Here is a 461,373-nt window from a genome sequence, read left to right as displayed (position 1 = left end):
TCGACCGCGTGCTCGTCGGCTACGGCCTTAGGAACTTCCCCGACCTTGACGCCAGCCTGGCGGAGAGCTTCCGCTGCCTGCGTCCGGGAGGCCGGTTGATCTCGCTCGACTTCGGGCACCCGGATTGGGCCGCGCTCCGCCGCGTCTATTTCGGCTACCTGAACGCCTCCACACGCGTGGTCGGGTGGGTGCTCCACCGCGACCCGGAGTCATACGTCTACATTCCGGAGTCTCTGAGGAGGTTCCCGGGTCAACGGGAGATCGTCAGGAGGATGGAAGCCACCGGCTTCGAAGGGTGCGGCTACGAAGACCTGATGATGGGGACGATGTCCGTGAACTACGGAGATCGCCGCTAGCGATTGGGGTTGGTTTCTGCTTTCCACACGGTGAACTGGCGCTGGCCGGCCTCGCTCTCCTCGAGCCGGACCCTCAGCGCGTCGCCATCGGTGAGACGCAGATCGTCCCTCATATCCTGGGGAATGGTGATACGCCCGCCACTGCCTACGTTGATATTTCGGTAGTACATGACGCGGAAGATCGCCATCTAACCTCCCTGTAAAGGGCTGGGATCGGCAAAGCGACGGAGCCCATGATAATGGCGATTCGATCGCTCTCGCGGTAGGCCGGAGTTGGATCGGCGACTCGCAGGGGCGGTGCCGGCGCCGACGGAGCTCACGACGTTGGCGACGGATGGGAGTGGCCGATATGATCGGAGCCGTGAATACACCGGCGATCCGCCTGCAGGGCGTCACGAAGCGTTACGACAAGAAGACCGCGGTCCGCGATCTCGACCTCGAGGTTCCGACGGGCTCGATCTACGGGCTCATCGGACCCAACGGCGCGGGAAAGACCACCACACTCCGCATGATCCTCGACATCATCGGGGCTGACACCGGCTCGGTCGAGATGTTCGGGTCGAGCAACATCGAGGAGATGCGGCCCCGCGTGGGATACCTCCCCGAAGAGCGGGGACTGTACCAGAAGATGACGGCCGTCGACCACCTCGCCTTCTTCGGCCAGCTCAAGGGAATCCGGCGAAAGGAAGCGCTGGCTCGCGCGCGGGCCGGGCTGGAGGCGGTGGGTCTCGGCGATCGGGCGGACGACAAGGTCGAGACGTTCTCCAAGGGGATGGCCCAGAAGACCCAGTTCCTCGCCGTGATCCTGCACGAGCCGGATCTGCTGGTGCTCGACGAGCCGTTCAGCGGCCTCGATCCGCTCAACGTGGAACTGTTCAAGGAGATGATCCTGGAGCGCCGGCGCGCCGGGGCAACGATCCTGCTGTCGACACACCTCATTGAGGACGCGGAGCGGCTGTGCGAGCGCGTCTGCATGATCGCGGGCGCGACCAAGGTCCTGGACGGCCGGCTGCGTGACATCAAGGCGGCCGCGGGGCGTCAGGCTGTCGCGATCTCGTTCGAGGGCAACCCGGAGTTCCTCGGCGCGCCCCACCTCATCGAACGCATCGCTTCGCATGGCCGGTACGTGGAGGTCCGCATGCACGAAGGCGCGGACCCCCAGGAGCTTCTGCGGCTGGCGGTCCGCAGCGGAGCCCTGATCTCCCGCTTCGAGCTGATCGAACCTTCCCTCCGGGAGATCTTCATTGAGAAAGCCACGGAGGCCGGGCTATCGCACCAGGACGAGAGCGAAGGCGACGAGGCAGCGGCATGAACCCGCTCACGCCAAAGGTCGCGGCCGTGGTCCGCCGGGAGTTCATGCTCCGTGTGAAGTCGAAGTGGTTCCTGCTCTCTACGCTGGGCCTTCCCGTGCTGATCCTCGGCCTCATGGTCCTTGCCGGTTTTCTGGTGGTCCGGGGGGCGACGGATGCGGGAGAGACGCGGAGGGTCATCGGGATCGCGGATCCCGCGGACTTCATCGGCGACCTGCTCGTGGAAGAGTTGGTGGCGGACTCGATCGACGCCGTGCGGGCCACCGACATGGAGGGGCTGTCGATCGACGAAGCGAGGGCACGGCTGTTGTCCTCCACGTACGACCTGTTGCTGATGATCCCGCGCGTGGCGGGTACGCGGGCGGCCGTGATGCCGGACTCGGCGTCGGGGGAGAGCGCGGCGGAAGCCGCCGGGCAGGACGCGGAAGATCGGGAGACGACGCTGCTGGCGCGGGACAACGTGCCCTCCGTCGTCGAAAGTTCAATCCGCTCGGCGCTCCAGAGGGCTTCGGTGAGGGCACGTTTGCGGTCGGTGGGCGTGCAGAGCGTCGATCCGGGGGCTCTCCTCCGGCGGATGTCGTTCGACGTCGTGAACGTCACGGAGTCCGGTGAGGCCCGATCCCAGGATCTCTACCGAGGGCTGAGTCTGGGCATCGCGTTCTTCTTCTACTTTGTTCTGCTCATCTACGGACAGATGGTCGTGCGGGCGATCCTCGAGGAGAAGCAGTCCGACATCGTCGAGGTCATGGTCTCCTCGCTGCGCCCGTGGGAGCTGATGCTGGGCAAGATCGTGGGTGTCGGCGCCGTCGGCATCGCTCAAATGGCGGTCTGGAGCTCCGTGTTCGCGATCGGCGCGATCTATGGCCTCACGGCCGGAGCGTCCGCGCTCGCCGAGGCGGGGATCGACATCGCGAACCTCCCGATCCCTTGGGGGACTCTCGCACTCGTGCTCGTATTCCTGGTTCTCGGCTACCTGCTTTATGCGGGGATGTTTGCCGGGGCCGGCGCGACGATCAGCAACGAGCACGACGCGCAGCAGGCAATGCTGCCTGTGATGATGCTCATCATCCTGCCCTTCATGGCGGTCCAGGGGGTGATCCAGAACCCGAACGCCGGATGGGCCGTCGTCGTTTCGATCATCCCGTTCTTCAGTCCGCTGGTGATGACCGCCCGGTTGTTCATTGCGTCGGTGCCGGTCTGGCAGTGGCTCGCAGCGGTGGTCCTTCTGGCCCTGTCCGTGCTCGGGGTGGCGTGGGTCGCCGGACGCATCTATCGCGTGGGAATCCTCATCAAGGGACAGCGCGCCAACCTGCCGCAGGTTGTGCGATGGATACGGCACGGCTAGCAGCCCGTACCCGCAGGGCGCCGGGGCCCGTCTTCGCTCTCATCCTCGGGGTGTGCGCCGGGGCGTGCCGGGCCGACCCGGATGCCATCGTGCTCGGAGCGACCACGTCCACCTATGACTCCGGCCTGCTCGAACACCTGATCTCCCGCTTCAACGACGACCACCCCGGGGTGCGGGTGCGTACCGTGATCGCGGGGAGTGGCGAGGCGCTCGAACTCGGTCGCACCGGCGACGTGGACCTCCTGCTCGTACATGCACCGGACGCCGAAGCGCGCTTCATCGCGGCCGGTCACGCGCCGAGACTGCGCCCCGTCATGTACAACAGCTTCGTGATCGTCGGTCCGCCTGGAGACCCGGCGCGAATCCGGGAGGCCGAGTCCCCCGCGGAGGCCTTCGCGACGATCGCGAGGGATGGGCACCGGTTTGTCTCTCGGGGGGACAGTTCCGGCACGCACTATCGGGAGGTCGCTCTCTGGCGCGAGGCCGGCGTGACGATGCGCGGCGCATGGTACGTCGAGTCCGGACAGGGGCAGGCGACCACCCTCCACGTGGCGAACGAGCGGACTGCGTACGCGCTCACGGACGGTGCCACCCTCACCGTGCTGTCGGACGTGCTGGAACTCGAAGCGCTCGTGGCGGACCACCCCGCGCTGCGCAATGTCTACTCGCTTCTGGAGCCGCGGGCCGCGCTGCGAGCGGGGGTGGCGGCCGTCCTCGCCGACTGGTTTCTATCCGAGACCGGACGCCGTGCGATCGACGAGTTCCGGGTTCGTGGTGGGGACGAACCCCTCTTCATCCCGTGGACTTTCGAGGATGCCGCGCCTCCCGACGGCGCGCCCGCGCTTGAAGGGGACTCCCTTTCCATCGCAGATTCAGGTCGTGGATCCGCTGCTCGAGGCTCTCCGGCTCATCACGTCGGGTGACCTGTACGTCTGGAACGTCATCCTCCGCTCGTTACAGATCAGCGGATCGGCGCTCCTCGTGGCCATGGTCATCGGACTTCCGATCGGGATCGCCGTCGGTCTGGCGCGGTTCCGGCTCCGGCTACCCCTGGTCGCGGTCATCAACGCCGGGCTCGCCTTCCCACCCGTGGTCGTCGGCCTCGCGGTCTTCCTCCTCCTGTCGCGCTCCGGTCCGCTGGGAGACCTTCACCTCCTCTATACCCCCGCCGCGATGATCGGCGCACAGGCGATTATTGCGGGCCCGTACATCGCCGCCGTGAGCCTCGCCGCCGCCGAGGGCATCCCGCCCGACATCGCGCTCCAGGCGCGCGCGCTCGGCGCAAGCCGTTGGCAGGCGATCCTCCTCCAGCTGCGAGAGGTGCGGACTTCGCTGGTGGCGGCGGTCGCTGCGGGGTTCGGAGCCATCATCAGCGAAGTGGGCGCGGTGATGATGGTGGGCGGCAACATCCTCGGTGAGACCCGAGTGATGACGACCGCGATCGTGCTGGAGACGCGCCGCGGCAACTTCGATGTCGCGATCGCGATGGGGATCGTCCTGATGGTCATCGCCCTCTGCGTGAACGCGCTGCTGCTGCTGTTCGGGCGGCGGTCGCTCCGCCGCGGCACGGTAGCGTGAACGCCCGGCCCGCACCGCTTCTCCACGGAACCGGGCTCCGCCGGGTCTACGGTGGGAAGACCGCGGTCGAGGTGGACCGCATCGAGCTCAGGGAGGGGGAACTGCTCGCCGTGTTCGGCCCGAACGGCGCCGGAAAATCGACCTTGCTGCGCGTACTGGCGATGCTGGAAAAGCCCGACGCCGGCCGGGTGGCGTTCCGCGGCGAATCCGGCCGGGCCGGCGAGCGCGCGCTCCGCTCGGCCTCGGCCGTCGTGTTCCAGCGCCCGCACTTCTGGCGTGAATCCGTCGAGTACAACGTGGGGCTGGGGCTCGGGCTGCGCGGCGTGTCCCGCTCCGAATCACGCGCGCGGTCGCGCACGGTCTGCGAACAACTCGGGATCTCGCACCTGCTGGCCGCGCATGTGTCCGAGCTGTCGGGCGGCGAGGCCCAGCGCGTCGCACTCGCCCGGGCGCTGGTGCTCGATCCCGAGATCCTCTTCCTCGACGAACCGACGGCCAACCTCGACACGGATTCCAGGATCGATCTCCGGCAGGACCTTGAACGCGTGGCGCGGGAACGGGCGACGAGCGTCTTTCTCATCACCCACGACCGGAGCGAAGCCTTTCACCTCGCGGATCGGGTGGCCGTGATCAGGGACGGCCGGCTGATTCAGACCGGCACGCCGAAGGACATCTACGAGAACCCCGCCGACGTATACACGGCGCGCGTCACCGGAGCGGAGTTCTCGATCTCGGGCACCGTGACGCAGACTCAGGAGCGGATGGTCACGGTCGACGTGGGGGGAGCTTCGCTCCTGGCGCTCGGGGACGCCGCCACGGGAGAGCTCGTGAAGATTGCCTACCGGCCGGAAGATCTGGTTCTCGGTGCTGCCGACGTCCCTCCGGCCGAGCTGAGTACACGGAACCTGCTCTTCGCGACGGTCACGGAGCGCCGCGACATGGGCGGGTTGGTGAGGCTGCGGATGAACGGTCCCCTGGAACTCGTTGCCCTCGTCACGCTTGACGCGGCCGAGGAACTGGGCGTCGATCCCGGAACCCGGGTGGCGGTGCGGATGAAGGCGACGGCGCTGCACGCGTTCCCGGTCGCCCCGAGCGGATCACCGCGCGCCGACACCGGGAGCAGCTAGCCCGAACCTCCCGCAATCGCGGGCCCCGTCCAGATGACGATGGCCCCGCAGCGTCCGACCGAACCCCCGAATTCCGCAGGCAACTCGCTCGGGCCGCGATAGACCTCGATTCCGGCGACCTCCGAGGGTGTAACGAAGTTGTCGATCGAGTCGGAGAACCCCCCGCCGTCGCGGATCACGCGCACCCCATCCACATAGACGTTCGCGTTCATGCACCCGTACTCGGCACGATTGTTCAGGCTGGGGGCGCCCCGCGTCATACGGATGACGCAGTTGTTGTTACCACTCCCCGTGCACTCGGTCCGCAGCCCCGGGAGCCGTCCAAGATAGTGCGTGACCCTGATCGCGCCCGCATCGTGGATCTCGTCTCGCGTGATGAAGACGCCGGCGCCGGCCGCCTCCCCCAGTTCACGCCGATCGTAGAACCCCTGAAGCTCCAGCCTCTTTTCCCGAACCGCGGTGACAACGAGCGGCGCGAGTTCGATTGGGTCGACGCTCAGCTCGAAGTCCACCTGAACCGTCCGGTCGCTCGGCAGGTTCACGACTTGATCAACCGGCTCGAACGCGAGGTGCTCGACCTGGATGCGATACGCCCCGGGGTCGAGGTCGGTGAACATGTAGCGACCGTTCCCGTCGCTGAGCCGCTGTCGGTTCTCGTCCAGAAGGGTGTCCGCCAGGGTGATGCTCGCCGCTTCGACCGGGCGACCCGAGTTTCGGTCGATGACGCGACCCAGTATGCGGCCGGGGACTCTCAGCAGACTTACCAGGACGCCCTCTTCTACGCCCACCAGGATGTCCCACCCGGCGGGCGGTCCCGGCTCGATACTGAGCAGGACCGGCTCCGTGACGAAGGAGGGGAACCTGGCCCGGACTGTGAGGCCCTTCAGCGGCGGGAGGCCGCAGAGTACGTACACGCCGCCTTCATCCGCTTCCACCGACAGCGTCCGGCGCTGGCCCCCGTCGTCTCGCCAGGCTGCCTGAACCGTGGCTCCGGGGATGACCATGCCCTGGAGCGTATCGCGTACGATCCCCGCCAGACCGGTGAGGGCCGGATCCATCTCGGCGGGGCAGGTCACCAGATCCTGGGCTGCCAGCGAGGCGCCGGCCGGGGACGTCACGATCCCCGTCGCGAGGGCAAGAAACACCGTCCGGACCCGGTTCCGTCCGCCCGCACGCGTGTCACCATATGATCGCATGTCGCGGCCTCCGCTCCCTGCGTCGCATCGCTGCGTCAGCCGAGGGTTCCCGAACATCAAACGTAGCGGATCTTCGCGTCGCGCACACGACGCAGTTGGCCTCGTGCGCGGCGGGGACCGTAGTATTGCGGGGAGGGTCGGAATCCTGTCACTCTGTCCCGGAGTTCATCCGCCGTGGGGGACGTGGAGACCATCATGCGCGACAAGCAGGTGCGCGACGCAGTGGGCGTCGTTTGTCTCCTGTTCGGCCTGTCCGGCTGCCTGAATCTGGGAATCGGATTGGCCCCGACCGTGGGGAACCTGCAGCAGTCCGTGGTCAGCGAGGGAGAGGCTCTCCCCGAGTTCGCGCGCGCCGCCGGGGGAGTCGGCGTCGTCTATGTGTCCGGCCAGATCGTGGGACGGCTGCGGTGTGACTATCTGGTCAGCGATCTGAAGGAGGTCTCCGGAGGGCTGGAGATCTCCGTGACGGTCGTTTCGGGCCGGCAGGGCTGCAACAGCCGGCAACCATCGACCCTGTCCTATCTGGGGAACATCTTCAACCTCGACCCCGGCCCCATGACGGTCGTCGTCAAACACCGCTACCAAGGCGTGACCGGCATTGCCGGCGAACGCTTCAACTCCGTAGTCAACGTCAACTAGCAGGCCGGCACCAGGCGTTTGCCGAACCTTCAGGCGAGGGGCGTGGAGCGGCCGTGCAGTTCGAGGAGATCCGCGTCGCTCATCCCTGCCAGTGCGCGCGTCGCTTCCGCCACGTTGCGGCTCTCGTGCGTCACCCAACGCGGGGTCTCGAAGGGATCCTCCAGACAGACGAAGTAGATACGTGCCGCCGCAGCTGTGTTCGGCTGTCCGCCGGACACGTAGGCCTCCCACTGGATCATCCCGTCGTCGAGAAACGTACGGGACAGCGCCCGCGTCGGATCCGCCGACATGCCGCTCATACCTTCACCGAGCGGGCGAGCAGCTCGCGCAGTCCCGCTTCGTTCATGGCCGCGACCGCCTCCTTCGGCACCTTCGAGATACCCGGCGGCGCCTGGTTGTAGCGCTGGGGCACCGTGACATCGTCCTGGTTGCGGAACATCACGAGCAGCCGAGGCGACTGCTGCGTGGTACCGGAGAAGATGGAGAACTCGGCCTCCCAGGTGGCGCCCGATTCACTCGTGAACCGGGTCCGGGCGCTGTCGGCCGCCCCGTCCAGCCGGAATATCAGTTTCTTCAGCAGCGACATGTTGCGCGTCGGGTTCGTTCGGGTGCGCGTAACGGCGGATTATCGGCGCGGAGACACTAGGCGAGTCGGCGGCGACCCGCCAGCCTGCACACTTCCGATGGGCTGCCGAATCTGCGACCTTGGATCGGACTCCGGCCTGTCCGGTGTTCAAGGGAGTCAAGGAGAAAGCCATGTCCGTTCCCCGTCGCTGGTCACGTACCGCCCCCGGCCCCCGGATCCACCCCGGCGCGGTCGCTCTGCTGCTGGTCGCGATCCTCATGCCGTTCGCGGCCGCCGGCCAGGATCCGGACGTCATCGACGCGTTCTCGCGGCGCATCGCCGCCGACGTCGAGGCGGACGGCGTTGGAGGCATTACCGCCGCCGTGTTCAAGGGAGATCAGGTGTTGTGGGCTCAGGGCTTCGGCTGGGCCGACCCCGAGAACCGGGTCCCGGCCGGCGTGCGGACGATTTACCGCACCGGTTCGATCTCGAAGTCGGTGACGGCGGTCCTGATGGCCGACCTCCTGGAGAACGGCATCGTCGCGCTCGACGACGCCCTGCCGGACCACCTGCCCGAGGCGGCCGGCTTCGGCGATCCGCCCGAGGGCATGGCGCCGGTGACGCTGCGGCAGCTGGCCAGCCACACCGCCGGCCTCATCCGTGAGCCCGAACTGGAGGGCGCGGCGGCAGGGCCGATCGAGGACTGGGGCTACAAGATTCTCGCCTCGATCCCCCATACGCGCTTCTACACGATGCCGGGCACGCGCTACCAGTACTCGAACATCGGGTACGGCGTGCTCGGGTACGCCCTCCAGCGAGCCGCCGGGACGTCGTTCATGGAGCTTGTGGAAGACCGGATCTTCGAACCGCTGGGTATGCGCTCCTCCACCTTCATCGTCGGCCCCGACCTGTGGCGCCGCGTGGCGGTGGGCTTTGCCAACGGGGACGACGGCCCCGTGGACGCCGACTTTCCGGCGCTGGAGCACGCGGGCCGCGGCTACAAGGTCCCGAACGGCGGCGTCTACTCGACGGTGGGGGACCTGGCCACGTTCGGGGCCGCGGTCATGGGCATGACCGAATACCAGCTCCTGGAGCCGAGCACGCGCAAAGAGGTCATGACCGTCCACACCCCTGAAGATCCGGACGACGGATACGGACTCGGATTCTCGGTCCGCTCCGTCGCGCTCGAGGATGGGACGGTGCGTTTCGTCGGCCACGGAGGCTCGGTCGCCGGGTACAACATGTACCTCGTGTTCGAGCCGGAGAGCGGGTATGGCGTGGCGCTTGGACGCAATTACAACAGCGGTGCCACGAATCTGGGGGGGGCCGGCGACGAGCTGCTCCGCGCGCTGCTCGAGGTTGGCCATTGAACCCGGTGACTTGTGCCCGGTACCGTGGGGTCACGCCGCTCCTCGCCGTGCTGGCGCTCCTCCTTCCTCCGGGGGCGCTTGCGGGGCAGGAAGAAGAAGAGCGCGAGCTCCGCATCTGCCGGCAGTTCGGAAACTCCGATCTCGAGGTCGGCATCGAAGGCATCATCCGCGACCAGGACAGCGATACGCCGCTGCCCGGCGCCACCGTCGTGATCCGGTATGAGTCCGAACGCGGGATGGCGACGCCCGACGACGTGCGGGTCGAAGCGGACGCGGAAGGACGTTACCAGGCATGCGGCCTCGTCGCGTTCCGCGAAGCGCGGGTCCGGGCCCTCTATCGCGCCGAGCGCGGGAAAGAGCGCAAGGTCGACCTGGACCGGTCGCAGTTCGTCGATCTCGAGGTCGATCTCGGGAACGCGGCGTTCGTAGTCTTCTCCGTCCTGGCCGCGGAGACCGGCCAACCTGTACAGGGCGCACGGCTTCAGATCTCCCCCCTCCCGATCTCGGGCGTCACGGACTCGCTCGGCCGGGTGACGTTCCGCACCATGCCTCCCGGCACCTACGACCTGCACGTGCAGCACATCGCGTTCTCGCCGCTCGACGACGAGGTCAACATTCTCACGGACCAGAGCGCCGAGTTCCTGGTTCAACTCCAGACGCGGGCGATCGCGATGGCCCCGCTCAAGGTGGAGGTGACCGCCCGCGACGCGTGGCTGGTGACCTCGGGCTTTTATGACCGCCGTGGATCCATCGAGGATGGCTACTTCGCGACCTACCCGGAGATCGACGACTTCACGCACCTCGGGCAGGTCTTCCGGTTCAAGCGGGAACTCTCCATCAAGTTCCGCCGGAGACAACTCATCCTCCTCAACGGAAGGCCGGCGAGTCGTCTCGGGTTCAACGCGCGCAACCTGCGCGAGTTGAAGTTTGACACCGTCAGGGGCATCGAGGCGTACAGGTGCAGCGACGCACCGCCGGAGATCATGAACCAGGTGCCGAACACCATGGCCTTCGGCGACTGCAACCTGATCGCCATCTGGACGCGCTGAAGGTCCGACCCGACCCTTCGACCTGACGATTCGTTGAGCCAGGACACCCACAAGGCAGGGGAAGCTGCGGCCGCGCCCGAAAGCGGGTTGTGGCGGGCTGCGCGCGATGCGGTGTGGGGCACCGAGGAGGACTTCACTTCGGGCAGTCTGAACCGCGGTGTCCTGCTGCTCGCCATCCCGATGGTGCTCGAGATGGCGGGCGAGTCGCTGTTCTTCCTCGTGGACATGGCCGTGGTCAGCCGGCTCGGAGCCGACGCCCTGGCCGCCCTCGCGCTCACCGAAGCGATGCTGGCCGTCATCTACTCCGTCGCCGTGGGGCTCGCGATGTCCACGACGGCGATGGTCGCGCGGCGCACGGGCGAGAAGGACGAGCGGGGCGCGGCGGACGCGGCGGTGCAGGCGATACTGCTCGCGACGGGTATCGCCGCCGTCCTCGGGCTGACCGGCGCGATCCTGGCGCCCACGCTGCTCCGGATCATGGGCGGGTCTCCCGAAGTCGTCGCCGTCGGCACCCCCTTCGCGCGCATCCAGCTGGGCGGCATGGTCGTGATCATCCTCCTGTTCGTGAACAACGCGATCTACCGCGGGGCGGGCGACGCAACGATGGCGATGCGATCGGTGTGGCTGGCGAACGGGATCAATATCGTGCTGGATCCGCTGCTCGTGTTCGGGCTCTGGATCTTCCCGGAGTTCGGGCTGATGGGAGCCGCCATCGCGACGACGACCGGGCGCGGGATCGGAGCCCTCTACCAGCTGCGGCACATGTCGCGCGGCGACCGGATCCGCGTGCGCCGCGAGGACCTCCGCCTCGACCTCCCCGTCATCGGCCGGCTCGCGCGCGTGTCGATCGGCGGCATAGGGCAGATGATGGTGACCCAGGTCAGCTACATCCTCTCGATCCGCTTCCTGTCCGCGTTCGGGACCGTCGCCCTCGCCGGCTACACCATGGCGATCCGCGTCGTCATCTTCGTGATCCTCCCCGCGTGGGGTCTCGCGAACGCCGCCGCCACCCTTGTGGGACAGAACCTGGGCGCCGGGAAGCCGGACCGCGCGGAGCGGTCGGTCTATCTCACCGGCCTCTGGAACATGGGGTTCATGGCGGTGGTGACGGTCGTCTTCGTGGCCTTCGCGTATCCGATCCTCGCACCTTTCGCGCCGGATCCCGAAACACACGAGGTGGGAGCGCGCGCGCTCCGGATCATCAGCTATGGCTACATCTTCTACGCCTGGGGCATGGTCACGATGCAGGCGTTCAACGGAGCCGGGGACACGGCGACGCCCACCTGGATCAACATCGGGGTCTTCTGGTGCTTCCAGCTTCCGCTCGCCGCGTGGCTCGCGTTCAGCGCCGGCTGGGGTGAGACGGGCGTATTCTGGTCGTTCGCGGTCGCCTACTCGCTCTCGGCCGTAGTCGGTCTGTGGCTCTTCCGCCGCGGCCGCTGGAAGAAGAAGATCGTCTAGCCACTGTTCCTATGGGGAGCAACGCCCTCGTGCCGCGGAGCCGATCCGGCGTAGAGTGATCACGACGGCGGCATTCGCGCCCTCCGTCAGCTGGACCTCCCGCACGGGACCGGTGAAGCCCCGGCATTGGGCTCGCACCAGGTAGCGTCCGGGCGGGAGTTCCTCCAGCGAAAACCTTCCGTCCTGGTCCGTCACCGCCCGGAACTCCGTATCGATCAGTGTGACACGTGCCGTCCGGATCGGTTCAGAGGTGCCCTCGGTGATGACAACGCCGCTGATCGCACCGGGGGAGGTCACCGGCACGGTGAGGCTTACATCCGGGCCGGTCGCATCATCGGGTGCCGCAGCATCGAAGACGGTCGGGACGCCCGACTGGGGGCCGTACGTGGCCATGAGTTCTACTTCCGCACCCGATGGCAGATCGCACACCCGATACCTGCCAAGCGAATCCGTCCGCACTTCGACCTGTTGTCGATCGAGGCCGTCGGGGGCCGCGTATGACGCCATCACGTACGCGGCCGGCAGCCGGACATCCGTGATTTCGTCCTCGACGAACCCCTCGAGGACCACTTCACCGAGACGGCCCGCGTGTTCACATAGCTCCACTTCGATCTCCGGTACCTCCGCCAACTGCACAATCCAGTCGGACCAGAGGATGATCGCACCGCAGTACATCGTGGCCGCGTTCCAGGCGAAGAAGGGGAGCTTGCTGTGAGGCGTGTAGAGTTCAGCGGCCCCGAGATCCGAGACCGACAACTCCTCCAGAAGTGTGGGCGGGGGCTCATCCCGGGGCCGGTCCAGGCCCGCCGGGTTTATGGAATAGGGCCTGCTCGTCCCCCACCCGGACGTCGTGCCGATCAGCCTTCGATCGAAATAGACCTGCAAGCTGGGACAACGGCTCAGAGGGGAGCGGAGCTGCAGGCTCGACACGAAGTGATCCAGCGTCGTGTAGCCGGCCGCGTTCGCCTCTATCCAATCCCGCTCGAAATACGTGCCCCAGCCCTCTTCCATACGGTCGTAGAAACCGGTTTCCACCAGGCGCAGGGGTCGTCCTTCGATGTCGACTTCCAGCGGCTCCAGCGGGATCGCCCGCGGCGTCAGCCGTATATCCAGGGACGTCACCCCATCGGCTCCGATCTCCAGCGACGTGGGGAGATCTTCGTAGCCGAGGTGGCGGGCGCCGAGCACATACGGACCGGGCGTGACTCCCTCGAAGGCGAACGTGCCCTCCGGTCCGGTGATCGCTTCGCGCACCGAGCCGGATGGGGCGGCAAGACGAACCGTCGCGCCTTCGACCGGCGCACCCGTGCCACCATCAGTGACGATCCCGGCCACCCGCGCCGCTTCCTGAGCCGCTAGCGCCACCGGGCCAAGGCCCCCGCTCGCTGCAAGAACGAGCGCCGCGGCCCGCAGCGACGCCGGGACCGCCCTGGCTGGCGACCGTCTTGGGTTGCGTGTACGCGTCCTCGGCACCTGACGCAGTCCCCTGTTTGGCGATAACCCTGAAGCGAGGCCCGGGGGGGCAAGAATGGAGTACACCCCGTCAAGAGACGCCCCAAACCCACCCAACGTCACTATCGTCGCGGGAACCCCGGTGACGTCATGAGGAGCCGCGACCGGCCCTCAGCGATCCGTGGTCGAGTCTCCGGCCTCCAGCGCCGCGGCCGGCACGAGTTGCACAACCCGGACGATCGGGAAACCCAGTTCAGCCGTATCCGAGTAGGCCAAGAGGCCGTCCGGGCCGAACGCGTCCGGGATGCGCAGGCCACCCGGCTGGATCGTGCCCAGATAGCGGGCGTCGGGCGTCACGATGTCGATCGGACCATCCTCCGATGGAAGCCCCGACCGCTCCACCCACAGGCGGCCCTCCGCGTCCACGGCAAGCTCGTCGATCGCGGGGATGACGTCGGCGAAGGTCATCTGTTCGATACCCGTTTTTCTCGCCGCGTTGATCTGGTCCCCGAGGTTATCCGGCAAGGAGACGCCGGCCGGGAGGGCTCCCCCGAACGAGAAGCTGACCCGGTTCTGCCCCCCCTCGAGCGCCGCCAGCTGGCGTTCCCGCTCCGCGTCCTGTACCGACTCGGTCACCGCGATCGGCGTTACGGGGCGTTCCAGAACACCTGCCACCACACTACCCTCCCCGATGAGCTTGATCCGGTATCCGGAGGAATCGACGACCGCCAGCCGACCGTCCGACAACGCCACGAAGGAGAGCCCGGGGTCGAAGGCCCTCGTGGGGCTCATACGGAGCGAAATCCCACCTCCCGCGGCCTCCGCCCCGTCTCCGGTGGGCGGTGGCGGCTCCCATGCCGTGTACAGCAACTCTCGGGAACCGTCGGGCCGGTATAGAGCGATCGGACGCCCCGTCTCGTCACCGCTTCCGCCGACCGAGCTCCGGATGGACATGCTCCGCGACGTCCCGGTGACCTGCATCTCGCCGTCCGTGATGATGCTCCCGTCCGGCAGCCACGCGTTTACCCGGGTCGGCGTACCCTGCTCGAGGTCGAACGGCGCCGAGTCCAGGTAGTCCCCCTCCTGGGTGAAGAACTGAATTCCGTTGCGCCCGCGGTCGAACACCGCGAGGCGGCCATCCGCGAGGACGGCCATCGAGCGCGGCTGGACCAGTTCTCCCGGACCCTCGCCCTGGCGGGAGATCGTCCGCAGGTAACGCCCCTCGCGGTCGAACACCACCACGTGCCCGGCCTGTCCGTCGAGCAGAAAGAGATCGCCCGCGGCGCTGAAGACCAGATCCGTGACGGAGCCGATGATTTCCCAGTCCTCGCCATCCAGGGCACCGACCGTCCACAATGACCGGGACTCGGGAGCGATGGTGAAGTCGGGACTGTCCATGCCCCCCGACCCGCCGGCCGGCCGCCCGGAGTCGGCGTCGCCGCAGCCGGTCACAAGGAACGGGGCCAGGATGGGTACCCCGAGAGTCCGTAGCTGACGCGAGATGATCATGGGCGGCCTCCCTTGGGTTGTACCGTCACGTCTACGGAACCGCCCAACCCACGGAGGGTTGCCCGGTATTGCGGGCGCTCGAAGAGATCGTGAGGCCGCTATTCGCCCCGACTCTCCTTACCTTCGCGCGCCACGCCCGCCCTTGGTCCGGATCTCGATGACGCCGTTCTGCGCCCGTTCGCCGTACTTCGAGGCGGCCGCATCGCCCCTGATGATTGTGACGTTCTCGACGTCGAGAGCCCCTATATCCGATAACCTCGCGTCTTCGGACTGGATCACACCGTCGATGACGATGAGTGGATCCATTCCTCCGCCAATGGCCGTCCGCATCAGGTCCGGGTCCCCGTCGTCGTCAACATCCCTGACGACTCCGGTAACGAGAAAATCACTGAGTTCCAGACCCCGGTCGGAGCCGGCGGACGGTACGACCGCGAACGTCATCCACTGCGAGACCCACACGGCGGTGGCCTCGCCGCGATTCTTCGCTGGCTCGAACCGCATGACCTTGACGACCTCCGTAGCGGCGCGATCCAGCGCCTCGTTTCCGCTGGTCGTCTTTATCTCATGCTTTGCAACGACGCCCGACTCATCGACGTAGACCCACAGTTCGACGCGGCCGCCAACACCCGCGGCCTTCAGGTCGGCGGGATAGGCCTCCTGGAGCGCCCGCTGAACCTCGCCTCCGTTCTTGAGCACGGGATTCGTGTCGAAGGGGACGAACGTCGGCCGCTCCGCCTTCGGAGCGCTCGGGGGAGTCGGCGGAACAGCCTGGAACACGATCCACTGCGAGACCCAGACGGCGGTCGGCTGATCGCGGTTCATTGCGGGCCGAAACCGCATCACGTCGACGACCTCCATCGCGGCACGGTCAAGCGCCTCGTTGCCGCTGGTCGTCTTTATGACGCTGTTCCGGACGACGCCCGTCTCGTCAACGTACACCCAGACTTCGACTTTGCCCCCGATCCCCTCGAAGTTGAGGTCGGCGGGATAGGCCTCGAGCAGCGCCCGGTGAACCTCCGGCGCGTTCTTGAGCACCGGGTTGGTGTCGAACGGGATGAACGCCGGACGATCCGACGCCGTGCCGCCCGACGCGGGTGGCGCCAGATCCTCGCGCGAGGTCGCGTCTCGCCACTCGATGGCCTCAGAAGGCAGGTTCAGCGCCGCGGCGGGGGGTTCCGGGGCATCCATCGAGGCCTCCGGCCGGGGGGCGCCCATCACGAGGATGATGGCCAGCGCGGCCACGCCCGACGCGCCGAGGGCACGGGTGAGGCGGAGCCGGGCGAGCGGCTCCGTCATGCGGCGCAATCGCCGCTCCACGGCGGGCTTCCGCTCGGCGAAGGCGGCCGCGGCCAGCAGCGGCGCGGAGACGCGGCGCCCCACAGTGATGAGGGCATCGGCATAGTCCCGCGGCGACTCACCCCGCTCCAGTACGCGGCGGTCGCAGTCGAACTCGATCGCAAGCCGCAGGCGCGACACCTGCCACCACAGGAACAGGTTCCACGGCATCAGCACGAGCGCGGCAATCCCCACCATGAACAACCGATGGTCTCCCGCCCGCTGGTGCTCCCGCTCGTGCAGGAACACGAGCCGCAGCAGCCTGTCCTCGAGGTCCGAAATCCACCTGGGCATCACCACGACGGAGCATCCGACCCCTACGACCGCCGGGCCACGGTTCTCCGACAGCATGACCGGCGACCCCAGGACCCGACCGGACTCCCACGTCCGCATCTCCGACCGCAGGCGTCGGTACGCCCGTGCCAGGTGGAAGCCCATCGCCGCCACCAGGAGGACCCAGCCCCAGCCCAGAAGCGCGCTTATCGCCCCGGCATCGAAACCGGAGCCGGCCTCGGTGCCGGCCACGGTCGTAGCCGCCGCCGGTGCCGCGGCTACGACCGGCTCTCCCAATCCGACGAGAGGCGAGAAAGCCGTGCCTCCGGCTTCCGGAAACAGCCCGGGGGCGAGGAAGGCGACGACCGGCGCTGTCACCGAACCGGCGATCGCCGCGAACCACGCCCAGCGCACCGGCTTGCGGAAGTGGCCCAGAGCCCGCTCCGCCGCGAAGGCGGCCAGTCCCAGAAGTGCCGAGATGAACAGGCAGTACCCGATCCAGGCGGTGACCATATTCCTGCTCCTTCAAGTTGAGGCGTTCGCGCGGCCTACAGACCTATACCACTTCGAACGTGACCCACTGCGAGACCCAGACGGCCGTGACCGCGCCGCGGTTCCTCGCGGGTTCGAAGCGCATGATCTTCACGACTTCCGTAGCGGCGCGATCCAGCGCCTCGTTTCCGCTGGTCGTCTTGATCTGCGGGTTTTGGACGGCGCCCGTCTCGTCGATATGGATCCACAGCTCCACTCTGCCGCCCACGCCCGCATCCTTCAGGTCGGTCGGATAGGCCTCCACGAGCGCCTGCTGAACCTCGCCTCCGTTCTTGAGCACGGGATTCGTGTCGAACGGCACGAACGTTGGCCGGTCCGATTTCGGAGTGCTCTCCGGCGCTCCGGCGGACGCCGTTTCAACCTGGAACGCGATCCACTGCGAGACCCAGACCGCGGTCGGCTGGCCGCGGTTCATCGCCGGCTCGAACCGCATGATCTCGGCGAGGGCCCCGGCGGTTCGGTCGAAGGCCTCGTAGCCGCTCGGCGTCTTGACCTGCGAGTTGCGGACGATGCCCGCCTCGTCGATGTACACCCAGAGTTCCGTCTTGCCGCCAATCCCCTGGGCATTGAGGTCGGCGGGATAGGACGCCCGAAGTGCCAGCTCGATGACGCGCGCGTTCGTGAGCACAGGGTTTGTGTCGAACGGGATGAACGCCGGACGATCCGACGCCGCGCCGCCCGCCGTGGGCGGCGCCAGGTCCTCGACCGAACTCGCCTCCTGCCCGTCGCCGGCTTCCGAGGGCGGGTTCATCGTCGCCTGCGGGCGGGGCGCGCCCATCACGAGGATGATGGCCAAGGCGGCCACGCCCGAGGCGCCGAGAGCGCGGGTGAAGCGAAGCCGGGCCAACGGCGCGGTCATTCGGCGCAACCGCCGCTCCACGGCAGGCTTCCGCTCGGCGAAGGCAGCGGCGGCCAGCAACGGCGCGGAGACGCGGCTCCCCACGGTGATAAGCGCGTCGGCATAGTCGCGCGGCGACTCGCCCCGCTCCAGGACGCGGCGGTCGCAGTCGAACTCGATCGCCAGCCGCAGGCGGGACACCTGCCACCACAGGAAGAGGTTCCACGGCGTCAGCACGAGCGCGCCGATCGCCGCTGCGAAGAGGCGGTGGTCCCCCGCTCGCTGGTGCTCGCGCTCGTGAAGGAACACAAGGCGCAGCAGCCGGTCCTCGAGATTCGAGATCCACTTCGGCATCACAACAACGGAGTGCCCTACCCCCACCACGGCCGGGCCCCGGTCCTCAGACACCAGTACCGGCGATCCCAGCACCTGCCCCGGCTCCCACGTCCGCATCTCCGACCGCAGACGCCGGTACGCTCCCGCCAAGTGGAAGCCCATCGCCGCCACCAGGAGGGCCCAGCCCCAGCCCAGGAGCGCGCTCACGGCCCCGGCATCGAATCCGTGGGCGGCCTCCGACCCCGCCACCGGATCAGCCGGCGCCGCGGCCACGACCGGTTCTCCGAGTCCGCCCAGCGGCGAGAAAACCGTGCTCCCGGCTTCCGGAAACAGCCCGGGGGCGAGGAAGGCGACGACCGGCGCCGCCACCGAACCGGCGATCGCCGCAAGCCACGCCCACCGCACCGGCTTCCCCAAGTGGCCCAAGGCGTGCTCGGCCGCGAGGGCGGCCAGTCCGAGAAGGGCCGAGATCAACAGGCAGTACGCGATCCAGGCGATGAGCATGGTCCTACTCCTTCGAGCTGAGGCGCTCGTCCACGAGGCAGCGCAGGTTCTCGAGGTCCTCCTTCGAGAGCGCGCGATCCGAGACGAGTTGCGTGAGCAGCAGTTCTGGCGAGCCCTGGAACATCTTCTGCACCAGGCGGCGCACGGCGCTCGCGCCGGCGCAATCGCGCTCCACGAGCGGGTGGTAGCGGTAGGCCTTCCCCTCCTGCGTGTGGCCGACGTACCCCTTCTCCTCGAGCGTTCTGAGGATCGTGAGCACGGTCGTGTAGGCCAGATCGTCGCCGAGGCGTTCCTGAACCTCGGCTACGGTGGCGGCCCCCATCTCCCAGAGCACCGCCATGAGGTCGATCTCGCGACTGGTGAACCGGATCTCCATGTGCCTGATCCTTTCCGTCTCCGGAGTTCCAGCGTCGACGGCCCCTCGGGTGCGCGTGACGAACCCACGAACGGCAGCGTGGGCGGGCACCCGGGAGACACCTCCCCGGTAACCCTAGGCGCGGTGGCCCACGCTTGTCAACTAGGTTCGTAGTAGAACGCGCGAGGGGGAACCGTTCGGACATGTTGCGGAGATTGGGGCCGCGGGATCGCCGAAGCGTGGACCCGAGCGGCAGGACCTACATCTGATCTCGGGACCAGTTGTTCGCGAACCTTACGAACCAGGAGGCACCAGCCGACCGCAGAAAGCCGCGCGCCTCAGGCTGATCTCCCGGCCCATTCGGCGCGGAGAAGGCACCGGCCAGAACTCTGAGCTTCTCCGCGCTCAGCCTGTCCACCGCGACGGTTCGATTCGCGGCATCGATCAATTGGTCGATGGCGTCTTCCCGGCGGCCGGGGCCCAGGGCTGCCGCAAGAAACCAGTTGACCAGATATTGGTCGTTGTCCCCCCCACCCTCCGCGCAGCCCTCCAGTCGCTGCAGGCAAGTCTCGATCTCGCGTTGATCCTGATCGGTCAGCGCCAACAGTCCGTTCAGCGCCCACGCCTGCGGACTGAGAAGGTGTGCCCTCCCCTGATCGGGTCGGAGGAGCATTTGTTCCGTATACCCTCGGCAGCGCGCGGCATCTCCCTGGAAGAAAGCGCACAGGGCCTGGTTCAGCAGAGCGTAGACCCGATCTTCGACTGGGCTTTCCAGCGCTTCATCCAGATCGCGACAGCTGCGGAGGCGGACGAGCGCTGCGTCGAAGTCGCCGAGCTCCAGGAGCACTGCGCCGAGGTTGTTCAGGGTCGCGGATTCATGGCGATTCTGATCCGGCGGCTCCGGGAGCTTCTGCATTAGCTCGAGCGCGTCGCGGAGATGCGCACCGCGCATGGCGACCCAGCATTCTGCCGCCTCGACGGTTCTGCTGCCTTCGTAGCCCAGGCGGCCCAGAGCGTGGCGGTTGGTCTCGAGGAGTAGGCGGGCCTCGCTTCGCGTGCTCCGACGGCCGACTTGATTGAAGAGCAGCCGAAACGCGTCACACCAATTGCCGGCATAGGGTGTGTCATCCGCGACGAGTGAACAGAGCGTCCCGCGGATCGCATCGAACGCCGCGTCGCGCGTTCGGCGCGAGCCATTGTCCATCGCCTTGAGAACGGCGAGCTGGATCGTAATCGCACGGTCGAGTGCTTCGTTGGTGGTATGCTCGCGGGACTCGGCCAGACGCTGGCCGTGAATGCTGTGCGTGAACCGATCTCCGGACGCCACGGCCGCTCTCGCAAGTGCGAGGTGGACTCGACTGAGGTCGTTGCCGGTGCCGGCGAGGGCCGCGAGTTGGTGGAGTACGCCGGCGGCCCGGCGGAACCGGCCTCGCTGTAGCTCCGCCTCGGCGAGAAGGAAGCCGGCGCGCAACCGGTCGGAGCCGGCCGCGGCGCGCTCGAACGCCAGCGTCGCCGCCTGACCGGCGACCGGGGACCGGCCTCGGCGGAGAGCTTCGAAGGCTACATCGCACCCCAGGTCGAACACCCGGGAACTACGCCCGGCCGAGGCGAATTCGGAAGCGGCCGCCGCCCTCGCACCGAGGCCTCCCCTTTCCAGGACGCGGGCGGCTTCCAGATGGATTCCGGCCCTCTCCCCCTCCGCCAGGCTCCAGGTGAGCACCTGTCCGGCCAGCGGTCGGGTCAATTCCGCGGCACTGCGAAGCGAGCGAATCCAGCCCTTGGCCCTCAACTCCTCCAAGTCCGCGCGGCTCGAGCATTCGGCCACGATGGACTCGGCGTGAGCGCGCGCCGCAGGCGTGAGTAGCGCCAATGTGGCGGCAAGCTCTCGCTCCCCAGGCGAAAGTGGCTCCAGTTGGAGGTCGACCAGTGAACGAACCTCCGCCGACTGCTCGTAAGCCAGACGCCCACCATCGTTCCCGGCGCTGATTTCCGGGGGGTCGTATGCGACTCGGACCCACGCCTGGGCAATCGCGCGCGCCAGACTCGGGTTACCCCCGGCGAGCCTTGTGCTCGTGGCCGCCTGCCGGGGACTGCAGCCGCGATCGGCTCTGTAGACGAAGGCCGCGCACGTCTCATCGTCGAGTGGGTCGAAGGTAAGCACGACGTCTACCAGCCCGGCAGCCTCGGCCCGTCTGGCCACCGGGGCCTCGGATAGACCGATGACCAGCGCACGCGACAGGTCCGATGTCCGAAGCACGGAGTCCACCTTGAACCAGTCTTCGGTATCCGCCCGGAAAAAGATGAGTCGCAGCTTGCGAGGGTGTCGCTGCAATTCCCGGACCAGGTCCAGGGGCGTCTCTCGGGAATTGGACGGCAGCCATTGTACCAAGCCACCCGCGCTATCTACCACTCGGGCGAAGGCTCGCATGACCACCCTCTTGCCCATACCACGCTCTCCTACGAGCGCCACACGTACGGGAACCGGACCGGTGGCTCGCAGCAGTCCGCTCAACTGGCGAAATTCGGCGTCACGACCGGACAGAGCAGCTTCGGCAGGCTCGCGAACGACGAAACCCGTTGAGCCGTACCTCCCCTCCGCCCACTCGGCCAGTTCCGCCAGCCTCAGCGCGCTGCCGAGCCAACGGGCGTCACCGAGAGCCCGGTAGTGAGCGAGCGCCGAGGCATGGTCGCCCTTCATGCAGAGTCCGCGCATGAGGGCGCAGTGGGCCTCCTCGTCGAACTCGTTCTGCCGGACCAACCGGAGCGCGGCCAGGCACGTCTGGTCCCAGTCGCCCCTCTCCTCCGCCGCGTGCTGGGCGTTCTTGAGAGCCATCGCAACGAGAACGCGACAACGCTCTCGCTCGCTGTCCAGCCACCGGTCGAACTCCTCGGCACCGAGATTGAGCAGTTCGGAAGCGAACTCCCCACGGTAGAGTTCCATTACCGACTCGTGATCTCTGGCCTGGAACGCCCGTTCAAACTCGTCCAGTTCGTAGGAAATCCGGTTGGGTACGAGGCGAACCGTGTTTGTGTCGACCGCGACCAGCGGACCCAGACTGGACCGGATGTCATAGAGTGCCTGGCTGAGCGAATGTCGTGCCTTGCGGTCGTTACGGTCCCATAGCAGGTGAGCAAGCTCCTCCCGCATGTGCACCGTCCGGGCGTGCGCGACCAGGTAGAGCAACAGCCCGGTGTGCTTTCGGGATCGCAGCGGAATCCTGACACCACGTTTGTCCGAGGCCGTGACCTCCCCGAAACAGCGTAGCGTTAGCATGTCTTCCCTCCCCGACCGGATGACCTGGTGCCCGACGGTGGTGGCGGGCAACCATCCTAAAGGACAGGTGTCAACGAGCTATCAACACGTGCTGCGGCAACAGGATAGCAAGGGTTGTCAGAGCTCGTCGGGGGCGTGGAGGGCTTCGAGGATCGCCTCCTCGATCTCGTCGAGGAGGTCCGGCCATTCGAGTCGCTCGGTCTTGGTCACGGTGATGAAGTTCTCCACGATGAGTAGAGCCCGGATGCCGTCGACCTCGAACAGGCGCGCCGCGAGACGATCATCGGCGGCGGATTCGGGATCGAAGTAGCTTCGGCTGCCTTCGCCGGGGACGTCATGCTCGAGGACGAACTTCGCCGCGTGCGGGTTGGGTGTCCCCTCGACCGTGATCTGGATGTCGGATTCTGGCATCGGGTTCCGGCTGGTGTCCGCGGAGGTGATCCGCTTGAGTATCGTCGGCGCGGGCTCACTCGCAAGGGCCGCCGCCGCCGGACACGCCTTGCTTGAACGCGGGCCCCCGGGCACGATGAGTGCGGGGACCCGGCCACCTGGATAGTCGATGATCGCTCGCAGGAAGCCAACATTCGGTGTCGTCCTCCCGGTGGTGGCCGCGGGCGCGTTCGCGAGTCTACCCCCGCTGGCGGCACAATCGGCCCCTCCCGGGCCGCCCGTGGACCGCGTGCTCGCCTTCCCGGCTCCGGTGGGGGAGGAACGGCTGGATGTCGACCGCGGCGCCATGGGCGCCTGGCACCGCATCCGGAAGCTGGCCACCACCGCCAGCCTGCTCCACATCACGGCGCACCCCGACGACGAACATTCCGGTATGCTGACGCTGGCCAGCCGCGGGTGGGGGGCGCGCACCGCCCTCCTCAGCCTCAACCGCGGCGAGGCCGGGGCCAACGCCATCGGCCCGGAACTGTTCGACGCCCTTGGCCTCATCAGAACCCGCGAGTTGGTCCTCGCGGGGCGCTACTACGGCCTCGACGACCTCTACTTCACGACGGCGGTCGACTACGGCTACTCGAAGTCGGTGGGTGAGGCCTTCCGCAGCTGGGACCGCGAGGCCGTTCTCGAGGACATGGTCCGGGTCATCCGCCTCAACCGTCCGCTCGTGGTCGTGAGCCGATTTCACGGTTCGACGCGTGACGGACACGGCCACCACCACGCGGCGGGCCTGCTCACGCCGGAAGCTGTTGCGGCGGCGGCGGATCCGGCCCGCTTTCCGAGTCAGATCACCGAGGAGGGTCTCAGGCCGTGGAGAGTCCTGCGCACCTTCCGGGGAGGCGTGCGCGCGGACGAACCCTTCGACGTGGAAGTGGACGCCACCGGGGCCAGCCCGTGGCTGGGCGACACGTACCAGCGCTGGGCCAGCCGAGGGCTCGGCCTCCAGCGCTCCCAGACCGCCGGCCGCGTGCGCACCGGGGGCGGGCGCACCCGCTACGAGGGCGGAGACACCGGCGCGGCGGGAAGGGGCGGGGCTTCCTTCTTCGCCGATCTGGACACGAGCCTGAGCGGGCTGCACGTGCTCCTGGGAGAAGAGACGGCGCCCCGGACGGACTCGGCGCTCGCCGAGCTACAGGGACTCGTGGAGACGCTCGTGGCCGACTTCGACTTTCGGGCCCCGGAGCGCTCGGTTCCCGGCCTGGTGCGGGGCCTCGCGTTGTTGCGTTCGGCGCTTGGGGCCTCCGCCACCGCGCCCGAAGCCCGCTTTCATCTCTCGCTCAAGGAACGGCAGTTCGAGGGAGCCATTCTGGCAGCGAGAGGCATCGACATCACGGCCGAAGTGCCGGCTGCGGCAGCGACCGCCGTACTGGTCCCGGGACAGGCCACCACCGTTCAGGTATCGGTCGCCGCACCGAGAGCCGAGGACCTGTCGGTGTCCGCAGTTCAGCTCGCGGACCGCGACGGACGGGTGCTGGCCCGGACTTCTGATTTCACACCCGAGAGCGGTCAGGTATCAGCGGCCATGAGCCTGCGCGTGCCCGGGAGCGGCAGGGACGGCGCGACCGCCGCCGCGCGCCGTACTTCGGACGCGAAGGCCTGACCCGTAACCAGTACACGGTCACGGACTCGGCGGACATCCACCTGCCGTGGCGTCGGCCTGCGCTGTCCGCCACCGTCGAATTCTCCGTGGAGGGGCAGCGTGTCGCGCACACCGTCCCCTTGACGGCCCGGGTGCCCCGCCTTCCCTACGGAGCCGTGACGCGGGCTGTCGAGGTCCTGCCCGCATTGTCTGTGTCGTTGGAGCCTCGCGTCCGGATCGTGCCCGGCGACGGCTCGGGAGCCACGGGGACCGTGCGGGTGCGGATCAGTGCGAACTCCGGGCCTCTCGCGGTGGAGACCCGACTCGAGTTGCCGGACGGCTGGACGTCGACACCCGGCACCGTGCGCCACGAGTTCCGCGACGCCGGCGAGACCGTCGAAACATCGTTCGCCGCGACTCCGCCGCCCGGGTGGCGAGGTGAAGCGGAGATCCGGGCCGTGGCCCGCGTGCGGGCCGGCGCAAGCGAAGCGGACTATGGCGTGGGCTACCGGACCATCGAGCACCGTGATCTCCCGCTGGCGCGGCTCTGGGGTCCCGCGCTCACCGTGGTCCGGTCGGTCGCCGTAGATCCCCTGCACGGCGCCCGCATCGGCTACGTCATGGGTGTCGGTGACGAGGTTCCCGCAGCGATCGAGGCCCTGGGAGCCACTGTCGAACTCCTCGACGAAGACGCCCTCGCGAGGCTGGCGCCCGGCCCGGTGGACGGCGACGCGAACGCGGGGTTCGACGCGTTCGACGCGATTGTGGTCGGCACCCGGGCCTACGCCGTGAGGGCCGACCTCGTGGAGCACAACCAGCGTCTCCTGGATTTCGCGCGCCGGGGCGGACACCTGGTCGTGCTCTACCAGACCCAGGAGTATGTGCCGTCCTCCATGGCCCCGTACCCGGCGTCTCTCCCGAGGGGTGCGGAGGAGGTATCGGAGGAGGACGCCCCGGTCCGCCTGCTTCAGCCGGACCACCCCCTGATGACCACACCCAACCGCATCACCGAAGCCGACTTCGAGGGATGGGTCGAGCAGCGCGGCTCCAAGTTCTTCTCCGACTGGGATCCGGCCTATACCCCACTGGTGGAGACGCACGACGAGAACCAGGACCCGCAGGAAGGCGTGTGGCTCACCGCGGCGGCGGGAACCGGACGTTACACGTACCTGGCGCTCGCTCTCCACCGGCAGCTTCCGTACGGCGTCCCCGGCGCGTACCGCATCCTCTCCAACGTTCTGGCACCCCGGAGCGAGAGCCCGCCGGCGCCGGCCCGGGACCCCTGACGGGTGGCGCTGACTCCGCTCGACTGGATCGTCGTCGGCATCTACGGAGCCATCGTCCTCGCGATCGGATTCGGACTCGCGCGGCGCGCCGGGGGCAGCATGGAGGACTACTTCGTCGCCGGCCGTTCCCTCCCCTGGTGGCTGGCCGGGACGTCGATCGCCGCCACCTGGTTCGCGACCGACGCCCCGCTCGCCACCGCGGCGCTCGTGCGGCGGCAGGGTGTGTACGGGAACTGGCTGTGGTGGTACGAGGCGGCAGGGATCCTCATGCTCACCTTCTTCTACGCGCGCCTGTGGCGGCGGGCGGGCGTGCTCACCGACGCCGAGGTGATCGAGATCCGCTACGGGGGCGCCCCGGCGCGGGCCCTGCGCTGCTTCTCGGCGGTGTACCAGGGACTGCTCAAGAACGCGGTCGTCATGGGCTGGGTCATGCTCGCCATGGTGAAGTTCAGCCGCGTGCTCCTGGGCTGGGACCCCGCGGTGACGCTGGCGGTCTGCATCGGACTGGCGCTCGCCTACACCGTTGCTTCGGGACTGTGGGGGGTCGTGGTCACGGACCTGCTGCAGTTCGTGGCCGGCATGCTGGGTGCGACGACCCTGGCCGGGATCGTGCTCACCCGCTTCGGCGGCCCCTCGGCGATGGCGGAGGCCATCCGCGCCGTCCCGGGAGCGCCCCCGGGGGCCCTCGATCTGGTGCCCACCGCCGCCAACGCCTCGTCGCTCGAGATCGTGTCCTTCCTCTGCCTGATCCTGATTCTATGGCTGCGAAGCGGACAGGGAGACGGCTACGTGGCGCAGCGACTCTTCGCGACCCGAGACGAGCGGCAGGCCGTGAAAGCTTCACTCTGGTTCGCCTTCGCGGGAACGGTGCTGCTCACCTGGCCCTGGATCGTGGTGGGACTCGGGTCTCTCCTCGTCTTCCCGCCCGGGGCCATGGACCCGCTGCTGGCCGCCGACCCCGAGCTCGCGTACCCGATGATGATCCGCGAACTCATGCCGGCCGGGCTGAGGGGACTGATGGTCGCCACCTTCCTGGCCGCCTTCATGAGTACGATGGACACGCACCTCTGCTGGGGCGCGTCGTACATGGTCAACGACGTCTACCGGCGCTTTCTGCGGCCGGACCGCTCGGAACGGCACTACGTCGCGGCTTCCCGGATCGCCGTCGTGCTGCTGGCCGCGGTCGCCGCCGCCGTGGCCTGGCAGATGGACTCGATTCAGCGGGGCTGGATCTACATCATCGAACTGACGGCGGGGGTCGCGCTCGTGTGGCTGCTCCGCTGGTACTGGTGGCGCGTGAACGCCTGGGCGGAGATCGCGGCGATGGCCGGGTCGGTGCTCCTGGCCAACGGTCGGGTCCTGCTGGCCGCGATCGAGCCGGTCCTGCCCGCGTCGATGATCCGCGCCGCCGACGGCTTCTACGCGCCGGAAATGGACCTTGTCCGGGGAGTGATCATCCTGGTCGCATGCACCGCGCTGTGGCTGGCCGTCGTACTGGCCACCCGGCCCGAGTCGGACGAAGTGCTCGACGGCTTCTACCGCCGCGTGCACCCGGGCGGCTGGTGGGGCCGGGTGGCCGAGCGCACCGGCGTGACCACGGCTGACCCGCCCGCGAGCCGCATGTGGCCGGGTTTCCTGCTCGGCGCGCTTTTCGTCTACGCGAGCCTCCTCGGCCTTGGGTACGTGCTCACCGGCCGGGCCGCCATGGGCGTGCTCCTCCTCGCAGTGTCGTTCGGCGCGGGGGCGATCACCGTGCGCCTCGCGCACACGAACACCCCTTCGACGCCGGCAGGAGTGTCGCCGTGAGCGGAGGAGTGAGGATCGTCCTCGTCGGGGCGGGTAGCCGCGAGTTCGGCCCCGCGTCGATACGGGACCTGCTCCTGAGCGACGCCCTCTGCGACCGCGGCCTCGACATCGTTCTCGTCGACATCGACCCATCGGAGTTGCCCCGGACCCAGGCATACGCGGAGTCGGTGGCCGTGCGGCTCGGGCGCTCCGTTTCGCTGTCGGCGACCACGGATCTCGCCGAGGCGCTCCCCGGCGCCCACGCCGTGGTCATGGCCATCGAAATCCGCCGCTACTTTTACTGGGCCCAGGACTTCCACGTCCCCCGCACCTTCGGCTCCTCGCAGATCTACGGCGAGAACGGGGGGGCGGGCGGTCTCTTCCACGCACTCCGAAACATGAGTCCCTCGCTGGATGTCGCGCGGGCGATGGAGACGCACTGCCCCGACGCGTGGCTCGTCAACTACACGAACCCGCTCACGAAACTCTGCGAGGCGCAAAGCCGGCTCTCGTCGGCGCGCGTGGTGGGACTCTGCCACGGCGTGTTCCATGGCACCGAGCAGATGGCCCATCTCCTCGAACTCCCGGCGGAGCGGCTCGAAGCCCGGGCCAGCGGGCTCAACCACTTCTCCTGGTTCGAGTCCGTCCGGGACCGGGAGACGGGGGACGACCTCTATCCCGAGCTCGAGAGGCGGGAGCGGAAGGCGCACTGGCTGCACGACTGGGATGAGATCGCGCTGAGCCGGATCCTGTTTCGGGTGTTCGGCCGATACCCAAGTCCCGGGACGAACCACATCGGCGAGTATCTGGGGTGGGCGCAGGAATTCCTGGGCAGCAGCCTCCTCCAGTTCTTCTACGACCCCGTGCAGGGCACGCCGTGGGAAGCGGGGGAGGCGCCGACCTGGATCTACAACCTCGGCGACCACCCCACCGATGTGCCCGCGTTTCCGGACTCGCCGCTGCACCGGGTGAAGCCCGGGAAGGAGGACGAGGCGGGCGACGGGCTGGTCCCTTCCGGCGAACTCGGGATCCCCCTCCTCGAGGGAGTGCTGTGCGGTATCGACACGCGCCTCGCCGCGGTGAACGTACCGAACGCCGGATACGTGCCCGGCCTGCCCGACGGCGCTGTGGTCGAAGTCCCGGCTCGTGCCGACAGCCGGGGTCTCCATCCCGCCACCATGGCACCTCTCCCGGAGGGGATCCTCGGGCTCCTGAGGACACAGACGACGATCAACCGGCTGCTTGTCGACGCGTTCGCCCAGGGTTCGCGCCGGACTCTGCTCCAGGCACTGCTGCTGGACCCCACGACGCACTCATATCGCGCCGCGGTTCAAACGATCAACGAAATGTTCCGGCTGCAGAGCGATGTTCTGCCCGACATGGAGTGGTAGCGCCTGGTGCCGCCGGGGCGAGCGGGTTGTCGGGGTCGGGCCTCCTACCAATTGTAAGCGGTCCACGCGGCGCATTCGGAGACCGGGCAGGCGAGTCGGACGCGGAAGGGCGAATCGTCGGACCGCGGTGCCGGGTGCTGCTCGACGCAGCGCACCATGCGGGTTTGGCACCGGGGGCACTCCGGTTCACCTCCCGGGCCGGCGTGCTTGCGGTCGTGCCGTTCAAGGGTTTCACCCGTCTCGAAGTCGAGGAGGGGTCCCGGGGCCGGGGATGACTGCGGCGGCTCGTTCATGGAAAGGAAGGATATTCTGGATCACCACGGAACGGCCAGTGCGGCCCGCGTTGCCGGCGTTACCGGCGTTACCGGCGTAGCGGGTCTCCCGCTCGACGACCGCATCGATGAACTCAGGCGGCAGTTTCCAATCCTCTCCGGCAAGGCCTACCTGAACTCCAACTCCCTCGGCGCTCTCTCTCTCCGCTCGATCGAGGAACGGCGGCGCTTCGAAGAACTCTGGAACGAAATGGGGGCCGGCGCGTGGTATGAGATCTGGGTCGCCAAGCTCGACGAAGTTCGGGCTTCGTTCGGTCGCACGATCGGAGCCGGCCCGGACACGATCGCGCTGATGTCGAGCGTCTCGGCCGCCGTCGCCGTCATATGGGGGGCCGTGGCGGCAAGTGCCCGGGCCAGCGGACGGAACAGAGTCGTGCTCACCGAACTCGACTTTCCGACCGTGGGCCACCACTTCCTGTCCCAGCGCGTGAACGGTCTCGAGGTCGAGATCGTTTCGAGCCCGGACGGAATCCACGTCCCGCTCGAGGCGATCCGGGATGCCGTCGACGAGCGCACCGCCCTCCTCGCGACCTCCCACGTCTTCTTCACCAGCGGCAACACCCAGGACGCTGCCGAACTCACCCGGATAGCCCACGATGCCGGTTCGTTCATTTTACTGGACGCATACCAATCAAATGGACAAGTGGAGATCGACGTCCCGGCGCTGGGGGTGGACTTCCTGGTGGGCGGGGCGCTCAAGTGGCTCTGCGGCGGACCCGGTATGGCGTACCTCCACGTGAACCCGGACGTCCGTATCGACCCGGTCACGCTCTCATGGTTCGGTGTTGAGAACCAGTTTTTCTTCGACATCCGGGATGCGACGCCCCGCTCCGACGCGCGTCGGTTCGAGCTGGGGACGCCGGCCACGGGTGTCGCCTACACGGCCGCCGGAGGGTTGTCGGTGGTTCTGGACTGCGGCATCGCGGCGATCGAACGTCGCAACCGAAGGTTGGCAGAAGATCTGAGAGACAGAATCTCGGACCTGGGCTACACGCTCCACCAGGCGGCTGATCCCGCCGCCCGGTCTGCCCTCGTCCTCTTCCGGCACCAGGACGCGGCGGCGGCGGTACGCCACCTGGCTGCGCGGGACGTGATCGTCGACCACCGCGGGCCCCTCGTCCGGTTTTCCCCCCATTTCTACAACACGATCGAGGACAACGAGCGCGCCGTGGCGGCGCTGGCCCAGACCTAGAGACTCCGGCGTGCTCGCTTTCGGGACCCTTACGATAAGCGGCAAAGCGAGCTAGTAGAGCAGACGGGCAAAGCGAACGACAAGACAGAGGGAGACGGAAGAATGGAAGATCTCACCACCGCAGTCGAGGTGTTCGTTTCGATCAATCTCATCGCCCTGGGGCTGTCGTACATGCTCCGGCCCGAAGCCTGGAAGGAGCTCCTGTCGCGCATTCAGTCCAGGGGCCCGTCGGGCAGTTTCGGTTTCGCCTTTCTCGCGCTGGGGCTGGGGTCGTTCATCGTGGCCTTCCACAACGTGTGGGGCGGCGTCCCGACGATCGTCACGGTTTATGGCTGGGGGGCTCTCGTGAAGGGTGCGCTCTACCTGCTGTTCCCGGGATTCGGCTTGAAGCGCATTGCGATGGCTCTCGGCATGGGGGCGGGGCTGTGGAGGACCGCGGGCGCGCTCGCAATGGTGCTGGGAATCGTTGTCCTGCGCTACGCCCTCCAAGCCTAGCAACCCACGGAGGACATGGCACCGCTGCCGGGCGGCGCGCTGAGACCGGCCCCTGCCGACGTTCGGGTGGCGGTCGCCGGCGAATTGCTTTCGTCTTTTGTTCGGCTCAGGACAGTAAGAAAGATGGAGTGGCACGGGTGACACAAGTAGCGACAACCGTCTTCGACCGCATTCCGATGGATGGGCCCGAAGTCCGGCGAGCGGTCGTTCGGACGCGCCTTCGCGCCGACGCGGGGGGCCGGGCCGAGATCGCGGAGGCTTCCTCGGTGGCGGCGACTCCGGACGGTTTCGTTGTCGTGGATCGGACGTCGTCGGAGATCATCTTCTTCGATCACGATGGCGACCGGCTCGGGTCCGTGGGCGGGCCCGGGTCGGGACCGGGGGAGTTCTCGAAGGGGGTCTTCCAGGCCGTATGGATCGGCGACCGGCTGTGGGTGCCGGATCTCGTGAACCGGCGGCTCAGCGCGATCGACGTGTCGAGCCGGAAGTGGCTCGACTCCAGTCCGCTGCGTCTGCGCACCGGCCTTCCCTGGTACTGGATGGCCCTGCCCGGGGGAAAGCTGGGAGCGCTGGTTGCAAGCGGCCGCGCCGCGCTGGACGGCAGTCCGTTCGATCTCCGCTATTGGACCGGTCGGGAGCTGCGGACTGCCTTCCCGTTGAGCGAAGGCGCAGGGGAAATGATCCGGGGGCTGGGAAGCTGGGGGGCTGGAGTCTTCGTGCGGGGCGGGACCCGGGATGAGACGTTCGCCATTCTCGACCCCGGGGCAGGCACCGTACGCGTGCACGATCTCGCCGGAACGGTCGTGGAGCGGTACGCATTCGATCCGGACGACTCGATGGCCCTGGCCGGCGCTGACCTGGCGTACCTGACCAGGCTCAGCGCGCGATATCGCAGGACGCAGCGGCAGCAGCGAGAACGCTGGGCGGAGAAGATTCGGCAACGGATCTCCGAGGTGTTCCCGGTTCGCGGGCCGGAGTCCCCGGCCCCAGGACTGGATCCGGGCCCAACGTTCGGCGACCGCTACCCGTTCTTCCTGAACGGAAGCCCCGATCCGGCTACCGGCAGCATCTGGTTTGCACGCCCCATGACCGCCGGTGAGATGAGGGATCTCTCGGACTCTCTCGGATGGGAGGGGGTACGGCAGTCGGCAAAATACTGGGACCGGTACGGGGTCGACGGCGCCTTCCGTGAGCGCCTCGAGTTTCCCCCGGGCGTTGTCGTTACCGAAGTCCGCGATGGCCGCTTCTACGGATACGAAATGGACGAGTCCGGCCTGCAACACGCGATCGTGCTGTCGCCGCCTTGAGGCCCGCTGGAAGTCCTGTGCGCGATCTCTCAAGCGGAGAGTGGCGAAGATCGCGGCGAGCTTCAGGCCAGCGTGGCGGCGGCTGACATCGTGAGGGCCCCGGTGTCGTCCAGCGCCCTCAGACTCACGTCTCGATCCGTCTGCCGACCCTGAAGGGTGATCGGACGGTCGACGAACATCGGGCGGCGCGCCCGGAACGCCAGCGTCCGCAACGACCGTCCGGCGCGGCGGGTCGCAAGATCAGCGAGCAGGAGCGCTGTGAACGGGCCGTGCACCACGAGATCGGGATACAGCTCGACCCCGCGCGCGTAGTCCCGGTCGTAATGAATCCGATGCGCGTTGAAGGTGAGAGCCGAGAACCGGAACAACGTGGCGGCATCGGGCGTCACCGACTCGGACCACTCCATCTCGTCCTCCGGGCCCGCAACCCGCGGCAAGCTCAGCGGCTCCGTGGGCCGCTCGAGGAAGACGAGATCCTGCTCCTCGATGATTTCCCCGCCTTCCCCGGTGATCCGGTGTTCGACCGTGACCAGCACCAGTGGGCCGCTCCGGCCCTCTTTCGGCGTGATCGCCCGGATGGTCGACCGCCGACGAACGAACTCTCCGATCCGGACCGTTCCCTTGAACCGGAGCCGTCCCCCGGCCCACATCCGGCGCGAGAAGGGAAGCGCCGGGAGGAACTCGCCACGCTTCTGGTGGCCGTCCACGTCGAGCCGGCTGCCGGGCGCCAGCTCGCGGCAGTACATCCAGTGGAAGAGCGGTGGCAGCGGGTCGCCTTCGTCGAGCGACCCCGGATCCCGGTCAAGCGTCGCCAGCATCGCGCCGGCGAGCGTCGCCGAGGCCCGATCCGTCACCTCATCGGTGCGCCCCACCCAGGCGGCCCAGTCCTTCATGTCCGCCATGTCCGCTAGAACGACTTCGGGAGACCCAGGACGTGGGTCGCCACATGGGAAAGGATCAGGTTCGTCGAGATCGGCGCGATCTGATACAGCCGCGTCTCGCGAAACTTCCGCTCGATGTCGTACTCGGTGGAAAAGGCGAACCCGCCGTAGGTCTGCATGCACATATCCGCCGCGGCCCACGACGCGTCGGCCGCGAGGTACTTGGACATGTTCGCTTCGGCCCCGCACGGCGCGCCCTCGTCGAACAACGTAGCGGCCCGTTCGACCATGAGGGCGGCGGCCTCCGTCTTCATGTGGGCTTCCGCGATCGGAAACTGGATCCCCTGGTTCTGACCGATCGGGCGCCCGAACACCTCCCGTTCCTTCGCGTATCCCGCGGCGTGTTCCACGAAGAAGCGCGCGTCGCCCACGCACTCGGCCGCGATGAGTACCCGCTCCGCATTCAGGCCATCGAGGATGTAGCGAAACCCCTTCCCCTCCTCACCGATCAGATTCTCGGCCGGCACGCGCAGCCTGTCGAAGAAGACCTCCGTGGTCGAGTGGTTGATCATCGTCTCGATGGGACGGATGGTGATCGCGGCTCCGACCTCATCCCGCAGATCTACCAGGAATACGGACATCCCGGCCGTGGGTTTACCGCTCTCCTCCCGAGGCGTGGTGCGGGCGAGCAGGAGCATGAGATCGGAGTGCTCCGAGCGGGAGATCCATGTCTTCTGGCCGTTGATGACGTACGCGTCGCCATCACGCGTGGCCGTAGTCCGGATCCGCGTCGTGTCCGTGCCGCAGGTGGGTTCGCTCACGCCGAAGGCCTGCAGGCGCAAGTCGCCCGCGGCGATCCGGGGCAGGTAGTGCCGCTTCTGCGCTTCACCTCCGTGCCTGAGGAGCGTGCCCATGATGTACATCTGCGCGTGGCAGGCGGCCCCGTTGCACCCCGCGCGCTGGATCGTCTCGAGGATGACACACGCCGCCTTGAGGTCGAGTCCGGCGCCACCGTATTCCTCCGGAATGAGAGCCGCGAGATACCCCGCGTCGGTCAGAGCCTCGATGAACTCGGTCGGATAGGCCTGTTCGCGATCCCGGTCGCGCCAATACTCGCCGGGGAAGCGCTCGCACAGGCTCCGCACCCCGTCGCGGATCGCCTCATAGCCGTGTTCAGGGTCCGAGAACACGCTCCACCTCTTTTCTCCGTGGTTCCGCGGTTCCAGGCACGCCCGGACGGTACGAGGTGCCCGCCGGGCCGGCGATGGCTCCCGCCGGAATCCGGCAGCATATTGTCAGGAGCCGTGGTATTCGTCTCGTGGCGACCGTACCTGACGGCGGGCTCGGGCGCTTCCACGAACTCTGCGAGGCGGACCCCGACATACGTCTCGTCACGCTCACGACCGAGGAGGAGGGCGTAGCGCTCGCCTGCGGGAGCTGGCTCGGCGGTGAGTTGGCGGTCGTCGCCATGCAGTCGGGTGGGACGGTTCGGCGCGGCAGCTGTCAGGCGGTGCCCAGCACCTCGGAGGGGTCGTAGCCCGCTCCCCGGATTATGCGCTCCACCGCCTCGCCAAGCTTGGAGTCCGGTGTCGATGCGCCCGCGGTAAGACCGATCTCGACTTCGCCCGACGGGAGCCACGCATCCTCCGTCAGAATCTCGTCCCCACCGATCCGCTTGTGCGTGATGCGCCCCCTGACGGTGTCGATGCAGGTCGCATCCTCGACGTGATACGTCTTCGTATGCAGTGAGCAGAGGTGCGCCAGCTGGTTCGTGTTCGACGAGTTGTAGCCGCCGATCACGATCATGAGGTCCGGCGGGACCTCCATCATCTCCTTCACGGCATCCTGCCGTTTCTGGGTGGCCGAGCAGATCGTATCGAAGCTGCGGAACCGGTTGGGCAGCTCCTCCGGACCCCAGCGATCCGACATCGCTTCGCCGAGCTGGGCGGCGATGGACAGCGACTCGGAGGCCAGCATCGTCGTCTGGTTGGCGACGCCGATCCGTCCCAGATCGCGATCCGGATCGAACCCCGGCGACCTGGATGGATCGAACAGCTCCATGAAGTCCTCCCGGTCGCCGTCTCCGCGGATGTAGGAGCACACGACCTGGGCCTGGGCCATGTCCCGCACGATGAGGAACTTCGCCCCGTCGTACTTGTTGACCTGCGAACTGGTGGTGCGCGTCTCCTCGTGCCAGTACTTGCCGTGCACGACGGTCGTGAATCCCTCGCGCGCGTAGCTCTCTACGCGCTTCCACACGTTGAGCACCGAGCCGCACGTCGTGTCGATGAGAATGCAGTTCAGCGCCCGCAGCGTCTCGAAGTCGTGCAGCGTCACGCCGAAGGCCGGAATGATCACCACGTCTTCCGGAGTGACCGAACTGAAATCGAACTCGCCCTCTTCGGTAGGATAGAGGAACTCGATCTCCATCTCTTCGAGACGACGGTTCACATGCGGGTTGTGGATGATCTCCCCGACAAGGAAGATCCGCCGGTCGGGGAATTTCCGGCGGGACTCGTAGGCATAGTCCACGGCGCGGTCCACGCCATAGCAGAAGCCGAAGCTCTTCGCGAGACGCAGGTGGAGCCGGTTCACGCGCAACTCGAAATCGCGCGCGCGTATGAGCGCCACGAGCGCGCTCCCGTACTCGAAATCGAGCACCGGCTGGATCTCTTTCTTGAGCCCCAACCCGCGACGGAAGTAGCGTTCCTCCCCGGGCGCCGCCTTGCGTCCGGCCTGACCCAGCGCCTGTCTTGCCATGGCAGGAAAATGGCACGGCGCCCGCAGTGACGCTACATGCACCGCGGGAGTCTGTCCCGAGCCGGGGGAGCGCCCGGACCCTGCCGCCTTGACGCACGGCGTCCGCATCGGCAGTCCTCTAGGAGTGCGATGCGCCAAATCGGCCGGCGTCGCCAGCTTGTTCGCCGTTCCAGCGGGCCCGAAACCTGCATCTAAGGACGTAACCCTCCCCTTCGGATGGAACGGGGAGGGGGTTCGCGAGTTACACCAGTTCGGCGGAAGCGACGCGCGCCTGACGCGCGAGAGGAATAGAGACCACGCGACTATGAGCGATGAGAACGGACGCAGGGACCAGCCGGATGCGCCGCCTTCCGTGAATGGCGGCGTCGCGCTGGAGGTAAGGGACACGGAGCAGGCGGAGTCCGAGCCGCAGGTCGCTTCGCAGCGTCTGCGGCTGCCGGTCCTGCCGCTCCGGGGCACAGTCGTGTTCCCGGCGGTCGCGGCGCCGATCGCCGCCGGCCGTGACAAGACGATGAAGGCCATAGACCGGGCGATTGCGGGCGACAAGCTGCTCTTCGCCGCCGCGCAACTGGACGCCGAGGTCGAGAAGCCGGACCCGGAACACCTGTACCGCATCGGCACGGTGTGCCGAATTGCCCAGATGCAGAAGGTGCCAGGCGGCATTCAGATGGTCATCCAGGGCGATGTCCGCGCCGCCGCGCTCGAATACACGGAGCGGGACGGGTATCTGGAGGTCGTCGCGCGCCAGATGGACGACATGGATCCGCTCGACCCGGAGGAGCGCGCGTTCGCCGCGCTCTACAAGGAGGTCCATGAGCGCGCCGCCGAGGTCAGCCGTCTGCGCGGCGTACCGAAGGAGATCGTGGACCACCTCCTGGGCGGCGTGACCACGCCCGGCGAACTGGCCGATCTCGTCGCGTTCTACACCGAACTCGAGGTCGAACAGAAGCAGGAGCTTCTCGAGACCCTCTCGGTCGAGGCCCGCCTGAGATCGCTTCTCGTCCACCTGCAGAAGCAGATCGGCCTGCTCGAAGCCCAGGAGGAGATTCGCGAGCAGGTCCAGGAGGAACTGGGGGAGCGGCAGCGCGAGATCTTCCTGCGCGAGCAGATGAAGGCGATCCAGAAGGAACTGGGCGAGGACATCGACTTTCAGGAGACGAAGGATCTCCGCGACCGCATCGAGGCTCTGGAACTGCCGGAAGAGGCACGCCAGGAAGTCAACCGAGAACTCAGACGTCTGGAGCGGATACCGCGCGAATCCGCCGAAGCACAGGTCGTGCGGACCTACCTCGAAATCGTCGCAGACCTTCCGTGGTCCGAGACGACCGAGGAGCAGCTGGACATCGCGCGTGCCGAGGAAGTCCTCGAGCGGGACCATTACGGGCTGCGCGATGTCAAGGAGAGGGTCCTCGATTTTCTCGCGGTGCGGAAGCTTCAGGATGAGGCGAGGTGCCGTGAAGTGTCCGAGCCGGAAGCCGAGAGTGCAGCGGCGCCCGAGGCCACCGACGAGGCGGAGACGGACGCCCCCGCGGACGAACCGGCCGAGAGTGAGCCGGCCGAGAGTGAACCGGACGCGGATGAGGGCGACACGGAGGCCGTGCGCGGACACGAGGACGACCGGGCCGGAGAAACGCTGCTCTTCGTCGGGCCGCCGGGCGTCGGAAAGACGTCGATCGCACGCTCCATCGCCGATGCCATGGGCCGCAAGTACGTCCGCGTGTCGCTGGGCGGGGCGCGCGACGAGGCGGATATCCGGGGACACCGGCGGACCTACGTGGGCGCGATGGCGGGCCGCGTCATAGAGGGGCTCAAGCGTGCGGGGACCAGGAACCCCGTCTTCCTCCTGGACGAGATCGACAAGCTCGGGGTGTCGTTCCAGGGCGACCCGTCGGCGGCCTTGATGGAGGTGCTCGATCCGGCGCAGAACGGCTCGTTCGTGGACCACTACCTCGGCGTGCCGTTCGACCTCTCGGAGGTGTTGTTCATTGCGACGGCGAACGTCTTCCAGCAGATCCCCGGACCGCTGCGCGACCGCATGGAGGCGATCGAATTCCGGGGCTACACCGAAGCCGAGAAGCTGGAGATCGCGAGGCGGTTCCTGCTGCCGCGGCAGAAGCGGCGCAACGGACTGCTGCAGGAGCAACTGGAGGTGGGAGAGGACGCCATCCGGTCGATCATCACCCGCTACACACATGAGGCCGGGGTCCGCAATCTCGAGCGCGAACTCGGCTCGGTCTGCCGGAAGTCCGCTCGCAAGGTCGCGACCGGCGCGGCAGAGGTGGCGGTGGGGGCGGATGACCTGCGCGAGTTGCTGGGTCGCCCCAAGATCCATGCCGCGAAGAAGATGGAGGAGAATACGGTCGGGGTGGCGACCGGCATGTACTACACGCCCGTCGGCGGCGACATCATGCTCGTCGAGACCCGTGTGCTGAAGGGCAAGGAGGGGCTGGTCCTCACGGGGCAGCTGGGCGACGTCATGAAGGAGAGCGCGCAGGCGGCGCTCACGTTCGCGCGCAGTCACGCGAACGGCCTCGAACTGACGGAGGAGCGGCTACGGGATCACGAGATCCACATCCACGTGCCGGCGGGCGCGATCCCCAAGGAGGGGCCGTCCGCGGGGATCGCCATGGCGGTGGCACTCGTCAGCGCGCTGGGCGACCACCCCGTGCGGCACGACGTGGCCATGACGGGCGAGATCACGCTCTCCGGCCGCGTCCTCCCGATCGGAGGGGTCAAGGAGAAGGTGCTCGGCGCCGCGCGCGCCGGCATGAGCGAGATCATCCTTCCGGCGGTCAACGAGGGCGATCTGGACGACCTGCCCGATCAGGTCTGTGACCAACTCGAGTTCCACCCGGTGGAGACGCTCGACGAGGCGCTGGCCGCAGCACTGGTCAATGGATCGCTCGAAGGCGGGGCGCTCGCTTTCTCGGCAGGTGGCCGCGACGCCTCGGGCTGACGGCTGGAGTTCCTCAGAGCGACGGCTGCGGCACTTCCGGCGGGGCGATGTAGCGTAGCACTTCGTCAATCGTGTCCAGCATGATGTGCGGGCGTTCGATGGCCAGTTCCCGCTCCGAGAACGGACCCCACAGCGCGGCCATCGTCGTCACGTCGGCCGCGTGCCCGGCGCGTATGTCCCACACCGAGTCGCCCACGTAGGCCGCGGTCTCCGGCGACGCGTCCAGGCGCTCGAGCGCCAGCCGAATCGGGGCTGGGTCGGGCTTGTGCGGTACGGGCTCATCCGAGGTCACGATCACGTCGAACAGGGCCTCATCGAGCGTGCAGGCCGCCAGGCTCCGGGCCGTTCCGGCGCTCGCCTTGCTGGTCACGACCCCGATTCGAATCCCGTTCGCGCGCAACTCGACGAGTGTCTCGGAGACGCGGGGGAAGGGACGGATGAGGCGCTCGTGTTCCCGGAAGTTGTGCTTCAGATAGGTCTCGACCATGGCCTGCACTTCCTCGGCCGTGTCGACCAGGTACCCGAACTGGGCCCGCAGTGGCTGACCCAGCGTCCGCAGCCACACGTCCTCGGCAGGGGGCTCCTCGAAGTGAGCGTCCATCGTGTGGCGCCACGATGCGAGGATGAGATCCGCCGAGTCGACCAGCGTGCCATCGAGGTCGAAGAGGATCGTATGCAGGGGTCCGTGGTTCGACATGGCAGCGAGGGTGCCCTCCGGCGGGCGTAGCGTCAAGCCCTCGTGACCCCGATTATCGGGCCATGGACGAGACCAGGGAAATTCGGCGGATCGCGATCAACACCGGCGGAGGAGACGCGCCGGGGCTGAATGCGGTCATCCGCGCCATCGTGCTGAGCGCCGTCAACCGCGGCTGGGAGGTCGTGGGGATCGAGCACGGGTATGGCGGACTGTTGCCGGACGACACAGGCGAAGTGATTTCGCTCGGTGGCGACGCCGTGCGCGGTATCACGCACCGGGGGGGGACGATTCTGGGGACGACCAACCGATCCAACCCGTTCGCGTGGCCGGCGCGGTTGCCGGACGGCACGATCGAGGAACGAGACCGATCGGGCGAGATCATCGAGAGCGTGCGCCGGCACGGGATCGACGCGCTGATCGCCATCGGGGGCGACGGTAGCCTTCACATCGCCCTCAAGCTCTTCGAACGGGGGCTTCCCGTGGTCGGCGTCCCGAAGACGATCGACAACGACCTCCACGGGACGAGCCTGACGTTCGGCTTCCTGACGGCCGTTGAGACGGCCACCGATGCGATCGGAAGGCTCCATTCGACGGCGGAGAGCCATCGCCGGGTCATGGTCGTGGAGTTGATGGGACGGCATGCCGGGTGGATCGCGCTCTACAGCGGACTGGCCGGCACGGCTGACGTGATCCTCATCCCGGAGATCCCCTACCGGATCGAGAAAGTCTGCGACAAGATCCGGCAGCGGGACGCCGCGGGACGTGACTTCAGCATCGTCTGCGTCGCCGAGGGCGCCATGCCGGTCGACGGCGCGGCGATGCTCAAGACCGTGCATGGCGGTGCCGGCGATCAGACTCGCCTCGGCGGCCTGGGCGACCTGGTCGCACGGGAGATCTCGAGCCGGACGGGGAAGGAGACGCGGTCGATCGTGCTCGGCCACCTGCAGCGCGGCGGCGCGCCCATCTCCTACGACCGCGTCATGTCGCTGCGCTTCGGCGGCGCCGCGGTGCGCTGCGTGGCCCGCGGCGAGTTCGGGACCATGGTCGGGCTCGACCCGCCCACGGTGAAGGCGATCCCGCTCGCGGAGGCACTCGCCAACCACAAGTCGGTGCCTGTCGACGGTGATATCGTGGCGACCGCGCGGGACCTCGGGGTCAGCTTCGGCGACTGACCCCGGGTCCGGCGGCTGAGGACAGCTTCGGCCGTGACGCTAGCCCGTGGCGGCGGCGTGGCGGGCGGCCACGTCGGCCCAGTCCACCACGTCCCAGAAGGCCGCGAGATAGTCCGGCCGGCGGTTCTGGTAGTTCAGGTAGTACGCGTGCTCCCAGACATCGACGCCGAGAATCGGCGTATCTCCCTGCATGAGCGGACTGTCCTGGTTCGCGGTGGAATACACGCTGAGATCTCTTGCGCCGCCGACTACGAGCCACGCCCAACCGCTGCCGAAGCGGGTGGCTCCCGCCTTCTGGAACGTCGCCTTGAAGTCATCGAAGGAACCGAACGCGCCGTCGACCGCGGCCGCGAGGTCGCCTGACGGACTCCCCCCGCCGCCTGGAGACATCGAAGTCCAGAACATCGAGTGGTTCGCGTGGCCGCCGCCGTGGTTCCGCACCGCGCCACAAATCGACTCGGGCACGTTGTCGATGCCGCGCAGCAGGTTCTCGACCGAAAGGCTCGCAAGCTCGTCGTGACCGTCGAGCGCGGCGTTGAGCATGTTCACATACACCTGGTGGTGCCGGCCGTGGTGGATCTCCATCGTGCGCGCGTCGATCGTCGGTTCGAGCGCGTCATGGGCGTAGGGCAGATCGGGCAATGCGTGCATCCTGCCTCCTCGAATTCAGAGCCCCCGGAGGGGGGATTCGGGACGAATCCCGTGAACTTCACGGGCGAGTCGTCCGGGTTTCCAAACGCTTCGCCAAGGTATGCGCACGGTGGGGATCGTGACCAGCGGTGCGGCCTTCGGGCGCGGGCGGCTTCGCGCCGCGGTGACTTCGCTCGCGGCTGTCTCGTCTTGTTTGTGTCGCACCCGCATGGACCCCGAGGATGGCGAGACGGTCATGACAGCGTTTGGAAGGTCGCGTGAACGAGGAATTCGCGGTCGGTCGGCCGGAGGTCGGGCCGCTGTGGCCGTGAGGTGTCGAGGCTTCGCGGCCGGGCTGCTCGCTCTGCTGGCGGTCGGGTGCGTCGAAGACGGGAGCGTCATCGGCCCGCCGCCGGTCGACGTCCCCTTCGACCCGCAGGCGACAGCCAACTCGATCTTCTCGCTCCGCTTCGCCGCAGACAACGCGATCGTCGCGCAGGTGCGGACGATCGCGGAGGTTCTCGGCCTGTCCGATCCCCCCGCGAACCGGGTCGCGCATTCCCGTGCGCGTGCCACGGACGACCGTCTGAATCTGTTGCGCGTGCTCGAGCCGCGGTCTCTCGAGCGGGCCGTCGCGAACATCGCGGCGGCACGAGCGAGTTCCCGGATTCCGCTGTTCCCGATCAACTATCTGGGCAAGGAGTTCGTCTTCGACCCGAACATCGACGCGTACGTAGAGCATGGAGACAGAGGTCCGGAGAACGGCGTCCGTTTCGAACTCTACGTGGTGGATCTCTCATCGGGACTGCCGGCGCTCCCGCTGCGGCCGTTCGGCTTCGTGGACCTCATGGACGAGAGCGACGCGGTATCCACGCGCCTGCGGGTCCGGGCGTTCGACACGAGCGCCGGGGGCGCCCTGCCCGTCGCCGACTATGTGGTGGACGGGGCCTTCGCCACGGGTGGAAACGGCGTGTCGGTGAGCCTCCTGTCGGAGGGGTTCGTGGAGGACCGGAATGGCCGCTTCGACTTCGAACTGGACGAACTCCTGGAGTCGGACGACGGAGCCCGGATCACGCGGGTGACCTCGGACCACCGCGTGGTTTCGGCGGAGGGCACCGAGGTGCGGCTGCTCGTCGACGGTGACCTTTCCTTCGATGGTTCGCACGCCGACCTCCTCTTCCGCATGGACATCGACGGTTCGGCCGGACTGACGCTCGTGGACCTTGGTGTGCTGAACGGCTCCCAGGACGGAAAGATACGCCACGGCGGGCGAGTGGAAGCCCTGGTCGGAGGTACCGTCAGCACGCCCACGTTCGCCGATGTCGCGGGCCGGGGGTTCACGAATGCCGAACTGGCCGCTCTGGACGAGATCCTGATCGGCATCGACGACGTCCTGGTGTTCGTCGGCGAGGCCTACGTTCCCCTGGCCGACCTGTTCGCCTTCTGACGGTCAGGCCGTGGCGATTTCGTTGAGGGCGCGGCGTACCAGGACGGGGATCATCGCGCGCCGCCACTCAAGGTCGACGGTGATGTTCGCGAGGGGGTGACACTGGCGGAACGCCTGCTCGGCCACGGCCTCGATCACGCTCGAGCCGAGCCGGTTCCCCACGGCGGTCTCCTCGACCTTGCCCACGTGGCGCGGATACGAGCCCATCGCGGAGACGACGAGGCGAAAGTCGGACACGCGGCCGTCGCCGTCGCGGCCGACGCGCACGGCAAGGTTCGCCAGCGGGAAATCGATCGCCTGGCGCGGCCGGAGCTTCTGAAACGCGACCTGCGTCCCCTCGGGCGGCCTGGGGACCCGGATCGCGACGACGAGTTCGCTGCGGCCGGTCGAACGGTTCCAGATCCCGTCCGAGGTGAAGAACTGCCGGATCGGTACGTCGCGCGTCCCGTCCTCCCCCGCGACTTCGAGAATCGCGTCGAGGACGCTGAGCACGGGCGGGGTGTCCGCGGAGTGCGCCGCGACGCAGCGCGTACCGCCCTTCACGACGTGGCAGACGTCTCCATCTTTCTTCAGGCAGTAGCCGAGCGCCTTCCGCCAAAAGCGCGTCTGGTTGTAATACGCGCAGCGGGTGTCGAGGCAGACGTTGCCCCCGATGGTGCCGACGCGCCGTAGCTGGGGACCCGAGACAAGTCGTGCGGCGCGGGCCAGACTCGGGATGGCGGCGAGGACCTCTGGGTGCGCCGCGACCGATGTCAGCGTCTCGGCCGCTCCGATACGAACCTCCGTCGCGGTGGACGTGATCCCCCGCATCTCCCGGACCCGGCTGAGGGCGACGAGGTGGCCCGGCGTGAACAGCCCGTGCTTCATGTTGGGGACCAGATCGGTCCCTCCGGCGATCGGCATCGCGTCGTCCCCATGGATGGAGAGCAACGCCAGCGCCTCGTCGAGCGCGGACGGCATGTGGTATTCGTAGGGATGAAGCCTGAGCATGTCCGATAAACTATCCTGTGAGCCGGATCGCGCCCAAACCGGAGGAGAAGGTTGGATCCTGATTCGTTGAGGGGATTCGCGGGAAAACTCGCCGAGGAGTCGGGCCGCGCCATTGCAGGCATGTTCCGCCATCCCGACCTGATCGTCGAGTCCAAGAGCGACGACTCGGCCGTGACCGTCGCGGACCGCTACGCCGAGACGCTGCTCCGGGACCGGATTCTGGCCCGTTTCCCCGACCACGGAATCATCGGCGAGGAGTTCGGGACACAGGACGAGGACGCCGAGTATGTGTGGGTACTCGATCCCATCGACGGGACGATCTCCTTCGTGGCGGGCGTTCCCTTGTTCGGTACCCTCATCGGACTGTTGCACGAGGGCGAGCCGATTCTCGGGGTTGTTTACCAGCCGATCACAGAGGAACTCATGATCGGGACGGCGTCGGGCACGACCCTCAATGGCGAGCCGGTCCGGGTTCGTGAGGACCGGTCGCTGGCGGAGGCGACCCTGCTCACGACGGATCCCGGCGCGGTCGGAGAGCACAAGGACGCGGCGGCGTTCGAGGCGCTGTGGTCGCGCGTGGCGCTGTATCGGGGCTGGGGTGACTGCTACGGATACCTTATGGTCGCGTCTGGGAGGGCGGACATCATGCTCGACCCGATGATGCATCCGTGGGACATTGCGGCGCTTGTCCCGGTGGTGCGCGGGGCGGGCGGCGTGATCACGACCTGGGAGGGAGATAACCCCATCGGGGGCACCTCGACGGTCGCCGCGCCGCCGAAGCTCCATCGTGAAGTGATGGAGCTTCTGAACGGGACTCGATGACTGGAACACCATGACGGAAACGAAGGGATCCTCGACGTGGCTGGCGGTGCTGGCGCTCGGCCTCGCGGCGTGCGGCGGGCCCGGGTCGATCGTGATCGACAACGCGAACATCCTCGACGGCACGGGGGCCGCGTGGCTGAACGGCCGACTCGTCGTGGTTGACGGCGTGGTGACGTGCCTGGGCGCGGGAGCGGACTGCGCCGGTCCGGCGGGTGTGGACGTGATGGACGCCGATGGCTTCTGGGTGGTGCCCGGGCTGATCGACGTGATGGACGCGGCGGGAGAGCAGAGTGATGAGCAGGCCGCCTACCTGGCCTTCCTGCTCGGGGTCACGACGGCCGCCGTGCCGGAGGTTCCGGCCGCGCCCGATGGTGGGCCGCGACCGCCGACGGGCAGCGAAGATGCGCGCATCCCCGCTCCCCGTCCGGCCATCCCGCCCGACCCAGCGCTCCGGCCCTTCGGCGTCTTCGGCGACGCCATCGCCGCCACCATCCCGATGGCCACGAGCGGGCCGCCCTCGCGCACGCCGCGAGATCTCCGGGTCTTCGCGCGGTCTCGATGGGTTCAGGCCGACCGCGAAGCGTTGCTGGATTCCGCTCGCGCGATGGGCGCCCGGGGCCTCGCGTTCGCACCGCAGTTGCTCGAGCAGGAGCGCTGGGCCGCGCCGTACCGGCTGCCGCACGGGATGAACCGCCTGCTCGAACACCCGATGGTGACGGAGCGGATCCAGGACCGCCTTCTGCCCGGCCGGACGCCCGCGGAGGCGGAGCAACTCGATGCCGCGCTCGACGTGCTGCGGGATTTCGTGCGGGAGTTTCACGCGGCAGGCGGGTCCGTCTCTACAGCCACGGATGGTGCGCTCGCGCCCGGTCTCGCGCTGCACGAAGAGATGGACGCGCTGGTCACGGCCGGGCTGTCGCCGGAGGATGCTCTCTACGCCGCCACACGCGAGGCGGCCCGGACCCTGGGGCTCGAAAGCTCCCGGGGCACGCTGGAGCCGGGCAAGCTGGGGGACTTCCTCATCCTCGAGAGCGATCCGCGCGTCGACATCTCACTCACGCAGACGGTCTCGCGCATCGGAAAGGGGGGCGTGCTGTACGATCCGCCCACGCTGTTCGACGCCCTGCTCGACAACCCGGGGAGCCGCGTGTCGGACAACCCGCTCCGGCTCTTCGTGGGCAGCGGCGTGTTACTGCTGACGCTGCTCCTGTTCTGGCGCGGAGTGCGGCGGCACCGCCGTTCGCTGGGCCCCCGTCTGCTCTGAGGCCTGCCAGAACGGCTTCGTCTCGGCAAACTTCAGCCAGGTCTTCCGCAATCGCGGTTCCGCGGACCGTGCCCACCGGCCGGACCAGTCGCCGACGAGCGATGCTCCTGCTGCGATGTCGGGGTCGTCCCCGGCCACATCCAGCGATATCCACCGCGCGACGGCCGCATCGTTCATGCGGCCCAGATCGTCCTGCAGTTCGGACAGGCAGCGCAGGTAAGCACCCGTCGCCGGATCCGGAAACAGCGTGCGGGAATATTCACACGCATAGCGCAGCTTCTTGAGCGCGATCCGCACCCTGTGGCGCTGCGGTTCCGCGAGCCCGTCGAAGCTCCTCCCCGACTTCATCAGCGCCCGATATCTCCTCGCGAGCATCCGCGTCGCCGTCGCCGTGAGGGGTTCGTCCGCCTGCCTCACGACCAATCCACCGGACTCCGCCACGCACATCAGGTCCAGCAGGAATCGGTTGAACCTCGGATCCGCAATGAGCCGGTGAACATCTTCGTAGGCCGGCCGACGCCGATCTTCGGCACCCTTGCGAAGTCGAAGCAGCGCGAACTCCTCCACGTTCGCGTCGATCACCGGAGGCAGCGTCTCGAGGAGGAACACATCGAAGTCTCGCGCGGGGCCCAATCGCTTGAGCGCACGTCTCCCCTCGACGTTCAGTTCGGCCGCGCGGGACCCCAAGTGGTCCTTGAAGAAGAGGAGGGCCGAGCGCAGCCGCCGCAGCGAGACCCGCAGCTGGTGCACACCCTCCGCATCCGAGGCTTCGACGATGGGGGCGAGATTCCCCATGAGCTGCATTGAGGTGGCGCGCGCCACCTTGGCCAGGGCCCGGTCGACGGTGTCCGAAGCGTCGAGGTATACCTTCGTCCCCCTGACCGCCACCGGCGAGGCGCCCCGCGACAGATCCATGCCACGCTCGGCCTTCGAGCGCGTCCCGATGGACAGACATCTCTCCCCCAGGACGGATCGGACGCCGGACAGCATGTCGGTCACGGGGCCGTTCAACAGCTCGAACTCCAGCTCTTCGACCGGTTCCTGACGGTCGCCCGCCACGATCCGACCGGTATCCAGACACACCTCCACCCAGGCGTCGCCGGTCCTGGTCTCCTTCTTACTGCGTTCGATCTCGGTGAGGAACTTCGGCTCGAGCGCGGCGGGATCACTGATCCCGAGGGCGTCGCGGGGGGCGTGCCGGGGGAGGATGTCCAGGTCCACCGACGGTCCGTCCATCGGGGATGTCCACTCACCGCGTGTGAGGCCGTCGCCGCGATCCTGTTTGAGAGTCAACTCCCGGCTGCCGCTCTCTTCGCGCACTCTCAGCGCAAAGCCGCGGCGGCGGAGATGACCTTCGGGCGTGTCGTAGTAGGTGCTGAGGAGGGTCTGCCGGATCGGGGGGTCGCCGCTCAGGTTCTCGAACGCAGCCGAGAGTTCGCTCGGATCACCGACCAGCTTCAGTTCGACTTCCAGCGCGGCGGCCACGCCGACCCCCTTTCGGCTACGCTACCGGCGCGCATGCCTCCTCGAGCAGTGACGCCACCCGCCCGAGCGCTTCCTCGAGTTCCGCGGCCGGGTTGCCGAAGCCGACGCGCAGGTATTGGTCCATGCCGAAGTGGTCTCCGGGGACGACGAGAACGCTCTTCTCGGCCCGCAGCCGCTCCGCCAGCTCCGTGGAGTTGATGTCGAGGTCGTAGCGAACGTAGCAGATCGCCCCGGCGTCCGGCGCCCGGTACGAGAACATGTCTCCGCGGTCGTCCAGCCAGCCGGTGATCGCGGGGAGGTTGGCCCGGATGATCCCGCGGGTCCTCTCGAGCAGCCGGGGCCGCATCTCGCGGCTCAGCACGCGGCGCGCCATCACATCCGACAGCGTGGCCGGGGTGATTGTGGTGTAGTCCTTGTGGCCCCAGAACTCCTCGTGCCGGTGGGCCGGCGCTACGATCCAGCCGAGCCGCAGCCCCGGCAGTCCGTAGGCCTTCGAGAGGGATTGGGTCACGATCACCCTGTCGTACCGGCCCCAGAAGCTCGGGGTCTCCGGGCCCTCGACTTCCGCTCCGACGTATACCTCATCGGAGAGAATCCATGCCCCGACCGCCTCCGCCGCGGCCACGATCTCGTCCATGGCCGAGGAGGTGAGCACGGCGCCGGTCGGGTTGTTGGGGTTGGTGACGACGACGAGACGCGTCCCCGGCGTGATGGCCTCGGCGGCGCTCCCCGGCTCGGGTTGCCAACCGAGGTCTTCCTCGAGCTTCCACGAGACGACGTTCGCGCCCAGCCCGCGCGCCAGACCCGGCGTCTGGCCGTACGTCGGCTCCAGCGCCACGACCCTGTCACCGGCGGAAAGCAGGCTCCAGAGCACCACGTAGTTCGCCTCGGCCCCGCCCATCGTGGCGAGGATGTTGTCGGGATGCGCCCCCTCATAGAGCGCCACGATCGCGGACTTGAGGGCATCCGAACCGTCGCTCTGGCCGTACTCCAGGCGCACGTCGCCGGGATCCAGGCCGATCAGGTCGAGAAGTTCGGAGAGGGTGGGCGGATGCACGCCGCTCTCGGAGATGTTGTAGTCGACGCGATGCTCGAATGTCGACTGCCACCGCTCCATCGCGAAGGGTGGGACGCGCATGCCTATCTCCTCGGTCGCTTGACCTCGCTCGTCGCGGGCAGGCTTCATCTACTCTTGAACCCACGGCTACGCCACCCTGGCGGAACGAGCCGGCGGCGGTCCAATCGGTGACCACCGCGTCGCGCGGGCATCGGCCTCGGGTTACCATCGCCGCCGCAAGAGCCCCGTTGCTTTCGCCCACTTCCAGCCTGGGAGATGCCTGGATGACGCCGGACGCGTTGGTCGCGCTGCTCGACTATCACTATTGGGCTCGAGATCGTCTGCTCGATGCGGTGGAGCGAATCACGCCGGAGCAGTTCCGTGAGGATCTGGCGAACAGCTTCCCGTCCATCCGCGACACGCTGATCCACCTCGTGTCGGCCGAGTGGGCGTGGTACTCGCGCTGGAATGGTGAGTCGCCAGGGCAGCCGCTGCCCCTTGCGGGTCTGGAGACTGTGGAGGACATCCGCACCCGCTGGATGCAGGAGGAGGGACGAGTGCGGCGGTTCGTGGGTGGACTCGGCCCCGACGGCATCAAGCGGACGTTCCGTTACACGCTGCTCGACGGGTCTCCGGGAAGCTCCGTCTACGGGCAGTCCGTGCAGCACGTGGTAAACCATGCCTCGTACCACAGAGGGCAGGTTGTGACGATGCTGAGGCAGCTCGGTGCGCAGCCTCCCGAGAGTCAGGACCTGGCCGCCTTTTACCGTCGTTGAGGTAACAGTCTGGTCACGACGGTTGCCCGGCTTCGAAATCGGCCTAGGGTTTGGCCCGGACATGGCCGACGCGGGGCACGTGACCGCGACGGCTCACGGGCCGTGGCGGCACCCAATCAGGGGTTGATGCCCTTGTTCGAGACCATCGCTCTCCTTCTGATCCTCGCGCTCGCGACGTTCGACCTGTGGGTCGGGGTGGCGAACGACGCGGTGAACTTCCTGAACTCGGCATTCGGGTCCCGCGTCGCGCGGCGACGCGTCATCATGATCATCTCCACGGTGGGGATCCTGTTCGGGGCCCTCACCTCGAGTGGTCTCATGGAGGTGGCGCGGCGCGGGGTGTTCGACCCCAGCCACTTCGTCGACCCGCAGGGGGCGATTATCCTGACGTCGATCCTCGCGCTCTACCTCGGCGTGATGGCGGCGGATGTCCTTCTCCTCGACCTCTTCAACACCTTCGGGCTGCCCACGAGCACGACGGTATCGATCGTGTCCGAACTGGTGGGCGCCTCGATCGCGGTCGCCCTCTGGACCAACGGCGGAGGCATCGACGGGGCGCTGGAAGTGATCAATAGCGGGCCGGTGCTGGGGATCTATACGGCCATCGTCCTGTCGGTCGTCACCGCGTTTGTGAGCGCGGCCGTGGTGATGTTTGTGGTGCGCGTCCTGTACGGGCACGACCTGAAGTCGAGCTTTCCGCGCTGGGGCTGGCTGTGGACGGGGGTATCGTTCGCTGCGATGACCTACTTCGTGCTGTTCAAGGGACTGCAGGGCGCGGCGATCCTCGACGACGAGACGATTTCGATGCTTCGCGACCGGATCGTCCTGATTCTGGGGAGCGTGTTTGTTGTAGCGGGCGGATTGGCGATGGCGTTCCGGCAGCAACCCTCGAGGGTCATCGGGGCGATCGTGCTCACGGGGACAGGGGCGCTGTCGATCGCGTTCGCCGGCAACGACCTGGTGAACTTCATCGGCCCGTCGGTCGCAGCCTTCCAGGCAGTACTCGTCGAAGGCGTGGATCTCTCCGGCCGGGTCGGAACCCCGCCGTGGGCGCTGCTGCTGGCCGGCGCGGTCATGGTCACAGCGCTCACGAGGTCGCGGAAGGCGCGGCGTGTCACGGACACGGAGATCCGGCTCGCCGCGCAGGGCCACACGAAGCAGCGATTCAGGACGAGCGGGCTGGGCGCCGCGCTCGTCGCTCTGGGTCACGCAGGTCTGGGCGCGGCGCGGCGCCTGACGCCGGGCGGCATCCGGTCGCGGATCGAGGGCCGCACCGCCCCGCCGCCGCTCGATCCCGCGGCCCCTCCCTACGATCTGCTCCGGGCCAGCGTGAACCTGACGGTGGCCGCGCTCCTCATCTCGATCGGGACGGCCAACGGGCTGCCGCTGTCGACGACCTACATCACGTTCATGGCCGCGATGGGCGCCTCGCTGGGCGACCGCACCTGGCGCGCCGCGGATGCGGAACAGCGCGTCACGGGCATCCTGGTAGTGCTGGGAGGCTGGCTCATCACGGGGCTCATCGCGGCCGCGGGGGCGTTCGTGATGGCCTCGCTGATCGTTCTCACCGGCACGGCCGGGCTACCGATCGTCGCCGTCCTCGTCGCGGTCGGCGTGTGGCGCCTCGGGCGCATCCGGCAGCCCGAGCCGGAGCACGGCTGAACCGTCAGCCCGGGTTCAGCCTAGTCGGGCGTCCACCGTCATCTCGTCCTCATCCATCGTGCCCCAAAGGACCATGGCGCCGGCGAACACGATGATCGACGGGTAGAAGAGGACCTGGGACCCGTCGAGCATCCAACCCCACGGATCGAGGATCGACTTCCACACGGCGAGCGCCGTCACGAGCAGGACGACGAACATCACCGGGTAGGTCCGCTTCCTCCACAGCCCGATCACGACCAGCAGGCCGAGGAGTGCCTCCAGCCCGCCCAGCACGTTCTGCACGATCGCCTGGGAGCCGAGTCCGAGGTAGAAGCTCTCGGCCACGCGCTGCCCATGCTCCACGTTGAAGATCTTGTCGAGCCCCCACATCACCAGTAGCCACCCCGTGCTCACTCTCAGCAGCAACAGACCCCAACGTTTCATGTCGGCCTCCGGATTCGGTGTCGCGGGACGCTCCAGACATCCTCAAGTGTGGTCCGCGGCTGCTACACACGTCAATCGTGGCGGGTGTTTTGACGGGGGACACGGACAACTACTCTTCGTAACGAGTTGTCGTCAGTTCGAGTGGGGAGATCGAAACGAATGGACGTCGGTTTACAGGGAATAACACCGGAAGGACGAATCCGCGGGACGCACCGGGCGCGGCTGGCGCTTGCGGGGTTGTTCGCCATGGTCGCGGGACCCTTCCTTCCCATCATGGGGACGGCGCAGATCCCTCGGCAGGGGGTGCTGGATCTCGAGAAGGGTGACATCTCGGTCGCGCTCGATCGCACCGCCTACCTCGCGGGGGAATCGGCGGAACTCGCGGTACGCCTGACGATCGAGGACGGCTGGCACACGAACAGCAACCAGCCGACGTACGACAACCTGATCGCGACCGCGGTCGACATCGAGATGCCGCCGGACTGGGCGGCGGCGGACGCACTCCGATATCCGGTCGGCGAGATGAAGCGGTTCAGCTTCGCGGCCGACGCCATCTCTGTCTACGAAGGCGAGGTCTTCATCCGGGCCTCCCTTCCGACGCCGGCGGGGGCGGCGGCGGGCACCTACCCGATCCGGACGAACGTCACCTACCAGGCGTGTGACGACAAAATGTGTCTCGCCCCGGTCACGACTCCGACGACCGTGGGACTGACGGTGGCCGCCGGTGGCCAGGCGGCGAACCCGGAGTTCTTCGCGGCGGATGTCGGCGCGGCGGCGAGTGGTGCCGGGCAGGCGGCGGGCTCGGGGCGTGGCTTCCTGTGGTTCGTGCTCCTGGGGTTCGTAGGCGGGCTGATCCTGAACGCGATGCCCTGCGTGCTCCCCGTGCTGTCGCTCAAGGTGTTCGGTCTGGTGAAGAGCGCGGAGGGCGGGCGGCGCGCGGTCACGGCGGGCGGGCTCGCCACGGCGGCCGGGATCATCCTCTCCTTCCTGCTCCTGGCAGCGGCGGCGATCGCCGCGCGTTCGGCAGGCGTCGCCGTGGGCTGGGGCATCCAGTTCCAGGAACCGCTCTTCGTCGGGGCGCTCGCCGTGGTGATGCTCCTCTTCACGCTCAACATGTGGGGGCTGTTCGAGATCCCCCTCCCGGCGGCCTTGGCGAAGGTGGGCTCGACCGGACCGTCCGAAGGGCTACCGGGACACCTGGTCACGGGGTTCTTCGCCACGCTGATGGCGACGCCCTGCTCCGCTCCGTTCCTCGGCACCGCGCTCGGCTTTGCGCTCACGCAGGACTCCGGTACGACGGTGGCCATGTTCGGCGCGATCGGGACCGGCATGGCTTCGCCGTACCTGCTGCTCGCGGCTTTCCCCGCTATCGGCCGCGCACTGCCCCGACCGGGCGCGTGGATGGCGACGTTCCGTGTCGTGATGGGCTTCCTGCTCGCGGCGACGCTTGTGTGGCTGCTCTTCGTGCTGTCCGGCCTGGTGCCGGCGCCGCGCGTGGCCTTCTTCGAGGTCGGGCTTCTGGCCGTCGCGCTTGCGGTCTGGCTCGCGAGCCGCAGGGGGAGCGGGCGGCCGTTTCGCCGAGTCGCCGGGCTCGCCGCGGCGGCCCTGGCGGTGCTCGCCGTCGCGACGGTCGCGCAGGGCCGCTCCGAATCGGGGGCATCGACGCTGGGCGTCGCGCCCGAGGACCGGCTGATCGCGTGGCAGCCCTTCGATCGCGACCGGGCCGAGGAACTGTCCGCCGCAGGCACCTATGTGTTCGTCGACGTGACGGCGGACTGGTGCTTCACCTGCAAGGTCAACGAGGCGCTCTTCCTCGAGACCGAGGAGGTGGCCGGAGCGTTCGAGCAGCACGGGGTGGTTGCGATGCGGGCCGACTGGACCCGGCGTGATGAATCGATCGGGCGTTATCTGGCCGACTTCGGCCGCTACGGCATCCCCTTCTACGTGCTGTACCGGCCGGGCGGGGAACCGCACGTCTTCTCGGAGCTGATCTCGAAGTCCGCGATCCTCGACCTGCTCGGGGACTAAGTCCCCCCTTTGGCCTGCTCGGGGCGAAGCGGAGTAACCACAACCTGGTGAGCGTCGAATGCATCCAATCGGCGCAGCAACACTACGTCGCCTCGCGCGTCGAGCAACCTGTCCTCACCATCCATGCTCACCGTGAACAGCAGCCGCTCCCGGTCGATGTCCCACACTCGCCACGTTACGCTATCCTGGCCGGGAAGCCGATAATCTCTCACCCAGAGTCTCGAATCGAAGTCCGTTAGCATCGCATCGATCGGGGGCGCCACTTCGTTTGCCGGCCGGTCCGGCATAAAGGAGAGGAGTCGCTCCTCTACTTCCGACGGCGCGAACGGGAACCCGCCGTCCGACGCGGCTTCCATGAGCCACCCCCTTTGCTGCCGCCGCTGCGACGCCGCGGACTCTCGCCCCATCCGCACTTGGTCTGCGGACAGCCTAACGCCGGCCGGCATCGGAATACCGGCGACCGGCACGCCGCTCCAGTCGAGTACCGAGATGGATCCCCGGTCAGTTTCGGCGACGACGAGACGGTCTGCGGTCGCCGCCTCCAATGTCCGGTGACCAAACAACACGGGACTGTCGTGTCTCGTGTCGGAGTACCGTTCGTTGCCTTGTGTCTCCGCGACCACCCGAAGTCCGCCGTCGGCATTCACCGCCACGTACCGAGCTTGCCGCCAGTATCGACCTTTGGATTTCCGCACGAGCGCGCGTCGCCGTCTCCGTCGCGGAAGACCGTGCTGCCGTCTGGATGACGGGCTACCAGCCCCGGTTGAAGGCTGTTGAGCGGAACATCCGAGTAGCTTTGTGAGTGGCCAAAATCGCCATCGTGGCCAATCGACACGATACGACGCCTGAGGTAGTCCAAAACGGTGACACCCTCCGACGTGCGAACCGCCCGCTCTATGTGGCCGAATTCCTCCGGCCCCCCTCCCTTGCGCCCCACCACTCGATGCTCCCCGGACGCCATGTCGATGATGTAGATCTCGGTGCGGTCCACCACAACGAGACCGCCGTCCGGCGTGAAGAAGCCACCTCTGACGGACAGCAGCCGCTCGGAAAGATCCCTGTGCTCCGACGAATCGAAGACCGGGTCGGTCGAGGGACGACGCGGGGCGCGCTGCCGCGTTGGGGCAGCTGCCACGTCGAGGAGCACGATGTCGTCGCGCTTCCGGAGTTCGCGGAGGAACGGCCCCTTGTGTCCCGCTCCGTAGGTGAGGAGGAAACGGACGCCCTCCCCCCGGTGACGGTCCAGCCCGGCCTCGATGTACGCCCAGTGCGAGGCGTTGATCGCCTCCCAGCCACCGGGGCCCAGTGCCGGGTCGAACAGGCGGGCGTATGTCCGCATGCGGATGTCGTAGGCTTCGTCGTAGGCATCGGTGTGGATCCAGCGCGGGTCGTCCGCCGCGCCCGCGGCCAGCGCCTCGGCTGAAGCCTCCGCGGCCGCCCGGTATTCCGCCCATCCTTCGGCCCGATCCGGGTCCCGCGAGTAGGCGTCGAGATAGGCGGCGCGGAAATCCGACATCGGCTCCGTCCACCCCGCCGTGGGGATGACCTCGAACTCCAGTTCGCGGGAGAGGGGGAAGAGTCCCTCCATGTACTCGGGGAAGCGGCGGACCCGGGGCTCCGCGACCGTCCCGGTGGCTTCGAACTCGGCCCACGCCCGGTCCCAGCGGTTGGGCGGAATCTCCGTCAGCCAGTAGTCCGGATCGATCTCCCGAACCAGGTCTCTCACGACTTCCAGACTGAACATCTCGCTGGTCTCGTGGCCCGAGTGGATCATCCCGAGCACGACGACCTCGTTCAGCGTCGTGTCCGCCTCGGAGGGAGCGGGCGACTCCGGCGCTGCCGCGGCCGGGGCCAGTTCAACCAGCGTACCCGAGATCTCGTTCGCCACGAACACGCGCTCGCCGTCCGGGTGTGCGCGCAGGACGATGGGCTGCTCGCCGACCTCCAGTCGCTGCACGACGGCGCGGGATTCGAGGTCGACGACGGAGACGGTGTTCCCGCCCGCGTTGTTGACCAGCGCATGGCGACCGTCTCCGGGCACCACGACCGAGAACGGCCGGGGGCCGATGCCCTCCGAGACGCGGCCCGTGATCGCGAAGGACGCGGTGTTGATGAAGGCCACTTCGTCGGATCCGCCGCAGGCCACGACGTACGTGACCTGGTCGGGCGTGAGCGCGCCCCCCGGCGGCCCCGGACACGCCTCGACCGTGGCGTCCGTTTCCCGGTTCAGGAGGTCGATGACGGAGACCGAGCCCGCATCAAGGTTGGGCACGAAGGCGTAGGACCCGTCCCACATCACGTCCGCCGGATAGGGGCGATCGCCGGTGGCATGGAACACCCGCGGCACCCCCTCGCGAGTGTCCACCGTCCACAGCCGGTCGGAGAACTCGGTCGTGATCCAGGTCTCTCCGCGCACGGTCCCGGGCGTGAACAGCGACGGACCCGCCCCGACGCCCCACACGGCGCCGGGGACGAGCCGGCCCTCTTCGTCGAGCCGGATGAGCGTCGAATCCCGGAACTGGCTCACGAGCCAGCCGCCCTCGACGCGGACGAGGTCGAGCGGCGTGTCTCCAGCCTCCCAGCGCGCCACCACGGCGGACTCGGAGAGGTCCACGACCGCGATCCGGCCTTCGCCGCTCAGCGCTACCCAGGCGGTGTCCCCATCCGGACTGAACCGGATGCCGTGCGGGGCCGCCCCCACCTCGATCGTGGCGCCGATGCGGTAGGGAGCGTCGGCCCCGCCGGCCTCGCCCGGCGATTCGCTGCAGGCGGCAACCCCCATCGCCAGCGCGGCCATTGCCTGCCCCAGCGCGAGGACCGCGACACGTGAGCCGGTGTTGGCGGTCCGGGGGCGGCGACCGCGCGGGCGGGGCGTCTCCATGCGGCGGGTCAATCCCCGCTCTGCTGGAGATCGGCGGCGACCTCCTCGCTGGCGCGCCAGATGCGGAGCGTGTTCCCGCCCCAGAGCTGCCGGATCTCCTCCTCGGAGTAGCCGCGGCGCACGAGTTCGATCGTGACGTTGAGCGTCTCCGAGGCGTCGCTCCACCCGTCGATTCCGCCGCCCCCGTCGAAGTCAGAGCTGATTCCCACGTAGTCGATGCCGATCAGGTTGACGGCGTGGTCGATATGGTCGACGAAGTCCGCCACGTTCACGGCCGGGTAGCGCGACCGGATTTCGGCCATCCCGTCGCGGAAGGCGACGCGCTGCTCGTCCGCCATCTGCGAGAAGCTCGTGAAGCCGATCGACTCGCGGAGCGCGGTGACTTCCGCCTGCTGCTCCCCGGAAGGCGACTTCACGAACGAACCCAGCGCGACGGCCTGGATCACACCGCCGTTCTCGCGCAGGGCGTAGAGCTGCTCGTCGTCCATGTTGCGGGGATGGGCGTTCACCGCGTGGGCGCCGGAGTGCGACGCAATGACCGGAGTCCGGGAGAGCTGCATGGCCTCCAGGCTGGCGGCCTTCGAGATGTGGGAGACGTCGATCATGATCCCGAGCCGGTTCATCTCGGCGATCACCTCCTCGCCGAAATCGCTGATCCCTCCGTTCTCCTCCGGCGTATCCCCGTACGCGGGGTTGGGTTGCGCCGAATCGGCGATGTCGTTGTTCCCGTTGTGCGCCAGCGTTATGTAGCGGGCGCCGAGTTCGTGGTAGCGCTCGAGCAGCGACAGATCCTTCCCGATCACGTACCCGTTCTCGATCCCGATCGCGGCCACGAGCCGGCCCTCCGCGTGGATCCGCTCCGCGTCGGCGGCGGTGTAGGCGAGCCCGATCTGGTCCGGGTACATCTCGTTCGCCATGCGGTGGATCGCCTCGAACTTCGTGATCGCACCCTGCTTCGCCGCCTCGTAGTTCTCCGGCGTGCGCTCCGTCTGGCCCACGAAGACAATGAAGAACCCGACATCCAGCCCGCCGGCTCGCATCTTCTCGAGGTTCACCTGGCGGTCCGCGTTGAGCGGATCCACCTCGGGGGTGGCGAAGTTGAAGGGGATGTCGTCGTGCGTGTCGATCGTCAGCACGCTCTCGTGGATCTCACGGGCACGCTGCTCCATTTCGGCCTCGTCCATGGAGGCCTCCTCCCCGACCGTCCCCCCGGCATCGTCGGCCGGCCCTCCGCAGCCGACCGCCAGCAACGGGGCGAGGAAAAGGGACAGTGTGGGTAGGAGGGCTTGGTGCGGGCGGGCGGGGTGTCTCATCTTTAGCTCCCTCGTGGGGTCCTGATCGGTCTGGCGCAAGCTCGTCCGCGTCCCGGCGAGACGCAACGAGGGAACGATCCGCGCGACAGCTCCCGAAATGAGGACGGACGAACGTCATGTACGCCTGGAAGGTGCCCGGCTGGCTGCCTCGCGCGGCGCTCGTCGCGCTGGTGGCGCTCGGATGCGGTGACGCCACGGGTCCCGAAGCCCCCGCGGCGGGTGAGATCGTGTTCACCTCGATCCGCGAGAGATACATGCGCATCTGGGTGGCGAACGTCGACGGGACGGCGCAGAGGCCCCTGACGGTGGAGGGAGAGACGAACCTCGAGCCCAGCTGGACGCCGGACGGGTCGGAGATCGTGTTCACGAGCTGGCTCGACGGAAACCCCGACATCTTCCTGATGGACGCGGACGGCTCGAATTGGAGGCCGGTGACCCGGGACACGGCGTACGACCGCAGCGGTCGCGTGTCCCCGGACGGGAAGCGCGTGGTCTTCGTCTCCGAGCGGACGGGGGATCCGGATGTCTGGGTGATCGACGTGGATGGGTCCAATCCGGTCAACCTCACGCGGAGTCCATCGTCCTTCGACGTGGACCCGGACTGGTCCCCCGACGGCACCCGGATCGTCTTCGCCTCGGACCGCGACGGGGGCCGGCGGTTCTCGCTGTGGACGATGGGGGCCGATGGGACGGGGCTCTCGCGGCTCCCCGTCGAGGGCGGGGCGCGTTCGCCCTCCTGGTCGCCGGATGGATCGCGGATCGTGTTCACCTCCTACCGGGATATCGGTGACGCGGAGATCTACGTGATGCGGGCGGACGGGAGCGGCCGGACCAACCTCTCGGGACGCGCCGGCGTGGATGAACTGCCCCGCTGGTCGCCCGACGGCGAGTTCATCCTCTTTTCGACGAAACGGGACGGGAACTCCGAGATCTACGCGATGCGGGCGGACGGATCGGGGCCGGTGAACATCACGCGTTACCCGCGCTGGGATGCCATGGCCGCATGGAGGCCGTAGTGTGCGACACGACACCAGGCCCGGGTTCGGGGCCGCCGTCAACCCTTGCGGGGATCAGCCGAATAATGTGCATGCGTGACGTTGCCACGACTCTCGTCTTCGCCGTCCTCCCCGTGACCGCCGCCGCGTGCGGCGCCGCGGATGCGGAGACCCTGCCGAATCCGTCAACGCAGGAGGCCGCGATGAATGCTCCGGGGTCCATGGCGGGACGATCGACCGCCTACGCTCCGAACGGGATGGTCGCGACGAGCCAGCCCATGGCGTCGAGCGTCGCGCTCGGCGTGCTGCGCGACGGAGGCAACGCCTTCGACGCTGCCACCGCCGCCTCCGCCGTGCTCTCCCTCGTCGAGCCGCACATGACGGGGCTGGGCGGCGACCTGTGGGCGCTCTTCTGGTCGGCCGAGGAGGGTCGGCTGGTCGGGCTGGACGCGACCGGGCGGGCCGGGACGAACATGACGCCGGAACGGATCCGGGCCGACGGGTTCGACCGCGTGCCGGGCTCCGGACCGGGGGCGGTGACCGTACCGGGGGCGATCGCCGGCTGGGGCGCGCTGAACGAGAAGTACGGGAGCCGCCCGCTCGCCGAACTCGTGGCGCCGGCCATCGCGCTGGCCGAGGAGGGCTTCCCCGTCACGCCGATCATCGCGGGCCAATGGCGCGGGCAGTTGAGCAAGCTGCAGGCCGACCCCGGGGCCGCGGCGACCTACCTGATCGACGGTGAGCGGGCGCCCGAAGCGGGAGAATGGTTCCGGAACCCCGACTTTGCGCGTTCCCTGCGCACGATCGCGGCGGAAGGCCCGGCCACGATGTACGGGGGCGAGTTGGGCACGCGCGTGGCCGAGGGACTGGCGGAACTCGGCGGCTATCTGACGCCGGAGGACATGGCCGCGATGGAGGTGCGCTGGGTCGAGCCGCTGTCGATGGACTACAAGGGGTGGACGATCTGGGAACTGCCGCCCGCGGGCCAGGGAGTCGCCGCCCTGCAGATGCTGGGGATGCTCGAGCCGTTCGATCTGGCGGGCATGGGGCACAACTCGCCGGAGTACCTTCACCACCTCATCGAGGCCAAGAAGGTCGCGTTCGCCGACCTGGCCCGGCACGTGGCCGATGCCGACCACATGGAGATCGACCCGCGTGAACTGATCAAGCCCGACTACCTCGCGGCGCGGAGAGCACTCATCAACCCGGCCGTGGCCGCCGAGCGGGTCGAGCCCGGCGAGTTCGCGACGGCTACCGAGACGATCTACCTGTCGGTCGCCGACCGGTACGGCAACATGGTCTCCTTCATCCACTCCATCTACGGCGCGTTCGGCTCGGGCGTCGTCGTGCCGGGGACAGGCTTCGTGCTCCAGAACCGGGGCGCCGGCTTCACGCTCGAGGACGGGCACCCGAATCAGGTCGCGCCGGGCAAGCGGCCCTTCCACACGCTCATCCCGGGGTTCGTGACCCGGGACGGAGAGCCGCTGATGGCGTTCGGAGTCATGGGCGGGTCGATGCAGCCGCAGGGACACACGCAGGTCGTCCTCAACATGGTCGAGTTCGGGATGGACCCGCAGCAGGCGATCGACGCGGCCCGGTTCCGGCACATGGGCGGGCTACGGGTCGCGGTCGAGCAGCTGACGGACGGACTCGAAGCCGGCATGGGTGCGCTCGGGCACGAACTCGTCGACTGGGAGAGCGCGTCGTTCGGTGGCGGTCAGCTCGTCATGAAGCTGGAACGCGGCTGGGCCGGGGCGTCAGACCCCCGCAAGGACGGACTCGCCATCGGCCACTGAGACTACTGCGAACCCTTCGCAGCCCGAAGTGGCGTCACGGCGAGCGGGCTCTCTCTCTCGACATCGAGATCGTAGCTGGTCTGGAGATTGAGCCAGAACCTCGCCGAAGTCCCGAAATAGACCGAGAGCCGCAGCGCCGTATTCGCGGTGATCGCGCGCTTCCCGTGCACGATCTGGTTGATCCGGCCGGGAGCTACGCCGATGTCCGTGGCCAGACGGTACTGGCTGATCTCCAGCGGCTCGAGAAACTCTTCCAGCAGCACCTCGCCGGGATGTACCGGCGCCAGCTTGTTCACGGACATCTCACTCACCCTCAATGGTAGTCGACGATCTCCACGTCGTACGCGTTACCCGAGCGCCAGCGGAAACAGATCCGCCACCGCCGGTTGATACGGATGCTGTACTGATCGCTTCGATCGCCCTTCAATTTCTCCAGGCGATTGCCCGGCGGAACCCGGAGGTCCGCGAGGTCAACGGCCGCATCCAGCATTCTGAGCTTCCTAAGCGCGACTCGCTGCACCTCGGGTCCCAATCTCGGAAAGCGGTGCCGCTGGAAGAGCCGCTGGGCATCACGGTCGTGAAAGCTCTTGATCACCCGGCATAATAACGCGTCGCGTTATTGACGTCCAGCGTCCATACCGGGGCGTGGATCAGCAGTCCCAAGGGCCCATGAGGGGTCGCCCCGCAAGTAGCTCGCGGGCGTAAGCGCTCACGTCGGAGGCCTGGGTCCGATCCAGACCCAAGGCCTCGACCGCAGCTACATCGGTCACGAGACGATTCACTCGATTGGAGAGACGCTTGTCGGCCGTGGCCACTGCCAGGTAGAGAGCCGCCTCTAAGATCCCCATCCGATCCTCAGCGGTCACGGAGGCGGAGATCGTTCGCGCCCCACCGTCCAGGAAACGGCTCGCGGCAGCAAGTACCAAGACCTGCGTGCACTTCGGAAATCTGCGAAAACCTCCACCGGCGCTCTTGATCCCAAGTTCGGTCAAGCCCTTTTCGGTGAACCAGGGAGACGCGGTTTCTCCTATGACCGTGCGAGCCAGTTCCTCGGCCGCCGGAAATGACGGACACCGCATGGTTCATGGCCGCACGGAGCGAGTCGCTCACCTCCGAGACAGGCAGCCGGGCTGCAAGGATAGCCGCGGTTGTTTCCTCGCCAGTGGGCCCCGGACGCGAGGGGATGCCGGAGAGTGCCGCCGCCAACGCGTTCGTCGAGTAAAGGGGCGCCAGCAGATTCTCCAGCGTATGCTTCACACCCTCGAACTCCTGCCGTCCGCGCATGACCACGAACGCCTCCGCCATTGCGGCTCGCAGATCCGCGTCCACCTCGCCCGGTTCGATGGCCGCGATCTGCCGGAGAGCTTCCTCTTGTTCGGGTCGAGCCTCCCCGATCGTAACCGTGCGGATCCTTGCCGCCAGCACCTCCTGCGTCGCCCCCGGCTCCGGAGTCTGCGGCGCGGGCGCGCTGGCACAGGCCCACAAAACTATGGCCAGCGCGAAGACGACCTGTCCGAGCCGGCGCCGTGCGCGAGGGCCGGTGGTTCTCTCCAAGAACTCCATTCCTTCATCCGTCGTCAGCCGCCGGGGAGCTGGCGGCCGGGGGTCCAGGGGGCGCCGGCGGCCTCGAGCGCAGTCTCGGCCCGCATGAAGTCGCCTCCCATGAAGCCCTCGAACTGCGCGAGCCACACGCCGAAGTCCGCCTCGGCAATCTCGAGGTTGCGGCGGTGCGTTGCCGTCGGCGTCTGGCGGGTGCCCCAGTGGCCTCCGATCACGCGTCCCACCCGATTCGAGATCGAGGGCACGGTGGACTCGTTCAGGCGCTGTCGCGCCGGGTCACCCGAGATCCGGATCTGGAACTCCTGCAGCCGCGCGCCGAGCGCGTCGAGATCGCCGAACAGATCCAGAGGGGCGGCGGGCGCCTCGAGTAGCGCGGCCCGCATATGACGGAACCGGCCCCGGGCGCGGCCGAGTTCCTCACCCGCGGACAAGATACGGCGCGACAGCTCCGACGCCTCGTTCTGGAACGCGACGACGGCCCCAAAATCGGTGCCCGGATCGGCCGTAGGCACCGCTCTCACGGCAAAGGTTCGCGCCAATCCGACCTCCCGCGCGCCTTCAGCCGTCACGACGACGAGCTGCGCGGAGTATTCACCGGGGGCGGCGAGCGGCCCCTGTGGCGGCCCGACCCACGGCGGCGTGAAGCCGGGCACCGAGAGGTCGATGGGATCGGGCGCCGGGGTACGCAGGTCCCAGCTCACGCGGTGCAGCCCCTGGCTGGCGGGGCCGGCGACCCAGCGCAGGGTCCGGCCGGAGGCGTCGGCGATCGCGATCAGGGCCCGCGGCCCGCTTTCCGTCGCCTCCGCGTGGAGTACGTCGTAGCCCGGGAATGGGACATCGCCGCCACCTTCGCGCACCTCTCGCTCGGCGTCCCGACGGGCCTCGCCGGCCGTCGTCAGCGTCTCGGGCAGGTAGTATCTCAGCGTCGCCCCGAAGTCCGGGTTCGGCGCCGTGTAGTCGTCCGACCCCAGAGTCGGCTTGCCGCGCGCCTGCATGGGAACCGACGGGATGTACCACCACGCGTCGCGAGCCGGGAACAGCGCTCCGCCGTCCGCAGCGGCCATGGCCGTGTTCATGCCCTCGGCCAGTTCGCGCAGCGGGGTGTAGTCGTCGAGCACGTAGAAGCCGCGCCCGAAGGTCGCGCCGACCACGTCGTTGTCGCGGCGCTGGATTTCGATATCCCGGTGCGGGATGGTGGGACCGGGCAACATGTGCCAGTTCGCGCCGCCGTTCACGCTCGCGTACATCCCGAACTCGGCCCCGAGGAAGAGAAGGTTCGGATTCAGGTGGTCCTGCTCGATCGCCCACAGGGTCGTCCCGGCGGGCAGATCTCCCGCAATCGAGCGCCACGTCCGGCCCCCGTCGTTGCTCTCGAACACGAGCGGCCGAAAGTCGCCCTCCTTGTGGTTGTCCGCCACGGCGAACACGGTCCCTGCGTCGAACTGCGACGCCTCCACGTCGTTGATGAACGCGCGCTCCGGAACGCCGGGAAGCTCCGCGGCCCGCCGCCAGGTGGCACCGGCGTCCTCGGTCACGTGGATGAGTCCGTCGTCGCTCCCGGTGTAGATCACGCCTTCGGCGACGGGGGACTCCGAGATCCCGGTGAGCGTTGCGTACTTCGACATGGCCCCGTTGTCGATGAGGTCGTCGACGCTCCATACGCGGCCCATGAACTCCAGTTCGTAGCGGTTCACGTCCGTCGTCAGATCGCCGCTGATCGCCGTCCACGAGTTGCCCCGGTCGTCGGAGCGCCACACGCGCTGCGAGCCGTGGTAGATGCGGTCGGCGTCGTGCGGGCTGATGAGGACCGGCGCGTCCCAGTTCCAGCGCTCGGGCGGGTCGCCGGGCAAGGGCTGCGCCTGAATGTCGAGCGCCTCTTCGCTCTCCCGGTCGTAGCGGTAGAGGTTCCCCTGCTGCGTCTGCAGGTAGAGGATATCCGGATCCCTCGGGTCGATCTGGACCGCGTACCCGTCCGCCCCCATGGGCGCGTACCAGTCCCGGTTCCGCACGCCCTCGATGTTGGTGGTGCGGGCCGGACCCCACAGGGTGCCGAGATCCTGCGCCCCGCCGAGCACGTTGTAGAACGGCTCCGCGTTGTCGAGCGCCAGCTTGTAGAACTGCGAGATCGGCAGGTTCGGGAAGTGGCGGAACGTCCGGCCGTCATCGAAGCTCTCGTACAGCCCCGCGTCCGTCCCCACGAGCAGGTGCTGCGCGTCCTCCGGGTCGACCCAGAGGGCGTGGTTGTCGCTGTGTTTGTCGCGCGCCGTCTCGAGGTTACCGAAGGTCGCGCCGCCGTCGCGCGTGACCTGGATGAACACGTCCATCTGGTACACGACATCCGCGTCGTGCGGGGAGGCCTCGATCTCCTGGTAGTAGTGGGGACCGGTGCCGCCGGAGATGTAGGAGTTCCGCTTCTCCCAGCTCTCCCCCTTGTCGCGGGACCGGTAGAAGCCGCGCTCATCGTCGTTCGCCTCCATGGTCGCGTACACGACTTCGGGGTTCGCGGGGGTGACGGCGAGCCCGATCTTCCCCACATCGCCCGTCGGGAGTCCCGCCGTGATCCGGCGCCAGCTCTCCCCGCCATCGGTCGACTTGTAGATGCCCGAGTTGGGGCCGCCCGCGAGGTGTCCCCAGATCTTCCGCCGGCGTTCGTAGGACGCGGCGTAGACCATGTCCGGATTGCCGGGGGCGAACTCGATGTCCGTGACGCCGGTGTTCTCGTCGATCTCCAGCACGAGCGTCCACGAGTCGCCTCCGTCTGTCGACCGGTAGACGCCCCTGTCGCCGCCCGGGGCCCAGAGCGACCCCTCGGCCGCCACCAGGATGACATCGCTGTCGCGGGGGTCGACGAGGATCTTTCCGATGTGCTGCGAGTCGCGGAGTCCGACGTTCTCCCATGTCTCGCCGCCGTTGCGGCTGCGGTAGACGCCGTCCCCCCAGCCGACGTGGCGCCCGCTCACGTTCTCCCCCGTCCCCACCCAGATCACGTCCGGGTTGTTGGGATCGATCGCGATGTCGCCGATCGAGTACACGGACTGGTCCTCGAAGATGGGATCCCACGTCACGCCCGCGTTCGTCGTCTTCCACACGCCGCCGGAGCCGACCGCGATGTACCACGTGCTGCTCCGATGCGGGTGCACGGCGATGTCGGCAATTCGGCCGCCCATGACCGCGGGCCCGATTTCCCGCAGGGGGAGGCCGGCGACGACCTCCGCCACCAGCGCCTGATCGACCTCCTGAGCCCGAACTTCCGCCATCACCGCAGGAAGGAGGCCGGGAACTCCCATGAAGACGCCCCAAACGACCAACGACCGTGCGCGCGGCAGGTGCCGCCTCGACGAATCCCTCATTCGATTCTCCTCCTCCGACCTCTCCTGTCCGCCAGGAGCCACCGATAGGCTATCGTTGGCGTCGAGACGTAAACAGCCCCCCGATCCGCATCTCCAAGTGGCTTGTGCCATCGGTCCAGATCTGAGCACCTTCCTCGCTCTTGTAGAGGTCGGAACGAGAGCCGAGAAGTTGCGGGATTCCGAGAGGAAATGGTCCGGGTCCCCGGGTAGACACCAGATCGCCCGCGTGGAGAGTTGTTGGAGGGGAGGAGCCTTGGTGAACAAGCCGTTCGCAGCCGCACTCACTGCCGCGTTGTCCGGGCTTGCATGCTCGGGTTCTGACACCACGGCGCCTCGGTTGACACCACCGCCGCCGCCACCGCCCCCTCCGGTAGCCACGTCAATGACGGTTACCCCGGCGACGTTGAGCTTCGTCGCCCTAGGCGAGACCGCGAGAATAAATGCCACGGTTAGAGATCAGTACGACAACTCCATGGCAACGGCGATCGTTGCGTGGGCGTCAAGCGATGGGGCCGTGGCCACGGTCAGCGAGGGATTGGTAACGGCGGCAGGCGTAGGTACCGCAACGATTACTGGCACCTCCGGAGCAGCGAGCGGCTCGGCCGCCGTGACCGTAAACCAACAAGCAGCTACGCTGACGGTCTCGCCGTTAGATCTCAACTTCGTGGCGCTGGGCGAGACGGCAGCCCTCTCCGCAGCCGTCTTTGATGCCCGCGGCAATGCAATTCCGGACGCCTCGGTAGATTGGCTTTCGAATGCACCGGCCGTGGCGGCGGTTGACGCGTCTGGACAAGTGACAGCCGTCGGGAATGGGAGCGCGACTATCACGGGCTCGTCTGGCGTGGCGAGCGGCGTCAGCTCCGTTACCGTGCGCCAGGAGGCCGCTTCCGTGAGTGTCTCTCCCGAGAGCGTGATTCTTTGGGCTCTGGGAGACACGGTGAAGCTGTCGGCGATGGTTCTGGATGCAGGCGGCAACGCGATTGTCGAGCCGTCTCTCTCGTGGATTTCGAACACTCCAGATGTCGCGTCCGTGGACGCGTCTGGACGAGTGAGAGCTATAGGATTTGGAAGGGCGGTCATCACCGCTCGCGTCGGAGCGGTAAGCGACGCTGCCGCCATCCGAGTGTCGACGTGGCGGGTCTACGAATCTGAGGATCCGTTCACCAACGACACATGGTGGGTCGCAAGCAGCATCCGGGTCGAGGCGCGGCCTCGGATGAACTTCCCGTATGAGGACGTGACCAGCGACATGTATTACCTCTGTGAAGAGGGGGACTCCGATCACGAGTCGACGCTGGCACTTTTCTTCACGTCCGCACCTAACCTGACGAACGACACGCCCCACACAGGTGGATACAGCACTTCCACCAATCGCGTCCGCTGGGGAGCCGAGACCACGAGTGAATCCTTCTCCCAAGAATGGGGCGCCAAGTTCCTTTTCTTCTTCTCGGTAGGGGCCAACTCACGGCGTGCAGCGTCAGGTGTCTCCGAAGTTGCCGTCGAACTGCATTGGTTCGGTTCTGGGCGAACCGTCTTCACGTACCCGTTGGGCGAAGACGCTCGCGATGCGATCAACGCGGCGCGAGGGCTATGCGGGCAGTCCAAGATAGGGGGAGATGCGGGACAGCACTCCTTCTCCGAGTTCGGTATTGGGTTAACTGTAGAAGTCTCGAAACGGCGGGTTAGGAAGTAGTGGACACTTTGCGGCGGCAAGCCCATGAGGGGGGCTCGGCACGCGGTTTTTCGCCGAGTGCGTAGCGGCCAGCGGACCGGCTAGCTGTCGTTGCGTCGGTTCCCGCGCGGGGCGACCGGGAACGCCAGGCCGCAGCCAGCGCCCGGTCGAAGGTCATGAGGTCGTCGGGCTCCCGCCGGATGCAGCAGGCGAGGTGGACGAGATCGCGGGCTTCAAGCCCCGGATGTCTCGTCGCGAGGTTGCGGGCCAGTGTGACGTCCGACTTTTCCACGGCCCAGACCTCGTCGAGGCAGGCTTCCACGAGCGTGAACGCGTCGTCCAAGGCGGAAACCCGTCGGCTCCGGAGGTAGAAATGGAGCAGTTCCTGGAGGACTTCCGCCGACGTGACAAGATGGTCACCCTCACGCAGGGAGTGAGAGATGCGTTCGCGTGCCTCCCGGCGCAGCGGATGCTTCCGACCCACGTGGTGAATGAACACGTTCACGTCAACGAAGATCACATGATCTCCAACCCGGAGATCTTCGATTCCGCGATCATACGCTTCACTTCGGGCCAGTCGGGCTCCGGCTCGTCGGAACGTCGTGCATCGCACTCTGCGTTGAATTCGCGGAGTTCCTCGACGGTGAACAAACGTGGGCGCGCGGCGGCGAGTTTCTCGTCGGCCGCATCCCGTAGCCATTGCCCGAGGGACTTCCCCTCACGCTCCGCCTCGGCCTGGTAGCGGATCTTGGCGCTTTCCTTGACGACGAAGTGAATCCGCGACATGCGTTCCCCACGATGTGCGAGTTGATTGTGCAAGATAGTTGTGCAAGCACAAATTAGTGATGCAGGATGATGATCTCAACCACTGAGAGGCGGTGCCGTGGACGGCGGACGACGGTGGTGCGTCGCCTGCTCGAAGGCGTAGCCGAAGCGCAGGAGCATGGCTTCCGTGAAGGGGCGGCCCAGAAACTCGAGACCCACCGGGAGACCGTCCGCCGTGAACCCGGCCGGGACCGTGAGAGCCGGGAACCCCGTGAGCGGGCTCAGCGAGCGGTTGTCTCCCAGCGCGTAGCGGTCATCCGGGGCCGGGTTCGTCTCGACATCCCCGGCAATCAGGTCCGGTGGGTGGTCGAAGGTCGCGTAGACGAACGCGTCGAGGTCGTGCTCCGCCATCGTCGCGATGACGTCCTGCCGGATCTGCTCGCGCGCCAGCAGGTACTCGAGATAGCCGGGGTCGCGGGTCGTCTTCCCCAGGAGATCACCCATCCCGCGGGCCCGCCACGGGTTCACCCGTCCGGTGAGCAGGATCGAGGCGAGCGTCTGGTAGGGGGCATCGGGAAGTTCGGCCAGATAGGCGTCCGTCGCCTCCTCGGTCTCGTAGGAGTTGAGGCCGAAGACGGCGGCCACGCGCTCGATCCCGGGGATGTCGACGTCCACCACTTCGGCCCCCAGGTCGCTCAGGGCGCCGATCGCCGCCTCGATCCGGGCGCGCACCTGCTGGAACCCCTCCGACGTCGTATCCACTGACCGGTCCATCGGATCTCGGATGACGCCGAGCCGGACCCCGGTCAGACCATCGGCCGCCAGCCCCTCGGTGTACGAGTTCGGCACCTCTCCTACGGAATACGCGGTCACCGGATCGTTGGGGTCGTAGCCGGCGATGGCGTCGAGCAGGAGGGCCGCGTCCATCACCGTGCGGGTCATCGGGCCCATGGTGTCCGTGGTGGGGTTGGCGGGCATCATCCCGAAGCGGCTCACGAGCGGGAGCGTGGGACGGAGACCGACGAGCGAGACCACGGCCGCCGGTCCGCGGATCGAGCCGCCTGTGTCCTCGCCGATGCCGATCATGCCGAGGTTGGCCGCCACGCCGGAGCCGGTGCCGCCGGAGGAACCGCTCGGGTTGCGCCGTGGATCGTAGGCGTTGCGGATGATCCCGAACCCCGAGCCGACGTAGCGCGAGGCGAACTCGCCCATGTTCGTCTTGGCGATGATGAGAGCGCCGGCCTCCTTGATGCGGGTGACGATGGTCGCGTCACGCCCCGACACGTAGCCCGCGAAGAGCACCGACCCGAAGGTCGTGGGCATGTCCCGGGTCTCGACCTGGTCCTTGAGCAGGACGGGGATGCAATGCAGCGGTCCGATGAGGCCGCCGGTCGCGAAGGCGGCGTCGAGGCCCCGGGCCTCCTCGAGCGCCTCCGGGTTGACGATCGCGATCGAGTTCAGTCGCGGCCCCTGTTTATCGTAGGCGTCGATGCGGGCCAGGTAGCTTCGGACGAGGCCCTCGCAGGTGAGGTCACCCGCTTGGAAGGCGGCGTGCACCTCCGCAATGGTTGCCTCTTCGACCGTGAAGGTCTGCGCCCGCAACGGGAGGCGAGCCGCCGTGAACGCCAAGGCGAACAAGAGAGCAAACCTGATTCCAACCGACGTTCGAGCAGACATGGCAGCACCTGTCCTTGGGGGAACTCGAATTGAGCACCCGTTGATAAGGGTACGTAGCCTGAACTTTAGCGAGACGTGATCCGACCGGAAGGCGTACCCCACTTCTTGATCGCCGCACTGTGTGCATGCATATTATGACAGCATACGCAAGCATAATCTGACATCACATGGAGATGGCCGGTGAAGACGTTGACAGTACGAGGCGTGCCATCCGAGTTGGGGCGTGCGCTGAACGAAGAGAAACGGCGGCGGGGGACATCCCTCAACCGGACCGTGCTGGACCTTCTCAAGCAGAGTCTCGGTGTCGGAACTCCTCGATCGAACGGATTGGGACGCTTCGCGGGGGGCTGGACCGACGCGGAATTCCGTGAGTTCGAGGCCGCAACCCGCGACTTCGGGAAGATCGACCCGGAAATGTGGGAGTGAGCCGCTACTGCCTGGACACCTCGGCCTACAGCCGCCTGCGGAGGGGTAGCGCGCGGATCGCGAACATCCTGGACCGGGCCATCTGGGTGGGCGTACCGGCCGTCACGCTGGGGGAACTCCGGTTCGGTTTCCTCGGTGGCGCTCACGGAACGCGCAACGAGACGGAGTTGTCGGACTTCCTCGCAGCGTCACCGGTCGAGGTCGTGCCGATCGACGATGCCGTCGCCCGCTGTTACGCCGAGATTGTGGCCGACCTGAAGCGGGCGGGGACACCGATTCCCACGAACGACGCCTGGATCGCGGCCTGCGCGGCCCACACGGGGTCCACCGTGCTGACGAGCGACGGACACTTCGAGCAGATCGCCAGGATCGGCACCCTGCTCGTGACCTGAGCGGAAGTATGCGAGCCGATCAACTGGCCGCGCTGCCGCAGAAGCGGATCGCGGCGACGGCGAGGATCCGGGCGGTTTCGACGAGATCCTGTGCGCGGATGCTCTCGTCGGGACGGTGCGACCGGCGGACGTCGCCGGGGCCGAAGAGCACCGTGGGCACATGGCCCTGGTTGACGAGAAGCCGCATGTCGGCGCCGTAGCGCATGCCGCCGAGACGTGCCGGCGTGCCGCTGAGCGTCTGCACGGCGCCGGCCAGAGTGCTCACGACGGGGTCGCTCTCGTCCGTGCGGGCGGCGGCGAACTGCGCCCCGACCCATTCGACCGCAGGGGGGTGGTCGAGTAGCCAGGCGTCACCGTCGGCCGCCTCGGCCACGGCGTCCTCCAGCGCCCGGCGGGCCTCGGCGAGGTCCTCCCCGGGCGCGACGCCGAAGCGGCCCTCCACGACGAGACTCTCCGCCACCGTCGAGGGCCAGATGCCCGCCTGCAGCCGTCCCATCGTAAGGGCGTAGGGCAAGGCTTCCGCGCGAAACAGCGGGTCCGCCACGTCATGATTCCGGGCCGCTTCCAGGGCCCGGAGCCGCTGGAAGACGGGGATGAACTTCTCGACCGGGTCCACACCCTCTTCGCGCAGCGCCCCATGGGCGGCGAGCCCCGGGACGGTGAGCCGGAAGCTGAGCGCGCCGGCCTGGGCGGGGGCGATCACGAACTGGGTCGGCTCGACCACGATCGCCCCGTCCCCGGTGTGGCCCCGCTCGATCGTCGCCAGCATGCCCGCCCCGCCGTCCTCCTCGCCGATCACGCTCTGGATCTGGAGCGCCCCGTCCAGTTCCACTCCCGCGTCGCGCAGCGCCCACGCGGCCTCCAGCGCGCTGCACAGACCCCCCTTCATGTCCACGACGCCGCGACCGAACAGGCGCCCGGCATGGCGCGTCAACTCGAACGGCGGGCGGGTCCAGCGTTCGGTTTCTCCCGCGGGGACGACATCGATGTGACCGTTCAGGATGAGCGTGCGGCCCTCACTGCGGCCCTCGGTGTGACCCATGATCCCGACCACGCCGAGCCCTTCATGCCGCTCCACGTCCGCCGTGTAGGCGGGATGACGGCGCAGCCGCTCGAAGTCGATCTCCCACACGTCGGTCTCGAGACCGATGTCCCGCATCTCCATGGCCACCCGCTCCTGGGCCGGAGTCTCGCGGTTCGCGACGCTCTCGATCGCGATCAGGTCGCCGAGAAGCCGGAACAGGCGCTCTGCATCCACCGCCTCGGCGGCCCGCCGTTCTTCGGGCGTCATCGCGTCGCACGTCCTTTCACTTTGGTTGCCCCGGTGGTCTCGGGATGTGCGGAGTATGTCACGAGTCATGCCGTCCCGGCGATCCGGCCGGAGGCGGTCTCGTCCCCGATCTTCCGCAATGGCTACCGTACGGCAATGCCGGCCGCGAGTGGCCAGGCCCTGTCGAGACCATGAGTACGACACAAGGAGCACGACCCATGCGCCTTCGCACATCCCTCGCCATGGCGACGCTGGCCGTGGGACTGCTTGCCCGCGAGCCCGGTCGCCGCGCAGTCCGCGATGCCGGCGGGCGATGCCGGACTCGGCCGCCTCCTGGCGGAGATCGAGCGTCTCGCCCCCAACAGCGGGGGCACGGTGGGCGTGGGCGCCGTCCACGTCGAGACCGGACGCAGCCGTGTGGTTCAACGAGGACGAGCGCTTCCCCATGGCGTCCACCTACAAGGTCCCGATCGCGGTGCAACTCCTGACCCGGGTCGACCGGGGCGAGATCTCGCTGGCAGACATGGTCGAACTCGAGTCGACGGACATTCACCCGGGCAGTGGCACGATCTCGAACCTGTTCGACGACCCCGGCGTGGCGCTCTCTCTCCGGAACCTGCTCGAACTGATGCTCCTCATCTCCGACAACAGCGCGACGGACCTCACGCTGACCGCCGCCGGCGGCCCGGACGCGGTGAACGCGCGCATGAGTGAGCTGAATGTGGAGGGCCTGAGCGTGAACCGTCCGACTTCGGTCCTCATCGGGGACTATTCCGGCGTCGAGACGCCGGCGGACGGGCGGATTTCGATGGCGGAGTTCCGCGACCGCGCGGGCGGGGTCTCGGCCCCGGAGCGGGACGCGGCCCGGGAGGCGTTCTCGACCGACGCGCGGGACACGTCGACGCCCCGCGCCATGGCGCACCTGCTGGCCATGACCTGGGCCGGGAAGGCGCTGGGCTCGAAGAATACGGAGGTCTTCAAGGACGTCATGCTGCGCGTGCAGACCGGCACCGGCCGCATCAAGGGCGTGTTGCCTCCCGGTACGCAAGTCGGCCACAAGACGGGAACGATCGGCGGGACGACGAACGACGTCGGGTACATCTATCTCCCGGACGGGGCCGGGCACGTGATCACGGTCGTGTTCGTGAAGGATTCCGGGCGGCCGGTCCCGGCGCGCGAGGCGATGATCGCCCAGATCTCCCGCGCCATCTACGACTACTTCCTGTTCAACCCGGGGAGCCCGGCAGCTGCATCCGCCCAGCGCGGCAACCCCCGCTACGGCGTGTGGAAGCTGCGCTCCGACGCGCCGTCCCCCTCGCTCAACGTCATGACGTACGAGCCCTGGGGGGACGGCGGGATGAAGATCACCGTCGAGTCCACGAACGCGCGCGGTGGGGAGTCGAAGTGGAATTACGACACGATGTTCGACGGCGCCTTCCGTCCCGTGACCGGCCGGGAGGGCGTCGAGACGGCGGTGGAAGTCGTCGACGAGTTCACGAACCGGATCACGAGCCGGCGGGACGGGCGGGTGACGCAGGTCATCATCAACGTCCTCTCGGAAGACGGTAACCGGATCGACAACGAGTATCGCAGCACCGACGCGGACGGGAACGAACGCGTCTCGCATGCGGTGTACGAGCGCATCGGTGAGGTGGACGGCCGCTGAGCGTAGCGGCCGCCCGTCAGGCGAGGAGGCCAGAAACGAATGTCCAGGGACTACGACGCGATCATCATCGGGGCTGGAGTCATCGGCTGCTGCACCGGGTTCGAGTTGGCCAGGCGCGGATTCAGAACGCTCAACGTCGACAAGCTCCCCGCGGCCGGATACGGCTCGACCTCGAACACCTGCGCCATCATCCGTCTCCACTACTCGACCCCGGACGGCGTGGCCATGGCGCGCGAGTCCTACTTCTATTGGCTCGATTGGGGAAAGTACGTCGGCGTCCCGGACGAGTCCGGGCTGGCGCGCTACGTCAACACCGGCTGTCTCGTCACCAAGACCGAGAAGAACCACTACCTGACCAGGGTGATGGAGAGTCTCGACGAGCTTCACGTCGCCTATGAAGACCTCGACGCGGACGGGATGCGGGCGAAACTCTCCTTCCTCGATACTCGGCAGTTCGGCCCCCCGGTTACGGAGGAAGATCCGGGGTTCGGCCGGCCGACGGGAGATGATGTGGCCGGCGCGCTCTATATCCCGGAGTCCGGCTATATCAACGACCCTCAGTTGTGCTGCCACAACGTGCAAAGGGGCTGCGAGGCCCGGGGCGGCGAGTTTCGCTTCAACACCGAGGTAGCGGGAATCCTGCGGGAGGATCGGAGGGTCGCGGGGGTTCGGCTGAAGGACGGATCCGCGATCCGGGCGCCGGTGGTGGTGAACGTCGGCGGGCCGCACTCTTTCGTCATCAACCGGATGGCGGGCGTCGAGGAGGGGATGAACATCAGGACGCGCGCGCTCAAGCAGGAGGTGTGTCACGTCCCCGCGCCGGAGGGGGTCGACTACAACGTGGTGGGAATGCTGATCTCGGACAGCGACATCGGGTGCTACTCGCGGCCGGAGGTCGGCAACCACATCCTCATCGGCTCCGAAGATCCGCCATGCGACAATCTGGAGTGGGTGGACGATCCCGACGACTATGACAACACGTTCAGTTACCAGTGGAGGACGCAGGTGCTGCGTGAGGCGCAGCGGGTGACGGGACTGCCCGTGCCGGAGGCGCGGCAGGGCCTGGTGGACCTGTATGACGTATCGGACGACTGGATCCCCATCTATGACAAGTCGGACCTGCCCGGCTTCTATATGGCGGTGGGGACGTCGGGGAACCAGTTCAAGAACGCGCCCGTCGCCGGCCAACTCATGGCCGAGCTGATTCAGGAGGTCGAGGACGGACGGGACCACGACGCCGACCCGGTCCGGTTTCATATGAAATATACGAGACGGGACTGTGATCTCGGCTTCTTCAGCCGGCTCCGGACCATGAATCCGGACTCCTCCTACTCGGTCATCGGCTGAGCTGACTTGGGCCTCGCTCCGGGGTTCCTCCGCTACGGTCGACTGTGGGAAGAGAGGCCGCTCCGCCGCGACTATGAGGTCGTGATCATCGGCGGCGGAATCCACGGACTCGCCACCGCCTACTATCTGGCGAAAGAGCATGGCGTCCGCGATATCGCCGTCCTGGAGAGTCAGTACATCGGGTTCGGGGGGTCGGGCCGGAACACGGCCATCGTGCGGGCGAATCAGCGCACGCAGGAGAACGTCCCGCTCAATGACGAGGGCCTGAAGCTGTGGCGGGTCCTTACGGACGAACTCGATTTCAATCTCATGTTCTACAACTGCGGCAATCTCAACCTCGCCCACAGCGAGGCGGCGGTGGCCTCGTTCCGGCTCGCGATCAATACGGCAAACTTCTGCGGGGTCCGCTCGGAGCTGTTCGACCCGCAGCAGTGCAAGGAGCTGATCCCGGCGCTGGACGTGTCCGACCGAGCCGCGCATCCGATCCAGGGGGGGATGTACCACCCGCCGGGCGGGGTGGTGCGGCACGACGCGGTGGTCTGGGGACTCGCTCGCGGCGCCAGCCGGCACGGGGCCGCGATCCACCAGGGGGTCGAGGTCCAAGGGATCGAGGTGCAGGGCGGGCGGGTGACGGGGGTGCGGACGAACGCGGGACGGATCGGGTGCCGGAAGCTGGGGATCATGGCGGGCGGGTACGGGCCGGCGATCGCGGCGATGCTCGACATCGAGCTGCCGGTGAACCCGCTCACGATCCAGGCCATGGTGACCCAGCCGCTCAAGCCGTTCCTGCACCACGTCGTGAGTTCGGGTGCGTATCACGTCTATGCGAGCCAGACATTGAAGGGGGAGATCGTGACGGGCGCGCATATGGACCCGCAGGTCAATTACACGACGGACGTCACGGCGCGCTACTTCAAGCACCAGGCCGAGGCGCTGACCGACCTGATGCCGTGCCTGAAGGGCGTGCGGTTCCTGCGCATCTGGGCGGGGCTCGCCGACATGACGCCGGATATGGCGCCGATCCTCGACGGCAACTTCGCGTACGAGGGGCTCTATCTGGATGTGGGGTGGGGATATTTCGGGTTCAAGTCGGGACCGGTGGCGGGCAAGTACATGGCCGAGTTCATGGCGCGGGAGGAAGCGCCGGAGATTCTGAAGCCGTTCGCCCTCCGGCGTTTCCTCGAGAACCGGTATATGGGTGAGACGGCCACGACGATGAAGTACGGACAGTGGGACTGACGCGGTGGGTCTGACGCGGTGGGTCTGACGTCGTGACGTTCCGGTTGACGTGCCCGGTGTGCGGGAAGCGCGACGTGTACGAGTTCACCTACGGGGGACCGGAGCGGGGTCCGAGGCCGGATCAGGAGAATCTCTCGGCGGAGGCGCATTTCCGCTGGGCGCAGTTCCGCATGAACGATCCGGGACCGCGAGAGGAATGGTGGTACCACGGTGCGGGCTGCGGCGTCTGGTTCTCGACCCGGCGTAACCCGGCCACGAACCGTGAGGAACCGTCGTGAGCCGGCTGGTTGCCTCGTCGACGCAGCGGATCGACCGATCGCGGCCGCTCGGTTTCCGGTGGTGCGGGCGTGCGCTGGAGGGGTTCGAGGGGGACACGGTGGCCTCCGCGCTGTGGGCCGCGGGCGTTCGCACGTTCGGGCGGAGCTTCGAGTATCACCGACCTCGGGGGCTGTACGATCTGGAGGGCGAGGGGTCGAGCCAGCTGGTCTCGATCGACGGTGTGCCGAACCAGTCGGCGGGCACGACCCCGCTCCGCGAGGGCATGTCGGTCGGCGCGCAGAACGTGCGCGGGGATCCCGGGTTCGACGTGTTCGGGTTTCTGGACCGACTGGATCGCTTCATGCCGGCGGGCTTCTACTACCGGCTGTTTCACCGGCCGGCGTGGGCCGCCCGGTTTTTCCAGGAACGGATGCGCGGAATGGCGGGCCTGGGCGTCCTGCGGCTCGACCTGCCGGACGGCGGGGACCGCGGGGAGCGGGCCGAGCGCTACCTGAACGCGGACGTGGTCGTGGTCGGCGGCGGGCCGGCGGGGATGTCCGCGGCGCTCGAGGCGGGGCGTCGCGGCTTGCGGGTATGCCTGTTCGAGCGCCGGCCGCGGCTGGGGGGGCACCTGGACTGGCGCGTGCGGAAGGGGCGCTCGCTTGCCGCGGAGACGGACGCGCTGGGCGAACAGCTTGCGCGCATGGATTCGGTGCGCGTGTTCTCGCACGCTCCGGTTACGGGCATCTGGGGCGAGAATCTCGTCACGGGCTTTCAGCGCGGGGGGGCGGAGGAGGCGGTCTCCGAGCGACACTGGGAGTGCCGGGCGCGGGCGGTGGTGGTTGCGACGGGCTCAATCGAGCGGCCGCTGGTGTTCGAGCACAACGATCGCCCCGGGGTGGTGCAGGTCGATACGGCGATCCGGCTGGCCCGTACGTACGGGGTCAGGCCCGGGAAGGCCGCCGTGTTCAGCGTCGGCGATGACCTCGGGCTGGAGGCCGCGCTCGACCTCGCGGCGCTGGGCGTGGAGGTGCGCGTGGTCGCCGACGCCCGGCGCGAGGGTCACGATGCCGCGCTGGTCGAGGCCCTGGCGGCGGCCGGGATCGACTTCCGGCCGGGCTGGGCTGCGAGCCGAGTTCGGGGAGGACGCCGGGTGGGGGGGGTCGACCTGACCTCTCGGGACGGGGGCGATTCCGGTTGCGATTCGGTGCGGGTCGGGTGCGATCTGCTGGTGGCGAGCGCCGGACGCCAGCCGGACATCGGGGTCCTCTCGTGCGCCGGCGCCCACTTCAGGCACGGCCGGCACACCGGGACCTTCGAACTCGAGCGCCTCCCGCCGGACGTGTTCGCCGCGGGCGGGGTCCTGCGGCTGACTGATCTCGATGCCCTCAAGTGCTCGGGCCGCAACGCGGGGCTGGAGGCGGCCGCGGCCTGCGGCGTGGATGTCGCGGAACCGCTGGCCCGGGCGGGCGCCGCTCTGGCCGACCGGCCTGGGCCCGCCCGGGGTGCCTCCATCGTCCGCGGACCGGCCTCCGGCCCGGGCCGCAAGACGTTCCTCGACTTCGATGAGGACGGCACCTGGAAGAACGCGGCCCAGAGCGCCGCACTCGGGTTCGATGTCCCCGAACTCGCCAAGCGCTACGGCAACTTCGGTCTCGGCCCGGGGCAGTACCGGGTCCCGGGTCAGAACCTCGCCATGGCGATGGCCGAAATCGCGGGGCGGCCCATCGGCGACTTCGCGGCGACTACGGTGCGGCCGCCGGTCATCCCGCCGTCGCTGGCGACGCTCGCCGGGCCGAACCATGACGTCCACAAGCGGACGCCGCTGCACGACGACCTGGCCTCCCGCGGGGCCATCTTCCGCCGGGCCGGGCCGTGGAAACGCGCACGCTACTTCAGTCCGGATCCCAGGTGCCTCGAGGAGATCCGCAACGTTCGAGAGAACGTCCGGCTGCTCGACAGTTCACCACTCGGGAAGTTCAGGCTCTGGGGACCCGACGCCATGCGGGCGCTCCAGCGTGTCTACATCTCCGACATGACCCGGACCCGGTCCGGCCGCTGCACTTATTCGGCGATGTGCAACGACACGGGGAACATCGTTGACGACGGCGTCGTCATACGCACGGGCGAGGACGAGTTCTACGTCACGACGAGTTCCAACCGGGCGGGGGCGACCGTCGAGTGGGTCCGCTTCCACACGCGATACGACGGGTGGGACTACAACCTCGTGAACCTCACGGACACGCTCGCGTCCATCAACCTGGCGGGACCCAACGCGCGGCGGGTGCTCGAGAAGATCACGGGCGCGGATCTGTCGAATGACGCGTTCCCTTATCTGGGCTACCGGCAGATCGAGGTCGGCGACGGCGTGGCGGCCCGCTGCCTGCGGCTCGGGTTCGTGGGCGAACTGTCCTACGAACTGCACGTGGGCGCGAGCTATGCGAAGTACGTGTGGGACCTGCTTTGCGAGGCCGGCGCGGAGTTCGACATCGGGCCGTTCGGGCTGGAAGCGCAGAATTGCCTGCGGGCCGAGAAGGGACACGTGATCATCGGGACCGAGTCCGAGCAGCGCGTGACCCTCCTCGACATCGGCATGGGGTGGCTCTGGGACCGCGAGGATACGGCCTCGCGGAAGGTGGGCGCTCCGGCGCTCCGCGCATGTGAAAACCAGGACGGGAGGCTCAAGCTCGTCGGGCTCCGGATGGACGGGGCCGACGGTCACGGTGGCCAGCGCGCCGGCCACTGTCCCGAGGACGGCACAATCGTGGTGGACGGCGACCGCATCGCCGGGTTCGTGTGCACGACGCGCTTCAGCGAGACGCTGGGCTGGCAGTACGGCCTGGCCCTCGTCGAAGACCGGCTGGCGAAGCGCGGCGGAACGCTCGATCTGTACGAGTCGGAGGGCCGGCGGGCACGGCGATCGACGGCGACCGTGGTGCCGCCGCACTTCTACGATCCGGAGGGCGAACGGCTCCGCGCCGGTGCGGGCGGGGTGGCCGCCGCGTCCGGGCCCGGCGGCCCAACGTCAGCGGCTGCGTCCCCGGCCCGTCGGCGGTCGCCGGTTCGCTTCGACGCCGTGCCCTCACGCGTCGAGCTCCGGGCCGGCTGGGACGTCGTGCTCGACTACGAATCGGACCGCGCGAGCGAGGACGGCGCGGGCCGGGTCCGCTTGATCGACCTCAGCCACCGGGCGCGCTGGGACCTCCAGGGCCGCGACATCCGGACCGTGCGGCCGTTCGGCCTCGACGTACCACCCAACCCGGGGGAGGTCACGGTCGAAGCCGGGATCATGATCAACCGCATGAACCGGACACAGGCCTCGCTGTGGCACGTCGGCCCCGGCGCGACGCCCTCTCCCCCGACAGGGCCGCACTACGCGGACACGACGGACTCCCATTGCTGGCTCGCCATCGTCGGCGACGCAGCGCCCGCCGTGCTGGAGTGCGTCACGGACCTCGACCTGTTCGATCCCGGCCGGAGGCGTCCCTTCCTGACGCAAGGGCCGATCCTGCACGTCCCCTGCCAGATCGTTACGTGGTGCGAGGACGTCGTCCTGATCGCGTTCAGCCGGGGGTACGGGCAGACCTTCGTCGAGGCACTACTCGCGTCCGCCCGCCGCGAGGGTTTGCGTCCGGCCGGTGAGCGGATCCTCACCGATCGGGTTCGCGGACTCGACAGCTGAGACGTTCCCGCGGGAACGTCCAGTGACCTAGCGGACGGCGTGGGCGAGGGCCAGGGCCAAGTCTTCCTTGAGATCCTCGGGATGTTCGAGTCCGACGGACATCCGGAGGAGGTTCTCCGGCGCGCGGGTTGTCGGTCCCTCCACCGAGGCCCGGTGTTCGATCAGGGAGTGCGTCCCGCCGAGGCTCGTGGCCCGGGCGATGACGTTCACGGCGGCCGCCACCGCGAAGGCTTCGTCCCGGCCACCGACGACGTCGAAGGCGAGCATTCCGCCGAAGCCCGACATCTGACGCGCGGCGAGCGCATGTCCGGGGTCGTCTTCCAGGCCCGGATAGTGAACGCGCTCCACACCGGGGTGCGCGTCGAGAAAGCGGGCGAGTTCGAGCGCGTTGTCGCAGTGCATGGCCATCCGCGCCGCGAGCGACTCGAGTCCGCGTCGCGTGAGCCAGGCGTCGAAGGGAGACGGGATCAACCCGCCGTCGCTCTGCATTTTCCGCAGTGCCTCGAGCGTTGCTCCCGGCTCGCGGACGATCACCGCGCCGCCGGTCACGTCGCTGTGGCCGCCGAAGTACTTGGTCGTCGAGTGCATCACGAGGTCTGCACCGAGCTCGAGCGGCCGCTGCAGGAGCGGCGTCGCCCACGTGTTGTCGCAACACGACAGCGCCCCACCCTCCCGCGCGATCCCGGCGAGGCCTTCGACGTCGGAGATCCGGATCAGCGGGTTCGACGGCGTCTCCATCCACACGAGCCGCGTGTTCGGACGCATGGCGGACCGGACCTCGTTCAGGTCGGTCATGTCGACGAAGCTCGCCTCGATCCCGCGCTCCGAGAACTGGTCGCGCAGGAGAACTCCCGTTCCGTAGTAGGCGTCGTCCGCCGCGACGACATGGTCCCCGGGAGAGAGGGAGAAGATGACCGAAAACGTGGCCGCCATGCCGGACGGGAACGCGACCGCCTCCGGCCCGCCCTCGAGCGCCGCCAGCGCAACCTCCAGCGCCCGCCGGTTGGGGTTCCCGGATCGCGAGTAGTCGAACCCTCCCGGGTACGACCCGTCCTCCCCCCGCTCGAACGTGGTCGAGAGCGTGATCGAGGGCGCGATCGCGCGACTCGCCCCCTCCGGCTCCAGCCCCGCCTTCACGGCCACCGTCTCTATTCGCATGCGTGACCTCCTCCGCGGCAAGGCGGGATCCCCCGGGGCGACCCCATTACCGGCGCCGCCGGAGGGAACCGCCGGCGATGACGCCGACCGGGCCAATGAAGAGCGTTGCGATCGGATACCAGGACGGACCGACCGGGTCGCCCGACCGCGTGAGCCCGGCGATGGCCGCCAGACTGAAGAACGTCAGCACCGCTGCCAATACGCCGGCGTGAACCCGGGGAGCACGAGGCGCGACCTTCGCGGTGACGAAACCGGCAAGAGCGGCGAGAGCGAGCCGAGACCCCAGGCTCGCCGCGATGAAGCTGTCCGTGAGGGTGAGACCCGACCCGACGTCCGTGACCGAGATGAGCAGCCGGCCCGCGATGACCGAGCCGAACGTCAGCACCAGGAACCCGAGGATGACGGCCGCGACCCCACGAAGCAGCGAGGCGTCCCCCATCCGGGACCACGTCTCGACGGCCTCGTCGAGGTCGGGACGCGGCGATCCGGCCGGGGTCATCTCGCCCCCGTCATGACGGGAAGGACGACGTGCGAGGCATGCTCTCTTGAGTGATGGATGGTGTTGCGGGCCACTCTCCACTCCGTCTCGTCGTAGTTGTTGCCGCCGGTGTTCAGGTTCCGGTCGAAGCGGGGGAAGTTGGAACTCGAGACCTCGATCCGCACGCGGTGGCCGGGGGCGAACCAATGCGCGACCGAATGAAGGTCGACTCGGAGTGGGTAGATTTCACCCTCCTCCATCATCACGGGTTCCTCGTAGCCGTCGCGATAGCGTGCCCTGGTGATCCCCTCCACGATGTTGATCGCCCGGCCGTCCGGATGGACATCCAGAAGCTTCACGGTGAAGTCGGTGTCCGGGGCATCCGAACTGACATGGAGTCTCGCCTCCAGCGGGCCCGCGACCTCGAGCCCGCCATCTCCGATCGGATCGCCCGTATAAACGAGCACATCCTCGCGCCCTTCGATGTCGGACTGGTCGAACGCTCCCGGCTGGTCGGCGGGGTTCCCTGTGCAGCAGACCGACCCGCCCCGAGAGGGAACGGGATCGCCGGGATCGTAGGCGTACCGGTCCGCGGGTTCCTCTCCGGGCGTGTCCTCGGTTAGGGTCCCGTCGCCGAATCTCGTGTTCGCGCTTCCGCCGCTGTGGAGGTAGAGGCGCGTCGGCTCGGCCCCGGGGGGCGGCCACGTGTCGGCGGAAGCCCACTCGTTCCGGCCCATCACGTAGTAGTGGACCTTCGGAATCCGCGTCACTCCGTTCTCGTCGCCCCGGAGCCAGTAGTCGAACCAGGCGAGGTAGAGCGACCGATACGGAAGCCGGGCGTCGCCGAAGTCGATGTCCCCGACCACGGTGTGTTGGGTGGCCCGCTCGGACATGCAATGGCTGGTGGGCGAGAGGATGACGAACTGGTGCGCGCCGCCCCGCTCGGAGACCGCGTGGTCCTGCATCATCCGCCACTGCTGCAGCGTCTCGTTGGCTCCGAGGTCGTACCATGAGTTCACGTGCAGTGCGGGTGTGTCGAAGCGGTCGTCGTCGCGCAGATAGCCGAGCTGATCCCACCATTCATCGGCAAGCGGGGTACTCAGGATCTCTTCCCAGTCCGTGTCGCGATCGGGGGGACCGTACTTCCGCATGAGATCGATGGTCGGAAGCTCGCGAAGGGCCGCGAACATCTCGACCGCGGGGGACGGCTCACCTCCCGGCAGCTTCCGTCCGTTGCCCCGGAACCAGCCGAAGCTGGCGGAGAGCCCGAAGGCGCCGCCCTCGAAGATTCCGAAGTAACCGTATCGTCCGCCGGCCGAGCCGATCGAACCCCCGGCCGCGAGGGGGATCGCGGCGGCGTGCGCGGGGTGCCGCTGCGTCATGAGTTGTGTCTGGTTCTCGCCCAGATAGGAGCAGCCGAAGGTGCCCACCTTCCCGTTCGACCAGGGCTGCGTCGAAGCCCACTCGACGGCATCGTAGCCGTCCTCTCGGTCCGCTGCGGACAGGAGGTAACGCCCTTCCGACGCATACTTGCCGCGCACGTCCTGGACGACGACGGCATAGCCCTGTCCCGCGAAGAAGCGAGCGGGCTGAATCGCACCGCCCCGGTAGGACGCCTTGTCATAAGGCAGCCGGATCAGAACGACGGGCAGGGCATCGCCGCGATCCGCGGGCTCGACGGGCAGGTAGAGATCGGTCGCCAGGCGCACGCCATCGCGCATCGGGATCATGAGGTCTGTCTCGACCCGGATCTCGAATCTCGCCTCGGGGTCCGCGTACGGATTCTCGTGGTTTGCGGCGAATCGATCGAGAGCGACGGCTCCGGTCGTCACGCCGTCCTCGGCCACCTGTCCGGTGGACGTCCCTGGGTCGGAACAGGCAGCGAGGGCGACCCCGGCGGCGAGAGCCAGCCCGGCCCTCGGCAGCATCGAGGCTGGCGGCGTTCGCGTCCATCGAGATTTGTCCATCGGGTCCTCTCTCCCGAGATTCACGTGCCCTGCCGGTATAGTACCCGGACGTTCCCGCCTCCGCCGAATGAGTGAGTGATGAACCCTGCTGAAACCGACATCGCGAAACTTCAGAAGCTGCAACGGATTCCCGGGGTTGGACCCAGTATCGCGCGCGATCTGGCGGGACTCGGGATCGGCCGCTTGCGGGACCTAGAAGGTCGCGACCCGAACGAACTCTACGCGCGTCTCTGTTCCGGACGCGGACAGCACATCGACCGGTGCGTGCTCTACGTCTTCCGCTGCGCCGTGTACTTCGCCGAGACCGAACGCCCCGAACCCGACTTGTTGAAGTGGTGGAACTGGAAGGACCGCCTCCACGTCAACGAACGCGGCCGTACTCCGGCCTGATCGACGAGCCGGCCATGCCTTCGGACCTCCACGAGCGTATCTGCGATGTCGTCGCGCGCATCCCTTCGGGACGGGTCGCCACCTATGGCCAGATCGCCAAGCTGGCCGGACTCGGGGGGCAGGCGCGCCTGGTGGGCTACGCGCTCTACGCTTCCGACCGGCCCCTACCCTGGCATCGGGTGATCAACGCGCGGGGCGAGGTCAGCCGCCGCGGAGATTCGTACTCGGAGTTGTTCCAGTATCAACTTCTGGCGAGCGAAGGGGTCGAGTTCGACGGACAGGGTCGGATCTCGCTCAGACGCTTTCGGTGGAACGGGGAGGCGCCGCCCGCCGCTGGCGAGTCTTCCTGAGCCCCCGCACCTTGGGTCTCCGTCAACCCCATTCTGTACAGATCCGGAGTAGTCACATGCGTCCCAGTCTTCGCTCGTCGGTATTGGTCGGCGTCCTCGTCGCGAGCCTCTCCGCCGACGTCGCCGACCGACCGCTTTACGCGCAGGACGGCCTCGTCCAAACGGCAGCGGGGAACATCGAAGGCGTGGTCGAGAACGGCATCCGGGTGTTCAGGGGGATTCCGTTCGCGGCTCCGCCGGTGGGCGAGTTGCGCTGGAAGCCGCCCCAGCCGGTCGAACCGTGGGGACGGGCCACACTGCGAGCCAACAGTTTCGGGCCGCGCTGCATGCAGGAGTCCTTCCCCGCGGGATCGGTGTTCCGAGGTCCGCCGGCCCCCACCGCGGAGGATTGCCTCTATCTCAGCGTGTGGACGGGGGCCACCGATGCGGAGGAACGCCGGCCGGTCATGGTCTGGATCCACGGGGGCGCGCTCACCCGGGGGTCGGGTTCCGTGGGTGCGTACGATGGCGGCGCGCTGGCCGCGCTGGGCGCCGTGGTGGTCACGATCAACTACCGCCTCGGGCCGCTCGGCTACCTCGCGCATCCCCTGCTCACGGCGGAGTCGGAACACGGGGCGTCCGGCAACTATGGGGTGCTGGACCAGATCGCGGCGCTCGAGTGGGTGCGCGACAACATCGCCGTGTTCGGCGGAGACCCTGACCGCGTGACGATCTTCGGCGAGTCGGCCGGCTCCTGGAGCGTGAATACGCTCATGGCGACGCCGCTGGCCGCAGGCCTCTTCCACCGCGCGATCGGACAGAGTGGAGGGCGGTTCGGTCCGATGATGCGTCTCTCCGATGCGCCGGAGGAGGGCCGTTCCGCCGAGGAGATCGGCGATGCATTCATCGGTGCGCTGGGCGCTGCGACGCTGGAGGAGATGCGCGCCGCCTCCGCGACCAGCGTGATGGCGGCCCTCGCCACGCCGGCCGGCCGGCTGTTCAGGACCGCGGAGAACGTGGACGGCTGGGTGTTCCCGACCGACGTGACGACGGCATTCTCGGAGGGGCGGCACCACAACGTCCCCGTGCTCATCGGGTTCAACGCGGATGAGATGACGTCGCTGACGGGCCCGAATTCAGTCCCGACGACGCTCGACGCCTGGCGCGAATGGGTCGCCGGACGCGTGGGCGACGATGCGGAGCGCTTCGAGTCCGTCTATCCGGTCGCGGAGGAGGGGGAGCTCCGCGACGCGTACATGCGCAGCCGCGGTGACGCCCTGTTCGGCATCCAGATGCGGACATGGGCGCGCGCATCGGAAGCGGCGGGCGCGGACGCCTACCTCTACTACTTCACGCACGAGCCGCCGGGGCGCGCGCGGGCGTATCTCAAGTCGTATCACGCGGCCGAGATCGTCTACGCGTTCGGCAACGTCGGCCCCGGCGAGCGGGAGGCCGAGGACCGGCGGCTGGCCCGGACGATGTCGTCCTACTGGGTGAACTTCGCCGCGACCGGCGATCCGAACGGCCCCGGACTGCCGCCGTGGCCCGTCTACTCGCGTGGCGACGGGGCCTACATGATCCTGGGGGCGACCGTCGAGTCGGCCAGCAGACTCCGAACAGCCCAGCTCGATTTCTGGGACCGCCGGCTTCGGGCAGGCACCCCGTGACGGGACCGCTCTGCCGCCGCCTCGCCGAGATGCGGGCGGAGAAGGAAGCCGCGCGCCCAGCCGCGGCGACGGCCATCATGAACGCCGGCACCGAGTCGCTCCGGGCCTCCGGCATCCTCGAGCGCGTGCGCCGAGCGGGCGACCGCGCCCCGCTCTTCGCGCGTCCGAGCGTGGCGGGGCCTACGGTGCGCCTCAAGACGCTCCTGAAGCGCGGCCCCGTCGTGCTGAGCTTCTTCCGCGGCCGCTGGTGACCCTACTGCCGCGAGGAGCAGGCTGCTCTTCAATCCGTGCTTCCCGAGATCCGTGCCAAGGGCGCGCGGCTCATCACGCTATCCCCGCAGCTCGCCGAATTCGCCCGCGGCTGGATCGAGGAGGATGGAATCGAGTTCGACGTCCTGCTCGACCTCGGCCTCGGTGTGGCCCGCGACTACGGGCTTACGTTCGCGGTCGAAGGTGAACTGCGGACGCTCTACCTCGACGGACTCGGCATCGACCTCCCCCGCTTCAACGGCGACGAGTCCTGGGAACTCCCGCTCTCCGCCACGTTCGTGGTCGATCGATCGGGCACCATCGTGTACAGCCACGCGGACCCGGACTACACCGTGCGCGCCGAACCGAGCGAGGTCGTCGCCGCAATCCCGCCCCCGCAAACCTAGGCGGAGGGCGTCGGCGTTGACCTCATGGATCCCTGGAGGGAGAGCTGACGCGCCAGAGGCCGCCGCCCTGACCGGGGTGCGGCTGCTGCACGGACTTCGCGGCAGGGTGCGCGACGGGGTCCGGCTCTCCGCGGACGTGTATGTGCCCGCTTCCGGTGGCCCCTTCCCCACCATCGTGACCCGGACGCCGTATGAGAGCGGGCGAGACGCGTTCATCGAGAACGGCATCTGGTGGGCGCAGCGCGGATACGCGTTCGTCGTCCAGGACTGTCGCGGCCGCTTCGAATCCGAGGGCGTCTTCCACGCCTACGTCCCGGAGATCGAGGACGGGCACGACACGCTGGAGTGGGTCGCGGGCCAGGCGTGGTGCGACGGGAAGATCGGGATGTGGGGCCGCAGCTACGGCGGGCTCACGCAGTGGCTCAGCGCCCCTCTCGGCAGTCCCCACCTCACCTGCATGGCCCCACACGTGATCTGCGACGATCACTTCGGAGATTGCCATTACCTCGGCGGCGCCTTTCAGCTCCTGCTCTCGCTCGGTGCCGCCGTGATCTGGGAGACGAACCTGGCGGCGGTGACGGGGCCGCACGCCGCCCATCTGTTTCAGAACGCGAACTTCTGGGCCCACCTGCCGCTCATCGAGATGGACGAGCGCGCGATCGGACGAAAGATCCCGTACTGGCGCGAGTGGCTCGAGCATCCGACTCGAGACGACTACTGGCGGCCACTGAGCGTGACGGATCGCTATCACCAGGTGTCGGCGCCCGTGTTCCAGCAGGGTGGCTGGTACGACGCGTATCCGGGCTCGTGTCTCCGCATCCAGGAGGGAATGGCGAAGGAGGCCGCGACCGCACGGGCGCGTGAACAGAGCCGCAGTCTGATCGGCCCCTGGTCCCACGAGATCCCTGAGAAGACGACGGTCGGAGACGTCGAGTTCGGACCCGACGCGTGGGTCGATGTGCGCGAGGAGGAACGGCGCTGGTTCGACTGGCAGCTTCGCGGCCGGGACGACGGGATCAGCGAGGACCCGCCGGTGCGCTGGTTCACGACAGGCGCGAACCGGTGGTGCAGCGGCGCGGAGTGGCCGCCACCCGACACCGAGACGGTGCGCTGGTATCTGCGCAGCCACGGTCGCGCGAACCGAGACGACGGCGCGCGGCTCGGCCGCGAGCCACCGGCAGACGAGCCGCCGGACCGCTTCGACTATGACCCGCGCGACCCGGCGCCCTCGCTGGGGGGCAACCTCTCCTCGCGCCTGATCACGACCCACGCGGAGACACCGATGCGGGGCGGTCCCGTCGAACAGGCGCCGATCGAGCGCCGGCCCGACGTGCTCGTCTATACGTCGCGGGAGTTGCAGCGCGACCTGGAGGTCACGGGGCCCATTGACCTCGTGCTCTATGCGGAGTCGTCGGCGCGAGATACGGACTTCGTGGCGCGGTTGACGGACGTCGATCGTGCAGGACGGTCCTTCGTCCTCACGGAGGGTATCCTGCGCGCCCGCTATCGCGGCGGGTTGAGCCGGACGGATCTCCTCGAGCCGAACGTGGTGGCCGAGTTCCGGATTCAGCTTTATCCGATGAGCCACGTATTCCGCGCGGCCCATTGCATCAGGCTTCAGATCACCAGCAGCTGCTTCCCCCGCTTCAGCCGCAACCTCAACACAGGCGAGGACGTGGGGACGGGGACCCGCATGCGGACGGCGCGAAACACGGTGCTCCACACCGCGGCGTACCCTTCGCACCTGCGTCTGCGAGTCGCGGCTCGGCCGCGCGACAGGGCGTGAACGCTCTGGACTGGCTGATCGTCCTCGGACTGAACGGGGCGATCATCGTCTACGGTCTTCGCCGTGCGCGCGGTACCTCCACAAGCGGGGAGTGGTTCCTCGGTGCGCGCGCGCTCCCGTGGTGGGCGGTCGGCCTGTCGCTGTTCGCCACGAGCATGGACAACTCGGAGTTCGTCTCCGCCACGGGGACGATCGCGAGCGAGGGCCTGCACTTCCTCTCGGCCCACACCTTCGGCGGCCTGTTCGGTGCGACGCTCGCCACCTTCGTCATCGTCCCGGCGATCTACCGCGCCGGACTGTACACGAACTCGGAATACCTCGAGCATCGGTTCGGGCCGGGGACGCGCGTTCTCGGCGCGTTGATCCAGATCCAGTACCGGACGTCCGTGCTGGGGCTCATGATCTGGTCCGTGTACCTCACCCTCGTCGGCGTCGGCGATCTGAGGCCGGGCCTGGCGTGGGCCTTGATCATCTTGCTCGTGGTCCTGTCCGGCCTCTACACGGCCCTGGGCGGTCTGCGGGCGGTGGTCGCGACCGACGTGCTCCAGAGCGTACTCGTGATCGCCGGCGGCCTCGCGGTGTGCGCGGCGGTCTGGCACGCCGTCGGGGGGTGGGACGTGATGATGGCGGAGTTGGCCGCGCTTGGCACCGCGGCCGAGGGGCTCGCACCGGGTCTCCAGGCGGCCGACCTCGCGCATGTGAGTTCGTTCCGCGGCCGCGACGGCCAGACCTCGCCGTTCGTGATCTTCTTTGCGTGGATCCTGATCTCCGCCGGCTGGTGGACCGCGAGCCATACATCGACCCAGCGGATGATGGGCGCGCGTTCGCTGTGGGACATGAAGATGGCCGGGGTCGTGGGAGCTGGGGTGAGCATCGTCATCTTCGTATTCACGGACATGCTGGGGCTGTTCGGGAGGGCGCGCTTTCCGGACTTCGCACAGCCCGACGCGATGTACCCCCATCTGATTTCCACCTATCTGGGCGTGGGCGCCAAGGGGCTCGTCGTGGCCGGGGTGGTGAGCGCCGCGGTGAGCACGTTCGACTCCATGGGATCGTCAATGTCGGCCGTCTTCACGCGAGACATCTACGCGCGTTTCGTGGTGCGCGACCGCGAGGACGCCCACTACGTGCGGGTGGGGCGCATCGCGACGGTCGCGATCCTGGTGCTCGGATTCGCCTATCTGCCGTTCATCGTGCGTGCGCCGACGATGCTCGCCGCCTTCCGGTCGGTCACGTCGGTCTTCGTCACGCCGCTGCTCTTCGTCTACCTGATCGGCGCCGTGACGCGCGCGAACCGGCGGGTGGGCATGGCCGGCCTCGTCAGCGGCGGGCTGTACGGCGTGATCGGTCTCGTGGACCGCGAAGTGGCGGATGTCTCGTGGCTGCCCGGCTGGCTGACCGGGCAGTGGGAGGCCTTCCTGTGGGCCATCGTCTTCACCGCGGCGGGCTGCGCGTTCGCGGCCCTTCACCCTCGCTGGCGGAAGCTTTCCGCTGCGACGGTGACGGCGGAAGGCGGCGGATGGCTGGCGAAGAGCTCGGAGGAACTAGGCCCGATACGCGCCCACCCCTTCGACGGGCGGGTCCCCCTGCTGGCCAGTCCGGCGCTCTACACAGGAGTCCTTGCGGCGATTTCGGCGTGGCTTGTCTTCGGGCTCTTCTGGTGACACTGGCGCGCGGCCGAATCGGGCCGCAGCCTTGGACGTCGCCGCAGCCGCCGATCACGCCGGGCTGAACACTGGAAGGCACATGAACGACTATTGGCGCCGTAACCTCCGCTATGTGTGGGCGCTCCTCACGATATGGGCCGTGGTGTCGTACGGGGCCGGCATCCTGTTCGCGGACGCGCTGGACGCGGTCCGGATCCCGGGAACCGGCTTCCCGCTCGGGTTCTGGTTCGCGCAGCAAGGGTCCATCTACGTCTTCGTCGTCCTGATCTTCGTCTACGTCTTTCTCATGAACCGGCTCGACCGGGAGTTCGATGTCGATGAGCGTGACGAGGAGGTTGTGACGTGACGGTACTCCAGTGGACGGCGACGCTCGTCGGGTTTTCGTTCACGCTCTACATCGGCATCGCGATCTGGTCGCGGGCCCACACGACGAGCGAGTTCTACGTGGCCGGCAAGGGGGTCCATCCCCTCGCGAACGGGATGGCGACGGCGGCGGACTGGATGTCGGCCGCCTCCTTCATCTCCATGGCCGGGATCATCTCGTTCCTCGGATACGACGGGTCGGTCTACCTCATGGGGTGGACGGGCGGGTATGTGCTTCTGGCGCTGCTCCTCGCGCCCTATCTGAGAAAGTTCGGCGCCTTCACCGTGCCCGATTTCGTGGGCGAACGCTACTACTCCCAGACCGCGCGCGTCGTGGCCGTGATCTGCGCCATCTTCGTTTCCTTCACCTATGTCGCGGGCCAGATGCGGGGCGTCGGGATCGTCTTCAGCCGCTTTCTGGAGATCGACATCTCGCTGGGCGTCGTCATCGGCATGGGCATCGTGTTCTTCTACGCGGTGCTGGGGGGGATGAAGGGGATCACGTACACCCAGGTGGCGCAGTACTGCGTGCTGATCTTTGCGTACACGGTGCCGGCGATCTTCCTGTCGATGCTCATCACGGGCATTCCCATCCCCCAGATCGGGTTCGGGGCGGCGGAGCAGGAGACCGGGACCTACCTGCTGGACCGACTCAACGGTCTGCATCAGGAACTCGGGTTCGCGGCCTACACGGACGGCACGAAATCGACGCTCGATGTGCTCGCGATCACGGCCGCGCTGATGGTCGGAACGGCGGGGCTTCCGCACGTCATCATCCGCTTCTACACGGTGCCGAGGGTGAGGGACGCGAGGATCAGCGTGGGCTGGGCGCTGGTCTTCATCGCGCTCCTCTACACCGCGGCGCCGGCGGTGGCGGTGTTCGCGCGGACGAACCTGCTAAACACGGTGACGGACGAGCCGTATGCGGAGATGCCGGACTGGTTCACGAAGTGGGAGGCGACGGGTCTGATCTCGTACGAGGACCACAACAGCGACGGGCTGATCCAGTACGTGGGGCCGGACGCGGTCGACGCGGCGGGCGCCCCCGTGCAGAACGAACTCACGATCGACCGCGACATCATGGTGCTCGCGAACCCGGAGATCGCGCGACTGCCCAACTGGGTCGTCGGGCTGGTGGCGGCGGGCGGGCTCGCGGCCGCGCTCTCGACCGCGGCCGGGCTCCTGCTCGTACTCTCGACGGCGATCAGCCACGACCTGCTTAAACGCAACTGGCGGCCGGACATCAGCGACAAGGGGGAACTCGTCGCGGCGCGGGTGAGCGCCGGGCTGGCGGTCGTCGTGGCGGGCTATCTGGGCATCAACCCGCCGGGCTTCGTGGCGGAGGTCGTCGCGTTCGCGTTCGGACTCGCCGCGGCTTCGTTCTTCCCGGTCATCATCCTGGGCATCTTCTCGAAACGGCTCAATCGTGAGGGGGCGATCGCGGGCATGGTATCGGGCATCACGCTGACGGCGGCCTACATCGTCTACTTCAAGTTCGTGAATCCGGCCGCGAATGTGGCGGAAAACTGGTGGTTCGGGATCTCCCCCGAGGGCATCGGCTCGCTGGGCATGGCCGTGAACTTCACCGTGGCGAGCATCGTCTCGCGGTTTACGCCGCCGCCGCCCCCGGAGGTGCAGGGGCTGGTCGACCGCATCCGGGTGCCGCGCGGGTCGGGCGAGGCGCACGAGATCAACGCCTGACGGATGGCTGGGCAGTGGGCGTGGCTGCCGAACCGGCACCGGGCGTTCCTTGGGTCCACTATCTCACCGACAAGATCGAGTCGCGGGTCCCGGCTTTCGCCTCGGAACTCGGCCGAACCGTCGCTTGCAGGGACGCAACTTCCTGCCTTGAGAGCCTCGATGCGGCGGTGGACCTTTATGCCGGGCTCCGGGAGGCAGGGCCCGCGGCCGGAAGAGGGCTGAGCGACGTGGAACGGGAGGTGCGCGCGTACCTGGCCGGGCTGCCGGGGCGGTTGGGGATCGAGAGGCCGTAACGGTAGCGTCTTTTCGGGGCCGGAGTCCGCCGACATCTTGCATCCGTTTCGTGTTCGACTCTGTTCCGCGGCTGGACCTCCGGATCCGGCCTTGCACCCGGGAGGCTGCATGGCGACTGCAAGATGGACGACCCGCCGCCACCTGGCGCTTCTGGTCGGCGTCTTCGCGACCGGATGGCTGGGGGCGGGCTGCGGCCCGGGAGGCGAAGCAGGTGGCGCGGACGAGGCGGGGATGGACGACGGGCCCACCGGCGAGGCTGTCCATTTCGAGTTCACCGAGGTCGTGCCGGGCGTCTATCACGCGCGGGGAGCGAGCGACCTCGTCGTGGGCTCGAACGCCGGCGTCGTCGTGAACGAAGCCGACGTGCTGCTCGTCGACTCCCACATCTCCCCCGCGGCGGCGAACGCTCTCATCGAGGATCTGCGCAGCCTCACCGACAGGCCTGTCCGCTATGCCGCGAACACGCACTGGCATTTCGATCACGCCCACGGGAATCAGGTGTATCCGCCCGAGGTCGAGATCATCAGTCACGAGGCGACGCGCGCGGCGATCGCGGAGGGGCGGTCGAATTCCGGCCGGTCCTACGACCTCTTCGTAGGCGGTATCCCCGACCGGATCGAGCAGATGGAGGCCACGCTGGACACGCTGAGCGACGCGGCGGCGCGCGCGGAACTGGAAGCCGCGCTCGAAGCGCAGCGTACCTACTACGCGCAGCTGCAGGAGGTCGTCCCCACAGCCCCCAACACGACGCTCTCGGAGCGGCTCACGCTCTACAGGGGCGGACGCGAGATCCAGTTCCATTTCTTCGGACGCGCGCACACGGAAGGCGACGTCATCGTGTACCTGCCCGACGACGGCGTGATCATCACCGGGGACATGCTCACCGGGGGCCTCCCCTACATGGGCGACGGCTATGTGAACGAGTGGATAGAGACACTCGAACGCGTGAAGGCTCTCGACTTCGACTGGATCATCCCGGGACACGGTGCGCCGTACCAGGACCGGGAGCGGATCGACCACCTGCAGGCGTACCTCCGGGACCTCTGGGACCAGTCCGTGGAACTCCACGGCCAGGGGGTGAGCCCGGAAGACGCGGCGGCGCGCATCGACCTCACGGCGCACGCGGCCAACTTCGGCGGGATCAGCGGCCCCGGCGCGAATCCGGTCGCGGTGCTCCGCATCTTCGAGCTGCTGGACGGAACGGCGAACTGAGACGCAGCGGGAACGACCTAATCAGCCACGACCAGGAACAAGGAGTCACGATGTCCACCGATTCGAACCGGCGCGATTTTCTGAAGATCACGGCCGCCGCGGGCGCCGCCCTCGGGCTCGGGGTCCCGGCCGCCGCGTGCTCGGGCCCCGCGGCCACACCCCAGACCTCGGGCGGCGGGGGGAAGCTGCTCATCCTGGGCGGGACTGGCTTCATCGGCCCTTACCAGGTGAGGTCGGCGCTCGACCAGGGACTCGAGGTGACGATCTTCAACCGCGGCAACCGCCCCGGCATGTTCGAAGGCGTCGAGGAACTCGTCGGGGACCGGAACGGAGACTTCGAGTCGCTGCGGGGTCGGACGTGGGACGTCGTCATCGACAATTCCACCTCCCGCCCCGACTGGGTGACGAGCATCGCGGAGTTCCTGCGTGACTCGGTCGAGTATTTCTACTACGTCTCGTCGCGGTCCGCATACGCGAGCCACTCCACGGTGCCGATGACGTCGGAGGTGCCGTCCTATACCTACGAGACCGCAGGCGTGGACCGCGCCACGGCGGACATCACGCAGCTCCCCTACGGCCTCGCGAAGGCGGAGTCGGAGCGCGAAGTGATGCGGATCTTCCCTGAGCGGTACGGGATCTTCCGTCCGGGCCTCATCATCGGACCCGACGACCCCACCGACCGCTTCACGTACTGGCCCGTCCGGATCCATCGCGGCGGCGAGGTGCTGTCTCCCGGCGACGGGACGGACCCGGTCCAGATCATCGATGTGCGCGATCTGGGCGACTTCATGGCGCTCTCCTCCGACCAGGGGCACACGGGCATCTTCAACCTCGTGGGTCCCGCGACGCCGCGGCCGATGGCGGAACTCCTGTACGGGATCCGCGCCGTCACGACCGCCGAGGCGACGTTCACCTGGGTGCCGCGTGAGTTTCTCGCCGAGCGCGGGGTGCGGCCGTACGCGGAAATGCCGGTGTGGCGGCCCCCAACGCCGGGGTCCGAGGGCTTCGCGCGCTTCGATCTCTCCAATGAAGTGGCCCACGGCCTGACGTTCCGGTCGCTGGCGGACACGACGCAGGCGACGCTGGACTTCCATTTCTCCCGCACGCCCGAGCGCCAAGCGGAGATGCGGCCGGGACTCCCGGCGGACCGGGAGGCGGAGATCCTGCAGGAGTGGCACGCGTCCCAGTGAGGACCGGTCGCCCTTGCTGCCCGGCCTGAACGGGACGACTCTCGTCGGGGCCGCCGTGCGGCGCGGTGCACGAGGTGGCGGCTGAGACCGATGGCAACGGAGGCGATGTGAAGGACCGAAACGGAGAACGCATTCCCGAGGACGGACCCCGGGACGACCTCGAGACGCCCGAGGGTTCGGGCCTCACCCGGCGAGCGTTGATTGCCGGGGCGGCCGCCGCCGCGGGTACGGCGATCACCGCGGGCGCCACACGCGGGCTGGTCGTTCAGGACGCGCCCGATCCGACGAAGGTCCCGGGCGCACGGCCGGTCGTGGTCGGTTCGCGGTCACCGCACGAGACGCCCCGCAAGCTCCTGTCGGGATCGATGGGCGGCTCCTCGCGCACGCCGCTTCAGGACCTGCACGGGATCGTGACGCCGGCGGACCTCCACTTCGAGCGGCACCACCACGGGATCCCGCAGATCGACCCGGCAAGCTATCGCCTCCTGATCCACGGCATGGTCGACCGGCCCACGCTGTTCACGCTCGACGATCTGAAGCGCTTTCCGCAGGTCTCAAAGCTGCTCTTCATCGAGTGCTCGGGGAACGGTGGCGGCGCCTACGCCCCGTCGCCCAATCCAGAGAACACGCCGCAGTCGATCGATGGCCTCCTGAGCACGAGCGAGTGGTCCGGCGTTGCGCTCTCGACGCTGTTCGAGGAGGTGGGAGCGCACGCGGACGCGACCTGGTTCCTCGCGGAGGGCTCCGACGCGGCGGTCATGGGCCGCAGCATCCCGATGGAGAAAGCTTGGGACGATGCCATGATCGCGTACGCCCAGAACGGCGAGGCGATCCGGCCCGAGCAGGGCTACCCCGCGCGGGTGTTCCTGCCCGGGTGGGAGGGGAACGCGAGCGTGAAATGGGTGCGGCGGCTGGAGTTGTCCGACCGGCCCTCCATGTTCCGCGACGAGACCTCGAAATACACCGATCCGCTGCCGGACGGGACGGCGCGGCAGTTCTCGTTCGTGATGGATGCGAAGTCGGTCATCACGTACCCGACCTATCCGCGTCGGCTGTCGGAGCCCGGATTCGTCGAGATCTCCGGCTACGCCTGGACCGGCAGGGGTCTGATCGAGCGGGTGGAAGTGAGCACGGATGGCGGCGACTCGTGGCACGACGCGGTGCTCCAGGAGCCGGTGTTGCCCAAGTGCACCACTCGATTCCGCTACAGCTGGGAGTGGGACGGCGGCCCGGCCCATCTGCTGAGTCGGGCAACCGACGAGACGGGCTACACGCAGCCGGTGCGCCAGCAGGTGCTCGACGCCCGCGGCCCCGGCACGCGCTACCACTCCAATGCGATCCGGGGCTGGCGCGTCGCCCGCGACGGCTCGATCGCCTTCGCGCCGGTATGAGCCGCGCAACGACGGTACGGCGGCTAACGGCGCTGGCGGCCCTGCTCCCGGTTCTTGTGGCCTGCGGCGCGGGCGATGGCGCGGACGGCAACCCAGCCGACGGCCCGACCGTAACGATGGTCCCGGCCACTCCCGGCGAGGGGAGCGCGGGCCGGGCCGGCGCGGCCGAGGCCGTGTACGGCTTCGGCACACCCGCGGCGGAATCGCAGATCGCCGCGTGGGACATCGACATCGGTCCCGATGGGGCGGGCCTGCCGCCTGGACAGGGCACGGTGGAGGAGGGACTCGAAGTCTGGGTGAGGCACCGCTGCATACTCTGCCATGGGCCGACGGGGCGTGAGGGACCGAACGACATCATCGCGGGCCGGATACCTGGAGACGAGTTCCCGTTCGCGAACGACCGGAGCCTGCGCTCCACCGTCGGCAACTACTGGCCTTACGCGACGACGCTATTCGACTACACCCGTCGCGCCATGCCCTTCGACCTGCCGGGAACGATGACCGACGAGGAGGTCTACGCGGTCGTGGGTGCCATGCTCTACTTCAACGACCTGCTGCCGGCCGACGCGGTCGTCGACTCCGCCACGGTCGTCGACACCCACATGCCGGCCCGGAACCGCTTCGTCCCCGACAACCGAACCGGCGGCCCCACCATCCGCTGACTCCCCGGGAAGCCCGAAGCCCATCGCCAGAAGACGTTCCCGCGGGAACGTCCCGGAGACTGGCGAGACTCTAAATCTGAACGAGCTCGATTCGGAGCCGCCGCCCGAGCGCCTCGGCGGCTCCGATCAGCGTGCCAAGCTGTATCCGATCGTTGTTCGGGTCCAGGACCCGCTCCAGCTGACGCAAGATTCCGAAGCAGTGCCGTCACCGTCGCTACAGTTCGGTGGCCAGCTGGGCGCGGTAGTCCTGGAGTTCGGCACGTTCGTCGTCCGGGAGCGTGGGATGTGTGAGGTCGAGGGTGGCAAGTTGGTCGCGCACCAGCCGGGCCACGAGCAACCGCATCCAGGGCTTCGAGTCGGCGGGAATCGCGTACCACGGGGCCCAGGGGCGGGCGGTCGCGTTGATCGCGTCCTCGTATGCGGCCATGTAGTCGTCCCAGTGCTGCCGCTCCTCGATGTCGGCGCGGCTGAACTTCCAGTTCTTGTCGGGGCGATCGATGCGGCGCAGGAAACGGCGGGCCTGCTCCTCCTTCGAGATGTTGAGCCAGAACTTCAGGATCACCGTCCCGTTCCGCGCCAGGTGGGTCTCGTGGTCCCGGATCGACTCGTAGCGTTCCTCGCAACGCTCCATGATCGGCAGACGCCGGGGGAGCTTCTGCCGGTCGAGGAACTCGGGGTGGACCCGTACGATGAGGACTTCCTCGTAGTAGCTGCGGTTGAAGATCCCGATCCGGCCCCGTTCGGGGAGGCGGAGCGTCGTCCGCCATAGGAAATCGTGGTCCACTTCCTCGTTTGAGGGGGCCTCGAAGTTGTAGATCTGGAACCCGGCCGGGTTCACGCCGGTCATGACCGCCCGCAGCGTCGAGTCCTTGCCGGCCGCGTCCATCGCCTGGAACACGAGCAGCATCGCGTAGTGCTTGTGCGCGTAGAGACGCCGCTGCAGCCGCGAGATCTCGCGCACCGTGCGCTTGAGCTCCGCTCTCATTTCGGCTGTCTGCGGCGCATCGGGCGGCGGGGCCGTCACCGCCCGGGAGATGTCGAAGTCCCCGTCGCAGCTGATTCTGAGCGGACTCTCGGGCGGCGAGAAATTGATCATGCGGTCGCGTCCGGGATCAGAACCGCGAGCTTCGCAGCCACGTGTCCGCCCGTACCCAGTGACGGTCGAACTCGCGCCGGGCCTCCTGCGCCTGGGCTGTCTTCTCCTGTGCATCCAGCGCCTGTATGAGGCCGAACCAGGCCCAGCCCTGATTCGGCAGATCGTTCAGCGCATCACGGTACACCTGCTCCGCTTCGGCCACGCGGTCGTTCTCGAGCAGGATCGCACCCAGCGTGTGACGGACCGGCATGTGCCACGCCCGCGGCTCGGAGTAGATGAGCCCGTCCTCCTTCATCACGCCCGTCTCGAGGGCCGCGATCGCCTCGTCCACCTTGCCCTGGGCGTGCAGGATCTCGCCTGCAAGGATCGAACGCGGCAGCGCGACGACGTCGGCGAGCGGGCTGTAGCGGAACGTGGCCCCGGGGTCGGCGTCCGCCAGGACGTCGTCGATCTCCTGGAGGTGGTCGGCCGCGACGTCGATGTGCCCCATCCGGAGGTACGCGAGCCCGCGCGAGAAGCTCCACGCGACAAGCTCCATGGCTTCGTCCGACGTCGGGCCGTCACCGGCGAGGATCTCGCTCCAGCGGCCGAACGCCGCGTAGGTGAGGGGGATGTAGGCGGCCCACGGGCCGCGATGCCGGGCCAGGTCCTTCGAAGCCTGAATCGCCACCGCGCTCTGTCCGTCCATAACCGCTGCGTTGAGCAGCATGTGGAGGTTGTGGGACGGGTACACTCCGGGAGGCCCCCCGTGCTCGGCCTTCTGGTCGGCGTGCCACGCCTGCTGGTTGCCCCGCACCGCGTCGCCCCAGCGGCCGATGTTCATGTAGATGTGGGTCGGCATGTGGTGGATGTGGCTCACCGCGATCTGGCTCCCGAGGTGATCCGAACACTCCTCGGCCAGTCCGGGATTCGGCGACGCCTCCACGAGGTGGATGTAGAGATGGCACGCGCCGGGGTGGCGGATGTTGCGCGCCAGCACGGTCTCGAGGATGGGCAGAATCTTCTGCACGTCGTCCGCATCGAGATCGACGTCGCCGCGACGGGGCCGCAGCAGCAGCCAGGCCTCGCCCTGCAGGGTGAGAACGTCCAGGTCGTCAGGGTACCGCGCCGCGACCTTGTCCATCTCCCGTGCGTAGAGCGTGTCGAGCATCTTGCGGCGGGAGCGCTCGGGGTCGGCCTCGAAGCGCACGGCGAAGGCGTCGATCAGCGCCTGTTCGACCTCGGTCGCGCTCGACTTGTGCTCTTGCGCCTTCTGGATGGCGGCGTGGGCGGACCGCTCGTTGCCGGGAGACATGCCGCCGTTGAGGTACGGCGCGAGCGACCACGCCTCGCCCCAGTAGCAGGCCGCGCACTCCGGGTCCTCCACCTGTGAGGCCCGGAACGACTCCTCGGCGATCGACGTGCCGAAGGCGTACATGAAGAGCAGGCCCTCGTTGAAGTAGGCCTGCGCCTGCTTGGACTCCGTGGCGATCCGGCGCGAGTGAGGGCCCAGGTTTCCGTACAGCGGAGTCGGGTTTCCATTGCCGTTACCCGCCTGGACGGCACCGGTCATCGAAGCGCTCGTAAACTGCGGGGCCTCGCGCTGCCCGCTCGTACACCCGGCCACCAATACGGCCAGGCCCACCATCAACATCCAGCGACATCGCCGCATGACGTCCTCCTTAACTCGTGGGGACCGCCGCACACACCTCCGGTGGGCTGTCGTCCTCGTATTTTCTGAAGTTCTCATGGAACAGACGGGCGAGGTGGCGGGCCTTCTCATCGTACGCCGCACCGTCAGCCCAGGTCGCGCGCGGGCGCAGGATCTCGCGCGGCACGCCCGGCACTTCGGTCACGACGTGGATGCCGAACACCGGGTCCGGCTCGGTCGGCGCGTCACGTAGCGCACCCTCGTGAATCGCATCGACCATGCGGCGCGTGTAGGGCAGATCGATACGGGAACCGACACCGAACGGCCCTCCGCTCCACCCCGTATTCACGAGCCACACCGCCACTCCGTGTTCCCGCATCCGGTCCGCGAGCAACTCGGCGTACTTCGCCGGGTGCCAGACGAGGAACGGTCCACCGAAGCAGGGCGAGAACGTCGCCTCGGGATCGGTGACGCCGACCTCGGTGCCCGCAACCTTGGCGGTGTATCCGCTGATGAAGTGGTACATGGCCTGCTCGGGCGTGAGCCGGCTCACCGGCGGCAGCACCCCGAAGGCGTCCGCGGTGAGGAAGATGACGTCGGTCGGGTGTCCGGCCACGCACGGAACCCTGGCATTCGAGATGAACTCGATCGGATAGCTGCCCCGCGTGTTCTGCGTGATCGACGAGTCCGACCAGTCCACGCTGCCATCGTCCCGCAGCACCACGTTCTCGAGAACAGCCCCGTAGCGGAGTGCCCGGTAGATGTCGGGTTCCTTCTCCTCGGAGAGATCGATCGTCTTCGCGTAGCAGCCGCCCTCGATGTTGAAGATTCCCGAATCGGTCCAACAGTGTTCGTCATCGCCGATGAGCAGGCGGTTCGGATCGGCCGACAGCGTCGTCTTCCCCGTCCCCGACAGACCGAAGAGGAGCGACGAGGCCCCGGTCTCCGGGTCGGCCGTCGCCGAGCAGTGCATCGAGAGCACGCCCCGCTTCGGCATGAGATAGTGCATGACCGTGAAGACGCCTTTCTTCATCTCTCCCGCGTACTCCGTGCCCAGGATGCAGGCCTCGTTGTCGGCGAAGGAGAGGTCGACGCTCGTGGGAGACGTGACGCCGTGTACGGACTGGTCCGCCGCCTCCTGGCCCGCGTTGTAGACGACGAAGTCGGGCTCGCCGAACTCCGCCAGCTCCGCAGGCGTGGGGCGGATCAGCATGTTGTACATGAAGAGGGCGTGATACGGACGGCTGCAGATGATCCGGACGTGAAGCCGGTACTCGGGATCCCAGCCTGCGAAGCCGTCGATCACATAGAGCACGTCCTGCGCGTTCAGGAAAGCCCGCGCGCGTTCCCGGTTCCGCCGGAAGCTCTCGCGCTCGAGGGGGAAGTTGACCGGACCCCACCACACGTCGTTCGCGGTCTCCGGGTCGCGCACGACGTGCTTGTCCCTGGGCGAGCGCCCCGTCTTGGCCCCGGAGAAGGCCACGAGCGCCCCGTTGGCCGCCTTCACGGCACCGGGCTCGCGTCCGCTCAGGGCATCAGCGTAGATCTCATCGACGGAGGGGTTCCGCTTGATGCGGGTGACGGTGATCCCGTGTGCACTCAGGTCCAACGATCTGATTTCTGTTTCTGTAGTCGCCATAACTCACAGCCGCCATATTCAATGGAGGTCGGCTCCCGGCGACGAGCCACGGATACAGGGACGGGCTCCCGCGCCGAACGAAATCGGCGCCGACCGCCCGATTCGTAAGCAATCTGTAAAAATAAGCGTCAAGACTTGAGATGACCACCGAAACCGAGGAAATGCGATGACCGCCCAGACCCGACCCATCTTCCGGGGCCTCGCCCTGGCGCTTTGCGGTATGGCGGCGCTTTATGGGACTTCGCCGCCGCCACTCGTCGCGCAGGAGGCGGACGACCCGCCGTGGCGCTGGTCCGAGGCGCGCGTCAACGAGGCCGTGAACCGGGTACGCGCCGGCCGCGACCTCAACCCGGATTCGTGGCCGGGAGGCAACCGCGTCGCCGTACTGCTCTCCTTTGACGTGGACAACGAGACGGTGTGGCTGAGGAACGGCGACACCAACGTGGGCGGGCTTTCGCAGGGAGAATACGGGTCGCGCGTCGCCCTCGGCCGCGTGGTGGACCTGCTCGACGAGCACGGCATCGCGGCGTCGTTCTTCGGCCCCGCGCTCAGCTTCAGCCTGGCGCCGCATCAGATTCCGCGCATCCAGGCTTCGGGCCGCCACGAGATCGGCATCCACGGCTGGATCCACGAGCGTAACGCCACCCTCCCCCGCGAAGAGGAGGAACGACTCCTGCGCATGGCGGTCGAGCGCATGACGGAACTCGTGGGTGAGCGCCCGGTCGGCTACCGCGCGCCGTCGTGGAACTTCAGCGACGCGACGCTCGACCTGCTGCTCGAGATGGACTTCCTGTACGACTCGTCGCTCATGGCCGACGACCGGCCCTACGAGATCAACGCGAACGGCCAGCCCACCGGCCTCGTCGAACTCCCGGTCGACTGGATTCTGGACGACGCGCCGCTCTTCAACCCTCTGGGCGACCGCTACGCGAGCCCGCGGGAGGTACTGCAGGTCTACAAGGACGAGTTCGACGTCGCGTACGAGGAGGGGACGATGTTCCTCCTCACCATGCACCCGCACTACATCGGGCACCGTTCCCGGATCGTCATCCTGCGCGAGCTGATCGAGCACATGCGCTCGAAGCCGGGCGTGTGGTTCGGGACGCACCGCCAGGCCGCGGAGTGGGTCCGGGCCCAGGCGTCGATGCCGTAGCAGCCCGGGGTCACCGCGGCGTGGGGGTCTCTCCCAGCAGATCCAGGATGAAGGCGTACTCGAACGCCAGTTCCTCGTACTCGCGGTCCCGGCCCGAGCCGCCGCCGTGCCCCGCGTCCATGTGCGTCTTGAGCAGGAGCCGGTTCTCGTCCGTCTTCAGCGCGCGCAGCTTCGCGACCCACTTCGCCGGCTCCCAGTACTGCACCTGCGAGTCGTGGAGTCCCGTCGTGACGAGCATGTTGGGATAGTCCTTCGCCTCCACCTGATCGTAGGGTGAGTAGGAGAGCATGTAGCGGTACGACTCGAGCTCTCCCGGATCGCCCCATTCGTCCCACTCGAACGTCGTCAGCGGAATCGACTCGTCCAGCATCGTGGTCACGACATCCACGAACGGGACGTGGGCGATCACCCCGCGAAACAGTTCCGGCCGCATGTTCACCACGGCCCCCATCAGCAGCCCTCCCGCGCTCCCGCCGCGAGCGAACAGCTTCTCGGGGCTCGTGTAGCCCTCGGCAATCAGGAAATCCGCCACGTCCACATAGTCGGTGAAGGTGTTCTTCTTGTTGAACATCTTCCCATCCTCGTACCAGGCCCGGCCCAGCTCCTGCCCACCCCGGATGTGCGCGATCGCGTAGACGAATCCGCGGTCGATGAGGCTGAGGCGGGTGGACGAGAAGGTGGGCTCCATGCTCGCCCCGTAGGAGCCGTAGGCGTAGAGGAGGAGCGGATTGTCGCCGTCCCTCTCGAGGCCCCGACGATAGACGAGGGAGACCGGTACCTCCACGGCGCCATCGCGGGCGGGGGCGTGGAGCCGCTCCACCACGTAGTCCGCGCGGTCGTAGCCGCCGAGCACCTCGTCCTCCTTGAGCAGCGTGCGCTCGCGGGTGGACATGTCGTAGTCGTAGACGGCGCGCGGCGCGGAGAGCGACGTGTACCCGAAGCGGAGGACGTTCGTGTCCAGTTCGGGGTTGGCCGACAGGTAGGCGAGGTAGGCCGGCTCGTCGAACGCGATCTGGTGCTCGTCCCCGTCCCACGCGCGCACGCGCAGCCGGGTGAGTCCGGCCTCGCGCTCCGAGATCACGAGATGGTTCCGGAACAACTCGAACCCCTGCAGGAACACATCTCTCCGGTGCGGCACGACCATCTCCCACTGGTCCGTGGAGGTCCTGCCGACCGGGGTCCGCATGAGCTTGAAGTTTGCGGCCCCGTCGAGATTCGTCCGAATGTAGAAGTGGTCGCCGAGGTGATCGATCCCGTGCTCGTGGCTCCGGTCGCGAGACAGGAAGAGGGTAAACTCGCCCTCGGGGTCGCGCGCGTCGAGGAAGCGGTGTTCGTCCGCCAGCGTGTGGGAGGAGGAGATGACGAGGTACCGGTTCGACCTGGTCTTGCGGACGCGGCAGCTGAACTCCTCGTCGTCCTCCTGATAGACGAGTACGTCGTCGGCGGGGTCGGTCCCGGCCCGGTGCCGGTAGATCTGGTATGAACGGAGGGTTCCGGGATCGCGCCGCGCGTAGAAGAGCGTCCGGTTGTCTTCGGCCCACACCATGTTACCGGAGGCGTCCTCGATCGTCTCCGGGTAGGTCTCCCCGGTGTCGAGATTCCTGATCCGGATGGTGTAGATCCGGCGTCCCCGCGTGTCCTCGGCCCACGCCATCATGTCGCCGGCGGAGCTGACCTCCGGGAAGGCGGCGAAGTAGTCGTGGCCTTCCGCCAGCGCGTTGACATCGAGGATCACTTCCTCTTCCGCGTCCGGCGACCCGCGCTTCCGCGCATGAATCGAATAGTCGCGCCCCTCTTCGGTACGGGTGTAGTAGAAGTAGTCACCCTCCTTCACCGGCACGGACAGATCCGTCTGCTTGATCCGGCCCTTTATCTCGTCGAACAGCGCCTCGCGCTGACCTTCCGTGTGGGCCATCAGCGCGTCGGTGTAGCCGTTCTCCGCCTCCAGGTACTCTATGACGGCGGGGTCCTCGCGCTGGTTGAGCCAGTAGTAGTTGTCGATGCGAGTGTGCCCATGCGTCTCGAGCTGCTCCGGGATCACGCGCGCGACGGGGGGCGTGACCCCGGCCGGGGCGGCGGCGGGTTCGGACCCGTCCGCCGCGCAGCCGGCGGTTTGGACGCTCACGGCAAGCAGCGCCGCGACGAGGTTCGAACGGGCACGGTACACTGCCTCCAGTCGCGGCATCGCCAACTCCTTCGCTTCATGTGGGTCATGCGGCCTCCGGTCCGAGACCGTCATGCAACTCCTCTCCGGCCGGCCCGCCTTCGCCCGGCCGGTCGATGTTGTCCGGCTTGCCGGTGAGGTAGCTCCTCATGGCGATCTTGTAGTTGCGCTCCCGTCGGCGGGTACGCTCCAGTAGTTCGCAGATCCAGTCGGAGACGGTGAGGTCATCTTCCGCAGCTTTTATTCGCAGCCATCGCTCTATACTATCGGGCAATCTGATGGTGATGTTCTTCACGGTCCACATCCTTCCCGTTATCTATATCGGTATCATATGTCGTGAGACACGGAAACCGCGCCGAAGTTCGCGCGACGAGAGCGTCGGAGGAGGTCTGCGATGTTGAACCGAGGCGGTCGATCGGGGCATGTGGCCAGAAGACGGACGGTGCCGCTGTGGACGCTTGTTCTCGCGCTGGGCGTGGGGTTCGCCTGCTCGCCGGCACCGGTCGTGGAGAGCGGCGCGGAGGCTGTTTATCCGGGCGCGTCGTGGGAGCGGATCGCGGATCCGGCTTCCGCGGGGTACTCGGCCGAGGGGCTGGAGGCGATCCACCCATATGTGGACGGGATCAACACTTCGGCCGTCATGGCCGCGGTCGGAGGGCGCGTGCTGTTCGAGCACGGACCCGTCGACTCGCTCAGCTATCTGGCATCGGTCCGGAAGAGCATCCTCGCCATGCTGTACGGCAACTACGTGGAGGACGGGACGATCGATCTCGAACTAACGCTCGATGATCTCGGGATGGACGATGTGCAGGGGCTCCTCCCGACCGAGAAGCGGGCTCGCGTCCTCGACCTCGTGACCGCCCGTTCCGGCATCTACCATCCGGCGTCGAACGCCGGGGACAACCTCGCGGACGCGCCGCCCCGCGGCTCGCAGGAACCCGGCACCTACTACCTGTACAGCAACTGGGACTTCAACGCGTCCGGGGCCGTCTTCGAGCAGCTCTCGGGCCGCAACATCTACGACGCGCTGGAGACCGACCTCGTGCTGCCGCTCGGGTTCGAGGACTGGGACCGGTCGATTCATCGCAAGTCGGGGGACGCGTCGCGGTCTCGGAACCTCGCGTACCACATGACGCTCTCGACACGGGACATGGCCCGCATCGGCCATCTCATGCTCCGCGGCGGCGTGTGGGAGGACGAGCGGGTGCTGCCTCAGGGCTGGGCCGAACGGATCACGAGCGTGGTCACGCCTTCGGAGGAGATGAACCCGGAGGGGCTGCGCGGGGGTGAGTTCGGCTACGGCTACATGTGGTGGGTGTGGGACGGCCCCGCGGTGCCGGAGGGGTTCGAGGGAGCGTACAGCGGCCGGGGCGCCTACGGGCAGTTCATCACGGTCATCCCGTCACTGGACATGGTGGTCGCGCACAAGACGGTGCCGGACGCCCAGACGCCGTGGGGCGACTACATGGGAATCCTGACGCGCCTCGTCGAGGCCCACTGCGGGGCAGACTGCTGACGACCGTCAGGCATCCCACTCCACCCAGAGGGTGTTCGGCTTCCTGAACTCGTAGCCGCAGGGGGCGCTCGGGCGCTCCGGGTCGAGGCGCAGCCCGGGGCAGTGGGCCCACAGCGTCTCGAGCACGACCCGGGTTTCGAGCCGCGCGAGGGGGGCCCCCAGACAGAAGTGCCGGCCCACGGCGAACGACAGGTGGTCGCCCGCGTTCGGGCGTCTCACGTTGAAGAGGTCCGGGGCCTCGAAGTGCGCCGGATCCCGGTTTGCGGCGCCCAGCATGCAGTGGACCACTTCCCCCTTGGCGATGCGGACGCCCCGGATCTCCGTGTCGCGGGTCGCGTGGCGGGCGGCCGACTGGACCGCGGGTTCCCAGCGCAGCGTCTCCTCGAGCGCCCGATGCAGGGCGTCACGGCTCGAGCGCGTGCCCGAAGGCGTTCGCCGCTCGCTTCCCGGCCCTCCGCACGTCCGGATCGCCCTCGAAGTTGGCCAGCGCCCGGGCGAAGTGTTCGTACCACTCGTTCACGCGACGGGTCTCGGACAGCGGGATCCGCCAGCAGGGGCGGCAGCGAGGCCGTTTCCATTCGGGAAGCGTGGAACGGGGGCAGACACTTCCGCTTGTAGCGGATCTGCGTCGGACCCTCCGTCGTCATCATGTGGGCGCCGAACACGTCGCGGATCGTGGACGGCGCATCCGTCGTGAACAGATCCGGATTCCGGAGAACGGCGAGGATGTCGTCGCGGCGTGTCAGGAACCAGCGTTCGATCTCCGGAACCCAGGTGATGGGCTCGGCTCCCCGGAGTTCCGCCAGGATCGGATAGGGATCGATCGCGAGGTCCGCGAGTCGCACTCGCGCCCCGAGCGGGAACCGACCGATTCGGCTCAAGTCCCCGACCACATCACGATTGCGAAGGCGATGAAGAGCGTGTAGATGCCGCCGACGGCTCCCACGATCCAGCGGCCCCGCCCCCGATATCGGCGGAACAGGAAGACGGAGACCGCCAGCACGAGCACGACCTCGCCGAGCGCCGCATACCCGCCGTAGTGGGCTTGATCCCAGTACGACACGGGGCTGGTGAACTTCCACTCGCTGAAGGGGAAGAAATGCCGATGCGCATCCTCGCGGTGCAGCGGGAGGTCGGCCAGCGCGTGGATGATCATGCTCGCCACGAAGAGACCCGGAGCCGTGAGAGGTCCTCGCGGCGGGGCAACCCCCGATCCCGGCCGTCCGGAGGTCGGGCGCCTGGAGACGAGCACCACGACTCCCAGGGCGAAAACGAGAATCGCGATCGAATGCGGGATGTCGAATACGATCTGCCAGCCGGGATCGAAGTACCGCTCGGTCCAGATCCGGCCCTCGGACACCCCTCGGCCCAGTCTCTCCCAGACATAGAAGACGAGCATCGGGAAGTCCGGGGCGACGGCCCCGAGGACGACCGGCAAGGCGTTGCGCTCGGATCGGCCAAGTACGAGCAGGCTGAGAGCGGCGTGGGCCGGAGTCGTCACCGTGGAGCGGTTCCCGACGCGGCGGCTGCGGTCAGACGCCGGCTCCGCGCTTCAGGCGCTGCAGGTGCTGGCGGCGGAACTTCGCGACCTTCGGCGCCACGACGGCCTGGCAGTAGGGCTGGGTCGGGTTCCGGCGCAGATAGTCGTCGTGATACCGCTCCGCCGGATAGAACGTCTCCAGCGGCGCGATCTCGGTCACGATGGGGTCCGGCCAGATCCCGGCCGCGGTGATCTCGGCGATCTTCCGCTCGGCCGCGACCCGCTGCTGCTCGCTCTCATGGAATATCGCGGAGCGGTACTGGGTTCCGATGTCCCCGCCCTGCCGGTTCAGCGTTGTCGGGTCATGGATCGTGAAGAAGATATCCAGCAGATCGTCGAAGGTGATCGTGTCCGGATCGAAGCTGATCCGGACGACCTCGGCGTGCCCGCTGCGCCCCGTGCAGACCTGCTGGTACGTCGGGTTGTCGCTATGCCCCCCGGCGTACCCGGACTTCACCGTTCCTACACCGTCAAGCAACTGATACACGGCCTCGAGGCACCAGAAGCACCCCCCGGCCAGCGTTGCCGTCTCCGTTCTCTCGTTCATCTATCCTCGTTGTCGGTCGCGGTGGTTCGGGCGCGCTTCTGCTCTTCGACCATCTCGGCGACGTCGGCGAGCAGTTGCTTCGCGTCGTAGACGATGCCGTCCTTGATCGTGTAGAGGATCCCGCCCACCGTGTCGACCTCTCCGGTCTCATCATTCAGGCGCCGCGCCCCGGTGCCGTACAGGACCTTGAGATTCCGGATCGGGTTCTCTTCCACGATCACGAGGTCGGCGAGCAGGCCCGCCCGCACGACGCCGAACTCGATCGGCCGGCCCGTCGGCTTGAACAGCGTCTCGGCGGCGTGCATGGTCGCGGCGCGGATGACCTCCAGGGGGTGAAACCCGGCGTGCTGGAGAAGTTCCATCTCCTGGATCGTCGAGAACCCCATGAGATTGTAGATGTAGCCGGCGTCCGAACTCGCCGTGACGCGGCCGCCCATGTTCTTGTAGTCGTTGAGCAGGTCGTGCCACACCTCGAGGAAATCGCGCCAGGCGACCTCTTCCCACGTCGTCCAGTCGAAGTAGTAGGAGCCGTGGTCCTCCCGGTTCGCCTCGTAGAACTCCCACAGCGTCGGGAGCGTGTAGTTCTCGTGCCACGGCGCGTACATCTGGTCGTCCACGTCCCAACTGGCCTGATATGCGGTCATCGTGGGGTCCAGGGTGACGTCGTACGAGAGGAGTTCCTCCAGAAAGGCGTTCCATTCGGGGCTGCCGCGCTCGTGGATCAGGTTCCACTGCATCGGCACCTGGCCGAAGCGGTGCTGCTCGTCGTTGTAGTTCATCTCCGGGGGCCACGGCTGGACGTCGTGGTCCCTGTACAGCGACTCGAACAGTCCGTAGAAGTGCGTCACGGTACCGAGGCCGATGCGGGCGGCGTCGATCGCGTTCATCTGCGCAACGCCCATCTGGTTCAGGTGCGCCGTACTCCCCAGGCCGAGTTGGGCGGCCTCGTCGAGCAGCGCCTCCATGATCTCGGGCCGGTGCGCCCCGAGCTTGAGCCCGTCGCCGCCCGTCTCCTTCACGTAGCGCACCCAGGCGCGCGCGTTCTCCGGCGTGTCGATCCTGCGATCCCAACCCTCACCACCCGCGCCGGTGAAGGGGTAGGCCCACATGCGAGGGGCCACGGTCTCGTTCGCCGCGCTGCGTGCCTTCTCCTCGATCGTCCAGTCATAGGGACCGAAGCCGACGCCGCGGCCGGTCGTGATCCCGTGCGACATCCAGAGCTTGTACGTGTACTCCGCCTCGGGTGCCTTGGGGACGCCGCCCGTGTGCAGGTGGAGATCCACGAACCCCGGCAGGACGTACATGCCGCTGGCATCGATCTCGTACACCGTCGCGTCGGGGTTCCCCTCGACGGTGAGTCCCGGCCGGCGCTCCTCCGAGATGGGTCGGTGCGGGACGCCGACGCCGACGATATCGACGATGCGGTTGCCTTCGATGACGATATCCATCGGTCCGATGGGGGGCGCGCCGGTGCCGTCGATCACGGTGGCGCCGCGGATGATGAGCCGGTCGTACGGCCCGTTGCCTTCCTCCGGGCCCCGATCCGGCCCTCCGACCATCTGGCCCGCCTGCAGGGCCTCCGCCGCTGTAGACAGGAGAATCAGCGCCGAGAGCGCGGTCAGAGCGCTTCGGATGGCGCGGGCGATCGTCTTCATGTGTCCTCCGCTGATCTTGCTGCGATCGTTCAGGTGCAGTCAGCCGTCGAGATGGTAGAGGCGGCGGTTGTTCTCGTGCAGGATCATGCGCGCGCCCGCCACGGCCTCGTCCCGATTCAGGATCCCCGCGTCAACGTAAATGCCGAGCGCCTGTGCGAGGAACCGTCGTCCCCACTTGGCGGCCAGCCAGTAGAACTCAGGCAGGTGATAGGCGTCGCTCCCGAACAGGATCTTCGAGAAGGGGACCACCTCCATCACCTCGAGGAACATGCGCAGCATGCCGTGGTGGATGAGCGGCGCGGCGAGAGACAGCTCGAAATGGCAGTTTGCGTAGAGGTGGGTGAGCCAGGCGGCGCGGCCGATGAGGGGGTAGCCGGCGTGGATGAGGATGACCTGGGGCATGCGCATGACGTCGTGACGCTCGAAGCGGACCATCTCCTCCATGAGGAAGGGGTCCTGATTGCGCATGATGCCGCGCGGCGCCTCGCCATCCCCGGCGTGGAACTGCATCGGCATGTCGCGCTCCAGGCAGGCCTCGAGCGCCAGTGAGTGGAGATAGCGCAGGGCTTCGCTCTGCAGCTGCCAATACTCATCGCGGTCGACAGTGTCGCCGGCCGGCACCTCCCCGCGGGCGCGCCGTGCGCGGAACTGGTCCCACGAGCGGCGGGCCGGAGCGGGGTCGAACAGCGGCTTGAGCAGCCCGAGCCGCGGCAGCAGGTAGGACTTCATCCCGTAGGAGGGGGCTCCAAGATTGCCGTCTCCATCGAGGCCGGCCTCGATCTCGGCCATCATCCGGGTCTCGATCTCGTCGAGGTCGAGGTCAAGGTCCTCGCTCATGAGCCCGCCCAGGATGGTGTCCACGCGCAGAATGTGGCGGCCGCGCGTGGGTGAGATCGCGGCTTTGAAGCGGGCGACGCCGTCCTGATCCATGCCCTCGCGATAGCCCATGTCCAGCATCGCGTTCTCGATGTTCGCGTCGGCGAACATGGCCCCGAGATAGCTCGCGTAGTCCCGGCCTCGGTCGTTGCGAGCCTCCAGCACGGCCTCGAGGGTCGCGTCGCAATCAAGGAAGGCGGCGAGTTCCTTCACGAGATAGCGGAGAAAGACGGTCTCCCCCGCCTGTTCGATGACGCGGGCCCGGATGGCGGCGATATCGTACTCGGCGTCGAGCTCGCTTCTCGCCGCCGCGTCGGAGGACCGCCAGCGCTGGTAGACGCCGACCGGAAAATAGCGGTCCATGGGGAAGGCGGAGAGAGCCAGCCGTTCCACGAACTCGTCCGGATCCGTCTGGGCGTCGTCGAACGTCAGCGGGTGACAATGGGTGTCGTCGACCGGAATCTCGCGCAACTCATTCAGCAGGGCGCGAGCGGTCGGGTCGAGGCTCTCGCTCCCCGCGCTGACGGTCCCGAATCCGGCGCCCTGCCCGGCGCATGCGCCGAGGAGCGCGCTCCCGCCTCCGACTCCGGCCAAGCTCAGAAACTCCCTGCGATCGGGCACTTGGGACATCTCCTTCCCCGGCCGTCGTTGGGACGACAGCGGCGGCGCGGTGCGGGAACAGGCTCCGGGATACAAGGCCACGTTCGATCCCGGATCGCGACGGCGCAAGGCGAGGCGCGGGACCATCTCCCGAGTGTCAGTCGTCGCAGACCCCTGTGTTCGACCGTTGTCGGTATGGACTGCTGATGCAGGGACACCGAGAGGATTCTGATGGTCTCCGGTCGGCCAAGGCGTTGGAGAAGCGCGAACATTCGAACCGTCAGGACGGCGAGCTTCTGGCTGTTGGTGGGCGTCGCCCCCCTGGCCGGGCAGGGCGTGATTAGCGGCACCGTGACCGACGCCGGGTCGCTGCTTCCGGTGGTTGGGGCGCGAGTGTTCGCCGAGGGCACGTCTGTAGAGACACACACCGGGATCGAGGGCGGATACCGGCTCGAGGGACTTGAGGAGGGGTCGGCCACCGTGTCGGTACGGTTTGCGGGGTATCAGGAACTTTCGCAGTCCGTGTCCGTGATCGCCGCCCGGGTCGTCACCGTGGATTTCAGCCTCGACCAGACCCCGCTTCCGTTCACGGTGGAACGGCTCTCGACGCAGAACCTTCCCGTCTCGGCGACCGATGTCTCCTCGTTGCTCGCCGGCAAGGTGGCGGGCCTGTCGGTGATTTCCGGCAACGGCCAGCCCGGCGAGGCGTCGTCGATTGCGCTGCGCGGGCCGGGATCGATCAATACAGAGGGTCGATCGATGGCACCCCTCGTGGTGATCGATGGCGTAATCCAGTCCGACAACGCCACGCTCGCCGATATCGGGACGCTGGACGTCGACTACGTGGAGATCTTGAAGGGAGCAGCCGCAGCGTCGTTGTACGGATCGCACGGACAGAACGGGGTGATCCTGGTCGCGATGAAGCGCGGGGCGGATCTCCCGCCGAATTCGTCACGACTCACGGTTCGGGGCGAGTACGGCTTTGGCGATCTGGTGGGGGACGTGGGCCTGGTGCGTTCCCATCCGTACCAGATGAACCGCGCCGGGACAAAGTTCATCGACAGTGAGGGCCAGCAGGTAGACTTCCGTGACCTGAACCGTCCCGGCTTCGGTTCCGCTCAGCTAACCAACCAGATAGACCCGGACGAGCCCGCGACGACGGCGACGGCGTTTGCGAACCAGCCGTTTCCGCACCCACTGAACGACCAATTGGCGGCGTTCTTCGACCCCGGCGAGACCCTGGATCTCTACGCAGCCCTGTCGGAGCGAACGGCTTCCTCAAGCTTCCGGATAAGCCTGGACCACTTTCGGGAGAGCGGCATCGTGAGCTGCTCGGAGTGCATCGAGAACCTGGCCGAACTCAATGCGGATCGTGTCTCCCGGCGACTCCCGGCTCTCGAAGTTGGTGTCCCCCACGATGAGGGCTATGAACGCCAGAACGTACGCCTGAATGTCGACAAGCGGTTCGGCGATCTGGACATCGCGGTCAGCGGTTTCTACTCACGTGCGGACCAGGACGACAGGGCGGCGGAGGCGCGCGCGTTCTCACGACTGACTTTCATGTCGCCGGCGGTGGATCTCACCGTGATCGACCCCTGGGACGGCTACCCGGATGCTCGGGCGGACCCGCATGCCATCGAACACAACCCCCTCTATCTCCTCGCCGTGAACGACAGCCGTGACCAGCGGACGCGGACGATGGCGTCGCTTGCCCTCGACTATTCTCCAGCGGGCCTCGACTGGTTGACGCTCGAGGCCGACGCGTCGTTCGACCGCACGGACTTCCGTGATTACACGATCCGACCCTGGAACGAGCGCCCGCCGCCGGCCGGCGCCACACCAGGTCCGTTAAACCACGGCTACCTGCGCGAGTTCAACTTCACCGCCGAGGCCGTCAACGCTTCGGCGGGTGTGGGCACACGCAAGACGTTCATGCGCGGCGACTTGTTGGTCGGCGCGAGCGCTCGCTACCTGCTCGAGGATCAGCGCTACGAGTCGCACGGGGCGTCGGGTTCCCGCTTCTCCGTGCCTGATGTACCCAACTTCGGCGCGATCCTCGGAGAGACCACCGCACACAACGAGCTTCGCAGGATCCGAGGGAAGGGGGTACTCGGCATCGCGGGCGTCGACTATCGGGGCCTCTACATCCTCGACGGCCTGGTCCGGCGCGACGGTTCGTCGCTGTTCGGATCGGACGAGCGGTGGCACACGTACTATCGTGGCTCGATCGCCTGGCGCGTTTCAGAGGAGGGTTTCTGGAGCAGCGACGTAATCGATGAACTCAAGTTGCGTTTCTCACTCGGCACGGCAGGGGGGCGGCCCAATTTCGCTGCCCAATACGAAACATACAACCTCTTTACGGGCTACCGGAACCCGCCCAACTCGCCGCTCAACCTCGGGAACCGATCCCTGCGACCGGAACTTTCTACCGAGCGTGAAGCGGGCCTTGATTTCGTGCTCTTCGGGGGTCTGGGTGTCAACCTGACGTATGCGTGGAGGACAACGGACGGCCAGATCCTCCTTGCCCCGCAACCCGCATTCAAGGGCTTCCGGACCCAGTGGACGAACGCAGGAGAGATCGAAGCCGACTCATACGAGGTATCGCTTCGGTACATGGCCATCGATAACCGGGACATCGGCCTGCAATTCCGCCTGGATTGGGCCCGAACGCAGCATGTGATCTCTCGACTGGACATCCCTGACTTCACTCAGGAGAGGATGTTCCGTGTCTCCGAGGGGCGTCCGCTCGGGGAAGTATGGGGGGACTCGTGGGCGGCGAGTTGTGCCGATCTCGCGCCGATCGGCGTCAGCGGACCCGTTTGTACTTCTGACTTCCGAGTGAACGACGACGGGCTCCTCGTCTGGACGGGGGGCGCCGAGTTCACCGATGGGTTCCGTAACAGGCTGTGGGGTACGTCGGGAGCCGTGGCCACGGACGACGGCGAGGAGGACTATCGCTGGGGCTTCCCCATCAAGGTTCGTGATTATTCGCCGGTGTGTGTTTCCAGGAACCCGACCGACTATTCGGACAAGTGCAACCTGACGGACATCCTGCCGCTGGGGACCACTGCGCCGGACTTCAACGCCTCCTTCGCGGCCAATTTCCGCTACAGGGGACTGAGCGTGTACGGTCTGCTCGACGCCTCCGTCGGTCAATCGATTTACAACCGGACGGCGCAGTGGGCGCTACGAGAGTTGCGTGGTGAGGATGTGGACCAGACCGGCAAGCCGCTGGAATTGAACAAGCCGGTGGGATACGCGTCCGCACTATATTCTGTGGGCCGCACGAACTCATGGTTCGTCGAGGACGGAAGCTGGCTGAAGATCCGCGAACTTTCGCTCGGGTACACGCTTTCCGGGACGGTTGTCGAGCGCCTGCTCGGTGGCGCCGTCGACCGGGTCACCCTCAATCTGATCGGACGCAACCTGTTTACGATCACCGACTACCGTGGCTACGACCCGGAGGTCGGTCGGTCGGCCGGACCACTCCTGGATCCGGGCATCAATCGCGTCGATCGCTTCGGCTATCCGAACTTCCGAACGATTACGTTCGCGGCGGAGTTCGTTTTCTAGTCCCAACCGCCGTCAGTGGCGGACCTCCGTATCCACACCCTCCTCACCCTCGGAGCGGGCGATGATCGCGGCGCCGCACGAGTCGCTGAACACGTTGACGGCCGTGCGGTACATGTCGAGCGGTCGGTCGATCGCGAGCATCGCGCCCACGATCATGATCGCCTCCGGATTGCTTCCGAGGCCGATCGCGTTGAGCACGATGAAGATCACCACGACCCCGGCCGAGGGCACCGCCGCGGCGCCGATCGAGGCGAGGAGCGCGGTCAGAACGACGATCGCCTGCTGGCCGATGCTGAGGTCGATCCCGAGCACCTGCGTGATGAAGAGGGCACCGGCGCACTCGAAGATCGCCGTGCCGTCCATGTTCACCGTGGCCCCCATCGGCAGCACGAACGAGGAGACCTTGTTCGAGACGCCGACCTTCTCCCGCAGCGTCTTGATCGTCACCGGGAGCGTCGCGCCCGACGAACTCGTCGAGAACGCCGTCAGGAGCGGCTCGCGCATGTTCGCGAAGTGGACCAGCGGCTTGATCCGGCCGACCACGAACAGGAGCAGCGGCAGGGTGATGAAGAGATGGATCGTGAGACCCGATCCGATCGTGGCGAAGTACTTCGCAAGCGCGGCAAAGCGATCAAAGCCCGTTTCTCCCACCATGGCGACGATGAGGGCGAAGACCCCGATGGGGAGGAACTTTATGATCCCCGACGTGAGCGCCATCATCGCCTGGAAGAAGGAGTTGAAGATGTCGGTGACGATGGTGCGGGGCTTCTCCGGAAGCGTTGTGATCGCGGCGCCGAAGACGATGCAGAAGAAGATGATCGCCAGCATGTCGCCAGCGCCCGCGGCTTCGATGAAGTTGTTCGGTACGATGTCGAGCAGGAGTTCGGTCGGAGAGTCCGGCGTATTGATCTCGGGTATCTCGCTCTGTGCCGCGGCGCCCATGTCCGCGTTCCGCCCGGGCCGGATGAGGTTCACCATCAGGAGCCCGGTCATGGCGGCCAGGAAGCTGGACACCACGTAGTAAGCCATCGTCTTGCTGAACAGGCGACCGATCGCCTTCCCCCCGCCGACGGACGCCACCCCCGACACGATGGAGGTGAGAACGAGCGGCACGATGATCATGCGGAGCAGCTTCATGAACAGGTCGCCGATCCAGCCGAGCGCTTCGGCTGCCGGCGCCCCGAAGATCGCGCCCGTGGCGGCGCCCAGGCCCATGGCGGCGAGAACTTGCCAGTGAAGTCGCCGGTACCAGGGGAGGGAGGGATCGTATTCCATGGGCGTCTCCGGTGCGGCGCCGTCGCGCGCGGCGCCGTTGATCTGGGGCGGTCAGACCTTCAGGCGGTCCGCTCGCCGGTCGAGTGATCGGTCCATCGGGGGTTGATCGTGGTGTCCCAACGCCGAACGGGCAATGGGGCGGCGGCAGCCCGGCTGCCCTGTGCGGCGCTACGCCTCTTTCTCGGACCCGGCTTGGATGGCTAGTGCCCCGCCCCTACCTTTCGGGCAGAGGCCCAAGGCGTAGCAGCAGCCTTGAATCCTCCGAGACGCTACCCAGCTCAGGAGCGGCGATGCCACGTATCATCCTTGGAGACAACCTGCACGTGCTGTCGGATCTGCCCGACGGCCACGCCGATCTCATCTACATCGACCCGCCGTTCAACACTGGCAAGACCCAGCGCCGCACGCGCATCCAGACCCATCGTGCCGCAAATGGCGATCGGACGGGATTCCAAGGGCGCCGCTACGAAACTACCGTCCTCGGTACGCGGCGCTTCCGCGACCAGTTCGACGACTACATCGGTTTCTTGGAACCTCGGCTCGTCGAAGCTTACCGGATCCTGGCTTCCCACGGATCGCTATACTTTCACGTGGACTACCGAGAGGTACATCATTGTCGACTCTTGCTCGATAGTCTGTTTGGGCCCGAGAACTTCCTGAACGAGATCATATGGGCGTACGACTACGGGGCACGCCCCAAGACCAGATGGCCCGCCAAGCACGACAACATTCTATTCTACGTGAAGGACTTGTCCAACTACATCTTCAACATAGACCAGATCGAGAGAATCCCCTACATGGCGCCCGGCTTGGTCGGACCCGATAAGGCCGCACGTGGGAAGTTGCCGACCGACACCTGGTGGCACACGATCGTCCCTACGAATGGCGCCGAGCGAACGGGCTACCCGACCCAGAAACCGTTGGGGATCCTGCGACGTATTGTCACGGCGTCCTCACGACCCGGCGACATCGTCCTAGATTTCTTTGCGGGGAGTGGGACGACGGGAGCGGCCGCTCATGAGTTGGGACGAGATTTCATCTTGGTGGACAACAACCCCGAAGCCCTAGAAGTGATGGCGAAACGATTCGAGCAAGTGTCCGGGGTGCACTGGGAAGGGTTCGATCCCTCTGGCTTCCAGAACGCTGACGCTCAGCAGCAGCTGTTCGGAGGGGAACGCGACTGATGATCGGTTCGCGGAAAAACACAAGGGACGGAGAGGTCCAGTCACTGATGTCTATCGCTCGTGACCTCGAGAAGGACTATCTAAACCAAGAAGAGGGCGACCCGTGGGCGGGTAGCCCGTTCCAGTGGATCAAGTCACGACCTTCACGGCAGGTGGGGAAGATCGGTGAGCAACTGGTGGCGGAGTGGTGTACAACGAAGGGATTCGACGTAACTGCAAGCGGGGACTCCGAAGCAGATCGGATCATCGTTGGCAAGCGAGTAGAAATCAAGTTTTCTACGCTATGGAAATCTGGGGTTTTTCAAGTTCCAGCAACTGCGTGACCAGAACTATGACTACGCCATTTGTCTTGGCATCTCGCCGTTCGATGCCCAATGCTGGGCTATTTCGAAGACTCTCCTGCACGAACACGTCATCGGAAAAACACCACAGCATGCGAGCTAGTGGAACGGACACCTTTTGGTTGTCCTTCTACCGTGAGGCTCCTCCCAACTGGCTTACCGAATGCGGAGGCCGCCTCGATCAGGTTCACGAGATCATAAAGACTTGGTAGCGAGGGCTGTCGGAGCCTCCCCTTTGGACGCACGCGGATTGGGCTGTTGCCTAGTGGGCTACTCTGCGTCGCGGTGGACGGTGTCGGGTGAGAAAGCGGGGAGGCAGACGGCAACGTATTCGGCCCCCTCTGGACCGGGCGTGCTGTAGCGAACCCATTCACCGGCGGGGGTCACGACCGCCTGCCCCGCCTCGACGTGCATGACGCCGCCCTCGTGCTCGACGCGTAGCGCCCCCCGCAGGACGACGGTGATCTCCTCGAACTCGGGACGCTGACCCGGCTCGACCCAGCCGGACGGCGATACCATCCGCGCCACGCTGACGCCGTCGTGCCCCGACCGGACCCGGCCCGCGTACTCTTCGATCCGCTTGGGTTTGTTCCCGGCCGCCTCGATGACGGCCGGGGCTTCGATCAACGTGGGCACGCGGTCCTACATGCCGGCGTCCGCGAGGGCCCGGACCGCGTCGGCCAGCATGCGGACCTTCGCGGCGTCGCCCGATCCGGCGGCGTCACGGCTCACGGCGTCGGCCAACGAACGGAGCGCGCCACTGCGCGAGGACCCCGTCATCTCCCCGGCTCCGGCCAACTCGTCCCGAATCGAGCCGATTCTCGCGGCGGAGAGCCCGCGGTGCCGCTCCAACTGGTCCAGATAGGCGTGGGCCAGCGCGAACGTCGCGGGCCATTCGAAGATGGGCTGGCCCTGGGAGTTGAGATGCGTGAGCTGGACGGAGTTGGCCGCGTCGATCTCGTTCTGCGTCATCACCTCGCTCGGGGTCAACTCGAAGATGTCGAGGCCGCGCGCGATCTCGGAATTGACGATGACCCCGTTGTACCAGTACACGGACCAGCTGCCGCCCATCTGCATCCGGTCGGGGTTCACGGGACCACGGTCGAAGTAGGCGACCTCGACCGGGTTCGCGGGGTCGGTCCAGTCGATGAGCGAGATCCCGCCCTGATACCACCCCTGAATCATGATGTCGCGGCCGGGGATCGGGATCAGCGACCCGTTGTGGGCCACGCAGTTCTCCTCCGGCGTCTGCGGGGCGGGTATCTTGAAATAGCTTTGGAAGTCCATCTCGGTGCCCTCGATGGTGAAGATCGCGTTGGCGCCCCACTCCATCGGGTCCGTCGCCCGGCACTTCGGCGAGCCTCCACCGCCCCATTCGTCCGTGAACAGGATGGCGCTGCCGTCGTTGTTGAAGGTGGCCGAGTGCCAGTAGGAGAAGTTGGAGTCGGCCACGGCGGCGACCCGTCGCGGGTTCTCGGGATCGCTGATGTCGATGAGCAGGCCGTACCCCCCACACGCCCCGCCGGCGAGGCCGATGGCCGGATAGACGGTGATGTCGTGGCACTGCGTCGGACCGGCGTTCGGATCGATGCCCCCCATCTGCTCGGCGATCATGTTGTTCACGAACTCGTGTAGCGCCGCGGTGTCCTGGGCCATCGGCGGACCTTCTCCGCCGCGCAGAACCACCATGGAATCAAGCATCACGCTGACGAACTGGGGTGGAAGGGCCATCTGCTGGCCCATGACCTCGACGACCATGGCGCCCTGTGCGCGAGCGTCATCCATCTGGGCGCGGTCTTCGGGCGCGGGGCCGTGCTGCGGCGGCGCGACGAGATCTTCGAAAATGCGGGGCGAACTGACCACCGCGGCGCTCGCCGGATCGGCCAGAGGTACCCGAATGACCTCGATGCGGAAGAGCGCTGAATTCGGATCTTCACTCGGCGGGGCACCGGAGCAGCCAGAGAGTTCTTCTGCCGGGCGCACCGGGGCGGAACCCGACACGTAGATGTAGACGTTCTCGTCGTCACCGGGGTGCTCCAGCACCGTATGAGTGTGCGAGCCGCGGCACGTCTGAACGTTGGCGACGTACTCCGGTGCGGTGATGTCGGAGATGTCGAAGATGCGGATCCCGCGCAGCCGGTCGTGACTCACCTCCTCCTGGACTCCCTGCTCACCGCAGTCCAGCCGTCCGCCGAAGCCTTCCCCGGACACGAAGAGCAGGTGCTCGTATACGGAGACGTCGCTCTGGGAGGCCGGACACACGTACGTCACGACAGAGACCGGATTCGCCGGGTCGGAGATGTCCCAGATCTGGATGCCGTCGTAGTTGCCCTGAATCGCGTACGGGCCGGTGAAGGCGAGGTCGGAGTTCGTCTTGCCGACAAACGGCTCCGTCGGCGGCGTGGCCGACACCAGCCTGAGATTCCAGGCCGCTTCACCCGCATCGAAGAGGCCGGGCGCGAGGCCGACTCGCGGATCGGGCGTAGGCGGATTCGCGCGCAGACCGACGAGGATGGGGCTCGGGTCGGCGGGAGCGGCGCCCATGCCGGACTCCGCCGACCGGTAGGCACATGCCGTCAGTCCGCCCACCGCCGCCACGCACGCGACGAATGCCGCGAGGCGCGCGGAGGTTCGGATGCGGTCGGGTACTTTCATCACAGCGCTCATTTCGGATCCTTCGATTTGAGTGAACTTCAGGAATCAGCCGCCCGGCTCCGGCGCGGCGAGCGCCTCGAGCATCAACTCCATGCGGGCGATCTCGGTGGCCTGATCGACGTGGATGTCGGAGGCCAGTTTGAAGACGAAGTCGTCCTGCGCCGCGCCGTCCGTGGCGAACAGGTCGCGCACCATGGTGACGGCGCCCTTGTGGTGCTGGATCATGTATACGAGGAAGAGCCGGTCGAAGTCGGCGCCGCGTGCGGCTTCGAGTTCCGCGAGTTGCTCCGGCGTCAACATTCCGGGCATGAGCATCGGCTCGTCCGGCAACGGGAGGCCGCGGTCGGACAGCCAGCGGCTCATGATGGCGATCTCATCCGTCTGCGCGTTGATGATTCGCGCACACAGCGTCCGGATTGGCGGGCTGGCGTCGTTGGCGGGAGCGAACCCCGCCATGACCAGCGCCTGCGCGTGGTGCGGGATCATGTGGGTCATGAAGCGGATGTCGGCCTCGTTCGCGCCACGGAGGCCGGCCTCGGCCCGCGCCCGGTAGATGTCCTCGAGTTCGGCTACCCGCGCCGCGTCCGGCCGCACGGCTGTGTCGGCTGGGCCGCGGCCCGCGCTGGCGCACGCCTGGACCGCTACGAGCAGTCCGATGAGCAGAATGGACGGGTTCTTCATGCCTGGCCGCGCGGCCTCGTCGGTTCACGGGGGTGTCACGCTTCGGATATGCCAGCGGAGGCATACCGAAGCAGCCGTACGCATGCAATTGTGGATGGTTTCAGGCTGAAGTGCCACGGGGCGCCGAGAACCGGGGGGTGGAACGCTGGCGGCTGGCGACCCTGCTAGTAGCGGTAGAGCCGGACTTCCTCCTCGTCCAGCGCGTCGCTCTGGAGCACGACGAAACGGTCGGCATCGACGGCAAGCACGCTGGCGTCGGCGGGGAGATTCAGCCGTCCCCGCGGTTGTCCGTCGGGTCCGATGACGAGCCAGTCTCTCGTCTCCTCGGCCGGGCGCGTCGCGAGCCCGATCCAGACGAGCTCGTCGGGACCCAGTACCCCGGAGTGGAGGGCCGGGTGCGTCTCCCTGAAGGGGGCGTTCTCGACCATCTGCGCATACCAGTCAGGTGCGTCCGAGCCGCGCAGGGCGAGTCGTGCCGCCCTCGATGTCTCGATCTCGTCCGCCGTGACCGGCCAGCCACCGCCCGAGCCGCGAATGCGACGCGTCAGATCCCCCCCGGCAGTATGGATGGACAACTCGAAGAGGTCCGTATCGCCGAGTATGGCTCGATCCCGGAAGCCGCCAGCGACGATGTCCCGCCCGAACCCCGGCTCTCTGCGGGTCAGGCCTCCGCCGGGGACCTCCCCATAGCTCCATTCCTTCGCGGGGAGCATGGCGAGCGTGTCGGGCTCGGTCCCGGGATCCGCGAACGCGAGCAGCGGCGTGGTATCGCGTTTGGTTCCCTCGGGCATGAAGAATCGCTGCTCGCCCAGGATCGCCAGCATGCTCCCATCGGCGGCTATCGCGAGGGGTCTCAGATCGACGATGGCGCTCTGCGCGGACAGGGGCCACGAGTCGAGGAATTCACCGCTCGCGGAGAACTCGGTGAGGCGCGCCAACCGCGCGTCATAGGCCACAAACCCCTCGGGCGTCCCGATCAGGGTGGTGATGGCGCTGAACTCGCCCGGCCCCTCGCCCTGCCCTCCCACCGTGGTCGCCAGCGAGCCGTCGCCGGAGAAGAGCAGCACCTCGCTCGCGCCCGTATTCGCCAGCGCCACGCCGCCATCGCCGAGGAGGATCGCGTCCCCGACGTAGAACAGTTCGATCCCGCGCTCCTTCGTGGAGAACACCAGGTCCACCGCCAGGCCGGCGACGGAGAGTTCCTCCACGTTGCCGAGAGAGATGTTCATCACGCCCGCCGAGTCGGAGACCAGGACGGCACTCCGGGCCGCATCGTCCGGCCGGTCCGCCGGGGAGCGAGGACCGGTGCACGCGACGACGGCGCACAGGAGTCCGACGGAAAGAATGCCGCGGCAAGCGTTCATCGTGACCGTCCCCGGTTGAGTCCCCTGCGATGGCGACCGGTGTCCGCAGACGGCGGTGCCACCCTATAGAGGCGTGATCCCGGCCGTTGGTTGTCTTCGGCCGTCGCTAGTCGGACCCCGACCGCACCGATACCGGAAGCGACTCGGGGTTATGTTGGAGACGAGCGGTTCTTCGAGATGGCAGGAGGTCACCGGGTTCAGGCTGTGGACTTCGTCCTGAGCAAGATCGCGCTCTCGGTGGGCACCAGGGCGGAGAGCATACAGGCCCCGGTGGCGTACGAGATTCCGAAAGAGGTCGTAACCGAGGCGATTGTCAACGCGGTGGCTCACCGGGACTACACGGACAACAGCAGCGTTCAGGTCATGCTGTTCGCAGACCGGCTGGAGGTCATGAATTCCGGTCGGCTGCAGCCGCCACTCACGGTGGAGAAGCTGCGCGTGGCGCACCCGTCGCTACCCGGCAACCCACTGCTCGCGGAGTCCATGTACCTGCTCCGGTACATCGAGCGAATGGGAACCGGTACCGTGGACATGATCCGGCGCTGCGTAGACGCGGGATTGGCGGAGCCGGAGTTCGACGCCAACGGCGGCTTCGTGACGAGAATCGAGCGGGGCGGGGCAGGACCTGACGGCGCGCCGTTGTCGGGTAGTACCCAAGAAACTACCCAAGAAGACCGAGGCACTACCCAAGAAACCACCCAGGAACGAATACTCGCTCTGCTGCGTGAGGACCCTGGGCTAACTCGCAGGGCCTTGGCGACCCGCATCGGAATCACCGCCGACGGTGTCAAGTACCACCTCGACAAGCTCAGAAATGCCGGTCGCATCCGCCATGTGGGCGCGACCAAGAAGGGACACTGGGAAATCCTGAATGATGGCTAACGGCTTTACCGATAGCGGTAGAACCGGACTTCCTCCTCGTCCAGCGCGTCACGCTGGAGCACAACGAAGCGATCGGCATCGACGGCCAGCTCACTCGCCTCAGCGGGGAGATTCAGCTGTCCCCGCGGTTATCCGTCGGGCGCGATGACGAGCCACCTTCTCGTCTCCTCGCCGGGGCGGGTCGCGAGCCCGATCCAGACCAACTCATCGGGACCCGGCACCGCCGCGTGGAACGCCGGATGCGTCTTCTTAGTAGGGGGCCTCTTCAACGGATCGGACCCACCAGTCCGATGCGTCCGAGGGCACGCGGGCAAGCCGTGCGGCCTTCGATGTCTCGATTTCGTCCGCTGACACCGGCCAGCCGCCGCCCGAGCCCTGGATCCGTCGTGTCAGATGTCCGGAGGCGGTGTAGATTGGGCCGGCCTGGCGGGCGCCCTGAGTGCGCGGCGAAGGGCCGCGCTCCCCCCGACAACGGGCAGCTCGATGCGGGTTTCGTCCAGATCGACGTTCAGGGTCGTGCCGGGGTCGGGGTGAAGGGTGAACGACTTGTCGCTGGAGAAGATCATGAGGCCGATGCGGGCCCCGGCGGGGATGACCTGATCGTCGGGTTGAAGATCGAACTCCAGTTCAACGAAGTCTCCCGGCTCCAGCGGTGTGCCGCTGCGAGGCGAGGCGATCTCCCCGGCGCCCGCGTTGGCCGGGTCGGCCCAACCTCTCGTGATGACGTTGTCGTTGAGATCGTCGCTTTCGGTCCAGGGCAGGGAGACCAGCCATACGGAGAGATTTGCCGTCGGTGCGTCGGTCGATACACGCACGCGGACGGTCGCCACGCCCGAAAGATGCACGTCCTCGCTGAGTTCCGGCGTCGCGTAGAGCAGGCGGTGGTTCGACCATTCGGCCGCGGCGAACTGGTCGCCCGTAAACGAGAAGTTGTCGATGATCGTTCCGCTTCCCGCGGCCGCGCCGCGGCCATCGACCGGACCCTCGAGCGAGAGGGCACCCGTCCACTGCCCGTCGCCTCCCGGATGGAGCGCCACGGACTCGGCTTCGGGGTGAGGATAGCTCGGGTAGGGCGTGGGCTGCTGGGGGTCGTCTCCCTCTCGGACGATCCACGCCCCCGGGTCGTCTTCCACGCCGTTCTCGACTCCGACCACGTAGCGCGTGAACCACCGATTCACGACTTCCAGTGGCGGTGGACCGCCGTGCCCTCCCTGGTGATAGAAGATCTGCAGCGGCACGCCCCGCTCTCGTAGCGCCATCGAGATGCGGTAGCTGTGCTCGGGCATGACGTTCCAGTCGTTGAAGGCATGGCTCATCAGGGTGGCCGCGTGTACGCCGCCGATGTGGTTCAGGTAGTCCCGGCTCGCCCAGAAATCGCTGTAGTCGCCGGTCATGCGGTCCAGGTTCGCCGTCATCTCGTCACGCACGGTGGTCAGGCAGTAGTCGCGCACGTCGGGGAAGCCGCTGAAGATGAAGTCGAACAGCACATCGATGTCCTCGCCCGGATATCCTCCCGGCGACCTCACGAGCCCGTTGGAGCGGTAGTAGTGGTAGTAGGACGTGTTGGGGGCGACCGGAACGATCGCCTCGAGCCCCTCCACGCCGGTGGTCGCGGCGGCCAGAGGGAGCGTGCCGTTGTAGGAGGTTCCCGTCATTCCGACTCCTCCCGTCGCCCAGTCGGCTCGCACCTCTTCGTCCCCGTCCACGCTCGTGAAGCCGCGCGCCCGTCCGTTGAGCCAATCGATCACGGCCTTGGGCGCCAGCGACTCGTTCGCGCCGCCCACCGTCGGACACCCCTGCGACTGGCCCGTCCCCGGGGACTGCGAGTGGACCACGGCGAAACCTCTGGGCACCCAGGTCGCAACATGCGAGTTGGAGATCCTCGGCTGGCTGGGGACGTGGGCAATCGTGGGGGGGAAGGGGTCGCGCGCCCGGGGCTCGCCCCCTACCTCCTGGCGGATATTCCAGAAGTGCCGGAAGTCGACACCGGCGACACCCGAGTAGTAGGGACTGGTCTCGTAGATCACCGGCGCCTTCAGCCCTTCGTCATCGGTCTGTGCCGGGCGCGTGACATCCGCGTGCACCCGGTCGGGCCGGCCGTCGCCGTCGGAGTCGAACTCGGTCTCGACCCACAACTCGTGGCGGATCCAGCTGGACGAATCCGCGAAGGCCGGGACGATCTGCGCCTGCCCGTCCTCGATGACGAGTCCCGTCTGGGCGGTCACCGCCGCAGGAGCGAGGGCAAGTGCGAACGCCGGCACGAGGCACCGTGGTGTGCGGGGGCGAGTCATGCCGCCTCGATGTCGGTTAGGGCAAAGTCCTCGCCCTTGAACAACAGCGGCTCGCCGGCAACACGCGCGAGTCCGTACGCGAAACAATCGCCGAAGTTCAACGCTGCCGGATGACGCCCCTTGCCGAAGCGACGCCAGGCATCACGGGCTGCGGAGGCATGTTCGAGCGAGACGGGAACCAGTTCGATTTCCGCTCGTTCGACGAAGAGGTCCAGTTCCGTATCCGCCGCGCGGGCACGAACTCCGATGACGATTGACGCTTCCAACAGGTTGGCGACCGACAGTCGGCAGCGTGAGGTCTCCGCGATCTTCCTCGCGTAGCGTGGCGCGTCCGCCTCGCGAAAGAGCACGGCGAGAATTGCCGATGTGTCAACAATCATTTGGGCAGTCCGTGCGCATCATAGAGAAAATCGCCGTGTTCGACCGCGGACGGTCCCGGATCCAGCCGCGTCGCGCAGCGTTCTCCGATGGCGAGCAACTCCCGGACCAGCGTATCGGCGTTCCGCCGGCGCTTCTCGGCCCGCAGGCGGTCGCGCAACGCGGCCGTGATCGCGCCCGTCTTGGTTTCGCCGGTCAGCCGGGCCAACTCCGCCGCCAACCGGCACGTTTCCGCGTTCTTGATATTGAGGCTCATCCTTGCACCGCCGAAGGTAGAACTCTGCCAGAGATTCTACCCTGAGGTTAACCGCCGATCAACGGTGCCACCGCACTTATTGGGGGAGATCAGGGTCGTCGGATGGGGCGGCCGGCAAGCTCGCCGGTCACCTCGTCGTCCCGAATCGCGAACCGGCCGTTCACCAGCACGTGTACCACTCCCTCGGAGTACTGGTGCGGGTCGTCGTACGTCGCCCGGTCCGTGAAGCGGTCCAGGTCGATGACGGCAATGTCGGCGATCAACCCCTCCCGGATGTACCCGCGGTCGCCCAGGCGGAGGAAGTCCGCCGCGAGACCCGTCATTCCGCGGATCGCGAAGGGAAGCCCGATCGCTCCGTCCCGGTTGACGAAATCATTGATCTTCTTGGGGAATGTGGCGTAGACCCTCGGGTGGACGATCTCCGCCCCCGGCGTCGGCGTCACGCCGTCCGTGCACGTCATCATCCACGGCATTGTGGCGAGGTAGCGCGTGTTCTCCACGTCGTAGAGATCCCGGTTCATCACCCACGGGTTCGACTCGGACATGATCTCGCGCACCGCCTCGGGGACGGTCAGTCCGCGGTCCTCCGCCACGTCGGCCAGCGTCTTGCCGTTGAATTCGGGCCTCGCGTCGGCGAACACGATCTTCTCGGGGCCGCCGCGGATCTCCAGCATCTCCATTGTCTGCACGTCGAGAACCCGGGCCGTGTCGGGGTTCTGGAATCGGCGCACCATCTGCTCCGGGCCGCCGGCCTGCGCCCAGCGCGGGATCGTGTAGGCGCGCAGGCTCGACATCGTGGACGTGTGGACATGCTGCGCCGCCGCCACCTCGAGGCCTTCCGCCCGCGCCGAGTCGATGATCGCCGCGCCCTCCGCGGCCCGTCCGTAGAGGTGGGCGCCCTGCGCGTTGAAGTGGCTGAAGATGGTCCTGAGTCCGGACTCCGCCCCGATGTGGATCGCCTCCCGGATCGAGTTGTGGTAGCCGACCCCCTGGTAGGAAGCACCGAGATCGCGGTCGTGCGTGTCGTAGACCGGGGAGTGCTCGCCGCCGATCGGGTATTGCGCCGCGGCCCGGCCCAGTTCGATGACTTCGTCGGCCTCCGCGTAGTAGCCGGGCGTGTAGAAGAGCCCCGATGAGAGCCCGAAGGCGCCGTCTTCCATTCCCTTCCGGACCAGCGCCTTCATCTGGTCGAGTTCGTCGGCGGTGGGGGCGCGGTCATCCATCCCCATGACCGCCTCGCGGACGGAGCCGTGGCCGATATAGGAGATGATGTTCTTGCCGACGCCGAGATCCTCCAGCTCGGCGTACAGCGCGGCGAGATCCGTTGTGCTGGCCCCATCGACGCCGATGACGCCGGTCGTGATCCCCTGCGTCAGGAACTCGACCGCCGGTCGACCGTACGCTTCGTTCAGGGTGATGTGGCTGTGCATGTCGATGAAGCCGGGCGTCAGCAGGAGGCCGTCGAGCGCAATCGTGTCGCGCAGTGCGAAGTCCGCGGGCGCGGCGTCGCCAACGAAGGTGATCCGGTCGCCCTCCACCGCCACGTCGGCCGTGAACGACGCTTCTCCGGACCCGTCGATGACCGTCGCCCCGGTGAACAGCACGCTCGTCGCCAGCAACCCCGCCTCCGCTTCGGGAGCATCGCCCGGCCCGCAGGCCAGAGTCACGCCGGCGAGCACGGGACACATCGCGAGGATCCGCCGTCGCAGCGGGCTGGCGGCTGGCGTACTGTCAACGCGTTCGACGTTCATCGCTTCTCCCTTTCGACCTTTCGACCGAGGCTGCCCCATGCCGGCACGTCCACACGGACGGGCGCTGGACGCCCTGCGACCGACGACCCTGGAGACGGGAACGGCCCCCTTCGCCGAGGGATCGTGCACGATCACGATGGGGATGACGCGCGTGCTTTGCACGGCTTCGGTCGAGGAGCGCGTCCCGCCGTGGCGCGAGGGGCGGGGCGGCTGGGTCACGGGAGAGTACGCCATGCTGCCCCGGGCCACGGCCGAGCGCACCCGTCGGGAGCGCCGTGGCGCACGGGGTCGTACTCAGGAGATCCAGCGCCTCATCGGCCGATCTCTGCGGGCGGCCGTCGACCTCGCGGCGCTCGGCGAGCGCACGGTGACCGTGGACTGCGACGTCCTCGTCGCCGACGGCGGTACCCGCACCGCCTCGATCACGGGGGCCTGCGTCGCGCTGGAGATGGCGTTCCAGCGACTGGTATCGGAGGGCGCCCTCGAGGCCAGCCCGCTCCACCAGTGGGTCGCCGCGATCAGCGGCGGCATGGTGGACGGTGAGGCGAGGCTCGACCTGGAGTACGTGGAGGACGCCGCGGCCGACGTCGACTTCAACTTCGTCTACCTCGAGGACGGGCGCTTTGTCGAGGTACAGGGGACGGCGGAGGGCGCGCCCTTCACGCGCCACGAACTTGACGTACTCCTGCACCTGGGCAACACGGGAGCCGATCAACTGGTCCGACTTCAGAAGACGACTCTCGTCGACATCTAGACCCGTAAGCGAACCAGCGCAGGCGATCCCGAGGGCGGCGGAGACCTGCCCCTACTAACCGGCCTCCTCGGTCCTGCAAGGGGGCCGCCCGTTCGATGGTGTGCCTGCTCGAACAGCATAGAGACGGCACTGGTGAACAAACCACCCGGATCCGTCGCGGTGACCTCGACGCGTGCCGTGGAGCCGGATCGACCCTCTCAGGCGAGCGCGTCGGTGTCGGGGTCGTTGAAATAGGTCGAGAGATTTTCGCGAAGCCGGGTCTGCCAGGGGATGATCTTCGGACGGGGACACCGGAGCACCACCGGCCACTCGTTGGGAGGAGCCGTGGCACCCTTGGACCGTGGACCCTTTGGACCGGCATTCGCCGTGGCTCGCCGGTGCCGCCCGTTCATGCGAAACGAGCGAACTTATTGTCCGTCAGAAGGAGACGGTCACGGTCATGGATACCGTCCGTGGCGCGCCCAGCCAGGCTGCGTTCTCGGTGATCGCGGACAGATAGGGGTTGTCGAGTACGTTGTTCGCCACGATCGAGAACTCCGTCGACCGGAACAGATCGCTCAACGCCTCGCCGCTGAAGCTGACGTATGCGTCTACCACCCAGTAGGCGTCGGTGTACCAGTCCGCCGTCAGACTGACGCGGCGCGATGCCGTGTATTTCGCGGACAGCCCGCCACCCAGGGGTCCGGTGCGGTCGAGGGACACGACCCACAGCCGAGGCGGCACGCCCGTAACGTCCGTGCCGGGCACAATGCCTTGGCTGGCGTCAACGAGCGGATCGTCGGTCCCAAGGTACTCCGAGTCGTTGAGCGTGAGAGCGGTGTAGAGCGATGTCCGACCCGGCAACGCCACCGTGGCGGCCAACTCGACGCCTTTTGTCTCGATCCCGCCCGCGTTGAAGTAGGCCCCTCCTCCGGGGATGAGGTAGTTGGGTCCTGCGGGCGTCTGCGGGCCGAGGTAGAAGATCCGGTTGTCAAAATCGATGGAATACAGGGTGGCGCTCAAGGCGAGCCGCTCGCTGGAGTATTGAACTCCGACATCGATGTTCGACGCGGTCTCGGGCTCCAGAAGGTCCAAACTGCGTCCCGGCACCTCGAGCAACGTGCTGCCGATCGCCCTGAAGTTCTCGGCGTAGCCGGCGAACAGGTCGAGGCCCTCGACCGGCGTCTCGTACGTGACGCCGCCCGAGAAGAGCAGCTCCGAATCGGAATCGACACCAAGATCCCGATCGATGCCGAACTGGTCCTCGCGCGACACGGAGACAAGATACTGCTTGACGCCGCCGGCCAATTCGAACGGGCCGAAGTACAGCGTCTCCTCCACGTACCACTTGAAGACATCCTGCGGAAAGTCCCACTCGTACTGGTGCCAGTAGGGCTGCTCGTCCCACTTGAAGTTGAGCGCCGGGTCCAGCATCCGGTGCCAGTCCCGGCCGAGGTCGCGCCGCGAGTCCTCGTACCAGATGCCCGCGCGCAGCGCGCTGCCCCCTCCCCCGCCGAACGGTGCGGACCACTCCCCGTCGATGTTGACACCGAGACGACTCTTCCCGTAGTGGCTGTGGCGGTACGACTGAACCGCGGTTGCCCCCGGGTGGCATGCCGGGTCGACCTCCGGACCGCCCGACCCGTAGTAGTTGAAGATGTAGGACGACGCGCATCCCGGCACCGGTCCAACGGCGACGCCATTGCCGTCCACGAAGCGGATCACCCCGAGCTGGCTGCCGCCGCGCGCCGGCGCGAGGCCCGCCAGCTCCGACTCCGGTCCATCCCCGTCGTCCACCATGTCGACGATGTAAGGGGGCAACCAGTCGCCACGCCCCGAGTTGCGGTGGCGGTATGCGCCCGCGCTCAGGGAGATCAACTCGGTGACGGACCAGTCGGCCTTCACATAGGCGAGCGTGTTCTTGCGCCGGGTCTGCCAGCCGGGCCGGTAGAACTGGTTCAGGTAGGGCACGCCGGGCCAGTGGCCGACCAGCCGGTCCCAGCGCGGGTCGGCCCTGAAGTCGGCCTCGCCGTAGAGCCTTTGGTACACGTCCTCGTGGATGTCGTCGTACGAGAGGTAGCCGGTGAGATCGAGAGGTCCGTGCGAAGACACGATCTTGGCGGCGAGGTGCTCCCGCTCGTTCCTTGCGGAGCCCTCCATCCAGTCGGTCGCCTCCTGCCGGATCGCGGCGACCCAGGCCCGCGTCGTGCCGCCGAACAGCGATCCGGTCTCGACCCGCGCGGCGAACCGCTGGCCCTCGTTCTCGCCGATCGTGACGGAGGCCGTGTGGATACGCTCCGCCGTCGGGTCGGCCGTCAGGAAATTGAACGTGCCGCCCAGCGCCTCGACCGACCGCGAGGCGATGTCGGCGGTCCCCTGCGACACCTCGACGCCGCCGAGGTTCATCGGGTCGACGAACCGGTTGGCCTTCGCACCGCTCCAGTAGTCCGACGTGCCATTGGGGAATCCGTCGATGGTGGTGCCGATCTGCACGTCGTTGATGGTCGACTGGAACCCGCGCATGACGACGTTGCTCGACCAGTCGTCAAAGGCGTACGCGTCCCCCTCCTGCACCGAGACGCCGGGAAGGTTGTCGATCACCGACGTCACGGCGGTGATGTTCGACTGCTGCCTCATCATCGGCTCCGAGACGAAATTGCGCGCGAAGACCGTGGGCTCCTCCGCCACCACGCTGAGCGGATCGAGCCGGAAGGCGAGCTCCAGAACGATCCGGACCGTTTCGACGGCACCCGCGCGGACGGTGACCCGAAGCTCCCGGGGCGCATAGCCGAACAGGGTGGCGGTCACGACGTGGTCTCCGGCCGCCAAACCGGTGAATTCGTAGACGCCTTCGGCATCCGTGACGACCTCCGCGTCCACGCCGGAACCGGCCGCCATCACCCGGACACCGGGCAAGGCGTTGCCGAACGCGTCCACGACCGTGCCCCTGATGGTTCCCCCCGACTGGGCAGTCGCCGGCGTTGCGGCCAGCAGCAACAGCAACGCGGCGCCGCCGCAAAAGGCAGCGATGAGGCAAAGGCCCCTTGACGAAGTTGGCATGGCGACGACTCTCCCCTCGGCTGTAGGATCCCATCTTGGACGGTCGGTTGTCCGTCTTCGATAACGTAGCGCCAGCATCAGCGAATGGGATGAGCTCGGGGGCGGTGTGCGGGGTGACGGTGCAACCGACGACAGGCGGCGACAGCCGCTCGCTGCCGAAGACGCTGGAGGAGGCGCGCAGGCAGCTGGAGCGGCTGGGTCTCGGTGCGCGGGAGGTGGTATGCGACAAGGGCTATCACTCGAACGCGACGGTGAAGCACCTGGCCGGCCTGGGCGTGCGCGGTTACGTGAGCGAGCCGAACCGCGGGCGGCGGAGCTGGAAGCGGGACCGGGCCGCGCAGAAGCCGACCTACGCGAACCGGCGCCGGATCCGGGGTGAGCGGGGCAAGGGTCTTCTGAGGGCCCGCGGCGAGAAGCTGGAGCGCGCTTTCGCCCACCTGCTCACCACCGACGGCATACGCCGGACGCACCTTCGCGGGCACGAGAACATCCGCAAGCGGCTGCGGAGGGGGCATCTGGTGAGCTCGGAATCCGGTTCAACGTTTGCGAGCCCGCATCAGGCGGTCCAGCAGCGGGTATTCGAGGTCGAGGTGGAGGTTGCCCTCGGCGACAATCCGGCTCTGGTCGCCTCGCCGCAGGCCGCCGCCGGAGTCCTCTCCGTACCCCGAATAGAGCGCATCCACGACCTCCATCCCGCTCACGACCTCGCCGAAGGGCGCGAAGCCCGTCGAGTCGAGGCGCACGTTGTCCACAAGGTTGATATACACCTGGGTGGCGCGGGTTCCGGGCTCGGTGAAGGCGAAGGCGATGCGGCCGCGCATGTTGGAGGCGACGACGGGATCGTCGGGGATGTAAGCGTTCATCCACTCGGCGGTGAGCCCGGGGTCGCCGGCCAGCCCCCACTGGACGATGAAATCCGGGACGACGCGGTGGAAGCGGGCGTCGTCGTAGTAGCCGGATTCGACGAGAGTCAGGAACCGCTCGGCTCCCAGCGGTGCCCACTCGGGGTGTACGGCGATCAGGAACTCGCCCTGGCTCGTTTCGATGGCCACTTCAACCGGGCCCACCGCGGCGGCCGGGCGGGCGCCACCGACTTCCGGGACAGTCTCGATGCGCTCACATCCCGCGAGGATGAGAGTCGCCGCAAGGAGACGGCTGAAGCGCGGAGCGACCTTCACTTCAGGAACTGCTCGAAGAAGTCGAGCATGTCGAGGAGCATCTGGCGGCGGTTCGCCTTTCCGTAGACGTAGTAGTTCTCGTTCGGGTACGTCTTGTACTGGAACGGCTTGTAGTAGTTCTCCAGCGCCCGCGCGAAGATCTCGGACTGGTCGGAGCCCGGATAGCGGCCGACGCCGTGCACGAGGAGGATCGGCGTGGACACGTCGGCCACGTTCGTGATGGCGGAACTGTGGCGCCACGCGTCCTCGCTCGTCTCGAAGGGGCCGAGTTCGTGATCCAGCAGTTTGACGTGCCGGAGTTCATTCTCCCCGCGATAGAAGTGGACCCAGTCGGCATAGCCGGAACCGGGGATCGCGGCGCGGAACACATCGGGGGCGAAGGCCACCGCGTACATGCTCATCACGCCACCGTAGCTCGTTCCCGGTGATCCCGATCCGCTCCGGGTCGACCTCGGGCAGCGCCCGCAGATAATCGGCGCCCGCCACGACATCCTCCAGATCGCAGTGCCCCCAGCAGCCGTTGTTGGCGTCGGCGAAATCCTTCTCCGTAGCCCGAACTACCGCGGATGTTGGGCAGGAGTACGACGTATCCCCGCTGGACGAAGAACTGAACGTGCTGCTGGAAGGTGTCGTTGAACTGTGACGTGGGACCCCCGTGGATCCACATCACGCCGGGGAGGCGGTCCCCGGCCGCGGCCCCCGGCGGCCGATAGAGGTAGGCCGGGATCGAATATCCGTCCGTGCTCTCGTAGTGAATCTTCTCCGGCGTCACGAGTCGGCGAACCAGGTTGCCGGCCGGCATGGAGGAGGTGAGCTGCCGGCTGCTCCCGTCGTCCAGCGAGACGACGTACAGGTCGCGCGGCCTCGTGAGATCCTCCTGCAGGTAAGCGATCGCGCGGCTGTCGGGGGACCACGAGGGACGCGACGCGACGCCACCCTTCGGTGACACGAGCACCCTCGGCTCTCCGCCGTCCGCCGACACGACGCGAAGGTCGTGGTGCCCGTTGTGGTTCTCCGTGTAGGCGATCCAGCGCCCGTCGGGGGACCACACCGCGGCGCTCTGGTCGGCTTCGGCTGCGGCGATCGGGCGGGGCTCTCCCCCGTCGCGGGGGGCAAGCCAGTAGTTGATCCAGCCGCTCCGGTGGGAACGGAAGAGGATCGAGCCCCCGTCGGGAGACACGCTCGGGTATCCGAACGTCGCGCCCGCGCCGTAGTCGAAGAAGTCGCGGTCCTCGAGGACGGTGCGGGCGTTGCCGTCCATGGCGTCGATCTCGATTACGTCGTGGTCCTCCCATGTGTCGTCGAGGCGGACGTAGAGGATGTGACGGGAGTCGGGCGTCCAGGTGGGGAAGACCTCGTAGCGCTTGTCCTTCGTGAGGCGATCCACACCCCGCGTGGCGACATCCACCTTCCAGATGTCGTAGTTGCCGTAGCGGTCGCCCGCGAAGACGATCGAGCGCTCGTCCGGGGACCAGCTCATCGAATTGATCCGCGCCCCGAGGTCGGTGAGTTGGACGTCGGCCCCGTCGCTCGTGGACCAGAGCCAGATCTCGGGGGCGCCGCTCTTGTCCGACACGTAGGAGATCCACGTCCCGGAGGGGGACCACCCCGGCATCTGCGATGTGAGGAAATGGCCGGAGCCGCCCATGTCCGCCGGCACCCGGGTGGGGAACCCGCCCTCCGGGGACAGCGTCATGAGCCCGCCCGTGAGCGCCGACTCGAACAGGATCGCGGAGCCATCGGGGGACCAGGCGGGGGCCCCACCGACGACGGATTCGATGGAGAGAAGCTGATCGATCGTAAGGATGCCGGGGTCGGCCTGCGCGTGAACCTCGCTGCCACCGCCAGCCGTGGCGCCCAGAGCGAGGAGAATCCCGGCGATCGCCGCCGGATGCGGGTCGCGAGCCATCAGTCTTCCTTTCAGGGCCTCAGGGCCCCGTCCGTTCGTCAGTACCCCGGCTCCTCGGAGGTCGTGCGGCGCAGCGGGTCGCCCTGGAAGCGCCACACCGACTCGAAGTCCTTCGGCGGCGCCTCCCCCAGAAGGCGGGCGCGCACCATCTCGATCGGCATCCGGCCGCCCCCGAGGATCGCGTCGTGGAAGGCGCGGTTCGTCATCTCCCCGGACTGCACCAACTGCTCGTGCAGCGCGCGGATCTGGAGGCCGCCGATCATGTAGGCGACTTGATAGAGCGGCGAGTAGGAGCCGTTGAAGCTCCGCCGCACCTCCGCTTCGGCGTTCGCGCGCTCGTGCCCCACCCGCTCGACGAGGAAGTCGATCGCCTCCTGCGGGGTCATGCGCTCGAGGTGGAAGGAGAGAGAGAAGATGATCCGCGCCGTGCGATGCATGCGCCAGAACAGCATCCCGATGCGGTCCTCGGGTGTCGACGGGAAGTCGAGGTCCCAGAGCAGCATCTCCCAGTAGAGGGCCCAGCCCTCGCCCCAGAACGGCGTCGAGAACGCCCGCCGGTGCGAGTTGAAGCGGGAGGTCATGAACCCCTGCAGGTGGTGCCCGGGAATCAGCTCGTGGTGCACCGTCGCGCGGGAGAAGTGTTCGTTGTTCCCCCGCATGCTCATGAGCTTGTACTCGTGCTCCATCCCGTCCGTCGGGAAGGAGACCTGGATGACTTCTCCGCCGAGGAAGAAGGGCGACACCTTCTGGCGCTCCGGGGACATCATCTCGATGCGCCAGATCTCGTCGGCGAGCGGCGGCACGGTCACGAGGTCGCGTTCGGTGACGAAGGCCAGCGCCTCGTCGGCGAGTTCCCGGATCATCTGCGGCTGGTCGCCGGGATCTCGGTGCAGCATCTTCACGTACTCGAGCGCCGCCCGCCAGTCGTCGCCGTAGCCGAGTTCGCGCGACGCCTCGATCATGCGCTCTTCGCACCAGGCGTATTCCTGTTCGGCGATCGCGATCAGCTCTTCAGGCGTGTAGGGGATCATCTCGCGACTCAGGTCCGCGGCCAGACCTTCGGCACCGATCGGATCGCCGACGATCGGTTCGTCCTCGCCCTCCCGGTAGCCGATCACCGTCTCGCGCAGGAACGTCGCGTAGTCGTCGAGGGCGGTCTTGGCGCGGGCGTACGGGTCCTCGTTCCACCAGGTGAAGACGGGGTCGTAGCCGGCGTAGTGCTCGTACCAGTCCTCGAGCAGACGCGTGTGCCGGGCGAGCGTCGTCACCGCCCGCAGCGCGACGATCCGGGACACGTTCTCCCCGCTCTCCATCCGGGCTTCGACCGTCTCGCGCGTCGCCTGGACTTCGTCCGGGAGGGCGGCCAGTCGTGCCGCCGCGGACTCGGACTCCACGGGCTCGCGCCGGCGTCGGCGCTCCTCCAGTTCGACGATGAGCGCTGTGAAAGGGATGAAGCCGTTCATCTCCGCAGTGAGTCGGGCCTCACGCTCGATGAGATCCAGTTGATACCGCAGTTCATTGATGAGGAGGACGTAGTCCACCCGCCCCTCGAGGCTCAGGGCCTCGAAGTCGAGCGCGTCGATGCGTCGCTGCCAGTCGGAGAAGAAGCCGCGAAAGCGGCGGTTGCGCTCCGGAGAGTAGGGGACGCTCCACCGGCGTCCGAGGGCGGTGCGGTCGGTCGTATAGCGCTCCACGACGGCCGCCAACTCGCTCGGCTCGGCCTCGATGAGCGGCTCCAGATCCTGACCCGAAACCGGTGCGGCTGCTGCGAAGACCAGCGCGATGAGGGAGATCAGAGCTCGATTCGTTCTCATGGGTCGACCCTCCGGAGGACGTAGTGGCCGGAGACGACATCCATCCAGAGTTTGTCGACCGCCCCGCTATCGTCGCGCACGAAACGGAAGCGAGTGTTCCCCTGGCCGAAGGTGTCGCCGCCCAGCCACGTGAGGGGATCGCCCGGGCCCGAGCCCGTGCCGATCGCCAGCTGCCCATCCTCGACCCCCACCGTGGCTACCATCGTCTGGCCGCGGGCGGGGCCTTCGTACCGTCCCGCGTACGGGGCCGGATCGCCCTCGAACGGGACGGGCGAGACTTCTGCCGGCGGTCCCAGGATCACATCTTCGACCTCCCCCGCGATGTCGCTCGACGCGGCGCCCCCGGCCGTGTTGATGAGGACGGCGATCGAGAGATCCTCAGCCGGGAGGTAGCGAAGATCGGTGACGAAGCCGAAGATCCCGCCCCCGTGCCGGATCCCCGTGGCCCCGTCGCGGTCCGTGATCGCGAGCCCCTTCGCATAGCGGAGTTCGGTGCCGTCGAGCAGCGGCTCGGGCGTGATCATGAGACGGTAGCTCTCGGGACTCAGGATCTCACCTCCCTCTCCGTCGCCGTGTAGCGCCTCGTTCCACGCCATGAGATCCCGGACGGTGGAGCAGAGCGATCCCGCGGCGTAGGGCCAGAGGTGGTTGAGGTAGGGGGCCGGCTGCAGTCCTTCTTCGCCCGGTTCGTATCCCTTCGCGCGCCGGGGGACGAGTTCCTCCTTGTGGCAGTAGCGTGAGTTCGTCATCCCGGCCGGGGCGAAGAGCCGCTTCTCGACGAAATCCTCGTAGCTCATCCCGCTCGCCGCCTCGATGATGAGTCCGGCCAGGAAGTACGCGGAGTTGTTGTAGGTCATCGCCGTGCCGGGCTCGAACTCGAACGGCTCCGCGGAGAAGAGCGTGACGAGCGTGTCCCGGGGAAGTTCCAGCGGGGCGATTTCGGCCCACAGGTGCCGCATCTCGGTGTAGCCCTTGATGCCGGACGTATGGTCGAGGAGCCGGCGAACGGTCACGGTCCGGTCCCCGGCGGGGTAGTCCGGGAGCCACTTCGTCAGTGGATCGTCGAGCGACAGCTTCCCTTCCTCCTGGAGGAGGAGGACGGCGGCCGCGGTGAATTGCTTGGTCACGGACCCGACCTCGTAGACGGCGTCCGGAGGCGTCAGGACGCCGAGTTCCAGGTCCGCGTGACCGAACTCTTCGATCAGCAGGGTGTCGCCGCCGCGTACCGCCGCGATCGACATGCCCGCCGCGCGGCCCGCCTCGATGGGGGCCATCGCGATGCCCTGGATCGCATCGAGCTGTTCCGGCGTGAGCTGGCCCGCCGTGTGGGCTTCTCCCGGCACGGGAGATGGCTGGGTACACCCCCCGAAACCGGCGGCCAGGGCCGCGACAGCCAGCCTCGCACCCGGGAATCTGTTTCTCATCACGCGCTCTCCTGCGTTTAACCTTCGCCAAACCTATTTTCGAGCGACGGGGTAGTATGTGTCGATAGTCCGGCTGCCCGCAGGCGCCGGGCAAGAGACCGGCAAGAGACCGCCAAGAGAAAGGGGTTCGATGGAATCGACGGCAGCGCCGGCCCCGGGTGACCGTATCCCGTGGTTTCTGACCGCGATCCTGTTCGCCTCGGTGAGCGTGATCGTGGGCATCACGTGGGACATCTCGTGGCACCGTACGATCGGCCGCGACACGTTCTGGACGCCCGCCCACCTGATGGTCTACGCGGGCGGGCTGGCGGCGGGACTGTCGTGCGGGTGGCTCGCCCTCAAGACGACCTTCGCCGGGACGGACGCGGAGGTGGGACGCTCGGTGCGGCTGTGGGGCTTCCGGGCGCCGCTGGGGGCCTGGGTGGCGATCTGGGGCGCGATCGCCATGCTCACCTCGGCGCCGCTGGACGACTGGTGGCACAACGCGTACGGCCTCGACGTCCAGATCCTGAGTCCGCCGCACGTGGTCCTCGCGCTGGGGATATATGCGATCCAGATCGGCGCTCTGCTCATGGCGCTCTCGTGGCAGAACCGGGCCTCGGAGGCCGGGCGGCGCAAGCTCGCGTGGGTATACGTGTTCAGCGCGGCGGCGGCGATCATGTCGGTCTCCGTGCTGCTGCTGGAGTTTACGTTCCCCAACCAGATGCACGGGGCGACGTTCTATCTGATCACTGCGGCGGTCTTCCCCGTTCTCCTTTTCCTGGTGGGGCGCGCCGGACGGTTGCGCTGGCCGGCGACGTACGCGGCCCTGGTGTACACGGGGATTTTGCTGCTGATGATGTGGGTTCTGCCGCTCTTCCCGGCGGAGCCGCTGCTCGCGCCGATCCTCCGTCCGGTCACCTCGATGCAGCCGCCCGAGTTCCCGCTCCTCCTGTTCGCGCCGGCGATCGCGATCGACCTCCTGTTGCGGCGGTATTCCGCGCCGGGCGAGGGGCCCGCCCGGGCGTCGACGGACTGGTGGGTCGCGGCGGTGGGGGCCGTCGCCTTCGTGGGCATCTTCGGCGTCGTGCACTGGTACTTCGCCGAGTTCATGCTCTCGGAGGGGGCGCGGAACTACGTCTTCCAGGGCGACACGTGGGGCTACACGAGCCGGCCGGGCGACTGGCAGTACGTGTTCTGGCACGGCGGTCCCTTCATGGGCGGCGAGTTCTCGGCGGCGCGCTTCGTCGCCGGGGCCTGGTGGGCGCTTCCGATCGCGTTCATCTCGGCCCGTCTCGGTCTGTGGTGCGGCAACTGGATGTCGCGCGTCCGCCGGTGAGGCGCGGTCGGACTGTCCGCCTCCTGCGCGCGGCGGCGCTGGTAGCGGGGCTCTACGTCGCGACGGCCGGGCACGTGGGGAGCAATAACGTCTTCTTCTCCGGCGAGGCAGGTCCCTACCCCGTCTCGGTCGTCATCCGCCCTCCCGAGGTCATCCCCGGATTGGCCGAGATCTCGATCCGGGTACCGGGTGGCGGCGTGGACCGGGTGACCGTGCGCCCCGTGCACTGGGACGCGGCGCCGGAAGGCGGGGCTCCACCACCGGACATCGCCGCCCTTGTGGCGGGCGACCCCGAACTGTACGCGGCCGAGCTGTGGCTCATGACGGTGGGCGCGTACCGGATCGAGATCGCAGTGGCGGGAAGCCTGGGGACCGGCGAGATCTCGGTCCCGGTGACGTCCGTCATGCTTGGGGTGCGCGATCTGCCGCCGGGGCTCGGGTGGATCCTGCTCGGACTCGCGATCCTGCTCGTCGCCGGCGCGGTCGCGATCGCCGGGGCCGCAGTGCGCGAGAGCCAGCTCCAGTCCGGAGAAGCGGCGGGTTCACGCCGGCGGCGCCGTGCCTGGGTCGCCATGGGGGCCACGGCCGTGGGGGTCGTGGGCTTCCTCTACCTCGGGGACCTGTGGTGGGAGGCGGTCGACCGGGAGGTCCGCAGCGGCATCTTCGAGCGCCTCGCCGTGGAGGGCGCGATCGTCCACACCGGGGGAGGGCCCGCGCTCGAGATCGCGATCACGGACCCAGCCTGGCGGGGTCGGGACTGGAGCCCGCTCGTACCCGATCACGGCAAGCTGATGCACATGTTCGTGGTCGGGGCACCGGGCATGGATGCCTTCGCGCACGTGCATCCGATCCCCGTGGACTCATCCACGTTCCGCGTTCCATGGCCGGATCTGCCGGCGGGCGAATACCGGATCTACGGCGACATCGTGTACGAGTCCGGCTTCGCGCAGACGGTGGTCGATACGATCGCGGTCGACGCTGCTGTACTCACGCCCCCGGAGACGCGGGATGTCCCGCCGGGGGCGACCGCGGGCCTGCCGCGAGACGCGGACGACTCGGCATGGACGGGCGTTCCGATGGCGCTCTCCGGGCCGGGCTCCGAGACGCGGATGGACGATGGCTCGATACTCGAATGGCAGGGCGATCAGGAGCTTCGGGTCGACGAGGAGACGGTGCTCGCATTCAGGGTCTGGGATCCCGACGAGAAACCGGCGAGACTGGAGCCTTACATGGGCATGCGCAGTCACGCCGCGCTCACGCGGGATGACGGCGCGGTCTTCGTGCACCTGCATCCGGCGGGCACGATCTCGATGGGCTCGCTCGCGGTGCTTACGCCGGACACTCCTCCGATGGCAGATGAAGGTGTCGGGGCCCGGGGCGAGGCCGGGGTGGTGGAGTTCCCGTTCGCGTTCCCGCAGCCGGGGGAGTACACGATCTGGGTTCAGGTCAAGCGCGCGGGTCGCGTCCTGACGGGAGCGTTCCGGGCCCGGGTCCTCGAATGAGCGAACGGATCGCCATGTGCTTCAGCGGCGGCAAGGACAGCGCGCTGGCGCTGCACGCGCTGCAGCAGTCCGGGACCTATCGGGTGGAGACGCTGATCGCGACGGTGACCGACGCCTACGACCGCGTGAGCATGCACGGGGTGAGGCGTGCGCTGGTGCGCGACCAGGCGGCGTCCATCGGCGTCCCGCTGGTCGAGGTGGTCGTCCCGCCACAGTCCTCCAACAAAATCTATGAGCGCGCGATGGGCGAGGCGTTCGATCGACTGTACGAGGACGGCATCCGACGCGTGGCCTTCGGGGACATCTTCCTGGAGGATCTCCGGGAGTACCGCGAACGCCAGCTCGCGGCGTCCGGGTTGGAGTGCGTCTTCCCGATTTGGAAGCAACCGACGCCGACCCTCGCGGGGTCTTTCATCCGGGAGGGGTTCCAAGCGGTGGCGGTGTGCATCAACCCGGCGGTGCTGGACGCCTCCTTCGCGGGGCGAGCATTCGACGCCGCCTTCGTCGCCGATCTCCCGGAGGGGGTCGATCCCTGCGGAGAGAACGGTGAGTTCCATACGTTCGTGTGGGCCGGGCCGATCCTGCCCCGGCCAATCCCCGTGGCGCGCGGCGAGGTAGTAGAACGGGACGGTTTCGTGTTTTGCGACCTGCTCGCGACGGCGTCCCGAGGACAAACAGAGACGAGGTTATAGAAGATGTTCAGAGTATTCGGACTCATGCTGGGGTTGACCGCTCTGCTGGTGCTGGCGGGCGGAGCGCTGTTTGGTCAGCAAGGGGCGATTCTGTTTCTCATCATTTCGGCGGCCATGAACTTCGGAATGTACTGGTTCAGCGACCGAGTGGTGTTGCGCATGTACCGGGCGCAGGTCGTCGACCGGTCGCAGGCGCCGGAGCTGTACGACCGCGTGGACCGGCTGCGGCGGAGGGCGGATCTGCCGGCGCCGGTCGTGGCCATCTCGGCTCAGCCTCAGCCCAACGCGTTTGCGACGGGGCGCGACCCTCAGCACGCGGTCGTGTGCTTCACCCAGGGTATCCTCCGAGCGCTGCCGCCCCGGGAGCTGGACGGCGTGATCGCCCACGAACTCGCGCATATCAAGCACCGCCACATGCTCGTGGGCACGGTCGCGGCGACGATGGCGGGAGCCATCGCGATGATCGCCTCCATCGCCCGCTGGGGCCTCATCTTCGGCGGCGGACGGGACGATGGCGACAACCCGCTGGGCGTGCTCGTCATGGCCATCGTCGCGCCGCTGGCGGCCGTCATCATCCAGATGGCGATCAGCCGCCGGAACGAGTTTCAGGCGGACCGCACCGGGGGCCAGATCACCGGCGACCCGATGGGTCTGGCGGGCGCGCTGAAGCGCCTGGAGTCGAACGCGCGCCGCATCCCGATGGAGGTGAACCCGGCCGGCGCCTCGCTGGCGATCGTGAACCCATTTACAGGCCGCCGCCGGGGTCTCAGGTCCCTGTTCACGACCCACCCGCCCACGGAGGAGCGGGTGGCCGCGCTGAAAGAGCAAGCCGCCGGCCGGAACTAGCCGGCGGGCTGCACTACCCTCTGAGCAGGGCGGTCGCTTCGTCGATCTTGTCGGCGAGGCGGGTGAGGATCCCGGCGAGGCGCTCCACCTGCTCCGAGGCCTCATCCCAACCTCGCTGTTCGATCGCCTCCCGGATGCCCGGGAGCGTCTTCACGCCGTACCCCGTGTAGAAACCCGGCGCGTAGATCTGGTGCCGGAACCAGCCGCGGCGTGGGAGCCCGTCCTCGTGCGTCATGAGGCGCTCGGTCTGGATGAGGGCTGCGTTCAGGCGCTGCTGCACGTCTCCATGTTCGGTCATGTCGTCGCCTGAACCGCCGCCGTCGCCACCGGCCGCCGCTGCGGCGTGCGCGGCCCACATCGCATCGTAGGATGCGTCGTACGCAGCGGCGCTCGCCTCGAGCCGGGTGATCGCGTTCTGGAGCGGGGCGAAGTTGAGGAACGGCACCTCTTCCTGCGCTTCGGGCGGCATGTACGTCTTCGTCGGGTCCGCCGCGAGCGTGTACGCGTCCGACGCGATCAGCGCGTTGCGGCGCTCCGTCTGCTCGCGCGTCTCGTCGAGGAGCACCATCACCTCGTCACGATAGGACTTCACGTTGGTCGCGAAGGGTGAGAATCTCAGCGGAATCACGCCCGCGTTGGCCAGTCGCAGCGTGGCGCGGGCCGTCGTCTTCGCGAGCGCGGCGCCGTACTGGAAGCCGGGGTCGCCGAAGCGCGTGTAGTGGTCGAACGAGTCGTACTGCGAATGGTACGAGCCGCCGCCGCCCTCTCCCCCGAACCCCAGGTTCAGGGACGCAATCCCGAGGTGTTGCAGGAAGGGCGTGTAGTCCGAGCCCGAGCCGAGCGGGCTGATCTGGATGTCCGAGGCATCGTCCGCCCGCCGCCCGCCGCCCACGGCACGGGAGGCGTGCAGCCGCTCCCACACGGAGACGCCCGTCTGCGGATCCGTGACCGAGCGGGCGACGCCGTTGATGAAGCTCTGCAGCGTGTGTGACCCGCCCATCCCGAGGAAGCCCCGGCTGCTGCCGTCGGTGTTGATGTAGGCCACGGTCTTCGCCCGCAGCTCGTCGGCGTGGTGCTCGACCCACTCCGTCGAGCCCAGCAGTCCGGGCTCCTCCGCGTCCCACGAACCGAAGATGATCGTGCGCCGGGGACGCATCCCCGCCTGGGCCAGCTCTCCGATGACGCGGGCTTCCTCCATCATCGCCACGTGCCCGCTGATGGGGTCCGCCGCGCCCATGGCCCAGCCGTCGCGGTGATTGCCGCGAATCACCCACTCGTCGGGAAAGTCGGAGCCGGGCAGTGTCGCCATCACGTCGTAGGCGGTCTCCAGCCCCCAGTCGAACTCGAGATGTACGCGGACCTTCGCCGGCCCCGGGCCGACGTGATACGTGAGCGGGAGCGCGCCGCGCCACGACGGCGGCGCCACCGGACCCTCGAGCGCCCGAAGCAGGGGCAGCGCGTCACCCCAGGAGATCGGAAGCACGGGGATCTTCATCACGGTCGGCGACTCCTCCGGCGTCATCCGTTCGGCATCCGCCGTCGCCCCCACACCGGGGGTGAGCGGGTCTCCCGGATAGAGCGGCATGTCCTGCACCGCCCCGCGCTGGACCCCGAACTCCGCCCGATACGGGCCCTTCGGGTACGCGTCCCCCTGGAAGAAGCCGTCATCTCGCGGGTCGGAGTAGAGGATCGTCGCTATGGCCCCGTGCTCATGCGCCACCTTGGGCTTGATGCCGCGCCAGGATCCGCCGTAGCGGGCGATGACGATCTTCCCCGCCACGTCGATCCCCATGCGTTCGAGTTCCTCGTAGTCGCCGGGGATCCCCTGATTGACGTAGACGAGTTCCGCTGTCACGTCGCCATCCGCCGAGTACGCGTTGTAGGTCGGGAGGCGGCCCGCCACGCCCGACGTTCCGTCCTCGGGGATCTCGGGCTCCTCGAGCGAAGCCACAAAGGGCTCGGGCTCGAGCATCTCCACATGACGGACGAGCGGCTTGGGGAAGAGGACCTCGTACTCCGCGATCTCCACCTCGTAGCCCCAGTCGCGGAACTGCTCCGCGACCCACATCGCGTTCTCGTAGTTGTAGGGCGCGCCCACGAAGAACGGCTCGCGCGTCATGCGCTCCATCCACTCCTCGAGGTTGCTCGCCCGCACGCTCTCATCGAGCCGGGCCTCGGCGACCAGTTGCGCGGCGGACGACTCGGGCCCGAAACCGAGCAGCGTCCGTTCCTGGGCCCCGAGGGGGCCGGTGTAGAGCGCGGCGCACGCGGTCAGCGCGACCATCGCGATCCGGTTGGAGATCATTCTCCGCAGATGGGTCGGCATCGGATTCCTCTCCTGTTTCACCATTGGGTGGCGCCGTCGAGGCACCTTACCTCGCAATCGAGGAGTCTGTCTCCCTCGAAACGGGCGAACGCCTCGAAGGCGCGGTTCTCCAGCAGATGCGGCAGCCAGTAGCGGTCGTCCGCCCACATCCGATCGTACGGAATCTCATCAACGGGCGCCCAGAGGGGGACAGCCTCGTCCGTCTCCGAAGGCTCGCCATCGAGCGCGTCCGCGCGGAAGACATGGATGAGGATCGATACGCCGTCCACCACGTCGAACGCCACCTCGCCCAGCTTTCGCGGCGCCACGGGATGCGCCCGCAGTTCCTCCTCGAACTCGCGCACGGCCGCCTCGAGGCAGCTCTCGCCGGGATCGACCTTCCCCCCGGCCCCGTTCAGTTTGCCGGCGCCGATGCCCCGCTTCTTGTGGATGAGGAGGATCTCGCCATCGCGCACCACGTAGAGGAGCGTCGCGTCGATCTCGGGTCGCCAGTCGCCCCGGATCATCTGCGGCTCTCGATATGTGCAGCATGTGCAGCCCGCATTGCTGAACCGTGCTCGTTACGCCGTGCGCCGGGAGAGGTGCGGGACGTTCCCGCGGGAACGTCCCGGTCCGCCAAGGGCTGATATGCTCTCCACCGCACGATCGCCCCGCAACGGGTGGCCGAGGGCGCGAAGAGCAGCGCGCTACTTCGGGATCCGCGCCACCTCGACTCTCGGATACGGCGCCTCCCACGAGAACACCACGAACTCATCAGTCACCGCCAGCATGGAAGGCAGGGAGTCTCCCCAGAATTCTCCCTCGCCCGTCTCGGGGTCGAGGGCGTAGGTCTCGAGCGTGTAGTGGCCGGTCTGGTCGCGGAGGTCCCGGCTGAGGTAGAAACGGTGCTGGACGAATACGGGTGCGCTGCGGCCACCTGCGATCCGCTCGAGGAAGTGCAACGCGTCGTTGTCGAAGATTCCCCTCCGGACTCTTCGCTGGCCACTCACTTCTTCCCGGATCTCCGTGGCCCAGAAGTCCTCGATCCGGGCGTGCCATACCCCACGACCATCCGCGACCCGATACCCTTCGATGGCGTTTCGCTCCCGGTACGCGATCACCGCCACGCCACCGGGCGAGCTGCAGGCGATCTGTCCCCTTGAGACTGTCCCGTAAACCAGCGGGTCCGAGTGTCGATACGGAACGGCAAAACCCAGTTCCGGTGACCGTTCGGTGAGCACGCGATAGAGGATTTCCGGCTCACGCTCCCGGCGCATCGCGTGAACAACCAAGTCTTCCCCGGCTAGGCACGCGTCGTAGACGACGGCCTGAAACCGCGTCCGATCCTGATACTCGAAGCGACCTTCCTGCTTCGTGAAGCGGTGTATGAGCTGCGCCTGGTCCACGACGATCAGATCTCCCGCGGGGGAAATGAGAACGGCCTCCGGGACCTGGAGTTCACCCGGGCCCTCGCCCTGTCCCCCGAGGGTGTAGAGGTACTCTCCCTCGACGGTGAAGACCCGCCACGACGGTCTGGATTCGATCGAGGATCAGGACTTCGCCCGCCTCCGTAAGTGCCGCGTCCCACAGCAGCGCGAACGTGGTCTCCTCGCCGCCGTCGAGATCCCCGATCCTGCCAATCGTCTCGCGACGCTCGAAGCGCTCTCGGAAGGCGCGGATCTTCGCGGCGGAAGCAGCCGAGGCGGGCCCCCGGGTTCGGGACAGCGCGGTCGCTGCGCCAGGCGGTGCGGTCAGGCTGTCCGCGATAGGATGGATGATGTCGCCGCGACCCCCAGGGGAGTCGCAAGCCGACAGGAACAAGACGGATGCCATTATCCCCGGGAGCACCCGGGAGCCGCGGACGGTCATCCGGCTAGCCGCAGTCGGGCGAATCGTTTCGTTCGTCCCTCGCCCAGGTCCACTCACGAATCACGACTCGCGGTACGGGGCTGCGTCAGCGATCGAGCGTGAGAGAGCGGTCGAACACGACCTCACCGTTGAAGATGGTCATCTCGCAGGACATGTCACGCAGTTCGATCGTCGGCACCGTGAAGGGGTCGCGGTCCCAGACCGCGAGATCGGCGTACTTGCCGGGTTCGATCGTCCCCACCTTCTCCTCGAGGAACATCTGGTGCGCGGCCCACGTCGTGAACGAGCGCAGCGCGGTCTCGACGTCCACGGATTCCGCGGTACCGTACGGGTCGCTGCCGTAGACGCCGAGGAGCGGCTGGCGGGCGACGGAGGCCCACACGCCGTAGCGCGCGGGATACGGGGTGACGAAGTAGTCGGAGCCGCTGGCCCAGATCATGCCCCGATCCTGATAGGAGCGGAACGGGTTCAGCCGCAGGGTGCGCTCGGGGCCGAAGTTGCCGGCGTAGGTGTCGCCGATCCACCACGTGAAGGTGGGGGACGGTTCCGGATAACCGGCCTCCCACTCGCGCTGGAGTTCGGCCATCGCGTCCAGGGCGCGGTCCGTGGGGATGTTGGAGTGGATGATCCCGTGGCGGAGGCCCCGGGTGGGCGTGGCCTCGAGCGCTTCGCTGAAGCTGTCGACGGTCCAGTCGATCGCTCGGTCTCCGATGGAGTGGATGGAGACGTGCAGGCCCGCGTCGTGGTAGGCCCGGAAGCGCCGGCGCAACTCGTCGGGGTCCATGGTGGGGTAGCCGCGATTGCCGGCGTCGGTGCCGGTGTGGTCCCGGTTCCAGTCCTCGTACAGCCAGGCGGTGCGGGCGCCGCCGCTGCCGTCGATGTAGAGCTTCACGCCGCCGGGGATGAGGCGGTCGTCCCCCGTCGACTCGTACGGGCGGGTGAAGGTCGCGAGGCTGTCCGCGTAGGCGCGAACTTCCTCGAGCGTCCCGCCTCGCCCCCGCCAGAGCGCGAAGATGCGGACGGTCAGGTCGCCGTCGGCGAGCACGTCGCTGTAGGCCTCCCACGCGCCGCGCCCGATCCCGGGGTCCTTGCCGCCGGTCATGCACTCGGCGTTGAACGCGTCGGCGAGTGTCCGGATCCCCTCGCGTTGCTGCTCCGGGCCGAGGGAGGGGATGAGCCGCGTGACGAGGCCCATGGCGGATTCCTTGAGGACGCCGGTCGGCTGCCCGGCCTCGTCGCGATCGATGGTGCCGCCCGGCGGGTCGGGCGTGTCCGCCGTGATGCCCGCCATGTCGAGGGCGAGCGAGTTGGCCACGCCGTAGTGGCCCATCGTGTGGGCCAGCCACACGGGCTGCCCCGCGGCCACGGCGTCCAGGTCGGAGGCGTAAATGTAGCGCAGTTCCTCGAGCTTGCCCTCGTCCCAGCCGCCGCCCCGTACCCACTCGCCCTCGGCCAGCCGCCCGGCCTGCTCCGCGACCATGCCCTGCACGTCCGCGATGTTCTCCACCTTCGGATAGCTGAGGTCGAGGCGGTACAGCCGATTCGCCCCCCCGTTGGCGAAGTGGACGTGCGAGTCCATGAGGCCCGGCGTGACCGTGCGTCCCGCCAGGTCGATGCGCTCGGCGCGCGGGCCTGTCAGCGTCTCGATCTCGGCGGTGGATCCGACCGCTATGACCCGCTCGCCCCGCACGGCCACGGCCTCGGCGAGGCGACTCTCCGCATCGAGCGTGATCACCCGCCCGTTCACGAGCACCAGATCCGCCGGGTCGGCGGGCCCCGCCTCCTCGCAGGCCGTGATGAGCGCGGCCGTGGCGAAGACAGCGATGATCTGTTTCATGATGCCCTCCGACGGGTCTGGCAGCCGGACGCTCCGGCCCTGGTCATCGCGCGTGACTGTAGGCTCGAAGTGAAGGCCGCATGGCGAAGAGCGCCCCGAGCAGCAGCAGCGGCATCGACCAGGCGGCCGCAGCCACGGGCCCGAATGCGTCCGCGAAACCGCCCACCACCGGAATCCCGAGCGTGCCCACGGCCCATGCGAGCCCCATCACGATGCCCGAACTCGCCGCCGTCCCCGAGGGAAGGATCTCCTGCGCCATCACGACGATCGGGGGCAACAGCGCCATGTTGAGGAAGCCCGCGCACACCGCCATGACGATCGCCGCCGAGCTCGCGGGCGCCAGCGTGAGGGCGAGGATGTGCGCGGGCACGGCGAGCACGCTGACCACGGTCAGGAGGTGCTGCCGGTTGAGCCGGTCCGTGAGGAAGCCCGAGGTCAGCGTCCCCAGCCCCTGCGCGCCAAGATAGACGCTGAGGACCACGGCCCCTGCCGTCTCGCTCACGCCCGCGCGGTGGGCGATGATGGGGATGAAGGTGAGGATCGCCTTCTGCGCGAAGGATCCGACCACCGAGATCCCGAACACGAGGCCGAGCGGTCCCTTCAGCATCCGGATCACCTCCATCGGCGGAGGCGGCGGGGTGCCGGGACCCACGCGGGTCCGGCCCTTCACGCCGAACCAGAGGGCGATCCCGAAGAGGACGCCGGGGATCATCGCCACCCACAGTCCGGGGAGACCCAACAGGCCGACGATCGCCACCGCGCTGATCGGCCCCAGCGCGAAACCAGCCGCGCCCCCGAACGAGAACACCGACATCCGCACACCGCTTCCCCGGCCATCCCCCGCGCGCGCAACCAGCGAGGCGCCCGGCGGATGAAACGCCGCCGATCCCAGTCCCCCTACGACCAGGAGGAGCACCAGGATCAGATAGCTCGGTGCCATCCCCATGAGGGAGAGGAAAACGCCTGCCACGATCGGGCCCGCGGCCAGGAAGGCACGCCTCCCGAACCGGTCGGCCAGATAGCCGAAGGCCGGCTGGGGAAGAGCCGTCGCGATCGAGAGTGCGGTCGACAGCGTGGCGGCCAGAGCGATCGAAAGGCCGAAACCGTCCATGATCCGGGGCAGGAGCGGCGGCAGGAACGCAGTGTACGCGTCGATCGTGGTGTGCGAGACGACGATCAGCGCCACGACCGCGCCTGGCCGCAGATTGAAGCGGGGCGCGACGCCGGCGGACGGGTTGGCGAGTGCCGCGCTGGGTTCGTGCAGCGTAGGCTCCGATCCGGTTCCGATGACAGGCGCTTGAGGACCGCTCACAGTAACAGAATCGAGCCCGTCGTGGATGATCGCCCGCCTGCTATCTTCATCGACCTCGGGTGTCCTGCGATCTGGCGACTGACTGAGTGGTGAGGTGGACCATGGTTCGGAGACGGCGCGCGCGGCGGGGATCGATCTTTTTCGTGCTGGCGCTGCTCCCGGCGGTGGCGGGGTGCCCGAGCGCCGACGAGTTCCTTGCCTCCGGCGACGGGTCCTTCCTGATCACGGGCGGCCGCTGGCTCGACGTTCATACCGGCGACCTTGTGGAGAACACAGGCATCGGCATTCGCGACGGGCGCATCGTCTCCCTCGGCGTCCCTCCGGACACGGTCGAGTACAGTCGGGAGATCAAGCTCCAGGGTGACGTAACGATCCTGCCGGGGCTCATCGACCTCCACGCGCACTATGCGGTCGACCTGTTCGGGGAGGGCCGCGTGGATGAGACAGCCGCCTACCCCGAGCTTTTCCTCGCCAACGGCGTGACGACGACGTTCCCCGCCGGCGAGATGGACCCGGCCCGCATGCGGGAGCTTCGGCTCGCGATCGAGAGCGGCGAGCGGATGGGGCCGCGGATTCTCAACTCCGGTCCCTATTTCGGGTCGTGGAGACGGGGCTGGGACAACGACGCCATGACGGCCGACTCGATTCACCGGGAGGTCGACCACTGGGCCGAACTCGGCGCGGCCGGCTTCAAGGCCAAGGGGATCCGGGCGGAGCACCTCTCCGCGCTCATCGAACGGGCGCACGAGCACGGACTGACGGTGACCGGCCACCTCGACTCCGGCTTCGGCGATAGTGTGAATCCGCGAGACGCGATCCTCATGGGGATCGACCGCGTCGAGCACTTCCTGGGCGGCGACATGATGCCCGCCGACCGCACGGCCTACGCGTCGCTCCAGGAGTTCGACGACTTCGAGGGCCCCGAGCTGCGCGACATCATCGACCTCTACGTCGACAACGACGTGAGGTTCGATGCCACGCTCTCCATCTACGGATACTGGGGTCCTCACGACCCCGAGATGACCGAGTACTGGACGGACGAACTTCGCTTCCTGACGCCCTACATGCGCGCGATCGTCGAGGCCCGGCCGCGTCGTCCGGTGTCCGAGTCGTTCGCGAAGATGTCGCCGATCAAGCGGAAGACGCTGAAGGCGTTCCACGACGGCGGCGGGCGGGATCTGATCACGCTCGGAACGGACCACCCCAGCTGGGGACGCTACTGGTCCCCGTTCGGCGTCCACCGCGAGATGCTGGCGTTGGCGCGCGCAGGAGTTCCGCCTGCGGACGTGTTCCGGATCGCGACGCTTAACGGGGCGAGGGCAATGGGTCTGGGCGATGACCTCGGCAGCATTGAGCAGGGGAAGCTCGCCGATCTCGTCGGCGTCGCCGGGAACCCGCTCGACGATGTGCGGGCCGCCCGGACCGTGCAGTTCGTCTTCACGCGGGGCCGCTTCCACTCGGCGTTCGACCTCCTGGCGGCGGCCGAGGAAAAGATCGGCCCGGCGGACGCCTCGGAGGAGTCCGCCTGGAAACCGGGCCGGTGAGGTGATCGCCCCCGCAGTACGCGCTGGTGGGCGTCTTGCTCTGACGGCTGGATAGGACCGAGCTTGTGTGCAGAAGGCGTCCGCTCCAAACCAAGCCCGAGGTCCGACATGAGCCAGCCACATCCGATTCCCCGACGACAAGTGCTGATTCAGGGAGGCGCCGCGGCCGCGGGCCTCGCGGTCCTGCCGACGGACGTCTTCCGGGGCTGGCTCTCCGGGTTCGAGCAGGAGGCCGTGATCCCCTGGGTCCAGCGTCCACACCCGGGGCTGACCGAGCGGATGAACATCCTGAACTGGGAAGAGCTGGATTCCTGGATCACGCCCGTCAGTCAGATGTTCCGCGTGGGACACTACGGGTCGCCTGTCGTCGCGGAGAGCGACTGGAATCTCGAGATCGGGGGGCTCGTCGACCGGCCCCGCACGTTCAGCCTGGCCCAACTCCGGGAGCGGCCCCGCCAGGAGGTCGTGTTCACGCTGGAGTGCTCCGGGAACCGTGGCCGTCCCTCCTTCATCGGCGGCGTGCACAACGCGCGCTGGGCGGGGGCCCAGCTCGCAGATGTCCTCTCCGACGCGGGCGTGCAGGACGAGGGCATCGAGGTCGTCTTCTTCGGGGCCGACGAGGGCGAGGAGGAGATCCGGGGCAACACCGTGACGCAGAACTTCGCGCGCAGCCTGTCGCTCGAAGACGCGATGGACCCCGGCATCATCCTCGCGTGGGAGGTCAACGGCGAGCCGCTACCGAACGCGCACGGGTTCCCGCTGCGCGTCATCGCGCCCGGCTGGTACGGTATCGCGAACGTGAAATGGCTGACGCGGATCGAACTCCGCGACCGGCGCTTCATGGGCAAGTTCATGGCCCGCGACTACGTCACGCTGCGGGCGGAGGAGCGCGACGGGGCCACGGTGTGGACGGAGACCTCGGTGGGCCGCGTCAACATCAACTCGGTCCCCGCGAAGGTGACGAGGAACGGCGATGCGTACGCCATTCACGGCGCGGCGTGGGGCGCCGACATCGCCCGGGTCGAAGTTCGCGTGGACGAAGGACCGTGGCGCGAGGCGATGCTGGGCGAGGGTCAGGGCGACCCTGACACGTGGACGTTCTGGCGCATGGACTGGGACGCGACGGCGGGTGAGCACACGATCGTCTCGAGAGCGATCGACACGGACGGAAACGTCCAGCCGGCGGCCGATGATCCAATGCTCGTGAACAAGAAGACGTACTGGGAGAGCAACGGACAGCTGAGCCGGACCGTCCTCATCGACTGACGCCCCCGAGGCGGAGGCGCCGGATCAGCCAGCCGTAGGCGGCCAGGTTCAACGCCAGCACGGCGACCCCGAGCCAGATCTGGATCTCCCGGTCCAGTGCGCCGGGATAGATGATCGGCAGCAGATAGCGCTCGATGAACCCGCCGGAGTAGCCGGCCTGACCGCTCGCGACCCGAAGGTTGTTCTCGAGCGGCGTGAGCGGACAGATCCAGCCGGCGAACTCGATCAGCGCCCCCCACACGAAACAGGGCACGTGGACCCACGCGAGTCTCGGCCAGCGGACCGCCGCGAACCCGCCGGCAACCACGAAGGCGATGAAGAGGAGGTGTGTGACGAGGACGATATCCGCGAGCAGCCGCCACCCCACGACGCGGAGTTACTCCACCTCGATGGGGTGCGGAAGCGGGACGTTCAGCAGGTAGCCCTTCTCGTTCATGAGGGGCTCTTCCGGCTGCGTATTTCCAGCCGCATCGGTGGCGCGGGTCACCAGAGTGTGCGACCCCGCCGTCGCTTCCCATTCGAACTCGAAACGCTGCCAGGCCAGGGGGACGATCGGCTCGACGATCGTGGCCTCCAGCCAGGTGGCGCCGCCATCGGGGCTCCATTCCACCGCAGCCACGGGACCGGCGGGGGCGTGCGCGAAACCGTGGATGGCGTGGGGACCCGGCGGCAATTGCGCGGGTCGCGGGAGGGCGAGCGCGCTCTTTACGACCAGTTCGTTGATCACCATCCCCTGTGCGGGCGCATAATCCTGCTCCGGCCACTGGTCTCCGATGAGGACGTAGGAACTCGTGTTGTTGCGGTTCCATACGCGCTCGGTGGAGACCTGTATGCGGCCCAGCCACTTGATGCTGTTGGAACCCGACCATCCGGGGACGACGGAGCGGGCCGGAAACCCGTGATCCGGCGGGAGCGGTTCCCCGTTCATGCGAAGCGCGATGAGAGTGTCCGGGTCAAGCGCCTTGGCGAGCGGCATGGCGCGCTCGAAACCGGAGCTGTCCAGGCCCACGAGGTTCACGTCGACGGCTTCGGGTCGCACGCCGGCCAGCTCGAGGACGGTGGCCAGGGAGGGCCCCGACCACTCCGCGCATCCAACCGCGCCGGTGGACCACTGCCCGCCGCTGGCGCGGGTGCCTGTGAGTTCCGGGTACAGACCCCGCCAGTTGCCGGCACACTCGAGGTAGGCGGTGATCGTCCGCTGGGGCAGAGACTCCAGCGTGGACAGATCCAGGCTCAACGCGGTCTCGGCGCCGTCGCCCTCGACCCGGAGCGAGTAGCTGCCGGGGTCGATCCTCGGCGTGGGAGAATGGTTGCGGACGAAGAAGAGTTCGTTCGGTGTGATGAATCCGTCGATCAGTTCGAGCCGGGTCTCCAGATTCGTGACGCGCTGGACGAAGGGCGACGGGTCCTTCACCCACCGGGGCGCCTGTGCCGTCTCTCTTCCCGTGGCGGCCGACGCTGCCTCGGCCGACGACGATTCCCCGTCGCCCGCCCCGTCACAGGCGGCCAACCAGGCGGCGGCCGGCCCCACGCTGGCAGCGCGGAAGAAGTCACGACGTGTAAGGCGGAAGGTCCCTTTTTTCGGCTTCATCGGCGCATTCTCGCGGTTCGACGCTTGGCTGGGCGCGCTCTCGACGCTTGGCAGGGCGCGTTCTCGACGCTTGGCAGGGCGCGCTCAGAGAGCATATTAGGCGTATGCGACCGAGGAGCAACGCAGCCGGGACGACTGGGGCGCGGCGGAGAACGGGCGGCGTCCACCGGAAGCGACACTCGATCCCGGCGCTGCTGCTAGGCACGCTGGGAGCGGGATGGGTCTCGTGCAGCACGGAGACCAGCACGGGCTTCGAGGTCGTCGAGACGACGATCGCCGAGGTGCAGGCGGCGATCCGCGACGGGACCACGACCTGCCGAGCGGTCGTGGAGCGGCACCTCGCACGGATCGCGGCCTACGAAGACCTCATCAACGCGATCACCGTGCTCAACCCGCGGGCGCTGGAGCGCGCCGCCGAGTTCGACGCGTCGCTGGCCGCCGGCGAAGAGATGGGACGGCTCTTCTGTGTCCCCATGCTGGTCAAGGACAACTTCGACACGCACGACATGGTCACGACCGGTGGCTCGATCGCGCTCGCCGACAACCTTCCGCCCGACGACGCCTTCATGGTGCGGAAGATCCGTGAGGCCGGCGCGATCGTGATCGCCAAGACCAACATGGCCGAGTGGGCGTTCAGCCCGCGGCAATCCGTCAGCTCGTCCTTCGACACTACGCGCAACGCGTACGCTCTCGACCGTGTCCCCGCCGGTTCCAGCGGCGGCACGGCCTCCGGCGTGGCCGCCGGCTTCGGAGTCATCGGGCTGGGAAGCGACACCGGCAATTCGATTCGCGGGCCCAGCTCGCACCTGGCTCTGGTGGGGATCCGGTCCACGATCGGCCTCACGAGCCGGGACGGTGTGATCCCCCTCTCCTTTGACCGGGATATCGCCGGGCCCATGGGCCGGACCGTGGAGGATGTCGCGCGCGTGTTCCAGGTCGTCGCCGGCTACGACCCTGCGGACCCATACACCGAGGCCGGGCGGGAGCGCGTGGAGGAAGACTACACCGCCTTCCTCGAGGCGGACGGCCTGCGCGGAGCGAGGCTCGGGGTTCTGCGCGCTCTCGTTGACCCCGAGGAGACGGACGACGAAATCCTCGCGCTCTTCGAGGCGGCGATCGGCGATCTGCGTCAGCTGGGGGCGGAAGTCGTCGACCCGTTCGAGTTCGATGTGGAGACGGAGTTGCAGCGGGAAGGGATGTTCTGTCGCCGGTTCCGCTACGACATGTGGGTCTACCTGCAGTCACTGGGTCCGGGGGCGCCGATGGCCGATGTCCTCGAGGTGCTCGAGGACGGGCGCTTTTCGGACTACGCCGAGGCGTCGCTGCGGCGCAACCAGGGCGCCCCTCTTAGTGTCCATCCGTCGGGTTGGGATGAGCCGTGCCCGGACTACGCGGAGAACGAGGGCAGGCAGGCGTACCTTGCCGACCTCGTGGCGGCGATGGATGCCCAGGGCCTGGACGCCATCGTTTACCCGTCCTGGCTGTGCGTCCCCGCCCATATTGATCGAGGGGACGAGGACTACTGCGGCGACAACAGCCAGCGCGTGGCCCCCGCGACCGGAATGCCGGCCATCACGGTCCCGATGGGTTATACGTATGGCTCGCTGCCGGCGGGCCTGCAGATTCTGGCTCGTCCGTATGATGAAGGCCTGCTCTTCCGCCTCGCCTTCGGCTACGAGCAGGGTACGCACCACCGCCGTCCCCCGGACGGCCTTCCGGAGATCAGATGACCGACGCGGCTGTTCGATATGCCCTGTGCGGCCGACGCGCGGCCTGGGTTGGCGAGATTCTCGTCACCGGGCCACCAAGCGAGGAGGTGGTAATATGTTGAGCAGAACACGCCTCATGGCCCTTCTCGTCTGCGCTTGGCCGGCGGCGGCTGTGGCACAGGACGGAGCGATCAGCGGAACCGTCACCGACGAAAACGGGCTCGCCCTTACGACGGTGAGCGTGACCGCGACGAGTCCGGTCCTCGGCGACGAGTCGCGCACGACGCTGACGAGCCCACAGGGACTCTACAACCTGACGGGGCTGCCGCCGGGCACGTACTCGCTGCGCTTCGTCTACCCCGGTTTCACGGTCGAGACGCGCGGCGGCGTGGCCGTCGGGGCAGGCGATCGGTCCGTCGTCGATGTCGAGCTCGTCTCTCTCAGGACCTCGGCGCTGCAGGAACTCACGGCGGTGGTCACGGGAACGCACTTCGCGGCACCCCCCATTGGACTGCCCTACGCGGTGTCCGTGGCGAGCCGGGAGTCGATGGAAGAGCAGGGTTCCCCGCTGGTCGTGGATTTCTTCAAGAAGCTGGGGGCGAACCACGGTACCCTCGGGGAACGCAACAGCTGGTACAACCGCAGCGGGGCGCTCATCCCCGAGACGGTGGCCAGCGTCAACCTGCGGGGCCTCGGGGCCTCTCGTACGCTGGTGCTGCTGAACGGACGCCGGCAGGTGTACACGCCGTCCCGGCTCCCCGGGGGCCGGTTCGTGGATGTGAACGCGATACCAACCATCGCGCTCGACCGCATCGAGGTGCTGAAGGAGGGGGCGTCGGCGATCTACGGCTCCGACGCGGTGGCCGGCGTGGCCAACTTCGTCACCCGGCAGGATTTCGAGGGCTTCGAGGTCACCGCAGCACACGACTACTTCAGCGGGGCCGGCGACTCGAACGCGGGCGCGATCTGGGGCGGCCGTCTGGGGGCGTCCACGAACGTGGTCCTTTCGGCGGAGTGGGCGGCGCGTCAGGAACTCAGGCCGGAGGAGCGAGACTGGGGCCTGCGGCCGTACCCGGGACCCGGCGGTGGGGGATGGTCCTACTATGGGAACCCGGGCGCTTTCCTCATGCCGAGCCTGACCGGCAACGAGACGCCCGACGAGTTCGTGAGCGCGCTCATCAACTCGCAGTTTGGCGACAATCCGAGTCTGTTCGTGGATCCTGACTGCGTGAACTTCGGCGGCGTGGACGAGGGCGTCACCTGCCGGTTCCGCTACCAGCCGTACGACAACCTGGTCGAGAAGCAGACGCACGTCCGGGCCTTCGGCGAACTGAACAGCGAACTGGGCACCGGCACGACCCTGCACCTCGAGGGACTGTGGGCCGAAGCCACCATACCGGACTGGAGGACGACGCCCTCGTTCCCGCCGATCTCGCTCTACGACGGCCTGCAGGCGGTCCTGCCCGAGAACCCGGGCCGGCAGGCGTTCTGCGCGGCCAACGCCGCCGCCGCCGGGTTCGGCTCCGCGGCGGACTGTCTCCAGGACGACTGGTACTTCTACGGGCGTCTGGTCGGCAACAGCGGCCCGGGCCGGAACCTGCGACGGTCGTCGCGCACGCAGCGCATCGCAGCCTCGCTGGACCGCCACTTCGAGTCGTTCGGCGGCGGCGACGGCCATCTGGACATCTCGGCCAGCTACTCACGGGCCACAGGCAACGTGAACCAGCCCGCCGAGTACGCCTACCGGAAGTATCTGGCCTATCGCGGGTTCGGCGGCCCGAACTGCGGCGTCGGGGTGGTCGTGGACCCGACGTCGGCGGCCGGCATGTCGCTCGGCTCGACCGGGGGAGCGGTGGCCGGGCAGGGCGACTGCATGTTCTACAACCCGTTCAGCAACGCGATCCAGCGCGCCGAGCAGCCGGGGACGAGGTACACCGACGCCAACAACCCCGGCTACGTCGCCGGCGCGGTCAATTCCCCCGAGTTGCTGGGCTGGATCAACGAGGAAGTGGACTTGTTCAACACGGCCGACCTGTTCGTGGCCGAAGCCACCTTCACCGGTAGCGCCATCGGAGACGTCCTCGATTACGCCCTCGGTTACCAGTTCCGCCGCTTCGACGTGACGGGGACACCCAACGACGCGGGCAACCAGGCCCTCAACCCCTGCCAGGTGCCGGGCGACCGGTCCTGTCTCGAGCAGGCGGGGCCGTTCACGTTCACGACCGGGTATTTCCCCTATGAGGACGCACAGACGGTGCACCGTTTATACGGCGAGATCCCGATCAATCTGGGCGATTGGCTCGATGTGCAGTTTGCCGCCAACTACGAGTTCCACGACATCGCGAGCAGCTTCAACCCGAAGTTCGCCGCGCGGCTCAACCTCACCGAGTCCGATAACCACCAGCTGTCGCTGCGCGGATCGCTGCAGTCGACCTTCCGCGTCCCGTCGGTGGACGACGTCAACACCGACAAGGTCACCGCCCTCGAGTACGTGCAGGAAGTGGACGTCTACAAGGCGGTGGACACATACGGGAGCGAGGGTCTCGATCCGGAGACGGCGCTGACCGGCAACGTGGGGCTCATCTTCTTCCACTATCCGAGCCGCACGCAGGCCACGTTCGATTTCTGGAGCTACGACTTCAAGGACGTGATCAATGTGATCCCCCACGCGAGCATCACGCGACTCTATCACGAGGGGGGCGCCAGCCGGGCCGCGGTTCAGGAGCTGGTGAAATGCCCGGACGACTGGGGTACCGGGACCTGCAACGCAGCCCTGATCGAGCGCATCCGCATCAACCTCATCAACTGGCCTGGCATGCAGACTTCGGGCTTCGACTGGAGCGTGGCGACGAGACGCTCCCTTGGGGGCGGGGAACTCTCGCTCGGCATCGACGGCACGTATACGCGCACGTACGACATCAAGGCGCTCGACTTCAACGGCGTGGAACTTCAGGCGGCGACGGAGGGAGTGGGAGCGCTGAACCGCTACAATCCGATCGCCTGGCCGCTGCCGCAGTGGAAGTGGTCAGCGGTGGGCTACCACCAGGAGCGCTACTCGGTGATCGGCAACCTCCACTACATCTCGTCCTATGACGATCCGGACTCGGTCGACCCGGCGCACCGCGTCATCGGCTCCTTCGGGACGTTCGAGCCACGGTGGATGAAGTGGAGCCTCGGTGGGCTACCACCAGGAGCGCTACTCGGTGATCGGCAACCTCCACTACATCTCGTCCTATGACGATCCGGACTCGGTCGACCCGGCGCACCGCGTCATCGGCTCCTTCGGGACGTTCGACGCCACGGTGATGATGAAGTTGACCGACAGCATCGACGCCTTCTTCACGGGGTTCAACCTGCTGGGTACGGCGCCGCCGCTGGTCAACCAGGAAGGGTCGTACGACGGCCTCACGCACGATCCGAAGGGGAGGCGGATCAAGGCCGGCATGACCTACACGATCAACTAGGGGGCAACCAGGCCCGCTAGCGCGGGGGCTCGACGGGGCGCGCGACCATGATGCCGTCCTGGGAGTCGATCGAGAGGATCCGGTCGGAGAGGGGGCGTTCCGAGATCTCGACCGACCGGCCGACGAGCGGGGCGTGGAGCAGGTGGAGCGCCCCGTCGCGCCACACGGCGAATCCGGTGTGGGCGACGTCCAGCCCGGCGACGGTCGACGTGGCCGCGATCACGTCGCCGTTGCGGATCCGGTCCGTCACCTGAGCGATCCGGTCCTGGGGCACGTACAACCGGTCGGGCCCCTCGTCGAGCCTCTCTTCGATGGCGGTGATGGCTTCCAGCACGCCGGGATCGGCGAGCTGGCGATAGGCTCCGGGGTGCTCGGACATGAAGCGTGCCGGCTCCGGGTCGGCCGACGGATCCAGTTCGCCGGTCACGACGCGCAGCAGGCCCCGGGATTCGTTGTCCGCGAGCCACTCCGAGAAGTAGTGGAGCCGGCTCGGGTACCCTTCGAGAAGGCCGCCTCGGTACCGCAACGCCATGAGGTTGGCCTCGTAGCGGGCCAGCGCCGCGCGTGGGTCCGCGAGCGCCTCCGCTCCCCCTTCCCGGACGAACCGCGTCAGGGCGAGGACCGTCTCGACCAGCGTCACGCAGTCCAGTTCACGGAAGTTGATCACGAGCCGCTCGGATCCCGGTACCTCGAGCGTCCCGGGTTCGTACGTCGTGCCGACGAAGGATTCCGCCAGCCGCACGATGGCCTCGCCCAGCTCCATGTCCGCCAGCCCGCGCTCGTCGGCAAAGCGGACCTTCTCCTCGAAGACGGCCCAGTCCTCCGCTGCCCACGCCGCCTCGCCGGGTGCGGCGGCGGACTCCGCGCCCACGCCGGCCGTCTCGTCGACGACCGTCGATGTCGGCGGCTGTATCGGCCACGACGTGAGGACGGCGATCGCGACGACCGTCACGAGGATCGTGGCCGTGACCTTCGCCAGCGTGAGGGCGTTGCGTGCGTTCATGTAGCACTCATGTAGAACTGAGGTTGAGCACCACGCGCTCCTCCCCTTGCCTGTATTCGACCCTGAGGGAGCGGTTCACGCCCGCCCACAGGTGGGGGTGCGCGCGAAACGCCTCCGTCAGATAGACCCCGAGTGCGCGCATATGGAATGCGTGCTCCCAACCCCGGCTCATCAACCGGGCTGCCTCTCGAACTTCGGTATGCGGGCCCCCGCCCGCGATGGCCTCGTTCAGCCGCCGGGCCCCGCACGCCAGCTCTCGCCAGCAGCCGCGGGTGTCCCCGTTCTTCTCGGCCAACCGGCCCAGCGTCCACCAGTGCTTCGACCGGCGCTCGAATCCGGCCAGGCCCGCATGGCCGGCCCGCCGGGCCGCCTCTGACGCGGCGCCCCCAAGATCTTCCGCCGAGAGCGAGGCGTCTTCCAGATACTGCCGCCAGAGCGACCCGTACAGGAGCTGTCGGACCAGGGGCGTGTCGCGACCGGGCTCATCGGCCAGCCACGGGACGGCCCGCCCGAGCGCGACCCCGATCCCCCGTGAGTCGTCCGCGCCGAGAAGGGGGAGCAGAACGGCGAAGGTCGACTTCCTGAACTTGAGGTGAAACGAGACCTCCACATCGCTGTGCGCCTCCCCCATCCGCTCGAGGCGATCCCGCGCGGCCCGCGCGCCGCCCGCGGTCACGATGCCCCATATGACGCCAAGATCGACGAACCGCCCGGCGTCGCGGCCTGTGAGTCGCCCTTCCTCGTATTGCATGAGAAGGTGCAGTGAGTAGTCGAGCGCGTCGGCTCCCGGGGCGGCGCCCGGAGTCCACCGCCGGGATTTCGCGCTCAGCGTCGTCTTCCATTCGCAGCTGTCCCGGCCCCACTTGCCGGCGTAGCCCTCGAGGGCGGTGAAGCTGAAGCGGCTTCGGTCCAGGCGGCGGTCCCTGCGCATCGTCTCCCGCACGTAGCTTCGTGCCTTCCCGCGTACCGAGAAGAGGTCGCCGAAATCGAGCGACACGCCCCACGATTTCCTTGTCTTCACCGTATCCTGCTGCAGGAAGCGGTGGAGGGTTACCCCCGTCGCCTCCGCGGAGGAACCACTCTCCAGCACTCGCTCGAAGTCACCGCCCAGCATGGCGCGGTGCAGCACGTTGAAGTCGTCCCCGAGATGCGTCTCGTCGAATGTGGCCTCGATCAGCGCGTCTTCGCTGCGCGTGCGGCTGTAGTCGAAATCGACCGCGAACTGGGCCTTTTGCTTCGCGATCTTCTCAAGGAGTGCGGCAGTCTCCGTCTCTAGCGTCTCGACCCGTTTCCTCAGCGCGGACAGCCGAAGGCGTGCGCCCTCGATCCGCAGGCGGTCCACCAGCCTCTCCGCGGCGGCTCGCTCGCGGGGGTCCAGGTCGGCCACCCTCGGCTTCGCTAGAAGCTCCCTGACCTGCGCGAGGGGCTCTCCGAGCAGTGCTTCAATCGCGGCCCGAAGCGCCTCCTCGGTCTGCGCCTTGTCGGCGAACCGCACGCTCACGCGGGCCGCCGCGCGCACGGCGAACCCCTTGCGATCGGACTTTCGCACCGCGACTTCGACCTCGCCCGGCCGCCGCCTGGAGAACACCACGAGGAAGTGGTCTTCGATGTCGACCTTGAAGCTGGCCCGAAGTCTGGCGCCGACCTTGACCCCGAAATCCTCCCCGGGCGCCAGAAGCTGGCCCAGAGCGCCGATGTGGCTGGTGAAGACATCCGACCACTTCAAGCTGACCGATGCGCCCAGCGTGCCGTTCACTTCGAGTGCCAGCGCCTCGCCGGGCGCCAGCGAGCGCACATCCCCCGCGGAGACGGCGAACCGCGCCGTGGCAAGATCGCGGGCAACCGACGGGCCGACGAGATCTTCCGCATCGTGACGGCGGTAGTCGTGGAAGCGTACGGACACCTCGCCCCCGGCCTTGCCCGCGAACCCGAACTTCGCGGCCTTGAACCCTCCTGTCGCCTTGACCTCGGCGGACGTCCGGTAGGCCAGCCACGCCGAGTTCGCAGCAAAATGAACCGGTGTCCGGAGTTCGAGGTCCCGGGGTTTCGCGCCGGGGTCGGGGGCGTCCGCGAACAGTCCCGCGGGATCCTCGTCCTCCGGCTGATTGAAGATGTCGATGGTGGCCTCGCCCCCTACGGTGAACTCGAGATCATCCCGAGCGATCGGCACTTCCCTTTCGACGGACCGTGTGAGGAGCGTCGGGTTGGGTAACTCGGGATCTCCCAGCCGCCGGGTCACGTGTTCGGCCAACTGGAGGTCGACATCGCCGAGGATGTCGCCGAGATCGAGGTTCCGGGGCATGCGGGGTCTTTCGCAGCGGGTGGGCTACCGGACTCCGAGCTCTGTGGCTCGTCGGCAAGATCCGCAGGATGGCGGCGCACACGGGCTGCAACGATCCCGCGACGTCACCCCCGCAGCAAGTGGACCTCGCTCGCCGCCCCACCGGGCGAGGCCTATTTTCCCCTTTACTTCGCCACGCAATGGCCCTTCTGCCGAGAGTTACCGATGAAGACTTCCCGCCCGCTCCACCTCGCGCTCGTGCCGCTTGTGACCGCGATGGTCCTCTGCCCCGTCGGTGCCGCGGGACAGGCCCCCGATCCGAACGATCCGATTCCTTCGGACCCGTCGGTGATCAGGGGCACCCTCGAAAATGGCCTCCGCTACTTCATCCAGGAGAACGATCAGCCGGAGAACCGGGTGGAGCTGCGGCTCGTGGTCAACACCGGATCCATCCTCGAGGACGAAGACCAGCTCGGACTCGCGCATTTCGTCGAGCACATGGCGTTCAACGGGACCCGCAACTTCGAGAAGCAGGCGCTCGTCGACTACCTCGAGTCGATCGGGATGCAGTTCGGGCCCGACATCAACGCCTACACCAGCTTCGACGAGACCGTCTACATGCTGCAGGTGCCGATGGACGACCCGGAGGCGCTGGCGACCGGATTCCAGATCCTCGAGGACTGGGCCCACGGCGTGCTCTTCGAAGCCGAGGAGGTCGACAAGGAGCGCGGGGTCGTGATCGAGGAATGGCGTGGCCGGCGAGGGGCCGGAGCGCGGATGCAGGACCAGCAGTTCCCGATCATGTTCGAGGGATCGCTCTACGCCGAGCGGCTCCCGATCGGTAAGCCCGAGATTCTCGAGACCGCCCCCGCCGAGCGGCTGCGGAGCTTCTATGAGGACTGGTATCGGCCGGATCTGATGGCAATCGTCGCGGTCGGAGACTTCGACGGGACCGAGATCGAAGCGGCAGTCCGTGAGCAGTTCGGCGGGCTGCAGGGCCCCGCGGATCCACGCCCCCGGATCACCGCTGAAGTCCCCATCGACCATCCGCCACGCGCGGCCATCGCCACCGACACCGAGGCCCCGCAGAGCCAGGTCGGCGTACTCTACAAGCAGCCGCCCGCCCCGCGCGGCACCATCGGGGACTTCCGCCGCAGCCTCGTCGAGGGACTCTATTCGGGCATTCTGAACGCCCGACTGGACGAACTCCGGGTGCAGGCCGACCCGCCATTCCTGTTCGGGTTCTCGGGCCAGGGCCAGTTCGTGCGGGGAGTGGACGCGTACCAGCTCGTTGCTCTGGTCCCTGAGGGGGGGATCGAGCGCGGACTCGACGCGCTGCTCACCGAGGCGGAGCGAGTGGTGCGGCACGGGTTCACGGAGACGGAACTCGAGCGGCAGAAGACCTCTGCGAGACGTTCGTACGAGCGCCAGGTCGCGGAGAAGGAGAACCAGGAATCGGGTGCGCTCGCGAACCGCTACATACAGGTCTTCCTGCAGGACTATCCGTACCCCGGCGTAGAGACGCGGATGGAGCTGGTGGACGCGTTCCTCCCCGGGATCACGCTCGCCGAGACCAACGGCGTGGCCCAGGGGTGGCTGGCCGAGCGGGGCCGCGTCATCCTCGTCAGCGCGCCCGAGAAGGAGGGGCTCGAGACCCCGACCGAGGAGGACCTCGTGGGCGTGTTCGCGGCGGTCAGCGGGAGGGAGGTCGAAGCCTACGAGGACGCGGCGGCCGACGCCCCGCTCCTGCCGGTCGTGCCCGAAGGCTCACCGGTCGTGACCGAGGCGTCGTTCCCGGATGTGGGGGTCACGATGTTGACCCTCGAGAACGGTGTGCGCGTCGTGCTCAAGCCCACCGACTTCAAGGACGACGAGATTCTCTTCTCCGCGACCAGCCCGGGCGGCACCTCGCTCGTACCCGACGACCAATATGCGAGGGTTTCGTTCGCCAGCGCGGTGGTAAGCCAGTCCGGGGTCGGCGACTTCGACCAGACCGCGTTGCGAAAGAAGCTCACCGGCAAGGCGGCGAACGTCCGCCCGTCGCTGGGGTCCCTCTCCGAGGGACTGGGGGGATCGGCCTCGCCGAAGGACATCGAGACCGCCTTCCAGCTGATGTACCTGTACTTCACCGCGCCGCGCCGGGATGAAACGGCGTTCGCAGCCTTCAAGGCCCAGCAGTTGGGCTTCCTGGCTAACGCCGGTGCCAGCCCCAACGCCGTGTTTTCCGACACGATCTCACACACGATGTCCCAGGGACATCCGCGCGTGCGAAGTCTTTCCCAGGTCGTGGAGGACCTCGCGCAGGCCGACCTCGACGGGGCCTACAGTCTCTACCGTGAACGCTTCGCGGACGCCAGCGACTTCACTTTCTACTTCACGGGCGCCTTCGAGCTCGCCGGGATCCGGCCGCTCGTGGCGCAGTACCTCGGCGCGCTCCCCGATCTGGGACGTGTCGAGACCTGGCGCGATACCGGCATCGATCCGCCCGCGGGCGTGATCGAGAAGTCCGTGTACAAGGGGCTGGAGCCGCAGAGCCGCACGCAGATCATCTTCTCGGGCGAGGGCGAGTACTCGCGCGAAGAGGCGAACGTGATCTCGGCCATGGCCGACATCCTCGACATCCGGCTGCGTGAGGTGCTGCGTGAGGACCTGGGCGGAACGTACGGCGTGGGTGTCGGCGGATCGCTGAGCTACCGGCCGGACGAGGAATACAGCGTGCGCATCGGTTTCGGCTCGGCGCCGGAACGCGCGGAGGAACTCTCCGCCGCCGTGTTCGAGGAGATCGAACAGCTCAAGGCGGAGGGACCGGACGCGGAGACGGTGGACAAGGTGCGCGAGACCCAGCGACGGACGAAGGAAACGAACCTGCGCGAGAATCGGTACTGGCTGTCGCAGCTGGCCGCTTTCGAGCGGATGGGGCTCGACCTCAACCAGATTCCGAGTTATGAGTGGATCGAAAGCTGGACCGCGGAACAGGTGCAGCAGGCCGCGATCCGCTACCTCCGCACCGACCAGTACGCCAAGTTCGTGCTGATGCCGGAACAGAAGGTGCCCTAGCAGCCCATGACCACCGGCAACCCGTGACCGTGACCGGCGCGAACGGTTCCGTCTACGCGCGGCGGGAGCGCCTGCCCGTCCGCGTCATGCCGGACCACGACAGCATCGCCGCCGAAGTGGCCGGCCGGATCGCGGACCTGATCCGCGCGCGGGCCGAGGAGGGCCGACACGCCGTCCTCGGCCTGGCGACCGGCTCCACCCCCGTCGGGGTGTACCGGGAACTCATCCGTCTGCACCGGGATGAGGGGCTCGACTTCTCGAATGCGGTCACGTTCAACCTCGACGAATACTTCCCCATGCGGCCCGGGAGCATCCACAGCTACCACCGCTACATGCGGGAGAACCTGTTCGATCACGTGAACATCTTCCCGGACCATCGACACATCCCGCGGGGAGACGTGCCCGAAGGGGACGTGGAGGCGCACTGCGTCGAGTACGAGCGCCGAATCCGGGAAGCCGGCGGGATCGACTTCCAGATCCTGGGGATCGGGCGCAGCGGCCACATCGGCTTCAACGAGCCGGGGTCCGCGCGGGACTCGCGCACCCGGCGGCTGTACCTGGACACCGTCACGCGGGCCGACGCCGCGGGCGATTTCTTCGGAGAGGAGAATGTCCCTCCGCAGGCGATCACCATGGGCGTGGCCACGATCCTCGAGGCCCGCGAAGTGGTCCTGCTGGCAACCGGAGAACACAAGGCCGAGATCGTACGGCGAGCCGTGGAGGGGAAGGTTCATGCGGATGTCGCGGCAACGTTTCTCCAGCAGCATCCCGCCGCAACCGTCTACCTCGATCCGGCTGCGGCCTCGGAACTCACCCGCATCCGCACGCCATGGCAGGTCGGTGACGTGGAGTGGACTTCCGAGCGCGAGACCGCGGCCGTCATCTGGCTGAGCGAGCGCACCGGGAAGTCGATCCTCCACCTCGCGACCGACGACTACCGCGCCAACCATCTCGCCCCGCTCACGTCCCGTCACGGGTCGGCCGAGCCGCTCAACGGGCAGGTGTTCAACGCGCTCATCTCCAAGATCCGGGGTAAGAGCAGGCTCCCGCGCGGCCAGGACATCCTCGTCTTCTCACCCCATCCGGACGATGACGTGATCTCGATGGGCGGGCTGCTCAGAAAGCTCGTCGAGAACGGCAACCGGGTGACCGTGGCGTACCAGACCTCCGGCAACATCGCCGTCTTCGACCACGAGGTCCGGCGCTACCTGGACTTTCTCCGGCGCGCGGCCGACGTGATCGACCTCGGGGCGGCAGAGACTCTCGAAGCGACGCTGAGTTCCGTGGAGGACCGCCTCGCGCACAAGGAACCGGGAGACGTGGACCCGAAGGTGGTGCAGCAGCTCAAACGGATCATCCGAGAGAGCGAGGCGGTCGCCGCCATCGAGTCGCTGGGACTGTCCGCCGAGCGCGCCCGCTTCCTGAACCAGCCGTTCTATCAGACGGGGAAGGTGATGAAGAACCCTATCTCCGCAGCCGACGTGGAGATCGTCACCCAGCTGCTGGAGGAGGTGCGGCCGACGATCGTCTGCGCCGCCGGTGACCTTTCCGATCCGCACGGGACGCACCGGATGTGCCTCGAGACCGTCGAAGCGGCCCTGGCTCGCTACGACGGCAACCCGCCGTGGCTGTGGCTGTACCGGGGCGCGTGGCAGGAGTGGAGTCTGGTCGAGGCGACCGTCCTCGTACCGCTCTCCGAGGGCGAGGTGCGCGGAAAGGTGCAGGCGATCTTCCAGCACGAGTCGCAGAAGGATTCGGCGCCCTTCCCCGGGCCGGACCCGCGCGAATTCTGGCAGCGCGTAGTCGACCGGAACCGCGGGACCGCGGATCTGCTGCGCGCCCTCGGGCTGCCCGCGTACTACGCGATGGAGGCATACGTTACCCTCCGCGAGGGACGGCGGGTCGAAGGACCGGAGATCCCCACGTCGTCGCTCGCCGATCCGGACGGGTGAGGCGGCGCGGCGGCGCCGCGGACCGCAACATGTGAGGGGCTGACATGGGCCAGTTCTTCGGCACCGAGCTTCGGCCGCTCGATCTGTTTGGCCCGGCGCATCTGGTAGCGACCGGCGTCCTGGCCCTGCTCGGGTTCTGGCTGATCCGCGCCGGCATGGCCGCCGACGAGCGCGGGCGACGCCGTCTGCGAGTCGCGATGATCGCCACCATCCTCCTCTTTCGAATCACGAAGCATGCGTGGAAGGCGTCGGTGGGATTGTGGGCCGTGGAGACCGACCTGGGCCTGCACCTGTGCAGCGCCATGTCGCTGGTCACCGTGTACGGGCTGTGGACCCGGCGCCCGTGGGTCCTCCATCTCATGTACTTCTTCGGCGTCGCCGGCGCGGTGCAGGCCGTTCTCACCCCGGACGCGATCTTCGGCGTTTGGCACTTCACCTTCTTCGAGACGATGATCTCGCATGGGATTCTCGTCATGGCGGGGATCTGGGCGGTGAAGGTGGAAAGCTACCGGCCGACGGCGCGCGATCCGTGGCTCGCGCTCGGCCTGCTGAACCTGTATGCCGTCGTGATGTACCCGCTCAACCGGCTGCTCGGGTCGAACTACCTGTACGTCATCGACAAGCCGGCGACGGCGTCGATATTGGACTACTTTCCGGGCTGGCCGTGGTATATTCTGCTGCTCGAGCCGCTGGCGATCGCGCTCTTTCTCGCTCTGTATCTTCCCTTCCGGAACTGCGCGTCCGACTGACGGTTCACGAGTTTTCGTCATTCGATCTATTTTGTGCAGAAGTATGTTGAAAAAGGGGGCGCGACATTCGCACATTCGTCCGTCAGTAACGTGTGTGTGGCCGGACTGTATCGGTTCTGTCGACACCGGATGACGGCGGCCCGGAATCCAGCCGGACGGTCGCTGCGGAGCGGCCCTCCCCATCAGCAAACTCCACCCGAATCACGCCGTTCCCGCGATCCGAGACGAGGGCCGTGCCGCTTGTGACGGCGGGGCCAACGGGGGTGCCGAACAGCTGGATGTCGTAGGTGCGACCGGCCGTCCCCTCCACGGAGAGGGTCCAACCATCCGCTTCGGACGCGAAGTCGAGGATCCGGAGGCCGGCGCTGCGCCCGCCGGGCTGCAGGTCGACCCGGGGCGGTGCCACCGCGAGCCCGCCCTCCCAGCTCACGACGATTTGTGCGCGGTCCCCACCCGGCGTCTCGGCACCGACGGGCACGGCCAGGCTCCCGTCGGATGAGGGTTCCGTTTCGACGCCGTTCACCCACATGGACACCTCCTGCGCACCCACCGGCACGTCGGGGACGAAGTCGAACGTCAGCGGCGGCCCGGTGGTCGTCAGCGTCGTGCGCCGCTCCCCACCCGTCGCCGTCCAGGTCTGGCGGATTTCCACATCGGTGGCGGTCGCTCCGGCCCGGAGCCGCTTGACCGTCACCTCCGGCCAGTCCGGCGGCAGCTGCGGAGCGAGCCGGGCCCGGCCCAGCGGTGCATCGGGTTCCCACCCGAGCACGCCACGCAGCAACGGCGTGGCCAGCATCGAGGTCGCGAAGAACTGGTGCGGGACGGTCTGGTCGAGAGGCTGGTAGAAGCTGCCCGACAACAGCTCCGGGTGGCGCCCCAGGCTCCAGTCGAAGGTCATCTGCTTCACCGCGTCCATCAGGTGGAATCCCGCCCACGGACGCCGGTACCGGTACTGTCCCCAGGCCACGTACCCGGTCACGAAAGGCCACACCGTGCCCATGTTGTACTGGAGCGGATCGTACAGATCGCTCTCCGTCGAGAGCATGTGCGCGCCCCAGTCCGAGGACACGCGGTCGCCTGCGAGGTGGGTCAGGGTCGATTGCGCGCGCGCTTCGTCGAAGAGACCGAACGCGGCCGCTGTGGCGGGCCACACGGTCAGGTTGTCGTTGGTACGGCCATCCGAGAGGATCCCGAACGCATGATGGCCCGCTTCCTCGAGCCAATACGCGTCGTCGAGGGTCGCCCGCGCGACGGGCGCGATCTCCCCTGCCTGGGCCGCGAGTTCGGCCTCGCCCATATGCTCGGCCAGCACCCGGGTCCCCTCGAGGGCCGCGACCCACACCCCTGCCAGGTAGATGTCCTGATGGAGCGCCGCCCCGAGGCCGCCGACCTCGACCGCGGCCAGCCCGCCCACGGTGTTCTCGATGATGCCGTCACCATCGGTCTCGGCCGTGAGGCACCACTCCCACGCGCGCCGGTACGCAGGCCACAGTTGCCGCAGCAGTTCGTCGTCGCCGCTGGCGCGCCAATATTCGTACACGGCGGTCATCCAGTAGGGCGTCGTGTCGGCATGGTAGTACGCGTACGGGTAGGTGCCGAACCAGTCGATGCGCGCGGCGGCCTGCGAGATTTCGTGCGTGATCTTGCCGTCCTCGCGCTGGTACCGCGCCAGGAAGGCGAGTTCTTCCGCCACCAGCGCCCACTGGCCGAGCGCGTCCATCGCGAACGTGTTCATCGCCGCGTCGCCGCCGAAGAACCAGCCGAAGCCGGGGCGGGCGCCGTTGCCCGAGAGGCCCCAGCCGGCCACGAAGCCGCAGCCGAGATCGGGATTGCAGACGCGCTGCTCCTCGAGATTGATCTTGGCCCACTCGAGGGCGAGGTCCAGTTGCGGATCCGGCGACTCGATGGAGACCGTGGATGCGAGCACCGAGTCGGCCCAGGCTCGTTTCGCGTCGTACAGCGAGCGGGCCTCGGAAATCAGCCGCTCGTAACTCTCGAAGACCTCCTCGCGGGGCGTGGTCCCGCCCGCTACCGCGATGGGGATGAACTCCCGGCGGGCCCGCTCCGGGTCGACCGGGATCACCATCGTTCGGGGCGCCTCCCCCAACTGGTGGGCCGGGTGTTCCACCGAGTTCGCGGCCCACGGCGAGCCGACCACGGCGTTCTGCGCCTGCAGACTTTCGGACAGCACGAAGACGCGCCGGCCGGCATCCCAGTAGGCGTACTGCCCGCCGATCGACGCCGGCCACATGTAGTTCAGCACCGGCTCGAACTCGGCGATGATCTCCAGCGGCTCCGGGCTGTCCACTTCGAGCAGGAGGAGGAGGCCGGGAATGTCGGCCGGTGCGAGGATGTGCTGGCGCACCTGGAAGGCGGCGTGGCTGTAGGTGATGGTGGTGATTTCCGGGCGTACCTGTACGCTGCGGGCGAGCTGCTCTCCCGGAATCGGCGACCCGTAGCTGGGGGTCGAGAAGCCCAGCCGGAACCCGCTCCCGACCTTGAGGGGATGGACCCACAACTCCGCCTCGCCCGTCTCGAGGCCGAGCCAGGCCGACCGCGGTCCCGTCACGCCCAGATACTCTCCGGGGCGCACAGGTCCGGCGAGTTCGATCGCGGACGCCTCGATCTCGAAGCGGGGGACCGAGAGCGTGGCCCGATCAGGTGGAACTTCCCCGGGTGCCTGCGCGGAAGCCATCCGCGGCGCGATTGTTGCGACCACCACGAGGAGGTGAAGAAGCGAGATCATGCGTGGGATGCCGTCGAGAGTCATCGCCCGGATTCCTGGTCTTTTTTGGAGTCGGTGCCCGCCGCCCGACGCCTTCCCGGGAAGTGGTCGGCCCTGCGGACATTCATGGAGCGGCGACCTCGCGTTGGAAACCCCCGGGGCATCTGCGGTGCCTCGATTCTGGTTGACTCTCCGGCGCCATGGGAGCGACGTTTGCGTCGGAGCCGCAAGAGCTTCCTCAGCTCGTCCCCGTACCCCCTTTTTTCAAGGAACTCCCCCTGAGGCTCCACCCGCATCGTCATCTCCCCCAGCTTCGCACGCGTCCGCATCAGCTCCCCGTCCGGAGCGTTCTTCGCCTTCAGGCCCTCACGAGCCCCCTCCAGGAACCACCGCCGCCGGGTGCGCTATAGCAGTTATTCCCGCCAATCCGATCCTGAGCTTCAAGGAGCCGGAAATCGAATCGGTCGCGATGCAGCGCCCACGCGGCCCCCAGCCCTGATATGCCTCCGCCAACAATGGCTATCCGCCGCCGCACTGTCTTTTTCCCACCGGCGGCCATGTCCTCGTATCCTGGGTTAGCGGCTGCGGAGCACACGAACGACACGCCCGGCCGCATCGACCACGTGGAGCGGACCCGTCAGCACGTCGTCGCCCAGGTCGACCACGCGCCCGGGCGTCTCGTCCGGGGCGGCGCCTCGGGCGGGCAGCGTGTACGGCTCCGCCAGCCCGGCATCGACCGTGTAGCCGAGATCGGCCATCGACTGGATGGTGATCGCGCTGAACGTTTCCGGCGCACCGAGTGCGTTGAGCGGTCGCATGAGTTCGCCTCGCAGGACGGAACCCCGCCAGTGGAGGTTCGCGCTCCCTCCCCCGCCGAGATTTTCAACGGGGACCTTCGCGCCGCCCGTGTAGTCGGTGCCGCCCGCCTCGTCGAACGCCGCGAGCGCAAGGGGACCCACGAAGTGAGTGTCGATGGACCCCACTCCGAAGGAACGATCGCGAAGCAGGCCGACACGGGGCCAGAGCAGACCGAATCCCAGCGCGTGGGCGATCTCATGGACGGCCAGTTCCATCGCGTCGCCCGACCCGATGAGATCATCGAAGTCCGATGCGTCGAAGAACGCGACGCCGACGGCAGGCAACATCGACCCGTCCCGAAGCCGACACATGCCCGCCTGGGCCAGGGTCCGTCCGGGACCGTCGATCTCCCGGACTTCGACGAGGATCATCAGATCGTCGATCGCGCCCACCGGCTCCGAGGTGCGCGCGCCGTGGCACTCGAGCTGTTCGCCGACCGGCACGTCCGGAAGCTCCGTATCGGCAAGGACGGACATCCAGAGTTCCGCGGCTGACCGGACCACGGCCCGCTGCGGCTCCGTCGCTGTATCGCCGAAGCTCAGCGTGATGTCGAATCCGCCGCGGCCGGACCGGACGTCGACGGAGAAAGACAGCTCGGCGGTCAGGCTGCCGGGGTCGCGGGCCGTCACCGTCACTGTCGCAGTCCCCCGCGCCACGGCCATCAGCCGTACCGTGCGCTCCGAGGCGGTGGCTGTCGCCACGTCCGCGTTCGAAGACGCCGCTTCGTAGGCGAGGGTATCGCCGTCCGGATCGGAGAAATAGGCCAACACCTCGACGACGGCGGTGTCTCCTGTCATGAGTTCGAGATCGGGGGGCGCGCCAACGGCCGTCGGCGCCCGGTTCGGCACCGTCACGTCGAACCGCAGGGCGGCGGCCCGGCCTTCGGGATCACGAGCCGTCACGGTCACCGTCGCAGTCCCCCGCGCCAGGGCGACCACCTGCACCGTGCTGCCCGACACCTCGACCGTCGCGACACCCGACGCCGACGACCTCGCTTCGTAGGAGAGGACATCTCCATCCGGATCGGAGAAGTAGCCCGACACCTCCAGCAGCGCCGTCTGTCCGCCGGCCAGTTCGAGGTCCGGGATCGTACCGACCACCATCGGGGGTCGGGTCAGCGCGGGTTCCGTGCTCCCGTCGCCACATGCCGCGGCCCACGCGGCGGCGAGCACCGCGAACGCCCGGAAGACGGCCTTTCCAAGTGCTCGCGCTCGCAACTGAGCACACGGGTAGTACCGTCCGTCTCGATCCCTGGTTCGAACCCCTTGTAGCTCGCTCAACCGCACTTGATACCGATCATCCCGTCCCCTGGGTGGCTGGAGCGAACGTAACTGGATTAGGGAAGATGTGGCGGCAGGATGGTTACTTGCGGCTCGAACCAATCGTGTGCAGATGCTGCCATACAATTGGTCATAGAAGTAGTGGAGTTAATTGGCATATACAGTATATCTAAATATACATCAACGTATTATGTTGTCAAACAAGCTGTCAGACAAGCTGTCACAAAAGGTGTCGCGAAAACATGGATTGGCAGACGTTCAGCTTCGAGTACCGCCTCGACCGAGGCCGCCTGGCGACCCGCTTGATAGAAATCGAGGCAAGCAAGAAGGCCGTGGAGAACCTTCTCTTGCCCCTGGATTGGAAGGACCAACTCGACAGACTGAATCGCATCAGAACAATCCGGGGGACGACCGCCCTCGAGGGCAACCCGTTGTCGGAGGCGCAGGTGCGCGAGTTGCTCGATCGCGAAACCGACACCGAGCCGCCAACAAGGGAATCCCGGCAAATCGACAACGCAAACGCCGCCCAGAACTGGGTTCGGGAGAGATTCGGACCTGGTGAGGCGCCGCTCACCGTTCGGGACATCCTCCGAATGCACGAATTGATGACGAGGCGTTCCGACGAGGTGAACAACGTCCCCGGCCGCTTGCGAGCACACGGCGTGCAAGTCGGTACGGAGGCGCTGGGGGGCGTTCACCTGGGCGCACCCCACGAGACGCTCGCGCAGCTGCTGGACGACTTCGTGGCCTGCGTCAACTCTCTACGCGTACGTGATGAACATCCTGTGGTCAGGGCTCTGCTCGCCCACTTCTTCTTGGTGACGATCCATCCGTTTGGAGACGGAAACGGCCGCGTGTCTCGGCTGATCGAGGCCGCCATTCTCTTCGAGGGGGGCTACAACGTCCACGGTTTCTACGGGCTCTCGAACTACTTCTACCGCAACAGAGACCTCTACAAGAGGCGCCTGCAGGAATGCCGCAGAGAACAACCGTTCGACGTGACCCCTTTTGTGGAGTTCGGGCTGCGGGGCTTCGACGCCGAGCTGAAGGGCATCAACTCGTTCATCAAGTCAAGACTGAACCGCCTGGTCTACCGCTCGATGCTGACTCGCGCGCGCGACACGCGAGTCGGCAAGCGTCGCCGTCTTATCAACGATCGGGAGCATGGTCTTCTGGTTTTTCTCCTTGAGGAAACCGAACCGAGGGACCCCTTCTCGGAGAGCCCTTCGAGTCGGGTTTTTCTGAGGGACTTGACCGACTCCCCGTTCGTTCGAACGGTCTATCGCACCGTCACCCCAAGAACCTTCGTTCGAGAACTCACGAGGCTTGCGGAACTTGGCTTCATCGTCTTCGAGCGCGACCCGGAGTCGCGTGAGTTCGTCGTCGACCTCGACTTCGGGGCCATCGGCAGGTACGGCTCCACATAGACCCACTATGCGCCGAGCACGTGCAGCACGACCGTCCTGTGGTGCGGGCGGCGGCGATGCTCGAACAGGTAGATCCCCTGCCACGTCCCCAGAGCGGGCGCGCCATCGACGACGGGGACGGCCAGATGCGTCTGGGTCAGCGCCGCCCGGATATGCGCCGGCATGTCGTCCGGTCCTTCCATCGTGTGGCGATACAGGGGATCGTCCTCAGGCACCAGCCGGGCGAAGAAGCCCTCGAGGTCGTGCAGGACATCGGGGTCCGCGTTCTCCTGGATCGTCAGGGACGCCGACGTGTGGCGGATATAGACGGTCAGCATGCCCGTCTCGACGGCGAGGGAGGCCACCCAGTCGAGGATCGGGTGGGTGATCTCGACCAGGCCCTTTCCCCGCGTTTCGACGCCCAGTTGCCGAACGAACTGGTTCATTCAGCCCGTGGGATCCCGGACGGCCCGTGTCGTCCCGGTTTCAGGCCACGTCCTCGCGGCTCGCGGCGGCGGCGTGCGCGCGGAGGGCTCGCCACACGCGCTGCGGCGTGAACGGGAGCGCGTCGATGCGGACCCCGACCGCGTCGTAGATCGCGTTCGCGATCGCGGGGAGCGAAGGATGGAGCGGCCCCTCTCCTGCTTCCTTGGCGCCGTAGGGTCCCTCCGGGTCCACCGATTCGACGATCAGCGCCTCGAACTCCGGGCAGTCCATGGAGGTGGGGATCCTGTAGTCCAGCAGGGAGGGCGCGGTGTGCAGGCCACCCTCCACCTCTCCCTCCCTGAACCGCTGCTCCTCGAAGATCGCCTCGGCGAACCCCATGTAGGCCGAGCCCTCGATCTGGCCTTCGACGAGCGCCGGGTTGAGCGCCCGACCGCAGTCGTGTGCGACCCAGATGTTCTTCACGTCGACGACCCCGGTGTCCATCTCCACTTCGACCTCGGCCACGTGCGCCGTGAACGAGTAGGCGGGGGAGGATCCGATGGTTCCGCCGCGGTACTCTCCGTGGACATCCTTCGGGGTGTCGTAGGAGCCGACGGCGCCCAGCAGCCCGAACTTCGCTTCGGCCAGGTTGAAGGCCTCCGAAATCGAGAGCCGGCGCTTCGAATCCTCCGGAGTCTCCGCGTCGAAGGCCCAGCCGCGAGCCAGGCGCACGCGACCGGCCGGAACGCCCCACTCCTCCGCGAGTGCCTCCATGACCTGCGCGCGGAGGGCGCGGCAGGCTTCGAGACAGGCGTTGCCCACCATGACCGTCTCGCGCGAGGAGTAGGCGCCGAGATCGACCGGCGTCAGGTCCGTGTCTGCCGAGAAGACGCGCACGTAGTCGAGGGGCACGCCCAGTTCCTCGCACGCGATGTATGCCATGGTGGAGTCGGAGCCCTGGCCGATCTCCGACGCGCCGTGCAGGACGGTCACCCGGCCGGAGCGTTCGGCCTGCACCTGGACGGCCGCCTGCGGCATCTCGTTCGGGTAGATGGGATAGTTGGTGCCGGAGATGTAGGAGGACGCCGCCACCCCGAGCCCCCGCCCGCTCGGCAGCTGCCGGTAGCGCTTCTTCCAGTCGCTCGCTCGCTCGACCGCCTCGAGGCACTCCATGAACCCGTTCGAGCGGACCTTGAACTCGTTCACCGTCCGGCCCGTACCCATGAAGTTGCGGCGGCGGAGTTCGAACGGATCGATGCCGAGCTTCGCGGCGAGCTTGTCGAGCGAGATCTCGTAGGCGAAGCGGGGCTGCACCGAGCCGTGGCCGCGCTTGGGGCCGCACGGGGCGACGTTGGTATAGACACGGGTCGAATCGAACCGGTAGGACTCGATGTGACAGGGCGAGGTGAGGAGCTGCCCGGAGTAGTACGTGGTCACGAGGCCGAACGACGCGTAGGCGCCGCCGTCGAGGACGGTCTCCGCGTCGAGCGCCAGCAGCTTCCCGTTCCGCGAGGCGCCGAGCCGGTACTTCATGTGCATGGGGTGGCGGCCGCGGTGCGAGTAGAACACCTCCTCGCGGGTGTAGAGGATCTTCACCGGCCGCCCGGTACGCATGGCGAGCAGCGCGACGCAGAACTCGAGGTCGAACGGCTCGGACTTGCCGCCGAAGGCGCCGCCCACGGCCGGCTGCACGACCCGAAGCTTCGCCACGTCGTGATCGAGCACCCGCGCCAGTTCCCGCTGCAGGTAGTGCGGCACCTGCGTCGACGACCACACCTCCAGCAGGCCGTCCTGATTCAGCTTGCCGATGGCGCAGTGGGGCTCGATCGGCGTGTGCGTGGTCCCGTGGAAGAAGTACTCGCCCTCCACCGTGACGTCGGCGCGGGCCATGTTCGCGTCCACGTTCCCGAACTCGAGGTGGACGTGCTTGAGAACGTTGCCGTTCCGGTCCGGCCTGCGCGGCGCATGGATGGGCTCCGCCGCGGCTTCCGGGCTCAGCGCCTCCTCCGGCGAGAGATAGACAGGGAGCGGCTCGTATTCGACCCGCATCAACTCCAGTGCCGCGTTCGCCGTATCCTCGTCCACCGCCGCCACCGCCGCCACGGCATCGCCGATGAACCGCACCTTGTCGAGGCAGAGCGCGTGTTCGTCCCGGGTCCACGGGATGATCCCGTACGGGACCGGCATGTCGCGTCCGGTGATGACCCCGTGCACGCCCTCGAGCGCCTCGGCGGCCGACGTGTCGATGGAGACGATCCGGGCGTGCGCCTCGGTGGAGCGCAGGATCTTCCCGTGCAGCATCCCCGGCAGAATGATGTCGTCCGTGTAGATCTCGCGCCCGGTCGCCTTGCGCAGCCCGTCGACCCGGCGCGCACGGCGACCCAACGCCGTGAACTCGGCGTCGGCGAGCCCGGGGAGCCTGTCCGGATCCTCCGCGGCCTCGAGCTGCGCGGGCGTCAACTCGTGCGGGTGCATGGCTCTAATCTACGTTCCGCCTGCGGCCCGCGCCCCTGCACGCGGCAATAGAGAGAGAGGACCGGGATGAGGAAGATCTGCTACAGCTGCGCCGTGAGTCTGGACGGCTACATCGCCGGAACGGGCGCCGGGAAGTGCTCGGGGGAGGCATTCCGCTCCTCGCCGGATCAACCTCACGGATCGAGTTGAAGCTGGCGGGTCACAGAGTCTACGAGAAGACGGGCACGGTCGGTCTCACCTACCAGGGTCCTCCGGACACGCGAGTGACCAGGCGGGACGGTTCGGCGTCAGTTCATTGGTGCTCGATGCTTAGGAGGATCTGCCATGGACGAGGGACGAGGACGAATCACGCGGCGTCTGGTCGCGTGGCTGGCGCTGCCCGGGACCTTCTTCCTGCTCCAGCTGGCCGGCGGATTCGGTCGTGTCGCAGGCCAGGAGGAGGATTGCGGCGTCCGGGCCTCCCTGCAGGTCGCCGTTCTGGATGAGTCCGGCCTCATTTCGATCCCCTATGCGACGGTGCTGCTGCGTTGGACCGCCCCCGACTCTGTCTGGAGTCCGGTACGGCTGGAAATCGAATCCTCTGGTCGTCTGTTCGTTTGCGCCCCTCGAACGGCCACGGAGGCCAGTCTAAGGGCGGAGTTCGGTGACGCCGCCAGCGATTTGGCGACTGTCGCGCTCGAGCCCGGGATATCGCGAGAGATCGAACTCAGGCTGCTCGTCGCTTCTGTAAGCGATGGGCGCGTCGTCGGCTCAGTGCTGGACGCTCTTTCGGAACGTCCAGTGGTAGCGGCGGCGGTGTCCCTTGCCGGCCGCCCGCAGGAGGCCGAGACCGACCGGCGGGGCGGATTCCTCTTGGACGGTGTCCCAATCGGAGACCACTGGCTCTCGGTGCGGCGCCTGGGGTACGCTCCGCTTCGTCATCGGGTCACGGTCGCGCGCGGAGCCACCACGGAAATCGAGGTCGGCCTGGTTCCGGATCCGGTGGAGATGGAACCGCTCGTGGCGACCGCGGTGAGACTCCGGCGACTGGAGATCAAGGGCTTCTACGAGCGCAAGCACTGGGGCGAGCTGGTCAGCGGGGGCACGTTCTTCACCGTCGCCGACATCGAGCGCCGCAACCCCTTGCTCATCTCACACATGATCGCGGAAGAGGCGGGGATTCGCCTCCGAAACTGCGGCCTGAGGATCACCAGTTGCGAGTTGCATAGCACGAGGCTGTCGACCGGGTTCTCGGACACAGGCTGCCCCATGCCAATCTTTCTGGACAGTATTCGCGTCGGCACCGGCCGGGTTGACGATTGGGTGAGACCCGTGGAGATCGGAGGGGTCGAAGTATACAAGGGAGCGGCCTCACTTCCGGCGGAGTTCCTCGACTTCGATTCCCGGTGCGGGGCCGTCGCGATCTGGACGAAGTGATTCGAGGTATGTCACGCGTGTCCGGACGCTGGCGGAGGGCTGTTCTCCTCATAATCGCGCCGCTGGCTCTTCCATTCTCAGCCACTTCGGCCAGCGCTCAGACATGCTCGATGACGGCAGGTGCGGGGGCCGTGATCCCGACGTCGAGCGTGCCGTTGGGGGACCAGGTGGCCCTCGATCTTTCGGTCGGAGCGACGGGACACCTCGGTATTGGTTGTGGCGCGCACCCGGCAAAGTTCGGAGTCAGCGTCGACTACCAGAGTTTGGGAGGCGGATTGCGGCTGTTCAGCCTGCTGGGGCAATTCGGCGTTGAGTTGCCTCTGTCAGACCGGGAACCCGCCCCCCGGGTCGCGCTTCTGGGTATGGCCGGATTCCTGGTTCACGAGCGTGGCGGAGACTATGTGGCTATCGGTTATCCGGGTCGCGGAATCAGGGACCCCGGAACGGGATTCGCGGCCGGTGCCGGCGTGCGCCTCGGCGTCCCGTCGAGACTCGGTGGCCTTCTGTTCGTAGACATCTCGATCCGCGCCAGCTTCCTGGCGACGCAATGGGATCTCGCCGGGATCAACGAACGGGAAACGCTGGTCACCGTACCGGTCACCGTCGGGCTGGAATTCCCACTCTGACGGGTGGAGGTTCCCCAGGCATCAGTTGCAGGTGAAGGGGTCCACCGTGATCGTGACGGCCTTCGCCGTTAGCGTCGCCCCTTCCCGGTCCCAGTTGATCAGCGCGTTGGCGCCCAGCCGCTTCGCGTCCGCCATCAGCTTGCCGACAGCCTCGCGGAGTCCCGAAACGGAGCCCGCCCCCCCATACGGCCGGCTGGGTCCACGCGGGAGCCGGGACAGGCCCACAGGCGGTCGTCACTGCCGGCATCCGCCAGCGTGAAGCTGAGGTCCACCCTCAGGAAATCCTTCGTGAGAGTCGTGACGACGACGACCCCGCCCAAGCCGATGCCCGCTTCCTCGTCCGCTACGAGACCCCACAGCGCACCCGTGCCGGGCTGCGCGTCCGGGCAGACTTCGCCGAGCTGCTGGGCGATCACGCCGCTCGCGGCGAGAGCGAACGCCGGCACGGCCCCCAGGAGTGCGGCCCCGAATCGTCTCATCGTCTCCCTCTTTCTGGCGATGGCGGGAATCGGATCATCCCGGTTCGCCGGGGCGGGGTGGCAACCAAACCACTTTAGCTGATGTTCAGCGAGAGGTCACGCCACTCCACAGCACCTCAATTCGCCGCCACAGATCCCACCGTCCTGAATCCGGGATCTTTCAGCGGGTCGAAGGTCAGCGCCCTGCGGTCCAGTACGACGCCGGAGGGGTCGCGGGCGGGCCGACCGCCAGACAGCGGCTCACACCCCGCTGAAGGCGCCGAGCACATCGGTGAGCAGCCACCAGGCGCCGACGGCGAGGATCGCGGCCGGGATGACGAACCGGAGCCAGTAGTAGAGCCAGATCGGGGGGACGCCCCGCTTCGGGCGCTGATCCTCGCCCGCCGCGAGTTGCCGCAGCACTTCGGAGCGGTCGAGCGCCCAGCCCACGGCCACGACCGAGAGGAGCACGCCGAGCGTCTGGAAGCCGGACCCGAAGGTCAGGTCCCAGGGCGTGAACACGCTCATGTTGATCATCGGGGGAAGCGCGAACACGAATACGACGGCCGTCGTCAGGGTCACGGCGCGCGACCGGTCGAGGGCGGTGTTGTCGGTGACGCCGGCGACGAGCACCTGGAGCGCCGCCACGTCTGAAAGGTAGGCCCCACCGAACAGGGCCAGGAAGAAGAGCGTCCCGAACACGGCGCCGGCCGGGATCTGCGCGAACACCTGGGGCAGCGTCGCGAACAGCAGGCCGGGGCCGCTCCCCGGTTCGAGGCCGAACGCGAACACGGCGGGGAAGATGACGAGCCCGGCCAGCAGCCCGGCGCACAGGTCGCCGCCCGCCGTGAACACCGCGTTGCCGCGCAGCGGATCGCCGCGGTTCAGGTACGATCCGTACACCACCATGAAGGTCCCGCCCAGCGAGAGGCTGAAGATGGCCTGGCCGAGCGCCGCCAGCATGACGGGCGGGGTGAGCGCTCCCGGATCGAACGCGCCGAGGTACCAGCGGAGCCCCGCGCCGGCGCCCGGTAGTGTGAGGGAACGGACGATGAGCACGAGGAGCCCCGCCAGGAGCGCCGGGACGATGAACCGGCTCGCCTTCTCGATCCCGGCCCGCAGTCCGCGCCGCAGCACCGCCGCACACGTGAGGAGGACGACCCCGGTGCAGGCGCACTGCAGGAGGAAGGAGCGGAGCGAGAAGCCCTCCTCTGGAGGGAGGATCGCCGCGGCGTCGAGTTCGATGCCGACGCCGGACAGCAGCCCGGCCAGGGCGTGGTACAGCACCCAGCCGAGCGCGTTCGAGTAGTAGCCGGTGGCGGCGGTGACGCCGACGAAGAAGATCCAGCCCAGGGCGCGGCCGAAGGGGAGACCGGCCGACTCGAACGCGCCCACCGGGCCGCGGCGGGTGTGCCGGCCCAGGGTCCATTCGGCCATGAGCGCGGGGACGCCGATCAGCACCACGGCCAGAACGTAGAAGGCCACGAAGGGCGCCCCTCCGAACTGCCCCACCATGTACGGGAAGCGCCACACGTTCCCGAGGCCCACGGCCACGCCGATCATCGTCGCCAGGAGCCCGAAGCGGGAGCCGAACGTCTCGCGTCTGTCTCGTTCCATCCGCGGCCTCTAGCTTGGTGCGCCTGTGGCAAGCCGCTGCCCGGCGTCCCCGTGAACGCGCTGAACGCGTTGAACGCGCTGAAACGTTGCGGGACGGGCCGGCCGAGAGAAAGGGACGTCCGCGTGAAAGCCCCCTGGTTCCGCCGCTACCTGCTCCCGGGGCTCGTCTTCCAGTCGGCCGTCATCGCCGGCGGATACGGCACGGGCCGGGAGAACGTGGAGTTCTTCCTCTCGATCGGGCCGACCCCCGGACTCGCGGCCATGGCGCTCTCGACGGCGATCTGGAGCGCGGTCTGCGCCGTGACGTTCGAGCTCGCGCGGCAGTACCGTACCTACGAATACCGGAGCTTCTTCAAGCGACTGCTCGGTCCCTCCTGGACCCTGTTCGAGGTCACCTACGTGCTGCTGACGCTCCTCGTCCTGGCGGTTATCGGGGCGGCGGCGGGCTCGATCGCGGATGAGACGTTCGGGCTCCCGTATGCACTCGGCGTGATCGTGGCCCTGGGGGCCGTGGCGCTCCTCCTCTTCTACGGGAGCGTGACGATCGAGCGCTTCTTCGCCGGCTGGTCGTTCGCGCTCTACGCCGTGTACGTGGGGCTCGTCGTGTGGTCGCTGATGCGCTTCGGGTCGAGTCTGGGCGAGAGCTTCGCCGCGAGCAGCCTGGAGGGAAGCTGGATCGTGAACGGGATCCAGTACGGCGGCTACAACCTCTCCGCGGCGGCGGTGGCGCTGTTCACCGTGCGCCATATCCAGACCCGGAAGCAGGCCGTGTGGGCCGGGCTGCTGGCCGGCGTCATCGGGATGCTGCCGGCCTTCTTCTTCTACCTCGCCATGGTGCCGCACTATCCCGGGATCGTGGACGCGACGGTCCCCTCGAACCTCATCCTCGAGGCGCTCGGGTCGAGGACCTTCCAGATCGCGTACCAAGTTATCCTCTTCGGTACCCTCATCGAGACGGGCACGGGGATGATCCACGCCGTCAACGAGCGGCTGGCCGCCACCCGCCGTGAGCGGGGCGCCGGGATGCCCGGTTGGGCGAGACCGGTGGTCGCGGCCGTCTTCCTGGGGGTCGCCCTATCCCTCACGCCGCTCGGCCTCATCGATCTCATCCGGCAGGGCTACGGGACGATCACCTGGGGGTTCATCGTCTACTACGTCGTGCCCGTCCTCACCGTCGGCGCCTGGCTCGCCTTCCGGAAGCGGGGCGGGACGCGGGGCGCGGAGAACGCCTCGTGAACACGCGCGCCATCCTCATCGGACTGGCCCTCGGGCTGGGGCTCGGAGTCACCGCTTCCGCCACGGGATCTCCGGCGCTCCTGCGGGCGGCCGAGGCCGCGGCGCCGCTCGGCCAGGTGTTCCTGCGCGCGATCCAGATGGTCGTGATCCCGCTCGTGGCGGCGATCGTGTTCGTCGGCGTGGGCCGGATCGGGAGTCTGCGAAAGCTGGGCCGGCTCGGGGGGCTGGCGGTGGGCTTCTTCTGGGTCACGACGCTGCCGGCGATCCTCATCGGTATGGGCGTGATGAAGCTCGGGCTCTCATTCACCGCGCCGGTGGCACCCCCGGCCGAGGCCGCGGAGGTGGCGACCGAGGCACCGGGCGTCGTCGACTTCCTCGTGAACCTCGTCCCGAGGAATCCGATCGAGGCGGCGGCGGCGGGATCCCTCCTTCCCCTCATCATCTTCATCGTCCTCTTCGCCGCGGCGACCACGACTCTCCCAAGAGAGAAACAGGAGTCGCTCACCTCCCTCGCCGAGGCGGTCAGCGACGCCCTCATCAAGCTCATGCACTGGGTTCTGTGGACGGCGCCCGTGGGCGTGTTCGGGCTCGCCGCTCCCGTCACGGCCCGCACGGGCCTGGCGATGCTTCAGAATCTGGGCGTCTTCATCCTGGCCGTGGTGGTGGGCCTCTTCCTCATGAAGGGTCTCATCCTGCTGCCCCTCGTCCGGATCCTGGGCGGGATGTCGCCCGGCCGCTTCATCCGCGGAACGCTCGGCACCTACACGGTGGGCTTCACCACGACCACGTCGGTGGGGACATTGCCGATGATGCTGCAGGAGGCGGAGCAGTTGGGCCTGTCCAGGAGCAGCTACAGGCTGATCCTGCCGCTCGCGGCGTCGATCAACCGCCCGGGGAGCGCGCTCTTCCAGGGTGCGTCACTCGTCTTCCTCGCGGCCATGTACGGGGTGCCCCTCGGTCCGGCGGCGGTGGCGGTGGCGGTGCTCGCGACCTTCCTCGCGGCGATGACGGTGGCGCCGGTGCCCAGCGCCAGCATCGTGTCGCTGGTGCCGGTCCTGAACGTGGTGGGCGTCCCCCTCGCGGGACTCGGCATCCTGCTCGGTATCGACCGGCTGCCGGATGTGTTCCGCTCGGCGGCTAACGTCATCGGTCACATGGCGGCGACGACGACGGTGGATGCGATGACCCGGAACGATCAGGAGACGGAGGACGGATGACGAGACTTCCCGCCGGCGGCCCGCTGCCCAGACCCAGGAACCCGGAAGAAGGACGGGAAGTGCTGCGCGCGGAGGCGATTCCGGCGCCGGACGTCCAGCGGGTCGCGCTTCAGGCGCTGGAGTTCACGTCGCTGTGCCCGAAGACGGGACAGCCGGATTTCGGCCGGGTGACGATCGACTACGGGCCGGGCAAGCTCTGTCTCGAGTCGAAGGCGCTCAAGTTCTACCTGTGGTCGTTCCGGGACGAGGGAGAGTTCTGCGAGACGCTCGCGGCACGGATCGCGGATGATGTCGTGTTCGCCATCGCACCGCGCTGGGTGCGCGTGGAGGTCGAACAGAACGTCCGCGGCGGCATCGAAATCGTCGCGATTGCGGAGCGGGGAGAGCCCGCTCCGGACTGAACCCGCTGCGCCGACGGGTCAGCGCATGCGGCGGAGGGCGCGGCCGGGGCGGGCCCCGGTGGGCTCCCCGGCCGACCAGGTCTCGACGCCGCCGAGCCACACGCTCTCGATGCCCGTCGCCTGCCGCGTCCCGTAGTCGAAGGTCGAGCGGTCGATCACGCGTTCCGGGTCGAAGATCGTCAGGTCCGCCCGGGCGCCGGCCCGCAGCACCCCGCGGTCCGTGAGGCCGAGCCGCCGCGCCGGCATCGAGGTCGCGCGCGCCACCGCCCGCTCGAGCGTGAGGACGCCGCGGTCCCGTGCGAAGTGACCCAGCACCCGCGGAAAAGTCCCCGCGCCACGCGGGTGCGCGCTCCGGACCCCGCCATCACTCGCGGTCATCACCCACGGCGATGCCATGAAGGTGTCGACATCGGACTCGTTCATGGTGTGGCCGATGAGCCCGGAGCCGCCGTTCTCCATGATCCACATGTAGGCTTCGACCTCGGTCATGTCCTTGATCCGGGCGATCTCGTCGAGTCTGAGCCCGTTCAGTCCCGGCTCGGCGTCGAACCCGACGATCTGCAGCCGGCTGCCGCCCCCGGCCGCCGCGATCCCCTTCGCCACCGAGTCGGGGTTCGAGAACATCCGCGAACGGACCACGATGGCGAGCCCCGACTGCCAGGCCGCGTACGGGTACTGGTCCGCCGTCACATCGAGGCCCTCTTCGTTGGCCCGCCGGATGCGCTCGAGCACGTCGGGCGCCTTCCCCCACACGGAGGCGTTCCCCGCCTTGATGTGCGAGATCTGGACGGGGAGCTCCGCCTCGCGGCCAATCCGGATGGCCTCGTCGACGGCTTCGAGCAGACCCTCTTCCTCGTCGCGCATGTGGGACATGTAGAAGCCGCCATGGCGCGCGGCGGCCCGCGCGAGGGCGATCAGTTCGCCGGTCGAGGAGTAGAAGCCGGGGTCGTACTCGAGCCCGCTGGAGAGACCGAAAGCGCCCTCCCGCATACCGCGTTCCACCCGTACCGTCATGTCCACGATCTCGGCGTCGGTCGCGGTGCGGCGGAAGCTCTCCCCCAGCACCGCCGCGCGTACGGTCCCGTGTCCGACGAGCGTCGCGACATCCACCGCGGGCCGGAGGTCGTCGATCCGCTCGAGGTAGTCGGAGATCGGCCACGGTGAAGAGCCGTCCGCTCCGACGACGATCGTCGTGATTCCCTGGGCGAGCTGGGTGATGGCCAGCGGCGAATCGAACAGGCGGCTCGTCGAATGATTGTGGATGTCGATGAATCCCGGCGCGAGAACGAGCCCCGTCAGATCGCGCCGCTCGACGCTCGCAGGGGCCGTGACGGAACCCGGAGGGCCCAGGCCGGCGATGCGGCCCGCTTCGATGAGCAGGTCTCCCACGAAGCGGGAGGCTCCAGTCCCGTCGATGATCGTCGCGTTCATGAACAGGACGGTATCCGGAGCTGCGGGGACCTCCGGTGCCGCCTGAGCCGCGAGTCTGTCCGCGACCCCGGGACCGCCCGGGGACCCGAGGATCAGCGCGGCCAGCGCGTATGGGCCGTGACCCCGAAACGGGCCCCGCTTCGTTCGATCAACCATCTAGCATTACCTTCTCCGAATACACCGAACACCGAACCGGACCCGGTCACCGGACGCGATCCGGGGCCGGCGGCAGATCACAATAGAGGGAGAACCGATGGCAAGATATGCAAACCTGGCCGAGTCTCCGGCCCTGGCCGGATCCGGATCCGTGCGCCTGCTTCTCGCGCTTGCCGTGGCGACGATCGCCTGGGCGCCCGCGACGCTGGCCGCGCAGGCCGCGGAAGCTGAAGACGCGCCGCTCAAGATCGGCGTCATCAACGTTGACGCGGTGGCGCTCCAATCCCCGGCGGGACAGGCACTCCGGCAGCAGCTCACGGACTTTCAGGCGGCAGTCACGGCGGAGCTTCAGACGCGCCAGACAGCCGTGCAGGCGATCGAGGAGCGCATCGGAGCAGCGGACAGTCTTTCAATCGACGAACGGCGGCTGCTCGAGCGTGAGTACCAGGACGCGCTCACCGACTTCCAGCGCTATCAGCAGGACAAGCAGGAGGAGGCGACCGCCCTCCAGGCCGATGGTCAGAACCGGATCCGAGCCGAGATCGCTCCGGTGATCGAAGGGATCCAGGCCGATCTGGGATACGACCTGATCCTGAATTCGACGAGCAACATCATCATCCTGTTCAGCGATCGAATGGACATCACGCAACTCGCCATCGATCGCCTGGCCGGCGCACCGTAGGGCCCTCCCCGCGGGCAACCCCGCGAGGAGTGGGCTCGTTACCGCGGGAGGGGACGGGCCAGCTTCACGAACAGCAGATTCCGGACCCGGCCGCCGCCGACGCGCATCCCCGTGACCGCACCGCCGGGAGCGCGCTCGAAGCGCACCTCGCGCATGAACCAGCGATCCGTGACGAATTCGTCGCGGGAGCGGGGCTCGAAGGCGATGTTGCCGTGGCGTATGTGGTGCGCGACCAGCCCGTCCTCCGTGGCTTCGAGGTGATACAGGGCGTCGACTTCGGAGCTGTAGTAGCTGCCCGCGTATCCCGCGAGCGTGGCCGCGTCGGGTGGGGGCGGCGCGGCATCGGCGGCCGGTGACGACGGATCTTCTTCTTCCTCGTCTTCGGGAAAGCTCCCGGCCAGGACGACCTCCGCCACTCTCCGTGCACGACCACCGGGATTGCCGTTCGCGGCGTTGGTCAGGACCACGACCCCCACGTTGGCCTCGGGATACCAGTTCACCTGAGTCCGGAACCCTGCGTCGGCACCCCCGTGCCCGATGGTTTGCAGCCCCCGGTGCTCCCCGATGCCAAGGCCGTGCGCGTAGGGGATCGTGTCTCCGCTGTTGAGGATGCCGCGGGTCTTCATCATCTCCATCACGCGGGGCCCGCCGATCGTCTCGTGACGGAAGTTGTCGAGCCAGCGCGCGAGGTCGTCGGCCGTTGTGAAGAGGCTGGTCGCGCCCGCGTTCGCGTAGCTGAGGACGGACTTGGTGTACTCGGCGCGGGCCTCCGCCCGGCTTTCCTCCTCCTCGCTCTCCTCCTCCGTGGGGACCGGCGCGTAGGAATAGGCCCGGTCGGGAACCATGTGTTCGTGGTCATCGTGGAAATGCGTCCGCTCCATCCCGAGCGGACGGAAGATCCTCGACGCGGTGAATTCGGCGAAGGACATGCCGCTGACCGCCTCCGCCGTCTGCGCGAGGAGGGTGTAGCCCATGTTGGAGTAGAGGTACTCCGAGCCCGGCTCGAAGTTGAGTTCGCGCTGGCGCGACATCAGACGCAGGATCTGTTCAGTGGTGATGACGTCGTCCAGCCGCCACCCCGAGATGCCGAGCAGCTGCCACTGGTCGCGGATCCCGCTCGTGTGGTGGATCATCTGACGGACGGTGACGGGATACTCGAATTCGGGGACGAAACCGAGGTGTGCCTGCACGGGGTCGTCCAGGGAGAGCGCTCCCTCGGCCGCGAGCATGGTCACGGCCATTGCGGTGAACTGCTTCGACACCGAGGCGACGTGGAACACCGTGCGCGGGGTGACGGGGACGCCGTGCTCGATCTGGGCGTAGCCGTAGCCGCGCGAGTAGAGGATCTCGCCGTCCCGGATGACCGACACGGAGGCGCCCGGCGAGCCCGGACGGTCGAGGTCGGCGAATACGGCGTCGATCCCGCTCGTCAGATCGGACGCTTGCGGCGGCGCGCAGGCCAGGAACAGTGAAAGGAGGGTGGCGAGGGATGCCTGGCGCATCGGTGTCTCCTGCTGTTCAGGTCTCAGGGATCGTGGAGTTCCACCACCATCTCGATTTCCACGGACTGGTCCCGGGGGAGCGAGGCCATCCCCACAGCCGCGCGCGCATGCTTCGAGATCGCGGGGCCGAACACCTGCTCCATGAGGTCGGAACATCCGTTGATGACCTGCGAGTGCTGCGTGAAGTCGGGAGGAGTATTGACCATCCCGAACACGCGGACGATCCGCTTTACGCGGGAGAGGTCGCCGATTTCGCGGGCGAGCGAGGCAAGCAGGCAGACGCCGACCCAGCGGGCGATCGCGTAGCCCTCCTCGACGGTGTGGTCGAGTCCGACCTTTCCCGTGTTGGTCTCGTTGAGGCCGCCGCACGGGCCGTGGCCGGCGAGGAAGACGAGATTCCCGGTCGTCACCGCCTTGACGAAGTTGGCGGTCGGCGCGTCCGGGGTGGGCAGCTCGATGCCGAGTTCGGCGAGACGGGCCTCGGGGGTCTGGCCGGCCGCCCCGGAGGCCGCGAGCAACAAGCCGAGGGCGGGCACGACGACGCCCGACATCACGCGCGACATCACGGGGCCTCCGCGGGGTCGCGCCGACGGGCGGCGATCGCTTCCGGCGTCACCCCGGTACGCAACGCCTCCGCCGCGATATCCACGGCCTCGAAGATCTTCGTGTAACCGGTGCAGCGGCACAGATTCCCGGACAGCGCCCTGGCGATGTCCTCGCGGCCGGGGTCCGGTTTGCGTGCCAGCAGTCCATGAGCCGAGCAGAGAATGCCCGGCGTGCAGAAGCCGCATTGCGCCCCTCCCGTCAGATCCAACGCGTCCTGGAGCGGGTGGGGCGCGGAGCCGTCTGCGAGACCCTCGACCGTCGTGATCTCGTGGCCGGCGGCTTCGTGCACCGGCATGATGCATGACAACACGGCCTCGCCATCGCGCAACACCGTGCAGGCCCCGCAATCGCCCTTGTCGCAGCCCTGCTTCGATCCCGTAAGTCCGAGCCCGTAGCGCAGGGTTTCGAGAAGGGTGTAGTGGGACGGCACGCCAACGGTGCGCCGGTCCCCGTTCACCCGCAGTTCCACCACCGTATGCATGACGACCAAGTTGTCCGGGGGACTTCCGGCCGGCAACTTGGTACGATGGTCCATCGGTATGTGTTCGCGATTCTCCTCTCCTCTTCGGCGCTCGGCGGCCTGGCCCCGGCCGCCGCGGGGGCGCAGGAAATCCTGGTCGATCGCTGGCTGGTGACCGGCGCGGAAGTCGAGACCGGCGTGAACCCGTTGTCGGAGGACGCGGCCCGATTCCCCGGCCGCAACCTGGAGACGGAGTCCGGCGTGTGGACTCTGGTCCGCCGTGATGGAGAGGTCCGCTTCGACTTCTCGGACCTGGTCGAGCCGGACCGGGCGACGCTCGCGCACGCGTACCTGAAGTCCCTCTCCGACGCCGACGTGCGCCTCGAGTTGGAGGTCGAGGCGTGCGTTCGGATGGAAGCCTGGCTGAACGGGCAGCAGCTCGTCGACGCGGGCCGCCCGCGGGAGGTGCGGCTGGCGGGCGGCTGGAACACCCTGCTCGTCGTGCTGGAGGGTGAATCCGGGTGCGAGCGAGCGGTCTCCGCGACGCTTTCCACGAACACAGGTCCGAACGTCCGGGACGACCGTTCCGGCCAACGGCCGTTGGTGCAGGCATCCCGTCCTCCGGGTGTGCGGCCGAACTACCCCGAGGGTGTCGTGACCGTCTCCGTTCCGCAGGTGACGGCGCTGGCATGGAACCCGGGCCAGGACGACCTGACGGCCTCCGTCAGCTATGAGCTCGCGAGCTGGGGTCTCGACCCCGGCCAGCGCGGAGGTGTGAATGCTCCGGGAGTGCAGCGCCCGGCGGCCCGCCCCCCGAGTCCGCTGGACGCCCCGCGACGCGGCGGAGGCAGAGGTGACCGGGCCGGCACAGGGGCTGGCGGCGATGACGACACGGGACCCACGGATCCGGACGGGATGCGGGCCGCGATGGTCGCGCAGTTGCTGGGGCGACCGGAAATCAGGGCGCCGGCGCCAACCACCGGATCGGTCGAACTGCGCCTCGCGGGAGAGTCGTTCGTGGGCGCGGCCAACGACCTCCGACCCGGCGTCCCGGTCTCCTTCGATGGCACTCTTCCGTTTCGGAAGCTTCGTGAGGCCGCGCTGCGGGAGGATGGGATCAAGGCCGAGTTCCGCTGGGGAAGGGACGACGGGGAAGGGGAAGGTCGCATGCCCGCGGCGCCGGTGCTGCTGGCCCTCCACGCCCCGCTCCAACTGGGACTCGCGGACGGCGCGGACGGCGCGTGGCGCGGCGAACTGCGGGTTCCCGATGCGCTGGCCGGCTTCACGGTTCGGGGCCTGGAGGGTTCGTGGACCGTGGACGGGACGGTAGTCGAAGGAGGCCTGCTGTGCGGTCCCTGCGAGCGTGGTCGGCGGCTGGAAGTCGAATTCAGAGGGCCGGGGGATGAGGCGCCACGCGCGCGGATCGTGGACCGCGGCTTCCCCGATCTCGCCGACGCGGCCACCGTCTCGCCTCTGGACCTGCTCCGGGCGCTGGAAGGGGACAACCGCCGCTACCGCGCACTCGTCGGCGGATAGCCGCCGGTTCAGTCCTTCGAGGCGTCTTCGTCAGCGGCCTCTTCGGCCGCGGCGGGCGCTTCTCCGGGCGGCGACGCCTCGGCTTCCGGGCGTTCGGCGGGTTCGGTCGTGGGAGGGGCGATGACCGGTTCCTGGCGCGGCTTCGAGTCGAAGGTCGGACGCGAGGAGTCCGTGGCCCAGGGGTCGACGAACTCATCGATCGTCTCCCGCGGGACGGGCGGTTCCTGTTCCGAGGCACCGGCGGCATCGGCGGCGACGGCGGTTCCGGCGATGGTGGCCTCGGCGGTGGCATCGGTGGCGGTCGTCGCGGGCTTCGGCGGAGCGGGCGGGGACTTCCACTGCGTCTCGCGGCCGGCCGCCTCGAGTTCCCGCTGGATCTCGTTCATCCCCTTCCGGAATTCGCGGATGCCCTTGCCGATGGTGCGGGTGATCTCAGGGAGGCGGCGAGGCCCGAACACGATGAGCACCAGCATCGCGATGAGGACGACCTCGCCGAATCCGAATCCGCTCACCACGCCGAGTCAGGGACTCAGGGCTCGCAGCACGTCCTCACCGTAGAACATGCCGATGTACTTCGCCTGCACCGGCGTGACCCGGCGCACGGCCCAGATCAGCTCGACGTGATTGGGCTCCCTCGGCTCCATCCGGAGCGCGAAGCCGCACTCGCCGGGGAGGCGGTCGGCTTTCTTCAGGTTGCACTTGCTGCAGGCCGTGACCACGTTCGACCACCCGTTGTCTCCTCCACGCGAAATGGGCGTGATGTGATCGCGGGTCAGCGACTCCCGGTAGCCCAGCTCCCTCCGGTGACGGCCGCAATACTGGCAGCGGTACGCGTCGCGCGCGAACAGGAACGTGTTCGTGACCTGGCGCCGGAAGCGGCGGGGGATCTGGATGAAGCGGACGAGCCGTATGACGACGGGGGTGTCGATCCGGACGCGCTCGGATCGGATGGGACGCGCCGAATCCACTTCCAGGGCGACGGCCTTCCGGTCGATGATCAGGCGGATGGCGCGCCGGACCGGGATTATCGTCAACGGCTCATATGAAGCGTTCAGGGCCAGGCAGCCCATCAGCGACCCTCCATTGGATTTGGTGGCGAAAACAAGCAATCCGGCCGCAGCGTGTCAAGCACTGAGCGGCGCCGCGAGGGTACGCGGGCGGTGAGTTCCGCCGGCGTGTGCGAGGTGGCGGTCGCGCGGACCTTCCTGGGCACGCTCGCCTACTCGATTCCCGCGGGCCTCGTCGGCGCCGTGACGCCGGGGGTCCGTGTGCAGGTCCCGCTCGGCGGGTCGGTCGTCGTGGGGGTGGTGGACCGAATGGGTCTGCGAGAGGACCGGGAGCGGAAGCCGAGGCTTCGCGATCTGCGCGGTGTCCTCGACGAGGAACCGGTGGTAGACGCCGATCTCCTGAACCTGAGTCGCTGGATCGCCGACTACTACGTCGCGCCGCTCGGGGCGGTGCTCAAGGCGGCGCTCCCACCGGGTCTGCTCGGCGGCCGGGCCGCGCGAGGCGCGAGTCCGAGAGCCAGAACCGAGCGTGTGCTCCGGATCTTGCGCGAGTTGCGGACCCTCACCGAGCGAGAACGCCTGTTCGGCCGAGCGAAGCGTCAGCGCCAGCTGTACGAGACGCTCGAATCGGTCGGCGGGCAGGCGGCGGTGCGACACCTGACGAAGCAGCTCGGATTCAGCTCCGCGGTGGTGAACGGTCTCGTCGCCCGACAGGTGGCCGAGATCGTCGAGAGGGAGGTGGACCGGGACCCGTTCGCCGGACCGGTAGAGGCGGAGCCCCGATTCGCGCTGACCCCGGCGCAGCAGCACGTCGTAGCCGAGCTGGCGCGGCTCGACGCTCCGGGGCGGGTCGCGCTGCTCCGCGGAGTGACCGGTTCGGGAAAGACCGTGGTCTACCTCGACGTTCTGGAGCGCCAACTTGCCAGGGGGCGATCCGGGATCTGTCTCGTCCCCGAGATCGCCCTCACGCCCCAGACCGTTCAGCGTTTCCGGGCCCGCTTCGGCGACGCGGTCACCGTACTGCACTCCGGCCTGTCGGGCGGCGAACGGTTCGACGCCTGGAGAAGCCTGCGCGAGGGCCGGAAGCGTATCGCGATCGGGCCGCGGTCGGCGGTCTTCGCCCCGGTCAGGAACCTCGGCGCGATCATCGTGGACGAGGAGCACGAGAGCAGCTACAAGCAGTCCGATGTCCCGCGCTATCACGCCCGCTCCGTCGCCGTCATGCGCGCGAAGATGGAGGGGTGCCTCTGTCTCCTCGGCTCCGCGACGCCCGCGCTGGAGAGCTGGGAGAACGCGCGGACGGGCCGCTATCACCTGCTCGAGCTTGACGAGCGCGTCACCGGCCAGGGGCTTCCCCCCGTCGAGCTCGTCGACCTGCAGGACGCGACGGGCAGAGAGGCGGAGGCTGAACCTGCGGCGGGCCGGGGCGGGCTCCGGGTCTTCTCCAGTCGACTGCGTGACGCCATCGCCGTCCGCCTGGAGCGCGACGAGCAAACCATCCTCTTCCTCAACCGGCGGGGCTACGCCTCCTTCGCGGAGTGTGCCCCGTGCGGTCATGTGTGGAGCTGCGACGCCTGCTCCGTGACGCTCACCTACCACCGGAGGCGGCGGCGACTGGTGTGCCATCACTGCGGGTCGACGGCCCCGCTGCCGGAACGGTGCGGTGAATGCGACGGCCCCGCCCCGCGCTACACCGGCGTGGGGACCGAACAGGTCGAGCGTCGGGTGGGCGAGCTGTTTCCCGATGCGAGCATCGCACGCATGGACCTCGACACGACCGGTTCGAAGTGGGCGCACGTGGAAATCCTCGAAGCCTTTCGGCGGCGGGAGGTGGACATTCTCCTCGGCACCCAGATGATCGCCAAGGGCCTCGACTTTCCGCACGTGACACTCGTCGGCGTGATCAACGCGGATGTGGGTCTGCACCTGCCGGACTTTCGCGCCAGTGAGCGGACGTTCCAACTGCTGGAGCAGGTGGCGGGCAGGGCGGGACGAGGCAGCGAGCCGGGCGAAGTGCTCGTCCAGACCTCCCGCCCGCGACACCACGCGCTTTCCGCCGCCGCCGCCCACGACTACGTCGGATTCGCGACGCGCGAACTCGCGGATCGCGGCGAACCGGGGTATCCACCCCATCGGAGGCTCGCGAATCTCGTCGTGTCGGGGAAGCAGGAGTCGCGGGTGATCGACGCGGCCGAGGAGTTGTCGGAGTGGACGCGCGAACTCGTTCGCGATCAGCGGCTGGGCGGGATCGAGGTCATCGGACCCGCTCCCTGCCCCATTGATCGGCTTCGGGAGCGGTGGAGGTGGCACTTCCTTGTGAAATCCGACCGGGCGCGGACGCTGGGCGGGGTCCTCCGGTATCTGGCCGAACGACGGGGGCGGCCGGGCACGGGTCTCCGCCTCGAGATCGACCGGGACCCGGAAGCGCTCCTCTGAAGCGGGTGCGGGGAGGTACCGCCCTCCCGCGCGGTTCTTGTTGGGGGGCCAGTCATGGTACAAGTTGCGCGACTCGATTCAATCGACCGTCACAGAGGAGCGGCTATGAGCGAGGCAAGCGCCCGGAGAATCAAAGTTACGGTTCGGGCGGTCCAGATCCTCGAGAGCCTGGACGTGGACAAGACCGGCGAGTTCGTGTTCCGGTCCAGGGTTTCGAGCCACAACCTTGATGGCTCCCCTCGTGAGGGACGGTACCCCGCCGAAGGGCACATGAAGATCTCGGAAGATCCGGTCTACAATCGGGTCATCCTCAACTGGGAGATCTTCCAGGGAGAGGTCACCGATCACCTGGTCATCGAACTGACGGGCGAGGAGGAAGACCGGTTCAGCGGGAACGACTTCCTGACGTCCTACCAGCGCGAGTTCCGGGGTCCGGTCGCGGAGTGGCTCGGCACCTACGGGCCGGGTAAGGACACCGGAGCCGCCCACGATGACGACCCCGAGATGATGAGCGATTGGCGCGTCACGCTCTTCATCGATCCCGCCTGAGACCCTTGATTCGCCGCCTGGCACCGGTGCTGGCCGTGGGCGTCGCGTTCGCGGCCTGCGGCGGACGCTCCCTCCCGCCCGGGGCCTCGGCCGAAGCCCGGGCCGCCTACGAGGCATGTCGTGACTTCGACTGGGAGGAGAAGCAGGCCTGTTACGAGGCGCGTCTCATCGAGGAGCTCGATCAGGACGGGGTCGGCGCGGCACTCGAGATGCTGGAGGCAATCGCCGACGCCGACGTGAACGTCGAGGTGCTGGGCCATGTGTTCACGCACGCGATCGGGATCGAGGCGTATTCCCCCGACACGCCCTTCGCGGATGTATTCAGCGAGTGCACGGTGCTCTTCCAGTCGGGGTGCTACCACGGCGTCGTGCAGGCCCACTTTCTCGACACGGGCACTCCGGACGCCGATCGAATCGTAGAACTCTGCGCGCCGTACGAGGGTGATGACGCCGACCGCTGGATCCTGTTCCAGTGCCTGCACGGTCTCGGACACGGTCTCACGATGTACCACGGCCACAATCTCCCGATGGCGCTCGAGGGCTGTGACTTCCTGACGAACCCGTGGAACCGGGAGTCGTGCTACGGCGGGGCGTTCATGGAGAACGTGGTCAACGCGACGCACCCGCATCATCCCGCGGCGGCCCTCGTCTCGGGCGCGGCTGAAGGGGGCGGCGAGGGACAGGAAGCAGAGGCAGGGCACGGGGCACACGACCACTCGGACGGAATGTCCGACGGGGTCGAACCCTGGGACGCGCTTCGGGCCGATGACCCGCACTACCCCTGCTCGGTACTGGACGATCAGTATCTGAATGCCTGCTACATGATGCAGACTTCCGGCATGCTGTGGCACAACGAGGGCGATATCGCCGACGCGGCCGCCTCCTGTCTCCAGGCGCGGGAAGGCTGGCAGGGACACTGCTTCCTAAGTCTGGGCCGCGACATCAGCGCCCGGACGCTGCAGGACGAGGACGATGGTCTGCGCGAGTGCGGGAAGTCCCCGGAAGAGTTCCGCGAATGGTGCTACGTGGGGCTGGTAAAGAACTTCGTGGATCTGACCGCCACGACCGGGGCGGCGTTCGGGTTCTGCCGTCGCGTCGAACCGTGGGCCAAGGACCGCTGCTACCAGGCGGTCGGCGAGCAGATCATCGCGCTGCACGCCGATGCCGAGGGGCGCCGCGAGGAGTGCTCCGGGGCCGAGTCGGAGGAGTTCGCCCGCGTGTGTCAGCGCGGCGCTCAGGTCCCGATCGAATAGCTGTCCCGTTCAGGCTCCCGCCGGGTGCCGGGGGTCGCCGCCCTCATCCACGCCTCGCATGAACCGCCGCAGGAGCCTCTCATCGAGTCGGCCGTCCGCGCGCACTCCTGAGCAGACATCGAGACCGAACGGGCCCACTGCGGCAAGCGCAGCCTCGGCCGGACTCGCGATGCAGCAGATCTTGACCGCGGGTCTCAGAGGGACGCCCCGGCGCCGACCCGCTCGACGCCCAGACCCGGCCGGTCAGTCAGTGCGATCCGCCCGGCCTCGACGCACGGGCCCGTGAACGGATCCGAGCGGAGAAGCGCGGCCCCGTCCAGGTCGGCGTAGTCCACGAGCGGGGCCAAATGCGCCGCCGACGCGATTCCGAGACTCGTCTCCAGCATGCAGCCGAGCATGACCGAGAGGCCGCACGCCCGGGCCGCGTGGACCATGCGGATCGCCTCCCGCGGGCCGCCGCACTTCGCCAGCTTGATGTTGATCCCGTCGACCACGCCGTCCAGCGCGGGGATGTCGCGGGCCACGATGCTCGATTCGTCGACCACGATGGGCAGCGCGGCGCGCGAACGGACGAAGGCCAGTTCGTCGTTCTCCGATGGCGGGAGCGGCTGCTCGACGAACTCCACGCCGTATTCCGCACACATGGCGATCCCCTCCACCGCTTCCCGTGGCGTCCACGCCGCGTTGGCGTCCACGCGCAGGATCTTTCCGGGGGCCGCGGCGCGGACCGCGGCCAGCCGCGCTTCGTCATCCTCGCTTCCGAGCTTGATCTTCAGGATCGGCCACGCTTCGGCCGCGCGTGTTTTTTGGGCCATGACGTCGGGATCGTCGATGCCGATCGTGAACGAACTCAAAGGCGCCTCGGCGGGATCCAGACCCCACAGTCTCCAGAGCGGGAGTCCGACGCGTTTGCCGACCCAATCGTGGAGCGCGGACGAAACCGCGCAGCGCGCCGACCCGTTGTGCCCCAGCAGGCCCGCCAGGTCACGCTCGATGCTCTCGAGCGCGAACGGATCCTCGATCTCCTCGATGCGGGGGGCCAGCCTGCGCAGCGCGGCCTCGACCGTATCGGCCGTCTCTCCGTAGTACGTGGACGGATCGGCCTCCCCCCATCCCTCGATCCCCTCATGCTCCAGACGTACCCACACGAGATCGTCGCCGGTCTTGACGCCGCGGCTGATGCGGAACGGGTGCGCCGTTCGCACGTGGAACTGCTCCCAGGTGACCTTCATGCGTTCTTCATGCTTTCGTCGTCCGCCAGAGGTTGTACTGGATCCGCGACGGGGTCACTTCCGGCCCGTCCTCCCGCATGTAGACGTCGATCTCCGTACGGTGGCCGAACCGCCCCTCCAGATAGACACCGGGTTCGACGGAGAAGCCGACGCCCGCGGAGAGTCGCCGGTCGTCCCGCATCTCGATGCTGTCCAACGTGGGGCCCACCCCGTGAAGCTCACGATCGATCCCGTGCCCTGTACGGTGGAAGATGGCGTCCTCGTACCCATGATCGATCAGCGTCTGCCGAGCCGCCCGATCCGCGTCGGCCCCGGTCGCGACGGGGTTCTCGCGAATGAGATCCACGGCTGCATCCCGCGCCGCGACGACCGCGTCCCAGGCGGCGGTCACGTCGGTCGGCGGCTCCGGTCCAAGGAAGCCCATCCAGGTCTGATCCGCGAAAACGGCCTCGGGCTCATCGGCCGTGCGCCCCCACAGATCAACCATGAACACATGCCCGGCCGCGAGCGTCGAGGACCCTTCCGCCTGCGGTTCGTAGTGCGGCTTGGCGGCGTTCGGCCCCACGGCCACGATCGTGTCCGCCTCGGCGAGACCCTCGGCCCTCAGCCGCGCCCGGATCCACTCGGCGAGATCGTGCTCCGTTTCGGGCGTCGGTTCGCCGGACGTGTCGAAGCCGCCCGCCGTACCCGGATCGACCTCGGGACTGAGTCCGGCGGCCCGGGCCGCCAGTTCGAACGCCGTCCGCGCCGTCCGCGCGAGGATCTCGGCCGCCTCGTGGTGCGTTTCGTGGCCGCGTGCCCCCCATTGGGCCGCCGTGCCGGAGATCAGGTCCACCGAACTCACGACCCGGGGGCCGAGCGACTCCACGAGTTCGACCACCCCGGCCGGGACATTGTCCACGTAGGGGATCGAATCCCGGGAGCTCACCTCCATGGCGACCGAAGCCATGCCGTCCAGCATCCCCCGCAGTTCCGCCTCCATCTCATCCCAGCCGACGTAGCTCGTGAGCCGGTGTGGCCACCCGGCCCACCCCGACACCTCGATCTTCTGTACGAGAGCGTGTGGCTCTCTCCCCGGCTCGACGAGCACGAAGTAACGGCGCTTCTGGCCCTCGGGAAGGCCGACGAGATGCGCCGCCAGCGGATTGCGGGCCCTGAAATCGTACAGGAGCCAGGCGTCGATCCCCCGGCTCTTCAACTCGCGGGCAGCGGTCTCCATGAAGGCGGCGTCGAGGTCGGGCAAGGGCAGACTCCTGTGGTTAGGCCGTGGCGTCGCGGAGGACCTTCAGGTGGGAGACGACGTTTCGTCCCAGTTCGTCGGGATTGTAACCGCCCTCGAGGAAGGAAACCACGCGGTTTCGGGACGTAGGGCGCGTTCGTTCCACGACCTCGTGCGCAAGAGCGGCGAAGTCCGCTTCGGTGAGGGTGAACCCGCCCAGCGGATCCTCGGCTCCCGCGTCGAAACCGGCGGAGACCAGCGTCAGGTCGGGCGCAAAGCGGTCGAGCGCGTCGTCGAGGCCGTCGAGCAGCGTATCGACGTAGCGCTGCGGCGCCAGACCCGCCGGCATCGGGAGGTTGAGCGTGGTCCCCTCGCCCGCACCTCGTCCCCGCTCGTGGGCCGGACCGGTGCCCGGGAAGAGAGGGTGCTGGTGCATCGACAGGAAGAAGACAGACGGGTCTTCGTAGAAGATGTCCTGTGTCCCGTTCCCGTGGTGAACGTCCCAGTCGACGATGAGCACCCGCTCGATGCCGGGCCGGGTCAGCGCATGACGGGCCGCCAGTGCGATGCTGTTGAACAGGCAGAAGCCCATGGCCCGGTCCCGGGTCGCGTGGTGCCCCGGGGGACGCACGACGCAGAAGGCGGCACGGTACTCTCCGGCCAGGACCGCATCGACCGCCGCGACGCCGCATCCGGCTGCTGCGAGCGCGGCGTCCCAGCTTCCCGGTGAGACGGGTGTGTCCGGGTCGAGCCGCAGAATCTGTCCCGTCTCGATCGCACGCTCGCAGGCGGCCCGCACGCGTTCGACGTGCCCGGACGAGTGGACGAGTTCGGTCAGCGCGGGGTCGGCCGACTCCGGCACTACGGGCGTGACGTCCTGGTGCAGTTCCGGGAGCGCCCGCTCCAGCGCGCTCATTACGGCGCGCAGCCGGCCCTGGTGCTCGGGGTGGCCCGGGAGGCGGAGTGGAAACAGGCCGACCGTCTTGAGGGCCATGGGCTGCTAGCAGGCCGTGGACGAGTTCGGTCAGCGCGGGGTCGGCCGACTCCGGCACTACGGGCGTGACGTCCTGGTGCAGTTCCGGGAGCGCCCGCTCCAGCGCGCTCATTACGGCGCGCAGCCGGCCCTGGGATTTGCTCGGGGTGGCCCCACCCGGTTCGCGGCGTCACGCCGACGTGGCGGCTGCAGTCCGGGATGCTGCAGTCCCCGCTCCTTCAACAGGTCGACCGTCTTGAGGGCCAGGGCTGCTAGGTCGCACGACGCGCGTCGCGCGGTCGCTCGCGAGGATTTTCCCCTCGGGGCCGTCCCTCAGTTCCCGGAGCGCCCGAGCCCGCAGCTCCGCCGCGTCACGCGTCACGATCGCGCGCAGCCTGGGCGTGCTAGGTCAGCACCTCCAGCGAACACTCGCGAGGCCTTGCCGATCTCCGGCGGCCGTCCAGACGTCAGAAACGGCTCGAGTCCCGGCACCGCCACGCGATGCGCCCTGGCATCCGCCGCCCGGTGGCAGTGAACTCCCGCAGCCGACCGCACGCGCAGTCGCGCGTCACGCCGAGCAGCCTGCCGCAGACAGCTCGGCCCGATGCTGCCAACCTCCCGTGATCTTGCTCCAGGCGCGGGACATCGCGACTTTTTCCACGGCGCTAGGTCGCGAAACTCGCGAGGATTTTCCCCTCGGGGCCGTCCCTCAGTTCCCGGAGCGCCCGAGCCCGCAGCTGCCGCACGCGTTCCTCACGCCGAGCAGCCTGCCGATCTGCTCCAGCGTCAGCGGCTCCTCGCCCTGCAGGCCGTAGTAGAGCCGCACGACTCGCGCGTCGCGCGGTCGCAGGCGCCGCAGACTTTCGGCGATGTGCCGGGTGAGCAGGCGGGCTTCGACGACCTCCTCGATGTCGGTCTCGTCCACCAGAAACCGCTCCGCGAGCTGGCTGTCTTCACTGGCGCCGACGTGGGCGTCGAGTCGTACTTCCGCGACGTTGACCCGCCGCAGCAACTCGACCGTGGCGGTCGAGAGGCCCGCCCCCGCGGCGATTTCCTGCTTGTTGGGCTCGCGGGCAAGCGTCTGCCTCAGTTCGCCGCGCACGCGCACCATGCGCGCCAGTTCGGTCGCTCGATTGAGCGGCAGGCGGACGGATCGTCCCTGCTTCGCGAGGGCGGACAGGATGGCCTGGCGGATCCACCACACGGCGTAGCTGATGAACTTTACGCCCTGCTCCGGATCGAACTTCCGCGCGGCGACGACCAGACCGACGTTGCCCTCCTGAATGAGGTCGATGAAGCTCACGCCCTGGTTGCGATAGCGCTTGGCCACGGTGATGACGAAGCGAAGGTTCGCCCGGACGAGACGGTCGATCGCGCCCTGATCCCCCTGCCGGGCCGAGCGGGCCGTCTCCTTCTCTTCGCGGGCGCTCAGGAGGGGATAGCGGCCCAGTTCCTCGAGGTAGAGTTCGAGGACCGTGGGCGAAGCATCCGAGACCTCCATCGGGAACTTTCCGCCGTTTCCGAACATCCGCCGGTCCTGGACCGAGGCTCTGGCAGCCCATGGCAAACGGCCCCACGGGCGACCGCTGAGCGGCTTTGGCAAGCTAGACAGGGGCGGGAACGGCTGCAAACGAAGGCCGGACACCGACGGGCCGTCAGAAGCGACCGCGAGCCCGTTCGCGGGCGGGGAGCACCTCCAGGCACGTCGTCCACCAACCGGTCAGAATCGTTTCCACGAACTCCTCCGGCAGCCCCTCGTCCCGCATCTCCTTCGCGAGGCGATCGTGGTCGTACGCGACGGGGACGAACTCGGCGGCGGGCGGCGTCCCATCGGTGGCGTCGAAGTCGAGCAGCGTGTACCAGACGTCGGTCCGTCCGTCGTTCGCGGGGCGCCCCAGCACGCCGACGTTGGCGAACAGTCCGCCTCCAGGCAGTATCCGCTGCCAGGGGATCCCGGTGTGGGTCGCCAGTACGACATCGGTCTCGTACTCGCGGGCGAGATGGGCCAGGAACTGTGTTGACGTGGCCGACTCCCAGAGGAACTCGTTCCTCCGCCGCGGGCTGCCGTGGCACATGAGCAGCCGCGTTCCGTTCACCTCGAGGCGTATCCCGCCGGGCAGGCGGCCCAGCCATCTTCGCCACCTCTCGTGCGTGTTCCGGAAGGTGTACTGGTACGAAAGCCGGGCGAAGTGGTTGTCGCGCGGATCGGTGTACCCGCATTGGCAGTCGTCGAGGCCGCGAGCGATCGAGTCATCGTAGTTCCCGCGCAGGACGTGCACGCCCGCGTCGATGAGGAGCGGGAAGACCCGGTCGGGGTGAGGGCCGAACGCGCCGAGGTCGCCGAGGCAGTAGAGCGCCTCGGCTCCCCGGGCCGTTGCGTCGTCGATCGCGGCCTTCAGCGCGAGATGGTTACTGTAGATGCCGCCGAACACGGCGATGCGGCGTGGTTCAGGAGACATCCTGCCCGATGCCTGCGTAGTTGGAGCAGATCGCGCCGTGCAGCCAGCAGGTGTAGCACGCGGACTCGCCGAGCCGTACCGGGCGCGACGCCTCCTCCAGCGTCGACCCCAGTCGAGCCTCCGGGGTCTCGATGAGGATGGGACACGCGTAGACACCGCGACTCGTGACCACACGGCTCGACGAACAGAGCAACTGGTTGGTCTCGTATCCCTCCAGCATCCCCTCCGTCACCCGTTCCTCGTCCGCGTAGGGGCGGACACGCTCGGCTTCGCGTCCGATGCGCAGCGAGGGGAGGATCTTGAGACGCGGTTGCGCGTACCCCAGGGCCCGGAGTCGCGCGACGAACGCCTGGCGCACTTCCTCGTCGCGCTCCGGTTCCCACACCTGGGTGGCGGTGATGATGGGGAGGAACCCCTGCTCGAGCAGCTTGCGGACCCCATCCATGGCGCGGTCGAAGGTGCCTTCGCCGCGGATCGGATCGTTGGTCTCGGGCGAAGGCCCGTCGACCGAGACGCGGATCTCCAGCGAATACGCCGCGTCGCGAGCCGCCCGCACGATGGGCTGGAGCGCTCGCTTCGGGAGCAGCGTGCCGTTGGTCAGCACCGAGGCCGGCCCCCTCTCCAGCGTCCGTTCGAGCATGGCGGGCAGTTCGGGGTGCATGAAGGGCTCGCCCCCGGTGAAGTAGTACTCCTTCACCCCCCAGCGCTCGGACCGCGCGAGCCAGTCCTCGACCTCGGCGAGGGTGAGGAACTCGAAGCTGTGGTTGTCGGGGGCGCAGCTGATGAAACAGTGGACGCATCTCAGATTGCAGATGGTCCCGGTCACCTGGAACCACAGCGTGTCCAGATGGTCGAGCCGCACCAGAGGCGCCTCGTCGGGCGCGCCGGCGCCATTCGACGGGTGGAGCTGCCGCGCGAGGACGACGCCTCGCTCGGTATCGATCGGCAACGCCGCTCCGGACATAGTGAACCTTTGCGGGTGGTCTGGTGCGTGACGGTCTCTGGTAAGACCCCCGCCACGGGCTGTTGATCCTACCGCGTCGGCGGTGAGATGCGCGACCGTCCGGCGAGGCACACCTCGCCTGGCCGTGCGGCGGCGGCGAGATGCCGGCTTTCAGGCCAGGAGCGGGACACCTGCCTCCAGCCGGGCTTCGACCTCCGCTTCCGGCGCTTCGATCAGGGCCAGAACCGGCCTCGGGTCGCGGGGCGGCGAGGGTTCGAACGAGAAAATGCGGAGTACGCGCGCGGAGTGGTGCAGGGAACGTCCCAGTCGCGGGATGTCGATGAGGCCTCTCTCGCCCAGCGTCGTAAGGCGCCGCACGACGCCGTCTTTCCGCACCAGCAGCAGGTTGAGCTCGAGCATGCCGGGATAGCTCGGATAGTCGAGCATCACCGACCCTTCGGGGAGACCCCACTCGCGGTCCAGCCGGCGTTCGAGGGCGGCCACGAGGTCCACGCGCCGCGACGGCCACGAAGACAACTGGTCGGGGAGCTGATCGCCGGTCAGCTGGACGAGCCGCTTCGGGAGACGACGGTCGACGAGCGCCCGTAACAGTTTCGCGGCTTGGCCGAGCGTGGATGCCGGATCGTGGCCCCGGACCGCCGACGACCGTTCGATCCGTTGATCGATGAGCGACAGCAACTCCTCATCGCTCGGGCCCGCGAGGTCCTCGGAGGAGAGCAGGCCGCTGTCGAGCGCTGTCTGGACGAGGCGGACGAACGTCAGCGTCGCGGCGCGGACCGCGTGGTGCCAGTAGACGTTGCGGAACATCTGGTACTTCGAGAAGAGGAGCGTCTCCAGCGCGCTGATTCCCTTCTCGCTAACCGCGAGTTCGAGCGGCTGTCCGTCCTTCTCGCGGGCGATCGTGAGCGCCGGCAGCAGGCGATCCACATCCACCGCCCCGTATGGCACGCCACAGAACAGCGCGTCGCGCCGCAGGTAGTCGATCTTGTCGAGGTCAAGCGAGCCCGAGATCAACCCCTGGAGCGGGTGGCCGGAGCGACCGCGTATCAGCGCACCGATGCGGGCGGCGGCATCCGGGCCGTAGCGCTCGAGGACCCGTCGGATCGGACCCGCCGCCATGAAGCGCAGCGCGATCTCTTCGTGGTCACCGGGGATCGATTTCGGCCCGAGTTCCTCCACCGCATGCGAGAAGGCGTAGTGCCCGACATCGTGGAGCAGCGCGCCGAGACGCACGATCGGCAGTTCGTCGAGGTCGGCCGCACCCAGGGTCTCGAGGTGTCCATCGCGCTCGAGGCACGAGATCGCCCTCGACACGAGGTGGTACACGCCGAGTGCGTGGAGGAACCGGTTGTGGACGCCACCAGGATACACGAGATGCGCGAAACCGAGCTGCTTGACCCGCCGCAGCCGCTGGAACTGGGGCGCGTCGAGGATTTCAGCAGCGTCGGCGTCCAGGCGGACGTTCCCCCACAGGGGATCACGGATCGTGCGTACTCTCGTCATCTGTCCTGGGAAGATGTTCCGATCCGAGGTCAACGGGCAATCAACGCTCGCGGCCGGCCGGGAGGGCGGCGGTGTTGCGGCGCGGACGGGGCGTTCGCGAGCTTGGCACTCGATGGCTGTCAAGATGGCTGTCAGGGTCCTCCCGGCTGCGGGCCGGCGTCTCGGGCCTCGGGAGGGGGAGCAGGCTGAACTGGAGGCGGCGGTGGAGATCAAACGCGACCGAATGGTCCACCTCGGGTACGCACGGTACTGGCGCTCCGACCAGATCCTGGGCCTGCTCCCGATCGAGGAGGGGAGAGGCCCCGGACGACGCACGGAGGTCTTCGTGTCCACCCGATCCGAACCCGTGACGGCCTCACGATCCGAAGGTTCGATCCTTCGGGACATGGCGTCGCTTCCGGACGAAGCCCGGGCGGCCGAGGTCGGTTCCATTGCCGAGGACCTTGTCGAGGCGTTGCGCGAACTCTCGCCGGTCCTCAAGCGCATGCTGAAGAACGAAGAGGCGTTCGACGTCGAGTACTGGGTCCGCAGGCTCCGCCACGCCGTGGAACCGGGCGAGGAAGGCGAGGGGCAGGAGGACCTTTTCGGCTGACCGCCGGAACGGGGCGCGATTCAGGCGGGGTTCCCGCTCCGTGAGGACTCCCGGGCCTCTCTCGTACAGGGCCGTCGCGGCCGCGGTTGCAACGCTCTGCTGCGCCGCCTCTCCGACTGGAGCTCAGGTCGCTCCGGACGGCTGGAACTCCGACGCCGCGCTCCGCCTCATCGACCGAGCGATCGAGGCACGCCGGCATGCATGGGTTGACAGCTCGCTCCAGCGATTCCGGGCCGATGCGCAGGGCCACCTCTACTACCTCGGCGACTTCCAGGGGAACCGGCACATCATCCGGGCGGACCAGATCGCGCTCGATGTCCGCTGGCAGGCGCCGGACCGCACGATGCAGACGATCGTCGGCCGTCGCCACGAAGTCCGGCTTCCGACGAACATCGAATATCACGTCGACCATCTCTTCCTCGTGCTCGACAACTTCGGGGACCGGATCCGTCTCGGAGACGGCTACGAGGTCGAGAACGTCCTTCACCCGGCTGCGGCCGGGGCACGTCACTTCTACGAATACCGGCTGGCGGACTCGCTCGAGATCCGGATCCGGGGCCGGACCGCCCGGGTGTTCGCAGTGGAGGTCCGCCCGCGCGTGGCGACGGACCCGGCAGCTGTCGGTTCGGTGTTCGTCGATCGCGAGACGGGCGCCATCGCGCGAATGCGGCTGACCTTCACCCGTGCCGCCTATCGCGACCCTCAGCTGGTCCGGATCGTACTCGATCTGCGGTCGGCCCTGTGGGAGGGACGACACTGGCTGCCCATCGAGCAGGATGTCGAGATCACGCGTTCACTCCCCTGGTTCGACTTCCCGCTCGAGACCCTGATCCGGACCCAACTGCGCGTCCTCGACTACCACTTCGACGAAGAGCCGGCGTTCCGCCTCAGTCCCGGGCAGTACGTCTACGCATACCACGAGGACGATCTGGCCCGGTTCGACGCCTGGGAGTCGCCGCTGACCCAACCGGCGGAGGGAGCCGACCGCGATCTCGAGCGGGTCGTCTCGCACGCCCGCCGGCTCCTGCGGCGACAGGGTCTGTTCGGCGGCCGGCGGCTGCAGCTCGCGCTCCCGAACGCGTCGGCGGGGATCCGGGCCCGACGGGCCGAGGGCCTGTTCGTGGGGGCGGGGGCTGCCTACCGGGTCGATGACCTGACGGGGCTCTCGTTCTGGGGAGGCTACCCGACAGGTGAGGCGCGGCCACAGGCCAGCCTTGGGCTCCGCCGCAGTCTGGGCCGTCTCGAGCTGGAGCTGGACGGCTGGCTGCGCGCGAACCGCGACGCCGGGCCTGTCGCGGCCGCCGGAGCGTTCCAGACGCTGGCCCTGCTCGCCGAGGGTGAGGACTACCAGGATCCCTACTTCGCCAGCGGGGGTCGGATCGGAATCGCTCGCGAGACCGGTTCGGCGCGGTGGCGGATCGGCGTGTCGGTCGAGAGCCATGAGGCGGCGGATCTCGTCGTACGGACGGCGCCGTTCGGGGATCGGCCGCTCCGTCCGGTCCGGTTGATCGACGAGGGGGAACTGGCGGCCCTGGACGTCGGACTCGAGGTGGATCTCGGCCGCGGACTGGGCGCGCTCTGGGGGCTGGATCTCGCCGGCGAAGCGGCCACCGGGAGCCTCGGCAGTTTCGGGTATAGCCGAGCCCGCGTCGCGGTGGGCGGTGCACGGCAGAGCCTCGGTGGCGCGTGGACCTGGGCGACCCAACTCGAGTTCGGCTTCTCGGGAGGCGCACTTCCAGCTCAGCGACTCTTCCTGCTCGGGGGACGGGGCTCGCTGCCCGGCCACCCCTTCCGCGGCTGGGGCGGCGACCGGATGGGCCTGTGGCGGGCCGAGGTGTCGCACGCCGCCGCGTCGCCCTGGGTCCGGCTTCGCGCGCTCGGCGCCGTGGGGTGGGCGGACCTCGGGGCGGTGGGCGAGGACGCCGCGCGGCGTTTCGGCGCCATCGGGAGTTCCGGTCTCCGCGCCTCGGCCGGACTGGGGCTGGGACTCTTCTACGACCTCCTCCGGGTCGACCTCGTGCGCGGCTTCGGCGGCGACTCGACCCGGCAGGGAGACTGGACCGTCCTCCTCTCGCTGGATCCGAGACTGTGGGGGATTCTCTAGCCGCAGCTTGTCTTGCCGGGCGGGGGATGGCAGGATTCAGCTTGGGCTGTCGCACCCCGGAACCGGGGTGACGCGCACGGTATGTACAGATCTCCCGCTTGAGGTTTTGCCCATGAGTGACGCCGAGATCCTGACCGCGACTCCTTCGGGTCCCTCCGCCGGTCATTCCCGAAGGAGTTTCATCAAGGGGGTCATCGCGACGGGCGCCGTCGCCTCCTCTTCCGGCTACCTGTTCCGGGCCCGGGGCTCGCTGTCGGCCAGCACGGTCGTCAAGGCCTCGATGCCGCGCATGATCTCGCTGCAGGTCAACGGGGTTTCGCGTTCGGTGGACGTGAACCCGCAGGAGACGCTGGCGATGACGCTGCGTTACAAGCTGGGGCTCACCGGCACCAAGTTCGGGTGCGACCGCGCCGAGTGCGGCGCCTGTACGGTGCTGATCGATGGCGTCTCGCACTATTCGTGTTCGGTGCTGACGAACACGGTGCGCGACCGGTCGATTACCACGATCGAGGGGCTCGAGAGCGCGGACGGAACGCTGCACCCGGTGCAGGAGGCGGTGATCGACGAGGGTGGCTTCCAGTGCGCGTTCTGCGCTCCCGGGTTCATCATGAGCATGGTCGCGCTGACCAACGAGAATCCGGACCCCACGCGGGAAGAAGCCGCGCACGCCCTGTCGGGCAACCTCTGCCGCTGCGGCGACTACAACAAAATCCTGAACTCAGCCATGCGTGCCGCCGAGTACGCGCGGCGCATGGTTTGAGGGGAGGGCTGAGATGGCGCTGATTGGACAGGACATTTCGCCGCCGGACCTGCGCGCGAAAGTCACGGGACGGGCCAAGTACTCGGAGGACTTCCGCGCGGAGGGGATGGTCTTCGCCAAGCTCCTTCTGAGTCCGATGCCGCACGCACGTGTGCGGAGCGTAGACGCGAGTCGAGCGCTCGCCATGCCCGGTGTATTCGGCATCCTGCGCGCGAGCGAGGTCAACCAGCCGGACGCACCCGGCGAGGCGGCCCTCACGGATGAGCCGAAGTACGTGGGCGAGCCGATTCTCGCGCTCGCGGCGGTCGATGAGACCACGGCGGCGGACGCGATCGAGGCGATCGACATCGACCTCGAGCCGCTCCCGTTCGCGATCGACCCGCTCGACAGCCTGCGTCCCGGCGGGCCGGACGCCCGGCTCGATGGCAACGTGCTCCGGTTCGGCGAGAGCGGACGCGAACTCGTTACCATGAAGTGGACGCGGGAAGACTTCGCACAGGCGGAGGCCGAGGGTCGCCTGCCGATGGGCGAGCCGACGGACGATTGGTCGCATGGAGACCTCGAGGCCGGATTCGCGGCGGCGGACTATGTGCTCGAAGACACGATCGTGCATCAGTCGCTGACGCATCACCCGATGGAGCCGCGCAGCTCCATGGCGTACTGGGACAACGGTCGCTGCTACCTCTACGGATCCACGCAAAGCACGCAGCAGACGCACCGCGCGCTGGCGGGCCAGCTTGATCTGGACCCCGCGGACGTCGTCTTCGTCGGCCAGTACTGCGGCGGCGGTTTCGGTTCCAAGATCCGGGGCGCGCCGATCTACCAGGTCACGGCGCTCCTCGCCAAGAAGATTCGGCGCCCCGTGATGATGCGGATCAACCGCTACGAGGAGAACTACATCGGGCGCGCCCGTCCCGGGTTCCAGGCCTGGACGAAGATGGGCTTTCGCAGCGACGGGAAGATTACGGCGATCGATCTCTATATCGTCCAGGACCACGGGCCTTACGCGCGCTCGGGGGACTACAGCACGGCCGGCGCGGTCACCGACCTCATGTACCAGCCGGAGGCGATGCGCTTCCGGGGAATCGGGATCTACACGAACACGCCGCCGCGGGCGGCGCAGCGGGCGCCGGGCGGCGCGCAGATCGTCGCCATGCTCGAACCCCTGGTGGACAAGGCGGCGCGGGAGTTGGGCATCGACCGGGTCGAGATCCGGAAGACGAACGCGCCCACGCACGACTCGCCGTTTGGTCCGCAACGAGGCACGACGACGAGCGCCTTCGTTCGGGAAGCGATCGAGGTCGGCGCGGAGAAGTTCGGCTGGGCGGAGAAGCAGCAACTCAGCGGCCAGCGAAACGGCACGAAGGTCACGGGGGTCGGGGTGGGGGTCAGCCCCTATGTCGGCGGCTCCTCCGGGTTCGACGGCCTCCTCGTCATCCGTCCCGATGGCAAGCTCTACATCCACCAGGGGATCGGTAACCTGGGGACGCACTCGATGGCCGACACGGCGCGCGCGGCGGCGGACGAGCTGGGACTGGAATGGGAGGACTGCGCGGTCATCTGGGGCGACAGCTCGCAGCACCTTCCTTACAGCTCGGTGCAGGCGGGAAGCCAGACCATTCACGCACACACGCGGGCCAACTACGCGGCGGCGCTGGACATGAAGCGCAAGCTGCAGGAGGTAGCCGCGTCGAGCATGGGCGGTGCCGCAGGCGCGTATCGCGTTGCCGGCGGCCGAGTGACGGGGCCGGGTGGCGCGATGAGCTTCGCGCAGGCGGCCGAGCGGGCCATCGCCATGGGGGGCGAGTACTCCGGGCAGGAACTGCCGGAGGACATCAACGACGCCACCGTCGCGTCGGCCACGGCCCTCGCCGGCCAGGGTCTGATGGGCGTGGCGAGAGACAACTTCGCACATGAGGGGTCGACGTGGTCGTGGGTCGTCGGCTACGCGGTCGTCGAACTCGACGTGGAGACGGGCGACGTGACGCTGGTGGACTACACGGGCTCCACGGACTGCGGCGTCGTGGTCCATCCGCGCAGCCTCGCGGCGCAGATCCACGGTGGCGGCGTGCAGGGATTCGGCCAGGCGCGGAGCCAGAAGTGGGTCTACGACCCGAAGTGGGGCGTGCCCTTCGCACACCGGCTCTACACGGCGCGGCCACCGGGCATCCTCGATGTCCCGCTCTCCATGGACTGGGTGGCCGTGGGAGAGCCCGATCCGCAGACGCCGATCGGCGCCAAGGGGATCGGCGAGCCACCGGTGGGCGCCGGGTCGGCGGCTGTGACGTCGGCCATCGCGGACGCGCTGGGCGGTCGATGCCTGTGCCGGATCCCGCTGACCACGGATGTGATCCTGGCTGAGTTGGAGGGGAGAGCGCAGCCCCACGAACTCACCGAGATTCATAGCTGAGGGGGAGAAGAACGATGGCTGTAATTCGCGACATGATGCCCGCGTTCGAGCTCTTCCAGCCGACGAGCGTGGACGAGGCGGTGGACCTTCTGGAGCGCCACGACAACACCTGGGTGCTTGCCGGCGGCCTCGATTCGATGGACTGGTTCAAGGACCGGATCAAGCGGCCCGATGTCGTGGTCGAACTGGGCGCCGTGAACGAACTGGTCGGCATCCGGGCGACCGGCGACGGGCTGGAGATCGGCGCCATGACCTCGCTCCGCGACGTAACGGCGAGCGAGGAGGTGCGGTCGCGCTTCGGCCTGCTGGCCGAGGCCGCCGCCGAGGTGGCGACGCCCCAGATCCGCAACCAGGGCACGCTGGGCGGCAACCTCATTCAGGACACGCGCTGCTGGTATTACCGGGGCGGCTGGCCCTGCTACCGGGCGGGCGGAAACATCTGCTACGCGGGCACGCCCCGCTCGATGAACCGGGAGCATGCCGTGACCGGGCAGAGCCGCTGTGTCGCGGTCAACGGCTCGGACACCGCCGGGGCCCTGATCGCGCTCGGCGCGCAGATGATGGTGCGCGGTGCGAACGGTGACCGGGTCTACGAGGCGGAGGACTTCTTCATCGGCCCCGCGATCGACATCCAGCGCATGACCGTGCTGGAGCCGGGAGATCTCCTGACGCACGTGCGCATCCCGGACGACTGGGCGGACGTGCGCTTCTACTGGGAGAAGGTCCGCGACCGCAAGTCGTGGGACTGGGCGCTGGCCAGCGTCGCCGCCGCCATCGTGGAGTCGAACGGTACCATCGAGCGGGCCCGGATCGCCGTCAACGGCATCGCTCCGACCCCCGTACGGCTCCCGGAGGTCGAGAACCTTATCCGGGGGATGCCGGCGAACGACGATACCGGCCGCGCCGCCGGCGAACTCGCCACGCGCGGCTTCCGACCCCTCCGGCACAACGACTACAAGGTGCCGCTCGCGCGGAATCTCGTGCGGCGCGCCGTCCGAGGAGACGGAGGAGGCAACGCCTAAATGGAGATTCTCAGAACGGCGCCGAATCCCTGGGGCCAGCAGGTACTCGTCGGCGTCGCCTGGGACTTGCTCTGGGTCGCCCTCTTCGCCGGGATCCTCTTCGTCGTGGGACACGCGCTGTATGTGTCGATCATGGCGCCGAAAGCTCCCAGGACCGCGGCGGAGTCGGCACCCGACGTGCCCGAGCGGGTCGAGCGCCATTCAGCGGCGTCGAGGACGTTCCACTGGCTCAACGCGATCTCGATGTTCACGCTCCTCATCACGGCCTTTTTCCCCGTAATCGGGGTCCAGTTCGCCTGGGTCACGATCCACTGGATCGCCGGGATCGCCCTCACACTCCTCATCATCTACCACATCGTGCACGCCACGACGAAGCAGGACTTCTGGTCGGTGTGGATCGGGAAGAAGGAGATGAGGCAAGCGCTGGAAGCGGTCGGGAAGTTTCTCCGGCGCCAGCCGGCCAAGGAGGAACGGTCGGGCAAGTATCCCCTGGACCAGCGCGCGTATCACAACGCCGTCACGGTCGTCGCGGTCGGCGTGATTGTGACGGGTCTGATCATGATGGTCGGGGTGGATACCTGGTTCTGGGCCAGCAACCCCTACTTCCTGTCGGATTCGACGTGGGGGCTGGTCTTCGTCCTGCACGGCCTGTGCGGTGTGGCGCTCGTCACGATGGTCATCGCCCATGTGTACTTCGCGATCCGGCCCGAGAAGCGCTGGATGACCCGCTCCATGATCAAGGGGTGGATCACGCGCGAGGAGTATCTCGAGCACTACGACCCGGCGATGTGGACGCTGGGAAGCGGAAGCGCCGGGGCCGAAGCAGGTGCTGACGCTGCCTCCGCGGACTCCGACGCGGTCGCGCACGCTTGAGCCGCGATGATCTGAAGGCCCACATCGACGCGCTCGAGAAGGCCTACGAGTTCTTCCTGTCCTACGCGGCCCTCGGCGCCGCCGGAGAGGAGGCTTCGAAGGTCGGAGCCCAGCTTCGCGACTATCTGGGGCGGGCGGAAGGGGCGCTGAGCGCGCTGGAACACGACCTTTCCGGCCTGCTCGAGGCCGAGAACCTGGAGCCGGCCGGCGCCTATCGGGACGTGATCGCCGTGACCTCGGCGGACGCGGCGAAGGCTGGCGCGGCCGTGCGGCTCGTCCTCGCCCAGGAAACGATCAGTTCACAGCTGATCGACAACCTCAACGCTTCCACCCACCTGCGGGCGCTCCTCACCGACCTGTTTCTGCTCGACGACGTCGTCTGACCCGCGAAGGATTCCGGCCAGCGTGCCCTAACCGTCCGTGCGCGTGAAGGTGAAGGTGCCGATGGGTTCGTCCGAGAAGGGGCGTTCGCCCTGCAGACTGCGGATGGGCTCCTTCGGCGAAGTGTCGTCGTTGGCCGAGTTGTAGGCGGGTCCGTCGTCCGTCCCCGCGTCGAGGGGATACAGGATCACCTCGAGATCGTCGACCCAGTCGCCAGCGGCGTCCCGCAGAGACAGTCCCGACACGCCGACGAACCAGTCGGGGCTGGGGGCGATCATCGTGACCAGCGTGACGAGCGGGAAGTCCTCCCGGACCGTGACCGCCTGAATGGTCGCACTGCCAGGGCTGCGGGTGCCGGATCCATTGATCACGGCCAGCGCACTCCCCGGGATTTCGGCGCGGATCTCCGCGGCCAGAGTGCTGGTGCCGCCCGTCTCGGCCATGCTCTCGATCCCCGCCGTGGCAGTGCCCTCCAGGGCCCAGAAGGTCACGCTGTCGTTGTGCGCGGCGCCGATCAGCGGCGAGAAATGGGCGCCGCCCGGGAAGTTGGTCGGGTGCGTGGAGGCGCTCCACGTCGCGTCGAAGACCACGCGGTATGTCGCCGTTGTCACCGCGGGAGGAGGCGGCGGCGGTTCGGGCTCCGGGTCCGGCCTCGAGACCGGTTCGGTTCCGGAACCACCGCAACCGGCCGCGACGAGGGCCAGGATCGTGAACGCTCGAGCCCGGCGGAAGCGCATTCTCATGGGGGTTCGCGCACCATCGTCTTCAACGCCGTCCTCAGTCGGTGGCGTGCCAGGCGGCGAGGACCTCGGTCTCCCTGGCGGAAGGCAGGCCGGCCCGCGGCTCGGCGCGACGCTCCTCGGGAAGCGAGTTCCACCATTCGACCGTGTCGCGGGCGGTGTCGGCGAGCGGGCGGAAGTTGAGGCCGGCCTGGATGGCGGCGGCCACCGAGACCTGGTTCATCCCGACCGTCTCCCTTTCGGGCGGCGTCCAGTTCGTCATGTGCATCCACGGCGCGACTTCTTGCGCCCGCATGAACTCGGTCGGCACCCAGGTGAAGGTCGCGTCGGCGTCGAGCGCCCCCCGGATCTCCTCAAGCATGTCGCCGAACTGCTGCACCTCGCCCGTCGCGTTGTACGTCCCGCCCTGCCCAGGCGTCTCGACGAGGCGGACGATCCACTCCGAGAGGTCGCGGGCGTCGATGTTCTGCACCGGGTCAGCGGGCGTGTTCGGGGCCAGCACCTCGCCGCCGCGGGCGACCCGGACGGGCCAGTACGTCCAGCGGTCGGTGTTGTCTCCGGGCCCGATGATCAGCCCCGGCCGTACGATGATCGCGTTCTCGCCGAAGGCGTCGCGCGTGTACTGCTCGCACCGGGCCTTCCTCGGTCCGTAACCGCCGTCGTCCTCGGCTTCCGTAGGCGAAAGCTGTCCGACGTGATAGTCCTCGTCGATCCCGACCTGGGCGAAGTCCGCGTAGGCGGAGATGGACGAGACGAAGAGGTAGCGGTCGACGTGGCCGCAGAGGAGTTCGGTCGTCGAAGCCACCCAGCTCGGATAGGAGGCCGAGTTGTCGATGACGGCGTCCCACTCTCGGCCCTCGAGCGCCGACAGGTCACTGGTGCGGTCTCCGATGAGGTGTTCGACGCGCTCGAAGTAGTCGTGGTAGAAGGGAGGCTCGGTTCGCCCGCGCGTGAAGATCGAGATCTCGTGACCCCGGTCGAGCGCGTACTTGACCTGGTGGGGGCCGATGAAGCGCGTCCCGCCGAGGATGAGGATGCGGAGAGGGTCTCCGGTTCCACCCGCGCAGGCGGCCGAGCCGAAGGCGCCGAGCACCCCCAGCGCGCCGCCGGCGCGGGCGGAGGACTTTACGAACTCTCGCCGAGTCGGATTCCACGTCATTGTAATCGTCCCTTTCTTTCGTTCCTTCTCTCGCTAGCGGCGGATCGCGACGATGTTGCCGACCCTGACCGTCATCTCGTCTCCATCGTCGCTGAAGTGGGCCTCGCGCCCGCTATCGGGATCGAAGAAGGAGGAGTCGCTCAGCGGCCACAGGACCGTGCGTCCGGGGCCTTGGCGAAGCGTAAGTCCTCGCCCGTCCGGCTCGAAGCGCAATTCGGCGCCCAGTTCGGGCGCGACATAGGTGCCGACGTACCGCTCCCGCACCTCGGCCGGCACCTCCACCGGCACCTTCTCTTCGGAGAGGGGTCCGGACCACCCGTACGCGTGGGCAACCGTGGCCGCGATCTCGGCCGCGAGCTGGCTCCCCGAGTCGGAGTTCGTCATCACGAAGACCCCGTCGTCTCCATCGATGTACGCCGCGAAGGTGGAGCGGAAGCCCTGGTTCGAGCCCCCGTGCCGAAACCGTTCGCCGTCCTCCGAGATCGCAGGGCCGAGGCCCCAGTCGTCCGCGTCGGGAGTCAGCATCGCGCGCGCGAGCGCTTCGCCCAGGACGCGGGTCGACTCGCCCTTCCACGCGCGCTGTATCTCCCGGGCGTAGAGCGCGAGTTCGCTCGGCGTCGTCCAGAGCCCCGCGGCGGCCTGCTCCGGGTACGTGTGCCACCCGCCGGGGACGCGTTCGCCGTTCGGCCGGTAGCCGGTCGCCATCTCGTCCTGGCGCTCGGCCGGGATCGGCTGCTCGTACGTAGAGCGGACCATGCCGATCGGGTCGAGGACCTCCTCGCGCATTACGGCGGCGAACGGTTTGCCGTGTACGTCCACCACGAGTTGCTGCATCACAGTGTATCCGCCGCCGGAGTACCTCCAGCTCTCGTCCGGTGCCTTGTAGACGCGCACGGGGTCGGTGTTGCCGACGCCGTCCAGCACCCCTGGCCCGTCGGGCACCGCTTCGTCCGGTCCGTACCCGGGGAAGCCCCATACGGTGAGGCCGGCCCGGTGCGTGAGGATCCCGCGCAGGGTGACGAGCGCCTCTCCCGTGAACCCGTTCTCCGGCACCTGCCAGCTCGTGAGGTACGCGTTGACGTCGGCGTCGAGCTCCACCCGGCCCGATTCGACGAGTCGGAGCGCGGCGAGCGCGGCCACGGGCTTGGAGATGGACGCCGCCTGGAAGAGCGTGTTCGGCGTCACGGCCCGTCCGGACTCGATGTCGGCGAGTCCGTAGCCCTCGGCCCACGCGATCTCGCTGTCCACGAGCACGGCGATGCTGACTCCGGGCACGTCGAGTTCGGCCATGCGGTCCGCGAGCGCGGGTCGCGCGACAGGCTCGCCGCGGATCGTGAAGGTCGGCATCAGCGCCGACTCGACGATCGCCTGCGGGGTCCCGTCGGGCGTGGGGGCCTGCGAGCAGGCCGCGGCGAACGACGTCCAGGCGACGAGGGTGATCCGGGTTGTGTTGACGGCTCCCCTCCCATCACGGGCGCGACACGGGGCGATTCTCGGTACGGCGATTCTCGGGTCTACAACGATGACTGTCGCGAGCGTCGGAGACCAGACCGGATCGCCCCGGTTCGGTTCCCTCTAGGTTTCCTTGCCGAACTTGCAGTCGTACCAGCTTCGACCGATCCCGAGATCGACTCGGAGCGGGACCGCGAGTTCGACGGCCCCTTCCATCTCCTCGCGCACCACCCGGCCGATGTCCTCGACATCGGTTTCGGGCGTCTCGATGAGCAGCTCGTCGTGCACCTGCAGGAGCATCCGCGCGTCCGTGTCGGCGAGCCGGCGGTGGAGCCGGATCATCGACACCTTGATGAGGTCGGCGGCGGAACCCTGGATGGGGGAGTTCGTCGCCGTGCGCTCGCCGTAGCCGCGGATCCCGGGGTTTCTGGAGTTGATCTCGCGGACGTACCGTCGGCGTCCGATCAGGGTCTCGACGTAGCCCTGACGCCGCGCCACCTCCTTCATCTCTTCGAGGTAGGCCGCGACGCCCGCAAATCTCTCGAAGTATCCGGCGATGAACTCGCTCGCCTGAGCCCGCGAGATGCCGAGTTGCTGGGCGAGCGCGAACGGTCCCTGACCGTAGATGGTGGCGAAATTGATCGTCTTCGCCTGCTCGCGCATGGTCGGCGTGACGGCGTCCGGTTCGACGCCGAAGATCCGGGCCGCGGTCTCCCGGTGGATATCCCGCTCCGCCCGGAACGCCTCCACGAACGCCTCGTCCCCGGAGAGATGCGCCATCACGCGAAGTTCGATCTGGGAATAGTCCGCGCCCACGAACGCCTGGCCGGGTGCGGCGACGAACCCCTTTCGAATCTCGCGTCCCAGCGCCCTGCGGATGGGGATGTTCTGGAGGTTGGGGTCGGAGGACGAGAGGCGGCCCGTCGCGGCGACCGTCTGGTTGAAGCGGGTGTGGATGCGGCCCTCGGCGTCGATCAGCCGCGGGAGCACGCTCACGTAGGTGCCGTCGAGCTTGTCCAGCTCCCGGTGCTCGAGGATGAGGCGCGGCAGCTCGTGACCCATGGTCGCGAGTTGTTCGAGCACGGACTCGTCGGTCGAGGGCCCGGTCTTGGTCTTCTTGAGCACGGGCAGGGCGAGCTGGTCGAACAGGAGGGCGCGCATCTGAGGCACTGAGCGCAGGTTGACTTCGGCTCCCGCGATCTTGTGGATCTCCTCGCGCACCGCCTCGAGGTCGCGGCGCAGGCGGGCCCGCAGATCCGCGAAGAAGTCGAGGTCGATCGCGATGCCGGCGCGTTCCATGCTGGCGAGCACGGAGAGGAGCGGCATCTCCACCTCCCTGAAGAGGCGGCTCATCCCGGTGCGTTCGAGTTCGTCCCCGTCGACTCTCGCGAGCCGGTGCAGGAGCGCGGCGCGGGGTCCGGCCCATTCGGCGGCCTGAGCCGGCTCGACCGAAGCCATGGGGAGGCGATTCCGGCCCGTTCCGGTGACCCCGTCGCGGGTCTCTACGTCCACCTGCGCGCGGGCGGGGGCGAGTGTGGACAGGGCGCGGTCGCGTCGGGCCGGATCGATGCAGTACGAGGCGATCCGGGTGTCGAAGGATGCGACGGCCCCGAGGCCTCCCAGCTCGACGCCGTGCCGTCGCAGAAGCTGAACGGCGTACTTGAGATCGTGGCCGATCTTCGGCGTGTCGGAGGAGAGCACCTCGCGTAGCTCCCGCATTTCGGGCGAGTCCAGACCCGGCAGGCCGACCGGTTCGCCGGCATCGAAGGCGAGGGTCGGGTTCCCCGCCGCGTTACGCTGGACCTCCGGCGCCCGGTGGCCGAGGGGCAGGTAACACGCCGCCGCATCCGAAGCGGCGAGCGCCACGCCGACGAGTTCGGCGCTCAGCGGATCGTCCGAGCTACCGACGACGAAGAGTCCGATGCGGGCGGTCCCGGCGAATCCGGCCACGACCTCGCCGAGACGACGGGCGTCGGCGACCAATTCGATATCGGGGGAGAATCGATGGTCCTCCGCCGCCGGTGCCTCCAGCTCCCGGAGCAGGTTGTGGAACTCCAGCGTGCGGAAGACCGCGGCCGCCTTCCCTGCGTCGAGCGGCCGCGCGCGGAAGCTCTCGAGGTCGAGCGCGACAGGCGCGTCGGTCCGGATAGTCACGAGCGTCTTCGAGCGCCGCGCGTCGTCCGCGTGCTTCAGCAGAGCGTTGCGCGCCCGGGTGGCGGTGACCTCTTCGGCCCGCTCCAGGATGGATTCCAGATCTCCGAACTGACGGATGAGTTCGGGCGCGGTCTTCTTCCCGATCCCCGGTACGCCCGGGACGTTATCGGACGAGTCGCCGAGAAGTGCCAGGAAGTCGGTCACGCGTTCCGGCGGCACGCCGAACCTCTGCTCCGCGTTCTCGGGGGTCACCCACTCCTGATCGACGCCCGCGGGCCCGCCGCGGCCCGGATTGAGGAGGACGGTGTCCGGGTCGACCAACTGGTGGAAGTCCTTGTCGCCGGAGACGATGACCGTGCGCAGGCCGCACCCGCCGGCCTCGACTGCGAGCGTGCCGATCACGTCGTCCGCCTCCCAGCCTTCGGCCTCGACCACGGGTACGCGAAAGGCGTCGAACACCTCCCGGCACCTCGGCAGCGACGCCCTGAGTTCGTCGGGCATCTTCTCGCGTGTCGCCTTGTAGTCGGGATATAACTCGGTCCGGAAACTGTCGCCCGCGTCGAACACGACGCCCAGATAGTCGGGCGCGTGGTCGTCGATCAGACGCATCAGGAAGCGCGCGATCCCGTACGGCGCGGAGGTATTCTCCCCGCTCGAAGTGGTGAGCGGACGGTTGATCATTGCGAAGAACGCGCGGTAGATGAGCGCGTAGCCGTCGAGCAGGAACAGCGACGGGCGAGCAGGGTGTTGCCACGGGCTGCTGGGGGTCGACATGGCCTACATGTAGTCCCGCAGGGGGGCTCGTGGCAAAGTCCGGCTCAACAAAAACGCCCCGCCGATGGGGCGGGGCGCCTGGAGTCGTGGTCTTGGCTCGGGTCAGGCGGTGCGGGTCACCCGGGTCGCGTGCAGACCCTTGTCACCCTGGGTGAACTCGTAGTCCACCTCCATCCCCTCGGCGAGCGTCTTGTATCCGTCCATATCGATGGACGAATAGTGGACGAACACGTCGCCGCCGCCGTCGGGCTGCTCGATGAAGCCGTACCCCTTGGAGTCGTTGAACCACTTTACCTTGCCTGATGGCATCCTGCCTCCCGCGAACCTCTGTGGATGGGTGGGTTTCGGGCGATTGGCCCGCGTTGGCCGCGCACGGTTACCACTCCGCCGAATTCGAGTCGGAGCCTATGCTATGCGCGCATTTTGTAACCGTCAACAGGCCTTGGATCAGGGCCGAGCGGTGGCCAGCTCCGGGTAGACGAAACGGTAGATTTCGGCCAGTTCCGTGACCGCCCGTACGTACTCGCGCGTCTCCCGGTAGGGAATCCGTTCGACGAGTTCCTCCTCGTCCGCGAACTCGGGGAAATCGCGCCAGCGCGCGTAGCGATGGGGTCCGGCGTTGTACGAGATCATCCCCGCGATGTCGAAGCCGTCGAAGCGGGCGAGCACGTCCGACAGGTACTGGGTTCCGAGCAACAGGTTCACCTGCGGAACCGTGAGCTGGCTGCGCTGATACCCGGAGAGTCCGGCTCGGGAGGAGACTCGTTCCGCCGTCTCCGGCAGCAGCTGCATGAGGCCCACCGCGTTGGCGACGGAGCGGATTTCGGGGTCGAACATCGACTCGCGCCTCGACAGACCGGCCACGAAGTGGGGTGAGAGCCCTCTGAGTTCGGCGGCGGCGGCGAGGGCCTCGCGGAACGGCAGCGGATAGATCGCCTCGAGGAGCGGACGGCTCCATCTCCCGCGGACGGCGTGGGCCCTCCAGCCCTCGCGAATCCCTTCCCGGGTCCACCTCGCCTCATTGAGCGCGTGAGCGAAGGCGAGCACCTGCCCGTAGTCTGACGGCCCGCGTTCCCGGGCCCGACGGTATTCCCTGCGCGCCCGCTCGGGCCACCCCAGCTCCCGCAGTACCTCCATCCGTTCCAGTGCCGTGGCGTGGACGATGTCTAGTTCGGGAAGGGGTTCGGGCTCCGGTAGTGCCAGTGCCTCCCAGCGGTCGCGGTCGATTCGGGGGGCGGCGAGGATGGCGAAGTAGTCGAGTGGGTTGTACTCGAAGGCACGGTTGTAGAAGGTCCGCGCGGCGTCGAGGTCTCCGCGCGCTTCCTCGACCTTTCCACTCCAGTACAGGGCACCCTGCACCCAGCCGCCGTCCGGATAGCGGGTCCGATACTCGGCAAGGTGCGTGTGGGCTTCGTCGTAGCGGCCGGCCTGGTACGCGAGCATCGCGAGCCGTTCGAGCGATCGCAATCCGTAGTCCGAACCGGGGAACGCGCGGTAGGAGCTGTCGAACCCCTGGGCGGCGGCATCCGGCCGACCGGCATCGTGCTCGAGATCGGCGAGCAGGTAGGCCGCCCGGGCGGCCACATCGCCAGCGCCTGTGGCGGCCGTCTCGTGCGCCCGCGCGGCCGCGTCTGGGCGCCCCAGCGCCGTGTAGATCCGGTTGGCCAGCATCCACAGGGAAGCGCGAGGTGTGGCCGCAGGCGCGGGGTCGTCGATCCACGGTCCGAGCGCGGCGGCGGCCCGGGTCGGGTCGGCCAGCGTCAGGTAGACTGAGGCGAGCGACTCCGCGATGGCGGCGCGTTCGCCCTCGGGGGCGAGTTCGAGCGCTTCGGACAGATACGCGGCGGCGCGGGTGTGCCGACCGGCGCGGCTGTCCGACCGGCCCACGTCGAGGAGGGTGCGCCAGGACCGGTCGAGTTCAAGCAGGGTGGGGCCCGTCTCGGCCGTATGCCGTCCTGCCCTCAGCGCATCGGCGAAGGCCGACCCGGCCCCCGCGTTGTCCCGGTTCGCCAGCAGGTACGGTCCGATGTGCCGTGCGGCGAGAACGTTCCGGACCCCCTTTCCGGCGCGGCGTGCCAGCGAGAGGCCGCGTGCCGGATCTTCGAGCCGGAACGCCAGGCGCGCCGCCGGCAGAAGGGCGGAATCGGCCGGTACGCGACCCTCACGCACGAGGGAGTCGGCGAGGGCGAACGTAACGTGGTCGTCCGCCTGGGCGAGCGCGTAGAGGCGCGACAGCCGCAGCCACGCCGCCACTTTCGGGCGCTCGCGTTCGGCCAGGACGAACTGGTCCCGCGCTTCGGACCAGCGTCCCAGCTTGCCCGAGACGCGGGCGAACTCGACCCGTACGGCGAGCGCGGGCGTCCCTTCGACGGCCTGAAAGTACGCGCGGTAGAGCTCGGCGGCCCGGGTCGTGTTGTCGAGCCCCGCGGCGGCGCGGGCGAGGAGGATCGTGGCCTGCGTACGCGCCGCCGAAGTGGGGAGGTCGCGTCCGGAGAGGAGGCGCTGCACGGAGCCCCACGCCCGCTGGGCCGCGAAGGCTTCTGCCGCCAGCAGCACCGCTCCGTCTCCCTTCAACTCGCCCGCGGAGAGTTCCCGAGCCAACAGGGTCGAGGCCGATACCGGCATCTCGGCCTCGAGGAATCGTCGTGCGCGCTTGAGTACATCGTCAGCCGTCGTCGAGGCCGCGTTCTTCTCGGCGCCCGAGTCGCTCGCAGTGTCTCCCGCCTGAACTCCCGCCTGAGCAGACAGGAAGGACACCGCGATCAGAGCCAGGATCGACCCCGACCCCGACCCTCGTGTCAAAATGATGCGCTGGCGAACATGCACCGGAAGACCTCCTTCCACGTCGTCCCCACCCCATACCATCGGGCCCGGCCAGCAGGCCCTGGAACCAAACTTCGATCATCGGGCGGCCCGGATGCAAGATGCGGATCGGATCCGACCCGGCCTCCACGCAAAACGGCCCGCCGGGAGGGCGGGCCGCGTTTCAGGCCTGAATTCCACTGCGCGCCAGGGCGCGCCCGGTGTTCAGCCGGTTGCCCGGCGAGCCTCGCGCTCGTGCAGCGCGTCGATGAGGCGCTGGGCGCTCTCTTCCATATCGATGACGAGGCGGTCGATCTTCGTCACGAAGTAGTTGTGGAAGATGTTGATCGGAATCGCGATCGTGAGACCGGTGGCGGTCGTGATGAGCGCGACCTTGATCCCGCCGGCGACGAGCGTGGCCTCCACCTCACCGGCGATCTCGATCGCCTGGAAGGCCTGAATCATCCCGATCACGGTCCCGAGGAAGCCGAGGAGCGGCGCGACGTTCGCGAGCGTCGCCAGCCAGACGAGACCCTTTTCCAGTCCGGCCACCTGGATGGCGCCGGCATTCTCGATTGCCTGTGTGGCACGTTCCGTGCCCTCGTCGTAACGGGAAAGTCCCGCCTGGAGGACCATCGCGGCGGGGGCACCGGAGTTGTTACAGAGATCGAGCGCCTCATCGAGGTTGCCGACGCTGATCAACTCGTCGGCCGCGGTCAGCACCTTCTTGTTGCTGCCGCCCTTCAATTGGAGGTCGACGAGCTTCCAGACGATGATCAGGACTCCGGTCGCGAGGGCGGCGCCCAGAGGCCACATCATAAACCCACCGGCAACCCAGATCTCCCCGAGGTTGAGCGCCTGGTCTTCGCCCAGCCTCAACGCAGTATCCTGAAACCAGAGTATCGACGCGATCAAGGTGGCCCTCCCGGTAAGGTTCATCGATGTCGTCGCCGGGTGCACGCCAGCGCCGGAGACCGAGCGGAACCAAGCTAGAAGCGGTCTGGGGGACCGTCAAGCGCTTCGGAGCCAGAGCCAGGCAGCTGATCGGTGGAGGGCTTCGTAATCGGGCGTCAGGCGGGCCAGTACCGCTTCGGCCTCTGCAGCCGCCCCGGCCGGGGCAGGGGCGCCAAAGGCGCTCGAAAGGCCGGTGGCCAGGCGTGCGACGATTGTGCCGTGATCCGGGGCCGGATCCAGCGTTTCTCTCAGACCGATCGCCGGGGACGCCGGACCACGCTCAGACGCCGCACCGGGTGCGTCCAGGTCTCCGAGCGCCTGCCGATCCTCCAGGAGGATGGACCCGTGCTGGAGCAGGCCTCCCTGGCGGCGACACTGCGCGCTCCCCACCAGCTTGCGGCCGTCCACGGTGACCTCGCTCGGCGCGGGGTCCCGAAAGCAGCCCGCGGACGAGAGTCCGGCGGCCTGTGCCGAGCCTGCGGCCGATGCCTCATCGACCGCGACCTCGTGGACATCATCGACCGGGATCCCGAGCGAACGGAGCCCGTCGGCCAGCGCGCGGTGGATCGTCCGCAGCATGGACTTCGGCCCACCCCAGGCGCGATCGGGACACGCGAGGGCATAGGTGATCTCGGGTCCGTGAAAGACCGACCGGCCGCCGGTGGGTCTGCGGACAGCGTCCACGCCGGGACGGAGCTCATCGCGGGATCGGCCGAGCAGCCGCTCCGGAGCGCTCTGGTTGCGACCGAGCGACAGACACCACGGGTCCCATCCGTAGAACCGGAGGAGCGTCCGGCCCGCGACGGCGTGCGCGAGCATGGCCTCGTCCAGCGCCATGTTGCGGGCGCCGTCCGCCACGGTGTAGGGGAACACGATGCAGGGTGGCCCCTCGGACCGAGGCCGACCGCCCCGAACGCTCAAAGCTCCAGAGCCTCCCCAGGCTGCAGGATCACCACCTCGGCGGCATCGCCGACTGCGTTCACGAACCTGGTCGGATCGACGTCGATCAGCTCCCACGTCCCGTAGTGGTTGGGGATTGCGATACGCGGCTCGATCATGTGGATCGCGCGGCCGGCGTCCTCCGGCCCCATCGTGAAGTTGTCACCGATCGGCACGAGTGCGACGTCCACCTCGCCGTGCAGGAGCTGCATGTCCAGGGTGAGGCCCGTGTCCCCGGCGTGGTACACCCGCGTCCCGTCCACCGTCAGGAGGATGCCGGCAGGGGTCGTCGTGTACCCTTCCGCACCGGGCGCGTCGATCTTCCCGCCGTGCAGCGCCGGCGTGAGCTTCACCCGCCCGAACGGAAACTCGTGCGCGCCTCCGATATGCATCGGGTGCGCGTGCTCGTGCCCCTGCACTGCGCCCGCGTAGGCGACGATCTCGTAGGTCGCGATCAGCTGGGCGTTCGTCGCTTCGAGTATGTCCCACGTGTCGGCGATATGGTCGCCGTGGCCGTGCGTGAGCAGGAGATAGTCGAGCCGATCGGTGAAGTGCTCCGGTCCGACATCGGCGACGGGGTTCCCGGTCAGGAACGGATCGATCAGGATCCGCGTTCCGTCCGCCGTCTCGATCTCGTAGCAGCTCTGTCCGTGGAATACGAGTCGCGCCATCTCGGGTTCCTCCCTATGTGCCTACTGTCTCGTAGCTCTCGATCGGGGGACACGCGCACACGAGATTCCGGTCCCCGTGGGCATTGTTCACCCGCCTCACCGGCGGCCAGAACTTCCACTCGCGGGTCGACGGGGCCGGGTAGGCGGCCTCCTGCCTGGTGTAGCCGTGGCCCCATTCATCCGCCGTGACCATCGCCGCCGTGTGGGGCGCGTTCTTGAGCGGGTTGTCCGCCTTGTCGAAAGTCCCCAGTTCGATGTGCCGGATTTCTTCCCGGATGGAGATGAGGGCATCCACCAGGCGGTCCAGTTCGCGTTTCGACTCGCTCTCGGTGGGTTCGATCATGATCGTGCCCGCGACCGGGAACGACATGGTCGGAGCATGAAAACCGTAGTCCATGAGCCGTTTGGCCACATCCTCGTCCGTGACGCCTGTCCCGCGTCTCAACGGCCGCATGTCGAGAATGAATTCGTGGGCCACGCGCCCGTTGTCGCCACGGTACAGGATATCGAAGTGCTCGCTCAGCCGCGTCGCCATGTAGTTCGCGTTGAGCACCGCGGCCTCCGTAGCCGCCCGTACGCCGTCGCGGCCCAGCATGGCGATGTAGGCCCATGAGATGAGGAGGATGGATGCGCTTCCCCAGGGGGCCGCGGAAACGGGCGGGATCGCGACGTCACCGCCCACGTCGACGAGCGGATGTCCGGGCAGGTAGGGCGCCAGTTCGTCCGTCACGCAGATCGGACCCATCCCGGGGCCGCCTCCTCCGTGCGGAATGGCGAACGTCTTGTGGAGATTGATATGGATGACGTCCGCGCCGTAGTCGCCGGGCCGACACAGCCCGACCTGGGCGTTGAGGTTGGCGCCGTCGAGGTACACGAGCCCTCCGTGCTCGTGCACGATGTCCGTGACCTCCCGTATCGCGGACTCGAATACGCCGTGGGTCGAGGGATACGTGATCATCGTCGCGGCGAGCCGGTCGGCGTGCTGCGCGGCCTTCGCCCGCAGGTCCGCTACATCGATGTTCCCGTTCTCGTCGCACTTGACGACGACGACCCGCATCCCGGCCATCACCGCGCTCGCCGGGTTCGTCCCGTGCGCCGATGAGGGGATCAGGCACACATCCCGATGCCCTTCACCCTGATCCTCGTGGCGCGCCGCGATGACGAGCAGGCCGGTGTATTCGCCCTGGGCGCCGGAGTTGGGTTGCAGCGAGCAGGCGGGGAGTCCGCTCATCTCGCACAGCCAGCCCTCCAGTTCGTCGAACAGGCGCCGATAGCCCACGACCTGGTCCAGGGGCGCGAATGGGTGGAGCGATCCGAATTCGGGCCACGTGACCGGGATCATCTCCGAGGTCGCGTTGAGCTTCATCGTGCAGGAACCGAGCGGGATCATGCTCGTGTTCAGCGACAGGTCGCGCGTCTCCAGCCGGTGGATGTAGCGCAACATCTCCGTTTCGGAGTGGTACCGGCCGAAGACGGGATGCTGCAGATAACCCGAGGCGCGTGCGAGGGTTGCGGGATAGGTCGGCTCCGGCGCGTCGGCCGCGACCCCCTCCGCGGTCAGTTCGGGTCCGTCTTCGCCGCGGAAGACTGCCAGGAGGTCGTCGAGATCCTCGCCCCGTACGGTTTCGTCGAGCGAGATCCCCACGGTCCCGTCCTCGAAGTCCCTGAGATTGATCCCCCTCTCCCGGGCCCTGGACAGAATCTCGGCCGACGTATAGCCCGAGGGGATGACCTGCAGCGTATCGAAGAACTCATCGTGCACGATGATGTGCCCGAGCCGCTCGATCCCTCTGGCCAGGGCCCAGGTCAACTTGCGGACGCGGCTCGCGATGGCCCGGATGCCCGCCGGGCCGTGATACACGGCGTACATCCCCGCCATGATCGCCAGCAGCACTTGAGCCGTGCAGATGTTGGACGTGGCTTTCTCGCGGCGAATGTGCTGCTCCCGCGTCTGGAGCGCCATCCGGAGCGCCGGGTTTCCGTCCGCGTCGATCGAGACCCCGATGATTCTCCCCGGCAGCTTCCGCTTGAACGCGTCCGTGGCGGCGAGATAGGCCGCGTGCGGGCCGCCGTAGCCCATGGGGACCCCGAAACGCTGCGAGTTGCCGACGGCGATGTCCGCTCCGAACTCTCCCGGAGGCACGAGCAGCGCGAGCGCGAGCAGGTCCGCCGCCACGACCACCCCGGCCCCTTGTTCGTGGAGCGCCGTGCACAGCGCGCGATAGTCGACGACCGCGCCTTCCGTCGTCGGGTACTGCAACAGGGCGCCGAAGGCCGCTGCCGGGCTGTGCTGGGCGATGTCTCCGTGCCGGAAGAGCCGAACATCGATGCCCAGCGGGCGGGCGCGACCCCGTACGACAGCCACCGTCTGGGGATGGCAGGCCTCGGAGACCAGAAAGATCTTCCGGTCCGCGCTCCCTTTGCTGCCCCAGAGCATGAGCATCGCTTCCGCCGCAGCGGTTCCCTCGTCCAGCAGCGAGGCGTTCGCTATCGGAAGGCCGGTGAGGTCGATCACCATGGTCTGGAAGTTGAGCAGGGCCTCGAGCCGTCCCTGGGAGATCTCGGCCTGGTACGGAGTGTACTGCGTGTACCAGCCCGGGTTCTCGAGGATGTTTCGGAGGATGACGCCGGGGGTCAGTGTCCCGTGATAGCCCAGTCCGAGGTAGGATCGGCAGGGCTGGTTGAAGCGTGCGAGTTCAGCCGCGCGATCGAGAAGCCTTCTCTCGCTCACCGCCTCGGGCAGCTCGAGGTCGCGGCCGAGCCGGATCATTTCCGGGACCGTCTGCTCCACGAGCTCCGACATGCTCGCCGCGCCGACCGCCTCCAGCATCTCCTCGATGTCCGCTTGCGACGGGCCGATGTGGCGTCCGGCGAACTCGCCGAACGGCTCCATCTCCAGCTGCATGTTCAAGGAGCGGGCCGTCAGACGTCGTCCGCGTCGGCGACGAGGGCGGCGTACTGGTCGGCGGAGAGAAGTTCCTCAAGGTCGTCCGGTGACTCCAGCGCCAGCCGGATCATCCAGCCCTCCCCGTAGGGGTCGCTGTTGACGAGCCCGGGGTCGGCCTCCAGGGCGTCGTTTACGGCCACGATCTCTCCCGCTGCGGGGCAGAAGAGTTCGGACACGGTCTTCACGGCCTCGACGGTACCGAACGCCTCCATGTGCCCGAAATCGTCGCCGGGCGCCGGAAGTTCGACGTACACCACGTCGCCAAGCTCGCCCTGGGCATAATCCGTGATCCCGATGAAGACCTCACCGTCGACATCCGATTCGCGCACGTACTCGTGTTCGGGCGTGTACTTCAGGTCTTCCGGGATGTCCGACATGCATACCTCGCCTGGTTCGTATCGGGTGCTCTGCTGGCGGCGGCGAGGGGAGAATACCCGAGCCGCGAGCCGGGCGTCAAGGAACCGGCCCCCGGCGGAGAAAGTGGCGGCCGGTCATGTGCCCGAACCGAGTCGATGGCGGGCTTTCCTCGCCCTCCTGATCCGCTTCCGCGCTTCCCTCGCGCTCTCGCCCGGAAGACGTTCGACGATGTCGACGCCCCCCATCAGGACCAGGCCGCTGATGCGGATGACGGGAGCATCCTGAGCGGGCGGCGCACTTGGCTCCGGCGTAGTCACGCCGCCCATGAGGGCGACCCCGCGCCATTCGACACGGACACCCGGCGGGATGAGGATCTCGACACCCCCCATCACCGTCAGGAGCCGCAGCGAAGTCTCCCGCGTCGCGAACACCGCCTCGCGGAAATCCAGCTCCGCGCCACCCATCACCGATACGGAAGTCAGCTGCCGGGGCGGGATCCAGCTGCCCTTGCGTTCCGTGGCGCCCCAGACGGACACGATGAGGTCACTGTCCTGGACGGTTCGGGTCGGATCCACCGCCACGGATGCGGAGGCCGGCGAAGGCGGGCCGGCAGGACGCCCTTCCGTTTCGAGCGCTGGGAGGTCTCTCTCCAGGGAGATGAGTTCGGCTCTGGTGCGAGCGGCGTATGCGAGATCGAGCCGGCGCTCCAGTTCCGTGTCGGTCATGGCGTCCCGCGCGAAGTGTGCGCAGAGACGGTCGACCGTCGCCTGCCGTTCCGCGGGGGACAACGCTCCGGCCGGGAGTCCGGACCCTGTCCTGTCGCTGCCTCTCATCGCCCCCCTCACCGCTCGTGACGGTCTGATTCTCTTCTGACGTGAGGGGGCGAGCAAGGGAAAAGCTTGCAGCTTCGACGGAGGTGCGGCATCATTTGCGTGGTGTTCTGTTCGGTGCCCTTTGTGTGAACTTCTTGAGAGGAGGTGATCTAGTGTCTGAAGGATGTAGAACCGGGTCTGACTCGGCACGGGCAAGCGATCGCCTCGAGGCAGCGTAACCGGTCCTGAAACCGGTGGCGCTCGAGACATGCGCCGACCTGAAGCTTGCGGTGCCTTGCCGGCGTCGCGTCGAGTCAGGTTTCGGTCGACACAAGAACCGGCCGCGGGCTTCACGCTCGCGGCCGGTTTCCTTTTTCACCCCACCCCGCCTTTGAGATGTCGCTATTCAGCAAATACAGCGGAGCCGGTAACGACTTCGTGATCGTGCGAGGCGAAGAGCTGGGACTTCGGGACGCCGGAGCCCTGGCCGCTGTGCTTTGCCCCCGGGCGACGGGGGTCGGCGTGGATGGCCTGATCACCGTCCGGAGTCTCAGCGAGGCACTGGTCCGCCTTCGGTTCTTCAACCCCGACGGCTCCGAGTTCTCTACGTGTGGCAACGGGTCGCGCTGCGCTGCGCGTTACGCGGTGGACCGTGGTCTGGTGCCGGCCGAGCACATGCTCGTCACGGACGACGGGGAGATTCTGGCCCGGGCGGGAGACGACGGCGTGGCGCTGGAGTATGCGCTCGACGCCCGTGTGGACCGCGAGATTCTGGTCCGGGTCGGCGTAGAGGACCAAGCCGCCTGGCTTGTGCAGATGGGGACAGCGCACCTCGTGGTGCCGGCGTCCTCGGTGAAGGTGGATGACTTCGATGAACTCTGCAGGCCTCTGCGATGGATGGAGGAGCTCGGTGACGACGGTGCAAACGTCCACCTGGTCTCCCGCGAGGACGGGGCGACGTTCATCCGAACCTTCGAACGCGGGGTCGAGGGGGAGACCCAGGCCTGCGGCAGCGGATGCATGGCTGTCGCGTTCGCTCTCCGGGCCGCGGGAGAGATCGGCGAGCGGGTCGAGTTCATCACCCGCTCTGGAGCCACCCTTATGGTGGAGTTCCTCGAGGCCGGACGGATCCGGCTGACTGGGCCCGCCGTGTTCATCTTCGATGGCGTCTTCCCCGAAGCGATGCGCTGAGGCCGCCCGGCCCGCGGACGCGGTCGCCCTGCTGGCGTGGTTTGACGGGCGCCGACGCGAGGTCCCCTGGCGCGGCGAGCGGGACCCTTATGCCATCCTTGTCGCCGAGGTCATGGCCCAGCAGACGCGCCTGGAGACTGCCGTTCCCTTCCATCGAAGGTTCATCGACCGGTTCCCTGACCTGCATGCGCTGGCGAAGGCGGACGAGGACGAGGTGCTCCGGCTGTGGGAGGGTCTCGGATACTACGCCCGGGCCCGCAACCTGCGCCGGGCGGCGAGACGGGTCGTCGCCGAGTACGGGGGCCGGCTTCCGGAGACGGCGGCGGAGTTGCGCCGGCTGCCAGGCGTGGGTCCGTACACGGCGGGCGCGGTGGCAAGCCTGGCGTTCGGACAGCTGGAGCCAGCGGTGGACGGGAACGCGCGCCGCGTCCTCGCCCGGCTCGCGGATCTCGAGACACCGACTCCTTCGCGGCTCGCGAGCGACGCGCGCAACCTGTTAACGGGTGCCCCGGGTCGGCCCGGCGCCGTGAACCAGGCGCTGATGGATCTCGGAAGCCAGGTGTGCACTCCACGCCGCCCGCGCTGCGGGGAGTGTCCGTTGTCGACCCGTTGCCTGGCCCGGCGGCGGGGCACGATCGCTCGCCGTCCGGCCCCGCGGCGGCGGGGACGTTCTCCGGAGCGGCTCGAGGCGGCTGCCGTCGTTGATCGGGAGGGGCGGCTACTCGTGCTGCGGCGCCCGAGTGTCGGGCTTCTCGGGGGCCTGTGGGACTTCCCGTCCGTTGCCCTCGGACCGACGACGACTTCGGAGACGGCCCTCTCGAAGGGGCTCCGCGAGGGCTTCGGCCTAGACTGTCAGGTGGGCGTCCAAATGCGCGTGCTGCGGCACACGTTCAGTCACTTCCGGTTGCGTCTCGCTGTACACCGAGCCTCCTGGCTCAGCGGCGAGATGCCGACGGAGGTGGTTCACCGGTGGGCCCGGCCCGCGGAACTGTCTCGCCTTGCCTTCCCCATCTATCACCGGCGTCTCATCGACCGGGAACTCAGCTCTCCTCGAGATAGGCGAGATAAGCCCGGAGCGTGACCTCCGCGGCCTGGTGATGTGAGGCGGGCAGATCACCGTAGACCGCTTCCCGAATCTGCTGGAGGCTGCGCGCGCCGGACTTCCGCGCCCGACTGACCTGGGCCACCCGCTCGATTCGGTGGGCGCGGCAGGCGTCGAGATACGCGGGCGCCCTCTCCACGGCGGAGCCGTGTCCCGGTAGCAGTAGCGTAGGCCGAAGCGCGGTGAGCCGGGCCAGGCTCTCAAGGTATGCTCGCACGGAACCGTCCGGGTGGACGATCATGGTGCTCCCCTCACCCAGGACGAGGTCTCCCGTGAACAGGATCCGGTCAGGTTCGAGGAGGTAGCACACGTGGTCGGCGGAGTGGCCCGGCGTGGCCAGCGCGCGGAGCTGTAGTCCGCCGCCCAGAGCGATCTTCTCACCATCGGCGAGCGGCCTTCCCTCCCGTTCCAGCCGTGAGAGGGTCTCGGCGGATGCGCGGAGTTTCGCCCAGCGCGCGGCCGCCTCCTGCGCGGCCGCCGTGTGGTCGCGGTGCGCATGCGTGAAGCAGACCGCAGCCACCGGCCTCCCTCCGATGACCCGATCGACGCGGACGAGGTGGGTGTCGTCTCGCGGCCCGGGATCCAGGATGACCAGCCGCGAGGTACCGATCACATAGGTCTGCGTACCCGTCAGCGTCAGTGCGCCGGGATTGTCCGCCCGGACCGCCGTGACCGCTGCGCCGTGCCGGACCACGTGCGGCGGGATCGGACCGCGGTTCAAGAGATCTCATCATAGCCCGGGTCCCCGGGCGCCAGCGAGCGCGCTTCTTTCTCGCCCACGCTCGCGGCGAGTTTGACCAGCACCGGCTCCACGCGCACGTCGCGTAGCGCCTCGAGCGCGGCCGTGGGCGAGCCCAGTCCGGCCAGCCGCTCGATCGTCCTGACCGTCGGGAAGAGCATCGGAAGCTCTCCTGCCGCGAAACGCCGCAGGGCCGCGGCGGGCGTGGTCCACAGCGCCGCGTCGTGTTCAGGGCTAAGGCTCACCGGCCCGATCTGCTCGTCGGCCGCCAGCAGAAAGAAACGCGTGTCGAAGCGCAGGGCGAGATTCATGGGCGTGATCCACCGCGCGAAGTACACGATCCCCGCAGCCGAGAAATCGAGCTTCATACGCTCCGCGATGCGGGAGAAACTCGTTTGGTTCGCCAGCAAGGCCTGTCGCGCAGCCGCCAGCCGCCCGGAATCGACCGGACCCGCGCAAGCCGGCACGATGCCGGTCTCCTCGAACAGCTCCCGCAGCGCCGCCGCGCACGCGGTCCGCTCTCCCACGGGGGGGAGCCGGCTCTCCCACACCGCCGAGGCATCGTCCCCGTCGATCGCACCCCCTGGAAACGCATACGCGCCCGCCCCGAATCGCGCAGCCCCGGGTCGCTGCAACAGCAGGATCTCCAGCCCCGGTGGCGCCGGACGCGCTACAACGATGGTTGCCGCGGGCCGTGGGCTTCGGCGGTCCAGGCCGGTACTCACGCTCCGGCCGCCCCCCTTGTAATTATGAGGATCACGGTAAACGCCAGGAGGGCCACGGCGATGGTCGCCGCGAGCAGGAATGCCGCGAGCGCCTTGCCGGTGCTCATCCCGTGCGCCTCACGGAGGCCGATCACGGTGAGCACCGCCACCCAGACGTACGCCAACAACCCGCCGACGAAGGGAACGACACCGAAGAGCCCCGGCCCGGAGGCATAGCAGACCGCGCGCACCGTGGCTCTGAGGGGTCCGGCTTGCCGACCCAGGATGAGGATGAAGAAGTGCAGGAGCATGCTCCACAGGACGAGGTAGAACACCGCCAGGAAGGGTGTCAGGAAGAAGTTGACGAGTAACAGGGTGGACCTCATCGGTCCCGGCACGGCCGAGACGCCGGACGGATCGAGGAGTTCGTAGAGTTGGCCCATGAAACCCGAGGAGGACGCCGAGAGGATGGTCCCCCACGTCAGCAAGAGGCCGGCGCCCAGTATGCTGATGATGAGGTAATAGAGGATCGGGCGGGCCACGGACCGGTCGAAGCGGAGGCCCGCGAAGAAGGCGCCGGGTTCAAGGACACTCCGGCGCCAGGTCTGGAGCAGATTCCCGGGGAAAGCCGCCTCGGGGTCTTCCCACGCCGGGACGTTGGCACTCTTCTCGCGATCCGAAGGGCCCCTTTCGTCAGGCTCCTGAGGCGCGGACGACGCCCCGCAGAACGGGCAGGTCTCGAACGCGATGCGCTCCTGGCCGCAAGTCCCGCACGTTACCACTCCCCGGCAAATCCTTTAGTCCAGGATGCGCAGGGGCATCACGAGGCAGAGGTAGTCCGGCTCACCGCTGGCCGGGGAGAACGTCGCCGCTCGCTCAGGCGCCTTGAACGTGATACGCACGTCCTCGTCCGGCATATGTCGAAGAACCTCGAGCAGGTACGTGGCATTGAACCCGATCTCGATGTCCTCTCCCTCGTAGTCGAGCGACAGCGTGTCCTCGGCCTCTCCCAGGTCGGGAGTCTGCACCTTGAAGTTGAGATCCCCTTCCGTAAACGAGAGACGGACCCGTTTCGTGGGATCATCAGCCATCACCGCCACTCGGCGCACCGCGGTTTCGAGCGCCGCACGGTTCACCGTAGCAGACTTGTCGTTGTCCTTCGGAATCACCTGCTCGAAGTTCGGATACGGTCCCTCGATCAGAGAGGTGAACACCTCCCGGTCCACGGATCGGAAGGCCAGATGGTTCTCGGAGCGAGCGATCTGCAGCACCGCATCGGAAGGATACAGCTTCTGCACCTGGTTCAGAGCCTTGGGCGGGATGATCAAGTCCGCCTCCGCCGCCGCACCGCCGTCACCCAACTCCTGTTGCATCTTTGCGAGACGATGCCCGTTCGTCGCTACCATTACGGTCCCGCCACCGTGCAACTGCCAGAGGATCCCGTTCAGGATCGGCCGGCTGTCTTCCGTCGACACGGCGAAACTGGTCCGCTCGATGAGAGTCTGAAGGTCTCCCGCCGACATCTCCCAGCCGGTGGCGAAATCGACCTCCGGAAAGTCGGGAAACTCGTCGGGGGCCTGTCCATAGAGCGTGAACTTGCTGCGCCCACACTCGATTTCGACGCCGGTCCCGGACCCGCCTGCCTGTGCATCGGTGGCCGAAAACCTTACGGGCGCGTCGTCGAGCACCCTTGAGATTTCCAGTAGCTGCCGCGCCGGCAGTGCGACGACCCCGGGTTCCGATACTTCGGCCGGAACCGCGAGCGAAACGAAGATGGACATATCCGTGCCGCTGAGCCGCACGGCATCATCCTCCGCCTGGATCAGGATGTTGGAAAGCACGGGGAGGGCGGCCCGGGTCGGGACGGCGGATGCCGTCGCCCCAAGACCCTGCTGAAGCGCCTCACGAGTGATCGAGAATCTCATTTCAACTCCGGCAATGCTGTGTCAGGGTTTTCCACCGTTGTTTCTACGATGGCGTATGATATACCTCTCAACGCAGTAGTAGTAGAGCCTGTCGAAGTGTCCAGAACCCCCGGTTCTTGCGGTATCACTTGACTTCCCGGGGCTTGGGTTCTGTGGACGGGCTGACGAGGAATGTCGAAGACGTGGGCAAACTCCGCTCGCCTTGTGACGACTCGTGAGTTGCAGCGACGTCGACGAGGAAGTTCTGACGTTTTTCGACACGACGATCGACGGACGCCGCATTCAGGATCTGAATAGCTCCTGCTGCAGTTGGCCGATACGCGTGCGGAGCCCCGGATCCGAGGCCATCTCGGCCTCTACCTTGTTCACCGAGTAGATGACCGTGGAGTGATTCCTGCCTCCGAAGAGGTGGCCGATGTCGGAGTAGGGCAGATCGAGATTCGTCTTGATGAGATACATCGCGACGCGCCGGGGTACGGTGATGGTCCGATTCCTCCGTTTTGACATGAGGGCCTCGACTGAAACGCCCCACAAAGAGGCCGTGCGGGCGCGGATCTCTTCCGGCGATATCTCCAGGGGCTCGTCTTCGGAGTGTACAACCTCTGGTCCGAGGGCGTCCTGGGCCATCTCCAGCGATATCTCACGGCGTGTGAGCGAGCTGAAGGCAAGGAGCTTGATCAGTGCGCCCTCGAGCTGACGGACCGATGTGCGCCGGTTCCTCGCGACGTACTCGATGACATCATCCTCGATCTCGATCGCGTCTTCGTCAGCTTTCTTGCGAAGGATAGCGGATCGCGTTTCGAGGTCGGGCGGCTGGATGTCGGTCACCAGACCCCACTCGAAGCGGGAGACGAGTCGTTCCTGGAGTCCCGGGATCTCCTGCGGCGGCCGATCGCTCGTGATGACGATCTGCTTCTTCGCGTCGTACAACGCGTTGAACGTATGGAAGAACTCTTCCTGGGTTCCTTCCTTGTTCGCGATGAAGTGGACGTCGTCGACGAGGAGTATGTCGATGCGGCGGTAACGCTCCCTGAACAGGGCGGTCTGCCCGGTCTTGATCGCGTCGATCATCTCGTTCGTGAACTGTTCCGAGGGAACGTAGGCGATCTGACGGTCCGGCCGACGCTCGATGATGGTGTTACCGATCGCGTGCATCAGATGGGTCTTGCCCAGGCCGGTGCCCCCCCAAATGAACAGCGGGTTGTAGGTGGTCGCCGGCGCGGCGGCCACCCGGTCCGACGCGGCGGCCGCGAGTTCGTTGCTTCGACCGATCACGAATCGGTCGAAGGTATACCGCTCATTGAGCGACGCGACCGCGGGCCGCACGCCCCGCGCGGCGGAGTCCGGGGCCAGGACATGGCCCGGTTCGCCCGGAAAGGGTTCCGTGATCTGCGGAAACTCGATGCGTTTCTCTCCGCCCTGATGCTCAAAACGGAGCCGCAGCCGTGCGCCCAGCTCGCGCTCGGCAATGTCCCGCAGGAGGGTGCCGTACTTATCCTCGACCCACTCGACGGCGAACTTGGTCGGAGCGGAGACGACGAGTGTGTCGTCAGACAGGGAAAGGGCCTCGGTGGAAGCGAGCCACGTGCGATAGGTCTGCTCGGGCAGCACGCCCTGCGCGGACGCGCGAATCTTGACCCAGGCCTCGTGTGCAGTCAGCTCCATTCGCGCCGCGCTGGCAAAGAAAAACGGTGGGTGCGGAAGCCCTGATCTTAGACGAGTTTGCGGGCGAGTGTCAACGAACGGAACGGCTGCCGCAGCGTAAGCCCCCACCCACACCAAAATCCGTCAGCGAGAGAGCTTTGGAGTGGGCCCGGGCTACGGCTCCTCGCAAGCGGAATTGACACTAACCCGCTTCCCGTCTAGACTTTCGGGCTGGCCGTGAAAGTTAGCGGAGACCAGGAATAGCCTCGGGTGATGCGAGATGGGGAAGCCCACATACAGCAAGCCGACCAACAGGAAGCGCCTCAGGGATCACGGGTTCCGGGCGCGCATGAAGACAAAGGCAGGCCGCAGGGTCCTGTCGCGCCGCCGAAGGAAGGGTCGGCGTCGACTCACGGTCAGTGACGCGTTCCGTCGCAAGCGACGAAGCCGCTAGCGGGCCCCGTCCGCGTGCGGGCTTTCGCCTGCCTCGCGCGGCGCGGCTACGGAAAACCCGGGAAATCCGCCGCACGATGCGCGAGGGGCGGCGCAGCCGGGGCCGTTTCGTGGACGTTTTCTCCGCCCCGTCCCTCCCCGGTCGACCCAGGGTCGGGATCATAGCGCCGCGCCACGGACGCACCGCTGTCGAGCGGAACCGTGTGCAGCGCCGTCTCACGGAGATCGCCCGCCTCGACCTGCTCCCGGCGCTCGAGACCGGACGGCTCGACCTGGACTTGATCCTGCGTGCGAAACCGGCCGCCTACGAAGCCTCGTACCGAAAGCTACACGTCGCCCTCTTAGCCCTTATGGATTCGTTGGAGGCTGTATGCGCGCGGTGATCCTGGTAGCCATCCGCAGCTATCAGTTGGTCGTCTCTCCCTGGTTGCCGCCCTGTTGCCGCTACCAGCCGAGCTGCTCCGAATACGCGTTGACCGCGGTGCGGAGATTCGGCGTCCTGCGGGGATCGTGGTTGATGGCCTGCCGTCTGCTTCGCTGTCGCCCACTCGGATCGTTCGGGTACGATCCCGTGCCGGCGCGTGAGGTCTGATGGAACGGCGTCTCCTCCTCGCGATCGCGCTCATGGTCGGCGTCATGATCCTCTCGAATGTCGTGTTCCCGCCGATCGAAAGGCCGCTGGATCCAGTGGGGCCCGGCGACGAGACGGCGATCGATACTCCGTCACCGTCGCCGGCGGCCGAGGAGCTTTCTGGCACGGAAAGAACTGCGCAGAGGGTGGCGGAAGTGCTGGCAGAGCCGGACGACCTCCCGGCAGCAGCACCGGAAGACGACGAGCCATCCCGTACCGGACAAATCGTCACGGTCAGGTCGGATCTGTACGAATACCGATTCGATACACGCGGGGCGCGGCTCGTCGGCGCTTCGATGCTGGAGTACGAGAACTTCTCCACCCCCGGTCATGGCGGTATGAACGTGGAGCTGATCCGGCCGGAGGATTCGATCCTCACGTACGGTTTGACGCTCCGGGGCGACACCGTCTCGCTTGCTTCCTTCGTGTTCGATGCCTCGGCATCACGGCTCGACGTGACGGACGAGGCCGCAGAGCTGCGGTTCGAGGCGGCGATCGGGGAGGTCACCTTTGACGTCACGTATCGCTTCTATCCGGACGACTATCGGATCGAGGCAAGCGGCGGCCTGCGAGGGCTGGGCGACGTAGGACACGCGGTCCTGATCGGGCTTGGCCGGGGCATCGAGCTGAACGAGGCAGTACTCCGGGAAGACAGGACGGCGATGTCGCTCGTCACACGGAGCCGCGCCGGCCAGATTGCGGCCGAACGCCTGGACCGGGTGGACGAAGGAGAGTCGAGGCCGGCGACGGGTGGACCGTTCAGCTGGGTCGCGTCGAAGTCCAAGTACTGGCTCGCGGCGGTGGTCGCCGCGCCGACCGGCCCGGGGATCGGTGGGGTCATGCTGCGAGGCGTCGCCGACGCGGACGCCGCCGACATGCAGGCCACCCTGCCGGTCCCGGCTGGCAGCTCAGGGTTCGACTACGTGGCGTACATCGGGCCGCAGGATTTCGCGCGGCTGCAGGCCATGGGGCAGGAGCTGCACAACGTGAACCCCTACGGCTGGCGCTGGCTCCGGTGGTTCATCCGGCCGTTCGGCAATCTCATCGTCGCCGTGCTGATCTGGCTGCACGAGTCGTTCGCGCTGGCCTACGGATGGGTTCTGATCGTGTTCGGGGTGGCCTCGCGGATCGTTCTCTTCCCGCTCTACCAGATCTCGATGCGCCAGCAAATGAAGCAGATGGCGATCCAGCCCGAGATCAAGCAGCTGCAGCAACGCTACAAGAATGACCCGCAGCGGCTGCAGCAGGAACAGATGAAGCTGTACCGGGAACACGGCGTGAATCCGCTCGGCGGCTGTCTGCCAATGCTTGTGCCGCTCCCGATTCTGATCACGCTGTTCTTCGTATTTCAGAACACGATCGAGTTCCGCGGCGTTCCGTTCCTGTGGCTTCCCGACCTCTCTCTGCGGGACCCGCTGTTCATCGTCCCGGCCCTGATGGGTGGCTCGATGCTGTTCCTCAACTGGATCACGCAGAGGGGCATGGAGACGAACCCGCAGATGAAGATCTTCTCCTACGCCTTGCCGGTAGTCTTCACCTTCATGTTCGCCAGTTTCGCGGCCGGTCTGAACCTGTACTACACGGCCTCGAACATCGCGTCGCTGCCGCAGCAGTTGTACCTGTCCCGGGAGCGGAGGAAGGCACAACCAGCTGCCCGCTCGGCTCAGCGTACATAGGAGATCGTAACCCCCAGCAGTCGTTCGGACTCACGAAAGAACTGCTCGGCTCGTGATGGACCAAGCCCGAACAGTAGCCCGAGCCGCGCGCCCCGGCCGAGTGCAGCCCCCAATTCGGTCGCAAGAGCGGGCTCCCACTCCGACTCGGCCCAGGTGAACAGGTCGACGGAGGCGTAGAATCGCGCGTGCGCGGCAGGCGAGGACTCCCAGTCCGCGCCCGCTCGGAGTGAGAGCCGGTCCAGGTCGCGTGAGGTACGCAACAGGACGCCGGGCCCGCCGTACACCGTGATGCCGGGGAGCGGGGACCCCTGAAGCAGGAACTCGAGCCCCTCGCGACTCGTGCTGATAGGCCTCACGCCGCTGTCGAGCAGAAACTCGTCCCCCAGATGGGAACTCACGTGATAGAGCTCGGCGCGAGCGGCGAGCCCTCCGAACCGGGCCCGCAACAGTACTCCGATCCTGTAGTGCACTTCGATAAGCGCCTGATCCGGGCCACCGAGGTCGAAACGGGAAAAAACGCCGCCGTGGATCGCCCCAGCGTACTCTACCGCCCCGTCCGGGTCGCGACGGATCCAGAACTGGAGACGGTCCCCGAGATCGGCGGACGCGATGCCGTCGCGGACGGAGTCTCGGCCCGCGCTGAACAGGGCGATCCGGTGCACCGGCTCGAGCGGAGATCCGGCAGGGGTGCGAAAAGGGTGACCATTGCGGTCCTGGATTCGCCCGGCGGAGCTCTCAGCTTGTCCGAACAGCATTCCCGGAGTTGCCGAGGCCAGAGACAGAAGGGCGCAAGAGAACAACGCCCGCCTCAGGCCGGTCTCCGGGGAGAACCGCCTGGTGGGTCCGCGGACCCGGTGAAGGCGGATCGTCAGGCGGCTCTCTGGCACCTCGGGCAGATCACGGTCTTGCGACCGGTCACGCGCAGAGAGGTCAACTCATGGCGGCACCTCGGGCAGGCGCTCCCGTTCGACCGCGAGTTGATCAGCCATCCGGGATCGGAGTGCGCCGCACTCCAGTGGAGCGTGGCCCGTCGCAGGACACGCCTCAGGTAGCGGTGAAGCCGGTGCGTCTGATCCGGCATCAGCTGCCCGACTCGCATATCCGGGCGGACGCTTGCCTGAAAGCAGATCTCGTCGGCGTAGTCGTTGCCGATGCCGGCGATCGCCTTCTGATTCAGCAGAAACCCCTTGACCGTCGAGCGGTGGTTCCGCGCTGCGAGGGTTTCGAAGCGCTCCACGGTGAGATCTTCGCTCAAGGGGTCGACCCCGAGGCTCTGGAGCGCACCCTTGTCGTTGAACTGACTCCCCGGTAACGCCTGGACGGTACCCTGGGACCCGGACGAAGAGAAGCGGAGTTCCCGCCCCGCGGCAAACTGGAATCGAATCCGGGTCCGTTCCGTCGGCGGCGCAGTCTGCGATTCAAGCCGCAGCAGACCGTCGTCCCCCATGTCGAAGATGAGACTGTAGTCGGAACGAAACCGGAGGACGACGTAGCGGCCGTGTCGCTCGACGGAATCCACCGCGTGGTGTTCGAGATGATCTGTGACAATCTCGGACTCGATCGGCACAACGTTCGGGTCGTCGATACGGATGGTCGAGATTGTCTTGCCGGTCGTATATCCGGCAATACTCTCGATCATCCGCTCGACATCGGGGAGTTCTATCATTGCGTTACAACTCCGGTGGGCAAATTCGGGTGTGCATGAATGTACACCTATACGCAGGAAATGTGCCTCTTGCTTCACGGACGACCCCCCGCCCGCTCGAAGCCCGTCGGCAGCGGAGGGGTGTCCTAGGGCCCTAACATGTTGTGCACCAACGTGATATGTCCTTGTCGTCGTGCTGTTCCGGTGCTTCAGCCGCCGGACCAGATAACATGGCGGCAGGAACTCAACCGATCGTCAACCAGGGCCCCACGGACGACGAGGCTGGCCGCCCGAGACCATTTGACAGTGAGGATAGTATCCGCCGTAACATATTGTCAATACATATGTTACATGGAAGTGGCACACGGGCGGCCGGGATAGGGTCGGCCTATCCGCGCTGGCTCGAGACAGCTCGCAATCCGATCCTGGATGGCCGCGGCGGCCGCGGCCGGGTCCGAAGCATTCCGGATGGGCCGCCCCATGACGATGTAGTCCGCCCCGGCTCCGAACGCCGTCTCGACATCGACCGTACGCTTTTGGTCATCGGTTCCGGACTGGACGGTGGCCCGGATCCCCGGAACGACGATGCGGAAATCGTCCGAGACGGCGGATCGAATCGAGGCGGCCTCGAGTCCGGAGCTGATGACCCCGGCACAACCGATGGCCTCTGCCCTGCGGGCGCGAGACAGCACAACGGCGGAGACATCAGCTTCGAAACCGAGATCTTCCATATCGGCTCGATCGAGACTGGTCAGAACCGTCACCGCAAGAATCCCGGGCGTCCCCGCAGCCGCGTCGCAAGCGGCGCGGAGAATGGCGTCGTTCCCGTGCACGGTAACAAAGTCCACGTCTCGCCTTCGCAGTTGCCCGACAGCGGAGCCGACCGTTTGCGGTACGTCGAATAGCTTCAGGTCGGCAAAAACCCTCTTGCCACGAGCCCGGAGCCAATCAGCGAGTTCGAAGTACTCTCCGGAAAGAAAGAGTTCGAGGCCGATCTTGTAGAAGGAGACGGTGTCGGCTAGCGCTTCGACTAGTTCCCGAGCGTCGCGGGCGGTCGGCACGTCGAGAGCAAGGATAAGGCGGTCAGTCGTGTGGAGTGGGGTTGTGATCAGTACCTCCCGGCAACTCTGGCGTAGATGGCGACGCGAAACCTGGCGGCCCTCCCGTGGGGCCGACAGTCGATGGTGGCCTCGCGGGGTCTGTGGAACGAGGAAGCCAAGCGCCGATGGTCCTCGACTAAAGGCGTCGACGGAAACAGTCGCCAACAAAGGGGGGACGCGGCAAGAGGGTTGGGAATCGCACGTGCCTGCGCAGAGAGCGGGGAAACCAGGACGGGAACGAGTTGTTTCACGTGAAACACTCGCATTCTGCGAGGGAGCCGTTCGCCCGCGTCATGAGACCACGGTATATTGCCGAGGGTCCCCGAGCGGCGTTCTCAAGGGGCCGGGAACCCGCCGCCGCGCAAGGCCGAAGTCGAGCTGGCGCGACAATGACCAATGCTGCTAACCGATTAGGCGACATAGAGTTACGTGATCTTCTATACCTGCCGCGGATCCGCGAATCCGCAGCATCGCTGAGGAGCGAATCGTATTGGGCCGGGTGATTGCAATCGCCAACCAGAAGGGCGGCGTCGGGAAGACGACGACGGCGATCAATCTGGGTGCGTCGCTGGCGATTGCCGAGCGGAAGACGCTGGTGATCGACTGCGACCCGCAGGGTAATGCGACATCAGGCTTTGGGCTCCGCAAGGACCTCAACACTCCGAGCGTGTACGAATGCCTGGTCAACGGGCAGCCGCTTGAGGCGGCACTTCGCACCGAAGTGCATTTTCCGTGCCTGTCCGTCGTGTCTGCGAGCCGTGATCTCATCGGCGCCGAGGTGGAGTTGATCGACCGCGCGGACCGCCAAAGGATCCTGGGCCGAAAGATCGATGCATTGCGCGGAGAGTTCGACTACATCCTCATCGATTCGCCGCCATCCCTGGGCCTGCTGACGCTGAACGCGCTGGCGGCGGCCGATGCCGTCCTCATTCCGATCCAATGCGAGTTCTACGCCCTCGAGGGATTGAGCCAACTCCTCAATACCGTCCGATTCGTACAGCGCGGGATCAACCCCGGCCTGGAGATCGAGGGCGTGTTGCTGACGATGTACGATTCGCGGCTGAATCTCGCGAAACAGGTGGCGGCGGAGGCGCGCGAGTATTTCGGGGGGAAGGTGTTCGACACGATGATCCCGCGGAACATACGCCTGGCCGAGGCGCCCAGCTTCGGAGAGCCGATCGCCCTGTACGATGTTCTATCGAGCGGTGCCCGCGGATATCTGAGTCTCGCCCGAGAGCTGATCGATCGTCACCAGGAAGCGAAGATTGCCTAGGAGTGACCGCCGCCTCGGGAAGGGACTCGCGGCACTACTCGGCGAGAACCTCGAGAGGGAACCCGATTCGCGCGACACGGAGATCCTGATCGAAGCTGTACGTCCAAGTCCCTTCCAGCCACGTGCCGAGTTCGATCCGGAGCGACTCGCCGAACTCGCGGAGTCGATTCGGCAAAACGGACTGCTGCAACCCATTGTCGTGAGAGCTGTAGGTGAAGCGTTCGAGATTGTGGTGGGCGAGCGACGGTTTCGTGCAATGCAGAGCCTCGGCTGGACATCGGTGCCGGCGATCGTCCGGACGTTGAGCGACGAGCAGATGCTGGTGGTCGCGCTTGTAGAGAACCTCCAGCGGGCAGACCTTTCCGCCCTCGAGGAAGCGCGAGGCTACCGTCAGTTGATGGATGAGTTCGGCCTCACGCAGGAACAGGTGGGCCGCCATGTGGGCCGCGATCGATCCACGGTCGCAAACGCACTGCGACTGCTCGCGCTGCCGGCTCCCGTGCTGACGCTGTTGGCGAGCGGCGAGTTGTCAGCCGGCCACGGCCGTGCACTGCTGATGCTACCGGACTCGGACGACCGTACGCGCATGGCTGCCGAAGTGGTGGAGCAAGGGTGGTCGGTACGCGAGACAGAGCGTCGTGTCCGCACCACTCTGAGGACTGAGCCACCGCGACCACGCGTCCGGACCGGGCGGAGGAATACCGGCGACCCCTTCGTGCGGCGCGCAGAACTCGGATTGGAGCGAGGCTTTGGTACACAGGTTCGTGTCCGGACGCGAGCGGACGGCGCCGGCGAGGTGGTCGTCCGGTTCCACGATACTGAAGACTTTCTGCGACTGGTGGGCTTGATGGGCGGGCCCGAATTGGCGGACGAGCTTCGCGAATGACACGCCTGAACGAATGGACGCTTCAATTGGTCCGCCGGGACGGCCGGAAGCTCCGGGCGGTTGCGTTGGGACGCGCCCGGCTACTATTCGCGGCTGCAGGAACGGGGCTCGGGCTCATGGCGCTCGGCGTGCTCCTGGGACTGTTCTGGGCGACGCGAAGCGAGTCGAGCCGGATCGCGGAACTGGAGTCTGAACTCGGCGTCCTCCGGGGTGAACGCGCCCGCGTCAACGAGCTGGCCGCCCGTCTGGCGGAAATCGAGCAGGGAGTCGGCGTGTTGCGTGATGCCGTTACGGAAGGACGTCCAGAGGCCGAGGCGCCGGCCAACATCGTGGTGCGCGGATCTTCGGCCCTGCGTTCACGGCCTGATCCGGAGTCGGAAACCCCCGCATGGCCTCTCGCGCAACGCGGTTTCATCACCAGGCAGTTCGGTTCCCGTCCCGCCACGTCGCGGGAGGGCCACACCGGATTGGATATCGCCGCGCCGACCGGATCGTACGTCCGCGCCATCCAGGCCGGACGGGTCGAGGAAGCGGGGGAGGACCCGGTTTACGGGAAGTTTCTGCGGATTGCGCACACCGACGGGCTCACGTCATTGTATGGCCACAACTCGTGGCTGTTCGCGACGGTCGGCGAAACGGTGGAGCGACTCGAGGTGATCGCCCTGACGGGCAACACGGGGAGGTCTTCGGCGCCCCATCTCCACCTCGAACTCCTACGGAACGGTTCACTGGTGGACCCACTCACCGTCGTAGCGGATCACAGCGTTCGGGGTGGAGCCGAGGCCCCGACGGATACGGAACCGAGGTAAGGGAATTGAGGCGACATGGCTAAAGATTCACGACAGGGAGGGCACGTCCGCGAGCTGGCCGACGTGGTCTCGGTGATTGCGCCGGGAATGACGATCCTTGGCGACATCACCTGCGACGGCACGGTGCGCGTTGAAGGGAAGGTCGAAGGTGCAGTCAAGGCCTCAAAGTCGGTCGTCGTAGGCAGGGGCGGATGTGTAACCGGCGATATCGAGACCCAGGACGTCGTGATCGCCGGCAAGGTGGTGGGGACGGTCGCGGGAGCCAGCCGCGTCGAGTTGCAGGAAACCTGCTGTATCGAGGGTGACATCCGCAGCCGGCGGATCAAGCTGGACGAAGGTGGCCAGGTCGAAGGCCGCTTTCACATGGCGGCGAAGCCCTCGGTCGAAACGGCTGCGGGCCCCGCGGCCGCGCGACAGGGTCCGAGAGGATCTCTGCAGCCCAAGAAACCGCAACACGCTGCTGGCCGCAGCTGACCCGCGAGTTCGTCTCCCCGGCCCCCCGGAGCGGACGATCGAGGGGCGCCGTGCCGGTTGTACAATCTGCGGAGCGTCCTGACCGCCGATGAGGGACGTACTTCTCTTCGTGGTCGCGCTCGTGCCTCTCACGCTCGGCGCGGACTGGCTGGTGCGCGGCGCGGCCGTGCTGGCCCAGCGCCTGGGCGTCAGCTCGCTCGTCGTTGGTCTCACCGTGGTCGCCTTTGGTACGTCGGCCCCCGAGCTCGTGGTGAGCGGCTACGCATCCCTCGAAGGACTACCCGGCACGGCGGTGGGCAACGTAATGGGCTCGACCGCCGCGAACGTGGGCTTGATCGTCGGCCTCGGGGCCCTGATCCGGCCGATCGCGGTCCATCACCGCGTCATCGTGCGGGAGACGCCGCTCGTGATCTTCGTCCTGTCACTGGTGATGGTACTCTCGCTGAACGATGCCCTGGGCCGTCTCGACGGATTCGTGCTCGTGTCCGGCTGGTCGCTCTACCTTTTCTTCCTCCTGCGGTGGGAGCGGCGCGGATTGAGCAAGGGCGGGGCCGGGCCAGCCGAGCCGGCCCCCGAAGGGCGGAATCAGGGAAGCGCGTCGGAAGCGGATAAGCCGGCCGAAGCGCCCGGCCTCATGTGGTCGCTTGTGCGGATCGGGATCGGCATGCCCTGCCTCGCCTACGGGGCGAAGTGGCTCCTCGACGGCGCCCAGGGAATCGCGCTCGCCCTGGAAGTACCGGAGGCGGTCGTTGCTGGAACGATGATCGCCGTCGGCACCTCCCTGCCGGAACTCGCGTCCACACTCGTCGCCGCGTTTCGCCGAATGGGTGACATTGCGATAGGCAACGTCATAGGCTCCAACGTGTTCAACCTTGGCCTGGTCCTGGGCACGGCCGCGCTGCTCCGACCGTTGGTCCTCGACCCCATGATCGTCGTCCGTTTCGTCCTGCCGGCCCTGGCGTTCTCGGTGATCCTCATCCCTCTCGCCCTGCACCGAGGAACCGTGCAACGGTGGGAGGGAGCCCTGCTTCTCCTGCTGTACATCGCCTATATAGTCTGGCTGATCGCTTTCCCGCCGCCCTCGTAAAGCAGTCACAGGCTCTGCTTACAGTTGTAAAGCGTCAAGGTAAAGCATAGGTTTTGGCGCATGGTTGTCTCGGTTAAGATGAGCAGCAAGAACCAGATTGTGGTTCCGAAGCCGGCGCGGGACGCGTTGGGTCTCGAACCCGGGGACCGGCTCGCAGTCTCCGTGGAGGGGGACACGGTTCGCATGGAGAAGCTGCCCCCGGATCTTGAAGATGGTCTTCGAGGCGCACTGGGCGATCTGACCGGTGGCTCGGGCCTGTGGCCGGAACTCGCCGACGGGTGACGAGCACCCCGCGGCCCGCGTCAGATCTCGTTGAGCTCCTGGCCGGAGCCGAACTCGTTCATGTGGACGCGCGCGTACTGGCCCTTCACCTGACGGCGCGCGGGCCGGCCGGCTGGCCGGACCTTGTCCTGGCCGGTATCACGGACGGGCGGATCAAGGCCCAGACCTCCAGCCTGTCGCTCTACCAGATCCTCGTGGAAGTCTACCGGCAAGGGAAGCCCGCTCTTGCGAGTGAGGTCGCCCGTACGATGCAACTCCACTCGCGCCTGGGCCTGGTATCGACGAGCCCCAAAATCGCCGTGCAGGCTGCGGAAGTACGCGCGCGCCTCGGTGGCCGCCCCGAACGGGCCATCCAGATCGCAACGGCGCTCGTATCAGGTGCCGAGATCTACCTCACGGCGTCGTCGGGCCTGCGCCGGATCGCCGGGATGCGTGTGTTGAACATGGAAGACTTCGGCGAGGTGCCTCGGCCGCATCCGGAGTGAGGACCATCGTCTCAGGATCGCCGCACCAGTCTGACGAGTGCCTTGAGCGGATCGTAAAAGCGGTCGACCACGCGCTCTTTCAGGGGGATAATCGCGTTGTCCGTAATCGTGATGCTCTCCGGGCAAACTTCCGTGCAGCACTTGGTGATGTTGCAGTAACCGATCCCGGCTGACTCCTTCAGGAATTCGCTGCGGTCCTCGATATCGATCGGGTTGAGGCTGTATCCCGCCGTCCGCACAAGGTACGTGGGGCCGATGAACTCCTCGTGTTTCCGGTGGGACCGGAGGACGTGGCAGACGTCCTGGCACAGAAAACACTCGATGCACTTCCGCATCTCCTGTGCACGCTCGATCTCGAACTGCTGCATCCGCCATCCATCTTCGGCGTCGCGCGGGCGCGGCTTGAAACGAGGGATCGACGCGTTGTTCCGATATCCCTGGGAGACGTCCGTAACGAGATCCTTTATGACGGGGAACGCCTTCATCGGCGTAACCGTGATCGTCTCCTCCCCGGCGTAGTCCGACAACCGCGTCATGCACGTCAGCCGGGGTCGCCCGTTGACCTCGCAACTGCAGGATCCGCACTTGCCGGCCTTGCAGTTCCAGCGCACCGCGAGATCCGGCGCATGCTCCGCCTGAATGCGGTGGATCGCGTCGAGCACGACCATGCCCTCATCTACTTCGATGGTGTAGGGCTCGAGGTCACCCTGGTCGTCCGAGCCGCGGTAGACTTCGAAGGTTCGTTGCGCCACGTCGCTTACACCCCTTCCTCGATGAGCTGCCGCAGTTCGTCGGGTGGCTCCGATACCGGCTGCGTGGCCGTTGTCATCCGCCCCTCCGAACAGCGGAGGAGCAGGTTGGTGCGTCCGAGGGCGGGGTCCGAGTCCGGATAGTCGATCCGGGTATGCGCGCCGCGGCTCTCCCTCCGCTCGAGCGCCGAGCGCACGACCGCTTCGGAGACCGTCAGCATTGCGTGCAGGTCGAGCCAGGTGTGCCATCCGGGGTTGAAGGCTCGCCCTCCCGGGATCGAACACATATCGAGCGCCCCGCTAAGTCGCTGGACATCCGCGAGGGCCTCGCGCAGAGCGGCCTCGGTTCGCGCGATTCCGACCTTGTCCTGCATGATCTGCTGCAGCTCCTCCTGCAGGTGGAACGGGTTCCGTCCATCCGTGCGCCCGAAAGGAGCCAGAGCCGCCGAAGTGGCCGCCTCGAGCTCACCCTCGTCAATGTCGGCGAGCTCAAGATCGCGGGCCGCAGCCGCTGCGTCCGCGCCGGCGCGTTGTCCGAAGACGATGAGGTCGGAGAGCGAATTGCCGCCGAGGCGGTTGCCTCCATGCAGCCCCGCCGCGACTTCCCCCGCCGCGTACAGCCCGGGAACGCACGTCGTGGCCGTCTCCGGATCGACCCTCACGCCCCCCATGGCGTAGTGGGTCGTCGGTCCCACCTCCATCGCATCGGTGGTGATATCGACGGCCGCGAGTTCCCTGAACTGGTGGTACATGCTCGGGAGCTTGGCCTTGATGTACTCCGGGCTTCGCTTGCGCGAGATATCCAGAAAAACGCCGCCGTGCGGGCTCCCTCGTCCCGCCTCAACCTCGGCGACGATCGCCTTTGCGACCACGTCCCGTGTCAGGAGCTCCGGCGGCCGGCGATTGGCGACCCGGTCGCCCTCGACCCAGCGGTCCGCTTCCGCCTCGGATTCCGCGTAGTCCCCCTCGAACATCTCAGGGACATACCGGAACATGAAGCGCTCCCCTTCACTGTTCGTCAGCACGCCCCCCTCGCCCCGCACGCCCTCGGTGACGAGGGTCCCGCGGACGCTCGGTGGCCAAACCATGCCCGTCGGGTGAAACTGGACGAACTCCATCCCCATGAGTTCGGCCCCCGCTTCGTAGGCGAGCGCAACGCCGTCGCCCGTACATTCCCACGAGTTGGATGTGACTTTCCACGCCTTCCCGAGACCGCCTGTTGCGAGGATGACCGTCCGTGCCCTGAACAGGACGAACTCGCCCGTCGGACGCCAATAGGCCAGGGCGCCGGCTACGCGGCCATCGACCATGACCAGCCGGAACACCGTGCACTCCATAAACACGTCGGCACCCTCGTGCACGGCGTGGTCCTGGAGGGTCCGGATCAGCTCCAGTCCTGTGCGGTCGCCGACGTGGGCCAGTCTCGCGTAGGTGTGACCCCCGAAGGGACGCTGGTTCATGCGTCCGTCCTCGGCCCGGTCGAAGAGAGCACCCCAGGCTTCAAGTTCCCGCACACGGTCCGGGGCTTCCCTCGCATGAGCCTCGGCCATGCGCCAGTCGCACAGCCCCTTCCCGCCGCGCATGGTGTCGCGGAAATGAACGCGCCAGTCGTCCTCGGGGCGGTTGTTGCCGAGTGCGGCCGCCATGCCGCCTTCCGCCATGACCGTGTGGGCCTTGCCGAGCAGCGACTTGCCCACGAGCCCTACCGACGCGCCGGCCTCGATGGCCGCGATCGCCGCCCGGAGTCCGGCGCCCCCGGCCCCGATGACGAGCACATCGTGTTCGTGGCGTTCTGGAATATCCATTCAATATCCGCTTGTGCTTCGCCTAGAAGAGCCGGGGATCCCGGACGACGCCCATCGCCACGAGCCGGATGTAGAGGTCCGTAGCGCAGACGAACCCGAGGCTGAGCCAGGCCCAGCTCATGTGTCTCTTGTTGAACCAGCTCACGCCCTTCCAGGCCTTGTAGCGTGCCTTGCCGCCCAGCGCGCAGGAATAGCAGTCGACGTTGCCGCCGATGAGATGCCGGAGGGAATGGCACCCGAACCAGTAGCCCGAGAGCAGGACGAGGTTGACGAGCAGGACGAGGGAGCCAACGCCGACCCCGAACCCATCATCAAAGAAGAATCCGTGGAACGTGTCGTACGTCAGGAAGAGCCAGATCACGATCGACGCGTACAGGAAATAGCGGTGAAGGTTTTGAAGGACCCAGGGAAGCTTCGTCTCGCCGCTGTACCTGTCACCACGGAACTCCCCCACAGCGCACGCCGGGGGGTCGAGGAAATAAGCGCGGTAGTAGGCTTTCCTGTAGTAGTAGCAGGTCCCACGGAACCCGAGGATCACACCCATCATCAGGATCGCCGGCGAGAGGGGCCACCACTCGATGCCGAGCAGGCGGATCTCCTCCGGACAGCTGGCGGCAATGCAGGGCGAGTAGAAGGGCGACAGATAGGGGTCGGCAAAGTAGTTTCCACCTTGGAAGATAGCCACGGTCGCATAGGCCCCGAAGAATGCAAATCCGAGGGCCACGCTCAGGGGCGGCACCCACCAGCGGTCTCTTCGAAGCGTCTTGCCGAACCCGCGGTCTCGAACCGCGGCCGAACTTTCCATGTTCTTTCGTCACCTCGTGGTGAACGGCACCGCGCGCCTGGGAGAACGCGGCCAGCGTACCGGGCCCTCAGGATGGCGTCAAGCCGCTACAGCCCTCTCAGGCGGGCGCCGCGCCACTCTCGGTGCGACGCGGGGTTTCGCCACGGGCTGCCTAGCCGGCTTCTTCGGGAAAGCCCTCGAGGTAGTCCTGGACCTTGTTGAGGAAGAACGCGGCCATCGCACCGTCCACGACACGGTGGTCGTACGAGAGGCCGAAGTATGCCCGGTGCCGGATGGCGATCACGTCGTTGCCCAGCCCGTCCTGTACGACGACAGGCCGCTTCTCGATGACCCCCGTACCCAGAATCGCGACCTGCGGCTGGTTGATGATCGGTGTCCCGAACAGGTTCCCGAATACGCCCACGTTGGTGATCGTGAACGTGCCCCCCTGGATGTCGTCAAAATCCAATGCCTTGTCTCGAGCCTTCCCGGCGAGCTCGTTCGCCCGCTGCGCCAGCCCTACCAGGCTCAGCTGATCGGCGTCCTTGAGCACAGGCACGATGAGTTCACGACCGTCGTTGACGGCCACGGCGATGCCGAGGTTGATGTTGCCGTGATAAACGATGCGAGACCCATACACGGACGCGTTGAGGATCGGGTACTCGCGCAGGGCCTCAATGACGGCGCGGTATACGAACGGGCCATATGTGAGCTTCACGCCTCGCTCCGCGTACCGGGCTCTCATCGCCCGACGGAGCTGAACTACGTGCTCGAAGTCGACCTCGGTCACAGACGTCACGTGGGCTGAAACGCGCTTGGACATGAGCATGTGCTCCATGGTCCGCAACCGGACCCTGCTCATCTCCTCTACCCGGTCCCGCTCGCGCACCGGTACGGTTCCCAGCTTGATGTCCAGGGTGGCCCCGTGGATCGGAACGCGCAGCGTGCCGGGCGAGGCTGGCTCTGGAGCCGGCGCGGGTGCCGAGGGCGCCCGGGGCGCCGCGACAGCTGCCGCAGGAGCGGCGGTGGGGGCCGTCTCCTGCTCGCCAGCCGCGATGTACGCCAGAATGTCATCGCGCGTCACGCGGCCGGAACTTCCGGTCCCTGCCACCTGGTCGATGTCGACGCCGTGTTCGGCCGCGATTTTTCGCACCAATGGCGTGGATCGCGTCCGCAGCCGCTCCCCTCGGCTCACGGGCGCCAATACAGGCGCAGCCGGCGGTGAAGGCACGACGGGCGGCGCGACGGGCGGTGAAGGCGCAGCAGGTGCTACCCGCGCGACGGCCGGTGCGGCGGGGGCCCCGGGATCCTCGGCGGGGGCCCCAACCCCTGCAAGCGCCGTGGCATCGGTCTCGATCCTCGCGACGATCGTGTTTACTTCGACCGTCTCGCCATCTCTTACGAGGACCTCAGCCAGCACTCCGGCTGCGGGCGACGGGATGTCCGCGTCCACCTTGTCCGTCGAGATCTCGAACAGATCCTCGTCGCGGTCAACCGCTTCTCCGACCGATTTGAGCCAGCGCGTCAACGTTCCCTCTGCGATGGATTCCCCCATCTGCGGCATGATGACATCTACTCTCGACATGTTCCCTTCCCTGGTTTCCTGTGGCCTCGTTCAGTAGTTCAGCTGGGTCCGGGCCGTCGATACGACATCCGTTACCTGCGGGAGATGGGCCTCCTCGAGCGGTGCCGCGTAGGGTACCGGCGTGTCGAGCGCGGCCACCCTCCGGATCGGCGCGTCCAGCCACTCGAACGCGCCCTCGCATACCAACGCCGTCAACTCGCCGCCAAAGCCGCCGAACCGCGGTGCCTCGTGAAGGACGAGCAGTCTCCCGGTCTTCCTGACGCTCCCGAGAATGGTGGCCTCGTCGAGGGGCTGCAGGGTGCGAAGATCTATGATCTCAACCTCCGCCCCGTCCTCGTCCGCAAGTCGCTCCGCCGCCTCCTGGGCCACATGGACCATGGCCCCAAAGGTGACGATGGTAAGATCCACGCCTTCACGGTGGGTACGTGCCTTCCCGAGGGGAGTCAGCACGTCGTTGCCCAACTCGAGTTCCGTCCTGAGGCGCCGATAGAGGTATTTGTGCTCGAAGAAGAGTACCGGGTCCGGATCGCGAATGGCGGCTTTCAGCAGCCCCTTCGCGTCTCGCACCGTGGCCGGCGCCACCATCTTCAGGCCCGGCACATTGGCGAAATAGGCTTCGACATTCTGCGAGTGGAACGGACCGGCTCGCACACCGGCGCCGCAGGGCCCCCGGATCACGAGACCCGCTCCGGCGCCCGTCCGATAGCGAACCTTGGCGGCGAAGTTGACGATGACGTTGAACGCCGGTGCGATGAAGTCGATGAACTGCATCTCGCAAACAGGTTTCAGGCCCATCTGTGCGGCGCCGACTGCCGCCCCCACGATCGCCGCCTCACTGATGGGGGTGTCGATCACACGGTCCGCGCCGAACTCGGCCAGGAACCCTTCCGTGATCTTGAAGGCACCGCCATAGGCCCCGATGTCCTCGCCCATGATGAAGACATCGGGATCCGCCTCCATCTCTTCGCGGATCGCCTGCCGGATCGCTTCCAGATAAGTCGTCACACCGCGAAGGATACGCCGGCCCCCATCCGGCAGCAACGCCGGGGCGTCCGCTTTACCATTCAGTAAAGGGCAGTGTGGTTACGCGGAACGGGGCGCCAGGAGCGTCGGCGGCCACAACCGTGTCCCCGGGCTCGAGTTCGCGGCGAATGTAGGCCAGCGCGATCGGGCCGAACCTTGGAGAAAGAACGGCGGACGTCACGATACCGACGGGTTTCCGGCCGGCCGAGTCCGACACCGGGTGGAGCGTCGATCCGACCGCCGGCTTGGGGTCGGCGCGACCGTTGGTCGTACCGGGCGAACCGGGAGCTGCGGAGGTGGTCGACACCCAGCGAAGTCCTCGGAGATGGCGATTTACGTGACCGCGATAGTGGATGCGGGCGACCACCTCCTGTCCCGTGAAACACCCCTTGGCGAAGCTGATCGCCCGCGAGTCCTGGCCGGCCTCCTGCGCCAGCCGTTCCGGACCAAGCTCCGAGCCGAGCCTCGGCAGGCCGGCCTCGACGCGAAGGATCTCCCAGTCGCTCGCGGCAGCGATGACCCCGCCCGTGTCCGCGACCACCGCGACCAGCTCGTCCCGAACCTCGCTAGCCGCGATGGCGGCCGCTCGGTCGATGTAGAGATCGAAGCCGGGCCCCTCGACCTTCTCACGACGGACGAGGAGCGCGACACCTCGTCGAAGGCGGACCGTCGTCGCCTCGAGGGGCGTGAGTTCGTCGGGCCGCCGCCCGAAGTCCACACCCGAGTGCGCCTCCCAGCGTCCCAGCGTCTCGGCCGACAGCGGTCCAATGAGTGAATACACCGCAACGCTGGTCGGCTGGTGCTTTGCGAAGATCGGCGGCACGTACTTGTCGAGGTGACTTGCAAGCGCCGCCAGACCCGATGAAGGCGCATCGAGCCAAACGGTAGACGGGGTCGGGTCCTTCTCACCGCCGCCGTAGTCGCCCGCTTGCCCTTCGAACCCAGGGACGGGGAGCACCCGCAAGTCGACGATCACGCGCCCCCGGCGGTCGAGCAGGAAGGAGTAGGTCCCACCTCCCCGTTCAACCTGGCTCACATCGTTCGAAACGAGGCCGTTGACTACCCGGAGGGCTGCAGTGCCGGACACCGCCACGACGCTCCGCTGGAGGTCGGGGAAGAAGGCCACGCGCTCGAGCGCCGCCCGGTAGCCCATCGACGCGGCCTCGGCTGCAGCGCTCACCATGCCTGCGGGCATGAGGTGTCCGCGAAAAAAGGCTCCCGGGCCGAAACCCGGGAGCCTTGCTCGGAAGCAACCATCAACCGGCGGGGCACAACATGGATTCTAGTTCGAACCCGGCCCGGCCCATTCGATAATGAAGGTCGCGCGGCGGTTCTCGATGCCGCTCTGCGGGTTCTGGACGCCCGTCTCCTCATTGACGAGCCGGGTTTCGCCCATAGCTGCCGCGGCAATGTTGTCCGCGTCAAGGCCGGCGTTATCGACGAGGTAGTTGCGAACGCTCTCAGAACGGGCCTGAGACAGACGCATGTTGTATGCGGCCGAGCCCGCCTGGTCCGCGGAACCCTCAACGGTAATCCGAGCCTGCGGGAAGGAACCGCTGATCGCCGCAGCAAACGCGTCCAGAATGGGGCGATCGACTGCACGAACGTCGGAACTATTGAAGTCGAAGTGGACGGGCAGAGAGACGGCCAGCCCCGCTCCGTGCATGTCGTCGTCGCTGACATGCCCGCCGAACTCGCGCTGCAATTGATCGAGTCGGCTCCTCAACGCCTGTATGTCGTTCTGGAGAGCCTCCATCGCCGCCGCGTTTGCGGAGATTCGTGTCTCATGGTCGGCGAGCTGCCCGTGGACAGGTTCCATGACCCCGTCCAACTCCCATTGACGCACGAGTTGCATGCAGCCCGCAGATGCAAACGCGAGAAGAACTACGACTCCCGGTACCCAGCCTCTGATCTCACCCATCCCCGCTTCTCCTTCTTCCGGTCCACTTCCTGATTTTCGACAGGGCAGGGAAGCCCCGAAGCTCTCGCGAATCCGCTACTGCCCGCATGCTGCGGCGCCTTCCTCCAACAAACGAATCACGGGAAATTGACCCGGAGCCCGACCGAGAACGGAATCTCCATCATCGTGTCGAACCCGGACAGGTTGTTGAGCGCAGCGTAGACGTGGGTCTCGTCGGCATCGGCCATGATCATACGGATGTCGGCCTGTGCGAAGAGGGTGACCATCGGGACTCCACTCTCGGCGTGACGGGCGAAGTTGAACCCGACCTTGATGCCGGCATTCGCGGAGAAATACGAACCGTTGACCAGCCCCACCGTGTGCCGGCCCGGGCTCGGATGGTCTCGCAGCAGGAAGGCGTCCGTGTTCAGCGTCGAAGCTCCCAAACCCGCGTCGAGTGCGACGGTCGTGTTACCCAGCGGATCGACGAGGTGGTATTCGATCCCGCCCGTCAGGTGGAAAATCTGGAAGTTCGGATCGACGGCGCCCTTGGTTCCAAGCATGTCGAGGCCACCCTCGGCGCGAAGCGCCAGGCGCGGCTGCAAGAAGTACGACGCAGCCGCCGAGAACGCGGGGCCCGACTCTGCCGCATCAGCCAGATCGCCCATCGGGAGCACCATCCCGACACCACCCTCGAAAGACCAGAACATCGGAGAATACGCACCCGCCTGCGCCTCAGCCCTGACGGGAGAGAGGGCCAACACCGCCGCCGCGCCAAGCGCCAAACCCAGCTTCCTGTACCCAACCTTCATGTCGACCTCCTGCGTGTCTGTGAGACTGCCAGGGAGTACACGGGCGCGCGCCGCGCAAGCACTATACGAGCGTGTGACCCGAAAACCTGCGGCAGACGGGCTCCGCTGCCGTCGAAAAATCAAGGAAAGCTAAGCGAGCAAACGCTTAAAATGCAAGGGAGACAGCGTGCCCGCGACCACGCTGGCGTCGGGCACGTTGAAGCCTCCAGAGGCTGGGTGCCTGTGCGGTCAGCCCCCGGGAAGATAGGCCTCCAGCCCGGGCTCGAGCGCCCGGGGCTGAAAGCCGGAGAAACCGTTCCGCGCGCGCCGCGAGTCCGCAACACCGTCCTGGGTCACAAAATCTACCGCCGCTCGCGATAGGAGTTGCCCCGGCAGGAGCTCGAGCACCGCCGCTCCCAGCTTCACGAGCCCGATCGGGATGTGGAGAATCGGCTTGGGTCGGTCGAGTACCCGCATGGCGGTCCGAACCACCTCGTCCAATGTCATCACATCAGGTCCGCCCGCTTCAAGGGTCAACCCGTCGCCCGATGAGCCCAGCGTGATCTCACAAACCAGGTCTGCGAGATCGTCGATGTGCAGGGGTGTGAGTCGCCCTGTGCCTCCACCCAGCTGGGGAAAAAAGAAGGGAACGCCCTTCACCAGGGAAACGAAACGGTTGAGGCTCCGGTCTTCGGGGCCGTAGACCCATGAGGGCCGGACGATGGCGTACGCGAGACCCGACTCCCGCACGGAAGCCTCGGCCAGTCCCTTGGCCCGGTACCATTTCCGCCCCGCGTGCGGGTCGGCTCCGACTCCCGAAACGTAGACCAGCTTTCGGACGCCCGCCTCCAACGCGGCCTGGACAAGAGCGGCCGTACCCCGCGCGTCCACCTCCATGAAGGTGCGTCCGCGGGCCGGCGCTTCGACCGGATAGCCGGGGAACTGCACACAAAGAATGGCCGTGTCGACACCGCGCATTGCGGGTGAGAGGGTGCCCGGGCGCGTCACGTCGCCGCGGATGTACTCCGCTGGAAGTCCGAGGCCGGCCGCTTTGCCGGGATGCCGGGTCAGCACCACGATCTGTGCGTTTCGCCGGGCCAGTCCGCGCACGAAAGCCCGGCCGAGGAAACCGGTCCCGCCCGCAACCAGGATCCGCGGAGTCACACCGGCACCCGACTGGCGCCGGGGCACCGATAGGCTGAACATCTCCCAATGACGTTCGACATCGTGTTCGTTCTAGCTCTGGCCCTGGTGGCCCTGGTTCTGTTCGCGCTCGACCGGCTTCGCCTGGACCAGGTCGCGATGGCGATCCCGGTGGCGCTGCTCCTGGGCGGGATCCTGACGCCGGCCGAGGCGGTCTCCGGCCTCTCCAGCACCGCGACGATCACGGTCGCCGCGATGCTCGTCCTCGGCCTGGGCCTTCGCAAGACCGGCATGGTGTCCGCCATAGGGACCTGGGCGCGCACGGCGCCGCTCGGCGGCAACCACAGCCGACTGTTTGTGCTGTGCCTCATCGTTGCGTTTCTGTCCCCCTTCCTCAACAACACCGCCGTCGTGATGGTGTTCATCCCCGTCTTCGTGTCCCTCGCCGACCAGGCCGAGGAACCGGCTTCCATGTATCTCATGCCGCTGTCGTTTGTCTCGATCCTCGGGGGCACTGTCACGCTGATCGGGACGTCGACGAACCTCATCGTACATGGAGAGGCGGTCAGACGGGGGTACGACCAGCTCAGCATGTTCTCGATCGCGCCGCTGGGTCTGATCTCCCTCGCCGTGGGCCTCGTCTACCTGTTCACGATCGGTCGGGCGCAGCTACCGCGGCGCGAGCAGCCGCCGGACCTGTCCAGCAAATACGATGTCCGGCGCTTCGTAACCGAACTGCACGTCACGCCGGATTCGCCGGCGAGCGGCCGGTCGCTTGCCGAATTGAGATGGGGAGAGCGCTACGCCGTGACCGTACTCGATATCGAACGAGGCCGTCAGGATATCACGGCGCCGCGCGGAGAGCGGCACATCCGCCCCGGCGACATCCTGTACGTGCAGGGGTCGGCCGACCGGCTCCTGGACCTCGCCCGGCGTCAACGGCTCGTGACCCCCACCGAGCGAACCCGCCGCCAGCTCGACCCCACGGCCGGCGGGGGGCGACTGGTCGAGATCATTGTGGCACCCGGATCCCCGCTGGTGGGGCGGACACTCCGGGAACAGGGCTTCGCCCAGCGCTACGATGCCACCGTCCTCGCGATTCAACAGCATGGCGTGACGGTGACGGAACGGCTGGCCGAGATCGAGTTTCGGGTCGGCGATCTCCTGCTGGTGCACGGGACGCCGACGGCGCTCGAGCGACTGGCCGACGACCCCGGATTCATCCCCATGTCGGAGGTGAAGACGCCGGCCGGAGGCCGACCCCGGGCCGCAGTCGCCGCCGTGATCATGGTCGGAGTCGTCACACTCGTCGGCCTCGGCGTTCTCGACATCATGACCTCCGCTCTCACCGGTGTCGGGCTGATGGTGTTTACGCGTTGCGTGCGGGTCGAGGAGATCTACGCGGAACTGGACTGGCTGGTCATCTTCGTCCTGGCGGGTCTGATCCCGATGGGCGTGGCGCTCGAGTCTACAGGGGCGGCCGCCTGGATTGCGGGGTGGGTCGTGACCCTGACAGCGAGCCTCGGGGAAATGGGACTGATTGCCGCCTTTTATCTCGTGACGGCCATCCTGACCGCCATCGTATCCAATGCCGCGACCGCGGTGATGCTTACGCCGGTCGCGATCCTGGCGGCGGCGGAGGCCGGTGTGAACCCCTATGCTCTCCTCGTCGCCGTAATGTTCGGGGCGTCGGCCTCCTTCGTGACGCCGTTCGGGTACCAGACGAACGTCATGATCTACGCGCCGGGAGGATACCGGTTCTCGGATTTCATGAAGGTGGGAGGCGTGCTCAACCTCCTCCTCCTGCTCACGGCGGCTCTCTTCATTCCGATCTTCTGGCCCAGCTAGCCGCCCCGGCACGTAGCGGTCGCGGCCCGCGTTCCGATTTGGAACCCTCGCCCCCCCGGAGATATCATTCGCCTTCCCCGGGCCCGTGACAGGACTGAAACGCCACCATGCTGGAACATCTCCTCGAGACCGAGGTCACCAAACGGCCGTCGACCGTTCGCCTTCAGGGCCGGATCCTGTTCCTGACCGAAGATCCGGACCTCATCCGCCGCCAGTTGGCGGGAGATGACCTCGACTGGGATCCGTCGATCCCCCTGCGTGACGACATATCGACCGATGAGATCACGCCTGGCTGGGTTTGCTACCACTTCGATGAGAAGCTGGGAGAATATCCGTACGTAGGCCTGCTGTGCGGCGATGAGCGGCCGATCGGTCGAAACGACATAAGAAACGGCGGCTTCGTGTGCTCGGTGTCCGGGAAACGGCGAGGCAAAGGGTCGAGTCGGGAGGCCTCGCCCTACGCCGAGCGCGCCGCGGGCCTCCGCGTCGTCATCGGCGAGAATATCGAGCGGATCTACGGCGAGAACTGCGCGAACATCGGCCTGCTCGCGTCGACCGATTTCTCCCTGATCGAGAAGATCCGGCGCGGCGAAGAGATTCCGCTCGACGCCTTCATCGGGGACGCGGGACGCATCCAGCGGGACATCATCGAGTACGGTGGCCTTCTCGACTACGCCGTGGCGCGATTGAAGGGACTGGTCTCACTTCCCGCGATCTCGACGGCGGCCGAGCGGCCACAGACCGTGGCGGAGAAGATCATGGCCCGGCACTGGGTCACGGACGCGGCCTCCGATGCGTTGGGGGTACCCGCCGTGAAGCCCGGCGACACGGGTTTCCTGCGGGCAGATCTTCGCTTCTCGCACGAGTACGTGACGCCCATGGCGTCGACCTTTTGGGAGGACTTCGCCGGCGACGCGGGACTGAACGACACAGCTTCGATTGTCTTCTTCCGGGACCACCTGGCCTTTCTTGACGAGGCCATCACAGAGGAGAGGAAGGCGGCCGGGCTTCTGGATGCGGCCCATGCCCTCCACGACCGGCAGCGGGCGTTCGCCGCCGCGAAGGGGGTTCGCCTGCACGGCGAGCTTCCGGATCGGACCGGGAGCGAGGGAATCTGCCACATCATGGTGCAGGACCGATACGCGCTCCCGGGCCAGATCATCATCGGCAGCGACTCTCATACGCCACATTCGGGCGCCTTGGGGTGCGTCGCCTTCGGCGTGGGTACGTCCGCCATCGTAAACGCCTGGGCGACCCGCGATGTCCGGCTGGAGGTACCGGAATCGATCCGCGTCCATATCACGGGCGCACCGTCACCCGGAGTCGTCGCGAAGGACCTCATCCTGGATCTGCTCCGTCATCCGACCGTGAAGAGCGGGGAGGCAATCGGACGCATCATCGAGTTCACGGGCGAGGCGATCGAAGCCATGTCGATCGATGAGCGGGTGACGCTGACGAACATGGCGGCCGAGGTGGGCGGTTTCACCGGCATCGTCGCCCCCGACGGGAAGACCGTGGAGTGGATTGCCGGGCGCCGTGGTGTTTCGGTGGACGGGATCCGGGCGTTGTGCGACGGTCTGTACAGTGATCCGGGGGCGGAATACGCAGCGACGATCGAAATGGACGCGAGCCGGGTGGAACCCCTGGTTGCGGCCCCTGGCGACCCCGGCAACGGCGTACCGATCTCGGCCCTGGATGAGAACATCGGGCTGGACCTGGTCTTCATCGGCTCCTGCACCGGCTCGAAGCGCACGGACTTCGAGATGTACGCCGCGGTAGCCCGCGAAGCAGTGGCGGCGGGCCTGCGCGTTCCCGATTCCGTCCGGGCCTACGCGCAGTACGGTTCGGTCGATGTAGAGGCCTGGAGCCGCGAGCGCGGTCACGACCGGGCGCTTCGAGACGCGGGGTTCGAGGTGCTCGCCCCCGGCTGTGGGGCCTGCATCAACGCGGGACCCGGGGTGTCGACCTCCGCGGAGCAGGTCACCATCAGTTCGATAAACCGGAACTTCCCGGGCCGGAGCGGTCCCGGGCGGGTATACCTGGCGAGCCCCTTGACCTGCGTGGCTTCGGCGATCGAGGGGCGGATCGTAGCATACGGGAGTCAGGCGTGGAGCAAGCTGCCCGGACCTTCAAACTAACAGACAAGCCCGTGGCGGGGACCCCGCAGATCTTGCCCGGGGCCGCTAGGCCGGCTCCACCCTCACCGGACAGACCTTCAGTTCGGCCGTGTGCGTGATCGGGTCGTAGCCGCCACCGGTGAGGTAGTTCACCGGGACCTCGTTGAAACTGAACGAGGCGAACACCGTCCCCTGCGGAGAGCGATCGTTCGCTTCGACCTTGATCCGAACCTGGCCGCGCGGGCTTGAGAGCGTCGCCCAGCCGCCATCCTCGAGGCCCCATTTCGACACATCCACGGGGTTCATCTCGAGGCGCTCTTCCGAGAGCAGATAGTCGATCCCCGCAGAGCGCCCGGTCTGGGTTCGCGTGTGGTAGGCGGGCAGGCGGCGCCCGGTCGTCAGCCACACCGGGTATTCCTCGGAGATCGTTTCGGCCGGATCGCGATACCGGATCAACTGGAAGATCCCCCGCCCGTTCTCGAACTCACCCTGGTGAAGGACCGGAGTTCCGGGGTGGCCCGGCTCGGGCACGGGCCAGTGGTATTCGCCGTATTCGATCCGATCCCAATCCAGACCGCGGTAGATCGGCGAGAGCGAGCAGAGTTCGTTGAAGACCTCCTTGGCGGACTCGAACTCGAAGCCCTCCAGCCCCATGCGCCGGGCGATCCGGGACAGGCACCACCAGTCCGGCTTCGCCTCGCCGGGCGGCTCGACCGCCTTCCGGAGGCGCTGCACACGCCGCTCCGTGTTCGCGCAAACGCCATCGGTTTCCGCCCAGGCGGTGGCCGGGAGCACCACATCGGCCAGCTGTGCGGTCTCGGTGAGGAAGATGTCGATGACGACGAGGTGGTCGAGGCTCCGGAGCGCGTGCTCGCAATGCTCGCGGTCGGGGTCGGTCACGACGGTGTTCTCACCGTTGATGATCATAGCCCGGATCCGGTCGCCGCACATGTCGAGCGCCTGCACCTTGGTCGGGCCCTTCTCGAGGTCGACCTCCCGACCATAGGCGGCCGCGAACTTCGCCTGGTGCGCCGGGTCGAGCACGGACTGGAAGCCGGGGTAATTGTTCGGCAGCGCGCCGCAGTCGCCCGCCCCCTGAATGTTGTTCTGCCCCCGCATCGGATTGATCCCGGTTCCCTCGCGCCCGACGTTGCCGGTCATGAGGGCGAGATTACAGAGACTCTGGACGTTGTCGACGCCGCAAATGTGCTCGGTGATCCCCAGCGTGTAGTAGATGGCGCCGCGCTCGGCCCCGCCGTACCACTTCGCGGCCTGCTCGATCAGCTTCGCGTCCACGCCGGTGATCGATTCGGCCCACTCCGGCGGGTACTCCAGGGCGTGCTCCACGAAGTCCTGGCCCTCGACCGTACGGTCGGCCATGAACTCGTCGTCGACGAGTCCTTCACGCGCGATCACGTGGGCCATCCCGAGCAGGAGTGCGACATCGGATCCGACCCGCAGCGGCAGGTACAGGTCTGCCATTTCGGCAAGCGGAATCCGTCGCGGATCGGCGACGATGAGCTTGGCGCCCTTGGCGACCGCGCGCTTGATGCGAGTGGCCGCCACCGGGTGGCACTCGGTCATGTTGGTCCCGATGCAGAAGAACACATCGGGCTTTTCCATGTCCTCCAGCGGATTCGACATCGCCCCCCGTCCGATTGAGGCCGCCAGACCGGCGACCGTGGGGGCGTGTCAGGCACGGCTACAATTGTCGATCTGATTGGTGCCGAACGCGGCGCGAATGAATCGCTGCAGCATGTACGCCGCTTCGTGCGGCGCGCGGCCCGAGGCGACACCGTACACTGAGTGCCGGCCGTGATCCTCGAGAGCAGCGGTAAACCCTGCGGCGGCGCGGTCCAGCGCCGTGTCCCAGTCCGTCTCGTGGAGCTCGCCGTCTTCGCCGCGGACCATCGGGTGCGCCAGCCGGTCGGGGTGCTGCACGAAATCAAAGGCGAACTGCCCCTTCACGCAGAGCGCGCCCTGGTTGGCGGGCCCATCCATCGCCGGCTGCACGCCGATCAGCTTGTCCCCGCGGCTCATCAGGTCGACGGAACAGCCGACCCCGCAGTATGGGCAGACGGTGCGAGTCTTCTTTGTCTCGCCCGGCACCGCGGCGTTAGCCAGTGCCTTGATATCGGCGAGCGCTCCGGTCGGACATGTCTGTATGCACTGGCCGCAGAACGTGCAGGCCGAATCCCGGAGCAGACCCCCGAACTCTGTCGTGATCTGCGTCTCGAACCCGCGATTCATGATCGAAATCGCGTAGTCGCCTTCCTGTTCTGCGCACACGCGGACGCAGCGATAGCAGGAGATGCAGTTTTCGTAATCGCGAAGGATGAAGGGGTTATCGTCGTCGGGGCGGCTCCGGCCCGACCTGGCCCCCGCGAAACGGCCCGTCCGGGCCTCGTAGCGGTCGAGAAGAACCGCCATCTCCTGCGAGGCGTACCCGGACAGCGGGTCGACGTCCATGTCGCGGTTTTCGGACGCGACCATCTCCATCAGGACGCGGCGGTGCATGTCGAGCCGCGCGGATCGCGTCTTGATCCGCATGCCCGGTTCCGCCCGCATGGCGCAGGAAGCGACCGGGTTGCGGGCGCCGTCGAGTTCGACGATGCAGAGACGGCAGCCACCAAAGGCTTCCAGCCGCGGATCATAGCACAGCGTCGGGATCTCCTTCTGGTGCCGCTCGGAGACCTCGTAGACGCTCTCGCCACGACGGACGCCCACCTTCGCGTCGTCGAGCCTGATCTCGAAATCGAAGCCTGTGGTGTCGCTCAATCCACCCTCCGGAGACTTGGAAACCCTGCTCCAATGGAAGCTGCCTGACCCACTAACATGGCGATCCCGGGCCAATGCGACAAATCCGGTGTGTCGGCCCCTATCGGGAGGTCAGCACGTGCTTTGACACGCGATCCGGGAAATAGCGGAGCAGGCTCTCCGTGATGAGAGGGGCCGCCTGCCCCAGCCCGCAGGCACTCGTTTCCTTCATCGTTACGCCAAGATCATGGACTTCATCAACCCAGTCGCCGACCTCCGATGGACCCTCGCCGTGCAGTCGTTCGGTGAGTCGCTGCGTGCCGATGCGGCAGGGGAAGCATTTGCCGCATGATTCCTCGGCGAAGAACTCCATGGCGGAATGCGCGACCTCCACCATGTCTCGCGAGTCGTCGAAGACCATGATCCCGCCCGCGCCCAGGAACGAACCCTTCGACCGGATACCGGGCTCGTCCAGGGTGACCTCGAGGTCCTCTCCAGCCAGAAAGCCGCCCGACAGACCGGCCATTGTGACCGCCTGGATCCCGCGGCTCCGGGGCACACCGCCGGCCCACTCGTCGATCAGCGTCATCAGCGGGAAGCCCATGGGGACTTCGTAGTTTCCCGGGCGTGTCACGTCGCCCGAGAGCGAAATCACCTTGGTGCCGGCGTGTTCGCCGATACCGAGTCCCCGGTACCAGTCGGCGCCGTGCACGAGGATGTGTGGTATCGAAGCCAGGGTTTCGACGTTGTTCACCACGGTGGGGAGGTTCTCGTATCCGTGTGTCACCGGGAAGGGCGGGCGGTTGCGCGGGAACGGGTGCTTGCCCTCGAGGCTGTTGAGGAGGGATGTCTCCTCGCCGCAGATGTATGCGCCCGCGCCGCGCCGCACCCAGAGGTCGAACGGCCGCCCCGGTCCGAAGGCGGCAGGCCCGATGAATGCCTCGGCCCGGGCCTCGTCGAGGGCTCTCTCGAGGATGTAAAACGTCTCCGGGTACTCGTATCGGAGGTAGATGAAGCCTCGCGTGGCCCCCGTGGCGAAACCGGCGGCCACCATCCCCTCGATGACCGCGTGCGGATCGTAATCCATGAGCGCCCGGTCCTTGAAGCAGCCCGGCTCGCCCTCGTCGGCGTTGCACACGATGGTCTTCGGCTCGCCGGCGGCCTCCGCCACGGCCCGCCACTTCCGGCCGGTGGGGAACCCGGCACCGCCCCGCCCCGCGAGACCACTCGCGTCGAGGAGTTCCAGGACCTCCTCCGGGCGCCCATCGAGCGCCGCCGCGAGGCCCGAATAGCCGCCGGTCGCCCGATACCCCGCCAGTGTGGCCCGGTCCGGCGCGCGGATGTGCGCGAACACACACTCCTCGATGCCGGCGGGCGGGTCGGGAGGGAGAGGTGAAGGCCGAAACGAGAGTCCCTCGACGGTCGCGCCGCAGCGAACCTGATCTCGTTCCAGCACCGGGATCGGCTCGTCGCAGCGCCCCGGGCAAGGCATGGGAAGCGCCCCGGGTAACCCGGCCAGCAGTTCGTCGGCGCCCCGGAGCGCGCATACCGGCCCCGTGCATACCCGCGGGTGCCCCCGCCCCCCAGGCTTACGCGCGAAGTGATGGTAGAACGTCACCGTGCCGAACAGGTCGGCGATCGGGATCCGGAGATCGTCGGAGATCGTACGCAGCGCCTCCTCGGACAGGTGCCCATCGCGCTCGTGAAACGCGTGCAGAAGCGGGAGCAGGGGAGCGGACTCATCGCGCCATTTCGCGATGAGGTCCGCATCGGAAGGCGTGTTCATGCTGTCATAGTTACCCGACGAGCCGAGAGGCGGCAACGAAGCGTTTCCACAGCGGGGACGGGTGCGTTGCTGCGGCGCCCCCGCCGTCGCAACTGTACCTTCGCCCTATGATGAGACCCCGCCGAAACACCGCCCGCGTCGACATCGATCGCGTCTCCGAGGCCTCCCGCCGCCGCCGCCGGGATGCCGTGGCCGTCGAGGAGCCGCTCGAGATCCGCATCGTGACCGCGGCCGGAGAAGAGCACCAGGTGGCCGTGACGATGCGCACGCCGGGAGACGATTTCGACCTCACCGCCGGGTTCCTCTTCTCCGAGGGTCTCCTCACGGGACGTCCCGATGTGGCCGACCTTCGCTACTGCGCGGACGTCGAGACGCAGGAATACAACATCGTCACGGCACATCTTAGCGAGACGGCGCGCTTCGACCCGGCGGAGCTGAACCGCAACTTCTACACGACATCGAGTTGCGGGGTCTGCGGGAAGGCCTCGCTGGAGGCGATCGAGATTCAGGGCTGCGCGCCGATACCGGCGGAGGGCCCGACCGTGACGGAAGAGATCGTCCGCTCCCTGCCGGAAGCGCTCCGCAGCCGACAGCCCGTGTTCGAACGCACGGGCGGACTTCACGCGGCCGGCCTCTTCGACCTCCGCGGCGAACTTCAACTGCTCCGCGAGGATGTCGGACGCCATAACGCGCTCGACAAGGTGATCGGTGACCGATTCCTCGGCGGAGCCCTTCCCCTCGGCGACACCGTGCTGGCCGTGAGCGGCCGTGCCTCCTTCGAGATCATGCAGAAGGCGCTCGCCGCCGGCATTCCGATCGTGGTGGCGGTCGGCGCGCCGTCCAGCCTCGCGGTGGACGTGGCGAAGGAGTTCGGGATGACGCTGGCCGGCTTCGCCAAGCCGACCGGGTTCAACATCTACACGGGCCGCCACCGCGTCCGCTGACCACGCGGCGCGCCCGGTTGCCCGCGCGACCGGGGTCCTGTTGCGCGCGTCAGCGCCTCCAGCCCTCCCGCCCCGGCAGGCCGCGGCTCACCAGCACCTCGACATCCGGATCGGCGAGAAGGTTGGCGGCGGACGCGTGCGCGAGGTCGTCCGTGAGCGGCCCGCGCAGGATGCCGCGCACCTGGCCGCTGGACCGGTCACGGACGATGGCCAAGGGCGCATCCGTCTCCCCGTCCAACGTGGCCGTGCCGCCGGGCCCCGAGAGCGTCACCTTCGCCAGCGACTCGCCCCACTCCGGCTCGACCGGGAGGGCGAACGCGAAACGCGACCCGCCATGGCCGTCGACTACTTCGGGCATCTCGAAGCGCATCGAAAACAGCACGCGACCGTCCCCCGCGGTGCCCCTGAGTTCGTAACCGCCGCCCGATGGCGGGCGGGCGACGGGCGCATCGACGACGAACGATGGTTCGAGGAACGGTGCTCCGTCCGGCTCGATCCCTCCCCACAGCAGCAGCGTTCGGGTCCGGGCCGCCGCCGCCGCGCCCGCGGCGAGTTCGTAGTAACGTCGGAACTGCGCCGCGTGCGTGAAGAAGTAGTCGCTGATCCAGTTCGGCTCGCAGTAGCCCATCAGGTCCGGGACATCCGGGTGGACCAGCTCTCGCCGCTCGAAGTTGTACCCCCAGGCGCCGCTCGCTCCCTCCGCGTGCGGGAATGCCGGATCGGCGCCGCCGGCACCCCCGCAGGGCGCGTGAGAGAGGCTCATGTTGTGGCCCAGCTCGTGCACCCAGGTATACCGGTCCGGTGCCCCGAAGCTGACGGGGAAGCCATTGTACGCCACGCCCACCGAAACGGATGGCTCCGCCATCGTGCCCAGGTAATAGCCGGTCCCTCCCTCCAGGTGCCGGATCACCCAGGTCTCTACCAGCAGGTCGAGGGTGCTCCGGCTCTCCGTCACGACGGGATCGTGCACGGCGACGGTGAACTCCCCGACCGGGAGCAGCGACCCCACGGGCGCCAGAAGCTCGCCGTCCGTGGAGAGACCCTCCGTGAGGTCGAGGATCGACGAATCCGGCACCACGCTCCACAACATCGGAACCACCGTCAGATCGAGCGGGGGCATCGCGAGCACCTCGATGCGGGAACGCCCCTCGGCGGGGATGCGGTTCGGTACGCCGAGCCCTGGATCCAGCGTCTCCTCCGGGTCGATCTGGACCACCATCTCCAGTCCCGGCTGGATGACCCAGCCCGGCACTTCCCGGTTCGAGGATCGATCGAGCAAGCTTTCGTCCACAGCGGCCGGGATCTCCCAGGTCCCGGCGGCGATGTCCACCCGATGCACTTCCTCCCCGCCGTGGTAGAATCGCGCGCGAACCGGCGGAATCGTCGCGCCGCCGGCGTCGGGGGCGGCTACAAAGACCCGCAGGAGGGCGGGATCGTCGGCGATCAACGGGACGGGGTGTGTCCGCGACTGGATCGCCTGGACCAGATACGCCGCCGATGCCGCCGCTCCAGCCTCGACACAGCGTGCCAACCGGCGCTGGGGGCGGCCCTCCAGCCACGCGATGAAGGTGGGGTCCGCCGGAGCGCAAAGATCCGTACCGCCGGCCAGGAACCCGTAGACCGACCGAAGACTCCCCAGGGACAAGGGGACCGGACCGGCGAGCCCCGGATTGTCGTTCAGGACGAGCCCGCCGAGCTTCTCCAGGTCTCCCAGTTCGGCGGGTAGCGCACCCGAGAGGCGATTCGCAGACAGGTCCAGCCAGGTGAGGGAGGCTAGTGAGCCCAATTCCGGCGGGATCGGCCCCGTCAACGCATTCGACCCCAGATAGAGCGTCTCGAGTTCGGGGAGGTCGCCCAGTTCCGGCGGGATTGGGCCAGTCAGTTCGTTATTCCCAGCCCTGAGATGTCGAAGGTTCGCGAGACCCCCCAGTTCCGACGGGATCGAACCGGTGAGTTCGTTATCGTTCAGCCAAAGCTGCGTCAGGTTCGCCAGACCCCCCAGCTCCGAGGGAATCGGGCCCGTCAGGGCGTTCTCGAGGAGCCACAGAACGGAGAGATTGCCGAGGTTACCGACTTCGGCGGGGATGGGGCCGGACAGGTCGTTACCCCAGAGGGACATCCGCTCGAGATTTGCGAGGCGGCCGAGTTCGGCGGGGATGGGACCCGTGAGGTCGTTGTTCGCGACGCGGAGCGATGTCAGGGATGAGAGGCTGCCGAGGGTCGACGGAATCGAACCCGTCAACCGGTTCGAGAAGAGTTCGAGGTCTCTGAGGTCGCCAAGGTTCCCGAATTCGGACGGTATGACGCCCTCAAGCAGATTCTCACCAAGCCACAGATGACGCAGCGCGGCGAGGCTGCCGAGTTCCGGTGGAATCTCGCCTTCCAGCCGGTTCCCGTGGAGCCACAGCCAGCGAAGACTGGCAAGGCCGCCGAGATCGGACGGTATGGAGCCGCGCAACCGGTTGTCCCTAAGGTCCAGGACCTGCAGTGTGGAGAACCTGCCGAGTTCCGCCGGGATTTCCCCGGCCAGGCCGTTCTCGTGGAGGTTCAGGCCCCGCACGCCGGTCGTGTCCGCGTCCACGCCGTACCAGGCATCCAGCGGTTCGTTCGTAAGCCAGTTGTCGCTCCGCTTCCAGTTCGGGCCATCGGTGGCGTAATAGAGCGTCTCCAGAATCTCCCGATACGAGAGGGAGCACTGCAGGCCCGGGCCGTCGTGCGACGCGAGGCCTCCCAACCAGTCGCGGAAGCGTTCATCGTCCGGGACGCACAGTTCGGTGTCGACGTAGCGGAACTCCCGCAGCGGCAGTTTCGCGAGCGCAAGGGGAAGCGGCCCCGTCAGCCCGTTGTCGCCGAGGCGCAGCTCCGTGAGCCGGGTCAGCTGTCCCAGGGAGCCAGGGAGGCGCCCCTCGAGGCGGTTATCAGTCAGGTCGAGGGCCACCGCGCGGCCCAGGGAGTCGGCACGCACGCCGTGCCAGGTCTCGAGCACGACGCCCGCGCCCCAACCGCTGGAACGACGCCAGTTCTCGCCGCTAGTGGTCCGATACAGCCCGGTCAGCACCGCTACATCCGTCCGGTTGCAGTACGTCTCGAACTCCGAGATTCGGATGTCCTCCAGCCAGCGAGCGAAGGCGGTCGTGCCCGGGACACAGATGGGCGTCCGCAACGCGGCCACTTCCTTCAGGTGTTCGAGGCGGAGAAAAGCCTGGGGGATGGGGCCCGCGATGTCGGTCCAATAGACGACGAACTTCTCCAGGCGGTCGAGATTCGCGAGCTCGCCCGGGATGCGGCCGCTTAGCGAGGTCCTGTAGACGTGGAGTTCCCTGAGATTGGAGAGCTTCCCGAGTTCCGGGGGGAGAGGGCCGGTCAACCGGTTTATTCCGAGGCCCAGAATCTCGAGGTTCGCCAGCGCGCCGAGTTCGGGCGGGATCGCACCGCTCAGGCTGTTGCGGATCAGCGTCAACTCTCTGAGGCGCTTGAGGCGGCTCAGTTCGGTCGGTATCGGACCGACGAGGTGGTTGGCCTCGAGATCCAGTTCCGAGACGCGTCCTCCCGCGTCAACGCCGACGCCGCGCCAGTCCGCGAGCGGGAGGTCCGTCAGCCAGTTTTCGTCGTTGATCCAGCCCGGTCCGTCCGTGACCTCGTAGAGTGTGGTCAGGACGAGTCGATCCGCATCCGCGCCGGACAGCACCTCCACGCCCGCATCGGCCGAGGCCGCGCCGGACGTCGCGCGGACCGTCGCCATCCCGATGCCGACGCCGATGACAAGCCCCGTAGCGTCCACGGTCGCGATCGATTCGTCGGTGGAATGCCAGACCAGACCGGGATCGGTCACCGGATGACCGTTGGCATCCGAGGCCTCCACCGCCAGACGGAGTGAGTCGTCGAGCGCCAGCCGGACCGTGGACGGCGACACCTCGAGGGCGGCCACGACCTGAGCCACCGTCACCCTGGCGGCGCCCGAAGCCGTCTCCGCCGTGGCAGTGATGGAGACCGTGCCGTTAGCGACGGCCGTCGCAAGACCCGTGGCGTCCACCGTTGCCACGGCCGGATCGCCGCTCTCCCACGTCACGGCAGCGCCGCTTACGACCTGACCGTTCCGGTCCCGCACCTCGGCGACGAGGAGAGCCGTATCTCCAAGCGCCTCGAAGCGCAGGTCGGACGGACTGATCGAGAGCGACGCAGGCCGGACGGGCTCCGGAGGTGGCGGAGGCGGAGGCGGAGGCGGGGCGGTGGTGTCCTCCCCGCACGACAGCAGCGCGATCACCGAAACAAGGACTGCAACGGTCCGGGGCCGCCGACATGACCCCTGCCCGGCTGCCAGGCCGGACGGTCCCATTCTGCTGGAGAAAGACATCCAATCCGCTGCCCGCTCGACGTTGAACCCGGAACCTCCAAGCCCTGCAGGAGGTTACGTCCGATAACACGATACATTGCGCGGCACAATAACGCCCCAAGGCACGCGGGGCACCGCAAAAGATGAGGGGTTATGCTCGGCGAGATGCATGGACCCGCTCAGGGCGGCATCGATCTCCCGACTCTGAGCGCGAGGTCGACCGCGGCCTTCCTCCATCCCGTCAGCGTCGATCGGCGGTAGGCGTCGGCGGTACGCTTCACACCCTCGCTCATCGTCGGGTAGGGATGGACCAGCGAAGCGAGCGTCCCCAGCTTCACCCCCGCCTTCATGGCGAGCGAAATCTCCGCGATCATCGTCCCCGCGTCTGGCGCGAGGATGTGTCCTCCAAGGATGGAACCGCCCTTCCCGACGACGATCTTCACCCTCCCCACCGCGGCGCGCTCCGCGATGGCGCGGTCCAAGTTCCCGATGTCGTACACGTGCGCGGACACTGCGGATCCATGGCGATCCACGGCCTCGGCTTCGGTAAGCCCCACGTGCGCGAGTTCGGGCTCGGTGTAGGTGCACCACGGGATCACGCCGTAGTCGATGTTCGCGCGCACTGGGAAGAGCGCGTTCTGCACTACCGTGCGCGCTTCGTGGTCGGCGACGTGCGTGAACAGAAAGCCGCCGATCACGTCGCCCGCGGCGAAGATGTGCTTCCGGGACGTCCGCAACTTCGAGTCGACGGTGACCCAGCCCTTCGAGGTCTCCACGCCCGCCGCGTCCAGCCCCATGGCCTCTGTGTTCGGCGCCCGCCCGGCGGCCACGAGGACCTCATCCACCTCGAACGTCTCGGTCGCGGCCGCCGCGCCGTGCCCCGCCCCGCCCCGGGCGCGCGCTATGGTGACGCGCCGACGGCCTCCCGCCCGGCCGACGCGCGTCACGACGCGCCCGGTCCGGATCTCGATGCCCTCGCCGCGAAGCCTGCTCGTCAGCAATTCCGCGAGTTCGGGCTCTTCACGCAACATGAGCCGATCGAGCAGCTCGACGATCGTGACCTCGGCCCCCAGCCGTCGGAACGCCTGTGCAAGTTCGACGCCGATCGGGCCCCCGCCCACGACGGCCAGCGAGCCCGGAATCGTGTCGCGGTCGAAGGCCTCCGCGTGCGTGAAGTATCCCGCCTCTTCCAGCCCGGGAATCGGCGGCACGGCGGCCCGCGAGCCGGTGGCGATGACGAAACGACGCCCGCGCAGACGGCGGCCGCCCACCTCGACCTCGTGCGGAGAGATGAAGCGCGCCGCACCTTCCACGACATCGACGCCCATGGCCCGGAAGCGCTCCGGGTCGTCGTGTGGCTCGATCCGGGCCCGAACGTCACGGACGCTGGCGAGCACGTCGGCGCCTTCGATCGCCGGCTGGACGGCCCGCAGGCCGTGCGCGGCGGCGTCACGGAAGTGATGCGCGACACGCGCCGAGCTGATGAGGGCCTTGGAAGGCACGCAGCCCGTCCACAGGCAGTCGCCGCCGAGGCGGTCGCGTTCGATCAGCGCGACACGCGCCCCCAACCCCGCGCTCCCGGCAGCCGTCACCAGACCCGCCGTGCCCCCTCCTATGGCCACGATGTCGAAAATGTCGTCCCGAGCCACGATCCCTCCCCGTTCGATGGGTCACCCGATCCGCACGCCAGCGACGTGCGGCGAGACTCGCCCGCGGCAGGTCGCCGTGAGCGCAACTACACCACGCCACGCCCCACGTTCATGCGCGACCGAAGTCCGTCACCGGGCAAGGGTCCTTATTTTGCTTGCCCGGGGTCCCGATTCGCGATTAGCTTCGCGTTGTGTCGAATTCCACATTTCAAGCTGCGGTGTCACGGTCCGGGGGCTCGGCCAGAGCCCATTCGGAGCCGCCTCCGATCCTCGCCAAGTGTCGTGAATTAGCGACGGTGAACGGCCTCCGCGAGGCAGGTCTGTATCCGTATTTCATGCCCATCCAGGCCTCGCACGACACCTGGGTCGTCATCAAGGGCGCCCGCAAGATCATGGTGGGCTCCAACAACTACATGGGGCTCACCCACGATCCGCGCATTCTCGAGGCGGCCCGCGAAGCACTGAACACCTTCGGCAGCGGCAATACGGGAAGCCGCTTCCTGAACGGGAACCTCGATCTCCACGAGCGGTTGGAGGCCGAGTTGGCAGACTTCGTGGGCATGGAGGCTGCGCTCGTATTCTCGACCGGCTACCAGACCAATCTGGGTACGCTCGGCGCGCTCATCGGACGCGCTGACACCGTCTTCATCGACAAGTTCGACCACGCCAGCCTTCAGGACGGCGTCCGCATGGGGCTCGGGCGCACGCGGCGATTCAACCACAACGACTTCACCACGCTGCGCCGCATGCTCGAAGCCGAAAACCCCTCGCGCGGCAAGCTGATCGCGGTGGACGGTGTCTACAGCATGGAAGGGGACATCGCCGATCTGCCGAGCCTCGTCGAGATGCGGCGCGAGTACGGCGTGGCGCTGCTCGTGGACGACGCGCACGCGGTGGGGGTCCTGGGCGAGACCGGGGCCGGCACCGCCGAGCACTGGGGACTCACCCACGAAGTAGACCTGATCCTCGGCACATTCTCCAAGTCGTTCGCCTCGATCGGCGGGTTCTGTGCGGGTCGCGCGGACGTCATCGACTATATCCAGCACAACGCTCGTGCCCTCATCTTCAGCGCGAGCATGCCCCCCGCTTCCGCGGCCACCGTGCTGAAGGCGCTCGAGATCATCCGCAGCGAGCCGGAGCGCCGGGAGCAGTTGTGGAAGAACACCCGGAAGATGATGGAGGGATTCAAGTCTATCGGGTTCGATATCGGTCCGACGGAGACCCCGATCGTGCCCATCCTCATCGGCCCCATGGAGAAGACGTTCCAGTTCTGGCGCGCCTTGTTCGAGGCGGGGGTCTTCACCAACCCGGTCGTTCCACCGGCGGTCCCCGAGGGCAGCTGCCGCCTGAGAACGAGCTACATGGCCACGCACACCGACGATGAGCTCGATTTCGTGCTCGAGCAGGTGGAGCGAGTCGGGAAGAAGCTCAACGTAGTCTGACTCCGCGCCCCTCGGCTCGACGCCCGTCAGGCCCTGAGCCGTTACCATTGAAGTCGTGAGCCATGACGAACTCAGCTTCCTCGCTTCGCGTCGCACCGGTCGAAACCCGGGCTGATCTGAAACGATTCATAGATCTGCCATGGTCGATCTATGGAGACGACCCGAACTGGGTGCCCCCTCTGAAGAGGGATGTTCAAGCCGCCTTCGACCCTGAGAAGCATCCGTTTCATCTTCATTCCGAAGTCCAGCCTTACCTCGCCTTCCGCGGTAACGAGGTCGTCGGCCGGATCTGCGCCATCCGGAACCGCAAACACGAGGAGATCCACGACGAAGCCGTGGGCTTCTTCGGCTGGTTCGAGTGCGTCGACGATCCCGAGGTGGCAGAGGCCCTGTTGCGCGCGGTGCGGGGGTGGCTGCGCGAGCGTGGTCTCGCGGCGATGCGGGGGCCCACCAGCTTTTCCACCAACGAGACGTGCGGCCTCCTGGTCGATGGAGACAGGGGGCCGCCGGTGGTTCTCATGGCCTATAACCCCCCGTACTATCCCGCCCTGCTCGAGAGCGCCGGGCTGCGCAAGGTCAAGGATCTCTACGCCTGGCATATGGTCGAAGGTCATTGGCCGGAACACATGTTTCGAGCCGAGAAGCTCGTCACCCGGCGCTACAGGATCAGGATACGCACGCTGGACATGTCGAGGTTCGAGGAAGAACTCGCCCTCATCCGACACATCTACAACGCCGCCTGGGAGAAGAACTGGGGGTTCGTGCCCATGACGGACGCCGAGATCGATCACATGGCCGTCGAACTCAAGCCGATCCTCAACCCGGAGCTGGCGCTGTTCGCGGAAACCCCGGAGGGAGAGACGATCGGGTTCGCGCTCGCGATCCCGGACTTCAACCAGATCCTCAAGAGGATGAACGGCAGACTCTTCCCCTTCGGGATCCTCAAGGCACTCATCCATAAGCGGAAGATCACGTCGATGCGCGTGCTGATCCTCGGACTCCTCGAACGGTGGAGGGGGAAGGGCGTAGACGCGCTGTTCTATCTGGCGATGTTCCGGAACGGAACCGCGGCCGGGATCCATGAGGCGGAGCAGTCCTGGATTCTCGAGGACAACCACAAGATGAACGCGGCCATCGCACGGCTGGGAGGCCGGGTCTACCGCACGTACCGCCTCTACGAAGCGCCTCTGTAGTCGCTTTACCTGATCGCTTTACCATGTCATCGATCTTTCTGACGGGGGGCACGGGGTTCCTGGGCAGCCATCTTGCCGATGCCCTCGTCGGCGCGGGGCACCACGTCACGGCCAGCGTGCGCCGAAGTAGCGACACGCGCCGGCTCGACCGGCTCGGAATCGATACAGTCGAGCTCGATCTCGGGCCGTCGGGCGGTGGCCTGGAGGCCGTTGACGCGTTGGCGGCATGCAACGCGGTCGTGCATTGCGGCGCATTGACCCGCGCTCGGAACGAGACCGAGTTCATGGCCGTGAATGCGACCGGGACCGGGAGGCTGGCCCGCGCGGCGGCCGACGCCGGCATCCGGCGCTTCATCTTCATCAGCAGCCTCGCGGCTCGGGGCCCGGACGGCCGGGACGGACCGGTAAGCCCCTACGGCCGGTCGAAGGCGGTGGCGGAGCGGGCGCTGAGCGAGCTGGGCGGCTCCATGGAGATTGCGGTCCTCAGGCCCGGGGGCGTCTACGGCCCACGCGACCCGGATCTGTTGCCCCTGTTCAAGTTCGCGGCTCGAGGGTGGATCGTGATCCCAGGCAGCGGTGCCCGCCTGCAGCCGGTGTTCGTCTCCGACGTCGTCTCGGCGGTGCTGGCCGCCCTGGACGCTGGGCCATCGCCCGATCCGCTCCCCATCGCCGCGGCGGCGTCCCACTCCTGGAACGAGGTGGCACGTAGTCTGATGACGGCTGTGGGGCGCGCCGGCCGGGTCGTCCGCGTGCCGCCCGCGCTGTTCCTGACCATCGGAGCGCTCCTGGAGTTCGGATCCCGCTGCGCGGGAACGACGCCGGCGATGGACCGCAGACGTGCCCGGGATCTGGCCGTGCACGCCTGGACTTGTGACGTCGGGCCGAGTCGACGACAGCTCGACCCGTGGTGCCCGCGCGTCGGCATCACGGAGGGATTGGCGCTAACCGCCGAGTGGTATCGCAAAGCGGGCTGGCTTTGACCGGTCGCCCGGGGCTTCTGGCCCTCGACCGGCTGTCCATCGGGTACTTCGCGGCGACCGGTCTCGCGGTCCTGCTGTTCGGAGGCCTGCCGGGGGCCGGGATCGCCGCCGCCCACGGGCTCTTCATCTTCGGGATCATCCGGTTGGCGTCGTGGCATCCGCGGGCCGGACTTGGCGGGGTCATCCGGGCGTCGTATGCGGTACTCCTCACGCCGGCACTATACGCGGAACTCGCTGTGCTGAACCGGTTCTTCACGCAGCGTTACTTCGACACCACCGTGCAGCGGTGGGATGCGGCGATGTTCAGCGTGCAGCCGAGCATGGAGCTGAGCACGCTTCTGCCGTGGCTCCCATTCTCAGAGGTTCTGCACCTGGGCTATTTTGCCTACTATGCGATCGTCCCCGCCGCACTGGTCGGCGTGTACCGGACCCGGGGATTCGACGCACTGCATCGGACCGCCTTCGCCGTGGCCGCGGCGTTCTTCGTCTCGTACCTCATCTTCACGTTCTTCCCTGTCGCGGGTCCCCGGTACGAGTTTGTACGAATCGGCGGCGAGATCGGCGACGGGACTCTGTACCGGCTCGTGCACGGGATTCTCGAGACCGGGTCGTCGAAGGGGACGGCATTTCCCAGCTCACACATCGCGGCCTCCCTGGCCGCGGTGGTGGCGGCCGGTCGCGAGGACCCACGCTGGTTCTGGCTGCTCATCGTCCCCGAGATCGCATTGACGATCGGGACAGTGTACGGTCGCTTTCACTACGCGGCGGACGCTCTGGGCGGGGCCATCCTGGCCTTGGCGGTCTGCCTCGCCGTCTACGGGACCGGGTTCCGGTCGAGCGGTCCGGGCAACCCGCGGCCCGAGTCACGGCATCAGAAGGGATGATCTCGGAGACGACCCTCGCGAGGGATGAAGTGGAAGAACGCGATCTGATCACCCGTGCCAAAGCGGGAGAGCGATCCGCGATGGGGGAGTTGTACGAACTCCACGCGCGTCGCGTCTACACGGTCATCCGGCGGCTGGTGGGCGATGACCACCTGGCGGAGGACCTCTCCCAGGAGGCGTGGATCCGCGCGTTCGAGAAGCTCCACCTGTTCCGGGGCGACGCGGCGTTCGGCACGTGGCTCTACCGGCTGGCCACGAACGTGGCGCTGAACCGGCTGCGCCGATCGTCCCGGCGTCGGCCGGTCGAGTCGGCCGCGGAACTTCCGCGCGTGGCGAGGGCGCACGATGAGGTGATTGTGACGCGCCGAGTCCTGACGAAGGCGCTCGACCAGCTGCCGCCGGGGTATCGGAGGGTCCTCGTGATGCACGACGTGGAAGGGTGGACGCACCGGGATATCGCGGAGGCCCTCGGCTGTTCGCCGGGGACTTCGAAGTCGCAGCTGCACAAGGCGCGTGCGCGAATGCGACAACTGATTGCGCCGGTGGACTCCGGGAACGACGGGGCACACGACCAAGCGCGTCTCTGAGTGAGGGTTCCGACAAAGAGTCGAACAGGATGCATGAGATGACAGAACATATGAATGCCGAACGCATTTCGGCGCTGCTCGACGAACCCTGGGCGGACCACGACTGCCAGGCTCACCTCGAAACGTGCGAGGACTGCCAGGCGGAGTTCGAGAGATTGAGCCGTCTGCGCATGGCCCTGTCGGCGCTCCCCGACGAGAGGGCGCCGCGAGGCGAGTGGGCCTCGATCCAGGCCGCGCTGGATGCGGGCGAATCGGCGCGGCGCAGCTTCCCCATCGGGGGTCACCTTGCCCGACGGCTTCTCGTCCCGGGGCCGCTTCAGGCCGCTGCCGCGCTCGTCCTGTTTGCGGGTGGGGTCATCGCGGGACTGCAGTTCACGACCGGACGGCCCGCGGCGACCACGGCCGACCTGCCGACCGTCGTCTCGCCCGCCGACCAGCGCACGATGCTGGATGGGTTGAATCAGATAGAGTCCCTGCGAGCCCCGCTCCGACAGGTGGGAGAAGTCGTGACGGACGCGGGATCGGGGGCGGGACTCCAGAGAGATCCCATCGAGACGGCTCAATTGCTGGCGAGGCTGGAGGGCGCGATTCGGGCGCTCCGCGAGCGCCTCGACGCGAATCCCGGCGATCTCTTCGCGAGTGCCTCTCTTCTCGAACTCGTGGAGCGCCGCGATCGCCTCACGGAGGAGCTCGGACGCTCGAGCGGGACACGCACATGGTGACGGTCTGGCACCGGTTCGCTCCCCTTCTGGCGCTGAGCGCCGGGGCCCTCGTCCCCGGGGCCGGGTTCGGACAGGACACCGAGACAGACGACGCGAGGGGCTGGCTGGGGGTTCGCGTCGAGGAGCGCTACAACTGCGGATGGGAAACCACGGAGGACTGGAAGAACTGCGCGCTCGTGACCCGCATTCGCGAGATGCAGGAGGACGGCCCGGCGGCCCGCGCGGGGCTTCTCGCCGGAGACCGGCTCGTAGCGATCGACGGTCAGGACATCACGCTCGACAACTGGCCCGGCCTGCTGGGATCGATCCGGCGGGGTACTGCCATCGTTTTCGATGTCACACGGGCCGGCGACCCATACACGTTCCGCGTCGTTCCCGCCGTGCGTCCGGCGGATCCGGATCGGGTGCCGATGATCGGCCGACGCACCATCGTCGCCGTGAGCGGATCACCGGAGTCGACTGTGCGTGTGCTGAGGCTGAACGATCCCAGCGGAAGCGACCGGGTCGGTTTCGCCCTCACGTTCCGCGATACGGAAGACGTCGGTCTGGCCATCGAGCCTTCGGCGGTGCGGGAAGTGAACGGTCGGCTCGAGGTGCGCTTCGTCCGCGATCGTCCGATCCCCGAGCATCAGAACCTCAGACGCGAACTGCTTGAGAATCTGGAGCGGGAGACCGAGTCGGCGTACCGGGACTTCTCGAGTGTGCTGCGGAGAGTCGGCCAGATCCGCGCACGCCTCTCAGCCAGAGAGTTTCGGCGCGGCATGACGCAGCTCGCGCGGGTCGCTATGGACGAGGACGATCTCGCTACGCGTTTCCATCGCACCTTCGCGGGGGCGGAGTTCGAAGCGGTGCGCAGGTTTTCGGGTCGAGACGGCTTGGACGGACTCCTGGTGCTTCGGGTCGTACCGGGAACGATCACCGCGCGCGTCGGGCTGCGGCCGGGCGATCTCCTGGTGCGTGCGGGCGAGGCTCCGATGCGTGAGGTAGAGGATCTCATTGCCGCAATCGAGTCCGCCGCTGGCGAGCCCCTCTCTGTCGTCTGGATTCGCGGTGGTCGCGAGATCCGAAACACCTGGCCCCGGCGCTAGCAACAAGCTCAGGGCACCGCTTGGTGGTTCCGGCTTCGTCTGGAGATCAGTACCGCGGCGTATACGTACACAGCGTATGTATACAACATATACGTTTGTCAGGATTGACGGCCGGACGTACTCTCCCTGCCCGCCGCCACCGGCCTTCGGTGCGCGAAGGCCGGAATTCCGGAACGATTTGAGATCCCCATGTCCAACGCAGCTCCCGCATACGATACCCTTGCCACGCCGGCCGACGGCGAGCCCATCCGGCTGGTGGGTGACCGCCTCCACGTGCCGGCGCGTCCCATCATCCCTTTCATCGAAGGAGACGGCACGGGCCCTGACATCTGGCAAGCCGCCCGCACGGTCCTCGAAGCGGCCGTCGCGAAAGCCTATGGGGACGCGAGGGAGATCGTGTGGTTCGAGGTGTTCGCCGGGCAGAAGGCGTTCGATCAGATGGGCGACTGGCTCCCGGCGGACACCCTCCGAGCGATCCGGCACCACCTGGTTGCGATCAAGGGCCCGCTCACGACGCCCGTCGGCGGGGGCATCCGGTCGCTCAACGTAGCGCTGCGGCAGCAGCTGGACCTGTTTGCATGCGTCCGGCCGGTGCGCTGGTTCGACGGCGTCCCGTCGCCCGTCCGCGAGCCCGGCCTCGTCGACATGACGATCTTCCGCGAGAATACCGAAGACATCTATGCGGGGATCGAATGGGAAGCCGGCACCGACGAAGCCCGTCGTCTGCTCGGGTTCCTGCGCGATCAGCTGGGCGTCTCTACGATCCGTTTCCCGGAGACCAGCTCCTTCGGAGTGAAGCCGATCTCCCGGGAGGGGACGCATCGTCTGGTCCGCGCCGCCATTCGCTACGCACAGGATCGGGGAGCCGGCAGCGTCACGCTCGTCCACAAGGGGAACATCATGAAGTTCACCGAGGGCGGCTTCCGCGACTGGGGCTATGAACTCGCCAGGGAGGAGTTCGGGGCCCGGGAGTTCGGCGGCGGACCCTGGTGCAGGATCTCCGACGGAGTCGTGGTCAAGGATGTGATCGCGGACGCGTTCCTGCAGCAGATCCTTACGCGACCCGCGGAATACGACGTGATCGCCACCATGAACCTCAACGGCGACTACATTTCCGACGCGCTCGCCGCGCAGGTCGGCGGCATTGGGATTGCGCCGGGAGCCAACATCAATTACGAGACCGGCCACGCGATCTTCGAGGCGACGCACGGTACGGCACCCAAGTATGCGGGACAGGACAAGGTGAATCCCGGGTCGGTCATTCTCTCGGGCGAGATGATGCTGCGTCACCTCGGGTGGAACGAAGCCGCCGACCTCATCGTATCCTCCCTCGGTAAAACCATCGGCCAGAAGCGTGTCACCTACGACTTCGAGCGGCTGATGGAAGGAGCGACGCTCCTCACGTGTAGCGAGTTCGGCCAGGCGATGATCGACAACATGTAAGCGAGGTCGGGGCCTGGTGCCGACCCGAAGTTCCCAGGATGGATGGAGATGGAGATGACAAGGACGAAGAAATTCACGGCGCTCGCGGGGCTGATCTCGGCGCTCGCAGGCCCGGGCATCGCGCACGCGCAGCTTCCCGCCGGAGTCGCGGAAGTTGCGAGCGTCGAAGGCATCACCGAGTACCAACTCGACAACGGACTCCGCTTCCTGCTCTTCCCCGACCAGAGCAAGCAGCAGATCACCGTGAACATCACCTATCTCGTCGGTTCCCGGCACGAAGGGTACGGTGAGACGGGGATGGCCCACCTGCTCGAGCATCTCGTGTTCAAGGGGACCCCGAACCACCCGGATATCCCGGAGGAGCTGACCGAGCACGGCGCCTTCCCCAACGGGACGACGTGGTTCGATCGCACGAACTACTTCGAGACCGTTCCGGCCACGGATGAGAACGCCGACGAGAACCTCGAGTGGGCTCTGGATCTCGAAGCGGACCGCATGGTGAACTCGTTCATCGCGCAGGAAGATCTCGATTCGGAAATGACGGTTGTCCGCAACGAGTGGGAATCCGGGGAGAACAGCCCGCAGGGCGTGCTGCAGAAGCGGGTGCTGTCGGCTGCCTACGACTGGCACAACTACGGCAACTCGACGATCGGGGCCCGGGCCGACCTCGAGAACGTGCCCATCGGCCGGTTGCAGGGGTTCTACCGGAAGTACTACCAGCCGGACAACGCGGTCCTCGTCGTCGCCGGGCGGTTCGAGACCGACCGCGCGCTCGAGCTGATCGCGGAGAAGTTCGGCGCGATACCGCGGCCGGACCGCACGGGGACGAACCAGCTGTTTCCGACCTACACGGCCGAGCCCGCGCAGGACGGCGAGCGGACGGTGACGCTGCGGAGGGTCGGAGATGTTCAGCTCGCGATGGCGGCGTACCACATGCCGCCGGGCTCGCACGAGCAGTTCGCGGCCGTCGACGTGATGACCCACCTGCTGTCGACCCGCCCCGCCGGCCGTCTCTACCAGGCGCTGGTGGAGTCGGGGCTCGCGGCGAGCGCGTTCGCTTTCAACTACCAGCTCAGCGAACCGGGCATGCTGCTCGCGGCCGCCGAGGTACGGCAGGAGGACTCGCTCGAGCAGGCGACCGAGACGCTGCTCGCGACCATCCAGGGATTGGTCGATGAGCCGCCCACCGAAGAGGAAGTGGAGCGGGCAAAGACCGACTACCTCTCCAGCATCGAACTCGCGTTCAACAATCCACAGGGGATCGCGCTCCAGCTGAGCGAATGGGCGTCGATGGGTGACTGGCGCCTCTTCTTCCTGCACCGCGATCGGCTGGAGCGGGTGACGCCGGAAGCGGTGCACCAGGTCGCGCAGACCTATCTCAAGCCTTCCAATCGAACCATCGGCTACTTCTACCCGGCGGATGAGACCCCGGCGCGGGCCGAGATTCCGGCGGCGCCGGATGTCGGTGCGCTGGTCGCTTCGTACACCGGACGCGAAGCGGTGGCGGAGGGCGAGGCCTTTGATCCGACGATCGAGAACATCGAGGCCCGGACCGAGCGCTTCGAACTTCCGGTCGGGCTCAAGGTGGCATTCCTGCCCAAGGAGAACCGCGGCGAAGCGGTCACTGTGCGCCTCACGCTTCGTCACGGGACGGAGAGCGCTCTCATGGGCCAGGCGACCGCCGCCTCCTTCGCCGGCGCCATGTTGATGCGCGGCACCACGAGCCGCACGCGCCAGGAGATCTCCGACGAACTGGACCGACTCAAGGCCCAGGGCGGTGTCGGGGGGAGCGCGCTCACGGCCAGCGCCTCGTTCACGACCGTTCGCGAGAACCTGCCGGCCGTCCTCCGGCTTGGCGCCGAGATCCTCCGGGAGCCCGCTTTCGATGCAGAGGAGTTCGAGCTTCTGCGCGAGGAGCGGCTGGCGGGAATCGAGTCACAGATGTCGGAGCCGATGGCGCTCGTGCCCCAGGCGCTCTCGCGGCACCTTGAGCAGCACCCGCCCGGGCACCCCCGCTACTCGCCGACGTTCGAGGAGCAGATCGAACGCTACAAGGGCGTGGCCGTCGACGAGGTCCGCGCGTTCTGGGAAGGCTTCTACGGCGCGCAGGGCGGCACGATGGCGGTCGTCGGCGACTTTGATCCGGGCGAGATCCGTCCTCTGATCGAGGAATCGCTCGGCGGTTGGACGGCGGCGGAGCCGTACGCTCGCGTCCCCGGAGGATACCGGGACGTGGAGCCGGTCAACATGGACATCGAGACGCCGGACAAGTCGAACGCCATGATGATGGCGACCGTCGCCGTGCGGATGCGGGACGATCACCCTGACTACCCGGCGTTGATTCTGGGCAACTACATCCTGGGCGGGGGCATGAACTCGCGGTTGTTCAGCCGGATCCGTGGCGAGGAAGGCCTATCCTACGGCGTCGCTTCGCAGTACGCGGCACCCCCCATCGATGACGACGCGGCGTTCCTCGCCTACGCCATCTTCGCCCCGGAAAACGCGGACAAGGTCGCCGCGTCGTTCAGGGACGAACTGGAGCGTACCCTCGCCGACGGCTTCACGGAGGAGGAACTGGAGATCGCTCGGCGTGGCTACCTCGACCAGCAGCAAAGCAGCCGCGCGAACGACGGTGCGATCGCGAACATGCTGGCGAACAGCCTCTTCCTGGACCGGCCGCTCACCTTCACGGCCGAGCGGGAAGCGGCGATCGAGGCGCTGACCGCCGAGGACGTCGTGGCCGCGATGCGCCGGCACATCGACCTCGCGAAACTGAGCATCTTCCGGGGCGGCGACTTCGCGAACAAGCTCGTCCCCTAGCGGGCTGCCAGCAGCCAGATCGCCCGGCGGGGGCGGCGGGCGGCCGGATCAGCGGCCGCCCGCCTGCTCCCTTTCCACGTTCAACTGCGTGATGTCCGCGCTCCACCGTGTGTCCCTCAGGAGGTGCCGGACGAAGTACTCCGCGCGCAGCCAGAACCAGTAGTCGCTCATGTCCCCGTAGCCGTGCCGCTGCCCGGGGAAGACGAAGTAGTCGAAGCGCTTGTTGGCCCGGACCAGCGCCTCGGCCATGCGGTGCGTCCCCGCGTGATGGACGTTGTTGTCGATGTCACCGGTCGTGAGCATCAGGTGCCCCTTCAGGTTCGCGGCCAGGTCCGAGTTCCGCTCGATCTCGTACTCGAACGTCACGTTTCCGCTGTCGTCGACCACTTCGCGCACGCCGTGGTGCTTCTCCGACCAGTTCTGGTTGTAGACATCGTTGTTGTGGTTCCCCGACGATGACACTGCGACCTTGAAGAAATCGGGGTAGACGAGCATCGCGGCCGTCGACATGAACCCACCGCCGGAGTGGCCGTAGATCCCCACCCGGTCGATGTCGATGAAGTCGTGCCGGTCCGCGAGCTGCTCGATCGCGGCCTTCTTGTCCGCGAGCCCGTAGTCCCGGAGGTTCCCGTACCCGTAGTTGTGGTACCACTTCGAGCGCGCCGGGTGGCCGCCGCGGTTCCCCACCGTGATCACGACCATCCCGAACTGGGCCAGCGCCGTCTCGTAGCGCGCGGTCGAGAACGACTTCGCGACCGACTCCGTCTGCGGCCCGGGGTACACGTAGGCCACGACCGGATACGTCTTCGTCGGATCGAAATCGAACGGCTTGTACATGACGCCGTACAGGTCGGTGACTCCGTCGTCCGCCTTCACCGTGTAGGGCTCGGGAAACCCGTACCCCGCTTCCTCCAGCTTCGAGAAATCGGCCGTCTCCAGATCCATGATCCTGCGGCCGGTCGACGCGTGGAGCGCCGCCGCCGGCGTCGCCTCGACCCGCGAATGGTTGTTCACGAAGAAACGGTTCGACTCGCCCATCTCGGCCCGGTGGTCGAGATCTCCCGGGTTCAGCAAGGTCAGCCCGGAGCCGTTCAGGTTCACGCGGTACAGGTGCTGGTAGTACGGATCCTCGCCCGCCTCACGGGCGTTCGCCTGGAAGTAAACCACGCCGGCCGACTCATCGATCCCGACGACCCGGCGGACCGACCACGGGCCCTCGGTGAGGCGGTTGCGCAGCGAGCCGTCCGGCCCGAAGCGGTACAGGTGGGCCCAGCCGTCCCGCTCCGACCACCAGAGCATGTCGCCGGATTCCAGGAGTTCGAGCCGCTGGAACTCCACATAGGTGTTGAGCCGCTCCTCGAAGAGCACCCGCGATTCGCCCGTCGCGGCGTCCGCGACCATCACGTCCACGCCGTGCTGGTCGCGGCTCTGCCTCACGAAGTGAAGTTCGTCCGAGTTCGGCGAGAGCCACAGCGCCCGGAACGGCTCCTCGCTGTCGGGATAGCGGAACTGCCGCGCCGACGTCTGGGAGAGCCGGTGATCCTTCCATTCCTCCGGCATCGTGACCTCGACCATCTCCCGATCCTGAAGATCGTAGATGAGGACTTGGGGCTGGCTCACGTCCGCCTCGCCGGGCATGTCGTATTTGTAGGACTCGAGCTCGGGCCGCTTGTTGCCGACCATGTGGATGACCCACAGATCCCCTACTTCCCGCCGGTCCCGCCGGATAAGCGAAAAGCGGCGCGAGTCATGGGACCATGAGATCGACACCCGCTTGCGCTCGTCGGCGTTCTCCTTCCGCTCGATGTCGGTATCGCCTCGCTCGAACACCGCGTAGCTGTAGTGCTCCTCGCCATCGGTCGTGAGTTGAGTCTCGTCGACATCGAGTTCCTCCTCCGCCTCGTCCGCTTCGTCCCCGCTCTTCCCGCGGCGAGCCTCGAGGAACTGCTGATAGTCGTCCCCGCTCATCATGTAGAGGTTGTGGTGGCGGGCGAAGATCACCGTCTGGCCGTCGGGTGACACGCTGGCCCAGGACGGGTGATTGTCGGGCGCTTCCCAATCCTCCATTTCGCGCAGCGTGCGCATGTTCACATCGTACTCGAAGTGGAACACCTTCTTCCGGGCCCGCTGTCCCTGCTCTTCGCCCTCTTCCTCCTCCTGGTCGAGCTCCTCCATCTCCGATTCGGTCTCCTCTTCTTCTTCATCCTGGGAGGATTCGACCTCGAACTGGAGCGTGTTGGCGTCGATGAACTTGATCGCGCGGATCGGGAGGTGCTGTCCGTCCCACGGGTCGCGCGTGATGCGGGTCAGCTCGGCGGCGATCCGGTCGTTGTCGAAGATCTGGCGCTTCGTCCCGGCCACCGGATCGACGATGTTGTAGAAGGACCCGTCGGAGGTCTCCCACTCGTACCAGAACGATTCCGAGCCCTCGATCCACTGCGGATCGACCGAGGTGGAGTAGATGAGTTCATCGATCCTGTAGGGCGCGAAGCGCGCCGCGAGACGGTAGTTCGCCGGGCCATCAGCGGCTTCCTGCGCGGCGAGCGGCGCCGCGAGGAGAGTCAGGACGGCGAGCGGGAAGAACGAGCGGAGACCGACGCGCTGTGCGGAGTTCATGGCAAGACTCGGTAGTTATGGTGAAGCGAAATGAAGGACGAGAGAACGTCGGAGAACGTGGAGGGAGTCACATCCACCTGTCCAGGTGGCCGCAGCCGGCGGGCACGAGGCGGACCCGCCGGCTGGAACCTGACGGCTAGTCGCCGCGTCCGAGCATCATGCCGACGACTGCGCCGGCGAGGCCCATGACGACCGCTGCAACGACGATATCGACGACCGACGACGTCAGCGTCGAGACGTTCATCGTCCCCAGCATCGTGAAACCGTACGCGACCGAGAGGAGCGCGCCGAGCGTTGCACCGGCCCGGGCCCCGTCGTTCATGTTGGTCGCGTCCTTCCAGCCCAGCACGGTGGCCAGGAGGCCTCCCATGGCGAGCTGGCCGACGACAATCCAGAGGAATTGGGGCGCCTCCTTCATGACCCCGGTGGCGGTGCCGCTGTTGGCTTCGAAGAAGCCGCCCAGAAGCAGATCGTACACCACGTAGTTGGCTACGAATAGCACGACGGCACCGGCGACTGTTGCGATGAGGCACTTCGTGTTCATGGCGTTACCTCCCGCCTGAAGGTGGTGAAGGTCCCCCTGACACGCCCCGTCCCCACTCAAGCGGACGCTCGAAAGGCGACGCCGCCGGGTTGAAGCATAGGAACCGCCACGCGAAGCCGGCAAGACACAGGAGGCGCGTGTCAGTAGACTCTCGGCACGATTTGCCACGGCACTCTCTCGCGGTAGCGCAGCCAGAGTGCCCCGTATTTCGCGGCGCAACGCCGGTCGTCATCACGCTCGCGCAGGCTCAGAATGACCACGTAATAGATCGGATACAGCCAGGGGCCGAACTCCGACGGCCGGCCCAGAGAAAGAGTGAGACCGCCCGCCATCAGAATCTCGCCCAGGTAGTTGACGTGTCGCGAGACGCCCCAGAAACCGCCGCACAGGAGGGTGTGTTCGCCATCGGAGATTGCAGTCGGCAGGAACCGGCCCAGGAACGGGCGGCCCGGATCACGCTTGAAGGCGTGCTTCTGCATGTTCGCACCGCGGGAGAGGACCCAGCCGGCGACGAAGATCCCGGCGGACAGGACGAGGAGCCATGCGGGCGCCCCGGGATTCGGCAGATCCGCCACGAACCAGAGCCCCACGCAGTAGAAGTATGCGTACCAGGCCAGGCATCCCCAGACGAGCTTGATCCCCACGCGCTCGGCGAAGAGGTCGTAGGTGTAGAGGTGGATGTGTTCGAAGACCAGGTAGTCGGTAGCGCAGCGGCGCGCCGAGCTCGTCCAGCGCGTAGCCCGCGATTTCCCGCGCCGGAAACGCAAGGTGCACCCCGAGGATACCCGCACAGAGCAGCCAGGGCGCGAAGAAACCGAGCACAGGGCTCACGGCACCGGAGGCTTCTGGTCCCTCGGAATCGCGGCGCGCCAGGGTCGGCCGGCGGTAGCTTCGCGGTGCGCCGCCTTCGCGGCTTCAAGAAGGTCGGGGTCAGTAAGCAGGTCCATGCCTGTCATCGCGAGGACACGCGCCGCCACATCGGCCGCTGCTGCCGCCCACTCGGTTCCGTGCGAGGCGCTCGTGGCCCACGAGTGCCAGGGGACGCCCTTCGGGGCCGACGTGACTTCGAGCTGTACCGTCGGTGTGAGCCAGCTCACTTCCGCCACATCGGTCGAACCGCCCTGGGCCGGCGTGGCCCCATACGCAAGCGGTTTCACGTCGACATCCAGACCCACGGGGTCGATGTCGAGGCTCGTCTGCATCTCGCGACCCCAGGCCTGGAACGCCTCCGGAAAGCTGGGCCCTCCGACCGCTTCGAGGTTCGCCTGCATCGCCTCCTGCAGCGGACGATTGAGTAACAGCGCGTGCACGCCCGTGGTGAGCGAGACCTCGTGCTCGGTGCGGGTCGCCTGCGCAGCCGCGTCGGCGATGTCGAGAAGCCACTCGTAGTACTCCTCGACGTTCGCGCGCAGCGTGTCGCGCACGTAGTACCAGACCTTCGCGTATTCGGGCACTACGTTCGGCGCCTCCCCCGCATTCGGGATCACGTAGTGGATGCGCGTGGAGGGCTGGACGTGCTCGCGCATCAGGTTCGCGCCGTAGTTCATCATCTCCACGGCGTCCAGGGCGCTGCGTCCGTTCCAGGGGTCCGCTGCCGAATGCGCCGCCTGGCCGCGAAACTCAACCGTGAAATTGTTCATCGCCTGGGTCGAGGCGTTCGTGACCCGCGTCGCGGTCTCCGGGTGCCACACGAGCGTCGCATCCACGCCATCGAACACCCCGGCGTTGGCCATGTACACCTTGCCGACGACCGTCTCCTCGGCGGGAGTGCCGAACAGCCGAACTTCACCCGCGATGTCCCGCTCCTCCATGGCTCGCTTGATGGCGATCGCGGCGCCGACCGAACCCGCGCCGAACAGGTTGTGGCCGCAGCCCTGACCGCTCGTGACCCCGTCCGCGCGGGCCGCCCGGTGGGGCACTGGCTCATTCCCGACGCCCGGGAGCGCGTCGTATTCGGCCAGCACCCCGAGCACCGGCCCCCCGCTTCCGTGGCGGAAGGTCGCCGTGAAAGCGGTGGGCATGCCCGCGACGCCAGTCTCCACTTCGAAGCCCTCCGCCTCCAGCAGCCCCGCCAGATACTCAGCCGAACGATGCTCGAGGAGGGCGGTCTCCGAGAATTCCCACAGCGTCATCGACATGTCGCGGATCTCACCCGCCAGGTCGTCAAGCGCTTCGAGGGCGGCCATCTCGGCGGCCGACGCCCCCTCCATGAGCGACGTCGGCGTCTGGGATACCAGCCGAATGGGGCTGGCGAAGAGCATCCCCGTCGCGATGCCGGTCACGACCGTGATGGCCGTCGGGACGAATATCCTGTTCATGACGGGAGCCTCGTGCGTGGGGGTTTCCCGTCAACTCCGGGCCGACATGCGGTCCGGGCCATGCGGGCGAGCCGCGGTTAGAACCGGTCCAGCCGGGGGTTGACGACGTTGGAATAAATCGACCCGAACCTGTAGGAGAATCCCACGGACACGCCATAGCGGAACCCGCTCTGGAGGACTCGCTGGCGGAGCAGGACCTCCTCCGCCGTGGCGTCGCCGGCGGGCACGTTGAGCTGATCCCGAATGCGCGAGTAGTTCGCGTTCAGGCTGAGCGACAGGCCGCGGAAGATCCTGAAATCGGCCCCGACGAAGGCGGTGAAGCGGTTCTTCGACGGATCGTGGAGGAACTGGGAAAACGTGAGGAATCCATACGACTCGCCCCAGGGCTGGCGCACGCTGAGGCGGACGCTGAAGCGGTGGTGCGGGAGCGTCTCGGCGTCCTTGAGGAACACCGTCTGCTCGATGTAGTCGTTGTATCGGACCCCGACGGTGTAAAGGAAGTTGAACTGCCTCCGGGTCGACTCCGAGTACGGGAAGATGTTGTACTCCAGGGCTGGTCCCACCCGGACCTGCAGGTCTTCGTTCTCGAAGCTGGAGTGTCCCGCCTCGTACGCGGCCCCCACGGACCAGTGATCCGACAGGCTCCACACGCTGAGCCCCTCCGCATCGTAGCTCTCGCGGACGCTCGTAACGGATGTGGTGTCCGTGGTCTCGAAGACGCGCTCGTTGTAGCTCCCCCCGATGGAGAACTCCAGCTTGAGTGCGTCCGTGACACGATCGGCCGAGAACTCCCCCGAGAGCTCGTACGACTCGGTGCGCTCGTCCACGTCGAGCTCGGCATCTCCCCGGAGCCGGAAGGTCCAGAAGTTCCACGGGTCGTCCTCGGGCCTCGCGGCGATCTCGCCGTGCTCCTCTCCGTCGTAGTGGACATCGATGCTGGCGGCCTGGTCGGTGCGGGCGATGTAGCGCAGCAGGCCCAGTTCGAGCGTGCGCGCCACATCCGTCAGCCGCTGCTCCACCGCGAGGTTGGCGCGGGTGACGACCTCCAGTCGCTCCGTGATCTCGACGAACTCTTCCCGCCCGATGAAGTCGAGCGTAAAGCGCTGGCCACCGCTTCCCGTCCCCTCGGAGGTCATCAAGACGTGGACCTGGGCGTCCTCGCGGTCCCGCGTGTAGTTCACATACGGGATCTCGCGCCGGTAGAAGTCGAAGTCGCATGTGCCACGACCGCCCTCGCAGTCGAAGAAGACGCGAAGGGCGCCGTTACCGGTCGCGGGCGTCGCCTCCTGCCCTTCCAGAGGGACCGCGACCAGGCAAGCCGCGGCAACGAGACAAGCCACGGCCGCGACGCTACGTAACATGCCCGCGATCGGTCTCGTCCCTAACCGGGCACGGCCCCACGACGTTCCCGGGGGGGCGCGAAACGACCGCCGGGTCATATGGAGAGAGGATCTCACTCGAGGTGGTCCTGTCAGACGGCTAGAAGAACTGGTCGATGAGGATCGGATTGCCGTCCGGATCCTCGAGGACGATGTGCGCGGGCCCGGATTCACCCGCTTCTGCGGTGCCGTGAGTGATCTTCACCCCACGATCGCGGAGCGCGCGCTCGATGTCCCGGACATCCGTGAAGGAGTCCATCTGCTTGCCTTCGAGCGTGAGCCCCGGGTTGAAGGTGAGGATGTTTTTTTCGAACATCCCGTGGAAGAGGCCGACCACGGTCTCACCATTCTTCATGATCAGATAGTTTGCCTCGAAGTCGCCACCTGTCTGCTCAAAACCGAGCTTCTCATAGAAAGCCTTCGAAGCGGCGAGGTCCTTTACGGTGAGACTGACTGAAAAGATGCCGAGATCCAGGGAATCGCTCCGAGTTGAATGCACGGGGGCAACGGCCGCCGGGAAACTGATGCCCCGGGACCGCTGCGCCAACCCGCACGCTCAAGCCAACCCGATCCACCGATGACGGCCCTCCGCCTTTCGCTGCGCTCCCCGGAGCTTCGAGGCGCCCCCAGAGAGGGAATCCTGGATCCCGACGAGGCGGCGGCGGCAAGAAGTGTGATCCGGAGCTGGCGCGGGTACGAGGCGACCGCAACCGTGGCACTGCCGGGGCTCGCGGCGTTGCTGGGCGTTGAAGCCGTCTGGGTCAAGGACGAGTCGTCCCGCTTCGGCCTCGGCTCGTTCAAGTCGCTCGGTGGCGCGTTCGCCGTGCTGAGTGCGCTTCAGGACGAGATCGAACGGAAGACCGGTGCGCGACCCACGGCGGCAGAGCTCCGACGGGGGCATACGGTGGGGGCCGGGATCACGGTCACGACCGCGTCGGCCGGCAACCACGGGCGGTCCGTGGCCTGGGGGAGCGCCGAGTTCGGCTGCCGTTGCGTCGTCTTTCTTCCCGAGGACGCCATTGCGGCGCGCGCGCGGGCGATCGAGTCACACGGGGCCAAGGTCGTCCGAGTGCCCGGCGCGTACGACGGGGTCGTCGCGCACACCGACCGTGAAGCCGCCCGGAACGGCTGGCTCGTCGTCTCCGACACCGCGTACGAGGGATACGAGGAGACCCCCCGGCGCATAATGGCGGGCTACACGCTCCTCGCGGCGGAGATGCTGGAAGCGCTTGCGTCCGCCGGGTCCGCGCCGCTCACGCACCTGTTTGTGCAGGCGGGCGTGGGCGGCCTGGCGACCGGCGTGTGCGGCCATTTCGCGCGGGTCTGCGGCGATCGGAGGCCGCGCTTCGTGGCCGTGGAGCCGTGGCGGGCGGACTGCTTCGGGCGCAGCCTGCGTCTCGGTCGGGTGAGCGTGGCCGAACCACCCTTCGACACCGCGATGGGCGGCCTCGCCGCCGGCGTGGCTTCGACCATCGCCTGGGAGTTCCTCGAACCACTGCTCGACGGCGCGCTCGCGCTCCCCGAGGCCGTGTGGGTCGCCGGCGCCGAGGCACTCGAATCCGGACGACTTGGCGCCCACATCGTCGCGGGTCCGTCCGGCGCGGCCGGCATCGGGGCGCTGCTGGCGCTGGCCGGCCTCCCGGGGCTCCGACGCCTCCTGGGGCTGGACGCCTCGGCCCGGGTCGGCGCTCTGATCACCGAGACCCATTTCGGCTGAGCCGTTTGCCGCGGGCCGCCACGCCCCTATAGTCGATCACGGCCGCTCCCCCAGCCCCCCGCGAACCCCACAACCCGACCAGAGCCATGTCCGATTTCTCCGCCTACATCGACCGCGAGCTGTCTCGCTTTCACGACGAACTGGAGACGTTCCTGCGCATCCCCAGCATCAGCACCGACCCCGAGCGTGCCGGCGACGTGCGGGCCTGCGCGAAATGGGTTGCCGAACACCTCGGGGCGGCGGGCATCCCCGGCGCCGAAGTCATCGAGACGGCGGGACACCCCATCGTCGTGGGCGAACGGATGCGCTCCGAAGACGCTCCGACCGTGCTCGTGTACGGGCACTACGACGTGCAGCCATCGGAGCCCGACGAGTTGTGGTCGAGTCCGCCGTTCGAGCCGGCCGTGCGGGATGGCCGCCTCTACGCCCGAGGCGCCGTGGACGACAAGGGGCAGGTCCACATGCACATCAAGGCGCTGGAGACCAGACTCGAGACCGGAGCCGGCGTACCCGTCAATCTCAAGCTCGTGATCGAAGGCGAAGAGGAAGTAGGCAGCCGCCATCTCGCCGCCTTCCTCCACGAACACGCCGAGCGCCTGGCCTGCGACGCCATCCTCATCAGCGATACCGCGATGTTCTCGCCCGAGTTGCCGTGTATCACGACGGGCCTCCGCGGGATTGTCTACACCGAGATCAACGTCTTCGGGCCCACCTCGGATCTGCACTCCGGCAGCTACGGTGGGGCGGTCGTGAACCCCGCCAACGCTCTGGCCGCGATCATCGCCGGCCTCCGGGATGACCGGGGGCGGGCGACCGTGCCGGGGTTCTACGACGCGGTCCGGCCCATCAGCGCCCGCGAGCGCGCCGACCTCGAACGCCTGCCGATGGATGAGGAGACGCTACGCGAGGGCGTCGGAGCGTCCGCACTGGGCGGGGAGGCCGGTTTCTCGGCCCTGGAGCGACTGTGGTATCGCCCGACACTGGACGTGAACGGGCTCCTGAGCGGCTTCACGGGCGAGGGTTCCAAGACCGTGTTGCCCTCGAGGGCCATGGCGAAGGTCTCGATGCGCCTCGTTCCGGATCAGGACCCGGCGCAGGTCATCGAGGCCTTCGAGGCGCGCGTGCACGAACTGGCTCCGGAAGGCGTAACGGTGGAGATCAAGCGCTCCCACGGAGGCGCGCCGTGGATCGCCCACACCGAACACCCGATCTTCAACGCCGCGTCAGCCGCGCTGGAGTCGGGCTTCGGCACGCCGCCCGCATTCGTGCGCGAGGGGGGGTCGATCCCGATCGTCCAGGAATTCGAGGAGACCTTCAGAGCTCCGGCGCTGCTCGTCGGCTTCGCGCTCCCCGGGTGCAACGCGCACGCGCCCGACGAGTGGATCGATCTCGGCGTCTACCGAAAGGGGATCGCGGCGCTCGCCGATCTCTACGGCCGCCTCGCCGACCAGCTGACCTGATCGTCGCTCGGTTCAGCTAGCCGAGGGGCACGATGTCGAGTTCCGTCGTGATGTCGATGCACCCGGACAGCGTTCGGTAGACCGGGCACTTCGGCGGATGCGCGCCGAATGCGCGCCGAATCGCGTCGCCGTGTGCCTCGTCCGCCCGGAGACGATATCGAGTCCGGATCCGCCGGATGACGAGCACGCCGTCATCGGTCTCGACATCACCTTCGACCTCCGCCACCAACCGCCCCTCATCCGCCTTTACACCACGCGCTTCCAGCGCGGCCCCGAAGGTTCCGGTCAGTCAGCCGCCTGTCGCGGCGATGACGTAATCGAGCGTGGTCGCGACGTCCCGGCCGGGGCTCACCCCATAGTGCTCGGCGATCGCCGAGTGGACGCCGAAATCGACCGGCGCGTCCGTGGCTGGAAGGTGCGCCGTGCGGTAGGGACCCTTCTCCCGGACGATCCTTACCCGCGAGCAATAGAGCACGTCGTTCATCGGTTGACTCTCTCCGTGAGGATGTCGAGGAAGTTCATGACGACCCGGTGCGTGAGCCCCCAGATAGTGTCGCCCTCGAACAAGATGGAGGGATACATACGCTCGCGGCCACCATCCGCGAAGCGTACCTCCGAGCGTCGCGCGGGATCGCGGAGCGCGCCCAGCGGGACCCAGACGTGATACTGGACCTCATCGTTCGTCGCCACCCCAATATCGCGGTCGTGCCAGGCGACGAAGGGCGAGATCAGAATCGACGGGATCCGCCGCGTCACGGGATGAAGGTCATCGAGCCGCCCCAGGAAGGCACGGCGGGGCAGATCGAGCCCGACTTCCTCCCGGGTCTCGCGTCGCGCCGTCTCCAGCAGGTCTGCATCGGCCCCATCGCGATGTCCACCGGGCAGGGCCATGTGGCCCGACCACGGGTCGCCCGGTACCTTGGCGCGCCGGACGAAAAGCAACTCGAGATCGCCCCGGCGCGGACGGATGATGAGCGTCACGGCGGCATGGCGGTCCGCGGCTTCGGGCGAGACCAGTGTGTGGCCCGCCGCGGCCAGCCGACGCGCGACCCGGTCTGCCTTCCAGGGCGGGTTCATCGCCCCTTCTCCGCTTCGTCCAGCAGCCGCAGGTAACTCTCCAGCCGCCGCCGGCCGATCGTCCCGCGCTCCACGGCCCCGACGACCGCGCAGTTCGGCTCCACGCGGTGGCGGCAGTCCGCGAAGCGACAGCCCTCGCTGGCCGCGGCGATCTCCACGAAGCCGCGCTGCAGCTCCGCGGGGTCGAGGTCCCACAACGCCAGGTACTGCAAGCCCGGCGTGTCGGCCACGTAGCCACCGTAGGGGTAGCGATACAGCGCCGACGCCACCGTGGTATGCCGCCCGCGTCCGCGCCGCTCGCTGATCTCCCCCACCCGCAGATCGAGCCCTGGGACAAGCACGTTCAGCAGGCTCGACTTGCCGACGCCCGACTGGCCGCTCAGCACCGTGACGCTGCCCGCGAGCCGCCTTGCGAGGGCCTCCAGTCCCTCGGCCGACTCGGCGCTCGTCCACATCGTCTCCACCCCCAGCCTCGCGTACTGATTCAGGTCATCCCCGGCCGGTTCGCCACCAGCCTCGCGGACGGGAGCCGGCGCCGCGAGATCCATCTTGTTCACGATGAGGAAGGCTTCGATCTCGCTCAACGCCGCCAGGGCGAGCAGTCGGTCGACCATGAGAAAATCGGGCGTGGGAGCCGCCACGGCGACCACGACGGCGACCTGATCCACGTTCGCAACGATCACCTGCTCCCGCCGCTTGGAGACGCCGTGGCGGGCGAGCGCGCTGTGCCGCGGTCCGAGACGTACGATCCGCATCTCCTCGCCGACACGTTCGAGTTCCACGAGGTCGCCGACGGAGACGATCCGCGAGTCGGTCCGCTTCACGCGCCCGCGAAGCGACGCCTGGATGATGGCGGTCGAGTCGTCCACGTGGTAGACGCCGGCCGCGATCCGCAGCACGCGCCCCAGGGACGAGGAGGCAGAAGCGCCGCCCGGGTTCACGTCGAACCGCGGGCTCCGTCCCGGAGCGCCGAAATCACCCGGGACCGCCGTCCGGACTGGCTCCATCCGTCAGTTCCTCGAGACAGTTCCATCCCAAAAGAGCGCACCTGATTCGCACCGGGAACTTGGAGACCCCCGCCAGCGTGCGCAGATCGCCCAGGTCGTCGTCCGCCAGCATGGCACTTTCTCCGTGCAGGAGCTGTGTGAACTTTCCGGCGAGTTCCAGCGCCGCGTCCAGCGACTTCCCGCGCACACGTCCGGTCAACATCGAAGCCGACGCCTGGCTGATCGAACAGCCGCGACCGAGAAAACGGGCGTCCGCGATGCTCCCCCCCTCCACACGCAGCATGAGTTCGATCACGTCTCCACACAGGGGGTTGTTCATCGTGATCGCGTGCGTGGCGTCGTCCAGCCGCCCCTTGTTTCGAGGCTTTCGGTAATGATCGAGGATCACTTCCTGATACAGCTGGTTGAGCGACGAGGGGATCTCCCGGTCGATGGCCCCGGGCGCCTTGCGTGGGGGTTCGGTCATGGGCTCAGGAGATTCCGCCAAAGACTTCGGCCGCCAAGGCGAGCCCGTCGCACAGCGCGTCGATTTCGTCGGTCGAGTTGTAGAGGTAGAAGCTCGCCCGGGCCGTGCCGCTGATCCCGTAGTGGCCCATCAGCGGCTGATTGCAATGATGTCCCGCCCGGATGGCGATGCCCCACTGGTCGAGGATCGTGGAGAGGTCGTGAGGGTGCACGTCTCCGTACGTGAAGGAAAACACCGACGTGCGCTCTTGCCGGGGTCCGTAGAGCCGGAGCCCGTCGATGTCGCCCAGCCGTTCGAGCGCGTACCGCTTCAACGCGGCCTCGTGCGACTCGATCGCCTCGGCGCCGAGTTCCGCGAGGAAACGTGCGGCCTCGCCGAACCCCACGACACCCGAGATGTTCGGTGTTCCCGCCTCGAACTTGTGCGGCGGCTTCGCCCAGGAAGATCCCTCCAGCCTCACTTCCGAGATCATCTCGCCGCCGCCCTGGTAGGGGGGCATCTCCTCGAGCAGTTCCCGCCTGGCCCACAACGCCCCGACGCCCGTGGGCCCGCACATCTTGTGCCCGCTGAAGGCGTAGAAGTCGCATCCGATCCGGCTCACATCGGAGAGGAGATGCGGCGCGGCCTGCGCCCCATCGACGAGAGTCAGCGCCCCGGCGGCGTGCGCCCGGGCCACGATCTCCCGCACCGGATTGATGGTGCCCAGGCTGTTGGAAACGTGAGTGAACGCGACGAGACGGGGCTGGCGGGCGAGGAGCCGGTCGAAGTCCTCGAGGTCGAGCGTACCCTCCGGCGTCACGTCGACGAAGCGAAGTACACACCCGGTTCTCCCCGCAAGCAGCTGCCACGGGACGAGGTTCGAGTGGTGCTCCATCTTCGTGAGGAGGATCTCATCGCCCGGGCTGACGAAGGCGCCTCCCCAGCTCGACGCGACCAGGTTCACCGCCTCCGTCGTGCCTCGGGTGAACACGATCTCCGCCGGGTTCGTCGCGCCCACGTGCGCGGCCACGGCGCGGCGCGCGTCCTCGTATGCCTCGGTCGCTTCGGCGCTGAGCTGGTGTGCGCCCCGGTGGACGTTGGCGTGTTGCTCGCGCAGATATCGTTCCACGCGACTCAGCACGCGGTGCGGCTGCTGCGAACTGGCCGCGTTATCCAGGTAGACGAGCGGGCGGCCGTGCACCTCCCGGGACAGGATCGGGAACTGGGCCCGTATCGCCTCGATGTCCCAGGGGGACTCTTGCGGGCCCGGTGCCGCCCGGTCGCCGTCGGGCAGCACAGCGCGTCCGTCGGGTGCAAGCACGCCGGCCACCTGGTTGGGTTCCGTCATCGGGCCTCGATCGCGTGCGCGCTCCCGTTCAGCCGACGTCGACCTGGATCTCGTCGCCGTCCAGCCGCACGTTGAACGTCCGAACAGCCATGATCGCAGGCAGGGCGCGGGCTGCCCCGGTTGCGAGGTCGAACCGGGCCCCGTGCAGCGTACACGTGATCTCGCCAGCGGCGACCTCGCCCTCCGAGAGCGGGAACTCTTCGTGCGAGCAGCGGTTCTCGAGCGCGTGGATCTCTCCGCCACTGTTTACAAGGACGATCGCCAGATCGTCGATCATCACGCCCTTCGTGTTGTTTTCCCCTACGTCCTCCAGCCTGGCCACGGTGACGAACCGGCTCATAGTCCGATCTTCTCCTCGATTGCTTCCCGTACGCGTGCTCGCACGCCCTCCATCGGCAGGCGTGCCAGGACCTCGTCAAAAAACCCGAATACAAGCAGCCGCTCCGCCTGCCGTCTCGTCAGACCGCGGCTCATGAGGTAGAAGAGTTGCCCGTCTTCCACCTGTCCGATCGTGGCCCCGTGCGAGCAGCGGACGTCGTCGGCCTCGATCTCGAGGTTGGGCAGCGCCGACGCATGAGATCCTTCGCTGAGCAGCAGGTTTCGATTCGTCTGATAGGCGTCCGTGAGCTGAGCCCCCTTGTCGACGCGGATCAGCCCCCGGAACACGCTCGAGGCCTCGTCCGTCAGAGCGCCCTTGAACAACAGGTCGCTGTGCGCGTGCGGCGCCACGTGGTGCTGCAGCGTGTGGTGGTCAAAGTGCTGGCCGGAATCACCAAACCAGAGCGCCAGCATCTCGCTGTCACTCCCGGGGCCGGCGAGTCGACTCGTCACATCCGCCCTCGAAAGGTCGCCCCCCAGGGCGACGTTGAAGGTCACAACGCGCGAGTCCCGTCCCGCGAACACATGCTGCGTCGAAAACCGCTTTACTCCCCGGCCGAAGCGCTGCAGCGCGACATACTCGACGTTGGCCCCGCCCTCGCCCGAGACCGTGGCCCCGTGAAGCGAAACCGTCTCCTCGACGAGGTCATCAGAAACGAACTCGTCAATCAGCGAGGCACGGGCACCCGTCCCGGCGTACACGAGCGAATGGGCGGAAGAGAGCGTTCCGGTCCGTTCGACGATGTGGAACGCATGCACCGGCGCGGGCATCTCGACGCCGCGCGGCACGAACAGAAGATAGCCGCCGCCGAGCAGAGCGAGGTGCAGCGACCACAGCTTCTCTTCGGCCGGCCCCGGCTTTGCCTCGAGCAGCATCCGCTGCAGCAACTCGGGATGTTCCGCCGCCGCGTCGCGGATCGAGCACAGCACCACGCCGGCCTCGGCCGCTTCGGGCTCGAGCTCGAGGTGCGCGACCCGCCCGTCGCGGAGTACGACCACACCAGCGCGGTCCCCGGACTGGCCGAGCACTTCGCGTACATCCGCCGGGAGCCCTTCGGACGGCGCCGTCGCCGGTGTCACCGGCGTGAGCGCGTCGAAACCGATCTTCGACAGGTCGGTGTAACGCCATTCTTCGGACTTTCGGGTCGGCCACGGCAGGGCGACGAAGCGCTCCCATGCATCCGCGCGCGCACCCGCGATCGCGGCCGGCTCGGAGAGCCCGCCGGAAAGCGTCCTGAAATCCGCCTCGGCCAGCGTCGCCTCGGCCGGCCCGGCCGTCATCGTAGTCATATCGTGAAGATCCCTCGTCAGATCTTTCGGTCTGCTAGCCGACCGAACCTTCCATCTCCAGGTCGATCAGTCGGTTCAGTTCGATCGCGTACTCGAGCGGCAATTCCCTGGCCACCGGCTCGATGAACCCACGCACGATCATCGCCATCGCCTCCGCCTGGTCCAGCCCGCGGCTCATCAGATAGAACAGCTGCTCGTCGCCGACCTTCGAGACGGTCGCCTCGTGGCCGATGGAGGCCGTGTTCTCATCGATCTCGATGTAGGGATACGTGTCCGTGCGCGACTTCTCGTCCAGCAGCAGTGCGTCGCACTCGACGTTGGACTTCGCGCCCACAGCGCCATCGTACACCTTGCACAGACCGCGGTACGACGAACGCCCGAGCCCCTTCGAGATCGACTTCGACGTGATCTGGGACGTCGTGTGGGGGGCCGCGTGGACTACCTTCCCGCCGGTGTCCTGGTGCTGGCCGTCCCCCGCGTAGGCGATCGACAGGATCTCGCCGTGCGCCCGCTCCCCGATCAGAAAACACGACGGATACTTCATGGTGAGCTTTGAGCCCAGGTTTCCGTCGAGCCACTCCATCTTCGCGTCCTCGTGCACGAGCGCCCGCTGCGTGACGAGGTTGTACATGTTGTTCGACCAATTCTGGATTGTCGTGTAGCGGAACCGCGCCCCCTTCTTCACCACGATCTCGATCACGCCCGAGTGGAACGAGTCGGTGGAGTAGACCGGCGCCGTGCAGCCCTCGATGTAATGCGCCTCGGAGCCCTCATCGCAGATGATGAGGGTGCGCTCGAACTGGCCCATCTTTTCGGCATTGACGCGGAAGTAGGCCTGGAGCGGGATGTCGACCTTCACCCCCTTGGGGATGTAGACGAACGACCCGCCCGACCACACGGCCGAGTTCAGCGCCGCGAACTTGTTGTCGCGCGTGGGGACGATGGTCGAGAAATACTGCTTGAACAGTTCGGGATGCTTGGCGAGCCCGTCCTCGATCGACTCGAAGATCACGCCCTGCTCCTCCCACTGTTCCTTGAGCGAATGGTAGACCATCTCGGACTCGTACTGGGCTCCGACCCCGGCGAGCGCCTTCCGCTCCGCCTCGGGAATCCCGAGCTTCTCGAACGTGTCCTTGATCTCCTGCGGGACGTCGTCCCACGACCGCTCCATCTGGTCCTGCGGCTTCAGATAGAAGTAGATCTCGTCGAGCGTGTCCTCGAGCTTCGAGAGATCACCGCCCCACGTCGGCATGGGCTTGGACCGGTAGACCTCGAGCGCCTTGAGGCGGAACTCGAGCATCCATTCCGGCTCGTCCTTGTGATGGGAGATCTGCCGGACGATGTCGCTGGAGAGCCCGGGGACCGCCTTGAAGACGGGTTTGTCCTCGGTAACGAAGCCGTACTTGTATTCGTCGAGTCCGAGTCCGCTGATCGTCTCGTTCTGGGGCATGGTTCTTCCGCCTTTCCGGTACTGCTGATTCATCGCCGCGGAGCAGAGTCCGCGGAATTCCGCCGCTGGCTGTTAAACAGCCGCCGCCGCCTGGTAGAGCCAGTCATAGCCCTCGGCCTCCAGCTTGTCGGCCAGCGAGGCACCGCCGCTCTCGGCGATCTGCCCCGCCATCATCACGTGGACTCGGTCGGGCTGGATGTAGTTCAGGATCCGCTTGTAGTGCGTGATGAGGAGGACTCCGAGCGCTTCATCCGCTTCGGAAAGCCGGTTCACGCCGTTCGAGACGACCTTGAGCGCATCGATGTCGAGACCGCTGTCCGTCTCGTCCAGCACCGCCAGCGCGGGCTGGAGAACCGCCATCTGGAGGATCTCGTTCCGCTTCTTCTCGCCGCCCGAGAACCCATCGTTCACATACCGGGTGGCGAAACTCGGATCCATCCTCAGCATCTCGAGCTTTTCGGTGAGCGTGCGCTGGAAGCCGAACACGTCCATCTCCTCGCCCTCGGCCAGACGCAAGCTTATCGCCGTGCGCAGGAAGTTGGCGATCGAGACCCCCGGGACCTCGGCGGGATACTGGAAGGCGAGGAAGATTCCCTCCCGACTCCGCTCGTCAGGCTCCAGTTCGAGGACATCTTCGCCTCTGAACAGAATCTCGCCGCCCGTCACCTCGTAGGCCGGGTGTCCGGCGATGACCTTGGCCAGGGTGCTCTTGCCCGAGCCGTTGGGTCCCATCAGCGCATGCACCTGACCGCGCTCGACATCGAGATCCACGCCTCGGAGGATCTCCGTATCCTCTCCCTCCACCCTCGCTCGCAGTCCGCGAATCGACAGCAGCGGTTCTGACATTCGAGTCCTCTTCAGTTGCAAAAGGCCGGTCACCCAGGGGCGCCGGCCTGGAAACACAAACGGATGAATGAACAACGATGATCGACCCGACAAAGTACGTGCCTCCGGACGCGTTATCAACCCTGATTGAGACTGGTTCTCAACTCTTGCCGAGCCTGCGACCGGGGGGTCACCTCATGGCTGCACAGGCCGCCGCGGCGCCGTACGTTGCGCCCATGAAAGCGGCATACTTCGAACGACATGGAGGACCGGACGTCGTTCGGGTCGGCGAGCTGCCCGACCCGACGCCCGGTCCGGGTGAAGTGTTGATCAGAGTCCGGGCGGCGGGCTTGAATCACCTCGACCTGTGGGTGCGGCGAGGGCTCCCGGGACTCCGACTGCAGATGCCCCACATCGGCGGCTCGGACATGGCCGGCGAGATCGCGGCGCTGGGTGATGACGTAACGGGGTGGGCCGCCGGAGATCGGGTGGCCGTGAACCCGGGCATCTGGTGTGCCCGCGACGACTGCGAATGGTGCGTCCGCGGAGAGCATCCCCTCTGCCCCGCGTACCGCGTCCTGGGCGAGCACCTGCCCGGAGGTTTCGCCGAATGGGTGGCGGTACCGGAGCGCAACCTCGTGCGTTTGCCGGACGGTTTCCCGTTCGCCACCGCGGCCGTGGCGCCGCTCGTCTACCAGACGGCGTGGCGCGGGCTCCTGTCGCGAGGACGGCTGGCAGCGGGAGAAACCGTCCTCGTCACCGGCGCATCGGGCGGGGTCTCCACCGCCGCCATCCAGATCGCGAAGCACCACGGTGCGCGTGTGTTCGCGGTCACGAGCGGACCCGAGAACGTGCGTCGCGTGGAAGCGCTGGGGGCGGATCTCGTGATCGACCGCCTGGAGGAGGACTTTTCGCGCCGCGTCTGGGCGGAGACCGGGAAGCGCGGCGTGGATCTCGTTCTCGACAGCGTGGGCGAAGTGACGTGGGAGAGCTGTGTGCGCGCGCTCTCGCGTGGAGGACGGATGGTGGTCTACGGCGCCACGACCGGGCCGCGTGGCGCGCTGCACATCACCCGCCTCTTCTGGACCCAGACCTCGGTCCTCGGCACGACGATGGCGACGCAGTCCGAGTTCGACGCGGTGATGGCGCTGGTGCTCGACGGCACCCTCGAGCCCATCGTCGACGACGTGTGGCCGCTGGACCAGGCGCGCGAGGCGCATGAGCACCTCGAAGCCGGCGGAGTCTTCGGGAAGCTCGTCCTCCAGCCGTGACGCCGCCCCGGTGACGGTCGTCCGGGGGCGCGACGAGCACCTCCGGGCTCTCCGGGAGACCGCCTTCGATGTTCTGGTCATAGGAGGCGGGATCTCCGGCGCGGCCGTAGCGCGCGACGCGGCACGGCGCGGCTTCCGGACCGCCCTCGTCGAGGCCCTCGATTTTGCCTGGGGCACGAGCAGCCGTTCGTCCCGCCTGGTTCACGGCGGGCTGCGCTACCTCGAGCACTTCGAGCTGGACCTCGTGTTCGAGGCGAGCCAGGAGCGGCGAACTCTCCTGCGGATCGCGACGCACCTCGTCCGGCCGCTGGAGTTCCTGTTTCCGATCTTTCGGGACGGCCGCATCGGGAAGAGGAAGCTCGACGCGGGCATGTGGCTGTACGATGCCCTCTCTCTCTTCCGGAACATCGAACGCCATCAGATGCTCGATACCCGGGCCATGCTCGCCCGGGAACCACGGCTGCGCGCCGAGGGGCTGCTGGGCGGGGCACGCTACTTCGACGCGCAGGTCGACGACGCGAAGCTCGTCGTCACGACCATCCTGGCCGCGGTCGAAGCCGGAGCCGACGTGGCGAACCGGGCCGAGGTCACAAACATCGACGCCTCGGACTGGCCGGGTCACCGGGTGACCGTTCGCGATGTCGAATCCGGGCGGGAACTGGAGGTGGATGCGCTGGCGATCGTCAACGCCACCGGGGCGTGGGCCGAGCACGTTCTGGGTCGGATCGGCACGGGTCCGCCGACCACCGGCCAGGCGCCGGCACCTGCGTCAGGCGTGCGCATCAAGCCCTCGCGTGGCACCCACATTCACGTTGCGCGCGAGCGGATCGGCCACGCGGGAGCCCTCATCTTCGAGGCGCCGCAGGACGGTCGGGTGATGTTCGTCCTGCCCTGGCGCGAAGATCTCACGATCATCGGCACGACGGACGAGCACTTCGACGGCGAACCCCGCGATGTCGCAGCCACGCCGGAGGAGATCGCCTACCTGCTCGAGGCCACCAACCGCCTGCTTCCGGCATCAAAGCTCGGTCCGGAGGACGTGATCAGCGCGTGGGCCGGTCTTCGGCCGCTCGTCGCGCCGAGCGCCGCCGCCGACGAGGGCGCCGTATCCCGCGACTTCGAGGTGCACGAGCACCCGCACGGCATCTTCACTCTGAGCGGAGGGAAACTGACCTCGCACCGGCACATGGCCGAGGAAACGGTGGATCGCGTCCAGGCGTTCCTGGCGCCCGCAGGCGTCGCGGCCGTTCGGAAGGTGGACACGGACAAGGTCCCCCTCCCCGGCGCGCGGTTCCGCGATCTCGGCACGCTACGAGACGGAATCCGCGTGCGTGCCGGGACCCACGGACTCGGAACGGACACCGCCGACCGTCTGACGCGCGCGTACGGAACGCGGGCCGAGCGGGTGCTCGATCTCGTGCGGCGAGACAGGCGCCTGGGCGAGAAGATCCTCCCGGAGAGGCCGCACGTACTCGCGGAAGCGGTGTATTCAGTACGGAACGAGATGGCCATGCATGTCGAAGATGTCCTCTTCCGTCGGACGCGGATCGGTCTCGAGACGCGAAACGAGACATCCCGGGCGGCGCGGCGGGTCGCCGCCGTCATGGCGGCGGAAATGGGCTGGACGAGCGAGCAGGAGGCGGAGGAAGTGAAACGGGCCACGGTGTTCAGAGCGGCGGATGACACCGCGATTCGAGATCTCGCGTCCCGCCTTCCGGCCGACCCGTAGGCGTGCCAGCGAGGCGACACACCACCCGGGTGTGGAGCACGGTTCAGCCTGGGCGGCCCGCCCGCACCCTGGTGTTGTCGGCGCTTGCCGGGATCGGCGCTGCGGGTTGCGACTCCGGCGGGGACAGCGACACGGATGACACGCCGCCCGCAGAGACCGACTCCACGCAAGCGGCAGCCGGCGCCCCGCGGGCCGCCGGTGAAATCGAGCCCCCCACCGCCCTGCTGCCCGGCGAAGGCCCAATCCGCGAATACCGCGTCCTGCTGGTGAACCCACTCGACGACGATGCGTACATTTTCGCCTCCGCCGGGGCCGCGCACGTGGCGCTCGACACCGTGCCACGCCGCGATTCGGTCCGCGTGGACATTCGGGTGCGCGCCGATATCGTGCGGTTCGAGGCGAGGGATTCGAGCGGAGTTCTCCTCTTGCGAGCCGACCTCGCACTCGATCGTGAAGCTTTGAATCGCTGGGTCATCGAGCCAGATTCCACGGACCGTGACGAGGCGGTGCCGGCGTCATCTCCGTCGACAGCGGCGCGCCCGAAGCGTCACCAACGGGCCGCAGCATTCGTTATTTTGATAAGAGACCCTATATTCTGATAGACACTCTGTGTGCAGAAACTCTGTGTTCGGCTTCGGCGTTAGGGGATGTGGGGGATCAACGGGAAGGGAGGCGCCATGAGGAAGCTCAAGATCATTCTGGCGCTCGTCGCGAGCATCGCGATGATCGTAGTCGGCCAGCGCCACCAGGTGGGCCAAAAGGATGTGCGGACGCAGAAGGCCGATATCCAGGGGCTCGATTCGGAGAACGAGGCCTTGTTCATCTAGCGGCCCGCCTGTCGGCGGCCCGATCGGGAAAGGTCCGGGTCGCCCGATGAGTCCTGCGAGGATCGAGGCCGGCAAGCGGCCCGGGTGGCGCGTCCGCGCGGCCGGGGCATTGTACATCCCCTTCGCGGTGACGCTGACCGCCTGCTCGGATGACGCGCTGAGCCCGAACGCCGCCCTCGCGAACTGCTCGATTCCTCTGGAGAGCTTCACGGACGCGGGCACCGAACGCTCCAGTATCCCGGCGCTCACCAACCCGGAAGTCGCGACGCGGCTCATCGCACCACTGGTCGGGTATGTCACGTTCAACGATCTGATCATCGGGATCGAGTTCAACGGCCAGCCCCTGGCGATTCCCCTGAAGCTCCTCTGGTATCACGAAGTCCTGAACTTCAGCGTGCCGGGAGAACGGATCACGGTCACGTACTCGCCGCTCACCGGCTCGGTCGGCGTCTTCAACCCCGCGCCGAGCGGCGCGTCCAACTTCCGGGTGTCCAGCTACGTGCTCGATAACAGCCTCGTGATGGAGGATGGATCGGGTACCCTCTATCCCCAACAGACCCGCGCGGCCACGTGCGGTCCCCGCGATGGCATCCGGCTGACGCGCGTCCCGTACGAACTGATGGCGTACGGGGGGTGGCTCCAGATATTCGAGGACACGTGGATCGCCACTCGCGTCACCGGACACGATTTCCTCTATACGCTCTATCCCTACGGAGACTACCGGAATCCGGGCAACGCCGCGCTCTTCTATCCGACCTCGGCCCCCATCGACAGGCGACGGCTGCCGAAGGAGCGGGTGGTGGGGGTCCCCTCAGGAACAGGCGGCATTGCCTTCGCGCTCGACGACCTGCGGGAGGTCGCGGCCAACGACCAGTCCGGGGAACAGAACGTCTTCGTGTGGGCCGCCAGCGCCCACGCAGGCGGGGAGCCTGTCGTCGCGTTCTGGAACTCCCGGGCGCAGAGCGCGAGGATCTACAGAGCCCGAGCCAGCGGGCGGACGCTCACGTTCGAAGTGGTGAACGGTCGCCGCCAGGACGTGGAGACGGGCAGCGTGTGGAACTTCGCGGGAGAGGCGGTCGCCGGACCCCTCGACGGCGAGAAGCTGCAGCCTCACCCGGAGGCGTACCATGCGTTCTGGTTCGCGTGGGCCGCCTTTCAGCCCGACACGGACGTGTGGGTGGCCCCGATCCAGGAGAGACGTGCCGCGAACATCATTCCGGTCGACTGGAGCCCTTCACTCCCGGACGACCCGGATCTGATCCGGCGCTGACCCGGGGCGGGCTGCCGACCCCGCGGGCTCAGTGCGGCAGTGCGGGTGCCGCGTACTTCTCCAGCCAGGCGAAGTCGTACTCATCGCTGCGTGTCAGGTAGAGGCTGTCCTCGCCGAATGCGACGAGGCCCCGATCCGCGGGCAGTTCGACCTGTGCGATGCGAAGCCCGCCGGCGTCGAAGACATCGAACCGGTGCGCCTCGCCTGCCCGAACGTGACGCCGCACCCAGGCCCGACCGTGCGGATCGATCCGAACGGCGTTCGCCGGAAACGGCGGCTTCGCGTCGGGCCAATCGAAGTCGCCGGGGTCCGTATCGCCCGCGCCCGCCGGGGCCCGGCTCATGGACATCCGCGGAGCGCCGCCGTCAGAGGTCACCTCGACCCGCAATCCGCCCCCCAGAGCCGCAAGCCACTCCTCCCGGTCCCCGCGCCGGACGCGCGCCGGCTCGTAGGACACGGCGTCTCCCGCCACGATGTCGCCATCGAGGCCAATCCACTCCAGCCGATAGCCGTCCGCGCGGGCGACGGCCACGCGACCGTCCCAGGCGACGCCCCACGCGTCCTGAGCGGAGAACGGAACCGGTCGGATGTTCACGCTCCGGTTGTTCGCGTCCCCGGACTCCTGGCGTTTCCGTTCGGCCAGCCGGACCCGGCCGATCTCCGCTGTCTCGCCGCTGGCCGGATCGAAGCGCGCGACCGCCGCCGAGTCCGAAGTCCCCATCATCCCGCCCAACCGCTCCTGGTAGTAGATCCGCCCTTCGCCATCGGTCCCCACGGGGATCATCATGGTCATCCCCGCACCCATGCCCCCCTGCGCGATCGGCCACGTCTCACCGAAATCGAGGGCCGTCCCGACACGGGTGAGGCGAGCGTTGCCGAGATCGACGAGGAGGGTGGCATCGTCAGGGAGGGGAAAGAGCCCGTCCGGCGTCAGATATTCCTCGGGCCCCTGGCCCACGTTGGTCAGCGTGTCCGCGCCCGCGGCGGGAGTCCACGTGATCAGAGAGGCGCCGAGGCCGTCGGCAATGAGGACACGCCCGTCCGCGAGTTCCCGCACGCCGCGCATCGAGCCGAGCCCGTCCTCGAACACGGCCACTGGTGCCGCCAGGGAAATCCGCGGTACCTCCTGGGCCTCGACGGTGCCCGCCGTGACCTGTGAGAGGGGCGTCGCAGCCACAAGCAGCCCCCAGCGGATCGCGTTCATCTTCCTCCTCGGTTTCGTCATTCGGGTTTTCTACCAGTCTTCCTCAGGCTCATCCCAGGTCTGGGCCCAGAACTCGTCCTCCTCGGCCCTCACCTGCTCGAGGTCCACCGGCTCGATGTCCTCCTCATCCACTCGCCCGAGCGTCTCGATACGGTGGACGACCTCGTCCGTGACGCCGCTCCGGGTCTGGTGACGCAGCCGGCGGCGGACCTCCCATCCGGCGACCGCCACGAGCACCGCGAGCGCCAGGAACAGGATTCCGGTCACGCGGTGAGGGGAACCACGGAACGGCTCCAGCTTCGCACGGAGACTCCTTCACGATACCGGTCGATGTTCGGTCGCGGACGGTCGCTCTCGCGACCCGGAGCGACAAGATGTCGACTCAGCTACAGACCCAGCCAGTGCTCGAACTTGATGAGGAAGATGTTGGTTGAGGGGATCCGGGCGATGTCGCCGACGTCCCGTCCAAAGCGGAACGAACCGTCGTTGACAAAGGACTGCTGGTCGCGGCTCCACACCAGAAACACCGTCGATCCGGGCCGATACTGCCAGCGCAGGACCAGGTTGGAACGGAACGATTTGATGGTGAAATCCGGATCGCCGAACGAAAAGTCCGGCGCCCCGTCGGAGTCGTCGTCTACCTGGTATAGCCCGAAGCCGTTCGCATCCAGGCGACGTACCTCGCGATCACCGTACACCCGAAAACGGTCGCCGAAGCTCGAAGCCCGCGGGTCGTCGACCTCCATCCAGCGATCGTAGGTTCCGGCGCTGACGAAGGGCTGCGCGTAGAACTGCAACGAGAGGTCCGGGCTGAACGTGTAGTTCAGCCGCGAGGTCAGAGAGACCGTTTGCTGGCTCAGACGCGCGAACACGTAGTGTGCCCCCGCCGAGGAGCGCGGTTGGGCGACATACTGCCAGGCCCGATCATTCCTGTTGAAGCTCGGACCGAGGTTGAGCTGGAAGCGGCTGGACGGTTGAATCGTCACGTGGGGTGAGAACCCCCAGCGCCCCGTCCCCGTGCCGTACTCTCCGCCGAAGTTGAAGACCGCGCCGAATTGCACGGCCTGGCGGGAGTCCGTGAACATCCCGGCCCAGCTGCTCCAGTGGTTGGGTGCATAGAGGGCGGGTCCGCCACGGAGCGACGTGGTCGCCAGGCTCGCCCGATCCTGGCCCAACCCGAAGAAGCCGCGCCAGAAGTTCTTCAGCTGGAAGTGCCCGTTCACGTTGCCGCCCAGAAACAGCCGTTCGCCGCCGTAGTTCCAGCCCGACCACGCAGCGGAGTTGAGTCCCCAGCTACGGAACGGCCCCTGCGGCCGAAACTGCTGATAGCTGAGCCAGGCCGCGCCCGTGTGCTGGTCGGCGTTCTGCTGGAATCCGAGATCGTTGGCTTCGAACCCCGGCGAGCGAGTCTCCCCGAACAGTCCGTACTGCCAGTTCCCTCCTCCCACCTTCCCGACGCTGAGCAACGCCGTCATACCCATGAGTCGCCTGCGGGTGGGATCGAACTCGAGATGGTTGGCGTCCGGCCGCTGGAAATAGCGGACCGAGGAACGCTGGATCCGCTCGATCGCCTCCGCGCTCCCCAGCACGGTACTCCCGAGCACGTGCCCGTCGATCTCGTAGTTGCCGCCTGCGAACCGATGCCGGAAGTCGACGCCGCCCGTGTACGCCGCGTCGGCCAGGAAGTCGACGCCCCCCCCGTCCTCGACCCGCCGATGCGTGGCGGTGGCGATGAGGCCGATCGCGCTCTCGCCGTCCCGGAAGTCTTTGATGATCCGCCCCATCGCGTAGTTCGTCACCGGTTCCACGAGCTGTTCGCCCAATGCGCCCGCCGGGGAGGAGAACCTCGTGGTCTCGCTTCCGGTGAGTGCGTCGAGAAAGCCGATCGACCAGCCGTCCGCCGTCTTTCCCGACAGCTTCGCCGCGCCGAGGATGTTCGTCGCGTCCGGGGCGTCGCGATACTCCACCGGGCTCGTCACCGATCCCTGGGGAGAGCGTCCGACCCGGCGGCTGTAGAAGAGCGACTCGTTGTTGTCGTCGCTGGGGGGACCGATCGAGAACTCGAAGATGTCCGATCCCTCCTGGAAGAACGGCCGCTTCTCGGGAAAGAACGTCTCGAAGGCCGTGAGGTTCACGACGGACGGATCCGCTTCGACCTGCCCGAAGTCGGGGTTCACGGTCACGTTGAGCGTGAGGTTGTCCGTGATCCCGTACTTCAGATCGCCGCCCACGGTCTGATGCAGGGCGGTCGCCGTGTAGAATGGGTCCGCCGCCGTGCCCGGCTCGCGCGTCGCCGACGAAAGCACGTAGGGGCGCACCTCCAGGTTGCGTCGCGGCCGGATGCCCTCGAGGTCACGCAACGTGCCAAAAGCGGACACGACCCGAGAGCCGTCTTCCGGTAGCGGTGACCAGACGCTCGACTCCTCAAGGCGGGCAATCTCACGCCAGAAGTTGATGCCCCACGTGCTTCCGGCGCCGTTCACATCGGATCTCGCGAACCTGAGCTGCGAGAGAGGGATGCGCAGCTCCGCGCTCCACCCCTCCTCGTCGGTCCGTGTCGCGCTCTCCCACACCGCATCCCACTCGGCGTCCTCCCCCGTATCAGAGAACATCAGCCAGTCGCTCTGGACACCCGCGACGCTGACCGAGAAACGGAACGCCGTGCGGTGGTCGAAGTAGCTGTCGAATGCCACGTGAAAAGCATCCGTCGTCACTTCCTCGTCGCGGCGCGCGAGCCGGCGGATGATCCCGCCGGGGTCTCGGTCGTACATCCGCGCGCCGATATAGACGGCGTCGTCGGTGTAGAGGACGCGCACCGCAGTCCGCTCGCTGGCCGGCTGGCCCGGATCGGGCCTGAACTGGACGAAGTCGCTGGCGAGCGGCGCCATGTTCCAGGCGTCGTCATCGAGCTGCCCATCGATGACCGGAAGCTCCGTCGCCCGGACGGCCTGGATCGCCGGCGCGGCGGCGGCGCGCGCATGTGTCTCGCCGCTGATGGCTGAATCCTGGGCCGCCAGCGACCCCGGGGAGCTCAGAAAAAACGCGAGTATCAGCAGCAGCCGCGACGCCGCAGCGTCATCTATCAACAACCGGGAGAGTCTCAAGAATCACCTTCCTGAACGGCCCACATCCGTATGCCCGGAGCCTGGTGGGGTGTGCCGCTCCGCCAGATTCAGAGGATAGGACGCAGCGGTCCGTCGAAAGGTTGTGGTTCCGCGTGGCGTCAGGAGCCGGCGGCCTCCAGTCGGGCGATCTCCGCCTCGGCGGCGATGTAGCCGAAGCCGGCCCAGCCCGTACCCTGAAGAATGCGGCGGTACATTTCCTCCGCCTGCGCCTCACGACCATTGTAGAGATGCCAGGTCGCCACCCCATAGGCGATCGCGACGCCCGATGGATCCTCGCTCTCCGGATCCCACAGGTCGTCCGCTTCGAGTTCTCCCTTGTACATCAGGAGCAGCCGGTGGTAGCTGGTGTTCTCGATGACGTCGAGATGGGCCGTCACGGGTTCGAGAACGGCTGCGGCCTCCGCGTCCCTGCCCAGGCGACGGAGGGCCATGTACCACCAGTGCGAGATCGCTACGAGCTGGTCGTGATTCGTCGTGACCGCCATGTAGTCGGCGTACGAATCCAGCGCCGTCTCGAAGTCCCCGCTCAGGTAGAGAGCCAGCGCCAGATGGTAGTGGATGTTCGACTGGAGCGTGCTCGTCGGGATGCCGCGCTCGTTGGGCTGGCCATCGGGCTCGACCTCGTCGGGCTCGCCGCGAACGAGGTCGGCGGCGTACGAAAGATCTTCAATCGCGCGGTCGAATTCACGCACGCTGATCCAGCGGTGCCCGCGGTGGCGGTACATGCGCGCATCGTCCGGGTGCTTCTCAATCCCCTCCGAGAAAACCTCGATCGCCTCGCGGTAGGATCCCATATACGCGACCCGGCGACCCAGCCAGATGATTGCGTCCGCGTCGTTCGGGTCCGCCTCATAGTCCTCGCGGGCGCCTCTGACGTCGCGTCCCTGCCGAGCGGCGACCTCCGCGCGGGCGGGATTCGGGAAGAGGGGCTCGCCGAGCAGCGAGAACGCCTCCGCGCCTTCCGGAAGCATCTGCCCCTCCCCGGCCGTCCCCGCTTCGTCCGCGCCGCCTCCGCAGGAGATCAGGCCGAGGGCGAGAACGAAGGCGCCGAGACTCCATCCAGTGCGTTTCATCACGTTCCTCTCAACAGGATATTTCCAGGGCCCAAAAAACCCGGAAGCGATTCCGGACGTACGGTGAACGATCGAATATCAAGCCGCCCCGCCGGGGCCGCCGCAAGGGAGAATCCCATGGCTGCAGATGCCCAGAGCGAAGCCCGTACCGAAGAACACACCGAAGAACACACCGAAGAACACAGAGTGCGAGGCGTCAACCTCGTCAGGAAGATCAAGGAAATCATCCGCGAGGGAAACGTTCGTCGCCTCACGATCCGCGATGAGAACGGCAAGGAACTGATCGAAGTTCCTCTCTCGCTCGGTGTCGTGGGGACGTTAATGCTGCCCGCCTGGGCGGCGATCGGCGCCCTCGCCGCGCTGGTGACGAACTGCTCGATCGTCGTCGAGCGCCGGGAAGACGGGCCGGGTGAGCCCGCGGAGTCGGACGAGTCGGACGAGTCGGACGAATCCTCTACCAGCGAATGAGGGCGCTTCCCCACGTGAACCCGGATCCGAACGCCGTCAGGCAGAGGAGGTCGCCGCGTTGGAGTCGACCCTCCTCCACGCATTCGTGGAGCGCGATCGGCAGGCTCGCGGCGGTCGTGTTCCCGTAGCGCTGGATGTTGTTGTAGACGCGGTGGTCCGGGAGCTTCAGCGCCCGCTGGACCATCTGGCAGATCCGCAGGTTCGCCTGGTGGGCGATCAGCATGTCGACGTCGTCGATCGACAGGCCCTCCGCGTCGAGCGCCTCATGCACCGCCTGCGGCATGCGTGACACCGCCTGGCGAAAGACCTCGCGCCCGTCCATGCGAGGGCATGTGAGACCCGCGTCGATGTGCCCGTGCGTGATCAGAGGATTGTACTTCGAGGCCGGAGCCTCCACCCACAGCTTCTCCGCGAATCTCCCGTCGGCGTGGATGTGAACCGACAGGATACCTCGCTGCGACCCCGACCCGTTGCGGTTTCCGCGACCATCCTCCGCCGGACCGAGGATCACCGCTCCCGCCCCATCGCCGAACAGCACCGCCGTATCGCGGCCGAAATCATTCTTGTGCAACCCGGTGGAATGGACCTCGGTGCCGACCAGAAGCACCCGTGCGTACCGCCCCGTGCGGATCCACGCGTCGGCGACCGAGAGTCCGTACAGGAATCCGGTGCACTGATTGCGGACATCGAGACAGGGAATATCGCGGATCCCGAGTTTGCGCTGAAGGAAGACACCGGTGCCCGGGAAAAAATGATCCGGCGACAGCGTGGCCACGATCAGACAGTCGAGGTCATCCGCCGTCATCCCGGCCCGCTCCAGCGCCAGGCTCGCGGCCCCGGCTCCCAGATCGGAGCCCGCTTCGCCTTCCTCCACCCACCGCCGCTCCGCGATTCCCGAGCGCTGCCGGATCCACTCATCCGAGGTATCCATCATCGACGCGAGTTCGTCGTTGGTGATCACTCGGTCCGGTACGCGGAATCCGGTAGAGATAACGTGCGTCCTGCGCATCTGGAGGCCTCCGTCGCTCACGGGTGGCGTGCGCGCGTACGATCGCTTCGATTTGACTGAGAGCGCCCCTCGACCCGCCGGGTCCGGGAGCGCAGTCGGCACTTCCCGGGCCGGGACGCCCGGACTACGACCCTCACCCGAAGGGAGGGATCACCCAATGTCCATGCCCCGCCCGATCCGCCGCCACCGTCTACTGCTGATTCCGGCCCTGGCCGTCGCGCTCCTCGCAGTCTCGCTCTCCGCCTGCGCGCCCGGAGAGAGCGGATTCACGATCGACTACGAGAAGTACGAGCTGCCCAACGGCCTGGACGTGATTCTGCACGTCGATCGCTCCGACCCGGTCGCCGCGGTCGCGATGACCTTCCACGTCGGATCGTCGCGCGAAGTTCCGGGCAAAACCGGCTTCGCGCACCTGTTCGAGCACCTCTTCTTCCTTGACTCCGAGAACCTCGGGCCCGGTGGCCTCGACCGTCTCATGACGCGCGTGGGCAGTTCGACCAACGGATCGACGAGCCGCGATCGAACGAACTACTTCGAGGTGGTGCCGAACGACGCCCTGGAGAAGGCGCTGTGGGCGGAGGCCGACAAGCTCGGGTTCTTCATCAACACGGTGACCGATGACGTCGTGGCCAAGGAGAAGCAGGTCGTGAAGAATGAGAAGCGCCAGGGGGTCGACAACCGGCCCTACGGTCACTCGAGCTTCGTCATCGATCAGGCGATGTATCCGGAGGGGCACCCATACCGGTGGCAGGTCATCGGGTCGCTCGATGACCTCGACGGGGCGATGCTCGTCGATGCGAAGGACTTCCATGCGAAGTGGTATGGTCCGAACAACGCCACGCTCGTCGTGGCCGGAGACATCGACATCGCGCAGACGAAGGAGTGGATCGAGCGGTACTTCGGAGAGATCCCCGCCCGTCCCATGCCCGAACGTCCGGAAGCCGCCGGAGGTCGTCCTGGAAGCCGCGCCACGTCTCTTTCACGAGGACAACTTCGCGCAGCTCCCGCAGCTCACGCTCTCGTGGCCGACCGTCCCCATGTATCACCCGGACGCCTACCCGCTGACCCTGCTCGCCAGGTTGCTGACGGACGGCAAGACGGCGCCGTTCTACGAGGTGATCGTCGAAGAGGACAAGCTCGCCCCATCAGCGAGCATGTTCGCGTTTCATCAGGAGCTGGCGGGCCAGATGCGGCTGACGATCCGGGCGTTCCGGGATACCGACCTCGACGCGGTGCACGGCGCCGTCGAGAGGGCCTTCGCGCGGTTCGAGGAAGAGGGCGTCTCCCCCGCCGATCTGGGGCGCGTGAAGGCGGGATACGAGACCTCGTTCTACCGGGGACTCTCGAGCGTGCTGGGCAAGGCCTTCCAGCTCGCTCAGTACAACATCTTCGCGGGCGACCCCGGCTACGTCGCGAACGACATCGAACGGATCCTCTCGGCGACGGAAGCCGACATCCTTCGCGTCTACGAGACGTACCTGGCCGGCCGTTCCTCGGTCGCGACCAGCTTCATCCCCCGCGGCCGGCCGGAACTGGCCCTCGAGGGATCCATGCGCGCGACGGTCGTGGAAGAGCCGATCGTGCGCGGCGCCGAACCGGCGGTCGTGATCGATGACCGCGGCGACATCCCGTCGACCCCATCACAGATCGACCGCTCGATCGAACCCGGGTTCGGTCCGGCGCCCAGCCTCTCGGCGCCGGCCGTGTGGACGGCGAAGTTGGCCAACGGCGTGCCCGTCACGGGCATCGAGGACCGGGAAACGCCGCTCGTGCAGTTCGAGCTTCGCCTGACCGGCGGGCTCCTGCTCGAGGGGCCGGAACGCATCGGTTCCGCCAGCCTGCTGGCCGAGATCATGACGGAGGGCACGGCGAACCGGACCCCGGAGGAACTGGAGCAGGCCATCGACGCGCTGGGGGCCTCGATCTCGGTCACGTCGGGGCGCGAGAGCTTCGTGATCAGGGGATCGAGCCTGAACCGCAGCTTCCCGGAGAGCATGGCTCTGGCCGAGGAGATTCTGCTGGAGCCGCGCTTCGACCCGGAAGAGTTCGAGCTCGCCCGGGACCGGGTCCGGAACCAGTTGCGCCAGGCGTCATCGTCTCCGACCGCGATCGCGCGGGACGTGATGACGCGGCTCCTGTACGGCGACCACATCCTGGGCAGCAACGCCGCCGGCACCGTGGAGGGAGTCGAGGTGCTCGGCCTGGACGACGCGCGGGCCTACTACGAGCGCGCCCTGACGCCGGCCCGGGCCGTCGTGCATGTGGCCGGTGCGGTGACGGCGGACGAGGTGGCGGTCGCGCTGGAGGGCATCGGTGCGCGCTGGAGCGGCGGGGCCCCGGAGCTTCCGACCGACCCCGCGGCCCAGGCGTCGTCTCCCGGCCTGTACTTCGTCGACGTGCCCAACGCGACGCAGTCGGTCCTGCAGGTCGGCTACCTGGCACTGGCCGAGACCGACCCGGACTTCTGGCCCGCCCAGGTGGCGAACTTCCGGCTGGGCGGCGGCGGCTTCGCTTCGGATCTCACCCAGATCCTGCGGGAAGGGAAGGGCTACACTTACGGCGTCGGCTCCGGTTTCCGGGGCACGAAACTCAGAGGTCCGTTCCTGATCTCGTCATCTGTCCGTTCGAACGTCACCTACGAGTCGCTGGAAATCATCCGCGATCTGCTGGACAGCTATGGTCCCGAATTCGACGAAGAGGACCTTGCAGCCACGAAGAGTTTCCTTCTCAAGACGAACGCCGGCGCGTTCGAGACGCTCGGGAACAAGCTCGGGATCCTGGCCGACATGAGCGCCTATGGTTTTCCGGCGGACTACCTGCTGCGCCGGGAGTCCGTCGTCCGGGAGATGACGGTCGAGCGGATCCGGGAGCTGGCGGGGGAGCATCTGGACCGCGACCGTTTCATCTGGCTGGTGGTGGGCGACGCGCGCACACAGTTGGACCGACTGTCGGAGTTGGGGATCGGCGAGCCGGTCCTTCTCGACCGTTCAGCGGTTCCCGCGAGCGCCTCGGACGTGAGCGCCAGGCGCAACTCACCCGGGCAACAGGGGCTGGATGATGTGCGCTGATGTCACAAAGTCGGACCGTTGGACCGGCCGCGCGGCGCTGTATGCGGGACTCCTGATGGTATCCGGAGCTTGCGGGCGGGATGCCGAAGCGCCGGCGGAGGCGATGCGCGGCATCGATGAGGCTGGGCTGAGGGAGCACATCTCGGTCCTCGCTTCCGACGAGTTCGAGGGCCGCGCTCCGGTCTCCCGGGGCGAAGAGCTTACGATCGCCTACGTCGCGGAAGCGTTCGAAGCCGCCGGCCTCGAGCCCGGCAACGACGGGGAATGGCTCCAGCCGGTCCCCCTCGTCTCGATCACGGCCGATCCGGAGATGCGACTCACCGTCTCCGGGGAGAGCGGCGAAACGGCGCTCGAGTACGGGACCGGGATGATGGCCTGGACGAAGCGGGTTATCGACCGCAGCGTCCTCCGGGATTCCGAGCTGGTGTTCGTCGGCTACGGCATCGTCGCCCCCGAGTACGGGCGGGACGACTACGCCGGGATCGATGTCGCCGGGAAGACCGTCGTCATGCTCGTCAACGATCCCGGATACACGACCCACGACCCGGCCCGCTTCAACGGCCGCGCGATGACGTACTACGGCCGGTGGACGTACAAGTTCGAGGAGGCCGGTCGGCAGGGGGCCGCGGGCGCCCTGATCATCCACGAACCCGGCCCGGCCGGGTATCCGTGGGAAGTCGTGGCCGGCAGTTGGTCCGGCCCTCAGTTCGCCCTCGTCGCCGAGGACGCCAACCTCTCCCGTCCTGCGGCCGAGGGCTGGCTGACGCTCGAAGCCGCCGCCGCCCTGTTCGAGCGCGCCGGACTCAGCCTCGAGACGCTCAGCGCCGAGGCCGCGAGCGAAGACTTCGGGGCGGTGTCCCTCGGGCTGACGGCGAACCTGGAGATCCTCAACCGGATAGAGCGCTCGACATCGCACAACGTGGTCGGCCGCCTGACCGGATCGGAACGCCCCGAGGAAGCGGTCATCTACATGGCCCACTGGGACCATCTGGGCAGGGACGAGACGCTCGAGGGCGACCAGATCTACAATGGCGCGCTGGACAACGCGACGGGGGTCGCGGGCCTCATCGAGATCGCCGCGGCCTTCGGCGGCCTGGAGCGGCCGCCGGCCCGCTCCGTCCTGTTCCTCGCCGTGACCGCCGAGGAACAGGGGCTTCTCGGCTCCGATCACTACGGCGAGCATCCCGTTCATCCCCTGAACCAGACCGTGGCCGCCATCAACATGGATGGCCTGAATACGGTGGGGCCGATGAACGACATCACGGTCGTCGGTCTCGGCAACTCCGCGCTGGACGACTACCTTGAAGCTGCCGCCTCGGGGCAGGGCCGCGTGATACGCCCGGATCCGGAGCCCGAAAAGGGCTTTTACTACCGGTCCGATCACTTCAACTTTGCGAAGCGCGGCGTGCCGGCCCTGTACACCGGCTCGGGGATCGACCACGTGGAGCGGGGCGAGTCGTACGGGCGGCGGATGCGCGAGCAATACACCGCCGACCGGTATCACAAACCGGCGGATGAGTACGATCCGGCCTGGGATCTGGACGGCGCCGTGGACGACCTGAGGCTGCTGTTCGACGTGGGCTACAGCTTGGCGCAGGGGGCTGAGTGGCCCAACTGGCGCGACGGGAACGAGTTTCGCGCCGCGCGTGACCGGATGATGGACAACACGGGCGCGGGTGGCTGACCCCGGCCCCGACCTCAACGCACAGGAGAATCCATGAACAAGCGTCTCGGTATCTTGCTCATCCCAGTTGTCGCCGCCGGACTCGTCGTTGGCTGTGGCGGCGGCGACGAGCCGATGGAGCCGGCACCGCCTGCGGTGACCCCGCCGCCCGATCTCTCCGGGACGTACACTCTCGTGTCCCTGACCGGGGCGATCACCGGCGGGCTCACGGTTGGGCCGCCGGCCGTTATGGGTACGTTCACGCTTTCCCAGGGCGCTCCCACCGGCGACACTGCAAGCGGTATGCTGAGCTTGAGCATCTCGGCGCCGGCTCTTCAGTTCATGCTGGAGGACCAGGGCACCTTCACCATACGTGCCGACGGGAGCTGGGAGCAGCGGGCGGAGACGGGACAGGCCGTGGGCACGTTCACCCTGGCGGGCAACGTCCTCACCGTCGTCGTGACGGAGCCCGCGACCGCAGCTTCGACAACGGTTTGGCAGCGGCAATAGCAGCCGGCTTCCGCCGATGTCTCGCGTCCGGCGCGGCGCTCGCCGTCTTCCTGGCGGGCGTCCCGCTGGCCGCGCAGGCGCAGGACGCGGTGCGCGGCCGTGTCCTCGACGCGGAGACGCGCGCCCCGATCGCCGGGGCGACCGTATTGATCCGCAACACGCCGCTACGCGCGACGAGTCGGTCCGATGGCGGCTTCGCGATCGCCTTACCCTCTGAGGGCACCTATACGCTGATCGTGGTCGCCCCGGGCTTCCGCCTGACCGAACGCGAACTGCAGGCCGACCATTCGGGCGAACTCAGCATTCTGCTCGACCGCCAGACGGTCACAGTGCCCGAGCTGACCGTCACGGCGAGCCGCTCTGTCGCCCGCCCCGGAGAGGCCCCCGTCAGCGTCGCTGTCATGAGCGGTGAGGAGCTTCACCATCGCCACCCCGTCACCCTCGACGAGGCGCTGCCCTTCGCGCAGGGCGTGATCTTCAACTCCGGACAGATGGACATCCGAGGCTCCACCGGCCTCGCGCGAGGCGTCGGGAGCCGGGTTCTCATGCTGCTCGACGGCCACCGCGTCTTGTCCGGTGTGGGCGCCTCGATCGACTTCGGCGGTCTCCCCGTGCTGGACGTGGACCAGATCGAGATCGTGAAGGGCCCGCATTCGACGCTGTGGGGCACGAATGCGCTCGGCGGCGTCGTGAACGTGATCACGAGACGCCCGTCTGCGGAACCCGAGACGATCGTCAGGGGGTACTACGGCCTCTTCGACACCCCCTCGGGGATGTCGTTCACGGAGGAGCGCCTGAGCAGGGAAGGGATCGCGATCCACCATTCCCGCCGACTCGGCGACGTAGGCACGACGCTGTTTCTCGGGCGCGAGGAGTCCGATGGTTTCCGGCAAAACGGAGAGCTCGGGCGCTGGCGCGTGCGGCTCAAGACCGTCTTCCCCGCGGAATCCGCCAACCCCTGGGAAGTCTTCGTCAACTGGACGCGGAAGGACGAGGAAGAGTTCTTCACCTGGCTGTCAGCGGATCGCCCGCTCGAAGTGGACCCCACCGAACTCGGGGACTGGATCCGTACGGACGATCTCGTGTTCGGTGTGACGACGAATCCGATCGTGACGCCGAAGCATCGCCTACAGGTGCGGCCGCACGTCTATCACGCGCGATCCCGGAACTACTTCCACGACAATGAGGACTTCCACCGCTCGACGCGCCTTGGCACCGACATCCAGTGGTCCCTCTTCCCCAATCGGTCGCATGTCTTGACCATCGGCGGAGAAGGAGCGATGACCGGTGTGTCCTCGAACTTCCTGGAGCCCCCGCCCGACGTGAAGGATTTCGCGGTGTTCGCGCAGGACGAAGTCGCGTTCTCCGACCGGGTGCATGCTTCGGTGGGGTTGAGGCTCGACTACCACAAGGCTTCGGCGGCGATGAGGGACCTCGTGCTCAACCCCAAGCTCGGCGTCGTGTTCGCGACGAGCGAGCGGCTGAGCCTGAGGACATCCTTCAGCCGCGGATACCGGTCACCGAGCGTGTCGGAACAGTTCACGTCGACGACCCAGTTCGGTTTCCGCGTCATCCCCAACCTCGAGTTGCGGGGAGAGTCTGCATGGGCCCGGGAGGTTGGGGCGACTCTGCACCTCAGCGACCGCGTGTGGGTCGACGCCGGCTTCTTCTGGAGCGAATACACCGACCTCATCGAACCGACACCGGCACCGAACAACATCTTCACGTTCCAGTTCCGCAACGTCGCCGAAGCCATGGTTCGGGGGATCGATGCGGGGCTGCGGCTCGGGGTCATACCGCGTCGCCTCGACTTCAGCACCACCTACACCTTCCTCGACACCGAGGACCACGGGACCGGCCGTGCGCTGCCCTACCGCTCGCGCCACAACTTCACGGCGACGATCGCGGCGTGGCGGCAGCTCGTCGCCATCGACTTCCGGTACCGGAGCCGGGTGGAGGAAGTTCTCGCGTTCCCGCTCGACGACCGGGATGCCATCACCCTCGTCGACATACGGGCCGGGATCCGGATCCTGGGGACCACCGTGCAGGCCAAGATCCAGAACCTGTTCCAGACGACGTACGTGGATGTGCAGGAGCGGAGTCCGGGACAGACCCGAAGCTTCCGTCTCACGGTAACCCCCCGCTTCTAGCAGTCTTGTGACGACAGCCCCCGTAGCGGGCCGCGCTCCGGTGTCCTGGTCGATTGCCGGGGTCCTGCTGGCCTCGTCAGCGCTGGCGGGCTGCGATCCGGCGCCGTCCGGCCCGGCGGCCGGCGACGTCGACCGGGCCCGATTGCTCGCAACCGACACGGTCGCCGCGGAATGGCTGACCTCCGGCCGCGATTTCGGCGAGACGCGGTATTCTCCGCTTGGGCGCATCCACGTCATGAATGCGGCCGCCGTGGGTCTCGCCTGGGAGTACGAGTGGCGGTCGCACGTCGGGTCCGTTCACTGGGGTCTCGAAGCCACCCCGGTCGTCGTCGATGGCGTGATGTACTCACCGGGGCCGTGGGGAAGCGTGGCGGCGCTCGACGCGACGACGGGGGAAACGGTCTGGCGCTACGATCCCAAGGTCGATCCGAGCTACACCCGGAAAGGCTGCTGCGGTCCCATCAACCGGGGGCTCGAGATGTGGGAGGGCCGCGTCTATATCGGCACCTTCGATGGATACCTGGTGGCGCTCGACGCGGCGACAGGCGAAGAGGACTGGCGGGTGGACACCTTCCTCGACCGGTCGCTCTCCTATACGAGCACCGGCTCCCCGCAGATCGCCGGTGACGTCGTCGTCCTCGGCAATGCGGGCGGGGACTTCGGAGTCCGGGGATACATTACCGCCTACGATCTCGACACGGGAGAAGAGCGGTGGCGCTTCTTCACCGTGCCCGGGGATCCGGCGGCCGGCTTCGAGCACCCGGAGGTGGAACTCGCAGCGCAGACGTGGGACCCGGACTCCGCCTGGGAAGGAGGCCTCGGCGGCACGGTGTGGGGAGAGCTGGCCTACGACCCGGTGCTCGACCTCCTCTACGTGGGGACGGGAAACTCCTATCCCTATCCCATCTGGCACCGGAGTCCTTCAGGCGGCGACAACCTCTACCTGGCTTCGATCCTCGCGATCGACCCGAAGAACGGGCGCCTCATCTGGCATTACCAGACAGTGCCCGGAGAGATCTGGGACTATACCGCGACCCAGAACATCATCCTGAGCACGGTCCTGATCGACGACCAGCCGCGCGACGTCCTCCTCCAGGCGCCGAAGAACGGCTTCTTCTACGTGCTGGATCGCGCTACGGGTGAGCTGCTTCAGGCCGAGAATTTCGTGACCGTGAACTGGGCACAGGGAATCGATCCCGAGACGGGCCGACCCATCCCGAACCCCGACGCGAACTATCGCGAAGAGCCGAGGGTCGTGTTCCCCTCTTCGGCGGGGGGCCACAACTGGCAGCCGATGTCCTTCAACCCCGAGACAGGCGTCGCCTATATCCCCGCCCGCGAGCAGGCGATGCTATGGCGGTCGCTGGATGTGTTCGACCACCGCCCCGAGGTCGCGTACCAGGGATTCGCCGCGAGCTGGCCCCCGTTCCCGGAGGAGTACGCACACCTGGCCGAGGGCCTCCCCGACATCGGCCCCAACGAGTTTCTTCTTGCCTGGGACCCCGCAGCGGGCCGCGAGCTGTGGCGCGTCCCGCGCGGGAGCATGTGGAACGGGGGTACGCTGGTCACGGCCGGGAACCTCGTCATTCAGGGGACGGCGGTGGGGACGCTCGACTTCCACCAGGCCGACACCGGAGAGCGCATCCATACCATCCATCTCGGCACCGGGGTGATGGCGGGTCCCATGACGTACGAGGTGGACGGCGTGCAGTACATCGCCGTCATGGCCGGCTACGGCGGGCCGAGAGGGTCCGCGTACCCCCTCGGCTCAGCGGCCTACGACTACGAGAGCTTCGGACGACTGCTCGTGTTCAAGCTGGACGGCGGGGACGTGCCGCTTCCTCCGGCTCAGGTAACGCCCTCCACGCCCGAGCCGCCGGATCTCGCCGTCGACATGGACCGCGTCCGCCGTGGAGCCGAGCTGTTCGGCCTTCACTGCAGCATCTGCCACCGTGCCGGCGACGAGCACCTCTCGGCGTATCCGGATCTGCGCCGAATGGACGGCGGCGCGTGGGAGAGCTTCGATGCCGTGGTGCTGGGCGGCGCGCTCTCCGCGAACGGCATGGCCGCGTTCGGCGACCTGCTCACGCTCGAGGACGCGACCGCGCTTCGGCACTATCTGACGAGTGAACAGCGCCGCCTGTGGGCGGCCGAATCGACCGAGGGTAACTGACGGGCTGTCAGTTACCCGCCGAACCTGCCCTTCGCTCGGTGTCGTCCACCTCGAGTACGATCGTCTGCTTGAGGTCCCGGTTGATGAAGATCGAGAACGTGTGCCCTCCGTACTTCTGGAAGGTCAGGTTGCTGATTCCCACGACGTGATTGAAGGTCGCCGACTTCCCCGGCGCGGCCTGTACGGAGAACCCGCCCTGAACCTTGAACAGTTCCTCGCCGTCCGCGTCCATACAGCGGATTTCCAGCTCGTGCTGCCGGTCGATCTCGGCGGGTTCGGCCCTGATTCTCAGGACCAGCTGCATGGACGGGTGGGTAACCGGCACAGTCGCCGCGAAGAGCGTGTCGAACAGCCCCATCAGGTTGAGCTTGCCGTCGTTTGACGTATTGGCGCAGTCGGCCAGCGTTGCCAGCACGATTTCCATTCGTGGTTTCTCCCTGGTTGTATCAGGTCGGGCCGCCGCGGCGAACCCGGAACTCGGTTCAGCCGAAAATGCCGGCCACGATCTCGAGGATCGCCTCGAACACACTGGCGGCCGCCTCTCCTACGACCTCCAGGACCGCCGGGGCCGCTTCCGCCGCCGCCGCCACGGCGTGCCCGGCCACATGCGCGCCCACGAACACGAGATCCGGCGCCCAGAAGAGCGTCCCGAACAGGATATCGGTCGAAGCATCTCCGGCGGCGCCCCCGAGCTTTCCACCCTTCCCCCGCTTCGCGACGAGCCGGTCCCGTTCCAGATCCCAGATCGCCTCGAGTTCGTGGTGGTCGAACCACACGCCCCTGCAGCGCTTGCACACGTCGAGTGTGAGCGCGGACTGGCGGACCTGCAGCATCGTCCTGTCACACGAGGGGCACCTGAGTCGCGTCCTGGCCCCGCAAGCCCCGCACTCCGGCGCGTCGCGGTCCACAAGCGCCCGGCACGTGTGGCACTGAGCCCGGTGCCGCTCGTCCCGGGCGGGGATCCGGGCCCACAGCGACTCGGGTCGCTCGGAACGCAGCCGCTGCACCTCCCCCAGCTCGAACCACATGCCGCCGCAACGGGGACAGTGGTCGAGCGTCAGCGGGCCGGAGCCGTCGGCAGTCCCCGCTCCCACGGTAGCCTTCTCCATCTTGACCCCGAGACAGACAGGGCACGGCCAGCGCGTCTCGCTCACGGCTCCAGCAGTCCTTTCGCGGAATCCTTCTCCGACAGATGCCGCACGTCGTCGAACGTGTACACGAGCAGGCCCGATTCCGTGATCTCGATGTCCGCCAGCTCCCGCGCCATCAGTTCGTTGAGCAGTTCCTCGGCCATCGTGGTGGGCACCGCCAGCTCTCCCGCGACCTCGACCGCGGTGAGCCGCCCGTCGTGCCGTCCCGCCATTCTCAGGATCTCCGCCTCGAGCGTGTCGCGGCGGAGTTCCTCGCGCCTGCGGTCGATCCGCCGGCCGACCCCGAAGTGACTCGCCAACAGCCAGGCGCCCCCGGCTCCCGGCAGTCCGGCTCCGATCAGGAGCGCAACAATCGTGCTCACCGCGAAGGGGTCTGCGTCCGCACGCAGGAACCCCGCCACCATGAACAGAGCCAGCGCCAGAAGGGCGCCGCCTCCCACGAGCTTGCCCACCGGTCAGCCTCCGATCCCGGTCCGGGACGCCCAGCCGCGAACGGTCTCGTGATGCGCGGCCCAGGCGTCCCATGCCGAGCGGGCCCACTTGCGGACCCGCTCCTGATGATCGGCGGCACTCGCGGCCGCCGCCACATCTACGACGGTCACAGCGCCGAGGTTCTGCGGGGGATCCAGCCATGCAAATGCATCCGCCAGCCCTCGCTTGGCCTCCTTCCTCACCTCGGACGACCGATCCGCGGGCCACCCCAGTTCCAGCATCGCGTAGAGCGCGATCAGGTGGACGGCCACCGACTGGATCGTCTGCGGCGACGGTGTACCCGGGTGCTGGACCGCGTAGGCATCGACCGTGAGCGCATGGACCTGGAAGTAGGCGCGGCGGCTGAACTCCTTCGCCAGCACGCGGCCAAGGGTTTCCCAGCAGCCGGGCGACGCGTCCAGGTAACGGTGCGTCGCCCCCTCGACGCGGGGGACCAGCGCGCCGCAGCCCCGGCACGGCTCGATTTCAGCGGCGGGGGTCAAGCGAGGGGCGACCTTCGGGCGAGCGCGGAACCTCGAATCTGCCGTGGCCTCCGGCGCCTCACGCCGGATCACCTTCGTACACGAAACGTTCCACCGCCCCATGAATCCGTGACACGGTCCCCTCGCTCGGAGTGCGAGTGACCCGGCTCACGACCCACGTCACGACGAAGTTCACCGCCAGCCCCCACACCCCGCTGTGCAGCCCGAGCGGATGCGGCACGATCCAGAGCGTCACGATCAGAGTCGCCAGGCCGGTGGCGATCCCCCACAGCACGCCCGCGCTCGTGGTGAGGCGCCGGCTCGGGAAGCAGACGCCCAGGATCGCCGGCATCAGCTGCAGCGCCCCGGAACCCGAGAGGGAGACGAGGATGACCAGGAACTCGAACGTGTTCACGGAGAGGGCATACCCCACGCCAAGCAGGGCCACGACGATAAGCCGGCCGATGAGGATGTAGTGCTTCGCGCTCGCGTCCGTGCGGATGTAGCGCTGGTACACGTCGCGCGTGAGCACGGTCATGTTCGCGTGCAGCATCGAATCGAGCGTGGACATCGCCGCCGCCGTCGCCCCGGCCAGGATCACGCCGGTCAGCCAGGCCGGCGCGTAGGCGAACAGCATCTCCGGGAAGATCCGGTCGGGAATCGCGATGTCCGGCATCACCAGCGCCCCGCCCAGACCGACGAGCGCCGCCGGGATGTAGAGCGTCATGAGATAGATCGGCGTCGTGGCGCCCAGCCACTTGATCGTGCGCCCCGAGACCGCCGTGTAGTACCGGATCAGGAGATGCGGCTGGAAGATGATCCCGAACGAAAGGACGACGACCATCCCGAACCACATGCCCGGAGTGAAGAAGCCCTCCGGTCCCGGAAGAGTGAGAAGATCGGGCCGCTCCGCCGCCACTCGCTTCCACAACTGAATCGGGCCGCCGAACAGCTTGAAGGCGAGCACCAGCGCGCCCACCCACACGGCGACGTACATCCACACGCCCTGAATCACGTCTGTCCAGTACACCGCCCGCAGCCCGCCCGCGATCAGATAGCCCGCCGCGACCACGAGCAGAATCAGCGTGCCCAGTTCGAACGAGATCCGATCGCCCGACGCGACCGAGAGGATGTAGCCGAGGCCCGCCGCCTGGACCTGAATGTAGAGGATCGTGAACACGACCGAGACGATGGCCGTCGCCACCCGAACCCCGTCCGACTCGTAGAAATCGGCCAGCATATCCGCGGGCGTGATGTAGCCGAACGTCTTGCCGAGCGCCCAGATCCGGCTCCCGAGCACGTAGGTGATCCCGCCGACGAGCACCGTCCACGCGCCCGCGGCCCAGAACCCGATCCCGTGCGTGTAGAAGAACCCGCCCGAACCGAGGAAGGCGAACGCGGAGTGGTAGGTGGCGACGACCGTCAGGTAGAGGACGATGAACCCGGCCTTCCGCCCGTACAGAAGGAAGTCCTCCAGGTCCACCGACATGCGCCGGTTCGCGACGGCCCCCAGCACGATCGTGGCCAGTAGGTAGACGAAGATGAGTCCGGTTGCGACGACCCAGGGTTCCATCAGAGTTCGCGCCTCATCGCCCACCCGAGAACCCCGATGAGGAGGATGTAGAGGACGAGGAGATAGACGTACAGGAACGGCAGCCCGCCCAACCAGGGTTCGATACGATTGCCGATCCAGAACACGAGCGGGGGCTGCGTGAACGCGAACAGGCCCAGGAAGAGGGCCAGGATCAGCCGGCCGGCCGGAGTCCGCGGCAGGTAGTGAGACCGGAAGCGTTCCATGGCCGCAACCTAGCCGGCCCGCAGCGTCAGCGGCCAGCGGGGGCGCCGGGAACCGGCGTCAGCGGCTCACGTCCGCTTCAGCGGTTCGCGTCCCCTTCGCCCACGATCGTCACGTCGAACCGGTCGAGCACCAGGTCGATCGGGTTCCCGATCGTCAGCCGGCCATCGCCGGCAAACAGCAGGGCAACCGGTTTGCGGTCGTCCGGTCCCGCGTTGCCGTCACGGTCGAGATCGCGCGCGACGATCAGGGAGCCCGAGTCGCCGCCCTGGCTGAAGTTGCAGCACACCATGATCTGACCGGTGAAGCGGCCGATCTGCGACCCGGCCGACCCGTACGACACGTTGATCGACGTGTTGACCGCCTCCACCTCACCGACCGTGAGGCGCGTCGTCCGCCCGTACTTCTGGACCGGCAGTCCCGGCTTCGCCGCCATCGTCGTGCTGCGCGGCGACCCATAGCCCCCCAACGGCGTTTCCGGCAGCACGTCGTCCGTGCGGGCGATTGCCGCGTCGATCCGGTTGGAGGCGAACGGCGACAGGACCACCGGCTCGAACGCCGCCAGGGTGGCGATCACGTCGGCCGGATCCGCCCCGCCGTCGACCGGCCCCGGTTGCAGGAGCGCGTCGCCGACCCGGGCATTCCCGCCCGGCACGAATACGTGCCAGTTGCTGAGCGCGTATCGTTGCTGGCCGTCCGTCACGACCGCGCCGATCGTCCCCGCCGTCGACCGCGTATGCCCCGTGGAGACGCCCATCGGAACCGGCCGGTCGAAGCGTCCCGTCGGCACTGGCCCCTCGCCTTCCGCGGCTGCGACGGGCTCCGGCGGGAGAATCCGGAACGGCCCGGCCGGCTGCACCAGAACCGGGAACGACCGGAGTTCCCGCGGGAACTCCGCCCGCGGTATCGACGGATCGACGAAGACCTTTAGCGCCGGCCGGCCCGCATCGGTGAACCCGATGCCCACGCCGACCACGCCCGGCACTTCGAACAGGCCCGGCTCGCTGTAGCTCTGTACCTGCATCGCGCTCGTCAGAAGCTCTTCGACGGTCGCACCCGTCGGAGGCAGCGGGGGGAGCGGAGGGCGAGGCGCGGGGCGCGGCGGCGGTCCAGGAGCCCAGTGGGACGCCCGCCAGTGGAGATTCACCCCAACGACGACGGCCACCAGGATCGCGAGCGCGAGTATGAGGTTCCGGCGCGGCGTCATCTCGATACCCCCTGTCCGCTAACGGTCCGGCCGGCTCGCCGGGCCATCATCCTGCGCCCGAAAAGGGCCGCCGCCGACCACGCGCACCGGGTGTCCATCGTACCGGCGGGGAATCGATCTTCGTCCTTCACGTTCGGATACGTACACCTTGAGGCACGGCTCACCCTTGTGGGCTCCGATACCCACGGCGGACACGTCCCGACGCGACCGCAAATCGTTCGCGAGCCGCTTCTGAGCCTGTTCGATCGACCGCTTCATGGGCCTCCTTCCGACTCCCGTTCGCCTGTCGCGGGCACGGCCACCGGCCGCCACGTCACAACCCTACGAGCGACCGGCCCGCGAGGTGTCGGCGCTTCACGGCATCCCTGCCCCGCGGGGCTGGTGTCGGTAAACGACGCCGCCCCGCATCACCAGCACCACTTGCTCGAGCGCGCCGATGTCGGCGGACGGATCCCCGGCCACCGCGATCACATCGGCCGCGAACCCCGGCGCGATCGTGCCCACGACTTCCCCAAGCTCCAGCGAAGACGCCGCCAGGCTCGTGGCCGACACGATCGCGTCCATCGGATCCTGGCCGCCTTCCTGAACGCGATAGGCCAGTTCCGTCCAGTTGCGCCCGTGCGCTCCGGCTACCGCGTCGGTCCCGAACACGATGTCGAGGCCCTCCACGTCCAGAGCCTCACGGAACGCGCCCAGCGCCGTCGGCACCGCCGCACGCATCTGCTGGAATCCCTCTTCGGTGTAGTTGCCGATGCCGAGGTATCGGTCCTGGTTGGCGAAATAGTTCTCGAAGATCAGGTGCGTGTGCGGGTCGTAGAAGAGACCACGTTCGGCGAGGAACTCGAGCGTCTCACGGTCCAGCAGCGCGCCGTGCTCGATCTGCCGGCAGCCGGCCAGGGCCGAGCGCCGCGCACTTTCCGGGCCGTGGGCGTGGACGACCGCGCGCAGGCTGTGGTCGCTCGCCCGGCCACAGGCGGCGTCGAGCTGCTCCTGGCTCAGCGTCGGCGCGCCGCCGACCCTGATGCTGGCGGACGCGAAGATCTTGATGACGTCCGCGCCCGCCTCCGCCAGCGCGTCGACGCGGGCCCGGATCTCGTCCGGTCCGCCGCTCCCGGCCGTGATCGGCTCAATCGACGTCAACACCCTCGGGCCCGGAAGCGACCCGCGGGCGATCGCGTCACGGAGCGGCACATCCTCGGGGCCGCCGAGGCTCTGCACCGTCGTGACCCCGCTCATGAGCATGGTCCAGGCATTCTCGGCCGCGTACAGCACCCGATCCTCTGCCGAGTCCGTCGACTCCGCGCTGTGAAGCCGACCCGTTTCCGCGTCGAAGTGCCACCCGAGGTGGACGTGCGTGTCGATGAGCCCCGGCAGCAGCGTCGCGCCCGGAAGCTCGTACACGACCGCGTCATCCGTAGCGGTGGCCCCGACCTCCGCGACCCCCTCGATCCGACCGCCCCGCACCACCAGCTCCTGGCCCGTCAGCCGCTCACCGCGCCCGTCCAGGATCCGGTCCGCCCGAATCACGACCGTCGGCTCGTCAGCGGCATCCCCGGCCTCCGACGCGCCCGGCCCGGCGCCCGGGGCGCACGCGCCCACCGCCCACACCGGAGCCAGACAGACAAGGGCAGTGCGGCTTACTGCAACCTGACGATGCATGGCACCCTCCGGAGCTTGGGTTCAGGGTCGGCTGGAATCCACAGACTAGTTGCTCGCGGGTGCCTCAGGTAGGATCACGCGACGGCGGCAGCGGATGCCGCAAGGTCTGCGGTCCTGACCCCGGGGAAATCATGATCAAGGTTGTTCGCGCGGCACGTCACTCTCTCACACTCATCGGGCTTGCACTCGTGTCGGGGATTGCCGATGGGCCGCTCGCCGCTCAACCGACGGCCGGCGAGCAGGGTCGACCGCAGGCTGAGGTGTCGGCCGTCCTCGACGCACTCCACGAGGCGGCGTCCGAAGCAGACTTCGACGGCTACTTCAGCCTCTACGCCCGCGAGGCCGTCTTCCTGGGGACGGACGCGACCGAGCGCTGGACGCGCGGAGAGTTCATGGACTACACCAGGGCTCGGTTCGACGCGGGAACGGGCTGGACGTACCACATGCTCGAGCGCCACATCACGGTGGCCCCGGGCGGGCGCACCGCCTGGTTCGACGAGCGTCTCGAGAACGCCGGTCTCGGAGAAACGCGGGGCAGCGGCGTGCTGGTGATGGAGGACGGAGGCTGGAAGATCGCCCAGTACAATCTCACCATCCCTATCCCCAACGAGCTGGCCCGCGATGTCGCCCGTCAGATCCGGGCGCTACCGGAAAGCTGACGGCGCGAGGATCAGCGGCTAGCGTCGCGCGACCAGCGCTCCGCTGGCGTCGATCGCGACTTCCAGCGGCGTCGGCCCGTCCAGAGTCGTGACTGTCTCCGAACCATCGGGCCAGCGGATCCAGACTGCCGTGGGCTCGGAGCCGAGCCCCATTACCTGCACCAGAGCATCCTGAGACCAGTAGCCCCCTCCGGCCCGAACTTCCCGTAGCGGGCCCCGCAGCTCGCCGTAATGCAGCCGGATTGCGGCGCCGATGGCGGCCGGGTTGCCGGAGGGACCGATCAGTCGAACACGCAGCCCGGGCCGCGCGCCCGTGTTCCGGTACAGCTTCGTCCCGGCCCCGTTCTGGCTGACGAGTACGTCCATGCGTCCATCGGCGTCGTAGTCCGCGAACGCCGCCCCGCGCTGCTCGCCGTACACCGCGATGCCCGACCGCTGTCCCGGGACCGCCGTCAGCGCCCCCGCTCCGTCGCCCCGCAGCCACAGACCGCGCCCCGCGTCGTTCCGGTCCGCTTCGCTCCGCAGCGCGAACAGGTTCTGGCTCAGGAAGACGTCCTCGTGCCCGTCCCCGTCCATGTCCGCCACGCCGACGTGGAAGGCCGGCGCCAACTGGGCCTCCCGGGGCAGCGCGACCGCCTCGAACGACCCCCCTCGGTTCATGAAGACGGTATGCGCCAGCGTCGTCGCCTCGACCGTCGGGAGGAGGTTGGCGGGCTGGCCCAGGATTTCGTTCACCCCCAGCCGTCCGTACTGCTCGAACCCCCGGATCCGGCCCCTGAGGAACGGGAGGCTGCCCGCGAGCGTGAGAAGGCCCCGGACCGGCACCATCGACCGCGTGAACTCGTCATACCGCGCCTCGATCACATCCCGGAACCCGTCGTTGTCCAGATCCGCGTGATAGGCGGTGGCCGGGTGTTCCGGACTCGCCTTGAACTGTGAATTGAGGCCGCGGTTGGAGGCGATCAGGTCCGGCAGGCCATCCTCGTTCAAGTCCCCCGCAGTCACGCCGTTCCACCAGCCGGTGCGCGATCCGAGCCCGAAGCTCGATGTCGCGTCCTCGAACCGCCCCTCGTGATTGAGGTAGAGAAGCAGTGAGCCCCATTCGACAGCGAGTACCAGATCGGGGTCGCCGTCGGCATCCACGTCGCTGAACACGGCGCCGGACACCAACCCGACATCCGTCAGCGGGGCCGCGTTCGTCTCGTCGAGGACGTAGCGGCCGCCCTCGTTCAAGAACAGCCGGGAGGTCGCCGGCACCGGATACTGGCCGGGGACCACGCGCCCTCCCACGAAGAGATCAAGGTCGCCGTCCGCGTCGTAGTCCGCCGCGGCCAGGGGACCGGTGCTCGACGCCCCGCTCGGCAGGGTCTGCGCCTCACGGATCGTCGCGCCGGCGAAGCCGAGGACCGCAGCCGAAGGGGCCGCCCGGTCGGGAGCGTCGTACGTCGCGGTCCCGACGATCACCGTGGCGCCGGCCCGGCCGGGGAGGACGACGAGGCCCGTCTGGTCGCCCGGGGATCGCGCCGGCCCGGCCGCATCGCCGCCGAGCGCCCCCCGGTCCGGGGAGAAGCCGCCGACCCCGTCGTTGCGGAAGACGGACAGGCCGAGCCCCCCGCTTCCGCCGACCAGGGCGTCCGCGTCCCCGTCACCGTCCACATCACCCCACGCGACCCCGGGCCCGCCCTGTCCCAGGCGCCAGGTGATGAGCGGCTGCTGTGCGAAGTCGTCGAACTCGTTCTCCCGGTGACGGTGCCCGAGCAGCCCGGACACATCCTCGAACAGGGGAACCATCGTTCCCGCGCCGCCAGCCCCGGGATCCCCGCCCGCTGCCGTCCGCTCGGCCGCGGGCGGTCCGCCGTCCGGGGGTTCACGGATTTCGTACACCCGGTTCGCGCGGACGCCGTCCACCCGGCTTGTCGCTCCACTCCGCCAGGTGACCTCGATCGTCATCTCCCCCTCATCCGCGGCGAAGCTGGCCATGGCCTGCGAACCCGAGAGGTACAGGCCTCCCGCGACGATCTCCTTCGTCTGGGCCGGCAACTCGCCGCCCGAGAGCCGGATGAGCGCTCCGACCCCCTCCGTGTTGGGCTCCCTGCCGACCAGCCGCACGGCCACCCGCGGCGCACGCCCGACATTCCGGTACACCCCCGCCGGCGACAGCAGGCGGTTGGTGACGATGTCCAGATCCCCATCTTCGTCGAGATCCGCCGCCGCCATCCCGTGCGAGATGTCTTCGTCCCCGGCGAACCCCCACGCCTCCCCGACCTCCTCGAATGTCATGTCGCCGCGGTTGCGGAACGCCACGTTCGAGAGCCGCAGCGGAGGGAAGGCCTGGATCCGCCGCCGCCAGTCCACCGACCCCGACACCTGCGCCGCGTCTTTGTCCATCGCGTCGTAGAAATGTCCCGTCCCGACGAGCAGGTCTTCGTATCCGTCGAGATCGACGTCGACGAACGTGCTCCCCCACGACCACCCGGACGCGTCGAGCCCCGCGTACTGCGCCGCCTCCGCCCAGGTCCCGTCTCCGCGGTTCAGATAAAACGTGTTGCGCGGTATCTGCGGACGGTTGTCGAACCGTCCCGCAAACGGCCGGTCCGGCACCCCCCCGGCGATCTGCTTCATGCGCAGCCGCTGCTCGCGGCTCAGCATCTCGACCAGAAAGAAATCCTGATGCCCGTCACGGTCCACGTCCGAGAAGTCGACCCCCATCGAGGCGAAGCTGGTACTGCGCATCGCGAGCGGATCGAGCAGCCGGAAGCGCCCGGTTCCGTCGTTGATCCAGATGTGGTCGGGACTGTGGAAGTCGTTGCACACGTACAGGTCCGGATCGCCGTCCCCGTCCATGTCCTGAAAGCGGGCCGCGAGCCCCCACTCGAGCGGCTCCGACGTCAGCGGCCGTCCCTCCTCGTCGAGGAAGGCGCCCTCCGTGAACGGCACCTGGGTGAAGCGCCCGATCCCGTCGTTCAGGTACAGCCGGTCGGGCTCCGCCAACTCCAGCCGGGGCACCATCCCGTCCTGCATTTCGCCGAGCGTATAGTGCTCCCGCCACTCCGGCAGGATCTCGAACCCATCCTCCGTCTGCCGGTAGATGTTGCTCGGCTGAAGGACCTCGGGCGGGAACAGGTCCTGGACCGTCGCGACCTTGTTGTTAACCACATAGAGGTCGAGGTCCCCGTCGCCCTCGATGTCGGCCAGCGTCATGGACATGCTGCCGAGTGTCGACGTGAGTCCCGCCGCCTCCGTCCCGTCCGTGAAGTGGCCCGTCCCGTCGTTCAGGAAGAGCGCGTTGGGTCCGCCGAGGGCGGTGACCAGAAGGTCCAGGTCTCCGTCGCCGTCCACATCCGAGAGCACGGCGCCCGTCGAGAATCGCCCGACGGCGGCCACCCCGGCCTCCTCCGCGATGTCCTCGAACTGCCAGCCGCCAAGGTTGCGGTAGAGGCGGTTGGGCCCGTCCATGCTCGCGAAGTAGACGTCGACCCGCCCGTCGCCATCCACGTCGCCCGTCGCGACCCCGGACCCGTTCAGATAGTGGCTGTTGTCGATGTACTGCTCTTCGGTGACCACGTTCTCGAACGAGATCCCCGTCTCCGACGCGTCCAGCCGCACGAAGCCGGGCTCGTCTTCTCCCGACACCCGAAGCTCGGCCCGGCGGTACCCGTCCTCCTCGACCCAGTCCAGCGCGCGCGGCCCGCACCCACCCCAGACCGCCGCCCCGGCAAGAAGGGCGATACGGACGAAGGACCGGACACCCGGAAGCAGGGGTTGGGCGGGCTGGCGGTGACGGTCGGGCATGTGCCTCGCGAACGGTTCGGGATGCGCTCCCCCCGTCCACAACGGGCGAGCGGGCAGTATCATATCACCTGCATTGGTCGCGGGAATGCGTCCCGGCCTGCCCCGGCCCCGGCCGGCACCCGGAACAGGCCGAACATACGCCGTCAAATGGAGGAGGCTCGTCTCATGAGGGGGAAGTTCATCGCAGTTCTCGTTATCGCCGGCGTTCTCGCCCCGGCGAGCCTGTTCGCGCAGATCACACTGGCCCAGGCCTCCCGTTACCATGACATCGAGCCCGCCCCCCGGGTGACGGATCCAACCACGATCCGCGACGAGATCCTGGGCCACTTCCAGGGCTCCAGCCGCAAGATCTCCGAGCTCGCGCGCGTGTTGCCCGCGGAGAAGTTCTCGTGGGCCCCCGCCGAGGGCGTGATGCAGGTGGGCGAGGTCTACATGCACATCGCGCGCTACAACTTCATGTACCTCGACCAGAACCTGGGGATCGCGCCCCCGAACGGATTCGACTACTCGGACATCGAATCGATCCGCGACAAGGACAGGGTGCGTGAGATCCACGAGATGTCCGTCCGCCACGTGATGGAGCAGGTGGGCGCCCTCACCGCCGCCAGGCTGGATGGGGAGACGGAACTCTACGGCCGCCAGGTGCAGGGCTGGGCCGTGCTGCTGCAGCTGGTCTCGCACATGAACGAGCACGTCGGCCAGTCCGTCGCCTACGCCCGCATGAACGGGATCGTCCCTCCCTGGTCCCGCTGACGGACGTACACACGAGCGGATGCCTCACCACCAGGTGCCGACGAGACCCAAGATATACCACATCGTTCATGTGGACCGTCTTGCTTCGATCGCAGGCGACGGAGCGCTGTGCTGTGACGTAACGATGATGGAGCGACCCTAGGTTGGGACATCCATTGGGCTGGCAGAGGTCAAAGCGAGACGTGCACGCGCCGCTCTGGCGAGTCACCCCGAACTGCGGGTGGGCGACTGTGTACCGTTCTATTTCTGTCCACGATCCGTCATGCTCTATCTGCTGTATCAAGGCAACTACCCGGGGCTTACGTATCGGAAAGGCCAAGGTCTGATCGTACACCTTGAAGCGGACCTGCGTGAATCCGTCGCCTGGGCGGAGCGGGTCGGACGACGGTGGGCGTTCACCGCGTCCAATGCAGGCTCCTATTATTTCCACGATTGGTCCGACTTGGCGCAACTGCACCAAATCGACTGGGTGGCTGTCCGTGCCCGGTATTGGCAGGACGAACATAAAAGGAACGAAAACAGGCTGAGTTTCTCATGGAATCGTCATTCCCGTGGAGTCTCATCACCCGGATCGGCGTTCATTCGACATCGACACAGCTCCGAGCAATTGAGGCTTTGAACGGGGCTGAGCACCTACCCCGTGTAGAAGTGAAGTCGGAATGGTACTATTAGGCAGCATGCGGAGGCCCATGTGATCCGGTTCAAGACGGGCGACATGTTCGCGGAGGAAGCCGAGGCTCTGGTCAACACCGTCAACTGCGTCGGCGTGATGGGGCGTGGTATCGCGCTCCAGTTCAAGCGCGCCTTCCCGTCGAACTTCAAGGCCTATGCCGCCCAGTGTAAGCGGGGGGAGATCAAGCCCGGGCGCGTCTTCGTCTTCGAGACAGGTTCGGGCGTACCGCCGCGATACATCATCAACTTCCCCAGCAAGCGTCACTGGCGCGGGAAGAGCCGCCTCGAGGACATCGAATCCGGGTTGCGATCTCTCGTCCAGGAAATCCGTGCACGAGACATCCGCTCCGTCGCAATCCCGCCGCTCGGCAGTGGCTTGGGTGGGCTCGACTGGTCGCTGGTGCGACCCCACATTCTCGAGGCGTTCAAGGATATTGGCGAAATCAAGGTAACCGTCTTCGAGCCGGGAGGCGGTCCGGTCGACAAGAGAGCCAACCGCTCAAGCGATGTGCCTCGCATGACACCGGGACGCGCCGCCCTCGTCGGACTACTCGACCGATATTTGCGGGGGCTGTTGGATCCGTTCGTCACGCTGCAGGAAGCACACAAGCTGATGTACTTCATGCAGGCTGCGGGAGAGCCACTGAGGCTCAGGTTCGCCAAGGGGCACTATGGACCCTACGCAGAGAACCTCCGCCATGTGCTCCACGCCATAGAGGGACATATGGTTTCCGGCTACGCGGATGGAGGTGACGGTCCGGGTAAGCGACTGAGGCTGGTTCCGGGAGCGCTTGATGATGCAGAGGCGTTCGTAGCGACCACGGCTGATACGCGGACCCGCTTCAACCGCGTCGCGGAGCTCGTAGCCGGTTTTGAGTCGCCGTTCGGTCTGGAGTTGCTGTCCACGGTTCACTGGGTCGTTACGCAGGAAGACGCCGGTAGCGTCGCTGACGTGGTCGCCAAGGCGTATGCCTGGAACGAACGAAAGAAGGCGTTCTCACAGCGGCAGATCGAACTTGCCTCAGATGTACTCCGCGAGAAGGGTTGGCTGACAGGTCCCGTCGCTTCTCGCGTGGAGACACAACCGGTTGCCGAGAGCGAATAGCTGGAAGGCGACCGGGCGGCGAACAAGCACGAGGGTCGAGGCCGCGGTGGGCCATGATCGAGATGATGGGGGCGCCACGAGCGGCTACGAGGCTGAGTTGTGGACGATGGCGGACGCTCTGCGCGGCTCGATGGACGCGCATGAACGGGATCGTCCCTCCCGGTCCCGCTGACGGTACTGCGGGTTCAACCGGGGGCTGCATGAAGTAGCGCGGAAGCCATGATCGACGCGATCTGCCGAGGCGCGAGGGCTACAGTCTTGATCGTTCTGTTGGCGGCGATCGCCAACTGCGGCTTCACTACGGGTCCGTCCGAAATGCTCCTTACGGGGAACTGGCTCGGCCACGTGAGTCTTATTGACGGGGGCCTTGCCTGGCAGCTTTGGCTGGAGGAAGACGGGGAAGGCAACGTCTCGGGCACGGTCAGCCGAACGGATTTCCGCCGCATCCCCCACCCCAGTGAGACGATATCCCCGGGAACCGTGAGCGGCGCGCAGGCCTTCTCGGACATATTGCTGACTCTCGACTATGGAACATCCTCCGAGGTCTATGAAGGTCGCTTCAGGTCCGAAGATCATATCCAGGGTCTCATACGACGCGGCACTGTCGTGCAGAACATCGGCGCGCTGGAATTCAGGCGGATCGGACCAGGTCCAGAAGCCGACCCGGATGGCGCCACAATACCGCCCAACACGGGTATCACCTCAGGTGACTGAGCCGTGACTCCCACGGGCGAGCGGCTACGTCGGTGGTCGCCTCGTCCCGGCGCTCGAAGAACGTGGAAGACAGGTCCACTGTCTCGCCCGGAACCCCCGGTACCTCGCCGGCCGGTCCGCCGTAGCGTCCCGAGCCCACACGCGATGTAGAAGTTCACGCGCCCACCGATCTGTACCTGCGCGACGCCGGATGTTTCAATCATCCGATACTTGAACTTGCAATCAGCCGCTGTTCAACCTTACGATCAGCCGAAATCTAAACTTGCAATCAGCCGATGCCAAAGACTGCAATCAGCCCGATGTCCGAGCCGACATTTTATCCGCGATACGTCGAGCGCCGCCTGGCCGAGGCGCTCGAGGACTCTCCAGTCGTGCTCATCCACGGCCCGCGGCAATGCGGCAAGACCACTCTCGCCCTGTATACATGTGCTCCACGCTACATTGAGTGGCCCGGCGTCGGAGACTTGAACTGGCCCGGCATCGGCCGGATCAGCTGGGGGGTGTCGCGCGAGTACCGGGACTACACCTACATCAGCTTCGACGACACGGCCGTACGAGACGGTGCGCGAGCCGATCCCGTCGGGTTCGTCGCGGACCTCCCCGAGCGGGTCATCCTGGACGAGGTCCAGTTCGTCCCGGAACTGTTCCCAGCGATCAAGATCGAGGTCGACCGCCGAAGAGCACCCGGCCGGTTCATCCTCACAGGGTCCACCAACGTCCTCCTCCTTCCGGCGCTCTCCGAATCTCTGGCCGGACGCCTGCAAATCGTCCGGCTCCATCCCCTGTCGCAGTCCGAACTCGTATCCCGCTCCGCCCTGTCCGATCCGGGTGCCGGCGAGGGGTTCCTGACGGCCTTGCTCAGGGACGGGTTCAAGGTCGGAAACACCGAACGGCTCGGCACCCGGCTGGCTGAACTCGTCGTCGCGGGCGGGTTTCCGCCGGCGCTGGCGCGCCCGACGCCCCGCCGACAGGGGAATTGGTACCGCGACTACATCGAGACGCTGGTCCAGCGTGACGTTCGCGACATGACCCGCATCAGATCGCTCGATGCCCTGCCGCAACTGCTCCGCGCCGCGGCCTCGCAGACGGCCCGGCTCTACAACCTCGCGGACCTGGCTGCGCCCTTCCAACTCAGCCGGCCCACGATCGGCGAGTACATTGCGCTTCTCGAACGACTGTTCCTGCTCGAGAAACTCCCGCCCTGGCACAGCAATCGTCTGAGCCGCCTGGTCAAGACCCCGAAGCTCCATCTCGCCGATACAGGCGTGGCCGCGGCGCTCCTCGGTGTCGGCCCGGAGCACCTCGCCGCGGACCGACCCCTGCTCGGGCAGCTTCTGGAAACGTTCGTCTTCCAGGAGCTGCGGAGACAGGGAAGCTGGCACGAGGCAGCCACCGAGTTCTTCCACTTCCGGGACAGGGACGGGGTGGAGGTGGACATCGTCCTGGAGCGGGGCACACGCGCCGTCGCCGGTGTCGAGATCAAGGCGGCCGCGACCGTGCGACAGCACGACTTCCGCGGGCTGCGGAAACTCGCTTTGGCCGCCGGAGACCGCTTTCGCCACGGCGTCGTGTTGTACGACGGTGAAACTACGGTCAGTTTCGGCGACCGCCTCTACGCCGTCCCGATTCGCCGATTGTGGGAGATACGTTGAAGGGGTCACGGGACGATCCCCGTGCCACGTCACGCAGCCGTCCGGGATCCTTCCCCGCCGTCGGTGGTCGGCATAGGATTTCGCCTCGCCTTCCGCACTCATCGGCGACAGCACGCCGCATCGGAGACGATATGAAGAAGCTGGACACGACCCGGCAGACCTGCGCGGCGGCCGTCCTCATCGCGCTGGCGGCGCTCGCCGGCTGCGGGGATGGACCCGCGGAGCCCAGCAGTCCAAGCCTCTCCGGCGAGTGGGTCGGCCAGGTCGCCAGCGAGCTCTCGACGGTCAGCTTCGACTTCCGCCTGTCCGAGGGCGACACCGGCACCGTAACGGGTACGGTCAGCCTTCAGGAGGAGGGGCTCATGCTGTCGGGTACCGTCTCCGGCCTGCACGCCCATCCGAACGTGTCGCTGACTCTCGAGTTCACGATTGCCGGCCAGGGCACGAGTCTCACCTACTCGGGCCAGCTGGTCTCGGAAGACAGCATGCGGGGCACCGTCCGGTTTCCCGACGATCCACCCCTCGCGCTGGAACTGGACCGGCGGGGCGGGTAGGACGCCGCACTCCGATTATGACCGAACGTCGGCCGGTACCGGACATCATGGAGTTGATCGCCCGCGCTCCCTGGCGCGAGGCCGTCACCTACCGCGAGACGTGGCCCCACGAGTACGTCGTCATCAACAAGGATGGGCAGCAGGAGCTGCTCGCCGCCTTCTGCGAACGGATCGGGCGTGGAGAGGGCGTCACCTGCCGTTTCTTCCATCAGACGCGCGAGTACCTGTTCCTCGGCGACTACAAGTACTGGACGATGACGGAGTGCCCGGACATCGACCTGGATGCCGGTGACTACGTCCTCAACCGGGCGCTCTTCTACCGCGACCGCCGCGACTTCGAGATCCGGCGGGGTGACACCGGCAAGCGCCCCGAGTAGCTACCAGACCCGGGCGACGCCGTAGCGGTCGAATACCGCGTCGGCCGAGACGAGTGAGAGCCCCCGCACGAGAGCCTGCGCAGCGAGCATTCGGTCGAACGGGTCTCGGTGCGGACCAGGAAGGCGTCCGGCGCGTTCGGCGTCGGTGACGCTGATCGGCAGCTCCCGTAAGCCCTGACCGGCTATGTGACCGACCACATCGAGAGCCACAGTCTCCCTCCCGGGCAGTCGCCCGATCCGGTACTTCGTAGCGATTTCCCAGGCAGACGCCGCGCTGACCACTATGTCGTTCGTCTCGTCGGCGATCACACGCCGTGCAGGTCGGGAGAGACGCCCACTGTCAGCGAGCCACCACAGGAACGCGTGGGTATCCAGCAGAACCCGCACCTCTACTTACCCTCCCAGGCCGCCAGTTCCTCCTCCGGCAGCGGATCGAAGAAGCAGTCGGGGATCACGATCTTCCCCTTGAGGACATCGGGCTGTCGCCAGCCGCGCGGCTGGCAGGCGACGAGTCGCGCCACCGGTGCACCTCGGCGAGCGATCACGACATCTTCTCCCGCCTCGACCTGAGCCAACAGTCGGGAGAGTTGCGTCTTCGCTTCGTGTACGTTCACAAGCACGGTCATCTTTCCCCCGGACTGGATGTTCTAGCTAAAAATCTAGCTAGAACGTGGTTCGAGTCAAGTTGCCGGGCGTTTTTCGATGCCGGGTACGCCAACCGGGTACGCCAACGAGCGTGAGCACCGCGTCGCGTCGCACATGGTTCCATTCCTCGGGCAGACATTGCAGCTTCCCACGTCAACGGGTGTCAACGCCCGAAGGCGACAATACACGCGCTAACCGTGGAGTCTCTCATCGGCGAAGCATGTCCGCTCAAGGAACTCTCATGGCGTTCGACCACATCGTGGCCGGGTGCCGCGCCATGTTGGAAGCCGTCCCCGAAGACCGGCTGGACTGGCGTCCGCACGAGAAATCGTGGACGCTCGGGGAACTGGCGACTCACATCGCGATGATCCCGAACTGGACCGTGCCCACGCTGACGATGTCCGAATTCGACATCGATCCGGAGGACGGTGGCCCTCCGCCGAACCCTGAACTCGGGTCCTTGAGCCCCTCCGCCGCCGAGTTGGTCGCGGCCCTCGACCAGAGTGCCGCCGCGGCCCGGGCGTCGATCGAGTCGACATCGGACGAGACCTTCGCGACGAGAAATCGTGGACGCTCGGGGAACTGGCGACTCACATCGCGATGATCCCGAACTGGACCATGCCCACGCTGACGATGTCCGAATTCGACATCGATCCGGAGGACGGTGGCCCTCCGCCGAACCCTGAACTCGGGTCCTCCGCCGAGTTGGTCGCGGCCCTCGACCAGAGTGCCGCCGTGGCCCGGGCGTCGATCGAGTCGACATCGGACGAGACCTTCGCGAGTACGTGGACCATGCTTGTCGGCGGCGAGCCGCGCTTCACAATGCCGAAGGCCGTGGTGCTGAGGAGCTTCATCCTCGACCACCTGATCCACCACCGCGCCCAGCTGGGCGTCTACCTGCGGCTCCTCGACGTGCCCGTGCCTCAGTCGTTCGGTCCGACGGCAGACTTTCCGGATATGTGAGGGGTCAGTCGGCGAGCTGGAGCCATTGCTGCAGGGCGTCCGCCTTCTCGGCCTGACGGCCGATGGATTCGCGGTTCACCGCGTTCAACTCCGTCGGGCCGCGCTGGCGGATGGCGCCCGCTCCCTCGGCCGCGTCGTAGGCCTCTTCCTTCGAGTTCGCCAGCTTGTAGGCGTCGAGGGCCCTCTTCGCCGAATCCTTCATGCGGCTGGTTGTCCCAACCGCGCTCTCAAGTCTTCGCACGGGGACCGCATCTCCTCGCGGGTGAACCTGTCGGGAGCACCCGCGAAGCCTGGTATCCGCTCGCTCGCATTGCGCACCTCTCCCTCGAGGCGCGCGAGCAACCGCTGCCAGCACCGCCGCACAGCCGGGGCGCGAAGGATGTCCGGTTCGGCCTCGCGGACCAGAGTTCTCGCGGCGTCGGGATCGCCGGATTTGGCGTCACCATAAGCTGGATGACGCTTGGTCTCAGGTTCGGACGCGAGTATCACTGCGTCCCGGAACCTGCACCAGTCAACTCTCGGAGGGTGCAAGGCAAGCTAGGGAAAGCGGCTGCGGTCGATGCCCGGGATGATCCGGACCGCGTTCTCGAAATAGACCTTCCGCAGCACGTCGTCGGGGAGGTCGAGGCCGTACATCCGCCAGAACGCGTGGTACTTGCGGTAGTAAGGGAAATACTCGTCCGCGGTCTCCAGGACCCGGAAGTAGGTCGGGTATTCGTCCGGGGCCCAGGAGTCTTTCCCCATCAGGATCCGATCCTGGTAGTTGATGAAAAACTCGCGGGCGAAGCGCGGCTGCCGTCCCGGCTCGTAGATCACCGCGCCGAGTCCCACGTTCATGTTGGGGATCTCGTGCAGGGTGCGGCCGAGCCGGCCGAGATCGTGCCCCATCCACGCGAGGTGGGCGGCGATGAACGTCGTCTTGGGGTGCCGCCGGAACATGTTCAACTGCTCGCCCAGCACCTGCTCGAACGACGGGGGGCCGCTCTGGCGGCGACGCGGACGCACGCGCAGCTCGAGCCAGCGCTCGTTGTTCTCGTCCATCGGTTCCCAGAACTCCGCCGGGTCCGCCGAGTGGATGAGGACCGGGATCCCGAGTTCGCCCGCCTTGGCCCAGACGGGATCGAGACGGGGGTCGTCGACCGGGACCCGCTCTTCGGCCGCGTCGGTGATCCACAGTCCGAGGCTCTTGAAGATCTTCAGGCCGCGGGCTCCGGCCCGGACGTCGGCCTCCAGCCGGGCTGCGGCGCGCGCACCGAACTCGGGGTTGTCGATGTCTCCGAAATCGACGTTCGCAAACACGACGAATCGGCCGGGATACGCCGCTTCGAAGGCTTCAACCTGCCGCGCGAGCCGGGGTCCACTGCCTCCGCTGAGGTTCACCCCGACGGCGAGGTTGAGTGCGTCCATGTCGCGGACGAGCTGGTCGAGCTGCGCCCGGGGCATCGTTGCGTTGAGATGCAAGTGGACGTCGACGAACGGAAATCCGGCCCGCGTGACGGGGTTCCCGGGTACAACGAGGGTCGAGCGCGGGTCGTACGCCTCGACGGTCATCGGCGGAGAGTTGTCCGGCGGCACGGGCGGCGGGCCGCGTCGAGCCTGCGCCGCAAGCGGCCCCGTAGCCCCCAGCATGATCACGATCGCTGCTCCGGTTCGGGCGCGCGTCATCCCATCGCCTCCATCTTCAAGTCGTTGACCCGCGGCCGAGCCCGAAGCGGGACTAGCCCGCGAAATGCGCGGCGATCCGGTCCGCCAGCGCCGTGATCATCTTTTCGCCGAGTCCCGCCGTCGCGCCCCTCGCATCTCCGAGGATGCCGGTCGGCGTCACGCTCCTGAACCCCTCGCTGAGCACGCGGCGGATGAGTTCGGGCTCCTCCGCGGGTGTCGTGAGTTGCCCGCAAGCAGCCAGTTCCTCCCGCACGAGACCCTCGTGCATGGCCATCATGATCGACGTCTCGGCGATGTCGGCGTGTCCCCCCACGCGGGCCCCGAGCCCCGCCTCCGCCTCGGCGATCTCCCGCCAGGTTCCGATGACCTCGATGAGGTCCGAATACACGTCCACGGAACAGTCGGGACCCGCCGCTTCGTTGAACGCCTCCCGCGCCTCGGCGAGAGGGGCGAAGTTGCCCCCGTGCGAGGGGACGAAGCAGACGCGCCGGAATCCGTGGTGCGCCAGGCTCACGCAGTAGTCGCGGCACACGGCGAGGAAGGTATCCTTCTCGAGCGAAACGGTACCGGAGAACGCCATGTGGTGCGCGGACCAGCCGACCCGGATCGTGGGGGCGACGAGCGCGCGCTCGAGCCGCCGGGCGATCTCGACCGCGAGCCGGTCCCCGTGCTCGGCATCCATGAAGAGGGGCAGGTGCGGCCCGTGCTGCTCCACCGCCCCGGCCGCGACGACGACGGTGGTGACCCCGGCCTCGATCGCCGCGCCGATCTCGGGCGAGGTCATCCGCTCCATCCGTATTTCCGCAGACATGGGTGGCGCTCCGGATCGCTGGGGCTGGAAGGCCGAGGGATCCCCCGGTCCCGCGACTTGCTGCCAGCCGAAGATCCGGCGGCTCGAGCCAGGGCGCTACCCTGACGATGAGGCTCGCCCGGTGCGCGATCCGGCCGCTACTTCGACCGCAGCATCTCAAGCTCCGGGATTCTCACCTCGCGCCAGGTCTCGCAGGAAACGCGACTCCCGCCCGCCCCATCCTGGAGTTCCACCGCACATTCGTCCGGTCCGCCCGCAAACAACCTGGCGTCCATCGTGAATCCCCGGACGTACACAGTCCGCCCACCGAGAGCACCGTCCTTGACGACAAACAGCTCTTGAGGATCCAGGCCGTTCGCCAGAGCGAGCGCCTTTCTCAGACCGATGAGGTTCCCGGATGCAGCCTTGAACCGCCGCTCGTGATCCCCGCCCGAGATCCGGATGCGGATGTCGAACTCCCGGGGAACAGCGACATCGACCGACGCGCCCAACTCGGCAAGGCGAGGCACGAATGCCCTGCTGAAGGACTCGGCCGCATCTCTCGTGAGTTGGCCATCCGCGGCCAGCGAATCGATGTGGGACGTGAGGACTGCCGCGAGCGGGGTCATCGCGGCGTCGGGGAATACCGAGTCCGACCGGTCGGTGCAGTAGACCAGGCCCACGGCGAGCAGGCACGGTGCACCGCACTTCAGCAAGCTGCGAAGCCAACGCGGGGCCGACGACGGTTCCTTCTTCATGATCATCCGGAGCCTCTCTTCAAGATCCACGCCAGGACGCCGAGCGTGTGCCGTACTGGCGAAGGCCGGCGGCCGAGGTGCGGGGAGTTCGGACATGAGGTCGATCGCTCGCAGCAGCGAACCGGCGTATGCCCGGGGTTCAACCTTGACGGAAACCGCCGCCACCGCGTCGCAGCACAACTCCTCGGCTGTCCGCAGCCTTCGGCGCGCCCACCAGGCCAGCGGGTTCCACCAGAACACGGTGCACGCCAGCCATTCCAGCCAGCGCACCCGGTGATCGTGTCGCCGAACGTGAGCGAGTTCGTGCGCCAGGATGCAGCGGAGTTCGGTATGCGGGAGCTGAGTGAGCAGCGTCGAGGGGATGACGACGCGCACGCGGCCCCCGGCCCACCACACCATCGGAGACAGGTCCGCTCGCGTCGTGTGGATTGTGGGTGTGCTACGAAGGCCGAGCGATGAGCCGATCTCGCCTGCCAACCGCTGGATTTCAGGCGGAGCGATCTGGGAAGCCGAGGTCAGCCGACGCTGAAAACGCAGGGTACGCACGAGCGTCCAGGCGAGGGCGCCCGCAGCACCCAGAAGCCAGATCCAGACGACCGCCGCCTTCCCATGGGTGGCCAGCCAGCCCGCGAGGAGCGCTCCGCGCGACGGCGTCCGAACCACAGTCGCGAACACGTCAGCCGCTGATGGAGCCACGGCCGTGGCCTCCGGGGCCAAGACCGGGATCGAAACGAGCGGCGGGACGACCAGCGCGGCCAGCGTCAGGAGCCAGAGCGCATGGGACAGAGCGGGCCGGCCCACACGGCGCTGCGCGGCCCACGCTGCCCCCGCCAGGACGACGGAGAGCGCCAGTTTGCTGGCTCCGATCTGTAGGATCAGATCCGTCATCCCTCCTCCAGGATCCTCCGCAGACGCTCGATCTCCTCGGGGGCGAGTTTCCGGTCTTCGATCAACTGCGTGATCATGGGGACCAGCGAGCCTCCCGTAATCCGGTCGGCCAGCGCCTCGAGCCGCCCGGAAGCGTACTCCTCCCGGCTGATCCGCGCGGAGAAGAGCTGAGTCCCGAGACTGCCGTCCCGGTGGACGAGTCCCTTGTCCTCCAGCCGCTGCAGGAGGCGCTGGATGGTCCCGTGCGCGGACCTCGTCGTGTCCGGGTAGAGTTGCTCCCGTAGCCGGCGGGCCGTGAGGCGCCCCTCCGCCCAGAGCCGCCCCATCACCGCGAGTTCGGCGTTGGCCAGTCTCGGTAGCGTCATGTGAAACCCTTTTCTCGGTCGTTTGCGGCGACGGGGTCGGTGCCGGGTCCCCGCGCGGCGTTATTACCTCGGCGTACGCTTTCGCTCCTCGGCGTCCACTGTCTCACACGACACTGGGCCGGAAGTGACTTCTTCCTCCGAGAAACTTCCGCCTTCATCAAGTGCGCATTCGAATTCGAGGTACATCTTTCGGCTTGCCCAGTTGATCGCGAACTTGCCTGCCCCAAGGTGACGAGCCAGTGCGGCTCCTGCCGCCTCCACCGAAAGGGGGTCGGCGGCCTCCGACAACTCCGACCCAAGCCCAAGCGCGGCGAGGTCCAACTCCTGTAGCGTCGACTGAAGCCGGGACAGGGAGGTTCCAAGGGCCTCGACGGTCTCGTGGAGCGGAACCGGCTCCATGTGTGCGGCGAGCTCGCGCATTGTCTCCACCTCGCGGTTCCACTCACCGTCCAAGAACAGCGAATCGCCGTCGAACACGACCGCCGACGTCGTCTCTCGGCGAGCTCCGTCGCTATCGCGGAACCTGACGCTGTCCTGTGCCGGCGGTGCCAGCGCGGGGTCGACGGAGGTCACGTTCGATTGATCGGTGCAGTAGGTCAGGCCGCCCGCCAGCAGGCAGACGGCGCCGCACCGCAGGGTGATGCACAGCCATCGCGGCGTCTCCGGCGGTCTCCTGTTCGTCATGATCACGCGAAGTCTCCTTTCCAGCTGCGACGCGCGGCCGCAGCGATCGACCGTACTCGCGAAGGTCAGCGGTCCCGGGGCCGGGGTCGTGGACATGAAGTCGATCACCCGGAGCAGGGCCCCGGCGTACATCCGTGGTTCGCCGTCGATCGTGGCCACGGCCAGCGCGTCACAGCACAACTCCTCCGACGCCCGCAACCTTCGCCGGGCCCACCAGGCGACGGGGTTCCACCAGAAGGCGGCGCACGCCAGCCACTCGAGCCAGCGGACGACGTGATCGCGCCGCTGGACGTGGGCGAGTTCATGCGCCAGGATGCAGCGCAGTTCGACCCCATCCATCGCGGGCAGCAAGGGCGAGGGAAGGAGGATCCGGGCCTTCCCTCCGGCCCACCACACCACGGGGGACACTTGCGCCGGTGTGGCGTAAACCGTTGGGACCGCGCCCAGTCCGAGGTTGCGGGCGATCTTCTGCGCGGTGCGCTGGACCGAGGGCGGCGCGACCTTCGACGCTCTCAGGAGCGAACGGTGGAAACGCAGCGTGCGAACGAGCGTCCAGCCGAGGACGGAAGCGGTGCCCAGCAGCCAGAGCCAGACGAGCCCCTCCTTGCCGTGACTCTTGAGCCAGCCGACAAGGATGACCCCCGCCAATGGCGTCGGGTCCGCCCCCGACAAGCCCACGGCCGCGACGGGGGCGACGGGATCGGCCTCCCCCGCCCAGATTGGAATCGAGACGAGCGGAGGCACGAGCAGGGCTGCGAGTGGCAGCAACCACAGCCCGTGGGCCAAAGACGGCCAGCCGAGGCGGCGCTGCACGATCCACGCGACTCCGGCAAGGCCGACGGACAGCACCAGCTTGCTGGCCCCAATCTGGAGGATCAGGTCCGTCATCTCTCGCTCCACGTTGACCACGCTACCGACGACATGTCGTAACTTTACGACGTGATGTCGTAAACAGCAACTCCGGCCATGCTCCAAGCCCGATTCGCGCGAGCTGCAGTTTCAGATTTCGGTCGGTTTGCCTACTGTATATCGGTTGTAATGGTCGTTGGGTGGGGTGGCCGGTGCCGGTTCCTTCGCCCGGGCCTCCCTCCCGCGGAACCCCCTGCCACACGAGGTAATCAAGATGCGTACGCGCTCAGGGCTCCCAGGAAGTCTGTCGCTCGCGGCGGTGATCGCCCTCATCGCCACACCCCTCCCCGCGCTCGCCCAGGATGGCGACATGGCGGCGGCCGTCGCCGCGCTCGAGTGGCGCGAGATCGGCCCCACCATCATGGGCGGCCGCATTGCGGACATCGCGGCCGTCGAGTCCGATCCGTCCATCTTCTACGTCGGCGTGGCGACGGGCGGCGTGTGGAAGACGATCAACGGCGGGTCGACCTTCGAGTCGATGTTCGACGAGCAGCCAATGCTGTCGGTCGGGGACATAACCCTCGCCCCCTCGAATCCGAACGTCGTGTGGGTCGGGTCGGGAGAGCCGCAGAACCGGCAGTCCTCGCCATGGGGGATGGGCGTGTTCCGGTCGACGGACGCCGGCCGGACCTGGACCCATCTCGGACTCGAGGCGACGAACCACATCTCCCGCATCCAGGTGCACCCGCGGAATCCGGACGTGGCGTACGTGGCCGCGATGGGCCGGCTGTGGGGCTCGAACCCCGAGCGCGGCGTGTACCGGACGATGGACGGCGGCGAGACGTGGGAGTTGGTCCTGCACGTCGACGAGCACACGGGGGCGATCGACCTCGCCATGGATCCAGCCGATCCGATGACGCTGTTCGCGGCCATGTACCAGCGGCAGCGCACGCTGTGGGGCTTCAACGGCGGCGGGCCGGGCAGCGGCATCTACCGGACGATGGACGGCGGAGAAAACTGGACGAAGCTCGCCGGTGGCCTGCCGGAGGGTGACCTTGGCCGCATCGGGCTCGACATCTACCGCCGCGACGGGAACGTCGTCATGGCGATCGTCGAAGCCGACGCGCGCGCCCCGGGGCAGGGCGGCGGTCCGCAGGGTCCCGGAGACCCCGACCGCAAGACGGGGACCTACAAGTCGACCGACCGCGGCGAGACGTGGGTGCAGACCAGCACGACCAACAACCGTCCCATGTACTACAGCCAGATCCGCATCGATCCGAACGATCCGGAGCGGGTCTACCTGGGCGGCGGGAACCTGTACCGCTCCTCCGACGGCGGGAACAACTTCACGCCGGACGCGTCCTCGGAGGTCCACTCCGATCACCACGCGCTGTGGATCGATCCTTCGAACTCCGACCACCTGATCCTGGGCGGTGACGGGGGCGTCTCGGTCAGCTGGGATCGCTCCGACAGCTGGCGCCAGCTCCGCAATCTCCCGCTGGCGCAGTTCTATGAGATCGGGGTCGACAACCGCGACCCGTACCACGTGTGCGGCGGTCTGCAGGACAACGGCTCGTGGTGCGGCCCCTCGGACACCTGGTCCAATCAGGGGATCCGGCCGCGCGACTGGTACAACGTGGGGAGCGGCGACGGCTACTTCACCGTCCTCCACCCCGACGGCGAGACGATGCTTGCGGAGTCACAGAACGGGAACCTCATGCGGACGAACCTGAAGACGGGCGAGCGCCTGCGGATGCGCCCGCTGGGACGCCCCGGAGAGGATGAAGAGGATCCGCCCGATTACCGCTGGAACTGGGACACGCCGGTCGAGGTCTCGCCGAGCGACCCGAATACGGTCTACTACGGCGGCAACGTGGTGTTCAAATCGACGGACTACGGGCAGACGTGGGAGCAGATCTCCCCCGACCTGACGAAAGGACATCGACCGGCAGACGCTCGAGATCATGGGCGTCCTCGGCTCCGAACCGATGATGTCGGCGAACGACGGGACGTCGACCTTCGGCAACATGATCTCGATCGAGGAATCGCCGCTCGACCCGATGGTGGTCTACGCGGGTACGGACGACGGGAACCTCCAGGTCACCCGGGACGGCGGGGCCACGTGGACGAACGCGGCGCTGAACATGCCGGGCGTGCCGGACCAGCTGTACATGACCCGGATCGTCGCCTCGCACGCCGACGCCGGGACCGTGTGGGTGGCGGGCGACAACCACCGCAACGACGACATGGCGCCGTACCTGTACGTCTCGAACGACTTCGGGGAGTCGTGGCGGGCGATCACGGACGGGATCCCGGACGGATGGTCGATGAACGCGCTCCAGCAGCACCCGCGCGCGGCCAACCTCCTCTTCGCCGGCAACGAGATCGGGACCTACTTCTCGGTCGACGCCGGGAACTCGTGGCACCCGCTGCGCCAGAACATGCCGCCGGTGCCGGTGGACGACATCAAGATCCAGGAGCGCGAGAACGACCTCGTCATCGGCACGCACGGGCGCGGGATCTGGATCATGGAGGACGTCACCCCGCTCGAAGAGCTGAGCCAGGCGGTGCTCGCCTCCGAGGTGCACCTGTTCTCGACCCAGTCGGCGGTCGCCTACAACCCGTACACGCCGCAGGGCTGGACGCCGGGGACCTTCGAGGTGGACAACCCGCCACAGGGCGCCCGGATCCGTTATTGGCTGGGCAGCGACCTGCCGGACGCTCCGATGGCCGACGACGATGAGTCGAACATGATGGGCCGGGTGGCCGGTTCGGGTGGTCCGTCGGCCAGCGGCGGCTCGTCCGACGACGCCGGTGCCGCCATGGCCGGGAACGCCACGATCACGATCCTCGACTCGGACGGCTCCGTGATCCGGGAACTCGAGGGCGGCGGCGACCGCGGCCTCAACGAGGTCATCTGGGATCTGCGCTACGAGCCTCCGCCGGCTGCGCCGGGCGGCGGCAACTTCTTCCGCGCCGGCGCCGCTGCACCCAAGGTCCTCCCGGGGACGTACACGGCCCGGCTGGAGGCGGCAGGGCAGACTGAGGAAACGTCCGTCACGGTGCGGCTCGACCCGCGGGTGAACATCAGCCGGAGCGATCTCATGGCGCGGCAGGAGGCCGTCATGAGCGCCTACGCGCTGGCGAAGCCGACGAACGAGGGGCTGCAGTCGTTGAACCAGCTCCGCGATCATCTGTCGGCCATCGAGGATCAACTCGAGGGCCACGACGTATCCGAGTCGCTGACGGCGGAGGTGGAGGCAGTGGGCGAGGAGCTGGACGCGATCGGAGAGGAACTCGACAGCGCCCGGTCGGGCGCGGGAGTGTCCGGCGGTCTGTCCGGATACCATACCGCGCCGACCGCGGACATGCTGTGGCAGCTCGAACGGGGGTGGGATGTGCTGCCCGGCGCGATCGGTCGTCTCAACGACATGATCGAGGACCGGATGCCGGCGCTCTACGCGGCGCTGCAGGCGGCGGGAGTCCGCCCTGACCTCGGAGATCCCGTCGAGGTACCGGTTCCGCCCATGCGCTGACGGTCCGCTCCAGCCGGAAGCTGTCAGGGCTTCAGTAACGACCGCCCGCCGCGAGCCCGGAGATTCGGGCCACGCGGCGGGCGGTGTCGCTTCCGGCCGGCGCCCCGTTTCAGATTCCGTTCCGGGGCTCTACTGTCAATCAGTCGTATCGTCGTCGGGTGGGGTGGCCGTGTCGGGTCCTTCGCCCGCGCCGCTCTCTCCCCGCGGGACCCCCGTCCAAGTGAGGTCATCGAGATGCGTACGCGCTCAACGCTCGCGGTTTCGCTGTCGTTCGTCCCGCTGCTGGCAGTCATCGCCGGGCCATGTACCGCACTGGCCCAGGACTCCGATATGGCGGCGGCCGTCGCCGCGCTCGAATGGCGTGAGATCGGCCCGACGATCATGGGCGGCCGGATCGCGGACATCGCGGTCGTCGAGTCCGATCCGTCCACCTTCTACGTCGGTGTGGCGACGGGCGGCCTGTGGAAGACGACCGACCACGGGACGACCTTCGAGCCCGTCTTCGACGACCAGCCGATGCTGTCGATCGGGGATGTGACCGTGGCCCCCTCCAACCCGAACGTCGTGTGGGTGGGGTCGGGCGAGCCGCAGAACCGGCAGAGTTCCCCCTGGGGGATGGGTGTGTTCCGCTCGACGGACGCCGGCCGCACCTGGACGCACCTGGGCCTCGACAATACGCACCACATCTCGCGCATTCAGGTCGACCCCGGGAACCCGGACATGGCCTACGTCGCCGCCATGGGCCACCTGTGGGGCTCGAACTCCGAGCGCGGCGTGTACCGGACGATGGACGGGGGCCGGACGTGGCAGTTGGTGCTCTACGTCGATGAGCATACGGGGGCGATCGATCTGGCCATGGATCCGGCCGATCCGAAAACGCTGTTCGCTGCCATGTACCAGCGACAGCGCAAGGTGTGGGGGTTCAACGGCGGCGGGCCCGGCAGCGGCCTCTACCGGACCACGGACGGCGGTGACACCTGGACGCGGCTTGCCGACGGCTTGCCGGAGGGTGGCCTCGGCCGCATCGGGATCGACATCTACCGGCGCGACGGCAACCTCTTGATGGCGATCGTCGAGGCCGACAAGCGGGCTCCCGGACAGGTTGGCGGGCCGGAGGACGAAGACGCGAACCGCCTGACGGGGGTATACAAGTCGACCGACCGCGGCGAGACGTGGACGCAGGTCAGTACGACCAACAACCGTCCCATGTACTACAGCCAGATCCGCATCGACCCCAACGACCCCGAGCGCGTCTATCTCGGTGGACGTGACCTGTACCGGTCCTCCGATGGGGGGAACCACTTCACGCCCGACGCGGCCTCGGACGTCCACCCCGACCACCACGCGCTGTGGATCAACCCGGCGAACTCCGACCACCTCATTCTGGGTGGTGATGGGGGCGTCTCGATCAGTTGGAACCGCTCGGGCACCTGGCGCCAACTCCGCAACCTGCCGCTCGCGCAGTTCTACGAGATCGACATCGACGACCGCGAGCCGTACCACGTGTGCGGCGGCCTGCAGGACAACGGCTCGTGGTGTGCCCCGTCGGAGACGTGGTCGGACCACGGAATCCGGCCGCGCGACTGGTACAACGTGGGGATGAGCGATGGCTACTTCACGGTCCTCCACCCCGATGGCGAGACGATGCTCGTTGAGGCCGAGGACGGGAGGCTGATGCGGACGAACTTGAAGACGGGCGAGCGTCTGTGGATACGACCCCTGGGACGCCCGGAAGAAGATGCGGAAAATCCGCCCGACTATCGCTGGAACTGGAACGCGCCGATCGAAGTGTCGCCGAGCCGTCCGTCGACGGTCTACATCGGCGGGAACATCCTCTTCAGGTCTACCGACTACGGGCAGACCTGGGAGCAGATCTCGCCCGACCTCACGAAGAACATCGATCGCGAGACGCTCGAGATCATGGGCGTCCTCGGCTCCGAACCGATGATGTCGGCCAACGACGGCACGACCAGCTTCGGGAGCCTGATCTCGATCGAGGAGTCACCGCTCGACCCGATGGTCGTCTACGTGGGCACCGACGATGGGAACCTTCAGGTGACGCGCGATGGCGGCGCGACGTGGACGAACACAGCGCCGAACATGCCGGGCGCGCCCGACCAGTTGTACATGACGCGCATCGTCGCCTCGCACGCCGATGCCGGCACCGTGTGGGTGGCGGGGGACAACCACCGCGATGACGACATGGCTCCGTATGTGTACGTCTCGAACGACTTCGGCGAATCGTGGAGGGCGATCACGAACGGGCTGCCGGACGGGTGGTCGCTGAATGCTCTGCAGCAACACCTGCGGGCGGCGAACCTCCTCTTCGCCGGCAACGAGATCGGGACCTACTTCTCGATCGACGCGGGCAACTCGTGGCACCCGCTGCGGCGGAACATGCCGCCCGCGCCAGTGGACGACATCAAGATCCAGGCGCGCGAGAACGACCTCGTCGTCGGCACGCACGGACGCGGGATCTGGATCATGGAGGACATCACGCCGCTGGAAGAGATGAGCCGGGCGGTGCTCGCCTCCGACGCACACCTCTTCTCGACCCAGGCGGCTGTGGCCTATAATTCCTACGCGCCGCAGAGCTTCACGCCCGGCATCTTCGAGGCCGAGAACCCACCGCCGGGCGCACGCATCCGCTACTGGCTGGGGAGTGACCTTCCCGAGGCGCCGGAGAGCACGACGGTCACGATCCTGAACGGGGACGGCGAGGTGCTCCGCACCCTCGAGGGGGGCGGGACGCACGGTCTGCACGAGGTGATGTGGGATCTGCGCCTCGAGCCGGTGCCGCCCACGTTGGGAGGCGGGGATTTCTACCGCGCCGCCGCTACGGCTCCCAGGGTACTGCCCGGAACGTATACGGCCCGGCTCGAGGCGGCGGGCCACACGCTCGAGACGTCCGTCACCGTGCGGCTCGATCCGCGCCTCAACATCGGTTGGGACGAGCTGACCGCGCGGCAGGAAGCGCTCATGCGCGCCTATGAACTGGCGAAACCGACGAACGAGGGTCTGCAGGCGGCGGCCCGGCTGCGGGGGCACCTGTCCGACATCGGAGCCTGGATCGAGGGCCATGACGCGGCGGAGTGGTTGATGGCCGAAGTCGAGGCGATCGGCGAGGAGCTGGACGCGATCGGCGAGGCACTCGAGCGTGCCCACACGGGCGCGGACGTATCCGGCTCGCTCTCCGGATACCACACGGCGCCGACAGCCGACATGCTGTATCAGATCGAGCGCGGCGGGGGGGCGCTGCCGGGCGCCATCGACCGGCTCAACATCCTCATCGAGGACCGGATGCCGGCGCTCTACGCGGCGCTGGGGGCGGAGGCGGTCCGCCCCGACCTCGGCGCTCCGATCAAGATGCCGGTTCGGCCGATGCGTGGAAGGTCCGCGGCGGCCCGGGGGCTTGGGCTTCCGACCGCCCCGTCGCCATAATGCGCCGAAACTCGTCACGCAGTCAGCCCGCGGTACCATGCGGTAAGACATAAGGAGAGTCCGAACATGTCGTTTCTCGCCCCCTCCAGGATCCTGGCCCGCCGCGCGCTGCCGGCCATCGCGATGGTACTTGCGCTCGTGGCGGCCCAGTCCGCCCTCGCCCAGGAACTGACGACACCCGAGGCCTTCTTCGGGCACCGGGTCGGCGCCGACTACGAACTCCCGGACTACGGCGATCTGACTCGCTACTGGGAGACGCTGGCCGCCGAATCGCCGCGCATGACGCTGCAGTCGATCGGTAAGACGGCTGAGAGCCGCGACCAGCTCATGGCCATCGTCACCTCCCCCGAGAACCACGCGAACCTCGACGAGTACCGGGAGATATCCGCCCGGCTCGCTCGTGCGAACGGGGTGTCCGAGGACGAGGCGCGGGACCTCGCGAAGCGCGGAAAGGCGGTCGTGTGGATCGACGGCGGCCTCCACGCGACGGAGGTCCTGGGCGCGCAGCAGTTGATGGAGACGCTGTGGCAGTTCGTGAGCGGGACGGACGACGAGACGATGCGGATCCTCGACGACGTCATCATCCTCTTCGTCCATGCGAACCCGGACGGGATGGACCTCGTCTCGAACTGGTATACGCGAATCGAAGAGAAAACCGAGCGCTCCACGCGCGGGATCCCCGTCCTGTACCAGAAGTATGTGGGACACGACAACAACCGCGACTTCTACGCGTCCTTCCAGCCGGAATCCGAGAACATGAACCGGCAGATGTACCGGACGTGGTATCCCCAGATCGTCTACAACCACCACCAGACGGGGCCGACGGGGACCGTCCTCTTCGCCCCGCCGTTCAGGGATCCCTTCAACTACAACATCGACCCCATGGTGATCACCGGGATCGACCTCGTGGGGGCGGCGATGCACTCGCGCTTCACGGCGGAGGACAAGCCTGGAGCGACGCGACGGCGCGGGGCGAACTACTCGACCTGGTGGAACGGCGGCCTGCGCACGATGCCGTACTTCCACAACATGATCGGGCTTCTCACGGAAACGATCGGGAACCCGACCCCCATGGAGATCCCGCTGATCCTCGAGCGGGTGCTGCCCAACGACAATCTGCCCGCGCCGATCGCGCCGCAGCCGTGGCACTTCCGGCAGTCGATCGACTACTCGGTGACCGCGAACAAGGCGGTGCTCGACCTCGCTTCGCGCTACCGGGAGACCTTCCTGTACCGCATCTGGCGCATGGGGATGAACTCGATCGACCGCGGGAGCAAGGACAGCTGGACGATCCAGCCCAAGCGCGTCGACTGGCTCCGCAACGAAATGCGGGCCGGGCAGGGCGAGACGGACTTCGCCCGCAACGTGGGGGGCTTCGGCGGCAGCCGCGGCACGCGCGCCGACTATGACAAGCTCTTCAACCCCGACCTGCGCGACCCGCGCGGATACATCCTCCCCTCGGACCAGGCAGATTTCCCCACGGCGACGAAGTTCGTCAACTCGCTGCTCGAGACCGGGGTCATGGTGGAGCGGGCGACTTCGGACTTCTCGGTGGGGGGGACGCACTATCCGGCCGGTTCCTACGTCGTGCGCGCGGCGCAGGCCTTCCGGCCGCACCTCCTCGACATGTTCGAGCCGCAGGACCACCCGAACGACTTCCTCTATCCGGGGGCACCCCCGACCCCGCCGTACGACAACGCGGGCTGGTCGCTTGCGATCCAGATGGGCGTCGATTTCGACCGCATCCTGGAGGGCTTCGACGGGCCGTTCGAGGAGATCGAGGAGTGGAACGCGAGCCCGATGCCGGGCGTCGTCGCGGACGCGGCGGGCGCGGCCGGCTTCCTGTTCAGCCACGAGGTGAACGACGCGTTCACGGCGATCAACCGGCTGCAGGCCTCGGGGCACGAGGTTTACTGGCTCACCTCCGCGTTCACCGAGGGGGGGAGGACGCACCCGGCCGGCACCTTCTACGTCAAGAGCCGGGGCGGGACCGCCGACCAGGTCGCGTCGATTGCCGGCGAACTGGGCCTCAATTTCCGCGGGCTGACGGAGGACCCGGATGCCGACGCCCTGCGGCTGCGGGAGCCGCAGATCGCGCTCTGGGATACGTACGGCGGTTCGATGCCCTCGGGCTGGATCCGCTGGATCCTCGAGCAATACGGGTTCGCAGACTACGAACTCGTCTTCCCGCAGCGCCTCAACGCGGGGAACCTGAGCGACGACTTCGACGTCATCATCTTCCCGCAGGGCGCCATCGGTTCGCAGTTCGAGGAAGTGTTCGCCGGCGTGCCCGATTCGGTCCGACAGGAGATGATGCGCCAGTTCGGGTTCGGGGCCCCGGATCCCGAGACGATTCCCGCCGAGTACCGCGATCGCCTCGGCCGGGTCTCGCCCGGGGCGACGATGCCGGCGCTCGTCAAGTTCCTGGAGGACGGCGGGTCCATCGTCACCATCGGCGGTTCGACCGATCTCGGAAAGGCGCTCGGCCTCCCGCTCGAGGACCATCTGGTCAATGGCGGACAGCCGCTGAGTCGGGAGGAGTACTACGTGCCCGGGTCGATCCTGGAGGTGTCGTTGGACAACTCCCGGCTCGTCGCGACGGGGGTCCCGTCGCCACTTGCGGTCTCGTTCAACAACAGCCCCGTGTTCAGCCCCTCGGCGCTGGACTCCGGCGCCGCCGCCGCGATGGGGGTGACGCCGCTCGCGTGGTTCGACAGCGACGCGCCGCTGATCAGCGGCTGGGCCTGGGGCCAGGAGTACCTGCAGGGCGGCGTGACGATGGCGGAGGCCGAGGTCGGCGACGGGCACCTGTACCTGTTCGGCCCGCTCATCACGCGCCGCGCGCAGCCGCACGGCACCTTCAAGCTCCTGTTCAACGCCATCGCCCTCTCGAACGCGGAGCCCGACCGGCCGTAAGCCCGCTGCGGGAGGGACGTTGACGCCCCGTTGACGCACGCCGGGAGGCTCGGGAGCGAACGATTCGTGTTCGCTCGCCGCCTCCCGACGGCGTTACCTTTCAGGTCCAACGCAGGGGGGTGCTGTTGAACTGTCTTCGTCACCACGTCCGGTCGCGGAGACCGGCCGGCGCCCAGGCTTACGCCGTGAGGCCCCGTACATGAGCGGCGAACTGATCGCCATCATTGCAGCCGCAATCGCCCTGGCTGCGGCCATCGTGCCCGGTCAACGCGTGCTCCGGGTGGAAGTGCGCACGCTGCGCGGGGACATGCATGGTCTCGAGACGAACCTCACGGGAAGGATGAATCTCCTCGAGACCGATCTCACTGCGCGGATGGCCGAGCTTGACACCGGGCTTACGAGGCAGATGACTCGGCTGGAGACCACGCTCACCGAACGCGTGGCTCGGCTCGAGGGGCTGTTCGAAGGATCGATGCGCGCCCGGGAGCGCGAGCGCGAGCCACGGCACTAGCCGATTCGGAAGTGGCTGGCAGCTCCCCCCCCGCGCCCCGCGCCCTGTCCGTCATCCTCAGCACCTACAGTGCGCCGGACGAGTTGGAACTCACTCTCCGGGGCTACTCAACCCAGACTCGCCGCGACTTCGAGGTGGTGATCGCGGACGACGGCTCGGGGCCGGAGACGCGCGACCGGATCGAGTACATGCGGGAGTCCACCGACCTCTCGATTTCGCACGTGTGGCAGGAGGACCATGGGTTTCGGAAGTGTCGGATCCTGAACCGCGCGATTGTGGCCGCGCGCGGCGGCTATCTTGTCCTCAGCGATGGCGACTGCATCCCGCGGGACGATTTCGTGGAGACGCACGCCGCGCTGGCGAAGCGAGGGCACTTCGTCTCCGGCGGGAGAGTTCGCCTCGCCAGCGACGTGGTGGCCGCGATCGACAGGGAAGCTGTGCTCACGGGGACGTTGTTCGAGGAGACGTGGCTCCGGGAGCGGCAGGCGATCGTCCGGGAGCGTGACCGCCTTAAGCTTACACGCTCCCGGCGCCGGGCGGCCCGGCTCGATCGCCTGACCACGACGCGCGCCACATGGAACGGTCACAACGCGTCGGCCTGGAAGGCGGACCTCCTGCGCGTGAATGGTTTCGACGAACGTATGACCTATCCCGTCGAGGACCGTGAACTCGGCGAGCGCCTTCGCAACGCCGGCATCCGCACGATACAGGCCCGGCACCGGGCGGTGTGCGTGCACGTCGAGCACGCCCGTCCCTGGCTCGATCCCGACGCGCGAGCGCGGAACGAGCGGCTGCGGGCCGAGACGCGGGGCGTGCCGCGGTGGCTGCGGATCTTCGAGGGCCTCGCGCGCGGCCCCGACTGGACGGACGACGGCATCCACAAGGGACCGCGTCCCGCACCGATGCCTGCTGCCGGCTCCCCTCAGTCGTAGCGGTCCACGCCCTGTTCGGGGCGGGTGCCGTCGGAACGCAGGCGGCGCTCGAACCGTTCGCGGCTCGCGGGATCGGGCGGACGTTCCTCGTGCCACAGGTGAAGGACGGGCACGGCGTAGCGCCCCTCCTTGCGCCGGACCCCGTTCCGGATGAGGCGGACGACGAGATCGTTGTCCTCGAAGCCCCAGCCCTCGAAGCCCTCGTCGAACCCGTTCACCGCGAGGAAGTCCGTGCGCCACACGGCGAGGTTACAGCCCTTCACGCCTCGCCACGCGCGCGACGAAACCCGGCGCAGGGGCCCCAGCGGCAGGCGCAGCAGCGCGGTGAACCGGTCCGCCCGCCCGCGCAGCCGCTCGACGAGCCACCGCGCCGAACTCCAGCGCTGGAGCGGGAACTCGCCCCGAAGTGCGAGCCGCGAAAGTTCGCGGTCGAGGCGCACCCGGCTTCCATGGACGAAGCGTCCCCGTTCGGCGAGCCGCGCGTGCCGCCGCAGGTAGTCGGGCCGCACCAGGCAGTCGCCGTCCAGGAAGATCAGGTACGGCAGTTCGGTCGCGGCGGCGGCGCGGTTCCGGACGGCCGCCAGGCGATATCCGCGGTCCTCCTGCCATACATGGTGCAGCGGGAAGTCGACCTCTTCCGCACGCCGCGCGACCAGGGTGCGGGTGTCCGGGCCGGAACCATCGTCCGCCACGACGACTGCAAAGCGCCGATACGTCTGGTCCTCGAGACTCTGCAGCACCGCGTCCAGGGCATCGGGGCACTCGTAGGTGGAGACGATGACCGCGATCGCGGGCCCAGTGCGCGTGGCTGGCTCAGGGGGGGAGGTCACACCGTGTACCCCGCCCGTTCCATGACCGGGCCGAACGCGGCCTCGATGCGGGATGCGACCGCGGGATCCATCTCCTCCTTCCATCCGTCCGTCCGTCCCCGGCGGACGAACCGCCCTTCGCCCCGCGCGCGCCCGATATAGGCCTCGGCACCGTGCCGGTCCTCCACTTCCTTCATCGACTCGAACGCCCCGCGCGTCACCGCCCTCGACAGCCGCGCCTCGAAATTCGGTGAAGACGTTCCCGCGGGAACGTTTCCGGCCGGAACGCGGCCGATGAACTCCGCTACGCGCCGCAGCGCCGCCTCCCGGTCCTCGACAAAATCCTCGAAGCGTGCGATGAGGATCCGATCACTCCCTTCCGCGCGCCACAGCGCCGCCGAGACCTGCCGATCCCAGCGCTCGAGATGCCGGTGCCACGCGGCGAAGGGCGCGGTTCCGGTCAGGTATCCGTCGACGAACACTGGCAGCGCGATGTCGCGGTCGCCGAACATCGTCAAGTACATGTGCCAGAAGGAGACGAGGACCGCCCTCGGATCGCGCACCAGATACACGGTGCCGGGATACCGCCGCGCGTGCCGGGGATACTCGTTCCGGAACACCCGCGGATCCGGCAGGTGCTCCCATGCGGCGATCTCGTGGTCGCGGCCGTGCACGAACGGAACATGGTCCCCGACGTTGTAGAGGGTGACCTCGTGCTCCCGATCGTCGGTCAGGAATACCGCGAGCATGTAGGCGAGCCAGGTGTTTCCCGACTTGGGGTGGCCGACCAGAAACACGTCGCTGGGCCGGAGCGCGCGGAGGAAGCGAGGCTCCCCCAGCCGGTTCTGGAGAGCGGCCCGCAGCCGGTAGTACCCCACCCGGCGCTTGGCTCGCCCGAACCACCGCTTCAGCGCCGGTTGCGCGCCCCGGCGGGCCTTCGGGGGCGGGAGCCGCGGCGACCGGTTCACTTCGCCCACGGCACCGGACGCCCGACCAGTTCCGAGACTTCGTCCGCGTCAAACGCGTACGTGCGCTCGAAGTGGTCGCGCACCCAGTCCGGCATAGGGACGGGGGCGGACGCGTTCACGGGTCTCGCGAGCGAGGCGGGGTCGGGCACCGCGAGGTCCACCTCCAGGAAGCCGAGCAGGTCGCGCAGCAGGGCCTCGGGGCGCCCCTGGATCTCGTCCAGGAAACCGAAGAAGAACTGGTCGCGCGGGTAGTTCGCCAGCCACGCACGCAGGCAGCGCGCGTAGTCGCTGCGCCGGCGGACGGGGTCGCTGTCCAGATAGGCGGTGAGTTCGTCGCGCCCTACCTCTTCCAGGGGCTTCCCGCGCCACCTCGGGAAGCCGTTCCGTGCCTGGGACCACGCTCGCTCGACCGGGTCGCGCATCATGAAGATGAGCTTCGCGTCCGGCATCCACTCGGCCACGCGCCGGATCACGTCGGGTTCAAGGATGGCGTAGGCGGGCGTGATCTCTCCGCGGACTCTCCCTCCGCCCGGCGCGCGGACGAAGCGGGCGAGATATCGCAGCTGGTTGTACCGATCGCGCGCGGAGCCGGTCGCGCCGGGCGCGCGGAGCTTGCGGTCGAAGAAGTGGATCTCCTTACGGCCCATCCGGATGTCGGAGTGCGTAGCGAGGTGCGCGGCCACCCAACTCGTGCCCGCCCGCGTGGCGCCGATGCCGACGAAGCGCGGCATCCCGCGGGACAGCCCGCGCCGCCGAGGCGGCGTCCCGGGTGGCTGACCCGCGTCGCGCGGGGACGCGTCGGGCTCGCCGATCTGGTCGTCGAGGAAGGTGGTGGGCAGGCGCCGATCGCTCCCGTGAGGCCGCCCCCCGCGCAGGCGCTCGAAGCTGGCCCACTCCCGGCGCTTGCGGGGCGAGGGAAACTCCGTCGTTGACCAGTGATCGAACTCCTCCTCGTCCAGGAACTTGAGTTCGTGGAAGCAGGCCGGTGCGAAGCGGTGCGTGCGCAGCCAGCGGGGGCGGATCAACTCCTCCCAGTGTTCCCTCCAATGGAATCTGACGTCGTAGCTGAGCGGGAAGATCCGCACCTCCCGGTTCACCTCTCCCCGCGGTTCACGGAACGTCCAGTCGAGCGCCCGATACACCGTCTGTCCCGCGAGGGACCAGGCGGCGGGCCAGCCGCGGTCGAGTTCGGCGACGAGCCCCGCGAGCGCCCCGCGCCGCTCCCCGGCGAGAACCATGTCCGCGTCCCATTTGCAGACATGGCGGCGCGTGCAGCGCGACAGCGCCCAGTTCGTGAAGTAGACGAGGGAATGCAGCGAATCGGCCGGAGTCCCGGCGTGCTCGGGTCCGAACCGTCCCACCGCGAAGGGATAGGAGTGAACGCGGATCTTCGCCCCCTCCGGACTCGACCCCCGCACATGCCGTACGATCTCGGCCGTCGCGTCCCGGCTTCCGTTGTCGATCACATGGATCTCGTCGAACACGGGGAGAATCGACCGGAGGCAGGACTCGATCTTGGATTCCTCGTCCTTCGCCCGCACGAAGGCGCTCGTCCCCGGCGTCCGACTGCGGCGCGGGAGAACGAAAGAGAACCCCGCGTCCCCTTCGCGGTTTCGGAACTCCATCTGGGCGGGGCGAAACGCGAGCAGCATGAACTCCGGTTTGGCCGACGGGTACCTGTCACCCATCCGATCCGCTCCGGGAATCGCTGTCAACCCAAGGAAAAGGAGTACAGAATGAGAAGAGTGCCACAATCAGCGTCGGTCATCGTTCTTTCGATCATCTCCACCATGCTGGCCATGCCGGGTAACGTCGCGGGACAGAAGTGTGACTGGTCTGGGAGCGCCGGGCTGTCGATCCCCGCGACCACGGTCTCAAATGAACCGGCAGCCTGACAGCCGTATCGTGTTCCACCGTCGAGATGAAGTCGAGGGCCGTCAGGGAATCCATCCCGAACCCGGCCAGCGGTCGCGCCGGATGGATGCTCTCCGCCTGCAGTCCCGCCAGTTCGGCCACGCGGCTCCGAACGAGTCCGTCGAGCGGTGTCGAGGGCGCCGGGGGAGGACCGAGGGCGGGACGCGAGAGGGTGGCGCGGGAGGCCGCGATCGTCTCGCAATCGTCCGCTTCGGGTGTGATCGAGGGGACCCACGGGGCCGCCCCGATCTTTCCGTTAACGGCGCACTGCTGTCCCATGCGCAGGAGCGTGGATCCCGGGCCGATCTCGACGAAGCCCGGTGGCTGCCGGGCCAGGAGCGCGCGCATCGCGGTGACGAACTGAATGGGCTCGGATACGTGCCGCAGCCAGTATTCCGGCTCGCGGATTTCCCCGTCCATCGCGGTGCCGGTGAGGGCGGAGATGTACGGAATCCGGGGCGGGTGGAAGCGCACGGAACGGACCGTCTCGCGATACTCGGCGAGTATCGGGGCGATCCTGGGCGAGTGGGTGGCCTGGGACACCTCGAGCGGAATCACGCGAATGCCGGCCTTCCGGAACTCCGTCCCGATCCGCTCGAGGGCGGTCGCACCGCCGACCAGCACGACGGTGCCCGGTGCGTTGACGGCTGCGACGGATACACCGGGGTCGGCCTCGCTCAGGGTTTCGGCCACTCGTGCCTCGGTCGCCTTCACGGCGAGCATGCGGCCGTCGAAGGGCAGCGCCGCGAGGAGTCGTCCCAGCTCCGAGAGCATCCGGAGTCCATCCTCCATGCGGAAGACACCGGCGGTGACCGCAGCGGCGTATTCTCCCACGCTGTGGCCGAGAACCTGTCCCGGTACAACGCCCCACGACATCCACAGGCGGGCCAACGCACATTGCAGGGCCAGGGTGGTGGGGCAGCTGTACAGGGTATCGTGAACATGCCGTCGATCTTCGTGCGACCCGTAGAGTACGTCGAGAACCCCGGGGGAGAGGTCGGGCGCGAGCACGTCGTGACATCGCTCCAGCGTGTCACGGAACACGGGTTCCGCCGCAAACAATGCCTCGCCCATGCCTTCGTATTGCGATCCGAGGCCCGTGAACAGGAAGGCGGTCCCGGGCCCTCCTGCGCTCGCCGCGGCGTTGCTCGTCGGTTCCATGCGGGAATATGCTCAACCTTCGGACGTTCAACTACCTACCATCTGACGGGGACTACATGTTCATACCGACTCGTCGAGCGATCCCTCGCCTCCGCATCGCGGCGTGCCTCGTCGCCGTATGCCTCGCCGGGACGCTGGCGCCCGGAACCAGGTCGGCGCCAGCCGGAGCCCAGGAGAATCCCGAAATCCTGGTCAGCGCCCAGTGGCTCTCCGAGCACAGGGACGCCCCCGACATCGTCGTACTGCACGTCGGGATGGCCCGGATGGGCCCCACTACCGAGTTCGTGCAGGGCGCACACTTCCTCGAGTACCACGACATCGCCGTGGAGCGGAACGATCTCATCACCGAACTCGCGCCCGTCGAGGATCTCGTCGAGGCGTTCCGGGCGGCCGGTGTCTCCAACGACCGGCACGTCGTGGTGGTGGGCGACCTGGGCCATGTCTCGGCGCGCGTGTTCATGACGCTCGACTACCTGGGGCACGGCGACCGCACGTCCGTGCTCGATGGCGGGATGGCGGCGTGGAAGGCGGCCGGCGGCGAAGTCTCGGCCGAGTCCGCCATCCCGACGCGCGGGGGCTTCGAGGCCGACGTGCGAGAAGACATGCTCGTCACGGCGGAGTGGATCGAGGAGCGCCTCGACGATCCCGGCGTCACGCTCATCGACGCGCGGCCCGACAACGAATACACGGGGGAGCGCCCGGGGCGGGACTTCCTTCGCGGCGGCCACATCCCCGGTGCCTACAACCTCTACTGGCAGGACCTCACGGGTGAGGAGATCTCCACGCTGGTGGACCTGGCCGAGGTCAAGGCGCGCTTCGACGAAAGCGGTGCCACCATGGATGGTGTGGTCGTCAACTACTGCCTCATCGGCATGCGGGCGAGCTACACGTACATGATATCGAGGTATCTGGGCTACGACGCGAAATTCTACGATGCGTCGTGGAATGACTGGGGCCGCAGGGAGGATCTCCCGCTCGTCACCGGCCGTGACCGCAGGTAGATTTGACAGGCTGTCTTGCCGCTTTCTCGCTGGATGTCTTGCTGGAGGTTGTGACATGAAGACCGTCTCCGGAGTACTTGGCGCGCTCCTCATCGCTGTGATCGCGGTGCTGGCCTTCGGCAGTTCGGACCGCGGCCAGGTGGGCGCGACCGAGGCGCCGCCGGCCTCGGCCGCCCCGAGTCCGGCGGCGGTGGTCTCGATGGTGACGCCGGCGCCGCACTCGATCGAGGCCAGCCCGGATTCTCCGGTCGAACTGGTGCTGACCGAGGCGCTGGATCCCGCCCGCTTCGATCCCGCCGCGTTGTCGGTGTTCGGCCGCTGGAGCGGCGTGATGACGGGCTCCGTGGAGCTCTCCGACGATGGCCGGCGCCTCCGCTTGGATCCCGGTGAGCCCTTCCACGCCGGTGAGTCGGTCACCGCTTCGCTTCGCGCCGGAGAGAGGCTGGTCGGCGGTGACGCGATGGAGACGGGTTTTGCCTGGAGCTTCTGGATCCGGCCCCAGGCCGGCTCGCTGGACATGATCGACCGCGGCGCGCGGATCGTGCTCGACGACGGGGAGAAACACGTCCAGCCCTATGGGGCCTACGCCGGCGACTTCAACGGAGACGGATACCCCGACATTGCGATCCCCAACGAGGTGTCCGCGGATGTCCGCGTGATGTTCAACGACGGCAAAGGCGACTACAACGAGTTCCGCGTCCTCGACATCCCGGGCGGAAGCTGGCCGAGCCCGAACGAGGGAGCGGACTTCAACGGCGACGGCCTCACCGACTTCGTCGTCGGCAACGCCGGGAACGATCTCGTGTCGGTGTTCCTGGCCGACGGGAACGGCTGGTTCGAGCTGGGAAGCAACGTCAACGCCGGGCAGAACGTGCGGGGCGTGTGCATCGGCGACTTCGACCAGGACGGCTGGCCGGACGTGGCGTCGGTCAACATGTCCGTAGGTCCGGACGCATCGAAGGGTAACGTGGCCATGCTGCTCAACAACGCGGATGGGACGGGCGATCTGAGGCGCGCCTCCGAGATCGCCTCGCCGGGCCGCGGCGAGAAGACGTGCGCGACGGCCGATGTCGACAATGATGGACGACCCGATCTGCTCGTCGGGGCATACTTCACGGACGAGGTGCTCGTCTACATGGGCGACGGGCGCGGCAACCTCGAACTCGGTTCGCGCGTGCGGGCGGGCGGAAAGCCGTGGATGATCGTGTCGGGCGACGTGGACGGCGACGGCAACGTCGACGTGATGTCGGCGAACCGCGAGGGCAACAACGTGGCCGTCCTGATCGGCGACGGCGCGGGCGGCTTCGCCGACCCCGTGGAATACGAGACCGGAGCATCGCCGCTCGCGGTCGATGTGGGCGACATCGACGGCGACGGAGACCTCGACGTCGTGACGAGCGACTTCGAGGGCAACAGCTTCACCGTGCACGAGAACGCCGGGGACGGAACCCTCGTGAACCCCAGGAAGTATCCCGCAGGCAGCAACGGTTCGTGCGTCGTCATCCACGACCGGGATCTGGACGGGGATCTCGATCTCACCGGAGTGGATGAGACGGACGACAAGATCTTCATCCTGGAGAACCCCGGAAGATGACGTCGAAGTCGAAGATGAAGCCGAAGAAGGAATGGCGGCAGGAGCTGCCCGAGCCGGCCTACAAGGTGCTGTTCGAGGAGGCGACGGAGCGCGCGGGCACAAGTCCGCTGAACGACGAGAAGCGGCCCGGCACCTTTGTATGCGCGGCCTGCGGCGAAGCGCTGTTCACGACCGACATGAAGTTCGACAGCGGCACGGGGTGGCCCAGCTTCTTCGAGAGCATCCCCGGCACGCTGGAGACGAAACGGGACTTCAAGCTCATCCTGCCGCGCACGGAGTACCACTGCGGCGGCTGCGGGGGGCACCACGGCCACGTCTTCAACGACGGACCGGAGCCCACGGGCAAGCGGTTCTGCAACAACGGGGTCGCGCTCCGGTTCATCCCGGACGACGACTGAGGCGAACCCCGCTGGACGTGCGTGGGCACGTGCGCGTGCAGGTCCGCCTGTCGGCGCTCGTGGCCGCAGTCGTGGCCTGGCTCGCGACGGCCGCCGGCGTGGCGGGGCAGTTGCCGGGCTCGACCGGGTCGTGCGAAGCGCGGGCCGCGGAAACTCGCGGCGCCGGCGAGGGCGGCCCGCCCACCGGCCGGCCCGCGACCGATCTGCACTGCATCAGCCTCTTCTCGACCGCCAGGGCGGGGGACGCGCAGGGGCTCGTTGAACTCGGACGCGTTCCATCGCCGTTCGGCGTTACGGTCACGCCGACCGGCCACCACGTCCGCGAGTTGACCGCGCACATCGAAGGCCTCCCGCCGCCCTCCGCGCTCGGCCCCTACACGGTCTACATGGCGTGGGCCACGCCGCTCGAGTTGGCACCCGTCGTGCCGCTGGGCCCGGTCGCGAACGGCGAGCACGGGTTAGGGCGCGTCGCGTTCAACAAGTTCCTCGTCCTGGTCAGCGCAGAGGCCTCCGCCGACGCCGAAACGCGCGAGGGGCCGCTCGTGCTCAGGGGTCGTTCGCCCTCCGCCCTGATGGAAGCGCACGATCTCCTGGCCCTGGCGCCCTCGGCGACGCGGCGCGCGGCCGACCGGGCCCCGGCGCGCTGGGATGCACCGCCCGGCTACCCCGGCATCCCCATGCTCCCCGGCGTGATGGACCTCGAGCCCCGCGCGCGCCCCGCGAGCCTCGAAAGCGCGACCAACTTGCCCACCTGGGAGAACCTGCCCGAAGCGGCCGAGCGCCAGATCGTCGATCTGCCCGGCGGCGGCACGCTCGACCTCGAGGCGACCGTGGTGCGGCGCGAAATCGGAGGCCGGCGCCTCGCCATGCTCGCGTTCAACGGCCAGCACCCCGGCCCGCTCATCCGGGTGCCCGAGAAGTCCACCATCTTCGTGAACTTCACCAACCGGACCCCGTACCCCACGGCGGTGCACTGGCACGGCATCCGGCTCGAGAACCGGTTCGACGGCGTCCCCGGGCTCACCCAGGATCCCGTCGAGCCCGGCGAGTCCTTCCAGTACCGGATCTACTTCCGGGACGCCGGCGTCTACTGGTATCACCCGCACCACCGCGAGGACGTGCAGCAGGAACTCGGGCTGTACGGAAACCTCCTCGTCGACCCTGCGAGCGCCGACTACTACGGCCCCGCGAACCGCGAGGAGGTGCTCATGATCGACGACATCCTCTTCGACGAGAACGGGCTCGTCGACTTCGGGGAGGAATCGGCGAACTACATGCTCATGGGCCGGTTCGGGAACCGGGCTCTGGTGAACGGCGAGCCGGTCTACGCACTGAACGTCGACCGGGGCGAGGTCGTCCGCTTCCACCTCACGAACGCCTCCAACACGCGCACCTTCAACCTCTCCTTCGTCGACCTCGAACGCGGCGGGATCCCCGATCCCGACCAGCGCGTCGCGGACCCCGACGTCGAGGATCCCCATCGCCTTCCGATGAAGGTCGTGGCCTCCGACGTGGGCCGCTTCGAGCGCGAGGCGTGGGCCCGGAGCGTTGTCCTCGCGCCGGCGGAGCGCTACGTGATCGACGTCCGCTTCGACCGCCCCGGCACGCACGCGCTCGTCAACCACGTACAGGGGATCAACCACCGGCAGGGCGTCTTCCGCGCCGAATTCTGGACGCTCGGCACCGTGAGGGTCGCGTCACAGGCCGCGGTCCACGACCACGGGGCCGCGTTCGAGACGCTGCGCGAGCACGCGGACGTGATCGCGGACATCGACCGCTACCGGACGCGCTTCGACGCCGAGCCCGACCACGAACTCGTGATGACGCTGGAGACCGAGGATCTCCCGCTCGCCATCGAACGGTCCATGGCCTACGACTGGGTCTACTTCAACCCGGTCGAATGGACCGGGACCATGCCGCGCATGAACTGGGCCTCGACCGGCCGCGAGATCCGGTGGGTCCTGCGCGAGGCGAGCACGGGACGCGTGAACGAGGAGATCGAGTGGAACTTCACCGTCGGCGATGTCGTGAAGATCCGCGTGGTCAACGACCGGGGCGCCTTCCACGCCATGCAGCACCCGCTCCACATCCATGGACAGCGCTTCCTCGTCCTTTCCCGGGACGGAATACCGAACCCCAACCTCGTCTGGAAGGACACCGTGCTGTTGCCGGCCGCATCCACGACAGACATCCTGCTGGAACTGTCGAATCCCGGCCGCTGGATGATCCACTGCCACATCGCGGAACACCTCGAGTCGGGCATGAAGATGGTGATGAATGTTGCCGACGCCCCACCGTGACCGGCGGACCGCTCATAGCCGTCGAAAGGAAGTTCCGATGAAGATCCTCCCCCGAAGCCGCCTCTCCGCCGTCCTCGTTCCGCTCGCCGCAGGGAGTCTGGCGTTCGCCGATGCGCGGGCCCAGGAACCGAACGAGAGCTTCATCGCGGTACAGGCCCCCACCGTCGCGCTCACCAACGTGAAGGTGATCGATGGCACCGGCGGCCCCGCCCGCGACGGCCAGACCATCGTCATCCGCGACGGGCGGATCGCCGACATCGGTCCCGCCGACGAGGTGGCGGGCCGGCTCCGGAATGCACAGGTCCTCGATCTCGAGGGGCACACCGTGATTCCGGGGCTCATCGGACTCCACAACCACAGCTACTACACGGGCGGGAACGGTCGGGCGGCGCAGCTCTCGTTCTCGGGTTCACGGCTCTATCTCGCCTCCGGGGTGACGACGATCCGGACGACCGGAGCGCGCGCCCCGTACGAGGAGATCAACCTCAAGCGCGCGATCGACGAAGGGCGTGCCATCGGCCCCAACATGTTCACCACCGGCCCCTACCTCACGGGGCAGGAGGGCGCGCAGTCGATGGCCCAGCTCGAAGGCGGCGAGCAGGCCCGCCGTCTGGTACGCTACTGGGCCGAGGAGGGCGTCCCCTGGTTCAAGGCGTACACCTGGATCAGCCGCGAGGAACTCGGAGCGGCGATCGACGAAGCGCACCGCCACGGCGTCAAGGTCACGGCGCATCTCTGTTCCGTGGGATACCGGGAGGCCGTGGCCCTCGGCATCGACAACCTCGAGCACGGGCTGCTCGCGAACAGCGAGTACTTCCCGGGCAAGGAGCCGGACGATTGCCCGTCGGGGTTCCGGAACGACTACGCCGACCTCGACGTGAACTCCGAAGACGTGCAGGCCACGTTCCGCGCCATGATCGAGAACGATGTGGCGATGACCTCGACGCTGGCCGTGTATGAGATCTCCGTCCCCGGTCGCGGTCCGATCGATGAGCGAATCTACGAGATCCTGGCGCCGGAAATCGCGGCGGAGGTACGGGAGATCGCGGAACTCCGGCGCAATGCGACGCTGGATTCGGGGATCGGGATCCACCCCGACGTCTACCGGAAGGCGCTGGAGTACGAGTACGCGTTCGTGCAGGCCGGAGGTACGCTGGCGGCCGGCGTGGACCCGACCGGTTACGGCGCGGCGCCGCCGGGATACGGCGACCAGAAGAACTACGAACTGCTGCTCGAGGCCGGTTTCACGCCCGCCGAAGTCGTGCAGATCATGAGCGCGAATGGCGCCAGGGTGCTGGGGATCGACGACGAGACAGGGACGATCGAGGTCGGCAAGGTCGCGGACCTCGTCGTGCTGGAGGGCGATCCGGAAGCGGACGGTCACATACGCGAGACGCGCATCGTGTTCAAGGGCGGCGTGGGCTGGGACGCTCCCAAGCTCATCGAGTCGATCCGCGGCATCGTCGGTATCCGCTAGCGGCCGCTCAGAAACCGATGGACTTCGACACTTTCACGGCGAGGACTCGCTCGATGGTCTCGCTCGCGGCCAGATCACGTCGCTCGGTATAGACGAGAAAGATGTCGCTGAGCGGAGAATAGAGATAGTTGAAGCGCACGTTCGTCACGAACTGGTCCTGGGCGGCATTATACTGTACAAAGGCGCTCGCAAATATCCTGGTCGAGAATCCATAGTCGATCCGGCTCCCGAAGACATCGGCCGTGAACGTACCGTCGGGGAGCGAGATGTTGTTGTGCACCGCCGAGAGGTCCACGGAGAGATGATAGTTCGGCCGCCACACCAGTCCTCCGGACAGCGACGTACGCGTCCCGTGAAAGAAGCCGCCTCTTTCGACGCCGACAAAGCCCGACAGCACCCGGCCGGGAGCGGACCGGTATTGCAGTGACCCCCCGCCGAAGTCGTACCGCCCCACCGGAATCGTCGCGTCCGACGTGACGCGGAACGGCTCCCGCAGGAGCTCGAACCGATCGCTGTACTTGAGAGACAGCCGGCTCCCGTTCAGAAAAGCCACGTCGAAGCCCGCGGCCCGGGTCCGCGTCACGAGTACGGATCGGAGGTCTTCGACATAGTCGAGTTCGAGGTAGGGATTGACCTCCTGAATGCCGGGCACCGGAGGCCGCGGGTGAAGGCCGACCGTAGCGTAGCTCTGGCGGATGTCGCGCCGGCGCACGAACCCCACCGTCGGGTTGAAGGAATCGCCGACATGGCGCCATAGCGCCGACGCATCCCAGAGTTCGTCCCTCCACCCCACCCACATGCGTGCAGCGAGCTCATTCCCGCTGGAATCCGGTGAGCGCGTGAAGGCCACGAACGGGGCGAAGAGCAGCGATGGGAGCGGCCTGAGGTTCGCGTCGAACCCGAAACTGCGGTTGAAATCCGGGTATCCCTCGACGCCGGCGCCCGTCGCCTGCCTGTTGATGAACACCGCCCCCACGTCCGATGTCCCGAACACGTTCCGTCGGGCCCTGAATACGGAGAAATTCTCGGCTGGCAGCCCACGGCTCTCCCGCGTCTGGAGGTTGAGGAGGCCGACCTCGAACCCGCCTGTCCGCCCCGTGAGACGCGCGCCCCCGAGGATGGGGATCGGCTCCCCCGCCCCGGCGAGGCCGATACGCCGCGAATGGAACAGCGTGAGGTCGCGCAGGGAGACCCCGGTTCGATAACTCCGCTCCGACTGGTCGCCGAACGCGAACGTCCCCGAGTTCTCGACGAAGAAGTCGCGTTTCTCGGGAAAGAAGAGCGGGAAGCGGGTCAGGTTCACCTGCTCCTGGTCGACCTCCACCTGCGCGAAGTCCGTATTGTAGGTGAGGTCGAGCGTCAGCCCCGGGGTGACCCCGAACTTCACATCGAAGCCGACATCCCCACTGGTCCCGCCGCGGTCCTCGCCGAGCAGTGCGCCGGACTGGTCCTCGGCCAGGACGTACGGCTTTACCCGCAGGTTGAGCCCCGGCTTGACGCCCCGGAACCCGCTCAGCGTCCCCGCCTTCGACATCTTGTGGATCTGGTCCCGGCGGTCGAGGGGAGCCCAGAAGGTGTCCTCCGACTTGCGCCGGATCCGGCGCAGGATCTGGAGCCCCCAGACCTGGTCCTCCTCCGACGGATTGAAGCGGAGCGTCGAGAACGGGATCTCGATCTCGACCGTCCAGCCCTCATCGTTCGCGGTGGTCTCGACCCGGATCGGGCCCTCCCACGCCTGGTTCTCGGAGCGGCTGTCGTCGAAGATCTGCACGTCCTTGAGCGCCCCCTCCGGGTTCACGAGGAACATGAAACCGTTCCGGCGGTCGAGGTACGTGTCGAGCGTCACACCGAAGACGTCGGACCCTCCGCTGTTGAAGTCCTGCTTGAGACTGGACACGAAGAAGCGGTCCGGCTCCGAGTCGTAGCAGATGGCGCCGATGTACAGCGCGCGGTCGTCGTACACGAAGCGGACCACGGTCTCCTCGGTGGCGGGCGCCCCGGTGACCGGACGGGACTGGACGAATCCGGTCAGGGGTTGAGCCTGCTGCCAGGCGGGGTCATCCAGACGGCCGTCCACCGTCGGAGGCTGGTCCGTGTGCAAGGCTTGCGCAGTCGGGCGCGGGGCGGTCTCCACCGCGATCCGGTCAGGCGTCTCGCCGCGCTCCTGTCCGACAACCGCCACCGGGACGAGGAGGATGTGGGAGGTGAGAAGGACCCCGAGCGTCCACCGCCGGGACAGACGCCGGGTCAGTTCCAGATCCGCCCCCGCAGCTGTTCGACGTCGAGGTTCCCGCCGCTGAGGACGCAGGCGACCTTCGTCCCCCGGGGCGCGTCGATAAGCCCGTGAAGGACGGCGGCGACCGATGCGGCAGCGGCGCCCTCGGTCACGAGTTTGGCCCGCGTCATCAGCCACAGCATGGCGTCGAAGATGTCGTGGTCGGGGAGGGTCACGACGCGCTCCACGAACCGGCTTACGACGGACGCTGTGTTGTCGCCGACCCGCTTCACCTTCAGCCCGTCGATCGCGCAGTCCACCCGGTCGAGCGTGACAACTTCGCCCCGCTCCACGCTCAGCTTCATGGCGGGGGCCCCCGACGATTCCACGCCGAAGACGCGGATCGCGGGATTCATGCTCTTCAGCGCCATCGAATTGCCCGAGATGAGGCCCCCGCCCCCGATGGGGATGACGACGAGTTCGACCTCCGGCCAATCCTCCAGAATCTCGAGACCGAGCGTGCCCTGGCCCGCGATCAAACGTGGGTTGTCGAAGGGGTGTACGTACGTGAGCCCGCGTTCCTCGACCAGTTCCAGCGCCTTCTCGTTAGCCTCGTCCCAGATCGTCCCGTGGAGCACGACCTCGGCGCCGTACCCCTCGGTGGCCGCGATCTTGGCCGGGGTCGCATTCTCCGCCATGACGACGACGGCGGGGATTCCGTACAGACGGGCCGCCAGCGCGACCCCCTGCGCATGGTTGCCCGCCGAAGAGCAGATGAGGCCCCGGGCCCGCTCTTCCTCGCTCATGTGCGCCATCACGTTCAGCGGCCCGCGCACCTTGTAGGAACCGCCCCGCTGGAAGAGTTCGGCCTTGAGGCGGATATCGAAGCCGGAGGCCTCGCTCAGCGAACGCGATGTGAGCAGGGGCGTGTGGTAGACGTGCGGCGCGACATGTTCTCTCGCGCGCTCGAAGTCTTCCCGCGTCAACGTGAGTCCGGGGATCTCGACGTGTGGCGTCACTCGGGCCGTCTCTCGGCTGGAGGTGGGCTGGCGGCCGGGTCTGCGTGCACGGTCGCCCGGGCGTCGACCCATCCTTGCGCCGGAGGCTATCCGCCGGCAACACTGGACGCGCCCCCCCCGCCACGGACCGCCGGCTGAGGATCCGCCACTTGAACCAGCCACACGACACCCCGAAACCCGGTCGCGAACGTTTCGGCACCCGCGCCGGTTTCGTGCTTGCCGCCGTAGGATCCGCCGTCGGGCTGGGCAACATGTGGCGCTTCCCCTATCAGACCGCCGAGGGCGGGGGCGCCGCCTTCCTCGTCGCCTACGTGTTCATGGCCTTCCTCATCGGCGTGCCCATGATGCTGGCCGAGTTCGCCGTGGGGCGGCGGGCCCGGAGTTCGGCGATCGGGGCATTGCGCTCGGTCGGCGGTGGGCGCTGGGCGGTGCTGGGCCTCCTCTTCCTCGTCACGTCGACGATGATCCTGGCCTACCTGTCCGTGATCACGGGCTGGGCCCTGCGATATGCACTCGATGGCCTGACGACGGGATTCCATGCCGACGCCGCGGGGCGCTACGCGGCCATCGCGTCCGGCCCCTCGGCGGTCGTGTTCCATCTGGTGTCGATCGGCGCGACGGTGTCGATCGTCGTGTTCGGGGTCCGAAAAGGGATCGAGCGGGCCAGCATGCTGCTCATGCCGCTCCTCTTCGTCCTCCTCATCGGCCTCGCCGTGTGGGCCGCGACGCTGCCGGGGGCTGCGGAGGGGTACCGGTTCTACCTCTCGCCGTCGCTGGGCGAACTGCTGAACCCGGTCGTGCTGCAGGGCGCGGCCGCGCACGCCTTCTACTCGCTGAGCGTGGGTATGGGGATCATGATCACCTATTCCTCCTACCTCTCCCGGACCGCGAACCTTGGCCGCGAAAGCGCCGTGATCGCGCTGTCGGACTTCTCCGTCGCCTTCGTGGCGGGGCTCGTCGTCTTTCCCATCGTGTTCGGGCTCGGACTCTCGGAGGATGTCGGAGAGAGCACGCTGGGCGTCCTGTTCATCTCCCTCCCGAGCGCGTTTGCTCAGATGGAGGTGCTGGGCCGGATCGTGGGCACGTTGTTCTTCATCGCCGTGATCGTGGCCGCGATCACCTCGGCCGTCTCCCTGCTCGAGGTGGCGGCCTCCATGCTGATCGATGAATGGAAATGGACCCGGCGCCGCGCGACGCTGACCTCGGGCATCCTGGTCGCGGCCATCGGCATCGTGCCCGCGCTGTCGCTGGGCGCCCTCGGCGTGATGGACCAGATCGGCGCGGAACTCCTCACCGTGCTGGGCGTTCTCGCCATGGCCGTGCTCGTGGGGTGGGTGATGAAGAACCCGGAGGACGAACTCCGGATCGGGTCCTCGCCCGCTTTCATGCGTCTGATCCCGGTGGCGCGCTTCCTCATCCGCTACGTGGCCCCGCCTCTGCTGGCGTATGTCAGCTGGATCGCGCTCCGTCAGACGATCCGCGTGCTCGGCGGCGGATGAGAGCCTGACCGCCGCCCCGGCCATATCCTTACACCATGTCGATCGACGAACTCAGGACGGAACTCGCACGCATCGATCGCGAGCTGCTCGAGCTGGTGGCCCGACGGCTCGAGTTGGCTGCGACCATCGGGGGGGAGAAGCGCGCTACCCGCACGCCCACGCGAGATTACCGACAGGAGAAGGTGGTCATCGAGCGAGCCCGGACCGCCGCAAGAGACCTCGGGATCTCGCCGCGGCTGGCCGAAAACCTCGTAATCTCGCTGATTCGTTCGTCGCTCACAGTCCAGGAGCAGGGCAGGGTGGCGGCTTCCAGGCGGGGGGGCGGCAAGCGCGCCCTGGTCATCGGCGGCTCCGGGAAGATGGGGGACTGGTTCGTGCGGTTCCTCTCTTCACAGGGGTTCGCGGTGGAGACCGCCGACCCGGACGGGGGGCACCACAGCGACTGGGCGGAGACCTCGCTCGAACACGACCTCATCGTGGTGGCGACACCTATGGTCGTGGCCAACGCGATCCTGGAACGGCTGGCGGGAATCGGGCCACCCGGTCTCGTCTTCGACATCGGTTCGCTCAAGAGCCCGCTACGGTCAGGTCTCGAGGCTCTGGTGGCGGCCGGCGTCCGCGTGACTTCCCTCCACCCCATGTTCGGTCCCGACACCGAACTTCTGTCCGGCGAACACGTGATCTTCGTGGACCTTGGCTGCCCCGACGCGACGGAGGAGGCCGAGGCCCTTTTCGCTTCGACGATGGCGACGCGAGTGCGTATGGACCTGGAGAGCCACGACCGCGTGATCGCATTCGTACTGGGGCTGTCGCATGCGCTCAACATCGCATTCTTCACGGCGCTCGAACGGTCCGGCGAGACCACGCCGCGGCTCGCCGATGTCTCGAGTACGACGTTCGAGGCACAACTCGACGTGGCCCGCGTGCTGGCCGGCGAGAACCCCCACATGTACTTCGAGATCCAGTCGCTGAACGAGTACGGGGACATCGCGCTTGACGAACTCGTCAAAGCGGCCGAGAAGGTCCGGGAGACGGTCGAAGCCGGAGACGAAGCCGCCTTCGTGGCTCTGATGTCCGCGGGCCGGCGCTTTCTCGAGTCCCGGGGGTCGCCGGAATAGCAGCCTTTGGCTGGCGAATCGGCCGCCGGAAACCCTATCTTGCTCAGGCTGGGTGCGGGGGTGGGGTGGTGCGTCCAAACGCCGCGCCAGGTTGCGGTGTTTGCCCAGAGAGAACGGGCGACAGCCGGTGAGGTCTAAATGAAGAAGTTCGCGATCGCGGCTCTGGGTACGGCGGCGCTGTGTCTCGTCGTCACAGGCGAGGATGCGCCTCTGGGCGGACCCACGCGCGCGCTTGCGGTCGCCCCCGCCCCGGACACGCTGGCGAACTCCGTCATCCACACGGTGTGCGTTCGCTGCCACAACGACACTCGCCGGGCCGGAAGCCTCTCGTTCCTGGAGTTCGACGCTACCGAGGCCGTGGCCAACGCCGAGACGGCCGAAAAGATGATCCGGAAGCTCCGCGCCGGCATGATGCCGCCGCCCGGAATCCGGCGGCCCGCAGCGGCCACGATGACGGCGATGGTCGAGGAACTCGAGACGCGGCTGGACGCGGCGGCGGGCGGAAGCCCCAACCCGGGGACGCGGACGTTCCAGCGTCTCAACCGGGCCGAATACCGGCGTGCGATGCAGGACCTCCTGGACCTGGATGTCGATATCGGCGCGTTCCTGCCGACCGAAACGATCAGCGACAACTTCGACAACATCGCCGACGTGCAGATGATGTCCGCGACGCTGATGGAGGGCTATCTGCGGGCGGCGGGCGAGATCAGCCGCATGGCGATCGGCGACCCGGATGCCGGCCCGCGGCAGGTCACGTACAAGGTGCCCAAGACGGCGTCACAGGCGGTGCGGGCGGAGGGGGCGCCCTTCGGCACGCGGGGCGGAATCTCGGTCATCCACATCTTTCCGGCGGACGGCGAGTACGTGTTCAAGATGGACATGCACCCCGGCCCTACGGGTTTCCTGTACGGGATGACCGCCCCCGATGAGAAGATCGAGGTCTCGGTCAACGGCGCGCGCGTGGCGCTGCTCGACATCGACCCCTTCATGTCGGAGTCCGACCCGCAGGGCATGGTGATCGAGACCGAGCCGATCCATGTGCGGGCGGGCCCCCAGAGAGTCACGGCGGCCTTCCTCCTCAACGCCGAGGGTCCGGACAACGACCTGATCAAGCCGATCGATTACAAGCTGGCCGACTCGAACATCGGCAGCGCGTACGGCGTCACCACGCTCCCGCATCTGCGCGATTTCATCGTCACCGGGCCGTTCGCGGTCACGGGCGTCTCGGAGACGCCGAGCCGCAAGAGGGTCTTTTCGTGCCGTCCCACGGCGCCTGGGGAAGAGCGGCCCTGTGCGAGGGAGATCATCACGGCGCTCGGCACCAAGGCCTATCGCCGCCCGATGGAGACGGACGACGTCGCAGACCTGATGGTGTTCTTCGATCTCGGGACCGAGGACGGCGGGTTCGAATTCGGGATCCGCACCGCGCTCCAGGCGATCCTCGCCAGCCCGCACTTCGTCTTCCGCCTCGAGGAAGTGCCGGCGGACGCTCAGCCGGGCGACGTGTACCGCCTCGGCGATATCGATCTCGCCACGCGTCTTTCCTACTTCCTCTGGGGCACGCACCCGGACGACGAGCTCGTCGAGTTGGCGCATGCGGGCCGTCTCTCGGAGCCGGAGGTGCTGGAAGCGCAGGCGCGGCGTCTGCTGAAAGACCCGCGCTCCGAAGCCCTGGCCACGCGCTTCGCCTCACAGTGGTTCCGCCTGCAGGATCTCGAGAAGATCCACCCCGACGCCCTGCTCTATCCCTACTGGGACCACCGACTTGTCGAAGCGATGCTGAGGGAGACCGAGCTCTTCTTCGAGCACCTCGTGCGCTCGGACGCGCCCTTCTTCGAGCTGCTGAGCGCGGACTACACGTTCGTCAACGAACGGCTCGCGCGACACTACGGAATTCCCGGCGTGACGGGCGAGGAATTCCGCCGCGTACATATCCCCGACGAGGCCCGCCGCGGCCTGCTGGGGCACGGAAGCATCCTCACGCTGACGTCACACGCGGATCGCACGTCGGCGGTGCTGCGCGGCAAGTGGGTGATGGAGGTGCTGCTGGGCAGCCCGCCGCCCCCGCCTCCGCCGGACGTGCCCGACCTGGAGGCGACGGACGAGGCGGAGGACGGACGTTTCCTGACCGTGCGGGAGCGGATGGAGATGCACCGGTCGAACCCGGCCTGCCGGTCGTGTCACCGGGTCATCGACCCGATCGGTCTCGCGCTGGAGAATTTCGACGTGACGGGGGCGTGGAGGATCAAGGAACAGGGCCGGCCGGTGGACACGACGGGCGAACTCTACGACGGGACCCCGATCCGGAGCGCCGCGGACCTGCGGGCGGCTTTGCTCGAGCGCGAGGATTCGCTGGTCCGGACGTTTGTGGAAAACCTCATGGCCTACGCGCTGGGGCGGCGGATCGAATTCTACGACATGCCGACGGTGCGGGAGATCGCGCGCGTGGCGAAGGCCGATGATTTTCGGATGACGTCGTTCATCATGGAGGTCGTGAGGAGCACGCCCTTCCAGATGAGCGCCGTGGAGATGGTGGCAGACGACGATATCGATGCGGGTGGCGAGCGCTGAGACGCGGACGCCGAACAAGATCAGGAGGAGTGAGCATGGACGTCATCACAGGGAAGCACTTGTCCCGCCGGACGGCGCTGAAGGGTCTTGGCGCTACGGTGGCGCTGCCGTTCCTGGATGCGATGCTGCCGGCTGGTCGGCTGTGGGCCGCCACCAAGCCGTTGACCGATGTGAAACGGTTCATCGGCATCGAGATGGTACACGGCGCCGCCGGCTGTAACGAGTGGGGGGCGTCGCAGTTCATGTGGTCGCCGGAGAAGGTGGGGCGCGACTTCGATCTGACGCCCAGCAGCCTGAGCCCGCTCGAGCCGTGGCGAGACTACCTGACGATCATCTCCAACACCGACATCGAGGGTGCGGAGGCGAGGACGGCGAAGGAGATCGGCGGCGACCATTTCCGGTCCAGCGCCGCGTTCCTCACGCAGGCCCACCCGAAGCAGACCGAGGGGTCCGACGTGCTCGTCGGCACTTCGATGGACCAGTACTACGCCCAGCGCTTCGGGCAGGACACGCCGATTCCGTCCATGCAGCTCTGCATCGAGAACGTGGATCAGGCCGGCGGGTGCGCGTACGGCTATGCCTGCGTCTATACCGACACGATCAGCTGGGCGTCGCCGACGGAGCCGCTGCCCATGATCCGCGACCCGCGGGCCGCGTTCGATCAGTTGTTCGGGGCCGGTGGGACGGCGGAGGACCGGGCACGGCGTCGGCGCACCGACCGCAGCATCCTCGACTGGGTCATGAGCGAGGTCGTGGGCCTCAAGCGCGACCTGGGCGCGACGGACCAGCGGCGCCTCGACCAGTACCTCGACAACATTCGCGAGATCGAGCGCCGGATTCAGCGCATCGAGGCGCACAACGCGAGCGGGGAGGTGCGTGAGATCCCCGAAGCGCCGCCCGGCGTACCGGACGACTTCGCGGAACATGTCCACCTCATGTTCGACTTGCAGGCTCTGGCCTTCCAGTCGGACCTGACGCGGGTGTTCTCGGTCAAGCTGGGCCGCGACGGATCAGGCCGGGTGTATCCGGGCAGCGGCGTGGACTCGGCGTTCCATCCGGCCTCGCACCACGGCGGCCGCGAGGAACGCGTGACCGAGTACGCTCAGATCAACCGCTACCACGTCAGCATGCTGCCGTACCTGCTCGAGAAGCTGGCCAGCATCGAGGAGCCCGATGGGAACCTGCTCGACAAGAGCCTGATCCTGTACGGGTCCCCCATGGGCGACTCGAACCTGCACAACCACAAGCGTTGCCCGCTGTTCGTGGTGGGCGGGGCCGGCGGCGAACTCGAGGGCAACATGCACATCAAGGCGCCGGACGGGACCCCGATGGCCAACGTGATGCTGAGCCTGATGCACAAGCTCGGCATGGACGACATGGAGAGCTTCGGCGACAGCACCGGCGACTTCTCGTTCTCGGCGGTCTCGGAAGATTGAGTCGGAGGGCTGATCGATGTTGAAGACAGTCGGGAAGGCAAGCTTCAGAGCGAGCGCCCTCGTAGCACTGTTCGCTACGGCGCTGTGGGCAGCCGCGCCGGATGCGCCGGTCGCCGAGGCGGCGGCACGAGGCGACCTGGAGTCGGTGCGGACGCTTCTCCGGGACGGGGCCGATGTCAACGCCGCTCAGGGCGACGGGATGACCGCGCTCCATTGGGCGGCGTTGCGAGGCGAGGCAGAGATGGTCTCGGTGCTCGTTTACGCCGGGGCCAATGTCGCGTCGACGACCCGCCTGGGCGCCTACACACCGCTGCACCTCGCGAGCCGGGACGGACGTGCCGAGGTGGCGGCCCTCCTGATCGACGCCGGCAGCGATCCGAACGCGGCCACGACGACCGGGAGCACAGCGCTCCACTTCGCGGCCTCCGGCGGCGACGTGCCGACGCTGACGAGTCTCGTGGAGGCCGGGGCCGAGGTCGACGCGCGCGAAAAAGCCCACGGGCAGACGCCGCTCATCTTTGCGGCTGCCGCCGGCCGCCTCGAGGCGGTACAGGCGCTGATCGCGCACGGCGCGGATGTATCGGCCGCGTCGCGTGTCATGGACTTCGTCGAAAAGGCGCGTTACGACGGCGAAGCCCGCGGCCGGCGCCAGGACGTTCTGGCGGCGATCCGGAAGGCCGAAGCGGAAGCCCGCGGGGAAACCGTGGAGGTGGGTGCCGCGACCCGCACGGACACGCCCTCCGGGCAGGAACCGACCCGCCGCGAGGCCGCGGACCGGGCAAACCGGGACGGAACAGACACGGCCCCTGCGACACAGGGGGCGGGAGCCACCCCCGGCCAGGAGACCCCGCCGGAAGAGCCCGCCGAGACCGGGGCAGAGAAGCCCGAGGACGCCCAGGGCGAGGATCCCCCCGAGGCGGCGGAGGAAGCCGCGGAAGACGAAGAAGCCGCCGAAGACGAAGAGGCCGAGACGGCAGAAGATTCGGCTGAGGAACCCTCCGAGACGAAGCCGGCGCCGCGGCCCCTCGGCTACAGCGATATCGTGGGCCGGCAGGGCGGCATGACGGCGCTCCACTACGCGGCTCGCGAGGGCTATTTCGAGACGGTCGTGGCCCTCCTCGCCGCCGGCGCCGACATCAATCTGAGGACCGAGGGAGACCTGAGTACACCGCTCGTCGTCGCGACCGTGAACGGCCACTACGACATGGCAGCCTACCTGCTTGCGCAGGGGGCGGATCCCAACCTCGCGAGCGAGGACGGCGTGGCGCCGCTCTACGCGACGATCGCCAACCGCTGGGCTCCCAAGGCGCTGTATCCGCAGCCGACCGCGTTCCGACAGCAGGAACTCGACTACATGGAGCTGATGGAGATGCTCGTCGCGGCCGGGGCGGATCCGAGCGCACAGGTCAATACGCACATCTGGTATTCCGCCTACAACTTCGATCTGCTCGGCGTGAACTTCAGCGGTGCGAGCCCCTTCTGGCGGGCCGCGAAGGCGCTGGATATCCCCGCTATGCGGATGCTCGTCGCGGCCGGGGCGGACCCGCACATGCCGTCGAAGAAGACCCCTTCGCGCCGGCGTCGGTCATCGAATGACGAAGAGGAGGAAGATCCCAGCGGGCTTCCACCGGTAGAGATCGGCGGTCCGGGGATTCCACCCCTGGTCGTGGCGGCAGGCTACGGCTACGGGCGTTCACGCACGGGTAATCAGCACCGTCACGCGCCGGACAGCTGGCTGGTTACGGCGAAGTATCTTGTCGAGGAGATGGGCGCCGACGTGAACGGGCGGGATTCCGACGGGTTCGGCGCGCTCCACTACGCCGCGGCCCGCGGCGACAACGAACTCATCGAGTACCTCGTCGGCAAGGGCGCGGATCCGCTGATCGTGGCCCGCTCCGGGCAGACGACGGTCGACATGGCGAACGGGCCGATCCAGCGCGTGCAGCCGTTCTTTGAGACCATCGCCCTCCTCGAGGGCATGGGTGCGAAGAACAACCACAAGTGCCTCAGCTGCTGAGCTATCCCGCGGTGGCCCGATAGGGAGCGCTGGCCCTTTCGCGCACAGCCTCCACGATCCACGAGTTGATGCTCATCTCGCACGATGCCGCCGCCGCGGCCACGGCCGCGTGAAGATCGGAACCGAGGCGAACATTCAGCTTGCCGGAAAAGGGCTTCCTGGGCTCGACCCCGTCTTCCTCGCACCAGGCGAGGTACTCATCGATGGAGCGGTGAAACTCCCGACGTAGCTGCGCTGTGTCCGTCGCTTCAAACGTCGCGATCGGATACGCGCCACTGTTGATGACTCTCCCGTGAAGGATGTTGCTCGAGTCATCGAACTCTACCGCAGCCACGTATCCTTTGTACTCCATCATGGCTCCACCCCCACCGCTCGCAGGAAAGCCGCAATATCTCGAACCGTCTCCCGGCCCACGACGGGCCTGGGGTGGGGTCGGTGGATTACGATCCTGTCATCGTTCTTCCTGAGTCCGACCCGCGACCCCGAACGATCAAGGACCTCTACCCCGCAGGCCTGCAGCATGGCCCTGATGTCGTCCCACCGGAGATCCGTTGGCGTCGGCTTCTGGTGGACGCGCGCCAGGATCTTGCGGTGCTTGGTTCGCATGGGCGACCAGAATAGCCGGACAATGGTACCATGACAAGTACCATGTGAGCGCGCCGCAATTGGTGCAAGGGCGAACTGCCCAGGCTGCCTAGCTTCTGCTCGACGTCCGTTGTGAGACGGAGAGCGGGTAGCCGTCGGGATCCCGGAGCGTGAACTCGATCGCGCGCGCGTTTGGGTTGAAGTGCGGCTCGTCGAGGAGGTGGGCCCCCATCGCGCGAGCCCGGTCGAACACGGCCTGCGCATCCTCCGTCCGGTAATAGAAGAGGACGCCGCGGCCGGGCGTCCCCTCGGCCGGATCCGTCATCCCCGGATGGGCCTCGAACTCGCGGTGGTGGAGCATGAGTTCGAGGCCGCCGTCCGGCCCCATGAGCATCTCGAACTCGTCGCCACCGTGGCCGCTCGCGAAGCCGAACAGCTTCACGTACCAAGCCGAACTCGCCGCCACGTCACGGACGACGAGCATGGGCGTGAGCCCGGGATTGGTCGCGGCCATCGGCTTCTCGCTTCCGGCGGCCGCCTACCGGCTCGAGTTGTTCGTCTGGGCCTCGGCCGCGCGCCTGGCCTCTTCCCGGGCGGCGACGAGCGTCTCGAACTCCGCGGGATCGAGATAGGTCACGTCGACCCAGAGATGGGCCATCTCATCGACCGTGCGATCTCCCCAGTCGACCCACTGTTCCGGGTCCGGGTTGTTCGGGTTCTCGGCCGTGTTGTCGTGCCAGGCGGTGATGACGAGTGTCGTCCCCGCGGGCAGGAGAGGGGCGGCGTCTTCCTCGTAGATGTAGTTGATGTGCCAGTTCCACTGGAAGTTGTCGACCTGGTTGATCAACTCCTTGCGGCCGTCCGGGTAGATGGCCTCGAGCGCCATCGCCTTGCCGCGCATGTGCATGTGCGGTTGGAAGTTCTCGAGCCGCGCGGGCCAGCGGAGGGTGTGGAAGTCCTGCGTCACCGCGACCTCGCCCGGGGGAATATCCAGACCGGTCGGGCCGGTGGCGTTGTAGAACATGAGTCGCGTGCGGTTCCTGGGCTCCTCACCCTTCGGATAGAACCAGACCCCGAGTTCGACGTAGCTGTCCTCGACCCGCGTGCCCATGGCGTGCATGTGCACTTCCCAGCGGATCTTTGAACCCGGCAGCATGATCTTGCCGGCCCCCTCGGGGAAGATTTCGCCCTCCTTGCCGACGGCCCATTCCATGAACAGACCGGCGCCCCCCATCGCGCCGCCGCGCGTGCTCGCCTCGACGATCCCGGCGCTCATCGGGCTGTCTTCCTCGTCCTGCTGGAGAAAGGCGAGGACATGGTGCGTGATCGTGCGGGCGTCGTTGCCGGCGGGCTTGATCTCTATCGCTCTCACCCACCGGGGCTCGGTGAGCCCGGTCGGCGTCTCGGGTCGCCACCACTTGTCCATCGTGACGGCTTCCAGCGTGAAAGGCTCGGAGGCGACGACCAGATCGGGCTCCCCGAAATCGCCAAGGAGCCTCCATTCGTTCGGATCGGGGAACTCGGCGGGCGGCGGCAGGTCGGCGGGGTCGCCTTCGACCCTCCCGCCATCGATCCATGCGACGAGCGTTTCGATTTCCTCGCTCGTCAGGCTGCGGTCGTTCCTGAACTCCTGGATGCCGACGGTTGGGTCGAGGTGCCAGGGGGGCATGATGCGGTTGGAGACCTTGTCGCGCATCCCCGTGGCCCACCGGTAGGCGTCCCGGTAGGTGAGGAGCGGCATGGGGGCAATAGAGCCCTCTTGATGACACTCCTGGCAGTTTGCCTGGAGGATCGGCATCACATCGCGGTTGAAGGTCACCTCCGGATGCCCGTTTTCCTGCGCCTGCGCGGGGAATACGCAGTTCGCGGCGAAGTTCAGGGCCCCGAGCGCCGCGCCGAACACCATCAGCCTTCGCCCCAACGAGGCAATGTCGTATCTCATCGTCGTGCTCCTTTCACGGGCGGACCGTGACCCTCACGAACCCGTTCGTCCAACAGCATTGCGCATGCCCCGCCGTCGCGACACCCGAGGCGTCGTTCGCGCGGACACGCAGTATGTATTCGCCCGGTACGCTGAACATGACAGGGGTGGTCACCTCACCGCCGCTCGTCGGCACATCGGCGGTCGGCTCGCCGAACTCGATGTCACCGGGGCCCTGGTGCTTGAACCAGGTGAGGCGGACCGGTGCGCCCTCTCGCCCTGCCGCCGCGATGCCCCCTCGGGCCACACCGTCATCGCGCGCATGCACCGTCACCGAAAAGGGCTCGCCCGCACGGGTGTCGAGCGGTCGTCCCCAGACGCCGGCCGGTCCGCCGCCCTCCGCGCCGCCTGTCTCGAACTGGAGGACGGGCGGCGTATTCCCGCTGCCAGCCTCGCCCACGAGGGCATCGATCTTCCAGTCCACGTGCAGGTGTCCCGGAATGCGGAACCTTTCGCCGCCCATCCGGAGCGTCCAGTAGACCTTCTCGTCCCCGAAATCCGCCGGAACCCTGACCGTGAAGACGCCGAAGTGGCGGCGCGTGGCGAAGGATGTGGGCTGACCGCCCTGAAACTCGGCCGGCTCGATCAGGTTGTCGGGTCCCAGCGGGATCTCCACGACCTCGTCGAAATTCCGGTTCATGTAACCGAAGGAGAGCGAAAGCGTCCCATCGGCGTTTTCGTACCAGCCCTCGTAGGCGGGGGTCACCGTCTGGCCCCGGCCGCTGCGGCTCCCGAGCGGAACCTGCGCCGCCAGCGGGATGGTCTTCGCGCAAAGCGCCGCGACGAGAACGAAGGGCAGGATCCGGAGCCCCCGCATCGAACTGCGCTCAGCGACCATTCTCGGCCGCGCCCGCGGCGATCGACGCATGGATCGCCTTCACCGTCTCCTCGACCCGGAAGCGCAGCAGTTTCCGGCCCGTGGCGACCGCTTCGTCCTTCGGGGCGATCGAGACGCCGTTGATGCTGGCCCTGCCCGCCGCCACGCGCTCGTCGTATCGCACCATGGCCGGGTCCTCCACCATCATGATCGCGGTGATCACGAAGTCGTCGTGGAGCCCCTCCGGAGCCGTCTCGAAGATGCCGAGTTCGGTGTTCATCCACTCGTGGACGTCGCGGTAGCGGTAGAACTCGGGGATGAAGTGCGCCTGCGCGTCGTACCAGCGCTCGTTCAGTCGCCCGGCGACCGCCTCCATGCCCGACTGGTTCCCGCCGCTGTCGCCGAACAGGATGATGTGCTCGAAGCCGTGCGCCTTGAGGCTCGACGCCACGTCAGCGAGCACCGCCTCGAAGGTCTCCTGGCGGAGGCTGATCGTTCCGGGATACCGCATGTGGCCCGACGGCTCGTCGATGTCCCCCTCAGGGACGAGCTTGATGATCGGTGCGCACAGCGCGTTACCCAGTTCGCGGGCCACGCCCTCGCAGGCACCCTGCAGCACGTAGTTGTGCTTGCCGGTCGCGAGGTACGGCCCGTTCTGCTCGATCCCGCCTGTCGTGATGATCGCGGTGGTCTTCCCGGCCGCCATCGCGTCCCGGACCTCCATCCACGTCATCTCCTCGATCCAGACGGTGTCGAAGGCCTCGATGGGCCGCTCCGAAACGAGTTCCTCCTGCGTGCGGCGTTCGCGTTCCTCGGCCATCCGGGCGCGCTCTTCGGCCGTCATGTTCCGCTGCTGGCCCGCCAGCGTCGACGCCGAGACGGCGAACAGCGCGAGCAGGGGAAGGATCGATAGGGACTGTCTCATGGGACACCTCGTTTCCGCGAGCTTGGCAAGACGACTCCAACCTCCAACGCTAGCATATCCCGCGCCCCCCGGACCAGCCCGGCCGGCCGCGCCCGCTCGCGGTGGATATCGGTGTCGCCCACGTACATGGCCAGCGACTGCGTTGACGCGAGGGTATGCTCGTCAGCAACTGAGTGCCGATGAACGCGTGAAGGTCTGGCGGGCGCCGCCCCCTATGGGAGAAGATTCGAGTCAGGTTCTCTCGTTCACGGAGGTATAGAGATGGAGAAGCCGGAAACGCTTCAGCGAGCGTCTCGGTCTTCTCATCGGGTTTCCTGGCTTGCTCTCCCGCTCCTCGTCGCCTGTGGGGCGCCCGGCGATTTGCTTGCCTCCGCTCCTCGTGACGCGGCCGCCCAGGCCGAGACGGCGGGACCGACGACTTCCAACCCCTACGAGCACGGGTTCACAGACGCGGACTATCCGCGGGTGATCGAAATCGCGGAGGACGTCTACGCGTACGAGCAGATCCACCCGACGGGGGGTGAGATCATCACCACCGTGAGCCTCATCGTCGTCACGCCGGAAGGGGTGCTCGTCGCGGACGGGCAGGAGAACCCCGAGGAGACGCAGCGGCTGGTCGACACGGTCGCGGGCATGACCGACCAGGCGATCACACACGTCGTCGTCGCCTCCGATCACGGGGACCATACGGGCGGGAACTCCGCCTTCCCCTCGGGGGCGCGTTTTCTCGCGCACCCCACCTCCGCGGCGATCCTGGAGGCGAGCGCGGCCAACCCGAACCGGCCCGAGGGGGCGCCTCCGGTCGTCCTCCCGACGGACATCGTGGGCGACGATACGGTGCTCGAACTGGGCGGGCGCGAGATCCATCTCCTTCACCTCGGTCGCGCCCACACGGGCGGGGATCTCGTCGTGTACGTGCCCGAGGGGAAGGTCTTGTTCATGAGCGAGACGTACCTGAAGCACATCTTCCCGGCCATGCGGTCCGCGTATCCCTCGGAGTGGGTGGCGATGCTGGACCGCTCGCTGGAGATGGACGTGGACGTGTACGTGCCGGGGCACGGGGTGATGGAGTCGCCCGCGACCCTCGAAGCGGGGCTCCTGTCGTTCCGGGACGCGGTGCAGCGGGTCGTGGAGGAGGCGACGCGGTCCCACCGGGAGGGGCTCAGTGCCGAGGCGGCGGCCGAGGCGGCGGCGTTCGGCGACATCGAGCGGTGGTCGCTGCGGGACAGCCAGAAGCCGCGCGCGATCCAGCGCGTGTACATGGAACTGAACGGAGAGCTACCGGGATGAGCGCTTTCAGCAGGCGAACAGGGCGGAAGGTCGGGCTCGCCGCGGTGGTGGCGAGCCTGGCGTTCGGTGTCGGCGCGGTTCAGGCGCAGTCACACGTGACGGTGGACATCGGGGCCCGGGATCCGGCGATCTCGCCGGACGGATCGACGGTCGCCATCTCCATCCTCGGGAAGATCTGGCTCCTCCCGGTCGAGGGGGGTGCCGCGCGCCAGCTCACGAGCGGGACGTCGTGGGACACGAGGCCGGCGTGGTCACCGGACGGCCGCTTCCTCGCATACGCGGCCAGGACTCTCCAGGGCGCGGACCTCCTCGTCCGCAACATGGCGACGGGCGGGGTCCGCTTCCTGCACCGGGTCCCGTCGTCGATCGGACACATGGAGTTCGATCCGGAGGGGGACCAACTCTACTTCGTGGATGACCGCTCCCAGTACGACGCGCACGTGTGGCGCATCCCGCTGGCGGGAGGAGAGGCGGAGCAGCTCACCCACACGCAGAACTGGCACGAGTGGTCGTTCGCCCTCGCGCCGGATGGGAGCCGGATCCTCGTCGAGACGGGGCGCTTCGACGGGACGGATCTGTACGAGATGGACCTCGAGGAGATGTCGGTCGAGCGGCTCACGGACACCCCCGAGCGTGAGATGGCGGTGGCGTGGAGCCCGGACGGATCGCGCCGGGCGCACGTCGCCACGCACAACGGTGTCGACCACATCATTGTGACGGACATGACCCGCGAAGGGGCCGAGCCGCGCCGTCTGCATACGGGTCCGTTCGACCAGAAGCAGCTCGCCTTCCACCCGTCGGACGACTGGCTGCTCGTGCTCGGCGGACGGCGCCTGCACCGGCTCGACCTCGGGACCGGCGAGATGAGCGGGATTCCGTTCGAGGCCCGGTTCGAGGTCGCCGATGCCCCCGCGGACGACCTGCTGATCACGAACGTGCGCCTGTTCGACGGCACGGGCGACGAGGCGGTCTCCGCCGCGGCCGTGCTCGTTCAGGACGGGAGGATCACCGACGTACGGATGGGAGAGGATGCCGGGGTCCCCGACATTGGGCCCGGCACGCCGGTCATCGAGGGGAGCGGGCGCATGCTCCTGCCCGGCCTCATGGACAACCACCGCCACTACTGGCAGCCTCTCTCCGGCTCGGATCTGCTCGCGGCCGGGATCACCGCGATCCGCGACCCCGGCTCCGCGATCCAGGACGCCATGGACTTCAAGGATGCGGTGCGGCTGGGCGTGCTCGCCGGCCCCGACGTGTACACGGCGGGCCCGCTCATCGATGGCTCGGCGGGCTACCACCCAATGGTGGACGTGAGCATCGACGATCCCGCCGCCGCTCCGGCGCTGGTGCGCGCAATGAAGGCGCAGGGCGTCGATCTGCTCAAGGCGTACTTCCTCCTCGACCCTGATGTCCTCGCCGCGGTGGTGGCCGAGGCGCGCGTCCAGGGGCTTCCGGTCACGGGCCACATCGGCGTCCGCACGAGCTGGCGGCAAGCGATCGAAGCCGGGATCTCAGGCTTCAACCACATTCGGGTGTGGCGCGACTTCCTGCCCCCCGAAGTCCAGGCCGACGGCCGGGACATGTCGCTCGATGGCGGCCGCAACCCGGTCGGCCGCATGCAGGGCGACTGGAGTCAGATCGATCCCGCGAGCCCCGAGGTGATGTCGCTGCTCGAACTCATGGCCGAGACAGGCACGGCGATGGACCCCACGCTCTATATTCAGCAGATCGAGGACGGCGACCGGTCACGCTTCTCGCTCGAGCAGTTCGCGACCGCCCGCCAGGCCTACGAGCGCATGGGTGAATTCGTGCGCCGCGCGGTGGAGACCGGGGTGTCGCTCCTCGCCGGCACCGACAACGTGGCACTGTTCAACGAACTCGAGGCGTACGCAGAGGCCGGGGTGCCGAACGCCGCCATCCTGCGGGCCGCAACCGTCAATGGCGCGCGTTGGCTCGGGAAGGAGGACGACTTCGGGACGGTGCAGCCGGGGCGACGCGCCCACCTCATCCTCGTGGATGGCGACCCGCTGGCCGACATCGCCGACCTGCGGAAGATCGAACTCGTCGTGAAGGACGGCGTGATCGTCTTCGGCGGTCCGCCGACGGTGCGTCTGGTCCCGTGACCGGCGCGGTCGAGACCGTCGCTCTCGCTGCGCTCCAGGTGGAGCCGGCGGGCGGACTCCTTCCGGCGCTGTCCGACAACCCGCTGCTCGCGCTCGGCGCTCTGTTCGGCGCGGGGGTGCTCACGAGCACGAACCCGTGCATCTGGCCGATGATCCCGATCACGTTCTCGGTCATCTCGGGCACGGCGAGCGAGGACCAGCCGCGCAAGCGCACGATCGGCCTGACGCTGACCTACGCCCTGGGGCTCGCGCTCCTGTACTCGGTGCTCGGCGTCATCGCCGGGCTCAGCGGCACCGTCCTCGGCTCGATCGGAGCGAGCCCGTGGGCGCTGTTTGCGATCGGGAACCTCCTTCTCTTCTTCTCATTGTTCATGCTCGACGTGTTTCCGGTGCCGGTGCCGAAGCGCCTCCTGGCATGGGCGGGCAGCCGGAAGGGCGGCTCCTACCCGGCCGTGTTCGTGCTGGGGGCGAGTTCGGGCATCGTCGCGGCGCCGTGCGGGGCGCCCGCGTTCGCCGTCGTCCTGACCTGGGTCGTCGCGGAGCAGGCCGGGCTCATGGGCTTCGTGTACCTGTTCGCGTTCTCCGTCGGCATGACCGCCGTCCTCATCGCTGTGGGTCTGTTCTCGGGCACGGTATCGGTGCTCCCGAAGTCGGGACGATGGATGGTCTGGATGAAAAGGGCGGCCGCCGTCATCATGATTGCGATGGCGCAGTTCTACCTTATGAGAGCGGGATACTTCCTATGAGTCGAACCGTGCTGGCCATGGCGGGGATCGCGTGGGCCGCGGTCGCCGGGCCGCTGAACGCCCAGTCCGGAGTGGGACAGGTCAGTCTGCCGGCCGGGACGGAGGGGCCGGACGCCGCGCTCCAGGATCTCGACGGCAATGACGTCCAACTCCTCGACTATGCGGGGGACAAGCCCACGCTCATCGAGTTCTGGGCCTCGTGGTGCGAGCAGTGCGAGGGGCTGCAACCGCAGATCGACCAGGTGCAGGCCGACTTCGGCGACCGGGTCAACGTCGTCGCCGTGGCCGTGGCCGTGGCGCAGTCGCTGCGTCGCGTGAAGCGGCACGCCGAGGCCCACGGGGCGGAGTACCCCTATCTCTGGGATGCATCCGGCGCGGCGGTACGAGCCTATTCCGCGACGACGACCTCGATCGTCGTCATCCTCGACGCCGATGGGAAGGTCGCCTACACGGGCGTGGGTCCAGACCAGGACCTGGTCGGAGCGGTGGGGGAGATTCTCTCGGCGGAATCCCCGTAACCCGGCCCGCGCCAAGGCGAGGCGGGCCGGGGATGCGCGCTGGCAGTCGGGGACCGACTCTTACGGGTCCTCGGGCTCCGGCGTTACCTCGTCGATGATGGCGGCCAGCTGGTCATACGCGGCGGGATCGACCTGATTGAAGCTCGGGATCACGCCGGCCACGCGGCCGTCCGGTCCCACGACGATCACCGCCCGGCTGTCCACCGCGTTGCTGTCTCTCAACCCTCCGCCGAACGCCACGTACGTGCCGCCATCGTTGCCCGCGTCGCTCGCGAACACGTAGGGGAAATCCTCGTCCTTGAGCCAGGAGGCGAGTTCATCCACCGGGTCGTTTGAAATGCCGACGAGGACGACGTTGCGGCCCTCGTTGAAAACGCTTGCGTACTGATCACGGTACGCTCTCATTTGAACCGTTCAGCCACGCGTCCTTACCCTGAAGAAGAAGGCCAGAACGACCGTCTCCCCCCGGTAGTCGCTGAGCCGGATCGGGTTCTCCAGCGCCCCGTACCGCGTTGCGCCGGGGAGCGCGAAGTCGGGCGCCATCTCGCCCACGGCGAGGAGTTCGGCATCCTGCGCGCTCACGGGATCCGCGTCTCCGATAGCGAGAATTCCGGCGACGCCCAGCGCGAGGGCGGCGGCCAGGACAAGTCTCCGCATGTCTCGGTCCTTTCGTGCGGGTGGAAGAACATGCCGAAGGGTGGCGAGCCCCCCGCGTTCGCGCCAGAGCGCGGTCCCGCCGTGGGGCGCGGGACGGGAAGCTTGCCCGGTCCCGTCGGGTTCCGACACCTTGAGATTCCGTAGGCTGCTTCTGATCGTTCCCCGCCTTCAGGGAGGCGCTCCCATGCCCCGCCAATGCCGAAACCGTCCGTGGCGCCGTTTCGTCGGCTCCATCCTGTTCGGATTGCTGATCGCCCCCGCGTCAGGGTGCGCGCAGGGGACCGGCGACCCCGTGAACGATCCCCGCTTCGAGCAGGCGGTGGCGCTGTTCGAGGCGTGGCTCGACGCGAAGATGGCGTACGAGAAGATCCCCGGCGTGTCGGCGGCGCTCGTGCACGACCAGGATCTCGTATGGGCGCGGGGCTACGGGTACGCGCACCGCGAGACCGAGGTCCCGGCCACCCCGTCGACCATGTATTCGGTGTGCTCGATCTCGAAGCTCTTCACCTCGATCGGGGTGATGCAGCAGCGGGACGAGGGTAAGCTGCATCTCGACGATCCCGTCTCCGACCACCTCCCGTGGTACAACCTCGAACAGGTGTACGCCGACGGTCCGAGCGTGAGCGTGGAGGGGATCCTCACCCACTCCTCGGGACTACCGCGCGAATCGGCACACCCCTACTGGACGGGCCCCGACCATCCCTTCCCGACCGCGGACGAGATCATCGAGGGGCTCTCGGCGCAGGAAACGCTGTACCCCGGCCGCCGCTACTTCCAGTACTCGAACCTCGGGATGGCGTTAGCGGGGCAGTTGGTCGAGCAGGCTTCGGGGATGGCGTACGACGAGTACATCCGGAGCCGGATCCTGGAGCCGCTGGGGATGTCGGACACGTACCCCGACATTCCCGTCGAACACAAAGGTGGCCGCTACGCTACCGGGTACTCCCGGCTTGAGAGGGATGGCACGCGGGCCGAGGCCCCCTTCTTCCAGGCGTTGGGGATGGCGTCCGCGGCGGGGTTCGCCTCCACCGTCGAGGATCTGGCGCGCCTCGCCTCGTGGCAGTTCCGGCTGCTGGAGAACGGCGGAACGGAGATTCTCGACGTGAACACGCTGCGGGAGATGCACCGCGTGCACTGGGTGGACCCCGACTTCGACACGATGTGGGGACTGGGCTTCGCGGTCGCTCAGCGCGACGGGGAGCGCACGGTGGGCCATGGAGGGAGTTGCCCGGGCTTCCGCTCGACCTTCCAGCTCATTCCGGCGAAGAAGATGGCGGGCGCGGTGATGATGAACGCCCTCGCCAATCCCACCGATGTGTGGACGAAGATGATGGCGACCCTCGGCGCGGCCTTCGAGGAGATCCGGGACGACCCGGGCGGTGGAACCGCGCGCCCGGCCTCCCTGGCGGAGTACGAGGGACTGTACCAGTCCACGTGGGGAGAGACGGTCATCCTCCGATGGGACGATGGCCTCGCGGCCCTCGGCGTTCCATCGAACGATCCGCTCGAAGCGATGACGAAGCTGCGACACGAGGGCGGCGATACCTTCCGGCGCGTGCGGGATGACGGCGAACCGGGAGAGGCGTACATCTTCCACCGGGAGGACGGCGCCATCGCCCGGTACAGCGTCCATGGAAACTTCTCGAACAGGGTCCGGTAGCGGACGATGACGACGGCCATGACAGCTCTTTCCGGTTCTTCCAGCAGCCTCATTCCCGAGGCGGCGACGCGAGAGGGGAACGACCCGATCTTCGCCCTGCACGGGGAGGCGGTGCGGCGGGCCGCGGCGGGCGAGTCGATCCTGAACTCGACGCTCGGAGCGTTGATGAACGATGACGGGAGCCTCGCGGTGATGCCGGCGGCGGCCGAGGCGCTGGAGCGCGTGCCGCACGTGCGCGCCGCCGGCTATGCGCCCATCTCCGGAGACCCTCCGTACCTGGACGCGGTGATCGCGGACCTGTGCGGGGAGGGCGGGCTGGCCGGGCAGGCGGTCGCCGTTGCCACGCCGGGGAGCACCGGCGCGATCCACCACGCGATCCTCAACTTCCTCGAGCCCGGGCAGGCGGCGCTCTCGCCCAGCTACTACTGGGGCCCGTACCACACGATCTCGACCCATTCGGGACGCTCGGTCGAGACCTTCAACATGTTCGACGCCGGGATCCGCCTCGACCTCGAGGCTTTCCGCAAGGGGCTCGAGGGCCAGATCGAACGGCAGGGGCGGTCGCTCGTCCTCTTCAACTTCCCCTGCAACAACCCGACCGGGTATTCACTCGACGAGGCGGAGTGGGAGGCCGTGGCGGAGATCGTCCGGGATGTGGGAGAACGGGGGCCCATCGCGTTCCTCCTCGACCACGCGTATGCGAAGTTCGGGGACGAGGCGTCCAACCGCTGGATAAACTACATCCCGCGGATGCTGGAGTCGGCGACGGTCCTCGTGGGCTGGACGGTGTCGAAGTCGTTCGCCCTCTACGGCGCCAGGGTGGGGGCGCTCGTGGCGTTCCACCGAGAGGCGGAAGAGCGGCAGCGGATCTCGAACGCGCTCGGGTTCTCATGCCGGGCCACCTGGTCGACCTGCAACCACCTCGGGCTGCTCGGCGCCACCGAACTCCTCACCGACCCGGAGTTGCGCCGGCGCACCGATGAGGAACGCGCGGGGATGATTCGCCTCCTCAACGAGCGCGTCGCGGTCTTCAACGAGCTTGCGGGGGGCGCGGGGCTGTCCTACCCCTGCTACGAGGGCGGCTTCTTCGTCTCGGTGTTCACGCCGGACGGGGAGGTGACGGCTGCAACCATGCGCGAGGCAGGGGTGTATGTGATCCCGATGGAGGGCGCGGTGCGGATCGCGCTGTGCGCCACGCCGGCGCACTCGATCCCCCGCCTCGTCGACGCGTTGGCTGAGGGCATCGAGACCGCCCGCGCCGCCTGAGCGAAAACAGAACCACACGGAAGACAGATGGAACGCCACACGATTGATTCGACAGCGACTTCGACGCTGGCCCCGAAGCTGGCTCTGGTCCTCGCTCCGACGCTCGCGCTCTTCGCCGCCACCGGTTGTGCCGGCCAGACCCGGCTCACGGACGAGGAGAAGCTCGCGCGCGTGGAAGAGATGGTGGAGGAAGTCGAACGGCGCTTTCCGGAGGTGGAAGCCGTTACCGTGGAAGAGGTGGGGCGGCTGCTCGAGACCGGGAGCGTCGTGTTCGTCGACGCCCGGGCGGAGCGTGAGCGCGAGGTCTCCTGGATCCCCGGCTCCATCACCTCCGAGGAGTTCGAGCAGGATCCGGATCGCTACGCGGACCTGACCGTCGTGGCGTACTGCACGATCGGGCACCGAAGTTCGGAGTACGCGAAGCGGCAGAACGAGAAGGGCCGGCGCGTCCTCAACCTGCGCGGGAGCCTCCTCTCGTGGACCCACGCCGGCGCGCCGCTCGTGGGCCCCGATGGGCCGACGAACCGCCTCCACGTGTACGGAAAGACCTGGGACCTCGCCCCCTCCCGCTACGAGACGATCTGGTGACGGCGGCGAAGTAGCTGGGTCTCCGGCCGTCTGACCCGCGGGGTCCGTCAGCGGGGGGCGTCGCCGAATCCGGGTGCGAAGATGGTGGAGAGGTCGATCATGCCGACTTGCGTGTCGCCGAGGCGGACGGGGAGCAGGCGGCCGAAACGCTCGGGCCCGAGGTTCAACGCCGGTCCCGCCCCGGTTCTCGGGCCGAAACGGTACACGTCGACCTGGCTCTCGGCGGGGTCCACGATCCAGTACTCGCGTACGCCCTGGCGCTCGTAGAGCCGCCGTTTCACGCCGCGGTCGCGCTCGGCGGTGGACGGAGAGAGAACCTCGACGACGAGGTCGGGTGCCCCCACGAGTCCCGCCTCCTCGACGATGTGGCGCCGCTCGTTGGAGACGAAGAGGATGTCCGGCTGCACTCCCTCGCCGGTGGCCGGGAACTCGACGCCGGGGGTGGCCACCACCTCGCCGTGTCCCGGATCCTCCAGCAACTCGGACAGCCTCACCAGGAGCCGCTTGCTGACCACCTGATGGCGCCACTTGGGGGCGGCGGTCACGTGCAGGATCCCGCCGATCGCCTCGTAGCGGTTGCCATCGTCGGGCATCCGCTGCGCGTCCCGCCAGGTGCCTTCGGTAAGTTGCATGGTTCGCACATCATAGCTCCGCGCTCGCGTCCAATCCAACCCGGCCCCGATGATGCGCGGCGCCGTCATCGTGCCCTCAACCGCGCATGGAAGAGATGGTGGAGGAAGTCGAACGGCGCTTTCCCGAGGTGGAAGCCGTCACCGTGGAAGAGGCGGGGTGGATGCCCTGACCCAGCCGAGTACTCCGCGCACTCGCTCCGTGCGGGGTTCGTCACAAGCGCGGCGGCGCACCGTGCCAGGCTCGACAAGATCATGGAGGTGACACGCCACAGGAACCCGGCAACTGTCCTGGGCTAAATTCGCGACGCGGACTGTTTCGCGGACCACACCGGGTCGCGCTTCCTGTAGGGGAAAGGACGCCCGCGGGGTCGGCGAGGTTCCCCGACCACTGGATTCTCCGTCACGGCACGAGACCGCCCCCGGCCGTGCGGGTGATGAACGCTTCCAGCGTCTCCCGCCACTGCGGCAGCAGGCTCTCCTCCACGTACATCATGTGTCCCGCGGCGAAGTCCGCGCGGGTGATGTTGTCACGCAGGTCGGGCGGTAGCCCCATCTGCTCCAGCGACCACACGATGGGGAAGTACGGCGTCGCGAAGTCGTAGATGCCGTTGACCAGCAGCACCTCGAGACGCGGGTTGCGTTCGAGGGCGTGGGCCAGGTCGGGTCCCACGTTGAGCGCGGAGCCGCCGAAGGGGCCGCGACGGCCGCCTTCCCGCTCCCAGTTCCAGTTCCGGGTCATGCCGCTGGGCCAGTACTCCCGGTCGCCGTCGTAACCGAGTTCCTCCCGCACGTACGTGTTGAAGAGCGACGTGTAGGCGGAACTGATGGCGGAAGACTGCGCGTCGTGGTCGGGCGTCGTTTCGAGCAGGTCCCCCGTGGGGCCGGTGAAACGCGTGTCGAGCCGGGCCAGGGTGAGCCGCTGGTCCCGCAGCAGTTCCTTCTCGAACTCGGGCGCGGGGACACGCAGGTCGGCCTTCTCGAGGTATTCCACGCTGAGTCCCGTGTACTCGTGCATCTGCTGCAGCACGCGAGCACGTTGGGCTGGATCGACCGCGGTGCCCGCGAGCAGCGTCTGGGCGTAGTCGGTCAGCGCCCAGGCCTCGACCTCTTTCATGAACGCGCCAAGGTCGTCGGGGCGTCCGCCGGGGAGCCTGTCGTGGTACTCGGCTGCGACCGCGAAGGACGGCACGGTCGTGATGAACCCGATGTGGGATCCGGGCGGGAACTGAAGCGTGTTGAAATCGATGACTGCCGAGACGAGCACGATCCCGTTCAGGTCGATGTTCGCGTTCTGGAGGTGCCGCGCCAGCAGTACGGACCGGGTGGTGCCGTAGCTCTCGCCCAGGATGTATCGCGGAGAGTTCCAGCGTCGGTTCTCGCTCAGGAAGCGGCGGATGAACTGCGTCAGTGAGGATGCGTCCTCATCCATCCCCCAGAAATCGCTTCCATCCGCGTCGCCGGCGGGGCGGCTGAACCCCGTCCCGACCGGGTCCACCATGACGACATCCGCGATGTCGAGCAGCGTGTAGCCGTTGTCGACGAGCGGGTAGGGCGGCGGCGCCTGCTGTCCGACATTCGGTGTGACCACTCGGCGCGGGCCCATGATCCCCATGTGCAGCCAGAATGAAGCGGACCCGGGTCCGCCGTTGTAGGCGAAGATGAGGGGGCGCGTGTCCGGGGCCCCTCCGTTGGTCCGAAAGTACCCCGTATAGAAGAGTTCCGCCGTCGCGTTCTCTTCGTTGTCCCGGAGGATGACGCTGCCGACGACCGCGTCGTACTCGACGGTCTCCCCGTTGAGATCCATGGAATGGCTCGTCTGCCAGCGCGAGGGCTCCGGGTCGAGCCTGCCCTCCCCGCCGCCTTCGTCCTGTGCGACTGCGCCCGCGGGCAGCAGGCCGAGTCCGGCGATAGCTGCGATAACCGTCAGTGACTTCATCTCTACCTCCTCCCGCTAGCGGCCGGCTGCGGCCATTCCGAGGGCGACCGCTTCGGGCTGCGTGACGATGATGACCCGAAACCCCTGCTCGATCCGCATGGCGATGTCGTCGACTCCCGCCGTGACACCGCACGGCACGTCGAACTCGAGGCAGGCGGCGAGCACGATCTGGATCGCCTCCTCCACCTTCTCCATGTCCCCGTCGTAGACCCGGCGCAGGTCGCCAGGTCCCGGAGAGACGGCGCTCACCCCCGGGGTCGAGACGATCTCGCGCGCGTTGTCGAGCCCGACCTGGTCCTCGATCAGGAGGAAGCTGATCAGGTGGCCATCAGGATTGGCGGGCCAGGCGGCATCACCGAGGGCGTCCACGGCGAGCGCGGCTTCCTCCGCCGTCTCCACATGCGGATAGACGATGCCGGCCACGCCGGCCGCCAGCCCCTGGGCCACGCGGTCCCGCGCCTCGTCGTGTCCATCCCGGATCGGCGGAATGCGGAGCAGCATCGGATGCGTGCCCTGATCGCGGTACATCGATGCCCCGGCCATCCCGCCCGCATAGCTCTGGAGCGCGGGGATGTCGAAGGGGCCGGATTCCAGCGAGTAGAACACGAAATCGAGGGGTCGGGTCGCGGCCATGGCGGCCCCGCCCTCGGCGGTGTGATCGCCGGAGAAGAGCCCGAAGATCGCATCTCCGGCCGCAAGCTTCGCGGCGATGCGGGCGTTCACGTCGTCTCCGGAGTCGGCGCTCGCGGCCGAGTCGGATTCGCCCGGTGCTCCGCCACAGCCGTGGAAGAGGGCGATGCCTCCCATCAGGCAGCCTCCTATCAGGCAGAGTGTACGGAGTGAGGGCTTCGTGGGCGTGTTTCTGGCAGGCATGGGGCGTCCGGTGTTGGAGGAAGGCCCCCCGGGCTCTCGCGACCCGCGTCGGGCTCCGGTTAGTCTAGTTTCCGGAAAGGAGGTTACGCCATGCGCAAGCCGCGAGAGTTCATCCGTACCCGGAGGAGGTTCATTGCGGACGCCGCGCTGGGCACGGCCGGGCTCGGGCTGGTACCCGCGGCGGCCTGGTCGTGCGCGCCACCTCAGGGTTCGCAGGCCTCGGGTACGGGACTCATCTACGATTCCCGCTACCTGGACCATGTGCTCATCCGACCGGACGGCGGGCGTCCGCCCGAGATTCCGGAGAGGCTCGTACGGATCAGGGAAGAGCTCGTGGCACGCGGGCTGGACGAGGCCACCGTCCCGCTCGCCCCGGCCGCCGAAGCGATGCCTTACGTGACGGCGCACCACACCCCGGAGCATGTGGCGGCGATTCGCGAACTCGACGTCACCGGGCCCGTTGCGGAGCTGGCCGTGTCCGGGGCTCTGACCGGCGTCGATGCCGTCGCCACGGGCCAGGTGAAGAACGCCTTCTGCGCAATCCGGCCCCCGGGCCACCACGCGAACAACACGGGCGCCGAAGAGGGCTTCTGCTACTACAGCAACGCCGCGGTCGCCGCGAAGTACGCGCAGCAGGCGCACGGCTTCGAGCGGGTGCTCGTCATCGACTGGGACTATCATCACGGGAACGCGACGCAGAACGCGTTCTACGATGACCCATCCGTGCTCTTCTTCTCCGCGCACGACTGGGCCGCCTATCCGAGAACCGGCGACCCCGGTCTCACGGGCGAAGGAGAGGGGAGCGGGCTCAACATCAACGTGCACCTCGATTGCGGCGCCACGGACGCCGACATGCTCGGCCGCTGGGACGACACGCTCTCCCCGGCCGTTGCCGCCTTCAACCCCGACTTCGTGATCGTCTCGGCCGGGTTCGACAGCCGTCAGGACGACCTGCTGGGCTGCTTCGCCCTCACCGACGACGCCTTCCGGCGCATGACGCGCATGGCCATGGACTACGCGGACGCCTGCTGCGAAGGCCGCGTCGTCTCCCTGCTGGAAGGCGGGTACAACCTGGACGGCACGGCGCTCGCGACCGCCGCGCACATCGAGACACTGCTCGAGGAGTAGGGTCAACGACTGCACGTTCCCGCGGGACGCGATCCGGCGCCCCCGGGTTTGCGGAGCGGATTACACGTTGAAGCGGATGTGGAGGATGTCGCCGTCGGCGACGACGTAGTCCTTGCCCTCGACCTGCAGCAGGCCCGCCTCCCGCACCGCCTGCTCCGACCCGCATTTCGCGAACACCTCGTAGGGGATGACCTCCGCGCGGATGAAGCCGCGTTCCATGTCGGAGTGGACGCGGCCCGCCGCCCGCCTTGCTCGAGTACCGCGCCGGATCGTCCATGCACGGACTTCGATGGGGGCGGCGGTGAAGAAGGAGATGAGATCGAGGAGTCCGTAGGCCGCGCGAATGAAGCGGGCGAGGGCCGGTTCGCGCAGGCCGAGCGCCTCCACGAAGGCCGCCTGGTCTTCCGGATCGAGGTCGGCGAGTTCCGCCTCGACGGGTGCGGACAGCGTCAGGCCGCCGGCCCCCATCGCGGCGAGCCGCGTGGCGAATTCGGGCGGCAGCGCCTCCCCGGCCCGGTCCTCGCTGCGGTTCAGCACGGCGAGCAGCGGACGGTCCGTCAGGAGGCCGTACCCGCGGAACGGCGCCCGATCCAACTCCGCCCGGGGTACGGTCCGTAGCGGCTGCTCGCCTTCAAGTGCCTCACGCGCCCGTTCGAAGGCGGCGATCTCGACCGCGTCCGCCCCCTCGCGACTCGCCCGGTCCAGTCGGCGCTCGACGAGGTCGAGATCGGAGAGCAGACATTCCGTAGCGAAGGCCTCGAGTTCGCCGCCGGCGTCCGGCGGGTCCGCAAGGGAGGGGTTGTCGAAATCGCGGAGGACGAGGCAGAGTGCCTCCTGATCGCGGATCTGCTGGAGCCCGCGCGGCGACAGGCCCTTGCTTGCCGCACCGTACTCCCCCGGGATGTCGCAGAACCGCATCTCCGCGTACGTCGTCCGGCGGGGGGAGAGGTGGGCGCTGAGCGCATCGATTCGCTCATCCGGGACCGGCACCGTACCCAGCCGCACCTCGCCGCCGAACCCGACCGGGACGCCGAGTCCCGTCATCGCGTTGAACACCGTCGTCTTTCCCGAACCCGCGAACCCCACCAGTCCAATCCTCACCGCGTCCCCTTCCTCACCGTTATGTTCGGAGCGTGAATATCGAGATCCCTGTGTCTGTCGGCGAACTGATCGACCGCATCACCATCCTCCGGCTGAAACAGGCCCGGATCCGCGATCGCCGGAAGCTCGCGAATGTCGCCTCCGAACTTGAGCGCCTCGAGGAAATCTGCGAACGGACGATCGGGCCGCTCGCGGAAGCTCCGCTCCCCGTCATGGAACGCGTCGGGGAACTGGAAGCCGTGAACCGGGGCATATGGGATGTCGAGGATAAGTTGCGCGCTCTCGAACGTACCCGCGAGTTCGGCTCACGCTTCATTGAAGCGGCGCGGCAAGTCTACCGTCTGAACGACGAACGCCACCGCCTCAAGCGCGCCCTCAGCAAGGACTACGGCTCGGCGATCCTCGAGGAGAAATCCCACCCCGAAGCTGACTCGTAGCGATCCGCCACATCCCGCAAAAACCTTTGCGTTCGGCGCAACAAATCTTGTATTCTGATTCCCATGACCGGGAACTTTCTGATCAGCTGGATCGGCACGGCCGATCTTGAGGCGTCGGCTTCGGCGCCGCGATCCGGTATCGGCCCCATCGCGCAGGCGCTGGAGGCGGAGACGTACGACGCGGCCGTGCTGGTCAGCGATTACTCGAAGACTCGGGTGGCGCCTTTCCTCGAATGGCTCCGGTCCCGCAACAAGACTCGCTTGACGGTTCGTCACGAACCACTCCCAGGCGGCCCGACCCACTTCGGCCAAATCTACGAGGCGGCGGTCAAGGTCGTGACCGAGGCGATTGACCGGCACGGAAGGGATGCCGGACTGACCTTCCATCTGAGCCCGGGTACGCCGGCCATGGCGGCCGTGTGGGTCATCCTGTCCAAGACGCGCTTTCCAGCCCAGCTGATCGAATCCTCGCGCAGCCATGGCGTCCGCACCGTCTCGGTGCCGTTCGATATCGCGGCCGAGTTCATCCCGGATCTTCTCCGCGAGCCGGATAGACGGCTGAAGGAACTAAGCGCCGCGCTTCCTCCCGAGGCCCCCGAGTTCGCCAACATCATCCACCGCAGCCGCGTCATGGCGCGCGTTATCGTTAAGGCGCGACGGGTCTCCCCTCGCAACGTGACGGTGCTGATCGAGGGCGAGTCCGGCACCGGGAAGGAGCTGTTCGCGAGAGCGATCCACCGAGCGAGCCCGCGACGGGACGGACCGTTCAGGGTCGTGAACTGCGGCGCGATCCCGTCCGAGCTCGTGGAATCCGAGCTGTTCGGCCACAAGAAGGGCGCATTTACCGGTGCGCACGAGACTCGGATCGGGCACTTTGAAGCGGCCGATGGCGGAACCCTGTTCCTTGACGAGGTGGGCGAGCTTCCGCTCCCCGCTCAAGTGAAGCTCCTGCGCACGCTTCAGGACGGACGGGTCGTCCGAGTCGGGTCCACCGCGTCGTGCCGGGTGGACGTGCGTACGGTCGCCGCCACCAACCGCACCCTCGTGGAGGAGGTCGCGTCCGGCCGGTTCAGGGAAGACCTGTTCTACCGTCTGGCGGTGGCGGTTCTGTACTTGCCTCCTCTACGGGAGCGGCAAGGCGATGTGGGTCTCCTGCTCGACCGTCTGCTCGATCAGGTCAACGAAGAACACGTCACGCAGCCCGGGTACGAGAGCAAATATATTTCTGTTGCCGCAAGAAATCTTCTTCTTTCGCATTCGTGGCCCGGTAACGTTCGCGAACTGCTGAACACGCTGCACCGTGTCGCCCTTTGGACGCCGGGCACCACGATCCGGAGTGGAGATGTGAGGGAGGCGCTGCTGCCGTCCGTCGTTCGGCAAGGGTCTCGCATCCTCGACAAACCGTTGGATGATGGCTTGAACCTTCCCGATCTGCTGGCTGAGGTCGCGCGCCACTACCTGGCGAGAGCGCTTGACGAAACGGGAGGAAACAAGACCCGCGCGGCTCGCCTGCTGGGGTTGCCCAGCTATCAGACGCTCACGAACTGGATGCGCAGATACGGCGTGTCATCGTGATTGGCACGCTTCTTGCACCTAGGGATACCGGATGCCGCCGGCCGAGCGAACCATAGCACCGTACGAGTAGCGAAGTTCACGGCATAGGAGCCGGATGTCGGCCGATGCTGACGGAGATGGAATGACGGAAGAGACAAAAACTGGGCTTGCGGACCCCAGCCGGCGGCGACGGCCACGGCAGCGCCGCCTTGCCCCGGACGCGTCGGAACTCCTGGCCGAGATCCGTCGGCTGCGGCGTGCGCAGGCCGTCGACCGGCCCGTCGGAGCCTGGATTGCTCCGTTGGCGGCGCTATGCCTCCTTCGGTGGGCTGAACACACCGACGCGTTGACGCCGCGTCACCGCTGGAGTGCATGGAAGGATCTCCCGGAGGCGGAATTCGTCGAGTTCGTGCAAGGCGAGTTGGTTCCAGCTCTGCTTGCCACCTCCGCCGAGCCGCTGGGTTCTCGGTGGCAACACCTCGCGCTGGTGCTGAGGATGTGGGTCGATGCATGGTCCAATACGATCCCGCAGGTTCTGGGATGGTGCAACGCCCTCGATTTCGGCGCTGCGCACGATAGATGGTGGGCTGGAGAGGTCTTGGGGATCATCGCCGATCCGGTCGGTGGCGTCGGCGGGCCGGCAATGGCCGAGTGCAGTACTCCCCAACCCATCGCCGAACTCATGGTTGATCTCCTCGACCCGCGCCCCGGCGAGCGCATCTACGACCCCTGCTTCGGCGGTGGGAATCTCTTGGCCGCGGTGGCGAAGAGGCTTCGCGACGAATCGGATCCCGCGTCTTCGGTGTTCGGGACGGAAATCGATCCGCATGCGTACTGCATCGGACTCGCGCGAGTCATTCTGGCCGGGACGGAGTATCCGCAGCTTGAGGTCGGCGACGCCCTGGAGCGGTCCTGGAGTGCGGATGGAGCGGCAGCGGGATTCGATGGCGTTCTCGCGGTCCCGCCGTGGGGAAGACGCCCCCGCCGGGACACGTGGTGCGATTTGCCGTTCGCCGCGCGAAGTATCGAGACGCTGTTTCTTCAGCATGCGATGACGTCCCTGCGTCCGGAGGGGCGCGCCGTCATTGCCCTTCCGGATGCGGCGCTCTTCCGAACCGGCCCCGACAAGAAGGTTCGGGAACACTTGCTCACGAACTACCACGTCGACGGCGTGGTCTCGCTTCCCGCAGGCGCATTCCGCCCATACACGGGCGTCAAGACCAGCCTGTTGGTCTTTCGGCGAAAAGAGGCGACCGGCGCCGTCCGGTTCCTGGAGGTGAAGGACTGGCCCCGCGCAAACGAGCCCTATGAACCCAACCCGGGACCATCCAACGAACTGACACGGCGCATCGCGAACCGTTTCGTGGACGGGACGCCCTCCAGCAGGCCCTTCGACACACTCTGGGAAACCCCGGTGCCCGACCTGGCGGCACTCGATTGGGAACTCGTCGCCAAGCGGACGGGTGCGCGGGCCTTGGCCGGTTCCCTTGAAGCCCTCAAGAAGCCGGATTCCCCCTACGAGTTCCCGTCACGACCACTGCATGAGGTCGCAGACGTGTTCACTGGAACGGGGCGTGGCGGACGGACGACGACGACGCATACGGAAGATGCGGCAACAGGCATCAAACTGCTTTCCGTCGCCGACCTCCGCCAGCGCCCGATCGATCCGGAGCCGTCGCGATTTCTGACGGCGGACCGCGAAGCTGTGCGGCCCGAGCGCCGTCTGCGGGCGTGGGATCTGCTGGTGGCGACCAGCGGCAAAGTCGGTACGGTCGGGATCGTGCGGCCGGACGGGCCGGCGGTGGACGCTGTGGCACGCCGGGGCTTGGCCGTGGTGCGACCGGGCGAAGAGATGGACGCGGTATTCCTGCTCCACCTCCTGAGATCGCTGGAATACCAACGCTGGCTTCGCGGTCACGCACGCGGAGTCAGCGTTCAGCATCTCCCGATCCGTCGACTGAGGTCCCTTCCCCTGCCGGTCCCCGAGGTCTGGTTCCAGCGGCTCGTACGCGAACAGCGGCTCGTATTGGGGGGTGGCGATGACCTGCTGACCCACATGAAGGAATTGGCGGACTTCGGTTCCGATCCGGTAGAGATGTGGTTCCACACCCTTCGCCATTCACCTCAGCCGGATCCGACCGACTCTTCCGAGGAGCGATGTAAGATACTGCAACGGACGGCCCGTTCGTTCCTCGATGCGCTGTCGCAGCGCGAGGAGTCCCAGTCCGACGGCGACGCCGGTGTAGCCGAGGAATGGCTGTCGGAGATCAAGGAGCCCATGAGCGGGTTGCGGGACTTGAGTGCGGTGCCTGCGGGCGCCAGCCGGTTGGCTATTCTGGACAACGCAAGATTCGCGATTAAGGAAACGACTGTACGGCATCCATGGACGGACGACGAGCTTACGACCGAAGCGATATGGGCAAATGAGCTCTCCGAGGCGATCCTCCCACTGGTGGAGGCGGAGCGCAAATCGATTCTCGAAGCCGTGCGGCTCGAAGCCGTGATGGAACGAGGCACCATCAAACTGGGCACAGATGACGTCGTCCAGCTCCGAATCAGGAACGCATCGCCTCTCCCGCTCCGGAACGTCAAAGTCTCCACGTCGCCGGCCGTTGGATCAGGGTCGGTGCCATATCTAGCCGACGGAGAGGAGCTAACCCTGCCCGTCGCCCTCCCGCGGACCACTCCGGAGGGTCTGTGCCGGGTTTGGGTCGATTGGAAGGCTGTTCGACTCGATGGGATCCACGTAGAGGGGCAGGAAGAGCAGGCAATCCGTGCCGTGCGGGAGACGCCCAGGACCGCCGACTTCGGAGCTAGTCCCTACGTCGTTGGAAGTCCGGTCGACAAGAAGATGTTCTTCGGTCGAGAAGAGATCATCGACGACATCAAGCGGCAGCTCTCGAACGAAGGCCGAGCCAACGTTGTGTTGCTGGAGGGCAATCGCCGCACGGGCAAGACATCGATCCTCAACCGTCTGAGGGATCCAGAGGTTCTACCGGGCTGGCTGACTGCGGACTGTTCGCTTCAGGCCGGGACTAGCGACGCAACCGGATGCGGTCTGCCCACAACCGAAGTGTTTCGGCTCTTGGCCTATAGGGTGGGGTTGGCGGCGCACCGCAGTGGTCTGCGAGTGTGGCTGCCCGGAGTAGATCGGCCGGGCGAAAGCTCCCCCTTTGACTTTGATTTCGCGTTCACAAAGGCGCTGAGGGGTTTCTTCTCCCGCCCCGACCGGGCATTCGAACTGTTCGAACTGTTCTTGAGGCATGTCATAGAGGCTGCGCGACCCAAGCGCCTCCTCCTGATGGTTGACGAGTTCGACAAACTGCAGGAGGGCATCGACGAGGGAATCACGAATCCGCAGGTGCCGGGGAACTTACGCTTCTTACTTCACGAGTACGAGAATCTCTCCGCCGTGCTGGTCGGCTCCCGGCGACTGAGAAGACTCCGACAGGAGTATGGGTCCGCCCTGTTTGGGCTAGGGCACCGCATCACGGTGAGCGAGCTGTCCGCAGCGTCGGCGCGCCGTCTCGTGACGGAACCCGTCAAAGGCCGCCTGCTCTACGTGCCGGAGGCGAGAGATCGAGTCGTCAAGCTGTGCGCGCGGCAGCCGTTTCTGATCCAATCGCTTTGTAACCGTATCTTCGAGCGCGCGGCGCGTCTGGACAGGCGGGCCGTAAGCTTAGTCGACGTGGAGAAAGCTGCCGACGTCATGGTCGAGGACAACGAGCACTTCCATACGCTGTGGGAATACGCGAAGACGGAGCGGCGACGGTTCATCCTCGCGTTGTGCCAGAGTCTTGAGAGCGAGCCGGATCCCAATACGCTGGATCTGCTTGAAATGAAGTTCATGGAGTACGGCGTCGACCTTCAGTCTACGGTCGCGTTAACCGATGATCTGGAGTCCCTTCGCGAGTTGGATCTGCTCCGACTCCGCGATACGGAACGCAAGCGGGGCTCGGCTTACGAGCTCGCCACGCCCCTGATGGCCGCGTGGATACATCGTAACGTCGACTTCGAGGTCGTGAGGCGCCGCGCGGTGGACGAGACGGAGCGCACGCGATGAGTGAGAATCCCTATCGGGTGCGAGGTACCGACATCCCGGCGTTGCACGGGCGGCAAGGCCTCGTTCACCAGCTACGGGGCCACTTGACGAAGCCCACGCCCGACCATGTGAGCGTGGTCGGGCCGACACTCTTCGGGAAGTCCGTCCTCCTACATCACATCGCGTCTCTCTTCGGGAGGACCGAACGCGACCATTACGCGGCGTCCGTATACTGGGACCTCCGCCATGGAACGCCGCGAACCAACGCGGAGTTCCGACGGCGATTCGCCGAGAAGGCCAAGCAGGCGCTCGCGGAAAGGCATCCTGACCTCGCCGACTCGCTGGAGCCCGACGACGAAGCGTTGGGCGACCCCCTACTCGATCTCGTATTCGAGGCGCTGGAGTGCCGCGCCGACCGCCTGCTCGCCGTGCTCGACGGGTTCGATCACGTATTGGCAGAAGCCGGAATCACGCGGAATCTCTGGGACTACATGCGCCAACTGGCCCAGAGGGCGAGTCTGCGTCTCGTGACGGGTAGCCGCGATCGGCTCCGTGAACTCTGCAAGACCGAGGAATCCCGCACTTCCGATTTCTGGGAGATCTTCTACGACACGCCACTCCAAGTCGGTTGTTTCGAACAAAGTGACTGGAGCGGATTTCTGGAGCCGTTCGAGTTGAAGCGCGTCAAGCTCGATGAATCGGCTCGCAAGGAGATCATAAACTGGACAGGTGGAGCCCCGGTCCTTGCGGCCGCGCTGGCGAGCCGGCTTTTCTCCGAGGCTCCGGATGATGTCACGCTCTCGAAACGGCACGTCGATAAGGTCGCCGAAGCCCTTCTTGAAACGCCGGGAGAGTCGCTGGCCGCCCTTTGGGACGACTGCTCCACGCAGCTGCGGTCGGATCTGGTGGAACTGGGACGCGGTGTCGAGCCCATTGCGAACATCCCCGAATCCCGAAGGAAAATACTGGAACAGCGGGGCTTTGCCGTGAGCGCGAGGGGAGGGCTGCGGTCGTCTTGTCGCCTTATGAAGCGCTACGCGGCGGAGCGGGAAGAGGGGATAACGAGTCTGCGCCGACTGTTCGGCGATGCGGAAGCGTTCGAAGACAATATTCGCGGGGTGTTCGAACTCCGTCTTGACCAGATTGTCCAGGCTGACCCAGAACTGCTCGGCCGTGTGCGCAAGGCGGTTCGTGATCTTTACCCCCAGCCCGAAGACTCCCTCATCTGGTTTCGGAACATCAGGGACCGTGCGTTGGATCTCATCTGGAATGCCGAGCTTCCCACGGACAGGTCGCTGCCGGACACATGGAAGCGCGCGGACGTTTTTAGCCACAACGATAAACTCCCCCACTCTCGGGGTGCGCAGTGCGGCATTCTGCGCAAGATCACCGGCGGGCCGGAACACTCGGCCGTCGCAAGGTACGTGACAAAGCCGACGGCCCTGCTTGTGGATCATATCCACGGGGTGGGCAATTTTGGGCAGCACCTGGAGGAGCATGAAGGGCAGACGGTGTCGGTCGCAGTCGCGGCGGCGTTCTGTCTGTCGGCCATCGCCCTCTGCGAACGGTTGGCGGAGGATCTTCGTTCGCAAGCGAAGCGCGGAGACTGACGCTCAGTCGAACTCGGCCCGGTCAGGGACAGAACGGGTCGAGCCGGTCGGCTACCGCGGCCAGACCGTCAACCGGGGAGGACTCGCGGCCCGTGACCTTCGAGATCCGGATCGCGACGATGTCGTTGGGGAAGAGGACGACACGATGCCCGCCCCAGCCCGACATGCGGGTGAGGTCCACGACGCAGCCTCCCTCACCAACGTAGTTCTGGTGCCAGAGCGCCAGGTAGTAGCTGGGCTGCCCGGTCTCGACGGGCGGGCCGAAGGTGATCCCGAGCACGTCCGTCCGGTACAGGACCTCGGCGGTCAACTCCGGGTGCAGCAGTTGTTCCCCCTCGTGGGCGCCACCCCGCTGCAGGAGCCGCGCGATCTTCGCGAGGTCGTCTACCGTGGGATAGTAGCCCTGTGACATCTGAGGGAGACTGAGAGAGCCGTCCGCCTCGAGGAGCCGATTGGTCGGCGCGTGCGGCACGCCGATGGGCCGATAGACCTCTTCCTCCAGCATCCTCCACAGGTCCGCCTGTGGTCCGGCCTGATGTTTGAGGTACGCGTCCATCGCCGCGCCGATGAGAAACGCGTCCTGGTCGCGGTAGCGGACGACCTCTCCCGGTCCCCAGGGATGGTTCGAGGCGCGGAACACCTGTCGAATCCGTTCGTCCTTCGAGATCGCCGTGTACCAGTCGTCGTAGCCGATCAGATAGCCATCGCTCGTGTTGTTGGGCTCGGTCTGCGACGACCCTTCGCCCACGCCCGTAGCCATGTTGAGGATGTCCCGGAAGCGGACATCGTCCCAGCCGTCGTGATCGGCGGTGACGTCCAGGTGGTCGGCGACCCGTTCGTCGAGGATCTCCCGCCCGTAGCGCCGGGCCAGACGCAGCGCGGCCATCGTGTTCCCGGTGGACTTCGTCACGGACCAGATCCCGAAGCGCTGTTCCCGGCAAAAGGGGAGCTCACCGAACGGCGTGGGGCAGCCGGCCGCGTAGAGCGTGTCTCCGACGAGAAAGGCCGCGGTGACCACGTTCTCGAGGTTCATGCCCCCGTGCATGCTTTCGAACACGGAGTCTCCCACCCGCGCGCGCAGGTCGGAGATCGGGCGGAGGGGCAGGCGCTGCGCCTTCTCCGCGGCGAAGGCCTCCACCACCTGGGGCATGGCGGGACCCGGGGTGTAGTCCGCTGCGAGCTGGCCCCACATCAGCCGCCGCTGCACGAGGAAGTAGGGCCGGCCCTGCGTGACGGTCTGAAAGCGGACGCCGGACACCTCTCCGTCGTTGAAGGCGAACGTCGCGACGCCGTTGTAGGTCTCGTTCTCGACCGTACTCGCGAGCTGCAGCGGGAAGGCTCCCCGGGACCACGCTTCGCCCGGCTCCGACCAGACCGTGCCGGGGCCCACAAGGACATCCCAGTAACTGCCTCCCTCGGTGCGCGTGCCAGTTACGATGAGGTCGCGGTTCACGGGGATGAGATCCGGGCCATCCGCGACGAACCCCAGAGAGACGTCGGGGAACCGCTTCGTGTCTCTCCCCAGGACCCGGCGCTCGCGAAGTTCGGAGGGATCCGTCTGAAGCTGTGCGCCACCAAGCGCGAGGGTGCCGGAAAACGGGTGTCGGGCGGCCTGCGCGCGAGGAGACGGGAGGAATTGATCGTTCGAGAGCATGGCGGCCGGCGACCACGCCCCGAGGGCCAGTTCGCCGAGCGGGATGGGGACGGGTGATCCGGGTGTTCCCGTTTCGCCGCAGGCGCCCGCGAGAAGACTCGCCAGGACGATCAGAAGCCGGTTTCGAGACATCACCACCCCCTCGCCGTTGTCCGCTGGACCAAAGCCGAAGTCACAATGTAGCGCGCATCTTGGAGGCGTCTCTGCCCTCGCGTAGCTTGGGACGAGACCATTCGACCTGTTACCGGGAAGGTGTCCCGATGAAAAATCGAGTCGGAATCGTCCGACTGACGCTGGCTGCCACTCTCGCAGCGGCTCTCATGGTATCGTGCGACGGAAGCACCGGACCGTCGAGCTTTGAACCGGGACCGCTGGGGACGGTCACGCTGCAGCGTGGCGAGGCCGTGCGGATCCGGTCGCTGCTGTCGATGACCGGGTCTTCGCTGGGAGAGACGGCGCGGCGCGGTGTGGAGCTTGCGGTCAGGGACGTGGCGAGCATCCGCGGCCGCAATGTCCAACTGGGCGACCCCATCGACTCCATGTGCTCGCCGGAGGGCGGAAGGGCGGGCGCCCGGCAGATCGTGGCGGACCCGCAGGTGGTCGGCGTCATCGGCACGTCCTGTTCGGCCGCGGCGGTGGCCGCCTCTCCGGTGATCAGCGAGGCGGGGTTCGTGATGATCGCACCGAGCACCACGTCACCGTTGCTGACTTCGGATCTGGCCGGCAATCCGAACCCCGACTATCACCCCGGCTACTACCGCGTCGCCAACAACGACCTCTACCAGGCGCGGGCCGTCTCCGACTTCGCCTACAATGAACTGGGCCTCAGACGCATCGCGACCGTCCACGACGGCGATCCCTACACGACCGCGCTGGTGAACGCGTTCGGAGATGCGTTTCAGGCCCTCGGCGGAGAAGTCCCCGTCGCCGCCGGGATCCGGAAGGGCGCCGCCGACATGACAGCCGTACTTGCGGAGTTCGCGGTCGCCGGGGCGGACGGCATCTTCTTCCCGCTGTTTCGGGCGGAAGGTTCTCCGTTCGCGGCGCAGGCGAGGGTCTTCGACGGCCTCGAAGGGGTGACGCTCATCTCCGGAGCGGCGCTGCTCGTCTCGGACTTCCTGGCCACGCCGCAGTCCGAGGGGATCTACTTCGCGGGGCCGGAATCGGATTACCGCACCAACATCAACGAGGTGACCGGCAAGAGCGCGGAAACCGTCCTCGCCACGCATGAAGCCACCTACGGCGAGCATCCGCAGTCTCCCTACTGGGCGCTCGCCTACGATGCGACGACGTTCCTGCTCAGCGCCGTCCGATCCGTCGCCGTGGAGGAAGGCGGACGGTTGTACATAGACCGCGCCGCGTTGCGCGCGTGGATCGGGACCGCCGACCTCCAGGGTCTCATCGGTACGATTTCCTGCGACGATTTCGGCGACTGCGGCACGGGGCGGCAAAACATCTACCACCACACAGACTCGGGCATCACGGATGTCCAGCGGTTGCCGGTCGTCTATCGATTTGTCCCCTGATCCGGCCGTTGACGCCGCGGCGGATCTCGACGACCTCTTCGCGGAGGAGGTGATCGCGCGCCCGTACGCCCACTTCGCGCGGCTGCGGGAGCGGGACCCCGTTCACTGGAACAAGAAGTTCGGGCTCTGGGTGGTGACGGGATACGAGCCGATCGTCTGGATTCTCCGCCATCACGAACTCTTCTCCTCGGCGGTCATCCGGGGCGTCGAATCGGCGCCGTACCCGCCCGTGCTCCCCGAAGACGCCCACCTGTTCGACGAAGTGAAGGCGTTTCGCGCCGACCAACTGGTCGAGCAAGACAGGCCCGCGCACCTCGAGCAGCGCAAGACGGTGCACGCGTACTTCACCCCGACCGCCATGGAAGCGTGGCGACCCTTCGTGCGGCAGACCGTGGACGACCTCCTGGAGGAGCTGTGGCCACGCGGAAGGATGAATGTGGTCACCGATCTTGCGGCGCCACTCCCCGTCCGGGTGATCGCGCGCATGATGGGCGTCCCGCGCGAGGACATGGACACGCTGCGGGGGCTCGCGGACAGCATCCTCCACCTGAACCGTGGGGAACCCGACCGGCTGCGACCGCTGACCGCGGGGATTCGGGGGATCGTGGAGTACGTACGCCCCTTCGTCCGCGAGCGCATCGCGGAGCCCGGCGACGACCTGATTTCGGCGCTGGCCCGGGGCGAGACCGATGGGGTGTTCACGCGCCACCAGGTGCTGGTGAACACCGGTCTCATGCTGTTCGCGGGGCACGAGACGACGATGAACCTGATCTGCAACGGGCTCCGCGCCTTCATGGCGCACCCGGAGCAGTGGGACCGGCTCAGAGCGGACCCGGACGGCCTCGCGCGACAGGCCACCGAGGAGTGCCTGCGCTACGACCCACCCGTGAAGTCCACCCAGCGCATCGTCGCGCAGGAGGCCGAGTGCTGCGGCAAGACCCTCTCCCCGGGCGAGCGCATCCGCTGGATCATCGCGGCGGCGAACCGGGACCCCTCGGTCTTCGAGGACCCGGACCGGTTCGATATCGGACGGCAGCCGAACCCTCACCTCTCCTTCGGATCCGGGATCCACTACTGCCTGGGGGTCGCGCTCGCGCGCATCGAAGGGCAGGAGGTGTTCCGGGGACTGGCGCGGCGGTTCGAGCGCTTCGAGCTGGAGACGGAGGCGCTGCGGTATCAGCCGAGCCTTCAGTTCCGGTCTATCGAGTCCATGCCCGTAACATGGTGAGCGCCCCATGGTGAGGATCGAGATCGACCACGGGCGGTGCGTCGGCAATGCGATGTGCGTGGCGACAGCGCCGCGTGTCTTCGCGCACAATGAGAACCGGCAATCGACCGTCGTCGATCCGGATGGTGATCCGGAGGGGGCGGTGCTGGAGGCAGCGGGCAACTGTCCGGTGAGCGCGATCCGCGTCGTCGACGCCGAGACGGGACGGTGCTTGTTCCCGCGTGCAGACGGGTGATCCGATGACGCGAACCATGAGTGTGACGACGTTCGATCTCGTCGCGATGAAGTCGCGGGGTGAGAAGATCGTCGCGATCACCGCCTACGATGCGCTGTTCGCCTCGCTGGTGGACGCAGCGGGGGTGGACTTGATCCTCGTGGGCGACTCCCTGGCCAGCGTCCTGTGCGGGGAGGAGACGACCCTCTCCGCCACTCTGGAACAGATGACGTACCACGGCCGCATCGTGGTTCGGGGCACGTCCCGCGCCTTCGTGGTCGTGGACATGCCGTTTCTGAGCTACCAGGTCTCGGTCACCGAGGCGGTGCGGAACGCGGGGAACGTCCTCAAACAGACGGGTGCGGGCGCCGTCAAACTCGAGGGCGGTTTCGAGGTCGTCGACGCGGTGCGGGCGATGGTTCGGGCGGGGATCCCTGTGATGGGACACCTCGGCTTCACGCCTCAGGCGGTGCACGCACTCGGAGGGCACCGGATCCAGGGCAAGGACGACGAGGCGGCCTCGCGTCTCGTGGAGGATGCCGCGGCGCTGGAGGAGGCGGGGGTCTTCTCCATCGTGCTCGAGTTGATGCCGACGCCGGTGGCGAGGCGGGTGACCGGGGCGGTCTCGGTGCCGACGGTCGGGATCGGCGCCGGTCCGGATTGCGACGGGCAGGTGCTCGTCCTGCACGACATGCTCGGTCTGAACGAGGGGTTCAGCCCCCGCTTCCTGAAGACGTACGCGGAACTCGGGGCCGCAGTGCGCGATGCGGTGGGGCGATATGCCGGGGAAGTGCGGGAGGGCAGCTACCCGGCGGTCGAACACGGCTACGAAAGGTGAAAAGGAGGGTGAAAAGAAGGGTGACAACCGTGCCCGCTCACGAAAGCCGGCGCGTCGTCGTCACGGGGGCTGGGGCCGGGATCGGGCGGGCGATCACGCTGCGACCGCGATCCCGCGGCGCTCGTGGACCTCCTGGCGTCGGTCGGTGGAGATTTTGCCGAGAGGCTCGGCGCTGGCGGACGTCTCGCGGAAGCGGACGTGGCCCGCGGCGTTCGAGCAGCTGGGCGGGCTCGATGTCCTCGTTGACAACGCCGGACCGCTGCACGGCTATCCGCTCCGGAGCCCGTACGCCACGGCCAAGTGGGGCGTGATCGGCTTCACGCGCACCCTGGCCATGGAGCTGGCTCCGCCAGGTCTCGCTCCGAACCTTCGTCGACTCCGAGGACGTGGCCGCGCTCGTCCTCTTTCTCACGTCGGAGGCCGGTGCGAAGATCTCCGGCCAGGCGCTCCCCGTGGACGGACACACCGAGGGCCTGAGTTCAAGCGGCGACTAGCGGGAGGAGAGAGACGCGATGCGAGCAGCCTGGTACACGAAGCAGGGATCGGCGCGAGACGTGCTGGAAGTCGGCGAGCGCGAACCGCCAACGCCCGGCCCCGGCGAGGTGCGGGTTCAGGTGCGCACCTCGGGAATCAACCCCGTGGACGTGAAGCGTCGGGCGGGGGGGCGGGGTAGCCTGACGGACACCCTTGTCGTGCCGCACTTCGACGGCGCCGGAACCATCGACGCGGCCGGGGAGGGCGTTGACGCCGGCCGCGTGGGCGAGCGCGTCTGGATCTACGAAGCCCAGTGGGGAAGCGACCTGGGCACGGCGGCCGAGTTCGTGACCATCCCCGCCTCGCGGGCCGTCCCTCTGCCCGCCGATGTCTCTTTCGCCGCGGGCGCGTGTCTCGGCATCCCCGCGCTCACAGCGTACCGCTGCGTCTACGGTGACGGTCCCGTCGAGGGACGCACGGTGCTGGTGACCGGAGGTGCCGGCGCGGTGGGCGCCTACGCGATCCAGTGCGCGCGGCTCGGCGGCGCCCGCGTCCTCGCCACCGTGAGCGGTCCCGAGAAGGGCGAGGTCGCGCGTGAAGCCGGCGCGGACGCCGTCATCAACTACCGTGCGGAAGATGTCGCGGCCCGCGTCCTGGAGTTGACGGATGGAGAGGGTCTCGACCGCATCGTCGAGGTGGAGATGGGCGGGAACCTCGACGCCTCGATCGCCATGCTGAAGCCGAACGGCGTGATTTCGGCGTACGCCTCGGAGGGCGAGCCGCAGCCGGCCGTCCCGTTCTATACCCTCCTGTACAAGAACCTGACCCTGCGCTTCGAACTCGTATTCCTGATGCCCGAGCACGCGAAGCGCCAGGCGGTGGAAGACCTCACCGGGTGGCTGGGGGCCGGCGAACTCCGCCACACGATCGCGGCTCGCTTCCCGCTCGAAGACATCGTCGCCGCCCACGAGGCGGTGGAAGCGGGTCCGCTCGGGAAGATCCTGCTCGAATTCGCGTAAGACGTTCCCGCGGGAACGTCCCCGGCTGCCATCTGCGGCGAAGTTGCCGGTCTCACAGCGCTCTTATACATTGTGGTACAAGGTATCTCGTACAGCATGGTATGGGGGTCGGATGAAGAAATCGGTCTACAAGGAGCTGGTGGCGGCCTCGTCGCGCCCGATGGTGCTTTCCATTCTGGCCGGCGGCGAGACCTACGGCTACGAGATCCTCAAACAGGTCAAGCTGCTCTCCGGCGGCGAACTGGAGTGGTCCGATGGGATGATCTACCCCGTGCTTCACCGGCTGGAGCGGGACGGCCTCATCGTCGGTCGCTGGGAGCTCACGGACGAGGGGCGGCGCCGCAAGTATTACCGACTCACGGCCCGCGGCAAGCGCCGGCTGGCGGCCGACCGCGAGAGTTGGCGAGCGGTGTACGGAGCCCTCGAGTTGTCCTGGGGAGGCAGCCATGTTTGAACTGGAGAGGGAAGTCGGGAGGTGGCGCAGGGAGGTGGAAAGAACGTCGGCCCTCTCACCTCGCGAGTTGGATGAACTCGAGGACCACCTGCGCGCCCGCGTCGACTTGGAGTTGCACTTGACCCAGGCGCTGAGTCCCGCCCGGGCGTTCCAGATTGCTCGGGAAGCGCTCGGCCAGCCGGCTGCGCTCTCGAGAGAATTCGTGAAGGCGGGCCGGCCCGCCTGGCGGTTTCTGTTCCTCGCCGGGTGGGCACTGTACGCGGCCTCGTTCTTCCTCTCGCCGGCCTTCCCACCGATCTTCGAGTTCGGCTATGAGCTCTTCTGGACATCTCTAGCCGATGGAGCGTTCGTTCTGGCCCTCCCCAATCTCGCAATGATCATGACGGTCTCTGTCTTCCGAAGCGCGCGTCCCGTGAGGAGACACTCGCGACGCTACCTGAGGATCGCCCACCGTATCGTGCTCGGACTCAGCGGGCTTGCGACCCTTGGATTCGGAGTGAAGACCCTGCTGACCCCTCCGTGGGTCGTAGTAGACGGCGTCGGCTCGGTGGCGCATCTCGGTCCTGCGTACTGGGCTTGGTCCGCGTCGTTGGCTCTGGTGGCCACTGCGCTCTGGCTGCGCGACCGGGCATGGACAGCCGCCAAATTGGACGTGCCGGCGCTCTAACGGGGGAACTGTGAGACCTATTCAACTCCTGACTTCCTCGACCGTTGCCGCGGTCCTGTCCGGCGCGGCGTTACTCGCGTGCGTCGACGGGGCGTACGTCGGCGGCGAGCCCGGCGCCCCCGTCGAGCTCGAGGCGTCGACCATTGAAGTGCTGGGCAGCTCGGACGTCCTCGCCGTGGTGCGAGACATGGAGGTGTTGAGTGACGGCTCCGTCTGGGTTCTGAATTCGAGCGCGCCGTACTTCGTCGGATTCGGGCCGGATGGGGAGTCTCTCGGCGCGCACGGGCGGTCCGGAAGGGGTCCGGACGAATTCGCGATGCCCTCCGCTTTCGTCACGGGAGGCTGGGAGGGAGAGGCCTGGGTCCTCGACCTTGTGCGCCACGCGATGATCCGGATCTCGCGACCGGACGCGGACTGGGCGGAGATCCCGCTGCGGTCGGAGGCCCTCCCGCCGGGCAGTGTCCGGACCGGCACGAGCATGCTGACGACATCGGTGCGAACGGCCAGACTCGGCCGCGAGATCATCGTGCCCCGCTCGAGCGGGTCGATGGCGGAGGGTGTACTACAGTTCCGCTTCTCGCTCCTGCGAGCCGATCTGGTCGCGTTCGATCCGGAGGCCGGAGGGGTTCGAGACCTCGTCGCGCTCGGCGACGCGCTGGACGATCCATCCGCAGATTTCATCCGGAGTGACGGTGGGTTTCCCCTGTGGTATCGGCTGTGGGCTTCCTGCGGCGAGAATCTCGTGCGCGTCCATGATCGGGTGAGGAATCAGCTTCGTGGCTTCGATGGATCGGGTGCGGAGGTGCCCTCTATCGACCTGCCTCCTGTTCCCTTCACCGAGGTCAGTCCTCGACAGTTTTCCGCAGCGGTGTTTGCGCTGAGGCAGGCCGAGGTGACGGGAGATGTCACGACCAGGCTCACCGCGGAGGACAGTCTTCGGCTCCTGAATCAGATGGCCCAGAGGGTTCAGGGCGAGCCGCACGAACTCGCGAGTTACCTGCCCCGATATGTGGACTTCCGCTGCAGCGAAGACGGAACGATGTGGTTGCATCCCTTGGATCTCGACGCCGGCGGGCTCAGCGGCGGTCGGCTGTGGCTGCGAATCGCAGCTGACGGAGCCACGCGGGACGTTCGACTGCCCGACCGGTTCGATGCCTTTCGCTTCTCCAGTTCCCGGATCTGGGGCGTTTCCAGAGACGAGTTCGACCGACCGTCCGTCGCATCCATCCCGTTCCAGAAGAGCCCGTAAGCGTTAGCGGGCGGCATTGGGAAGCCCGCCAGATGTACCTGGGAGGCAGTCGTGTTTGGACTTGAGACCGAAGTCACAGGGTGGCGTGGGAGACTGGAGCGCAGCTCTTCACTTTCTCCGCGCGAAGTCGACGAACTGGAAGACCACCTCAGGGCGCGCTTCGACCTGGAACGCGAGCTGACGCCCGAGCTGACGCCCGCCCAAGTCTTCAGCATCGTCTGCGACGAACTGGGCGAGTCGGCCGCGCTCGCGAAGGAGTTCGTGAAGGCCGGCCGGCCCAGATGGCGACCTCTCCTGTTGGCCGGGTGGGTGCTGTTCGCGGCATCGTTCTTTCTCCCGCTCCATCGCACTGTCTGGATGGGATCGCCCAAGGCTGACCTCGCAATGTTTTCAGAAGTCGGATACGAGTTCCTGTGGATGGTGATGACGGGAGGGGGCCTCGCAATGACGGCGGTGAGCATCCCCGCGGTGCTACTCGCCAATCTTCCGATGGCCATGACCCTCCCGGCGCTGTTCGGCTCTCGGCGACCCACGCGACGGCGGCTTCGACGAGTTCTCGGTGTCATGGGCGTCTTGGGCGTTGGGCTGGTGATCAACAATCTCTTCAGACCGACCATCCTGTACGGCATCGGCGGCGGCCCAATCGCGTTCCACTACGAGGGCCTCGGTTGCTGGCTGTGGGCCGGGTCGTTCGCTTTGGCGGCCACCGCCCTCTGGCTGCGAGACCGCAACTGGGCACCGAGCAAACCGGAGGAATCGGTGGGCTACCCGATGGCGTAGTCATATACGCGGCTGGCCGGGCGATCCGCGTCGGTGGTACATTTTCACGCGGTGTACCCTTGCGTCCCGAGGGGGCGCGACACGGCTGCTTGGACGAGGCCTCGGCCATGCGAACATCGGTTCTGCTGCTGGTCACAGCGGGCTTTCTCCCGAGCCCCGTAGTTGGCCAGAGCGCTGACGGCGCGGCGGGAGTCGAGCATCCTCCCTCCGTCTGGCCGAGCCCGTTCTCACCGCCGACCCCGGCGGCCGCCGTCGACACGCTCTCCCTCGAGGTCGCGCAGGGCGTCGTCGCCGGAACGTGCACGCGCTGCCACAACCCCCGGCGGCTCAGCGGCGGCATGTCGCTCGAGACCTTCGAGGTGACATCGGCCGCCGACAACGCAGTGATCGCGGAACGGATGGTGCGGAAGCTGCGGGCGGGCATGATGCCGCCCGTCGGGGTGCGCCGGCCGACCCCCGACAGCCTGCGGACGCTCGCCGCCGTCCTCGAATCCCGGCTGGACGCGGCGTGGGAGGCGAACCCGAACCCGGGGCGGCGGACCTTCCAGCGGCTGAACCGCGCCGAGTACTCGCGCTCGATCCATGACCTGCTCGACCTGGATGTCGACGCCGGCGACTACCTGCCGCTCGACACGAAGAGCGCGAACTTCGACAACATCGCGGATGTGCAGTTGCTCTCGCCCACCCTCATGGAGGGATACCTGCGCGCCGCGAGCGAGATCAGCCGGCTCGCGCTCGGCGACCCCGAGGTCACGCCCAGCGAGGCCACCTTCCGGGTGTCGCGCTGGACCTCGCAGGCGGACCATGTCGAGGGCACTCCGTACGGGAGCCGCGGCGGCGTCGCGGTGGACCACAACTTCCCGGCCGACGGCGAGTACGCGTTCCGCGTCTCCTTCCATCACGAGACGACCGGCGCCCTGTTCGGGAACGGGAAGGGGGCGCTGCACACGACCGACGAACCCGAGCGGATCGAGATCTCCATCGACGGAGAACGCGTCGCGCTGCTCGACATCGATCGCTGGATGCACGTTTCCGATCCGGACGGCGTGAACCTGCGCACCGAACCCGTCTTCATCGAGGCAGGTCCGCACCGCGTGGCGGCCGCGTTCATCCGCACCTTCGAGGGGCCGCTGCAGGACCTGATGTCGCCGCACGACTGGTCGATCGCGAGCACGAGCATCACCGACGCGTACGGGTTCACGACGCTCCCGCACCTGCGGGATCTCGCGGTCACGGGGCCCTTCGATCCGGCGGGGATGTCGGCCACGCCGAGCCGGGAGCGCGTGTTTTTGTGCCGTCCTTCGGCGCCGGACGACGAAGCGTCGTGCGCGGAGGAGATCCTGTCGCGGCTCGGGACGAGGGCCTACCGCCGACCGCTGACGGACGACAACCTCGCGGCGATCATGGGGCTCTACCGCGTGGGCGCCGAGGCGGGCGGTTTCGAGGAGGGGATTCGGCTGGCCCTGGAGGGGATCCTCGCCAGCCCGCACTTCGTCTTCCGATTCGAGGAACGCCCCGCGCGTGAGGCGGAGGGCGTGTACGCGCTGGACGACTACGATCTCGCATCGCGGCTCTCCTTCTTCCTCTGGGCCACGGGCCCGGACGACGAACTGCTGGAGGTCGCCGCCGCCGGCCGGCTCTCTGATGCCCCCGTGCTCGATGCGCAGGTGCGGCGCATGCTCGCCGATCCGCGCGCCGAGGCGCTGGCCACGCGTTTCGCGGGACAGTGGTTCCGGCTCCAGGACCTCGAGGGCATGAACCCCGATGTCCGCCTCTATCCCGATTTCGACCAGCAGCTCAAGGAGGCGATGCGGCGGGAGACGGAGTTGCTCTTCCACACCATCGTGCAGGAAGACCGCAGCCTGATGGAGCTGCTCACCGCCGACTACACCTTCGTCAACGAGCGGCTGGCGCGGCACTACGGAATTCCGGGCGTGACGGGAACCGATTTCCGCCGGGTCGAGATCCCCGAAGCGGAGCGCCGCGGCGTGCTGGGGCACGGCAGCATCCTCACCCTCACCTCGCACGCGAGCCGGACCTCTCCGGTGCTGCGCGGGAAGTGGGTGATGGAGGTGCTGCTGGGGACGCCCCCGCCCCCGCCCCCGCCGGATGTCTCGGATCTGGAGGCGACGCCGGAGGCCGAGGAGGGACGCCTGCTCACGGTGCGCGAGCGGATGGAGATGCACCGGGCGAGTCCGGCCTGTCGGTCCTGCCACCGCGTGATCGATCCGATCGGCCTGGCGCTTGAGTTCTTCGACGGCACGGGGGCGCGGCGCATCAAGGACAGCGGGATGCCGATCGACGCGGAGGGCGAACTCTATGACGGCACGCCGGTGCGTAGCGCGGCGGATCTGCGCGCGGCGCTGCTGGCGCGACCGGTGCCGCTCGTGCGCGCGTTCACCGAGAACCTGCTCGCCTACGCGCTGGGCCGGCGGGTCGAGCACTACGACATGCCCACGGTGCGGTCGATCGCGAGACAGGCGGCGGAGCAGGACCACCGCCTGTCGGCCTTCATCATGGGTGTCGTCAACAGCCCGGCGTTCCGCCTGAAGGGGACCGGGGCCGTGGTCGACGACATGCAGGCGGAGAGCGGAAACCAGCGGTAAACCAGCAGGAACCAGCGAGCCGAGGAGGCCCGATGGAGTTCATCACAGGCAAACACCTTTCTCGCCGGACCTTCCTCCGGGGCGCGGGGGCGACGGTCGCCCTGCCGCTGCTCGACGCGATGGTCCCGGCGGGTCGTCTGTGGGCGCGGGAGGTCGCGGATCCGACGCGCCTCGTCTGCATCGAGATGGTGCACGGCGCGGCGGGAAGCAGCGAGTTCGGGGCGGCGCAGAACTACTGGTCGCCATCCGGAACCGGTCGGAACTTCGACCTTTCCCCCACCGCGCTGAGTTCGCTCGATCCCTACCGCGACGTTCTCACGATCATCAGCGACACCGACGTCGAGGCGGCGGAAGCCACCAAGCCGAAGGAGATCGGGGGCGACCACTTCCGCTCGAGCGCCACCTTCCTCACGCAGTCGCATCCGAAGCAGACGGAGAGTTCGGACGTGATGGTGGGAACGTCGCTCGACCAGCTGTACGCGCAGCGCTTCGGGCAGGATACGCCGATCCCTTCCATGCAGCTCTGCATCGAGAACGTGGATCAGGCGGGAGGCTGCGCCTACGGCTACGCGTGCGTCTACACGGACACGATCAGCTGGTCCTCGCCCAACCAGCCGCTCCCGATGATCCGCGACCCGCGGGTCGCGTTCGACCAGCTGTTCGGGGCCGGGGGGACGCCGGAGGCGCGCGCCGCCCGGCAGCGTTCCAGCGCCAGCATCCTCGATTTCATCACGGGCGAGGTCGCGGGCCTCAAGGGACGGCTCGATCCCTCCGACCGGCAGCGCATGGACCGCTACCTGGAGAACGTTCGGGAGATCGAACGACGCATCCAGCGCGTGGTGGCCCGGAACGAGTCCGGCGTGCGGCGTGAACTCCCCGAGGCGCCGGCGGGGGTGCCGGATTCGTTCGACGAGCACGTGAAGCTGATGTTCGACCTGCAGGCGCTCGCCTTCCAGGCGGACATGACGCGCGTCTTCTCGTTCAAGATGGGACGAGACGCGTCGGGGCGGGTCTATCCCGGGAGCGGGATCGACAAGGCGTTCCACCCGGCGTCGCACCACGGCGACAACGAGGGGAACATCACGGATTTCGCGCAGATCAACCGCTACCATGTGGGGTTGGTCCCGTATTTCCTCGACCGGCTGAAGGAATCGATGGAGGGGGACACGCACCTGCTCGACAAGACGATGATCGTCTACGGGTCGCCGATGGGGGACCCGAACGTGCACAACCACAAGCGGTGTCCGCTTTTCGTGGTGGGCGGCGCGCAGGGGCGGATGAACGGCAACCTCCACCTGCGAGCCGCGCCGGGTACCCCAATGGCCAACGTCATGCTGAGCCTGATGCACCGGCTGGGGCTGGACGACATGACGAGCTTCGGGAACAGCACCGGGGCGTTCTCCTTCACGGGGACGGCGGACTGATGAGGCGATCGAGGTTCCCGGTGATCGCGGTCGCGGTCCTGCTCGCACTCGGGGCCGGGGGGCCGACCGGGCCGGATGCTCCGGTGGCCGACGCGGCCATGCGCGGCGACCTCGTGGCGGTGCAGGCGCTGCTCGACGCGGGCGAGGACGTGAACGGCGCCCGGGGCGACGGCATGACCGCACTCCATTGGGCGGCCATGAAGGGGCGGCTCGACCTGGCCGAGCTGCTGCTCGACGCGGGCGCGGATCTGGAAGCGGGCACGCGGCTGGGCCGGCACACGCCGCTCCACGTGGCGAGCCGCGCGGGACAGACGTCGCTGGTCGAGGCGCTGCTGCAGGCGGGAGCTGACGCCGCCGCCACGACGTCGACCGGCGCGACCCCGCTGCACTTCGCGGCTACGGCCGGATCGCCGCTGGCGATCGAGGCGCTGGTACGGCACGGAGCGGACCCCGACGCGCGCGAGCCCGAGTGGGGACAGACGCCGCTCATGTTCGCCGCGGCCGCGGGCCGGGCCGGCGGCGTGCGGGCGCTGCTCGGCGTTGGAGCGGACCCGGCGCTTGCCGCGTACGTCCTCGACATCGTCGCTCGCGACGCGTGGGACCAGCTGGACCGGCGCGAGCGCAATGCCCGGGTAGCGGCGCTCCGGGTGGGCCAAGCGTCGCCGCCTCCCGGCGACCGCGAACCGGCCCCCATGCCCGCGGACGGGGCCGGCCCCGGCCTCCAGCCCGTGCGGCTGGCCGACCCGGAGGAGCCCACCTGCTCCGGGTGCCTGGGCAACTACGCGGACCTCGTCGGTTCGCACGGCGGACTCACCGCTCTGCTGCTCGCGGCGCGAGAAGGCCATGAGGATGTGGCCTTCTCCCTGCTCGAGAGCGGCGCCGACATCGATCAGCGCAGCCCCGCGGACGGGACCACCCCGCTGCTCATGGCGATGATCAACGGGCACTTCGATCTGGCCATGCGGTTCCTCGCCGATGGCGCCGACCCCCGCCTCGCGAGCAACGCCGGCGCCACTCCGCTCTACGCGGCCCTCAACATGCATTGGGCCCCGAAGGCTCGGCATCCGCAGCCCACGGACGTGCATCAGCAGGAGTGGGCGTACCTGGACGTCATGCGGACACTGCTCGAGGCCGGCGTCGACCCCAACGTGCGGTTGAAGAAGTCGCTCTGGTTCACGACCTACAACCGGGACCTGCTCGGCGTCGACCGAACCGGAGCCACGCCGTTCTGGCGCGCCGCGCACGCACTGGACATCGACGCCATGAAGCTGCTGCTCGAGTACGGGGCGGATCCCACCCTGGCGACGACCAGGGTGCCGGAGCGGCAGTACGGGCGGGGCGGCGACGACACGGACCATTCGGGCCTGGAGCCCATCCCCGTCGGCGGTCCCGCGGTGTACCCGATTCACGCCGCGGCCGGCGTCGGCTATGGACAGGGCTTCGCCGGGAACTCGCACCGCCACGTGCCGGACGGCTGGCTCCCCGCAATGAAGTTTCTCGTCGAGGAACTCGGCGCCGACGTGAACGCCCGGGACCACAATGGCTATGCGCCCGCCCACCACGCCGCCGCGCGCGGAGACAACGAGATGATTCTGTATCTCGTCGAGAAGGGCGCGGACGTGACCCTCGTGGCCCGCAACGGACAGACGACGGTGGACCTCGCGAACGGGCCCGTGCAGCGCGTCCAGCCGTTCCCCGAGACCATCGCCCTGCTCGAGAGTCTCGGGGCGAAGAACAACCACCGGTGCGTCTCCTGCTGACCGCGATCCCTCCGCCGTCCGTGGCGAGACCCCATGACCAAGCCCGGCGACGTCAGGCCGGCCTGACCTGACCATGCCGGATCCCGTTACCCTTTGGGAACTGCTCGCGGGCGGTTCGGGGGAGAGTCCCGCGATCTCCGCCCCCGGACGCGAGCCGCTCGACTTCGTCGGCCTCCGCCGCCACGTCGAGAGCACCGTCAACGCGCTCAACGGCCTTGGAATCGGACGGAACGATCGGGTGGCGATCGTCCTCCCCAACGGGCCCGAGATGGCCTCCGCTTTCATCTCCGTGGGGTGCGCGGCGACGGCCGCCCCCCTGAACCCGGCCTACCGGCAGCCGGAGTACGAGTTCTACCTCGCCGACCTGAACACGAAGGCGCTCCTCCTCGAGGCGGGAAGCGACTCTTCAGCGCGCGCGGCCGCCGCCGCCCTCGGGATCCCGGTGCTGGAGTTGCACGTCGGGGACGAGGCTCCGGCCGGGACGTTCGAACTCGCTGGCGATAATTTCGGCGGCGGCGGATCAGAAGGTGGCTTGGCCGAAGCCGGTGACATCGCCCTCATCCTCCACACCTCGGGGACGACGTCCCGCCCCAAGATCGTGCCGCTGTCGCACCCGAACGTCTGCGCCTCCGCGGGCAACATCCAGCGCACCCTGCGGCTCACCGCAGCCGACCGCTGCCTGAACGTGATGCCCCTGTTCCACATCCACGGGCTGATGGCCGCGGTCCTGGCGCCGCTCGGCGTCGGCGCTTCGATCTTCTGCACCCCCGGCTTCAACGCCCTCCGCTTCTTCACCTGGCTCGACGAGGCGCGGCCCACGTTCTACACGGCCGTCCCCACCATGCACCAGGCGATCCTGTCGCGCGCCCCTCGGAACCGCGACGCGATCGAACGGGCGGCGCTGCGCTTCATCCGCTCGGCCTCCGCCTCCCTCCCTCCGCAGGTGATGGCGGAACTGGAGGAGACATTCGGCGCTCCCGTGGTGGAGGCGTACGCGATGACCGAAGCGGCGCATCAGATGACCTGCAACCCGCTCCCGCCCGCGGCACGCAAGCCCGGGACGGTGGGGATCGCCGCGGGTCCCGAGGTGTCGGTGATGGACGAGGCCGGGGCTCACCTGTCGGCGGACGAGGTGGGCGAGATCGTCATCTGCGGCGAGAACGTCAGCGACGGGTACGAGAACAACCCCACCGCCAATGCCGAAGCCTTCACCGACGGGTGGTTCCGTACGGGAGACCAGGGCAGGATGGACCCCGAGGGCTACGTCACGATCACGGGCCGTCTGAAGGAGATCATCAACCGCGGCGGAGAGAAGATCTCGCCGCGCGAGATCGACGAGGCGATCCTCGACCACCCGGCCGTGCGCCAGGTGGTGGCGTTCGCCATGCCCCACCCCAAGCTGGGCGAGGAGGTGGCGGCAGCCGCGGTCCTCCGCGAGGGGATGGAGGTGACGCCGCGCGAAATCCAGGCGTTCGCGGCGGAGCGTCTCGCCGATTTCAAGGTGCCCCGGAAGATCCTCATCATGGACGACATCCCCAAGGGTCCCACCGGAAAACTGCAACGAATCGGCATGGCCGAAAAGCTCGGCCTGACGTGAGCCGGGCCGGCCGCTGATGCGGATCTGCATCTACGGGGCCGGCGCCATCGGGGGGTATCTCGGCGTGCAGCTGTCGCTGGCAGGGCAGGATGTCGCGCTCATAGCGAGGGGACCCCACCTCGAGGCCATGCGTCGGCACGGCGTGCGGCTTCTGATCGACGGCGAGGAGCGCGTCGCCCACCCCTTCTGCACGGACGACCCGGCGGAGGTGGGGCCGCAGGACTACGTGATCATCACGCTCAAGGCGCATTCCGTCCCCTACATCGTGGAGCCGCTGCAGCCGCTGCTCGGTCCCGATACGGCCGTCGTCATGGCCACCAACGGTGTCCCCTGGTGGTACTTTCATGGTGTGGAAGGGCCCTGGCGCGACCGCCGCCTCGAGAGCCTCGACCCCGGCGGCGTGCAATGGGACGGGATCGGTCCCGAGCGCGTCATCGGCTGCGTCGTCTACGCGGCCACCGAGGTGTCTGAACCCGGCGTGATCCGGCACCTCAAGTACAATCGGTTCACGCTCGGCGAGCCCAGCGGGGAGAAAACGGAGCGCGTACGGCGGCTGGCCCGCGCTCTCATCGAGGCCGGATTCCGGGTTCCGATTCGGAGAATCCGCGACGAGATGTGGATCAAGCTGTGGGGCAACCTCGCCTTCAATCCGATCAGCGCCCTCACGCTGGAGACCCTGGGCACCATCGCCGGCGACCCCGACACGCGCGCCGTCGCGAAGACGATGATGCTCGAGGGGCAGGCGGTCGCCGAAGCCCTGGGCGCCCGCTTCTCGATCGATATCGAGCGGCGGATCAACGGGATTGCGGCCGTGGGCGAGCACCGGACGTCGATGCTGCAGGACCTCGACAAGGGGCGGCCGATGGAGATCGACGCCCTCGTTACCGCCGTCCAGGAGATGGGGCGCATGGTCGACGTTCCCACCCCGGCAATCGACGTCGTGCTGGCTCTGGTGCGCCAGCGCGCCCGCGTGGCCGGCGCGTACCCCGACGCCGTTACCGGCTTCGCGGGATCGAACTGAACGTGAGTCGTTGGTGGACCCAAACGGCCGTTGGCCGCCCAAGGCGCTTCGCGGGCTCGAAGCGCATGTTCATGGCGACCGCGCCGGCCGCGTCGTCGAGGGCCGGATGACCGCTGGACTGCCTGACCTCCGTCTCGAGGACCTCGCCGGATTCGCCCACGCGCAACCAGAGTACGACGCTGCCGCCGATGCCCTGCTCTCTCAGGCGGGGTGGATAGCTCGCCTCCAGCCACCGGACGACAGTGTCGGTCGAAAGGCTGACCGGATTCGTGTCAAACGGTTCGCAGGGGGGCCGGTCGGGATCGGCGGCCTTTCCGGCGGCGGACTCTGGCTGGAACTCAACCCACTGGGACGTCCAGACCCGGGCCGAACGGCCCTCGTTCAGCGCGGGCTCGAACTCCATCACGTCGCCGACTTGCATTGCGGCGCAGTCCAGATCGTCGTTCCCGCTGGATGTCTTGACCTCGCCTGACCCGGCGTTGCCCGTCGTGTCCACGTGCACCCAGACCTCGACTCTACCTCCGACGCCCCGGGCGAGGAGGTCAGGAGGATAGGCTAGCACGACCTCCTCATGAACTTCGGCCGCATTCCTCAGAACCGGCGGCACTTCAGCGGGCGTAGGGCTTGGCAGACCGTCCGGAGCGATCCGCGGAGGTCCAGACACGCCGCGCACGAGACAACTGCAAGGGCGACCGCGCTCGAAACCCCAAGCCGTGCAACCAGCCTATCCATCGTTACCTCCGCGCGTGACGGGGTCACTTGGTCGTCGGGAAGAGGGATTAAGCGCCGAAGAGGGGGATCTTGAACACGCGCGCGAAGATCAGGATGACGCTCAGACCCGAGAAGATCAGCAGGCTCAGTCCCCCGAACCAGCGCGCGAACCACGACGGATAGAAGAGTGCGTCCTCCTTCGGGATCACCTTCAGGCAGTAGTAGAGATTGAAGAAGTAGATGACGGGCGCCACGAAGAAGGCGAGTGCCGAGGCGACGAGCACGAGGTACACGGGTCGCGGGTCGAAGGCGATGTAGAGGACGGAAGCGATGAGTGAGTAGAACATCGTCATCCGATAGATGTTGTACTCGGAGTACCAGGTCTTCCGTCGCTCCGGTTCGGCCCGGTCCGCCCTCGAGATCCCGCTCAGCCGGGCGGTGGGGCGGAAGAGGTTGCGGCAGCAGGCGCCGACGATGCGGGGCCACCCGTCGAAGTAGTTGAACGCCGTCGAATGAGTGGCCGCGAGCGCCCCGAGGATGAAGACCACCATCATCCACGGTCCCACGCTGAGTGTGAAGATCCCGGCGATCTCCCCCATGACGGCGTGTCCCGCGATGGGGCTCGGATAGAGCCACACTGCGGCGAGAAGGACAAAGATCGCCGCGAGGACGAACGAGACGACGTGCCCTGTGCGGAAGTCCCACAGGCCGATCCGGAACCAGCGGCGGCAGTATTCACGCGCGTGCGGGGAGAGCCTGGAAATATCGACCGCGAGGTCGGATCGTGGCGAGGAGAAGGGATCGAACCGGGGTACGACGCCGGCCTCTTCGAGACGGGGCCGGATCTTGCTCATGCCGGCCCGCTTCGCCTTCCCCCATTCGGACGCCTGCAACGAGACGTCGATCCCCGTTGGCAGGAGGCCGAGGAAGCCCGCGATCACGAGCCACGAGCCCTCCGGGATCTCGACGAGGAAGAAGCGCCCCATCTGGGCCAGGGGAGCCGGCTGGACGAAGTACACGGCGAGCGATGAGAGGACGAGTACGCCGGCGAGAACTTTCGTCGTATGCTCGACCGCCCGGTAGCTGCCCCTGAGGATGATGGCGACGGAGAGCAGGCCGAGCAGAGCCGCGTAGCCCTCGAGCGGAACGGAAAGGCCGAGAAATTCGCTGAACAGGTAGTAGAGTACCGCGGCGGCTGCGATCAGACGCCCCGCCTGCCCGATGGCGCACTGGACGAGCGTCGTGACCATCACATACCACAGCGGCCATTTCCACCGGGCGGTGGCGTAGGCTTCGAGCAGGCTCTTGCCGGTGGCGTTCGTGAACCGGAAGGCCATCTCGAAGCCGTAATACTTGAACACGTAGGCGACGGGCAGGCACCAGAGCAGGGCATACGCGAAGCGCCCCCCGGCCGTGGGCGCGGTCACCAGGTGGCTCGTCCCGATCCCCGTCATCATGAGGATCATCCCGGGACCGAAGTGCGCGAGCAGATCCCTCGGCCGCAGGGAAGGAAGCGCGAGATCGTCCGGGTTCAGCCCGTCTGCGGCCGTCGATTCGAGATCAGGCACCTGGGGACTTTCGTTCGGGTAGACCGCACAACTCGAAACGAGGTGGGAAGGTATGGAAGATGCGCCCGTCTGCCGAGACCCCGATGGTGGTAGGACGCCGGGTGGAGGCATATCGTTCCGGAAGACCCTCGGCTGCCCCGGCCCAACGGAGGAACCCATGTCGGCGAGTCTTCCCCCAGTGCGCGGCGTTTATTCCGTGATTCTCCTTGCCCTGACCGCGGCTTGCGCCCCCGAGCCGTCGTCGGACAATCCCTTCGTCGGAGCGTGGACGCTCGCGTCGTGGGAGAGCCGGTCGGCGGACGGGCAGGTGACCCTCCCCTACGACGGGCATCCCGCCGGCCAGATCTCGTATACGGCGACCGGCCGCATGTCCGCCCAGTTGATGCGGGTGGGGCGGGAGTTGCCCGACGCTGCGGAGGCGAGCGGCGAGGAGATGCGGGAGGCGATCCTGGGCGGCTTCTTCTCCTACTACGGCGACTACAGCGTCGACTCGGAGGCGGCGGTCGTCACGCACCACGTGGAGGGGGCGCTGCTCCCGAGCTGGGTCGGCTCCGATCGGCCGCGCTCGTTCACCTTCGATGGACCGGACCGACTGATCCTGAGTACGGAACCGGACCCCGCGCGGGGCGGAGGCGCCGTGGGCACCCTCGTTTGGGAGCGCGTCTCCGGTCGCTGACCGGGGCCGACGCGGGTCGGATTCCCAAGAAAACTTGCCCTGGCGCGCGCATCGGCCACAGGATGTCGGTCCCCGTCGGCATGGTCCGACCCTCGGCAAACCGTCCACGGGCGGTAGCCATTGGCAGCGCCGCCCCCACGGAGGTCCTCTGATCAGTTACTCATTCGTGTGCGCGCGCGTAGGCAGCGGCATGCTTGCCGCACTTGCGTTGGCCTTGATCGCTGGTTGTGCGCCCGAATCGGGGGCGGAGCCCCGCGAGCCGGACCATCCCCTCGTCGGCGTGTGGAGTCTCGTTTCGTGGGAACGGCGGACGCCGGACGGGGAGGTGACGCTGCCGTATGGGGAGACGCCCGCCGGCCAGGTCGTGTACACGGCGAACGGCCGCATGTCCGCCCAACTCATGCGGCCCGGCCGCGTGTTCCCGGACACGGCCACCGCGACCGCCGAAGAGATGCGGACTTTCATCCTCGGCGGCTACTTCTCCTATTACGGGGAATACACCGTGGATCCCGAGGCGGGCGTCGTCACCCATCATGTGGAGGGCGCGCTCCACCTGGAGTGGCTCGACTCGGACCGGCCGCGTTCGTTCCGGTTCGAGGGACGGGACCGGCTGATCCTGAGCACCGCTCCGGACCCGCAAATGGTAGCAAGCGGCGTGAACACGCTTCACTGGGAGCGCATCCCGGCGCGGTGATCCTCACAGATCCCGTCACGCGCGGGCAGGAAGGACTCCCCGCGCCCGATTCTCTGCAAGGACGAATCATGAGGAGACCTGGGGCAACAAAGTCGGCGGCGCTGGCCGCCGTGATCCTGGCCACCGTGACCGTGACTGTCGCCTGCGCGGCCGGGGGACCGGAAGACCCTGCGGATCTCGTCCTCATCAACGGGGACGTGTACACGCTCGACGAGGGACGTCCCGCCGCCGAAGCGATCGCGATCCGCGGTGAACACATCGCCGTAGTCGGCTCCAATGCCGAGGCTCAGGCGCTCGTGGGCGGGAACACGCGCGTCATCGACCTGGGCGGCGCCTTCGTCTCGCCCGGCTTCAACGACGGCCATGTGCATGTGGAGAGCACCGGGGCGCTCATCGTCGGCGTGAACCTGCTCGAGGTCCACGAGCCGCGGGCGTTTACGGAGGAGATCGCGCGCGCGGCGGAACGTCTTGCGCCCGGGAGCTGGATCACGCGCGGCGACTGGGGGGCCTACGAGCAGTGGGAGGCCGGCTCGACGGGCCGCGGAGGGGACGGCGGCGCGGGGGCGGACGGGCCGTTCACACCGCACCGCGACCTCATCGACGACGTGACCCCGGACCACCCCGTCCTGGTCAATCGCTTCGACCGTTCGATGTCCCTCGCCAACAGCCTCGCGCTCGAGATGGCGGGTATCACCGAATCCACCGCGCCCCCGCCGGGGGGCACGATCGACAGGGGCCCGGACGGCCGGGTCACGGGCATCCTCACGGGCTCCGCCGTCGATCTCGTCCGGGCGGCCATCACGCCCAAGTCGTTCGAGCAGCGCCTCACCGAGGTCCGCGCGGTGCTGAACGAGGCGCGCGAGGGCGGCGTGACCACGATCCAGGACATCACCTCCTCCGAGCAGCTGCGCGCCTACCAGGAGCTGCGGGCGCGCGGCGAGCTGACCGCCCGCATCAACATCCGGCCCTCGCTCGACAACGTGACCCACACCGGCGGACTCGGCATCACCCGCGGCTTCGGCGACGACTGGCTCCGCTTCATCGGCTACAAGGCATGGGTGGACGGCATCATGGGCGGCTCGAGCGCCATGTTCTACGAGGAATACGACCACGCGCCCGGCAACTTCGGCATCGTGCGCCAGATCATGCTTCCCGAGGGGATCGACGGCCTCGCGCTCTCGCTCACGCGCGAGCAGAACTACACCGAGTTCCCGCAGGGGAACCTCCAGCGGCTCATGCAGGAGGCCGTGCCGACGGGCCTCCCGCCCCACATCCACGCGATCGGCGACAAGGCGGTGAAGATCCTGCTCGACCTGTTTGAGGCCGTGTTGAGCGAGAACGATATGATCGATGCGGATCACCGGTGGAGGATGATCCACGCACAGGTCGTGGAGGAGGCGGACTTCCACCGCTTCGGCGAGCTCGACCTCGTGGCGGAGGTGAACCCGTACCACATATCGGACGACATGCGCTGGATGGAGGAGAGGATCGGCTCCGAGCGATCGCTGGGCGCGTACGCGTTCCGCGCCCTGAAGGACGCGGGCACGGTGCTTGTGTTCGGGAGCGACAGCCCGGGGACGAACGCGGCGCGTTATTTCCTTCATCCGAAATACGGGCTGTACGCGGCCGTGAGCCGGCAGACGCTGGGCGGCGAGCCGGCGGAGGGCTGGTTCCCGGGGCAGCGGTTGACGATCGAGGAGGCGATCGAGGCCTACACGCGGAACCCGGCCTGGGCCTCCTTCGAGGAGGACATCAAGGGCACCCTGACGCCCGGCAAGCTGGCGGACATCGCGGTGTTCGACGTCGATCTGGTCGAAGCCGGGCGGGATGACCCCGCGCGGCTGCTCGATGCCGAGGCCCTGTACACGATCGTCGGCGGCCGGGTCGTCTACGAGCGCGGCACTCCGTAGCGGGACGCCGCCCTCCGGGTCGTCGCTTTACGCGGCTGCGAGCCCGGAATAGGTTCAAACGTCGAGGGGAAGGTGGAGGCGCGGGGAATCGAACCCCGCCGGTCGAGTGTCAAGCCCTTACCGGGTACACCAGTACCGCCCCCGCCGAACCCTCGTTGAGGGAGAGGTGGAGGCGCGGGGAATTGAACCCCGCCGGTCGGGTGTCGAGTCCACACCGGGTACACCAGTACCGCCCCCGCCGAACCCTCGCCTCCGAGGGGCCAGGCGCAGTGTCCGGCTTGGCCGCATCCAGCTATCAAGACGGCGAGTTCCGTGTTGCGGGGATCTCTTGACTTGCACGACGGAGATATATAGATAGGAACGATCTATATATCCTCCATGGTGGCTGGGATGTGTCGAATGAGAAAGACCAGCGTAGAAATTGACGACAGGCTGATCGAACAGGTACGGATCCTGCTTGGGACATCCTCCATCAAGGAGACGATCGACTCGGCTCTGCGCGAAGTCTTGCGCCGGGAGGCTAGACGCCAGGAAATCGAGGCCCTGGTGAAGATGGATGGACTCGAACTGGCCGACGAGAAGGTCATGGCCGGCGCCTGGCGTTCCTGAACCTGTCTCATCGAACGGACGTGCCTTACCTCATCGACAAGAGTGCGCTGTCCCGCATCGCACATCCGAGTGTCCAGGCGAGGCTCGCACCGATCATCGAATCAGGCCAGGCAGCGACCTGCGCCATCATGGAACTGGAAGTTCTCTACTCCACCGGGAATCACGAAGAGCACGCACGGGCACGCGCCCGGCGTGCACTGGCTTACCGTCAGGTGCCACTCACCGAAGTAATCTTCCAGCGGGCCATTGCGGTGCAGGGACTCCTGGCGCGTCGCGCACAGCACCGGGTGCCGATCCCGGACCTCATCATTGCGGCCGCCGCGGAGGCCGCGCGCATGACCATTCTCCACTACGCTGCGGACTTCGACACGATCGCGGCCGTCACAGGACAGAAAGCCGAGTGGGTCGCCCCGCGGGGTTCGCTCTAGCGACCGCGCAACGGGCCCGTCACGAGGTTCAGCGGACCTCGCGAGCAGCGTCGAGGAACCGCCAGCCTTCCTCGGCTCGTGGGAGATCGCAGGCCGTCTCACGGCCGAACCAGCGGTATCGGTTCCGGGCCACGAAGCGGTAGACGAGGTCGCGCAGCGGGCCCGGGACGACGAGGAAAACCGAGGCCAGCCGCCAGCCCCGGTCCAGGCGCGCAGCGATGCGCAGGGCGGCGGCGCTCCTCAGATAGGCCCGCCCGTTCGCAACCAGGACAAGCGACCGGGGAGTCTCGCCGGGCTCCGGCGCCTCCACACCGATACCGGCGAGAATCCGGCGACCGGCCTCCGACTGGAGCGCGGCGAAGCGGAACCGGCCGCGCCGGTCGCGGGGGATGATGAAGCGGACGGCGCCCGCACACAGGTTGCAGACGCCGTCAAAGAGAACGATCGGACCTTCCTCGAAGCTCACGGCACGAGGCGCGGTCTCGCCATGTTCTTGAGCAGGAAGAGCCCGTCGCCCGTTCCCGTCACCGCAATCGTCCCGCTCTCGAAGTACGGGTAGTTACTCCACGATGCGCCGCCCTCGTAGGGCGAAGTGTCGAAGAAGCCGATCTCGACCGGGTTCTCGGGGTCCGAGATGTCGAGGACCCGGAATCCGGCCGAGTAGTTCGACTGGTACATGAGATCGCCGACGATGTAGAGGTTGTGGTCCGTGGCCGTCGTCTCGGCGATGTATTCGGTGACGAGGATGGGGTCGTCGAGATCCGTCACGTCCCACACCAGCGTGCGCGTCCCGGGCACGAGACCCTGGGGCTCGTCTCCCTCGTCGTTCATGTAGAAGTAGCGGTGGTCGTCGGTCAGCCACCCCTGGTGCGCATAGGCCACGTTCGGATAGTCGATCGTGGCCAGGGCAACCGGCGCATCCTTGTCCGTCACGTCGGCGATGTTGAACGCCGTCTCGTTCGACCCGAGGCAGATCTCCTTGCCGGCGTGTTCAGTATCGGGCCCGCGGTAGGTGACGCACTGCGCGTCGTGCACGTAGCCGGTGCCGCGACGCCCCGTCCCCTCCTGCGCGAAACAGCCGGCGAAGACCGGCCGGCCGGGTTCCTCGAGGTTCAGCATGTGGAGGCCGCCGCCGCAGGTCTCGCCTCCTCCGCTGTTCCCGACGGTATAGGCGAAGCCGGTCTCCTCGTTGATGACGATGTTGTGGGCCGAGTGAATCCCGTCGTAGAGGTAGGTCTCCCCGAACGTCACCGGTTCGTCCCCCACGTCTCGCAGTTGCCGGAGATCGAAGACCTGCACCCCGTGCTCGAGGGCGGCGTCGGCGACGATGTAGGCGTGATCGCGATACACCTTGATGTCGCGCCAGATCATGTGCCGCGAGCCCTCGGTGGCCGGCAGGTCGCCGAGAAAGCGCGGGCGGTAGGGGTCGCTGACGTCGACGAAAGAGGTGCCGTCCGTGCGGCCGACGATCGCGATCTCGCGGCCCGTTTCCGGGTCCGTCCAGCCCCAGATGTCGTTGACGCGCGTGGCCCGGGTGCCGCCAAGGTCCTTGATCGGCATGAACGCGGTGATGTTCACGTCCCGGCATTCGAACACCGTGGCGTGGCCTTCGGTGCACTCGATCTCCTCGCCCGCGATGGCGGGGAAGCCCCGGTGGTCGTTCACGAGAGTTCCGGCCGCTTCCCAGGCGCCGCCGCCGGACCGCTCGTAGACGACAGCGGCGCCGGCGCGCGAATCCATGCCGGTCGCCCCAATGACGAGATGGTCACCTGACCGGGCGGTCGCGCTGCCGAAGCCGGAACGCTCCCCGAGCGGCGAGCGCATCAGTACGGACGCCTCGCTCCAGCGGCCGTCCGCGTCGCGCCGGTAGGCGTACAGCGTTCCGGCGCCGAACGAACTGCCCGCCGCCCCGATGAGGATCGCGTCGCCATCAAAGCCGATGGAGGACCCGAACTGCGCGTTGGGTTCGGGCAGCAGCGGGCCGAGCCGGGCTTCCAGGGCCCAGTCCTCCGGACCGCGTGCGAACGCGAACACCGCTCCGCCGCTCTCCCTCATCGTCGCGGCGCCCACGAGCGCGAAACCGTCGCGCAGCGCGAGCGTGGCGCCAAAGTTGCTCCGCTCCGAGAGCGACGGCGCTTCGAGTTGGCCGGCGGCCGTCCACGCGCCGTCGCCGCTGGGCTCAAACGCGAACACGGCGGGGGGCGCGCCATCGTCCTCGCGCGTGCCTACGAGCAGCGTGCCGCCGTCGAGCGCCAGCGCCGCGCCGAAACCGGAGACGGCCACACCGTCCGGCGGTCGCACGGCCCGGCCGGTGGTCAACCCCCCGTCCGGGCCGACGGCGTAGGAGAACACAGTCCCGCGGCCATTCTCCGCCCCGGGTGCGGCCACGATCGCTACGTCGCCGGTGAGGGCGATCGCGCTCCCGAACGCGCTCGCGTCCCCCGGCGCTTCAAGCCGGGCGACCTGCTCCCAGCCGCCCGACCCGTCCGCCCGGAACACGTAGACCGCGCCGGCGCCGTCCCCTTCGAGCGGCGCGCCCGCCCACAACCACTCCCCGCGTGCGGCGATCGCGCGCCCGAAGCCGTCCGGCACCCGTATCTCGTCGGACACCGTGACCTGGCCTGTCTCGGCCCAGCCCGCGGCGGTTCGGCCGAAGACCCAAACGATCCCCGACATCGTCCCGTTGCCGGCCTCGCCGACCAGCACCTGATCGCCGCTCACCGCCAGCGCACCGCCGAACTGCTGCGCGCCGACGCCCGCCGGCACCGCGAGGACCAGCGCCGCCGCCACCGAGAGCACTCGTCGATCCATGATGCACCTCTTCCGGAATTCCCTCTGCTCAAGCTCGACGCAAGCTGCATCGCCACCCGGCCGGCACGCCAGCGCCGACGCTTCCCCTTGTGGCTCGCGGCGTCCGGCGGGGGCGTGCGGTTTCGCGGCCCGCGTTCTCCGGCGTACGTTGAAGATCTGCACGGTGTCCCGCTTTCGGCAGGAGGTAGTCATGTATCGCGCCGCCCGCTTCACTTCCGCGAGTCTGCTTCTGGTCCTCTTCGTCGGGGTCGCGCCGCTCTCGGCCCAGAACGGGGACGGGCCCAAAACCCTGTCCCTCGACATGTACATGGACTGGGAGCGCGTCTCCAACCCCCAGATCTCCCCGGATGGTCGCCACGTCGTCTACACGAAGGGCTTGATCGATCAGATCAACGACCGCTGGGAATCCACCCTGTACATCATGAACGCAGATGGCACCCGAAAGCGCGAGCTGATCGACGGCTCGGGGGCGATCTGGTCACCGGACGGCACCCGCATCGCCTTCACCGCGGAGGGCGAGCCGGAGGGCTCGCAGATCTTCGTGCGCTGGATGGATGCGGAGGGCGCGACCACCCAGATCACGCGGGTTGAACAGTCTCCCGGCAGCCTCCGCTGGTCCCCGGACGGCACGCAGATCGCGTTCACCATGCTGGTGGAGGACGAGGAGAGCTGGCCGCTCGACATGCCGAGCCGCCCGGACGGAGCCAAGTGGACGGAAGGCCCCAAGATCGTCACCCGCATGGACTATCGTCAGGACCGGCGCGGGTACGTCGACCAGGGTCATTCCCACATCTTCGTGGTTCCGGCCGACGGCGGAACGCCGCGGCAGCTCACCGACGGCATATGGAACCATAGCAACCCGCAGTGGAGTCCGGACGGGGGCGAAGTCTACTTCTCGTCGCTGCGCGAGCAGGACTCCGAGTACAACTGGCGGGAATCGGAGATCTATGCGGTGAACGTGGGCGCGGGTTCGATCCGGCAGCTCACGTCGCGATACGGGCCGGACGGCGGCGCCTATCCCTCGCCCGACGGCAGCCTCATCGCCTACTCGGGTCAGCCGTGGAACGACGACACGTACCGGAACTCCCACATCTACGTGATGAACCCGGATGGCACGGGCATGCGGCAGATCTCGGGAGACTTCGACCGCGGCATGCGCGGGAGCCCGCAGCTCATGTGGGCACCGGACGGGAGCGGGGTCTACTTCAACGTGAACCGGGAGGGCACGCGCAACCTGCACTTCGCGTCTCTGGACGGGGGCGTGACCCAGGTCACGAACGGCAACCACCTCCTCGGCCTGAGTTCCTTCAACCAGAACGGGATGGCGGTCGGCACCCTGAGCGACGCCCACGGTCCGGGCGATGTCGTGTCCTTCGATCTAGACGACGGAGGCGACCTGCGGCAGCTCACGCACGTGAACGACGACGTGCTGGCGGGCGTCACCCTCGGCGATGTCGAGGAAGTCTGGTACAAATCGGTGGATGACTGGGACATCCAGGGCTGGATCGTGAAGCCGCCGGACTTCGATCCGTCGGAGCGGTATCCGCTGATCCTCTCGATCCATGGCGGCCCGCACGGCATGTACAACACGGGCTTCAACTTCGGGTGGCAGGAACACGCCGCGAACGGGTACGTCGTCCTCTACACCAACCCCCGCGGCAGCTCCGGGTACGGCACGGACTTCGGGAACGCGATCAAGAACGCGTACCCCTCGAAGGACTTCGACGACCTGATGGCGGGCGTCGATGAGGTCCTGGACCGCGGCTACGTCGACGAAGACAACATGTTCGTGTACGGCTGCTCCGGAGGCGGCGTGCTCACCTCATGGGTGGTCGGCCACACGGACCGCTTCCGCGCCGCCTCGGCGAACTGTCCGGTCACGAACTGGCTCTCCTTCGTGGGGACGACGGACGGCCCCGGCTGGTATCGCAACTTCGAGAACTTCCCGTGGGACGACCCCTCGGAACACCTGCGCCGCTCGCCGCTTATGTACGTGGGCAACGTGACGACGCCCACCATGCTGATGACGGGGGAGATGGACCTGCGGACGCCGATGCCGCAGACCGAGGAGTACTACCAGGCGCTGAAGATGGAGCGCGTGCCGACGGCCATGATCCGCTTCCGCAACGAGTGGCACGGGACGAGCAGCACGCCCTCGAACTTCCTGCGCACACAGCTCTTCCTGCGCAGCTGGTTCGAGCGCTTCGGCACCCACCGTGATCGGCCGGCCGTCTCCGAGGACGCCGGCTCGTAGGCCTGGCGACGCCCCGTTCGACGTTCGGTTCGAACGGGGCGTCGCGCTTCAGGAGTGGACGTCGCCTCCGAGCTTGCCGTAGACGAAGCCGACCGCGGCCCAGCCGACAATGAGGAGAACGGAGCCCACCACGCCGGTCACCAACTCGGTTTCTCCCCTCAGCCAGCCGTAGACGTGGACGACGATGGCCTGGGAGATCGCGATGATGACGGCTGATCTGATCGAGCTACGGACCGTCTGGTTGACCCAGTCCAGGAAACACACGGAGATGGCCCCGCCGACGATGAGGGCGACCCATCCCGGAACGGCCACCCCGGAGACCGGTTCGTACACGAAGCGGTGAAGGATGTAGTAGAGGATGAGGATGGCGACGAACGCGCCGGCTTGTCCTCTGGTGCGTGCGCTCATGGTTCGGCTCCTTTCCCTGAGAGTCTCCCCGGGTTGTTATCGACCCGGTCCGAGAAGGACGGCGTTCATGAACAGTAGCTGGGTCGCCTCGCTGTAGGCGCGGTAGTTCGGGTCCTCGGCGAAGGCCACGAGCTGCCCGCGTCCGACCGGATGGTGGATGAGGAAGGCCTTGCTGGCCAGCTGCGGCTGCGACTCCTCCCACACGATGCCACTCAGGACGAGATCTTCGAGTTCGGCGTAGCGGCCGACGTTCGTGCCCTGATCGAGGGTGATCGGGCGGAATACGCGCGAGCCCTCGACGAGGACGCCGATCTCGCCATCGGTCCCGGCCGCGAGCCAGTGTTCCGTGTCGAGCAGCGTGCGAAGGATCGCGCCCGGCACGCCTTCGGGTGACTCATCCCCCGGCGAGATCGCGTCGAGGTATTCGATGGGTTGCTCCGGCGTGCCGGGCTCCGGCGGGTCGTCGCCCTCGGCCCGTCCGCCCCGGCGTTCCGTTTCGGTGGCGATGAGCCCGACCTCCGAGGCCCAGCGCGAGGACTCGGCCATGGTGATAAGCGTGCCTCCGTCGCGCATCCACGCCCGGATGCGATCCAGGAGGCCCTCGCCCACGGCACTGCCGTAGTTGCCGCTCGGAAAGACGATCACGTCGTAGTCGTTGAGCCGCGCGCGGCCCAGGCCCGACGCCCGCACGGCGCTCGTGCGCTGGCCGTAGCGCCGCTCGAGGACATAGCGGGCCCAGCCCACGGAGAGGCTCCGACCGGGGGCATCGTAGACGAGCAGCACGCCGGGTTCGCGCAACGCCCGGACCCGGCGGCTTCCGAGCGACATGCCTTCGCGCACATAGGCGTCGTCGATGGGGACGACTTCGGCGCGGTGGCCCGCGGCAATGTCGGCCAGGCGCCGGCGCAGATCGGGTCCGTTCTCGCCCGCGCGGACGATCGCGGTGCCGACGCCGTAGCCGCGGCCGTCCAGGGTGAACGCCGCGCCGGCCGCCCGGACGCGGATGCCTTCACGCAGCGCCTCCGCAACCGCCGCGGCCCCGTTCGTGCCCCACGGGATCAGGTACCCGACGAGCGCTTCGGGCAGCGGGGCCACATCCGCCGCGGCCATGCCGCCGACCGTTACGGCTTCACCACGCGCCCCGGTCGCCGGCGTCTCGATCGCCTCCACGTCCCACAACAGCGGCTGGCTCCACGCCGTGAGGTCGTAGATTTCGTCCGGCTGCCGTTGCGCGCGGCGCTCGATCTGCCGCCGCACGAAGTCCTCCTCCATGGGCACATGCGTGTCGAGGAGGTTGTGGATGAAGCGGTGCGTCGGCTGGTCGAGCGGCACGATGAAGCTCGAGCCGGGGGCCAGCGTCCGATCTTCGACCGTCACGGGCCCGGCGGCGCGGAACACGTCGATCCCGTTCTCGACCAGCATCATGGCGAGCCGTTCCGCCATCCCCGGGTCGTGCGTCGAATGGAGCACGATCTCCGCAGGACCCCGCCCGCCGAGCGCGATCCCTTCCCGCGCGAAGGCCAGGTAGTCGCGCAGGATCCGTTCGCGATTCCGGGCGGACGTGAGCGCGGTCTCGGTCGCCGCGGTGAAGTGGTGCAGCACGCCGTCGCCGTACGTCAGCAGATCCCCGTCCGACCGCCGAAGCTTGAGCGCGCGGGCGCTCGCCTGTTCGTACGTCATTCCGAGAGCGCCGTGGCCCATCGGCCACATGTCCACGTAACCCGGATAGAAAAGGTCGTACACATCCCGGTTGAAGTACGCGAAGCCGCGTTCGTCGAACCTCCCCGCGATCGCCTCCCCGAACACGTCCATCAGCGCGATCTGCCGCTCCCCGTACCACGGGTTGGAGGGCGGCGCCGTGGGCGGGAAGAAGTAGGTCGCGTCCCCGCCCATCTCGTGGAGATCCACCACGATCTGGGGCCGGAATTCGAGGAAGATGTCGACCTTGCCGCGCGTCTCGGGCTGACTCTGGATGAAGAGGTCCCGGTTCAGGTCGAACAGGTAGTGGTTCCCCCGGCCGCCCGGCCACGGCTCGTCGTGTTCGGCGGAGACCCCGGCTTCGTCGGGCCACCGGGCCTGGGCGATCCCGTTCTGGTACACGAAGCGGTTGCGCCCGTCGGGATTCTCCATGGGGTCGATGAGGACGAGGGATTCGGAGAGGATCAGTTCGACATCCGCATCTCCCCGGGCCGCGAGCAGGTGGTAGGCCTCGGCCATGGCGGCGCCGCTGGAACTGATCTCGTTCCCGTGCACGCCGTGCATGAGCGCCGTCACGACGGGCAACTCGTCCAGAAGCGCCTCGGCTTCAGCCTCGGAGAGCCCGCGGGGGTTCGCGAGCCGCGCGAGTCCCGCCTTCACCTCGTCGAGCCGCGCCATGCGGTCCGGAGATCCGATCACGAGGACGATGAGGGGACGCCCCTCCCAGCTCTCCGCGTAGTGAATGAGGCGCGTCCGCTCGGGGGCCGCGTCGGCCAGCGCTTCCATGTACCGGATCACATCGTCCGGCGGGGTTACGGCCTCCCGGAAGCCGTGTCCCACCACCTCGCGGAGAGTCGGGATGTCGGGATCGTAACGTGCGCCCGGCGCCAGTTCCTGGGCCTGGACGGGTAGCTGAATGATCGCGGCGAGCGCGAGCGTGGATAGCACGGGGCGTATCTCCGGGGTTCGAGAAACGAACGGGCGGCGACTCACTATTGCACGATCCGCACGGCGTTGCACCATGGGGCGGCGAGGGTTCATCCTCAGATTCCACTGACCCTCGCCCCGCGACTCACGGTCCGGCCGGAGAAGACCCATTGAGCGAACCCACCGCGCGCACCCGCTCCAGCTTCTGGAAGAGCTTCGGCCCCGGCCTCATCTGGGCCGCGACCTCCGTCGGCGTTTCCCATCTCGTGCAGTCCACGCGCGCGGGGGCGGAGGCGGGGTTCGCCTTCGTCGGCGTGATCGTCTTCGCGCTCATCCTCAAGTATCCCTTCTTCGAGTACGGGGCGCGGTACGCGGCCGCCACCCGACGGAGTCTGGTCGAGGGATACCGCGACATCGGCCGCTGGGCGCTATGGCTGTTTCTGGCCATCACTCTCGTCACCGCGATCATCTCGCTCGCCGCGCTGGCGATGTTCATGGCCTACCTCACGCGCTACGCCTTCGGCGTGGAGTGGCCGCTGGCCGCGACCGCGGCGGTGCTGATGGGCGCCTGCGCGGCGGTGCTCGCCGTGGGGCGCTTCCGGGGCCTCGACATCACGATCAAGATCCTGCTCGCGATGCTGGTCCTCTCGACCGTGGCGACCGCGCTCGTCGCGGCCCCGCGAGCCGACCTTTCGACGCTCGCCCTCTGGCCCGGTGGCGTCGTGGGAACGGTTGTGCCCTTCGCCTTCCTCCTCGCCCTCATCGGGTGGATGCCGTCGCCCGTGGATGTGGCGGTGTGGAGCAGCCTGTGGACGCTGGCCAAGGACAAGTCGACGGGTGCGCGAACCTCGGTCGCGGACGCGAAACGTGACTTCCTGATCGGGTTTGTCGGGACCGGTATCCTCGCCCTCGATCTTCGTGTCGGTCGGGGCCACGGTCCTCTACCAGGCGGATGTGACGCTGAGCGGCGCCGGCGCCGTCTTCTCGACGCAACTCGTCGACATGTACAGCACGACGCTCGGCTCGTGGTCTCGTCCGATCGTTCTGGTGGCGGCGATGGCGACGATTTTCTCGAGCCTCCTCGCCGTGACGGACGGTTTTCCCCGGGCCATCGAGCGCACGTTCGCGAACCTGCGCGGGCGCGTCGCGGCGGAGACCGTCACCCGGGTGGGCCCCGTCTACTGGTGGAGCATGGTCGCGCTGCCTGTCATCGCCTTCTTCATCATCCTCGGCTTCTCCGGCAGTCTGACCGCGATGGTGGACTTCGCGACGATCGTGGCCTTCCTCACCGCACCCGTCCTCGGGTACTTCAACCTGCGCGCGGTGACCTCTTCGGCCGTGCCGACGGAGCATCGGCCGGGGCGCGGCATGGTGGTCCTGACCTGGGTGGGGCTCGTGCTGCTCGGCGGGACCGGCGTCGCCTACCTCGCGTCGCTGCTCCTGTGAACGCGGCGCACGGAGAGGTGGTCGGTCGCGTCGTGAGTCTTCACCGCTATCCCGTGAAGTCGATGGGGGGAGAGTCCCTCGAGGCGGTCCGGATTACGCCCCGAGGCGTGGAGGGAGACAGGACCGGGGCGCTGATCGACCGCGAAACCGGGCGTGTCGTCAGCGCGAAGCGACCGCGGACGTGGGGCAGCGTGTTCGGTCTCTCGGCGAGCTTCGCGGGGGAGAACGGGGAGGGGCCGATTTCCGTCCGCTTCGAAGACGGCGAAAGCGTATCGAGCGCGGACCGCAGCCGTCTGGACGCTCGCCTGAGCGCGCTGCTGGGCCGTGAAGTCGTGTTCGCGACGGAGTCGCCAGAGGGGGCGACGTGCGAGTACCACTGGCCCGACATGGACGGGCTGGTCCAGGACGGACGGACGTACCGCGACGAGGTCACGTCGTGGGAACTGCCGTCCGGGGAGTTCTTCGACAGCTCGAGCCTGCACCTCCTGACGACCGCGAGCCTGGATCACCTGCGCGGCCTCGTGCCCGGGAGCGATTTCCACCCGGACCGGTTCCGTCCCAACATCGTCATCGAGCCGACGGCCGGCGCGCGGGGGTTCGTCGAGAACGGCTGGGTGGGCCAGACGCTGCGCATCGGCGACGCCCGCATGCGGGTGACCAGGCCCTGCCTGCGCTGCGTCATGGTCACGCTCCCGCAGGGGGAACTGCCGAAGGATCCGCGGGTCCTGCGCGCCGCCTTCGACCACAACGACGGGAACGTCGGCGTCAAGTGCGAGGTGGCCGGGGCGGGCACGGCCAGGGTCGGCGACGAAGTGCGTCTCGGCTGAACCGCCGCTGGGGGCGCGAGATCTCGCCTCCGGAGAAGGGAGTCCCTGCTGGAGCATTTCGGCGCCGTAAGCCTGATCCCGACCGCGGTCGTGCTGGCCGCCGCCATAGCGACGCGCCGACCGGTCGAATCGCTCATCGCGGGCGCGCTCGTCGGGTTCGTGATCCTGGCGCCCCGCGACCCGCTCACGGCGTTCACGGACGGCATGGTCGCCGTCATGCAGAACGAGACGGTGGGCTGGATCATCCTCGTCTGCGCGCTGTTCGGCAGCCTCATCACGCTTCTCGTCCGCGTGGGCGCGGCAGCCAGGTTCGGCGATGCCGCTTCCGCGCGCATTCGGACTCGCAGCGGGTCGCTCGCCGTGACGTGGCTACTGGGACTCGTCGTGTTCATCGACGACTACCTGAACGTGCTCGCCGTCAGTTCCTCCGTGAAACGCTTCACCGACCGCTACCGCGTCTCGCGTGAGATGCTCGCCTACGTCGTGGACTCGACCGCGGCACCGGTGTGCATCCTCGTCCCCATCTCGACGTGGGCCGCTTTCTTCGCCGGCCTGCTCGAGGACACCGGATGGGCGGAGCCCGGCCGCGGTCTCGCCCTATACGCCGATGCGATCCCGTACATGCTGTACGCGTGGATCGCCGTCGCCCTGGCGGTGCTGGTCGGGATCGGCCTCGTCCCGGCGATCGGACCGATGCGGAAAGCCGAGCGCCGCGCCCGGGAGACGGGCCAGGTCGTCCCCCCGGGCCTCGAGGAGGCGGCGCTCGAGGAGGATACCGACCCGGCCGCCGCCGAACGCGCGCGCCTGTGGCATTTCATCGTCCCGATCGTGACGCTCGTGGCCGCCACCTGGCTGCTCGACCTCGACATCCTGAAGGGTGTCGTCGTGGCTCTCGGCCTCACGCTCGCCATGGTGGTGGGGACGCGGCTCCTGCGCGTGCGCGCGGCACTCGACACGGCCATGGCAGGGGTCCTCACGATGATCGTGCCGCTGGCCACGGTGTTCGGTGGTTTCCTCCTCAAGGAGGTGAACGACGGGCTCGGCCTCACCGCCTATCTCATCGAGACGGTGGAACCGCTGATGACACCGCGGCTGCTCCCGGCGATCACCTTCCTCACCATGTCGTTCGTCGCCTTCGCGACGGCCTCCTTCTGGGGAATCTTCGCGGTGGCGATCCCCATCGTGCTGCCGCTCGCGGACTCGGTGGGGGCGGAGATGCCGCTCGTGATCGGGGCGCTCATCTCCGCAAGCGCGTTCGGGAGCCACGCCTGCTTCTACGGCGACTCGACCGTCCTGGCCGCGAGGGGCGCCGGCTGCGGTGTCGTCGAGCACGCGCTCACGCAACTCCCCTATGCCCTCTTCGCGGCGGCGCTGGCCGCCGGAGGTTTCCTCCTTCTCGCTTGATCCCTCGTCGCGGCTCCTTGATCTTGGGAGGGGAGAAAGGAGGCGCTCTGGATGTCGAACCTGCCAACATGACCGGGCGAGGGCCTCGCGCCGTCCTCGCTGCGCTGCTCGGATTTGGAGCTGGCGCCGGGGATCTCGCGGCCCAGGACCCGGACTGTGACGACCGTGCGGTCCTGGGGGCGGTGGTCCTCGACGAGTCCGGGGCGGTTCCGGTTCCGAACGCGACCGTGATCGTGCGGTGGACCGACACCGAGCGGGTAAGAAGGCCGGTGCGCGAGGATGTCGGAACCGGTGGGCGTCTGGTTCTCTGTGCTCCGCGGGACGCGAGACAGGCAACGCTGTGGGCCGAGTTCGGGGACACGTCCAGCGAGGAGGCGGTGGTCGTCCTGGTCGCCGGGGCCTCCCACGAAGTAGAACTCACGCTGCGCTCGGGGCCGGTAAGGACCGGGCGGCTGATCGGCGAGGTGCGGGACGCCCTGACGGATGATCCGGTGGTCGCGGCGGCGGTGTCCGTCCCCGGTCGTATGGAGGTGGCCGAGACCAACCGCCGGGGGCGGTTCGTCCTCAGCGGTGTTCCGGTCGGAATGCAGGAGCTGGCCGTGCGGCACCTCGGTTACGCTCCGCTTTCTCATATGGTCGGGATCTCACGTGGCCTTACCACGGAGGTGGAGATCGGTCTGGTCCCGGACCCGGTGAAGATGGAACCGCTCGTGGCGACGGCCATGAGGTCGCGCCGGCTGGAGGTCAAGGGATTCTACGAGCGCAGGTACTGGGGTGAACTCGCCGGCACGGGCACCTTCTACACGGCGGATGACGTCGATCGTCGGCGACCGGTGCTGATCTCGCACATGATCGCCGACGAGTCGGGCATCCGACTCGAGTGCGGCCTCCGGCGTACCACGTGCCGCCTGGTAAACACGAGGCTGTCGTCTGGGTTCACGCCCGACGCCTGTCCGCTGAGTTTCTATGTGGACGGCATGCCGGCGAGGGGGGCTGCGCTGGACGAATTCGTGAAACCGGTTGAGATCGCAGGCATCGAGGTATACAAGGGACTGGCGTCGGGTCCGGCGGAGTTCCCCGCATCACGGTGTGGGATCATCGTTGTGTGGACAAAATAGGTCTCGGCAGAGAGACCTGGGAGGAGAAGAGATGAAGAGAAGCAATGCGTGGTACCTGGCCGTCTTCTTCGTCGCGGGGTGCGGCGGAGGATCCGGTGAGGGCGAGATGGCGGAGACGGGCGAAGCCGGGGCCGAAATGGCCGCGGCCGAAATGGCGTCTGCCGAACTGAGTTGTGTCGTGATGGGGGATGTCGAGGGACGGCAGAGCCCGCTCCAGGAGCTTCGGTTCTCGGCCGGCGGTGGAGAGGCCCTGCTGTGCTACGGGGCGCCATCGGCTCGCGAGCGCGAGATCATGGGCGGCCTCGTCCCGTTCGGCGAGGTCTGGCGAGTCGGGGCGAACGAGCCGACGACGCTCCACCTGTCGGCGGACGCCACGGTCGGCGGGGTCGCGCTCGCGGCCGGCAGCTACTCGCTATATGCGACGCCCGGCGAGGCCGGTTGGGAGTTTCACCTGAACTCGAACTTCGAGCGCTGGGGGATCCCGATCGACGCCGACGTCCGAAGCGCCGAGATCGGCAGCTTCAGTGCGATGCCCTCGGCCACCGCGGAGATGGTCGAGATGATGACGTTCGAGCATGTGGACGGCGCGCTCCGTCTCTCGTGGGAAAACACCCAGGTCGACATCCCGCTCGGCATGTAAGCCGAACGCCCGGCGCCACCGTCAGCCGCCGTGGTGGCGCCAGAGGCGGGTTTCGAGGTGCTGCCTGATGGCGGGCCATTCGTGGAGGAGCACGGAGTACATCACGTCGTCGCGCACGCTCCCGTCGCGGCGTAGCGAGTGGTTGCGGAGGACGCCGTCCTTCTGCGCGCCCAGCGCTTCGATGGCCCGCTGGGAGCGCAGGTTCATGCCGTCCGTGCGGAGTCCCACCACTCCGCAACCCACCGTCTCGAACGCGTGGGTCATGAGGAGGAGCTTGCAGGCGGTGTTGACGTGCGTCCGCTGGTGGCTCGCGCCGTACCAGGTGTAGCCGATCTCGACCCGGTCCACGTGCGGCAGGATGTCGTGGTAGCGCGTGGATCCGATCACGGCGCTCGTCTCCAGGAGCCGGACCGCCCACGGCAGCATGTGGCCTGCGGCCTGGCCCTCGAGGGCGGTCTCGATGTAGTCCGTCACCTCGTCCGGCGCGGGGACGAAGGTGAAGAAGAGGTTCCACAACTCACCGTCCTTCGCCGCCTCGGCGAGGGCGTCGGCGTGCTCGGGACCCAGCGGCTCCAGGCGGACACCGCGGCCCTCGAGCGTCACGGGTTGAAGTTCGATCATCGACCGGTTTCCGGGCCCGCACTCGGTTCCGCGCCGAGCATGCGGGCGCTGATCCCCTCCCGATCGACCATTGTCCCCCGCAGGTAGACGGCGTCGATCTGCCGCGTGTTCGTGATGTCCTCCAGCGGGTTCGCCCCGAGAACGATGAAGTCGGCGCTCTTGCCCGCCGCGATTTGGCCGAGTTCGTTCCAGTTCATCAGGTCGGCGGAGGTCTTCGTCGCGGCCACGATCACGTCTCCGGCCGTCATGCCGGATCGGACCATGTCCTCCATCTCCTGGTGAGGCGCCCAGGCCGCGTTGCCGTCCGTGCCGAAGGCGATGTTCACGCCGGCCGCGGCGAAGCGGGCCAGGTTGCGTGCCTGAATGCCGAACGACTCCTGCGCGGCGGGATTGTCGGCGGACGCCGCCTGCATCTCGGCGAGCTGCTCGGCGGGTACGGTGCCGTTCAGCCAGCTCAGGTCGAGCGCGACTCCGGGACCCGGGAGGTTGGGGACGAGGACTACCTCCGGACGCTCGGCCCAGAGTGCCATCAGTTCGTCGTCGGCGTCGAGGTCGCGCACACCGTGGGCGAAGACATCGATCCCCGCCTCGAGCAGCCCCTTGGCGTCTTCCAGGTAGAAGACGTGGGCCGTCACCATGAGCCCGTGCTGGTGCGCCTCGTCGATGATCGCGCCGTAGAGTTCCGGGGAGAGTCTCTCGTACTGCCCCCCGCGGTCGTCCACCCAGATCTTGACGATGTCGACCTGCCGCTCGGCCAACTCCCGAACCGCGGTGCGCGCCTCTTCCTCCGTCTCGATCCAGTAGGGGACATCGGAGCGGCCGGGCTCCGGCATCGTGATGCCGCGGCCGGCCGTCTTCGAACGGGCGGCGTCCGGCACGAGTTCGTCACGCATCTCCAGCCCGGCGTTCCCGCTCTCCGTGCCGAGGCTCACGACGGCCCCGGCCCCGTAGTAGGCCATGTGCCGGAGCTGCGCGGTTCGTTCATCACGCTCGGAGGCGAGGTGGATATGCGCGTTCACGATCGCCGGCATGACGGTCTTCCCGGCGAGATCCACCCGCTCGGCCTCGTCCGGCACCTCGACTTCGCCGCTTGCTCCGACGGCCGCGAACTGCCCGTCTTCGACGACGAACACGGCGGATTCGATGACCGAGCCGTCGCCCGCGATCACGCGGGCACCCTCGTACACGACCGCGCCGCCGCCATCTCCGCCGCTGTCCGACGCGCAGCCCGCCAGCAGCCCGGCGGCCGGAAGGAAGAGCGCAAGGCGGGCGAGGGTGACCGATGGGGATCTCGTGGTTCGACGCATTTCAACCTCCTGTCAGGCTCTGCTGGGACGCCATTAGTATAGGAGCCCGATTACTTGCGTGTACACGGACGAGACCGAGCCTGCGATGACCCATATCCCCCGCACCCTGCAAAGCTTCGAACGCACCTCTTTCCTGCTACTGCTTCTGCCATTCGCGGGGTGTGCCGCGGGCGACGCGGGAGGGGCAGCCGGCGGCGACATCCAGACGGCGCTCCACGATTTCCGGGTCGAGGAGGTGGCGGACGGCCTCGTGCGCCCGTTCTCGATGGTCTTCACGCCGGAGGGCGACCTGCTCGTCACCGAGCGGCCGGGCCGGCTCCGCATCATCCGCGATGGCTTCCTCCTGCCCGATTCCGTGGAGGGCCTGCCTCCGATCCGGGCGCTGGGCCGCGGCGCGCGCTCCATGAGCGGCTTCGAGCAGGCCGGGCTGCGCGACGCGATCCTTCACCCGGACTTTGCGACGAACCGGCTGCTCTACCTGAGCTACGTGAGACCGGGTCCGGATTCGCTGGGCACGATCGCCATCGCCCGGGGCCGGTTCGAGAACGACCGTCTGACCGATGTCGAGGAACTGTTCCACGCGGACGCGTTCGGAAACGGGACGGATCGAAGCTCGATGTGGGGCGGGCGGCTCGTCTTCGACCATGGCGACTACCTGTTCATGACGCTGGGCGACCGGCAATGGCCTTCGGCCGGCGACCTGGAGGCGCACCCGGCGCAGGATCTCTCCAATCACAACGGAAGCACGATCCGCATCCACGACGATGGTCGGATCCCGGAGGACAACCCGTTCGTGGGCCGCGACGGGATCCACCCCGAGATCTGGACGTGGGGCCACCGGAACGCGCAGGGGATGGCGGTCCATCCGGAGACGGGCGAGCTGTGGCAGAATGAACACGGCCCGCAGGGCGGGGACGAACTGAACCTGATCGAGCCCGGCCTCAACTACGGCTGGCCCGTCGTGGGCTACGGCGTGAACTACCGGACCGGCGCGCGCATCCACTCCGGAACCCTCATGGAGGGCATGGAACCGCCGGACTACATCTGGGTCCCGTCGATCGGCGTCTCCGGGATGCTCTTCTACACCGGCGAGGCCTTCCCCGAGTGGCGCGGGGACATGATCGTCGGCGGGCTGAGCGGGCGGCGTCTCGCGCGGCTGCGGATGGAAGGACGCGAAGTAACGCACGAGGAGACGCTGCTACAGGGTATCGGCCGCATCCGCGACGTACGGCAGGGTCCGGACGGGTTCATTTACCTGGCCATCGATGGAGAGACGCGGGATGTGGACGGCCCGCCGACCGGCATCGTGAGACTGGTGCCCGTCGGCCGACGGTAGCGGATGAGACACGTCGGCAGGTTTCGCGCCCGCGCTCTCTTCGTCCTGCCTCTCCTGGGGTGCGGCGACGCCGACCCCACGCAGCCTCCACCTCCTCAACTACCGCCGCCCCCCGTACCGACATCGATCACGGTCTCCCCGCCCATCGCCGTGTTGAGACAAGGCGATACCCTCCAATTCACCGCGACGGCGCGCGACCAGTACGACCAAGCCATGGTCGGCACCACGGCCACCTGGCGGTCGAGTGATCCCTCTACGGCGACGGTCGACGAGACGGGGCTCGTCACGGCCGTCCAGTGGGGAAGAGCCACGATCACGGCGACAGTCGACGCCCTTACAGCGATGGCGGCCGTGACCGTAAACGACCGACTAGCTGACCGAGAGGTACTGGTCGGCCTGTACGAGGCGACGAACGGTACAGGTTGGAAGAACGGGAGCAACTGGCTCAGCGACGCACCGCTCGCCGACTGGTATGGGGTCGACGTCGACGCCGATGGCCGCGTAAGCAAGCTCGTGCTCGCCGAGAATGGTCTCCAGGGCCAGATCCCGGCCGGAATCGGCAGCCTGACCAGGCTCACCGAGTTGTACCTAAACGACAACATGCTGTTGGGTCCGATTCGGCCGGAGATCGGCAGGCTGTCGGAACTCCGCGCCCTGGGGCTGTGGTCCAACCACCTCTCGGGCTCGATCCCCTCCGAACTCGGAAACCTCGCGGCGCTCAAGCGGCTGAGGCTCGAGCACAACGTTCTGAGAGACTCAATCCCTCCGGGACTGGGCCGGCTGTCCGGACTCGACACGCTGTCGCTGTGGAGTAACAACCTGTCGGGCCCGATCCCGCCGGAACTCGGCGAACTCTCCGAGCTCCGGATCCTGTACCTGGGGCACAACGACCTGACGGGCCCCATCCCACCCGAGATCGGCAACCTCTCCAGGCTCACGGAGTTTTATGCCAACCGTAACGATCTGACTGGATCGATCCCTCCGGAGATCGGCAAGCTCTCGGAACTCCAGATCCTGGGGCTGTGGTCCAACGACCTGGCGGGCTCGATCCCCTCCGAACTCGGAAACCTCGGAGCGCTCACTGAATTGTGGCTGGAGGACAACGATCTCACGGGCCCCATCCCGGCCAGTCTGGGCAACCTGACGCTCCTCGAACACCTCTCTCTCGCGCAGAACTACCTGTCCGGCCCGGTCCCGGCGGAACTGTCCAGTCTCGTCGCGCTGAGGGAACTGTACGTGAACGCGAACACTCGCCTGTCGGGTTTTCTTCCAACAGGTCTCAAGGATCTCGGACACCTCACGACGCTGCATGCCGGCGGCACGTCCCTGTGTGCCCCCCCGGATCCCGACTTCCGGGTCTGGCTCTGGACTCTGCAGGATCAGCGCGTCGCTCGCTGCGAGCGCGACGCGTCGCCCGTCTACCTCACCCAGGCAGTGCAATCGCTCGAGTTTCCGGTCCCCCTGGTGGCGGATCGATCGGCCCTCCTTCGGGTGTTCCTTACCGCTCCGGATGGGGAATCGGTGCCGTTTCCGCCGGTGCGCGCGCGGTTCTATCTGGGGGCCGCGGAGGTGCACAGAGTCGACATTCCGGGAGCCCCGGGGACGGTTCCGTCCCGGGTCGAGGAAGGTAGACTCGAAGCGTCAGCAGACGTCGCGATCCCGGCCGAAGTCCTTCAACCCGGCCTGGAACTCGTTGTGCAGGTCGACCCGGACGAAACGCTCGGCCTCGGCAACCGGATTACGAGGCGGATCCCGGAAACCGGTCGGCAGGTACTCGATGTAAGAGTTGTGCCCCCGCTGCAACTCACATACTTGCCGGTCTTCGGAACGGACGCCGAGTTCATACGTCGTGTACGGAATCTGACGCAAGACGATCGGCTGTTCCGATCTGCCCGGGAGTGGTTGCCCGTTGCCGACTTCACGCTGGTCATAAAGGACTTCGTATTCAGCCGGGCGGAGACGAGTGTTCAGTTACTCCGGGAGATCGAGGCGATTCGCGTGCTGGAGGGCGGGGCGGGCTACTACATGGGCGGGCTGCCCGGCGATCTGGTGCAAAGGCTTGACATAGGGGGTCGGGCGCTTCTCTCCGGCTGGAGCTCCATCGCGGCGCTCGACTCCACCACCGTCGCGCATGAACTCGGACACAACATGAGCCTCCGGCATGCCCCCTGCGGTTTCGCCCCCAGTCCTGATCCCGCCTTCCCGACGAGCGATGGCACGACTGCCGCGTGGGGTTTCGACAGCTCCGACAGTTCACTCGTCGCTCCCGACACGCCGGACTTGATGTCCTACTGCCGGCCACGCTGGATCGGCGATTTCAGCTTCAGCAAAGCGTTCGGTCACCGCCTTCATGCGGAAGACGGAACGGAGGCCGCGTCGACCAACGCCGCGCCGACTATCCTGCTATGGGGCGGCGCCGACTCCGACGGTGTACCGTTCCTTGAGCCCGCGTTCGTGGTCGACGCTCCCCCGACGCTTCCTCGATCCACGGGTCCCTACGTGATTCTCGGAACGACCGCCGAGGAAGAGGAGTTGTTCTCGCTCCACTTCGATATGCAGGAAATGGCGGACGGCGATGGGGAGTCGGGATTCGCGCTCGCGCTTCCCGCGTCGCCGATGTGGGCGGACCGACTGGCAGCGATCGTACTGGTCGGGCCCGGAGGGACGGCGACGCTGAGCGATGCGAGTGGTCCCCCGGCAGCTCTCCTCCGCGATCCACAGACCCGTCGTGTACGCGGGATCCTGCGCGACCTCACGAGCCTCAATGGTGGCCTCGCAGCGCTTGCCGGAGCCGCAGCGGATCCGGCCTCCATCGCGTCCATTCTCCCCGACGTTGCCGACCTCGAGGTCCTTATCTCCCGAGGTCTCCCGGCGGCGGAACAGTGGAGGCGCTAGGCGGATCTCGCCCGTAGCGAACTCCACGACGCGCTACGGTGTCGGTACCGCCGTGGCCCGTGGAGATCGCGTTTCCTAGGTTCAACGGTTGCGAGGCACTGTGATCCGTCGGCGTTGAAGGACGGGCGTGTGAAGACATTGGGTGCGAGTGCGGTTCTGTGGTTGTGGTTCGCCCTCATGGGGCAGCCCGCGGGGGACCGTGCGCCCGGTCCGGGACCCGCGGCACCCCTCCCGGAGCACGACGTGGCTGCCCTCGCCGACACGGCGGATCTGACCGCTGTGGTCCAGCGCTACTGCGCCCGCTGCCACAATGACCGGCTGCTGCGCGGGAACCTCATCCTGGAGACGTTCGACGTCGATGCGGCGCACGAACGGGCGCCGACTGCGGAGAAGATGATCCGGAAGCTGCGGGCCGGGATGATGCCGCCGCCCGGCCAGCGCCGGCCGTCGCCGGACACGCTGCTCGCCCTCGTCGAGACACTGGAGATGGTGGTCGACCGCGACGCCGCGTTGGACCGGAACCCCGGCTCGCGGCGCTTCCAGCGGCTGAACCGGGCCGAGTACGAGCGCGTGATCCGCGACCTCCTCGACCTCGAGATCGACGCGAGCCGCTGGCTCCCGGCGGACACCTACCTGGGCGCCTTCGACAACATGTCCGACGCCCAGGGGCTTTCGACCACCCTGCTCGAAGCCTACCTGCGGGCAGCCACCGAGGTGAGCCGGCTCGCCGTCGGGAACCCGGACGCCCGGTCCCGTTCCGCCAAGTACACGAATCCGATCGACGTCTCTCAGCATGCCTGGGATCACCTCGAGGGCACTCCATACGGGACGCGCGGCGGGATGGTGGTGACTCACGATTTTCCGGTGGACGGGGAGTACGTGTTCACGATCGAGACGCTCTTCGGCCAGGGGACGGGATTCCAGGATGTCGACATCTCGATCGACGGCGAGGGCGTCGCGCTCCTCGGCCTCGAGCACGGCGCCCGCTCGACCTTCCCGATCCGGACGGAGCCGATCTTCGTGCGAGCGGGCCAGAGGCAGATCGCCGCGGCGTTCGTGCGGACCATCGAGGGACCGTACGAAGACCGCCTCAAGACCCCGGGCTGGTCGTTCGTCGGGGGCGAGGATTCGCAGGCGTGGGCGAACTACGGGATCACGGCGCTGCCCCATCTGAGCGATCTGATGATCACCGGGCCGCGTCGCGGGGCGGGCGTCTCCGAGACGGCGAGCCGCCGCAAGCTCTTCCAATGCCATCCCGCGCGGCCAGCGGCGGAGATCCCCTCGGAAGCGCGCGCCTGCGCGAGGGGAATCGTCTCGCGGCTCGCGCGCGAAGCGTACCGGCGTCCGGTCACGGAACAGGACCTGGCGGGTCCGATGTCGTTCTACGATCAGGCGGTGGCGGAAGACGGGTTCGAGGCCGGGGTCCGCACCGCGCTCCAGGCGATCCTCGCCGGCCCGTCCTTCATCTTCCGTCTCGAGCGGGCGCCGGAAGAGACGGTCGCCGGCGAGAGCTACGCGATCGACGATCTCGATCTTGCCTCGCGCCTCTCCTTCTTCCTCTGGGCGACGGTCCCGGATGACGAGTTGCGGGGCATCGCCGCGGAAGGGCGGCTCTCGGACCCGGCGGTTCTGGAATCTCAGGTGAGGCGGATGCTGTCGGACTCGCGCGCGGAGGCGCTCTCCGTCCGCTTCGCCTCGCAGTGGCTGCGGCTGCAGGATGCGGAAGACAACCAGCCCGAGCCTTACCTGTACCCGGATTTCACGGGCCAGCTGCGCGAGGACCTGGTGCGGGAGACACAACTCCTCTTCGACCGGCTCGTGCGCGAGGACCGAAGCCTGCTGGAACTGTTCACGGCGGACTACACCTTCCTCAACGAACGGCTCGCGGTTCACTACGGGATCCCGGGCGTTTCGGGGCCCGAGTTCCGGCGCGTTCCCTATCCGGACGACAGCCGGCGCGGCGTCCTGGGTCACGGGAGCGTGCTGCTCCTGACGTCCATGTCGGCGCGGACCTCGCCGGTCCTGCGCGGCAAGTGGGTGATGGAGGTGCTCATGGGCACCCCGCCGCCCCCGCCGCCGCCCAATATCCCCGCGTTCGATGAGACGGAATCGGCACAGGGGGGGCGGCTGCTCACGACCCGAGAACGACTGGAAATCCACCGCGCCAATCCGACGTGTCGCTCCTGTCACAGGTTCATGGACCCGATCGGACTCGCGCTCGACAACTACGATGTGACGGGACGAGTGCGGATCCGGGAGAACGGCGTCCCGCTCGACACCCGCGGTACCTTCTACGACGGGACCGATGTGAGCACGCCCGCGGAACTCGTCGACGTGCTCATGAAGCGGCCGATCCCGCTGGTCCGGAACTTCACGGCGCACCTCCTCGCGTATGCGATCGGGCGGCGCGCGGAGTACTTCGACCAGCCCGGAATCCGGACCATTACACATGAAGCGGAAGCGAACGACTACCGGATGTCCTCCTTCATCCTCGGGGTCGTGAACAGCGACGCCTTCCGGATGGCGCGCCCCGCGCCCGTCGTGGACGAGCAGGCGGGTGCACGCCACGAGGGTGAGAGTGGAAGGACGGGAGGAGCCGGATCATGAACTTCATCAGCGGCACACACCTCTCGCGCCGCACCTTCCTGCGGGGGGCCGGCGCGAGCGTCGCCCTGCCCCTCCTCGACGCGATGATTCCGGCCGGGCGGCTGTGGGCCGACCCAATGAAGGCGACCGGCTTCACGCGGTTCGTCTGCGTCGAGGAGTCGATGGGAGCGGCGGGTTCCAGCGATTGGGGCGATGCCCGTCACCTCTTCGCGCCGGCGAGCACCGGGCGCGACTTCGAGCTGGTCGCGGACAGCCAGCTGAAACCGCTGGAGGCGTTCCGCGAGTACATGACGATCATCAGCAACACGGACTGCCGGTCGGCCGAGGCCTGGCGCGCGGAAGAGATCGGGGGGGATCACGACCGGTCGACGGCGGTGTTCCTGACGCAGGCGCACCCGAAGCAGACGCAGGGGTCCGACCTCTTCCTCGGGACCTCGCTCGACCAGCTCCACGCACAGCGATTCGGGCAGGAAACGGTGCTCCCGTCGCTTGAACTCTGTATCGAGGGCATCGATCGGGGCGGGGGCTGCGCGTACAACTACCATTGTGCGTACACGACTTCGCTCGCCTGGGCTTCCCCGAACCAGCCGCTGCCGGCGATCCGGGAGCCCCGCGTCGTGTTCGAGAGGCTGTTCGGGGCCGGGGACACTGCGGAAGATCGAGCGGCGCGGCGTCGCACGGACCGCAGCATGATCGACTGGATCGCGACCGAGGTCGCTCGGCTCAGGAGGACGCTGGGCGCGGCGGACCGCGTCGCGCTGGACGAGTACGTCGAGCATATCCGGGAGATCGAACGCCGCATCCAGCTCGTCGAAGCGCGGAACACGAGCGGAGAAGAGCGGGAGATGCCCGAGGCCCCGTCCGGAGTCCCGGATTCCTTCGAGGAACACACGCAGCTCATGTTCGACCTGCAGCTGCTCGCGCTGCAGACCGACCTGACGCGCGTGATCACCTTCAAGACCGGATTCGACCAGTCCAACCGGGCGTTCCCGGGGAGCGGAACGACGAAGTCCGTCCACGGGGCCTCGCACCACGGCAACGTCCCCGACGACATCATGGACTTCAACCGGATCAACACCTATCGGCTGGGCCAGCTCGCCTACTTCCTCCGGAAGATGCGCGACACCGTGGAAGGCGACGCCTCGCTGCTCGACAAGACGGCGATCGTATGGGGCTCTCCCATGGCCGACGGCAACCTCCACAACCACCGGCGTGCGCCTCTGCTGCTCCTGGGAGGGGCGAACGGCGCGCTGGAGGGCGGACTCCATCTGCGGGCTCCCGACGGGACCCCGATGGCGAACGCCTTCGTCAGCCTCATGCGGAAGATCGGGCACCCGGGAATGGCCTCCTTCGGGGACAGCGACGGTGCTTTCTCACTGGACTTCACGGGCGAGGCGGCGTCGGGCCGGAGCGGCGCGTCATGAGGCCCGCCGCACTGGCGCTCCTGCTCACGACGGCCCTCCCCGCGGGGGTTGTCGCGCAGGAAGGGTCGCCCGTCGCGGGCCATCGGCTGCTCGATGCCGCCCAGGGTGGGGAGGCAGAGGTCGTGCGTGCGCTCGCGCGCGAAGGTGCGGACGTGAGTGCGGCACGGGGGGACGGCATCACCGCGCTGCACCTGGCCGCCGAACGGGGACACGCGGGCGTGGTCCGGGTGCTGATCGACGCGGGCGCGGCGGTGGAAGCCGGAACGCGCATCGGCCGCTATACGCCGCTGCACCTGGCCGGGCGAGGCGGACATGGCGAGGTCGTCGCGCTCCTGCTCGGAGCCGGAGCCGATCCGAACGCCGCGACGACGAACAGCGGCGTGACCGCGCTGCACCTCGCCGCCGCCGCCGTGGAAGGCACGGGCGCCGTGACAGCGCTTCTGGACCACGGCGCGGACCCGGACGTCCGCGAGGCGTCGGCGGGTCAGACGCCCCTGATGTTCGCGGCCGCAGCGAACCGGGCGGCGTCCGCGGCCGCACTGCTCGAGGGTGGTGCCGACTCCGGCCTGGCGACCGCGGTGGTGGACGTCCTGCCCAGTCTGGCGCTGGACCGGGAAGCCAACCGCCGCTTCCGCGACTGGATCGGCGCGCCCGCCGAGACGATCGGACCGTACGGGCCCGAGGTGGACCCCGAAGCCGAGTGGCCGGGCGAGCCCGGCCCGGCCCGCGTCCAGGCGGCCATACGCGCGCAGCGCGAGTTCCTCCGTTCCGGCTTCGACGTCGGCGCCGTCAGCGCGCACTCGCTTGCGCGTGTCGGGCCCGACTACCCGGGCGGCCCCGAAGTCGTACGTCCTCCGTACCGCGAGGTTCTCGTCGGCAAGACCGGGGGCCTGACCGCGCTCCTCCACGCCGCCCGCGAGGGACACATCGAAGCGGCCACGGCGCTGCTCGACGGCGGCGCGGACATAGACCAGGCGAGCGCGGACGCGACGAGCCCGCTCCTCATGGCCACGCTCAACGGCCAGTTCGATCTCGCTCTCGTTCTGATCGAGCGCGGTGCCGACCCCGATCCTGCCGCTTCGACCGACGGCGCCACGCCTCTGTTCGCCGTGCTGCAGACCCAATGGGCACCCAAGTCCAACTACCCGCAGCCGCGCGCCCAGGACCTCCAGCAGGCCGGGCACATGGACGTGCTGCGCGCGCTGCTCGAGGCGGGCGCCGATCCCAACCCCAGGCTGAACACGCACCTGTGGTACTGGGAGTACGGTCTCACCAAGATGGGGATCGACCTCACCGGGGCGACGCCGTTCTGGCGGGCCGCCTTCGCGCAGGACCTCGATGCCATGAAGCTGCTCGTCGCGCACGGGGCGGACCCCCACATACCCACGCGCTGGCCCGAGGTCGGGATGCGTGAGCGGCGGCAGCAGGACGGGCGGCAGCAGGAAGATTCCGCGCTGCCCTGGATCCCCGAGGGCGCACCCAACGCCTCGCCCGTGCACGCTGCGGCGGGCGGAGGGTATCTGGGTCTGGGCGCGTTCAGCGTCCGGAACCGTCCCAACCAGTTCATCCCCGCGGTGAAGTACCTGATCGAGGAGCTGGGCGCCGACGTGAACCAGCGCGATTCGTGGCTCTACACACCGATGCACTACGCGGCGTCGCGGGGCGACAACGAACTCGTCGAGTACCTGGTATCTCGGGGTGGGGATGTCACGGCCATCACTCGCCTCGGACAGTCCACGGCGGACATGGCGCGCGGCGGCCGGGCGGGGTTCTTCACCCGCGTCCCGTATCCCGAAACGGTCGAACTTCTGACGAGCCTCGGGTCCACGCTCGAGTGTCTGCACACCCACTTCCTCGACACGGGAGACTCATGTCCCGGTGCCGGCGTCGATGATCCCTGGGCGCCTCGCGCGACGAGCGAAGACAGCAAGACCGGAACCGGGGGGAACCGATGAAGACTCGTCCGGGGACCCTCCGGGTCGCGATCGCAGCTACGGCCGTCGCGTGGGCGTGCGGCGGCGAGGGCCGGGCCGCCAACCCGGCGAACGGGGCAGTCGTGAAGGGCGGCGACGACCGCACCGGCGCCTACGACCCCGTAGAGGGCTGGTGGAAGCCGGCGCCCGACCACGCCGACGAGTGGGGCTGGGGACAGGTGGCCGGCGTCGCGGTGGACCACGCAGACCGGATCATCGTCGTCACGCGCGGCGACTGGCCCGCCGACCGTTCGGTTCCCCGCAACGGGCAACTGCGCCGCACGAACTTCATCGTCGTCGCGAACGGAGACGGCGAAATCGTCGAACAGTGGGCCCAGTGGGACTCGATCTTCACGCTCCCGCACCAGGTGTACATCAACCCCTACGATCCCGACCGGCACGTGTGGGTGATCGACAGCGGCGGCGGGGAAGGGCACATGCAGGTCGTCAAGTTCACGAACGACGGCAGCGAGATCGTCATGCGGCTCGGCGAGCGGGACCATCCCAAGACCCGCGAGGCGGCGCGCGCAAGATCCGATTGGGGGCCCTACACGTACGGCTGGCCGTCGAAGCTGGCGTTCCTGCCGGATGGGAGCTTCCTCCTGGCCGACGGGTACTGGAACTCAAGGATCATCAAGTACTCGGAGGACGGCGAGTTCATCATGCAGTGGGGCGCGCTCGGTACCGGCCCGGGCGAATTCGATCTCCTGCACGGTCTCGCGGTGGATGAGGACCGCGTCTACGTCGCGGACCGCCAGAACGAGCGCCTGCAGCTGTTCACGCACGAGGGCGAATTCATCGAGGAATGGCCGAACATCTTTGATCCCGTCAATATCTGGCTGGATGCGAAGGGGGCGGTGTGGGTCCTGGACGCGACCCTGAATCGCGCGCTCAAGTACGACCGGGATGGCGTCCTGCAGGACTATTGGGGCGCCTACGGGCAGGCCGGCGCCATCGGCCGCGGGACCTGGCCCGGCGGCCTGTCTCTGCCGCACCAGCTCGACATGGACGAGGACGGCAACCTGTACATTGCCTCGTACAGCGGTGGCTGGATCAACAAGTTCACGCCGCAGCCGGGCGCCGACCCGGAGAGACTCCTGGGCCGGCGGTTGCTGCTCGCCAACTGAAGCGCAGGAGTACCGTCAGATGATCCGCAGTTGTGCCTCCGTGCCCCTCCGGCGCGCCATTCCGGTGCTCCTGGTGAGTGTGGCCCTCGGCGCATGCGAGGAAGACGCCACCGGCCCGGTCACCCCGGATCCGGTCGCCCCACCTGCCCCTGCGCCCCCGCCGCCTCCGCCCCCACCCGTTGCAGCGCAGATCGTCCCATGCGAGGGCGGTTCGGCCGACGGTTTCCCCTGCGATCGCGTCGATCTCGTGGCGCAGGTGTCTGTGCGTGACTTGAGCCCGGGGCTAACGCCCGCCGGGCCGAGTAACTTCTGGGCAACGAACGACATTTGGGGGTGGACCGACCCGCAGACGGGGGTGGAGTACGCGCTGGTCGGTCGCCATGACGGACTCTCCATCGTAGATCTTTCGAACCCAGTCGAACCGCAGCCGATCGCGTACCTCTCCTCGCATACCGGGACGGCTGTGTGGCGCGACATAAAGGTGTACGCGGACCAGGTGTACGTCGTCGCCGACGGCATCAACGGCCACGGGATGCAGATCCTCGACCTCACGCGGCTCCGCGGCCTGACGGAGTTCACCGAGTTGCAGGCCGACGCGCACTACGGACGGTTGAGCGCGGTCCACAATCTTGCGATCAACGAAGAAACCGGCTTTGCCTACGCCGTAGGCAGCAACTCGGGTGGCGACACCTGCGGGCGCGGGCTGCACATGATCGACCTCTCGGACCCCATGAATCCGAGCTTCGCGGGTTGTCACGCTGTGGAAGGCACCGGGCATGGCCCCAAGCAAGGCTACACGCACGATGTTCAGTGCGTCGTGTATCGGGGTCCCGACGCGGAACACTCGGGGCGCGAGATCTGCATCGGATCGAACGCGGACGCCGTCGTCGTGTCGGACGTAACGGAGAAGGAGAATCCGGAGACTCTGTCGATCGCTAGGTACGCGGACCATGGTTACGTCCATCAGGGGTGGCTCAGCGAAGATCACCGGTACTTCTATCAGAACGATGAACTGGACGAGATTTACGGTCAGGCTACGCACACGCGAATGCTGGTGTGGGATCTCGCAGATCTCGACGATCCGATCCTGGCGGCCGAGCACATGGGGCCCAGCGGCGCGGTCGACCACAACCTGTACGTTCACGGCGACCTGATCTACCACTCCAATTACGCGTTCGGAGTGCGGATCGTCGACATCTCGGACCCCGAACACCCCGTCGAAGCTGGATATTTTGACACCGTGCCCAGCCACAACAACGTGACTTTCTCGGGCTCCTGGTCGAACTACCCCTACTTCGAGAGCGGACTCTTCGTCGCCACGAGCTGGAACGAAGGCCTCTTCGTCCTGCGCCTGCAGAAGTAGCCTCAGGACCGACCCCTCCGAGTCCGGCTCAGTCCTGCCTCCCTTCCCGGACCGATCAAAACGCGGGCCGGCACCCCGGTCCCATGACGATTCTTGGTAAAAGTAACATAATATATTACTTTTCCGCAGAATCGTATCACCACCGCAGGATGTCGGAACATGTTTGCTCGGGAATATGTCGCCAACCTGGCGGCGCGTGGAGACTATCATTTCACCACCGATGAGGTCGCCAAGGCTACCGGACGTAGTCCGGGCGCCGTTCGAGCGCAGTTGCGGCGACTAAAGGCCCGAGGCGC

At 67.6% G+C, this 461,373-nt stretch carries 377 protein-coding genes and 7 pseudogenes (2 of these 384 running past the window's edge); 197 read left to right on the top strand and 187 right to left on the bottom strand.

Annotated elements, in window-relative coordinates; all coding sequences use genetic code 11:
• Window positions 1-356, top strand: partial view of a ubiquinone/menaquinone biosynthesis methyltransferase gene (locus ACN9M6_RS09990; RefSeq protein WP_419162780.1) — the 3' portion only. The gene continues 385 nt to the left of window position 1, outside the view; the window shows 356 of its 741 coding nt (coding positions 386-741); its start codon lies beyond the left edge, outside the window; the stop codon is at window positions 354-356.
• On the opposite strand, the gene ACN9M6_RS09985 is transcribed toward ACN9M6_RS09990, so the two are convergent.
• Complete coding sequence (locus tag ACN9M6_RS09985; RefSeq protein ID WP_419162779.1) at window positions 353-544, bottom strand: AbrB/MazE/SpoVT family DNA-binding domain-containing protein; 192 nt, start codon at window positions 542-544, stop codon at window positions 353-355. The two genes, ACN9M6_RS09990 and ACN9M6_RS09985, sit on opposite strands and share 4 nt — an antisense overlap.
• Before the next feature lie 161 nt (window positions 545-705).
• On the opposite strand from ACN9M6_RS09985, the gene ACN9M6_RS09980 reads away from it, so the two are divergent.
• The 6 genes and pseudogenes from ACN9M6_RS09980 (at window position 706) to ACN9M6_RS09955 (ending at window position 5,716) form a co-directional block, all read left to right on the top strand.
• A complete protein-coding gene (locus ACN9M6_RS09980) occupies window positions 706-1,668 on the top strand; it encodes an ABC transporter ATP-binding protein (protein ID WP_419162778.1) in 963 nt (320 codons plus the stop codon).
• Window positions 1,665-3,011 carry an ABC transporter permease gene (locus ACN9M6_RS09975; protein ID WP_419162777.1) on the top strand — a complete coding sequence of 449 codons (1,347 nt, stop codon included), beginning with the start codon at window positions 1,665-1,667 and terminating at the stop codon, window positions 3,009-3,011. The genes ACN9M6_RS09980 and ACN9M6_RS09975 overlap by 4 nt, the downstream gene beginning before the upstream one ends.
• Entirely contained in the window at window positions 2,993-3,934 is a 942-nt protein-coding gene (locus tag ACN9M6_RS09970; RefSeq protein ID WP_419162776.1) for a substrate-binding domain-containing protein, read from the top strand. Before ACN9M6_RS09975 ends, ACN9M6_RS09970 begins: the two co-directional genes overlap by 19 nt.
• Window positions 3,891-4,589: an ABC transporter permease gene (locus tag ACN9M6_RS09965; RefSeq protein ID WP_419162775.1), complete on the top strand. Its 699-nt coding sequence runs from the start codon at window positions 3,891-3,893 to the stop codon at window positions 4,587-4,589. Before ACN9M6_RS09970 ends, ACN9M6_RS09965 begins: the two co-directional genes overlap by 44 nt.
• Window positions 4,590-4,660: 71 nt before the next feature.
• Window positions 4,661-5,074 (top strand): annotated as a pseudogene (locus ACN9M6_RS09960) (ATP-binding cassette domain-containing protein); the annotation flags it as partial.
• Between the two features lie 276 nt (window positions 5,075-5,350).
• Window positions 5,351-5,716 carry a TOBE domain-containing protein gene (locus ACN9M6_RS09955; RefSeq protein WP_419163740.1) on the top strand — a complete coding sequence of 122 codons (366 nt, stop codon included), beginning with the start codon at window positions 5,351-5,353 and terminating at the stop codon, window positions 5,714-5,716.
• On the opposite strand, the gene ACN9M6_RS09950 is transcribed toward ACN9M6_RS09955, so the two are convergent.
• Window positions 5,713-6,912: a carboxypeptidase regulatory-like domain-containing protein gene (locus ACN9M6_RS09950; protein WP_419162774.1), complete on the bottom strand. Its 1,200-nt coding sequence runs from the start codon at window positions 6,910-6,912 to the stop codon at window positions 5,713-5,715. The two genes, ACN9M6_RS09955 and ACN9M6_RS09950, sit on opposite strands and share 4 nt — an antisense overlap.
• A 195-nt stretch (window positions 6,913-7,107) precedes the next feature.
• Between ACN9M6_RS09950 and ACN9M6_RS09945 the strand changes: the two genes are divergently transcribed.
• Window positions 7,108-7,551, top strand: coding sequence for a hypothetical protein (locus ACN9M6_RS09945; RefSeq protein WP_419162773.1), 444 nt, complete (start codon window positions 7,108-7,110; stop codon window positions 7,549-7,551).
• A gap of 29 nt (window positions 7,552-7,580) precedes the next feature.
• On the opposite strand, the gene ACN9M6_RS09940 is transcribed toward ACN9M6_RS09945, so the two are convergent.
• Window positions 7,581-7,850: a hypothetical protein gene (locus tag ACN9M6_RS09940; protein ID WP_419162772.1), complete on the bottom strand. Its 270-nt coding sequence runs from the start codon at window positions 7,848-7,850 to the stop codon at window positions 7,581-7,583.
• Window positions 7,847-8,137 carry a hypothetical protein gene (locus tag ACN9M6_RS09935; protein WP_419162771.1) on the bottom strand — a complete coding sequence of 97 codons (291 nt, stop codon included), beginning with the start codon at window positions 8,135-8,137 and terminating at the stop codon, window positions 7,847-7,849. The genes ACN9M6_RS09940 and ACN9M6_RS09935 overlap by 4 nt, the downstream gene beginning before the upstream one ends.
• Before the next feature lie 170 nt (window positions 8,138-8,307).
• Here ACN9M6_RS09935 and ACN9M6_RS09930 point away from each other — a divergent pair, with 170 nt between their 5' ends.
• Genes ACN9M6_RS09930 through ACN9M6_RS09920 form a run of 3 tightly spaced genes read left to right on the top strand, consistent with a single transcriptional unit; the run spans window position 8,308 to window position 11,996 of the window.
• Window positions 8,308-9,486: a serine hydrolase domain-containing protein gene (locus ACN9M6_RS09930; RefSeq protein ID WP_419162770.1), complete on the top strand. Its 1,179-nt coding sequence runs from the start codon at window positions 8,308-8,310 to the stop codon at window positions 9,484-9,486.
• Window positions 9,487-9,491: 5 nt separating this feature from the next.
• On the top strand, window positions 9,492-10,535 hold the full coding sequence (locus ACN9M6_RS09925; RefSeq protein ID WP_419163739.1) for a carboxypeptidase regulatory-like domain-containing protein: 1,044 nt from the start codon (window positions 9,492-9,494) through the stop codon (window positions 10,533-10,535).
• A 33-nt stretch (window positions 10,536-10,568) separates the two neighbouring features.
• Complete coding sequence (locus tag ACN9M6_RS09920; RefSeq protein WP_419162769.1) at window positions 10,569-11,996, top strand: MATE family efflux transporter; 1,428 nt, start codon at window positions 10,569-10,571, stop codon at window positions 11,994-11,996.
• Window positions 11,997-12,005: 9 nt separating this feature from the next.
• Here the strand turns inward: ACN9M6_RS09920 and ACN9M6_RS09915 are convergent, their stop codons facing one another.
• From ACN9M6_RS09915 to ACN9M6_RS09885, 7 genes are all read right to left on the bottom strand, one after another.
• Window positions 12,006-13,331, bottom strand: coding sequence for a carboxypeptidase-like regulatory domain-containing protein (locus ACN9M6_RS09915; protein ID WP_419162768.1), 1,326 nt, complete (start codon window positions 13,329-13,331; stop codon window positions 12,006-12,008).
• A 288-nt stretch (window positions 13,332-13,619) separates the two neighbouring features.
• Window positions 13,620-14,957 (bottom strand): 6-bladed beta-propeller, encoded by a 1,338-nt coding sequence (locus ACN9M6_RS09910; RefSeq protein WP_419162767.1) that lies wholly within the window; start codon window positions 14,955-14,957, stop codon window positions 13,620-13,622.
• Between the two features lie 117 nt (window positions 14,958-15,074).
• Window positions 15,075-17,078 carry a TonB family protein gene (locus ACN9M6_RS09905; protein WP_419162766.1) on the bottom strand — a complete coding sequence of 668 codons (2,004 nt, stop codon included), beginning with the start codon at window positions 17,076-17,078 and terminating at the stop codon, window positions 15,075-15,077.
• Window positions 17,079-17,121: 43 nt separating this feature from the next.
• Complete coding sequence (locus ACN9M6_RS09900) at window positions 17,122-18,795, bottom strand: TonB family protein (protein ID WP_419162765.1); 1,674 nt, start codon at window positions 18,793-18,795, stop codon at window positions 17,122-17,124.
• A gap of 4 nt (window positions 18,796-18,799) precedes the next feature.
• Entirely contained in the window at window positions 18,800-19,171 is a 372-nt protein-coding gene (locus tag ACN9M6_RS09895) for a BlaI/MecI/CopY family transcriptional regulator (RefSeq protein ID WP_419162764.1), read from the bottom strand.
• 238 nt (window positions 19,172-19,409) lie between these two features.
• Entirely contained in the window at window positions 19,410-22,424 is a 3,015-nt protein-coding gene (locus ACN9M6_RS09890; RefSeq protein ID WP_419162763.1) for a BTAD domain-containing putative transcriptional regulator, read from the bottom strand.
• A gap of 117 nt (window positions 22,425-22,541) precedes the next feature.
• Window positions 22,542-22,835 carry a NifU N-terminal domain-containing protein gene (locus ACN9M6_RS09885; protein ID WP_419162762.1) on the bottom strand — a complete coding sequence of 98 codons (294 nt, stop codon included), beginning with the start codon at window positions 22,833-22,835 and terminating at the stop codon, window positions 22,542-22,544.
• Window positions 22,836-22,983: 148 nt separating this feature from the next.
• On the opposite strand from ACN9M6_RS09885, the gene ACN9M6_RS09880 reads away from it, so the two are divergent.
• The 7 genes from ACN9M6_RS09880 (at window position 22,984) to ACN9M6_RS09850 (ending at window position 32,235) form a co-directional block, all read left to right on the top strand.
• On the top strand, window positions 22,984-24,468 hold the full coding sequence (locus ACN9M6_RS09880) for a PIG-L family deacetylase (protein WP_419162761.1): 1,485 nt from the start codon (window positions 22,984-22,986) through the stop codon (window positions 24,466-24,468).
• Between the two features lie 86 nt (window positions 24,469-24,554).
• Complete coding sequence (locus ACN9M6_RS09875) at window positions 24,555-25,733, top strand: hypothetical protein (protein ID WP_419162760.1); 1,179 nt, start codon at window positions 24,555-24,557, stop codon at window positions 25,731-25,733.
• A gap of 3 nt (window positions 25,734-25,736) precedes the next feature.
• Window positions 25,737-27,539: a sodium:solute symporter family protein gene (locus tag ACN9M6_RS09870; protein ID WP_419162759.1), complete on the top strand. Its 1,803-nt coding sequence runs from the start codon at window positions 25,737-25,739 to the stop codon at window positions 27,537-27,539.
• Window positions 27,536-28,909: an alpha-galactosidase gene (locus tag ACN9M6_RS09865; RefSeq protein WP_419162758.1), complete on the top strand. Its 1,374-nt coding sequence runs from the start codon at window positions 27,536-27,538 to the stop codon at window positions 28,907-28,909. Before ACN9M6_RS09870 ends, ACN9M6_RS09865 begins: the two co-directional genes overlap by 4 nt.
• Before the next feature lie 291 nt (window positions 28,910-29,200).
• Window positions 29,201-30,433 carry an aminotransferase class V-fold PLP-dependent enzyme gene (locus ACN9M6_RS09860; protein WP_419162757.1) on the top strand — a complete coding sequence of 411 codons (1,233 nt, stop codon included), beginning with the start codon at window positions 29,201-29,203 and terminating at the stop codon, window positions 30,431-30,433.
• 102 nt (window positions 30,434-30,535) lie between these two features.
• Window positions 30,536-30,928, top strand: a complete 393-nt coding sequence (locus ACN9M6_RS09855; protein ID WP_419162756.1) for a hypothetical protein — start codon at window positions 30,536-30,538, stop codon at window positions 30,926-30,928.
• Between the two features lie 137 nt (window positions 30,929-31,065).
• Window positions 31,066-32,235: a hypothetical protein gene (locus ACN9M6_RS09850; protein WP_419162755.1), complete on the top strand. Its 1,170-nt coding sequence runs from the start codon at window positions 31,066-31,068 to the stop codon at window positions 32,233-32,235.
• Between the two features lie 62 nt (window positions 32,236-32,297).
• Here ACN9M6_RS09850 and ACN9M6_RS09845 read toward each other — a convergent pair whose 3' ends face one another.
• Together ACN9M6_RS09845 and ACN9M6_RS09840 are read right to left on the bottom strand one after the other, a co-directional pair.
• On the bottom strand, window positions 32,298-33,137 hold the full coding sequence (locus ACN9M6_RS09845) for an FAS1-like dehydratase domain-containing protein (protein ID WP_419162754.1): 840 nt from the start codon (window positions 33,135-33,137) through the stop codon (window positions 32,298-32,300).
• A gap of 5 nt (window positions 33,138-33,142) precedes the next feature.
• Window positions 33,143-34,306, bottom strand: coding sequence for an acyl-CoA dehydrogenase family protein (locus ACN9M6_RS09840; RefSeq protein ID WP_419162753.1), 1,164 nt, complete (start codon window positions 34,304-34,306; stop codon window positions 33,143-33,145).
• Window positions 34,307-34,434: 128 nt separating this feature from the next.
• Here ACN9M6_RS09840 and ACN9M6_RS09835 point away from each other — a divergent pair, with 128 nt between their 5' ends.
• The gene (locus ACN9M6_RS09835; RefSeq protein WP_419162752.1) at window positions 34,435-34,653 is read left to right on the top strand and encodes a hypothetical protein; all 219 of its coding nucleotides are present in this window, start codon (window positions 34,435-34,437) and stop codon (window positions 34,651-34,653) included.
• On the opposite strand, the gene ACN9M6_RS09830 is transcribed toward ACN9M6_RS09835, so the two are convergent.
• Window positions 34,620-35,984, bottom strand: a complete 1,365-nt coding sequence (locus ACN9M6_RS09830; protein ID WP_419162751.1) for a 4-hydroxy-3-methylbut-2-enyl diphosphate reductase — start codon at window positions 35,982-35,984, stop codon at window positions 34,620-34,622. The two genes, ACN9M6_RS09835 and ACN9M6_RS09830, sit on opposite strands and share 34 nt — an antisense overlap.
• A gap of 196 nt (window positions 35,985-36,180) precedes the next feature.
• Here ACN9M6_RS09830 and lon point away from each other — a divergent pair, with 196 nt between their 5' ends.
• Window positions 36,181-38,832, top strand: coding sequence for an endopeptidase La (gene lon / locus ACN9M6_RS09825; protein ID WP_419162750.1), 2,652 nt, complete (start codon window positions 36,181-36,183; stop codon window positions 38,830-38,832).
• A gap of 13 nt (window positions 38,833-38,845) precedes the next feature.
• Here lon and ACN9M6_RS09820 read toward each other — a convergent pair whose 3' ends face one another.
• Window positions 38,846-39,529, bottom strand: a complete 684-nt coding sequence (locus ACN9M6_RS09820) for an HAD family hydrolase (protein ID WP_419162749.1) — start codon at window positions 39,527-39,529, stop codon at window positions 38,846-38,848.
• Between the two features lie 62 nt (window positions 39,530-39,591).
• Between ACN9M6_RS09820 and ACN9M6_RS09815 the strand changes: the two genes are divergently transcribed.
• Entirely contained in the window at window positions 39,592-40,701 is a 1,110-nt protein-coding gene (locus tag ACN9M6_RS09815; RefSeq protein WP_419162748.1) for a 6-phosphofructokinase, read from the top strand.
• Window positions 40,702-40,740: 39 nt separating this feature from the next.
• Here the strand turns inward: ACN9M6_RS09815 and ACN9M6_RS09810 are convergent, their stop codons facing one another.
• Window positions 40,741-41,352: a superoxide dismutase gene (locus ACN9M6_RS09810; RefSeq protein ID WP_419162747.1), complete on the bottom strand. Its 612-nt coding sequence runs from the start codon at window positions 41,350-41,352 to the stop codon at window positions 40,741-40,743.
• Between the two features lie 301 nt (window positions 41,353-41,653).
• Here ACN9M6_RS09810 and ACN9M6_RS09805 point away from each other — a divergent pair, with 301 nt between their 5' ends.
• Entirely contained in the window at window positions 41,654-42,778 is a 1,125-nt protein-coding gene (locus ACN9M6_RS09805) for a hypothetical protein (RefSeq protein ID WP_419162746.1), read from the top strand.
• A gap of 3 nt (window positions 42,779-42,781) precedes the next feature.
• On the opposite strand, the gene ACN9M6_RS09800 is transcribed toward ACN9M6_RS09805, so the two are convergent.
• A complete protein-coding gene (locus ACN9M6_RS09800; protein WP_419162745.1) occupies window positions 42,782-43,768 on the bottom strand; it encodes an FAD binding domain-containing protein in 987 nt (328 codons plus the stop codon).
• A 51-nt stretch (window positions 43,769-43,819) separates the two neighbouring features.
• Here ACN9M6_RS09800 and hisN point away from each other — a divergent pair, with 51 nt between their 5' ends.
• Both hisN and ACN9M6_RS09790 read left to right on the top strand, forming a co-directional pair.
• A complete protein-coding gene (gene hisN / locus ACN9M6_RS09795) occupies window positions 43,820-44,590 on the top strand; it encodes a histidinol-phosphatase (RefSeq protein ID WP_419162744.1) in 771 nt (256 codons plus the stop codon).
• Between the two features lie 10 nt (window positions 44,591-44,600).
• On the top strand, window positions 44,601-45,854 hold the full coding sequence (locus tag ACN9M6_RS09790) for an amidohydrolase family protein (protein ID WP_419162743.1): 1,254 nt from the start codon (window positions 44,601-44,603) through the stop codon (window positions 45,852-45,854).
• Here ACN9M6_RS09790 and ACN9M6_RS09785 read toward each other — a convergent pair.
• On the bottom strand, window positions 45,780-47,339 hold the full coding sequence (locus tag ACN9M6_RS09785) for a CHAD domain-containing protein (protein WP_419162742.1): 1,560 nt from the start codon (window positions 47,337-47,339) through the stop codon (window positions 45,780-45,782). The genes ACN9M6_RS09790 and ACN9M6_RS09785 overlap by 75 nt on opposite strands.
• A gap of 16 nt (window positions 47,340-47,355) precedes the next feature.
• Window positions 47,356-48,477, bottom strand: a complete 1,122-nt coding sequence (locus ACN9M6_RS09780) for an aminotransferase class I/II-fold pyridoxal phosphate-dependent enzyme (RefSeq protein ID WP_419162741.1) — start codon at window positions 48,475-48,477, stop codon at window positions 47,356-47,358.
• 203 nt (window positions 48,478-48,680) lie between these two features.
• On the opposite strand from ACN9M6_RS09780, the gene ACN9M6_RS09775 reads away from it, so the two are divergent.
• Window positions 48,681-49,172 (top strand): DinB family protein, encoded by a 492-nt coding sequence (locus ACN9M6_RS09775; protein ID WP_419162740.1) that lies wholly within the window; start codon window positions 48,681-48,683, stop codon window positions 49,170-49,172.
• 102 nt (window positions 49,173-49,274) lie between these two features.
• Window positions 49,275-50,834 (top strand): inorganic phosphate transporter, encoded by a 1,560-nt coding sequence (locus ACN9M6_RS09770; protein WP_419162739.1) that lies wholly within the window; start codon window positions 49,275-49,277, stop codon window positions 50,832-50,834.
• 15 nt (window positions 50,835-50,849) lie between these two features.
• On the opposite strand, the gene ACN9M6_RS09765 is transcribed toward ACN9M6_RS09770, so the two are convergent.
• Window positions 50,850-51,257, bottom strand: coding sequence for a DoxX family membrane protein (locus tag ACN9M6_RS09765; protein ID WP_419162738.1), 408 nt, complete (start codon window positions 51,255-51,257; stop codon window positions 50,850-50,852).
• A gap of 159 nt (window positions 51,258-51,416) precedes the next feature.
• Here ACN9M6_RS09765 and ACN9M6_RS09760 point away from each other — a divergent pair, with 159 nt between their 5' ends.
• On the top strand, window positions 51,417-53,285 hold the full coding sequence (locus ACN9M6_RS09760) for a thioredoxin family protein (RefSeq protein WP_419162737.1): 1,869 nt from the start codon (window positions 51,417-51,419) through the stop codon (window positions 53,283-53,285).
• Here ACN9M6_RS09760 and ACN9M6_RS09755 read toward each other — a convergent pair.
• The 3 genes from ACN9M6_RS09755 to ACN9M6_RS09745 all read right to left on the bottom strand — a co-directional run bounded on the left by ACN9M6_RS09755 (window position 53,282) and on the right by ACN9M6_RS09745 (window position 57,479).
• Complete coding sequence (locus tag ACN9M6_RS09755) at window positions 53,282-53,641, bottom strand: hypothetical protein (RefSeq protein ID WP_419162736.1); 360 nt, start codon at window positions 53,639-53,641, stop codon at window positions 53,282-53,284. The two genes, ACN9M6_RS09760 and ACN9M6_RS09755, sit on opposite strands and share 4 nt — an antisense overlap.
• 287 nt (window positions 53,642-53,928) lie before the next feature.
• Window positions 53,929-56,166 (bottom strand): hypothetical protein, encoded by a 2,238-nt coding sequence (locus ACN9M6_RS09750; RefSeq protein WP_419162735.1) that lies wholly within the window; start codon window positions 56,164-56,166, stop codon window positions 53,929-53,931.
• Between the two features lie 8 nt (window positions 56,167-56,174).
• Window positions 56,175-57,479 carry a dipeptidase gene (locus ACN9M6_RS09745; protein WP_419162734.1) on the bottom strand — a complete coding sequence of 435 codons (1,305 nt, stop codon included), beginning with the start codon at window positions 57,477-57,479 and terminating at the stop codon, window positions 56,175-56,177.
• A gap of 116 nt (window positions 57,480-57,595) precedes the next feature.
• Between ACN9M6_RS09745 and ACN9M6_RS09740 the strand changes: the two genes are divergently transcribed.
• Together ACN9M6_RS09740 and ggt are read left to right on the top strand one after the other, a co-directional pair.
• The gene (locus ACN9M6_RS09740; protein ID WP_419162733.1) at window positions 57,596-58,495 is read left to right on the top strand and encodes a hypothetical protein; all 900 of its coding nucleotides are present in this window, start codon (window positions 57,596-57,598) and stop codon (window positions 58,493-58,495) included.
• A gap of 71 nt (window positions 58,496-58,566) precedes the next feature.
• Window positions 58,567-60,270: a gamma-glutamyltransferase gene (gene ggt / locus ACN9M6_RS09735; RefSeq protein ID WP_419162732.1), complete on the top strand. Its 1,704-nt coding sequence runs from the start codon at window positions 58,567-58,569 to the stop codon at window positions 60,268-60,270.
• A 2-nt stretch (window positions 60,271-60,272) separates the two neighbouring features.
• On the opposite strand, the gene ACN9M6_RS09730 is transcribed toward ggt, so the two are convergent.
• From ACN9M6_RS09730 to ACN9M6_RS09720, 3 genes are all read right to left on the bottom strand, one after another.
• Window positions 60,273-60,572, bottom strand: coding sequence for a HigA family addiction module antitoxin (locus ACN9M6_RS09730; protein WP_419162731.1), 300 nt, complete (start codon window positions 60,570-60,572; stop codon window positions 60,273-60,275).
• An 11-nt stretch (window positions 60,573-60,583) separates the two neighbouring features.
• Window positions 60,584-60,865, bottom strand: a complete 282-nt coding sequence (locus ACN9M6_RS09725; protein ID WP_419162730.1) for a type II toxin-antitoxin system RelE/ParE family toxin — start codon at window positions 60,863-60,865, stop codon at window positions 60,584-60,586.
• 982 nt (window positions 60,866-61,847) lie between these two features.
• Window positions 61,848-65,180 (bottom strand): WD40/YVTN/BNR-like repeat-containing protein, encoded by a 3,333-nt coding sequence (locus tag ACN9M6_RS09720; protein WP_419162729.1) that lies wholly within the window; start codon window positions 65,178-65,180, stop codon window positions 61,848-61,850.
• On the opposite strand from ACN9M6_RS09720, the gene ACN9M6_RS09715 reads away from it, so the two are divergent.
• A complete protein-coding gene (locus tag ACN9M6_RS09715) occupies window positions 65,116-66,873 on the top strand; it encodes an Ig-like domain-containing protein (protein WP_419162728.1) in 1,758 nt (585 codons plus the stop codon). The genes ACN9M6_RS09720 and ACN9M6_RS09715 overlap by 65 nt on opposite strands.
• Here the strand turns inward: ACN9M6_RS09715 and ACN9M6_RS09710 are convergent.
• From ACN9M6_RS09710 to ACN9M6_RS09700, 3 genes are all read right to left on the bottom strand, one after another.
• On the bottom strand, window positions 66,863-67,372 hold the full coding sequence (locus ACN9M6_RS09710; RefSeq protein WP_419162727.1) for a type II toxin-antitoxin system VapC family toxin: 510 nt from the start codon (window positions 67,370-67,372) through the stop codon (window positions 66,863-66,865). The genes ACN9M6_RS09715 and ACN9M6_RS09710 overlap by 11 nt on opposite strands.
• The gene (locus ACN9M6_RS09705; protein WP_419162726.1) at window positions 67,369-67,638 is read right to left on the bottom strand and encodes a hypothetical protein; all 270 of its coding nucleotides are present in this window, start codon (window positions 67,636-67,638) and stop codon (window positions 67,369-67,371) included. The genes ACN9M6_RS09710 and ACN9M6_RS09705 overlap by 4 nt, the downstream gene beginning before the upstream one ends.
• Before the next feature lie 75 nt (window positions 67,639-67,713).
• Entirely contained in the window at window positions 67,714-69,255 is a 1,542-nt protein-coding gene (locus ACN9M6_RS09700) for an amidase (RefSeq protein WP_419162725.1), read from the bottom strand.
• Window positions 69,256-69,474: 219 nt separating this feature from the next.
• On the opposite strand from ACN9M6_RS09700, the gene ACN9M6_RS09695 reads away from it, so the two are divergent.
• Both ACN9M6_RS09695 and ACN9M6_RS09690 read left to right on the top strand, forming a co-directional pair.
• Window positions 69,475-69,720, top strand: coding sequence for a hypothetical protein (locus ACN9M6_RS09695; RefSeq protein ID WP_419162724.1), 246 nt, complete (start codon window positions 69,475-69,477; stop codon window positions 69,718-69,720).
• Complete coding sequence (locus tag ACN9M6_RS09690) at window positions 69,717-70,112, top strand: type II toxin-antitoxin system VapC family toxin (RefSeq protein WP_419162723.1); 396 nt, start codon at window positions 69,717-69,719, stop codon at window positions 70,110-70,112. Before ACN9M6_RS09695 ends, ACN9M6_RS09690 begins: the two co-directional genes overlap by 4 nt.
• Before the next feature lie 19 nt (window positions 70,113-70,131).
• Here the strand turns inward: ACN9M6_RS09690 and ACN9M6_RS09685 are convergent, their stop codons facing one another.
• A complete protein-coding gene (locus ACN9M6_RS09685) occupies window positions 70,132-71,403 on the bottom strand; it encodes an ArgE/DapE family deacylase (protein WP_419162722.1) in 1,272 nt (423 codons plus the stop codon).
• Window positions 71,404-71,797: 394 nt separating this feature from the next.
• Between ACN9M6_RS09685 and ACN9M6_RS09680 the strand changes: the two genes are divergently transcribed.
• The 5 genes from ACN9M6_RS09680 to ACN9M6_RS09660 are packed head-to-tail and all read left to right on the top strand — an operon-like array spanning window position 71,798 to window position 79,574.
• A complete protein-coding gene (locus tag ACN9M6_RS09680; protein WP_419162721.1) occupies window positions 71,798-73,048 on the top strand; it encodes a serine hydrolase in 1,251 nt (416 codons plus the stop codon).
• A gap of 39 nt (window positions 73,049-73,087) precedes the next feature.
• Window positions 73,088-74,395: an NAD(P)/FAD-dependent oxidoreductase gene (locus ACN9M6_RS09675; protein ID WP_419162720.1), complete on the top strand. Its 1,308-nt coding sequence runs from the start codon at window positions 73,088-73,090 to the stop codon at window positions 74,393-74,395.
• Between the two features lie 6 nt (window positions 74,396-74,401).
• Window positions 74,402-75,634: an FAD-dependent oxidoreductase gene (locus ACN9M6_RS09670; RefSeq protein WP_419162719.1), complete on the top strand. Its 1,233-nt coding sequence runs from the start codon at window positions 74,402-74,404 to the stop codon at window positions 75,632-75,634.
• Window positions 75,635-75,666: 32 nt separating this feature from the next.
• Entirely contained in the window at window positions 75,667-75,912 is a 246-nt protein-coding gene (locus ACN9M6_RS09665; RefSeq protein WP_419162718.1) for a sarcosine oxidase subunit delta, read from the top strand.
• Window positions 75,909-79,574 carry an FAD-dependent oxidoreductase gene (locus tag ACN9M6_RS09660; RefSeq protein ID WP_419162717.1) on the top strand — a complete coding sequence of 1,222 codons (3,666 nt, stop codon included), beginning with the start codon at window positions 75,909-75,911 and terminating at the stop codon, window positions 79,572-79,574. The genes ACN9M6_RS09665 and ACN9M6_RS09660 overlap by 4 nt, the downstream gene beginning before the upstream one ends.
• Before the next feature lie 27 nt (window positions 79,575-79,601).
• Here ACN9M6_RS09660 and ACN9M6_RS09655 read toward each other — a convergent pair whose 3' ends face one another.
• The 3 genes from ACN9M6_RS09655 to ACN9M6_RS09645 are packed head-to-tail and all read right to left on the bottom strand — an operon-like array spanning window position 79,602 to window position 83,177.
• Complete coding sequence (locus tag ACN9M6_RS09655) at window positions 79,602-80,732, bottom strand: trans-sulfuration enzyme family protein (protein ID WP_419162716.1); 1,131 nt, start codon at window positions 80,730-80,732, stop codon at window positions 79,602-79,604.
• A 46-nt stretch (window positions 80,733-80,778) separates the two neighbouring features.
• On the bottom strand, window positions 80,779-81,231 hold the full coding sequence (locus ACN9M6_RS09650; RefSeq protein ID WP_419162715.1) for a hypothetical protein: 453 nt from the start codon (window positions 81,229-81,231) through the stop codon (window positions 80,779-80,781).
• The gene (locus tag ACN9M6_RS09645; protein ID WP_419162714.1) at window positions 81,228-83,177 is read right to left on the bottom strand and encodes a CocE/NonD family hydrolase; all 1,950 of its coding nucleotides are present in this window, start codon (window positions 83,175-83,177) and stop codon (window positions 81,228-81,230) included. Before ACN9M6_RS09645 ends, ACN9M6_RS09650 begins: the two co-directional genes overlap by 4 nt.
• A 78-nt stretch (window positions 83,178-83,255) precedes the next feature.
• Between ACN9M6_RS09645 and ACN9M6_RS09640 the strand changes: the two genes are divergently transcribed.
• The 13 genes and pseudogenes from ACN9M6_RS09640 to ACN9M6_RS09580 all read left to right on the top strand — a co-directional run bounded on the left by ACN9M6_RS09640 (window position 83,256) and on the right by ACN9M6_RS09580 (window position 96,485).
• A complete protein-coding gene (locus tag ACN9M6_RS09640; RefSeq protein WP_419162713.1) occupies window positions 83,256-83,567 on the top strand; it encodes a helix-hairpin-helix domain-containing protein in 312 nt (103 codons plus the stop codon).
• 14 nt (window positions 83,568-83,581) lie between these two features.
• Complete coding sequence (locus ACN9M6_RS09635) at window positions 83,582-83,917, top strand: MGMT family protein (RefSeq protein ID WP_419162712.1); 336 nt, start codon at window positions 83,582-83,584, stop codon at window positions 83,915-83,917.
• Between the two features lie 56 nt (window positions 83,918-83,973).
• A complete protein-coding gene (locus ACN9M6_RS09630) occupies window positions 83,974-85,563 on the top strand; it encodes a carboxylesterase/lipase family protein (RefSeq protein WP_419162711.1) in 1,590 nt (529 codons plus the stop codon).
• The gene (locus ACN9M6_RS09625; RefSeq protein WP_419162710.1) at window positions 85,560-85,814 is read left to right on the top strand and encodes a hypothetical protein; all 255 of its coding nucleotides are present in this window, start codon (window positions 85,560-85,562) and stop codon (window positions 85,812-85,814) included. Before ACN9M6_RS09630 ends, ACN9M6_RS09625 begins: the two co-directional genes overlap by 4 nt.
• 12 nt (window positions 85,815-85,826) lie before the next feature.
• Window positions 85,827-86,219: pseudogene (locus ACN9M6_RS09620) on the top strand (redoxin domain-containing protein); the annotation flags it as partial.
• Window positions 86,220-86,235: 16 nt separating this feature from the next.
• Window positions 86,236-88,005 carry a CocE/NonD family hydrolase gene (locus ACN9M6_RS09615; RefSeq protein ID WP_419162709.1) on the top strand — a complete coding sequence of 590 codons (1,770 nt, stop codon included), beginning with the start codon at window positions 86,236-86,238 and terminating at the stop codon, window positions 88,003-88,005.
• Complete coding sequence (locus tag ACN9M6_RS09610; RefSeq protein WP_419162708.1) at window positions 88,002-89,669, top strand: sodium:solute symporter family transporter; 1,668 nt, start codon at window positions 88,002-88,004, stop codon at window positions 89,667-89,669. The genes ACN9M6_RS09615 and ACN9M6_RS09610 overlap by 4 nt, the downstream gene beginning before the upstream one ends.
• Before the next feature lie 82 nt (window positions 89,670-89,751).
• On the top strand, window positions 89,752-90,018 hold the full coding sequence (locus tag ACN9M6_RS09605; protein ID WP_419162707.1) for a DUF4212 domain-containing protein: 267 nt from the start codon (window positions 89,752-89,754) through the stop codon (window positions 90,016-90,018).
• On the top strand, window positions 90,015-91,736 hold the full coding sequence (locus ACN9M6_RS09600; protein ID WP_419162706.1) for a sodium:solute symporter family protein: 1,722 nt from the start codon (window positions 90,015-90,017) through the stop codon (window positions 91,734-91,736). The genes ACN9M6_RS09605 and ACN9M6_RS09600 overlap by 4 nt, the downstream gene beginning before the upstream one ends.
• Window positions 91,737-92,138: 402 nt before the next feature.
• Window positions 92,139-93,242, top strand: coding sequence for an MBL fold metallo-hydrolase (locus tag ACN9M6_RS09595; protein WP_419162705.1), 1,104 nt, complete (start codon window positions 92,139-92,141; stop codon window positions 93,240-93,242).
• Window positions 93,243-93,292: 50 nt separating this feature from the next.
• On the top strand, window positions 93,293-94,432 hold the full coding sequence (locus ACN9M6_RS09590) for an NAD-dependent epimerase/dehydratase family protein (RefSeq protein ID WP_419162704.1): 1,140 nt from the start codon (window positions 93,293-93,295) through the stop codon (window positions 94,430-94,432).
• Window positions 94,433-94,539: 107 nt separating this feature from the next.
• On the top strand, window positions 94,540-95,823 hold the full coding sequence (gene soxC / locus ACN9M6_RS09585) for a sulfite dehydrogenase (RefSeq protein ID WP_419162703.1): 1,284 nt from the start codon (window positions 94,540-94,542) through the stop codon (window positions 95,821-95,823).
• Window positions 95,820-96,485: a c-type cytochrome gene (locus ACN9M6_RS09580; protein ID WP_419162702.1), complete on the top strand. Its 666-nt coding sequence runs from the start codon at window positions 95,820-95,822 to the stop codon at window positions 96,483-96,485. Before soxC ends, ACN9M6_RS09580 begins: the two co-directional genes overlap by 4 nt.
• 214 nt (window positions 96,486-96,699) lie before the next feature.
• Here ACN9M6_RS09580 and ACN9M6_RS09575 read toward each other — a convergent pair whose 3' ends face one another.
• Genes ACN9M6_RS09575 through pckA form a run of 3 tightly spaced genes read right to left on the bottom strand, consistent with a single transcriptional unit; the run spans window position 96,700 to window position 100,829 of the window.
• Complete coding sequence (locus ACN9M6_RS09575) at window positions 96,700-97,581, bottom strand: PPK2 family polyphosphate kinase (RefSeq protein ID WP_419162701.1); 882 nt, start codon at window positions 97,579-97,581, stop codon at window positions 96,700-96,702.
• Between the two features lie 16 nt (window positions 97,582-97,597).
• The gene (locus tag ACN9M6_RS09570) at window positions 97,598-99,232 is read right to left on the bottom strand and encodes a tetratricopeptide repeat protein (RefSeq protein ID WP_419162700.1); all 1,635 of its coding nucleotides are present in this window, start codon (window positions 99,230-99,232) and stop codon (window positions 97,598-97,600) included.
• Window positions 99,233-99,242: 10 nt separating this feature from the next.
• Window positions 99,243-100,829: a phosphoenolpyruvate carboxykinase (ATP) gene (gene pckA, locus ACN9M6_RS09565; RefSeq protein ID WP_419163738.1), complete on the bottom strand. Its 1,587-nt coding sequence runs from the start codon at window positions 100,827-100,829 to the stop codon at window positions 99,243-99,245.
• 187 nt (window positions 100,830-101,016) lie between these two features.
• Here pckA and ACN9M6_RS09560 point away from each other — a divergent pair, with 187 nt between their 5' ends.
• Window positions 101,017-102,003, top strand: coding sequence for a polysaccharide deacetylase family protein (locus ACN9M6_RS09560; RefSeq protein ID WP_419162699.1), 987 nt, complete (start codon window positions 101,017-101,019; stop codon window positions 102,001-102,003).
• 10 nt (window positions 102,004-102,013) lie between these two features.
• On the opposite strand, the gene ACN9M6_RS09555 is transcribed toward ACN9M6_RS09560, so the two are convergent.
• Complete coding sequence (locus tag ACN9M6_RS09555) at window positions 102,014-104,188, bottom strand: S9 family peptidase (RefSeq protein ID WP_419162698.1); 2,175 nt, start codon at window positions 104,186-104,188, stop codon at window positions 102,014-102,016.
• Between the two features lie 25 nt (window positions 104,189-104,213).
• Window positions 104,214-104,462, bottom strand: coding sequence for a hypothetical protein (locus ACN9M6_RS09550; RefSeq protein WP_419162697.1), 249 nt, complete (start codon window positions 104,460-104,462; stop codon window positions 104,214-104,216).
• 99 nt (window positions 104,463-104,561) lie between these two features.
• On the opposite strand from ACN9M6_RS09550, the gene ACN9M6_RS09545 reads away from it, so the two are divergent.
• A complete protein-coding gene (locus ACN9M6_RS09545) occupies window positions 104,562-105,683 on the top strand; it encodes a serine hydrolase domain-containing protein (protein WP_419162696.1) in 1,122 nt (373 codons plus the stop codon).
• A 6-nt stretch (window positions 105,684-105,689) separates the two neighbouring features.
• Here ACN9M6_RS09545 and ACN9M6_RS09540 read toward each other — a convergent pair whose 3' ends face one another.
• The 5 genes from ACN9M6_RS09540 to ACN9M6_RS09520 form a co-directional block, all read right to left on the bottom strand.
• Complete coding sequence (locus ACN9M6_RS09540) at window positions 105,690-106,058, bottom strand: cytochrome P450 (protein WP_419163737.1); 369 nt, start codon at window positions 106,056-106,058, stop codon at window positions 105,690-105,692.
• Window positions 106,059-106,560: 502 nt separating this feature from the next.
• Window positions 106,561-107,184, bottom strand: coding sequence for a hypothetical protein (locus ACN9M6_RS09535; RefSeq protein WP_419162695.1), 624 nt, complete (start codon window positions 107,182-107,184; stop codon window positions 106,561-106,563).
• 31 nt (window positions 107,185-107,215) lie between these two features.
• Complete coding sequence (gene msrA / locus ACN9M6_RS09530) at window positions 107,216-107,770, bottom strand: peptide-methionine (S)-S-oxide reductase MsrA (protein ID WP_419162694.1); 555 nt, start codon at window positions 107,768-107,770, stop codon at window positions 107,216-107,218.
• Complete coding sequence (locus tag ACN9M6_RS09525) at window positions 107,767-109,425, bottom strand: amidohydrolase family protein (protein ID WP_419162693.1); 1,659 nt, start codon at window positions 109,423-109,425, stop codon at window positions 107,767-107,769. Before ACN9M6_RS09525 ends, msrA begins: the two co-directional genes overlap by 4 nt.
• A gap of 39 nt (window positions 109,426-109,464) precedes the next feature.
• Window positions 109,465-110,922: an amidohydrolase family protein gene (locus tag ACN9M6_RS09520; protein ID WP_419162692.1), complete on the bottom strand. Its 1,458-nt coding sequence runs from the start codon at window positions 110,920-110,922 to the stop codon at window positions 109,465-109,467.
• Window positions 110,923-111,207: 285 nt separating this feature from the next.
• On the opposite strand from ACN9M6_RS09520, the gene ACN9M6_RS09515 reads away from it, so the two are divergent.
• Entirely contained in the window at window positions 111,208-114,474 is a 3,267-nt protein-coding gene (locus ACN9M6_RS09515) for a SusC/RagA family TonB-linked outer membrane protein (RefSeq protein WP_419162691.1), read from the top strand.
• A gap of 12 nt (window positions 114,475-114,486) precedes the next feature.
• On the opposite strand, the gene ACN9M6_RS09510 is transcribed toward ACN9M6_RS09515, so the two are convergent.
• A complete protein-coding gene (locus ACN9M6_RS09510) occupies window positions 114,487-115,749 on the bottom strand; it encodes a dicarboxylate/amino acid:cation symporter (RefSeq protein WP_419162690.1) in 1,263 nt (420 codons plus the stop codon).
• 290 nt (window positions 115,750-116,039) lie between these two features.
• Here ACN9M6_RS09510 and ACN9M6_RS09505 point away from each other — a divergent pair, with 290 nt between their 5' ends.
• Window positions 116,040-116,933, top strand: coding sequence for a DNA-methyltransferase (locus tag ACN9M6_RS09505; protein WP_419162689.1), 894 nt, complete (start codon window positions 116,040-116,042; stop codon window positions 116,931-116,933).
• Window positions 116,934-117,544: 611 nt separating this feature from the next.
• Here ACN9M6_RS09505 and ACN9M6_RS09500 read toward each other — a convergent pair.
• From ACN9M6_RS09500 to ACN9M6_RS09485, 4 genes are all read right to left on the bottom strand, one after another.
• Window positions 117,545-117,910, bottom strand: a complete 366-nt coding sequence (locus ACN9M6_RS09500) for a cupin domain-containing protein (protein ID WP_419162688.1) — start codon at window positions 117,908-117,910, stop codon at window positions 117,545-117,547.
• Window positions 117,911-117,916: 6 nt separating this feature from the next.
• Window positions 117,917-119,929, bottom strand: coding sequence for an LVIVD repeat-containing protein (locus ACN9M6_RS09495; RefSeq protein ID WP_419162687.1), 2,013 nt, complete (start codon window positions 119,927-119,929; stop codon window positions 117,917-117,919).
• Window positions 119,930-119,974: 45 nt separating this feature from the next.
• Entirely contained in the window at window positions 119,975-120,610 is a 636-nt protein-coding gene (locus ACN9M6_RS09490; RefSeq protein WP_419162686.1) for a DUF305 domain-containing protein, read from the bottom strand.
• A 164-nt stretch (window positions 120,611-120,774) separates the two neighbouring features.
• Window positions 120,775-121,974, bottom strand: coding sequence for a hypothetical protein (locus tag ACN9M6_RS09485; RefSeq protein WP_419162685.1), 1,200 nt, complete (start codon window positions 121,972-121,974; stop codon window positions 120,775-120,777).
• Between the two features lie 177 nt (window positions 121,975-122,151).
• Between ACN9M6_RS09485 and ACN9M6_RS09480 the strand changes: the two genes are divergently transcribed.
• Window positions 122,152-122,856: an ATP-binding protein gene (locus ACN9M6_RS09480; protein ID WP_419162684.1), complete on the top strand. Its 705-nt coding sequence runs from the start codon at window positions 122,152-122,154 to the stop codon at window positions 122,854-122,856.
• Window positions 122,857-123,245: 389 nt separating this feature from the next.
• On the opposite strand, the gene ACN9M6_RS09475 is transcribed toward ACN9M6_RS09480, so the two are convergent.
• The 4 genes from ACN9M6_RS09475 to ACN9M6_RS09460 all read right to left on the bottom strand — a co-directional run bounded on the left by ACN9M6_RS09475 (window position 123,246) and on the right by ACN9M6_RS09460 (window position 127,532).
• Window positions 123,246-125,147 (bottom strand): Xaa-Pro dipeptidyl-peptidase, encoded by a 1,902-nt coding sequence (locus ACN9M6_RS09475; protein WP_419162683.1) that lies wholly within the window; start codon window positions 125,145-125,147, stop codon window positions 123,246-123,248.
• On the bottom strand, window positions 125,144-125,527 hold the full coding sequence (locus ACN9M6_RS09470) for a type II toxin-antitoxin system VapC family toxin (RefSeq protein ID WP_419162682.1): 384 nt from the start codon (window positions 125,525-125,527) through the stop codon (window positions 125,144-125,146). Before ACN9M6_RS09470 ends, ACN9M6_RS09475 begins: the two co-directional genes overlap by 4 nt.
• Complete coding sequence (locus ACN9M6_RS09465) at window positions 125,524-125,781, bottom strand: type II toxin-antitoxin system VapB family antitoxin (RefSeq protein ID WP_419162681.1); 258 nt, start codon at window positions 125,779-125,781, stop codon at window positions 125,524-125,526. The genes ACN9M6_RS09470 and ACN9M6_RS09465 overlap by 4 nt, the downstream gene beginning before the upstream one ends.
• 89 nt (window positions 125,782-125,870) lie before the next feature.
• Complete coding sequence (locus ACN9M6_RS09460; protein ID WP_419162680.1) at window positions 125,871-127,532, bottom strand: N-acyl-D-amino-acid deacylase family protein; 1,662 nt, start codon at window positions 127,530-127,532, stop codon at window positions 125,871-125,873.
• Window positions 127,533-127,569: 37 nt separating this feature from the next.
• Here ACN9M6_RS09460 and rph point away from each other — a divergent pair, with 37 nt between their 5' ends.
• The gene (gene rph, locus ACN9M6_RS09455; protein WP_419162679.1) at window positions 127,570-128,286 is read left to right on the top strand and encodes a ribonuclease PH; all 717 of its coding nucleotides are present in this window, start codon (window positions 127,570-127,572) and stop codon (window positions 128,284-128,286) included.
• Window positions 128,287-128,703: 417 nt separating this feature from the next.
• Here rph and ACN9M6_RS09450 read toward each other — a convergent pair whose 3' ends face one another.
• Window positions 128,704-131,325, bottom strand: a complete 2,622-nt coding sequence (locus tag ACN9M6_RS09450; RefSeq protein ID WP_419162678.1) for a TonB-dependent receptor — start codon at window positions 131,323-131,325, stop codon at window positions 128,704-128,706.
• Window positions 131,326-131,414: 89 nt separating this feature from the next.
• On the opposite strand from ACN9M6_RS09450, the pseudogene ACN9M6_RS09445 reads away from it, so the two are divergent.
• Window positions 131,415-131,816: pseudogene (locus tag ACN9M6_RS09445) on the top strand (transposase); the annotation flags it as partial.
• 45 nt (window positions 131,817-131,861) lie between these two features.
• Here ACN9M6_RS09445 and ACN9M6_RS09440 read toward each other — a convergent pair.
• The 6 genes and pseudogenes from ACN9M6_RS09440 to ACN9M6_RS09415 all read right to left on the bottom strand — a co-directional run bounded on the left by ACN9M6_RS09440 (window position 131,862) and on the right by ACN9M6_RS09415 (window position 137,650).
• Window positions 131,862-132,503, bottom strand: coding sequence for a peptidylprolyl isomerase (locus tag ACN9M6_RS09440; RefSeq protein ID WP_419162677.1), 642 nt, complete (start codon window positions 132,501-132,503; stop codon window positions 131,862-131,864).
• Window positions 132,500-132,898 (bottom strand): alpha/beta hydrolase family protein, encoded by a 399-nt coding sequence (locus tag ACN9M6_RS09435; RefSeq protein WP_419163736.1) that lies wholly within the window; start codon window positions 132,896-132,898, stop codon window positions 132,500-132,502. The genes ACN9M6_RS09440 and ACN9M6_RS09435 overlap by 4 nt, the downstream gene beginning before the upstream one ends.
• Window positions 132,804-133,001, bottom strand: a complete 198-nt coding sequence (locus ACN9M6_RS09430; protein ID WP_419163735.1) for an alpha/beta hydrolase family protein — start codon at window positions 132,999-133,001, stop codon at window positions 132,804-132,806. The genes ACN9M6_RS09435 and ACN9M6_RS09430 overlap by 95 nt, the downstream gene beginning before the upstream one ends.
• A gap of 58 nt (window positions 133,002-133,059) precedes the next feature.
• Window positions 133,060-133,170 (bottom strand): annotated as a pseudogene (locus ACN9M6_RS09425) (alpha/beta hydrolase family protein); the annotation flags it as partial.
• Window positions 133,171-134,450: 1,280 nt separating this feature from the next.
• Window positions 134,451-136,226 carry a DUF885 domain-containing protein gene (locus ACN9M6_RS09420; RefSeq protein WP_419162676.1) on the bottom strand — a complete coding sequence of 592 codons (1,776 nt, stop codon included), beginning with the start codon at window positions 136,224-136,226 and terminating at the stop codon, window positions 134,451-134,453.
• Window positions 136,223-137,650 (bottom strand): serine hydrolase domain-containing protein, encoded by a 1,428-nt coding sequence (locus ACN9M6_RS09415; RefSeq protein ID WP_419162675.1) that lies wholly within the window; start codon window positions 137,648-137,650, stop codon window positions 136,223-136,225. The genes ACN9M6_RS09420 and ACN9M6_RS09415 overlap by 4 nt, the downstream gene beginning before the upstream one ends.
• A gap of 130 nt (window positions 137,651-137,780) precedes the next feature.
• On the opposite strand from ACN9M6_RS09415, the gene ACN9M6_RS09410 reads away from it, so the two are divergent.
• Genes ACN9M6_RS09410 through ACN9M6_RS09395 form a run of 4 tightly spaced genes read left to right on the top strand, consistent with a single transcriptional unit; the run spans window position 137,781 to window position 142,008 of the window.
• Entirely contained in the window at window positions 137,781-138,968 is a 1,188-nt protein-coding gene (locus ACN9M6_RS09410) for a hypothetical protein (protein ID WP_419162674.1), read from the top strand.
• On the top strand, window positions 138,965-140,470 hold the full coding sequence (locus ACN9M6_RS09405; protein WP_419162673.1) for a hypothetical protein: 1,506 nt from the start codon (window positions 138,965-138,967) through the stop codon (window positions 140,468-140,470). Before ACN9M6_RS09410 ends, ACN9M6_RS09405 begins: the two co-directional genes overlap by 4 nt.
• A complete protein-coding gene (locus tag ACN9M6_RS09400; protein WP_419162672.1) occupies window positions 140,467-141,162 on the top strand; it encodes an ATP-binding protein in 696 nt (231 codons plus the stop codon). The genes ACN9M6_RS09405 and ACN9M6_RS09400 overlap by 4 nt, the downstream gene beginning before the upstream one ends.
• A gap of 3 nt (window positions 141,163-141,165) precedes the next feature.
• Window positions 141,166-142,008, top strand: a complete 843-nt coding sequence (locus ACN9M6_RS09395) for a zinc metalloprotease HtpX (RefSeq protein ID WP_419162671.1) — start codon at window positions 141,166-141,168, stop codon at window positions 142,006-142,008.
• 13 nt (window positions 142,009-142,021) lie between these two features.
• On the opposite strand, the gene ACN9M6_RS09390 is transcribed toward ACN9M6_RS09395, so the two are convergent.
• From ACN9M6_RS09390 to ACN9M6_RS09370, 5 genes are all read right to left on the bottom strand, one after another.
• Window positions 142,022-144,334 (bottom strand): transferrin receptor-like dimerization domain-containing protein, encoded by a 2,313-nt coding sequence (locus tag ACN9M6_RS09390; RefSeq protein ID WP_419162670.1) that lies wholly within the window; start codon window positions 144,332-144,334, stop codon window positions 142,022-142,024.
• 17 nt (window positions 144,335-144,351) lie between these two features.
• Window positions 144,352-144,840 carry an 8-oxo-dGTP diphosphatase gene (locus ACN9M6_RS09385; protein ID WP_419162669.1) on the bottom strand — a complete coding sequence of 163 codons (489 nt, stop codon included), beginning with the start codon at window positions 144,838-144,840 and terminating at the stop codon, window positions 144,352-144,354.
• Between the two features lie 180 nt (window positions 144,841-145,020).
• On the bottom strand, window positions 145,021-145,719 hold the full coding sequence (locus tag ACN9M6_RS09380) for a hypothetical protein (protein WP_419162668.1): 699 nt from the start codon (window positions 145,717-145,719) through the stop codon (window positions 145,021-145,023).
• Between the two features lie 548 nt (window positions 145,720-146,267).
• On the bottom strand, window positions 146,268-148,019 hold the full coding sequence (locus tag ACN9M6_RS09375) for an amidohydrolase (RefSeq protein WP_419162667.1): 1,752 nt from the start codon (window positions 148,017-148,019) through the stop codon (window positions 146,268-146,270).
• A gap of 43 nt (window positions 148,020-148,062) precedes the next feature.
• Window positions 148,063-149,331, bottom strand: coding sequence for an MFS transporter (locus ACN9M6_RS09370; protein ID WP_419162666.1), 1,269 nt, complete (start codon window positions 149,329-149,331; stop codon window positions 148,063-148,065).
• A 101-nt stretch (window positions 149,332-149,432) separates the two neighbouring features.
• Between ACN9M6_RS09370 and ACN9M6_RS09365 the strand changes: the two genes are divergently transcribed.
• Both ACN9M6_RS09365 and ACN9M6_RS09360 read left to right on the top strand, forming a co-directional pair.
• Window positions 149,433-150,875: an amidohydrolase family protein gene (locus ACN9M6_RS09365; protein ID WP_419162665.1), complete on the top strand. Its 1,443-nt coding sequence runs from the start codon at window positions 149,433-149,435 to the stop codon at window positions 150,873-150,875.
• A 108-nt stretch (window positions 150,876-150,983) separates the two neighbouring features.
• Window positions 150,984-152,141, top strand: a complete 1,158-nt coding sequence (locus ACN9M6_RS09360; RefSeq protein WP_419162664.1) for a sulfite oxidase — start codon at window positions 150,984-150,986, stop codon at window positions 152,139-152,141.
• Here the strand turns inward: ACN9M6_RS09360 and ACN9M6_RS09355 are convergent.
• Together ACN9M6_RS09355 and ACN9M6_RS09350 are read right to left on the bottom strand one after the other, a co-directional pair.
• The gene (locus tag ACN9M6_RS09355; RefSeq protein WP_419162663.1) at window positions 152,131-152,508 is read right to left on the bottom strand and encodes a DUF2784 domain-containing protein; all 378 of its coding nucleotides are present in this window, start codon (window positions 152,506-152,508) and stop codon (window positions 152,131-152,133) included. The two genes, ACN9M6_RS09360 and ACN9M6_RS09355, sit on opposite strands and share 11 nt — an antisense overlap.
• A gap of 9 nt (window positions 152,509-152,517) precedes the next feature.
• Window positions 152,518-153,732, bottom strand: coding sequence for a sulfite oxidase (locus tag ACN9M6_RS09350; RefSeq protein WP_419162662.1), 1,215 nt, complete (start codon window positions 153,730-153,732; stop codon window positions 152,518-152,520).
• A gap of 104 nt (window positions 153,733-153,836) precedes the next feature.
• On the opposite strand from ACN9M6_RS09350, the gene ACN9M6_RS09345 reads away from it, so the two are divergent.
• The 3 genes from ACN9M6_RS09345 to ACN9M6_RS09335 all read left to right on the top strand — a co-directional run bounded on the left by ACN9M6_RS09345 (window position 153,837) and on the right by ACN9M6_RS09335 (window position 158,905).
• Window positions 153,837-155,462 (top strand): amidase, encoded by a 1,626-nt coding sequence (locus ACN9M6_RS09345; RefSeq protein ID WP_419162661.1) that lies wholly within the window; start codon window positions 153,837-153,839, stop codon window positions 155,460-155,462.
• A 94-nt stretch (window positions 155,463-155,556) separates the two neighbouring features.
• Window positions 155,557-158,679 carry a carboxypeptidase regulatory-like domain-containing protein gene (locus ACN9M6_RS09340; RefSeq protein ID WP_419162660.1) on the top strand — a complete coding sequence of 1,041 codons (3,123 nt, stop codon included), beginning with the start codon at window positions 155,557-155,559 and terminating at the stop codon, window positions 158,677-158,679.
• Window positions 158,645-158,905: a hypothetical protein gene (locus ACN9M6_RS09335; protein ID WP_419162659.1), complete on the top strand. Its 261-nt coding sequence runs from the start codon at window positions 158,645-158,647 to the stop codon at window positions 158,903-158,905. The genes ACN9M6_RS09340 and ACN9M6_RS09335 overlap by 35 nt, the downstream gene beginning before the upstream one ends.
• A gap of 16 nt (window positions 158,906-158,921) precedes the next feature.
• Here ACN9M6_RS09335 and ACN9M6_RS09330 read toward each other — a convergent pair whose 3' ends face one another.
• Both ACN9M6_RS09330 and ACN9M6_RS09325 read right to left on the bottom strand, forming a co-directional pair.
• Window positions 158,922-159,908: an N-acetylmuramoyl-L-alanine amidase-like domain-containing protein gene (locus ACN9M6_RS09330; protein WP_419162658.1), complete on the bottom strand. Its 987-nt coding sequence runs from the start codon at window positions 159,906-159,908 to the stop codon at window positions 158,922-158,924.
• Window positions 159,909-159,915: 7 nt separating this feature from the next.
• On the bottom strand, window positions 159,916-162,210 hold the full coding sequence (locus tag ACN9M6_RS09325; RefSeq protein WP_419162657.1) for a hypothetical protein: 2,295 nt from the start codon (window positions 162,208-162,210) through the stop codon (window positions 159,916-159,918).
• 204 nt (window positions 162,211-162,414) lie between these two features.
• Between ACN9M6_RS09325 and ACN9M6_RS09320 the strand changes: the two genes are divergently transcribed.
• The 3 genes from ACN9M6_RS09320 to ACN9M6_RS09310 are packed head-to-tail and all read left to right on the top strand — an operon-like array spanning window position 162,415 to window position 167,947.
• Window positions 162,415-165,246, top strand: coding sequence for a M16 family metallopeptidase (locus tag ACN9M6_RS09320; protein WP_419162656.1), 2,832 nt, complete (start codon window positions 162,415-162,417; stop codon window positions 165,244-165,246).
• 29 nt (window positions 165,247-165,275) lie between these two features.
• The gene (gene nagB / locus ACN9M6_RS09315; protein WP_419162655.1) at window positions 165,276-167,198 is read left to right on the top strand and encodes a glucosamine-6-phosphate deaminase; all 1,923 of its coding nucleotides are present in this window, start codon (window positions 165,276-165,278) and stop codon (window positions 167,196-167,198) included.
• Between the two features lie 44 nt (window positions 167,199-167,242).
• A complete protein-coding gene (locus ACN9M6_RS09310; RefSeq protein ID WP_419162654.1) occupies window positions 167,243-167,947 on the top strand; it encodes a TIGR02206 family membrane protein in 705 nt (234 codons plus the stop codon).
• 82 nt (window positions 167,948-168,029) lie between these two features.
• On the opposite strand, the gene ACN9M6_RS09305 is transcribed toward ACN9M6_RS09310, so the two are convergent.
• The 3 genes from ACN9M6_RS09305 to ACN9M6_RS09295 form a co-directional block, all read right to left on the bottom strand.
• Window positions 168,030-170,717, bottom strand: a complete 2,688-nt coding sequence (locus ACN9M6_RS09305; RefSeq protein WP_419162653.1) for an amylo-alpha-1,6-glucosidase — start codon at window positions 170,715-170,717, stop codon at window positions 168,030-168,032.
• Window positions 170,718-171,030: 313 nt separating this feature from the next.
• Window positions 171,031-171,231, bottom strand: coding sequence for an FAD-dependent oxidoreductase (locus ACN9M6_RS09300; protein ID WP_419162652.1), 201 nt, complete (start codon window positions 171,229-171,231; stop codon window positions 171,031-171,033).
• A gap of 16 nt (window positions 171,232-171,247) precedes the next feature.
• Window positions 171,248-172,747: an Ig-like domain-containing protein gene (locus tag ACN9M6_RS09295; protein WP_419162651.1), complete on the bottom strand. Its 1,500-nt coding sequence runs from the start codon at window positions 172,745-172,747 to the stop codon at window positions 171,248-171,250.
• Window positions 172,748-173,052: 305 nt separating this feature from the next.
• On the opposite strand from ACN9M6_RS09295, the gene ACN9M6_RS09290 reads away from it, so the two are divergent.
• Complete coding sequence (locus tag ACN9M6_RS09290; protein WP_419162650.1) at window positions 173,053-174,237, top strand: Fic family protein; 1,185 nt, start codon at window positions 173,053-173,055, stop codon at window positions 174,235-174,237.
• Between the two features lie 5 nt (window positions 174,238-174,242).
• On the opposite strand, the gene ACN9M6_RS09285 is transcribed toward ACN9M6_RS09290, so the two are convergent.
• Together ACN9M6_RS09285 and ACN9M6_RS09280 are read right to left on the bottom strand one after the other, a co-directional pair.
• On the bottom strand, window positions 174,243-174,662 hold the full coding sequence (locus ACN9M6_RS09285; protein WP_419162649.1) for a secondary thiamine-phosphate synthase enzyme YjbQ: 420 nt from the start codon (window positions 174,660-174,662) through the stop codon (window positions 174,243-174,245).
• Between the two features lie 40 nt (window positions 174,663-174,702).
• Window positions 174,703-177,117, bottom strand: a complete 2,415-nt coding sequence (locus ACN9M6_RS09280) for a xanthine dehydrogenase family protein molybdopterin-binding subunit (RefSeq protein WP_419162648.1) — start codon at window positions 177,115-177,117, stop codon at window positions 174,703-174,705.
• A 324-nt stretch (window positions 177,118-177,441) separates the two neighbouring features.
• Here ACN9M6_RS09280 and ACN9M6_RS09275 point away from each other — a divergent pair, with 324 nt between their 5' ends.
• Together ACN9M6_RS09275 and ACN9M6_RS09270 are read left to right on the top strand one after the other, a co-directional pair.
• On the top strand, window positions 177,442-178,533 hold the full coding sequence (locus ACN9M6_RS09275; RefSeq protein ID WP_419162647.1) for a carboxypeptidase-like regulatory domain-containing protein: 1,092 nt from the start codon (window positions 177,442-177,444) through the stop codon (window positions 178,531-178,533).
• Between the two features lie 110 nt (window positions 178,534-178,643).
• Window positions 178,644-179,159 carry a hypothetical protein gene (locus tag ACN9M6_RS09270; RefSeq protein ID WP_419162646.1) on the top strand — a complete coding sequence of 172 codons (516 nt, stop codon included), beginning with the start codon at window positions 178,644-178,646 and terminating at the stop codon, window positions 179,157-179,159.
• Window positions 179,160-179,293: 134 nt separating this feature from the next.
• Here ACN9M6_RS09270 and ACN9M6_RS09265 read toward each other — a convergent pair whose 3' ends face one another.
• Entirely contained in the window at window positions 179,294-179,638 is a 345-nt protein-coding gene (locus ACN9M6_RS09265; protein WP_419162645.1) for a hypothetical protein, read from the bottom strand.
• 240 nt (window positions 179,639-179,878) lie between these two features.
• On the bottom strand, window positions 179,879-181,234 hold the full coding sequence (locus tag ACN9M6_RS09260) for a sodium-dependent transporter (protein ID WP_419162644.1): 1,356 nt from the start codon (window positions 181,232-181,234) through the stop codon (window positions 179,879-179,881).
• A 123-nt stretch (window positions 181,235-181,357) separates the two neighbouring features.
• Between ACN9M6_RS09260 and ACN9M6_RS09255 the strand changes: the two genes are divergently transcribed.
• The 3 genes from ACN9M6_RS09255 to queF are packed head-to-tail and all read left to right on the top strand — an operon-like array spanning window position 181,358 to window position 184,088.
• Window positions 181,358-182,470, top strand: a complete 1,113-nt coding sequence (locus ACN9M6_RS09255) for a hypothetical protein (protein ID WP_419162643.1) — start codon at window positions 181,358-181,360, stop codon at window positions 182,468-182,470.
• A complete protein-coding gene (locus ACN9M6_RS09250) occupies window positions 182,467-183,687 on the top strand; it encodes a dicarboxylate/amino acid:cation symporter (protein ID WP_419162642.1) in 1,221 nt (406 codons plus the stop codon). The genes ACN9M6_RS09255 and ACN9M6_RS09250 overlap by 4 nt, the downstream gene beginning before the upstream one ends.
• Window positions 183,684-184,088: a preQ(1) synthase gene (queF, locus tag ACN9M6_RS09245; RefSeq protein ID WP_419162641.1), complete on the top strand. Its 405-nt coding sequence runs from the start codon at window positions 183,684-183,686 to the stop codon at window positions 184,086-184,088. The genes ACN9M6_RS09250 and queF overlap by 4 nt, the downstream gene beginning before the upstream one ends.
• A gap of 18 nt (window positions 184,089-184,106) precedes the next feature.
• On the opposite strand, the gene ACN9M6_RS09240 is transcribed toward queF, so the two are convergent.
• The gene (locus ACN9M6_RS09240) at window positions 184,107-185,675 is read right to left on the bottom strand and encodes an N-acyl-D-amino-acid deacylase family protein (RefSeq protein ID WP_419162640.1); all 1,569 of its coding nucleotides are present in this window, start codon (window positions 185,673-185,675) and stop codon (window positions 184,107-184,109) included.
• A gap of 97 nt (window positions 185,676-185,772) precedes the next feature.
• On the opposite strand from ACN9M6_RS09240, the gene ACN9M6_RS09235 reads away from it, so the two are divergent.
• Window positions 185,773-186,357 (top strand): OmpH family outer membrane protein, encoded by a 585-nt coding sequence (locus ACN9M6_RS09235; protein ID WP_419162639.1) that lies wholly within the window; start codon window positions 185,773-185,775, stop codon window positions 186,355-186,357.
• 38 nt (window positions 186,358-186,395) lie between these two features.
• On the opposite strand, the gene ACN9M6_RS09230 is transcribed toward ACN9M6_RS09235, so the two are convergent.
• The 3 genes from ACN9M6_RS09230 to ACN9M6_RS09220 are packed head-to-tail and all read right to left on the bottom strand — an operon-like array spanning window position 186,396 to window position 188,946.
• Window positions 186,396-187,859 (bottom strand): serine hydrolase domain-containing protein, encoded by a 1,464-nt coding sequence (locus tag ACN9M6_RS09230; protein ID WP_419162638.1) that lies wholly within the window; start codon window positions 187,857-187,859, stop codon window positions 186,396-186,398.
• A gap of 23 nt (window positions 187,860-187,882) precedes the next feature.
• Window positions 187,883-188,422: a RidA family protein gene (locus tag ACN9M6_RS09225; RefSeq protein WP_419162637.1), complete on the bottom strand. Its 540-nt coding sequence runs from the start codon at window positions 188,420-188,422 to the stop codon at window positions 187,883-187,885.
• Window positions 188,422-188,946, bottom strand: coding sequence for a (2Fe-2S)-binding protein (locus ACN9M6_RS09220; RefSeq protein WP_419162636.1), 525 nt, complete (start codon window positions 188,944-188,946; stop codon window positions 188,422-188,424). Before ACN9M6_RS09220 ends, ACN9M6_RS09225 begins: the two co-directional genes overlap by 1 nt.
• A 45-nt stretch (window positions 188,947-188,991) precedes the next feature.
• Between ACN9M6_RS09220 and ACN9M6_RS09215 the strand changes: the two genes are divergently transcribed.
• Window positions 188,992-190,461: a hypothetical protein gene (locus tag ACN9M6_RS09215; protein ID WP_419162635.1), complete on the top strand. Its 1,470-nt coding sequence runs from the start codon at window positions 188,992-188,994 to the stop codon at window positions 190,459-190,461.
• An 8-nt stretch (window positions 190,462-190,469) separates the two neighbouring features.
• Here ACN9M6_RS09215 and ACN9M6_RS09210 read toward each other — a convergent pair whose 3' ends face one another.
• Both ACN9M6_RS09210 and ACN9M6_RS09205 read right to left on the bottom strand, forming a co-directional pair.
• On the bottom strand, window positions 190,470-190,973 hold the full coding sequence (locus ACN9M6_RS09210; protein WP_419162634.1) for a Sec-independent protein translocase subunit TatA/TatB: 504 nt from the start codon (window positions 190,971-190,973) through the stop codon (window positions 190,470-190,472).
• Window positions 190,974-190,982: 9 nt separating this feature from the next.
• On the bottom strand, window positions 190,983-191,495 hold the full coding sequence (locus ACN9M6_RS09205; protein ID WP_419162633.1) for an HNH endonuclease: 513 nt from the start codon (window positions 191,493-191,495) through the stop codon (window positions 190,983-190,985).
• Window positions 191,496-191,621: 126 nt separating this feature from the next.
• Here ACN9M6_RS09205 and priA point away from each other — a divergent pair, with 126 nt between their 5' ends.
• The 3 genes from priA (at window position 191,622) to ACN9M6_RS09190 (ending at window position 195,706) form a co-directional block, all read left to right on the top strand.
• Window positions 191,622-193,904, top strand: a complete 2,283-nt coding sequence (gene priA, locus ACN9M6_RS09200; RefSeq protein ID WP_419162632.1) for a replication restart helicase PriA — start codon at window positions 191,622-191,624, stop codon at window positions 193,902-193,904.
• Window positions 193,905-194,009: 105 nt separating this feature from the next.
• The gene (locus ACN9M6_RS09195; RefSeq protein ID WP_419162631.1) at window positions 194,010-194,453 is read left to right on the top strand and encodes a hypothetical protein; all 444 of its coding nucleotides are present in this window, start codon (window positions 194,010-194,012) and stop codon (window positions 194,451-194,453) included.
• 5 nt (window positions 194,454-194,458) lie between these two features.
• Window positions 194,459-195,706 carry a hypothetical protein gene (locus ACN9M6_RS09190; RefSeq protein WP_419162630.1) on the top strand — a complete coding sequence of 416 codons (1,248 nt, stop codon included), beginning with the start codon at window positions 194,459-194,461 and terminating at the stop codon, window positions 195,704-195,706.
• Between the two features lie 194 nt (window positions 195,707-195,900).
• On the opposite strand, the gene ACN9M6_RS09185 is transcribed toward ACN9M6_RS09190, so the two are convergent.
• The 7 genes from ACN9M6_RS09185 to ACN9M6_RS09155 form a co-directional block, all read right to left on the bottom strand.
• Complete coding sequence (locus tag ACN9M6_RS09185; protein WP_419162629.1) at window positions 195,901-196,938, bottom strand: dipeptide epimerase; 1,038 nt, start codon at window positions 196,936-196,938, stop codon at window positions 195,901-195,903.
• Window positions 196,939-196,945: 7 nt separating this feature from the next.
• A complete protein-coding gene (locus ACN9M6_RS09180; protein WP_419162628.1) occupies window positions 196,946-198,181 on the bottom strand; it encodes a M24 family metallopeptidase in 1,236 nt (411 codons plus the stop codon).
• Window positions 198,182-198,197: 16 nt separating this feature from the next.
• A complete protein-coding gene (locus ACN9M6_RS09175) occupies window positions 198,198-199,151 on the bottom strand; it encodes a histone deacetylase (protein ID WP_419162627.1) in 954 nt (317 codons plus the stop codon).
• Between the two features lie 688 nt (window positions 199,152-199,839).
• Window positions 199,840-200,658, bottom strand: a complete 819-nt coding sequence (locus ACN9M6_RS09170; protein WP_419162626.1) for a sigma-70 family RNA polymerase sigma factor — start codon at window positions 200,656-200,658, stop codon at window positions 199,840-199,842.
• 127 nt (window positions 200,659-200,785) lie between these two features.
• The gene (locus ACN9M6_RS09165) at window positions 200,786-201,589 is read right to left on the bottom strand and encodes a metallophosphoesterase family protein (RefSeq protein ID WP_419162625.1); all 804 of its coding nucleotides are present in this window, start codon (window positions 201,587-201,589) and stop codon (window positions 200,786-200,788) included.
• Complete coding sequence (locus ACN9M6_RS09160; RefSeq protein ID WP_419162624.1) at window positions 201,579-202,538, bottom strand: radical SAM protein; 960 nt, start codon at window positions 202,536-202,538, stop codon at window positions 201,579-201,581. Before ACN9M6_RS09160 ends, ACN9M6_RS09165 begins: the two co-directional genes overlap by 11 nt.
• Window positions 202,539-202,703: 165 nt before the next feature.
• Window positions 202,704-204,056 carry an HD domain-containing protein gene (locus ACN9M6_RS09155; RefSeq protein WP_419162623.1) on the bottom strand — a complete coding sequence of 451 codons (1,353 nt, stop codon included), beginning with the start codon at window positions 204,054-204,056 and terminating at the stop codon, window positions 202,704-202,706.
• Window positions 204,057-204,180: 124 nt separating this feature from the next.
• Here ACN9M6_RS09155 and ACN9M6_RS09150 point away from each other — a divergent pair, with 124 nt between their 5' ends.
• From ACN9M6_RS09150 to ACN9M6_RS09120, 7 genes are all read left to right on the top strand, one after another.
• Window positions 204,181-204,648: a hypothetical protein gene (locus ACN9M6_RS09150; RefSeq protein ID WP_419162622.1), complete on the top strand. Its 468-nt coding sequence runs from the start codon at window positions 204,181-204,183 to the stop codon at window positions 204,646-204,648.
• Window positions 204,649-204,688: 40 nt separating this feature from the next.
• The gene (locus tag ACN9M6_RS09145; protein ID WP_419162621.1) at window positions 204,689-206,752 is read left to right on the top strand and encodes a hypothetical protein; all 2,064 of its coding nucleotides are present in this window, start codon (window positions 204,689-204,691) and stop codon (window positions 206,750-206,752) included.
• A 112-nt stretch (window positions 206,753-206,864) separates the two neighbouring features.
• Window positions 206,865-207,512, top strand: coding sequence for a (2Fe-2S)-binding protein (locus ACN9M6_RS09140; protein ID WP_419162620.1), 648 nt, complete (start codon window positions 206,865-206,867; stop codon window positions 207,510-207,512).
• Window positions 207,513-207,525: 13 nt separating this feature from the next.
• Window positions 207,526-209,922 (top strand): xanthine dehydrogenase family protein molybdopterin-binding subunit, encoded by a 2,397-nt coding sequence (locus tag ACN9M6_RS09135; RefSeq protein ID WP_419162619.1) that lies wholly within the window; start codon window positions 207,526-207,528, stop codon window positions 209,920-209,922.
• 14 nt (window positions 209,923-209,936) lie between these two features.
• Window positions 209,937-210,944, top strand: coding sequence for an FAD binding domain-containing protein (locus ACN9M6_RS09130; protein ID WP_419162618.1), 1,008 nt, complete (start codon window positions 209,937-209,939; stop codon window positions 210,942-210,944).
• The gene (locus ACN9M6_RS09125; RefSeq protein ID WP_419162617.1) at window positions 210,945-211,817 is read left to right on the top strand and encodes a cytochrome b/b6 domain-containing protein; all 873 of its coding nucleotides are present in this window, start codon (window positions 210,945-210,947) and stop codon (window positions 211,815-211,817) included.
• Entirely contained in the window at window positions 211,814-212,200 is a 387-nt protein-coding gene (locus ACN9M6_RS09120; protein WP_419162616.1) for a hypothetical protein, read from the top strand. Before ACN9M6_RS09125 ends, ACN9M6_RS09120 begins: the two co-directional genes overlap by 4 nt.
• Before the next feature lie 27 nt (window positions 212,201-212,227).
• Here ACN9M6_RS09120 and ACN9M6_RS09115 read toward each other — a convergent pair whose 3' ends face one another.
• The 12 genes from ACN9M6_RS09115 to ACN9M6_RS09060 all read right to left on the bottom strand — a co-directional run bounded on the left by ACN9M6_RS09115 (window position 212,228) and on the right by ACN9M6_RS09060 (window position 227,980).
• A complete protein-coding gene (locus ACN9M6_RS09115) occupies window positions 212,228-212,941 on the bottom strand; it encodes a spondin domain-containing protein (protein WP_419162615.1) in 714 nt (237 codons plus the stop codon).
• Between the two features lie 34 nt (window positions 212,942-212,975).
• Window positions 212,976-214,097, bottom strand: coding sequence for an NAD-dependent epimerase/dehydratase family protein (locus ACN9M6_RS09110; protein WP_419162614.1), 1,122 nt, complete (start codon window positions 214,095-214,097; stop codon window positions 212,976-212,978).
• 33 nt (window positions 214,098-214,130) lie between these two features.
• Window positions 214,131-215,444: a serine hydrolase domain-containing protein gene (locus tag ACN9M6_RS09105; RefSeq protein ID WP_419162613.1), complete on the bottom strand. Its 1,314-nt coding sequence runs from the start codon at window positions 215,442-215,444 to the stop codon at window positions 214,131-214,133.
• Window positions 215,445-215,672: 228 nt separating this feature from the next.
• Window positions 215,673-218,477: a DNA polymerase I gene (polA, locus tag ACN9M6_RS09100; protein ID WP_419162612.1), complete on the bottom strand. Its 2,805-nt coding sequence runs from the start codon at window positions 218,475-218,477 to the stop codon at window positions 215,673-215,675.
• Between the two features lie 102 nt (window positions 218,478-218,579).
• Window positions 218,580-218,786 (bottom strand): cold-shock protein, encoded by a 207-nt coding sequence (locus ACN9M6_RS09095; protein ID WP_419162611.1) that lies wholly within the window; start codon window positions 218,784-218,786, stop codon window positions 218,580-218,582.
• Between the two features lie 138 nt (window positions 218,787-218,924).
• Window positions 218,925-221,303, bottom strand: a complete 2,379-nt coding sequence (locus ACN9M6_RS09090; protein ID WP_419162610.1) for a transglycosylase SLT domain-containing protein — start codon at window positions 221,301-221,303, stop codon at window positions 218,925-218,927.
• 201 nt (window positions 221,304-221,504) lie between these two features.
• On the bottom strand, window positions 221,505-222,194 hold the full coding sequence (locus ACN9M6_RS09085; protein ID WP_419162609.1) for a MotA/TolQ/ExbB proton channel family protein: 690 nt from the start codon (window positions 222,192-222,194) through the stop codon (window positions 221,505-221,507).
• 96 nt (window positions 222,195-222,290) lie between these two features.
• Complete coding sequence (locus ACN9M6_RS09080; RefSeq protein ID WP_419162608.1) at window positions 222,291-223,106, bottom strand: lipoate--protein ligase family protein; 816 nt, start codon at window positions 223,104-223,106, stop codon at window positions 222,291-222,293.
• Between the two features lie 44 nt (window positions 223,107-223,150).
• Window positions 223,151-223,843 carry a metal-dependent hydrolase gene (locus tag ACN9M6_RS09075; RefSeq protein WP_419162607.1) on the bottom strand — a complete coding sequence of 231 codons (693 nt, stop codon included), beginning with the start codon at window positions 223,841-223,843 and terminating at the stop codon, window positions 223,151-223,153.
• Between the two features lie 13 nt (window positions 223,844-223,856).
• The gene (gene gcvP, locus ACN9M6_RS09070) at window positions 223,857-226,748 is read right to left on the bottom strand and encodes an aminomethyl-transferring glycine dehydrogenase (protein ID WP_419163734.1); all 2,892 of its coding nucleotides are present in this window, start codon (window positions 226,746-226,748) and stop codon (window positions 223,857-223,859) included.
• Between the two features lie 17 nt (window positions 226,749-226,765).
• Window positions 226,766-227,167 carry a glycine cleavage system protein GcvH gene (gcvH, locus tag ACN9M6_RS09065; RefSeq protein ID WP_419162606.1) on the bottom strand — a complete coding sequence of 134 codons (402 nt, stop codon included), beginning with the start codon at window positions 227,165-227,167 and terminating at the stop codon, window positions 226,766-226,768.
• A 114-nt stretch (window positions 227,168-227,281) separates the two neighbouring features.
• Window positions 227,282-227,980: a DUF1707 SHOCT-like domain-containing protein gene (locus tag ACN9M6_RS09060; RefSeq protein WP_419162605.1), complete on the bottom strand. Its 699-nt coding sequence runs from the start codon at window positions 227,978-227,980 to the stop codon at window positions 227,282-227,284.
• Between the two features lie 375 nt (window positions 227,981-228,355).
• Here ACN9M6_RS09060 and dapF point away from each other — a divergent pair, with 375 nt between their 5' ends.
• Window positions 228,356-229,150 carry a diaminopimelate epimerase gene (dapF, locus tag ACN9M6_RS09055; RefSeq protein WP_419162604.1) on the top strand — a complete coding sequence of 265 codons (795 nt, stop codon included), beginning with the start codon at window positions 228,356-228,358 and terminating at the stop codon, window positions 229,148-229,150.
• A complete protein-coding gene (locus ACN9M6_RS09050; RefSeq protein WP_419162603.1) occupies window positions 229,122-230,231 on the top strand; it encodes an A/G-specific adenine glycosylase in 1,110 nt (369 codons plus the stop codon). The genes dapF and ACN9M6_RS09050 overlap by 29 nt, the downstream gene beginning before the upstream one ends.
• Here the strand turns inward: ACN9M6_RS09050 and ACN9M6_RS09045 are convergent.
• The 5 genes from ACN9M6_RS09045 to dnaA all read right to left on the bottom strand — a co-directional run bounded on the left by ACN9M6_RS09045 (window position 230,191) and on the right by dnaA (window position 235,285).
• Window positions 230,191-230,973, bottom strand: coding sequence for an MBL fold metallo-hydrolase (locus ACN9M6_RS09045; RefSeq protein WP_419162602.1), 783 nt, complete (start codon window positions 230,971-230,973; stop codon window positions 230,191-230,193). The two genes, ACN9M6_RS09050 and ACN9M6_RS09045, sit on opposite strands and share 41 nt — an antisense overlap.
• On the bottom strand, window positions 230,970-231,716 hold the full coding sequence (locus tag ACN9M6_RS09040; RefSeq protein WP_419162601.1) for an NUDIX hydrolase: 747 nt from the start codon (window positions 231,714-231,716) through the stop codon (window positions 230,970-230,972). Before ACN9M6_RS09040 ends, ACN9M6_RS09045 begins: the two co-directional genes overlap by 4 nt.
• Complete coding sequence (locus ACN9M6_RS09035) at window positions 231,713-232,477, bottom strand: YIP1 family protein (RefSeq protein ID WP_419162600.1); 765 nt, start codon at window positions 232,475-232,477, stop codon at window positions 231,713-231,715. Before ACN9M6_RS09035 ends, ACN9M6_RS09040 begins: the two co-directional genes overlap by 4 nt.
• A 15-nt stretch (window positions 232,478-232,492) precedes the next feature.
• Window positions 232,493-233,620, bottom strand: a complete 1,128-nt coding sequence (gene dnaN, locus ACN9M6_RS09030; protein WP_419162599.1) for a DNA polymerase III subunit beta — start codon at window positions 233,618-233,620, stop codon at window positions 232,493-232,495.
• Between the two features lie 282 nt (window positions 233,621-233,902).
• Window positions 233,903-235,285 (bottom strand): chromosomal replication initiator protein DnaA, encoded by a 1,383-nt coding sequence (gene dnaA, locus ACN9M6_RS09025; RefSeq protein ID WP_419162598.1) that lies wholly within the window; start codon window positions 235,283-235,285, stop codon window positions 233,903-233,905.
• Window positions 235,286-235,544: 259 nt separating this feature from the next.
• Here dnaA and rpmH point away from each other — a divergent pair, with 259 nt between their 5' ends.
• Genes rpmH through yidC form a run of 4 tightly spaced genes read left to right on the top strand, consistent with a single transcriptional unit; the run spans window position 235,545 to window position 238,024 of the window.
• Window positions 235,545-235,718: a 50S ribosomal protein L34 gene (gene rpmH, locus ACN9M6_RS09020; protein WP_419162597.1), complete on the top strand. Its 174-nt coding sequence runs from the start codon at window positions 235,545-235,547 to the stop codon at window positions 235,716-235,718.
• Window positions 235,684-236,100: a ribonuclease P protein component gene (rnpA, locus tag ACN9M6_RS09015; protein ID WP_419162596.1), complete on the top strand. Its 417-nt coding sequence runs from the start codon at window positions 235,684-235,686 to the stop codon at window positions 236,098-236,100. Before rpmH ends, rnpA begins: the two co-directional genes overlap by 35 nt.
• On the top strand, window positions 236,088-236,309 hold the full coding sequence (gene yidD, locus ACN9M6_RS09010) for a membrane protein insertion efficiency factor YidD (protein ID WP_419162595.1): 222 nt from the start codon (window positions 236,088-236,090) through the stop codon (window positions 236,307-236,309). Before rnpA ends, yidD begins: the two co-directional genes overlap by 13 nt.
• Window positions 236,309-238,024 carry a membrane protein insertase YidC gene (gene yidC / locus ACN9M6_RS09005; RefSeq protein ID WP_419162594.1) on the top strand — a complete coding sequence of 572 codons (1,716 nt, stop codon included), beginning with the start codon at window positions 236,309-236,311 and terminating at the stop codon, window positions 238,022-238,024. Before yidD ends, yidC begins: the two co-directional genes overlap by 1 nt.
• Here the strand turns inward: yidC and ACN9M6_RS09000 are convergent.
• From ACN9M6_RS09000 to pyrF, 3 genes are all read right to left on the bottom strand, one after another.
• Complete coding sequence (locus ACN9M6_RS09000; protein WP_419162593.1) at window positions 238,012-238,686, bottom strand: DUF1207 domain-containing protein; 675 nt, start codon at window positions 238,684-238,686, stop codon at window positions 238,012-238,014. The two genes, yidC and ACN9M6_RS09000, sit on opposite strands and share 13 nt — an antisense overlap.
• Before the next feature lie 206 nt (window positions 238,687-238,892).
• On the bottom strand, window positions 238,893-239,690 hold the full coding sequence (locus ACN9M6_RS08995) for a DNA-formamidopyrimidine glycosylase family protein (RefSeq protein ID WP_419162592.1): 798 nt from the start codon (window positions 239,688-239,690) through the stop codon (window positions 238,893-238,895).
• Between the two features lie 326 nt (window positions 239,691-240,016).
• Entirely contained in the window at window positions 240,017-240,781 is a 765-nt protein-coding gene (pyrF, locus tag ACN9M6_RS08990) for an orotidine-5'-phosphate decarboxylase (RefSeq protein ID WP_419163733.1), read from the bottom strand.
• 478 nt (window positions 240,782-241,259) lie between these two features.
• Between pyrF and ACN9M6_RS08985 the strand changes: the two genes are divergently transcribed.
• From ACN9M6_RS08985 to ACN9M6_RS08955, 7 genes are all read left to right on the top strand, one after another.
• Window positions 241,260-242,042 (top strand): ParA family protein, encoded by a 783-nt coding sequence (locus ACN9M6_RS08985; protein ID WP_419162591.1) that lies wholly within the window; start codon window positions 241,260-241,262, stop codon window positions 242,040-242,042.
• Window positions 242,035-242,928 carry a ParB/RepB/Spo0J family partition protein gene (locus ACN9M6_RS08980; RefSeq protein WP_419162590.1) on the top strand — a complete coding sequence of 298 codons (894 nt, stop codon included), beginning with the start codon at window positions 242,035-242,037 and terminating at the stop codon, window positions 242,926-242,928. The genes ACN9M6_RS08985 and ACN9M6_RS08980 overlap by 8 nt, the downstream gene beginning before the upstream one ends.
• A complete protein-coding gene (locus ACN9M6_RS08975; protein WP_419162589.1) occupies window positions 242,925-243,737 on the top strand; it encodes a M23 family metallopeptidase in 813 nt (270 codons plus the stop codon). Before ACN9M6_RS08980 ends, ACN9M6_RS08975 begins: the two co-directional genes overlap by 4 nt.
• 15 nt (window positions 243,738-243,752) lie before the next feature.
• The gene (locus ACN9M6_RS08970; RefSeq protein ID WP_419162588.1) at window positions 243,753-244,211 is read left to right on the top strand and encodes a bactofilin family protein; all 459 of its coding nucleotides are present in this window, start codon (window positions 243,753-243,755) and stop codon (window positions 244,209-244,211) included.
• Window positions 244,212-244,299: 88 nt separating this feature from the next.
• Complete coding sequence (locus ACN9M6_RS08965) at window positions 244,300-245,298, top strand: calcium/sodium antiporter (protein ID WP_419162587.1); 999 nt, start codon at window positions 244,300-244,302, stop codon at window positions 245,296-245,298.
• A gap of 78 nt (window positions 245,299-245,376) precedes the next feature.
• Window positions 245,377-245,580, top strand: a complete 204-nt coding sequence (locus ACN9M6_RS08960; RefSeq protein WP_419162586.1) for an AbrB/MazE/SpoVT family DNA-binding domain-containing protein — start codon at window positions 245,377-245,379, stop codon at window positions 245,578-245,580.
• On the top strand, window positions 245,577-246,065 hold the full coding sequence (locus ACN9M6_RS08955) for a type II toxin-antitoxin system VapC family toxin (RefSeq protein ID WP_419162585.1): 489 nt from the start codon (window positions 245,577-245,579) through the stop codon (window positions 246,063-246,065). Before ACN9M6_RS08960 ends, ACN9M6_RS08955 begins: the two co-directional genes overlap by 4 nt.
• A gap of 11 nt (window positions 246,066-246,076) precedes the next feature.
• Here ACN9M6_RS08955 and ACN9M6_RS08950 read toward each other — a convergent pair whose 3' ends face one another.
• The 9 genes from ACN9M6_RS08950 to ACN9M6_RS08910 form a co-directional block, all read right to left on the bottom strand.
• Window positions 246,077-246,817, bottom strand: coding sequence for a succinate dehydrogenase/fumarate reductase iron-sulfur subunit (locus ACN9M6_RS08950; RefSeq protein WP_419162584.1), 741 nt, complete (start codon window positions 246,815-246,817; stop codon window positions 246,077-246,079).
• A gap of 5 nt (window positions 246,818-246,822) precedes the next feature.
• On the bottom strand, window positions 246,823-248,619 hold the full coding sequence (locus tag ACN9M6_RS08945) for a fumarate reductase/succinate dehydrogenase flavoprotein subunit (protein WP_419162583.1): 1,797 nt from the start codon (window positions 248,617-248,619) through the stop codon (window positions 246,823-246,825).
• Between the two features lie 22 nt (window positions 248,620-248,641).
• Complete coding sequence (locus ACN9M6_RS08940) at window positions 248,642-249,424, bottom strand: succinate dehydrogenase (RefSeq protein WP_419162582.1); 783 nt, start codon at window positions 249,422-249,424, stop codon at window positions 248,642-248,644.
• A gap of 151 nt (window positions 249,425-249,575) precedes the next feature.
• The gene (locus tag ACN9M6_RS08935) at window positions 249,576-250,988 is read right to left on the bottom strand and encodes a dihydrolipoamide acetyltransferase family protein (protein WP_419162581.1); all 1,413 of its coding nucleotides are present in this window, start codon (window positions 250,986-250,988) and stop codon (window positions 249,576-249,578) included.
• A gap of 30 nt (window positions 250,989-251,018) precedes the next feature.
• Window positions 251,019-251,993: an alpha-ketoacid dehydrogenase subunit beta gene (locus ACN9M6_RS08930; protein WP_419162580.1), complete on the bottom strand. Its 975-nt coding sequence runs from the start codon at window positions 251,991-251,993 to the stop codon at window positions 251,019-251,021.
• Window positions 251,994-252,045: 52 nt separating this feature from the next.
• Window positions 252,046-253,206 (bottom strand): YgfZ/GcvT domain-containing protein, encoded by a 1,161-nt coding sequence (locus tag ACN9M6_RS08925; RefSeq protein ID WP_419162579.1) that lies wholly within the window; start codon window positions 253,204-253,206, stop codon window positions 252,046-252,048.
• Between the two features lie 87 nt (window positions 253,207-253,293).
• Window positions 253,294-253,932 carry an OmpA family protein gene (locus ACN9M6_RS08920; protein ID WP_419162578.1) on the bottom strand — a complete coding sequence of 213 codons (639 nt, stop codon included), beginning with the start codon at window positions 253,930-253,932 and terminating at the stop codon, window positions 253,294-253,296.
• A 116-nt stretch (window positions 253,933-254,048) separates the two neighbouring features.
• On the bottom strand, window positions 254,049-254,723 hold the full coding sequence (locus ACN9M6_RS08915) for a hypothetical protein (RefSeq protein WP_419162577.1): 675 nt from the start codon (window positions 254,721-254,723) through the stop codon (window positions 254,049-254,051).
• 228 nt (window positions 254,724-254,951) lie between these two features.
• The gene (locus ACN9M6_RS08910; protein ID WP_419162576.1) at window positions 254,952-255,866 is read right to left on the bottom strand and encodes an NAD(P)H-binding protein; all 915 of its coding nucleotides are present in this window, start codon (window positions 255,864-255,866) and stop codon (window positions 254,952-254,954) included.
• A 48-nt stretch (window positions 255,867-255,914) separates the two neighbouring features.
• Here ACN9M6_RS08910 and ACN9M6_RS08905 point away from each other — a divergent pair, with 48 nt between their 5' ends.
• Both ACN9M6_RS08905 and ACN9M6_RS08900 read left to right on the top strand, forming a co-directional pair.
• Window positions 255,915-257,693, top strand: coding sequence for an SLC13 family permease (locus ACN9M6_RS08905; RefSeq protein ID WP_419162575.1), 1,779 nt, complete (start codon window positions 255,915-255,917; stop codon window positions 257,691-257,693).
• Window positions 257,694-257,800: 107 nt separating this feature from the next.
• Window positions 257,801-259,831, top strand: coding sequence for an aconitase family protein (locus ACN9M6_RS08900; RefSeq protein ID WP_419162574.1), 2,031 nt, complete (start codon window positions 257,801-257,803; stop codon window positions 259,829-259,831).
• A gap of 45 nt (window positions 259,832-259,876) precedes the next feature.
• Here the strand turns inward: ACN9M6_RS08900 and fdhF are convergent, their stop codons facing one another.
• Window positions 259,877-262,588 carry a formate dehydrogenase subunit alpha gene (gene fdhF / locus ACN9M6_RS08895; protein ID WP_419162573.1) on the bottom strand — a complete coding sequence of 904 codons (2,712 nt, stop codon included), beginning with the start codon at window positions 262,586-262,588 and terminating at the stop codon, window positions 259,877-259,879.
• A gap of 100 nt (window positions 262,589-262,688) precedes the next feature.
• On the bottom strand, window positions 262,689-264,353 hold the full coding sequence (locus tag ACN9M6_RS08890) for an NADH-ubiquinone oxidoreductase-F iron-sulfur binding region domain-containing protein (RefSeq protein WP_419162572.1): 1,665 nt from the start codon (window positions 264,351-264,353) through the stop codon (window positions 262,689-262,691).
• Window positions 264,354-264,460: 107 nt separating this feature from the next.
• Here ACN9M6_RS08890 and fdhD point away from each other — a divergent pair, with 107 nt between their 5' ends.
• A complete protein-coding gene (gene fdhD, locus ACN9M6_RS08885; RefSeq protein WP_419162571.1) occupies window positions 264,461-265,297 on the top strand; it encodes a formate dehydrogenase accessory sulfurtransferase FdhD in 837 nt (278 codons plus the stop codon).
• Between the two features lie 49 nt (window positions 265,298-265,346).
• Here fdhD and ACN9M6_RS08880 read toward each other — a convergent pair whose 3' ends face one another.
• Together ACN9M6_RS08880 and ACN9M6_RS08875 are read right to left on the bottom strand one after the other, a co-directional pair.
• Window positions 265,347-269,561 carry an Ig-like domain-containing protein gene (locus ACN9M6_RS08880; protein WP_419162570.1) on the bottom strand — a complete coding sequence of 1,405 codons (4,215 nt, stop codon included), beginning with the start codon at window positions 269,559-269,561 and terminating at the stop codon, window positions 265,347-265,349.
• Between the two features lie 248 nt (window positions 269,562-269,809).
• Window positions 269,810-271,279, bottom strand: a complete 1,470-nt coding sequence (locus ACN9M6_RS08875; RefSeq protein ID WP_419162569.1) for a dihydrolipoyl dehydrogenase family protein — start codon at window positions 271,277-271,279, stop codon at window positions 269,810-269,812.
• 296 nt (window positions 271,280-271,575) lie between these two features.
• On the opposite strand from ACN9M6_RS08875, the gene ACN9M6_RS08870 reads away from it, so the two are divergent.
• From ACN9M6_RS08870 to ACN9M6_RS08830, 9 genes are all read left to right on the top strand, one after another.
• On the top strand, window positions 271,576-272,721 hold the full coding sequence (locus ACN9M6_RS08870) for an aminotransferase class I/II-fold pyridoxal phosphate-dependent enzyme (protein ID WP_419162568.1): 1,146 nt from the start codon (window positions 271,576-271,578) through the stop codon (window positions 272,719-272,721).
• A gap of 170 nt (window positions 272,722-272,891) precedes the next feature.
• Complete coding sequence (locus tag ACN9M6_RS08865) at window positions 272,892-273,914, top strand: N-acetyltransferase (protein ID WP_419162567.1); 1,023 nt, start codon at window positions 272,892-272,894, stop codon at window positions 273,912-273,914.
• 23 nt (window positions 273,915-273,937) lie between these two features.
• Window positions 273,938-274,894: an NAD-dependent epimerase/dehydratase family protein gene (locus ACN9M6_RS08860; protein WP_419162566.1), complete on the top strand. Its 957-nt coding sequence runs from the start codon at window positions 273,938-273,940 to the stop codon at window positions 274,892-274,894.
• Window positions 274,891-275,778 (top strand): phosphatase PAP2 family protein, encoded by an 888-nt coding sequence (locus tag ACN9M6_RS08855; RefSeq protein ID WP_419162565.1) that lies wholly within the window; start codon window positions 274,891-274,893, stop codon window positions 275,776-275,778. Before ACN9M6_RS08860 ends, ACN9M6_RS08855 begins: the two co-directional genes overlap by 4 nt.
• Entirely contained in the window at window positions 275,775-276,365 is a 591-nt protein-coding gene (locus tag ACN9M6_RS08850) for an RNA polymerase sigma factor (protein ID WP_419162564.1), read from the top strand. The genes ACN9M6_RS08855 and ACN9M6_RS08850 overlap by 4 nt, the downstream gene beginning before the upstream one ends.
• Window positions 276,366-276,403: 38 nt before the next feature.
• The gene (locus tag ACN9M6_RS08845; RefSeq protein WP_419162563.1) at window positions 276,404-277,087 is read left to right on the top strand and encodes an anti-sigma factor family protein; all 684 of its coding nucleotides are present in this window, start codon (window positions 276,404-276,406) and stop codon (window positions 277,085-277,087) included.
• Window positions 277,081-278,175 (top strand): PDZ domain-containing protein, encoded by a 1,095-nt coding sequence (locus ACN9M6_RS08840; protein WP_419162562.1) that lies wholly within the window; start codon window positions 277,081-277,083, stop codon window positions 278,173-278,175. The genes ACN9M6_RS08845 and ACN9M6_RS08840 overlap by 7 nt, the downstream gene beginning before the upstream one ends.
• 189 nt (window positions 278,176-278,364) lie before the next feature.
• A complete protein-coding gene (gene icd / locus ACN9M6_RS08835; protein WP_419162561.1) occupies window positions 278,365-279,618 on the top strand; it encodes an NADP-dependent isocitrate dehydrogenase in 1,254 nt (417 codons plus the stop codon).
• A 54-nt stretch (window positions 279,619-279,672) separates the two neighbouring features.
• The gene (locus ACN9M6_RS08830) at window positions 279,673-282,438 is read left to right on the top strand and encodes a M16 family metallopeptidase (protein ID WP_419162560.1); all 2,766 of its coding nucleotides are present in this window, start codon (window positions 279,673-279,675) and stop codon (window positions 282,436-282,438) included.
• 48 nt (window positions 282,439-282,486) lie between these two features.
• Here the strand turns inward: ACN9M6_RS08830 and ACN9M6_RS08825 are convergent, their stop codons facing one another.
• From ACN9M6_RS08825 to ACN9M6_RS08800, 6 genes are all read right to left on the bottom strand, one after another.
• Entirely contained in the window at window positions 282,487-285,054 is a 2,568-nt protein-coding gene (locus tag ACN9M6_RS08825) for a DPP IV N-terminal domain-containing protein (RefSeq protein WP_419162559.1), read from the bottom strand.
• A gap of 136 nt (window positions 285,055-285,190) precedes the next feature.
• A complete protein-coding gene (locus ACN9M6_RS08820) occupies window positions 285,191-285,598 on the bottom strand; it encodes a hypothetical protein (protein ID WP_419162558.1) in 408 nt (135 codons plus the stop codon).
• A 140-nt stretch (window positions 285,599-285,738) separates the two neighbouring features.
• Window positions 285,739-286,365, bottom strand: coding sequence for a DUF1295 domain-containing protein (locus tag ACN9M6_RS08815; RefSeq protein ID WP_419162557.1), 627 nt, complete (start codon window positions 286,363-286,365; stop codon window positions 285,739-285,741).
• Between the two features lie 60 nt (window positions 286,366-286,425).
• Window positions 286,426-287,916, bottom strand: a complete 1,491-nt coding sequence (locus tag ACN9M6_RS08810; RefSeq protein WP_419162556.1) for an amidohydrolase — start codon at window positions 287,914-287,916, stop codon at window positions 286,426-286,428.
• A 77-nt stretch (window positions 287,917-287,993) separates the two neighbouring features.
• Window positions 287,994-289,277 (bottom strand): hypothetical protein, encoded by a 1,284-nt coding sequence (locus tag ACN9M6_RS08805; RefSeq protein ID WP_419162555.1) that lies wholly within the window; start codon window positions 289,275-289,277, stop codon window positions 287,994-287,996.
• A 118-nt stretch (window positions 289,278-289,395) separates the two neighbouring features.
• Complete coding sequence (locus ACN9M6_RS08800; RefSeq protein ID WP_419163732.1) at window positions 289,396-289,770, bottom strand: VOC family protein; 375 nt, start codon at window positions 289,768-289,770, stop codon at window positions 289,396-289,398.
• 102 nt (window positions 289,771-289,872) lie between these two features.
• Here ACN9M6_RS08800 and ACN9M6_RS08795 point away from each other — a divergent pair, with 102 nt between their 5' ends.
• Together ACN9M6_RS08795 and ACN9M6_RS08790 are read left to right on the top strand one after the other, a co-directional pair.
• Complete coding sequence (locus ACN9M6_RS08795; RefSeq protein ID WP_419162554.1) at window positions 289,873-291,012, top strand: diaminopropionate ammonia-lyase; 1,140 nt, start codon at window positions 289,873-289,875, stop codon at window positions 291,010-291,012.
• A gap of 86 nt (window positions 291,013-291,098) precedes the next feature.
• Window positions 291,099-292,472, top strand: coding sequence for a dipeptidase (locus ACN9M6_RS08790; protein WP_419162553.1), 1,374 nt, complete (start codon window positions 291,099-291,101; stop codon window positions 292,470-292,472).
• Window positions 292,473-292,488: 16 nt separating this feature from the next.
• Here ACN9M6_RS08790 and ACN9M6_RS08785 read toward each other — a convergent pair whose 3' ends face one another.
• From ACN9M6_RS08785 to sufC, 10 genes are all read right to left on the bottom strand, one after another.
• A complete protein-coding gene (locus ACN9M6_RS08785) occupies window positions 292,489-292,761 on the bottom strand; it encodes an OsmC family protein (protein WP_419163731.1) in 273 nt (90 codons plus the stop codon).
• Entirely contained in the window at window positions 292,762-292,956 is a 195-nt protein-coding gene (locus ACN9M6_RS08780; protein ID WP_419162552.1) for a hypothetical protein, read from the bottom strand.
• The gene (locus ACN9M6_RS08775; RefSeq protein ID WP_419162551.1) at window positions 292,953-293,549 is read right to left on the bottom strand and encodes an NUDIX hydrolase; all 597 of its coding nucleotides are present in this window, start codon (window positions 293,547-293,549) and stop codon (window positions 292,953-292,955) included. Before ACN9M6_RS08775 ends, ACN9M6_RS08780 begins: the two co-directional genes overlap by 4 nt.
• Window positions 293,546-294,556, bottom strand: a complete 1,011-nt coding sequence (rsgA, locus tag ACN9M6_RS08770) for a ribosome small subunit-dependent GTPase A (protein ID WP_419162550.1) — start codon at window positions 294,554-294,556, stop codon at window positions 293,546-293,548. Before rsgA ends, ACN9M6_RS08775 begins: the two co-directional genes overlap by 4 nt.
• Window positions 294,525-295,022 (bottom strand): Fe-S cluster assembly sulfur transfer protein SufU, encoded by a 498-nt coding sequence (gene sufU / locus ACN9M6_RS08765; protein WP_419162549.1) that lies wholly within the window; start codon window positions 295,020-295,022, stop codon window positions 294,525-294,527. Before sufU ends, rsgA begins: the two co-directional genes overlap by 32 nt.
• Window positions 295,023-295,026: 4 nt before the next feature.
• Complete coding sequence (locus ACN9M6_RS08760; protein ID WP_419162548.1) at window positions 295,027-296,349, bottom strand: cysteine desulfurase; 1,323 nt, start codon at window positions 296,347-296,349, stop codon at window positions 295,027-295,029.
• Window positions 296,350-296,377: 28 nt separating this feature from the next.
• Window positions 296,378-296,689, bottom strand: a complete 312-nt coding sequence (locus ACN9M6_RS08755) for a Rieske (2Fe-2S) protein (RefSeq protein ID WP_419162547.1) — start codon at window positions 296,687-296,689, stop codon at window positions 296,378-296,380.
• Window positions 296,686-298,008, bottom strand: coding sequence for a Fe-S cluster assembly protein SufD (sufD, locus tag ACN9M6_RS08750; protein WP_419162546.1), 1,323 nt, complete (start codon window positions 298,006-298,008; stop codon window positions 296,686-296,688). The genes ACN9M6_RS08755 and sufD overlap by 4 nt, the downstream gene beginning before the upstream one ends.
• 43 nt (window positions 298,009-298,051) lie before the next feature.
• Window positions 298,052-299,467: a Fe-S cluster assembly protein SufB gene (gene sufB / locus ACN9M6_RS08745; protein WP_419162545.1), complete on the bottom strand. Its 1,416-nt coding sequence runs from the start codon at window positions 299,465-299,467 to the stop codon at window positions 298,052-298,054.
• Between the two features lie 72 nt (window positions 299,468-299,539).
• Entirely contained in the window at window positions 299,540-300,313 is a 774-nt protein-coding gene (sufC, locus tag ACN9M6_RS08740; RefSeq protein ID WP_419162544.1) for a Fe-S cluster assembly ATPase SufC, read from the bottom strand.
• Between the two features lie 215 nt (window positions 300,314-300,528).
• Here sufC and ACN9M6_RS08735 point away from each other — a divergent pair, with 215 nt between their 5' ends.
• From ACN9M6_RS08735 to ACN9M6_RS08715, 5 genes are all read left to right on the top strand, one after another.
• Window positions 300,529-301,563: a zinc-binding dehydrogenase gene (locus tag ACN9M6_RS08735; RefSeq protein ID WP_419162543.1), complete on the top strand. Its 1,035-nt coding sequence runs from the start codon at window positions 300,529-300,531 to the stop codon at window positions 301,561-301,563.
• On the top strand, window positions 301,511-303,292 hold the full coding sequence (gene glpD, locus ACN9M6_RS08730; RefSeq protein WP_419162542.1) for a glycerol-3-phosphate dehydrogenase: 1,782 nt from the start codon (window positions 301,511-301,513) through the stop codon (window positions 303,290-303,292). The genes ACN9M6_RS08735 and glpD overlap by 53 nt, the downstream gene beginning before the upstream one ends.
• Window positions 303,293-303,294: 2 nt before the next feature.
• Complete coding sequence (locus ACN9M6_RS08725) at window positions 303,295-303,891, top strand: hypothetical protein (protein WP_419162541.1); 597 nt, start codon at window positions 303,295-303,297, stop codon at window positions 303,889-303,891.
• 78 nt (window positions 303,892-303,969) lie between these two features.
• Window positions 303,970-304,119: a hypothetical protein gene (locus ACN9M6_RS08720; RefSeq protein WP_419162540.1), complete on the top strand. Its 150-nt coding sequence runs from the start codon at window positions 303,970-303,972 to the stop codon at window positions 304,117-304,119.
• 46 nt (window positions 304,120-304,165) lie between these two features.
• A complete protein-coding gene (locus ACN9M6_RS08715) occupies window positions 304,166-305,389 on the top strand; it encodes a DUF3179 domain-containing (seleno)protein (RefSeq protein WP_419162539.1) in 1,224 nt (407 codons plus the stop codon).
• Between the two features lie 28 nt (window positions 305,390-305,417).
• On the opposite strand, the gene ACN9M6_RS08710 is transcribed toward ACN9M6_RS08715, so the two are convergent.
• From ACN9M6_RS08710 to ACN9M6_RS08695, 4 genes are all read right to left on the bottom strand, one after another.
• Complete coding sequence (locus tag ACN9M6_RS08710; RefSeq protein ID WP_419162538.1) at window positions 305,418-306,593, bottom strand: hypothetical protein; 1,176 nt, start codon at window positions 306,591-306,593, stop codon at window positions 305,418-305,420.
• 30 nt (window positions 306,594-306,623) lie between these two features.
• Window positions 306,624-306,860, bottom strand: coding sequence for a hypothetical protein (locus ACN9M6_RS08705; protein ID WP_419162537.1), 237 nt, complete (start codon window positions 306,858-306,860; stop codon window positions 306,624-306,626).
• 119 nt (window positions 306,861-306,979) lie between these two features.
• Entirely contained in the window at window positions 306,980-309,697 is a 2,718-nt protein-coding gene (locus tag ACN9M6_RS08700) for a DUF5916 domain-containing protein (RefSeq protein WP_419162536.1), read from the bottom strand.
• Between the two features lie 119 nt (window positions 309,698-309,816).
• Window positions 309,817-310,791: a tetratricopeptide repeat protein gene (locus ACN9M6_RS08695; RefSeq protein ID WP_419162535.1), complete on the bottom strand. Its 975-nt coding sequence runs from the start codon at window positions 310,789-310,791 to the stop codon at window positions 309,817-309,819.
• 117 nt (window positions 310,792-310,908) lie between these two features.
• Between ACN9M6_RS08695 and ACN9M6_RS08690 the strand changes: the two genes are divergently transcribed.
• A complete protein-coding gene (locus tag ACN9M6_RS08690) occupies window positions 310,909-311,259 on the top strand; it encodes a DUF4342 domain-containing protein (RefSeq protein WP_419162534.1) in 351 nt (116 codons plus the stop codon).
• Here the strand turns inward: ACN9M6_RS08690 and ACN9M6_RS08685 are convergent.
• Window positions 311,246-312,268, bottom strand: a complete 1,023-nt coding sequence (locus tag ACN9M6_RS08685; RefSeq protein ID WP_419162533.1) for a 3-oxoacyl-ACP synthase III family protein — start codon at window positions 312,266-312,268, stop codon at window positions 311,246-311,248. The genes ACN9M6_RS08690 and ACN9M6_RS08685 overlap by 14 nt on opposite strands.
• 157 nt (window positions 312,269-312,425) lie before the next feature.
• Here ACN9M6_RS08685 and ACN9M6_RS08680 point away from each other — a divergent pair.
• The 6 genes and pseudogenes from ACN9M6_RS08680 to ACN9M6_RS08655 form a co-directional block, all read left to right on the top strand.
• Window positions 312,426-313,524: pseudogene (locus ACN9M6_RS08680) on the top strand (M16 family metallopeptidase); the annotation flags it as partial.
• A gap of 294 nt (window positions 313,525-313,818) precedes the next feature.
• Window positions 313,819-315,336 carry a M16 family metallopeptidase gene (locus ACN9M6_RS08675; protein WP_419163730.1) on the top strand — a complete coding sequence of 506 codons (1,518 nt, stop codon included), beginning with the start codon at window positions 313,819-313,821 and terminating at the stop codon, window positions 315,334-315,336.
• 103 nt (window positions 315,337-315,439) lie between these two features.
• Window positions 315,440-317,020 carry a M28 family metallopeptidase gene (locus ACN9M6_RS08670; RefSeq protein WP_419162532.1) on the top strand — a complete coding sequence of 527 codons (1,581 nt, stop codon included), beginning with the start codon at window positions 315,440-315,442 and terminating at the stop codon, window positions 317,018-317,020.
• A 33-nt stretch (window positions 317,021-317,053) separates the two neighbouring features.
• A complete protein-coding gene (locus ACN9M6_RS08665; RefSeq protein ID WP_419162531.1) occupies window positions 317,054-317,509 on the top strand; it encodes a hypothetical protein in 456 nt (151 codons plus the stop codon).
• Window positions 317,494-319,659 (top strand): TonB-dependent receptor, encoded by a 2,166-nt coding sequence (locus tag ACN9M6_RS08660; RefSeq protein ID WP_419162530.1) that lies wholly within the window; start codon window positions 317,494-317,496, stop codon window positions 319,657-319,659. Before ACN9M6_RS08665 ends, ACN9M6_RS08660 begins: the two co-directional genes overlap by 16 nt.
• A 40-nt stretch (window positions 319,660-319,699) precedes the next feature.
• Window positions 319,700-321,832, top strand: a complete 2,133-nt coding sequence (locus ACN9M6_RS08655) for a PQQ-dependent dehydrogenase, methanol/ethanol family (RefSeq protein ID WP_419162529.1) — start codon at window positions 319,700-319,702, stop codon at window positions 321,830-321,832.
• A gap of 7 nt (window positions 321,833-321,839) precedes the next feature.
• On the opposite strand, the gene ACN9M6_RS08650 is transcribed toward ACN9M6_RS08655, so the two are convergent.
• The 8 genes from ACN9M6_RS08650 to ACN9M6_RS08615 all read right to left on the bottom strand — a co-directional run bounded on the left by ACN9M6_RS08650 (window position 321,840) and on the right by ACN9M6_RS08615 (window position 328,597).
• Window positions 321,840-322,256 carry a DUF6941 family protein gene (locus ACN9M6_RS08650; RefSeq protein WP_419162528.1) on the bottom strand — a complete coding sequence of 139 codons (417 nt, stop codon included), beginning with the start codon at window positions 322,254-322,256 and terminating at the stop codon, window positions 321,840-321,842.
• Between the two features lie 58 nt (window positions 322,257-322,314).
• A complete protein-coding gene (locus ACN9M6_RS08645; RefSeq protein ID WP_419162527.1) occupies window positions 322,315-322,986 on the bottom strand; it encodes a zf-TFIIB domain-containing protein in 672 nt (223 codons plus the stop codon).
• Complete coding sequence (locus ACN9M6_RS08640; RefSeq protein ID WP_419162526.1) at window positions 322,983-323,435, bottom strand: hypothetical protein; 453 nt, start codon at window positions 323,433-323,435, stop codon at window positions 322,983-322,985. The genes ACN9M6_RS08645 and ACN9M6_RS08640 overlap by 4 nt, the downstream gene beginning before the upstream one ends.
• Window positions 323,436-323,438: 3 nt before the next feature.
• The gene (locus ACN9M6_RS08635; protein WP_419162525.1) at window positions 323,439-323,957 is read right to left on the bottom strand and encodes a DUF5946 family protein; all 519 of its coding nucleotides are present in this window, start codon (window positions 323,955-323,957) and stop codon (window positions 323,439-323,441) included.
• A gap of 58 nt (window positions 323,958-324,015) precedes the next feature.
• A complete protein-coding gene (locus ACN9M6_RS08630; RefSeq protein ID WP_419162524.1) occupies window positions 324,016-325,509 on the bottom strand; it encodes a sodium:solute symporter family protein in 1,494 nt (497 codons plus the stop codon).
• The gene (locus ACN9M6_RS08625; protein WP_419162523.1) at window positions 325,509-325,733 is read right to left on the bottom strand and encodes a hypothetical protein; all 225 of its coding nucleotides are present in this window, start codon (window positions 325,731-325,733) and stop codon (window positions 325,509-325,511) included. Before ACN9M6_RS08625 ends, ACN9M6_RS08630 begins: the two co-directional genes overlap by 1 nt.
• Window positions 325,734-325,810: 77 nt before the next feature.
• A complete protein-coding gene (locus ACN9M6_RS08620; protein WP_419162522.1) occupies window positions 325,811-326,938 on the bottom strand; it encodes a hypothetical protein in 1,128 nt (375 codons plus the stop codon).
• Between the two features lie 354 nt (window positions 326,939-327,292).
• Complete coding sequence (locus ACN9M6_RS08615) at window positions 327,293-328,597, bottom strand: amidohydrolase family protein (protein ID WP_419162521.1); 1,305 nt, start codon at window positions 328,595-328,597, stop codon at window positions 327,293-327,295.
• 131 nt (window positions 328,598-328,728) lie between these two features.
• On the opposite strand from ACN9M6_RS08615, the gene ACN9M6_RS08610 reads away from it, so the two are divergent.
• On the top strand, window positions 328,729-329,256 hold the full coding sequence (locus tag ACN9M6_RS08610) for a nuclear transport factor 2 family protein (protein ID WP_419162520.1): 528 nt from the start codon (window positions 328,729-328,731) through the stop codon (window positions 329,254-329,256).
• An 18-nt stretch (window positions 329,257-329,274) separates the two neighbouring features.
• Here the strand turns inward: ACN9M6_RS08610 and ACN9M6_RS08605 are convergent, their stop codons facing one another.
• On the bottom strand, window positions 329,275-333,048 hold the full coding sequence (locus tag ACN9M6_RS08605) for an FG-GAP-like repeat-containing protein (RefSeq protein ID WP_419162519.1): 3,774 nt from the start codon (window positions 333,046-333,048) through the stop codon (window positions 329,275-329,277).
• 165 nt (window positions 333,049-333,213) lie between these two features.
• Here ACN9M6_RS08605 and ACN9M6_RS08600 point away from each other — a divergent pair, with 165 nt between their 5' ends.
• The 7 genes and pseudogenes from ACN9M6_RS08600 to ACN9M6_RS08570 all read left to right on the top strand — a co-directional run bounded on the left by ACN9M6_RS08600 (window position 333,214) and on the right by ACN9M6_RS08570 (window position 338,875).
• Window positions 333,214-333,801: a DinB family protein gene (locus tag ACN9M6_RS08600; protein WP_419162518.1), complete on the top strand. Its 588-nt coding sequence runs from the start codon at window positions 333,214-333,216 to the stop codon at window positions 333,799-333,801.
• A gap of 19 nt (window positions 333,802-333,820) precedes the next feature.
• Window positions 333,821-334,473: pseudogene (locus tag ACN9M6_RS08595) on the top strand (DUF4433 domain-containing protein).
• 19 nt (window positions 334,474-334,492) lie between these two features.
• A complete protein-coding gene (locus tag ACN9M6_RS08590) occupies window positions 334,493-335,578 on the top strand; it encodes a macro domain-containing protein (protein ID WP_419162517.1) in 1,086 nt (361 codons plus the stop codon).
• A gap of 219 nt (window positions 335,579-335,797) precedes the next feature.
• A complete protein-coding gene (locus ACN9M6_RS08585) occupies window positions 335,798-336,292 on the top strand; it encodes a hypothetical protein (protein ID WP_419162516.1) in 495 nt (164 codons plus the stop codon).
• 299 nt (window positions 336,293-336,591) lie between these two features.
• The gene (locus ACN9M6_RS08580; RefSeq protein WP_419162515.1) at window positions 336,592-337,944 is read left to right on the top strand and encodes an ATP-binding protein; all 1,353 of its coding nucleotides are present in this window, start codon (window positions 336,592-336,594) and stop codon (window positions 337,942-337,944) included.
• 131 nt (window positions 337,945-338,075) lie between these two features.
• Complete coding sequence (locus ACN9M6_RS08575) at window positions 338,076-338,498, top strand: hypothetical protein (RefSeq protein ID WP_419162514.1); 423 nt, start codon at window positions 338,076-338,078, stop codon at window positions 338,496-338,498.
• A gap of 17 nt (window positions 338,499-338,515) precedes the next feature.
• A complete protein-coding gene (locus ACN9M6_RS08570) occupies window positions 338,516-338,875 on the top strand; it encodes a hypothetical protein (protein ID WP_419162513.1) in 360 nt (119 codons plus the stop codon).
• On the opposite strand, the gene ACN9M6_RS08565 is transcribed toward ACN9M6_RS08570, so the two are convergent.
• Together ACN9M6_RS08565 and ACN9M6_RS08560 are read right to left on the bottom strand one after the other, a co-directional pair.
• Window positions 338,876-339,262 carry a type II toxin-antitoxin system VapC family toxin gene (locus ACN9M6_RS08565; RefSeq protein ID WP_419162512.1) on the bottom strand — a complete coding sequence of 129 codons (387 nt, stop codon included), beginning with the start codon at window positions 339,260-339,262 and terminating at the stop codon, window positions 338,876-338,878. It abuts the gene before it with no gap.
• Window positions 339,263-339,264: 2 nt separating this feature from the next.
• The gene (locus ACN9M6_RS08560) at window positions 339,265-339,501 is read right to left on the bottom strand and encodes a type II toxin-antitoxin system Phd/YefM family antitoxin (protein WP_419162511.1); all 237 of its coding nucleotides are present in this window, start codon (window positions 339,499-339,501) and stop codon (window positions 339,265-339,267) included.
• 260 nt (window positions 339,502-339,761) lie between these two features.
• On the opposite strand from ACN9M6_RS08560, the gene ACN9M6_RS08555 reads away from it, so the two are divergent.
• Window positions 339,762-340,124 (top strand): DinB family protein, encoded by a 363-nt coding sequence (locus ACN9M6_RS08555; RefSeq protein WP_419162510.1) that lies wholly within the window; start codon window positions 339,762-339,764, stop codon window positions 340,122-340,124.
• Entirely contained in the window at window positions 340,121-340,483 is a 363-nt protein-coding gene (locus tag ACN9M6_RS08550; RefSeq protein ID WP_419162509.1) for a DinB family protein, read from the top strand. The genes ACN9M6_RS08555 and ACN9M6_RS08550 overlap by 4 nt, the downstream gene beginning before the upstream one ends.
• Window positions 340,484-340,487: 4 nt before the next feature.
• On the opposite strand, the gene ACN9M6_RS08545 is transcribed toward ACN9M6_RS08550, so the two are convergent.
• The 6 genes from ACN9M6_RS08545 to ACN9M6_RS08520 form a co-directional block, all read right to left on the bottom strand.
• On the bottom strand, window positions 340,488-340,685 hold the full coding sequence (locus tag ACN9M6_RS08545; RefSeq protein WP_419162508.1) for a hypothetical protein: 198 nt from the start codon (window positions 340,683-340,685) through the stop codon (window positions 340,488-340,490).
• Window positions 340,686-341,020: 335 nt separating this feature from the next.
• Entirely contained in the window at window positions 341,021-342,148 is a 1,128-nt protein-coding gene (locus ACN9M6_RS08540) for an amidohydrolase family protein (protein ID WP_419162507.1), read from the bottom strand.
• Window positions 342,149-342,200: 52 nt separating this feature from the next.
• Window positions 342,201-342,959, bottom strand: a complete 759-nt coding sequence (locus tag ACN9M6_RS08535; protein WP_419162506.1) for a creatininase family protein — start codon at window positions 342,957-342,959, stop codon at window positions 342,201-342,203.
• 137 nt (window positions 342,960-343,096) lie between these two features.
• A complete protein-coding gene (locus ACN9M6_RS08530) occupies window positions 343,097-344,584 on the bottom strand; it encodes a M56 family metallopeptidase (protein WP_419162505.1) in 1,488 nt (495 codons plus the stop codon).
• On the bottom strand, window positions 344,581-344,949 hold the full coding sequence (locus tag ACN9M6_RS08525) for a BlaI/MecI/CopY family transcriptional regulator (protein ID WP_419162504.1): 369 nt from the start codon (window positions 344,947-344,949) through the stop codon (window positions 344,581-344,583). Before ACN9M6_RS08525 ends, ACN9M6_RS08530 begins: the two co-directional genes overlap by 4 nt.
• A 63-nt stretch (window positions 344,950-345,012) precedes the next feature.
• Window positions 345,013-346,521, bottom strand: coding sequence for a M56 family metallopeptidase (locus ACN9M6_RS08520; RefSeq protein WP_419162503.1), 1,509 nt, complete (start codon window positions 346,519-346,521; stop codon window positions 345,013-345,015).
• A gap of 235 nt (window positions 346,522-346,756) precedes the next feature.
• Here ACN9M6_RS08520 and ACN9M6_RS08515 point away from each other — a divergent pair.
• The 6 genes and pseudogenes from ACN9M6_RS08515 to ACN9M6_RS08490 form a co-directional block, all read left to right on the top strand.
• Window positions 346,757-347,455: pseudogene (locus ACN9M6_RS08515) on the top strand (WD40/YVTN/BNR-like repeat-containing protein); the annotation flags it as partial.
• A 991-nt stretch (window positions 347,456-348,446) separates the two neighbouring features.
• Window positions 348,447-350,018, top strand: a complete 1,572-nt coding sequence (locus ACN9M6_RS08510) for a hypothetical protein (protein ID WP_419163774.1) — start codon at window positions 348,447-348,449, stop codon at window positions 350,016-350,018.
• 234 nt (window positions 350,019-350,252) lie between these two features.
• Window positions 350,253-353,459, top strand: coding sequence for a VPS10 domain-containing protein (locus ACN9M6_RS08505; protein ID WP_419162502.1), 3,207 nt, complete (start codon window positions 350,253-350,255; stop codon window positions 353,457-353,459).
• A 66-nt stretch (window positions 353,460-353,525) separates the two neighbouring features.
• The gene (locus ACN9M6_RS08500; RefSeq protein WP_419162501.1) at window positions 353,526-356,375 is read left to right on the top strand and encodes a M14 family metallopeptidase; all 2,850 of its coding nucleotides are present in this window, start codon (window positions 353,526-353,528) and stop codon (window positions 356,373-356,375) included.
• Between the two features lie 199 nt (window positions 356,376-356,574).
• Window positions 356,575-356,886: a hypothetical protein gene (locus ACN9M6_RS08495; protein WP_419162500.1), complete on the top strand. Its 312-nt coding sequence runs from the start codon at window positions 356,575-356,577 to the stop codon at window positions 356,884-356,886.
• Between the two features lie 11 nt (window positions 356,887-356,897).
• Window positions 356,898-357,818 carry a glycosyltransferase family 2 protein gene (locus tag ACN9M6_RS08490; RefSeq protein WP_419162499.1) on the top strand — a complete coding sequence of 307 codons (921 nt, stop codon included), beginning with the start codon at window positions 356,898-356,900 and terminating at the stop codon, window positions 357,816-357,818.
• On the opposite strand, the gene ACN9M6_RS08485 is transcribed toward ACN9M6_RS08490, so the two are convergent.
• From ACN9M6_RS08485 to ACN9M6_RS08470, 4 genes are all read right to left on the bottom strand, one after another.
• Window positions 357,809-358,648, bottom strand: coding sequence for a glycosyltransferase (locus tag ACN9M6_RS08485; protein WP_419162498.1), 840 nt, complete (start codon window positions 358,646-358,648; stop codon window positions 357,809-357,811). The genes ACN9M6_RS08490 and ACN9M6_RS08485 overlap by 10 nt on opposite strands.
• Window positions 358,645-359,595, bottom strand: a complete 951-nt coding sequence (locus ACN9M6_RS08480; protein ID WP_419162497.1) for a sulfotransferase domain-containing protein — start codon at window positions 359,593-359,595, stop codon at window positions 358,645-358,647. The genes ACN9M6_RS08485 and ACN9M6_RS08480 overlap by 4 nt, the downstream gene beginning before the upstream one ends.
• Window positions 359,592-361,283 carry a sulfotransferase gene (locus tag ACN9M6_RS08475; RefSeq protein ID WP_419162496.1) on the bottom strand — a complete coding sequence of 564 codons (1,692 nt, stop codon included), beginning with the start codon at window positions 361,281-361,283 and terminating at the stop codon, window positions 359,592-359,594. The genes ACN9M6_RS08480 and ACN9M6_RS08475 overlap by 4 nt, the downstream gene beginning before the upstream one ends.
• 91 nt (window positions 361,284-361,374) lie before the next feature.
• The gene (locus ACN9M6_RS08470; protein WP_419162495.1) at window positions 361,375-362,670 is read right to left on the bottom strand and encodes an acyltransferase domain-containing protein; all 1,296 of its coding nucleotides are present in this window, start codon (window positions 362,668-362,670) and stop codon (window positions 361,375-361,377) included.
• A 56-nt stretch (window positions 362,671-362,726) separates the two neighbouring features.
• Here ACN9M6_RS08470 and ACN9M6_RS08465 point away from each other — a divergent pair, with 56 nt between their 5' ends.
• Genes ACN9M6_RS08465 through ACN9M6_RS08445 form a run of 5 tightly spaced genes read left to right on the top strand, consistent with a single transcriptional unit; the run spans window position 362,727 to window position 369,440 of the window.
• On the top strand, window positions 362,727-363,671 hold the full coding sequence (locus tag ACN9M6_RS08465) for a sulfurtransferase (RefSeq protein WP_419162494.1): 945 nt from the start codon (window positions 362,727-362,729) through the stop codon (window positions 363,669-363,671).
• A gap of 55 nt (window positions 363,672-363,726) precedes the next feature.
• Window positions 363,727-365,265: an FG-GAP-like repeat-containing protein gene (locus ACN9M6_RS08460; RefSeq protein ID WP_419162493.1), complete on the top strand. Its 1,539-nt coding sequence runs from the start codon at window positions 363,727-363,729 to the stop codon at window positions 365,263-365,265.
• The gene (msrB, locus tag ACN9M6_RS08455) at window positions 365,262-365,663 is read left to right on the top strand and encodes a peptide-methionine (R)-S-oxide reductase MsrB (RefSeq protein ID WP_419162492.1); all 402 of its coding nucleotides are present in this window, start codon (window positions 365,262-365,264) and stop codon (window positions 365,661-365,663) included. The genes ACN9M6_RS08460 and msrB overlap by 4 nt, the downstream gene beginning before the upstream one ends.
• A gap of 17 nt (window positions 365,664-365,680) precedes the next feature.
• Window positions 365,681-367,963: a multicopper oxidase family protein gene (locus ACN9M6_RS08450; RefSeq protein ID WP_419162491.1), complete on the top strand. Its 2,283-nt coding sequence runs from the start codon at window positions 365,681-365,683 to the stop codon at window positions 367,961-367,963.
• Between the two features lie 37 nt (window positions 367,964-368,000).
• Window positions 368,001-369,440 carry an amidohydrolase family protein gene (locus ACN9M6_RS08445; protein WP_419162490.1) on the top strand — a complete coding sequence of 480 codons (1,440 nt, stop codon included), beginning with the start codon at window positions 368,001-368,003 and terminating at the stop codon, window positions 369,438-369,440.
• 7 nt (window positions 369,441-369,447) lie between these two features.
• Here the strand turns inward: ACN9M6_RS08445 and ACN9M6_RS08440 are convergent, their stop codons facing one another.
• On the bottom strand, window positions 369,448-371,541 hold the full coding sequence (locus tag ACN9M6_RS08440) for a DUF5916 domain-containing protein (protein WP_419162489.1): 2,094 nt from the start codon (window positions 371,539-371,541) through the stop codon (window positions 369,448-369,450).
• 146 nt (window positions 371,542-371,687) lie between these two features.
• A complete protein-coding gene (locus ACN9M6_RS08435) occupies window positions 371,688-372,674 on the bottom strand; it encodes a threonine ammonia-lyase (protein ID WP_419162488.1) in 987 nt (328 codons plus the stop codon).
• 149 nt (window positions 372,675-372,823) lie between these two features.
• Here ACN9M6_RS08435 and ACN9M6_RS08430 point away from each other — a divergent pair, with 149 nt between their 5' ends.
• From ACN9M6_RS08430 to ACN9M6_RS08410, 5 genes are all read left to right on the top strand, one after another.
• Window positions 372,824-374,173, top strand: coding sequence for a sodium-dependent transporter (locus ACN9M6_RS08430; protein ID WP_419162487.1), 1,350 nt, complete (start codon window positions 372,824-372,826; stop codon window positions 374,171-374,173).
• Between the two features lie 35 nt (window positions 374,174-374,208).
• Window positions 374,209-375,291: a prephenate dehydrogenase/arogenate dehydrogenase family protein gene (locus ACN9M6_RS08425; RefSeq protein ID WP_419162486.1), complete on the top strand. Its 1,083-nt coding sequence runs from the start codon at window positions 374,209-374,211 to the stop codon at window positions 375,289-375,291.
• Window positions 375,292-375,429: 138 nt separating this feature from the next.
• The gene (locus tag ACN9M6_RS08420) at window positions 375,430-377,862 is read left to right on the top strand and encodes a DUF1592 domain-containing protein (protein WP_419162485.1); all 2,433 of its coding nucleotides are present in this window, start codon (window positions 375,430-375,432) and stop codon (window positions 377,860-377,862) included.
• Window positions 377,863-377,897: 35 nt separating this feature from the next.
• The gene (locus tag ACN9M6_RS08415; RefSeq protein WP_419162484.1) at window positions 377,898-379,298 is read left to right on the top strand and encodes a DUF1552 domain-containing protein; all 1,401 of its coding nucleotides are present in this window, start codon (window positions 377,898-377,900) and stop codon (window positions 379,296-379,298) included.
• A gap of 16 nt (window positions 379,299-379,314) precedes the next feature.
• Window positions 379,315-381,315: an ankyrin repeat domain-containing protein gene (locus ACN9M6_RS08410; RefSeq protein WP_419162483.1), complete on the top strand. Its 2,001-nt coding sequence runs from the start codon at window positions 379,315-379,317 to the stop codon at window positions 381,313-381,315.
• 1 nt (window position 381,316) lies between these two features.
• Here the strand turns inward: ACN9M6_RS08410 and ACN9M6_RS08405 are convergent, their stop codons facing one another.
• From ACN9M6_RS08405 to ACN9M6_RS08380, 6 genes are all read right to left on the bottom strand, one after another.
• Entirely contained in the window at window positions 381,317-381,670 is a 354-nt protein-coding gene (locus tag ACN9M6_RS08405) for a type II toxin-antitoxin system HicB family antitoxin (protein ID WP_419162482.1), read from the bottom strand.
• Window positions 381,667-381,921: a type II toxin-antitoxin system HicA family toxin gene (locus ACN9M6_RS08400; protein ID WP_419162481.1), complete on the bottom strand. Its 255-nt coding sequence runs from the start codon at window positions 381,919-381,921 to the stop codon at window positions 381,667-381,669. The genes ACN9M6_RS08405 and ACN9M6_RS08400 overlap by 4 nt, the downstream gene beginning before the upstream one ends.
• An 88-nt stretch (window positions 381,922-382,009) precedes the next feature.
• Window positions 382,010-382,414, bottom strand: a complete 405-nt coding sequence (locus tag ACN9M6_RS08395; RefSeq protein WP_419162480.1) for a VOC family protein — start codon at window positions 382,412-382,414, stop codon at window positions 382,010-382,012.
• 24 nt (window positions 382,415-382,438) lie between these two features.
• Window positions 382,439-383,842: a c-type cytochrome gene (locus ACN9M6_RS08390; protein ID WP_419162479.1), complete on the bottom strand. Its 1,404-nt coding sequence runs from the start codon at window positions 383,840-383,842 to the stop codon at window positions 382,439-382,441.
• Between the two features lie 13 nt (window positions 383,843-383,855).
• Window positions 383,856-384,698 (bottom strand): hypothetical protein, encoded by an 843-nt coding sequence (locus ACN9M6_RS08385; protein ID WP_419162478.1) that lies wholly within the window; start codon window positions 384,696-384,698, stop codon window positions 383,856-383,858.
• A gap of 10 nt (window positions 384,699-384,708) precedes the next feature.
• The gene (locus ACN9M6_RS08380; RefSeq protein WP_419162477.1) at window positions 384,709-385,623 is read right to left on the bottom strand and encodes a creatininase family protein; all 915 of its coding nucleotides are present in this window, start codon (window positions 385,621-385,623) and stop codon (window positions 384,709-384,711) included.
• Between the two features lie 261 nt (window positions 385,624-385,884).
• Between ACN9M6_RS08380 and ACN9M6_RS08375 the strand changes: the two genes are divergently transcribed.
• From ACN9M6_RS08375 to ACN9M6_RS08360, 4 genes are read left to right on the top strand one after another with little or no spacing between them, the layout of a single operon-like run.
• Window positions 385,885-386,913 (top strand): MBL fold metallo-hydrolase, encoded by a 1,029-nt coding sequence (locus ACN9M6_RS08375; protein WP_419162476.1) that lies wholly within the window; start codon window positions 385,885-385,887, stop codon window positions 386,911-386,913.
• Window positions 386,910-389,036, top strand: a complete 2,127-nt coding sequence (locus tag ACN9M6_RS08370; protein ID WP_419162475.1) for an amidohydrolase family protein — start codon at window positions 386,910-386,912, stop codon at window positions 389,034-389,036. Before ACN9M6_RS08375 ends, ACN9M6_RS08370 begins: the two co-directional genes overlap by 4 nt.
• Window positions 389,033-389,782: a cytochrome c biogenesis protein CcdA gene (locus tag ACN9M6_RS08365; RefSeq protein ID WP_419162474.1), complete on the top strand. Its 750-nt coding sequence runs from the start codon at window positions 389,033-389,035 to the stop codon at window positions 389,780-389,782. The genes ACN9M6_RS08370 and ACN9M6_RS08365 overlap by 4 nt, the downstream gene beginning before the upstream one ends.
• Window positions 389,779-390,300 (top strand): TlpA family protein disulfide reductase, encoded by a 522-nt coding sequence (locus tag ACN9M6_RS08360; RefSeq protein ID WP_419162473.1) that lies wholly within the window; start codon window positions 389,779-389,781, stop codon window positions 390,298-390,300. Before ACN9M6_RS08365 ends, ACN9M6_RS08360 begins: the two co-directional genes overlap by 4 nt.
• A gap of 60 nt (window positions 390,301-390,360) precedes the next feature.
• Here ACN9M6_RS08360 and ACN9M6_RS08355 read toward each other — a convergent pair whose 3' ends face one another.
• On the bottom strand, window positions 390,361-390,705 hold the full coding sequence (locus ACN9M6_RS08355) for a peroxiredoxin family protein (RefSeq protein WP_419162472.1): 345 nt from the start codon (window positions 390,703-390,705) through the stop codon (window positions 390,361-390,363).
• A 9-nt stretch (window positions 390,706-390,714) separates the two neighbouring features.
• Entirely contained in the window at window positions 390,715-390,957 is a 243-nt protein-coding gene (locus tag ACN9M6_RS08350; protein ID WP_419162471.1) for a hypothetical protein, read from the bottom strand.
• Between the two features lie 184 nt (window positions 390,958-391,141).
• On the opposite strand from ACN9M6_RS08350, the gene ACN9M6_RS08345 reads away from it, so the two are divergent.
• Genes ACN9M6_RS08345 through ACN9M6_RS08335 form a run of 3 tightly spaced genes read left to right on the top strand, consistent with a single transcriptional unit; the run spans window position 391,142 to window position 394,471 of the window.
• Complete coding sequence (locus ACN9M6_RS08345; protein WP_419162470.1) at window positions 391,142-392,617, top strand: serine hydrolase domain-containing protein; 1,476 nt, start codon at window positions 391,142-391,144, stop codon at window positions 392,615-392,617.
• 6 nt (window positions 392,618-392,623) lie between these two features.
• Window positions 392,624-393,883, top strand: coding sequence for a pyridoxal phosphate-dependent aminotransferase (locus ACN9M6_RS08340; protein ID WP_419162469.1), 1,260 nt, complete (start codon window positions 392,624-392,626; stop codon window positions 393,881-393,883).
• A gap of 27 nt (window positions 393,884-393,910) precedes the next feature.
• Window positions 393,911-394,471, top strand: a complete 561-nt coding sequence (locus ACN9M6_RS08335) for a rhodanese-like domain-containing protein (RefSeq protein ID WP_419162468.1) — start codon at window positions 393,911-393,913, stop codon at window positions 394,469-394,471.
• 47 nt (window positions 394,472-394,518) lie between these two features.
• Here ACN9M6_RS08335 and ACN9M6_RS08330 read toward each other — a convergent pair whose 3' ends face one another.
• The 3 genes from ACN9M6_RS08330 to ACN9M6_RS08320 form a co-directional block, all read right to left on the bottom strand.
• The gene (locus ACN9M6_RS08330) at window positions 394,519-395,172 is read right to left on the bottom strand and encodes a Uma2 family endonuclease (RefSeq protein ID WP_419162467.1); all 654 of its coding nucleotides are present in this window, start codon (window positions 395,170-395,172) and stop codon (window positions 394,519-394,521) included.
• Between the two features lie 331 nt (window positions 395,173-395,503).
• Entirely contained in the window at window positions 395,504-397,039 is a 1,536-nt protein-coding gene (locus tag ACN9M6_RS08325) for a S10 family peptidase (protein WP_419162466.1), read from the bottom strand.
• Between the two features lie 15 nt (window positions 397,040-397,054).
• Window positions 397,055-397,846, bottom strand: coding sequence for an aldolase/citrate lyase family protein (locus ACN9M6_RS08320; protein ID WP_419162465.1), 792 nt, complete (start codon window positions 397,844-397,846; stop codon window positions 397,055-397,057).
• Window positions 397,847-398,002: 156 nt separating this feature from the next.
• On the opposite strand from ACN9M6_RS08320, the gene ACN9M6_RS08315 reads away from it, so the two are divergent.
• Window positions 398,003-399,040 carry a histone deacetylase gene (locus ACN9M6_RS08315; protein ID WP_419162464.1) on the top strand — a complete coding sequence of 346 codons (1,038 nt, stop codon included), beginning with the start codon at window positions 398,003-398,005 and terminating at the stop codon, window positions 399,038-399,040.
• Between the two features lie 60 nt (window positions 399,041-399,100).
• Here ACN9M6_RS08315 and ACN9M6_RS08310 read toward each other — a convergent pair whose 3' ends face one another.
• Window positions 399,101-400,141: a DUF933 domain-containing protein gene (locus ACN9M6_RS08310; RefSeq protein ID WP_419162463.1), complete on the bottom strand. Its 1,041-nt coding sequence runs from the start codon at window positions 400,139-400,141 to the stop codon at window positions 399,101-399,103.
• A gap of 50 nt (window positions 400,142-400,191) precedes the next feature.
• Here ACN9M6_RS08310 and ACN9M6_RS08305 point away from each other — a divergent pair, with 50 nt between their 5' ends.
• From ACN9M6_RS08305 to ACN9M6_RS08290, 4 genes are all read left to right on the top strand, one after another.
• Complete coding sequence (locus ACN9M6_RS08305) at window positions 400,192-400,578, top strand: DUF6165 family protein (RefSeq protein ID WP_419162462.1); 387 nt, start codon at window positions 400,192-400,194, stop codon at window positions 400,576-400,578.
• A gap of 63 nt (window positions 400,579-400,641) precedes the next feature.
• Entirely contained in the window at window positions 400,642-402,153 is a 1,512-nt protein-coding gene (locus ACN9M6_RS08300; protein ID WP_419162461.1) for a sigma-54 interaction domain-containing protein, read from the top strand.
• A gap of 121 nt (window positions 402,154-402,274) precedes the next feature.
• On the top strand, window positions 402,275-406,195 hold the full coding sequence (locus ACN9M6_RS08295; RefSeq protein WP_419162460.1) for an N-6 DNA methylase: 3,921 nt from the start codon (window positions 402,275-402,277) through the stop codon (window positions 406,193-406,195).
• Window positions 406,192-407,784 (top strand): hypothetical protein, encoded by a 1,593-nt coding sequence (locus tag ACN9M6_RS08290; RefSeq protein ID WP_419162459.1) that lies wholly within the window; start codon window positions 406,192-406,194, stop codon window positions 407,782-407,784. Before ACN9M6_RS08295 ends, ACN9M6_RS08290 begins: the two co-directional genes overlap by 4 nt.
• 22 nt (window positions 407,785-407,806) lie before the next feature.
• On the opposite strand, the gene ACN9M6_RS08285 is transcribed toward ACN9M6_RS08290, so the two are convergent.
• A complete protein-coding gene (locus tag ACN9M6_RS08285; RefSeq protein ID WP_419162458.1) occupies window positions 407,807-409,570 on the bottom strand; it encodes a hypothetical protein in 1,764 nt (587 codons plus the stop codon).
• Between the two features lie 128 nt (window positions 409,571-409,698).
• On the opposite strand from ACN9M6_RS08285, the gene ACN9M6_RS08280 reads away from it, so the two are divergent.
• The 14 genes from ACN9M6_RS08280 to ACN9M6_RS08215 all read left to right on the top strand — a co-directional run bounded on the left by ACN9M6_RS08280 (window position 409,699) and on the right by ACN9M6_RS08215 (window position 426,295).
• Complete coding sequence (locus ACN9M6_RS08280; protein WP_419162457.1) at window positions 409,699-410,964, top strand: branched-chain amino acid ABC transporter substrate-binding protein; 1,266 nt, start codon at window positions 409,699-409,701, stop codon at window positions 410,962-410,964.
• A complete protein-coding gene (locus tag ACN9M6_RS08275) occupies window positions 410,954-412,192 on the top strand; it encodes a cytochrome P450 (RefSeq protein WP_419162456.1) in 1,239 nt (412 codons plus the stop codon). Before ACN9M6_RS08280 ends, ACN9M6_RS08275 begins: the two co-directional genes overlap by 11 nt.
• Window positions 412,193-412,199: 7 nt before the next feature.
• Complete coding sequence (locus ACN9M6_RS08270) at window positions 412,200-412,427, top strand: ferredoxin (RefSeq protein ID WP_419162455.1); 228 nt, start codon at window positions 412,200-412,202, stop codon at window positions 412,425-412,427.
• A gap of 4 nt (window positions 412,428-412,431) precedes the next feature.
• Window positions 412,432-413,244: a 3-methyl-2-oxobutanoate hydroxymethyltransferase gene (gene panB / locus ACN9M6_RS08265; RefSeq protein ID WP_419162454.1), complete on the top strand. Its 813-nt coding sequence runs from the start codon at window positions 412,432-412,434 to the stop codon at window positions 413,242-413,244.
• Window positions 413,245-413,756: 512 nt separating this feature from the next.
• On the top strand, window positions 413,757-414,737 hold the full coding sequence (locus ACN9M6_RS08260; protein ID WP_419162453.1) for an NADPH:quinone reductase: 981 nt from the start codon (window positions 413,757-413,759) through the stop codon (window positions 414,735-414,737).
• A gap of 112 nt (window positions 414,738-414,849) precedes the next feature.
• On the top strand, window positions 414,850-415,191 hold the full coding sequence (locus ACN9M6_RS08255; RefSeq protein ID WP_419162452.1) for a PadR family transcriptional regulator: 342 nt from the start codon (window positions 414,850-414,852) through the stop codon (window positions 415,189-415,191).
• Window positions 415,184-415,858 carry a hypothetical protein gene (locus ACN9M6_RS08250; protein ID WP_419162451.1) on the top strand — a complete coding sequence of 225 codons (675 nt, stop codon included), beginning with the start codon at window positions 415,184-415,186 and terminating at the stop codon, window positions 415,856-415,858. Before ACN9M6_RS08255 ends, ACN9M6_RS08250 begins: the two co-directional genes overlap by 8 nt.
• Window positions 415,859-415,868: 10 nt before the next feature.
• Window positions 415,869-417,107, top strand: coding sequence for a hypothetical protein (locus ACN9M6_RS08245; protein ID WP_419162450.1), 1,239 nt, complete (start codon window positions 415,869-415,871; stop codon window positions 417,105-417,107).
• A 51-nt stretch (window positions 417,108-417,158) separates the two neighbouring features.
• Window positions 417,159-417,887, top strand: coding sequence for a hypothetical protein (locus ACN9M6_RS08240; protein ID WP_419162449.1), 729 nt, complete (start codon window positions 417,159-417,161; stop codon window positions 417,885-417,887).
• 107 nt (window positions 417,888-417,994) lie between these two features.
• The gene (locus ACN9M6_RS08235; protein WP_419162448.1) at window positions 417,995-420,493 is read left to right on the top strand and encodes a DUF1592 domain-containing protein; all 2,499 of its coding nucleotides are present in this window, start codon (window positions 417,995-417,997) and stop codon (window positions 420,491-420,493) included.
• A 32-nt stretch (window positions 420,494-420,525) separates the two neighbouring features.
• Window positions 420,526-421,917, top strand: coding sequence for a DUF1552 domain-containing protein (locus tag ACN9M6_RS08230; RefSeq protein WP_419162447.1), 1,392 nt, complete (start codon window positions 420,526-420,528; stop codon window positions 421,915-421,917).
• Window positions 421,917-423,677 carry an ankyrin repeat domain-containing protein gene (locus tag ACN9M6_RS08225; protein ID WP_419162446.1) on the top strand — a complete coding sequence of 587 codons (1,761 nt, stop codon included), beginning with the start codon at window positions 421,917-421,919 and terminating at the stop codon, window positions 423,675-423,677. The genes ACN9M6_RS08230 and ACN9M6_RS08225 overlap by 1 nt, the downstream gene beginning before the upstream one ends.
• Window positions 423,678-423,750: 73 nt before the next feature.
• Window positions 423,751-425,274 (top strand): acyl--CoA ligase, encoded by a 1,524-nt coding sequence (locus ACN9M6_RS08220; protein WP_419162445.1) that lies wholly within the window; start codon window positions 423,751-423,753, stop codon window positions 425,272-425,274.
• Window positions 425,275-425,290: 16 nt separating this feature from the next.
• A complete protein-coding gene (locus ACN9M6_RS08215) occupies window positions 425,291-426,295 on the top strand; it encodes a 2-dehydropantoate 2-reductase (protein ID WP_419162444.1) in 1,005 nt (334 codons plus the stop codon).
• Here ACN9M6_RS08215 and ACN9M6_RS08210 read toward each other — a convergent pair.
• Both ACN9M6_RS08210 and ACN9M6_RS08205 read right to left on the bottom strand, forming a co-directional pair.
• Complete coding sequence (locus ACN9M6_RS08210) at window positions 426,270-426,857, bottom strand: energy transducer TonB (protein WP_419162443.1); 588 nt, start codon at window positions 426,855-426,857, stop codon at window positions 426,270-426,272. The genes ACN9M6_RS08215 and ACN9M6_RS08210 overlap by 26 nt on opposite strands.
• Window positions 426,858-427,074: 217 nt before the next feature.
• Window positions 427,075-428,574 (bottom strand): Nramp family divalent metal transporter, encoded by a 1,500-nt coding sequence (locus tag ACN9M6_RS08205; protein ID WP_419162442.1) that lies wholly within the window; start codon window positions 428,572-428,574, stop codon window positions 427,075-427,077.
• Window positions 428,575-428,731: 157 nt separating this feature from the next.
• On the opposite strand from ACN9M6_RS08205, the gene ACN9M6_RS08200 reads away from it, so the two are divergent.
• From ACN9M6_RS08200 to ACN9M6_RS08180, 5 genes are all read left to right on the top strand, one after another.
• On the top strand, window positions 428,732-429,250 hold the full coding sequence (locus ACN9M6_RS08200; RefSeq protein WP_419162441.1) for a lipocalin-like domain-containing protein: 519 nt from the start codon (window positions 428,732-428,734) through the stop codon (window positions 429,248-429,250).
• 190 nt (window positions 429,251-429,440) lie between these two features.
• A complete protein-coding gene (locus tag ACN9M6_RS08195; RefSeq protein WP_419162440.1) occupies window positions 429,441-429,944 on the top strand; it encodes a lipocalin-like domain-containing protein in 504 nt (167 codons plus the stop codon).
• A 68-nt stretch (window positions 429,945-430,012) separates the two neighbouring features.
• Entirely contained in the window at window positions 430,013-431,854 is a 1,842-nt protein-coding gene (locus tag ACN9M6_RS08190; RefSeq protein ID WP_419162439.1) for an amidohydrolase, read from the top strand.
• A 399-nt stretch (window positions 431,855-432,253) separates the two neighbouring features.
• Window positions 432,254-432,463 (top strand): type II toxin-antitoxin system VapB family antitoxin, encoded by a 210-nt coding sequence (locus ACN9M6_RS08185; RefSeq protein WP_419162438.1) that lies wholly within the window; start codon window positions 432,254-432,256, stop codon window positions 432,461-432,463.
• A 20-nt stretch (window positions 432,464-432,483) separates the two neighbouring features.
• The gene (locus ACN9M6_RS08180; protein WP_419162437.1) at window positions 432,484-432,891 is read left to right on the top strand and encodes a PIN domain-containing protein; all 408 of its coding nucleotides are present in this window, start codon (window positions 432,484-432,486) and stop codon (window positions 432,889-432,891) included.
• Window positions 432,892-432,919: 28 nt separating this feature from the next.
• Here ACN9M6_RS08180 and ACN9M6_RS08175 read toward each other — a convergent pair whose 3' ends face one another.
• Together ACN9M6_RS08175 and ACN9M6_RS08170 are read right to left on the bottom strand one after the other, a co-directional pair.
• Window positions 432,920-433,357 carry a thiol-disulfide oxidoreductase DCC family protein gene (locus ACN9M6_RS08175; RefSeq protein WP_419162436.1) on the bottom strand — a complete coding sequence of 146 codons (438 nt, stop codon included), beginning with the start codon at window positions 433,355-433,357 and terminating at the stop codon, window positions 432,920-432,922.
• Window positions 433,354-435,702 carry a choice-of-anchor B family protein gene (locus ACN9M6_RS08170; protein WP_419162435.1) on the bottom strand — a complete coding sequence of 783 codons (2,349 nt, stop codon included), beginning with the start codon at window positions 435,700-435,702 and terminating at the stop codon, window positions 433,354-433,356. The genes ACN9M6_RS08175 and ACN9M6_RS08170 overlap by 4 nt, the downstream gene beginning before the upstream one ends.
• A gap of 190 nt (window positions 435,703-435,892) precedes the next feature.
• On the opposite strand from ACN9M6_RS08170, the gene ACN9M6_RS08165 reads away from it, so the two are divergent.
• Complete coding sequence (locus ACN9M6_RS08165; RefSeq protein ID WP_419162434.1) at window positions 435,893-437,956, top strand: S9 family peptidase; 2,064 nt, start codon at window positions 435,893-435,895, stop codon at window positions 437,954-437,956.
• A 48-nt stretch (window positions 437,957-438,004) separates the two neighbouring features.
• Here ACN9M6_RS08165 and ACN9M6_RS08160 read toward each other — a convergent pair whose 3' ends face one another.
• The 3 genes from ACN9M6_RS08160 to ACN9M6_RS08150 form a co-directional block, all read right to left on the bottom strand.
• Window positions 438,005-438,364 (bottom strand): hypothetical protein, encoded by a 360-nt coding sequence (locus ACN9M6_RS08160; protein ID WP_419162433.1) that lies wholly within the window; start codon window positions 438,362-438,364, stop codon window positions 438,005-438,007.
• 36 nt (window positions 438,365-438,400) lie between these two features.
• Window positions 438,401-441,010, bottom strand: coding sequence for a M14 family zinc carboxypeptidase (locus ACN9M6_RS08155; RefSeq protein ID WP_419162432.1), 2,610 nt, complete (start codon window positions 441,008-441,010; stop codon window positions 438,401-438,403).
• A gap of 124 nt (window positions 441,011-441,134) precedes the next feature.
• Window positions 441,135-441,485: a hypothetical protein gene (locus tag ACN9M6_RS08150; protein ID WP_419162431.1), complete on the bottom strand. Its 351-nt coding sequence runs from the start codon at window positions 441,483-441,485 to the stop codon at window positions 441,135-441,137.
• A gap of 389 nt (window positions 441,486-441,874) precedes the next feature.
• Between ACN9M6_RS08150 and ACN9M6_RS08145 the strand changes: the two genes are divergently transcribed.
• The 5 genes from ACN9M6_RS08145 (at window position 441,875) to ACN9M6_RS08125 (ending at window position 446,424) form a co-directional block, all read left to right on the top strand.
• A complete protein-coding gene (locus tag ACN9M6_RS08145; RefSeq protein WP_419162430.1) occupies window positions 441,875-442,435 on the top strand; it encodes a hypothetical protein in 561 nt (186 codons plus the stop codon).
• A complete protein-coding gene (locus tag ACN9M6_RS08140) occupies window positions 442,432-443,262 on the top strand; it encodes an MOSC domain-containing protein (protein WP_419162429.1) in 831 nt (276 codons plus the stop codon). The genes ACN9M6_RS08145 and ACN9M6_RS08140 overlap by 4 nt, the downstream gene beginning before the upstream one ends.
• 90 nt (window positions 443,263-443,352) lie before the next feature.
• Window positions 443,353-444,666 carry a Na+/H+ antiporter NhaC family protein gene (locus ACN9M6_RS08135; RefSeq protein WP_419162428.1) on the top strand — a complete coding sequence of 438 codons (1,314 nt, stop codon included), beginning with the start codon at window positions 443,353-443,355 and terminating at the stop codon, window positions 444,664-444,666.
• 68 nt (window positions 444,667-444,734) lie between these two features.
• Entirely contained in the window at window positions 444,735-445,784 is a 1,050-nt protein-coding gene (locus tag ACN9M6_RS08130; RefSeq protein ID WP_419162427.1) for a carboxypeptidase regulatory-like domain-containing protein, read from the top strand.
• A 31-nt stretch (window positions 445,785-445,815) separates the two neighbouring features.
• A complete protein-coding gene (locus tag ACN9M6_RS08125) occupies window positions 445,816-446,424 on the top strand; it encodes a DUF2911 domain-containing protein (RefSeq protein WP_419162426.1) in 609 nt (202 codons plus the stop codon).
• A 21-nt stretch (window positions 446,425-446,445) separates the two neighbouring features.
• Here the strand turns inward: ACN9M6_RS08125 and ACN9M6_RS08120 are convergent, their stop codons facing one another.
• Window positions 446,446-447,045, bottom strand: a complete 600-nt coding sequence (locus ACN9M6_RS08120; RefSeq protein WP_419162425.1) for a GNAT family N-acetyltransferase — start codon at window positions 447,043-447,045, stop codon at window positions 446,446-446,448.
• Window positions 447,042-448,352, bottom strand: a complete 1,311-nt coding sequence (locus ACN9M6_RS08115) for an amidohydrolase family protein (RefSeq protein WP_419162424.1) — start codon at window positions 448,350-448,352, stop codon at window positions 447,042-447,044. The genes ACN9M6_RS08120 and ACN9M6_RS08115 overlap by 4 nt, the downstream gene beginning before the upstream one ends.
• A gap of 85 nt (window positions 448,353-448,437) precedes the next feature.
• Here ACN9M6_RS08115 and ACN9M6_RS08110 point away from each other — a divergent pair, with 85 nt between their 5' ends.
• From ACN9M6_RS08110 to ACN9M6_RS08075, 8 genes are all read left to right on the top strand, one after another.
• Window positions 448,438-449,688, top strand: a complete 1,251-nt coding sequence (locus ACN9M6_RS08110) for a PQQ-dependent sugar dehydrogenase (RefSeq protein WP_419162423.1) — start codon at window positions 448,438-448,440, stop codon at window positions 449,686-449,688.
• A gap of 3 nt (window positions 449,689-449,691) precedes the next feature.
• Complete coding sequence (locus ACN9M6_RS08105) at window positions 449,692-452,583, top strand: leucine-rich repeat domain-containing protein (protein WP_419162422.1); 2,892 nt, start codon at window positions 449,692-449,694, stop codon at window positions 452,581-452,583.
• Between the two features lie 129 nt (window positions 452,584-452,712).
• Complete coding sequence (locus ACN9M6_RS08100) at window positions 452,713-455,190, top strand: DUF1592 domain-containing protein (RefSeq protein WP_419162421.1); 2,478 nt, start codon at window positions 452,713-452,715, stop codon at window positions 455,188-455,190.
• Entirely contained in the window at window positions 455,187-456,614 is a 1,428-nt protein-coding gene (locus tag ACN9M6_RS08095; RefSeq protein WP_419162420.1) for a DUF1552 domain-containing protein, read from the top strand. Before ACN9M6_RS08100 ends, ACN9M6_RS08095 begins: the two co-directional genes overlap by 4 nt.
• Window positions 456,611-458,569: an ankyrin repeat domain-containing protein gene (locus ACN9M6_RS08090; RefSeq protein ID WP_419162419.1), complete on the top strand. Its 1,959-nt coding sequence runs from the start codon at window positions 456,611-456,613 to the stop codon at window positions 458,567-458,569. Before ACN9M6_RS08095 ends, ACN9M6_RS08090 begins: the two co-directional genes overlap by 4 nt.
• Window positions 458,566-459,714 (top strand): 6-bladed beta-propeller, encoded by a 1,149-nt coding sequence (locus ACN9M6_RS08085; protein WP_419162418.1) that lies wholly within the window; start codon window positions 458,566-458,568, stop codon window positions 459,712-459,714. The genes ACN9M6_RS08090 and ACN9M6_RS08085 overlap by 4 nt, the downstream gene beginning before the upstream one ends.
• A 19-nt stretch (window positions 459,715-459,733) precedes the next feature.
• Window positions 459,734-461,077, top strand: a complete 1,344-nt coding sequence (locus tag ACN9M6_RS08080) for a choice-of-anchor B family protein (RefSeq protein ID WP_419162417.1) — start codon at window positions 459,734-459,736, stop codon at window positions 461,075-461,077.
• A 159-nt stretch (window positions 461,078-461,236) separates the two neighbouring features.
• Window positions 461,237-461,373 carry the 5' end (the start) of a type IV toxin-antitoxin system AbiEi family antitoxin gene (locus ACN9M6_RS08075; protein WP_419162416.1) on the top strand. It continues 646 nt past the right edge of the window, so only the first 137 of its 783 coding nucleotides appear in the window; it begins with the start codon at window positions 461,237-461,239; the stop codon falls past the right edge of the window.

The organism is Candidatus Palauibacter sp., assembly GCF_965197445.1.
In the GTDB taxonomy this organism is placed as follows: Bacteria; Gemmatimonadota; Gemmatimonadetes; order Palauibacterales; family Palauibacteraceae; genus Palauibacter.
This window is presented reverse-complemented; position numbering and strand designations above follow the sequence as displayed.

Coding starts and splice junctions, on each gene's coding strand:
- ACN9M6_RS09985 (WP_419162779.1), bottom strand. CDS start 544: ATGGCGATCTTCCGCGTCATGTACTACCGAAATATCAACGTAGGCAGT.
- ACN9M6_RS09980 (WP_419162778.1), top strand. CDS start 706: ATGATCGGAGCCGTGAATACACCGGCGATCCGCCTGCAGGGCGTCACG.
- ACN9M6_RS09975 (WP_419162777.1), top strand. CDS start 1,665: ATGAACCCGCTCACGCCAAAGGTCGCGGCCGTGGTCCGCCGGGAGTTC.
- ACN9M6_RS09970 (WP_419162776.1), top strand. CDS start 2,993: ATGGATACGGCACGGCTAGCAGCCCGTACCCGCAGGGCGCCGGGGCCC.
- ACN9M6_RS09955 (WP_419163740.1), top strand. CDS start 5,351: ATGGTCACGGTCGACGTGGGGGGAGCTTCGCTCCTGGCGCTCGGGGAC.
- ACN9M6_RS09950 (WP_419162774.1), bottom strand. CDS start 6,912: ATGCGATCATATGGTGACACGCGTGCGGGCGGACGGAACCGGGTCCGG.
- ACN9M6_RS09945 (WP_419162773.1), top strand. CDS start 7,108: ATGCGCGACAAGCAGGTGCGCGACGCAGTGGGCGTCGTTTGTCTCCTG.
- ACN9M6_RS09940 (WP_419162772.1), bottom strand. CDS start 7,850: ATGAGCGGCATGTCGGCGGATCCGACGCGGGCGCTGTCCCGTACGTTT.
- ACN9M6_RS09935 (WP_419162771.1), bottom strand. CDS start 8,137: ATGTCGCTGCTGAAGAAACTGATATTCCGGCTGGACGGGGCGGCCGAC.
- ACN9M6_RS09930 (WP_419162770.1), top strand. CDS start 8,308: ATGTCCGTTCCCCGTCGCTGGTCACGTACCGCCCCCGGCCCCCGGATC.
- ACN9M6_RS09910 (WP_419162767.1), bottom strand. CDS start 14,957: ATGATCATCTCGCGTCAGCTACGGACTCTCGGGGTACCCATCCTGGCC.
- ACN9M6_RS09905 (WP_419162766.1), bottom strand. CDS start 17,078: ATGGTCACCGCCTGGATCGGGTACTGCCTGTTCATCTCGGCACTTCTG.
- ACN9M6_RS09900 (WP_419162765.1), bottom strand. CDS start 18,795: ATGCTCATCGCCTGGATCGCGTACTGCCTGTTGATCTCGGCCCTTCTC.
- ACN9M6_RS09895 (WP_419162764.1), bottom strand. CDS start 19,171: ATGGAGATCCGGTTCACCAGTCGCGAGATCGACCTCATGGCGGTGCTC.
- ACN9M6_RS09890 (WP_419162763.1), bottom strand. CDS start 22,424: ATGCTAACGCTACGCTGTTTCGGGGAGGTCACGGCCTCGGACAAACGT.
- ACN9M6_RS09885 (WP_419162762.1), bottom strand. CDS start 22,835: ATGCCAGAATCCGACATCCAGATCACGGTCGAGGGGACACCCAACCCG.
- ACN9M6_RS09880 (WP_419162761.1), top strand. CDS start 22,984: ATGATCGCTCGCAGGAAGCCAACATTCGGTGTCGTCCTCCCGGTGGTG.
- ACN9M6_RS09860 (WP_419162757.1), top strand. CDS start 29,201: ATGGAAAGGAAGGATATTCTGGATCACCACGGAACGGCCAGTGCGGCC.
- ACN9M6_RS09855 (WP_419162756.1), top strand. CDS start 30,536: ATGGAAGATCTCACCACCGCAGTCGAGGTGTTCGTTTCGATCAATCTC.
- ACN9M6_RS09845 (WP_419162754.1), bottom strand. CDS start 33,137: ATGGCGGACATGAAGGACTGGGCCGCCTGGGTGGGGCGCACCGATGAG.
- ACN9M6_RS09830 (WP_419162751.1), bottom strand. CDS start 35,984: ATGCGGACGCCGTGCGTCAAGGCGGCAGGGTCCGGGCGCTCCCCCGGC.
- lon (WP_419162750.1), top strand. CDS start 36,181: ATGAGCGATGAGAACGGACGCAGGGACCAGCCGGATGCGCCGCCTTCC.
- ACN9M6_RS09820 (WP_419162749.1), bottom strand. CDS start 39,529: ATGTCGAACCACGGACCCCTGCATACGATCCTCTTCGACCTCGATGGC.
- ACN9M6_RS09815 (WP_419162748.1), top strand. CDS start 39,592: ATGGACGAGACCAGGGAAATTCGGCGGATCGCGATCAACACCGGCGGA.
- ACN9M6_RS09810 (WP_419162747.1), bottom strand. CDS start 41,352: ATGCACGCATTGCCCGATCTGCCCTACGCCCATGACGCGCTCGAACCG.
- ACN9M6_RS09800 (WP_419162745.1), bottom strand. CDS start 43,768: ATGCTCAGGCTTCATCCCTACGAATACCACATGCCGTCCGCGCTCGAC.
- ACN9M6_RS09790 (WP_419162743.1), top strand. CDS start 44,601: ATGACGGAAACGAAGGGATCCTCGACGTGGCTGGCGGTGCTGGCGCTC.
- ACN9M6_RS09780 (WP_419162741.1), bottom strand. CDS start 48,477: ATGCGCGTCCCACCCTTCGCGATGGAGCGGTGGCAGTCGACATTCGAG.
- ACN9M6_RS09775 (WP_419162740.1), top strand. CDS start 48,681: ATGACGCCGGACGCGTTGGTCGCGCTGCTCGACTATCACTATTGGGCT.
- ACN9M6_RS09765 (WP_419162738.1), bottom strand. CDS start 51,257: ATGAAACGTTGGGGTCTGTTGCTGCTGAGAGTGAGCACGGGGTGGCTA.
- ACN9M6_RS09760 (WP_419162737.1), top strand. CDS start 51,417: ATGGACGTCGGTTTACAGGGAATAACACCGGAAGGACGAATCCGCGGG.
- ACN9M6_RS09755 (WP_419162736.1), bottom strand. CDS start 53,641: ATGGAAGCCGCGTCGGACGGCGGGTTCCCGTTCGCGCCGTCGGAAGTA.
- ACN9M6_RS09750 (WP_419162735.1), bottom strand. CDS start 56,166: ATGGAGACGCCCCGCCCGCGCGGTCGCCGCCCCCGGACCGCCAACACC.
- ACN9M6_RS09745 (WP_419162734.1), bottom strand. CDS start 57,479: ATGAGACACCCCGCCCGCCCGCACCAAGCCCTCCTACCCACACTGTCC.
- ACN9M6_RS09740 (WP_419162733.1), top strand. CDS start 57,596: ATGTACGCCTGGAAGGTGCCCGGCTGGCTGCCTCGCGCGGCGCTCGTC.
- ggt (WP_419162732.1), top strand. CDS start 58,567: ATGCGTGACGTTGCCACGACTCTCGTCTTCGCCGTCCTCCCCGTGACC.
- ACN9M6_RS09730 (WP_419162731.1), bottom strand. CDS start 60,572: ATGTCCGTGAACAAGCTGGCGCCGGTACATCCCGGCGAGGTGCTGCTG.
- ACN9M6_RS09715 (WP_419162728.1), top strand. CDS start 65,116: ATGAAGACGCCCCAAACGACCAACGACCGTGCGCGCGGCAGGTGCCGC.
- ACN9M6_RS09720 (WP_419162729.1), bottom strand. CDS start 65,180: ATGAGGGATTCGTCGAGGCGGCACCTGCCGCGCGCACGGTCGTTGGTC.
- ACN9M6_RS09705 (WP_419162726.1), bottom strand. CDS start 67,638: ATGTCGCGGATTCACTTCGTCGTCAAGGAAAGCGCCAAGATCCGCTAC.
- ACN9M6_RS09685 (WP_419162722.1), bottom strand. CDS start 71,403: ATGACGCCCGAAGAACGGCGGGCCGCCGAGGCGGTGGATGCAGAGCGC.
- ACN9M6_RS09675 (WP_419162720.1), top strand. CDS start 73,088: ATGTCCAGGGACTACGACGCGATCATCATCGGGGCTGGAGTCATCGGC.
- ACN9M6_RS09655 (WP_419162716.1), bottom strand. CDS start 80,732: ATGCGAATAGAGACGGTGGCCGTGAAGGCGGGGCTGGAGCCGGAGGGG.
- ACN9M6_RS09650 (WP_419162715.1), bottom strand. CDS start 81,231: ATGACCCCGGCCGGATCGCCGCGTCCCGACCTCGACGAGGCCGTCGAG.
- ACN9M6_RS09645 (WP_419162714.1), bottom strand. CDS start 83,177: ATGGACAAATCTCGATGGACGCGAACGCCGCCAGCCTCGATGCTGCCG.
- ACN9M6_RS09640 (WP_419162713.1), top strand. CDS start 83,256: ATGAACCCTGCTGAAACCGACATCGCGAAACTTCAGAAGCTGCAACGG.
- ACN9M6_RS09635 (WP_419162712.1), top strand. CDS start 83,582: ATGCCTTCGGACCTCCACGAGCGTATCTGCGATGTCGTCGCGCGCATC.
- ACN9M6_RS09630 (WP_419162711.1), top strand. CDS start 83,974: ATGCGTCCCAGTCTTCGCTCGTCGGTATTGGTCGGCGTCCTCGTCGCG.
- ACN9M6_RS09605 (WP_419162707.1), top strand. CDS start 89,752: ATGAACGACTATTGGCGCCGTAACCTCCGCTATGTGTGGGCGCTCCTC.
- ACN9M6_RS09595 (WP_419162705.1), top strand. CDS start 92,139: ATGGCGACTGCAAGATGGACGACCCGCCGCCACCTGGCGCTTCTGGTC.
- ACN9M6_RS09590 (WP_419162704.1), top strand. CDS start 93,293: ATGTCCACCGATTCGAACCGGCGCGATTTTCTGAAGATCACGGCCGCC.
- ACN9M6_RS09580 (WP_419162702.1), top strand. CDS start 95,820: ATGAGCCGCGCAACGACGGTACGGCGGCTAACGGCGCTGGCGGCCCTG.
- ACN9M6_RS09575 (WP_419162701.1), bottom strand. CDS start 97,581: ATGATCAATTTCTCGCCGCCCGAGAGTCCGCTCAGAATCAGCTGCGAC.
- ACN9M6_RS09570 (WP_419162700.1), bottom strand. CDS start 99,232: ATGCGGCGATGTCGCTGGATGTTGATGGTGGGCCTGGCCGTATTGGTG.
- ACN9M6_RS09560 (WP_419162699.1), top strand. CDS start 101,017: ATGACCGCCCAGACCCGACCCATCTTCCGGGGCCTCGCCCTGGCGCTT.
- ACN9M6_RS09555 (WP_419162698.1), bottom strand. CDS start 104,188: ATGCCGCGACTGGAGGCAGTGTACCGTGCCCGTTCGAACCTCGTCGCG.
- ACN9M6_RS09545 (WP_419162696.1), top strand. CDS start 104,562: ATGTTGAACCGAGGCGGTCGATCGGGGCATGTGGCCAGAAGACGGACG.
- msrA (WP_419162694.1), bottom strand. CDS start 107,770: ATGAACGAGAGAACGGAGACGGCAACGCTGGCCGGGGGGTGCTTCTGG.
- ACN9M6_RS09525 (WP_419162693.1), bottom strand. CDS start 109,425: ATGAAGACGATCGCCCGCGCCATCCGAAGCGCTCTGACCGCGCTCTCG.
- ACN9M6_RS09510 (WP_419162690.1), bottom strand. CDS start 115,749: ATGGAATACGATCCCTCCCTCCCCTGGTACCGGCGACTTCACTGGCAA.
- ACN9M6_RS09505 (WP_419162689.1), top strand. CDS start 116,040: ATGCCACGTATCATCCTTGGAGACAACCTGCACGTGCTGTCGGATCTG.
- ACN9M6_RS09495 (WP_419162687.1), bottom strand. CDS start 119,929: ATGAAAGTACCCGACCGCATCCGAACCTCCGCGCGCCTCGCGGCATTC.
- ACN9M6_RS09490 (WP_419162686.1), bottom strand. CDS start 120,610: ATGAAGAACCCGTCCATTCTGCTCATCGGACTGCTCGTAGCGGTCCAG.
- ACN9M6_RS09485 (WP_419162685.1), bottom strand. CDS start 121,974: ATGAACGCTTGCCGCGGCATTCTTTCCGTCGGACTCCTGTGCGCCGTC.
- ACN9M6_RS09480 (WP_419162684.1), top strand. CDS start 122,152: ATGGCAGGAGGTCACCGGGTTCAGGCTGTGGACTTCGTCCTGAGCAAG.
- ACN9M6_RS09475 (WP_419162683.1), bottom strand. CDS start 125,147: ATGACTCGCCCCCGCACACCACGGTGCCTCGTGCCGGCGTTCGCACTT.
- ACN9M6_RS09470 (WP_419162682.1), bottom strand. CDS start 125,527: ATGATTGTTGACACATCGGCAATTCTCGCCGTGCTCTTTCGCGAGGCG.
- ACN9M6_RS09465 (WP_419162681.1), bottom strand. CDS start 125,781: ATGAGCCTCAATATCAAGAACGCGGAAACGTGCCGGTTGGCGGCGGAG.
- ACN9M6_RS09460 (WP_419162680.1), bottom strand. CDS start 127,532: ATGAACGTCGAACGCGTTGACAGTACGCCAGCCGCCAGCCCGCTGCGA.
- rph (WP_419162679.1), top strand. CDS start 127,570: ATGCCGGCACGTCCACACGGACGGGCGCTGGACGCCCTGCGACCGACG.
- ACN9M6_RS09450 (WP_419162678.1), bottom strand. CDS start 131,325: ATGCCAACTTCGTCAAGGGGCCTTTGCCTCATCGCTGCCTTTTGCGGC.
- ACN9M6_RS09435 (WP_419163736.1), bottom strand. CDS start 132,898: ATGTACGCGGTGGCCTTCGCCCCCGATGTGTTCCGCGCCGCGATCCCC.
- ACN9M6_RS09420 (WP_419162676.1), bottom strand. CDS start 136,226: ATGAGAACGAATCGAGCTCTGATCTCCCTCATCGCGCTGGTCTTCGCA.
- ACN9M6_RS09415 (WP_419162675.1), bottom strand. CDS start 137,650: ATGAGAAACAGATTCCCGGGTGCGAGGCTGGCTGTCGCGGCCCTGGCC.
- ACN9M6_RS09410 (WP_419162674.1), top strand. CDS start 137,781: ATGGAATCGACGGCAGCGCCGGCCCCGGGTGACCGTATCCCGTGGTTT.
- ACN9M6_RS09400 (WP_419162672.1), top strand. CDS start 140,467: ATGAGCGAACGGATCGCCATGTGCTTCAGCGGCGGCAAGGACAGCGCG.
- ACN9M6_RS09395 (WP_419162671.1), top strand. CDS start 141,166: ATGTTCAGAGTATTCGGACTCATGCTGGGGTTGACCGCTCTGCTGGTG.
- ACN9M6_RS09390 (WP_419162670.1), bottom strand. CDS start 144,334: ATGCCGACCCATCTGCGGAGAATGATCTCCAACCGGATCGCGATGGTC.
- ACN9M6_RS09385 (WP_419162669.1), bottom strand. CDS start 144,840: ATGATCCGGGGCGACTGGCGACCCGAGATCGACGCGACGCTCCTCTAC.
- ACN9M6_RS09375 (WP_419162667.1), bottom strand. CDS start 148,019: ATGAAACAGATCATCGCTGTCTTCGCCACGGCCGCGCTCATCACGGCC.
- ACN9M6_RS09365 (WP_419162665.1), top strand. CDS start 149,433: ATGGTTCGGAGACGGCGCGCGCGGCGGGGATCGATCTTTTTCGTGCTG.
- ACN9M6_RS09360 (WP_419162664.1), top strand. CDS start 150,984: ATGAGCCAGCCACATCCGATTCCCCGACGACAAGTGCTGATTCAGGGA.
- ACN9M6_RS09350 (WP_419162662.1), bottom strand. CDS start 153,732: ATGAAGCCGAAAAAAGGGACCTTCCGCCTTACACGTCGTGACTTCTTC.
- ACN9M6_RS09345 (WP_419162661.1), top strand. CDS start 153,837: ATGCGACCGAGGAGCAACGCAGCCGGGACGACTGGGGCGCGGCGGAGA.
- ACN9M6_RS09340 (WP_419162660.1), top strand. CDS start 155,557: ATGTTGAGCAGAACACGCCTCATGGCCCTTCTCGTCTGCGCTTGGCCG.
- ACN9M6_RS09330 (WP_419162658.1), bottom strand. CDS start 159,908: ATGAACGCACGCAACGCCCTCACGCTGGCGAAGGTCACGGCCACGATC.
- ACN9M6_RS09325 (WP_419162657.1), bottom strand. CDS start 162,210: ATGCCCCGGAACCTCGATCTCGGCGACATCCTCGGCGATGTCGACCTC.
- ACN9M6_RS09320 (WP_419162656.1), top strand. CDS start 162,415: ATGAAGACTTCCCGCCCGCTCCACCTCGCGCTCGTGCCGCTTGTGACC.
- ACN9M6_RS09310 (WP_419162654.1), top strand. CDS start 167,243: ATGGGCCAGTTCTTCGGCACCGAGCTTCGGCCGCTCGATCTGTTTGGC.
- ACN9M6_RS09305 (WP_419162653.1), bottom strand. CDS start 170,717: ATGACTCTCGACGGCATCCCACGCATGATCTCGCTTCTTCACCTCCTC.
- ACN9M6_RS09300 (WP_419162652.1), bottom strand. CDS start 171,231: ATGGCCGCCGGTGGGAAAAAGACAGTGCGGCGGCGGATAGCCATTGTT.
- ACN9M6_RS09290 (WP_419162650.1), top strand. CDS start 173,053: ATGGATTGGCAGACGTTCAGCTTCGAGTACCGCCTCGACCGAGGCCGC.
- ACN9M6_RS09285 (WP_419162649.1), bottom strand. CDS start 174,662: ATGAACCAGTTCGTTCGGCAACTGGGCGTCGAAACGCGGGGAAAGGGC.
- ACN9M6_RS09280 (WP_419162648.1), bottom strand. CDS start 177,117: ATGCACCCGCACGAGTTGACGCCCGCGCAGCTCGAGGCCGCGGAGGAT.
- ACN9M6_RS09275 (WP_419162647.1), top strand. CDS start 177,442: ATGGACGAGGGACGAGGACGAATCACGCGGCGTCTGGTCGCGTGGCTG.
- ACN9M6_RS09270 (WP_419162646.1), top strand. CDS start 178,644: ATGACGGCAGGTGCGGGGGCCGTGATCCCGACGTCGAGCGTGCCGTTG.
- ACN9M6_RS09265 (WP_419162645.1), bottom strand. CDS start 179,638: ATGAGACGATTCGGGGCCGCACTCCTGGGGGCCGTGCCGGCGTTCGCT.
- ACN9M6_RS09260 (WP_419162644.1), bottom strand. CDS start 181,234: ATGGAACGAGACAGACGCGAGACGTTCGGCTCCCGCTTCGGGCTCCTG.
- queF (WP_419162641.1), top strand. CDS start 183,684: ATGACGAGACTTCCCGCCGGCGGCCCGCTGCCCAGACCCAGGAACCCG.
- ACN9M6_RS09240 (WP_419162640.1), bottom strand. CDS start 185,675: ATGGTTGATCGAACGAAGCGGGGCCCGTTTCGGGGTCACGGCCCATAC.
- ACN9M6_RS09235 (WP_419162639.1), top strand. CDS start 185,773: ATGGCAAGATATGCAAACCTGGCCGAGTCTCCGGCCCTGGCCGGATCC.
- ACN9M6_RS09230 (WP_419162638.1), bottom strand. CDS start 187,859: ATGCGCCAGGCATCCCTCGCCACCCTCCTTTCACTGTTCCTGGCCTGC.
- ACN9M6_RS09225 (WP_419162637.1), bottom strand. CDS start 188,422: ATGTCGCGCGTGATGTCGGGCGTCGTCGTGCCCGCCCTCGGCTTGTTG.
- ACN9M6_RS09220 (WP_419162636.1), bottom strand. CDS start 188,946: ATGCATACGGTGGTGGAACTGCGGGTGAACGGGGACCGGCGCACCGTT.
- ACN9M6_RS09215 (WP_419162635.1), top strand. CDS start 188,992: ATGGTCCATCGGTATGTGTTCGCGATTCTCCTCTCCTCTTCGGCGCTC.
- ACN9M6_RS09195 (WP_419162631.1), top strand. CDS start 194,010: ATGAGCGAGGCAAGCGCCCGGAGAATCAAAGTTACGGTTCGGGCGGTC.
- ACN9M6_RS09185 (WP_419162629.1), bottom strand. CDS start 196,938: ATGAAGGTCACCTGGGAGCAGTTCCACGTGCGAACGGCGCACCCGTTC.
- ACN9M6_RS09175 (WP_419162627.1), bottom strand. CDS start 199,151: ATGGCCCTCAAGACGGTCGGCCTGTTTCCACTCCGCCTCCCGGGCCAC.
- ACN9M6_RS09170 (WP_419162626.1), bottom strand. CDS start 200,658: ATGTTCGGAAACGGCGGAAAGTTCCCGATGGAGGTCTCGGATGCTTCG.
- ACN9M6_RS09165 (WP_419162625.1), bottom strand. CDS start 201,589: ATGTCTCCTGAACCACGCCGCATCGCCGTGTTCGGCGGCATCTACAGT.
- ACN9M6_RS09155 (WP_419162623.1), bottom strand. CDS start 204,056: ATGACGAGAGTACGCACGATCCGTGATCCCCTGTGGGGGAACGTCCGC.
- ACN9M6_RS09150 (WP_419162622.1), top strand. CDS start 204,181: ATGGCTGTCAGGGTCCTCCCGGCTGCGGGCCGGCGTCTCGGGCCTCGG.
- ACN9M6_RS09140 (WP_419162620.1), top strand. CDS start 206,865: ATGAGTGACGCCGAGATCCTGACCGCGACTCCTTCGGGTCCCTCCGCC.
- ACN9M6_RS09135 (WP_419162619.1), top strand. CDS start 207,526: ATGGCGCTGATTGGACAGGACATTTCGCCGCCGGACCTGCGCGCGAAA.
- ACN9M6_RS09130 (WP_419162618.1), top strand. CDS start 209,937: ATGGCTGTAATTCGCGACATGATGCCCGCGTTCGAGCTCTTCCAGCCG.
- ACN9M6_RS09125 (WP_419162617.1), top strand. CDS start 210,945: ATGGAGATTCTCAGAACGGCGCCGAATCCCTGGGGCCAGCAGGTACTC.
- ACN9M6_RS09115 (WP_419162615.1), bottom strand. CDS start 212,941: ATGAGAATGCGCTTCCGCCGGGCTCGAGCGTTCACGATCCTGGCCCTC.
- ACN9M6_RS09110 (WP_419162614.1), bottom strand. CDS start 214,097: ATGACGTGGAATCCGACTCGGCGAGAGTTCGTAAAGTCCTCCGCCCGC.
- ACN9M6_RS09105 (WP_419162613.1), bottom strand. CDS start 215,444: ATGCCGACCTTCACGATCCGCGGCGAGCCTGTCGCGCGACCCGCGCTC.
- polA (WP_419162612.1), bottom strand. CDS start 218,477: ATGTCGACCCCCAGCAGCCCGTGGCAACACCCTGCTCGCCCGTCGCTG.
- ACN9M6_RS09095 (WP_419162611.1), bottom strand. CDS start 218,786: ATGCCATCAGGCAAGGTAAAGTGGTTCAACGACTCCAAGGGGTACGGC.
- ACN9M6_RS09075 (WP_419162607.1), bottom strand. CDS start 223,843: ATGGCGCGACTCGTATTCCACGGACAGAGCTGCTACGAGATCGAGACG.
- gcvP (WP_419163734.1), bottom strand. CDS start 226,748: ATGCAGCTGGAGATGGAGCCGTTCGGCGAGTTCGCCGGACGCCACATC.
- gcvH (WP_419162606.1), bottom strand. CDS start 227,167: ATGTCGGACATCCCGGAAGACCTGAAGTACACGCCCGAACACGAGTAC.
- ACN9M6_RS09060 (WP_419162605.1), bottom strand. CDS start 227,980: ATGAGAGGCAGCGACAGGACAGGGTCCGGACTCCCGGCCGGAGCGTTG.
- dapF (WP_419162604.1), top strand. CDS start 228,356: ATGTCGCTATTCAGCAAATACAGCGGAGCCGGTAACGACTTCGTGATC.
- ACN9M6_RS09050 (WP_419162603.1), top strand. CDS start 229,122: ATGGCGTCTTCCCCGAAGCGATGCGCTGAGGCCGCCCGGCCCGCGGAC.
- dnaN (WP_419162599.1), bottom strand. CDS start 233,620: ATGAGATTCTCGATCACTCGTGAGGCGCTTCAGCAGGGTCTTGGGGCG.
- dnaA (WP_419162598.1), bottom strand. CDS start 235,285: ATGGAGCTGACTGCACACGAGGCCTGGGTCAAGATTCGCGCGTCCGCG.
- rpmH (WP_419162597.1), top strand. CDS start 235,545: ATGGGGAAGCCCACATACAGCAAGCCGACCAACAGGAAGCGCCTCAGG.
- yidD (WP_419162595.1), top strand. CDS start 236,088: ATGCGCGCGGTGATCCTGGTAGCCATCCGCAGCTATCAGTTGGTCGTC.
- yidC (WP_419162594.1), top strand. CDS start 236,309: ATGGAACGGCGTCTCCTCCTCGCGATCGCGCTCATGGTCGGCGTCATG.
- ACN9M6_RS08995 (WP_419162592.1), bottom strand. CDS start 239,690: ATGATAGAACTCCCCGATGTCGAGCGGATGATCGAGAGTATTGCCGGA.
- ACN9M6_RS08975 (WP_419162589.1), top strand. CDS start 242,925: ATGACACGCCTGAACGAATGGACGCTTCAATTGGTCCGCCGGGACGGC.
- ACN9M6_RS08970 (WP_419162588.1), top strand. CDS start 243,753: ATGGCTAAAGATTCACGACAGGGAGGGCACGTCCGCGAGCTGGCCGAC.
- ACN9M6_RS08965 (WP_419162587.1), top strand. CDS start 244,300: ATGAGGGACGTACTTCTCTTCGTGGTCGCGCTCGTGCCTCTCACGCTC.
- ACN9M6_RS08960 (WP_419162586.1), top strand. CDS start 245,377: ATGAGCAGCAAGAACCAGATTGTGGTTCCGAAGCCGGCGCGGGACGCG.
- ACN9M6_RS08945 (WP_419162583.1), bottom strand. CDS start 248,619: ATGGATATTCCAGAACGCCACGAACACGATGTGCTCGTCATCGGGGCC.
- ACN9M6_RS08940 (WP_419162582.1), bottom strand. CDS start 249,424: ATGGAAAGTTCGGCCGCGGTTCGAGACCGCGGGTTCGGCAAGACGCTT.
- ACN9M6_RS08935 (WP_419162581.1), bottom strand. CDS start 250,988: ATGTCGAGAGTAGATGTCATCATGCCGCAGATGGGGGAATCCATCGCA.
- ACN9M6_RS08925 (WP_419162579.1), bottom strand. CDS start 253,206: ATGCCCGCAGGCATGGTGAGCGCTGCAGCCGAGGCCGCGTCGATGGGC.
- ACN9M6_RS08920 (WP_419162578.1), bottom strand. CDS start 253,932: ATGGGTGAGATCAGAGGCTGGGTACCGGGAGTCGTAGTTCTTCTCGCG.
- ACN9M6_RS08915 (WP_419162577.1), bottom strand. CDS start 254,723: ATGAAGGTTGGGTACAGGAAGCTGGGTTTGGCGCTTGGCGCGGCGGCG.
- ACN9M6_RS08905 (WP_419162575.1), top strand. CDS start 255,915: ATGACGTTCGACATCGTGTTCGTTCTAGCTCTGGCCCTGGTGGCCCTG.
- ACN9M6_RS08900 (WP_419162574.1), top strand. CDS start 257,801: ATGCTGGAACATCTCCTCGAGACCGAGGTCACCAAACGGCCGTCGACC.
- ACN9M6_RS08890 (WP_419162572.1), bottom strand. CDS start 264,353: ATGAACACGCCTTCCGATGCGGACCTCATCGCGAAATGGCGCGATGAG.
- fdhD (WP_419162571.1), top strand. CDS start 264,461: ATGATGAGACCCCGCCGAAACACCGCCCGCGTCGACATCGATCGCGTC.
- ACN9M6_RS08860 (WP_419162566.1), top strand. CDS start 273,938: ATGTCATCGATCTTTCTGACGGGGGGCACGGGGTTCCTGGGCAGCCAT.
- ACN9M6_RS08850 (WP_419162564.1), top strand. CDS start 275,775: ATGATCTCGGAGACGACCCTCGCGAGGGATGAAGTGGAAGAACGCGAT.
- ACN9M6_RS08845 (WP_419162563.1), top strand. CDS start 276,404: ATGACAGAACATATGAATGCCGAACGCATTTCGGCGCTGCTCGACGAA.
- ACN9M6_RS08840 (WP_419162562.1), top strand. CDS start 277,081: ATGGTGACGGTCTGGCACCGGTTCGCTCCCCTTCTGGCGCTGAGCGCC.
- icd (WP_419162561.1), top strand. CDS start 278,365: ATGTCCAACGCAGCTCCCGCATACGATACCCTTGCCACGCCGGCCGAC.
- ACN9M6_RS08830 (WP_419162560.1), top strand. CDS start 279,673: ATGACAAGGACGAAGAAATTCACGGCGCTCGCGGGGCTGATCTCGGCG.
- ACN9M6_RS08825 (WP_419162559.1), bottom strand. CDS start 285,054: ATGAACTCCGCACAGCGCGTCGGTCTCCGCTCGTTCTTCCCGCTCGCC.
- ACN9M6_RS08820 (WP_419162558.1), bottom strand. CDS start 285,598: ATGAACACGAAGTGCCTCATCGCAACAGTCGCCGGTGCCGTCGTGCTA.
- ACN9M6_RS08810 (WP_419162556.1), bottom strand. CDS start 287,916: ATGAACAGGATATTCGTCCCGACGGCCATCACGGTCGTGACCGGCATC.
- ACN9M6_RS08805 (WP_419162555.1), bottom strand. CDS start 289,277: ATGTTACGTAGCGTCGCGGCCGTGGCTTGTCTCGTTGCCGCGGCTTGC.
- ACN9M6_RS08795 (WP_419162554.1), top strand. CDS start 289,873: ATGACGGCCCTCCGCCTTTCGCTGCGCTCCCCGGAGCTTCGAGGCGCC.
- ACN9M6_RS08790 (WP_419162553.1), top strand. CDS start 291,099: ATGTCCGATTTCTCCGCCTACATCGACCGCGAGCTGTCTCGCTTTCAC.
- ACN9M6_RS08780 (WP_419162552.1), bottom strand. CDS start 292,956: ATGAACGACGTGCTCTATTGCTCGCGGGTAAGGATCGTCCGGGAGAAG.
- ACN9M6_RS08775 (WP_419162551.1), bottom strand. CDS start 293,549: ATGAACCCGCCCTGGAAGGCAGACCGGGTCGCGCGTCGGCTGGCCGCG.
- rsgA (WP_419162550.1), bottom strand. CDS start 294,556: ATGGAGCCAGTCCGGACGGCGGTCCCGGGTGATTTCGGCGCTCCGGGA.
- sufU (WP_419162549.1), bottom strand. CDS start 295,022: ATGACCGAACCCCCACGCAAGGCGCCCGGGGCCATCGACCGGGAGATC.
- ACN9M6_RS08760 (WP_419162548.1), bottom strand. CDS start 296,349: ATGACGGAACCCAACCAGGTGGCCGGCGTGCTTGCACCCGACGGACGC.
- ACN9M6_RS08755 (WP_419162547.1), bottom strand. CDS start 296,689: ATGAGCCGGTTCGTCACCGTGGCCAGGCTGGAGGACGTAGGGGAAAAC.
- sufD (WP_419162546.1), bottom strand. CDS start 298,008: ATGACGGCCGGGCCGGCCGAGGCGACGCTGGCCGAGGCGGATTTCAGG.
- sufB (WP_419162545.1), bottom strand. CDS start 299,467: ATGCCCCAGAACGAGACGATCAGCGGACTCGGACTCGACGAATACAAG.
- sufC (WP_419162544.1), bottom strand. CDS start 300,313: ATGTCAGAACCGCTGCTGTCGATTCGCGGACTGCGAGCGAGGGTGGAG.
- ACN9M6_RS08735 (WP_419162543.1), top strand. CDS start 300,529: ATGAAAGCGGCATACTTCGAACGACATGGAGGACCGGACGTCGTTCGG.
- glpD (WP_419162542.1), top strand. CDS start 301,511: ATGAGCACCTCGAAGCCGGCGGAGTCTTCGGGAAGCTCGTCCTCCAGC.
- ACN9M6_RS08720 (WP_419162540.1), top strand. CDS start 303,970: ATGAGGAAGCTCAAGATCATTCTGGCGCTCGTCGCGAGCATCGCGATG.
- ACN9M6_RS08715 (WP_419162539.1), top strand. CDS start 304,166: ATGAGTCCTGCGAGGATCGAGGCCGGCAAGCGGCCCGGGTGGCGCGTC.
- ACN9M6_RS08710 (WP_419162538.1), bottom strand. CDS start 306,593: ATGAACGCGATCCGCTGGGGGCTGCTTGTGGCTGCGACGCCCCTCTCA.
- ACN9M6_RS08695 (WP_419162535.1), bottom strand. CDS start 310,791: ATGAAACGCACTGGATGGAGTCTCGGCGCCTTCGTTCTCGCCCTCGGC.
- ACN9M6_RS08690 (WP_419162534.1), top strand. CDS start 310,909: ATGGCTGCAGATGCCCAGAGCGAAGCCCGTACCGAAGAACACACCGAA.
- ACN9M6_RS08685 (WP_419162533.1), bottom strand. CDS start 312,268: ATGCGCAGGACGCACGTTATCTCTACCGGATTCCGCGTACCGGACCGA.
- ACN9M6_RS08675 (WP_419163730.1), top strand. CDS start 313,819: ATGCGCGCGACGGTCGTGGAAGAGCCGATCGTGCGCGGCGCCGAACCG.
- ACN9M6_RS08670 (WP_419162532.1), top strand. CDS start 315,440: ATGCGCGGCATCGATGAGGCTGGGCTGAGGGAGCACATCTCGGTCCTC.
- ACN9M6_RS08665 (WP_419162531.1), top strand. CDS start 317,054: ATGAACAAGCGTCTCGGTATCTTGCTCATCCCAGTTGTCGCCGCCGGA.
- ACN9M6_RS08650 (WP_419162528.1), bottom strand. CDS start 322,256: ATGGAAATCGTGCTGGCAACGCTGGCCGACTGCGCCAATACGTCAAAC.
- ACN9M6_RS08630 (WP_419162524.1), bottom strand. CDS start 325,509: ATGGAACCCTGGGTCGTCGCAACCGGACTCATCTTCGTCTACCTACTG.
- ACN9M6_RS08625 (WP_419162523.1), bottom strand. CDS start 325,733: ATGGAACGCTTCCGGTCTCACTACCTGCCGCGGACTCCGGCCGGCCGG.
- ACN9M6_RS08620 (WP_419162522.1), bottom strand. CDS start 326,938: ATGACGCCGCGCCGGAACCTCATACTCGCGCTCGCGATCCTGGTGGCC.
- ACN9M6_RS08615 (WP_419162521.1), bottom strand. CDS start 328,597: ATGCATCGTCAGGTTGCAGTAAGCCGCACTGCCCTTGTCTGTCTGGCT.
- ACN9M6_RS08610 (WP_419162520.1), top strand. CDS start 328,729: ATGATCAAGGTTGTTCGCGCGGCACGTCACTCTCTCACACTCATCGGG.
- ACN9M6_RS08605 (WP_419162519.1), bottom strand. CDS start 333,048: ATGCCCGACCGTCACCGCCAGCCCGCCCAACCCCTGCTTCCGGGTGTC.
- ACN9M6_RS08600 (WP_419162518.1), top strand. CDS start 333,214: ATGAGGGGGAAGTTCATCGCAGTTCTCGTTATCGCCGGCGTTCTCGCC.
- ACN9M6_RS08585 (WP_419162516.1), top strand. CDS start 335,798: ATGATCGACGCGATCTGCCGAGGCGCGAGGGCTACAGTCTTGATCGTT.
- ACN9M6_RS08580 (WP_419162515.1), top strand. CDS start 336,592: ATGTCCGAGCCGACATTTTATCCGCGATACGTCGAGCGCCGCCTGGCC.
- ACN9M6_RS08575 (WP_419162514.1), top strand. CDS start 338,076: ATGAAGAAGCTGGACACGACCCGGCAGACCTGCGCGGCGGCCGTCCTC.
- ACN9M6_RS08570 (WP_419162513.1), top strand. CDS start 338,516: ATGACCGAACGTCGGCCGGTACCGGACATCATGGAGTTGATCGCCCGC.
- ACN9M6_RS08560 (WP_419162511.1), bottom strand. CDS start 339,501: ATGACCGTGCTTGTGAACGTACACGAAGCGAAGACGCAACTCTCCCGA.
- ACN9M6_RS08555 (WP_419162510.1), top strand. CDS start 339,762: ATGGCGTTCGACCACATCGTGGCCGGGTGCCGCGCCATGTTGGAAGCC.
- ACN9M6_RS08550 (WP_419162509.1), top strand. CDS start 340,121: ATGATCCCGAACTGGACCATGCCCACGCTGACGATGTCCGAATTCGAC.
- ACN9M6_RS08545 (WP_419162508.1), bottom strand. CDS start 340,685: ATGAAGGATTCGGCGAAGAGGGCCCTCGACGCCTACAAGCTGGCGAAC.
- ACN9M6_RS08540 (WP_419162507.1), bottom strand. CDS start 342,148: ATGACGCGCGCCCGAACCGGAGCAGCGATCGTGATCATGCTGGGGGCT.
- ACN9M6_RS08535 (WP_419162506.1), bottom strand. CDS start 342,959: ATGTCTGCGGAAATACGGATGGAGCGGATGACCTCGCCCGAGATCGGC.
- ACN9M6_RS08530 (WP_419162505.1), bottom strand. CDS start 344,584: ATGACGGATCTGATCCTACAGATCGGAGCCAGCAAACTGGCGCTCTCC.
- ACN9M6_RS08525 (WP_419162504.1), bottom strand. CDS start 344,949: ATGACGCTACCGAGACTGGCCAACGCCGAACTCGCGGTGATGGGGCGG.
- ACN9M6_RS08520 (WP_419162503.1), bottom strand. CDS start 346,521: ATGACGGACCTGATCCTCCAGATTGGGGCCAGCAAGCTGGTGCTGTCC.
- ACN9M6_RS08510 (WP_419163774.1), top strand. CDS start 348,447: ATGGGCGTCCTCGGCTCCGAACCGATGATGTCGGCGAACGACGGGACG.
- ACN9M6_RS08505 (WP_419162502.1), top strand. CDS start 350,253: ATGCGTACGCGCTCAACGCTCGCGGTTTCGCTGTCGTTCGTCCCGCTG.
- ACN9M6_RS08500 (WP_419162501.1), top strand. CDS start 353,526: ATGTCGTTTCTCGCCCCCTCCAGGATCCTGGCCCGCCGCGCGCTGCCG.
- ACN9M6_RS08495 (WP_419162500.1), top strand. CDS start 356,575: ATGAGCGGCGAACTGATCGCCATCATTGCAGCCGCAATCGCCCTGGCT.
- ACN9M6_RS08475 (WP_419162496.1), bottom strand. CDS start 361,283: ATGGGTGACAGGTACCCGTCGGCCAAACCGGAGTTCATGCTGCTCGCG.
- ACN9M6_RS08470 (WP_419162495.1), bottom strand. CDS start 362,670: ATGGAACCGACGAGCAACGCCGCGGCGAGCGCAGGAGGGCCCGGGACC.
- ACN9M6_RS08465 (WP_419162494.1), top strand. CDS start 362,727: ATGTTCATACCGACTCGTCGAGCGATCCCTCGCCTCCGCATCGCGGCG.
- ACN9M6_RS08460 (WP_419162493.1), top strand. CDS start 363,727: ATGAAGACCGTCTCCGGAGTACTTGGCGCGCTCCTCATCGCTGTGATC.
- msrB (WP_419162492.1), top strand. CDS start 365,262: ATGACGTCGAAGTCGAAGATGAAGCCGAAGAAGGAATGGCGGCAGGAG.
- ACN9M6_RS08445 (WP_419162490.1), top strand. CDS start 368,001: ATGAAGATCCTCCCCCGAAGCCGCCTCTCCGCCGTCCTCGTTCCGCTC.
- ACN9M6_RS08425 (WP_419162486.1), top strand. CDS start 374,209: ATGTCGATCGACGAACTCAGGACGGAACTCGCACGCATCGATCGCGAG.
- ACN9M6_RS08420 (WP_419162485.1), top strand. CDS start 375,430: ATGAAGAAGTTCGCGATCGCGGCTCTGGGTACGGCGGCGCTGTGTCTC.
- ACN9M6_RS08415 (WP_419162484.1), top strand. CDS start 377,898: ATGGACGTCATCACAGGGAAGCACTTGTCCCGCCGGACGGCGCTGAAG.
- ACN9M6_RS08410 (WP_419162483.1), top strand. CDS start 379,315: ATGTTGAAGACAGTCGGGAAGGCAAGCTTCAGAGCGAGCGCCCTCGTA.
- ACN9M6_RS08405 (WP_419162482.1), bottom strand. CDS start 381,670: ATGATGGAGTACAAAGGATACGTGGCTGCGGTAGAGTTCGATGACTCG.
- ACN9M6_RS08400 (WP_419162481.1), bottom strand. CDS start 381,921: ATGCGAACCAAGCACCGCAAGATCCTGGCGCGCGTCCACCAGAAGCCG.
- ACN9M6_RS08395 (WP_419162480.1), bottom strand. CDS start 382,414: ATGGCCGCGACCAATCCCGGGCTCACGCCCATGCTCGTCGTCCGTGAC.
- ACN9M6_RS08390 (WP_419162479.1), bottom strand. CDS start 383,842: ATGAGATACGACATTGCCTCGTTGGGGCGAAGGCTGATGGTGTTCGGC.
- ACN9M6_RS08385 (WP_419162478.1), bottom strand. CDS start 384,698: ATGCGGGGGCTCCGGATCCTGCCCTTCGTTCTCGTCGCGGCGCTTTGC.
- ACN9M6_RS08380 (WP_419162477.1), bottom strand. CDS start 385,623: ATGAGACAGTCCCTATCGATCCTTCCCCTGCTCGCGCTGTTCGCCGTC.
- ACN9M6_RS08375 (WP_419162476.1), top strand. CDS start 385,885: ATGGAGAAGCCGGAAACGCTTCAGCGAGCGTCTCGGTCTTCTCATCGG.
- ACN9M6_RS08370 (WP_419162475.1), top strand. CDS start 386,910: ATGAGCGCTTTCAGCAGGCGAACAGGGCGGAAGGTCGGGCTCGCCGCG.
- ACN9M6_RS08360 (WP_419162473.1), top strand. CDS start 389,779: ATGAGTCGAACCGTGCTGGCCATGGCGGGGATCGCGTGGGCCGCGGTC.
- ACN9M6_RS08355 (WP_419162472.1), bottom strand. CDS start 390,705: ATGAGAGCGTACCGTGATCAGTACGCAAGCGTTTTCAACGAGGGCCGC.
- ACN9M6_RS08350 (WP_419162471.1), bottom strand. CDS start 390,957: ATGCGGAGACTTGTCCTGGCCGCCGCCCTCGCGCTGGGCGTCGCCGGA.
- ACN9M6_RS08345 (WP_419162470.1), top strand. CDS start 391,142: ATGCCCCGCCAATGCCGAAACCGTCCGTGGCGCCGTTTCGTCGGCTCC.
- ACN9M6_RS08340 (WP_419162469.1), top strand. CDS start 392,624: ATGACGACGGCCATGACAGCTCTTTCCGGTTCTTCCAGCAGCCTCATT.
- ACN9M6_RS08335 (WP_419162468.1), top strand. CDS start 393,911: ATGGAACGCCACACGATTGATTCGACAGCGACTTCGACGCTGGCCCCG.
- ACN9M6_RS08330 (WP_419162467.1), bottom strand. CDS start 395,172: ATGACGGCGCCGCGCATCATCGGGGCCGGGTTGGATTGGACGCGAGCG.
- ACN9M6_RS08325 (WP_419162466.1), bottom strand. CDS start 397,039: ATGAAGTCACTGACGGTTATCGCAGCTATCGCCGGACTCGGCCTGCTG.
- ACN9M6_RS08320 (WP_419162465.1), bottom strand. CDS start 397,846: ATGGGAGGCATCGCCCTCTTCCACGGCTGTGGCGGAGCACCGGGCGAA.
- ACN9M6_RS08315 (WP_419162464.1), top strand. CDS start 398,003: ATGCGCAAGCCGCGAGAGTTCATCCGTACCCGGAGGAGGTTCATTGCG.
- ACN9M6_RS08300 (WP_419162461.1), top strand. CDS start 400,642: ATGACCGGGAACTTTCTGATCAGCTGGATCGGCACGGCCGATCTTGAG.
- ACN9M6_RS08295 (WP_419162460.1), top strand. CDS start 402,275: ATGACGGAAGAGACAAAAACTGGGCTTGCGGACCCCAGCCGGCGGCGA.
- ACN9M6_RS08290 (WP_419162459.1), top strand. CDS start 406,192: ATGAGTGAGAATCCCTATCGGGTGCGAGGTACCGACATCCCGGCGTTG.
- ACN9M6_RS08285 (WP_419162458.1), bottom strand. CDS start 409,570: ATGTCTCGAAACCGGCTTCTGATCGTCCTGGCGAGTCTTCTCGCGGGC.
- ACN9M6_RS08280 (WP_419162457.1), top strand. CDS start 409,699: ATGAAAAATCGAGTCGGAATCGTCCGACTGACGCTGGCTGCCACTCTC.
- ACN9M6_RS08270 (WP_419162455.1), top strand. CDS start 412,200: ATGGTGAGGATCGAGATCGACCACGGGCGGTGCGTCGGCAATGCGATG.
- panB (WP_419162454.1), top strand. CDS start 412,432: ATGACGCGAACCATGAGTGTGACGACGTTCGATCTCGTCGCGATGAAG.
- ACN9M6_RS08260 (WP_419162453.1), top strand. CDS start 413,757: ATGCGAGCAGCCTGGTACACGAAGCAGGGATCGGCGCGAGACGTGCTG.
- ACN9M6_RS08255 (WP_419162452.1), top strand. CDS start 414,850: ATGAAGAAATCGGTCTACAAGGAGCTGGTGGCGGCCTCGTCGCGCCCG.
- ACN9M6_RS08250 (WP_419162451.1), top strand. CDS start 415,184: ATGTTTGAACTGGAGAGGGAAGTCGGGAGGTGGCGCAGGGAGGTGGAA.
- ACN9M6_RS08235 (WP_419162448.1), top strand. CDS start 417,995: ATGCGAACATCGGTTCTGCTGCTGGTCACAGCGGGCTTTCTCCCGAGC.
- ACN9M6_RS08230 (WP_419162447.1), top strand. CDS start 420,526: ATGGAGTTCATCACAGGCAAACACCTTTCTCGCCGGACCTTCCTCCGG.
- ACN9M6_RS08225 (WP_419162446.1), top strand. CDS start 421,917: ATGAGGCGATCGAGGTTCCCGGTGATCGCGGTCGCGGTCCTGCTCGCA.
- ACN9M6_RS08220 (WP_419162445.1), top strand. CDS start 423,751: ATGCCGGATCCCGTTACCCTTTGGGAACTGCTCGCGGGCGGTTCGGGG.
- ACN9M6_RS08215 (WP_419162444.1), top strand. CDS start 425,291: ATGCGGATCTGCATCTACGGGGCCGGCGCCATCGGGGGGTATCTCGGC.
- ACN9M6_RS08200 (WP_419162441.1), top strand. CDS start 428,732: ATGTCGGCGAGTCTTCCCCCAGTGCGCGGCGTTTATTCCGTGATTCTC.
- ACN9M6_RS08195 (WP_419162440.1), top strand. CDS start 429,441: ATGCTTGCCGCACTTGCGTTGGCCTTGATCGCTGGTTGTGCGCCCGAA.
- ACN9M6_RS08190 (WP_419162439.1), top strand. CDS start 430,013: ATGAGGAGACCTGGGGCAACAAAGTCGGCGGCGCTGGCCGCCGTGATC.
- ACN9M6_RS08185 (WP_419162438.1), top strand. CDS start 432,254: ATGAGAAAGACCAGCGTAGAAATTGACGACAGGCTGATCGAACAGGTA.
- ACN9M6_RS08170 (WP_419162435.1), bottom strand. CDS start 435,702: ATGGATCGACGAGTGCTCTCGGTGGCGGCGGCGCTGGTCCTCGCGGTG.
- ACN9M6_RS08165 (WP_419162434.1), top strand. CDS start 435,893: ATGTATCGCGCCGCCCGCTTCACTTCCGCGAGTCTGCTTCTGGTCCTC.
- ACN9M6_RS08160 (WP_419162433.1), bottom strand. CDS start 438,364: ATGAGCGCACGCACCAGAGGACAAGCCGGCGCGTTCGTCGCCATCCTC.
- ACN9M6_RS08150 (WP_419162431.1), bottom strand. CDS start 441,485: ATGAACATCGCCAGCGCGGCGAGCGAGATGATCGCGGTGACGAGAGTG.
- ACN9M6_RS08130 (WP_419162427.1), top strand. CDS start 444,735: ATGACCGGGCGAGGGCCTCGCGCCGTCCTCGCTGCGCTGCTCGGATTT.
- ACN9M6_RS08125 (WP_419162426.1), top strand. CDS start 445,816: ATGAAGAGAAGCAATGCGTGGTACCTGGCCGTCTTCTTCGTCGCGGGG.
- ACN9M6_RS08120 (WP_419162425.1), bottom strand. CDS start 447,045: ATGATCGAACTTCAACCCGTGACGCTCGAGGGCCGCGGTGTCCGCCTG.
- ACN9M6_RS08115 (WP_419162424.1), bottom strand. CDS start 448,352: ATGCGTCGAACCACGAGATCCCCATCGGTCACCCTCGCCCGCCTTGCG.
- ACN9M6_RS08110 (WP_419162423.1), top strand. CDS start 448,438: ATGACCCATATCCCCCGCACCCTGCAAAGCTTCGAACGCACCTCTTTC.
- ACN9M6_RS08105 (WP_419162422.1), top strand. CDS start 449,692: ATGAGACACGTCGGCAGGTTTCGCGCCCGCGCTCTCTTCGTCCTGCCT.
- ACN9M6_RS08095 (WP_419162420.1), top strand. CDS start 455,187: ATGAACTTCATCAGCGGCACACACCTCTCGCGCCGCACCTTCCTGCGG.
- ACN9M6_RS08090 (WP_419162419.1), top strand. CDS start 456,611: ATGAGGCCCGCCGCACTGGCGCTCCTGCTCACGACGGCCCTCCCCGCG.
- ACN9M6_RS08085 (WP_419162418.1), top strand. CDS start 458,566: ATGAAGACTCGTCCGGGGACCCTCCGGGTCGCGATCGCAGCTACGGCC.
- ACN9M6_RS08080 (WP_419162417.1), top strand. CDS start 459,734: ATGATCCGCAGTTGTGCCTCCGTGCCCCTCCGGCGCGCCATTCCGGTG.